The 461373-nt window shown below is 39.4% G+C and carries 451 protein-coding genes, 16 tRNA genes, 1 other RNA gene, 4 pseudogenes and 6 riboswitches (2 of these 478 only partly in view); of the genes and pseudogenes, 220 read left to right on the forward strand and 252 right to left on the reverse strand.

All coding sequences use genetic code 11. The features are described 5' to 3' along the window. Positions 1-194: the 3' portion of a DUF2663 family protein gene (locus LC090_RS09165; RefSeq protein WP_226657361.1), read on the forward strand. Its footprint begins 247 nt before the window's first position; 194 of the gene's 441 nt are visible here — the last part of the coding sequence; its start codon lies off the left edge, out of view; the stop codon is at positions 192-194. Between the two features lie 3 nt (positions 195-197). Here LC090_RS09165 and LC090_RS09170 read toward each other — a convergent pair whose 3' ends face one another. After that, complete coding sequence (locus LC090_RS09170) at positions 198-413, reverse strand: hypothetical protein (RefSeq protein ID WP_226657362.1); 216 nt, start codon at positions 411-413, stop codon at positions 198-200. A gap of 210 nt (positions 414-623) precedes the next feature. Between LC090_RS09170 and LC090_RS09175 the strand changes: the two genes are divergently transcribed. The 5 genes from LC090_RS09175 (at position 624) to LC090_RS09195 (ending at position 4219) form a co-directional block, all read left to right on the forward strand. Then, the gene (locus LC090_RS09175; protein ID WP_226657364.1) at positions 624-1259 is read left to right on the forward strand and encodes a CBS domain-containing protein; all 636 of its coding nucleotides are present in this window, start codon (positions 624-626) and stop codon (positions 1257-1259) included. 59 nt (positions 1260-1318) lie between these two features. Beyond that, positions 1319-1717 carry a hypothetical protein gene (locus LC090_RS09180; RefSeq protein ID WP_226657366.1) on the forward strand — a complete coding sequence of 133 codons (399 nt, stop codon included), beginning with the start codon at positions 1319-1321 and terminating at the stop codon, positions 1715-1717. Then, a complete protein-coding gene (locus tag LC090_RS09185; protein ID WP_226657368.1) occupies positions 1714-2472 on the forward strand; it encodes a metallophosphoesterase in 759 nt (252 codons plus the stop codon). Before LC090_RS09180 ends, LC090_RS09185 begins: the two co-directional genes overlap by 4 nt. 93 nt (positions 2473-2565) lie before the next feature. After that, positions 2566-3489: a MerR family transcriptional regulator gene (locus tag LC090_RS09190; RefSeq protein ID WP_226657370.1), complete on the forward strand. Its 924-nt coding sequence runs from the start codon at positions 2566-2568 to the stop codon at positions 3487-3489. Positions 3490-3628: 139 nt separating this feature from the next. Beyond that, a complete protein-coding gene (locus tag LC090_RS09195) occupies positions 3629-4219 on the forward strand; it encodes a genetic competence negative regulator (protein ID WP_226657373.1) in 591 nt (196 codons plus the stop codon). Positions 4220-4249: 30 nt separating this feature from the next. On the opposite strand, the gene LC090_RS09200 is transcribed toward LC090_RS09195, so the two are convergent. Further along, entirely contained in the window at positions 4250-4963 is a 714-nt protein-coding gene (locus LC090_RS09200) for a PIG-L deacetylase family protein (protein ID WP_226657375.1), read from the reverse strand. Positions 4964-5167: 204 nt separating this feature from the next. On the opposite strand from LC090_RS09200, the gene LC090_RS09205 reads away from it, so the two are divergent. The 3 genes from LC090_RS09205 (at position 5168) to LC090_RS09215 (ending at position 8752) form a co-directional block, all read left to right on the forward strand. Next, a complete protein-coding gene (locus tag LC090_RS09205; RefSeq protein WP_226657377.1) occupies positions 5168-6082 on the forward strand; it encodes a D-alanine--D-alanine ligase family protein in 915 nt (304 codons plus the stop codon). Positions 6083-6356: 274 nt separating this feature from the next. Continuing rightward, entirely contained in the window at positions 6357-7637 is a 1281-nt protein-coding gene (locus LC090_RS09210) for a Glu/Leu/Phe/Val family dehydrogenase (protein ID WP_224594318.1), read from the forward strand. Positions 7638-7756: 119 nt separating this feature from the next. Beyond that, positions 7757-8752 (forward strand): YpdA family putative bacillithiol disulfide reductase, encoded by a 996-nt coding sequence (locus LC090_RS09215; RefSeq protein WP_226657379.1) that lies wholly within the window; start codon positions 7757-7759, stop codon positions 8750-8752. Between the two features lie 39 nt (positions 8753-8791). Here LC090_RS09215 and LC090_RS09220 read toward each other — a convergent pair whose 3' ends face one another. Continuing rightward, on the reverse strand, positions 8792-9763 hold the full coding sequence (locus LC090_RS09220; RefSeq protein ID WP_226657381.1) for an asparaginase: 972 nt from the start codon (positions 9761-9763) through the stop codon (positions 8792-8794). 125 nt (positions 9764-9888) lie between these two features. On the opposite strand from LC090_RS09220, the gene prsW reads away from it, so the two are divergent. The 7 genes from prsW to rpsA all read left to right on the forward strand — a co-directional run bounded on the left by prsW (position 9889) and on the right by rpsA (position 15811). Further along, positions 9889-10578 carry a glutamic-type intramembrane protease PrsW gene (prsW, locus tag LC090_RS09225; RefSeq protein WP_226657383.1) on the forward strand — a complete coding sequence of 230 codons (690 nt, stop codon included), beginning with the start codon at positions 9889-9891 and terminating at the stop codon, positions 10576-10578. A 255-nt stretch (positions 10579-10833) separates the two neighbouring features. Then, the gene (gene sleB / locus LC090_RS09230) at positions 10834-11538 is read left to right on the forward strand and encodes a spore cortex-lytic enzyme (protein ID WP_226658434.1); all 705 of its coding nucleotides are present in this window, start codon (positions 10834-10836) and stop codon (positions 11536-11538) included. Positions 11539-11543: 5 nt separating this feature from the next. Then, on the forward strand, positions 11544-12902 hold the full coding sequence (gene ypeB, locus LC090_RS09235) for a germination protein YpeB (RefSeq protein ID WP_425590644.1): 1359 nt from the start codon (positions 11544-11546) through the stop codon (positions 12900-12902). 13 nt (positions 12903-12915) lie between these two features. Then, positions 12916-13083, forward strand: a complete 168-nt coding sequence (locus LC090_RS09240) for a DUF5359 family protein (RefSeq protein WP_226657387.1) — start codon at positions 12916-12918, stop codon at positions 13081-13083. Between the two features lie 139 nt (positions 13084-13222). Further along, positions 13223-13894, forward strand: a complete 672-nt coding sequence (cmk, locus tag LC090_RS09245) for a (d)CMP kinase (RefSeq protein ID WP_226657389.1) — start codon at positions 13223-13225, stop codon at positions 13892-13894. A gap of 4 nt (positions 13895-13898) precedes the next feature. Continuing rightward, entirely contained in the window at positions 13899-14483 is a 585-nt protein-coding gene (locus LC090_RS09250; protein WP_226657391.1) for a lysophospholipid acyltransferase family protein, read from the forward strand. Positions 14484-14665: 182 nt separating this feature from the next. Beyond that, positions 14666-15811 (forward strand): 30S ribosomal protein S1, encoded by a 1146-nt coding sequence (rpsA, locus tag LC090_RS09255; RefSeq protein ID WP_226657393.1) that lies wholly within the window; start codon positions 14666-14668, stop codon positions 15809-15811. Between the two features lie 72 nt (positions 15812-15883). On the opposite strand, the gene LC090_RS09260 is transcribed toward rpsA, so the two are convergent. Beyond that, complete coding sequence (locus LC090_RS09260; RefSeq protein ID WP_226657395.1) at positions 15884-16024, reverse strand: YpzI family protein; 141 nt, start codon at positions 16022-16024, stop codon at positions 15884-15886. 122 nt (positions 16025-16146) lie between these two features. Here LC090_RS09260 and LC090_RS09265 point away from each other — a divergent pair, with 122 nt between their 5' ends. From LC090_RS09265 to ndk, 17 genes are all read left to right on the forward strand, one after another. Beyond that, entirely contained in the window at positions 16147-16746 is a 600-nt protein-coding gene (locus tag LC090_RS09265; RefSeq protein ID WP_226657397.1) for a YphA family membrane protein, read from the forward strand. Next, positions 16743-17633, forward strand: a complete 891-nt coding sequence (locus LC090_RS09270; protein ID WP_226657399.1) for a YIEGIA family protein — start codon at positions 16743-16745, stop codon at positions 17631-17633. The genes LC090_RS09265 and LC090_RS09270 overlap by 4 nt, the downstream gene beginning before the upstream one ends. Beyond that, positions 17630-17815 (forward strand): capping complex subunit for YIEGIA, encoded by a 186-nt coding sequence (locus tag LC090_RS09275; RefSeq protein WP_226657401.1) that lies wholly within the window; start codon positions 17630-17632, stop codon positions 17813-17815. Before LC090_RS09270 ends, LC090_RS09275 begins: the two co-directional genes overlap by 4 nt. A 196-nt stretch (positions 17816-18011) precedes the next feature. Beyond that, positions 18012-19325 carry a ribosome biogenesis GTPase Der gene (gene der / locus LC090_RS09280; protein WP_226657405.1) on the forward strand — a complete coding sequence of 438 codons (1314 nt, stop codon included), beginning with the start codon at positions 18012-18014 and terminating at the stop codon, positions 19323-19325. A gap of 50 nt (positions 19326-19375) precedes the next feature. Then, complete coding sequence (plsY, locus tag LC090_RS09285) at positions 19376-19975, forward strand: glycerol-3-phosphate 1-O-acyltransferase PlsY (RefSeq protein WP_226657408.1); 600 nt, start codon at positions 19376-19378, stop codon at positions 19973-19975. A 12-nt stretch (positions 19976-19987) separates the two neighbouring features. Then, positions 19988-21043, forward strand: a complete 1056-nt coding sequence (locus tag LC090_RS09290; protein WP_226657410.1) for an NAD(P)H-dependent glycerol-3-phosphate dehydrogenase — start codon at positions 19988-19990, stop codon at positions 21041-21043. A 69-nt stretch (positions 21044-21112) separates the two neighbouring features. Next, positions 21113-21364, forward strand: a complete 252-nt coding sequence (locus LC090_RS09295) for a stage VI sporulation protein F (RefSeq protein WP_098443984.1) — start codon at positions 21113-21115, stop codon at positions 21362-21364. Positions 21365-21673: 309 nt separating this feature from the next. Continuing rightward, positions 21674-21871, forward strand: coding sequence for a DUF2768 domain-containing protein (locus LC090_RS09300; protein WP_224594371.1), 198 nt, complete (start codon positions 21674-21676; stop codon positions 21869-21871). Positions 21872-21901: 30 nt separating this feature from the next. Beyond that, entirely contained in the window at positions 21902-22621 is a 720-nt protein-coding gene (locus LC090_RS09305; RefSeq protein ID WP_226657413.1) for a hypothetical protein, read from the forward strand. 220 nt (positions 22622-22841) lie between these two features. Then, a complete protein-coding gene (spoIVA, locus tag LC090_RS09310; RefSeq protein WP_159782853.1) occupies positions 22842-24320 on the forward strand; it encodes a stage IV sporulation protein A in 1479 nt (492 codons plus the stop codon). A gap of 368 nt (positions 24321-24688) precedes the next feature. Then, on the forward strand, positions 24689-24961 hold the full coding sequence (locus tag LC090_RS09315; protein ID WP_048309232.1) for an HU family DNA-binding protein: 273 nt from the start codon (positions 24689-24691) through the stop codon (positions 24959-24961). Between the two features lie 119 nt (positions 24962-25080). Continuing rightward, complete coding sequence (gene folE, locus LC090_RS09320) at positions 25081-25647, forward strand: GTP cyclohydrolase I FolE (RefSeq protein WP_226657415.1); 567 nt, start codon at positions 25081-25083, stop codon at positions 25645-25647. A 22-nt stretch (positions 25648-25669) separates the two neighbouring features. Continuing rightward, entirely contained in the window at positions 25670-25891 is a 222-nt protein-coding gene (gene mtrB / locus LC090_RS09325) for a trp RNA-binding attenuation protein MtrB (RefSeq protein WP_098443979.1), read from the forward strand. Between the two features lie 204 nt (positions 25892-26095). Then, positions 26096-26923 (forward strand): heptaprenyl diphosphate synthase component 1, encoded by an 828-nt coding sequence (locus tag LC090_RS09330; protein WP_226657418.1) that lies wholly within the window; start codon positions 26096-26098, stop codon positions 26921-26923. Between the two features lie 3 nt (positions 26924-26926). Further along, positions 26927-27655 carry a demethylmenaquinone methyltransferase gene (locus tag LC090_RS09335; protein ID WP_226657421.1) on the forward strand — a complete coding sequence of 243 codons (729 nt, stop codon included), beginning with the start codon at positions 26927-26929 and terminating at the stop codon, positions 27653-27655. A gap of 20 nt (positions 27656-27675) precedes the next feature. Further along, positions 27676-28647 (forward strand): heptaprenyl diphosphate synthase component II, encoded by a 972-nt coding sequence (gene hepT, locus LC090_RS09340; RefSeq protein WP_226657423.1) that lies wholly within the window; start codon positions 27676-27678, stop codon positions 28645-28647. A gap of 101 nt (positions 28648-28748) precedes the next feature. Continuing rightward, positions 28749-29192 (forward strand): nucleoside-diphosphate kinase, encoded by a 444-nt coding sequence (gene ndk, locus LC090_RS09345; protein WP_226657426.1) that lies wholly within the window; start codon positions 28749-28751, stop codon positions 29190-29192. 100 nt (positions 29193-29292) lie between these two features. On the opposite strand, the gene LC090_RS09350 is transcribed toward ndk, so the two are convergent. Then, positions 29293-30711, reverse strand: a complete 1419-nt coding sequence (locus LC090_RS09350) for an amidase (RefSeq protein ID WP_226657429.1) — start codon at positions 30709-30711, stop codon at positions 29293-29295. Between the two features lie 227 nt (positions 30712-30938). On the opposite strand from LC090_RS09350, the gene aroC reads away from it, so the two are divergent. The 22 genes from aroC to LC090_RS09460 all read left to right on the forward strand — a co-directional run bounded on the left by aroC (position 30939) and on the right by LC090_RS09460 (position 51494). After that, a complete protein-coding gene (gene aroC, locus LC090_RS09355; protein WP_226657431.1) occupies positions 30939-32111 on the forward strand; it encodes a chorismate synthase in 1173 nt (390 codons plus the stop codon). Between the two features lie 2 nt (positions 32112-32113). Next, the gene (gene aroB, locus LC090_RS09360; protein ID WP_226657434.1) at positions 32114-33190 is read left to right on the forward strand and encodes a 3-dehydroquinate synthase; all 1077 of its coding nucleotides are present in this window, start codon (positions 32114-32116) and stop codon (positions 33188-33190) included. Continuing rightward, complete coding sequence (gene aroH / locus LC090_RS09365) at positions 33187-33549, forward strand: chorismate mutase (protein WP_226657436.1); 363 nt, start codon at positions 33187-33189, stop codon at positions 33547-33549. Before aroB ends, aroH begins: the two co-directional genes overlap by 4 nt. 285 nt (positions 33550-33834) lie before the next feature. After that, positions 33835-35346 carry an anthranilate synthase component I gene (gene trpE, locus LC090_RS09370; RefSeq protein WP_226657439.1) on the forward strand — a complete coding sequence of 504 codons (1512 nt, stop codon included), beginning with the start codon at positions 33835-33837 and terminating at the stop codon, positions 35344-35346. Next, on the forward strand, positions 35339-36364 hold the full coding sequence (gene trpD / locus LC090_RS09375; protein ID WP_226657442.1) for an anthranilate phosphoribosyltransferase: 1026 nt from the start codon (positions 35339-35341) through the stop codon (positions 36362-36364). The genes trpE and trpD overlap by 8 nt, the downstream gene beginning before the upstream one ends. Then, positions 36357-37127, forward strand: a complete 771-nt coding sequence (trpC, locus tag LC090_RS09380; protein ID WP_226657445.1) for an indole-3-glycerol phosphate synthase TrpC — start codon at positions 36357-36359, stop codon at positions 37125-37127. Before trpD ends, trpC begins: the two co-directional genes overlap by 8 nt. Further along, positions 37075-37752 carry a phosphoribosylanthranilate isomerase gene (locus LC090_RS09385; RefSeq protein ID WP_226657447.1) on the forward strand — a complete coding sequence of 226 codons (678 nt, stop codon included), beginning with the start codon at positions 37075-37077 and terminating at the stop codon, positions 37750-37752. The genes trpC and LC090_RS09385 overlap by 53 nt, the downstream gene beginning before the upstream one ends. 2 nt (positions 37753-37754) lie before the next feature. Continuing rightward, on the forward strand, positions 37755-38942 hold the full coding sequence (trpB, locus tag LC090_RS09390; RefSeq protein ID WP_226657449.1) for a tryptophan synthase subunit beta: 1188 nt from the start codon (positions 37755-37757) through the stop codon (positions 38940-38942). Then, entirely contained in the window at positions 38935-39762 is an 828-nt protein-coding gene (gene trpA, locus LC090_RS09395; protein ID WP_226657452.1) for a tryptophan synthase subunit alpha, read from the forward strand. Before trpB ends, trpA begins: the two co-directional genes overlap by 8 nt. Positions 39763-39771: 9 nt before the next feature. Next, entirely contained in the window at positions 39772-40875 is a 1104-nt protein-coding gene (gene hisC, locus LC090_RS09400; RefSeq protein WP_226657454.1) for a histidinol-phosphate transaminase, read from the forward strand. Further along, on the forward strand, positions 40872-41978 hold the full coding sequence (locus LC090_RS09405; protein WP_226657456.1) for a prephenate dehydrogenase: 1107 nt from the start codon (positions 40872-40874) through the stop codon (positions 41976-41978). Before hisC ends, LC090_RS09405 begins: the two co-directional genes overlap by 4 nt. Before the next feature lie 13 nt (positions 41979-41991). Next, positions 41992-43278, forward strand: a complete 1287-nt coding sequence (aroA, locus tag LC090_RS09410; protein ID WP_425590645.1) for a 3-phosphoshikimate 1-carboxyvinyltransferase — start codon at positions 41992-41994, stop codon at positions 43276-43278. A gap of 431 nt (positions 43279-43709) precedes the next feature. Then, positions 43710-44984 carry a tetratricopeptide repeat protein gene (locus LC090_RS22150; RefSeq protein ID WP_226657461.1) on the forward strand — a complete coding sequence of 425 codons (1275 nt, stop codon included), beginning with the start codon at positions 43710-43712 and terminating at the stop codon, positions 44982-44984. Positions 44985-45052: 68 nt separating this feature from the next. Next, on the forward strand, positions 45053-45589 hold the full coding sequence (locus LC090_RS09420) for a ReoY family proteolytic degradation factor (RefSeq protein WP_226657463.1): 537 nt from the start codon (positions 45053-45055) through the stop codon (positions 45587-45589). A gap of 177 nt (positions 45590-45766) precedes the next feature. After that, positions 45767-46597, forward strand: a complete 831-nt coding sequence (locus LC090_RS09425; RefSeq protein ID WP_226657465.1) for a GNAT family N-acetyltransferase — start codon at positions 45767-45769, stop codon at positions 46595-46597. Further along, positions 46584-47054 (forward strand): YpiF family protein, encoded by a 471-nt coding sequence (locus tag LC090_RS09430; RefSeq protein ID WP_226657466.1) that lies wholly within the window; start codon positions 46584-46586, stop codon positions 47052-47054. Before LC090_RS09425 ends, LC090_RS09430 begins: the two co-directional genes overlap by 14 nt. A gap of 132 nt (positions 47055-47186) precedes the next feature. Beyond that, positions 47187-47684 (forward strand): ubiquinol-cytochrome c reductase iron-sulfur subunit, encoded by a 498-nt coding sequence (locus tag LC090_RS09435; RefSeq protein WP_194221910.1) that lies wholly within the window; start codon positions 47187-47189, stop codon positions 47682-47684. A 12-nt stretch (positions 47685-47696) separates the two neighbouring features. Further along, complete coding sequence (qcrB, locus tag LC090_RS09440) at positions 47697-48368, forward strand: menaquinol-cytochrome c reductase cytochrome b subunit (protein WP_098443956.1); 672 nt, start codon at positions 47697-47699, stop codon at positions 48366-48368. Positions 48369-48432: 64 nt separating this feature from the next. Beyond that, positions 48433-49200, forward strand: a complete 768-nt coding sequence (locus LC090_RS09445; RefSeq protein ID WP_226657468.1) for a menaquinol-cytochrome c reductase cytochrome b/c subunit — start codon at positions 48433-48435, stop codon at positions 49198-49200. 85 nt (positions 49201-49285) lie between these two features. Then, complete coding sequence (locus LC090_RS09450; protein WP_425590658.1) at positions 49286-49879, forward strand: DUF1405 domain-containing protein; 594 nt, start codon at positions 49286-49288, stop codon at positions 49877-49879. Between the two features lie 62 nt (positions 49880-49941). Continuing rightward, a complete protein-coding gene (locus LC090_RS09455; protein ID WP_226657472.1) occupies positions 49942-50703 on the forward strand; it encodes a sporulation protein YpjB in 762 nt (253 codons plus the stop codon). Positions 50704-50816: 113 nt separating this feature from the next. Beyond that, positions 50817-51494 (forward strand): zinc metallopeptidase, encoded by a 678-nt coding sequence (locus LC090_RS09460; RefSeq protein ID WP_226657475.1) that lies wholly within the window; start codon positions 50817-50819, stop codon positions 51492-51494. Between the two features lie 80 nt (positions 51495-51574). Here the strand turns inward: LC090_RS09460 and LC090_RS09465 are convergent, their stop codons facing one another. Continuing rightward, positions 51575-52444, reverse strand: coding sequence for a YitT family protein (locus LC090_RS09465; protein WP_226657476.1), 870 nt, complete (start codon positions 52442-52444; stop codon positions 51575-51577). 199 nt (positions 52445-52643) lie between these two features. Here LC090_RS09465 and LC090_RS09470 point away from each other — a divergent pair, with 199 nt between their 5' ends. The 18 genes from LC090_RS09470 (at position 52644) to nth (ending at position 69692) form a co-directional block, all read left to right on the forward strand. Continuing rightward, on the forward strand, positions 52644-52961 hold the full coding sequence (locus tag LC090_RS09470; protein WP_255648104.1) for a nucleotide pyrophosphohydrolase: 318 nt from the start codon (positions 52644-52646) through the stop codon (positions 52959-52961). After that, the gene (dapB, locus tag LC090_RS09475) at positions 52961-53761 is read left to right on the forward strand and encodes a 4-hydroxy-tetrahydrodipicolinate reductase (RefSeq protein WP_226658435.1); all 801 of its coding nucleotides are present in this window, start codon (positions 52961-52963) and stop codon (positions 53759-53761) included. Before LC090_RS09470 ends, dapB begins: the two co-directional genes overlap by 1 nt. Positions 53762-53772: 11 nt before the next feature. Then, on the forward strand, positions 53773-54183 hold the full coding sequence (gene mgsA / locus LC090_RS09480; protein ID WP_226657480.1) for a methylglyoxal synthase: 411 nt from the start codon (positions 53773-53775) through the stop codon (positions 54181-54183). After that, complete coding sequence (gene bshB1 / locus LC090_RS09485; protein WP_226657482.1) at positions 54164-54877, forward strand: bacillithiol biosynthesis deacetylase BshB1; 714 nt, start codon at positions 54164-54166, stop codon at positions 54875-54877. Before mgsA ends, bshB1 begins: the two co-directional genes overlap by 20 nt. Beyond that, entirely contained in the window at positions 54874-56010 is a 1137-nt protein-coding gene (bshA, locus tag LC090_RS09490; protein WP_226657484.1) for an N-acetyl-alpha-D-glucosaminyl L-malate synthase BshA, read from the forward strand. Before bshB1 ends, bshA begins: the two co-directional genes overlap by 4 nt. Continuing rightward, positions 56007-57194 (forward strand): CCA tRNA nucleotidyltransferase, encoded by a 1188-nt coding sequence (locus tag LC090_RS09495; protein ID WP_226657486.1) that lies wholly within the window; start codon positions 56007-56009, stop codon positions 57192-57194. The genes bshA and LC090_RS09495 overlap by 4 nt, the downstream gene beginning before the upstream one ends. Further along, complete coding sequence (locus LC090_RS09500; protein WP_226657488.1) at positions 57179-58156, forward strand: biotin--[acetyl-CoA-carboxylase] ligase; 978 nt, start codon at positions 57179-57181, stop codon at positions 58154-58156. The genes LC090_RS09495 and LC090_RS09500 overlap by 16 nt, the downstream gene beginning before the upstream one ends. A 269-nt stretch (positions 58157-58425) precedes the next feature. After that, positions 58426-59265: a 3-methyl-2-oxobutanoate hydroxymethyltransferase gene (gene panB / locus LC090_RS09505; protein ID WP_226657490.1), complete on the forward strand. Its 840-nt coding sequence runs from the start codon at positions 58426-58428 to the stop codon at positions 59263-59265. After that, positions 59262-60125, forward strand: a complete 864-nt coding sequence (gene panC, locus LC090_RS09510) for a pantoate--beta-alanine ligase (protein WP_226657492.1) — start codon at positions 59262-59264, stop codon at positions 60123-60125. Before panB ends, panC begins: the two co-directional genes overlap by 4 nt. A 3-nt stretch (positions 60126-60128) precedes the next feature. Beyond that, positions 60129-60512, forward strand: coding sequence for an aspartate 1-decarboxylase (gene panD, locus LC090_RS09515; RefSeq protein WP_226657494.1), 384 nt, complete (start codon positions 60129-60131; stop codon positions 60510-60512). 242 nt (positions 60513-60754) lie between these two features. After that, on the forward strand, positions 60755-63550 hold the full coding sequence (gene dinG, locus LC090_RS09520; RefSeq protein ID WP_226657496.1) for an ATP-dependent DNA helicase DinG: 2796 nt from the start codon (positions 60755-60757) through the stop codon (positions 63548-63550). Positions 63551-63593: 43 nt separating this feature from the next. Then, positions 63594-64418, forward strand: a complete 825-nt coding sequence (locus tag LC090_RS09525; protein ID WP_226657499.1) for a ComEC/Rec2 family competence protein — start codon at positions 63594-63596, stop codon at positions 64416-64418. Between the two features lie 284 nt (positions 64419-64702). Then, a complete protein-coding gene (locus LC090_RS09530; protein ID WP_226657501.1) occupies positions 64703-64873 on the forward strand; it encodes a YpmA family protein in 171 nt (56 codons plus the stop codon). Between the two features lie 12 nt (positions 64874-64885). Further along, the gene (locus tag LC090_RS09535) at positions 64886-65383 is read left to right on the forward strand and encodes a DUF5590 domain-containing protein (RefSeq protein ID WP_226657502.1); all 498 of its coding nucleotides are present in this window, start codon (positions 64886-64888) and stop codon (positions 65381-65383) included. Positions 65384-65405: 22 nt separating this feature from the next. Continuing rightward, positions 65406-66590, forward strand: coding sequence for a pyridoxal phosphate-dependent aminotransferase (locus tag LC090_RS09540; protein WP_226657504.1), 1185 nt, complete (start codon positions 65406-65408; stop codon positions 66588-66590). 146 nt (positions 66591-66736) lie between these two features. Continuing rightward, a complete protein-coding gene (gene asnS / locus LC090_RS09545) occupies positions 66737-68029 on the forward strand; it encodes an asparagine--tRNA ligase (RefSeq protein ID WP_226657506.1) in 1293 nt (430 codons plus the stop codon). A gap of 199 nt (positions 68030-68228) precedes the next feature. Then, positions 68229-68945, forward strand: a complete 717-nt coding sequence (locus tag LC090_RS09550) for a DnaD domain-containing protein (protein WP_226657508.1) — start codon at positions 68229-68231, stop codon at positions 68943-68945. A gap of 87 nt (positions 68946-69032) precedes the next feature. After that, the gene (gene nth / locus LC090_RS09555; protein WP_226657510.1) at positions 69033-69692 is read left to right on the forward strand and encodes an endonuclease III; all 660 of its coding nucleotides are present in this window, start codon (positions 69033-69035) and stop codon (positions 69690-69692) included. Between the two features lie 63 nt (positions 69693-69755). Here the strand turns inward: nth and LC090_RS09560 are convergent, their stop codons facing one another. After that, positions 69756-72446 carry a PBP1A family penicillin-binding protein gene (locus tag LC090_RS09560; protein ID WP_226657512.1) on the reverse strand — a complete coding sequence of 897 codons (2691 nt, stop codon included), beginning with the start codon at positions 72444-72446 and terminating at the stop codon, positions 69756-69758. 81 nt (positions 72447-72527) lie between these two features. Next, positions 72528-73130: a Holliday junction resolvase RecU gene (recU, locus tag LC090_RS09565; RefSeq protein WP_226657514.1), complete on the reverse strand. Its 603-nt coding sequence runs from the start codon at positions 73128-73130 to the stop codon at positions 72528-72530. 95 nt (positions 73131-73225) lie between these two features. Between recU and LC090_RS09570 the strand changes: the two genes are divergently transcribed. The 5 genes from LC090_RS09570 to LC090_RS09590 all read left to right on the forward strand — a co-directional run bounded on the left by LC090_RS09570 (position 73226) and on the right by LC090_RS09590 (position 76399). Then, positions 73226-74188 (forward strand): DUF2515 family protein, encoded by a 963-nt coding sequence (locus tag LC090_RS09570; RefSeq protein ID WP_226657518.1) that lies wholly within the window; start codon positions 73226-73228, stop codon positions 74186-74188. A gap of 330 nt (positions 74189-74518) precedes the next feature. Further along, a complete protein-coding gene (locus tag LC090_RS09575) occupies positions 74519-75016 on the forward strand; it encodes a MerR family transcriptional regulator (RefSeq protein ID WP_226657520.1) in 498 nt (165 codons plus the stop codon). Positions 75017-75124: 108 nt separating this feature from the next. Beyond that, complete coding sequence (locus LC090_RS09580) at positions 75125-75487, forward strand: YppE family protein (RefSeq protein ID WP_226657523.1); 363 nt, start codon at positions 75125-75127, stop codon at positions 75485-75487. Between the two features lie 102 nt (positions 75488-75589). Next, on the forward strand, positions 75590-75841 hold the full coding sequence (locus LC090_RS09585) for a DNA alkylation repair protein (protein WP_098443928.1): 252 nt from the start codon (positions 75590-75592) through the stop codon (positions 75839-75841). Between the two features lie 51 nt (positions 75842-75892). After that, positions 75893-76399 (forward strand): hypothetical protein, encoded by a 507-nt coding sequence (locus LC090_RS09590; protein WP_226657525.1) that lies wholly within the window; start codon positions 75893-75895, stop codon positions 76397-76399. 50 nt (positions 76400-76449) lie between these two features. Here LC090_RS09590 and LC090_RS09595 read toward each other — a convergent pair whose 3' ends face one another. Continuing rightward, a complete protein-coding gene (locus tag LC090_RS09595; RefSeq protein WP_098443926.1) occupies positions 76450-76653 on the reverse strand; it encodes an alpha/beta-type small acid-soluble spore protein in 204 nt (67 codons plus the stop codon). A gap of 175 nt (positions 76654-76828) precedes the next feature. On the opposite strand from LC090_RS09595, the gene LC090_RS09600 reads away from it, so the two are divergent. Together LC090_RS09600 and LC090_RS09605 are read left to right on the forward strand one after the other, a co-directional pair. Beyond that, positions 76829-76993, forward strand: coding sequence for a hypothetical protein (locus tag LC090_RS09600; RefSeq protein ID WP_226657528.1), 165 nt, complete (start codon positions 76829-76831; stop codon positions 76991-76993). A 246-nt stretch (positions 76994-77239) separates the two neighbouring features. Further along, complete coding sequence (locus tag LC090_RS09605) at positions 77240-78442, forward strand: D-alanyl-D-alanine carboxypeptidase family protein (protein WP_226657530.1); 1203 nt, start codon at positions 77240-77242, stop codon at positions 78440-78442. A 36-nt stretch (positions 78443-78478) separates the two neighbouring features. On the opposite strand, the gene LC090_RS09610 is transcribed toward LC090_RS09605, so the two are convergent. From LC090_RS09610 to kynU, 7 genes are all read right to left on the reverse strand, one after another. Continuing rightward, positions 78479-79390 (reverse strand): NAD(P)/FAD-dependent oxidoreductase, encoded by a 912-nt coding sequence (locus LC090_RS09610; RefSeq protein WP_226657531.1) that lies wholly within the window; start codon positions 79388-79390, stop codon positions 78479-78481. A gap of 10 nt (positions 79391-79400) precedes the next feature. Next, on the reverse strand, positions 79401-79934 hold the full coding sequence (locus tag LC090_RS09615; protein WP_226657532.1) for a 5' nucleotidase, NT5C type: 534 nt from the start codon (positions 79932-79934) through the stop codon (positions 79401-79403). Between the two features lie 108 nt (positions 79935-80042). Next, positions 80043-80207, reverse strand: coding sequence for a YjcZ family sporulation protein (locus LC090_RS22250; RefSeq protein ID WP_370314233.1), 165 nt, complete (start codon positions 80205-80207; stop codon positions 80043-80045). Positions 80208-80317: 110 nt separating this feature from the next. Beyond that, a complete protein-coding gene (locus LC090_RS09625) occupies positions 80318-81700 on the reverse strand; it encodes an alanine/glycine:cation symporter family protein (protein WP_226657533.1) in 1383 nt (460 codons plus the stop codon). Between the two features lie 123 nt (positions 81701-81823). Then, entirely contained in the window at positions 81824-82108 is a 285-nt protein-coding gene (locus tag LC090_RS09630) for a spore coat protein (RefSeq protein ID WP_226657534.1), read from the reverse strand. Between the two features lie 11 nt (positions 82109-82119). Next, positions 82120-82305: a hypothetical protein gene (locus LC090_RS09635; protein WP_226657535.1), complete on the reverse strand. Its 186-nt coding sequence runs from the start codon at positions 82303-82305 to the stop codon at positions 82120-82122. Between the two features lie 64 nt (positions 82306-82369). Further along, the gene (gene kynU, locus LC090_RS09640; protein WP_226657537.1) at positions 82370-83647 is read right to left on the reverse strand and encodes a kynureninase; all 1278 of its coding nucleotides are present in this window, start codon (positions 83645-83647) and stop codon (positions 82370-82372) included. A 162-nt stretch (positions 83648-83809) separates the two neighbouring features. Between kynU and LC090_RS09645 the strand changes: the two genes are divergently transcribed. The 12 genes from LC090_RS09645 (at position 83810) to LC090_RS09700 (ending at position 91510) form a co-directional block, all read left to right on the forward strand. Beyond that, a tRNA-Leu gene (locus LC090_RS09645) sits at positions 83810-83894 on the forward strand. Positions 83895-83904: 10 nt separating this feature from the next. Beyond that, a tRNA-Arg gene (locus LC090_RS09650) sits at positions 83905-83981 on the forward strand. A gap of 14 nt (positions 83982-83995) precedes the next feature. After that, a tRNA-Met gene (locus LC090_RS09655) sits at positions 83996-84072 on the forward strand. Between the two features lie 16 nt (positions 84073-84088). Then, positions 84089-84173: transfer RNA gene (locus LC090_RS09660), tRNA-Tyr, on the forward strand. Between the two features lie 4 nt (positions 84174-84177). Further along, positions 84178-84252: transfer RNA gene (locus tag LC090_RS09665), tRNA-Gln, on the forward strand. Positions 84253-84256: 4 nt separating this feature from the next. Continuing rightward, positions 84257-84330, forward strand: a tRNA-Gly gene (locus LC090_RS09670). Positions 84331-84421: 91 nt separating this feature from the next. Beyond that, positions 84422-84495 (forward strand) — tRNA-Arg (locus tag LC090_RS09675). 128 nt (positions 84496-84623) lie between these two features. Next, positions 84624-85928 (forward strand): ATP-binding protein, encoded by a 1305-nt coding sequence (locus LC090_RS09680; RefSeq protein ID WP_226657539.1) that lies wholly within the window; start codon positions 84624-84626, stop codon positions 85926-85928. Positions 85929-86072: 144 nt separating this feature from the next. Then, a riboswitch (ZMP/ZTP riboswitch) is annotated at positions 86073-86155 on the forward strand. Positions 86156-86196: 41 nt separating this feature from the next. Continuing rightward, on the forward strand, positions 86197-87042 hold the full coding sequence (locus LC090_RS09685) for a bifunctional 5,10-methylenetetrahydrofolate dehydrogenase/5,10-methenyltetrahydrofolate cyclohydrolase (RefSeq protein WP_226657541.1): 846 nt from the start codon (positions 86197-86199) through the stop codon (positions 87040-87042). Between the two features lie 285 nt (positions 87043-87327). Continuing rightward, positions 87328-89259 (forward strand): fructose-1,6-bisphosphatase, encoded by a 1932-nt coding sequence (locus LC090_RS09690; RefSeq protein WP_226657543.1) that lies wholly within the window; start codon positions 87328-87330, stop codon positions 89257-89259. Between the two features lie 395 nt (positions 89260-89654). Further along, entirely contained in the window at positions 89655-90395 is a 741-nt protein-coding gene (locus LC090_RS09695) for an SDR family oxidoreductase (protein ID WP_226658436.1), read from the forward strand. A gap of 197 nt (positions 90396-90592) precedes the next feature. Further along, entirely contained in the window at positions 90593-91510 is a 918-nt protein-coding gene (locus LC090_RS09700; RefSeq protein WP_226657545.1) for an HNH endonuclease, read from the forward strand. A gap of 79 nt (positions 91511-91589) precedes the next feature. Here the strand turns inward: LC090_RS09700 and LC090_RS09705 are convergent, their stop codons facing one another. Further along, the gene (locus LC090_RS09705; protein ID WP_226657547.1) at positions 91590-92582 is read right to left on the reverse strand and encodes an aldo/keto reductase; all 993 of its coding nucleotides are present in this window, start codon (positions 92580-92582) and stop codon (positions 91590-91592) included. Positions 92583-92824: 242 nt separating this feature from the next. After that, the gene (locus LC090_RS09710; protein WP_226657549.1) at positions 92825-93898 is read right to left on the reverse strand and encodes a DUF3900 domain-containing protein; all 1074 of its coding nucleotides are present in this window, start codon (positions 93896-93898) and stop codon (positions 92825-92827) included. A 199-nt stretch (positions 93899-94097) separates the two neighbouring features. Here LC090_RS09710 and LC090_RS09715 point away from each other — a divergent pair, with 199 nt between their 5' ends. From LC090_RS09715 to LC090_RS09725, 3 genes are all read left to right on the forward strand, one after another. Further along, entirely contained in the window at positions 94098-95399 is a 1302-nt protein-coding gene (locus tag LC090_RS09715; protein ID WP_226658437.1) for an acetamidase/formamidase family protein, read from the forward strand. Between the two features lie 198 nt (positions 95400-95597). Beyond that, complete coding sequence (locus LC090_RS09720) at positions 95598-97085, forward strand: UDP-N-acetylmuramoyl-L-alanyl-D-glutamate--2,6-diaminopimelate ligase (RefSeq protein ID WP_226657551.1); 1488 nt, start codon at positions 95598-95600, stop codon at positions 97083-97085. Between the two features lie 101 nt (positions 97086-97186). Further along, positions 97187-97807 carry a trimeric intracellular cation channel family protein gene (locus LC090_RS09725; protein ID WP_226657553.1) on the forward strand — a complete coding sequence of 207 codons (621 nt, stop codon included), beginning with the start codon at positions 97187-97189 and terminating at the stop codon, positions 97805-97807. Positions 97808-98284: 477 nt separating this feature from the next. Here LC090_RS09725 and LC090_RS09730 read toward each other — a convergent pair whose 3' ends face one another. Further along, the gene (locus tag LC090_RS09730; RefSeq protein WP_226657555.1) at positions 98285-98704 is read right to left on the reverse strand and encodes a VOC family protein; all 420 of its coding nucleotides are present in this window, start codon (positions 98702-98704) and stop codon (positions 98285-98287) included. 169 nt (positions 98705-98873) lie between these two features. Here LC090_RS09730 and LC090_RS09735 point away from each other — a divergent pair, with 169 nt between their 5' ends. The 9 genes and pseudogenes from LC090_RS09735 to LC090_RS22155 all read left to right on the forward strand — a co-directional run. Beyond that, positions 98874-99995 (forward strand): NAD(P)/FAD-dependent oxidoreductase, encoded by a 1122-nt coding sequence (locus LC090_RS09735; protein WP_226657557.1) that lies wholly within the window; start codon positions 98874-98876, stop codon positions 99993-99995. Between the two features lie 93 nt (positions 99996-100088). Further along, entirely contained in the window at positions 100089-100454 is a 366-nt protein-coding gene (locus tag LC090_RS09740; RefSeq protein WP_226657559.1) for a hypothetical protein, read from the forward strand. Positions 100455-100802: 348 nt separating this feature from the next. Beyond that, the gene (locus LC090_RS09745) at positions 100803-101669 is read left to right on the forward strand and encodes a Cof-type HAD-IIB family hydrolase (RefSeq protein ID WP_226657561.1); all 867 of its coding nucleotides are present in this window, start codon (positions 100803-100805) and stop codon (positions 101667-101669) included. Positions 101670-101764: 95 nt separating this feature from the next. Continuing rightward, the gene (locus tag LC090_RS09750; RefSeq protein WP_226657563.1) at positions 101765-102118 is read left to right on the forward strand and encodes a DUF2200 domain-containing protein; all 354 of its coding nucleotides are present in this window, start codon (positions 101765-101767) and stop codon (positions 102116-102118) included. Positions 102119-102369: 251 nt separating this feature from the next. Next, positions 102370-102945 (forward strand): metalloregulator ArsR/SmtB family transcription factor, encoded by a 576-nt coding sequence (locus tag LC090_RS09755; RefSeq protein WP_226657565.1) that lies wholly within the window; start codon positions 102370-102372, stop codon positions 102943-102945. Between the two features lie 97 nt (positions 102946-103042). Next, a complete protein-coding gene (locus tag LC090_RS09760) occupies positions 103043-103480 on the forward strand; it encodes a cell wall hydrolase (protein ID WP_226657567.1) in 438 nt (145 codons plus the stop codon). Positions 103481-103791: 311 nt separating this feature from the next. Continuing rightward, positions 103792-104139 (forward strand): VOC family protein, encoded by a 348-nt coding sequence (locus tag LC090_RS09765; protein ID WP_226657569.1) that lies wholly within the window; start codon positions 103792-103794, stop codon positions 104137-104139. Positions 104140-104236: 97 nt separating this feature from the next. Next, positions 104237-105220 carry a PQQ-dependent sugar dehydrogenase gene (locus LC090_RS09770; RefSeq protein WP_226657572.1) on the forward strand — a complete coding sequence of 328 codons (984 nt, stop codon included), beginning with the start codon at positions 104237-104239 and terminating at the stop codon, positions 105218-105220. Between the two features lie 197 nt (positions 105221-105417). After that, positions 105418-105687 (forward strand): annotated as a pseudogene (locus tag LC090_RS22155) (GH32 C-terminal domain-containing protein); the annotation flags it as partial. A gap of 63 nt (positions 105688-105750) precedes the next feature. On the opposite strand, the gene LC090_RS09780 reads toward LC090_RS22155, so the two are convergent. Then, on the reverse strand, positions 105751-106932 hold the full coding sequence (locus LC090_RS09780; RefSeq protein WP_226657574.1) for an NAD(P)/FAD-dependent oxidoreductase: 1182 nt from the start codon (positions 106930-106932) through the stop codon (positions 105751-105753). A gap of 30 nt (positions 106933-106962) precedes the next feature. Beyond that, positions 106963-107394 (reverse strand): DUF1641 domain-containing protein, encoded by a 432-nt coding sequence (locus LC090_RS09785; RefSeq protein WP_226657578.1) that lies wholly within the window; start codon positions 107392-107394, stop codon positions 106963-106965. A 332-nt stretch (positions 107395-107726) separates the two neighbouring features. Between LC090_RS09785 and LC090_RS09790 the strand changes: the two genes are divergently transcribed. From LC090_RS09790 to LC090_RS09815, 6 genes are all read left to right on the forward strand, one after another. Next, complete coding sequence (locus LC090_RS09790; protein WP_226657580.1) at positions 107727-108077, forward strand: DUF4440 domain-containing protein; 351 nt, start codon at positions 107727-107729, stop codon at positions 108075-108077. Positions 108078-108290: 213 nt separating this feature from the next. Beyond that, positions 108291-108668, forward strand: a complete 378-nt coding sequence (locus LC090_RS09795; protein WP_226657582.1) for a GntR family transcriptional regulator — start codon at positions 108291-108293, stop codon at positions 108666-108668. Then, positions 108661-109563 (forward strand): ABC transporter ATP-binding protein, encoded by a 903-nt coding sequence (locus LC090_RS09800; RefSeq protein ID WP_226657584.1) that lies wholly within the window; start codon positions 108661-108663, stop codon positions 109561-109563. Before LC090_RS09795 ends, LC090_RS09800 begins: the two co-directional genes overlap by 8 nt. Next, positions 109538-111553: a DUF6449 domain-containing protein gene (locus tag LC090_RS09805; protein WP_226657587.1), complete on the forward strand. Its 2016-nt coding sequence runs from the start codon at positions 109538-109540 to the stop codon at positions 111551-111553. Before LC090_RS09800 ends, LC090_RS09805 begins: the two co-directional genes overlap by 26 nt. Then, complete coding sequence (locus LC090_RS09810; RefSeq protein WP_226657589.1) at positions 111550-112080, forward strand: RNA polymerase sigma factor; 531 nt, start codon at positions 111550-111552, stop codon at positions 112078-112080. Before LC090_RS09805 ends, LC090_RS09810 begins: the two co-directional genes overlap by 4 nt. Before the next feature lie 128 nt (positions 112081-112208). Next, entirely contained in the window at positions 112209-112826 is a 618-nt protein-coding gene (locus LC090_RS09815) for a histidine phosphatase family protein (RefSeq protein ID WP_226657591.1), read from the forward strand. A gap of 102 nt (positions 112827-112928) precedes the next feature. On the opposite strand, the gene LC090_RS09820 is transcribed toward LC090_RS09815, so the two are convergent. Continuing rightward, on the reverse strand, positions 112929-113546 hold the full coding sequence (locus LC090_RS09820) for an acetate uptake transporter (RefSeq protein ID WP_255648076.1): 618 nt from the start codon (positions 113544-113546) through the stop codon (positions 112929-112931). Positions 113547-113924: 378 nt separating this feature from the next. On the opposite strand from LC090_RS09820, the gene LC090_RS09825 reads away from it, so the two are divergent. Continuing rightward, positions 113925-114992 carry a branched-chain amino acid aminotransferase gene (locus LC090_RS09825; RefSeq protein ID WP_224880599.1) on the forward strand — a complete coding sequence of 356 codons (1068 nt, stop codon included), beginning with the start codon at positions 113925-113927 and terminating at the stop codon, positions 114990-114992. A 40-nt stretch (positions 114993-115032) separates the two neighbouring features. On the opposite strand, the gene LC090_RS09830 is transcribed toward LC090_RS09825, so the two are convergent. Next, entirely contained in the window at positions 115033-117417 is a 2385-nt protein-coding gene (locus LC090_RS09830; RefSeq protein WP_226657593.1) for a penicillin acylase family protein, read from the reverse strand. Between the two features lie 302 nt (positions 117418-117719). Here LC090_RS09830 and LC090_RS09835 point away from each other — a divergent pair, with 302 nt between their 5' ends. The 4 genes from LC090_RS09835 (at position 117720) to LC090_RS09850 (ending at position 121247) form a co-directional block, all read left to right on the forward strand. Then, on the forward strand, positions 117720-118406 hold the full coding sequence (locus LC090_RS09835; protein ID WP_226657595.1) for a MerR family transcriptional regulator: 687 nt from the start codon (positions 117720-117722) through the stop codon (positions 118404-118406). Between the two features lie 40 nt (positions 118407-118446). Continuing rightward, positions 118447-118935: a hypothetical protein gene (locus tag LC090_RS09840; protein WP_226657598.1), complete on the forward strand. Its 489-nt coding sequence runs from the start codon at positions 118447-118449 to the stop codon at positions 118933-118935. Positions 118936-119051: 116 nt separating this feature from the next. Next, complete coding sequence (locus tag LC090_RS09845; RefSeq protein WP_226657600.1) at positions 119052-119591, forward strand: hypothetical protein; 540 nt, start codon at positions 119052-119054, stop codon at positions 119589-119591. A 192-nt stretch (positions 119592-119783) separates the two neighbouring features. Next, positions 119784-121247, forward strand: coding sequence for a helix-turn-helix domain-containing protein (locus LC090_RS09850; RefSeq protein WP_226657602.1), 1464 nt, complete (start codon positions 119784-119786; stop codon positions 121245-121247). 57 nt (positions 121248-121304) lie between these two features. Here LC090_RS09850 and LC090_RS09855 read toward each other — a convergent pair whose 3' ends face one another. After that, positions 121305-122195 carry a fructose bisphosphate aldolase gene (locus tag LC090_RS09855; protein WP_226657604.1) on the reverse strand — a complete coding sequence of 297 codons (891 nt, stop codon included), beginning with the start codon at positions 122193-122195 and terminating at the stop codon, positions 121305-121307. Positions 122196-122585: 390 nt separating this feature from the next. Here LC090_RS09855 and hutU point away from each other — a divergent pair, with 390 nt between their 5' ends. The 5 genes from hutU to hutH all read left to right on the forward strand — a co-directional run bounded on the left by hutU (position 122586) and on the right by hutH (position 128676). Next, positions 122586-124253, forward strand: a complete 1668-nt coding sequence (hutU, locus tag LC090_RS09860) for a urocanate hydratase (protein ID WP_226657606.1) — start codon at positions 122586-122588, stop codon at positions 124251-124253. A 13-nt stretch (positions 124254-124266) separates the two neighbouring features. Then, complete coding sequence (gene hutI, locus LC090_RS09865) at positions 124267-125541, forward strand: imidazolonepropionase (protein WP_226657609.1); 1275 nt, start codon at positions 124267-124269, stop codon at positions 125539-125541. After that, complete coding sequence (locus LC090_RS09870) at positions 125538-126530, forward strand: agmatinase family protein (RefSeq protein ID WP_226657611.1); 993 nt, start codon at positions 125538-125540, stop codon at positions 126528-126530. The genes hutI and LC090_RS09870 overlap by 4 nt, the downstream gene beginning before the upstream one ends. Positions 126531-126608: 78 nt before the next feature. Continuing rightward, positions 126609-127049 (forward strand): hut operon transcriptional regulator HutP, encoded by a 441-nt coding sequence (gene hutP, locus LC090_RS09875; RefSeq protein ID WP_255648077.1) that lies wholly within the window; start codon positions 126609-126611, stop codon positions 127047-127049. 109 nt (positions 127050-127158) lie between these two features. After that, positions 127159-128676 carry a histidine ammonia-lyase gene (gene hutH, locus LC090_RS09880; protein WP_226657612.1) on the forward strand — a complete coding sequence of 506 codons (1518 nt, stop codon included), beginning with the start codon at positions 127159-127161 and terminating at the stop codon, positions 128674-128676. Between the two features lie 55 nt (positions 128677-128731). Here hutH and LC090_RS09885 read toward each other — a convergent pair whose 3' ends face one another. Beyond that, on the reverse strand, positions 128732-128989 hold the full coding sequence (locus LC090_RS09885; protein ID WP_226657613.1) for a hypothetical protein: 258 nt from the start codon (positions 128987-128989) through the stop codon (positions 128732-128734). A gap of 242 nt (positions 128990-129231) precedes the next feature. On the opposite strand from LC090_RS09885, the gene LC090_RS09890 reads away from it, so the two are divergent. The 3 genes and pseudogenes from LC090_RS09890 to LC090_RS09900 all read left to right on the forward strand — a co-directional run bounded on the left by LC090_RS09890 (position 129232) and on the right by LC090_RS09900 (position 130685). Further along, positions 129232-129765, forward strand: a complete 534-nt coding sequence (locus tag LC090_RS09890) for a DUF6241 domain-containing protein (RefSeq protein ID WP_226657614.1) — start codon at positions 129232-129234, stop codon at positions 129763-129765. A gap of 95 nt (positions 129766-129860) precedes the next feature. Then, positions 129861-130034, forward strand: a pseudogene (locus LC090_RS09895) (DUF255 domain-containing protein); the annotation flags it as partial. A 105-nt stretch (positions 130035-130139) separates the two neighbouring features. Further along, complete coding sequence (locus tag LC090_RS09900; RefSeq protein ID WP_226657616.1) at positions 130140-130685, forward strand: hypothetical protein; 546 nt, start codon at positions 130140-130142, stop codon at positions 130683-130685. Between the two features lie 24 nt (positions 130686-130709). Here LC090_RS09900 and LC090_RS09905 read toward each other — a convergent pair whose 3' ends face one another. After that, complete coding sequence (locus LC090_RS09905; RefSeq protein WP_226657618.1) at positions 130710-132113, reverse strand: HNH endonuclease; 1404 nt, start codon at positions 132111-132113, stop codon at positions 130710-130712. Between the two features lie 175 nt (positions 132114-132288). On the opposite strand from LC090_RS09905, the gene LC090_RS09910 reads away from it, so the two are divergent. Together LC090_RS09910 and LC090_RS09915 are read left to right on the forward strand one after the other, a co-directional pair. Next, positions 132289-133494, forward strand: a complete 1206-nt coding sequence (locus LC090_RS09910) for a hypothetical protein (protein ID WP_226657620.1) — start codon at positions 132289-132291, stop codon at positions 133492-133494. 73 nt (positions 133495-133567) lie between these two features. Then, positions 133568-134374: a hypothetical protein gene (locus LC090_RS09915; protein WP_226657622.1), complete on the forward strand. Its 807-nt coding sequence runs from the start codon at positions 133568-133570 to the stop codon at positions 134372-134374. 540 nt (positions 134375-134914) lie between these two features. Here LC090_RS09915 and LC090_RS09920 read toward each other — a convergent pair. Then, a complete protein-coding gene (locus tag LC090_RS09920; RefSeq protein ID WP_226657624.1) occupies positions 134915-135127 on the reverse strand; it encodes a hypothetical protein in 213 nt (70 codons plus the stop codon). A 15-nt stretch (positions 135128-135142) separates the two neighbouring features. After that, positions 135143-135616, reverse strand: a complete 474-nt coding sequence (locus LC090_RS09925) for a hypothetical protein (protein ID WP_226657626.1) — start codon at positions 135614-135616, stop codon at positions 135143-135145. A 1089-nt stretch (positions 135617-136705) separates the two neighbouring features. Here LC090_RS09925 and LC090_RS09930 point away from each other — a divergent pair. The 15 genes and pseudogenes from LC090_RS09930 to LC090_RS09995 all read left to right on the forward strand — a co-directional run bounded on the left by LC090_RS09930 (position 136706) and on the right by LC090_RS09995 (position 152922). Then, complete coding sequence (locus LC090_RS09930; protein ID WP_226657628.1) at positions 136706-137266, forward strand: site-specific integrase; 561 nt, start codon at positions 136706-136708, stop codon at positions 137264-137266. 835 nt (positions 137267-138101) lie between these two features. Beyond that, the gene (locus tag LC090_RS09935; protein ID WP_226657630.1) at positions 138102-138245 is read left to right on the forward strand and encodes a hypothetical protein; all 144 of its coding nucleotides are present in this window, start codon (positions 138102-138104) and stop codon (positions 138243-138245) included. 99 nt (positions 138246-138344) lie between these two features. After that, a complete protein-coding gene (locus LC090_RS09940) occupies positions 138345-139877 on the forward strand; it encodes a recombinase family protein (RefSeq protein WP_226657631.1) in 1533 nt (510 codons plus the stop codon). Between the two features lie 58 nt (positions 139878-139935). Continuing rightward, a pseudogene (locus LC090_RS21935) lies at positions 139936-140094 on the forward strand (DUF255 domain-containing protein); the annotation flags it as partial. Positions 140095-140134: 40 nt separating this feature from the next. Further along, complete coding sequence (locus tag LC090_RS09945) at positions 140135-142009, forward strand: thioredoxin domain-containing protein (RefSeq protein ID WP_255648078.1); 1875 nt, start codon at positions 140135-140137, stop codon at positions 142007-142009. A gap of 57 nt (positions 142010-142066) precedes the next feature. Next, entirely contained in the window at positions 142067-142792 is a 726-nt protein-coding gene (locus LC090_RS09950) for a nucleotidyltransferase domain-containing protein (protein ID WP_226657632.1), read from the forward strand. 87 nt (positions 142793-142879) lie between these two features. Then, positions 142880-145177 (forward strand): DEAD/DEAH box helicase, encoded by a 2298-nt coding sequence (locus LC090_RS09955; RefSeq protein WP_305076605.1) that lies wholly within the window; start codon positions 142880-142882, stop codon positions 145175-145177. Then, entirely contained in the window at positions 145161-146405 is a 1245-nt protein-coding gene (locus tag LC090_RS09960) for a ribonuclease H-like domain-containing protein (protein WP_226657633.1), read from the forward strand. The genes LC090_RS09955 and LC090_RS09960 overlap by 17 nt, the downstream gene beginning before the upstream one ends. Before the next feature lie 12 nt (positions 146406-146417). Then, positions 146418-148322, forward strand: coding sequence for a DUF294 nucleotidyltransferase-like domain-containing protein (locus tag LC090_RS09965; protein WP_226657634.1), 1905 nt, complete (start codon positions 146418-146420; stop codon positions 148320-148322). A 2-nt stretch (positions 148323-148324) separates the two neighbouring features. Next, positions 148325-149047 carry a 3'-5' exonuclease gene (locus LC090_RS09970; protein WP_226657635.1) on the forward strand — a complete coding sequence of 241 codons (723 nt, stop codon included), beginning with the start codon at positions 148325-148327 and terminating at the stop codon, positions 149045-149047. A 418-nt stretch (positions 149048-149465) separates the two neighbouring features. Further along, positions 149466-149990: a CotD family spore coat protein gene (locus tag LC090_RS09975; RefSeq protein ID WP_226657637.1), complete on the forward strand. Its 525-nt coding sequence runs from the start codon at positions 149466-149468 to the stop codon at positions 149988-149990. A 55-nt stretch (positions 149991-150045) separates the two neighbouring features. Beyond that, positions 150046-150621: an SLOG family protein gene (locus LC090_RS09980; protein WP_226657639.1), complete on the forward strand. Its 576-nt coding sequence runs from the start codon at positions 150046-150048 to the stop codon at positions 150619-150621. A 90-nt stretch (positions 150622-150711) separates the two neighbouring features. After that, a complete protein-coding gene (gene gpsB, locus LC090_RS09985) occupies positions 150712-151032 on the forward strand; it encodes a cell division regulator GpsB (RefSeq protein WP_048309322.1) in 321 nt (106 codons plus the stop codon). Between the two features lie 151 nt (positions 151033-151183). Next, an RNA gene (rnpB, locus tag LC090_RS09990) (RNase P RNA component class B) lies at positions 151184-151581 on the forward strand. A 201-nt stretch (positions 151582-151782) separates the two neighbouring features. Then, positions 151783-152922, forward strand: a complete 1140-nt coding sequence (locus LC090_RS09995) for a THUMP domain-containing class I SAM-dependent RNA methyltransferase (protein ID WP_226657642.1) — start codon at positions 151783-151785, stop codon at positions 152920-152922. A gap of 64 nt (positions 152923-152986) precedes the next feature. Here the strand turns inward: LC090_RS09995 and LC090_RS10000 are convergent, their stop codons facing one another. Beyond that, positions 152987-153226, reverse strand: coding sequence for a hypothetical protein (locus LC090_RS10000; RefSeq protein WP_226657644.1), 240 nt, complete (start codon positions 153224-153226; stop codon positions 152987-152989). A gap of 159 nt (positions 153227-153385) precedes the next feature. Here LC090_RS10000 and LC090_RS10005 point away from each other — a divergent pair, with 159 nt between their 5' ends. Then, complete coding sequence (locus LC090_RS10005) at positions 153386-153694, forward strand: DUF4359 domain-containing protein (protein ID WP_226657647.1); 309 nt, start codon at positions 153386-153388, stop codon at positions 153692-153694. A gap of 84 nt (positions 153695-153778) precedes the next feature. Here LC090_RS10005 and yppF read toward each other — a convergent pair whose 3' ends face one another. Further along, positions 153779-153985 carry a YppF family protein gene (gene yppF / locus LC090_RS10010; RefSeq protein ID WP_226657649.1) on the reverse strand — a complete coding sequence of 69 codons (207 nt, stop codon included), beginning with the start codon at positions 153983-153985 and terminating at the stop codon, positions 153779-153781. Positions 153986-154149: 164 nt separating this feature from the next. Here yppF and LC090_RS10015 point away from each other — a divergent pair, with 164 nt between their 5' ends. Further along, positions 154150-155676, forward strand: coding sequence for a carboxypeptidase M32 (locus tag LC090_RS10015; RefSeq protein ID WP_226657652.1), 1527 nt, complete (start codon positions 154150-154152; stop codon positions 155674-155676). A 31-nt stretch (positions 155677-155707) separates the two neighbouring features. On the opposite strand, the gene LC090_RS10020 is transcribed toward LC090_RS10015, so the two are convergent. After that, positions 155708-156154 carry a hypothetical protein gene (locus LC090_RS10020; RefSeq protein WP_226657654.1) on the reverse strand — a complete coding sequence of 149 codons (447 nt, stop codon included), beginning with the start codon at positions 156152-156154 and terminating at the stop codon, positions 155708-155710. Between the two features lie 144 nt (positions 156155-156298). Here LC090_RS10020 and LC090_RS10025 point away from each other — a divergent pair, with 144 nt between their 5' ends. From LC090_RS10025 to LC090_RS10135, 23 genes are all read left to right on the forward strand, one after another. Continuing rightward, positions 156299-157939 (forward strand): class I adenylate-forming enzyme family protein, encoded by a 1641-nt coding sequence (locus tag LC090_RS10025; protein ID WP_226657656.1) that lies wholly within the window; start codon positions 156299-156301, stop codon positions 157937-157939. 4 nt (positions 157940-157943) lie between these two features. Further along, entirely contained in the window at positions 157944-159482 is a 1539-nt protein-coding gene (locus tag LC090_RS10030) for an acyl-CoA carboxylase subunit beta (protein WP_226657658.1), read from the forward strand. Positions 159483-159585: 103 nt separating this feature from the next. Beyond that, positions 159586-160794, forward strand: a complete 1209-nt coding sequence (locus tag LC090_RS10035) for an acyl-CoA dehydrogenase (protein ID WP_226657660.1) — start codon at positions 159586-159588, stop codon at positions 160792-160794. 17 nt (positions 160795-160811) lie between these two features. After that, positions 160812-161585: an SDR family oxidoreductase gene (locus LC090_RS10040; RefSeq protein WP_226657662.1), complete on the forward strand. Its 774-nt coding sequence runs from the start codon at positions 160812-160814 to the stop codon at positions 161583-161585. A gap of 20 nt (positions 161586-161605) precedes the next feature. Then, entirely contained in the window at positions 161606-162775 is a 1170-nt protein-coding gene (locus tag LC090_RS10045; protein WP_226657664.1) for a thiolase family protein, read from the forward strand. Between the two features lie 11 nt (positions 162776-162786). Further along, positions 162787-163539, forward strand: a complete 753-nt coding sequence (locus LC090_RS10050) for an SDR family NAD(P)-dependent oxidoreductase (RefSeq protein WP_226657667.1) — start codon at positions 162787-162789, stop codon at positions 163537-163539. A gap of 18 nt (positions 163540-163557) precedes the next feature. Next, a complete protein-coding gene (locus LC090_RS10055; RefSeq protein ID WP_226657669.1) occupies positions 163558-165174 on the forward strand; it encodes a long-chain-fatty-acid--CoA ligase in 1617 nt (538 codons plus the stop codon). 75 nt (positions 165175-165249) lie between these two features. Continuing rightward, positions 165250-165819, forward strand: a complete 570-nt coding sequence (locus tag LC090_RS10060; RefSeq protein ID WP_226657671.1) for a TetR/AcrR family transcriptional regulator — start codon at positions 165250-165252, stop codon at positions 165817-165819. A gap of 79 nt (positions 165820-165898) precedes the next feature. Beyond that, a complete protein-coding gene (locus LC090_RS10065; RefSeq protein WP_226657673.1) occupies positions 165899-166783 on the forward strand; it encodes a 3-hydroxyacyl-CoA dehydrogenase family protein in 885 nt (294 codons plus the stop codon). Beyond that, on the forward strand, positions 166783-167559 hold the full coding sequence (locus LC090_RS10070) for an enoyl-CoA hydratase (RefSeq protein WP_226657676.1): 777 nt from the start codon (positions 166783-166785) through the stop codon (positions 167557-167559). The genes LC090_RS10065 and LC090_RS10070 overlap by 1 nt, the downstream gene beginning before the upstream one ends. Before the next feature lie 17 nt (positions 167560-167576). Continuing rightward, positions 167577-167981, forward strand: coding sequence for an acyl-CoA thioesterase (locus LC090_RS10075; RefSeq protein ID WP_226657677.1), 405 nt, complete (start codon positions 167577-167579; stop codon positions 167979-167981). A gap of 51 nt (positions 167982-168032) precedes the next feature. Next, complete coding sequence (locus LC090_RS10080) at positions 168033-169094, forward strand: phosphotransferase family protein (RefSeq protein ID WP_226657679.1); 1062 nt, start codon at positions 168033-168035, stop codon at positions 169092-169094. Positions 169095-169102: 8 nt separating this feature from the next. Then, the gene (locus tag LC090_RS10085) at positions 169103-169858 is read left to right on the forward strand and encodes a 2-phosphosulfolactate phosphatase (RefSeq protein WP_226657681.1); all 756 of its coding nucleotides are present in this window, start codon (positions 169103-169105) and stop codon (positions 169856-169858) included. After that, the gene (locus LC090_RS10090) at positions 169839-171587 is read left to right on the forward strand and encodes an acyl-CoA dehydrogenase family protein (protein ID WP_226657683.1); all 1749 of its coding nucleotides are present in this window, start codon (positions 169839-169841) and stop codon (positions 171585-171587) included. The genes LC090_RS10085 and LC090_RS10090 overlap by 20 nt, the downstream gene beginning before the upstream one ends. 15 nt (positions 171588-171602) lie before the next feature. Beyond that, the gene (locus LC090_RS10095) at positions 171603-172370 is read left to right on the forward strand and encodes an SDR family NAD(P)-dependent oxidoreductase (protein ID WP_226657685.1); all 768 of its coding nucleotides are present in this window, start codon (positions 171603-171605) and stop codon (positions 172368-172370) included. A 20-nt stretch (positions 172371-172390) separates the two neighbouring features. After that, complete coding sequence (locus tag LC090_RS10100) at positions 172391-173182, forward strand: enoyl-CoA hydratase/isomerase family protein (protein ID WP_226657687.1); 792 nt, start codon at positions 172391-172393, stop codon at positions 173180-173182. A gap of 114 nt (positions 173183-173296) precedes the next feature. Further along, complete coding sequence (locus tag LC090_RS10105; RefSeq protein ID WP_226657690.1) at positions 173297-174160, forward strand: branched-chain amino acid ABC transporter permease; 864 nt, start codon at positions 173297-173299, stop codon at positions 174158-174160. Further along, complete coding sequence (locus LC090_RS10110) at positions 174160-175167, forward strand: branched-chain amino acid ABC transporter permease (RefSeq protein ID WP_226657692.1); 1008 nt, start codon at positions 174160-174162, stop codon at positions 175165-175167. The genes LC090_RS10105 and LC090_RS10110 overlap by 1 nt, the downstream gene beginning before the upstream one ends. Next, positions 175167-175946, forward strand: coding sequence for an ABC transporter ATP-binding protein (locus tag LC090_RS10115; RefSeq protein WP_226657694.1), 780 nt, complete (start codon positions 175167-175169; stop codon positions 175944-175946). Before LC090_RS10110 ends, LC090_RS10115 begins: the two co-directional genes overlap by 1 nt. After that, positions 175924-176631, forward strand: a complete 708-nt coding sequence (locus LC090_RS10120) for an ABC transporter ATP-binding protein (protein WP_226657697.1) — start codon at positions 175924-175926, stop codon at positions 176629-176631. Before LC090_RS10115 ends, LC090_RS10120 begins: the two co-directional genes overlap by 23 nt. Positions 176632-176662: 31 nt before the next feature. Further along, positions 176663-177898, forward strand: a complete 1236-nt coding sequence (locus LC090_RS10125) for an ABC transporter substrate-binding protein (RefSeq protein ID WP_226657700.1) — start codon at positions 176663-176665, stop codon at positions 177896-177898. A gap of 27 nt (positions 177899-177925) precedes the next feature. Then, positions 177926-179593 (forward strand): long-chain fatty acid--CoA ligase, encoded by a 1668-nt coding sequence (locus tag LC090_RS10130; RefSeq protein WP_226657703.1) that lies wholly within the window; start codon positions 177926-177928, stop codon positions 179591-179593. A gap of 1 nt (position 179594) precedes the next feature. Then, a complete protein-coding gene (locus LC090_RS10135) occupies positions 179595-180593 on the forward strand; it encodes a phosphotriesterase family protein (RefSeq protein ID WP_226657705.1) in 999 nt (332 codons plus the stop codon). A 35-nt stretch (positions 180594-180628) separates the two neighbouring features. Here LC090_RS10135 and LC090_RS10140 read toward each other — a convergent pair whose 3' ends face one another. Beyond that, a complete protein-coding gene (locus LC090_RS10140; RefSeq protein ID WP_226657707.1) occupies positions 180629-181549 on the reverse strand; it encodes a ketopantoate reductase family protein in 921 nt (306 codons plus the stop codon). 83 nt (positions 181550-181632) lie between these two features. Here LC090_RS10140 and LC090_RS10145 point away from each other — a divergent pair, with 83 nt between their 5' ends. Together LC090_RS10145 and LC090_RS10150 are read left to right on the forward strand one after the other, a co-directional pair. After that, a complete protein-coding gene (locus tag LC090_RS10145) occupies positions 181633-182580 on the forward strand; it encodes a hypothetical protein (protein WP_226657710.1) in 948 nt (315 codons plus the stop codon). Between the two features lie 58 nt (positions 182581-182638). Then, positions 182639-183577, forward strand: coding sequence for an NADP-dependent oxidoreductase (locus LC090_RS10150; protein WP_226657712.1), 939 nt, complete (start codon positions 182639-182641; stop codon positions 183575-183577). Positions 183578-183746: 169 nt separating this feature from the next. On the opposite strand, the gene LC090_RS10155 is transcribed toward LC090_RS10150, so the two are convergent. Together LC090_RS10155 and LC090_RS10160 are read right to left on the reverse strand one after the other, a co-directional pair. Beyond that, complete coding sequence (locus LC090_RS10155; protein WP_425590646.1) at positions 183747-185114, reverse strand: YjiH family protein; 1368 nt, start codon at positions 185112-185114, stop codon at positions 183747-183749. A 334-nt stretch (positions 185115-185448) separates the two neighbouring features. Further along, positions 185449-185667: a hypothetical protein gene (locus tag LC090_RS10160; RefSeq protein WP_226657715.1), complete on the reverse strand. Its 219-nt coding sequence runs from the start codon at positions 185665-185667 to the stop codon at positions 185449-185451. 231 nt (positions 185668-185898) lie between these two features. On the opposite strand from LC090_RS10160, the gene LC090_RS10165 reads away from it, so the two are divergent. Further along, on the forward strand, positions 185899-186927 hold the full coding sequence (locus LC090_RS10165) for a GNAT family N-acetyltransferase (RefSeq protein ID WP_226657718.1): 1029 nt from the start codon (positions 185899-185901) through the stop codon (positions 186925-186927). A 945-nt stretch (positions 186928-187872) separates the two neighbouring features. Here the strand turns inward: LC090_RS10165 and cspD are convergent. After that, entirely contained in the window at positions 187873-188073 is a 201-nt protein-coding gene (gene cspD, locus LC090_RS10170; RefSeq protein WP_048309367.1) for a cold-shock protein CspD, read from the reverse strand. Positions 188074-188298: 225 nt separating this feature from the next. Next, on the reverse strand, positions 188299-189510 hold the full coding sequence (locus tag LC090_RS10175) for an MFS transporter (protein WP_226657721.1): 1212 nt from the start codon (positions 189508-189510) through the stop codon (positions 188299-188301). A gap of 264 nt (positions 189511-189774) precedes the next feature. Between LC090_RS10175 and LC090_RS10180 the strand changes: the two genes are divergently transcribed. Beyond that, positions 189775-189915: a hypothetical protein gene (locus tag LC090_RS10180; RefSeq protein ID WP_226657723.1), complete on the forward strand. Its 141-nt coding sequence runs from the start codon at positions 189775-189777 to the stop codon at positions 189913-189915. A gap of 471 nt (positions 189916-190386) precedes the next feature. Further along, entirely contained in the window at positions 190387-190800 is a 414-nt protein-coding gene (locus tag LC090_RS10185; RefSeq protein WP_226657725.1) for a CoA-binding protein, read from the forward strand. Positions 190801-190828: 28 nt separating this feature from the next. Here the strand turns inward: LC090_RS10185 and LC090_RS10190 are convergent, their stop codons facing one another. Further along, positions 190829-191473 carry an SIMPL domain-containing protein gene (locus tag LC090_RS10190; protein WP_226657727.1) on the reverse strand — a complete coding sequence of 215 codons (645 nt, stop codon included), beginning with the start codon at positions 191471-191473 and terminating at the stop codon, positions 190829-190831. Between the two features lie 111 nt (positions 191474-191584). Between LC090_RS10190 and LC090_RS10195 the strand changes: the two genes are divergently transcribed. The 4 genes from LC090_RS10195 (at position 191585) to LC090_RS10210 (ending at position 197782) form a co-directional block, all read left to right on the forward strand. Beyond that, entirely contained in the window at positions 191585-192823 is a 1239-nt protein-coding gene (locus LC090_RS10195; RefSeq protein WP_425590647.1) for an aminopeptidase, read from the forward strand. A gap of 118 nt (positions 192824-192941) precedes the next feature. After that, a complete protein-coding gene (locus LC090_RS10200) occupies positions 192942-194213 on the forward strand; it encodes a cytochrome P450 (protein WP_226657729.1) in 1272 nt (423 codons plus the stop codon). An 11-nt stretch (positions 194214-194224) separates the two neighbouring features. After that, entirely contained in the window at positions 194225-196522 is a 2298-nt protein-coding gene (locus LC090_RS10205; RefSeq protein ID WP_226657731.1) for an ATP-dependent DNA helicase, read from the forward strand. Positions 196523-196792: 270 nt separating this feature from the next. Continuing rightward, the gene (locus LC090_RS10210) at positions 196793-197782 is read left to right on the forward strand and encodes a sodium:calcium antiporter (RefSeq protein WP_226657733.1); all 990 of its coding nucleotides are present in this window, start codon (positions 196793-196795) and stop codon (positions 197780-197782) included. Between the two features lie 207 nt (positions 197783-197989). On the opposite strand, the gene LC090_RS10215 is transcribed toward LC090_RS10210, so the two are convergent. After that, positions 197990-198571: a biotin transporter BioY gene (locus tag LC090_RS10215; RefSeq protein WP_226657736.1), complete on the reverse strand. Its 582-nt coding sequence runs from the start codon at positions 198569-198571 to the stop codon at positions 197990-197992. Between the two features lie 378 nt (positions 198572-198949). Between LC090_RS10215 and LC090_RS10220 the strand changes: the two genes are divergently transcribed. The 5 genes from LC090_RS10220 to LC090_RS10240 all read left to right on the forward strand — a co-directional run bounded on the left by LC090_RS10220 (position 198950) and on the right by LC090_RS10240 (position 205450). Continuing rightward, positions 198950-199345 (forward strand): hypothetical protein, encoded by a 396-nt coding sequence (locus tag LC090_RS10220; protein ID WP_226657738.1) that lies wholly within the window; start codon positions 198950-198952, stop codon positions 199343-199345. Positions 199346-199648: 303 nt separating this feature from the next. After that, positions 199649-201619, forward strand: a complete 1971-nt coding sequence (parE, locus tag LC090_RS10225; protein WP_226657740.1) for a DNA topoisomerase IV subunit B — start codon at positions 199649-199651, stop codon at positions 201617-201619. Between the two features lie 2 nt (positions 201620-201621). Continuing rightward, positions 201622-204048 carry a DNA topoisomerase IV subunit A gene (gene parC, locus LC090_RS10230; RefSeq protein ID WP_226657742.1) on the forward strand — a complete coding sequence of 809 codons (2427 nt, stop codon included), beginning with the start codon at positions 201622-201624 and terminating at the stop codon, positions 204046-204048. Between the two features lie 155 nt (positions 204049-204203). After that, a complete protein-coding gene (locus tag LC090_RS10235) occupies positions 204204-204701 on the forward strand; it encodes a metal-dependent hydrolase (RefSeq protein WP_226657743.1) in 498 nt (165 codons plus the stop codon). Positions 204702-204793: 92 nt separating this feature from the next. Next, positions 204794-205450 (forward strand): TVP38/TMEM64 family protein, encoded by a 657-nt coding sequence (locus tag LC090_RS10240; RefSeq protein ID WP_226657746.1) that lies wholly within the window; start codon positions 204794-204796, stop codon positions 205448-205450. Positions 205451-205489: 39 nt separating this feature from the next. Here LC090_RS10240 and LC090_RS10245 read toward each other — a convergent pair whose 3' ends face one another. After that, the gene (locus tag LC090_RS10245) at positions 205490-206068 is read right to left on the reverse strand and encodes a metal-dependent hydrolase (RefSeq protein WP_226657748.1); all 579 of its coding nucleotides are present in this window, start codon (positions 206066-206068) and stop codon (positions 205490-205492) included. 185 nt (positions 206069-206253) lie between these two features. On the opposite strand from LC090_RS10245, the gene LC090_RS10250 reads away from it, so the two are divergent. Next, a complete protein-coding gene (locus LC090_RS10250; protein WP_226657750.1) occupies positions 206254-207432 on the forward strand; it encodes a MalY/PatB family protein in 1179 nt (392 codons plus the stop codon). Positions 207433-207471: 39 nt separating this feature from the next. Here LC090_RS10250 and LC090_RS10255 read toward each other — a convergent pair whose 3' ends face one another. Beyond that, positions 207472-208014, reverse strand: coding sequence for a 2'-5' RNA ligase family protein (locus tag LC090_RS10255; protein WP_226657752.1), 543 nt, complete (start codon positions 208012-208014; stop codon positions 207472-207474). Positions 208015-208303: 289 nt separating this feature from the next. Between LC090_RS10255 and LC090_RS10260 the strand changes: the two genes are divergently transcribed. Further along, positions 208304-208792: a hypothetical protein gene (locus LC090_RS10260; protein ID WP_226657754.1), complete on the forward strand. Its 489-nt coding sequence runs from the start codon at positions 208304-208306 to the stop codon at positions 208790-208792. Positions 208793-209301: 509 nt separating this feature from the next. On the opposite strand, the gene LC090_RS22160 is transcribed toward LC090_RS10260, so the two are convergent. Next, complete coding sequence (locus LC090_RS22160; protein ID WP_226657757.1) at positions 209302-209481, reverse strand: PfkB family carbohydrate kinase; 180 nt, start codon at positions 209479-209481, stop codon at positions 209302-209304. A gap of 384 nt (positions 209482-209865) precedes the next feature. On the opposite strand from LC090_RS22160, the gene LC090_RS10270 reads away from it, so the two are divergent. Beyond that, positions 209866-211407: a vanadium-dependent haloperoxidase gene (locus tag LC090_RS10270; protein WP_226657759.1), complete on the forward strand. Its 1542-nt coding sequence runs from the start codon at positions 209866-209868 to the stop codon at positions 211405-211407. Between the two features lie 180 nt (positions 211408-211587). On the opposite strand, the gene LC090_RS10275 is transcribed toward LC090_RS10270, so the two are convergent. Next, positions 211588-211770, reverse strand: coding sequence for a hypothetical protein (locus LC090_RS10275; RefSeq protein ID WP_226657761.1), 183 nt, complete (start codon positions 211768-211770; stop codon positions 211588-211590). Between the two features lie 458 nt (positions 211771-212228). Here LC090_RS10275 and LC090_RS10280 point away from each other — a divergent pair, with 458 nt between their 5' ends. Both LC090_RS10280 and LC090_RS10285 read left to right on the forward strand, forming a co-directional pair. After that, positions 212229-213272 (forward strand): ArsR family transcriptional regulator, encoded by a 1044-nt coding sequence (locus LC090_RS10280; RefSeq protein WP_226657763.1) that lies wholly within the window; start codon positions 212229-212231, stop codon positions 213270-213272. Then, positions 213269-214501, forward strand: coding sequence for an MFS transporter (locus LC090_RS10285; protein ID WP_226657765.1), 1233 nt, complete (start codon positions 213269-213271; stop codon positions 214499-214501). The genes LC090_RS10280 and LC090_RS10285 overlap by 4 nt, the downstream gene beginning before the upstream one ends. Before the next feature lie 56 nt (positions 214502-214557). Here LC090_RS10285 and LC090_RS10290 read toward each other — a convergent pair whose 3' ends face one another. The 22 genes and pseudogenes from LC090_RS10290 to LC090_RS10395 form a co-directional block, all read right to left on the reverse strand. Continuing rightward, complete coding sequence (locus LC090_RS10290) at positions 214558-215697, reverse strand: amidohydrolase (RefSeq protein WP_226657767.1); 1140 nt, start codon at positions 215695-215697, stop codon at positions 214558-214560. A gap of 62 nt (positions 215698-215759) precedes the next feature. Continuing rightward, positions 215760-216146 carry a VOC family protein gene (locus LC090_RS10295; protein WP_226657769.1) on the reverse strand — a complete coding sequence of 129 codons (387 nt, stop codon included), beginning with the start codon at positions 216144-216146 and terminating at the stop codon, positions 215760-215762. A 114-nt stretch (positions 216147-216260) separates the two neighbouring features. After that, the gene (clpP, locus tag LC090_RS10300; protein ID WP_226657771.1) at positions 216261-216842 is read right to left on the reverse strand and encodes an ATP-dependent Clp endopeptidase proteolytic subunit ClpP; all 582 of its coding nucleotides are present in this window, start codon (positions 216840-216842) and stop codon (positions 216261-216263) included. 25 nt (positions 216843-216867) lie between these two features. Beyond that, the gene (locus LC090_RS10305) at positions 216868-217512 is read right to left on the reverse strand and encodes a sigma-70 family RNA polymerase sigma factor (protein WP_226657773.1); all 645 of its coding nucleotides are present in this window, start codon (positions 217510-217512) and stop codon (positions 216868-216870) included. 210 nt (positions 217513-217722) lie between these two features. Next, positions 217723-218010: a hypothetical protein gene (locus LC090_RS10310; protein WP_226657775.1), complete on the reverse strand. Its 288-nt coding sequence runs from the start codon at positions 218008-218010 to the stop codon at positions 217723-217725. 133 nt (positions 218011-218143) lie between these two features. Then, positions 218144-219460 (reverse strand): multicopper oxidase family protein, encoded by a 1317-nt coding sequence (locus tag LC090_RS10315; RefSeq protein ID WP_226658444.1) that lies wholly within the window; start codon positions 219458-219460, stop codon positions 218144-218146. A 15-nt stretch (positions 219461-219475) separates the two neighbouring features. After that, positions 219476-219670 (reverse strand): hypothetical protein, encoded by a 195-nt coding sequence (locus tag LC090_RS10320; protein WP_226657777.1) that lies wholly within the window; start codon positions 219668-219670, stop codon positions 219476-219478. A 28-nt stretch (positions 219671-219698) separates the two neighbouring features. Beyond that, positions 219699-219914, reverse strand: a complete 216-nt coding sequence (locus tag LC090_RS10325; protein ID WP_226657779.1) for an SHOCT domain-containing protein — start codon at positions 219912-219914, stop codon at positions 219699-219701. A gap of 169 nt (positions 219915-220083) precedes the next feature. Continuing rightward, a pseudogene (locus tag LC090_RS10330) lies at positions 220084-222078 on the reverse strand (heavy metal translocating P-type ATPase). Positions 222079-222225: 147 nt separating this feature from the next. Further along, a complete protein-coding gene (locus LC090_RS10335) occupies positions 222226-222903 on the reverse strand; it encodes a response regulator transcription factor (RefSeq protein WP_226657781.1) in 678 nt (225 codons plus the stop codon). 1 nt (position 222904) lies between these two features. Next, the gene (locus LC090_RS10340) at positions 222905-224290 is read right to left on the reverse strand and encodes a sensor histidine kinase (RefSeq protein WP_226657783.1); all 1386 of its coding nucleotides are present in this window, start codon (positions 224288-224290) and stop codon (positions 222905-222907) included. A gap of 143 nt (positions 224291-224433) precedes the next feature. After that, positions 224434-224763, reverse strand: coding sequence for a four-helix bundle copper-binding protein (locus tag LC090_RS10345; RefSeq protein WP_226657785.1), 330 nt, complete (start codon positions 224761-224763; stop codon positions 224434-224436). 163 nt (positions 224764-224926) lie between these two features. Beyond that, positions 224927-225889: a F510_1955 family glycosylhydrolase gene (locus LC090_RS10350; protein WP_226657787.1), complete on the reverse strand. Its 963-nt coding sequence runs from the start codon at positions 225887-225889 to the stop codon at positions 224927-224929. Positions 225890-225950: 61 nt separating this feature from the next. Beyond that, complete coding sequence (locus LC090_RS10355) at positions 225951-226535, reverse strand: YdhK family protein (RefSeq protein ID WP_425590648.1); 585 nt, start codon at positions 226533-226535, stop codon at positions 225951-225953. A gap of 164 nt (positions 226536-226699) precedes the next feature. After that, positions 226700-227623 carry a UDP-N-acetylmuramate dehydrogenase gene (gene murB / locus LC090_RS10360; protein ID WP_226657789.1) on the reverse strand — a complete coding sequence of 308 codons (924 nt, stop codon included), beginning with the start codon at positions 227621-227623 and terminating at the stop codon, positions 226700-226702. Positions 227624-227999: 376 nt separating this feature from the next. Then, the gene (locus LC090_RS10365) at positions 228000-229049 is read right to left on the reverse strand and encodes a homocysteine S-methyltransferase family protein (protein ID WP_226657791.1); all 1050 of its coding nucleotides are present in this window, start codon (positions 229047-229049) and stop codon (positions 228000-228002) included. Positions 229050-229131: 82 nt separating this feature from the next. Next, positions 229132-229241: riboswitch (SAM riboswitch) on the reverse strand. An 82-nt stretch (positions 229242-229323) separates the two neighbouring features. Beyond that, the gene (locus LC090_RS10370) at positions 229324-230337 is read right to left on the reverse strand and encodes a DUF3895 domain-containing protein (RefSeq protein WP_226657793.1); all 1014 of its coding nucleotides are present in this window, start codon (positions 230335-230337) and stop codon (positions 229324-229326) included. A 127-nt stretch (positions 230338-230464) separates the two neighbouring features. Then, positions 230465-232498, reverse strand: a complete 2034-nt coding sequence (locus LC090_RS10375; RefSeq protein ID WP_255648079.1) for a bifunctional 2',3'-cyclic-nucleotide 2'-phosphodiesterase/3'-nucleotidase — start codon at positions 232496-232498, stop codon at positions 230465-230467. A gap of 253 nt (positions 232499-232751) precedes the next feature. Beyond that, positions 232752-233129, reverse strand: a complete 378-nt coding sequence (locus LC090_RS10380) for a hypothetical protein (protein ID WP_226657795.1) — start codon at positions 233127-233129, stop codon at positions 232752-232754. Positions 233130-233261: 132 nt separating this feature from the next. Continuing rightward, positions 233262-234329, reverse strand: a complete 1068-nt coding sequence (gene rlmN / locus LC090_RS10385; RefSeq protein ID WP_224593925.1) for a 23S rRNA (adenine(2503)-C(2))-methyltransferase RlmN — start codon at positions 234327-234329, stop codon at positions 233262-233264. A 120-nt stretch (positions 234330-234449) separates the two neighbouring features. Then, positions 234450-235052, reverse strand: coding sequence for a CPBP family intramembrane glutamic endopeptidase (locus tag LC090_RS10390; protein ID WP_226657797.1), 603 nt, complete (start codon positions 235050-235052; stop codon positions 234450-234452). A 129-nt stretch (positions 235053-235181) separates the two neighbouring features. Continuing rightward, positions 235182-235412 (reverse strand): hypothetical protein, encoded by a 231-nt coding sequence (locus LC090_RS10395; protein ID WP_159782655.1) that lies wholly within the window; start codon positions 235410-235412, stop codon positions 235182-235184. 157 nt (positions 235413-235569) lie between these two features. Between LC090_RS10395 and LC090_RS10400 the strand changes: the two genes are divergently transcribed. Continuing rightward, positions 235570-237207 carry an L-lactate permease gene (locus tag LC090_RS10400; protein ID WP_226657799.1) on the forward strand — a complete coding sequence of 546 codons (1638 nt, stop codon included), beginning with the start codon at positions 235570-235572 and terminating at the stop codon, positions 237205-237207. Positions 237208-237267: 60 nt separating this feature from the next. Here LC090_RS10400 and LC090_RS10405 read toward each other — a convergent pair whose 3' ends face one another. Continuing rightward, complete coding sequence (locus LC090_RS10405; protein ID WP_226657801.1) at positions 237268-237525, reverse strand: hypothetical protein; 258 nt, start codon at positions 237523-237525, stop codon at positions 237268-237270. A gap of 166 nt (positions 237526-237691) precedes the next feature. Between LC090_RS10405 and LC090_RS10410 the strand changes: the two genes are divergently transcribed. The 3 genes from LC090_RS10410 (at position 237692) to LC090_RS10420 (ending at position 240975) form a co-directional block, all read left to right on the forward strand. Further along, the gene (locus LC090_RS10410; protein ID WP_226657803.1) at positions 237692-238708 is read left to right on the forward strand and encodes an LLM class flavin-dependent oxidoreductase; all 1017 of its coding nucleotides are present in this window, start codon (positions 237692-237694) and stop codon (positions 238706-238708) included. Positions 238709-238889: 181 nt separating this feature from the next. After that, positions 238890-238991: riboswitch (purine riboswitch) on the forward strand. A 99-nt stretch (positions 238992-239090) separates the two neighbouring features. Then, positions 239091-239687, forward strand: a complete 597-nt coding sequence (locus tag LC090_RS10415) for a xanthine phosphoribosyltransferase (RefSeq protein WP_226657805.1) — start codon at positions 239091-239093, stop codon at positions 239685-239687. Continuing rightward, the gene (locus LC090_RS10420; RefSeq protein WP_226657807.1) at positions 239674-240975 is read left to right on the forward strand and encodes a nucleobase:cation symporter-2 family protein; all 1302 of its coding nucleotides are present in this window, start codon (positions 239674-239676) and stop codon (positions 240973-240975) included. Before LC090_RS10415 ends, LC090_RS10420 begins: the two co-directional genes overlap by 14 nt. Before the next feature lie 42 nt (positions 240976-241017). Here LC090_RS10420 and LC090_RS10425 read toward each other — a convergent pair whose 3' ends face one another. The 7 genes from LC090_RS10425 to LC090_RS10455 all read right to left on the reverse strand — a co-directional run bounded on the left by LC090_RS10425 (position 241018) and on the right by LC090_RS10455 (position 250897). Further along, on the reverse strand, positions 241018-242805 hold the full coding sequence (locus tag LC090_RS10425) for an L-lactate permease (RefSeq protein ID WP_226657809.1): 1788 nt from the start codon (positions 242803-242805) through the stop codon (positions 241018-241020). 152 nt (positions 242806-242957) lie between these two features. Continuing rightward, positions 242958-243743, reverse strand: a complete 786-nt coding sequence (locus LC090_RS10430) for a fumarylacetoacetate hydrolase family protein (RefSeq protein WP_226657812.1) — start codon at positions 243741-243743, stop codon at positions 242958-242960. A gap of 13 nt (positions 243744-243756) precedes the next feature. Continuing rightward, complete coding sequence (locus tag LC090_RS10435; RefSeq protein ID WP_425590649.1) at positions 243757-245232, reverse strand: FAD-binding oxidoreductase; 1476 nt, start codon at positions 245230-245232, stop codon at positions 243757-243759. Then, complete coding sequence (locus LC090_RS10440; RefSeq protein ID WP_226657814.1) at positions 245186-246586, reverse strand: (Fe-S)-binding protein; 1401 nt, start codon at positions 246584-246586, stop codon at positions 245186-245188. Before LC090_RS10440 ends, LC090_RS10435 begins: the two co-directional genes overlap by 47 nt. 1 nt (position 246587) lies before the next feature. Continuing rightward, the gene (locus tag LC090_RS10445) at positions 246588-247868 is read right to left on the reverse strand and encodes an FAD-binding oxidoreductase (RefSeq protein WP_226657816.1); all 1281 of its coding nucleotides are present in this window, start codon (positions 247866-247868) and stop codon (positions 246588-246590) included. A gap of 14 nt (positions 247869-247882) precedes the next feature. Further along, positions 247883-248614 (reverse strand): FadR/GntR family transcriptional regulator, encoded by a 732-nt coding sequence (locus tag LC090_RS10450; RefSeq protein ID WP_226657818.1) that lies wholly within the window; start codon positions 248612-248614, stop codon positions 247883-247885. A 108-nt stretch (positions 248615-248722) separates the two neighbouring features. Further along, on the reverse strand, positions 248723-250897 hold the full coding sequence (locus LC090_RS10455; protein WP_226657820.1) for a malate synthase G: 2175 nt from the start codon (positions 250895-250897) through the stop codon (positions 248723-248725). A gap of 172 nt (positions 250898-251069) precedes the next feature. Here LC090_RS10455 and LC090_RS10460 point away from each other — a divergent pair, with 172 nt between their 5' ends. Further along, positions 251070-251981 (forward strand): LysR family transcriptional regulator, encoded by a 912-nt coding sequence (locus tag LC090_RS10460; protein WP_226657823.1) that lies wholly within the window; start codon positions 251070-251072, stop codon positions 251979-251981. A gap of 98 nt (positions 251982-252079) precedes the next feature. Beyond that, the gene (locus tag LC090_RS10465) at positions 252080-252391 is read left to right on the forward strand and encodes a YrhK family protein (RefSeq protein WP_226657825.1); all 312 of its coding nucleotides are present in this window, start codon (positions 252080-252082) and stop codon (positions 252389-252391) included. A gap of 46 nt (positions 252392-252437) precedes the next feature. Here the strand turns inward: LC090_RS10465 and LC090_RS22165 are convergent, their stop codons facing one another. From LC090_RS22165 to LC090_RS10480, 3 genes are read right to left on the reverse strand one after another with little or no spacing between them, the layout of a single operon-like run. Further along, on the reverse strand, positions 252438-252683 hold the full coding sequence (locus LC090_RS22165; protein ID WP_226658448.1) for an OsmC family protein: 246 nt from the start codon (positions 252681-252683) through the stop codon (positions 252438-252440). 24 nt (positions 252684-252707) lie between these two features. Beyond that, positions 252708-252902: a hypothetical protein gene (locus tag LC090_RS10475; RefSeq protein ID WP_226657827.1), complete on the reverse strand. Its 195-nt coding sequence runs from the start codon at positions 252900-252902 to the stop codon at positions 252708-252710. A 21-nt stretch (positions 252903-252923) separates the two neighbouring features. Beyond that, positions 252924-253907: an aldo/keto reductase gene (locus LC090_RS10480; protein ID WP_226657829.1), complete on the reverse strand. Its 984-nt coding sequence runs from the start codon at positions 253905-253907 to the stop codon at positions 252924-252926. 248 nt (positions 253908-254155) lie between these two features. On the opposite strand from LC090_RS10480, the gene LC090_RS10485 reads away from it, so the two are divergent. Then, positions 254156-254782: a DUF6944 family repetitive protein gene (locus LC090_RS10485; RefSeq protein WP_226657831.1), complete on the forward strand. Its 627-nt coding sequence runs from the start codon at positions 254156-254158 to the stop codon at positions 254780-254782. A 93-nt stretch (positions 254783-254875) separates the two neighbouring features. Here the strand turns inward: LC090_RS10485 and LC090_RS10490 are convergent, their stop codons facing one another. The 28 genes from LC090_RS10490 to ilvA all read right to left on the reverse strand — a co-directional run bounded on the left by LC090_RS10490 (position 254876) and on the right by ilvA (position 288201). Continuing rightward, positions 254876-255352: a GNAT family N-acetyltransferase gene (locus LC090_RS10490; RefSeq protein WP_226657834.1), complete on the reverse strand. Its 477-nt coding sequence runs from the start codon at positions 255350-255352 to the stop codon at positions 254876-254878. Positions 255353-255445: 93 nt separating this feature from the next. Continuing rightward, positions 255446-256636, reverse strand: a complete 1191-nt coding sequence (locus tag LC090_RS10495; protein ID WP_226657836.1) for a thiolase family protein — start codon at positions 256634-256636, stop codon at positions 255446-255448. Between the two features lie 13 nt (positions 256637-256649). Continuing rightward, the gene (locus tag LC090_RS10500; protein ID WP_226657838.1) at positions 256650-257798 is read right to left on the reverse strand and encodes an acyl-CoA dehydrogenase family protein; all 1149 of its coding nucleotides are present in this window, start codon (positions 257796-257798) and stop codon (positions 256650-256652) included. Between the two features lie 15 nt (positions 257799-257813). Beyond that, entirely contained in the window at positions 257814-258659 is an 846-nt protein-coding gene (locus LC090_RS10505) for a 3-hydroxyacyl-CoA dehydrogenase family protein (RefSeq protein WP_226658449.1), read from the reverse strand. A 38-nt stretch (positions 258660-258697) separates the two neighbouring features. Further along, a complete protein-coding gene (locus tag LC090_RS10510; RefSeq protein ID WP_226657840.1) occupies positions 258698-259114 on the reverse strand; it encodes a PaaI family thioesterase in 417 nt (138 codons plus the stop codon). After that, positions 259115-259888 (reverse strand): enoyl-CoA hydratase/isomerase family protein, encoded by a 774-nt coding sequence (locus LC090_RS10515; RefSeq protein WP_226657842.1) that lies wholly within the window; start codon positions 259886-259888, stop codon positions 259115-259117. It abuts the gene before it with no gap. Positions 259889-259909: 21 nt separating this feature from the next. Then, positions 259910-260776, reverse strand: coding sequence for a 3-hydroxyacyl-CoA dehydrogenase family protein (locus LC090_RS10520; protein ID WP_226657844.1), 867 nt, complete (start codon positions 260774-260776; stop codon positions 259910-259912). Positions 260777-260781: 5 nt separating this feature from the next. Then, positions 260782-262404, reverse strand: a complete 1623-nt coding sequence (locus LC090_RS10525; RefSeq protein WP_226657846.1) for a long-chain-fatty-acid--CoA ligase — start codon at positions 262402-262404, stop codon at positions 260782-260784. A gap of 36 nt (positions 262405-262440) precedes the next feature. Then, complete coding sequence (locus LC090_RS10530) at positions 262441-263442, reverse strand: TAXI family TRAP transporter solute-binding subunit (protein ID WP_226657848.1); 1002 nt, start codon at positions 263440-263442, stop codon at positions 262441-262443. 13 nt (positions 263443-263455) lie between these two features. Next, entirely contained in the window at positions 263456-265423 is a 1968-nt protein-coding gene (locus tag LC090_RS10535) for a TRAP transporter permease (RefSeq protein WP_226657850.1), read from the reverse strand. Between the two features lie 51 nt (positions 265424-265474). After that, a complete protein-coding gene (locus LC090_RS10540) occupies positions 265475-266623 on the reverse strand; it encodes an acyl-CoA dehydrogenase family protein (protein WP_224880344.1) in 1149 nt (382 codons plus the stop codon). 426 nt (positions 266624-267049) lie between these two features. Next, positions 267050-267943, reverse strand: a complete 894-nt coding sequence (locus LC090_RS10545; RefSeq protein WP_226657852.1) for a ketopantoate reductase family protein — start codon at positions 267941-267943, stop codon at positions 267050-267052. 83 nt (positions 267944-268026) lie between these two features. Further along, positions 268027-269664 (reverse strand): sigma-54 interaction domain-containing protein, encoded by a 1638-nt coding sequence (locus tag LC090_RS10550; protein ID WP_226657854.1) that lies wholly within the window; start codon positions 269662-269664, stop codon positions 268027-268029. A 20-nt stretch (positions 269665-269684) separates the two neighbouring features. Next, positions 269685-271073 (reverse strand): FAD-binding oxidoreductase, encoded by a 1389-nt coding sequence (locus LC090_RS10555; protein WP_226657856.1) that lies wholly within the window; start codon positions 271071-271073, stop codon positions 269685-269687. Between the two features lie 141 nt (positions 271074-271214). After that, the gene (locus tag LC090_RS10560) at positions 271215-272777 is read right to left on the reverse strand and encodes a flotillin family protein (protein WP_226657858.1); all 1563 of its coding nucleotides are present in this window, start codon (positions 272775-272777) and stop codon (positions 271215-271217) included. A gap of 148 nt (positions 272778-272925) precedes the next feature. Then, positions 272926-273324: a MaoC/PaaZ C-terminal domain-containing protein gene (locus LC090_RS10565; protein WP_226657860.1), complete on the reverse strand. Its 399-nt coding sequence runs from the start codon at positions 273322-273324 to the stop codon at positions 272926-272928. Beyond that, on the reverse strand, positions 273321-273770 hold the full coding sequence (locus LC090_RS10570) for a MaoC family dehydratase N-terminal domain-containing protein (protein ID WP_226657861.1): 450 nt from the start codon (positions 273768-273770) through the stop codon (positions 273321-273323). Before LC090_RS10570 ends, LC090_RS10565 begins: the two co-directional genes overlap by 4 nt. A 10-nt stretch (positions 273771-273780) precedes the next feature. Next, a complete protein-coding gene (locus tag LC090_RS10575) occupies positions 273781-274956 on the reverse strand; it encodes an acyl-CoA dehydrogenase family protein (RefSeq protein ID WP_226657862.1) in 1176 nt (391 codons plus the stop codon). A gap of 164 nt (positions 274957-275120) precedes the next feature. Beyond that, a complete protein-coding gene (locus tag LC090_RS10580; protein WP_226657863.1) occupies positions 275121-275939 on the reverse strand; it encodes a CAP domain-containing protein in 819 nt (272 codons plus the stop codon). Between the two features lie 135 nt (positions 275940-276074). Further along, a complete protein-coding gene (gene ppc / locus LC090_RS10585; RefSeq protein ID WP_226657864.1) occupies positions 276075-278825 on the reverse strand; it encodes a phosphoenolpyruvate carboxylase in 2751 nt (916 codons plus the stop codon). 229 nt (positions 278826-279054) lie between these two features. Further along, the gene (locus LC090_RS10590; protein ID WP_226657865.1) at positions 279055-279714 is read right to left on the reverse strand and encodes a potassium channel family protein; all 660 of its coding nucleotides are present in this window, start codon (positions 279712-279714) and stop codon (positions 279055-279057) included. A 15-nt stretch (positions 279715-279729) separates the two neighbouring features. Next, complete coding sequence (locus LC090_RS10595; protein WP_226657870.1) at positions 279730-281043, reverse strand: TrkH family potassium uptake protein; 1314 nt, start codon at positions 281041-281043, stop codon at positions 279730-279732. Positions 281044-281144: 101 nt separating this feature from the next. Continuing rightward, the gene (locus LC090_RS10600; RefSeq protein WP_226657872.1) at positions 281145-282089 is read right to left on the reverse strand and encodes an MBL fold metallo-hydrolase; all 945 of its coding nucleotides are present in this window, start codon (positions 282087-282089) and stop codon (positions 281145-281147) included. 107 nt (positions 282090-282196) lie between these two features. Next, on the reverse strand, positions 282197-282766 hold the full coding sequence (locus LC090_RS10605; protein WP_226657874.1) for a histidine phosphatase family protein: 570 nt from the start codon (positions 282764-282766) through the stop codon (positions 282197-282199). 22 nt (positions 282767-282788) lie between these two features. Then, complete coding sequence (locus tag LC090_RS10610; RefSeq protein ID WP_226657876.1) at positions 282789-283736, reverse strand: phosphotransferase family protein; 948 nt, start codon at positions 283734-283736, stop codon at positions 282789-282791. 74 nt (positions 283737-283810) lie between these two features. Next, complete coding sequence (locus LC090_RS10615; RefSeq protein ID WP_226657878.1) at positions 283811-285736, reverse strand: ATP-dependent DNA helicase; 1926 nt, start codon at positions 285734-285736, stop codon at positions 283811-283813. Positions 285737-285886: 150 nt separating this feature from the next. Further along, the gene (locus LC090_RS10620; RefSeq protein ID WP_226657880.1) at positions 285887-286843 is read right to left on the reverse strand and encodes an LLM class flavin-dependent oxidoreductase; all 957 of its coding nucleotides are present in this window, start codon (positions 286841-286843) and stop codon (positions 285887-285889) included. A gap of 101 nt (positions 286844-286944) precedes the next feature. Then, a complete protein-coding gene (ilvA, locus tag LC090_RS10625; protein ID WP_226657883.1) occupies positions 286945-288201 on the reverse strand; it encodes a threonine ammonia-lyase IlvA in 1257 nt (418 codons plus the stop codon). Between the two features lie 165 nt (positions 288202-288366). On the opposite strand from ilvA, the gene LC090_RS10630 reads away from it, so the two are divergent. Both LC090_RS10630 and LC090_RS10635 read left to right on the forward strand, forming a co-directional pair. After that, positions 288367-289014, forward strand: a complete 648-nt coding sequence (locus LC090_RS10630) for an MtnX-like HAD-IB family phosphatase (protein ID WP_226657885.1) — start codon at positions 288367-288369, stop codon at positions 289012-289014. Beyond that, positions 289014-290063, forward strand: a complete 1050-nt coding sequence (locus LC090_RS10635; RefSeq protein WP_226658450.1) for an iron-containing alcohol dehydrogenase family protein — start codon at positions 289014-289016, stop codon at positions 290061-290063. The genes LC090_RS10630 and LC090_RS10635 overlap by 1 nt, the downstream gene beginning before the upstream one ends. Before the next feature lie 59 nt (positions 290064-290122). On the opposite strand, the gene kynA is transcribed toward LC090_RS10635, so the two are convergent. Together kynA and LC090_RS10645 are read right to left on the reverse strand one after the other, a co-directional pair. Further along, a complete protein-coding gene (kynA, locus tag LC090_RS10640) occupies positions 290123-290965 on the reverse strand; it encodes a tryptophan 2,3-dioxygenase (RefSeq protein WP_226657887.1) in 843 nt (280 codons plus the stop codon). 153 nt (positions 290966-291118) lie between these two features. Next, positions 291119-291661: a site-specific integrase gene (locus tag LC090_RS10645; protein WP_226657889.1), complete on the reverse strand. Its 543-nt coding sequence runs from the start codon at positions 291659-291661 to the stop codon at positions 291119-291121. A gap of 530 nt (positions 291662-292191) precedes the next feature. On the opposite strand from LC090_RS10645, the gene LC090_RS22170 reads away from it, so the two are divergent. Continuing rightward, complete coding sequence (locus LC090_RS22170) at positions 292192-292473, forward strand: hypothetical protein (RefSeq protein WP_369522744.1); 282 nt, start codon at positions 292192-292194, stop codon at positions 292471-292473. A gap of 728 nt (positions 292474-293201) precedes the next feature. Here the strand turns inward: LC090_RS22170 and LC090_RS10655 are convergent. Beyond that, positions 293202-294599 carry a bifunctional metallophosphatase/5'-nucleotidase gene (locus LC090_RS10655; RefSeq protein WP_226657891.1) on the reverse strand — a complete coding sequence of 466 codons (1398 nt, stop codon included), beginning with the start codon at positions 294597-294599 and terminating at the stop codon, positions 293202-293204. Positions 294600-294776: 177 nt separating this feature from the next. Here LC090_RS10655 and LC090_RS10660 point away from each other — a divergent pair, with 177 nt between their 5' ends. Beyond that, positions 294777-295946, forward strand: coding sequence for a lactate 2-monooxygenase (locus LC090_RS10660; protein WP_425590650.1), 1170 nt, complete (start codon positions 294777-294779; stop codon positions 295944-295946). A gap of 40 nt (positions 295947-295986) precedes the next feature. Here LC090_RS10660 and LC090_RS10665 read toward each other — a convergent pair whose 3' ends face one another. The 4 genes from LC090_RS10665 to LC090_RS10680 all read right to left on the reverse strand — a co-directional run bounded on the left by LC090_RS10665 (position 295987) and on the right by LC090_RS10680 (position 301014). Continuing rightward, complete coding sequence (locus LC090_RS10665) at positions 295987-297183, reverse strand: MFS transporter (protein ID WP_226657894.1); 1197 nt, start codon at positions 297181-297183, stop codon at positions 295987-295989. A 185-nt stretch (positions 297184-297368) separates the two neighbouring features. Next, entirely contained in the window at positions 297369-297752 is a 384-nt protein-coding gene (locus tag LC090_RS10670) for a VOC family protein (RefSeq protein WP_226657895.1), read from the reverse strand. 85 nt (positions 297753-297837) lie between these two features. Beyond that, positions 297838-300057, reverse strand: coding sequence for a DEAD/DEAH box helicase (locus LC090_RS10675; RefSeq protein ID WP_226657897.1), 2220 nt, complete (start codon positions 300055-300057; stop codon positions 297838-297840). An 87-nt stretch (positions 300058-300144) separates the two neighbouring features. Further along, entirely contained in the window at positions 300145-301014 is an 870-nt protein-coding gene (locus tag LC090_RS10680; protein WP_226657900.1) for a LysR substrate-binding domain-containing protein, read from the reverse strand. 109 nt (positions 301015-301123) lie between these two features. Here LC090_RS10680 and LC090_RS10685 point away from each other — a divergent pair, with 109 nt between their 5' ends. Further along, positions 301124-302149 carry a YeiH family protein gene (locus tag LC090_RS10685; RefSeq protein ID WP_226657903.1) on the forward strand — a complete coding sequence of 342 codons (1026 nt, stop codon included), beginning with the start codon at positions 301124-301126 and terminating at the stop codon, positions 302147-302149. Here the strand turns inward: LC090_RS10685 and LC090_RS10690 are convergent. The 14 genes from LC090_RS10690 to LC090_RS10750 all read right to left on the reverse strand — a co-directional run bounded on the left by LC090_RS10690 (position 302146) and on the right by LC090_RS10750 (position 312962). Beyond that, the gene (locus LC090_RS10690; protein WP_226657905.1) at positions 302146-302763 is read right to left on the reverse strand and encodes a hypothetical protein; all 618 of its coding nucleotides are present in this window, start codon (positions 302761-302763) and stop codon (positions 302146-302148) included. The genes LC090_RS10685 and LC090_RS10690 overlap by 4 nt on opposite strands. A gap of 19 nt (positions 302764-302782) precedes the next feature. Then, the gene (locus LC090_RS10695) at positions 302783-303526 is read right to left on the reverse strand and encodes a metallophosphoesterase family protein (RefSeq protein ID WP_226657907.1); all 744 of its coding nucleotides are present in this window, start codon (positions 303524-303526) and stop codon (positions 302783-302785) included. A gap of 119 nt (positions 303527-303645) precedes the next feature. Continuing rightward, complete coding sequence (dacB, locus tag LC090_RS10700) at positions 303646-305016, reverse strand: D-alanyl-D-alanine carboxypeptidase/D-alanyl-D-alanine endopeptidase (RefSeq protein WP_226657910.1); 1371 nt, start codon at positions 305014-305016, stop codon at positions 303646-303648. 105 nt (positions 305017-305121) lie between these two features. Next, a complete protein-coding gene (locus tag LC090_RS10705) occupies positions 305122-305268 on the reverse strand; it encodes a hypothetical protein (protein WP_226657912.1) in 147 nt (48 codons plus the stop codon). 179 nt (positions 305269-305447) lie between these two features. After that, positions 305448-306626 (reverse strand): acyl-CoA dehydrogenase family protein, encoded by a 1179-nt coding sequence (locus LC090_RS10710; RefSeq protein WP_226657914.1) that lies wholly within the window; start codon positions 306624-306626, stop codon positions 305448-305450. A gap of 162 nt (positions 306627-306788) precedes the next feature. Beyond that, positions 306789-307340: a hypothetical protein gene (locus tag LC090_RS10715; RefSeq protein ID WP_226657917.1), complete on the reverse strand. Its 552-nt coding sequence runs from the start codon at positions 307338-307340 to the stop codon at positions 306789-306791. Positions 307341-307421: 81 nt separating this feature from the next. After that, complete coding sequence (locus LC090_RS10720) at positions 307422-308249, reverse strand: aldo/keto reductase (RefSeq protein ID WP_226657919.1); 828 nt, start codon at positions 308247-308249, stop codon at positions 307422-307424. A 182-nt stretch (positions 308250-308431) separates the two neighbouring features. Beyond that, entirely contained in the window at positions 308432-308566 is a 135-nt protein-coding gene (locus tag LC090_RS21945) for a hypothetical protein (protein ID WP_255461985.1), read from the reverse strand. Between the two features lie 89 nt (positions 308567-308655). Then, positions 308656-308847, reverse strand: a complete 192-nt coding sequence (locus LC090_RS10725; protein WP_226657921.1) for a hypothetical protein — start codon at positions 308845-308847, stop codon at positions 308656-308658. A gap of 90 nt (positions 308848-308937) precedes the next feature. Beyond that, on the reverse strand, positions 308938-309561 hold the full coding sequence (locus LC090_RS10730; protein ID WP_226657923.1) for a methanogen output domain 1-containing protein: 624 nt from the start codon (positions 309559-309561) through the stop codon (positions 308938-308940). Between the two features lie 77 nt (positions 309562-309638). Then, entirely contained in the window at positions 309639-310949 is a 1311-nt protein-coding gene (locus LC090_RS10735) for a lysine N(6)-hydroxylase/L-ornithine N(5)-oxygenase family protein (RefSeq protein ID WP_226657926.1), read from the reverse strand. 102 nt (positions 310950-311051) lie between these two features. Continuing rightward, the gene (locus tag LC090_RS10740) at positions 311052-311471 is read right to left on the reverse strand and encodes a DUF4395 domain-containing protein (RefSeq protein ID WP_226657928.1); all 420 of its coding nucleotides are present in this window, start codon (positions 311469-311471) and stop codon (positions 311052-311054) included. Between the two features lie 107 nt (positions 311472-311578). Next, positions 311579-311875, reverse strand: a complete 297-nt coding sequence (locus tag LC090_RS10745; protein WP_226657931.1) for an antibiotic biosynthesis monooxygenase family protein — start codon at positions 311873-311875, stop codon at positions 311579-311581. A gap of 19 nt (positions 311876-311894) precedes the next feature. Next, positions 311895-312962, reverse strand: coding sequence for a nitric oxide synthase oxygenase (locus LC090_RS10750; RefSeq protein WP_226657933.1), 1068 nt, complete (start codon positions 312960-312962; stop codon positions 311895-311897). 242 nt (positions 312963-313204) lie between these two features. Here LC090_RS10750 and LC090_RS10755 point away from each other — a divergent pair, with 242 nt between their 5' ends. Further along, complete coding sequence (locus LC090_RS10755; RefSeq protein WP_226658452.1) at positions 313205-314443, forward strand: YeeE/YedE family protein; 1239 nt, start codon at positions 313205-313207, stop codon at positions 314441-314443. Between the two features lie 105 nt (positions 314444-314548). Here LC090_RS10755 and LC090_RS10760 read toward each other — a convergent pair whose 3' ends face one another. From LC090_RS10760 to LC090_RS10845, 18 genes are all read right to left on the reverse strand, one after another. Beyond that, on the reverse strand, positions 314549-314755 hold the full coding sequence (locus tag LC090_RS10760) for a DUF6501 family protein (RefSeq protein ID WP_226657934.1): 207 nt from the start codon (positions 314753-314755) through the stop codon (positions 314549-314551). A 149-nt stretch (positions 314756-314904) separates the two neighbouring features. Then, complete coding sequence (odhB, locus tag LC090_RS10765) at positions 314905-316197, reverse strand: 2-oxoglutarate dehydrogenase complex dihydrolipoyllysine-residue succinyltransferase (protein ID WP_226657936.1); 1293 nt, start codon at positions 316195-316197, stop codon at positions 314905-314907. Further along, the gene (locus LC090_RS10770; RefSeq protein ID WP_226657939.1) at positions 316190-319048 is read right to left on the reverse strand and encodes a 2-oxoglutarate dehydrogenase E1 component; all 2859 of its coding nucleotides are present in this window, start codon (positions 319046-319048) and stop codon (positions 316190-316192) included. The genes odhB and LC090_RS10770 overlap by 8 nt, the downstream gene beginning before the upstream one ends. A gap of 391 nt (positions 319049-319439) precedes the next feature. Next, positions 319440-320423: a quinone oxidoreductase family protein gene (locus LC090_RS10775; RefSeq protein ID WP_226657941.1), complete on the reverse strand. Its 984-nt coding sequence runs from the start codon at positions 320421-320423 to the stop codon at positions 319440-319442. Between the two features lie 131 nt (positions 320424-320554). Then, positions 320555-321892 (reverse strand): aspartate aminotransferase family protein, encoded by a 1338-nt coding sequence (locus LC090_RS10780; protein WP_226657944.1) that lies wholly within the window; start codon positions 321890-321892, stop codon positions 320555-320557. A gap of 15 nt (positions 321893-321907) precedes the next feature. Further along, the gene (locus LC090_RS10785) at positions 321908-323374 is read right to left on the reverse strand and encodes a CoA-acylating methylmalonate-semialdehyde dehydrogenase (RefSeq protein WP_226657946.1); all 1467 of its coding nucleotides are present in this window, start codon (positions 323372-323374) and stop codon (positions 321908-321910) included. Between the two features lie 110 nt (positions 323375-323484). After that, the gene (locus LC090_RS10790; RefSeq protein WP_226657948.1) at positions 323485-325083 is read right to left on the reverse strand and encodes a PucR family transcriptional regulator; all 1599 of its coding nucleotides are present in this window, start codon (positions 325081-325083) and stop codon (positions 323485-323487) included. Positions 325084-325342: 259 nt separating this feature from the next. Then, complete coding sequence (locus LC090_RS10795) at positions 325343-325585, reverse strand: hypothetical protein (RefSeq protein WP_226657950.1); 243 nt, start codon at positions 325583-325585, stop codon at positions 325343-325345. A gap of 14 nt (positions 325586-325599) precedes the next feature. Continuing rightward, positions 325600-325830, reverse strand: a complete 231-nt coding sequence (locus LC090_RS10800; protein ID WP_226657953.1) for a hypothetical protein — start codon at positions 325828-325830, stop codon at positions 325600-325602. 4 nt (positions 325831-325834) lie between these two features. After that, positions 325835-327316: an NCS1 family transporter gene (locus tag LC090_RS10805; RefSeq protein ID WP_226657955.1), complete on the reverse strand. Its 1482-nt coding sequence runs from the start codon at positions 327314-327316 to the stop codon at positions 325835-325837. Positions 327317-327340: 24 nt separating this feature from the next. After that, positions 327341-328759 (reverse strand): dihydropyrimidinase, encoded by a 1419-nt coding sequence (hydA, locus tag LC090_RS10810; protein ID WP_226657958.1) that lies wholly within the window; start codon positions 328757-328759, stop codon positions 327341-327343. A 15-nt stretch (positions 328760-328774) separates the two neighbouring features. Continuing rightward, positions 328775-330055, reverse strand: a complete 1281-nt coding sequence (preA, locus tag LC090_RS10815) for an NAD-dependent dihydropyrimidine dehydrogenase subunit PreA (RefSeq protein ID WP_226657960.1) — start codon at positions 330053-330055, stop codon at positions 328775-328777. Positions 330056-330075: 20 nt separating this feature from the next. After that, a complete protein-coding gene (locus tag LC090_RS10820) occupies positions 330076-331437 on the reverse strand; it encodes an NAD(P)-dependent oxidoreductase (RefSeq protein ID WP_226657962.1) in 1362 nt (453 codons plus the stop codon). 91 nt (positions 331438-331528) lie between these two features. Beyond that, the gene (locus tag LC090_RS10825) at positions 331529-332419 is read right to left on the reverse strand and encodes a nitrilase-related carbon-nitrogen hydrolase (RefSeq protein WP_226657965.1); all 891 of its coding nucleotides are present in this window, start codon (positions 332417-332419) and stop codon (positions 331529-331531) included. 229 nt (positions 332420-332648) lie between these two features. Further along, the gene (locus LC090_RS10830; protein WP_226657967.1) at positions 332649-333530 is read right to left on the reverse strand and encodes a 5'-methylthioadenosine/S-adenosylhomocysteine nucleosidase; all 882 of its coding nucleotides are present in this window, start codon (positions 333528-333530) and stop codon (positions 332649-332651) included. A gap of 224 nt (positions 333531-333754) precedes the next feature. Next, positions 333755-333857, reverse strand: a riboswitch (purine riboswitch). Positions 333858-334028: 171 nt separating this feature from the next. Continuing rightward, complete coding sequence (locus LC090_RS10835) at positions 334029-334769, reverse strand: ABC transporter permease (protein WP_226657969.1); 741 nt, start codon at positions 334767-334769, stop codon at positions 334029-334031. Next, on the reverse strand, positions 334766-335677 hold the full coding sequence (locus LC090_RS10840; protein WP_226657971.1) for an ABC transporter ATP-binding protein: 912 nt from the start codon (positions 335675-335677) through the stop codon (positions 334766-334768). Before LC090_RS10840 ends, LC090_RS10835 begins: the two co-directional genes overlap by 4 nt. Positions 335678-335826: 149 nt before the next feature. Beyond that, positions 335827-336237 carry a thiol-disulfide oxidoreductase DCC family protein gene (locus LC090_RS10845; RefSeq protein ID WP_226657973.1) on the reverse strand — a complete coding sequence of 137 codons (411 nt, stop codon included), beginning with the start codon at positions 336235-336237 and terminating at the stop codon, positions 335827-335829. Between the two features lie 127 nt (positions 336238-336364). Between LC090_RS10845 and LC090_RS10850 the strand changes: the two genes are divergently transcribed. Continuing rightward, positions 336365-337720, forward strand: coding sequence for an MATE family efflux transporter (locus LC090_RS10850; RefSeq protein WP_226657976.1), 1356 nt, complete (start codon positions 336365-336367; stop codon positions 337718-337720). A gap of 34 nt (positions 337721-337754) precedes the next feature. Here LC090_RS10850 and LC090_RS10855 read toward each other — a convergent pair whose 3' ends face one another. From LC090_RS10855 to LC090_RS10865, 3 genes are all read right to left on the reverse strand, one after another. Then, complete coding sequence (locus tag LC090_RS10855) at positions 337755-339374, reverse strand: ABC-F family ATP-binding cassette domain-containing protein (RefSeq protein WP_159782568.1); 1620 nt, start codon at positions 339372-339374, stop codon at positions 337755-337757. A gap of 82 nt (positions 339375-339456) precedes the next feature. Beyond that, positions 339457-340122 carry a bacillithiol biosynthesis deacetylase BshB2 gene (gene bshB2, locus LC090_RS10860; RefSeq protein ID WP_226658453.1) on the reverse strand — a complete coding sequence of 222 codons (666 nt, stop codon included), beginning with the start codon at positions 340120-340122 and terminating at the stop codon, positions 339457-339459. A 13-nt stretch (positions 340123-340135) separates the two neighbouring features. Further along, on the reverse strand, positions 340136-340477 hold the full coding sequence (locus LC090_RS10865) for a YojF family protein (RefSeq protein ID WP_226657978.1): 342 nt from the start codon (positions 340475-340477) through the stop codon (positions 340136-340138). A gap of 175 nt (positions 340478-340652) precedes the next feature. On the opposite strand from LC090_RS10865, the gene LC090_RS10870 reads away from it, so the two are divergent. The 3 genes from LC090_RS10870 (at position 340653) to LC090_RS22175 (ending at position 344543) form a co-directional block, all read left to right on the forward strand. Beyond that, on the forward strand, positions 340653-341558 hold the full coding sequence (locus LC090_RS10870) for an ATP-binding protein (protein WP_226657981.1): 906 nt from the start codon (positions 340653-340655) through the stop codon (positions 341556-341558). Next, on the forward strand, positions 341559-343442 hold the full coding sequence (locus LC090_RS10875; RefSeq protein ID WP_226657983.1) for a vWA domain-containing protein: 1884 nt from the start codon (positions 341559-341561) through the stop codon (positions 343440-343442). 222 nt (positions 343443-343664) lie between these two features. Then, positions 343665-344543: an NAD(P)-dependent oxidoreductase gene (locus LC090_RS22175; RefSeq protein ID WP_226657986.1), complete on the forward strand. Its 879-nt coding sequence runs from the start codon at positions 343665-343667 to the stop codon at positions 344541-344543. A gap of 192 nt (positions 344544-344735) precedes the next feature. Here the strand turns inward: LC090_RS22175 and LC090_RS10885 are convergent, their stop codons facing one another. From LC090_RS10885 to LC090_RS10895, 3 genes are all read right to left on the reverse strand, one after another. Further along, positions 344736-345161 (reverse strand): hypothetical protein, encoded by a 426-nt coding sequence (locus LC090_RS10885; protein ID WP_226657987.1) that lies wholly within the window; start codon positions 345159-345161, stop codon positions 344736-344738. A gap of 72 nt (positions 345162-345233) precedes the next feature. Further along, entirely contained in the window at positions 345234-345728 is a 495-nt protein-coding gene (mug, locus tag LC090_RS10890) for a G/U mismatch-specific DNA glycosylase (protein WP_226657990.1), read from the reverse strand. A 6-nt stretch (positions 345729-345734) separates the two neighbouring features. Continuing rightward, complete coding sequence (locus LC090_RS10895) at positions 345735-346511, reverse strand: class I SAM-dependent methyltransferase (RefSeq protein WP_226657992.1); 777 nt, start codon at positions 346509-346511, stop codon at positions 345735-345737. Positions 346512-346775: 264 nt separating this feature from the next. Here LC090_RS10895 and LC090_RS10900 point away from each other — a divergent pair, with 264 nt between their 5' ends. After that, a complete protein-coding gene (locus LC090_RS10900) occupies positions 346776-348011 on the forward strand; it encodes a dicarboxylate/amino acid:cation symporter (RefSeq protein ID WP_226657993.1) in 1236 nt (411 codons plus the stop codon). 111 nt (positions 348012-348122) lie between these two features. On the opposite strand, the gene LC090_RS10905 is transcribed toward LC090_RS10900, so the two are convergent. Both LC090_RS10905 and LC090_RS10910 read right to left on the reverse strand, forming a co-directional pair. After that, positions 348123-348725 carry an alpha/beta hydrolase gene (locus tag LC090_RS10905; RefSeq protein WP_226657995.1) on the reverse strand — a complete coding sequence of 201 codons (603 nt, stop codon included), beginning with the start codon at positions 348723-348725 and terminating at the stop codon, positions 348123-348125. Next, the gene (locus tag LC090_RS10910; RefSeq protein WP_226657997.1) at positions 348725-349669 is read right to left on the reverse strand and encodes a ring-cleaving dioxygenase; all 945 of its coding nucleotides are present in this window, start codon (positions 349667-349669) and stop codon (positions 348725-348727) included. Before LC090_RS10910 ends, LC090_RS10905 begins: the two co-directional genes overlap by 1 nt. Positions 349670-349881: 212 nt before the next feature. Here LC090_RS10910 and LC090_RS10915 point away from each other — a divergent pair, with 212 nt between their 5' ends. Continuing rightward, positions 349882-349971: a putative holin-like toxin gene (locus LC090_RS10915; RefSeq protein WP_224880206.1), complete on the forward strand. Its 90-nt coding sequence runs from the start codon at positions 349882-349884 to the stop codon at positions 349969-349971. A gap of 45 nt (positions 349972-350016) precedes the next feature. Here LC090_RS10915 and LC090_RS10920 read toward each other — a convergent pair whose 3' ends face one another. Together LC090_RS10920 and gltB are read right to left on the reverse strand one after the other, a co-directional pair. Continuing rightward, positions 350017-351501, reverse strand: a complete 1485-nt coding sequence (locus tag LC090_RS10920; RefSeq protein WP_226657999.1) for a glutamate synthase subunit beta — start codon at positions 351499-351501, stop codon at positions 350017-350019. A gap of 14 nt (positions 351502-351515) precedes the next feature. Further along, the gene (gene gltB, locus LC090_RS10925; protein WP_226658002.1) at positions 351516-356105 is read right to left on the reverse strand and encodes a glutamate synthase large subunit; all 4590 of its coding nucleotides are present in this window, start codon (positions 356103-356105) and stop codon (positions 351516-351518) included. Positions 356106-356282: 177 nt separating this feature from the next. On the opposite strand from gltB, the gene LC090_RS10930 reads away from it, so the two are divergent. Then, positions 356283-357188, forward strand: coding sequence for a LysR family transcriptional regulator (locus tag LC090_RS10930; protein WP_226658005.1), 906 nt, complete (start codon positions 356283-356285; stop codon positions 357186-357188). Between the two features lie 85 nt (positions 357189-357273). Here the strand turns inward: LC090_RS10930 and LC090_RS10935 are convergent, their stop codons facing one another. The 5 genes from LC090_RS10935 to LC090_RS10955 all read right to left on the reverse strand — a co-directional run bounded on the left by LC090_RS10935 (position 357274) and on the right by LC090_RS10955 (position 362965). Then, complete coding sequence (locus tag LC090_RS10935; RefSeq protein WP_226658007.1) at positions 357274-358692, reverse strand: MFS transporter; 1419 nt, start codon at positions 358690-358692, stop codon at positions 357274-357276. A 71-nt stretch (positions 358693-358763) separates the two neighbouring features. After that, a complete protein-coding gene (locus LC090_RS10940) occupies positions 358764-359336 on the reverse strand; it encodes an HAD-IA family hydrolase (RefSeq protein ID WP_226658009.1) in 573 nt (190 codons plus the stop codon). 59 nt (positions 359337-359395) lie between these two features. Further along, positions 359396-360778, reverse strand: a complete 1383-nt coding sequence (locus LC090_RS10945; RefSeq protein WP_226658012.1) for a glycine--tRNA ligase — start codon at positions 360776-360778, stop codon at positions 359396-359398. A gap of 777 nt (positions 360779-361555) precedes the next feature. Then, complete coding sequence (locus tag LC090_RS10950; RefSeq protein ID WP_226658014.1) at positions 361556-362338, reverse strand: alpha/beta fold hydrolase; 783 nt, start codon at positions 362336-362338, stop codon at positions 361556-361558. A gap of 474 nt (positions 362339-362812) precedes the next feature. Further along, positions 362813-362965, reverse strand: a complete 153-nt coding sequence (locus LC090_RS10955; RefSeq protein ID WP_226658016.1) for an anti-repressor SinI family protein — start codon at positions 362963-362965, stop codon at positions 362813-362815. Positions 362966-362990: 25 nt separating this feature from the next. Continuing rightward, positions 362991-363079: riboswitch (cyclic di-GMP riboswitch) on the reverse strand. A 284-nt stretch (positions 363080-363363) separates the two neighbouring features. On the opposite strand from LC090_RS10955, the gene LC090_RS10960 reads away from it, so the two are divergent. Beyond that, positions 363364-363594 (forward strand): hypothetical protein, encoded by a 231-nt coding sequence (locus LC090_RS10960; protein WP_226658018.1) that lies wholly within the window; start codon positions 363364-363366, stop codon positions 363592-363594. Positions 363595-363628: 34 nt separating this feature from the next. On the opposite strand, the gene LC090_RS10965 is transcribed toward LC090_RS10960, so the two are convergent. The 3 genes from LC090_RS10965 to LC090_RS10975 form a co-directional block, all read right to left on the reverse strand. Then, on the reverse strand, positions 363629-363949 hold the full coding sequence (locus tag LC090_RS10965; RefSeq protein ID WP_255648082.1) for a thioredoxin family protein: 321 nt from the start codon (positions 363947-363949) through the stop codon (positions 363629-363631). Positions 363950-364065: 116 nt separating this feature from the next. Continuing rightward, positions 364066-365352: an ergothioneine biosynthesis protein EgtB gene (egtB, locus tag LC090_RS10970; protein WP_226658023.1), complete on the reverse strand. Its 1287-nt coding sequence runs from the start codon at positions 365350-365352 to the stop codon at positions 364066-364068. 70 nt (positions 365353-365422) lie between these two features. After that, the gene (locus LC090_RS10975) at positions 365423-366061 is read right to left on the reverse strand and encodes an SGNH/GDSL hydrolase family protein (protein ID WP_226658025.1); all 639 of its coding nucleotides are present in this window, start codon (positions 366059-366061) and stop codon (positions 365423-365425) included. Here LC090_RS10975 and LC090_RS10980 point away from each other — a divergent pair. After that, positions 366012-366284 (forward strand): helix-turn-helix domain-containing protein, encoded by a 273-nt coding sequence (locus LC090_RS10980; RefSeq protein ID WP_226658027.1) that lies wholly within the window; start codon positions 366012-366014, stop codon positions 366282-366284. The genes LC090_RS10975 and LC090_RS10980 overlap by 50 nt on opposite strands. A 132-nt stretch (positions 366285-366416) precedes the next feature. Here the strand turns inward: LC090_RS10980 and LC090_RS10985 are convergent, their stop codons facing one another. From LC090_RS10985 to cydD, 20 genes are all read right to left on the reverse strand, one after another. After that, positions 366417-366623, reverse strand: coding sequence for a hypothetical protein (locus tag LC090_RS10985; protein ID WP_098443633.1), 207 nt, complete (start codon positions 366621-366623; stop codon positions 366417-366419). 110 nt (positions 366624-366733) lie between these two features. Beyond that, positions 366734-367849, reverse strand: coding sequence for an aminopeptidase (locus LC090_RS10990; RefSeq protein ID WP_226658029.1), 1116 nt, complete (start codon positions 367847-367849; stop codon positions 366734-366736). Positions 367850-367953: 104 nt separating this feature from the next. Continuing rightward, positions 367954-369402: an aldehyde dehydrogenase gene (gene aldA / locus LC090_RS10995; RefSeq protein ID WP_226658031.1), complete on the reverse strand. Its 1449-nt coding sequence runs from the start codon at positions 369400-369402 to the stop codon at positions 367954-367956. A gap of 73 nt (positions 369403-369475) precedes the next feature. Continuing rightward, positions 369476-370345, reverse strand: coding sequence for a patatin-like phospholipase family protein (locus LC090_RS11000; protein ID WP_226658033.1), 870 nt, complete (start codon positions 370343-370345; stop codon positions 369476-369478). A 123-nt stretch (positions 370346-370468) separates the two neighbouring features. Then, a complete protein-coding gene (locus LC090_RS11005) occupies positions 370469-370606 on the reverse strand; it encodes a hypothetical protein (RefSeq protein ID WP_226658036.1) in 138 nt (45 codons plus the stop codon). Between the two features lie 321 nt (positions 370607-370927). After that, positions 370928-372316 (reverse strand): argininosuccinate lyase, encoded by a 1389-nt coding sequence (gene argH / locus LC090_RS11010; protein ID WP_226658038.1) that lies wholly within the window; start codon positions 372314-372316, stop codon positions 370928-370930. Positions 372317-372328: 12 nt separating this feature from the next. Next, on the reverse strand, positions 372329-373540 hold the full coding sequence (locus tag LC090_RS11015) for an argininosuccinate synthase (protein WP_226658039.1): 1212 nt from the start codon (positions 373538-373540) through the stop codon (positions 372329-372331). Between the two features lie 70 nt (positions 373541-373610). Next, positions 373611-374579 carry an ornithine carbamoyltransferase gene (gene argF, locus LC090_RS11020; protein WP_226658040.1) on the reverse strand — a complete coding sequence of 323 codons (969 nt, stop codon included), beginning with the start codon at positions 374577-374579 and terminating at the stop codon, positions 373611-373613. Positions 374580-374583: 4 nt separating this feature from the next. Then, on the reverse strand, positions 374584-377784 hold the full coding sequence (gene carB, locus LC090_RS11025) for a carbamoyl-phosphate synthase (glutamine-hydrolyzing) large subunit (protein WP_226658041.1): 3201 nt from the start codon (positions 377782-377784) through the stop codon (positions 374584-374586). Next, entirely contained in the window at positions 377771-378844 is a 1074-nt protein-coding gene (locus LC090_RS11030) for a carbamoyl phosphate synthase small subunit (RefSeq protein ID WP_226658043.1), read from the reverse strand. The genes carB and LC090_RS11030 overlap by 14 nt, the downstream gene beginning before the upstream one ends. Then, positions 378841-380013, reverse strand: a complete 1173-nt coding sequence (locus LC090_RS11035) for an acetylornithine transaminase (RefSeq protein ID WP_226658045.1) — start codon at positions 380011-380013, stop codon at positions 378841-378843. The genes LC090_RS11030 and LC090_RS11035 overlap by 4 nt, the downstream gene beginning before the upstream one ends. Then, complete coding sequence (gene argB / locus LC090_RS11040; RefSeq protein WP_226658047.1) at positions 380000-380836, reverse strand: acetylglutamate kinase; 837 nt, start codon at positions 380834-380836, stop codon at positions 380000-380002. The genes LC090_RS11035 and argB overlap by 14 nt, the downstream gene beginning before the upstream one ends. After that, positions 380799-382031: a bifunctional ornithine acetyltransferase/N-acetylglutamate synthase gene (gene argJ / locus LC090_RS11045; RefSeq protein WP_226658049.1), complete on the reverse strand. Its 1233-nt coding sequence runs from the start codon at positions 382029-382031 to the stop codon at positions 380799-380801. Before argJ ends, argB begins: the two co-directional genes overlap by 38 nt. A gap of 27 nt (positions 382032-382058) precedes the next feature. Further along, positions 382059-383096, reverse strand: coding sequence for an N-acetyl-gamma-glutamyl-phosphate reductase (argC, locus tag LC090_RS11050; RefSeq protein ID WP_226658051.1), 1038 nt, complete (start codon positions 383094-383096; stop codon positions 382059-382061). 208 nt (positions 383097-383304) lie between these two features. Continuing rightward, positions 383305-385449 (reverse strand): DNA topoisomerase III, encoded by a 2145-nt coding sequence (locus tag LC090_RS11055; protein WP_226658054.1) that lies wholly within the window; start codon positions 385447-385449, stop codon positions 383305-383307. A gap of 71 nt (positions 385450-385520) precedes the next feature. Beyond that, on the reverse strand, positions 385521-386549 hold the full coding sequence (locus tag LC090_RS11060; RefSeq protein WP_226658056.1) for an ABC transporter permease subunit: 1029 nt from the start codon (positions 386547-386549) through the stop codon (positions 385521-385523). Then, complete coding sequence (locus tag LC090_RS11065; RefSeq protein WP_226658058.1) at positions 386546-387373, reverse strand: ABC transporter permease subunit; 828 nt, start codon at positions 387371-387373, stop codon at positions 386546-386548. Before LC090_RS11065 ends, LC090_RS11060 begins: the two co-directional genes overlap by 4 nt. A 138-nt stretch (positions 387374-387511) precedes the next feature. Beyond that, entirely contained in the window at positions 387512-387862 is a 351-nt protein-coding gene (locus tag LC090_RS11070) for a VOC family protein (protein ID WP_226658061.1), read from the reverse strand. Positions 387863-387990: 128 nt separating this feature from the next. Continuing rightward, entirely contained in the window at positions 387991-389697 is a 1707-nt protein-coding gene (gene cydC / locus LC090_RS11075) for a thiol reductant ABC exporter subunit CydC (RefSeq protein ID WP_226658063.1), read from the reverse strand. Further along, positions 389694-391424 (reverse strand): thiol reductant ABC exporter subunit CydD, encoded by a 1731-nt coding sequence (gene cydD, locus LC090_RS11080; protein ID WP_369522745.1) that lies wholly within the window; start codon positions 391422-391424, stop codon positions 389694-389696. The genes cydC and cydD overlap by 4 nt, the downstream gene beginning before the upstream one ends. A gap of 229 nt (positions 391425-391653) precedes the next feature. Here cydD and LC090_RS11085 point away from each other — a divergent pair, with 229 nt between their 5' ends. Further along, a complete protein-coding gene (locus LC090_RS11085; protein ID WP_226658064.1) occupies positions 391654-393894 on the forward strand; it encodes an alpha/beta hydrolase family protein in 2241 nt (746 codons plus the stop codon). Positions 393895-393939: 45 nt separating this feature from the next. Here the strand turns inward: LC090_RS11085 and msrA are convergent, their stop codons facing one another. The 4 genes from msrA to LC090_RS11105 form a co-directional block, all read right to left on the reverse strand. Next, the gene (gene msrA / locus LC090_RS11090) at positions 393940-394590 is read right to left on the reverse strand and encodes a peptide-methionine (S)-S-oxide reductase MsrA (RefSeq protein ID WP_226658065.1); all 651 of its coding nucleotides are present in this window, start codon (positions 394588-394590) and stop codon (positions 393940-393942) included. Positions 394591-394689: 99 nt separating this feature from the next. Continuing rightward, positions 394690-394804: riboswitch (SAM riboswitch) on the reverse strand. An 86-nt stretch (positions 394805-394890) separates the two neighbouring features. After that, the gene (locus LC090_RS11095) at positions 394891-396294 is read right to left on the reverse strand and encodes a Na+/H+ antiporter NhaC family protein (protein WP_226658066.1); all 1404 of its coding nucleotides are present in this window, start codon (positions 396292-396294) and stop codon (positions 394891-394893) included. 83 nt (positions 396295-396377) lie between these two features. Further along, on the reverse strand, positions 396378-397421 hold the full coding sequence (fni, locus tag LC090_RS11100; RefSeq protein WP_226658067.1) for a type 2 isopentenyl-diphosphate Delta-isomerase: 1044 nt from the start codon (positions 397419-397421) through the stop codon (positions 396378-396380). Next, entirely contained in the window at positions 397402-397920 is a 519-nt protein-coding gene (locus LC090_RS11105) for a glycosyl-4,4'-diaponeurosporenoate acyltransferase (RefSeq protein WP_226658068.1), read from the reverse strand. The genes fni and LC090_RS11105 overlap by 20 nt, the downstream gene beginning before the upstream one ends. Positions 397921-398094: 174 nt before the next feature. On the opposite strand from LC090_RS11105, the gene LC090_RS11110 reads away from it, so the two are divergent. The 4 genes from LC090_RS11110 to LC090_RS11125 are packed head-to-tail and all read left to right on the forward strand — an operon-like array spanning position 398095 to position 402999. Then, positions 398095-399600, forward strand: coding sequence for a phytoene desaturase family protein (locus LC090_RS11110; protein WP_226658071.1), 1506 nt, complete (start codon positions 398095-398097; stop codon positions 399598-399600). Between the two features lie 17 nt (positions 399601-399617). Continuing rightward, a complete protein-coding gene (locus LC090_RS11115; protein ID WP_226658073.1) occupies positions 399618-400427 on the forward strand; it encodes a carotenoid biosynthesis protein in 810 nt (269 codons plus the stop codon). Next, positions 400427-401539: a glycosyltransferase gene (locus LC090_RS11120; RefSeq protein ID WP_226658075.1), complete on the forward strand. Its 1113-nt coding sequence runs from the start codon at positions 400427-400429 to the stop codon at positions 401537-401539. The genes LC090_RS11115 and LC090_RS11120 overlap by 1 nt, the downstream gene beginning before the upstream one ends. Further along, complete coding sequence (locus LC090_RS11125; RefSeq protein ID WP_226658078.1) at positions 401536-402999, forward strand: phytoene desaturase family protein; 1464 nt, start codon at positions 401536-401538, stop codon at positions 402997-402999. Before LC090_RS11120 ends, LC090_RS11125 begins: the two co-directional genes overlap by 4 nt. A gap of 78 nt (positions 403000-403077) precedes the next feature. On the opposite strand, the gene LC090_RS11130 is transcribed toward LC090_RS11125, so the two are convergent. The 8 genes from LC090_RS11130 to LC090_RS11165 all read right to left on the reverse strand — a co-directional run bounded on the left by LC090_RS11130 (position 403078) and on the right by LC090_RS11165 (position 408849). Then, positions 403078-403728 (reverse strand): Type 1 glutamine amidotransferase-like domain-containing protein, encoded by a 651-nt coding sequence (locus tag LC090_RS11130; RefSeq protein ID WP_226658081.1) that lies wholly within the window; start codon positions 403726-403728, stop codon positions 403078-403080. Positions 403729-403768: 40 nt separating this feature from the next. After that, on the reverse strand, positions 403769-404191 hold the full coding sequence (locus LC090_RS11135; RefSeq protein ID WP_226658083.1) for a helix-hairpin-helix domain-containing protein: 423 nt from the start codon (positions 404189-404191) through the stop codon (positions 403769-403771). A gap of 34 nt (positions 404192-404225) precedes the next feature. Next, complete coding sequence (locus LC090_RS11140; RefSeq protein WP_226658086.1) at positions 404226-404573, reverse strand: VOC family protein; 348 nt, start codon at positions 404571-404573, stop codon at positions 404226-404228. Positions 404574-404632: 59 nt separating this feature from the next. Beyond that, positions 404633-405028 carry a VOC family protein gene (locus LC090_RS11145; RefSeq protein WP_226658089.1) on the reverse strand — a complete coding sequence of 132 codons (396 nt, stop codon included), beginning with the start codon at positions 405026-405028 and terminating at the stop codon, positions 404633-404635. Positions 405029-405081: 53 nt separating this feature from the next. Then, positions 405082-406080: an LCP family protein gene (locus LC090_RS11150; RefSeq protein ID WP_226658091.1), complete on the reverse strand. Its 999-nt coding sequence runs from the start codon at positions 406078-406080 to the stop codon at positions 405082-405084. Positions 406081-406137: 57 nt separating this feature from the next. Further along, the gene (locus LC090_RS11155; protein ID WP_226658092.1) at positions 406138-407499 is read right to left on the reverse strand and encodes a polysaccharide deacetylase family protein; all 1362 of its coding nucleotides are present in this window, start codon (positions 407497-407499) and stop codon (positions 406138-406140) included. Positions 407500-407615: 116 nt separating this feature from the next. Continuing rightward, complete coding sequence (locus LC090_RS11160) at positions 407616-408149, reverse strand: AAA family ATPase (RefSeq protein WP_226658455.1); 534 nt, start codon at positions 408147-408149, stop codon at positions 407616-407618. An 82-nt stretch (positions 408150-408231) separates the two neighbouring features. Further along, a complete protein-coding gene (locus tag LC090_RS11165) occupies positions 408232-408849 on the reverse strand; it encodes an HAD family hydrolase (protein ID WP_226658093.1) in 618 nt (205 codons plus the stop codon). 329 nt (positions 408850-409178) lie between these two features. On the opposite strand from LC090_RS11165, the gene LC090_RS11170 reads away from it, so the two are divergent. After that, positions 409179-409337 (forward strand): hypothetical protein, encoded by a 159-nt coding sequence (locus tag LC090_RS11170; RefSeq protein ID WP_226658094.1) that lies wholly within the window; start codon positions 409179-409181, stop codon positions 409335-409337. An 80-nt stretch (positions 409338-409417) separates the two neighbouring features. Here LC090_RS11170 and LC090_RS11175 read toward each other — a convergent pair whose 3' ends face one another. From LC090_RS11175 to LC090_RS11235, 13 genes are all read right to left on the reverse strand, one after another. After that, entirely contained in the window at positions 409418-409834 is a 417-nt protein-coding gene (locus tag LC090_RS11175; RefSeq protein WP_226658095.1) for an HIT family protein, read from the reverse strand. A gap of 1 nt (position 409835) precedes the next feature. After that, a complete protein-coding gene (locus LC090_RS11180; RefSeq protein ID WP_226658096.1) occupies positions 409836-410663 on the reverse strand; it encodes a DUF817 domain-containing protein in 828 nt (275 codons plus the stop codon). A gap of 23 nt (positions 410664-410686) precedes the next feature. Next, positions 410687-410911, reverse strand: coding sequence for a helix-turn-helix domain-containing protein (locus LC090_RS11185; RefSeq protein ID WP_226658097.1), 225 nt, complete (start codon positions 410909-410911; stop codon positions 410687-410689). A gap of 10 nt (positions 410912-410921) precedes the next feature. Further along, the gene (locus tag LC090_RS11190; protein WP_226658099.1) at positions 410922-411401 is read right to left on the reverse strand and encodes a DUF2975 domain-containing protein; all 480 of its coding nucleotides are present in this window, start codon (positions 411399-411401) and stop codon (positions 410922-410924) included. Positions 411402-411581: 180 nt separating this feature from the next. Continuing rightward, entirely contained in the window at positions 411582-412121 is a 540-nt protein-coding gene (locus LC090_RS11195) for a GNAT family N-acetyltransferase (RefSeq protein ID WP_226658102.1), read from the reverse strand. A 44-nt stretch (positions 412122-412165) separates the two neighbouring features. After that, on the reverse strand, positions 412166-412921 hold the full coding sequence (locus tag LC090_RS11200) for an AAA family ATPase (protein ID WP_226658104.1): 756 nt from the start codon (positions 412919-412921) through the stop codon (positions 412166-412168). A 285-nt stretch (positions 412922-413206) separates the two neighbouring features. After that, complete coding sequence (locus LC090_RS11205) at positions 413207-414139, reverse strand: alpha/beta hydrolase (protein WP_226658106.1); 933 nt, start codon at positions 414137-414139, stop codon at positions 413207-413209. 29 nt (positions 414140-414168) lie between these two features. Continuing rightward, on the reverse strand, positions 414169-414726 hold the full coding sequence (locus LC090_RS11210) for a GNAT family N-acetyltransferase (protein WP_226658108.1): 558 nt from the start codon (positions 414724-414726) through the stop codon (positions 414169-414171). Between the two features lie 20 nt (positions 414727-414746). Then, positions 414747-415478 carry an alpha/beta hydrolase family protein gene (locus LC090_RS11215; protein ID WP_226658110.1) on the reverse strand — a complete coding sequence of 244 codons (732 nt, stop codon included), beginning with the start codon at positions 415476-415478 and terminating at the stop codon, positions 414747-414749. Between the two features lie 159 nt (positions 415479-415637). Continuing rightward, a complete protein-coding gene (locus LC090_RS11220; protein WP_226658113.1) occupies positions 415638-416474 on the reverse strand; it encodes a phytoene/squalene synthase family protein in 837 nt (278 codons plus the stop codon). Positions 416475-416481: 7 nt separating this feature from the next. Beyond that, complete coding sequence (locus tag LC090_RS11225; protein ID WP_226658116.1) at positions 416482-417918, reverse strand: phytoene desaturase family protein; 1437 nt, start codon at positions 417916-417918, stop codon at positions 416482-416484. Beyond that, positions 417915-419414, reverse strand: a complete 1500-nt coding sequence (locus LC090_RS11230; RefSeq protein WP_226658119.1) for a phytoene desaturase family protein — start codon at positions 419412-419414, stop codon at positions 417915-417917. Before LC090_RS11230 ends, LC090_RS11225 begins: the two co-directional genes overlap by 4 nt. A 175-nt stretch (positions 419415-419589) precedes the next feature. After that, positions 419590-420033 carry a metallophosphoesterase family protein gene (locus tag LC090_RS11235; RefSeq protein WP_369522746.1) on the reverse strand — a complete coding sequence of 148 codons (444 nt, stop codon included), beginning with the start codon at positions 420031-420033 and terminating at the stop codon, positions 419590-419592. 46 nt (positions 420034-420079) lie between these two features. Between LC090_RS11235 and LC090_RS11240 the strand changes: the two genes are divergently transcribed. Next, the gene (locus LC090_RS11240) at positions 420080-420574 is read left to right on the forward strand and encodes a L,D-transpeptidase family protein (RefSeq protein WP_226658122.1); all 495 of its coding nucleotides are present in this window, start codon (positions 420080-420082) and stop codon (positions 420572-420574) included. A gap of 50 nt (positions 420575-420624) precedes the next feature. Here the strand turns inward: LC090_RS11240 and LC090_RS11245 are convergent, their stop codons facing one another. The 9 genes from LC090_RS11245 to LC090_RS11285 all read right to left on the reverse strand — a co-directional run bounded on the left by LC090_RS11245 (position 420625) and on the right by LC090_RS11285 (position 430785). Next, complete coding sequence (locus LC090_RS11245; RefSeq protein WP_226658125.1) at positions 420625-421407, reverse strand: serine hydrolase; 783 nt, start codon at positions 421405-421407, stop codon at positions 420625-420627. Next, positions 421407-422315: an NlpC/P60 family protein gene (locus LC090_RS11250; RefSeq protein WP_226658128.1), complete on the reverse strand. Its 909-nt coding sequence runs from the start codon at positions 422313-422315 to the stop codon at positions 421407-421409. Before LC090_RS11250 ends, LC090_RS11245 begins: the two co-directional genes overlap by 1 nt. Further along, the gene (locus LC090_RS11255; protein WP_226658130.1) at positions 422302-423402 is read right to left on the reverse strand and encodes a dipeptide epimerase; all 1101 of its coding nucleotides are present in this window, start codon (positions 423400-423402) and stop codon (positions 422302-422304) included. Before LC090_RS11255 ends, LC090_RS11250 begins: the two co-directional genes overlap by 14 nt. Before the next feature lie 152 nt (positions 423403-423554). Continuing rightward, positions 423555-425186, reverse strand: coding sequence for a peptide ABC transporter substrate-binding protein (locus tag LC090_RS11260; RefSeq protein ID WP_226658133.1), 1632 nt, complete (start codon positions 425184-425186; stop codon positions 423555-423557). 54 nt (positions 425187-425240) lie between these two features. Then, positions 425241-426182: an ABC transporter permease gene (locus LC090_RS11265; protein WP_425590659.1), complete on the reverse strand. Its 942-nt coding sequence runs from the start codon at positions 426180-426182 to the stop codon at positions 425241-425243. A gap of 4 nt (positions 426183-426186) precedes the next feature. Then, the gene (locus tag LC090_RS11270) at positions 426187-427116 is read right to left on the reverse strand and encodes an ABC transporter permease (RefSeq protein WP_226658138.1); all 930 of its coding nucleotides are present in this window, start codon (positions 427114-427116) and stop codon (positions 426187-426189) included. 15 nt (positions 427117-427131) lie between these two features. Further along, complete coding sequence (locus LC090_RS11275) at positions 427132-427953, reverse strand: M55 family metallopeptidase (RefSeq protein WP_226658140.1); 822 nt, start codon at positions 427951-427953, stop codon at positions 427132-427134. Between the two features lie 182 nt (positions 427954-428135). Beyond that, on the reverse strand, positions 428136-430022 hold the full coding sequence (locus tag LC090_RS11280) for an ABC-F family ATP-binding cassette domain-containing protein (protein ID WP_226658142.1): 1887 nt from the start codon (positions 430020-430022) through the stop codon (positions 428136-428138). A 328-nt stretch (positions 430023-430350) separates the two neighbouring features. After that, complete coding sequence (locus LC090_RS11285) at positions 430351-430785, reverse strand: DUF2203 domain-containing protein (protein WP_226658144.1); 435 nt, start codon at positions 430783-430785, stop codon at positions 430351-430353. Positions 430786-430947: 162 nt separating this feature from the next. Between LC090_RS11285 and LC090_RS11290 the strand changes: the two genes are divergently transcribed. Then, entirely contained in the window at positions 430948-431268 is a 321-nt protein-coding gene (locus tag LC090_RS11290) for a 2Fe-2S iron-sulfur cluster-binding protein (protein ID WP_226658146.1), read from the forward strand. 361 nt (positions 431269-431629) lie between these two features. Beyond that, complete coding sequence (locus LC090_RS11295; protein WP_226658148.1) at positions 431630-432463, forward strand: YitT family protein; 834 nt, start codon at positions 431630-431632, stop codon at positions 432461-432463. 41 nt (positions 432464-432504) lie between these two features. Here the strand turns inward: LC090_RS11295 and LC090_RS11300 are convergent, their stop codons facing one another. Then, positions 432505-432987 (reverse strand): dihydrofolate reductase, encoded by a 483-nt coding sequence (locus LC090_RS11300; RefSeq protein WP_226658150.1) that lies wholly within the window; start codon positions 432985-432987, stop codon positions 432505-432507. Further along, positions 432984-433778 carry a thymidylate synthase gene (locus LC090_RS11305; RefSeq protein WP_226658152.1) on the reverse strand — a complete coding sequence of 265 codons (795 nt, stop codon included), beginning with the start codon at positions 433776-433778 and terminating at the stop codon, positions 432984-432986. Before LC090_RS11305 ends, LC090_RS11300 begins: the two co-directional genes overlap by 4 nt. Before the next feature lie 140 nt (positions 433779-433918). Between LC090_RS11305 and LC090_RS11310 the strand changes: the two genes are divergently transcribed. After that, positions 433919-434362, forward strand: a complete 444-nt coding sequence (locus LC090_RS11310; RefSeq protein WP_226658154.1) for an Hsp20/alpha crystallin family protein — start codon at positions 433919-433921, stop codon at positions 434360-434362. A 36-nt stretch (positions 434363-434398) separates the two neighbouring features. Here LC090_RS11310 and trxB read toward each other — a convergent pair whose 3' ends face one another. Beyond that, positions 434399-435340 (reverse strand): thioredoxin-disulfide reductase, encoded by a 942-nt coding sequence (gene trxB / locus LC090_RS11315; RefSeq protein WP_226658456.1) that lies wholly within the window; start codon positions 435338-435340, stop codon positions 434399-434401. 191 nt (positions 435341-435531) lie between these two features. Here trxB and LC090_RS11320 point away from each other — a divergent pair, with 191 nt between their 5' ends. Beyond that, on the forward strand, positions 435532-435768 hold the full coding sequence (locus LC090_RS11320; protein WP_226658156.1) for a YuzB family protein: 237 nt from the start codon (positions 435532-435534) through the stop codon (positions 435766-435768). Positions 435769-435958: 190 nt separating this feature from the next. On the opposite strand, the gene LC090_RS11325 is transcribed toward LC090_RS11320, so the two are convergent. The 19 genes from LC090_RS11325 to LC090_RS11415 all read right to left on the reverse strand — a co-directional run bounded on the left by LC090_RS11325 (position 435959) and on the right by LC090_RS11415 (position 443169). Beyond that, positions 435959-436186: a hypothetical protein gene (locus LC090_RS11325; protein WP_226658158.1), complete on the reverse strand. Its 228-nt coding sequence runs from the start codon at positions 436184-436186 to the stop codon at positions 435959-435961. 52 nt (positions 436187-436238) lie between these two features. Next, positions 436239-436883: a YpjP family protein gene (locus LC090_RS11330; RefSeq protein ID WP_226658159.1), complete on the reverse strand. Its 645-nt coding sequence runs from the start codon at positions 436881-436883 to the stop codon at positions 436239-436241. Between the two features lie 129 nt (positions 436884-437012). Continuing rightward, positions 437013-437339: a transporter gene (locus tag LC090_RS11335; RefSeq protein WP_226658160.1), complete on the reverse strand. Its 327-nt coding sequence runs from the start codon at positions 437337-437339 to the stop codon at positions 437013-437015. Positions 437340-437468: 129 nt separating this feature from the next. After that, a tRNA-Glu gene (locus LC090_RS11340) sits at positions 437469-437543 on the reverse strand. 6 nt (positions 437544-437549) lie between these two features. Further along, positions 437550-437623 (reverse strand) — tRNA-Gly (locus LC090_RS11345). A 5-nt stretch (positions 437624-437628) separates the two neighbouring features. Beyond that, positions 437629-437721: transfer RNA gene (locus LC090_RS11350), tRNA-Ser, on the reverse strand. Positions 437722-437731: 10 nt separating this feature from the next. Continuing rightward, positions 437732-437807 (reverse strand) — tRNA-Ala (locus tag LC090_RS11355). Between the two features lie 7 nt (positions 437808-437814). Beyond that, positions 437815-437891: transfer RNA gene (locus LC090_RS11360), tRNA-Arg, on the reverse strand. A gap of 8 nt (positions 437892-437899) precedes the next feature. Beyond that, positions 437900-437974 (reverse strand) — tRNA-Gly (locus LC090_RS11365). 6 nt (positions 437975-437980) lie between these two features. Next, positions 437981-438065, reverse strand: a tRNA-Leu gene (locus LC090_RS11370). Positions 438066-438070: 5 nt separating this feature from the next. Further along, positions 438071-438146 (reverse strand) — tRNA-Thr (locus LC090_RS11375). A gap of 48 nt (positions 438147-438194) precedes the next feature. Continuing rightward, a tRNA-Val gene (locus tag LC090_RS11380) sits at positions 438195-438270 on the reverse strand. Positions 438271-438423: 153 nt separating this feature from the next. Further along, positions 438424-438579 carry a hypothetical protein gene (locus LC090_RS11385; RefSeq protein WP_226658161.1) on the reverse strand — a complete coding sequence of 52 codons (156 nt, stop codon included), beginning with the start codon at positions 438577-438579 and terminating at the stop codon, positions 438424-438426. A gap of 123 nt (positions 438580-438702) precedes the next feature. Beyond that, positions 438703-439458 (reverse strand): NRDE family protein, encoded by a 756-nt coding sequence (locus LC090_RS11390; protein WP_226658162.1) that lies wholly within the window; start codon positions 439456-439458, stop codon positions 438703-438705. A 58-nt stretch (positions 439459-439516) separates the two neighbouring features. Then, positions 439517-440419 (reverse strand): rhodanese-related sulfurtransferase, encoded by a 903-nt coding sequence (locus LC090_RS11395; protein ID WP_226658163.1) that lies wholly within the window; start codon positions 440417-440419, stop codon positions 439517-439519. Positions 440420-440518: 99 nt separating this feature from the next. After that, complete coding sequence (locus LC090_RS11400; protein WP_226658164.1) at positions 440519-440914, reverse strand: kinase-associated lipoprotein B; 396 nt, start codon at positions 440912-440914, stop codon at positions 440519-440521. 74 nt (positions 440915-440988) lie between these two features. After that, positions 440989-441597: a cell wall hydrolase gene (locus tag LC090_RS11405; RefSeq protein WP_226658165.1), complete on the reverse strand. Its 609-nt coding sequence runs from the start codon at positions 441595-441597 to the stop codon at positions 440989-440991. A 148-nt stretch (positions 441598-441745) separates the two neighbouring features. Then, complete coding sequence (locus LC090_RS11410; protein WP_226658166.1) at positions 441746-442891, reverse strand: acyl-CoA dehydrogenase family protein; 1146 nt, start codon at positions 442889-442891, stop codon at positions 441746-441748. Between the two features lie 26 nt (positions 442892-442917). Next, positions 442918-443169: a glutaredoxin domain-containing protein gene (locus tag LC090_RS11415; protein ID WP_226658167.1), complete on the reverse strand. Its 252-nt coding sequence runs from the start codon at positions 443167-443169 to the stop codon at positions 442918-442920. 211 nt (positions 443170-443380) lie between these two features. Between LC090_RS11415 and LC090_RS11420 the strand changes: the two genes are divergently transcribed. Beyond that, positions 443381-444451, forward strand: a complete 1071-nt coding sequence (locus LC090_RS11420; RefSeq protein WP_226658168.1) for a toxic anion resistance protein — start codon at positions 443381-443383, stop codon at positions 444449-444451. 17 nt (positions 444452-444468) lie between these two features. Beyond that, a complete protein-coding gene (locus tag LC090_RS11425; protein WP_226658169.1) occupies positions 444469-445335 on the forward strand; it encodes a hypothetical protein in 867 nt (288 codons plus the stop codon). Between the two features lie 33 nt (positions 445336-445368). Here LC090_RS11425 and LC090_RS11430 read toward each other — a convergent pair whose 3' ends face one another. The 14 genes from LC090_RS11430 to LC090_RS11495 all read right to left on the reverse strand — a co-directional run bounded on the left by LC090_RS11430 (position 445369) and on the right by LC090_RS11495 (position 459775). Then, positions 445369-446337: a rhodanese-related sulfurtransferase gene (locus LC090_RS11430; RefSeq protein WP_226658170.1), complete on the reverse strand. Its 969-nt coding sequence runs from the start codon at positions 446335-446337 to the stop codon at positions 445369-445371. A 170-nt stretch (positions 446338-446507) separates the two neighbouring features. Next, positions 446508-446948, reverse strand: a complete 441-nt coding sequence (locus LC090_RS11435; protein WP_226658171.1) for an OsmC family protein — start codon at positions 446946-446948, stop codon at positions 446508-446510. Positions 446949-447006: 58 nt separating this feature from the next. Further along, positions 447007-447435, reverse strand: a complete 429-nt coding sequence (locus LC090_RS11440) for a BrxA/BrxB family bacilliredoxin (RefSeq protein WP_224599992.1) — start codon at positions 447433-447435, stop codon at positions 447007-447009. An 18-nt stretch (positions 447436-447453) separates the two neighbouring features. Continuing rightward, positions 447454-448581 carry a conserved virulence factor C family protein gene (locus LC090_RS11445; protein WP_226658172.1) on the reverse strand — a complete coding sequence of 376 codons (1128 nt, stop codon included), beginning with the start codon at positions 448579-448581 and terminating at the stop codon, positions 447454-447456. Between the two features lie 62 nt (positions 448582-448643). Then, a complete protein-coding gene (locus LC090_RS11450; protein ID WP_226658173.1) occupies positions 448644-449237 on the reverse strand; it encodes a lytic transglycosylase domain-containing protein in 594 nt (197 codons plus the stop codon). 15 nt (positions 449238-449252) lie between these two features. Beyond that, positions 449253-450356 (reverse strand): sporulation integral membrane protein YtvI, encoded by a 1104-nt coding sequence (ytvI, locus tag LC090_RS11455; protein WP_226658174.1) that lies wholly within the window; start codon positions 450354-450356, stop codon positions 449253-449255. A 168-nt stretch (positions 450357-450524) separates the two neighbouring features. Continuing rightward, a complete protein-coding gene (locus LC090_RS11460; RefSeq protein ID WP_226658175.1) occupies positions 450525-451559 on the reverse strand; it encodes an EAL domain-containing protein in 1035 nt (344 codons plus the stop codon). A gap of 89 nt (positions 451560-451648) precedes the next feature. Further along, positions 451649-453079, reverse strand: coding sequence for a glycogen synthase GlgA (glgA, locus tag LC090_RS11465; RefSeq protein WP_226658176.1), 1431 nt, complete (start codon positions 453077-453079; stop codon positions 451649-451651). 16 nt (positions 453080-453095) lie between these two features. Next, complete coding sequence (gene glgD / locus LC090_RS11470; RefSeq protein ID WP_226658177.1) at positions 453096-454202, reverse strand: glucose-1-phosphate adenylyltransferase subunit GlgD; 1107 nt, start codon at positions 454200-454202, stop codon at positions 453096-453098. A gap of 17 nt (positions 454203-454219) precedes the next feature. After that, complete coding sequence (locus LC090_RS11475) at positions 454220-455359, reverse strand: glucose-1-phosphate adenylyltransferase (RefSeq protein ID WP_226658178.1); 1140 nt, start codon at positions 455357-455359, stop codon at positions 454220-454222. Further along, entirely contained in the window at positions 455352-457259 is a 1908-nt protein-coding gene (gene glgB, locus LC090_RS11480; protein ID WP_226658179.1) for a 1,4-alpha-glucan branching protein GlgB, read from the reverse strand. Before glgB ends, LC090_RS11475 begins: the two co-directional genes overlap by 8 nt. Positions 457260-457470: 211 nt before the next feature. Continuing rightward, entirely contained in the window at positions 457471-458481 is a 1011-nt protein-coding gene (locus tag LC090_RS11485) for a glycoside hydrolase family 15 protein (protein ID WP_226658180.1), read from the reverse strand. A gap of 98 nt (positions 458482-458579) precedes the next feature. Beyond that, positions 458580-458837: a YhdB family protein gene (locus LC090_RS11490; protein ID WP_226658181.1), complete on the reverse strand. Its 258-nt coding sequence runs from the start codon at positions 458835-458837 to the stop codon at positions 458580-458582. A 77-nt stretch (positions 458838-458914) separates the two neighbouring features. Further along, a complete protein-coding gene (locus LC090_RS11495) occupies positions 458915-459775 on the reverse strand; it encodes a CvfB family protein (protein ID WP_226658182.1) in 861 nt (286 codons plus the stop codon). 130 nt (positions 459776-459905) lie between these two features. On the opposite strand from LC090_RS11495, the gene LC090_RS11500 reads away from it, so the two are divergent. Continuing rightward, the gene (locus tag LC090_RS11500; RefSeq protein ID WP_226658183.1) at positions 459906-460175 is read left to right on the forward strand and encodes a DUF2524 family protein; all 270 of its coding nucleotides are present in this window, start codon (positions 459906-459908) and stop codon (positions 460173-460175) included. Between the two features lie 36 nt (positions 460176-460211). On the opposite strand, the gene LC090_RS11505 is transcribed toward LC090_RS11500, so the two are convergent. Then, positions 460212-460730: an acyl-CoA thioesterase gene (locus LC090_RS11505; RefSeq protein WP_226658184.1), complete on the reverse strand. Its 519-nt coding sequence runs from the start codon at positions 460728-460730 to the stop codon at positions 460212-460214. A 15-nt stretch (positions 460731-460745) separates the two neighbouring features. Continuing rightward, positions 460746-461373, reverse strand: partial view of a formate--tetrahydrofolate ligase gene (locus tag LC090_RS11510; protein ID WP_226658185.1) — the final stretch only. The gene runs 1061 nt beyond the window's last position; the window shows 628 of its 1689 coding nt (coding positions 1062-1689); its start codon lies off the right edge, out of view; it ends in the stop codon at positions 460746-460748.

Here is a 461373-nt window from a genome sequence, read left to right on the forward strand (position 1 = left end):
GTGTAATCACTTACTTTCAGTTAAGGAAGTTTTCAAAAAAAAGCAAGAAAGCTGAGGATGAGTTTGAGTCTTTAAGACTGGAGATTATAGATCGAAGCGATGAACTATTTAAAGATCAACACCAGTGGGAAAGTCGTCATGATGTTTTTAACTATTTAAAAGAGGCATATGACATAAATTTATATTATAAATAAACGTTATCTTTGCTCAGGACATCCAAAGAAGAGATACTGTTCAATTTGAAAATTGTTTCCATTTATAGAGAGTTCATCCTTTCCAAACATTTCGATCTTTCCAAAGGCAACAGTATCTTTTAGTTTTGGGCAGAAAACTTCGACGGGCATGCCTAAACGACGATTGAAATCCAAATCCTCATTTCCTAATAATGATTTGGTTTTAAGTTTGTTGATCATGATCCATCATCTCCGTTTTATTGTTTCCGTTCCAAAGTGGTCTGGTTATATCTCAATCTTACCTCAAAAAGACTGAATCTTCAAGAAATTTAAAAGCCCAATTTACGGAAGAAAACGATCCATTTCATCATTAATTTTTATTTTAGAAGGATATTATCTTGAAAATGTGGTATTAATTAAGAGTAATGATTTTACAAAGAGGTGAGAGCAATGTACGTACGAAGCGCGATGAAACCAATTCGAGAAACTGTTTATGTGAATGATGACACAAAGTTAGATGAAACATTAAAAGTATTAAAAGAACGAGAAATTGATGGTGTGCCGGTAATTAAAGGAAAAAAGTACGTGGGAATTGTAACGTTTAATCGTATTTATAAAGCTTTTTTTAAAAGTGAAATGACAGATAAGCAAAAATTCCTGTCTGAAACGAGTGCAGGTGAAATTGCGTACCAAAAAGATGTCACGGTTGATCAAGAGGAAATATTTGAGAACACCCTTTTGTTAGCAAAAAACGCACCACTCGTTGCTGTAGTTGATCAAAATGAGAACTTTATAGGTATTATTACACGGTCGGATATACTTGATCAATTCCAGAGTGCTTTTGGCATGCGTAAGCCAGGCATTAGAATTGCTTTTGCTTCTTCAGAAACAGAAGGACGGATTGCAAGACTAGCGAAAATCGCAAAAAGTTTTCATGAAAATATCATTTCATTGTCTACATTCGATGAATCGAATCAGAATGTAAGACGAATCGTCATGAAGATTGAAAAAAAGGAAAACATTGATCAGTTTATTGCGAAACTTGAACAAAATGGATTTAAAGTTCTAGATATAAAAGAAGTATGAGTGATTAGTACCCATAAAGCCTCCTACTCTTACATACGTTAGAGTGGGGGGTTTTTACTATGCCGCTTTTACTGATAAGGATTGTAGCGATTTTTTGTTTGCTGTTCTTAGCCGAAAGCAACTTAAATTTTAGAAGCATGACGTTTACTGACCTGATGTTAAACAGCGGTCGTTATGGGTTTGGAGCACTTTGTTTTTTGTTTGGTTTTCTTTTCGTAGCTCGTGTAATCAGAGAACATGTGGAGGCATTTCTTGCTTTAGGAATAAATAATAAAGCTCACCTCACCACTTTGTTGGTTGAGGGAAGTTTATTAAGTGGTGGTTATTGGGTATTGGTTGAAACGAATTTATGGCTGTCACTTGCATCCCTAGTCATGGCATTTATTTATGGAGGTTTAACTGCTAATATAAGAGCAGCAAGAGAATTGAAGCATTTTCAGAGGAGTAATGACACATGATTTATGTAATTGGGGTCGTTTTAATTGGCGTATTGTTACTGATCTACATGTGGATAGAGGCGCATCTAAACAGAGTTGTTTCGAAAGAAATTGAGATCACCAATTTACCAGAAAGCTTCGATTCTTATCGAATTTTTTTTATTTCGGACACTCATAATCGGATCATCTCTAATAAAGTGTTAGAAAAAGTGAAAAATCAGGTTGATATTGTGGTGATTGGTGGAGATGTTATGGAAAAAGGAGTTTCGTTTGAGAAAGTTCGCCAGAATATGAAATCATTAAAATTGATCGCACCATGCTATTTTGTTTGGGGGAATAATGATTATGAGGAAGATCCCGAGCAACTTGAGAAGCTCCTAATTGAAGAACGTATTCAAATTCTAAAAAATCGAGCAATCAAACTTCGTCGTGGCAATGAGGGGATTAGCTTATTGGGAATTGATGATTTATCTACCGATAATGCCTCATTAGAAGATGCTGTTAAAGAAGCAACGGAAGAAACGAAAATCTTAATTAGTCATAACCCTGATATAAAGCAAGATTGGCCTGATAATAGTGGCATACAGCTGATCCTTTCAGGTCACACTCATGGTGGTCAGATTCGACTATTAGGATGGGGAATCCGAGAAAAAGGTGGTATCAAAGTAGTGAAGGGGACGACTGTTGTTATCAGTAATGGATATGGTACGACAACCTTACCTTTGAGACTAATGGCCCCGGCTGAAACACATATTTTTATATTAAAAAGGAAATAAATACAAAAAAACAGCAAATTGCTTATACAAAGTTTACACAAACATCATTCACCCCTTATACTAGGTGTGATAAAGGCTGTACTAGAGGGGAAGATGACGATGTCTGCAGGTAAGTATAATATAAAAGCGGTCTCAAAAAAATTGGGTATACAACCTGGGACCTTAAGGGCATGGGAAAGACGTTATAATATTATTTCTCCGATAAGAAATGAGGCAGGTCATCGTCTTTATTCGGAAGAACATATGTCTATTCTAAAATGGCTTGTCCAAAAAACAGAGCAGGGTTTTACAATAAGTCAAGCTGTGGAACTGCTTGAAAATGGAAACGATTCAACGGATACAGATAGTATGGGAGTAGATATGGAAAGAGATCGAGCTCATATACTAGCCGATGAAATTTTAGAAGCACTTTTAGCATTCGATGAGAATAAAGCGCAGGATTTACTTAATCAGGCGTTTTCTGTATTTAGTATTGATAAGGTCGTTCATGACATCCTCGCTCAACTGCTCGTTAGGGTTGGAGACCTTTGGGAAAATGAAAAAATTACGATCGCTCATGAGCATTTTACAAGTGCTTTTCTAAGGTCAAGGATTGGTATGATTTTTCATACACTCCCTGTGGATGGTTACCTTCCAAAAGTAATGGCGGTTTGTTCTTCAGGAGAGTACCATGAACTTGGTTTGTTAATTTTCACTCTCTACTTAAGACGTAAAGGATTTGAAGTCATCTATCTTGGTTCAAGCATCCCTGAGGATGATATTGAAACAGTTGTGGAAGATACAGACCCTAAAATTTTGTTCTTATCTTGTACGCTAATGGCTAATTTACCGAGATGTCTCGATCTCGTTGATCGCCTTGATCAGCGTTTCTCAGATTTAACGATAGGCGTGGGGGGCGCTGCAATTGGACATTTACGTGGTGAAAAGAGACAGGCCTATGAGTCATTTTTCGTTGGAAACAGTAAAGAAGAATGGGACGTGTGGATTAAAGATAAAATTCAAAAGCTGACAACTTAGTGTATAGTTGTCATGACTTGTCTAAGCTTCCTTTTACAGTGTAAACTAGAAGAATATCGTCAACCATGAACCATCTTTGTATTATCACATATAGTATGAACAAAGGATTTGCGGGTGACAGACGGTAGGGGGGAAATAGATGCGTCTTGAACGTTTAACTTACGATAAAATAAAAATCTTTCTAACTTATGATGATTTAAATGAACGTGGAATTACAAAAGAAGAGCTATGGCAGGACGTACCGAAAGTTCACAGGCTTTTTCGTGAGATGATTATGGAAGCAGATGATGAACTTGGCTTTAAAGTGGATGGTCCAATTGCGGTAGAAGTGTTCTCTCTTCCTGCTCAAGGAATGGTGGTTATTGTTACAAAAGGTTCCTCTGAAAGTGAGTTTGAAGATGATTATAATGATGAATACATTGAAATGCAGGTAACTCTTGATGAAAGCGATGAAGTATTTTATGAATTTCGATCCTTCGAGGATGTTATTGGGCTTTCTAAAAGATTAATCAATGTAGGAATTCAAGGTGGTACGCTCTACTCCTTTCAGTCACAATTTTACCTCAAGTTTGATGAAGAGGAATTTGCGGATTTTGAATTAGATTCTCTTGTTGCATTGCTTGCGGAATTTGGAAACCCTTCAACAATTACAAGTTATCGTGTGATGGAGTATGGTAAGCTAATTATGCAATCAACAGCGATTGAACAGTTAAATCATTATTTTAACTAACAAAACCTCCCGATCGGGAGGTTTTGTTCGTTATTCTAGGATAGGACTTGATGAATAGCTGGGGTTCACCCATGCTTTAATGAAATATTCTTTATTATTAAATTTCATAAATTCCGTTTCATTATAAATGGTCGGAAAAACGCGTTCAACGGATAGATGCTGAGTACGATGAGCGATAAGCGCTTTTCTAACAGAATTTAAATGGTCGCTTGAGAATGATTTAATCAAAGTGATTGAATCATCTGGATCTGCATATGCTGGATTTCCTGTTTGATCAGCTAGAGATTGAGGAAAGGTAGCGTAATACAATTCTTTTACGACATTTGTTTCTTTAACGGCTTGAAGCGTTGCGTGCTGGATCGCTTTATGATCTGGATGACCTGACAATCCATGTGGCGGGAAGGTAATGACAACATCAGGTTGAACAGCTTCAATTCGTTTTAAAACATCGTTCTTCAGCTCATTAAGAGGCAGCTGGCTTAATTTTCCGTCTTTATAATCACCTATATAGAGTTCATCAATACCAAGCAGCAGAGAGGCTTCTTCAAGTTCTTTTCTTCGAACTTCAGCCAACTCTTTGGGTTGACAGATAGGCGGTTCTCCACACTTACCAGCATCTCCGGGTGTAGCACTGTATAGAACGGTTTTCGTATCTTTGTTTTTAGCTAATTCTAACAGCGTTCCTCCGCAAGTGAAACTTTCATCATCAGGATGAGCAAAAATAAACATGATTGTACGGGCCATAAAGACATTTCCTTTCATAATTAAGATTATCGCAAGTATACAAAAGATCATCATCTTTTTTCCAATAATAATACTTGATGATGGTCATTCAAAGTAACATAGCTGTCGAAAAACATGATATGATGAGAGGTGTTTTGATAAGTTCCACTCGATTAACAATCGAATATAATGACTTACATACATGTAGCCCAGGAGGTATAGCTTATGAAAGTTGGAGTACTTTATGGAGGAACTTCTGCTGAGAGAGAAGTTTCGCTATCTAGCGGAAAAGGAATTATGAAAGCATTAAGAGAGAATGGTCATGAAGTTATCGGAGTTGACTTTCATCCAGAACGATTATCAGAAGTGATGGAGCTTGATGTTGACATTGTGTTTATTGGTCTTCATGGTAAATACGGAGAAGATGGAAGGATTCAAGGACTGCTTGATATGCTTCAAATCCCCTATGTGGGCTCTGGAGTTCTTGGCTCCGCTGTTGCAATGGATAAAGCCAGAAGTAAAAAAGTGTTAAAAGATTCTGGGATTCGTCTTGCGAAGGATCTCGTTCTCCACTATTCAGATGACCGTCATTCATTAAATTTGCCATTTGGTTATCCGGTTGTTGTGAAGCCAAACAGTGAGGGATCAACGATAGGATTAACAATTGCCAAATCTGAAGAAGAGCTCCACAAAGGTATTGAAGAAGCGTTTCGATTTGACAATACAGTTATTCTAGAAGAGTTTATTTCTGGGACTGAAGTTACTGTTGCGGTGATGGGCGCTAAAGGAGAAGTCAAAGCGCTACCTGTTGTGGAAATTGTTCCAAAGAATGCCTATTATGATTACGAATCGAAATACGCTGAAGGAGGGAGCGAGCATATCGTACCTGCTCGAATTTCTGAACTCCATACTGAGCTTATTCAAAAACAGTCCGTCGTGGCGCATGAGTTACTTGGATGCGATACGTATTCACGAGTTGATTATATCGTCCCGAATGATGGGTCTGCACCAGTATTCCTTGAAGTGAACACGCTACCTGGCATGACGCCGACTAGTTTATTCCCGGATGCAGCGAAAGAAATTGGATACTCCTATGAGCAAATGATTGAAAACTTAGTTCAATTAGGTTTAAAAAAATAATGATGCGAGACCTCACAAAAGTGGGGTCTTCCTTTTATTGCAGTGTATTCCCTTAGTTTTTAGTAAGCGTTTTCAATAGCGTGGAACAATTTGCATAAATGTGGTATGAATGCCTTCTCATAGCTTACTTAAACGTGTATACTATGTTTTGAAAGCAGAGCAATAGAACATTCTATAAACAACATAAGACGTTTTACAATTAAATTGGGATAGGCTATTTTTATTAGCTTAACGAAAACAGCAGAGTAAGTGCACAGTAATGGGAGGTAATTCAATGGTCGACAAAAACGAAACAGATAATGGACAAGGAAACAAGAAGAAGCGGAACGTATTAGAGTCGACGCAATCGGTCATTCACGAAGCGCTAGACAAATTAGGCTACCCGAATGAAGTGTATGAATTATTGAAAGAACCAATGCGATTAATGACGGTTCGGATTCCAGTTCGAATGGATGATGGCTCTATTAAAATATTTACAGGGTATCGTGCACAACATAATGATTCAGTTGGTCCTACTAAAGGAGGCGTTCGCTTCCACCCGGATGTGACCGAAACTGAAGTGAAAGCACTTTCTGTATGGATGAGTTTAAAAGCTGGAATTGTGGATCTTCCATATGGCGGAGGTAAGGGGGGGATCATCTGTGATCCTCGTGAAATGTCATTTAGAGAATTAGAGCGTTTAAGTCGTGGTTATGTACGTGCGATAAGTCAAATTGTTGGACCAACGAAAGATATTCCAGCACCAGACGTATTTACCAACTCTCAAATTATGGCATGGATGATGGATGAGTATAGTCGCATAAGAGAATTTGATTCTCCCGGCTTTATTACCGGTAAGCCATTAGTACTAGGTGGATCTCACGGGCGTGAATCTGCAACTGCAAAAGGCGTGACAATTTGCATTCGTGAAGCTGCAAAGAAAAAAGATATTAAAATTGAAGGTGCACGTGTTGTCATTCAAGGATTTGGAAATGCTGGGAGCTTTCTTGCAAAATTTATGCATGATGCTGGAGCGAAAATTGTAGGCATTTCAGATGCGTATGGGGCTCTCCATGATCCTGAAGGTCTCGATATCGATTACTTATTAGATCGTCGTGACAGTTTTGGTACAGTGACGAAGCTTTTTAAAGAAACGATTAGTAATCAAGAATTACTTGAACTTGATTGTGATATTCTTGTTCCAGCAGCAATCGAAAATCAAATTACTGAAGAGAATGCACATAACATCAAGGCAAGCATAGTTGTAGAAGCGGCAAATGGTCCTACTACAATCGAAGCGACAAAGATCTTAACGGATAGAGGCATTTTACTTGTTCCAGATGTACTAGCTAGTTCGGGTGGAGTCACCGTTTCTTATTTTGAGTGGGTTCAAAACAACCAGGGATACTACTGGACAGAAGAAGAAGTGGAAGCTAAGCTTGAAAAAGTAATGGTTAACGCATTTAACTCGATTTACAGAACGTCTGAAACACGTCGAGTTGATATGAGGCTTTCTGCTTATATGGTCGGCGTTAGGAAAATGGCTGAGGCGTCCCGTTTTAGAGGCTGGATATAAATAGTTGCCTTTCCGAATAAAATTCCCTATCATTCAGGTAGGGAATTTTTTTATCGTATTGAGTAGAATAATAAAAAGAAATGGTCTATTTTTTATGGATTGGTTCGGGAGTGAGAGAAATGAGAGAAGAACAGATCGTCATTATTGGTGCAGGACCATGTGGAATGTCTGCAGCTATTGAATTAATGAATCAAGGATATGATCCTTTACTTATTGAAAAAGGGAATATTGTCAACGCCATTTATCATTATCCAACACACCAAACTTTTTTTAGTTCAAGTGAGAAACTTGAAATCGGAGAAGTCCCTTTTATTATTGAAGAACGAAAACCAAAGCGTAACCAGGCTCTGGCGTATTATCGAGACGTGGCTAAGCGAAAAGATTTGCGAATTCATTCCTTTGAGAAAGCAAACGTCATAACAAAAGAAAATGACGTCTTCATCATCGAAACTGAAAAAGTACATGAAACAAAACAAATCACCTATCGTGCTGAACATTTAATTATAGCTACTGGTTATTACGATAGTCCAAATTATATGGGGATCAAAGGGGAAGAACTTGATAAGGTTTTGCATTATTTTAAAGAACCGCATCCTTATTTTGATCAAGATGTTGCTGTGATTGGCGGTAAAAATTCTGCTGTTGATGCAGCTTTAGAGCTTGAAAAAGCGGGAGCTCGGGTCACGATCCTTTATCGTGGATCGGAATATTCTAAGAGTGTTAAGCCGTGGATTTTACCGGAATTTGAAGCGCTAGTAAGGAACAATAAGGTAACAATGGAATTTGACGCTACACTAGTAGAAGTGAGAGAAAAAGAGATTGTTTATGAAGTATTGGGAGAACAAACAACCATTCCAAATGATTTTGTTTTCGCTATGACCGGCTACCATCCCGACCACTCGTTCCTGACAAAAATCGGTATACAGATCGATCAAAAAAGTGGTCGTCCTACATTCAATGCAGATACAATGGAAACAAATGTTGAGAATTGCTACATTGCAGGCGTAATTGCAGCTGGGAATAATGCAAATGAAATTTTCATTGAGAACGGAAGGTTACACGGCGCAATGATTGCAAAAGCAGTGATAAAGAAAGCGAAAAAACCTACCAATTAAGGTAGGTTTTTTGTGAATAACAGTTCAATAAAGAACGATCTATCTGAGAAAAAAGTTGTGCAATTCACTATCATCTTCCGTCGCTTCAAGTGTAACCAGTAATTTTAAACGGGCTTTTTGTCCATTTAAGCCGTTTGAGAAGATCACACCCTGCTCCTTCAAATGCTTTCCGCCACCTTTGTACCCATACACGTCTTGAACAATGCCGTTAAAACAGCGGGAAACCATCACTATCGCGATTCCTTTCGCTCTAAGATGCTTTATTCCATCCATCATATCAGGGGGTAAATTACCCTGTCCCAGTGCCTCTATCACGATCCCATCAATGCCAAGTTCAGCTACTGCAATAAGTAATTTTGAATCCATTCCAGCATATGCCTTTAGGAGCATCACTTTTTTTGTTAATCCGGAGATATGATAGCGGTCTCTCACCGTTAACGTATGGTGAAAGAACACTCTTTGTTTTGTTACGATGCCAATTGGGCCATATTGTGGACTTTGAAAAGTGGACACATTGCTCGTGTGTGTTTTCGTTACGTTTTTTGCCGTATGTATTTCATCGTTAAGCACTACAAGCACACCCTTACCCTTTGCTTCTTGGCATGAAGCTACTTTTATAGAAGAAAGTAAATTATAAGGTCCATCAGATCCAAGTTCGTTGCTTGATCGCATGGCTCCTGTAACGACAACTGGAAGGTCTGTTTGAAGTACGAGATCTAATAGATAGGCTGTTTCCTCGAGCGTATCGGTCCCATGCGTAATCACGATGCCCCGAATCGGTTCTTCCTTTATTTTTGTTTCGATTCTTTCTGCAATAGCAAACATCATTTCGGGCGTCATATGAGGTGAGGGGATGTTGATAAAATCGTCAATCAACACATCATCTCCCGTTAGTAATTGGTTAAGTGTTGTATTTAACGGGTTGTTTTTGCCTGGACTTACAGCACCCGAGTCTTTGTCTTCCTCCATTGCAATGGTTCCTCCGGTATGGATAATCAATAGTTTACTCATAGCATCACCTCATCATTTTCCTAATTATTGTTTCCTTAAATAAAGTAACATGATACGATTATAAAAGTATAGGTATGACTGAACCTGCTAGTATAAGAGGTGAAGGATAGAAATGGGGAAAGCCTATGTTAGCAGCCATAACTGCTGGAATAGCACCAGGCATTGCGCTTCTTTGTTTTTTTTATCTTAAACAGCATCAATATGAATCTGAGCCAATTGGTCCGGTCGTTCGAAGCTTTGTATTTGGTGCCATGCTTGTGTTTCCAGTAATGGTGATCCAGCATGGTTTTGAAGTTGAGAATTTTCTGCAATCACCATTCAGTCAGTCTTTTATCATGTCTGGGCTGTTGGAAGAATTTCTAAAGTGGTTTATTTTTTATTTTACGGTTTATATCCATATAGAGTTTAGTGATTTTTATGATGGTATTGTCTATGGAGTAGCGATCTCGCTTGGGTTTGCATCAGTAGAAAATGTATTTTACCTGTTTGCATTTGGAATTCAGGAAGCTTGGTGGCGAGCGCTGTTACCAGTATCAAGTCATGCCTTATTTGGTTTAATAATGGGCTCGTATTTAGGTAGAGGAAAGTTTTCACTGCAAAATAAGATTGGGAAATGGATTGCCCTTTCGTTATTCATTCCATTTATTTTTCATGGGACGTATAATTTTTTAGTTCTCCAAGTAAATAGTAATACGATCTATCTCATGATTCCCTTTATGCTCATTCTGTGGTTTATAGGGTTACGCAAAATTAAAGCTGCCGATCATAACCAGGCAGAGTTAATGCAAGCGAAAGAAAATATGCCAATCTCATAGTTAACCTTAAAAAAGATGCCAATTTGGCATCTTTTTTTTACGGAAAATATCGAGGCTTGAGGTTAAATAGGTACAAGAGAGAAGATGTTAGTTTTCGAAAATTCTAAGTCTACCGTTCCAATTGTATAAAAAACTTTCCGTTACAAAAACTACACATGTGAAATCAGAATGATCAGGGAGGTTCACAGCATGAGAAAGGCATTTAGTATTTTGAAAATCCCTTTGGTAATCGGCCTAATATGTGCACCGCTTATCATGGTTTTGGATGGAGAGAATGAAGCAGGTGCATTTTCAAATCAAATTATTCAAAAGGGTGCGACGGGAACTGACGTTATTGAATTACAAACACGGTTGAAGCACATTGGTTTTTATACCGGTAATGTCGACGGTGTTTTTGGATGGGGAACCTATTGGGCGGTAAGGAATTTTCAATATGAATTTGGAATGGATGTTGATGGACTTGTTGGGCCAGATATGAAGGCGAAATTAGCTAAGACGACTAAATATGCCCCTGGTCAGGGTTCAAAAAGTCCTGATAACTCACAAACAAATCAAAGTAAGCCAAAAGACTCAAATGTACAAGCTAAAAATGTGCCATCTGGTTATTCTCAAAACGATATTAAGCTTCTTGCTAATGCGGTATACGGAGAGTCACGCGGAGAGCCTTATGAAGGCCAAGTTGCAGTTGCGGCCGTCATATTGAACCGCGTCCAGAGCGCTTCATTTCCAAACACGGTATCAGGGGTTATCTTCGAACCTCGCGCGTTTACAGCTGTATCGGATGGTCAAATATGGTTAGCGCCAAATGAAAAAGCTAAAGAAGCTGTCATCGATGCGATAAACGGTTGGGATCCAACGGGAGAAGCACTCTATTATTTTAATCCAAACACCGCTACATCAGGTTGGATATGGACAAGACCGCAAATTAAGCAAATTGGAAAACACATATTCTGTGAATAATGGAGGTGGTTTACTTGATTCGTTCACTATTGATCGGTGTACTTGCAGTTGGCGTTGTTGGCACAAGTTATTGGGGATACAAAGAGCACCAGGAAAAAAATGCAGTACTCATTAATGCTGAGAATACGTATCAACGTGCATTTCACGATTTGAATTTTCATATGGATGCGCTTGAAGAGAAAATCGGTTCTACGCTAGCGATGAATTCAAGAGGTAGTTTATCACCAGCTCTAACGGAAGTATGGCGTTTAACTTCTGAAGCACAAAATGACGTTGGTCAACTTCCGTTAACCCTTATGCCTTTTAATAAGACTGAAGAGTTTTTGACGAATATTGGTTCATTTAGTTACCGCGTTGCGGTTCGAGACTTGGATGAAAACCCTTTATCAGATGAAGAATATGAGACGTTAAAAAATTTGCATAGCCATTCGAATGACATTAAAAACGAATTAAGGAAAGTTCAGGCTATGGTGATTGATCATAATCTTCGCTGGATGGACGTAGAGCTTGCTCTTGCTTCAGAAGGGCAACCGCAGGATAATACGATCATCGATGGATTCAAGACTGTTGATAAACAAGTCGAAGGGTATAGTGAGGTGAACTGGGGACCAGAGGTAACTCAGCTTAATGCCAAAAAAGAAAACCTTGATAAAAATATTAAAGGAAAGAAGCTTAGTGAAGAGGAAGCGAAAAAACACGTGATTGATTTTCTGGATATCGATCCTAAAGCTAAAATAGAAATTACAACTACAGGTGATGAATCAAAATATAAAGCCTATAGTGTTTCGATTGAAAACAAAGACAAAAAATCATCAACAAATCTGGATGTGACACAAAAAGGCGCTAACCCAATCTGGATTCTAATGGATAGAGAGATCGGTGAGCAAAAGTTAAGCTTAAATGAAGCAGCAGATCAAGCAAGAGCTTTCCTCAAAGAACACGACATTACGAATATGACCATTTCAGAAAGTAGTCAGTATGACCGAATGGGTGTCTTCACATTTGTTTATCAACAAGGTGATGTGGCCATTTATCCGGATGCCGTTCACATTAAAGTGGCGTTAGACAATGGTGATATTTCTGGATACGAATCACAAGACTATTTAACAAATCACCATGAAAGGTCTCTGATCACCCCAACTATTTCTAGAGATGAAGCATTAGATCAAGTGAATCCAAATGTTCAAATCATGGACGAAGGGTTAGGCGTTATCCGTAATGATCTTGGGGAAGAAGTATTATGTTATGAATTTATGGGTACGATTGAAAAAGAAACGTATCGGATTTTCATTAACGCGGAAAATGGAAGAGAAGAAAGAGTTGAAAAAATGGACGGAACTGAAATGAATTACGATACGGCATAAGCGGGGTGACGGAATGGCGAAAGTTGAAAAACTGCTAATAAAACTGATCGTCATTCAATTTTTATTTCTTATAGCTTCTCAGGTCCTGTTAACGCAGGAAGAATATCGCATTTATCTTAGTAAGGCCATTTATTATGAAGGTGTACTGAAGGATTTGCCTCCACTGATCAGGCGTCAATAGACCAATAAAATGTCTTATGTTATGATAAATAAGACATTTTGGTCGTACAAAGAAAGCAGGATATCCTGCTTTTTTTGTACGTTAAGTTGTCAATTAGAAGATTGAATAGGATTGAACGGAATTTGGAGGCAAGAAGCATATGAACAAACGAATAAATATAGCCATTGATGGACCTGCTGGCGCTGGTAAAAGCACGGTAGCAAGAAAAGTAGCTGATTATCTATCTTTTCTTTACATTGATACAGGTGCAATGTATCGCGCTTTAACCTTTAAAGCGATTGAAAAAAACGTTGATTTAGAAGATGGTCCTTTACTTAAAGCATTGTTAGATAAAACGGTCATCGACCTACAAGTTGGCGAGAAAGAACAGCTTGTATTAATCGATCATCGCAACGTGACAACTGAAATTCGCTCTTCTCATGTAACGAACAACGTTTCGTTTGTGGCAAGACAAAGTGAAGTTAGAGAAGAAATGGTTAAGCGTCAAAAATTACTAGCAGAACGTGGCGGAGTCGTGATGGATGGTCGTGATATCGGGACACATGTTCTTCCTGAATCTGAGCTTAAAGTTTTCTTGAGCGCTTCAGTTGAAGAAAGAGCTTCACGTCGCTATAAAGAGCTAGTTGATAATGGAATTGAAGCAAATTATGATCAGATAAAAGAGGAAATTGCATTAAGAGATAAGCGTGATACCGAGCGAGAAGTAGCCCCTCTCGTAAAAGCAAGTGATGCGATTGAAATTGACACGACAACAATGACAATCTTAGAAGTTGTGGAGCATATTTTACAACTAGCGAAGGAAAGGGCTTGATCACGTGAGTTTATACGGTGTCGGTAAGGGCTTGTTTTACGCTTATTTTAAACTATTTAATCGTGTAACGGTTGTGGGAAGAGAGAACATTCCAAAAGATAAAGGGATTCTTCTGTGTTCAAACCATATTAATAACCTTGATCCCCCACTTGTTGGAGCCATGTTTCCTAGAGATGTTCACTTCATGGCAAAATCAGAATTGTTTTCAATTCCAGTTCTCGGGAAGTTGATTGAAAAGGTTGGAGCTTTCCCCGTTAAAAGAGGAATGAGCGATAAACAAGCGTTACGAAGCGGAATGAAGATTCTTAAAGATGGCGGCGTTGTTGGATTGTTTCCCGAGGGGACGAGAAGTAAAGATGGTCAGCTTGGAGAAGGTCTTTCAGGAGCAGGTTTTTTTGCACTTCGTCCGGAAGTAACGGTTGTCCCATGTGCGATTCAAGGATCTTATAAGCCATTTGGCCGCTTAAAAATCGTTTATGGAAAACCCGTGGATCTTTCTCCTTTACGTGAAGAACAGGGAGCTGCTAAAAAAGCCACACAGGCAATCATGAAAGAAATTAAAGATTTGATTGAAATTCATCATAAATAATTCAATATTGTTAAAAAATTTTAATAAATGTGTCGGGATACTTGACAAATCCGTCATTTTTAGTGAAAGTTAGAGGAAAGGGTGCTTAACTTTTCAATAAATTTCTTTCGCTACAAGTGAAAGACTTTTATAAATCATATCGAAAAGTTTTATTTCTTTTGGATTGAAGGAGGAGTTTGTCAATGGGTGAAGAGATGAATCAGGAAATGACTGAGTTCAAATCGTTCGAAATTGGAGATGTGGTGACAGGAAAAATCTCTAAAGTCGAAGAAAAACACGCATCAGTTGATGTTGGTTTTAAAGTTGATGGAGTGCTGCCAATCAGCGAACTGTCAAGCCTTCACGTCGAAAAGGTTAGCGACGTGCTCTCAGAAGGTGATGAAATAGAAGTTAAAGTAATCAAAGTTTCTGAAGATGAGCTTGTGCTTTCTAAGAAAGCAGTCGAAGCCGATCAGGCATGGGATGCATTGCAGGAGAAGTATGAAAATTCTGTGGCATTCGATGTTGAGATTGCTGATGTAGTTAAGGGTGGTCTTGTAGTGGATCTTGGAGTACGCGGCTTTATTCCCGCTTCTCTTGTTGAGAGACATTATGTTGAAGATTTCTCTGATTACAAAGGTAAAAGCCTGAGCGTGAAAATTGTTGAATTTGATCCAGAAAAAGCAAAAGTGATTTTATCACATCGTGCTGTTTTGGAGCAGGAAGCTGATCATAAAAAACAAGAAACGCTAGCATCTCTTCAAGCAGGACAAGTTGTTGAGGGAACAGTTCAACGTCTTACTGACTTCGGTGCATTTGTCGATATCGGTGGAGTGGATGGACTCGTTCATATCTCTCAAATGGCTCACCATCGCGTTGAAACACCGTCTGAAGTTGTTACAGAAGGTCAGCAAGTGAACGTTAAAATTCTCTCTGTTGATCGTGACAATGAAAGAATTTCACTATCCATTAAAGAAACACTCCCAGGACCGTGGGAAGAAGTGAAGGGCAAGCTTAGCACTGGAGATGAAATCGAAGGTACAGTTAAACGTTTAGTTAGCTTTGGTGCTTTTGTAGAAGTCGCTCCAGGCGTTGAAGGGCTTGTTCACATTTCAGAAATCTCGAACAAACATATTGGAACACCTCAGGAAGTGCTTTCAGAAGGAGAAACTGTTCGAGTGAAAGTGCTGGATGTTAATCTTGATGAAAAGCGAATTTCACTAAGCATTAAGGTTCTCGAGACGGAACAAGTATCAAGCGAAGTTGAAGAATATCAAAAAGAGAGTGATGGAAACGCTCCATTCTCACTTGGGGATATGATCGGTGATCAGCTTAAAAAATACAAATAATGATATGTCTAAAAGCTCTCTGCTTCATGCAGAGAGCTTTTTTGTATGCAAATGATAAAAAACCTACTCTGATTATGACTTTTGACCATTACGTTTTCTTGCATTGGAAGCGCCTTCTAACATTGTTGCCCCTTCATGCTCCAAAGATTGATCACGATCTGATTCTACGCGCTTGGATTTCTTAAGTTTTTTTTCTTGACGATCTTTGCCCATTCCTTCCCCTCCTTTCAATCGAACCTCTTCTTATCATGAAAAAAAGGTTTGAAAGTTATGCATTTTTGGTCTATCGATCATGAAAATATCCCATACTGATCATAATGAGAGGAGGAGTAGTGGTGGATGGGATCATATTTGTGTGGTTTGCCTGGATCGGTTGGGTTATTGCGGTATTCTTTCAAAATGTATCCAGCAAGCGCACTCGATTAATATTCGTTTTGTTACTTGCCATTTGTTTGATTCATATCAAGATCAACATATTGTATGTTCAAGTGTCAGCATTATGGGTGCTCGCACTAGGGACGGGTTACTTTCTGTTAATGAAATATCGCGTTAACACCGTTTATGCGGTTATTATTTTACTCACACTAACGGCGGCTTTTACAGCGGTACAATTGTTTTCTATTTATGATCCAGTTTTTACTTTCTTATATACAAAATGGTCGGTTTCGGCAATTCTCCTTGTCATCATTCATTTAACGATCAGTAGTACGGTTGAACGCTGCTCATTTCTCATTCTTAGCATTGTGCATGGTGAATTGATTTTAGGAATGATTTTTAAAGGGATGGGGTTTGATCGACTTATTGGAGAATTAGCTTCACTAGACATACTGGCTATTTCAATCATGAGCACAGTAGCATGGTCAGGGTTCGTAAATGTAACAACCCACCTTGAAAAGCTATTGAAAAAACATCAAGAAAGACGGGGATATTCGTGAATGAATATACAATTCCAATATTATTTGGAGTAATTGCAGGTACGCTCGCAAGAATCTATATGTTTCGTACGGACTATCGCCAATACCCTACATACCCACATGGAATGATTATTCACCTTGCGCTTGGGTTTATTGCCGCTTCCCTAGGTGCCCTCGTTGTTCCTTCCATTATGGAACAAGAGTTTACTGCTGTAACCTTTTTAACACTTGCAGCGTCGCAATTTCGAGAAGTGAGAAATATGGAAAGAAAAACACTAACCGAAATGGATTCGCTTGAACTCGTTCCAAGAGGAGCGTCATACATTGAAGGAATAGCCGTTACATTTGAAGGAAGAAACTACTTAGTTATCTTTATTTCCTTTGTCACTTCATTTGCCTATTTAGCTCTGAATGTATGGGCGGGTCTTATCGCTGCATTTCTAGCATTTTTAGTAGCGAAGAAATACATGACTGGTAGTAAATTGGGGAAAATCGCCAACATTGAACAAAAAGAAGTGAGGTTTGATGGGGCGGGGCTTTATGTTGATAACATATACATTATGAACATCGGGATTCCTGCGAGGCAGAAAGAAATTTTACAACATGGGTTGGGATTTACCATCTCACCGAAAAACTTTGATGCTAGAATGACGATTGGGAATCTTGGACAAAGACAAGCGATTCTTCATGACCTCGCTATTTCAATGGGTGTCTATCGAGATTCTGGTACGCCAGCACTTGTTCCGCTAATCAAGCGCGATCTTGATGATGGACGCATTGGCGTATTTATTTTACCTCAAAATAAAAATGTCGATCTTGCAATGAAGGTGATCTCTCAGGTACCGACACTAGAAAATGCGATTCGCATGCCAACTGAAACAAAGAAAAAGGGAAGTGATGAATCGTGAAGATAGAAAAAGCGATACTCGCAACCGTAACTCATTCTATAAGTAAGGCTCCTGTAGGTGCAAATGTTTTTGTGTGTGAATCTGAAGAAGAAATGAATAAAGTAGCGGCTGATCTTGAAGCCATATTGGATGGAATTGCGCATAAATTGAGCAATGGTGTTTATATTATCGTGAAACATTAACAGTTTCTCATAAGGGTCAAAAGAAGATTCGTTTGATCCTCTGTTGTTCAATGGTTGCTTTTTTGATAAGATATAAAAGCTATCGAAGACTACGCCCTTCTTATAGAGGAGGGTTTTTATCATGAACTCCTGGAAAGTTTGTCCACGACTTTCTGGTTTCAAGCTTAGATAGTCTTTTAGAAAGGGCGTGCAAAAAATGACAAAACCAGTTGTCGCAATAGTAGGTCGACCAAATGTTGGGAAATCGACCATTTTTAATCGTATAGTAGGAGAAAGAGTATCGATTGTAGAAGATACTCCGGGAGTAACAAGAGACCGCATTTATAGTACAGGAGAATGGCTGAATCGTGAATTTAATATCATTGATACAGGTGGTATTGAGATCGGCGATGAACCGTTTCTTTCGCAAATTCGTTACCAGGCAGAAATAGCCATTGACGAAGCTGATGTAATTATATTTATGGTAAATGGACGAGATGGGATCTCAAATGCAGATGAAGAAGTGGCAAAAATTCTTTATCGTTCCAATAAACCAGTTGTCCTTGCCGTTAATAAAGTAGATAACCCAGAACAGCAAACGCTTATCTATGATTTTTATGCGCTAGGTTTTGGCACTCCATTTGGTATTTCAGGCTCTCACGGGCTTGGACTTGGCGATCTTTTAGATGAAGTGTTTAAGTCTTTTCCTGAAGAGAATGAAGAGGAATATGATGAAGGTACAATTAAGTTTTCATTGATTGGTCGTCCTAACGTAGGGAAATCATCTCTTGTTAATACGATTCTGGGTGAAGAACGTGTCATTGTAAGTGATATTGCAGGAACAACACGTGACGCGATTGACTCAATGTTTACACGAGATGGTCAGGACTATGTGATCATTGACACGGCTGGAATGAGAAAAAGAGGAAAAATCTATGAAACGACTGAGAAGTACAGCGTTCTGCGAGCTATGCGTGGGATTGAACGTTCAGACGTTGTTTTAGTTGTTATTGATGGGGAAGAAGGGATCATCGAGCAGGATAAGAAAGTAGCGGGTTATGCTCACGAAGCTGGTAAAGCCGTCGTTATTGTTGTAAACAAATGGGATGCTGTTGAAAAAGATGATAAGACGATGCGTGAATTCGAACAAAAAATCCGCGATCATTTCTTGTTCCTTAGCTATGCACCGATTGTATTCTTGTCTGCAAAAACGAAACAGCGTCTTCACACGTTACTACCTGTTGTTAACACAGTAGCTGAGAATCATGCATTACGTGTAAAAACGAATGTATTAAATGAATTAATTATGGATTCAGTTGCGATGAACCCGACACCGACAGATAATGGGAAGCGATTGAAAATTAACTATGCGACGCAAGTGGCTGTTAAGCCGCCTACCATCGTTTTATTTGTTAATGATCCGGAACTTCTTCACTTTTCATATCGACGTTTCTTAGAGAATCGTATTCGCGAGACGTTTGGTTTTAAGGGGACTCCTTTACGCATTCTTGCTCGTAGAAAAAGCGAATAATAAGCCTTGTTTCGTTCGGGGGACCTTGCTAATAAAAAGGGGGAAATGAGATGATCGCGATCCTGATTTGCATTGCTGCGTACTTGCTCGGTTCAATTAGTTTTAGTTATTTAATTGCAAAAATCGTGAAAAAGATAGACATACGAGATCACGGGAGCGGCAATGCAGGAGCGACAAATACACTTCGAGTGTTGGGGACGGGGCCTGCTATAGCTGTCCTTGCCCTTGATGTGATCAAAGGCATACTTGCTGTTTGGTTAGGGTATTGGTTCTCTAGTGAACCAATCGTTCCTTTCCTTGCAGGAATATGTGCGATTTTGGGTCATAACTGGCCAATATTTTTTGGGTTTCGAGGCGGAAAAGGTGTGGCAACAACGATTGGGGTATTTGCAACGATTGCGTTCTTACCGGCACTTTATGCAGGAATAATAGCTATCTTTGCAATTGTGATTACGAGATTTGTTTCACTCGGTTCCTTGATTTTTGTCGTGTTAACGCCTGCGTTTATTTTCTTACTTGGAGGAAATCCACCATCTTATATTTTGTTAGGGACGATTCTAGCGATTCTTTCAGTTTGGCGACATCGTACAAATGTGAAACGTTTGTTCACTGGTACTGAAAGCAAGCTCGGTCAGAAGGTCGAGCAGTAAGGAGGAAGTTCAATGGCGAAAATTTCAGTTGTAGGTGCAGGAAGCTGGGGGACAGCTCTTGCAATTGTGCTAGCAGATAATCACCATGATGTTTCATTATGGGCAAGAAGAACAGAACTTGCTGAGGAAGTAAACGAGAAGCATACAAATAATAAATATCTTCCTGGCATTAGTCTCCCCGAAGGGATTAAAGCCACTAGTTCACTTGAAGAAAGTGTTAAAGATGCCGAAGCTATTTTGCTTGTTACACCAACGAAAGCGCTTCGAGAAGTGCTTCCTGAAATTAAGACATACTTATCAACGCCCGTAACGCTCATTCATGCAAGTAAAGGAATTGAACCTGAAACGTCTAAGAGAATTTCTGAAGTAATTGAAGAAGAGATTCCGGAAACTTTAAGAAAATCAGTTGTTGTTTTATCAGGTCCAAGTCATGCCGAAGAAGTAAGCCTTCGCCATCCAACAACTGTTACATCTTCTTCAAAGTCCATGGATCAAGCTGAATATGTGCAAGATCTCTTTATTAACTCGAATTTTCGAGTATATACGAATCATGACATTATTGGTGTTGAACTGGGAGGAGCTTTAAAAAATATCATTGCGCTTGGTGCTGGTTTGTCTGATGGGCTTGGATATGGCGATAATGCAAAAGCTGCACTGATTACAAGAGGCTTAGCTGAAATTGCACGCCTTGGGGCAGCGATGGGGGCAAATCCACTTACTTTTATGGGGTTAACAGGGATAGGAGATCTTGTCGTAACGTGTACAAGCGTACATAGCCGGAACTGGCGAGCTGGTAACCTTTTAGGTAAAGGAAATAATCTTGATGAAGTTCTTGAAAATATGGGAATGGTTGTAGAAGGCGTCCGTACGACGAAAGCGGCTTACTACCTTGCGAAAAAGCAAAACGTGGAAATGCCAATCACGTCCGTATTGTTTGAGGTGCTCTTCAATAATAAAGACCCAAAAGACGGGGTAGATCAGTTAATGGGACGACTTCGTACGCATGAAACAGAAGATCTTACTTCATTACTTGCAGACCGTTTTGAATTAAATCCGAAAGAACTATAAATAGGCAACGCACGAAGTATTCCTCCTTGCATACACTATGTTGAACGTTAATGGTAAGGAGGAAACAGCGTGAGCGATCTGTTCGATAACATAGAAAAGAAAACGAATGTTAAGAAAGAAGACATTTTTAAATTAGCGAATTCCGTTCAAGGCGCAGATTTTACAGATGAGAAAACAGTGCGTAGATTAATTGCGAATGTTGCACGCGTTGCGAACGTACCCGTCTCAAAAGAAAAAGAAGATCGAATCGTGAAGGCAATCGTTAACAAAAATATGCCGTTCGATTTATCTGCTATTGCAAAACTTTTTAGTCAAAAATAAAAAATGTGAAGAAACTTAGGCTAATCAACGATACCGCCTTCGATGAAAGACCATATACTAAAAAGGAACCATCAATGTGCAAAAGCCTGCTTCTTTAAGAAATCCATATAGTCAAAGCTGAAGAAAAGCCCCTTTCTTCAGCTTTTATTTGTTTTGAGATTCCGCGTTCAGGTGAAAAATGACTTTGAAAAAGCATCGCGCAGGGAAAAGCAATAGAAATTATGAAAACCTTTATAGGTAAAAGGGAAGAGATTTGATATAATGGTTGGCAGTGTTAGAAAGAATTTGTCAAACTAGGGGGATGAAATAATGTCACCAGCGCTAATAAAAATGTGGGTAGCGCTTTCAGCACTTGGCTTGATGTTTATCGCCGTGATGGCCATTATGTTAAGTCGCACGAAGCTTAAAGGGTTTTTCCGTATACTTGTTTCGACTTTTGCTTATTTGTGTATGTTCGTAGCAGGTATCCTTATGCTTCTTGTCGTGTTCACAGGCCCTACAAACTAAATCATTAAATTTTTATAAGGAATGAGTTGTATGAAACGACTAGCTACAAAGCTTGTATTATGGACAAGTCTCGTGACCTTACTTTCAGGTTGTTTGTATCCAGAAAGCCAAAAAAACGAAAATCAGATTCCATATACCGATCAAATACAATCTGTTCAATCAGCTGTTGAACAATATCAGGAAAACAAGGCAGTCCTTCCAATTAAGACGAGAGATCAGGATACGCCAATCTATCAAAAGTACCCAATTGATTTTAAAAAATTAGTACCTGCGTTTTTACAACAGGCACCAGGGAATTCTTTTGAAAATGGAGGGGTTTTTCAATATGTTCTTATTGATGTGGAAGATAATCCTACCGTAAGATTAATTGATTTAGTGACAATTGAAAAAGTAAAGGACCTTCAGCTTAGAATCAATGATTATAGACGGAAAAAAGATTATCCCCCTTTCAAAGATGTGCTTGCAAAAGATCGTTATTCAATTGATTATGATGCGATGGGAATGGATGAAGAAATCACAGTGAAAAGTCCGTTTACGAACGATCAACTACCGTTTTTCCTGGATCAGAATGGAAATGTACATATTGATTATACGAATGATTTAACCAAAGCGATTGAAAACAACCCAGGGCATAACTATCAAAACGGAGATGACATTCGTGATCTCTTAGCGAATAATTCATTCTATGTCCCCGTTGCATCAGTTCCGTACACAATAGAAAATGATAAAGCTGTTTTTTTAGTGAAATAGGTATTTTCCCTTCTCTTTAGCAATACAACTATTAAAAAGAGGAGGGACTTTTTTATGGATCTATACGGTAGGGGAGCGAAAGTTTACTTGTTGCATCAAATCCTTTTGCTTTAAGATGTCATATTTATTGGACAACATCATAGAATGGTAGTGTTCAAGAATGTCTGCGGTCTGGAGTGAATCATTTCGTCCTTTGAGGCGGAATTCAGGAGGCGATCACGTGGAGAGAGTAGATATCTTCAAAGATATCGCAGAGCGTACAGGGGGAGATATATACCTTGGAGTCGTAGGTTCTGTTCGAACAGGGAAATCAACGTTTATTAAAAAGTTCATGGAACTTATCGTCCTGCCCAATATGGAAAGCGACTCAGATCGAGCTAGGGCACAAGATGAGCTCCCGCAAAGTTCTGCTGGCAGAACAATTATGACGACGGAGCCTAAATTTGTTCCGAATCATGCCGTTCAAATTCATGTAGAAGATGGTCTTGATGTGAATGTTAGGCTTGTTGATTGCGTTGGGTATGCTGTACCTGGAGCTAAGGGGTATGAAGATGACGACGGCCCCCGAATGATCAATACACCATGGTATGAGGAACCTATCCCATTTCAAGAAGCGGCTGAAATTGGTACAAGAAAAGTTATTCAGGAACACTCTACTCTTGGTGTTGTGATTACAACAGATGGTTCAATTGGAGAAATCCCTCGTCATGATTATCTTGAGTCTGAGGAGCGGGTAGTTGAAGAATTAAAAGAAGTGGGCAAGCCATTTATCATGATTGTGAATTCTGCTCACCCTCATCATCCTCAAACAGAAGCCTTACGTGGAGATCTTTCGAATAAGTATGATATTCCAGTGATATCACTAAGTGTAGAAAGTATGACGGAGCATGATATTAACAATGTCATGAGAGAAGTATTGTACGAATTTCCTGTATTAGAAGTTAATGTGAATTTGCCTAGTTGGGTGATGGTTCTTCACCAGGATCATTGGTTGAGACAAAATTATGAAGAATCTGTGAGAGAAACGGTAAAGGATATTAAGCGCCTGCGCGATGTTGATCGTGTGGTAGGGCAATTTGAAGAGTTTGAATTTATTCAGGATGCTCGTCTTGCTGGAATTGAAATGGGTCAAGGGATTGCTGAAATTGACCTCTATGCACCAGAGGATCTCTATGATCAGATTCTTAAAGAAGTGGTGGGCGTGGAAATTCGAGGCAAAGATCATCTTCTTCAACTTATGCAAGAGTTTGCATTTGCGAAAGCAGAATATGATCATGTGTCTGATGCGCTACGTATGGTAAAGCAAACAGGATACGGTATAGCAGCCCCTGCAATCGAAGATATGAGTCTTGATGAGCCGGAAATTATCCGCCAGGGATCAAGGTTTGGTGTAAGATTAAAAGCGGTTGCTCCATCCATTCATATGATAAAAGTGGATGTGGAATCCGAATTTGCTCCAATTATTGGGACCGAAAAACAAAGCGAAGAACTTGTACGTTATTTAATGCAAGATTTTGAAGAAGACCCGCTTTCCATTTGGAATTCTGATATTTTCGGTCGTTCGCTAAATTCAATTGTAAGAGAAGGCATTCAGGCAAAACTTGGTTTAATGCCTGAGAATGCACGTTATAAATTAAAAGAGACGTTAGAGCGCATTATTAACGAAGGTTCAGGCGGTTTAATTGCGATTATACTATAACGAAATCGACTCCAATTTATGGAGTCGATTTTTTACTTTAAAGGTTTAACTTTACTTGCTTAAGGGGTAATATAGTTTTTACGAGCGATATAGAAAAGTGGACGTTTGTGAGGTATTAACGGAATTGATCGAATTAACCGATAACTAAGAAAGTAGTTGTTAGAGCGTTTACAAATAGTATAAATAGCAGATAATAGGTAAAAAAACACTGAAAAATCGTTGAAATCGACACAAACGTATTGAATTCTTTCGCATCTTCGTATAATATAGGGCTTGCAAACGTACTAAACGTGCATTGCAACGTATAAATATCGGTCATTAAGTGAATGAATGTATTTATCCATCTCTCTTGAGAGGAGGTGAACAGAATGAACAAGACAGATCTAATCAATGCTGTTGCAGAATCTGCAGAGCTTTCTAAAAAAGAAGCGACAAAAGCTGTTGACTCAGTTTTTGATAACATTATGCAATCCTTGCAAGAGGGTGACAAAGTTCAACTAATTGGTTTTGGTAACTTTGAAGTCCGTGAGCGTTCTGCTCGTAAAGGGCGTAATCCTCAAACTGGCGAAGAAATCGAAATCGCTGCAAGTAAGGTTCCTGCATTTAAACCTGGTAAAGCCCTTAAGGATGCAGTTAAGTAAGAAATACATAGGGCAAAAGAAGAGTCGCACATTATGCGGCTCTTCTTTTTTGCTAACTTTTTCTCCATGTGCTAGAATCTTCATAGGTAATAAAGGCCCTGAATGGAGGAGTAAGAACAATGTACGAAGTTAATCATGAAAAAATAGAGGAAGCAGTGACAATGATCCTTGAAGCCATTGGTGAAGATCCAAATCGAGAAGGATTATTAGATACTCCTAAACGTGTCGCTAGAATGTACGAAGAAATCTTTCAGGGGCTACATCAAGATCCAAAAGAGCATTTCCAAACGATCTTCGGTGAAGATCACGAAGAGCTTGTATTAGTGAAAGATATTCCATTTTATTCAACTTGTGAGCATCATCTTGTCCCTTTCTTTGGAAAGGCACATGTGGCATACATACCAAAAGGCGGTAAGGTGACTGGTCTTAGTAAGCTTGCTAGAGCTGTGGAGTCTGTTACAAAGCGCCCTCAGCTTCAAGAGCGGATTACCTCGACGATTGCGAATTCAATGGTAGATACCCTTGATCCCCATGGCGTCATGGTGGTTGTAGAGGCTGAACATATGTGTATGACGATGAGAGGCGTTAAAAAGCCTGGTTCATCAACCGTTACATCGGCAGTAAGAGGTGTGTTTGAAAATGACGCAGCTGCACGAGCTGAAGTGCTCGGTTTGATTAAAGGCTAATCCTTTAAACGGAGTGATTGATATGAAAAGCGATAGCAATGATTTTTTTGTCATTAAAGCTTTAGAAAATGGCGTGAACGTGATTGGGTTAACTAGAGGGTCTGATACAAGGTTTCATCATTCTGAGAAACTAGATAAGGGAGAAGTGATGATTGCCCAATTCACTGAACATACTTCTGCCGTTAAGGTAAGAGGCAAAGCCGTGATTCAGACAGAACACGGTGAAATAAGTACAGAAGAGTAAAGCAGGACACCGAAACCTGCTTTTCTTTCATTTAAAAACAAGGGCCGCTCGTTTTAGCTCTTGGGTTAATGTGCTATACTAGGGTTGAATACATAATAGATACTTTACGAATATGGGTGCACGAAAGAAGAAAATGGAGCTTTCACCGTTTATAAGCGGGGCGCACACTTTTTCTAATTGGAAGACATGTTAGGGGTATGGGATATGACAAATCCGAAGGAAACCACACATAAAAAAATAGCAGGAGTTCGAGACATGCTACAGTCTCGCCTATCCCATTCATATTTACTTCGATTTATCGACTTTCCAGTGATAGATGAAGAGAAGTTATATGTGTTTTATGGCATGCTAGAACAAGCTAAGCTCGAACATAGAAGGAAACAAGATACCCTTCTTTCCATCATGCTAGTCCAAATTGCGCTTGATACGCATGAGCTAATTTCACTTGAAGAGATTGATAATGAAAGCGATCGAAAGAATCGCCAGTTAACCGTTCTTGCGGGTGATTATTTTAGTAGCATGTATTATCATCTTCTTTCTAAATGGGAGGATAACGAGCTTATTCGAACACTTTCTGAAGCCATTCAAGAAATTAACGAAGCAAAGATGTCTTTTTACCAAACAGACTATAGTGCGATTGAACCGGTGTTCGAGAATTTAAAGGAGATTGAGTCCATCTTAGTACGAAAAGTTGCTGAGCACTACGGACTTTCAAACTGGAAAAGCTTCGGTTCACATTACTTCTATATGAATCGTCTTTTAACGGAAAGAAAACAGGGAATTATTCAATCAGGTTCATTTATGATACAAAAAATTGCTTCGACCCTTCTATCGGTGAAAAGTGCGAAACTATCAACAAACCAGGTGTCCAAAGCAAAAATTGTTCTTGATTCTTATATTGCTTATGCAAAAAAAGAGATGGACCAACTTCTCCAACAGCATTCAGAACTCCATCAGCTATTTCAGGAGCGTTTCGAATATAACTGGGGAATGACCGGAATTCAGGAAAAGAAAATGGCGGAAGAGGGATAAGGCATGGCTTCATCTAAAGAAGAACGCGTTCATGATGTATTTCAAACGATTTCAAAACGTTATGATGTAATGAATTCAGTGATTAGCTTTCAACGTCACAAAGCATGGCGAAAAGATACGATGAGACTAATGGATGTTCAAAAAGGATCATCTGCACTTGATGTTTGTTGTGGCACTGCAGACTGGACAATCGCAATGGCAGATGCAGTTGGTGAAAGTGGTACTGCCATAGGACTTGATTTTAGTGAAAACATGCTTGAAGTTGGTCAAGTAAAAGTTAATGAGAAGAAAAAAGAAAATGTGACCCTGATTCATGGAAATGCAATGAATTTACCGTTTGAAGATAATTCTTTTGACTACGTCACGATTGGTTTTGGTTTAAGAAATGTCCCGGATTACAACCAGGTGATTAAAGAAATGTATCGGGTAGTTAAGCCAGGGGGACAAGTGGTCTGCCTGGAGACGAGTCAGCCAACGATTCCAGTTTTTAAACAAGTATATTATGGCTATTTTAAGCACGTAATGCCAGTACTTGGCAAAGTGTTTGCCAAGAGCTACGATGAATATTCTTGGCTTCAGGAATCAGCCAGCACGTTTCCTGGACGAGAAGAATTGAAGCAACTTTTCTTCAAAAATGGCTTCAGCCGTGTTGATACGAAGCCTTACTCTGGTGGTGTTGCAGCGATGCACAGAGGTTTTAAACCAGTTAATAAGAGAACAGATATTTTGTGAAAATCAGTTAGGTGGATCTCATGAAATTAAAAACGATATACGCTTCTTTAAAAAAGGACTTGTCATTTATTGAAACTGAATTGGAGCAAACCGTAAATGCTCATCATCCCGTTCTTAGGGATGCTTCTAACCACCTATTAAAAGCTGGAGGGAAACGAATCCGTCCTGTTTTCGTTTTGCTTTCAGGGAAGTTCGGTCATTACAACTTACCTCTCATGAAAAACGTTGCGGTTGCGCTTGAACTGATTCATATGGCTTCTCTTGTTCATGATGACGTCATTGATGACGCTGAAATGAGACGGGGAGCTAAAACCATAAAAGCAAAATGGGATAACCGGGTAGCAATGTATACAGGGGACTATATATTTGCTCGAGCCATTGAACTTGTGACCGAATTAAAAGATCCAGCTGCAAATCGGATTTTATCCCATGCCATTTTAGAGATGAGTATTGGGGAAATTGAGCAAATTCAAGACCAATTTAATTGGGATCAAAATGTCCGTGATTATTTTCGTAGAATCAAACGAAAAACGGCTCTTCTCATAGCAACGTCATGTGAGCTTGGGGCGGTTGCAGCAGGAGCTTCAAAAAAAGAGCAGCTCCACTTAAAACAGTTCGGTTATTACGTTGGCATGTCATATCAAATTACGGACGATATTCTTGATTATACCGGAACCGTAAAACAGCTCGGGAAACCAGCGGGCGGAGATTTGCTTCAGGGAAATATTACACTACCTGTCCTTTATGCAATGAACCAAAAAAACGAAAAAAAGAAAATCATGGATGTATTTTCAGATGAGGTTCATTCTTCTCAAGAGCAGGTAGATCAAGTTCTTTCTATTGTGAAATTATCTGGCGGAATCGAACATTCCAGACAGATTAGCGATCGGTACCTTCAAAAAGCGTTTTATGAACTAGAGCAGTTGCCTGCTTCTTCAGCAAGAACATCACTTAGACAAATTGCGGAATATATCGGGAAGAGAAAACATTAGAAGGAAATGTTGTTATTTTTGCGAATATTTGATAGAATTTTGAAGGGCAGAAAAATGTTTCTGCCCTATACATACAAAGTGTTGAAAGTGAGGAGATTTTTGTGGAGAAAACTTTTCTAATGGTTAAGCCAGATGGTGTTCAACGTAATTTGATTGGTGGAATTGTATCACGCTTTGAGAATAAAGGATTTAATTTAGTAGGGGCAAAATTGATGACGGTTTCAAAAGACCTTGCCGAAACTCATTATGGTGAACATAAAGAGCGTCCATTCTTCGGAGAGCTAGTTGACTTTATTACATCAGGTCCTGTCTTCGCGATGGTTTGGGAAGGTGAAAATGTTATTTCTACTGCTCGTACGATGATGGGGGCAACAAACCCTAAAGATGCTAATCCAGGAACCATTCGCGGTGACTATGGTGTTCAAGTAAGTATGAATGTGATCCATGGTTCGGATTCACCTGAAAGTGCAGAGCGTGAAATTGCGTTGTTTTTTAATGAGAATGAATTAAATGAGTACACAAAAACCGTTGCTAAGTGGGTTTAATTTTTTTAGGAACAAATGAAAGCGCTTATATATAAAAAGAACCAGACAGATTTCTGTCTGGTTCTTTTTATATTTCGTAACGATTAATGAACGGTTATGGTTAGATGTTTGGAAAGTCAAAACCTATTTCCTTTTCGAGTGTATAGGCAATCCTAAACAATAAACGATCGTTGAATTTGCCTGTCGCAGCCTGTAGACCTACGGGTAAGCCTGAAGGCGCTGTACCTACCGGGATCGATATCGCTGGGTGTCCAGTACAATTATATAACTGAGTCATCATCCAATCAGAGATTGGTGCGGCAGCTTTTCCGTTTATCGTATCCGGACCTTCGATTTGATGTGAAAAAGCAGTTACTCCGAGAACGGGAGACAGAATAGCGTCATAGCGATCTAATTCTTGTTGAAGTGTGTTCCAAATAATCGTTCGCTTTGTTTCCGTCTCTCTTAATTCTACTGCGCTAAGCTGTCTACCGGATTCAATCATCTGAGAAACAGAGAGACTAAATTGTGAAGGGAAGCGATCGTAAAGTGAGCCGTAAGCCGTTGCCAAACCTGCATACCACATCTTGTTGAAGAATGTAATCATTTCTTCAAGTTTCATTCCAAATTGAAGTGGGATTTTTTCTACGATAGCCCCGTGATCACGTAAAACGCTGATCGCTTCTTCTAACGGTCCTAATATTTCTTTCTCAAATGGATATAATCCAAAATTTTCAGTGAAGGCAAACCTTTTACCTTTAACCCCTAATTTCATTTCTTCTTGTAAATTTTCCTCTGGAACTGGAACCGAAAATGGATCACTTGGCTGATAGCCTTCCATTACAGAGAGAAGGAGAGCGGCATCCTCCGTTGATCTTGCCAGTGGTCCATAATGAACAAAAGGCTGAGTCGTTCCAAATCGATTGAGAGGAGAACTGTCAAACGGTACGCGACCAAACGTAGGTTTATGCCCAATAATGCCATTTAGGCTTGAGGGAATGCGAATCGAACCGCCTCCATCGCTACCTTCCGCTAGTGGAACGCACTTGCTTGCTACTGCAGCAGCAGATCCACCACTTGATCCTCCTGCAGTTCTAGAAGGGTCCCATGGATTCTTTGTTGGACCTGCTAAGAGATTGTCTGTCGTCCCTTTATGCCCAAATTCTGGTGTATTTGTTTTTCCGATAATGATAGCGCCTGAATTTCGAATTCTTTTTACAATTGTCGGCTCTGATTGTGGAATGTGATCCTTAAAAAGTGGAGAACCAAACGTAGTACGACGGCCAGCTACTGATGTAAGGTCTTTTAATGCGATTGGAACACCGTGCAAAGGTCCTCTTATGCCTGTATCGATTAGTTCTTTTTCAGAAGCTTTTGCTTCTTCTAAAGCTTCTTCTTCAAATACACTGATAAATAAATTCAGTTTAGGATTTAAACGTTTAATTCGATTAAGATGACTTTGAACAACTTCCACTGGTGAAATCTCTTTTGTTTTTATTTTTTTGGCCATTGATTGAGCTGTGAGATTAGTGATTTCCATTTAGACACTCCCTTAATGTAGGTTATATCTTCAACATTAACGAAATATAACAGCTGAGGCAATCGAGGTATGTTTAGAGAAAAGAAATGAAATTTTGTGTTTTTTTAGTTAAATTATGTTAGGATATGCCCAACCATCATTGAAAAAGTTAAAAATACTTACACGAATTTTATATGGTGTGATATAGTAGTACGTAAAAGCGCCAAAGCATAATGGAGGAGATCGAGATGAGATACTTAACAGCAGGAGAATCACATGGACCGCAGCTTACGACTATACTAGAAGGACTTCCTTCTGGTCTTGAGCTATTAGCAGAAGATATTAATACTGAACTTGCGAGGCGTCAGCTTGGTTATGGCCGAGGTCGCCGTATGCAAATAGAGAAGGATCAAGTTCAAATTCTAAGTGGCGTTCGCCATGCGAAATCAACAGGTGCTCCTATTGCACTTGTCGTAGAAAATAAAGACTGGACGCACTGGAAGAATTATATGGGTGCTGAACCATTAACCGAAGAACAAGAAGAAAATATGAAGCGACAAATCTCTCGGCCCCGACCAGGGCACGCAGATTTAAATGGCGCAATTAAATACAATCATCGGGATATGCGAAATGTGTTAGAACGATCATCCGCAAGAGAAACGACGGTAAGGGTAGCTGCTGGTGCAGTTGCTAAAAAACTACTAAAAACGCTTGGTATTCACGTAGCTGGACATGTTCGGATGATTGGTGGCATAGAAAGTCAATATGAAGGCGGTTTGTCTCTTGAAGAGGTTCAACGAGTGTCAGAACAATCACCAGTTCGAAGTCTAGATGAAGAAGCAGGAAATAAAATGATGGAAGCAATCGATGATGCTAAGAAAAACGGTGATTCAATTGGAGGAATCGTAGAAGTCATCGTTGAGGGTTTACCTGTAGGTCTTGGAAGTCATGTTCACTATGATCGTAAACTCGATGCGAAAATTGCAGGAGCTGTCATGAGTATAAATGCCTTTAAAGGCGTGGAGTTTGGAATAGGCTTTGAGGCTGCTAGAAAGCCAGGTAGTGAAGTTCACGACGAAATTCAATGGTCCGAGTCAGAAGGATATACCCGAAAAACGAATCGACTTGGAGGTTTTGAGGGTGGAATGACAACAGGAATGCCAATCGTTGTCAAAGGTGTTATGAAACCAATTCCAACTCTATATAAACCACTTCAAAGTGTAGATATCGACTCGAAAGAACCGTTTCAGGCAAGCATTGAACGCTCCGACAGCTGTGCCGTACCCGCAGCAAGCGTTGTGGCTGAGAATGTAGTGGCATGGGAAGTCGCTTGCTCGATTCTCGATAAATTTGGTCATGATCGTATCGAAGAAATTGCAGAAGCGCTTGATCGCTACAGGACTTATAGCCGGGAGTTTTAAGCATGGACAGTTTAACAATTAATACAAACAGCGGTAGTTATTCTGTATATATCGGTACTGGAATTCGCAACAAGTGGAGAGAGCTGATTGATTACGCTTCTTACTCCAGTTTTTTCATTGTTACAGATGAAGCGGTTGAAGCAAGATATTTATCATCTATTCAAGGGCATGAGGATATCCCAACTTTTGTGGTGCCTTCTGGAGAAGGATCGAAATCTTTCGCAATGTATCATCAGGTAATGACGGCATTACTTAAAGCTGACTTGGATCGAAAATCCTGCATCATTGCTCTTGGTGGTGGGGTAGTCGGCGATCTAGCCGGCTTTGCTGCCGCTACATATATGAGAGGTATTGACTTTATTCAGATTCCTACAACGCTATTAGCTCATGATTCAAGCGTGGGCGGGAAGACAGGCATAAACCATGAAGTAGGTAAGAATTTAATTGGTGCTTTTCATCAGCCATCAGCCGTTATTTTTGATACAGAGTGTTTAAGAACCCTACCAGATCAAGAATGGCGTTCAGGCTTTAGTGAAGTGATCAAGCATGCACTCATACATGATGAACATTTCCTCCAATGGCTAATGAAGAGAGGAAAGAGGGTCCAGGACTACACAGATGAAGAGCTTCAATTCATTATTAAGAAGGGCATTAGTGTGAAGGGCGCTATCGTAAAGGAAGATGAGCATGAAAAAGGAATTAGAGCTTACTTGAATTTTGGTCATACGCTTGGTCACGCAATTGAATCTGAGCTTGGTTATGGAACCATGACTCATGGAGAAGCGGTTGCTATAGGAATGATTTATGCCCTCAAGTTAAGTGAGGAATATTTCCAAACCACGCTTCGTATGGATGAAATAACAAAATGGTTTCAAGAAATTGGCCTTCCCACCGCTGTTCCTAAAGAGCTTAGTACCAACAAGTTAGTTGAACGTATGAAGAAAGACAAAAAAGCGGAAAACAAAACATTACAGTTTGTTTTATTAAAGAAGATTGGTCAGCCTGTTAAGGTGAAGATAGACGATGAAGATGCCCTTGAACTGCTTCGGTCAAGTATAGAAGGGAGTGGCGCACATTGATTCGAGGGATTAGAGGAGCAACGACAGTTAACCTTAATGAAAAAGAGGAAATTATTCGTGCCACAACGACATTACTAGAACAATTAATCGAACATAATGAAATTGATCCTGCTATGGTGGCGTCTATTCAGTTTACGATGACGGGAGATTTAGATGCTGTGTTTCCTGCTGAAGCAGTTCGAGCATTTAAAGGGTGGTCGAATGTTCCGTTGCTTTGCTCATCGGAAATCCCTGTTCAGGGAGCGCTACCACTGTGCATTCGATTGTTAATGACCGTAAATACAACAAGTGACCAGGAAGAAATCAATCATGTTTATTTAGAGAAGGCTGTGACACTCCGTCCAGACCTTGCAAGTTGACAAATTTGTATCATCATACTAGTATAGAAATAAGTTTAGAGCAGAGGCAATAATTAGGTGTTATGAGTTGAGAGAGCAGAGAATAGGATAGTTGAGTTGAGGAGAGCTTAGAGGGATACGTCTATACACCCCCTGAGGTTATTCAGGGGGTTTTTTATATACCCTTTTATTAAATATGTAACAATCAGACAATTCTCGTCTGTTATTTGTTATACCACTTTATTTTAAATCCTCGGAATACTCAGGTTTCCATTCTCCATAACAAATCATGGAGAGGTGAGAAAGTTGACTACAGATTATTCTTCTTTTCAAAGAGATGCCACACAGTTTGGCATGATTCCAATTATGAAGTCGTATTTTCTTGATACGGCTACACCCATACAAATATTCCAAAATATAGGCAAGCGGGCAAGCTTCTTATTAGAGAGTAGTGATCAAGAATCTAGATGGTCACGTTACTCTTTTATTGGCGTCGATCCAATTTATTCTTTAATTGAACAACGAGGGAATTTTGTGGTTATCGATGCAACTGGGAACGAAATTCTTCAACGAAATGATTTTCAATCAGGTGTAAAAGCCCTATTTAACTATCTAAATCCAAAACTTCCAGATCATGATTTTCCTTTCTATGGTGGTGCTGTTGGCTATATCGGTTATGACGCTGTTAGTCAGTTTGATAAAATTCCCCTTCATCCAGGTCGAGATGAAGAGATGCCGCTCGTACATTTCATTGTTTGTGAGAATTTAGTCATCTTTGATCATCATTTAAAACGATTAACGGTTTGTCATCATGCGAGATTAACAGAAGGAGCGGATGTTGAAAAGATTTACAACAATGCTTTCTCCGTGATGGAAGAGCTCGTGACCCTTTCGTCAAAGTCAAACCAATCGGAAGTGATGGTTCTACCTGAAGATGCTTCTCATGAAGTGGATTTCTCACAAATTAAATCAAATTATGAAAAGCAGCAATTCTTAAATGATGTAAATAAAATCAAATCTTACATTGAGGACGGAGATGTCTTTCAAGCTGTATTATCACAGCGATTTGAAAAAGATATCACGATTGGTGGTTTGGATTTATACCGGGTCCTCCGCGTCATTAATCCATCTCCGTATATGTTTTATTTAAAGATGAATGATTTTGAAATTATTGGAAGCTCACCAGAGAAATTAGTTCAGGTTCAGGATGGAAAAATTGAAATCGACCCCATCGCTGGCACAAGAAAGCGAGGCAGAACCGATCAAGAAGATAACGAACTTGCAGAAGAATTACTTCAAGATGAGAAAGAGCGGGCAGAACATTACATGCTTGTCGATCTTGCTAGAAATGATGTTGGGCGAGTGGCGGAATATGGAAGTGTGTCGGTTCCGCAGTTGATGGATGTTGGACGATTTTCTCATGTCATGCACATTATTTCAAAAGTAACGGGGGTTTTAGCACCTCAATTCACTAGTTTAGATGCTGTTGTCGCCTCCTTCCCTGCCGGAACTGTATCTGGTGCTCCAAAAGTACGAGCGATGCAAATTTTAAATGAGCTGGAACCGACATCACGATCCATCTACTCAGGGGCAATTGGCTATATTGGATTCGATGGAAATATTGATTCATGTATCGCAATTCGAACGATGGTGATCCATGATGGAACGGCCTATGTACAGGCCGGAGCAGGAATTGTAGCTGATTCAATTCCAGAAAATGAATGGGAAGAAACGCGAAATAAAGCGAGCGCCTTAATAAAAGCCATCCAGGTAGCTGAAGCGATTTTTGATAAAAAGGAGGAGCAGCTTAATGTTTAAAGAACAATTAAGTAGAATGATAGAAGGTCATACCCTGTCAGAAACTGAAGCTGAACAGGTGATGGATGTCATTATGGAGGGAAGAGCAAATGATGCCCAAATCGCAAGCTTCTTAACAATTCTACACATGAGAGGCGAATCGGTTTCTGAATTAACAGGATTTGTTCGTTCTCTTCGGAATCATGTTGTTCAGCTTGATCATGGCGGGCTACCTCTGATCGATACTTGTGGGACAGGAGGCGACGGGCAATCTACTTTCAATATATCGACTGCTTCAGCAATACTCGTTTCAAGTCTTGGGATAAAAGTTGCAAAACATGGTAACAAAGCAGTGTCTTCTAAAAGTGGGAGTGCGGATGTTTTAGATCAGCTTGGCATCCCGACGCAGTCAAGTCGTGGCGAAGCTGTAGCAACGCTTAAAGAGAAAAACATGTGTTTCCTATTTGCTCCAAACTACCATGTTGCCATGAAACACGCTGTAAATGCTCGGAAAGCGATTGGTTTTAGAACTGTCTTTAATAGCCTCGGACCGCTAGCAAACCCGGCTGGTAGTCAGGCGCAGTTGATTGGTGTCTATAGTTATGAAAAGGCATTGAAAATGGCAGAAGCCTTAAAGCGTCTTGGTACAGAGCGTGCACTCCTTGTTACGGGGGGAGAAGGAATCGATGAGTGTTCGATTTCAACTTATACAGATTTCGTCGAGTTAAGGAATGGTGACATTACGACGTACCGTCTTACACCTGAAGATGTTGGTCTTACAACGGGTAGAGCGCAAGATTTGGTAGTAAGCACGTCTAAAGAAAGTGCCGATCTAATTGCACAAATCTTCAATAACGAAGGAAATGAAGCTAGCACTGGAATTGTCCTTTATAATGCTGGAGCAGCTCTCTATCTTGCAGGAGCATGTGAAACTATTAAAGACGGTGTGCAGATGGCGAAAGAAGCCATTTTAAATCGACTCGGTCAAAAACAACTAAATGCATTAAGCGCAAACAAGGAGCTGAATGTTCATGCTTGAGCAAATTATTAAAGTGAAGCACGATGAGATGGAACAATTTAGTATGCCAAAAGATGAAAAAGTAACAAACGTTTCGTTCATTGAAAGCTTGTGTAACCCAACCCATGAGTTAAGTCTCATTGCAGAAGTAAAGAAAGCTTCTCCATCAAAAGGGATTATTAATGCCAATTTTGATCCTGTAGAAGTAGCAAAAGCTTATGAAAAAGCAGGTGCGGATGCTATATCTGTGTTGACAGACGAATCCTTTTTTATGGGCAGTAATGCTTTTTTAACAGAAGTCAAGAAGCACGTGTCTTTACCGGTTTTACGAAAAGATTTTATTATTGATACACGCCAAATTGAAGAGAGTAAACGAATTGGTGCAGATGCGATTTTATTAATCGTAAGGGCGCTTGGTGCAGAGAAGACAAAGGAATTTTATGAGTATGCTTCAAAACTGGGGCTAGAGTGCTTAGTTGAGGTCCATTCAAAAGAAGAGCTTGAAACACTTTTGGCCCACTTTACTCCCGCCATTATTGGGGTGAATAATCGAAACCTTGCGACGTTTGAAACCTCGACGAAACAAACGCATTCACTCAGCAAGCATATTCCCCAATCTAGCTTAATGGTAAGTGAAAGTGGTATCTCAACATATGAAGATATTAAAGATGTGAAAAGTGCGGGTGCGAAAGCTGTATTAGTGGGTGAGGCTTTGATGAGGGATGGTACGTATGAAAAAGGAATTAGGCGTTTGTTTGGTGAAACAGTTCATGGGAAAGCCTGAACTAAAGCTGTGCGGTAATCGCTCGTTGGAGGATTGGGAGAGCGTTAGAGTGAGCGGTGTCCCATATGCAGGGTTTATTTTTGCGAATAGTGTACGTCGTGTCACGAATGAGCAAGTTAAAAACTGGTTAAGTGAATTTCCTCCTCTAAATGATATGAAGATTGTAGGGGTGTTTGTAAACCCTGAATTGGAGGAACTGGCTCAAACGGTAAGTGAAGTACCGCTTGATATTCTGCAACTTCATGGAAATGAAACACCTGCATTTTTAGCGAAGGTAAAACAAATGACAGGTAAAACGATTTGGAAAGTGATTCATCATGGCAAATCTTCTTTAAATGAAATGAGACGGTACGACGGTATAGCAGATGGGTATATCGTTGACACCAAACTACCTGGACAATGGGGTGGAACGGGTAAACGATTTGATTGGGATTCAATCCCCTCTTATCAAGCTGAAGCAGCAGTTCAAAAAGTTCCATTATTTGTAGCGGGTGGCGTAAAAGTAGATAATGTGCAAGAACTCTTACCCTATCAACTCGATGGAATTGATGTATCAAGCGGAATTGAAACGAATGACAGAAAAGATAAATTGAAAATGGACGACCTAATCGAAAGGCTGGGATAAAGATGTCAACAAGTATACCTGATCAACGCGGCAGATATGGAAGATATGGTGGAAAGTACGTTCCTGAAACAGCGATGTATGCGTTAGAAGAATTAGAACAATCATTAAACGAAGCGATGACTGATCAGGAATTCATGAAAAGCTATCATGAGGAATTGAAAAAGTATTCAGGACGACCCACTCCAATTACTCATGCGGAAAATTTATCGAAGCGACTAGGCGGGGCACAAATTTATTTGAAGCGTGAAGATTTAAACCATACTGGCGCACATAAATTAAACAATGCGATCGGACAGGCTCTTCTAGCGGTTCGAATGGGAAAAGAAAAGATCGTAGCTGAAACAGGCGCCGGCCAGCATGGAGTGGCAGCTGCAACCGTGGCCGCACGTTTTGGATTAGAATGTAAAGTATTTATGGGAGAAGAAGATATTAGAAGGCAAGAACTGAATGTCTTTAGAATGAAGCTGCTTGGCGCGGAAGTTGTTCCGGTTTCATCAGGTAGTAAAACATTAAAAGATGCTACAAATGAAGCGATTCGGTACTGGGTTGCTAACGTTGAAGATACGTTCTATTTAATTGGTTCTGTCGTAGGACCTCATCCATACCCTAAAATGGTGAGAGATTTTCAGCGTGTCATCGGTGATGAATCACGTGAACAAATGGCAGCATTACCTGATAAGGTCATTGCTTGTGTTGGTGGGGGAAGTAATGCTATGGGTATGTTCTATCCATTTCTTAAAGATGACGTTCGTTTGATAGGAGTAGAAGCCGCAGGTAAAGGTATTCATACCGGAGAACATGCAGCAACTCTTTCGGAAGGGCGTCTTGGAGTCATTCATGGATCGATTACTTACTTATTGCAAAACGAAACAGGACAAATTCAGGAGCCGCATTCGATTTCTGCTGGACTCGATTATCCTGGAATTGGACCTGAGCATGCCTATTTAAACGAAACGGGTCGCGTAACGTATACCGGAATTACTGATAATGAAGCACTCGATGCGCTAAAAGTACTTTCTGAAGAGGAAGGAATCATACCAGCAATCGAAAGTGCTCATGCACTATCTGAAGCAATTAAGCAAGCGCCAGACATGAACGAAAATGAAGTTATTCTTGTGTGCCTCTCAGGAAGAGGAGATAAGGATGTGCACACGATTATGGAGCATCTTGGAGGTGACGTTAATGAATAAACGATTTGAGAAGCATGTAAATGGACGAAAAGATCTATTCATACCTTTTATTGTAGCTGGTGATCCATCAGAGGAAACGACTATTAATTTAGCATTGATGCTTCAAGAAGAAGGAGCTAATGTAATTGAACTCGGTATTCCCTATTCTGACCCTCTAGCAGATGGTCCAGTGATTCAGCGAGCGTCACTTCGTGCATTAGAACATGGAATGAGCCTTGAGAAAGCAATGGGTCTCGTAAAACAAATGCGAGAAAAAGGACTTGAAATTCCAGTTGTGATATTTACTTATTACAATCTTTTGTTACAATTAGGAGAAGAACGCTTCTTCGCTTTAGTGCGAGAAAATGATATTGACGGACTATTAGTTCCAGATCTTCCTTTTGAAGAAAGTGAAGAGTGGAGAGCAAGTTGCAATGCTAATGAGACCGCGCTGATTTCTCTTGTTGCGCCAACAACTTCAGATAAAAGACTGCAGGCCATTTCGAAAGAAGCTACTGGATTTCTTTATTGCGTCTCGTCACTCGGTGTTACGGGAACGAGGACTGACTTTCATTCCTCTGTCTTTACATTTCTCGATCGAGTGAAAGAGCATAGTATGATTCCAGTTGCGGTGGGCTTTGGAGTCTCTGCTCCTGAACAAGTTGAAAAGTTAAAAGAGCACTGTGATGGCGTTATTGTTGGTAGTGCGATTATTCGTCAAGTTGAGGAACAAGTGGAAGTGTTGAAGAAAGAAGCATCCCAGAAAGAAGGGATCGATCAAATTCGGGCATATGTACGAAATTTGATTTCTCCATATGGGAAAGTGAAAATCCATTCGTGAGGTGCAGGCATGATTCCAAAAAGACAAATGAAAGGGTTAACCCCTTACAAGCCAGGTAAGCCAATTGAAGAAGTAAAAAAAGAGCTTGGTCTCAAACAAGTAATTAAACTCGCTTCAAACGAGAATCCATATGGTTCCTCTCAAACAGTGAAAGAAGCCATTGAAAAGGAACTGTCGCAATTACACATTTATCCAGATGGCTATGCAGCTTCTCTTAGGACTGAGGTAGCAAAGCATCTTAATGTAAATGAAGATCAGCTTGTTTTCGGTAATGGCTCAGATGAAGTTGTCCAAATTCTATCTAGAACCTACCTTGAAAAAGGAACAAATACGGTGATGGCAACACCAACTTTTCCACAATATCGCCACAATGCGGTTATAGAAGATGCAGAAATTCGAGAGATTCCACTGACTGAAGGAAAGCATCAACTAGAAGAGATGCTAAAAGCCATTGATGAGAATACGCGTATCATTTGGGTGTGTTCACCCAATAACCCTACAGGAGAGCATATTCCAGAAGAAGAACTATTTTCATTTTTGAAAAAGGTTCCAGATCACGTTCTAGTTGTAATGGATGAGGCTTACAAAGAATATGTTACAGCTACGGATTTTCCTGATACGCTTTCAGCGCTCTCAGAGTATAAAAATCTTGTGGTTTTACGAACGTTCTCTAAAGCTTATGGCATTGCAGCGTTGCGTGTTGGATATGGTGTCGCTAATCCGGAAGTGATCGCATCAATTGAGCCCTCACGAGAACCGTTTAATACCTCACGCGTCGCACAAGCTGCCGCAATTGCTGCCTTAAAGGACCAGCAGTTTATTCAGATGTGTCGAGAAGAAAATGAGAAAGGACGCGCTCTTTACTATGCTTTTTGCGAGCAATATGATTTGTCTGTATTTCCTTCTCAAGGGAACTTTGTCCTAATTGATTTTGGTATTCCTGCAGACGATGTATTTGATTATCTGATGAGGCAGGGGTATATTGTGCGCTCTGGATCTGCTCTCGGCTTTCCAACTTCAGTGAGAATAACTGTTGGGTCGGAAGAACAAAATAAGGAAATTATTAGCTGTCTATCGCAATTTCTTGATGAAAAGAGAAAGGATCCATCATGAGTAAAAACGTAGCCGTCATCGGTCTTGGGCTAATTGGTGGGTCTATTGCTCTTGCAATCAAGGCAGGACATCAGGATGCCAGAATTTCAGGATACGATGTGAATCAAAACCAGCTTGATCTTGCAAAGGCACTTCGTGTAGTGGATGACACCGCTTCTTCTTTAGAAGAAGCGGTGCAAAATGCTGACTACATTATGATTGCAGCTCCTGTCCTTCAAACAGAACAAATCCTAGTACAACTTTCTTCCATTAAACTCAAAGATACCGTCATCATTTCGGACGTCGGAAGTACGAAGCTTTCCATTGTAAAACATGCGAAAAAGATACTTAGCCCTTCTATTACTTTTATAGGAGGGCATCCGATGGCAGGCTCTCATAAAACAGGTGTGACAGCAGCGAAATCTCATCTCTTTGAGAACGCCTTTTACATTTTGACGCCAGACGGTGAAGTTGACAGAAATAAGTTGTATGATTTAATGGATCTTTTAAGTGAGACAAATGCGACTTTTGTTGAGCTCGATGCAGAAGAGCATGATTATTTAGTTGGATTAATTAGTCACTTTCCACACATTTTAGCCGCAAGTCTTGTCAATTTTGTTAGTGATCGAAATAATAACCAGCGCTATAACGTCGCAAGATTCGCAGCGGGCGGGTTTCGAGATATTACTCGCATCGCATCAGCTAGCCCCGTAATGTGGCGAGATATTTTATTAAGAAACAAAGATGTTCTACTTCAGATGACTGAAGAAATGAAGATAGAATTAGACCGAATTCAAGGCTATATTAAAGAAGAAAACGGAGACGGTATTTTTCATTATTTTTCAAACGCGAAGGATTTTCGTGATGGTTTACCCGTTCGCTCAAGAGGAGCGATCCCGGCCTTTTATGACTTGTTCTTAGATGTACGGGATCAGCCCGGCGTAATCGCTGCCGTTACACAAAAACTCGCAAAGGAAGAAATTTCAATTACGAACATTCGTATTATTGAAACGCGAGAAGACATTATGGGTGTCCTACGCGTGAGCTTTCGATCGGAAACGGACCGTGATAACGCGAAAGTTGTCCTCGATCGTGATTTTGAAACATATGTAGATGATAAATAAGGAGAACATGACTATGGAAACGATAACGAAAGCACATAGCCTTAAGGGAACTGTTGTCATACCTGGGGATAAATCCATATCACACCGTGCAATTATGTTTGGTTCGATAGCAAATGGCACGACACATATTACGAATTTTTTACCAGGAGCAGACTGTTTAAGCACGATTTCTTGTTTTAAGCAAATGGGGATTCATATTGAACAGGATGGCGCTTCTGTTGTGGTAGAAGGGAAAGGTATGGATGGGCTAAAAGAGCCCTCACAGCTTCTTGATGTAGGGAACTCTGGCACAACATTTCGTTTAATGATGGGATTACTTGCAGGCAGGCCATTCCATTCGGTTTTAGCGGGGGATGAATCGATTGCTAAACGACCGATGAATCGTGTAACAGTGCCCTTAACACAAATGGGGGCAATTATAGATGGGAGAGAACAGGGGACGTTCGCACCAATTTCAATTCGAGGTGGAAATTTGAAAGGCATTACATATGAGTCCCCCGTCGCTAGTGCTCAAGTTAAATCAGGCATTCTTCTAGCTGGCCTTCAAGCTGAGGGAGAAACAACTGTATCTGAAACACATCGCTCTAGAAACCACACTGAAAATATGCTCGAAAGTTTTGGAGTAAAGGTGAAGAGAGAAGGTCTTTCAGTCAGTGTAGAAGGGGGTCAACAGCTTACGGCAACAAATGTTGAAGTACCTGGTGACATTTCATCGGCTGCTTTTTTCCTCGTTGCAGGTGCAATCGTTCCAGATAGCACAATCACTCTTTTAAATGTGGGGATAAATGAAACAAGATCTGGAATTATCGATGTACTCCAACAAATGGGTGCTGATCTGTCGATTAAAAATAGACGCGTAGTAAACCAGGAAGAAGTAGCGGACCTTACAATTTCTACGAGTAATCTTACTAATACTTCTATTGAAGGAGATATCATTCCGAGATTAATTGATGAGTTGCCGATTATTGCGCTACTCGCCACTCAGGCGAAAGGTAAGACGGTGATTCGAAATGCAGAAGAGTTGAAGGTTAAAGAAACAAACCGAATTGATGCGGTCGTCGACGCATTACAATCGTTAGGTGCATCAATCACAGGTACACCAGATGGTATGGTTATTGAAGGCCCTACGCCTCTCCATGGGGGACGCGTTTCGAGTTTAGGTGATCATCGGATCGGCATGATGCTTGCTGTCGCTGGATGTATAACAGATGGCGCAGTAGAGCTCGAATTACCTGAAGCCATAAAAGTGTCGTATCCTGACTTTTTTGAACATTTAAAGCAACTACAAGCAGGTTCCTAGGACCTGCTTGTTTAGTTTTGAGTGATGTTCTTTTAAAAAAGTTACGTAATTTTCTAAACAATCTGTTGATTTTATGAATTTCCCTGTTATACTAAGGATAGTAATGGTTTCTCTCCACTCCTATCCATATTTATTTTGTCCCTGTGTTTTGAAAGCGTTAACAAAAGCTTTCTACACAGGGAATTTTTTTCATTGAATTTTGAATGATACTTTATTACCCACTGAAAATCTGCAAATAAATTTAGGCAGTGAAGTTGAAGATAACGAATTTCTTGATTATGATGGAGAAGAACTATTCATTTTAAGACTTCATGTGAATGCTTGTAATGGAATGCTTTTATTTACTAGAAGAGAATGAAAAAAGCATTTAATGAAAAGCAGTACCGGAAGTCATTTAAATAATAAAGTAGTGTTAGAAGGAGTTTTGGAGCGTGGATCGTCTTAAACAAGCTGTCTCATTAATTGAGTCGGGGAATTTTGAAAAAGGTTTAAAAGAATTAAAAGAAGTACGAAAAGAAGCTGATCACGAAAGCTTATACGATCTTTCCAATATTTACTACAGCCTTGGACTTATTGAAGATTCCAGAGATGTTGTAGAAGAGTTACTTATTCATTACCCAAATGAAGGAGAATTACTTGTACAAGCAGCTGAATGCTATGTTGATCTTGAACAAGAACAAGAAGCAATCGCTGCTTTAAATAAAATTGATGAAAATGATGCTGCGTATCCGCCGGCACTTCTCTTATTAGCTGATCTTTATCAAACAGAAGGATTAGAAGAAGTGGCGGAGCAGAAACTATTGGAAGCGAAGCGACTTTCTCCAGATGAACCAATTATCGATTTTGGACTTGGGGAATTCTACTTAACACAAGGTCATCATTTAAAAGCTGTTCCTTATTACGAAGCTGTTCTTGGAACAAAAGGAGAGCTTGCGAATGAAAATATCGAAATTAGATTGGCAGAAGCTTTAAGTGGTAGTGGTCAATTTGAAGAGGCGCTTACTTATTATGAGAAAGGTTTAGAAAATGCTCGTGAAATCAATGCGCTGTTTGGATATGGGTTTACAGCCCTTCAAATCAACGAATATCGAAAAGCCATTAATGCGTTTAATGAACTAAAAGAGCTAGACCCACAATATAGTACGCTTTATCCTTACCTTGCAAAAGCTTATGAAGAAGAAGGTGCGGTAGCCGAAGCAATCGAGGTACTTGCTCAAGGAATTAAATTTGATGAATTTAATGAAGAGTTATATTTGCAAGCTAGTAGATTAACATTCAAAACGCATGATAATGCCAGTGGTGAGCAATACTTACGTGAGTTACTTGCCATCAATCCTGCTCATATTGAAGCTGCGAAGACGCTAGCCGCCTACTTGAAAACAGAGGAACGATATGAAGATATTTTAGATCTTCTTCGAAATATTGAGGAAGGTGATCAGAATGATCCATACCTTGATTGGTCAGCTGCAACAGCATATGCGCAGGTAGAGGAGTATAAAGATGCCATAAAACGCTATGAAAACGCATATACTTATTTCAGACAGGATCCAATCTTCCTGGAGGAATATGGTGCGTTCTTAATTGAAGAAGGTAGAAGAGAGGAAGCGGTAAGAGTTTTCAAGCTTGCTCTAGAATTAGACCCATCGCTCGTTCATCTCGAAGAAGAAATTTTGCGATTTGAAGAGGAAACTTTCAAAGAGGATTAAAGGGGAAGAAGGAAATTTATCTTCAATGACGAATTCTTACATTAGGAAAATCTCAGGGAGGAATCGCTATGAGCAGCTCCGTTTCTGTCGTTGAAAAGAAAGACTTTCTGAAATGGTTTTTAAAGAAATATCAAGTGAAGAAACGTGAATGTGTCTGGCTTCTAAATTATTTAATAAGTGATGAAGTGTTGATGGGGAATGTTCATTTTGTTGAAAACGCTGAATTTTGTCCAAAAGCGCTTGTGATCTCCACCCACTGTGTAGAAAATGCTCCTTTTCGTTTTTATAAACACAACATCATCACGACAGACCCTGAAAAGTCTTTTCATGATATTCGCTTGAATCAGGACGAGCCTATTTACATCCAGCTAAACTTCAAAAGTAAAAATGTATCTCCCCATTATGTAGCTGTACTGGAAGAAAATCCATTTTTGCCAGAGAATATGGCGGCTGATAAAAAGTATTCGTTCATGGCTGAAATGGTTCTCGATGAATCATTTACGCGGTTTAAAAAGGAGTCTATTTTAAAACAAATTGATGAGGCGCTGGATCGAAATGATGAAATGGCGTTTATTCATTTAAGTAAGCAATTAAGTAACTTATAACCCTTGAGGTATTCAAGGGTTTTTTGTTTGGTTCATTTTCCATAGATGTTTGGAACGTGCGTTCGAGGATAATCCTTCAGTGGCGTCTTAACTGATGATATACTAGAAAATGATAGGAAGTAGGGAGGGCTGATAAAAACATGTTGATTAGAACGGTCTTAGTAAGGAGGTACCGTGTTGATTCGAAGATTGACAAGTAAGGATATTCCCGTTGTTAAAGAAATGCCAACAGGTTTAGAAGAAGATTATGTTAGCAGAATACTTCATAGGCTCATAGAAGAAGAGACCATAATGGGCTATTTTCATAACGAAAAGCTTGTCGGTATAGCAGGAATGACAATGTTTGAACGAGAAGCAGTCGTTCTAGGACGGTTACGTACACATGTTGATTATCGGAACAAGGGGATTGCTTCTGCCTTAATGAATACGTTAAAAAATGAGGCATTTAATCATCAGATGGTAACCTGGGTTGGCTATGCTACAGAAGAGTACAATACGGCAGGTAACCGTTTAGCGCCACATTTAGAGATGCACCTTGAAGCAAAAGTTGTCTCTTCACTCGTCAGTCCTTATGTTATGATGGGACAAACCACTACAGAACCTTTCGAACGAGTAGTGACAGCGGATAAAAAAACAATCATCGAAAAATACTGGAAGAAAAATAAAGCGACATTTTTTCCTTACTCCATCTATTATCCGCTTCCATATTTACCAATTCTATCTCCCGCTTATTTAAATAAAGTAGAGCTGTTTGTAAATGGTAGTGGTGGGTTTATGATCATGAAAGAAGAGAAAGGTGCTTCGTATTTACATCTGAAAGTTTTTAATGAAACAACCCTTTACAATAAAACAATGTGGGACATGGTTAATGCGCATGCTAGTGAAGAAGCAAGAACCATTTGGGTTGATTTACCCATACAGCAAGCAAAGTGGCTAGAACCTTATTCGCATCAAACCATTTGGCATTTATATGGACAAAAAAGGAGTTTGCAAAATGAAATGGACTGAAGCAGACATCGCGCTATTTGAAAAAGAAAAAGAATATGTTGATACAGCCGTTCTTCCACTCGTTCCGATTTCAATGACGAACAATATGAAAACAACAGTTTCTATGGGAGAATATATCTCCATTATTTCAAGTGAACTAGAACGACAATTGAAAGGTCGTCTACTATTACTACCTGCCTTTACATATTTAAGTTCAGAGGAACAAGCTACAACGAAGGACCGTTTGAAAAAGGTAGAGGAAGAATTGATGCTTGGAGGTATACAGCATATTATCACGTTAACTGCTGATGTAAATTGGAAGCAGGTGGAGGATCAGGTTTCAAGTGCGCTTTTATGGATGCCTGCGATTCCACTTGAACACATGGATGAACAATATAAAATGGAAACGGTATCAGCTCAAGTAAAGCAAGTTTTACAATTTGTAACAAATACGTGGCAAAGTAATATAAATAGTTGATTTGTGGCATGCTAAAGACCAATCACAATATTGACAGAGCAAGACTGACTACGCTATCATAGGAATGTCCTAGTTATATGTGTGTATTATTATGTCCGGCTGGACTGACTTCATAGGATAGGGGGGAAACCAATGGCGAAGAAGAAGGAAGTAACAAGACGCCAATTTCTAAACTACAGCCTGACTGGTGTCGGCGGTTTTATGGCAGCAGGGATGCTCATGCCGATGGTTCGTTTTGCAATTGATCCATTGTTAAAAGAAGGAGCCAAGCAGGATTTTGTACCTGTTATGGACACAAGTGAGATTACGAACAAACCAGTTCGTAAAGAATTCAAAATTGACCAGGTTGATGGTTGGTATGAATCTGAGGTCACACAATCCGCCTGGGTTTACAAAGATGAAAAAGACGAAATTGTCGCTCTTTCACCAGTTTGTAAACACCTGGGTTGTACGGTGGATTGGGCTTCAAATGCAGCATATCCTGATCAGTTTTATTGTCCGTGCCACGGTGGTCGTTACACAAAAGACGGTGTGAACGTAAAAGGTACACCGCCACTAGCGCCGCTTGATGTTTACAACAAGAAAGTTGAAGATGGAAAACTTTACCTCGGAAAACCTGAACCACGTTAGGGGGCGTAATCTATGTTAAATAAAATCTATGATTGGGTAGATGAACGCTTAGATATTACGCCGATGTGGCGCGATATTGCAGATCACGAAGTGCCAGAGCACGTAAACCCTGCTCATCACTTTTCAGCGTTTGTTTATTGTTTTGGCGGTTTAACGTTTTTTATTACTGTAATTCAAATTCTTTCCGGGATGTTCCTAACCATGTACTATGTACCTGACATTGTAAACGCCTGGGAGTCTGTTTACTATCTTCAGAATGAAGTAGCATTCGGACAAATTGTAAGGGGAATGCACCATTGGGGAGCCAGTCTCGTAATCGTTATGATGTTTCTACATACCCTTCGCGTATTCTTTACCGGCTCTTACAAAAAACCTCGTGAATTAAACTGGGTTGTTGGTGTATTGATTTTCTTCGTAATGCTTGGTTTAGGATTTACGGGATATCTTTTACCATGGGATATGAAAGCGCTATTTGCGACTAAAGTTGGTCTTGAAATAGCGGTAACAATTCCTGTTGTAGGTGAATGGGCAAAAACCCTTCTAGCAGGTGGAGAAATCATTGGAGCGCAAACTCTTGCACGATTCTTTGCGATTCATGTCTTCTTCTTACCAGCTGCACTTCTTGGATTGCTTGCTGCTCACTTTATCATGATTCGTAAGCAGGGTATTTCTGGCCCTCTTTAAAAAGTATTTTAAGGAACTTATATTTAATTGACGACACAATTTTTTATACGAAGGAGGGGGACAGATGCATCGCGGAAAAGGAATGAAGTTTGTTGGCGACTCGCGTATCCCTGCGCAGAGAAAGCCTAACATTCCAAAAGATTATTCAGAGTACCCCGGCAAAACAGAAGCGTTTTGGCCGAACTTCTTGTTAAAAGAGTGGATGGTAGGTGCGGTATTCCTAATCGGTTACTTAGCTCTAACAATCGCCCATCCATCTCCGCTTGAGCGTGTAGCGGACCCTACCGATGCCACGTATACACCACTTCCTGACTGGTACTTTCTCTTTCTTTACCAGCTCTTGAAGTACAAATTTGCAGCTGGTGACTATACACTTGTAGGTACAGTCGTTATGCCAGGCCTTGCATTTGGTGCACTTCTTCTTGCTCCTTGGCTTGATCGAGGTCCTGAAAGAAGACCTGCTAAGCGACCTGTAGCAACAGCATTAATGCTTCTTGGTCTTATTTCAACAGTTTACCTAACATGGGAATCAGTTGTAACGCATGACTGGGAGAAAGCTGCTAAGCAAGGGGAAATTGTTGAAGCTGAGGTAGACAAAGAGTCTGAAGGTTATGCCATTTACTCCGGACAATCTTGTATTGGATGCCATGGTGATAGTCTTCAGGGAGGATCAGGTCCATCACTTCTTGAAACAAAACAAACGAAAGAATCCATTATGGACATTGCTGTAAACGGAATCGGCGGAATGCCAGCAAATGCTTTTAAAGGTTCTGATGAGGAACGTGAAAAGCTAGCTGAATTTATTGCTGAAACGGCTAAGGCAAATCAATAAGATGAAAAAGCTGACTGATGCAGTCAGCTTTTTTCTAATTTAGCTTGAACATACTATAAAATCTCTAAAGAAGGAGATCAAGATGATTTCTCAATTCTTTTATTTGCTTAAATCAAAACCTTTTCTCGTATTATTGCTGCTCATCAATATACCTGGGACAGTATATGGATATTATTGGTACGGATGGCAACTTGCTGACACAAAGCCGATATTTCTACTATTTGTGCCAGACAGTCCTACGGCTAGTCTTTTCTTTTGTTTTGTATTACTTGCATTTGTTTTTGGGAAAAACTGGCCCCTTATGGAAGGGCTAGCAGCCGTAACGTTATTCAAATATGGCATCTGGGCAGTCGTCATGAATGGTCTTGTCATGGTTGAAACAGGACAACTTTCTGCAGTTGCGATTATGCTTATCCTCTCGCATTTAGGGATGGCCATTGAAGGCTTATTATTTACTCCTTTTTATACAATAAAACCCTGGCATTTAGTAGTAGTCTCGATTTGGACATTACATAATGATGTAATTGATTATGTGTTTGGTCAAATGCCACGCTATTCGATCTTAAGCGAATATACATCACTCATTGGATATTTTACATTTTGGCTATCGCTACTTTCCCTGGCGATTGTGTATTTCTTAGCCGTTCGAAAAGGAAAATTGAAGCTCTCAATTCAATAACGTCGATGGTCTACTCTTGTCCATTTCTTCATACATTGAAGTAGGAAGAAGGAGGGACAGGGATGGGTAGACGATGGCTCCTATTAGTGTTGCTTTTTGCGCTCCCGGTAAATGTACATGCTTCACAAGCCGATACGAAACAAGTCTGGAATGATATAGCCGCAAATGTCCTGGAATTTGGTAAGCAAGAGCAGTTTGATCGTTCAAAAATGATGTTGGATAAGTTTTCAACTGTTTTTCCTGGTGATCAGTCAAGTCAGTTATCAAATACGGAACTTAGAGTGATTCTAAACACACATGATCGAGCGCTCAAAGCTGTGACATCAACGGATGAAGCGAATGACCAGCGAATCCAAGCTTTAACAGAATTTCGATTAGCAGTTGATGCATTAGTAACAGACAAACAGCCGATATGGCATCAAACAGATGATCAGATTCTTCCATTAATTAATGAAATGGCCACAGCAATTGAACATGGTGACGTAGATGTTTATAACGCTAGTAAAGACCGCTTTTTAGGAAGTTATAGTGTGATTCGACCTGCACTAGCAATTGACCTATCACCAGAAACCCAGCAGCGATTGGACTCTCATATTGCATTCATCGAAAGCTATGCATCAGAACGAAATTCAGAATTAACCGGTCAGCTTCAAACGATGTATGATGATTTTGAAAAGGCTTATGATCCATCTCATTCTGAAGAGTCTTCTCTTTTATGGTTAATTCTTTCGATTGGTGGAACGATTATTTTGACACTACTGTATGTGATTTATCGAAAATATAAAGGGGAAAAAGAATCATTGAGGAAGAAACAGGTTGAGTAAATTTGAAGATCTTGTGAACCTGAAACAGTGTAATTGACTTTCCACACAAATTTGACTAAAATTGACGTTAATAACAGTTTTAATGCAATTACACATGTGATGGAGGAATGAAAATGGCTGGTTTTTTAATATATTTTGCGCTTTTGTTAATCATTCCACTCTGGGCTCAAGGTCGAGTGAAAAGCGCCTATAAAAAATATTCAAAAGTTCCCAATTCTTCTGGAATGACAGGCGCACAGGTAGCGAGGAAAATTCTTGATGAAAATGGCTTGTATTCAGTAGGGGTGGAAGAAGTCCGTGGGCATCTTTCAGATCATTATGATCCTCGATCTAAGACAGTAAGGCTGTCATCAGGAAATTTTAATGGATATTCCGTTGCTGGAGCAGCCATAGCTGCTCACGAAGTAGGCCACGCAATTCAGGATGAGCAAGATTATGCACCTCTTAGATTCCGCCATACGCTTGTTCCGGTTGCGAATCTTGGTTCGAATTTTAGCTATTTTATCATTCTCGCTGGGATTCTCATGTCTTCTGCAAACTTTATCCTACTCGGCATCATTTTTATGAGTGCGGCAGTCTTGTTCCAGTTAGTCACTCTTCCGGTAGAATTTAATGCTTCTAATAGAGCTATGGAACAAGTTGTATCCACTGGAGTCATCCGTAATGATGAAGAAAGAGAAACCAAGAAAGTATTGAACGCAGCAGCGTTAACGTACGTAGCAGCAGCTGTAGTGGCTTTACTAGAATTGTTACGCTTTGTATTCATTTTTATAGGAATGAACGAAGATTAATAAAAATCTCGCCTTCGGGCGAGATTTTTTAAGTTGATGAGTCTTCTCACATTTCCCGTTTCTTCTAATAAATGACAATGTTAATGCTCAATTGGATTTTTATTTTCATCAAGCGTAAACCCTTCACCTAGCACATCGTGTACATCATTTACAGCTACGAAAGCATGGGGATCCACCTGCTTGATAATGTTCTTTAAGCGAACGATTTCATTCCGTGCAACTACGCAATAAAGAATTTCCTTTTGTAATCCAGAAAAACTCCCTTTTCCGTTTAATACTGTCGCACCTCTGTCCATTTGGCTCATAATTGTATCAGCTATTTCTTTATTGTTTTCACTAATGATCATAGCGGCTTTCGCTGCATATGCGCCTTGCTGAATGAAATCGATTACTCGAGCTGCTACAAAAACGGCTAACAGCGTATACATAGCTTCTTTGTAATTTAAATAAACTAGAGACAGGGCGATCACACAAAAGTCAAAGACAAACATGGTTTTGCCCATGCTCCATCCAATGTATTTTGATCCAAGTCTTGCAATTATATCTACGCCCCCAGTAGTCCCTCCATACCTGAAAATAATACCGAGACCAACCCCTACAAAAACCCCAGCAAATAAGGCGGCAAGTGTTAAATCATCTTTTAACGGAATTGAAAGTGCTGAATAATGCTGGAAAATCCATAGAAATAAAGATAAGGAAACGGTTCCAATAATCGTGTAAATAAATGCTTTTCGACCAAGTAGTTTCCATCCAATCAGAAATAAGGGAATGTTAAGAACAAGATTTGAAATGGCTGGGTCTATTTTAAATAGAAAATAAAGTAACAGCGTAATGCCTGTGAATCCACCTTCTGCTAAATTGTTTTCCATATTGAAATGCACGAGGCCAAAAGCAAATATCGCAGAGCCTAATAAGATAAAAAACACGTTCTTCGTTCGTATACCTTCCATCTAACACACTCCTCATTAGTCCACCAACAGACTTCATTATAATCAAATGGTGAGCAGACAGCAATTTCATTTTGATAAACTCGATATATATTTATGAAAAGAACTCAAGTGAAACATTTGTCAAATGTCCTTCTTTTAGCTAACATAAGAACTGATGTGAAAGGTGGAATGGTTAGTGGCTAAACGCACAATACATGACATGCAAAAAGAGGTAGATCAATACATAAGTCAATTTAAAGAGGGTTACTTCAGCCCACTTGCCATGCTTGCTAGAATGACGGAAGAGCTTGGTGAGCTTGCTCGCGAAATTAATCATTATCATGGTGAAAAACCAAAAAAGAACAGCGAAGAAGAACGAACGATTGAAGATGAGATGGGAGATCTTTTATTTGTGCTTACTTGTTTTGCGAATTCGTTAGATATTGATCTTGACGAAGCATTCGGAAGAGTGATGGTCAAATTCGAAACCAGAGACAAGGATCGTTGGACAAAGATTGAAAAGGAGAGTGGCGAATGATGGAAGATGTGAAAATTGTTATCGCAGGACCACGTGGGAATATGGGGATGGAAGCAGTGAAACTTGTCGATCGGACAGCTCATTTCACGTTAGTGGCTGCGGTAGATCGCAAAGATTCTGGAGAAAAGGTGGCAGATATTAGCGGCCTTCCTTCACTAGATGCCCCGATTTATACAGATCTAGATCAGTGTTTGTCTGAAGTAGATTGTGATGTGTTGATTGATTTAACAACGCCCGAATATGGAAAGAAACACATGGAAATTGCATTTCGGCACGGCGTGCGTCCAGTAGTTGGAACTACAGGGTTTTCAAATGAAGATGTGGAAGAGCTATCAAGAACGGCCGAAGAAACTGGTCTGGGAGCGATTATTGCCCCTAACTTTGCGATCGGTGCAGTGTTGATGATGAAATTTGCCACTATGGCGGCTAAATATTTCACTGATGTTGAAATTATTGAACAACATCATGACCGGAAACTAGATGCACCCTCTGGAACAGCCGTAAAAACCGCAAAAATGATTTCAGAAGTAAGAGATGAAAAGAAGCAGGGTCATGAGGACGAGCGTGAGGATCTTAAGGGCGCTCGGGGTGCAGATTATGAAGGTATGCGAATTCATAGCGTTCGTTTGCCAGGTCTTGTGGCTCATCAAGAAGTGCTGTTTGGAGGCGAAGGACAAACTTTAAAAATTCGTCATGATTCTATGAATAGAGCTTCCTTTATGCCAGGTGTGCAGCTTGCTGTGGAAACTGTTTTAAAAATTGATCAGCTTGTTTACGGCCTTGAAAATATAATGGAGTAGGGGATGTTCTTATGAAAATCGCTTTAATCGCGCACGATAAGAAAAAAGACGATCTTGTTCGTTTTACGCTGGCATATAAAATGATTTTAGATCCACATGATCTTTATGCGACTGGTACTACTGGCAAACGAATAATTGATGAAACAGGCTTAAACGTGCATCGTTATCAATCTGGTCCACTTGGTGGAGATCAACAAATTGGCGCCATGATTGCAGAAAATGATATGGATGCAGTGATTTTCTTTCGAGATCCCCTAACAGCACAACCACATGAGCCAGATATTACAGCGCTCATCCGGCTATGTGATGTATATGATATTCCGCTCGCAACGAATATGGGCAGTGCGGAAATACTTGTCCATGCTCTTGCAAGGGGTGAACTGGATTGGAGAGAAATTATACATGGAAGAAATAACACTTGATATACTCGCATTTGGAGCCCACGCAGATGATGTTGAAATTGGGATGGGTGGGACATTAAAGAAATTGGCTGAGGAAGGCAAGAAGACGGGAATTTGTGATTTAACAGAAGCTGAACTGTCATCAAACGGTACTGTTTTTAAAAGACATCACGAAGCCCGGCATGCAGGTGAAATTTTGTCTGTGACAACACGTTTAAATATGAAATTTCCGGACCGTGGATTGACAATCTCAGACGATAAAATTTCAGCGCTAGTTAAAATAATACGAACAAAGAAACCTCAGGTAGTGTTTGTTCCATACGCAGAAGATCGGCATCCGGACCATGGTCATGCTGCTAAATTAGTCGAAGAAGCCGTTTTTTCAGCGGGAATTCGTAAGTATCAACCGAATTTAGGAGAGGCCCATAAAGTAAGTCAAATTTATTATTACTTTATTAATGGATTCCATCGTCCTCAATTCACGATTAACATTACAAATCAAATAGGGGCAAAAAGAAAATCGCTGGAAGCTTATGAGAGTCAATTTATTCTTAGCCGGGATAGTGTAAATACTCCTTTAACGAATGGCTATGTAGATAAGGTGATTTATCGTGAATACTTATATGGAAAAGAGTCAGGCGTAGAGTATGCAGAAGGGTTCATTGCGAAGAACCTTCTGTGCATGGAAGAATTCCCGTTAGGAGAAAGACAATGACATTAAAAATTGGTATCACTTGCTATCCAACTGTGGGAGGCTCTGGCGTTATCGCGACGGAGCTTGGAAAGATGCTGGCGGAAAAGGGACACGAAGTTCACTTTATAACAAGTAGTGTGCCGTTCCGTCTGGATACGTTTCATCCCAACATTTATTTTCATGAAGTTGAAGTGAATCAATATGCCGTTTTTCGCTATCCTCCTTATGATTTAACGCTTGCGAGTAAAATGGCAGAGGTGATTCAACGTGAAAAACTTGATTTACTTCATGTGCACTATGCTGTACCACACGCCGTTTGTGCATTTCTTGCAAAAGAGATGGTTGGAGGAGATGTCAAAATCGTCACCACTCTTCATGGAACGGACATTACGGTACTTGGATACGACCCGTCACTAACGCAATTAATTCGATTTGGAATAGAAAAGTCGGATCGCGTCACAGCTGTCTCAAATGATCTGGTTGATCAAACGCATCGATTGCTTGAAACAGATAAACCGATTGACACAGTGTATAACTTTGTAGATGAACGAATTTATTATCCAAAAGCACCGGCAGACCTAAAAAAAAGTTATGGCATTACCGATCATGAAAAGGTTATTGTTCATATTTCGAATTTTAGAGCAGTGAAACGTGTACCTGATGTGATTAAGGTGTTTAAACGTATACAAGAAAAAATGCCAGCAAAACTTTTACTTATTGGTGATGGTCCTGAGATTCAAGTGGCATGTCGACTCGTAAACGATTTAGGATTAAAAGATAAAGTGAAGTTCCTAGGCAAACAGGAAAATGTAGCTGAAATTCTTTCAATCTGTGATCTGAAATTATTATTATCTGAAAAAGAAAGTTTTGGTTTGGTTGCTCTTGAAGCAATGGCGTGTGGTGTTCCAGCGATTGGGACGAACATAGGAGGAATTCCTGAGGTCATTGACCATGAAGTAAACGGGTTTATTGCAGAGGTTGGCAAGATTGACACCATTTCCGCTTATGCTGTGCAGTTACTATCTGATGATGATCTGCATAACCGCATGAGCTCGGCTGCAGTTGAATCTGTAAGAACGAGGTTTGCTTCACAGCGAATACTAGAACAATATGAAGCGATTTATTATAAAACGCTACAGGGAGCACTTACTTGATACAATTAACAGGGAAAGCTTATCAATCTTGTGTCGAAGTATTACAAATTCTTACTAACGCCGGGTTTGAAGCATATATAGTTGGAGGGGCAGTAAGAGATGCGATGCTCGGTTTACCTGTTTCTGATTTTGACCTTGCCTCATCAGCTAAACCTCAAGAAGTGATGGATCTATTTCAAAAAGTCATTCCAACAGGGATCGATCATGGTACCGTTACTGTGATGCATCGTGCGTTTTCTTATGAGGTAACGACATTTAGGACTGATGCGTCTTATACAGATTTCAGGCATCCAAACGCAGTTTCTTATTTAGGGTCTATTGAAGAAGACCTTGCAAGACGTGATTTCACGATGAACAGCATGGCGCTTTCATTAGATGGAACGCTTATCGACCTATATGGAGGTCAAGAAGACATTAAGAATGGTCTCATTCGCACAGTGGGAAATCCACTAGAGCGATTTCAAGAAGATGCGCTCCGGATGATAAGGGCAGTCCGGTTTCAAAGTACGCTTGATTTTTCGCTGGACAAACAAACGGAAGAGGCGCTAAAGAAACAAGCTGACCTGCTTAAATACGTTGCAGTGGAAAGGATTCAAGCGGAATTCAGCAAACTTTTGGCTGGTAAAGGCGTACAACAAGCTCTTATTACTCTTATTGAAGCGAATGTTCATCACATTCTACCAGGCATTCAGCAAATCGAAAAATCGTTTGATGAGGTTCCGTTTTTAGTGAATTTATCAACAGAAGTAGAGCTGTGGGCCTGGTTAGCATCCACCACTGAAGATCCGAAGCGTTTTTTAAAAAGATGGCGATTGTCAAATCGGTTTATTAAAGAAGTAGATCACCTTTTAGAAAATGCAAGAAGTGCACAAGCTAAAGGATGGAATAAGGTAACTGTTTATACAGCTCTTCCAGAAGTGAAGCCATGTGAAAGACTTCTATCGGTATTTGAAAAGCGCCTTCCGGTTATAAAGAATGTGGAGCGGATTACTTCAGAGCTTCCTATAACTTCCTCAACGATGCTTGCTGTGACCGGAGAAGACCTCATTCAATGGAGAGAGATATCCGCTGGTCCATGGGTAGGTGAGGCTCTCAGAGAACTTGAGTTGGCCGTAATCAATGAAGAAATCAAAAATGAGAAATCCAGCATTAGAAGGTGGCTTAAACAGTGGCAGACTCAATAAGGCAGCGCCTGCTGCAAATGCTTGAAGAACATGCGGAAAACTACGTTTCAGGTCAAATGATTAGTGAAACGCTCAATGTTTCGCGAACGGCAATATGGAAACACGTTTCAGAACTTCGTAAAAACGGCTATGAAGTAGAAGCGGTTCAAAAGAAAGGATATCGTATTGTTTCAAGACCGGATATGTTAAGTAAAGAGGAAATTGCTCTCAAGCTAACAACTGATATTCTAGGAAAAACCATTTATACGTATCCAACTGTCGAATCAACGCAGTTTATTGCGCACGATTTAGCTCATCGTGGTACCCCTGAAGGCACGATTATTGTGGCTGATGAACAAACCGCAGGTAAAGGAAGACTTGGACGTTCCTGGCACTCTCCTAGCGGGAGTGGAATTTGGACAAGCATTATCCTTCGTCCAAAACTTCCACCTCAGAGGGCACCTCAGTTCACGCTAATTGCGGCAGTTAGTGTGGTACATGCGATTCGTAAACAAACTGGACTTGAAGCCGAAATCAAGTGGCCGAACGATATTTTGATTGATGGAAAAAAAGTAGTGGGCATCCTAACGGAGCTCCAGGCTGAAGCAGACCAAATTAAATCCATCATTATTGGAATGGGCATTAACGTAAACGCGAGTAAAGAAGATTTTCCGGAAGATTTAACAACGGCAACTTCGCTTAAGATTGAATCAGGTAGGGAAATAACCCGATCAGCTCTTCTGGCTGCCATTTTAAATGAATTAGAAACACTCTATGAAGAATATTTGAAAAATGGATTTAGGATGATCAAGCTACTTTGGGAAAGCTATGCTGTTAGTCTTGGTCGAAAAATAAAGGCTAGAACATTAAATGGTGTTATTGAAGGACTGGCAAAAGGGATTACAGAAGAGGGTGTACTTCTTTTAGAAGATGAAAGCGGGAAGATGCATTATATTTATTCTGCAGATATTGAAATCTGTTGACGAATGTGTCACATTTTCTGCTATACTAACAGATATAAGGGCGGTATCTGATTAGAGCCGCACCATTTACTATGATATTAAAATGATATTCTGCCTTGATCCGTATGGACTGGGACAGAGGGATAAAACCGATAAAGTAACCTCCTTACATGGAGTGTTGCGGCAAGTCTATGTTTCATAGACTGATGGGATACCCCTGTCTGCTGCAATTCCATGTTTGGAGGTTTTTTGTGCGGTGAGATATTCCTCTAAACAAAGGAGGAAATAAGATGAAAACAACCAGTGATTTTAAGAAGATGAAAGAAAAGCTTGATCCAATTGCGATGCTTACTGCCTATGATTATCCTTCAGCAAAACTAGCAGAAAATGCAGGTGTGGATCTTTTGTTAGTAGGCGATTCGGTAGGAATGGTTGCGCTTGGGTACGATTCAACTGTTCCTGTCACGATGGATGATATGGTCCTTCATACGAAAGCAGTGAAACGTGGAGCGCCCCAAACGTTTATTGTAACGGATCTTCCTTTTCTCACCTATCACAGTAATTTTAATGAGACGTTGGCTCATGCAGGAAGACTGATGCAGGAAGCAGGCGCTCATGCCGTTAAGCTTGAAGGCGGTGGGGAAGTCATATCACAAATTCAAAAGTTAACCTCTGCAGGCGTACCGGTAATGGGCCATCTCGGTTTAACACCACAATCTGTTGGCGTATTAGGTGGCTATAAAGTACAGGCAAAAGAATCTGAAAGCGCAGCTTTACTCGTTAAAGAGGCAAAAGCAATTGAAGAAGCAGGCGCTTTTTCCCTTGTCCTCGAATGCGTGCCCCAGCAGCTTACGGAAATGGTGACGGAAGAGCTTTCTATCCCAGTCATAGGTATTGGAGCTGGCGTTCAGGCAGATGGACAAGTTCTCGTTTATCATGATTTGATTGGATATGGCACAGGGCACGTACCTAAGTTCGTGAAGCAATATAGTCATGTTTCAGAAGTGATTTCAAGGGCTGTGAGTGAATATGTGTCTGAGGTAAAAGGTCGTCAATTTCCTGAGCAAAAGCACTCATTTAATATGAAAGCAGAGCAGCTTTCAGGCATGTATGGGGGGACGAGATCATGAAAATAGTTACGACGATTAAAGAAATGCAAACATTTTCAAAACAAATGTTGAGATCGGGTAAGGCGATTGGGTTTGTACCTACAATGGGTTATCTTCATGAAGGCCATATGAGTCTTGTGGAGGAAGCAGTGAAACAAAATGATTGCGTTATCATGAGCATTTTTGTGAACCCCTTACAATTTGGTCCTGATGAAGATTTTGATCGCTATCCGAGAGATTTGAAGCGCGATGAAGAACTTGCGAAACAAGCTGGAGTTGACGTTCTATTTTATCCAGATGTCAAAGATATGTATCCAAAAGAACGTACTACGAGATTAACTGTGCAGGAACGAGTGGATACATTATGTGGTGATTCACGGCCGGGGCACTTTGATGGAGTAGCTACTGTTGTAATGAAATTACTGCAAATCGTTCTTCCGGATCGTGCTTATTTTGGCATGAAAGATGCACAGCAAGTAGCCGTGATAAAAGGCCTTGTGGAGGATTATAATGTTCCTGTTGAGGTCGTACCCTGTCCCATCATTCGTGAGGAAGACGGACTTGCGAAAAGCTCACGCAATGTGTATTTAACACCAACTGAACGAAAAGAGGCCATTCAGTTATCAAGAAGTCTTGATGTAGCAACGAAGGCAATTGAACTTGGAGAAACAGATCCGGTAATAATTAAAGACCTTATCTTCTCCTTGTTAAAACAGACGTCTGGAAAAATTGATTATGTTGAAGTTCTTTCATATCCAGACTTAGGAAATATTGAAGTGATGAAAGGAAAGATCATTATCGCAGTAGCAGTTCAATTTTCTGCTGCACGACTGATCGATAATAAAGTTACAACAAGTCAAGAAATAGCGATAGGAGTGTAGAAAATGTTTGTCACTATGATGAAGGGCAAAATCCACCGAGCACGTGTAACGGAAGCTAATTTAAACTATGTAGGGAGTATTACAATTGATGAGGATATTATTGATGCTGTAGGAATGCTTCCGAATGAAAAAGTTCAAATTGTAAATAATAATAATGGAGCAAGACTAGAAACATACATTATTCCGGGTGAAAGAGGAACGGGGGTTGTTTGCTTAAATGGAGCAGCTGCACGACTCGTTCAAGAAGGAGACGTTGTGATTATTGTCGCTTACGCTATGATGAGCGAAGTAGAAGCGAAACAGTTCACGCCACGAGTAGCTATCATGAATGAGAATAATGCGATCGTCGATATGATTGGGCTAGAGCCTGAAGCAACAATTTTATAAGAAAAAGCTCTGGACCTGGTCCAGAGCTTTTTTTGAAGATTAATTAAATGCGTATGATTAAGCAATTGCTACTCAATGATCTCAGGGTGCATCGTGTTCTTAAATAGAGCGGTCGATGGTTTAGGAAGTTTTTTAGTAAATCCCATTCAAAGGAATAAGAAATTATTTTCCGTTCAAGTGAAAAAATGATAAAGTAATGAAGGTGACCGCTTAAAGGGTTGAAGCAACTGAGGTGAAAACGTATGAATCGATATACCATTATAGATTTTGAAACAACGGGAAATTCCCCTAAAAATGGGGATCGGATTATTCAGATAGGACTAGCAGTAGTGGAAGACGGGATGATTGTTGATCGGTATGCAACATTTGTAAACCCTGAAAAATCACTTCCTCTCTTTATTCAACAATTGACTGGAATATCTGATGAGGATTTGAAGAATGCACCATTATTTGAAGAAGTTGCTCCTGAACTTCTGAAAAGACTGGATGGGGCTTATTTTGTCGCCCATAATGTACGGTTTGACCTTAACTTTATGAATGCGCAGCTTGATGCGAGTGGATACGATCCATTTACAGGACCAACAATCGACACAGTCGAGCTAGCCCGGATTCTATTGCCAACAGCTGAAGCATATAAGTTATCATCGCTAGCGGAGTATTTAGAAATCCAGCATGATAACCCTCATCAAGCAGATAGCGACGCTGAAGTAACAGCCGAACTTTTGCTGTTTCTTTTTGATAAGTTGTATGGTTTACCTCTTGTGACATTAGAACAGTTAGGCGAACTTTCTACTCGACTGTATAGCGATATGGAAGTGGTCTTACATGAAATGATGCAAGACAAAAAGAATAGGATTGAACCAGAAGGCAATTTTGAAGTCTTTCGAGATATTGCGATTAAGTTACAAGAGCAAATTAGTGAGGTAGAATCTCCTCACCAAACGATTCGATTTGCAACGGCGCAGAAAGAGTTTGAAGAACAAATGGCTGAGACAATTCCCAACTTTGAAGTGCGAGCAGGCCAAAGCGATATGATGAAGCAAGTGGCTCATGCTTTTGACACGAATCAGCATATTTTAATCGAAGCAGGGACAGGAATAGGGAAATCATTAGGCTATTTAATGCCAGGAGTCGTTCACGCTAAAAACTCTGGTAAGCCAGTTGTCGTTAGCACGCACACCATTCAATTACAAGAACAGCTTTTACAACGAGATCTTCCTTTTCTTCGCGATATCTTGCCATTTACCTTTAGCGCTACAATTATCAAGGGGAGAAGTCATTATCTGGACTTAACTCGTTTTGAACAACAGTTACTTCACGTGGAAGAAGACAATTACGATACCATTCTAACGAAGGCGCAAATTCTCATCTGGCTACTTGAAACTGACTATGGTGACGTAGAAGAATTAAATCTTTCTAGCGGTGGAAAGATTTTCTGGCATCAGGTGAAAAGTGACGCTGCCGTTTCTGCTAATCATCGTTCTCCCTGGTTCTCACGTGACTTCTATCATCGAAGAAAGCGATTTGCAATGAATGCTGATTTAATCATTACGAATCATGCTTTATTATTCAGTGATTTAATAAATGAACATCAATTATTACCCGCTTATCAGCAGGCAGTGATTGATGAAGCTCATCATCTTGAAGATATTGCTACAGAGTTTTTTGGCATAAAAACAGATTATTTTTCTATCTTACAAGGGTTTGTGCGTATGGGATTAAAAGATGGTGACGGTATTTATGGAAAAGTGCTAAGCATTTTGAAAAACCTTGAAGTGGAAGTAGAAGATACAAAACATGAAATAGATGCTTATGTAAAAACAATTCTCGGAGATGTGGATGAACTTTTCCGTATGCTCCATGCTTATGTACAAAAAAACATTCACAGATCAAACGAAATTGGACGACTAAGCTATCGAATTACAAATGAGAGTAGCCGTGCATGGGAAGCCATTCAGGAAGCTGCACATCGATTGGTTTTCTATTTGAAAGATTTAGATAAATCTTTGAAGACACTAGAGAAAGAACTCGACCTTAAAGAAGATGAGTTAACACGTGAACAATTAAACACCGCCGCTGATTTTAAAGGAATACATGCTTCTGTGTTAGAGGAACTTTCTAAAGTAGACTATCTTCTTCTGAATGAAAGTGAAACAGATGTAAAGTGGGTAGAAATTGATCCAAAAGGATCGTTGAATTCGGCATTTCTGTTCAGTAGACCAGTGGAGGTAGGCTCACTGCTTTCGACCGACTATTTCGGTAAGAAAAAAAGTATATTGCTAACATCCGCTACGCTTACAGTGAAAAATTCGTTTGATTATATGATAAAACGACTTGGATTAGAAGAATTCGGACCCCTTATCTATCAGTATCACTCTCCATTTGATTATAGTGAACAAGCAAGACTGATGATACCAACGGATTTGCCGATGATCAAGGATGTATCAGATCTTCAATTTGTTGAGCATATTACAGATGCTATTCTACAAATAGCACGCGTCACGCGAGGAAGAATGCTTGTCTTGTTTACGTCGTATGATATGCTCAAAAAAGCGCATCACCGGATGAAGGAATTAATTGTTCATGATGAATTGACATTGATTAGTCAGGGTGTTGATAGCGGCAGTCGGGTGCGTTTAACAAAGAATTTCAAAGAAAGTGAAGACGCAATTCTTTTTGGTACGAGTAGCTTCTGGGAGGGTGTCGATATTCCGGGAGAAGATTTAAGCTGTCTTATTATTGTACGACTTCCGTTTTCACCACCTGATAACCCAGTGTTTCAGGCAAGATCAGAGCAACTAAAAAGCCTCGGGGGAAACCCATTTATGGAATTGTCGCTACCTGAAGCGATTATCCGTTTTAAACAGGGATTTGGTCGACTTGTACGTTCTCAACGCGATCGTGGTGCGGTGTTTGTCTTCGATCGTCGAATTATTTCAACAAGATACGGACGATTATTTATCAAATCCTTACCTGATGTACCCCTAGTCAAGGGGACAACTGAAGAATTAGTTAATGAACTAGATCTCTGGTTATAATACACTTCTTCATCACAAACTACTTCTAAGAGGAGGGATTGTGATGAAGAAATTAAATACGCTACTCATAACCATTTTTTGTCTTATGGGAATTGCGACGAGTGCTGAAGCCTCTATTCAATCGGTTGATTTTCATTTAAGAAATCATGAAGTAGCCGTTACATTTCTTGATCTTTCAATTGGAGAGGCCATTCTTCTTCAATCAAAAGAGGAGGGAGCGGTCCTGATTAATACAGGCAGCTCTCGATCAGAAAAAGAGCTCATCGATCGATTACAAATGTTTAAAGTTAAAGAATTAAGAAAAGTGTGGCTAACTAATGCAGATGAAGCATATGCTGGAAATTTCTCCAACTTACTTCATTATTTTGATGTAGAAGAAGTTGTTTTATCAGAAGGGGTAGAAAAGGCATTTCTTCCATCCATTCCATCACATCTCCAAAAAACACACCTTCATGAAAATCAACAGCTTCAGCTGATGGAAGATGTAAAAGTGGAAATTCTGAACATCTCTAAGGCAGGCTCCGCTACTTTTATGCTATCCTTAGGAAGTCAGGATTTATTAATGATGGGAGAAACAAATCTTGATCTTGAAGAGGAAATTGCTTCTTCTGGGAAAGCGGTTGAAGTCTTAAAAGTAGCTAATTTTGGTGCAGGAAATGGTAGTTCAACCGAATTTCTAAGTGCTATTGATCCACAGATGGCCGTTATCTTTCGGCATAACAATATTGATGTAAGTGAATCTGTTCTTGAACGGTTAAATGAGAGTTGGACGGACGTCTATTATCCTTATCGAATTGGAAGCGTCACCCTTCGTATCCAGAATGACCGTTACGATGTTATTACGCTTCCTACAAAAGAAACAAGATAAAAATTTCCTTATCGAATATGTTGCAAAAAAACGAAACTTATTTAAAAATAGGAAGAGAAAATGCATTAGTAAAGATTTTGCTACGAAAGCTACATGAAAAATAGCCTGCGCATGGCGCAGGCACTGTTGGAAGTGGAGCAGATTTCGTGCACCGTCTCTGACGGTACTTATAGTTTGTCTCACCTTTTGCCATCTATAAGTAGTAAATTTATCCCGGAGCGATCGCATAACACCACATAGGCGACTAAAACCGTCAACACACATAGCATAGGGAGATGACAGGAATGGAAAACAATATTGAAGTTTTATTTACTGTAAAGGTGAGTAAGTCACTTGATATTTACAAAATTGTTGATTCGTTAAACCGCACCTTAAAAGAAAAAGATCTTATGTTTGGACTCGCACTTGATGAAGAAGATCATGATCAAATGATTTTCACGATCTATCGTACATAATAGGGTGATTGTATGCGACTGATAGGAATTATTGCCGGTATTATCGTAGCCGTGTTGATTTGGCAAGGAATCTCTTTTTATCATGACATTACGGATCATCCCGAACAGTTAGAGGAGAAAGCGATCGCTAGAGCTGAATCTGAAGCAGTAATAAAAGATGTGAATAAAGCGATTCAATATCATGGTACAAGTCATGCTTATGTTGTGTTACAAGGTAGTGATAAAAATGGTGAACAGGTGTATGTTTTTGTACCAAATAAAGATCAACCTCTCGTTTCAAAGAAAGTAGAGGAAGGCGTTAGTGCAGAAACGGTGAAACAAAAACTAGCTGATGATTTTTCTCCGAAAGAAATCATTGCGATTAAACCAGGTATTGAAATAAATCAAGAAAAGAAACAAGTTCTTGTATGGGAAGCAACATTTATTGATACCGATAATCGCTATACGTTCGCCTATTATTATTTTAGTAAAGGGGATTACTGGCGATCACGTTCAATCAAGCAAAGTTAAAGCAATTAAGGGAGGAAGAGAAATGAAATTATCAAATCGTGTAGCAGCTCTGACACCATCTGCCACGTTAGAAATTACTGCAAAAGCAAAAGCGTTAAAAGCAGAAGGTCATGATGTCATTGCACTTGGCGCAGGAGAACCTGATTTTAATACTCCTTCACATATTCTTAATGCAGCTAAGAAAGCAATGGATGAGGGACTAACAAAATATACGCCTTCAGGTGGTATTCTCCCTCTAAAAGAAAGCATTATCGCAAAGTTTCAGGAAGATCAGAACATTGCTTACAATGCTGATGAAATCATTGTGTGTACTGGAGCGAAACATGCGCTTTATACATTGTTTCAAGTAATCCTTGATGAAGGTGATGAGGTCATTATTCCTACACCTTACTGGGTAAGCTACCCTGAACAAGTAAAGCTAGCAGGCGGAAATCCAGTTTATGTAGAGGGGAAAGAAAATCATGCATTTAAAATAACAGTGGCACAGCTAGAAAAAGCTGTCACGCCTCAAACAAAGGCGGTTATTATTAATTCTCCTTCAAACCCAACCGGCTCGATCTATACACCAGATGAGTTGAAAGAAATCGGGGCTTTTTGTTTAGAAAACGATATTCTTATTGTTTCTGATGAAATTTATGAAAAGCTCATTTATGATGGAGCGAAACATACGTCCATCGCAGAACTTTCTACGGAATTAAAAGAACAAACGATTATTATTAATGGCGTATCTAAATCTCATTCAATGACTGGATGGAGAATTGGGTATGCAGCAGGACGAAAAGAAATTATAAAAGCAATGACGAATTTAGCAAGTCATTCCACATCAAATCCAACATCCATTTCACAGTATGCTGCTTTAGCTGCCTATGAAGGGTCACAAGAGCCAGTAAATGAGATGAAAATAGCATTTGAAGAACGATTGAACACCGTTTATGAAAAACTGAATAATATTCCAGGATTTACTTGTGTGAAACCTCAAGGGGCTTTTTATCTGTTCCCTAACGCAAAAGAAGCCGCTGAGAAAACAGGGTTTGCAACGGTCGACGCTTTTGTAAAAGGGCTATTAGAGGAAGAAAAAGTAGCGCTTGTTCCTGGCTCAGGATTTGGTTCGCCTGATAACGTGAGACTATCTTACGCAACATCACTCGAGGTCATTCTCGAAGCGATTGATCGTATCGAACGATTCGTAAAATCCAAACAGGCTTAAGCGAGTTGTTCAATATGCAAATTATCGGTATAATAAGTACCGAACATTCGAATGAGCCATATTAACAAATAGATGCATGGCGCTATTCTCATTAAAATTTGAGAGTGTGCGCCAATTTTTTCTAATCAGTTGGAGGGAAATAAGCAGTGAAAACAACGATTTCAAACGTAAATAAACAGGTGGAACAAACCGTTACAATTGGTGCCTGGTTACATAATAAGCGGTCTAGTGGAAAAATACAGTTTCTTCAGCTTCGCGATGGCACTGGTTTTATTCAAGGCGTAATGGTTAAGAAAGAAGTTTCTGAGGACGCATGGGAAACAGCTAAAAACCTTACGCAAGAATCATCTGTATGGGTAACGGGCGTTGTACGTGAAGATGACCGTTCACAATCAGGATATGAATTAACCGTTACTAATGTGGAGTTAATTCACGAAGCAGTAGATTATCCGATTACACCTAAAGAACATGGTACTGAATTCTTAATGGACAACCGTCATCTATGGATCCGTTCAAGACGCCAAAATGCCATTCTTCGTATCCGAAATGAAATCATTCGCGCAACGTATCAGTTCTTTAACGAAAATGATTTCGTGAAAATTGACCCACCTATCTTAACAGGAAGTTCGGCAGAAGGCACAACGGACCTTTTCCATACCAAATACTTTGAAGAAGATGCTTACCTTTCTCAAAGTGGACAGCTCTATATGGAGGCAGCTGCAATGGCATTTGGTCGCGTTTTTTCCTTTGGCCCAACGTTTCGTGCCGAAAAATCCAAAACGCGTCGTCACTTAATTGAGTTCTGGATGATTGAACCTGAGATGGCGTTTATGAATCACGATGAGAGTCTTGAGGTTCAAGAACAATATGTGAGCTTCCTTGTAAAATCAGTACTAGAAAATTGTCAAATAGAATTAAAAACGCTTGAACGTGATGTTTCAAAACTTGAAGCTATTCAGGCACCTTTCCCACGTATTTCTTATGACGATGCGATCACATTGTTAAAAGATAAAGGATTCACCGATATTGAATGGGGAGAAGACTTTGGAGCTCCACATGAAACGGCAATTGCTGAAAGCTTTGAGAAGCCAGTCTTTATTACAAATTACCCGAAAGACATTAAAGCATTTTATATGAAGCCTGATCCAGAGCGTGAAGAAGTTGTTTTATGTGCTGACTTAATTGCACCAGAAGGCTACGGTGAAATTATCGGTGGTAGTCAACGAATCGATGATCTATCCCTTATGGAAAAGCGCTACGAAGAACATGGCTTAACTGACGATGCTTATAAGTGGTATCTTGAACTGCGTCGTTATGGTTCTGTTCCCCATTCAGGATTTGGTCTTGGATTAGAACGAACAGTTGCCTGGCTTTCAGGTGTGGAACACGTTCGAGAAACAATTCCGTTCCCACGCCTTTTAAATCGTCTATATCCGTGATAAACTAACTAAGCTGACGCTTCTTTCATTATGAGAGAAGCGTCTTTATCTGATTAAATGCCGTAGATAGAAGCATTTCATATGCGAAAAGTGGAATGTATATAGGATGAGAGAAAAAAGCTATGCACAGTATAGGCATTTTTTTCTACTCCCATCACAAAATGCCGGCATGCTATAATGAAAGGTAGAGGTGGATGGGATGAAGAAGGAACAAATCATTCAAATGATGAACGAAGGCCATGTCTCAGTACCGAGGTTGCTATTAAACCACTATGTCGACATTGGTTTAAAAGAAGAAGATGCGTTCTTTTTAATTAAGCTACACAGCTTTATTGATCAGGGAAATTCGTTTCCTACACCTGAAGAACTTGCTTCTACAATGACATATGCGCCTCAAGCTTGTTTAGACAAAATTCAGCAGCTCATGCAAAAAGGTGTTCTCACGATCGAAGAACACCAAAATGACGTGAGAAATTATTATTCAGAAGCCTATTCGCTTCTTCCATTATGGGAAAGAATCTTTAAAGCGATCGAGCAGGAAGAAGCAGAAAAATCTGCTTTGAAAAACATGAAGCAGGAAGAAAGTCTCTATACGTTGTTTGAGCGTGAATTTGCAAGACCACTTTCACCTATAGAATGCGAGACGCTTGCCATGTGGATTGATGCTGATAAGCATGATGCAGAGCTTATCAAAGCTGCCCTAAAAGAAGCTGTACTTGCTGGAAAGTTAAACTTTCGCTACATTGACCGCATTCTTTTTGAATGGAAACGAAACGGCATCAAAACGGTTGAACAAGCAAGAACCTATGGCGAAAAGTTTCGAAAGCACCAGTATGATAAAAAAACGCCTGCTAAAACAGAAACGAAAAATGATTCAGGTCAAAATACGCCCATCTACAACTGGCTTGGACGATAGAAGATTAGCAAAAAGCGGAAGCAGGTCTTCCGCTTTTTGTTTATGCAGAAAGGATAGAAATAGCACTTAAGAAAGGAAGTAGAACTGTTGTTAACGAAACCCCAAATACGGACTGTTCTTGAAACGATGGGAGAAATGTTCCCGGATGCGCACTGTGAATTGCATCATTCCACACCTTTTGAACTTGCCATTGCGGTTGTTCTATCCGCTCAATGTACAGATGCGCTTGTTAATAAAGTAACACCAGGTCTTTTTCAGAAATACAATGGGCCAGAGGATTTTCTTCAAGTGCCGATTGAAGAATTAGAAAACGATATCAGACGAATTGGATTATTTCGTAATAAAGCTAAAAACATTAAAAAACTAGCTAGAACTGTGGTAGAAGAGTATGATGGTGCCCTTCCTGAGACGAGGGAAGAATTAATGGAGTTGTCAGGGGTTGGGCGTAAAACGGCCAATGTGATTGCCTCAGTAGCGTTTCATGTACCAGCGATCGCTGTGGATACGCACGTTGAGAGAGTAAGCAAGCGTCTTGGAATATGCAGGTGGAAAGACTCTGTACTTGAAGTAGAAAAAACGCTGATGCGAAAAATTCCAGAAGAAGAGTGGTCCGTGTCTCATCATCGCTTTATCTTCTTTGGAAGGTACCATTGTAAAGCGCAATCACCGCAGTGTGAAATCTGTCCACTGTTAGAGCTATGTCGAGAAGGGCAAAAGCGGATGAAGCAAAGAGCCCGAAGGAAGTAAGGCGTTAATTTGATTAAAAACTAATGAAAAGCCCAATCTGCTCGCAGATTGGGCTTTAATGTACTATTCGTTTTTTTCATTAGCAGGCGGTGCATTCGCTGGAGCATTCGACCCTGTGTCAGGTTCTTCTGTATTCCCGGTATCCCCAGGATTATTGGGTTCAGTGTTACCAGTATTATTACCAGAACCACCTTCACCGTTACCTTGACCGCTGTTACCTTGATCTTCTCCACCAGTATTTCCGCCCTGATCCTCATCAGCAGGAGGTTGTTCTTCGTCACCTTGATTACCTTCGGTGTTTCCAGAACCTTCGCCGTTTTGATCATTTTCTTCTTCAGGTGGCGTTTCGCCTTCCTCTTCAGGATTTTGTTCTTCTGTCGGCTCTTCAGGTTCTTGTGCTTCTTCTTCTTTTGGAACCGAAACAGATGTTTCAGCTGGCTTCGTTGATACGCCTGAATCTGAAACGGCCGTTACTTTAAATTTATATTCGCTACCTTTTTCAACATTCTGTACGGTAAATCCAGTATCACTAGTTTCCGTTAACCCTTGATAGCTACCACCGTTAACAGCCATTTCAACTTTATATGTGAATGATTTATCTTCACCTGGCTGCCAGGTGAGGGAAATGCTGTTTGAATCTGCACTGTATTGCGCTGATAGTCCTTTTACTCCATCCGGTTGTTTGTATTTGTTAGACGTTTTTTCTGGTGTGCTTCCCTTAACAAAGAGCTCATACACGATTTGATCTTTTGGTGTGTAATCACTTGGAAGGAGACCAGTGCTTTTCTCTACGCCAACTTCTACAACGGAATCGGGCTTCTGGAAGTCAGCCGTGTTGATGCCTTCAGAGACCTGACTCATGATTTCTTTAAAAATTAGTTTAGACGTATCGTCTTCACCTTTACTTGAGTCCAAATAGTGTTTATTAGGTTCATTAAATCCTGTCCAAACGGCCATAGAGTATTCAGTCGTATAGCCGGCAAACCATGCATCTCTCACGATACCAGAAGTTGGGAATCCTTGTGATTGAACCACTTGTTCTGGGTGGTTTGTTGTTCCTGTTTTACCTGCAACAGGAAGTCCAGGAATTTTAGCATCTGTTCCTGTTCCTTCGTTTACAACGGATTTCAGCATATCGCTAATCATATAAGCGGTATAATCATTCATTGCTTTCTCCGGTTCAGGCTCAAGATTAATTTCTTTTCCATCCGGGAAGACCACTTTTCGAACGGTATGTGGTTCATTGTACATTCCACCATTCCCAAATGCGGCATAAGCACCAGTCATTTGGAGGGGAGAAGTACTAAATGTCCCAATTGCTGCGGTAGGAACCATATCTTCATCTTTTAAGTCCATTCCAAGCTTATTAGCAAACTCTTGAGCCGGCTTTTCTCCAACCTCTCGGAAGGTGTTAACCGCTGGTACGTTATAGGACATTTCAAGCGCACGTCTCATGGAAACCTGACCACGATATTCGCGGTCCCAGTTACGGATATTTGCGTCACCAATTTTAAGAGGCTCATCTTTAATGGATCGGCCAGTTGACCACTGCTTGTTTTCAATGGCAGGGCCATAAGCAAGAATTGGCTTAGCAGTTGAGCCTGGCTGAAACTTTCCTGTTGTCGCGTACGTAATGACACTTTCATCTTTTCGCGTTTCACCAATGGCACGAATGGAGCCGGTTTTCGTATCCATTAAGACAAGACCTGATCGCATATCTTCATTGGAGTAAGGATAGTTTGCGATTACATTTGAAGTAATGTCCTGAGCGCGTGTATCAAGGGTCGTGTATATTTCAAGTCCACCGGAGTAAATATCTTTTTCAGAGATATCATCACGATCGCGAAGCTCTTTCACCACTTGATCCATAAAAACTTTATATTGATCTGTTTCATTTTCTTCAGTGAGTGCGACAATCATATCGCTCACTTTTTCAGCCTGATATTTATTGGCTTCTTCAGCTGTAATCACACCCTGCTTTTCCATTAAGCTCAAAACAACATTTCGACGCTGCTCTGCTTGATCAGGGTATTCGTACGGATTGTAGTAGGTTGGACGCTGTGGTAATCCTGCGAGCAGTGCTGCTTCACCTGGTGTTAGTTCTTCTTCCGTAATGTTTTTACCGAAGTACGTTTCAGCTGCATCCACTACGCCCCATGCACCATTACCGAAATAAATTTTGTTTAGGTACATTTCTAATATTTGATCTTTTGTATATTCTTGTTCTAACTTAATCGATAAATAAGCTTCTTGTACTTTTCGTTCTAATGATTTTTCAGAAGTTAAGAGAGAGTTCTTAATCACCTGCTGAGTAATTGTACTTGCGCCTTCAGCCCCAAAACCGTTTGTAATGTTTGCGAGCACGGCTCCGCCAATTCTTCGTGGATCAATGCCGAAGTGTTCGTAGAAGCGTGTATCTTCAACAGAGACAAACGCATTTTTCAAAACATCGGGTATCTCATCGATTTTTGCTACTTCTCTAGCATCGGCGCCTTCAATCGTTTGTACTTCTTTGTCATCTCGATCAAGTATGACGGATGACTGTGGAGTTGTAAGTTTATCTGGGTCAAGCTCTGGTGCACTATTAATATAGGCAATTGCTGTTATGCCTCCAGCCACTAAACCGACTAGAAATAAGACAACTAATGTAAGAAAGATTTTTTTGAAAATTCCTCTCTTACCCGTTTTTTTAGGAGCTTTCTTTTTCTTTTCGCTTGTTTTACGTCTTTCTTGACGCGATTGATATTCACTCATGAATATTCCTGCCTTTCAAACCTGTACTGGTAATAGGATTCGAATGAATCCATCGTTTTATGAATTAAATAGATGACTTCTTTAGCTGAGATACATTTTATCAATAATTTTCAGATAGTCAATGCGCGGTTGAAAAGTGAAAGGGATTCGTATTCCGGTCTGTTCAATCTCTTCTTTCTTAATAGACTTTCTTCCACCATTTTTCATGACTTCCCAATGAGAGAAGAGAGTAACCGCATCTAGTAAAAAAACCTCATCTGTCATTGAAAAGCGAAGGAGTACAAAGCAAATTCCACCATGATCGTTTACCTGTTCCATATGACTGATCTGATGTTCGTGAAAATTATTTAACGGAAAGGACGTTTTGTTTTTCGTTTCTTTTGCTTCAAAATCGATATATTTCCCTTTATATACCCCATTATAATCTGTTGTAGAAGCCTGCTTGAAATAAGCTTCCTTAATCACAGCGGCGCTCCGTTTTGGGTAATCGACATTAACGATTTGAACGGGGGTAGGCTTTTTGTGAATAACGGCTTTACCTGTTGAGAGATAATACGTATTACTTTGATTAATATCTTCTTCTAATGTCATACCCCGATTGCTGTATGACGATTTCTTTTGACTTGCAAGCTGATTCTGAGCCGAAGGGACGTACGGCTTTCCGTTCGGATATCGAATCGGCACGTTAATCATCCTTTCTATTTAGAAGGTGCACTGAATCTATTTTACTTTACTTAATACGAGTTGTCCGACAAAAATGTTTCAAGCAGGTGAAAAATATGGTGAAAAACACGAAAGAGATCATGTCAAAGATTCGAAAAGAAACAGAAAGGTGTAATATGGATAATATTTCACGTACCGTATTTTATCATCGTTTTTATCAACGGAATACTGAAATTAAATGGGCATTCCTTGCTTCAATGGTTTCGAGAAATGCAGGTTGGAGCATGTGTGATTTACAAGGAGAGTGGTTTCCAAGAGCATTAAACAAAAAACAATTAATGAATTTCTTCATGACATATGAACGTGCGAATTGGACCATTTTTGATGATGCAGCCCCGCAGCTTTTGCTATATGAATACTGTAAAAGAATGAATATGTCATTTCTAGATCTTGTACAAGAATTAGATATATCGAGTTTTATTGTAGAAGAATGGGAAAAGTTTTTTCAGTCTAGGAATGAAGAACGGTTAATGACAGCTCTCATTATTAATGAACAGCATGTGATTGAAGGACCAGTAATGGAACATGATATATATGCAAAAGAAGTTTTTCATTCTTTCTTTTTCACTGTTCAAGATTGGTTTCATTTTAGTACTGTACTCTTTCCAACGTTAGAAGGAGAGCTATATGGATTGTCTGTTAGTCGTTTCCGTCACACGAAGAATCGCATTGTTCTTGGGAAAAAATTAGCTAAATTGCTCTTTCATCCTAAATACTATCCTAAATTTTATCGGTTTGCTTCAACTATCTCTCCAACTGGGTCAAGATTTGACTATGAATGTAACATGGGTAAAAAACGAGAAGGTCCCATGTTAAGGCAAGCATATCCTGTCATCCTTCATCATCGAGGTAAGAAACGGGATTGGTACAATGGGCAAGCGCTCGTTAAAAAAATGTTAGAAAATGATGTCAGGCTTCCACCTGAGCTTGCCTTATCAAATTGGTATGAAAAGAAAAGAAGCGAAATTCGAATTGCCATTGAAATTGAAAATTTGCTCATAAAAAAAAGCAGGGACTAACCCTGCTTTTTTAAGTGGAAGGACGATCAGGACCTTCCAATTTTTTATTTCCATACCCTGTTTTTGACTCTTGCTGCTTTTGTTTGTCATTTGTTTTAGAGAATTTTTGCTTTTTGCTCATCTGTTGCACCTCCTTATCTTAGTTTGAGCAGATGTTACAAAATCATGCCCCATAATTGTCGAAAGTGCTTTCCTTTAGCATTAAACCACTACCTTTGGCGAAACCGTTCTAGTTTTGTCAAAGAGGAAGGCAATCTAAAACTAAAAGAGAATAGTACGTATACAAACTTACAGGCTGTGGCCTGAGAATGACAGAAGGGATGGGATTGCATGTTATTAAAGACAAAGCAGGTTTCAGATGAACTTGGTGTAAACCCTACTACTGTTCAACGTTGGGTAAAGTATTTTGATTTAGAGTGTGAAAAGAATGAACTTGGACACTTTCTGTTTTCGAGTGAAACAGTGGAGGAGCTAAAATCAATTAAAAACGATTTAAGAAGAGGTTATTCAATGGAAAAAATCAAATCGTCCGGAGCGAGTCATTCTTCTGAACAAGTTATGGTATCTCCTGAACGGTTCGAACAAAGGCTAGATCGTTTTTCAGTAAGATTGGAACAACTTGAACGTCAATTGGAAGAGAAAGCGAATGAAGTGATTACCGTGCAAGTGCTTCAGCACCGCACCGAACTTGATGAATTAATGAAGAAGATTACGTCATTAGAAGAGAAGTTAATGGAGCTTGAAGATCATACGTCTATTCAAGAGGCAGTAGGTCAGTCGACGGGCAAAGGTAAGCGTCCCTGGATCATGAGTCTGTTCAGTTTCTAGAAAAAGTTGAATATGGTTCCCTTCTGACCTTATGTCCCGATAGGATGTAAGGTTTTTGTCTGTGAATTAGAATCCTGTGTTAGGATAGGAATGGTGGGGGTGAATGTTATGCAAACCAAAAAAACACTACGTGAATTGACTGCAGAATTATTGAAAATAAATGAAGAAGCAAGAGTACAATATACAACGAGAACGCATCTTGAAAATTACCAGGTGAATTTCTATGATGAAGTGAAGCCATTTGCCGACCAGGCATTAATGCTCCTAAAAGAATGGGAGCCTCTTGCTAGAGAATGGGTGATGCAAAATAAACCTAAGTATTTATATCCTATCCAAATTAAAAATACGTATGAGAATATTGAAATGATCTCGGTTGTCGCCTGGCAAAAAGATACAGGACCTAAGAAATTCAATGAACGGGTACAATCGGTTGAATATGTATTAGAGAAGTTACTGGAAGAAGTGCAGTAACACGGGAGTGTCTCCCGTGTTAAAATTAAATTTCACGCACCATAATAAATGAATAAAATTTCCTTTTTTAGTGTAACACTATGATAAAAAGGGAGTGAGTTCATGACAGCTTATTTGTGCCCAAGATGTAAAACAAATCGAATGAGATTTAACAAAATTGAACAGAAAGCAACATCGGTTAAATTAGATCCAGAGTCAGGAGAAGTGGTTTCGGTAATGGAGGAAGGAAAAGCGGATCCTTTTCATATGGAATACAAAGGTCCAAATGTTCGGGTTCAATGTGCGGCATGTGGTGAAATAGGAGATGAAGAAACGTTTATTCAATTCGCCAAATCCCACCCGCGTCATTCCTAACTACTTACCCTCTACCATTCATGATATAGTGAAGTGATAGGGGGTGACGGTATGTTTGATCCAACCATTTATGAAAATGTAAAGGTAGTTTTAGAAGGAGAACTTTACGATCGAGATCTAGAAGGAGAGATCTCGATTGTAAGTCGAGAAGACTTTGTCGATCTGGCTTCTCTTTCTCGTAAATATTTGATGAAATTTACTGGAAACGAAAATGTATGTGTAACGATCGAGCTTTTTGCTGATCTTGCTAACTTTAGTGCAGAACAGCTGCAAATTGACCATATTGAACCTGGATGTGAAATTAAAATCTATTTCGATGTCACGATATTACATGAGGATGATTGTGCTGAAATTGAGGAAGATATTCGAAGCATCTGGGGATACCGTCCAACGATAAGTCAAACGGTTTCTTTTCCTTATGAGTCCGATCTTCAGGACGTTTCATTAACCACTCATGTTGTATTAGAATTTAACCGTAAAATTAATGAAGATCAAATAAGTGATTTAGCTGACCTTATTGAATATGCAATTCAAACGTCCAATCTTCTTGGAGAATAAGAAAAAGGCGGATTGCTCCGCCTTTTTTATCCATACTATGCAGTTAGCGATTAGTAGCTTCCGCCGCCCATTTGCTGTTCAGCCATTTGGACAAGACGTTTAGTGATTTCTCCTCCAACAGAACCGTTAGAGCGAGCAGTGGAGTCTGGACCAAGTTGAACGCCGAATTCGCTTGCAATTTCGTACTTCATTTGATCTAAAGCTTGTTGTACACCAGGGACTACCAGATTGTTTGAGCTATTGTTGTTTGCCATGTTGTGTACACCTCCTTGACTAATATGATGCTCCGAAGGATGTTTTGCTATACAACTTTATTAAAGGCACATTATGGAAAATGGTTCTCTTCTAGTTTTCTGAAAATTTAGAGGATTTTCGGTATCATAGTCGAATTCATTATATAGACAACGAGTATACTGGAGGGATTCGAAGATGGATCGTTTTATTAAAAAATCAGGATTTTACCAGAATTTCGACAAAAAAAGAGTAGAGTACTGGATGGTGTTAACGGAAGAAAATAAAGTACTTGTATCCTGGCTATCGTGGAGTGCGCCACAGCATATTATCGAGAAATGGAAAGGTTCATATGCTTCCTAACTATACCGCTTCTAGCGGTTTTTATTTTTGCCTTTTGAGCTGACTTCTACCTCAACTAAGAATTAAATGAAAATTGTATTTATATTTATGTTAAACGTTTTTGGTTGAGGGTATATAGAATTTAACCGTATTCATACGTCTGAATCAAGGCTATAATAAAAATCGTATCAGGTCTTTTATACTAGACAATCCATTTCGAATGGGAACGAACAATGTAATTAGCATATAAAAGAAAGAGGAGCATCCATGATTCAAAAACATTATGCGCAACTGGTTGTCGCCATATTTTTCCTGATTGGTGTAATTCCGAATGCAGCATTCGCAGAAGAAACGCCAAACATCCAAAGTGAAACCGCTATCCTAATGGATGGGAAAACAGGACAAGTTCTTTATGAGAAAAATAGCAAAGACGAAATGTATCCTGCAAGTATTACGAAAATAGTGACAGCACTAATGGCAGTGAAGTCCAATAAAATGGATGAAATGGTAACGGTTAGTGAAAATGCAAGAGAAGCAGAAGGCACAAGAGTTTACTTAAAAGAAGGAGAAACGGTTCCTTTAGAAAAATTGGTGAAAGGGATGCTGATTAATTCGGGAAATGATGCCGCCATTGCAATTGCGGAACATTTAAGTGGAAGTGTGGAATCGTTTTCTAGAGAGATGAACGATTTTTTGAGAGAAGAAGTAGGGGTTCAGAACACTCATTTTGTTAATCCAAATGGTCTTTTTGATGAAAATCATCTTACTACAGCAGAGGATATGGCGAGAATAACCCAATACGCAATGAAGAACGGAGCCTTTCGCTCATTATTTGGAATAAAACAAATGGAGTGGAGTGGCGAAGATTGGGAGACAACGCTTATTAATCACCATCGCCTTATACTCGATTATGATTTCGTTACTGGAGGAAAGAATGGCTACGTATCAGAATCTGGTTTTACCTTAGTCACAACTGCTTCAAAAGGTGACCAAGATCTAATTGTTGTTACGATGAAAGCAACTGATGACAGAATTGCTTATCAGGATACGTTAAATCTTTTTAACTATGGATTTACTGCCTTTTCACCCGTTCAATTTGAAAAAGGGACTGAACTAGGCGTTGTTGATCAACAAGAGTACAGTTTATCTGATAACATCACTCTATATCAGATAGATGATCATCCGATTGATCTGAGGATATCAAGTGAAAACAATCTTGAAAGTGTTGGGAATTCGTATGTTTCAACTCTTGATTCTGATCACTTAACGACGACTCCATTAGAACAAAAGGATTCTGAAGTAACAAGTGAAATGACGCCTGTAGCGGAAGTAAAGGATGAAGACACGGAATCCGTTATTTCGAGTAGTACAATTCTTTATCTAGGTATTGGCATCTTTCTATTCATTATCCTTTTTTTGTTTTTTGGTAGAAGTAATACTTCTGTCAAAAGACATCGAACATTTCCTTAAATCGTTTAAAATGAAAAAGGACCTGTGAGGTCCTTTTTAATTTTCTAGAAAAAATGATAATTGTTTTATAGAAGTCATTCCCTGACCAACGGATGAAGCGATGCTTGATAACAGTGGACGTGTACAAACATCTCCTGCAGCATATACGTATGGAAGAGACGTTTCACCAAATGCATTGCACTTAATATAGCCTTCCTGATCCATTTCAATTCCTTGACGGTAGGGATTGGTGTTTGGTTGAACGCCGATTCGAATAAAAATCCCCTCTACTTCAATCGTTTTAGATAGGCCTTTAGAGGATAAGGATAACGCTTTTCCTTTACCTTCAATTTGATTCACGATTGTTTCGGTGAGAATTGTGATGTTCTCGTGTTCTAATACAGGATCTTTAAATTCTTGACGGGCCTTAAAATGAGTAGAACGGTGAATGAGTGTGACTTTTGCTCCAGCTTCAGCAAGTAACAATGCACCTTCAAAAGCTCGATCACCGCCACCTATTACCGCTACATTTTTGTTAATGAATTTACCTTTATCTCTAGTCGCTGAATAGACTTCGTTCTGATCAATCATTTCTTGCTCTCCAGGAACATCTAGTTTTCGAGGTGATGAACCTGTCGCAATAAGCAATGCACGAAATTCGTATGTATGATCAGCAGATGTTTTAAGAATTTTCTTCTCCCAATTAATCGATTTAACAGGCGAATTCAATGCATATTCAAATTTGATTTCGTCAGCATGCTTTTTAAATTGTTTTTTTAGATACTTGCCATTAGGTGCGATTATTCCAGGATAATCAACGATTTGATTGTAAATCGTGTTTAATTGTCCACCGAGATCTTTCTTTTCTTCCAGAAGCAAATGATTAAGTCCGAGGCGTTTTGCCCATATTGCTGCCGATATTCCAGCAGGGCCACCTCCAATAATAAGGAGATCTTTTTTGGAATTCACAACTTTGCCCTCACTTCCATGTTGCGAGCCATTTTTCAAACTCTAGCCAATTGTTAACACGAGGAACATCAATCTCTGCATTATAAGGATAGTTCATAGCAATTGCTGTTCGACCAGAATTTTTAAACGCCATGAGATTATGGGGCGCATCATCAAATAACAAATCACCGCGGATCATTTCTTTTCGATGAGAGAAAATTAAGTTGTGCTTACCGATAAAGGGGAGGTTTTTCTCAACCCACTGTTCTTTTTCAGTATAAGCATATGTACGGCTACTAGTTACAATTAGAACATCATAGAGTAAAGAGAGACGCTTAAGAACTTCGAGAGCGTTCGGAAGAGGCTTTAAATGAAGAAACATTCCTGGCTGATCCAGATAACTATAAATTTTCTCGCCACATTCACTTTTTACGTAATCTTCAGAACGCCAGCACTTCAGTTTCTCAACAGATAAATTATCTTGATAATCTTTGTTATATCTTCGATGCCATTCTGACATCAAATCACAAATAACTGAATCCATATCAATTAAGATGGTTTTCATTGGATCACTTCTTTCATCATGCATTCTTTATCACTATAACAGCGAATAGAGAATGGAACAATTCTAGCCATGTAAAAAGCAAGAACCAATTGGTTCTTGCTCTGTGGACTAGCATTTAATGAAAGCTGTTCCTACAATGATAAGCAGGATGAAAAGAACGACAATTAGCGCGAAGCCATTTCCAGCTGGACGATGACACGGCATTCCATAAGAAGCTCCAGCAACTGGCTGATAAGGTTCGTTTCCGTATGGTGCATTGTTTGCATGATACATATTAGGTCCCCCTTTAATTTCTCTTTCCTTATCACTGTATGTTGTCGTCTAGAAATGATATAGGCGGGAGCGGAGGAGAACCTAAATTAGGTGAATGTCCAAGAACAAATTCAAGAACTAATGCCTTTATCTTTCGTTTGAGCTTGTTTTAGGAAATTATATTTGTAATCGTCCGTTAGCTCTTTCACTTCCTTACTAAGGAATAGGATGGCGATAACATTTGGAATAACAAACAAAGCAAGGGTAATGTCAACAAGTTCCCAAACAAATTGAAGTCCTCCTATGGCACCTACAAAAATTGAAAGAATATAAATAAGGCGCATGACTCTTGAAAAAGGGATGCCAAATAAATACTCAGCTTGTTTTTCGCCGTAAAATACCAGCACGCCGATTGTACTAATCACAAAAATCAATAACAAGGAAGAAACAAAAATCGGACCCCATGTTGGCCCCATAAGTCCTGAAAAAGCATCTGATACCATATCTGCTGCATTAGAAGGCTTGACATCTTTCCAGGCGCCTGATAGAAGTACTGTGAATGCAGTCACTGTACAAAGGACGATGGTGTCAATAAAAACACTGAAGATGCCCCATAATCCCTGTCTACACGGGTGAGGAGTATGTGCGGCAGAATGAGCAATCGAAGCTGTACCCATTCCAGCCTCATTCGAATAAAGTCCCCGAGCAAGTCCCCATCTAACTGCTGCAGCAAATCCAGCTCCAGCAAATCCACCCGCAGCAGAGATCGGCTGAAACGCGTGTACGAAAATAAGGCTCATGACGTTTGGAAACTCCTCGATATTAATAATCATGACGCCGATAGCACCTGCAATATATGTAAGAACCATAAATGGAACAATTTTTTCAGCTACTGCACCGATTCTTCGAATTCCACCGAGTACAACAGCTGTAATCAGAATAATTAAAATAACGCCAGTAAGCCATGTAGGTAATCCGAACGAACTTTCTGAAAGAGTTGAGATAGAATTTGTTTGAACCATGACACTTGGAATGATTTCAATCATTAACCCAAAAGCGAAGAGAGAAGAAGCAAATTTCCAACCTAACCCTTTCCGTATGTAGTACATAGGGCCACCCACATAAACCCCGTTTTTATCTTCTTCACGATATTTGATACCGAGCACTATTTCAGAAAATTTAGTTGACATGCCGATAATGGAAACTACCCACATCCAAAAGATTGCACCTGGTCCCCCGAATGCAATAGCAACAGGAACCCCAACAATGTTTGTTGCTCCTGCTGTGGAAGCTAAAGCTGAAGCAAATGCTTGAAAGGGAGAGATTGTGCCATCTCCTTTTTCTTTTTTAAACACTTTCCCAATCGTATGTTTTAAAGCGTGAGGAAAAAACAGAACTTGAAAAAAACCGAGACGTATTGTTAAAAACAATCCACCGCCTAACAGTAGGATCATCATTGGATAACCCCAGATAAAAGCGGAAAATTCCGTAATTGCATTTAAAATAACGTCCATCGCCATCACTCCTTATATGTAGTACTAGTTTAATTATCCATATAGTGGGAAGGCGAAACGTTATTTGTAAAATTATGAAAAAATGAGCATAAAGACACAGAGCCGGTTTTCACCGGCTCTTACTTAATGCATTTGGGGTGGCTGATTATTTTGTTGTGGTTCCGAACCGCTTAGTTGGTTCTTAACTTGTTGGATCTCATTCATTTGAGCAGGCGCGGCAGGTTGGTAGTACCCTTTCTGCTTAGCATACTGATAAAGATTATACTGTCTTTGTTCATCTGTATTACGAATCTGTTGAAGAGCTTGACGGAGCTGCTGGTTATCAGCTTGAGAAATCACGCTGCCGTAATTACTTAAGCTGCTGTTTAACACGGATAAATAGTCATTCACCATATCTTTTTCGTTCATTATAACCCTCCTTAGCTTAAAAAGCCCATCAGTTGTTGTTGCGTATTACGAGCATCTTGTGCATCTTTCTGTAACATTTGTTTCAGCTGGGGGCAAGTACACGATTGAGCATACGAATCAAGTTTGTTTGCGAGTGTTTCGTGGCCGCCAATCATATGTCGCAAGTTTTGAAGTTCTAGTTCGTTAAGTTGACTCATCCAGTTTCCCTCCTTCATTGGAATCATGTTTAGTATGAATGGGGAGGTTTGGAAATATGCAAACTTAAGCGATAACATTTCGTTTATTAGAAAATTGTTGATACGTTTTTTCCTGCATGATGGATTTAAGAATCTCTGCAACGTGATAAACGTCTTCATAAGATGAATAAAGGGCAATTGGTGCAAGTCTAATCACATTTGGTGCGCGAAAGTCCGGAATGACGCCCTCTTGTTTTAATGCCTTGCAGATACGAGCGGCTTCATCATGCTCAAGGCAAACATGTCCACCGCGACGATCATCTTCTAAAGGGTTCGTAATAACAAAACCATCCTCGAGTAAGTTTTCTTGAACGAGACTTATTAAATATCTAGTAAGAGAGAGAGATTTCGTTCGTATATTTTCAATGCCTGCCTCATTCATTAAATCCAATGCACCGATTAATGGGGCCATGCTAAATATATGAGGGGTTCCAATTTGATAAGCACCTGCCGTTTCAGCGGGAGTAAGCTTATGACTCATATCAAATTGCACTTCTTTCTTCGAACCAAACCATCCTGCAAGACCAGGTCGCCGCCCAAGGTGGTTTTCGTGAACAAAAAGACCGCCAACACCACCTGGTCCGCTGTTTAAGTATTTATATGTACACCAAACGGCAAAGTCTACCTTCCATTCGTGAAGACTATGGGGGATAGCCCCAATTGAATGAGCCAAATCAAATCCAATAATTGCTCCATGATCATGTGCTGCTTTCGTTAGTTTCTCAATATCAAGTAACTGTCCGCTTCGATAGAGAACGGAAGGGAGGAGAATGAGGGCAACTGTCTCATCTATTGCCTCAATGATGTCATCTTCTGATAACGTTCTTCCATTGTGACTTGGCACTTGAATAAGGTGAGTTTCTGGTGATAAACCATGAAGTTCAAGTTGACTTTGCATTGCATAAATATCCGAAGGGAATGTAAGAGAGTCAGCAAGAATTTTCGTTTTATGACCGGATGGCTTAAAAAATGTGGCAAGCATCTGATGGAGGTTGGTCGTAATCGAGCCAGTTATCATGGTTTCAGAAGGGTGAGCGCCAATTAAGTTTGATGTCATTTCTCCAAGATTCTCAGCCATATAAAACCAAGGTTGTTGGCCATCAGTCCAACCGTCGATTCCATGATGTTTCCAATCTTCAAGCGATTGAAGAAGGGAGAATTCAGCTCTTTTTGAAAGAAGTCCAAGAGAATTCCCATCCATGTAGAACGTGCTGGAGTTTAAATAAAATTCATGCCGGTACTTTGCCAGTGGGTCTTTCTTGTCGAATTGTTTAGCATTTGTAATGGATTGTGATAAACTCATATGAAACAACTCCTTTTCTATCACTTATCGTATGAGAGGGTTAAGGACCTGTCAACGCTTTCACTCTTCGCTCAAAAAACTTTTTATGTTTTTTTGGAATAACAATTGACATGATAAATAACCTAATGGTATATTATTAAACGTCGCTGATGCACAGCACATGCGGGTGTGGCGGAATTGGCAGACGCGCTAGACTTAGGATCTAGTGTCTTACGACGTGGGGGTTCAAGTCCCTTCACCCGCACCATATATTTTTTGCGCCCGTAGCTCAATTGGATAGAGCGTCTGACTACGGATCAGAAGGTTAGGGATTCGACTTCTCTCGGGCGCACCATACATAATGTAAGTGGCGGTGTAGCTCAGCTGGCTAGAGCGTACGGTTCATACCCGTGAGGTCGGGGGTTCGATCCCCTCCGCCGCTACCATAAACAATTTCATCATGGAGGGGTAGCGAAGTGGCTAAACGCGGCGGACTGTAAATCCGCTCCCTCAGGGTTCGGCGGTTCGAATCCGTCCCCCTCCACCATGATTGGGCTATAGCCAAGCGGTAAGGCAACGGATTTTGATTCCGTCATGCGCTGGTTCGAATCCAGCTAGCCCAGCCATTTTGCGGGTGTAGTTTAGTGGTAAAACCTCAGCCTTCCAAGCTGATGTCGTGGGTTCGATCCCCATCACCCGCTCCAATACATATTTTTCGAGAAGAAAATGAGAACGATCTTCCCATCTTAATTTAACTCGTGATATACTTAAGATGTAGTCACTTCTCTATATCATGCGCCTTTAGCTCAGCAGGATAGAGCAACAGCCTTCTAAGCTGTGGGTCAGAGGTTCGAATCCTCTAAGGCGCATTCCAAAGATCCCTTGAATAGCATTGCTATTCAAGGGATCTTTTTTGTTTTACACATGAGTGTTTGCACATATAATAAATTTCCAATAAACTAGTATTGAATTCATTTTAGAGAAAACTGGTGACTGAATGAAACAATATAAAGGAAGAATCATTTCAGTACTTACATTTTTTACAGCGATTTTACTATGGGACTACTGGCTTTATTCAGTTAATGGAATACGAATTAATTGGTTAATAGATATTCTATTTACACTTTCCATCCTAATCATCGTCTGGTGGTATGCATCATACTATGATCGTTCTTCACAGTGGTTATCCAAATTAAAACAAAGCGAAGAACGCTCAAGAAAACTTTCAGACAAGTACAATAGTGTTATCAATAGTTTGAATGATGTTGTGTTCCAAAGTGGCAAGGATGGTAGTTGGATATGGTTAAATAAGGCGTGGACGGAGTTAACTGGCTATGATGTACAGGAGTCGATTGGTACATATGGTTTATCTTATGTTCATCCTGAGGATCGCTCACTTTTTTTTACGGCGTTAGCTAGGTTTCGCGATCATCAAGAAAATTCGGCCGTGTTCGAATCTCGCATCCAAAAAAAGGGTGGCGGATACGTCTGGTGTGAAGTCTTTCTCAAATTTGAAACGACAATGAAAGGCAGATTTGAAGGAATGACGGGATCGATCAAAGATCAGTCATTTCGAAAAAAATCTGAAGAACAGCTACTAAAAACAAATGAAGATCTAGCTTATAAATCCGAAAAACTAGCAGCCGCGGCGCAATTAGCTGCTGGTATCGCTCATGAAGTGCGAAATCCATTAACGTCTATTAAAGGCTTTCTTCAGCTACTAGAGAAAAAGGAGTCGAATGTTCCTTATTTTGAAATCATTTTTTCTGAAATCACTCGGATTGAATTAGTGTTAAGTGAACTATTAACGCTAGCTAAACCGCAGCACACTGTTTTTGAAGATGTTGAAATAAAAGGATTGCTTAATCAGGTTGCAACTTTAATTGAGTCGAATGCGCTATTGAATAACGTTGTTTTAGATACTGAACTAGGCAAGGAAGATGTATTTGTTTTTGCAGATTCTAATCAACTAAAACAAGTGCTCATTAACATTATGAAAAATGCGATTGAGGCAATGCAGGATACTGTCCACAGTCAGCTTCATTTGAAATTGGGTCTGGAACAAGAGTTTGTTTCGATTCAAATTAGTGACAACGGTTCTGGTATATCTAAACAGCATATGGATCGAGTAGGAGAACCTTTTTTTACTACGAAAGAAAGTGGCACTGGACTTGGATTATCTGTTTGTTTGAAGATTATTCAACATCACGAGGGTACGCTTTCGATTGAAAGTGAAGAAGGGCAGGGCTCGACTTTTGAAATAAAACTTCCTCGCTTAATTTTCGAACAGCAGAATAGGTAGAGTCCTTCAGCGTATTTTTACGTGAGATGTGGTAAAAACACGAATATTAAAGTGAATTTATGAGTATTTGTTCACTTTTAGAGAGAAAAACTTCTGTGCTTCTTTCGTTTTCTTTTGTTTTATGCTACTATATCCGTAGAAATCATTCGTTGCAGTAACTGACGACAAATGTGGAAGTAACCATAAGGGAGCTGTAATGGACAATGCCGGTCGTCTGGGCAAAGAATGGCAGCTAGTCATTCTTTACCACTTTTCAGGAGGAATTCATATGACAAACGAAACAAAAATATTAGACGGTAAAGCAGTTGCTAATCGCATAAAGGAAGAGTTAAAAACAAGAGTCGCATCTCTTAAAGAAAAAGGTGTGACACCAAGCCTAGTGACGATACTTGTTGGAGATGATCCATCTTCTGAGACTTATGTAAGAATGAAAGGCAATGCGTGTGAGCGGGTAGGAATTACCTCTAAAAAAATTCACCTCTCTGAAGAAACAACAACTGAAACACTAGTACAAACAATTGAAGAGTTAAACCAGGATGCTTCAGTGCATGGTATCTTGCTTCAACACCCTGTTCCATCTCAAATAGATGAACGTCTTGCTTTTGAAACCATTGCGATTGAGAAAGATGTTGATGGTGTAACGAGTGCTGGATATGGCCAAACTGCTCTTGGTTTTGGAACCTATCCATCATGTACACCTGCTGCAATTATGAAAATCATGGAAGACTACGATATTCAAGCTGAAGGAAAGCATGCTGTCGTGGTCGGTCGTAGTCCGATCCTAGGAAAACCAGTATCCGCTCTTTTATTAAATCAAAATGCAACAGTAACAACTTGCCATTCTAGAACCACTAACCTTGCTTCACATGTACAGCAAGCAGATATCGTCGTTGCTGCAGTAGGGAAGCCGGAATTTATTAAAGGTGACTGGTTAAAAGACGGAGCTGTCGTGCTGGATGCTGGATATAACAAAGGAAACGTTGGAGATGTTGAATATGAAGCGGCTGCTAAGAAAACGTCCTATATTACACCTGTTCCGGGGGGCGTAGGCCCGGTTACAATTGCGATGTTATTAAAACATACCGTTGACGCAGCTGAAAAAACAGTTCAATAAAAAGAATTGAAAAGTAGTTCCATTGGAGGAGGCCCCTTGTTTTAATGCGCTCCAAATGGAACTGCTTTTTTGTACCTTTACATACAAACGGGAAACTGGGAGTGTAGTAAGTCATGCATTTTCATGCGAGGGGTTAATAGAGTGCTAATGTATTCTCTATTTTAGTATTTTAAAAATATGTTACTATCAATGTAAAGAATCATTTATGAAAGTGAATCCCAGTAAGGCTAGTTGCAATCGTTCTCATCTTACACCTTGCAGTAATATGAAAGGGGATACATCAGTTTGAACACAAAACATTTGGATTTACTTGCCCAAAAATATGATAGTGAAGAAAAAGTTGTGACTGAAATCATCAACCTCAAAGCCATCCTTAATCTACCAAAGGGAACTGAGCATTTTGTTAGTGATTTACATGGGGAGTATCAAGCCTTTCAACATGTGCTACGAAATGGTTCAGGTAAAGTGAAAGAGAAAATTTCTGACTTGTTTAAAGAGGAATTACCAGAAGATGAGTTAAACGAATTTGCGACGCTCGTTTACTATCCAGAAGAAAAAATCAACCTAATTAAACATTCTTTTAGTAGTGATAACGAACTATACGAATGGTATACGGTGGTGATTGAACGTATGCTAAAGCTCATTTCGTATGCCTCTTCCAAATATACACGATCCAAATTACGTAAAGCTTTACCTTCACAGTTTGTTTATGTCATTGAAGAGCTTCTCTATAAAACCGCGGATCTTACGAATAAAGAGCCTTATTATAATAAAATACTTCAACAAATCATCTCTCTGAACCAAGCTGATAAGCTGATCACTGGGCTTGCCTATACGACGCAAAGACTAGTAGTGGATCATCTTCACGTTGTGGGGGATATCTATGATCGAGGACCAGAACCTGACAAAATTATGGATACCCTTATTCAATATCATTCGGTAGATATTCAATGGGGAAACCACGATGTCCTATGGATTGGTGCGTTCGCAGGATCTAAAGTTTGTCTTGCAAATATTATTCGTATTTGTGCCAGATACAACAATTTAGAAATTATTGAGGATGTTTATGGAATAAATCTTAGACCCTTACTTAATCTCGCAGAAAAATATTATGATGATAATCCGGCTTTTGCACCAAAGAGAGAATCTGACGAGAAACAAACAAGTCATGAAAAATGTCAAATTACAAAGATACATCAGGCGATTACGATGATACAATTTAAACTCGAGAGCCCAATTATTAAGAGAAGATCTTATTTTAATATGTCTGAAAGACTTTTATTAGAGAAGGTTGATTATCAAGAAAACACCATTACGATTCATGGGCAACAGTATTCGTTAGAAAATACCTGTTTTTCAACAATTAATCCAGATCACCCTGACCAGCTATTAGAGGAAGAAGAGGAAGTGATCAACAAGCTTTTGTTTTCAGTCCAACATTCGGAAAAGCTTGCTAGACATATGAACTTTCTTATGAAAAAAGGCAGTCTTTATTTAAAATACAATGGGAATCTGTTAATTCATGGATGTATCCCTCTCGATGAGAATGGGAATATGGAAAAAATGATCATCGAAAATAAAATGTATGCAGGTCGCGAGTTACTTGATATTTTTGAGAATTATTTACGTCATGCTTTCGCGCATCCTGAAGAAACAGCTGACCTTTCGACAGATATGGTTTGGTATTTGTGGACAGGCGAATATTCTTCCCTGTTCGGTAAGAGAGAAATGACGACATTTGAGAGGTATTTTATTAGTGATAAGCAGAGCCATAAAGAAAGAAAAAACCCCTATTATCATTTGCGTGAAAAAGAAGAGATCTGTCGCCAGATTCTAGCAGAATTTGATCTTAATCCAGATCAAGGTCATATTATAAATGGACATACGCCTGTAAAAGAAATTGATGGTGAAAATCCAATTAAAGCAAATGGAAAGATGATCGTCATCGATGGAGGTTTCTCGAAAGCTTATCAATCAACAACAGGTATTGCTGGGTACACGTTATTATTTAATTCGTACGGCATGCAGCTTGTTGCTCATAAACTATTTAATTCTAAGGAAGAAGTTTTATTACACGGGGCAGATGTATTATCAGTAAAACGATTAGTAGATAAGGAATTAGAAAGAAAAAAAGTTCGTGAAACAAACATTGGAGAAGAGATCCTACAGGAAGTTCATATTTTAAATCGATTGATGGAATATCGGTATATCAATTAGCGGTTTATGAATTCTTACGAAACGAACCAACAAAGCATCGACTTTGTTGGTTCGTTTCATTTTCATTTGATACTAAGAAAATGAAAGGGTGGCCGGCAGTATTTGTAAAAAGCCTATCTTAGTAGTTGATTTATTAGAAATATTTAATAGAATTTTGGAAAATGGTAGACCTTTAATACGTTTCTTCGCCTCAAAATATTGCACTGTAACTATCTTTTTTCTTCTGAAATAAGGATAAACCATGTACCGCATTTCTAGTGTTACTATAACCATACAATTTCATAATTCCTAAAAGCGAATCATTTACAAATTAATTGAGCGAAACATTCTGATATTTTAGAAATTTGGGCTATGGTCAATAAGAATAACCTTATCTAAGTGGAGGGGATCAATTGATGAAACTTGATGGAAAAGTAGCAGTAGTAACTGGAGCTAGTAGTGGTATTGGTGAGGCGATAGCAAAACAACTAGCGAACGAAGGAGCAAGTCTTGTACTTGCTGCTCGTCGTGAAGAAAAACTGACTGACTTAGCGAGCTTCATCACGAATCAATCAAATGGAAAAGCCATTGTAGTGAAAACAGATGTTACGAAAAAAGAAGACATGGAAAAACTCGTTGGGGAAGCTAAACAAGAATTTGGAAAGGTCGACATCGTTGTGAATAATGCAGGAGTCATGCTTCTATCATTCATGAAAAATGATGAGGTGGACCAATGGAGTCAAATGGTGGATGTGAATATTAAGGGTGTGCTATTCGGGATTCATGCAGCGCTTCCTGATATGTTAAAACAAGAGAGTGGTCATATTATTAACGTATCGAGCGTAGCAGGTCATGAAGTATTTGCTTCAAGTGCCGTCTATAGTGCTACAAAATATGCAGTAAGAGCGCTATCCATGGGGTTAGAAAAGGAACTATCAAAGACTGGTGTACGTGTCACAAATATCTCTCCTGGTGCTGTTGAAACTGAACTAACTCATCATATTACCGATGAAGAAGTGCTTAGCATGTTTAAAGATCGTGCTTCTTCAATGAAAGCTCTTCAAGCGGATGATATTGCCCGTGCGGTTGTGTATGCAGTCACCCAACCTGATTATGTGAATGTGAATGAAGTCGTTGTCCGACCAATGCAACAATAGAACATTTGCCACGCTTTATTATAGACAGTTAGTAAAAGATCGAGGCGACTCGGTCTTTTTTTTGAGTCGACAACTGATATCACACACCTAAGAGACGGAATAACTTGAATGATTCACAAATCACCCATATACTTTAACTTGGATAGCGTGTGAAAATAACAACTAGAGAAATAAGCTCAAAAGCTGGAGGAAGAAAGATGAATAGTTTTATAGTCATGCAAGGAGATACATATGTCGTAGAAAAAGAAGCAGGGGTGATCTGGTCACCTAAAGAAGATAAGGGTGGCCACGAGCCTCATTCATGGAAAAGAATGAAAGAAGTCAAAAAAGGAGATCCGATTTTTCACTATGTTAAAGGAGAGATTGTAGCGGTTAGTCTAGCTAAGAGTGACTGTGTAGAAGAGGCGAGACCGTCTACTTTATGGCATCAAACGGTAGCCGATAAAGGATATTTAGTGGCGCTAGAATACCATGAGTTAGATGTTCCGCTAAATGTAAGAGAGCAATTTGAAGAAATTTCACCTTTATTACCTCTTAAATATGCACCATTTCAACTTGATGCAAGTGGAAATCCGGGCTATTTATATCCGTGTCATGAAGCACTAACAATTAAGCTGCTTGAGCTGATTAGTGAATCCAATTTTTATCGTATAAATGAAGAACAATTAGAGTTAACGGTAGATGAAGTTAAAAGAACAGAACGCAATACATTAATACCAGTCATTACGGAAACAGAATCAGAAGCGAAAATGAAAATGAGGTGGGGCAAGTTAAAGTTTCGCAATGAAGTAGCTCCATTATGGGAGGAGCAATGTGCGCTTTGTGCCATTAAACTCCCGGATTTATTAAAAGCAAGTCATGCTAAACCGTGGAAGGATTGCTCGAACGACGAGCGATTGGACCCTTTTAACGGTCTGTTGCTTTGTCGAAATCACGCCGCGCTATATGAGGAAGGGTTGATTGCCTTTGATGGTCAAGGTCGATTACACATTTCTTCTAGTATTCAAGAAGACGACTATGACATGTACGGATTAAATCAACGCAAAAAAATTAACATTCATCCCGAAAATAAAGTGTATTTCAAGTGGCACAAACGAAAGAGGATGAGGAAGTAATTTATTATTAGGATAAAATAAAGGATATACAAAAAATGGACTTCCAGTAGTGAAGTCCATTTTTGTTTAGTTATGATACTTATTTGATCGTAGTAGGTAAAGGGGCATTGGGAGAGATAAATCCTTTCTGTAATAATTCATCCCAAAAAGATTTCGGTATATCGCGTTGGATCATTTCAATATCTTCTTTTATTCGGTCTGGACGTGTTGAACCTGGAATCACAGATTTCACAGCAGGGTGAGAAGTTGAAAATTGTAGAGCAGCTGCTTTTAAAGGAACATCATATTTATTGCTTATTTCTTTTAACTGATTGACTTTGGCAATAATATCGCCATCCGCTTTCTCATAATTGTAATGATCACCGCCTAATAAAACACCAGAGTTATACGGTGCGCCAACGACAATCGCTACATTCTTTTCTTCAGCAGTCTTCATCATACGCTGTAACGCACGGTCATGCTGAAGCAAAGTATATTGTGTAGCTGATAAGCATACATCAGGGCGGAATTCTTCGAGTTCCATCGCGATCTCGATCGGTTCTGTTGTATTGACACCAAGCCCCCATGATTTAATAACACCTTCTTCTCGAAGTTGTGTCAATACTCGAAAGGCGCCTTTACGAGCCTCTTCAAACTTTCCGATCCACTCATCCCCATGAAAATCTGGGGAAACGTCGTGAACGAAAACAAAGTCTAAGCGATCCGTTTTCAATCGGTCAAGGCTTTGTTCAATAGACCTCTTCGTTGCATCTTCCGTGTAATCAGTAATCACTTTATTATTGCGAGCATATTGGAAGAGCCCTTCCTTATTTTCAGTGTCATCCGTTACATAACGGCCTACTTTCGTACTCAATACGTACTCATCACGATTATACTTTGACAACACGTTACCAAGGCGCATCTCTGCTAAGCCTGCTCCATAAAAAGGAGCAGTATCAAAATAACGAATGCCATGATCCCATGCTGTTTGTATCGTTGTAAGAGCTTCATCCTCTGGCACTTCTCGAAACATATTACCAAGTGGTGCTGTACCTAATCCTACTTGATGTAACGCTTGTTCAAAGGGTTTCATAAATGTCATACCACCTTACTCTAATGATAGTGTTTTTTACCCGGATAAAGAGTGGATAAAACAAAAGAGAAGGACTCATTTTCAAAATGGTGATTTATACATGAATCGTCTTATTTCAGAAGCGATTAATAATCGAACTACCTTGTCTACAAACAATCTTTTAATCAAAAAAACCCCACATAATAGTGAGGTTATCAACATGCATAATATGATTAATACGAGTAGCCTTTTAATTTTTTCTATTAGGACTCATTCTCATTCTTCTTATAAATCCGCTCCACCACTTCCTGAAGCGTATCAGGCTTATGAAACTCGACAGGAGAAAAGCCTTTCTCAAACGTAATCGAATCGGCTTCGATCGCAAGTACATACTTCCCGTTTACTTTCGCTAGATGAATCGATTCGCCGAAGTCAGACAGCATCGCTTTTACGGATACGTGGTCAAGCTTTAGCTTCCATTCTACATCAGGCGAGTGTTCGACAATCTGTGAGGTCGCTTCCACGACCTGTTCGGTCGTAAAGCGTTCCTGTAGCTCACGCTTCGGGCTCTGAGACCATTCCTCCATTGCCTGTTCGAACTCTTCTCGTTCTTCACTTTCCTCCTGATACGTTTCCTGGATATGTTCCTGGACCATACCCATCGTTTGCGTCTTCACGATTTCAGGCATCGACTTTTCGTATTCGACCCATTTCAAGAAGTCTTCGAAGTAGCGTGCGTGAGAAGACTGGTGGACTTTGATTTCAGCACTGTCGATCATGCCTTCTTCTGGCATGTAGGGGTATTGGACGGATTTCATACTTTTTGTCGTAATCGCCATTTCAACATTTTGAATGAGCGTATCTTCATCAGTGATCGTAGCCACTTTCGGTTCGAAGTCACATTTTAAGATAAAGAGAAAAGGGTCATCGAAGAGTTTTGTTAATTTAGCAGTGGCAACAATCAAAACCCCACCTCTAATCGCACTAGTATCAAGGTACATTTGTACGATTTGGTCAGTAGATGTTTCAAAATCATCCGCTGAATCTGCATATCGCGTGCGATCAAATAAATTATAGTTGGGATTGGATGTTAGCTCATGACCTGGTTCTACAATAAACCGCCCGATCTTTGTGGGAGCTCCTTCAGACTTAGCATGACGATCCACTTTTCGTTTCATAATTTTCGTTAATTCACCATCGAGAAAGTCTTTGAGAGAGCTTTCTTCATAGCTATCTGCATCTAGTGTTTGATAATGCTTATAGCGTCGTTCTTCACTTTCTCCGCTTCCTTCTACTTGGATTAAGTAAAAGGAAAGATACTGCATTTTAAATTCCATTTCATCACCCGTCTCTATGTTTGCGTTTATTCAGTATAGGCAAGGTTGTGGAATTCGTCAATCACTTCAAAATACTAACTTTTGAAAGTAACAAAGCTTCGAATTCAAAGTTTTTTTGTTTTGAGCCAATTAGTTTTTTACATGAATCGACATTACTCTTATAATGAAGAGAGGAATACTTATGAAAAGGGGAGAGGCAATGGAAGCAAAGCAAACGGTGTTTGTTAATGAATTTACGAACGGAATACTCGATCCTTCGAAGGAAATGCTCGGACCATTGAAAGATGGTGGTCATATTGTTGCAAATACTGCCCCTGGATGTTGGGGGCCGATGATCACTCCAAGTCTACGCGGTGGGCATGAAGTGACGAAACCCGTGTTTGTAGAAGGTGCTGAAGTTGGGGACGCAATTGCAATACGCATTAAATCGGTTCAGGTTACTTCAATGGCAACTTCTTCAGGAAACGATCAACCTGTTGATGGAAGGTTTGTTGGTGATCCATTCGTAGCGGTGAAATGTCCTGGGTGTGGAGAAATGTATCCCGATACGATAATTGAAGGAACCGGACCTGAAGCGATTCGCTGTTCTAATTGTGGAGAAGATGTAACACCTTTTGTTTTTACGAACGGGTATACGATGGCATTTGATTCTGATCGAACTGTTGGTGTTACGGTAGATGAAGCTGCAGCCACTCATATCGGTCAAAATGGTAAATCCTTTATGGCTACTCCTGAAAACTCTGTCCAAAATCCGATTGTTACGTTTAGACCAAGTGATCTAGTAGGAACGATGGCAAGACTACGTCCATTTCTCGGACAGCTCGGAACAACTCCTTCTCGCCCAATACCTGATTCTCATAATGCCGGAGATTTCGGTCAATTTCTAATTGATGCCCCTCATGATTATGGTGTTACAAAAGAGGAATTGGAAGATCGGACAGACGGCCATATGGACATCAATCGAGTTAGAGAAGGCGCAGTATTGATTTGTCCTGTCAAAGTACCGGGCGGAGGAATCTATATCGGAGACATGCATGCCATGCAGGGGAATGGAGAGATTGCAGGTCATACAGCTGATGTTGCTGGTATCGTCAATCTTCAAGCGATCGTGATTAAGAACCTCACGATAGATGGCCCTATCTTACTTCCGACATTGGAAGATTTACCGCATTTGGCGAAACCATTTACTGCAACAGAAAAAGAAGCAGCTAAGCGCGTTGCCAACATGTATGGTGTTTCAAAATTAGAAGAGTCCTTACCACTTTCATTTATTGGAACTGGGGCAGATCTTAATGAAGCAACAACTAATGGACTTAATCGAGCAGCGGAAACACTAGGTATTACGGTACCAGAAGTGATGAATCGAGCTACGATTACAGGTTCGATCGAAATTGGAAGGCATCCTGGAGTTGTAACGATTACATTTTTGGTTCCGATTCATCTTTTGGACGAATTGAGCCTAACCGATCTTGCTCGAAACCACTATGAAGCAATTAGGTAATCTAAAACAGCAGACAGCTATTTTAAGGCTGTCTGTTCATATTTATGAATGAAACGTAGTACGAATTGAGTATGCTAAATGTAACGACATTGTTTCAAATAAGGAATATGGGGAATTTAAGTAAAATTACATTATTTACTTTCGTTATAAAAATTTTCCAGTAAAAGTAAATAATACAGTTAAAGCGAGGAATTCACCATGAAGATTAACTTCTCAACACTTCACTATACATCGATTTATCAAATTTATGGTCCCGACCATCAGAGAATTACCCAACTTACGTTTCACTCAAAGAATGCAGAGCCGTCTTCCGTGTTTTTTGCGATAAAAGGTGAGAACCACGATGGACATCTATACATAGAAGACGCCATTCAAAATGGAGCAGTCGCCGTCATAGCTGCTCGAGATGACCTTACTCAAAGTCTTGCAAACCGCTATCCAGATTGCACATTTGTCCTTGTCGATGATGTTCGAAAAGCGATGGCTTCCTTTTCAAAAGAATATTACGATGCCGCAGATGAGAAATTAAGAACGGTTGGTGTAACAGGAACCAATGGAAAAACCACAGTTGCCGCTTATGTTCGGTCTCTTTTAAGCTTGCTTGGGTTACCAACGGGTTCGATTGGCACAACAGGGATCTGGTCTTCCAAAAAGAGAATTCCGTACAAAAAAAGCACGCCAACTACACCTGAATCACTCGATCTCCATCGTATTTTCAATGATCTAGTCGATGCAGGGGATAAAGGAGTAGCAATGGAAGTTTCTTCGATTGCACTTGATCAAAAGCGAGTAGATGGAATTGATTTTGATGTAGCCATTCATACAAACATCTCCCCCGAACATTTAGAATACCACCATACATTTGAACATTATAAAGCTTGTAAAATGAAACTTTTTGATCAAGCGAAAGCAGCTGTCGTGAATGTAGATGATGAAATGGGTTTGGAACTTAAACGAAGCTTAAACAACAGAGTAGTCACCTATAGCTTAGATCAACATGCTGAAGCGGATCTAATAGCTACAGATATTAACAATCAAGTTAATGGAACAGCCTTTAACCTTGTTTCACATGGTGAAACGTATGATGTGTTCGTACCGGTTTTTGCAGACTATAATGTTGCAAATGTTCTCTCGGCTATTGGCACTGCTTTGTTCCTGGGGTATTCATTACCTGAAATTATTTGCGTCCTGCCACGATTAGAAAGTCCTGAAGGTCGCTTTCAAGTTATAAGTGGACCGAATCGTGAGACGGTTATACTAGATTACGCGCATACACCTGTTGCCCTAAGCCGCCTTGTTGATGAGGTGAGAAAATTGGAGCATCGAAAACTAATCGTCATGATTGCTGGTATTGGAATTAGAGATTTTGAAAAAATGCCTAAAATGGCTAAAGCGATTGAGGGCAGAGCGGATGAAGTAATTGTAACCGTGGACCATCCGGGTTACCATGAGCCTTCCGTTATTGTGGATAAGGTGATGACAGGTTTTTCTAATCCGAATGCTCCGAATATTCATCGAACTTACACAAGACGTGAAGGTGTCTTAAAGTCACTGCAGCTCGGCAGTGAACACGATATTATTCTCCTTACGAGCGGATGTATCAACGGCGCTCAAATGGTTAAAGGAAAAGAAATTCCGCATTCAGATGAAGACTTAATTGAGATGCACTACCATCTTTCTTCTTAAACCTCCTCCTGGAGGTTTTTTAGTTATGAATTAAAGGTTGCCAACAGTTGAAAGCTGACGTACACTTTAACTTTCAATAGATCGTGAAAGGGCGTAATGGTGTGACTTGGGAAATTCTTAATATTATCGGTACGATTGCATTTGCAGCGAGTGGCGCACTTGTTGCCTTGGAGGAAGAGTTTGATTTTCTTGGCGTGATTGTACTTGGTTTAGCAACTGCATTTGGCGGAGGGATTATCCGTAATTTATTAATAGGTGTACCCGTAGCTTCTATTTGGGAGCAGGATGTGTTAATTATGATAGCGATCGCTACTATTCTTGTCATTTTTGTTTTTCCAGCTAGCTGGATTAACTATTACTGGGAGAAGTGGGGAAGCTTCTTTGATGCAATTGGCCTATCAGCATTCGCGATCCAGGGTGCATTGTTTGCTGAAGAGATGGGACATCCTTTTATTGCAGCGATGGTCGCTGCTGCCATGACCGGAACAGGTGGTGGGATCATTCGTGATCTATTAGCGAGAAGGAAACCCACTGTGCTACAAAAAGAAGTTTATGCCGTTTGGGCAATGATGGCCGGCTTATTAATTGGTCTCGGCTATCCGAAAGAACTGCCTCCATTAATGCTCTTATTTGGAACCATTGTTTTTCTTCGTATGCTTTCTCTACGATATGGATGGAAGCTGCCCTACAGGAGCATTCATAATGAGAATTCGAAAACATAGAGGAATACAATAAATGCAGCTTATCACTAAGCTGCATTTTGCATAGAGTAAATGTTTTGATAACGTCTATAAGAATGGTTGGTTTCTTCAATCCATAAGATAAAAGTTGGACACGAAAGTTGTAAGAGAAGACTTATCCTTTAAACTAAAAGGTTTACTCTGCTGGAGAAGTGAATGATGATGAATTTGATAATTATCTTAAAAAGTAGTTTGTGACAAGCGGAAATATGCTAAAATGCAAACGATAAGTAAGTAGCTCCTAATTTAAGGTTAGGTTACGCTGTGAAATGATAATACAGACGAAAACAAAATAATAACAAAGGTCGTTATAACAATTTTTTAATGGGAGGAAAGCTACCATGAGCGATAAAAATAACCAGAATAATAACTTGCCTTCGAGACTAAATGTACTTCTTGTGCTCACATTCTTATTATTTATGATTCTTGTCTTTCGTCTAGCGTTTATTCAATTATAAGTTAGACTGTAGGGGGATAGTCACAGTATTCAATGATTGTCCCTTCCGTATCTGCAGGGTTTAGATAAATTAATCTTCTGCCATGTTTGTTGATTCGTAGCGTGTCTTTCATCACACGGATGCTTTGTTGTTCTAATTCTTTAAGGGCTTCATCGAGATTATCAACTCTGTATGCAATATGGTGAACCCCTTTTCCTTTTTGCTTCATAAATCGTGCGATTGGGGAAGTGGTATTGTTTGTAGGCATAAGCAATTCAATGCGGCTTCCGTTTAGATCAATGACAGCAATTTCGCTTTCAACTCCTATAGCTTCACTGCGATAGCGGTCGAATAATTCTCCTCCTAATACCTCTGTATAAAACTGGACACTCTCATCTAAGCGTCTAACGGCAATTCCCATATGATCCAATGTTTTTTTCATGGTGAAACTCCTTCATAATGTAATGGTGCCATTTTATCATAAAATAGACTTGGCATCGTAAACGGTTTTTTCATTCCAAGTGCTATCGAACCCTTTGGAAAATGTTGAGCCGGTTAATGAATGTGTGTAAAATGAAAAAGAAACGAATTTAACGAAATAGGTGTTACTTATGAATTCAATGATTATTATCGGCTCTGGTATTCTTGGCGCATCAACTGCCTATCATTTAGCAAAAGGCGGGGTGGATGTGACAATTATCGATCGCAACGAACCTGGGCAGGCAACGGAAGCGGCAGCAGGAATCGTTTGCCCCTGGCTCTCTCAACGTCGCAATAAAGTATGGTATCAACTCGCAAAAGGTGGAGCGAAATATTATCCAAGTTTAATTGAACAATTAATGGAAGATGGAGAGACAGAAACAGGCTATAAGAAAGTGGGCGCAATTAGCCTTCATACGGATGAAGTTAAATTAGAAAAAATGATCGATCGAGCAAAAAAACGGAGAGAAGATGCACCTGAAATCGGTGAGATCAAGAAGTTATCAGCTGAAGAAACAAGGGAATTGTTTCCACACCTGGCAGATGAGTATCAAGCTGTCTTTGTTAGTGGAGCTGCTCGAGTAAATGGTGCAGCACTGCGCCAAGCCCTTCTTCGTGCTGCACAAATGCATGGCGCTAAAGTAAAGTTTGGTGATGCGAAACTCCAATCGTCAGATGGTGAAATAACGGGTGTTTCAGTTGAAAAAGAAATACTGGAAGCAGATAAAGTTATTGTGACAGCAGGAGCATGGGCAGAAGAACTATTATCACCATTAGGATTAAAGTTCAACGTTACTTCTCAAAAAGCGCAAATTGTTCACCTTGAAATTCCGGATGAAGACACTAGCAGCTGGCCCGTTGTGATGCCACCAAACGACCAGTATTTATTAAGTTTCGACGATGGTCGAGTTGTTATTGGGGCAACTCATGAAAATGAGGCGGGAATGGACAGACGCGTAACGGCAGGAGGTCTACACGAGATTTTTAGTAAAGCGCTCGAGGTTGCCCCAGGATTAACAAATAGTACATTCTTAGAAGCCAAAGTAGGCTTTCGTCCTTTCACTCCAGGTTTTTTACCGGTATTTGGTGAAGTCCCAGAGACGAAAAATTTACTTGCTGCAAATGGTCTGGGAGCCTCGGGTCTTACCGTAGGTCCTTATCTTGGACTTGAACTTGCTAGACTTGCATTGGGTAAAGAAACCGAGCTTAACCCAATCGATTATGACATACAAGTGGCGATTACAAAACGATAATGGAACTGAGCAGTTTAATTAGAAGGCCGAAAAATATGGTATTGTGAAGCGGTTGGCAGAAAGTGTTGAATAAATGATTATAAAGGATTGATCATGATTGGATTTTCAATAATATTTTTGACTGTTTTAGGAGCTATTGCAATTTTTACGTTAATGGTCACTCCAAAAAGAGCAGTCAGAAAACATGAGATACGCACCCCCCCTCGAAAAATCTCTTATGTGGTATTAGGACTGTTGGTTTTTCATTGGGTATTTTTTTTATCAAGCGGTTATGCTTTATTATCAACGAATATGACAGATGCAATCTTTATGCCTGTATGGATTGTGTTAAGCGTTGCAGGTTTGGTCATAGCGATTTATGAATTTAAAAACAACAAAGGTTTTTCCTTGCTGCTTGCTGGTTTAACAACGATCAGTTTACTATTTAGCATTTTCATTAACGGTATATCGAATATGTAAGAATTGATCCCTATTCCATTTAAAAGGAGTTTATCTCTAACAAGATAAGCTCCTTTTAAAGTGAAAGAACAGAATAAGTTATCTGTCATAACTGTAAACATTTACTTGTGCAGGATAATAAATAGGATTATCACAAGTTTTTCTTTATGACGTAAAGTTGAATGCAATGTTATACTCTTTGTGGACTTCATTTGAAAAGGTGCGTAACTGCATTCTGAGAAGTTGTTAAGTAGTTGTTGCTGATAGACTTATATGTAAAAATTCTTAAAAAACGGTAAGTTCGTTTAGAGTTAATTGAGGTATATAACACTCAAATATAGAATTAAAAACAAACGAGGTGTAGTTACGATGGGTACAATTCCAAAAGCTATTTTCTTAGATATGGATGGTACAATATTAAATCACTATAATAAGGTAAGTGGATATACGAAACAAATTATTGACGAGCTACGAGAGAGAGGTATGTACGTTTTTATCGCAACAGGGAGAGCTTTCGATGAAATAAATGAGCTTGTACCTGATGGGTTTGAAGTAGATGGGATTATTTCTTCAAATGGTATGGCTGGGTATGTTGGGAACAAGGCCATATTTGAACATTCGCTGACTTTTGAGCTAGTTGAAAAGATGATCGACAAGGCAAGAGAACACAAAATTTATTATGAACTTTTTCCTTATGAAGCAGAGCGTATCGCGTTAAAACAAGATCGTAAATTTATTGAAGACGAAATTAGAGATCCTAAGCCAGAAAGCGTTGGAATGAATGAATGGCTTTCACGTCAACAGGCGGTTAAAGAGGCAATAAACTGGAAAGATCAAATCGAAGGTAATAAATTTTCTAAATTCTATTTCTTTGCTAGAACAAAAGACCATATTAATCAATGGAAAGAGGAGTTAGAGAAAATAAAACAAGACATCGATTTTACAACCTCAATATCTTCTAATCATAATGTTGAGGTTATGGTAGCTAATGTGAACAAAGGCACTGGTATTCAAAAAATGTTGAACTATTTTAATTTGACGGAGGTAGAAACGTTAGCAATTGGTGATAGTAACAACGATCTACCAATGTTTCAATTTGTTGATTATGCAGTTTCAATGAAAAATGCATCGGACCACATAAAGGGAATTGTCGACGAAGTGACGGAATTCACATGTGATGAAGAAGGGGTTTATCATTATTTGAAGAAGACATTAGTGCCAGCAACTATAAAATAGACATTTCCATTAATAGAAGATTGAATGCTACTAGCAGAGGTAAGCTAGCGCTCTTTGCGGGTTAATCTATGAATATACGAGGAGGAATATTTATCATGACCAAACATAGAATTTATACAACGAGCTTTGCTAGTGTCTATCCTCACTATGTTACGAAAGCAGAAAAGAAAGGCCGAACGAAAATGGAAGTCGATGAAATCATCCATTGGTTAACAGGATATAGCGAAAAAGAGTTAGAAGCGCAATTAGAAGATAAGACTGACTTTGAGCATTTTTTCTTAAAAGCTCCTCAGATGAATCCTTTACGAACCAAGATCAGAGGTGTGATCTGTGGTGTAAGAGTGGAAGACATCGAAGAACCAACTATGAAGGAAATTCGGTATTTGGATAAACTAGTTGATGAGTTAGCAAAGGGTAAAGCGATGGAAAAGATCTTGCGTAACGAATAATTGTAAGAAGAAGCACTGATTCCACTTAAGAGACAAAGGGGTCAGTGCTTTTTGTATGGATTTTGAAAGTGCAAGGAAAAAACGTGACGAAGTAAGTATCTAATGATTTGCACAAGTGCATCAATATGACACCTTCTTCCTCATCAAGTGGTACTCGAAATCATTTCAAGGCTGTTTATATGTTATTGACATTCCCATCTAGTTAGACTATCATCTAATTAGATAATAGTCTAATTAGATGGGGGGATTTCGTGCAATTAAATAGATTAGTCAACTTTCATAAAACGCTTGGAGATCCAAATCGCATACGAATTCTTACGTTACTCGCAGCCGGTCCTCTTCATGGACAGGCCATTGCAGGAAAACTTGGATTAAAAGCCCCGACCATCACTCATCATATGGCAAAATTACGAGACACTGGAATTGTTTATCAGCGCAAAGATAAAAACACCATTTATTACTACATTGATGAAAAGAAATTCCGTTCTTATTCTGAAGCATTGCCTAATATGCTTTATCAGTCTGATTACAATAAGGAGGACGATACTTTGAAAGCACAAGCAGTGATAAATAATTTCATAGCAGCAGATGGAACATTAAAACAAATACCTTCGCAACGAAAGAAGAAAATTATTATTTTAAAACACTTGATCAACGGGTTAGAACGTGGAAGAAAGTATCCTGAGAAAGAAATTAATGAATATATTAAGAAGTTTCATCCTGACTTTGCGACAATTCGAAGGGAGTTTATTATCAATCACTTTATGTATCGCGAGAATAACATCTATGAGCTAAATCCAGAAGAAATGTGGGTAACGATTGGCTAAAGTCCAATCGATATCGCTATTTTTTAAAACTCGGGTTCGGAAAATAAAATGACATAAAAATGCATTTCCTTCATACAATGTACTTGGGGTGAAAAATATGCCGAGAGTGAAATACACAAGTTCAGACGTTAATTTAATGGCTAGAATGATGAGAGCGGAAGCCGAAGGTGAAGGGAAGCAAGGAATGTTGTATGTAGGAAATGTCATTGTGAACCGTGCACAAGCTGAATGTTTAGACTTTGTAGGTCTGAGAACAATTCCTCAAGTAATTTATCAAGTGCAGGGAGGGAATTATTCCTTTGAGGCGGTTCAAAAAGGCAATGTTTTTTATAACAGAGCAAGGTCTGTTGAAAAACGGTTAGCAAAGAAGAATTTGGATTATTGGAGAGAACATCCAGGAAAATATGCTCTTTGGTATTTCAATCCTTATGCTCCTTGTCCTCCTACCTGGTACGGGCAACCTTTTGCAGGACAATATAAAAATCATTGTTATTATGAACCAGAAGCTGGCACATGCGCCAGTGTTTATAACTGAGCAAGCATACTTTTATCATAAAGAAGAGTCTATCTAAAAAAGATAGGCTCTTCTTATTTCTAATTTTTTTCCGAATTATTATGGAGGTAGGCGTTAATTGGAAAAGATAACGGATAAAGCTACTTAACTTGATCAATCCGACATCCCTCCATTCCTTTTAGAATATTTAAACGTGAAACCCATATTAACTTTTTGCTGAATTAATAATTGATTCCAACTTCAAGTAACAGTTCATCAGCAGGAGCATGACAACAAATCAAGAAGTTATATATAGTTGAAGAGAAACTTATTTTGAAAGGAAGGTTAACGAATTGACTCCGATCTTAAATGAAGTTGGTGCAGTTTTTATTCCAGTGAAAAATATCGAGGCTGCAAAAGAATGGTACTGTGAATTACTTGGTTTAGAGGCTGAAGGGGATATTATTGCAGGACACCTTTTTATTGTTCCCATGAATGGGACTGGCCTCGTCTTGGACAGCAAAATTTATACGGAGGAAAATGTTTACCAAACTCCGCCTTTTCATTTTGATACAAAAGACATTCATGCTGCTTTTTCTTATATGAAAGCCAAAGAGATTGAACTGATTACCGATATAGAAAACGGTCACTGGTTTAACTTTAAAGATCCTGACGGAAATGTATTAATGGTTTGCGAATAATCTGGAAATTATGAGAAGGGAGGGAAACTCTCTGAGGATAATTGGAGTGCTCAGTACATTTCTCATGTTGATAGCATGTTCGAGTAATGAATCTAACATGAATTCAAACAAACAGCAGGATAAAAAGGAACAAGGAGAAGAAGCGTATGTTGAAAATTTAAATGTTCCGTGGGAAATCTCGCTGTCAGAAGGAACATTTTACTATACAGAACGTTCTGGAAAGATGGCAAATTTTAAGGATCGTTTAGAACGGCAGGTACTTCAACTTTCAAAACCAATACACAGTGATGGAGAGGGGGGGCTTTTAGGACTAGCCTTGGCAGAAGATTTTCTTGAATCACAAACTGCATTCCTTTACCATACTTATCGTAATGATGGCAAAACGCTGAATAGGGTAGTTAAGGTCCAGTTAAAAGGAGGCGTATGGAGGGAAACAGGTGAACTTCTTGCTAACATTCCAGGCTCACAATTTCATAATGGTGGTAGAGTAAAATTAGGCCCAGACGGAATGCTTTATGTTACAACGGGTGATGCAGGGGAACCAGAGCTTGCACAAGATAAAGAGAGTTTGGCTGGCAAAATTCTTCGGATTAATGTCGATGGGAGCGTTCCAGAAGATAACCCTTTCAGTGGCTCCTATGTATATTCATATGGGCACCGGAATCCGCAAGGACTAGCATGGACTGACGAAGGGCAGCTATTTAGTTCAGAACATGGTCAGTCTGCCCACGATGAAATTAATGTCATTAAACCAGGTCTCAATTATGGGTGGCCAGTCATAGAAGGAGATGAGGTTGCAGATGGTATGGAACAGCCTCTCTATCACTCCGGTAATGACACTTGGGCGCCGTCTGGAATGGTTTTTCATCATGACCAACTTTATGTAGCTTGCCTTGGTGGTGAAGAAATTAGATCATTTCAACTCAAAGGGCAGGGTACGATTGTAGTGAAAGAAGAAATAGGTCGAGTGCGTTCATTAATTGTGGATGATGAATACTTATTTGCGATAACTAATAACAAAGATGGACGCGGTGATCCAGTTGAAGAGGATGATCGGATGATAAAGGTCAAATTAGAATAACAAATATTTGTTATTCAAGGTGAAGCAGAAACCTGGTATCTTTTTCTATGTTACAATAATTTTTAGATGAACAAATTAATCACCAATTAACCTTGCATGCATTTGAAATGGTCATTGAAGTGGACCGGGAATTTGAAATGATATCTAAAAATGAATTAAATGAAACCGTGGCTTTCTCCTAAAATGAAGAAGAGTATTGTCTTGATCGGTCAAATCTGACCCATGTTTATGCTGAGGAGTTTGGTACGAAAAGATATGCTTTAAGAAAACAAAAAGAGAAACATCAAATTCGTCTTTTTGTAGATCACTCCAGCATTGAAATCTTTTGTGATCATAGTGAAACGGTCTTTACGAGTCGGATGTTTATAGAAGAAATGAACCTCGTTTGTTGCCACGGTGTTTCAGGTGATTTATATCCTGTAAATCAAATTGTAAAAGGGAAAAAGCCGGATTTCATTCTTGTATGAAAAAAGTGCTGGGAATTTTCCCAGCACTTCTTTTTTATATATTTATAGAAAGTGAATGTTGAATTAGTATGCTAAAGCAAACAATCCTTTAATGTGTGAAAGGTAACGAACGTTACTTGCTTCTTTCATCACAGATGCAGGAAGTCCTTTAAGAGAGGTGGAGTTACCGCCGATTTGAGCAACTGCATCTTTACGACCAAGACTTGCTAATGTACCTGAGTTAACGGGTTCAAATTCTTTGTAGTCTTTGTCATAAAGGTAAGCATATAAGTTATAACCGATCAGGTCACCCATCTGCCATGCGATTTGAGCGGTAGGTGGTTGTGGACGCTCGTCTCCTGGCTTAAAGTAAACAGCACTGTCTCCAGCTACGAACACATTCTCGTGTGAAGTGGATTGTAGGTAATTGTTCACCGTTGCACGGCCGCGATTAACTTCAATACCGCATTCGCCAACGAGCGGGTTACCTTGAACGCCGCCTGTCCAAACGAATGTGTTTGTTACGATCTTTTGACCGTCTTTTAGTTCAACAACGTTGCCTTCAACATTTGTAACAGGAAGGTTCGTTAAGAATTCAACGCCGCGCTTTTCAAGACTCGTCATTGCACGATTAATCAATTCGTCCGGAAGCATTGGAAGAATTTTAGGCATCGCTTCAACAAGCATTAATTTGATTTTAGCAGGATCTACGCCGTATTTACGAGCAAGCTTTGGTGTTTCATCCGCTAGTTCGCCTACGAGCTCAGTTCCTGTAAGACCGCCACCGCCAATAAGGATGGTAGCGTCTGCTTCGTCACCTGATGCTGCAAAGCTCTTAATACGTTCTTCCACATGAGTGTGGATACGGTTTGCATCTTCAGCAGACTTCAAAACCATGCTGTTTTCTTCAAGTCCTGGAATGCCGAAGTAAGCTGTTTTACTACCAAGTGCAACGACTAATGCATCGTAAGAAAGTGTAGAGCCATCTGAAAGCTTCACTTCTTTGTTATCAACAGAAAATGAATCAACCGTTGCAACTTTAAGGTTAATGTCATTTCCTTTTAATAACTTGTCGAGTGGAAGTGCCGCAGCCTCTGTCGAGATGTTACCAGCAGCTAGACGGTGCAATTCAGTAATGATTTGGTGTGTTGGTGTTTTGTTGATTAATGTAACGGTTGCTTCTGATTCGTTTAAGTATTGACGTACGGATAAAGCAGAAAGAAGCCCACCATAACCTGCGCCCAAAATGACTATTTGTTTTGACATGATTGTTCCTCCATTTCTAGCAGATCAATATTATTTTTGGTTACTTTTTTCGCCTGAAACTTTAAGATAGGCATTTACAAATCTGAAAAGTTTTTGAGCTTGTGGATCTTTGAGCATTTTCAAAAGTCCAAAAAGACCAATCACTTCAGAGCTTTTTTCTGCTTCATCCTTTGCTTCAATCGCATTTGCAGCAACGTCTTTTACAGAATTTTTAACAGGGTGAACAATTTCAGACATGAATTCGACAGTATCATTTTTTAATACATCATCTGTTGCGAGCGCTTGTACGGTATCATATGATTTAGACATCATATTGACAAGTTCTGTTACTTTAGGTAGTTCCTTTACAAGTACGCTTAGTGACTCCTGAACTTTAGGATCTAAAAGCTGATCAAGCAGTTCGCGCTCGTCTTGAGTTGGAACACGTTTTTCGCCTGTTTCGGTTGTGATTGATTCTGACATAGTCACTTCTCCTTCTTTTAAGCAATTACGCTTGTTTGTTCTATCGTAAGGCAAAACCATGTTAAGGTATTCAAAAGCCTGATTATATGTATAAGGCACTAATCAAGCGACAGAAGAAAAATGGGACGTAACTCATTGTATTTTCTTTTAAAGTGTCCATCATCCAGTTATCTTTTATACCTACTCTAATAGGTTAAATTATCCTTGAGTGAATTTCAATGCATAGCCTTCCACTTAACCGCTTACATCAATAATTTCGTTAAAATAATTGATATTACTGGGTTTTTGAAGTGGAGAAATGGAGGAATAAGTAAGAAATGGGAGTTGAAATTATGGAGATACAAGAAATAAAAAAGCAGTTATACCACTTAGAGAAGGAGTTGCTTACACCTCAAATGAGAGAAAACTCTTCTAAGTTAAATGAGGTACTCGCAGCTGATTTTTTTGAGTTCGGAAGTTCGGGGACGATTTGGAGTAAAAAAGATTTAGTAGAAGGTGGGCTTTCAGTACTAGAAATGACGTTATCAGACTTTGCCATTCATCCATTAGCAGAAGACGTGATTCTTGCTACATATCGCGTTCATGATAAAACAAGAAATCAAAAAACGCTTCGAAGTTCGATATGGAGAAAAAATGGTGATCAATGGCAACTGTTCTTTCACCAGGGCACATTAGCTAAGTAATCATCATACCAATTTGTGAGGAAGAAAATAAAAATACGGTCAGGCAGAAAAAACAGGAAGCTAAAAGGCTTTCTGTTTTTTTTGTTTATTAATAGAAAAAATTTCAAAATAAGTCTTCTCAAGAAGTGAAATGTTTGATAAAGTTCAACTGTACTACATATACTAATACAGTTAATACACTTATTGGATTTCACATGATACGGAGGTGAATAAATGTTTGAATTGGACTTTAGAAGTCGTAAGCCAATATATGAACAATTAGTAGATCGGCTGAAGCAATTAATTATTAGAGATTTATTAAAAGATGATGAGAAACTTCCCTCTGTAAGGGAACTAGCTAATCAACTGGCAATTAATCCAAATACGATTCAGAAAGCTTATAGAGAACTTGAGTCACAAGGCTATATCTATTCAGTGAAGGGGAAGGGGAGCTTTGTTCATCCCTCAAAAAAACTTGAGAATGAGGAGGAATTGGAGAAAGTGAGAAATCAATTGAAGAAATTACTTTCAGAAGCGTTCTATCTTGGAATGACTGTAGAAGAGATTCAGATGCTAATCTCTGAAATGGAAGGGGGACAAAAAAATGATTGAAGTGAGCGGCATAAACAAAGCTTTTAGAAAAAACGACATTATTCGAGATGTTAGCTTTTCAGTCAAACGAGGGTCAATTTATGGTTTACTCGGTTCAAATGGGGCAGGAAAAACAACCATTATGCGAATGATTGCTGGTATTTTGAGACAGGACACAGGGAGTATTTTTGTCCTAGAACAAGAAGTAGATGAAAATGTTTCAATTAAACAACGGATGGTTTTTATTCCAGATGTACTCTATTTTCTACCCCAATATACAATGAGGCAACTGGCTAATTATTACGCAAGTTTTTACGATAATTGGGATGAAGAACGTTATAAAAACCTAATAGGTTTGTTTCATATTGATGAAAAAAAGAAAGTGAGTCATTTTTCTAAAGGACTTCAAAGACAAGTGGTTTTCATCTTATCGTTATCTGTGAAACCGAATGTGCTTATTTTGGATGAACCATTTGATGGCCTAGATGCTGTGGTGAGAAAGAAAGTAAGAAGCTTGATCATTCAGGATGTGGCAGAAAGAGATATGTCGGTCTTATTATCTTCACATAACTTAAGAGAAGTTGAGGAAATTTGTGACCATGTTGGCATACTTCATCAAGGTGAAGTTTTGCTTGAACGTGATTTAGATGAATTAAAAGAAGATGTACATAAAGTTCAAGTCGCATTTAAAGATTCAGGAGAAAGGCTTTTAGCAGCAAGTGATCTTAAAATTCTGTATAAGGAAAAAAGAGGGAGTGTCCTTCTCTTGATTGTAAAAGGAGATGAGCGGAAAGTGATGAATGAAATTGAGAAATTTGGTCCTGTGTTAATGGATCGATTACCGCTCACATTAGAAGAAATATTCATTTATGAAATGGAGGGGGTAGGCTATGCCATCGAAAACATCCTTGTTTAGAAAAGAAATGTTCAAAAGAGATTTTCGTAATGTTGGTTGGATTAGTATCTTGTTTTTTTGTGGTCTTGTCTTTACCTTGCCGCTCCAATTGCTTATGGCCATTAACGATGATTATAGGATAGATGCAAGCGGTGCTGGTCTCTTTGATTCAACATTTATGTTTGAATTGCAATTTATGTTGTTATTTCTAATGCCGGTGTTAATGGCTGTATTTCTCTTTCGATACATTCATGTTAAAGGGGCTTCAGATTTTATTCATAGCTTCCCCATTAGTAGAGATCATCTTTTTCGCCATCACGTCTTGTCAGGTTTAATGTTGCTTATCGTCCCTATTCTAGTGACTAGTCTTATTCTTTTCATGTTCTACTTGTTTGCTGACGTATCAACGTTTTATACAATCAACCAGCTTGGTTATTGGACATTGATGATGATGATAGTAAGCATCCTAACGTTTATGGTTTGTGTTTTTGCCGGTACATTAACAGGGATATCGGCGGTTCAAGCTGTGTTAACATTTATCCTTATGCTGCTTCCTGCAGGGATTTATGCTCTAGTCGCTGTTCATATTAGCTTCTTTATTGCCGGTTTATCTGACTTAGCATTATTAGATCATACGATCGGGAACTATTCCCCTATTGTAAAAGTCTTGCAATTTTACCCAAATCAAGCTCAAGGTGGTTTTTTACCGGTTGATTCTATTACGCTAGTTATCTATTTTGTCGCTTCAATCCTTTTCTATTTTTCTGGTAAAGCCATCTATCAGAAACGTCCATTAGAAGTAACTTCACAGACGATCGCGATTAACTTGTTAAAGCCAGTATTCCAATTTGGCATGACCTTCTGTTTTGCTTTAGTAGTAGGCACATATTTTGGAGAAACCCAGCTATTGCTATCATGGTTAATTTTTGGCTATGTCGTAGGTGGGATCATCGGTTATTTCTTATCTGCAATGGTGTTAGATAAGAGCTTTCATGTGTTTCGAGGTCAGTACTTCAAAGGTTTGCTCGTCTTTGGCGGCACAGCAGGATTAGTTATAGGCATTTTACCATTATTCTGGTTGAATTATGAAGGTTACGTTCCGGAACCGAGTGAAGTGAACAGTGTTTATATCGGTGATAATATTTTTCAATTTGAAGAACTTATTGAGAATACTACACCTGATTTAATTGAATCTGAAGAAGCAATTAATGCGGTTATCCATTTACAAAAAGAGATGATTAACCAGAATGATCTGTTTAACTCCAGGGGAAAGATGTATTTTATCTCATTTGAATTAAAAAATGGTGATCACGTTCAACGTACGTATCAAATCGATCCTAAGGAAGTTCAGGCATCTCTAAAGCGCCTAATGGAAACGAAAGACTACAAAGAATTGACTTATCCTGTCTTAAATAGTGATCCATCAAAAGTTCAAAAAATCACTCTTCAGCCGGGAGGTGCCGTGAATACAGAAGTAACGATACTTGAGCCAAAGCAAATACAAGAATTTTATCAACATGTACGAGAGGATATTTACAACTTATCTTATGATGAAATAATTCATCCAGTGGGAACTCGATCTCACGTATCTGAAGTAAGAGATCATTCAGATTGGACAGTGGAATATTATTTTCCGCAAGATAATATGATTTATAATTCTTATAAAAACACTGTAAATTGGCTGAAAGAGGAAGGATACTATGAAGATGCATTTATTGACGAAGGTGAAATCGATCAAGTCAATATTTACCCTTGGAATGAAGCAAAGAAGCAATATCCAAGAGAAGCTTATGATCAAATCGTACAGGGCGGTTCCGTTGAATCGTTAGAGGTTACCGATAAGAAGAAGATTGAAACGATGTTGTTAATTAGTGAAGAAGATGAAGAAGGGGACTACTTAGTTGGCATTTATTATGAGGATTTAAAAGGCGGATATTATGATGTGTTAGCCTTTGATTCTTCAGACGCTCCAGACTTTGTAGTGGACTACTTTAAGGATCAGCAACAATGATCGAATCGATAACATTATGTTTTAATGAAATTTTTAAGATGCACTATCAACGTGTTTATTACACTGCATTTCGTATCGTAAAAGATCATGGTCTTGCCGAAGATGTGCTCCAAGAAGCCTTTTTAAAGGCATATGATCGACTAGAAGAAGTGGAAAGTGAAAGAAAGCTAGGTTCATGGCTTTCAACCATTGCTACACGAAAATCGATTGATCAATTAAGAAGACAGAAAAAAGTGACTTTGTTTCATACGGAAGGTGTTCTTATGAATCAAATCGATTCAGACTGTAATGTAGAAGAAGACTGCGAGATTCTATTTCTAGAAGAATCTGTGAAAAGAAAGATCCTTATGCTATCACCAAGACTAAGAGTTGTAATGAAGCTCCACTATTATGATCACTTGAAAGAGAATGAAATCGCCCAAGAACTACTTCTATCGCCGGGGGCGGTAAAGTCTCGTCTTCATCGTGGTCGAACGGCCCTTAGAATGAAACTAAGTGATGAATTAGGGCGGAATTACTCGGCATAATGGAAAAGTGTCCTTGCTTATGTAAGGGCGCTTTTCCTTAATAAAAACGGAATATTTCTGTATGTGGGACTAATTCATTTAAGTCTATGAGAACATAATAATATTATTGTAAACTAAAGGTGGGTATTATGAGGATTTATCTAACACGCCATGGCGAAACAAAATGGAATAAAGAAAATCGTTTACAGGGTTGGAAAGATTCTGATTTAACGACAATTGGAGAGAAGAATGCTACAGCACTTGGGCTTCGCTTAAAAGAGATTGACATTAATAAAATATATACGAGCCCAAGTGTTAGAGCCGTTCATACTGCTAATCTGATTCGTGGTTCAAGAGATATTCGTATTCAGAAAGTTGAGGAGCTCAGAGAAATTTATTTTGGCCTGTGGGAAGGCAGAACGAAAGAGAGTATCGTGGCTGAATATAAAAGTGAATATCATCATTTTTGGAACTCACCACATTTGTATAACCCTTCCAATCATGAAGGTGAGAGTTTACAAGACTTACAAACTCGCGTTTTAAGTGCTTTACATATGATAATCGACCAAGATGAGAGCCGTTCGGTTCTAATTGTGACCCACGCTGTTGTAATAAGAGTTCTTCTATCTTATGTATTAGCATTGTCTTTTGAAGAACTATGGAAACCACCTTTTATTCATGGGGCAAGTCTAACAATACTTGAGTATGATGAAGGGGAATTTGAAGTTAAAGGATTAGGTGACACAAATCATTTAATTGAGGTTTAATCATTAAAATAGTCCTATGATGGATCGCGTGCTCAAAATCACTAATAGATTCTAAAAAACAGATGAATATTAAATTCATCTGTTTTTTAGGTAGGATGAAGGCTATTTAAAAATACCGAATGGCTTTCCGATTGGAAGTGTTACTTTACCAAAATGGCTATTTAAAACACTTGCTGCCGAGCCATAAAAGCTCAAAATTGCAATGCTGAACTCAGCAATGGCAGCTAAGAAGTGCATTCCTTCGGGGAAAATTCCTAAAGTGGAGAATGTAAGTCCGATAAATAAGAAATCAATAAAGACAAAAATAAAGAAAAGAACTTTATGTGTTTCCATCGCACCTACTGTCATAAAGACACTGAAGATCAAATAACCGATATAGGCAATGCCTAATTGTTTTGGATCAACAGCGGCCGCTGCTGCATCGCCAAAAACACCGAATTGAATTAACCAGGATGTTCCGACACCTAGCCAAAATAGACCAAAAGCTGCGAAGGCAGTTGTCCCAAACGTGTTATTGTGTTTGGCATCGAGGAAACTAGCAATAAGCTGAGCAATTCCTCCTAGAAAAATCGCCCATGGTAGGACAAATGATACGCCGTCTGTCCAACCTAGTTTAGCTGATGATGCCACTAGCGTAACCATAGCAAGACCAAACAGTCCAATAGCTGATGGATCTGCTGTGACCATTTGCACCCGTTGCGTGTTTTGTGTTTGATTCATGATGAGACCTCCTAATAAACATACTTGACTAATTTACGTGAAAAAGACATCAGTTGCAATAGTAAATTCATTCATCACAAATGAAAAGACAAGGTCATGAAAACAAAAATGGTGCTATCGTTTGTATGGTATCGTTTACAAAAAAGGTAATGAAAATTATCTTTTTTTAAGTGAAGCAGTTGAAATAACTAAAATGGGATGAAAGATAAATAGGAAAGGGAGAAAAACGTCTTTTACTGAATTTTTTCATCTTTCTGTACTATAAAGCTTTAATTCAATAGAGTTTGGCAGTACAATAGATAAATAGTAAACTGCTGCCTTCAAGTGGAAGGAGCACAAGTTATGAATATTATTTTAAATGAGTAAGGAGTCCTGGCCATGAGTACAGATTTAGAAATTGTTAAAAGTACGAATTTAAAAGCGAAGCCTGAAAAGGATCAGATCCCTTTTGGAAGAACGTTTACCGATCATATGTTTGTAATGGATTATGAAACCGATAAAGGGTGGTTTGAGCCACGCATCATTCCTTATGAGCCTATTACTCTTGATCCTGCTGCGATGATTTTTCACTACGGTCAAACGGTTTTTGAAGGTTTAAAAGCCTACCGTTCTGACGATCGTATCCTTTTATTTAGACCGGAGAAAAATCTGCAGCGCTTGAATCTTTCAAGTGACCGATTGAGCATTCCTCCAATTGATGAAGAGCGTGTGATGGGTTACTTAAAAGAACTGATTCACATCGAGCAAGATTGGGTACCATCGACGCCGGGAACATCGCTTTATGTCCGCCCGTATATTATTGCAACAGAGCCGAATTTATCTGTTGCTCCTTCAAATACGTACAAACTAATGATCATTCTTTCACCAGTTGGCTCTTATTTTTCTGGTGGCTTAACACCAGTGAAAATTAGCGTAGAAGATAAATTCACTAGAGCTGTTAAAGGCGGAACAGGAATGGCAAAAACTGCCGGAAACTATTCATCCGCTTATCAAGCGCAGGCAAAAGCCTATAAAGACGGAAATGCAGATGTTCTTTGGCTTGACGGAGTTGAAAAGCGTTATATTGAAGAAGTGGGGAGCATGAATATCTTCTTTAAGATTAATGGAGAAGTTGTTACGCCAGAATTAAACGGTAGCATTCTCCACGGCATTACAAGAATGTCCGTTATTGAATTGTTAAAGAAATGGGATATTAGAGTCACTGAAAGAAAGGTATCTATTGAAGAACTGTATGAGCTGTCGCAAAAGGGAGAGCTTGAAGAAGCGTTTGGTACTGGAACGGCTGCCGTCATCTCACCAGTAGGAGAACTCAACTGGCAAGGTAAGAAAATGGTTATTAATCATCATGAAATTGGAGAGCTTTCTCAGAAATTGTATGACACCATTACAGGGATCCAAACAGGGAAGTTAGAAGATACACAAAATTGGACAGTATCCGTAAAATAGCAAGTAAAAGGCTCTCTCATTCGTTTGAGAGAGCCTTTTGTTACGGTTTCAGAATAAGATGCTTCGCGTTTTCTTCATAGCCGCTCATTTTCGTTTCGTGGTAACGCCCATTTACCCAATCATCAATTTGATTGTCGTACCATTCACTAAATACGTAACCAGATTGACCAGGCGATAGGACGTTATAGCTTGTTCCCATATTGGCTAAATCCGTGACACCTCGCCAGGGGGCTCCGTGGTTAACGGTGCCGGTTGATGATTTCCAACCTGCAGCGCCAACTGTTACGCGGCTACCGCCAATGGCGTTCACTTCTGGATTGAAGAGAAGGTTTAAGGGCTTTATCGCACCAAGAGGATGTTCAAAGGGCACGGAATGGAACGTCCCCCACGCCCATTTTTTAGGTGTATGTCCTTGTAAAGAAACTGCGCGGTCAACGGCAGATTGATAGGATTTTGTTACGACGGATTGAAATCCCCCGGCCTTCTCCATCCAAGGTCCTTCTTCACCATTCACAGCTCGTCTAATGAGTTGGTCAATGACTTGACTTTTTCCATCAAAAAGCGGCATCATTTCTTTGTCAATCTTTCCATCAAATAGCACCCTCTCCATTTCCACTAACCATAAATGAAAGAGAAGGGGAGCAGCTTCATCTTTGCCATCGATGTAGTTCCATTTTTGAAGAAGCGAGAGAGCGTCTTTTTCAACTGAGGTCAAATTTTCTCTATTAAGTTCCTTTGTTAATAGAGGAGTGAGCTCTTTTCCTTGTAAATTCACGAAATCATTTTGAAGGTTCATCATATCCTGAGCCTCAAGATTATTTCCTTCAATCAATACTTCTCGAATGCGATCCTGACGATAAGGTTGAGCCCACGTATGGGTGATGTGATAGGGGTAGTCATCTGTTGTAATTTTATTATTTGCGGTAGAAATGAACCCTTCATCCGGATTTACGATTGTCGGAAGTTCTTCCCAGGGAATATAACCTTCCCATTCATAGTCATCGTTCCAACCGGGGACTGGCAGCATGCTATCGCCATTTTTACGAATTGGAATGAGTCCATTTGCTCGATAAGCAATTGTTCCGTCAGTGGAAGCAAACACAAAATTTTGAGCTGGCGTATGAAAAGAAGTGAGCGCTTCCTTAAATTCTTCCCAATTAGACGCTTGATCGATCTTAAGAACAGCTTCCAATTCGGTTGAAGGATCTAATGCAGTCCACCTGAGGGATAAAGCTGTATCTGGTTGATCGTCATGGGCAAATTCAGAAAGAATTGGACCGTGGCGTGTAATCACAACCTCGTAGGGAATCGGTTCACTGTCTTTAACGGGTATGCTTTCGTCAAGAACTTCTGCTTCCTCCCATGAATCGTTATATTTAAATTCAGTGTGATTAGCAGGGTTTCTTTTTTCAATATAGAGATCCTGAACATCTGGTCCTACATTTGTAACTCCCCAGGCAATCGAGTCGTTTCGTCCTACAATAATTCCAGGAACGCCTGCAAAAATAACGCCGCTGACATGGTAATCAGGAGAATTTAAATGTGTTTCGTACCAGATAGGAGGGGTGCCAAGGCCAAGATGCGGATCATTAGCTAGAAGCGGCTTTCCTGAAGCGGTTTTTTTGCCTGAAACAACCCAATTGTTGCTTCCATTAAATGGGTCAGGGATAACTGCTTTTGCGAAGCTTTTCGACATATCTAATTGACTTTCTTTTATTTCTTGAATAACAGTGGAGCCGTCATCAGGATAACTAGGAAATAAATCCATTGCTTCTTTTTCAGAAAAGTTCTGAAGTAAGTAGTAGCGAAAGGCCTGACCTTCCCAATGTCCGCCCAAATCAAACGCCATGTACTTTCCAATTGTAAGAGAATCAATTGGTGTCCATTCATTTGGTTCATAACCCGCAAGTGTAAATTCAATCGGCAGTGCATTCGCCTCTTTTGCTTTGGTCATATAGGCGTTAACCCCATCAGCATACCACTCGAGTATTTGCTTTGCCTCATCAGAGTAGCCATGATAGGAATCTTCTGCAGCCCTTCTTAAGCCGAGCGTACGAAAAAACTTGTCATTTTCGATCGTTGACTCACCAATCACTTCACTAAGTGTTCCAGAAGCTTGGCGCCGACTTAGATCCATTTGAAACATGCGGTCCTGAGCTGTGACAAATCCTTGAGCCATAAATAAATCCTTTGTTGATGAGGCATCAATATGAGGAACGCCTGAACGATCTCGATAAATAGAAACAGAATCTTGTAAGCCTGACAAGGTAATTTCCCCATTTGTTTCAGGAGCTGTTCTTTGGACAAACCAAAAACTGATGGCTAAAGCGAGGATCACTAGTAATAAGACACTTCCAATAAAGTAATACGGCCACTTTCTCTTTTGTAATTTCGGCTGTTTTACAGGTGTGACAACCGTACTCATGACTTCCCCCATTTCGTTTTAACTATATATTACCATAATTCCTTGATTTGATAGCGCATTCTTAGATGCTAAATGGATTAATGAACGAGTCTCAGGAGTGAACTCTCGATTAAAGGAACATGTCATGATTCGAGAAATATGAATATACCGTTTCAAAACATTACAACAAACGAGCGCTTTTGTAGATTAGCGCGTTTTCCTGAGAATCTCTGACTGTTTTTAAGAACCTTTGTCACCCAGCAGGAAAATCGATAGACCCCCATTGAATACCTTTAATAAATCAACGGGGAGGAATGATGAAGATGAATAATACAATGATGATTTCCAGGGTGGCTTCCATGTTGAATGTGTCTCGTCATACATTGAAATTATGGGAAGAGCAGTTTGCGCCATTTCTAACCATTCCACGTGATGAAAACAATGCCCGTACGTATACAATTGGTGATATTGAAGTTCTTCAATTGATTAAAAACATGAAAGAAAGTCATGCTGCAGACGAAGTCATTATCAATACGTTAGAACTACAAGGAAAGGAAACAGAAAAAATCACTCCTAGCGAGCCTATTGAGCAGGTAGACATTCAGACTTCCTTATCCAAAATTGTTTCCTTTGTTGAATCCGAAGAAGTAAAAAAGCTTCTCAGTATGGATGAAACCGTAAAGCGTTTAGAAAAAGATATTGTTCACCAAGTTCATGAAATTGTTCATGAAGAAATTGCCACTGCTTCAGATGCGCATGCTTCAATCAACCAAATGGAGCTGAATGCTATTGGTAAAAAAATCGATCATCTTGCTGATGTTTCAGTCGACGAACGTGAATTCTATCAATTTGAAGTAACGAAGGAAAGACAAATTGCGGATGAACAGATGTCAGCTCGAGAAGAAAGGCTAATGGCCGTTGTGCAGGATCGTTTTCGGGATGAAAGCAGGTCACATGATCCGAAATGGGGTGTTACCAAAATTAAAAATATTTTCGGTTTTGCTAAATAAACAATTAGAATAGAGAGAAATTCGAATGGGGGAAGATGAAATGGATCAAGCGAAAGTGATGTTTTCCATAGTCAGTCTCCTCGTTGCTGCAACATTCGCGGCTCTCTATATTTATATTTTCTCACTCCACACAGAGGTAAATGGAACAAAGGTAGGGGGGAATGATTATCTAGTATCTGCGGCTTCGTTCCCAGCAGAATATAAGCATGAAGAAGATTTCGTTGCCGATTTTCACGCCTATTACAATCGCACAACGGGCTACGGGATGATTGATCGTCCATTGGACCTAGAAGCACAGGAGCGTCAAGCAACTGCTGCCGTAGCCTATATTGATGTGTTTTTAGAAAACGGGGTAGCGCATGAAGATCTCAAAAAAGATTTATTGTCTATAAAGGAACTATCTAGCCAACCCCTTACGACAACTGAGGTTCGAGCACTTCATCGGTACTTTCATGATCTCGATAAAGCCCTTAACAATTATGATCATGAGGATACGTTTGGGGTCACCGAAACTTACGGAGATCAATAAGGTGAGGACAACTTTTGGTTTCGCATAAACAAAAGCGATATCTATCAATAATGAGATATCGCTTTTGTGACGTTAAGCCTACATTTTTTTCTATTTGAGATGGGGGAGGCGATCGTGTGTTTAAGACAAAGACAAAATTTGTTTTTCTTGCTCTAGCAACGGTTGGTAGTCTTGCTATTACTATATATATTCTATTTTCGATTAATGAACGTGCTCTTTCCGCAAATAGCGAATGGATTGCCCCAGTTTTAGTAGAACGGGCAGATTATACAAAAGAGGAAATTGACGAAATTGCGTCAGCGGTATCGGTAAATCCTGGAGATGAAAATGTGAACGCTTTCGTTGCTTCGACACACGCCTTTTACAATCAAACAACTGGTTTTGGCGAGATCTCAAGTCTTAATCATAACGATCAAACCGAAAAGGCGATTGAAATTGTATCCGCAGTTAATGGTTATCTGAAAGAGGAAGAAGGGGATCTCAACCAGGACTTACACGATATTAAATTCATTGCCTTACATTATATTGAGCATGGCAGTACAGGAGATGTTCAGAAGCTTCATCGTTATTTCCATGACCTCGATATAGGATTAAATCGTTATGGTGCATACGATAAGGTGTGGGGCGTTACAGCTGTTCTTGGTAATGGAGAATAACGACGTCTAGATGACGAGATAAGGGTCATTGCTATGTAGCAAGTCCTTTTTTTTTGCACGAAAAGGAGATGAAGAAAAAATATTGAGGTTTCTTATGCATTTTGACAAAATAAAAGGGAATAGAGAAGAGATGATAAAGAATCTCTTGTGTGGGAACGAACATGAAATAGAGGAAGCAGGGGCAAATGACTTATGTACAAACTAGTTATTGGAGATCGTGATTCCAAGGAGTTACTCGGTTTGAAATGGTTAATCTCAAAGTATTCATTTCCTATTTCTTTAGTAAAAACGGTTAATCAGTTGACAGAGGTTATGATGGTTTTAGAAAAAGAATTACCTGAAATCCTTTTCATTGAATTGGACATGATCCCTCGTGAGAAATGGAATCTCATGAAAACGTTTATTGATCGTTACACAATGGAAGTGATTGCAGTAACAGCAGAACCAACCTTTGAAAGAGCAACAGAAGCAATTGAAATTGGTGCAGTGGACTTAATTGTGAAACCGCTCTCACCTTTAAAAATAAAATCCTCTCTACAGAAAGCCTTTCGGAACGTTACGGAATTCAAAAGGAGGGAGAAAGGGGAAGAGTTACAACAAACACTTTGGTATAAATCCTTGTTTACGGATGATCAATTGGCTTATCGGGCTCCAGTATACTTAATGAAGACCGAGAAAAGAGGCTTTCTTGGTGAATTACGCCAATTTATTGATCAGTTTAACTTTTCATTTACGCCCCTTGTTTTCTCAACAACAGATCGGATTGTCCTTGTTTTTGAACAACCGATACTTGAACCAACTCATCAGGCGCAGCGGTTTTTGCGCGAATGGGAGCAAATGAATGAAGAGTCCATTGTCATTGCTGTGCATCAAGGAAAGAGCGACGATTCTTTGCATCAAATTTATATGAAATTACGAAAGGTATTGGAAGTGTCTTTTTTTACTGGATATCAACAAGTTCTCCATTCCGATCAAAACGATGAGTGGCATGATATCGATCCTTTTTTAACGTTAACGGAGCAGCGTCATTGGATTTATATGCTTGAGGAAAGTCGAATGGAAGAATTGAAAGATTGGCTGTATGAACACTTTTATGGATTGGAATTCCCTTATCCAGAACCAGGTCTGTTGCGAACGCGTTTAACAAGTATCCTTGCTCAAATAAGAAGGTTTATGCTCCGTAAAGGATTGACTGATAATCGAAGTGAGGTCTTATATAAACAGGTGTTTGAATCGATTTTATACAGTCCCATTCTTTATCGCATTGTTCAGGATCTGATTTTATTCCTTACACATCTCCTACATGAATCAGTCGACTTTCGTCCTGTTTCAAGAAGAAACGTCATTGAAGAAACCTTAATCTACATTGATGAGCATTATAGTGACCCAGCACTTAACTTAAAAGAAGTAGCCGATTATGTGCTTCGCAATCCAGCATACTTAAGTCACACTTTAACCCAAAAGTACGGTCAATCGTTTCGAGAAATATTAAATTCAACGCGGATCTCTAAAGCGAAAGAGCTTCTTACATCTACAGAAGAATCGATTCAGTCTATTGCGAGTCATGTAGGTTTCAAAAGTCCGAATTACTTTAGTCGGGTTTTTAAAGAAACTACTGGGAAAACCCCAGGAGAATATCGAAAAGAGGGGGAATAAAAAAGAAGAATGGGTGGGATACACGGTAGTATCCTCACCCATTCCATTTAGCACTTTTTATTTTTTGTTTACTGAAGCTTCGTATATAGAGTCTACTGCGTTCTGTAAAGCATTGTTAAATTCCTGTTCAGACTGATTGGCGTTTAAATCAGCAGCAAGTGCTCTAGAGAAGCTTGCAATAAGACCATCGTTTTCTTTTAACTTTTCATTCGCTTCATCACGTGAATACCCACCAGATAACGCAACAACACGTAGCACGCGAGGGTGCTCAATTAATTGTTTATACGCATTCGCTTTAGTAGGAATTGATAGTTTAAGCATGACATTTTGATCTTCTGACAATTCATTAAGCTGTTTAAGGATTTCTTCGCGTAAAATTTCTTCTGATTTCTCTTTGTCTTCACTGTGAATGTTTACTTCTGGTTCAATAATTGGCATTAGGTCAGCGGCTAGAATTCGTTTTCCGATATCAAACTGCTGTTCAACAACTGCTTTGATACTGCTTTCGTTTGGTTCATGAATCACAGAGCGCATTTTCGTACCGAAGATTTTGCGTTCACTTGCGCGACCAAGCGTTACATCTAAATCATGAATTGGTTTCATTAGCTGAACGCCATTTTCTTGATCGGCTAGTCCTTTGTCAACTTTTAGGAAAGGAACGATTCCCTTATCTGCGAGATAGTCAGCAGTATACTTGCCTTCAATTTCGCGATCCATCGTTTGTTCAAATAGGATCGCTCCAAGAATTTTCTCCCCATTAAAAGCAGGTGAAGTAATGATTCTTGTCCGCATTTGATGGACGCGATCAAACATTTCTTCTTCATCAGAGTAGGAATCTTCAGGAACACCGTATTCTGCAAGGGCCTTTGGTGTACTTCCGCCACTCTGATCAAGCGCTGCAATAAATCCTGTTCCGTTCTTGATTTTGTCGAATTGACTGTTGTTCATGTTTTTCCACTCCTTTTAATTCTAATCATCATAATGCAACCATCTATACTCTTCCCATTATTTCTCCTTAATTAACACCAAATTTTTTTTTGGATTTATGAATCGACTGGTGTAGAAGAAAATGATCTTATTTTAAGCAGGACATGAGCTTATATAGAATAGTATTTTTTCCTTACAGAGATCTTTCACTTATAGATATTAGTCGTGCTACATTACCCTCATTTATAGAAAAAATAGTTTAATTAACTTTTCTAAAGAAATTACTATAAATTGTTTGGGAATCTTCTAGTTTATAAAGTATTTACTACTATTCGAAACCTGGTGCTCTATATCGTTTCTGCGTCAGATGCTACGCTTTTATTAATGAATGATTCTGAAAGGGTGACGAAGATGACGGATACAAAAGCAAACAAAGTAGAGCAGTATCGAGGTACAGCTCTTCACACGAAAGGATGGATTCAGGAAGCTGCTTTACGAATGCTCAGTAATAATTTGCATCCTGATGTCGCGGAGAATCCAGAGGAACTCGTAGTCTATGGAGGAATAGGGAAAGCGGCGCGGAATTGGGAGTGTTATGAAGCGATTGTTCGTTCATTAAAGGAGCTTGAGAATGATGAAACACTGTTGATCCAATCTGGAAAGCCAGTAGCTGTTTTCAGGACTCACAAGGATGCGCCCAAAGTACTGATTGCTAATTCAAATTTGGTGCCTGCCTGGGCAAATTGGGACCACTTTCATGAGCTCGATCGAAAAGGGTTGATGATGTATGGACAAATGACAGCTGGGAGCTGGATTTACATTGGCAGTCAAGGAATTGTCCAGGGGACGTATGAGACGTTTGCTGAATGTGGAAAACAGCATTTTAATGGTAGTTTAAGGAATACAATTACGTTAACAGCAGGCCTTGGTGGGATGGGGGGGGCACAACCACTCGCCGTCACACTTAACGGTGGAGTTTGTATTGCGATTGAAATGGATGAGAAACGGATGCAGCGTCGGATCGATACAAACTATCTTGATACGTCAACCGCTAGTCTTGAGCAGGCGATTGAAATGGCGAAAAAAGCCCGGAATAAAGGAGAAGCTCTTTCCATTGGTTTACTTGGTAATGCAGCAGAGATTTTACCTAAGATGATCGATCATAAATTTATTCCTGACGTTTTAACTGATCAAACTTCTGCTCATGACCCTTTAAACGGTTATTATCCTATTAACCTGGATATAACAGCAGCGGAGAAACTTCGTAAAGAGAGTCCTAATCAGTATAGTAAACTAGCAAAACAAAGTATCGCCATACACGTTCAGGCCATGCTTGAGATGCAAAAGCAAGGAGCTGTCACATTCGATTACGGGAATAATATTCGCCAGGTTGCCAAAGATGAAGGCGTTCAACGTGCATTCGATTTCCCTGGATTTGTACCGGCTTATATCCGACCGCAGTTTTGCGAAGGGAAGGGCCCTTTTCGGTGGGTGGCTTTATCTGGAGACCCAAAAGATATTTATAAAACAGATGAAGTGATTTTAAACGAGTTTAGTGACAACGAGCACCTTTGTCATTGGATTCGTATGGCGCGAGAGAAAATTAGTTTTCAAGGACTTCCTTCTCGGATTTGTTGGCTTGGGTACGGAGAACGAGCGAAATTTGGGAAAATCATTAATAACATGGTGGCAAACGGTGAATTAAGTGCTCCGATTGTGATCGGGCGTGATCATCTTGACTCTGGCTCCGTCGCTTCACCAAATCGAGAGACAGAAGCAATGAAAGATGGAAGCGATGCTGTGGCTGATTGGCCGATTTTAAATGCGATGATTAATAGTGTTGGTGGAGCAAGCTGGGTTAGCGTCCACCATGGTGGTGGTGTGGGCATGGGCTATTCACTCCATGCAGGTATGGTTATTGTGGCAGATGGGACGAAAGAGGCGGAAGAGCGAATTGGCCGTGTTTTAACAACAGACCCTGGAATGGGGGTTGTTCGTCATGTTGACGCTGGCTATGATTTAGCGAAGAAAACGGCAGAAGAGAAAGGAATTCACGTTCCAATGCTACGAAAGAAATAGGAGGTAGAGAGATATGACTGCACGATTATTAATAAAAAATGCTGCTCAGCTGATCACAGTGTCGGGTTACTCGGACCGCCCAGCTATAAAAGAGGAAATGTCGCAAATAGGATTAATTGAAAATGGTGCTATGTATATAGAAGATGGGATCATTGTTGAAGTTGGAACATCGACACGAATAGTAGAAAAATACAAAGAGTTAACAGCGCAAACTGAACAAATCGATGCTACAGGTAAAGTAGTCACGCCTGGGCTGATCGACCCTCATACTCACCTGGTTCATGCTGGAACAAGAGAAAATGAATACGCGATGCGGTTACAAGGGAAATCATATATGGAAATTATGGAAGCAGGAGGAGGCATTCATGCCACTACCCGTGCGACACAAAAAGCAAGTTATGAAGAATTGTTCGAGCAGTCTAGAAAACGTTTAGACCAATTCTTATTGCACGGAGTGACAACAGTTGAAGCGAAAAGCGGTTACGGACTCACGTTAGAACATGAAATAAAACAATTAGAAGTTGCGAAACAATTACATGAATCTCATCCTGTTGATGTAATTTCCACATTTATGGGTGCTCACGCAATTCCTTTATCAGAAAAGAGTAACCCCGAAACGTTTGTGTCGAAAGTGATTTCAGAAATGATTCCAGAAGTAGCCAATCGGAAGCTGGCAACGTTTAATGACGTTTTTTGTGAGCATGGCGTTTTTACTCCGGATCAATCAAAGCGCATACTTGAAGCTGGAAAAGAGTACGGACTTATTCCGAAGATTCACGCTGATGAGATTGAACCTTATTCAGGAGCGGAGTTGGCTGCGGAGGTTGGAGCGATTTCGGCTGACCACCTTCTTAGAGCATCAGATCAGGGGATAAAAGACATGGCCGATGCAGGCGTGATGGGGGTATTACTTCCAGGTACGGCGTTTTTCTTAATGGCTGATTTTGCTCAAAGTAGAAAGATGATTGAAGCTGGAGTGGGTGTTGCTTTATCTACGGATGCAAACCCTGGTTCATCTCCTACACTTTCACTTCCCTTTATCATGAATCTTGGCTGCTTGAAAATGGGGATGACGCCTGAAGAGGTATTAACTGCTACAACCATTAATGCTGCACATGCGATTGGTTGTGCGGATGCTACTGGGAGTCTTGAAGCTGGTAAAAAAGCTGATATCACCATATTTGATGTGCCTAATTATCTTACTCTTTCCTATCAATATGGAATGAATCATGTCGACACAGTGATAAAAGGAGGCGTGCCGCTCGTCGTTGGAGGTCACCTTTTATGAATGAATATCCATACCCAATGTTAAATCGTCCTACTATGATTTGGTCAAAGCAAACGGATGAACAATTTGATCTTACGGTGAATGATTGGATTGAAACGATCGGAGAATCAACGCCAAATTGGGAAGACTACGACATTACAATTCTCGGTGTTCCTTTATCAAAGTCATCGATTAGTACATCCGCTGCAAGTGAGAATCCTGATGCTATGCGTAGAGCATGGCGGTCATTTCGTACGTATAATCTTGAAGAAGACATTGATCTAGCTTGTTTAAAAGCGATCGATCTTGGTGATGTCAAACAGCATGTAACAGATATAGGCTATACTCATGATCAAATTCAACAGGTCATGGTTGCCATGAGAGAACATCACCCACATACAATCCCTTTAACGCTTGGTGGTGATCATTCAATTACGGCCATGTTAATTAAAGGCTGGAAGCAGGCTCATCAAAATGAGACAATTGGTATCTTGCAATTGGATACCCATTTTGATTTACGAAACTTAGCGGATTTGGGTCCCGCAAATGGCACGCCAATAAGGCAGGTAATAGAAAGCCATACGGTTGAAGGAAAGCATGTGCATAATATCGGACTTCACGGTTTTTTTAACAGTTTAGAGTTAAAAAACTATGCTGATGAACATGTTGTTCATTACACGACGATGAAAACTGTAAGAAAAAATGGGATCCACCATGTCGTTCAGGATGCCTTAGCCAAGCTTGAAAATGCCGTTGATACGATTTACTTAACGGTCGATATGGATGTTCTTGATATTACTTTTAATCCTGCAGCACCAGCAGCAACTCCAGGTGGTATGAGAACGGAAGAGTTGTTTGACGCTGTTCAGTTAGCGGGTGAGCATCCGAAAGTAAAGGCGATGGACATCGTTTGCCTCGATCCACGAAAAGATGTAGGCGAGATAGGAGTGAAAACGGCCGTTTATACGATGCTTTCATTTTTAATAGGCGTTTGTAAACGAAGAGAATGATCTTGACCATCGTCTGTGATAGCGCTTACAATGAGGGGAGATACTAGTAACTAGTAGAAACGTGGACAGGTGATAGATATGACACAAAAGATACTGATTGGTAAATTAGCGATGCTCGTCGCTTCATTAACTCCTGAAGAGTTAGAACCATTTTCTCAACAGCTGAAAGATGTGGATTACTGTCAGGGAAAGTCTGGATCAATGAGTATGCAGAAAGTAATTTCAGCTGTTGAAACAACTGCAAAAAGGAATAAGATAATTTCAGAAGAGCTTTATCGAGAAACGCATGCCTTGTATCATGCTATTTTAGAGGCATTAGAAGGAGTGATGCGTGGCCAGATCGGTGCCGGAGATATGATGCGAACCGTGGGCTTACGTTTTGCGATTGTACGAGGCTCACCCTATGAGCATTTTGATGAAGGAGAATGGATTGCTGTCGCCTTTTATGGAACAATTGGCGCTCCAGTAAAAGGGCTTGAACATGAAACGTTTGGTCTTGGAATTAATCATATAGGATAAAAGCTGCCTAAAGGAATGAGTGATGAGGAGGCGGCAATGGAACGGTATGTTCCATTGCCGCCTCTTTTTGTTGTAAGACGATCAATTTCATAGAGAGAAGGCGATAGGTATGGTTTATTTAAATGGTTCTACGTTAACGATAAAAGAAATGAAACGTGTGATTTACGCAGGAGAAGAACTAATGATTGACCCTCTTAGTATGGAGAAGGTTATAAAAAGCAGGTTAGCAGTAGAGAAGATCGTGGCAAGTGGGGAGACTGTCTATGGAATTAATACGGGTTTTGGTAAATTCAGTGACATTCGGATCCAGGATAAAGATGTCGATACTCTTCAACTTCACCTTATCCGTTCTCATGCTTGCGGGGTAGGGGAGTATTTTCCTGAACCAGTAAGTAAGGCTATGGTCGTGTTACGACTGAATGCGTTATTAAAAGGGTATTCCGGGGTACGGCCATGTGTTGTCGAACGTCTTTGCGATCTCGCAAACGAAGAAATTATACCCGTTATTCCAAGTCAGGGATCTCTTGGAGCTTCCGGAGATCTAGCTCCTTTGTCTCATCTTGCGTTAGTTCTTGTTGGAGAAGGAAAAGTTCATTATCAAGGGAAAATAGTACAAACAAAATGTGTGTACGATGAACTGAGTATTTCTCCTCTTACCTTAAAAGCAAAAGAGGGTCTTGCCCTTATTAATGGTACGCAGGCGATGACGGCAATGGGGGTTATCAGCTACATTGAAGCTGAGCGTTTAATGGATCAGTGTGATTGGATTGGGGCTATGACACTTGAAGCACTTGAAGGCATTATCGACGCGTTTCATCCAGCGGTACATGAGGCACGTGGATACCCTGAGCAAATAGAGGTTGCTGAACGAATAAGAAAGTTAACTCGTGATAGCCAGCTCGTGACACATCAAGGAGAAAAACGCGTGCAGGACGCCTACTCCTTACGATGCATGCCACAAGTTCACGGTGCCTCTAGACAAAGTCTAGGTTATGTAAAAGAAAAACTTGAGATTGAAATGAACGCTGCTACAGATAATCCTCTTATTTTAGAAAACGGTCAAACGGTCGTCTCTGGTGGGAATTTTCACGGTCAGCCTATCGCCATTGCGATGGACTTTCTTAAAATTGCTGTAGCTGAAATGGCTAATATCTCAGAAAGGAGAGTAGAACGACTCGTAAATCCCCAGCTAAATGATTTGCCATCCTTTCTAAGCCCTGATCCTGGTCTTCAATCGGGTGCTATGATTCTGCAATATGTTGCAGCATCGCTCGTATCAGAGAACAAAACGTTTGCTCATCCAGCCAGCGTCGATAGTATACCTTCATCAGCGAATCAAGAAGATCACGTCAGTATGGGGACAATAGGCGCTCGGCATGCTTATCAAATCATACTGAATGCCCAGAAAGTGGTAGCGATTGAAATGATATGTGCGATGCAAGCATTAGAATATAGAGGGATATCTCTAGCCTCGACCTTCTCTCAGAAATTATATGAAGAAGGTAGAAAAATCGTCTCATCAATTGAGGAAGACCGCGTTTTTTCAGAGGACATTGAAGCTCTTTGGATGTGGTTACGTAAAGATCAGTTTGAATGGAGCACTCATTGTGCATTTGTACTTGAATAATAGGGTCGAAAAGGACAATCCTTACAAAACAGGATTGTCCTTTTCAACTTTAGTCTTAATCTTCATAAAACTCGTGATCTGTTTCAAAAACCACATCTTGCTGACACGATACACAGTCGTTAAAACAACGAGTAAAATCTAGAGGAAATAAACGACGACAAACGTTAGAGCAGTAGCGAGAGCAGCTAGGAGCGGTTTCACGACCGGCCGTTTCATTATTTCGACAACCACAACGCCCTCTTGTTTCACCTTCAGTTCTGTTATCTCTATTCATATATAATCGAGGTTTACTTGCATTTCTTCGATTTCCCATTTTACCACCTCCTGTCTCTAAATAATTTATGTACCAGGTGCCGGACATGCTTATACATTCGCCTATAAACAGCTTTCAAAAGTACTCTTTTTTCAAAAAAATTAGAAATATGCTGGTAACTCTTGTTTTTATAGAAATGTATGTAAAAATAGGTATATATAACCTTTGGTGTTTTTTAAGTAATAGTATAAACGCAAATAAAAGCAAACGAAATCAACGTCTTTAAGGAGCTGTAGCGTTTCATGCCTTCCACAAAAACCTTAATAATTTCAATTTCTTCCATGGTTGTCCTTATACTTGGACTAACGTATTGGTTCATTTCAGATTTAGATTGGAATTTAAAAGAAAATGCAAGGGAATCCATGGGCGAAGAAACTGGGTCATCCGTTGATCCTGAACGCTACGTAGATGATGGAGAAGAATCCATTACTTCAGATGGAATACCAAGTGAAAATAAATTTCAGGACTACATTCATGGGATGACGCATCAAAAAGTCATTGCTGAAGACAAGTGGGGAATCTATCAAATTTCTGAAGAGCGGATTGATAATATGCTCGAAGTGCTAGATAAAGTAGAAGGAACGGCTGAAGAGTATAAGTACCAGGATTTTTATACGGAAGCTTTAATAGAATGGGACAATGGAAACTTTAACAACGCAGTGGACGTCCATAACCACATTTGGAACTTAAATGGGGGAACGATTGGAAAAGCTGAAAGATTAATGACAACAGAAGAAGAACAAGCCTATATTGAGGAAACATATAACAAGCGGTGATCCCGCTTGTTTTTTTGTTTTTAGGATTATGCACAACATTTTGGTACACTGAAGAGAGATAAAACCGAGAAACGGAGGGTGACAAATTGAACAACATCGATCAGCCGCACGAAAATAAGTTAATTCATGAAAAATCGCCCTATTTGCTCCAGCACGCCCACAATCCAGTAGACTGGTATCCGTGGGGAGAAGAGGCTTTTGAGAAAGCGAAACGTGAGAACAAGCCTGTGCTTGTTTCGATTGGATATTCGACCTGCCATTGGTGTCATGATTTTTATTACACTATTTTAGTGTATTAAGTTGCAGTCTAGTAATCAATGATTATTAAGTGTATAGTTATTAGTAATAAAGTGGAAAGAGGAAAGAGGTAAATTTTGACTATCAATAGCATAATAATTACATCTGTTTTAGTTATTTTTTCACTATTGGTCATAAGTGTTATTTCTCAAAGTGTATTATCTTTTATTATTGCAGCTGCATTGTTAATAATAGTAATGATTTGGCTTTTTGGTAATTTTTTAAAATGCAAAATAAAAAAAATACCAGCAAAATCCAGATTATTTAGAGGTATTCTGGAAGTTCATGTTGGAAAGAAGGCAAGGCAGAAATCAGAATTTCTAATGCTAGTAATTGATTCTATACTATGGGCAAAGAGAAACAATGTAAGTAGGGCTTTATTATTTACATGGTATGGCAATGAGAAATTATTTAAATCATATTTTAATGGTTTTGTGACAATTTCAGAGCCAAGTAGATTTGAAAGACTATGTAACTTTACATTAAATCTTGCCTATAACAAAAAGAATAAAATTGGTGATAAAAGGTTTAAAGTTACTATTGATGTTGGTGAATTATCAACAGATATAATAAATTCATTAGAGAAGAAAAGAGAAAGATTACATAAAAGGATCAATAGATAGTTTTAATTAGATGAAGAGTGTTTTTTAGCTCTTCTTTTTTAATTGAACAAAGTTGTCTATGAATTTATCATTATGATGTTTTAATGCTACTTTAGAAGGATAATAATTCTTAATTACTGGCAATCTAATTTTTATTCCATTATATGATTGGTAATACTTTGAATTTATATTATTACTGACTAATAAAACATAATCAGGAGTAATTGTAATTAATCCTTTGTCAAATAACCTATGAAAGTCTACTCTTAGTAGTAACCCATTTTGTTGGTGGTGGCTATACTCATTAATATATCTTTGTATATGAGCTGATTCTAAAATATTTACAATTGATTCTCCAGTAACACAGCACTTTTCTTCATAATTAAGCATAATGTCATCTCTAAATTTTTCTTGTTTAGTTCTTTTAATAACCTCAGTAGTTGAATTATTGGCCTCTTTTTTTGATTCATCAATTAGTTTAAAAGGTGAAATAAATTTACAATCAAATCTCAGTTTATAAACATCATAAATAATATCAGGGTTTGTATACTCTTTCAGTCCTTGAGCCAAATAGAATTTGCCCTTTTGTTTTTGTTTTTTTATATTAAATTGTTTAGAAATTTCTTCTTGAGCTAATTTCTCATCAACATATCCAAGGTTCATATATATATTTTTAGCTAAAGATACCTTTCCAGAATCATTGAAAAATTTTGGGCTACCTTGTGGTAGATTCAATACACTAGCTAGGCTAGTAATCCTTCTGGAAATTAAATAATTGTCTCTATTTTTTTTCTCAGATTTTATTGTTTTGATAACAAATCCATTGGAAAATAAATTAGATGTTTTACTTTTAGCTTCAGTCTTTCCATTTTTCTTGTAGTAAACCGTTTGTTTATCTGCTTCATATATTAGATCAATACATGCCTTACTTACTTCAATATATCTAATATTCCCATGATCATTAAGTTTCAAAGTGGTCCCATTTATAATGTCAGATGTTTTTAAATTTAGTAGTTCTGAACAGCCTTTTCCAAGTACGCCTTCAAAAGTAAGTTGAAGCAAAACTGCATCCTGAGGATTCTTGCATTTGTTAATGACTTCTTTTAACTCTTGGTCTGTGATGAACACTTTTTTATCCAAAAAGGTTGATAGCCAATTTATATTAAAAACATCATCTAAAGGATTAACTTTAATCAATTTTAATTCTACACAATATTTTATGTAGCTTTTTATAGTTTGGGCATAGACCCTAACACTATTAAATGTTTTTATATCATATGATTTTATCAATTCCTCTATTTCATTAAGGTTAAATTCATAAATATATTTTTTGAATTGAATTTCTTTTCTAGTACCTCCATTTAGTATATTAAAGTATTTAATTCTACTATTAGCAGGATACATTGTTTCAGTAAATGGTATCTTATAGTCTTTTTTCTCATTAATCATTTGTTCCCCTCCTTCTCTTATAATTATTATTACATATAATGTAAAAACCATGGTAGAATTTTATTTAGGAAAACTTAAGTCCTAAATAAATAGACATTGAAGAAATTTTACCAACTTCTTAATTTTATATCTTAATCAGTTTATTAAACTCAATTGATAAGGAGTATTACTAGTTATGGCAGAATTGAAAATGAGTCTATTTGAAAATGGAATAGACTTTATAGAAAGAAGTATCTACTCATATGATGAAGCAAAGGAAAATCCAGGTGAGTATAAATATGCTTTGTTACTTCTTGGTATTGGGGCAGAATTAATATTAAAAAGAATTTTAGAAAAAGAACATCCATTATTTTTATTGGATAAATTTGAAAATGACACAAAAACTGTAACTTCTGAAAAGATAATAGACAGAATTAAAATGGTATATAGAGATAGAGGTAGAAGAATAAGCAATGATGATGTTAAGAACATTGAAGCTATTAGGAGTATAAGAAATAACATTATTCATAAAGAAGTAAATATTAAGGATGAACCTTCAGTTATTTTCTCACAAACTTTATACTCACTAGATAGGATGGTTAAATTATTCCTTAATACAACATTGTCTAGCACAGTTTCAAATTGGAATCATATTGTTTCTGATGAAACTATAAGAAGTCATTATTACAGAGGTGTTAAAGGGATAAGTATTGATGGTGTATTGGTTCCATGTCCTTTTTGTTCATTAGAGGTTTTATTAAATAAAGAGGGACAAATAAAATGTCATCATTGTGAAACCACATATTCAAATATATTAGAAGCAATATTTTTACTGGATGAAGAAAAAAAGGTGAAAAAAGTATTATTAGATGGGTACGCAAAAGAGGTTCTTAATAAAAGTACTTTGTGGGAGAAAATAAAAGCTATCCATGCCACTGAAAATAGTATTTTAAAGGACATGGCTATAAATCAACTTATTGATAGTATTCAAGAGACTAAGAATGTTACTTATGATTGTCCTAGATGTGGTGAAGTAGATTTTTTGTTTTTTGATGAGGAAATAAACCACTTAATATGTATCAATTGTGAAATTATTGAATCAAAAAAATGTAACCAATGCAAAAACAATTCAGTAGTAGATGACTTTGGGGCAGATTTTTGTCTGTTTTGTAGAGAAAACCCTGAAGCTATGCATTGTGAATGTTGTCATACTAATATTTATTCTAACTTAAATGAGGTTTCTATTGATGTTATAAAAACTGATCAATTTGATTTGCCACTCAAATATGAGGGACATCCATATATTTTTGCAAGAGTGTGTTTGGACTGTGAAGATTCCTTAAGAGATTTTGAAGATAAAGGAATAATCCAGATGGTTCCATACTCCATAAAAGATAAATAAAATAGGGTTTTAGGATATGATTATTTATGTTGGTAATAACTTAGAAATTATGTTGAGAATGGGAGATAACATTTTGACTAATATTGAATTAACTAGTTTTATTTTAACAATAGCATCCTTTGTAGCAAGTTTGTTTTTGGGTGGGTTTGCTATATGGCTTTCTAAACATTTTGATGATAAATCTAGTCAGGCCCTAAATAAAGTCCAAGATTTAACAAATGAAATTAAAGGGCTTACTGATAAATCAGTATCTCAGAATGAACAAATCACCCAAAAAATGTTAGAAAAAGTACTTGAACCAAACCATTATGGGGTGATTGAAAAGAATACATTAACTAATGTTGAATATGAACAAAATAGTAATCCTTTAGAAAGTCTTATAATTGATTTACATTACAAACAGGAATTGCAGATTGAAGAACTTAGAAAGCAAATAACAAAATTCAAGACAATGAATCTTACTCAATTTTCATCAGATAGGAGCCAAGAATTACATTTGATTTTACTTAAATGGGTTCCGTACCCAGCACATTATGTAATAATAAAAGCTATAATTGATCATAATGTTAATTCATCAGAAGAATTGAAGGAGCTAGAGTCTTCTAAGATTGTACCAACAAGATCAAAAATAGGGATGAGAAATATTCTAAAGGAAGGTATTGTGATTGGTGATGCTTACTCTTACAAAATAAATCCAGAATACTATACACAACTAAAAAAATGGGTACAAGTAAACAAAGAAGATCTTGAAGAATTGCAAAATTTAATTGTTGAAGAAGATGAAATTAAGGGAATTAAAGAAAGAGATCTAGAAAGAATGGAGAAGATTCAATTAAATAAAACTGTCATATCCTCTAGATTAAAATTTGACTTTGATTAAGATAAAAACTGATTATTAGAAAGAAAACTACATAAATAGTAGTGGGATGCTTCAAAGTAAATTAAGTGGAGTAGTATCATATTTGTAATAAAATATAGACTTGAAGCTATATAAAAAACTACTAAGTGGAAAATAACTCTGGACATCAAACATTGTTAGAGGTAATTGTACTATCAGAGAGTTCAAAGGAATTAGGTTGACTTTGGGGAAGATTTTCACCTATCACATTAAGAGTTTGTTATAAAGGATTTATAAAGGGAAATTAAAAAGCAAAAGTTGCACAACTGATTTGACTAGCATCAAGACCTATAGAGCATACATTTATTAATTAGGTAATGGGGCAGGGGGGATTTAGTATCAACCAAAAACTACTTAGATTTTATAATCTTAACAATCAAATTGATGAAAATAACTATCTGCCCTGCTTTATTATGATTTTAGCCAAAAAAAGAGACTGATCTCAAAAGAGTCAGTCATAAGGAAATTGCCAAATCATGACAATATTTATTATATTATTAAAACTGAATAAATCAATCTGTTTTATTGGATTTTCTTAACATCAGATATAGAAAAGCACTCTTCTAATGTTTCAACCTGTTTTTTAGTTAAAAAGATGTTGTCACCAACATAAAACAAGGTTTGTCCTTTGGCTACAGCTTCAATAAACTGTTTGCCAGCAGGCTGATCTAATACTTCATCTGTTTTAAGATAAATTCTCTTAGTAGCTATTGCTTCAAATTTCTCTTGTGCCATTTTTAATCACTCCTTTTAAACTTCTCTGTAAATTCCATGACCATAATCTTTAAACTTATGTTCATTCTCTTTATATACTGATTCTGCTAGCTTCTCAGCTTCATCCTCATACTTTGCCTGATCTTTCCTTTCTTCATCTAAAGCCTTATTAACTTCTTCCTCATCTGCATCCACAAAAGAGGCAATAGCATCCTTGTTTACATATGTCCCACCTACAAAGAGGTATTTTTCAGTGTTAGCAGTAACATGCTCTCTAAGAGGCCTGTAATTGTAATCTAAGGCATCCACTTCAATAGTTTTTCCATTAAGTAGTGTTACAGCTGCTTTTCTTGATTTTTTCTTTTCAGAGAATTTTTCATGTGACTCTGAATCAACTCCAAACACTTCCATATAAGCTTCATACAAGTGGGAATCAGTGTTTCTTTTCTTTTCTGCACCTTTTTTCATCTTTAATCCATTTTCATACCAATCTGGTAATTTGTTGCTCATCTATTCTCACATCTCCTATAAAGTATTTACCTTTTCTTGTATATGGGGCAGAAGGGGTTGGACTACACCATAATAAAAAAAGGCACACATATAACCAGCTAGTTGAAAGCTAATTGATATGTATACCTTGTGTGTTGATCTATATGAACCTTATAGGAAATTAGTTATGTAGGGAGAGGCTAGTGAAACCTCTCCAATTCAGAAGAATTTAGGAGTCTTCCATGACAAGAAGAACTACAAGCATCTATTGTTGCTTGCATACTTATAGTTCATCAATGTAGGGCTATTTGCCACTTTTTTGACCAATTCATCAAAATTTCTTTTAATAATTTATTTAACCTGCCCCAGCTTGCCTGTATATGTATTAATGATAATTAGAGGACTGTTAGCAGTCCATTGTGAAGATACTTCTGAACAATGCTTATAGTTGTCTTTTAGTAATTAACAATCTTTCCAAGTATTCAAGATTGGGCTAGAGCCATGAATATCTAATCTATTAAGTAATTCAATAAGAATTACAATTGCTAAAGCAATTGGGCTAAAGCCCTTGAGTTAATTATTTAAGTGATTTCCCCCATCTCCATTTCAAAAAAATAGTAAAAAAAGTTTTTCCTCTTCCCTTTGGGGAAGGTCTACTCTTATAGTTCTTGTTTGTAGGTGGGAATGTTTGTTCTTATAAATCCTCCATCCCTTGTGGCTCAAGGGGTTTGGCTGTTTTGGTGGTTTTTATCTATTATATTAAATCTTTATGACAATTTTAATTTCAAAAAAATGGAGTTGAGTTTGCTATTTCACTGTATGTTTGAGTTGAAGAAGGGAGGGTGTCTTCTTTAATGAAATAAAGTACCCTTTTACAGATTTCAAAAATGATAGATATGTGATAGTGGTGCCATTTTCATATTTGTTGGATTTTTAGAAGGGATAGCCCATATAGCCCCCCCTACAAACCAATGTAAGTAAATAATTAAAAACATACATTCATTTTATTGATAATACTATGTTTGTTGGAATGAAGATGATATATTCAAGTTAGTTAAAAAAACATACATTCAAAACATTGATATAACTGGCTTGAAAGGAAGATAACTAATGACTACTAAGAATCAAGTTAAAGATGTGCAACCAATTAGAAGTAAGGAACAAATTGAAGACATGAAATGGTCTTTAAAGAAGTGGTGTGGTGAAAGAGATTACATACTATTTCTCATTGGAATTAACACTGGATTAAGAGTAGGGGATTTATTGAGATTGAAAGTTAGTGATGTAAGAGGGAAAAGGAAGCTAGTTTTACATGAAGGGAAAACAAAGAAACCAAGGACAATCAACCTCACAAACATCTATGATGAGATACAGTCATATATCAATCACATTGACTCAGTGTGGCTTTTTCCATCTAGGAAAGGGGATAACCCTATATCCACCACACAGGCATACAGACAGCTAAATAAGGCTTCTCATATGGTTGATATTGATGAAGGGATAGGAACACATACTATGAGGAAGACATTTGGTTACTGGTTTTATAAACAAACAATGGATGTAGCAAAATTGCAATTAATCTTAAACCATTCACATCCTGACATAACCTTAAAATACATTGGAATCACTGAAGAAGAGATTGAAAGATCATTAGAAAGTTTCAGCCTTTAGTAGTTCAACTCCTTTTTTTCCCCAAGGGTTAAGCATTCAGTACCTTTTTAACCTGCCCCAATAGCTGTTTAAGAGAATCTAATAAGAAAGGGATACTTCCCTTTCCCTTCTTCCAGAAGGGGTGTGTTACCACACCTAGTATAATACTAATACCCTATACAAATTTTCCTTTCAGTCAATTTGTTTTTATCTTATAGTTCATCTCTGTATGACTGATTAAGCACTTTTTATGCTGTTAAATACAGGGGAGTCCAATTTGTAATTGATAATGATAAATATATTTCAGTTATTTTCTTATGCATTAAAGTGATCAGCTTTAAACTATTGTTTATTTGCTAATAGAGGTAACAAACAAGAAAGTGTACCTTATGGTTTTATAGATAGGTAGTCAGAATAAATTGGGTATAACAAGTAAAATACAGTTACTCTAAAATCATTACTTCCATGAGGTTTATTCCTAAATAATTCCAAATATAAGTAGAAGGGGCAGGTTTGAGTGTTAAATATCATGCTCAAATAGCCCATAAACCTAAAAAAAGTTCTGCCAATTTCCACCATTATTATACAAACTCTCATTAATTATAATTTTAAATAATAATAAAATATTGTTCCAACACTTGTTACAACAACACTTTACATTATTATCCATTTATAATGAGTGTCAATTACCACAAAAAGTGTTTGATAAATAGTGTCAGTGACAGGCTTTTGCTCTTTGTGCAATACTTGAATTAAGCAAAAAAGCAGCATTAAAAAAGGGTAGCAATTAGCAGGAAATAAATTAAGAATTTCTGCATTAAAATGATCAAAACACAGTAGGAGGTGTAGAGATAAGATGAGTAGAGAAGAGCAGAGTAGAGATATGGAAGTGGTGGTTAATGGAAAACCAAACTTAGAAAAACTTGCAGTAGCACTAAATGAGATTTTCACAAAAATTGATGTGGAAAAAGAGGACAACAGATTAAAACAAGCAGGGTAAATTGACTACCTTGCTTTTTTCTATAGTTAATGGTGTAATAAAAAACATGACAAACATAATGTGTTGTAATCAATAAGGTTGTAAGAAAGGGTGTAAACATTGATTGCTGAGGAATACCAGAAAAGGATCTCTGAAGGTGGAGTATTAATCTATCTTAGAAAATCAAGGCAAGATACAGAAGATGCATTGGCAAATCACAGAATGGTCCTTGAGGGCTTGTGTAAGAAGCATGGATGGTCATATGTTATAAAAGAAGAAATAGGTTCAAGTGATAGTATTGAGCATAGGAAAGAATTTAAAGAGATTATTTATGAAGATATACCTAGCAACAATTATTCAGCTATTGTAGTTTATGCACAGGATAGGTTAAGCAGGAATTCAGGGGACATGGAAAAGATTAATGAAACCCTTGCTAATCATGATGTACTTATTGTTGATAAGGATGAAGATGTAACTGATTTTAATAATGAAGCAGATGTGATGGTAAGTGATTTTAAGTCATTTATAGGAAGCCAAGAATTAAAAATGATAAAAAGGAGGTTGAGAGCAGGGAAAAAGGCTGGTGCTCTAAAAGGTTACTGGGTAAATGGAAAAGCTCCTTATGGTTATGTATATTCTCATAAGTCAAAAAAGCTTGAACCAGATACAGAAGGAAACCCCTCACCTTCAGAAGTCATTGGATCAATATATAGTGATGCATATGCTGGGGCTAGTACCTCTGATATTGCTTTTACACTGAACAGGAAGGGCATTCTTAGTCCCAATGGTACTTATTGGAATAATACAACAATAACCAGAATTCTAAAACAAGAGATATATCTTGGAAAAACCATTTATGGTAAGTCTAGTGGCTCTGGACATAAGAATAAAAAAACTACCCCTTTGAAAGTTAAGGAGAAAAGTGAGTGGATTGTTGTTAATAATGCTCATGAACCATTAGTAGCACAGGAAGTCTTTGATAATGTACAAGACCAATTGAATAGAAGAAATAAGGTTATTGCCACAAGAAAATCTAAAGTTTCATCATTATCAGGACTTGTAAAGTGTGGTTCATGTGGTGCTGGTCTTTATATTCAAAGAAAAGATAATGGTAGTAATATTATCAAAAGCTGCTGGAGAAAAGACCCTTTTGGAAAAAAATGTGGTAACAAAGGAATTTCAGAAACTAAAGTTATTGATGCTATCCTTACTGAAATTAAAAAGTATAGAGATGATGTAGCAGAAATTCTAGATAAGGGGCAGGGGGATAATAACCAAAGAACCTCTATACTAGAAGACATTAATTCCTTAGAAAAAGAATTAAAGGTTATTAGTTCAAAGTTTGAAAGAATTGCAGACCTTCTAGAGGATGAAGTTTATACAAAGGAAGTGTATTTAGAAAGGAAGGATAAGCTTATCCAAAAACAGAAGGATGTAGAGAATGATCTAATAATAAAACAAAATCAATTGAAGAAACAGGATGCAGTAGAAGATAAAGATAAGCTAGCATTACTGGACATGGTATTAACAAACTTTGATAAGATAATTGAGGAGAAGGATATTAACAAACTTTTCAAGTCAATAATAAGTCATGTTGATCTTAAGAAAGAAAGCACAAATGATGAAGGGAAAGTCACAGTGAATTTCTCCTAAGTCAAAATGAAAGAAATTTGCAATACTAAAATCTAACTGGAAAGAAGGTGATGCCACCATGTCTAAAGAGAAGTTCACTAACAGATTGGCTAAAGAAAAGAGTCCATACCTGTTACAACACTCTGAGAACCCTGTAGATTGGTTCCCCTGGGGAGAAGAAGCTTTTGCTAAAGCAAAGGCTGAAAACAAGCCAGTATTCCTTTCTATAGGGTACTCCTGACAAGGTGTAACAATTCACTTGCCATTGGTGTCATGTGATGGAAAGGGAGAGCTTTGAGGATGAGGAAACGGCAAAACTTCTAAACGATCGCTTTGTAGCGATAAAGGTCGATCGTGAGGAACGACCGGATATTGATTCCATTTACATGAAAGTTTGCCAGGGATTAACCGGTCAGGGGGGATGGCCGCTGAACGTTTTTGTTACGCCTGATCAAAAACCATTTTATGCGGGAACTTATTTTCCGAAAGAAAGCCGATACAATCTACCGGGATTTAAAGATGCGATCATGCAGCTTTATCAACAATACAAGGACAATCCTAAACGAATTACAGGAATTGGCGATAAAATAACTGCGTCCTTGCAAGAACGAATGAATGCGGAAGGTGGGGAATTAACAGAAGAGCCGCTTCATAAAGCTTTTGAACAGATGCAAAATTCCTTTGATACGATATTTGGTGGTTTTGGTCAGTCCCCGAAATTTCCATCCCCTCATATGCTGATGTATTTGCTGCGGTATTATCGTCACTATAATCAGGATCTCGCTTTAACGATGGTGACGAGAACGCTAGATGCTATGGCGAATGGCGGCATTTATGATCACGTTGGATTTGGCTTCGCAAGGTACGCAGTCGATCAGGAATGGCTTGTACCTCATTTTGAAAAAATGCTGTATGATAACGCCATGTTGGTTCTCGCTTATACAGAAGCCTTTCAGGTAACCGGGGACGATCGCTACAAACGAGTTGCTTGTGAGATACTCGAATACGTCCAACGTGACATGACAGGGAATGATAGCGGCTTTTATTCTGCTGAAGATGCTGATTCTGAAGGTGAAGAAGGCAAATTTTATGTATGGACAGTAGAAGAAATTCACACAATCTTAGGCGAAGAACTTGGCTCTCTGTACACCGGAGTTTACGACATCACAGCGCGAGGAAATTTCGAAGGGAAAAACATTCCTAACTTAATCAAAACGGATCTTTCAAAGGTTGCAAAATCGTTCCACATGACAGAAGAAGCTCTTCAAACTCAACTGGAGACGGCTAGAAAGAAACTTTATGCCGAGCGAGAGAAACGCGTTCATCCGTATAAAGATGACAAGATTCTGACGAGCTGGAACATGTTGATGATTGCAGCTTTTGCGAAAGCGGGAGGAGTGTTTCAAAACGTTGAATACACTCAATTAGCTGAAAGGTCGTATCGATTTATAGAAGAAAACATGGTGATTGACGGTCGTTTAATGGCTCGTTATCGCGATGGAGAAGTGAAATTCAAAGCCTATCATGACGACTATGCGTATGGGCTGTGGGCGTTAATTGAATTGTATGAATCAACGTTTGATCCTCAATATCTTGTTAAAGCGAAAAACCTTTCTGATGAGATGTACAAATTGTTTTGGGATGAGAGTGCTGGAGGCTTCTACTTGTATGGGCACGATGCCGATCCATTGATTGCAAGACCGAAAGATGTACACGATGGTGCCTTACCATCTGGAAATAGCGTCGCTGTTCTTCAGTTGCTTCGTTTATCAAAATTAACTGGCGAATTGAAATATGATGAGTGGGCAAATCGGATGTTTACTGCTTTTTCAGGTGATGTATCGTCCTATTCAAGTGGTCATGCTTACTTTTTAATGAGTAAGCTCTATGCTTTATCTTCCTCTAAAGAAGTAGTCATTGTTGGTTCAAACCGTGATGAAAATAAAGAAAGAATGATACAGTTTCTACAGCAAAGCTTCTTGCCTGAACTAACGGTCATTAACGTAGAAGATCCAACTTTATTAACAGAAGCAGCTCCATTCGCTGCTAACTTCAAGAAGACAAATGAAACAACCATCTACATTTGTGAAAATTTTAGCTGTTCGCTTCCTGAGATAGACGTGGATAAAGTAATGAAAGAATTTGAAAAATAAACGAAAAAGCTACCGGGCAGAACCTGGTAGCTTTTCTGTCGGTAAAGAGGTTCTGTTATGAGCACAATCACAGCAAAGCTTAAGGAGCTAGAAAAAAAGAATAAGATGACGGTTTTATTTGCATGTGAAGCAGGGAGTCGAGCATTTGGTTATGAGAAGGAGAGCAGTGACATGGATGTTCGTTTTATTTACACCCATGATTTAGATTGGTATTTAACAGTGTTTCCAAAAAACGATGTCATACAAGAAAACAGTGGAGAGGTTGAATTCCATGGATGGGATCTAAAAAAGACGCTCTTGTTAATATCGAAATCGAATCCCTCCGTTCTGGAGTGGTTCATTTCACCGACTATTTACAAGGAAGCGGAAGAAGTGAAAATGCTAAGGGAATTAAGCACGGATTGTTTTTCAGTAAAACCATTATTGTTTCATTATATTAAGATGGGAAAAACAAATTTAAAAGCACAAAAAAATCGATACGATCAAAAAGGGTTGCTGTATGTTTTAAAATCGATTCTTTTCGGAGAATGGATTTTGGAAAATGAATGCCTTCCCCAATTAACGCTCCCTCGACTTCTCCAAGATTCATCATTGGATGATCACATAAAAATACAGGGAAAGGCGTTATTTAGGAGAGAAGCGCTTAGTGAGCCAGAACACTTAATGGGTAATCTTGAGGAAGAGTTAAATCAATTAGAGAAAAAAGCGCGGCTCGTAAAAGAAAAGCGTGTAATGGATCAAAATCGAATTGATCGTGTATTTCGAACGATCGTTAGAAGGTAATGGAAAAGGGGACTTTGCAATCAAAACGGTATCCATTCGAACGCGTATTCGCTACAATAGACATAGAATAATTTTTGAGGTGATCGGATGGAAAGAAAAAAGAAACTGCCAGAGCTTCTGGAGATGTTTCAACAGGAGGAAAAGTATCGGTCGAATATCGTAACCTGGAAAACGATTGAACCGAAAGAAGCAAAAACAGCACCTTTTCCAGAAGGACTGCAGCCAGAGCTTCAGAAAGCTCTTGAAGAAAGAGGCGTGCAACAATTATATACCCACCAGGCAACAGCATATGATGAAGCTTCAAAAGGAAACAGCTTCGTAGCTGTCACACCGACAGCTTCAGGAAAAACCTTGTGCTATAATTTGCCTGTTTTAGATACGATATTGAAAGACCCTTCTAGTCGGGCTCTTTATTTGTTCCCAACAAAAGCCCTTGCGCAGGATCAAAAGAGTGAGATCAATGAGTTAATTGATGAGATGGAAGTTGATTTAAAAGGGTACACGTATGATGGAGATACTTCTCCAACGATTAGACAAATTGTCCGTAAAGCAGGACATATTGTCATGACGAATCCAGACATGCTCCATTCTGCTATTCTTCCTCATCATACAAAGTGGGTTTCCCTATTTGAAAATCTTAAAGTGATTGTCATTGATGAGCTTCATACGTATCGAGGTGTGTTTGGGAGTCACGTTGCGAACGTGATTCGAAGGTTAAAACGAATTTGTCAGTTTTATGGGAGTAACCCCATTTTTATATGCACATCAGCAACCATTGCAAACCCGAAAGAACTGGCTGAAGAATTAACGGGAGAGCAAATTACATTGATTAACAACAACGGGGCGCCTACTGGTCGGAAACACTTTGTTCTATACAACCCGCCTGTCGTTAATCAAGCACTTAATATCAGGCGATCAGCAACGCTTGAAGCAAGAAATTTAGCTGTGGAGCTTTTAAAAAATAACATTCAAACGATTGTTTTTGCACGGAGTCGTGTTCGTGTAGAAATCCTTCTCACCTACTTGCAACAGTTGGAGCAGCGGGAGTTAGGTCCGCGCTCCATTATGGGGTATCGAGGAGGCTATTTACCGAAACAAAGAAGAGAGATTGAAAGAGGACTTCGAAACGGAGATATTAAAGGTGTCGTTAGTACAAATGCGCTCGAGCTCGGTGTTGATATCGGACAACTACAGGCGTGTGTTTTAACGGGATACCCTGGAACCATAGCAAGTACCTGGCAACAAGCCGGTCGTGCTGGACGTCGTCAGGATGAATCTGTTGTATTTGTAGTCGCAAGTTCAAGTCCGCTTGATCAATATATGATCACTCATCCGGATTATTTTTTTGAACGTAATCCAGAAGAAGCACGAGTCAATCCTAATAATTTAATTATTCTTGTTGACCATGTGAAATGTGCTGCCTATGAACTTCCTTTTCAGCAAGGAGATACGTTTGGTGGAGAAAACATTGAAGACGTGCTGGAGTTTTTAACGGATGAACAGCTCCTCCATCATCGGGCAAATCGGTGGTTCTGGATGAACGATGCTTTCCCAGCTCACAACGTAAGCCTTCGCTCTGCGTCGCAGGAAAATGTAGTCATTATTGATCAAACGACGGCTTCGAATGTAAAAGTGATTGGAGAAATGGATCGGTTTAGTGCCATGACACTCCTTCATGAAGAAGCGATTTATCTTCATCAGGGTGTGCAATATCAAGTGGAACTGCTCGACTATGATGAAAAAAAGGCGTGGGTCCGAGAAGTGGATGTCGATTACTATACAGATGCTAATCTTGCTGTGCAACTGAAGGTTTTGGAAGAAGACAAGCATGAATCACTTCCGAATACGACAGCCACTTATGGAGAAGTAATGGTCAACGCGATGGCAACAATTTTCAAGAAAATCAAATTTGAGACACATGAAAATATCGGGTCTGGTCCAATTCATCTTCCAGAAGAAGAACTTCATACGAATGCATGCTGGTTTGATTTTCCAGAAAGTTTTGTACAAACAATGGGAGAAAATCGGTTAGAGGAAGGATTACTTGGTCTTGGTAACGTCCTTCGAAACGTTGCGCCGCTATTCGTCATGTGTGACGTATCTGACCTTCATGTTACACCGCAAATTAAAGCTGTGCATTCAAACAAGCCGACTGTCTTCTTCTATGATCGTTATCCAGGGGGAATCGGATTATCCGAAAGAGTATACAAAGAACTCGGATTTATTTTAAAGGAAGCGGAATCGATTGTCGTAAATTGTGAATGTGAAAACGGCTGCCCATCATGTGTTGGGGTATCAGGAGAAACGGGAGAAAATAGTAAGCAAACTGCGATCTATTTACTTGAATATTTAAGAGGTGAACATTCTCATGTCACTGAAAGCTAAATTAAATCGAATGAAAAAACATATGAACCTGAGTGAAGCAGATGAAGTTGAAGCGAAGATGGAGCAGCCAACTGTTGACGTTCCTCACCTTCAAAAATGGAAAGAGCTTCATGCGCATCCCTATTTTTTTGACGGAGACTATGCACTGGTAAGAAAAAAGCAATATCCGACTAGTTATCAGCATGGTCGTTATGTGTTCCAGGAGCTTGAAAACGTAGTGGAACGCTGGAATAATCACCACCGTGCGCATCCGCTTTCGTCTAAACATCTTACCCCTTCTGATTTACTGTTTTTTGATACAGAAACGACAGGTCTTGGTGGTGGCGTCGGCAATACTATCTTTTTACTCGGATATAGCCAGTATACAGAAAATGGAATATCTGTTAATCAGTATTTTTTGCCTGGACCAGGTGCCGAGGTACCCCTGTACAAGGCTTTTCTCGACGATGTGAACGAACTGAAGAACCTTGTAACGTATAATGGCAAAGCGTTTGATTGGCCGCAGGTGAAAACAAGACATACGTTAATACGCGAGCAAGTGCCTCAGTTACCTCAATTTGGCCACTTTGATCTTTTGCACGGAGCCAGACGTTTTTGGAAAAATGATATGGAGTCTGTTAGACTCGCGAATGTAGAAGAACAGCAGTTAGGTTTTGAACGAAAGGAAGACATTCCAGGCTATTTAGCTCCCATGCTTTATTTTGAATTTGTGAAAGACCCTGATCCAGAGCTTATTGAAGGAGTGTTGAAACATAACGAAGAAGATATCTTGTCTTTGATAACACTTTATATTCGAATGTCACATCTTCTACTTGATGAAAAAGGCAAGTCGTTAACGGCAGGAGAGCAGTATCAATCTGCGCGCTGGTGGGAAGCGGTAGGAGAAGAAGATCATGCTGCGTTTTTATACGAGAAAACAATCGGACGTCATGAGAAAGAAGCGAAAAAAGCATTAGCTCGAATTTATAAAAAACAAGACCAGGTTCATAAATCCATTGACATCTGGCTTTCTTTATCGAAGGATACGAATGATGAAGACTGTGATATTGAACTTGCTAAATATTATGAGCATAAAGCGAAAGACTATGAACAAGCATTGCACTATGCTTTATCCGCTTATCAGAAGTGGAAAGGAAAGAAGCGGATCTTGAAAGATAAAGAAGAGAACGAGCGATTATTATATATGAAGAGAATTGAACGGCTTGAACAAAAGGGAGAGCGGCGTTGATTGGAGGTTGTTATGCAGGATTTCTATGAAGTACTGAAGAAGAAAGAACCATTTCATTCACTGAGTGATGTAGAGATTGAGAATTTAATGGCCTCTGCCAAGTTCTCTACTTATCAAAAAGGTGAGTTTTTATATCACGAAGATGAAGATGCGAATACCCTATACCTTCTTGTATCTGGTATCGCAAAAAACATTGTTCATAAAGCAAATGGTCAGCAGGCTACGATGCGATTTTACTACCCAGGCGACCTGGTAGGATTAATGATTATGTTAACGGATGAGTCGATGACATTTTCAGTTCAGGCAAACGAAGACTGTCAAGTTATTCAAATAAAAAAAGAAGTGATGTTAAGAATCATGACGGAAAACCCTGCTTTTTCGCATAATGTTCTTGATACAATCGGGGAACGGATGCGCAGTCTTTATGACGAAATCAAGCAGGAACGTGATCGTGAATCAGATGGAGAAAACATTGCTCTTTATCGAACAAGAGTGAGTGCCATTATGGATTCTAAAGTAACGATTCCTCCAACTTATACAGTACTGGAAACAGCTGATCTTTTTCGAACGAAGAATTATGATGGCGTCATCGTAAGTGAAGACCGAGAGAGTGTATTAGGGACAGTTACTCCTCTTGAAATCATCAATGCCCTGACGATGGGACAATTTCAAGATCCTATTCATAAATGGATGTATCAAAAACCAAATCTCGTTGAAGAAGACGCGTTTAGCTATGAAGCACTTGCCTATTTGAAATTTCATAAGGTATCACTACTACCAGTAGTGAAACGAGATCGAATCGTGGGGATGGTGTCTGCGAAATCTTTCCTCGGTATTCAAGAGTCAGCTTACCTTGATTTATCTTATCGTCTCTCAAGAGCAAAAGAGCTAAATGAAATCATGAACCTTTCTCCTCCTATTCATAAAGAGTTTCGTTCTTTTATTCAAGAGTTACTTGATGCGAATACATTGGGATATGAAATATGTGAAATGATGTCCAATTATAACGATGAAATGCATCGTCGCATCATTTTACTTGCTGAAAAAGAAATGATGAGAGAAGGATACGGAAGAGCCCCAGTGAACTACTGCTTTATTGTGATGGGAAGTGAAGGTAGAAAAGAACAGGCTTTTAGTACGGATCAGGATAACGGTTTAATCATTGATGACTATGAACATCTTGAACATAAAGCGGAAATCGAAATGTTTTTTAAGGTTTTTGCAGAAAAAATCAATACAATGCTAACAACGTGCGGTTTGCCAGAATGTGATGGAGGGATTATGGCCAAAAATGAGAAATGGCGACGGTCCCTTTCAAATTGGCAAACAGAAGTGAATCGATGGATTACAGAAACGGACGCTGAAGAAATTCGTAACTTTACGATCTTTATGGACTTTCGCCCTGTTTACGGCGACTTTGAATTGGCTCGAGCGCTCAGAAGTCGCATAACAGAACGAATTAGAAAGGCACATACCTTACAAATGCTGTTAATGAAAGATACAATTAGGTTTCGAGTTCCGCTTAATCCCCTAGGGAAATTGCAGCTTCGGGGTAAAGAAAAAACGCTCGATCTAAAAAAGGCCGCGATCATGCAGATCGTCAACGGAATACGGATTTTTGCAATGAAATACGGCGTAGAAGAAGTGAATACGATTAAACGTTTACATGAATTAAAGAAAAAAGAAGTGTTTCACCATCGTGACGTCATTAATATTGAAACCTCTCTTCATTATTTGTATACCTTTCGAGTAAGACAGAACCTTTACCAATTAGACAAAGGAACGGAAATATCGAATTTAGTTAGACCAATTGAATGGGAGAAAGAAGAAAGAAGGAAAATGAGGGAAGCGCTCCTTGTTGCGAAAAGAATGCAACAGGTAAGTGAATTAAGCTTCCGTAGGAATCGGAGTATTTAAAAATGTCGTCCATAGGGTTTAAATTATTACGTTACTATCTTTATGACCGCTTAAAGTGGCAAAAAAAAATAAAAACAGACAAAACGTTACCAGTATATGAACGTTTGTATGATTCATTGTTGTTATATCAGGAATCAAGTAGTCGTTATTTTACCGTATTTGATCTTGAAACAACAGGCTTTTATCCTGCGATTGGAGATGAAGTGATCTCAATTGGAGCCGTGAAAGTTGATTTAATTGAAGGGCGTATTCTTGATGAGTCATTTTATCGTATAGTCCGTCCTATTCAAAAAGTTCCAAGATTTGTTCGACAATTAACTGGTTTGTCTATTGATGAAATTCGTGCGGGTTGGACGTTTATCGAAGCATTTGAAGAATTTCTATCTTTTAGTAAAGGGACAACGCTTGTGGCTCACCCTGTTAAATTTGACGTGTATTTTCTACAAAATTTAATTCAAAGATGGGGATTGCCCGATTATTTGCCTCCTTATTTAGATTCTGAAGCACTTGCTAAGGAGTTATTTCCACGAAGTAACCCACAGCTTGACTCATTAATAAGGAAATTCAATATTGAGCGCCACGAACGTCATCATGCATTGAACGATGCTAAAATGACCGCTGAGTTGCTTCTGAAAATGTTTCACAAATTGGACATAAATCATGGACATGATGAGGAAATAAGACAGCGAATCGCAAGGGATAATCTCGTATTTGGTAGGAAATAGCTTTATTTCTTTAGATTATTCCCCGGGTAAGCGCACAAAGTGCATTTTTTCGACGTTTTCTTTTAGAAAACTTGTTGAATCACCGTTTACAATTGTCGTCTCTTGTTGTAACTTTGAGTAGTATATTGAAGTTTCTGAGTTTTTTTAGAAATATTTCAGATTGAATGTAATGGAGAGATGGAAATTGAAACAGGTAATTATGGTCTTATTCTTTATGGTAATCGCGTTAACAGTTGTTGTCATGAGTCAAATCAGTGATTCGGCTCAAATCTACAGTGACAATGAGGTCATTGTTCAAAAATAGGCTTGAAAATATGGTGTGGATTAGGGAAATAAGGACAAATACACAGTACATGTACATCGGAGTGAACATAGGCTAGTAGGGAAATCACCAAATTAAGAAGGGGGAACCTACACTATGTTTCAAAGACATCATCGAATGGGACCAAATGGAAATATGCCAAATCAGGTGAGTCCAGCCATGCAGGGGCCTAATGCGAACATGCCGAACCAAGTGAGTCCTGCTATGCAGGGACCGAATGCAAATATGCCAAATCAAGTAAGCCCTGCTATGAAAGGCGGCATGCCTGGCCAAGTGAGTCCAGCTATGCAAGGTCCAGGAGGTCCATGTCCAACAAGTCCTGTTGTCTATCCGACAAAATGTTGTGTAAAGAATCATTATTATAAGCACAATGTTGATCACATTCATCCTACTCATATAAAAAATGTTCATCATCACATGTATGAGCACAATCATAGCTATCCTTTAACTGAGTCAGACGAAGTGTTAGCATCACATATGAATAACTATCCACCACCACGTCCAACAGGTGCTATGCCGGCAGGATACGCACCTACAAACCCATCTCAAGTAGCAGGGGCCATGCAAGGGCCAAATGGCATGAATGGCCAAGTAAGTCCAGCTCAAAAGAGAAGAAAATAGTGAAATAATGAAACGAACTGGGCTACCAGTTCGTTTTTACATAGGAGGTGTGTAAGTGGCAAACGTTTTGCTTGTTACGGGTTATAAGGCACACGAGCTTGGAATATTTAATGATGATCACCCTGGTCTACCAATTATTAAGGCAGCTCTAAATGGGAGAATGGTGCAGATAATTGAAGAAAAAGAGGTGGAATGGATTTTAATTAGCGGACAGACAGGAGTGGAACTGTGGGCTGGGGAAGTTGCTTTAGATTTAAGAGAACTTTATCCTGATCTTAAGCTTGCTGTATTGACGCCGTTTCTGGACCAGGAAAGCAAGTGGAAAGAGCCGACGCAAGAATTTTATAACATGATACTGGCTGAGGCTGACTTTGTTGAGTCTATTACTAACCGTCCTTATGAAAATCCAGGTCAGTTTAAAGCAAAGAATGAATTTTTAGTTCGTAAAAGTCACGCTATGCTCGTTTTATATGACGAAGAAACGCCAGGTTCTCCAGATTATTACTTAAAAGAAGCAAAGAACAGACAAAGAACAGATGCTGCATACGAAATTTTTACCATCACGCCGATTGATCTCGATTTATTGGAACAGGATATGCGTGAAAGTAATCCTGATTTTTACAAGCAATAAGGCGCGTTGAGGAGATTCCGATTGACAAGAGGGAGCTCTTTTGGAAGAATAAAATAAAGACAATAATTGCATACATACAGAGGTGATAAAATGGCCGAGCAACAACCGACTCAATTAACAGCTAAGGATATACTTGAAAAAGATTTTAAAAGCGGATTTCGCGGATATGACCAGGACGATGTTGATAAGTTTTTAGATGTTGTAATTAAAGATTATGAGCGTTTCGAGAACGACATTGAGCAGCTACGTCAAGAAAATACACGGTTACGAAGAGAAATGGATCGGATGTCTGAACAGCAAAAAAGACAGCAGACGCGTTCACAAACCCAACCAGGCAATACGAACTACGACATTTTAAAGCGATTATCTAATCTAGAAAAACACGTTTTTGGGAGTAAGCTGTACGAATAAGCCGCCGAAGGGTGGTTTATTTTTATAGACTTGATAAATTTCACTCACCGTAATATAATGATAGTTATAGAAACACCAACATAATTTATAAGCCACCTTGCATCAATGCAGATTATAAGATATAATTGCTTTTGCTGTCCTAATAATGATAACGTTCGGGTGATCGCTGTATGTTACACATAAGTAACATATAGAGGAAAGTCCATGCTCGCACGATCTGAGATGATCGTAGTGTTCGTGCCTGATGAAACAATAAGTCAGGGTAGTCCAATTTTGGGCTAACGGCGGGGAAACGGCCTAAGTTCTTAACGGATACGGCCCGAATACTCTGAAAGTGCCACAGTGACGAAGTCTTAATGGAAACATTAAGAGTGGAACGAGGTAAACCCCACGAGCGAGAAACCCAAATTATGGTAGGGGAGCTTTCTCGAAGGAATTGAACGGAGAGAAAGCCAGGCGGTGAGGACGCGTCTGGAGATAGATGATTACCACTTGAGTACGAGGGGAGACCCGTTTGCAGTACGATAGAACAGAACATGGCTTACAGAACGTTATCATCTTTGATGAAAAGCCCTTATGGGGCTTTTTTGTACGTTAAGGCTATAAATGGTGTTTGAATGGAAAACATAAGAGGAATTCATGATAAGCAATGCTTCATTAAATTGAAATAGGACTAACATATTCATTTTTTGTATGATTACTAAGACAACTGCTATTACATAGAAGAGCGAAAAGATTGGAGTGGAAAAGATGGCGAAATACGAATTAATTGCAACGGCCACCATGGGGCTCGAATCATTGGTTGCTCGCGAAGTAAAGGATCTAGGATTTGAAAATGTACGCGTCGAAAATGGTAAGGTTACTTATGAGAGTGATGAAATTGGGATTTGTCGTTCTAATTACTGGCTAAGAACAGCCGATCGTGTAAAACTAAAAGTTGGCGAATTTAAAGTTACGTCGTTTGATGAGCTTTTTGAAGCAACTAAGGCATTACCTTGGGGAGAGTTGTTACCTGAGAATGCTGAATTCCCTGTTAGCGGACGATCGGTAAAATCAACGTTGTACAGTGTACCAGACTGCCAGGCGATTGTAAAAAAAGCAATCGTTGAAAGTCTAAAAGAAAAATACAATGTTTCCTGGTTTGAAGAGGATGGGCCACTGTTTAAGATAGAAGTTGCTATTCATAAGGATACAGCTATTCTTACAATTGATACAAGCGGTAAAGGGCTTCACCGTAGAGGCTATCGTTACCTGCATAGTGCTGCGCCACTAAAAGAAACAATGGCTGCTGCTATGGTGATGTTAACAAATTGGAATGCCGATAAACCTTTCATGGATCCATTTTGCGGTTCCGGTACACTTCCGATTGAAGCAGCGATGATTGGCCAAAATATCGCACCAGGATTTAATCGAGAATTTGCATCCGAAGACTGGGCATGGATTGGAAAGAAACGCTGGGAAGAAGCCATGATTGAAGCGGAAGATCTTGCAAAATATGATCAGCCTCTTCACATCTTCGGTAGCGATCTTGACCCAAAAATGGTTGATCTTTCAAAGAATAATGCTCTTGAAGCTGGATTCGGTGATATGATTCAATTCAAGCAAATGCAAGTAACGGATGTTAGCTCAAAGTTTGAGTATGGAACCCTTATTGGTAATCCACCATACGGCGAGCGCCTCGGTGAGCGTGAAGAAGTTGAAGATATGTATCGAAAGATGGGCAAAGCGTTCCGTGAGCGTCTTGATACATGGTCTGTTTACATTCTTACATCTCACCCTCGCTTTCAGGAAGTTTATGGTAAGCGTGCGACGAAAAACCGCAAACTATATAATGGCGATATTAAAACACATTACTATCAGTTCTTTGGACCGAGACCACCGAAAAATTGACAAGAGACAAAAGCACCTCTCCTTTTAGGAGAGGTGCTTTTGTCTTACTCTAGAAAACGTTTTATTAAACTTTTTCAATCACATATGCTCGCTTGTCACGAAAATATTTCTCACCGTCCTTAGCCGAGTGTTCAAAAAATCCATCTACTTCATGAATTACTTTGTATTCTCGTTCTGGATCGGAAAAAAGTTGTGAAGCGTTACTTGCTAGCAACACAATATCGGTTGTCGATACAAAGCTATCAAGTTCCTTTGCCTTATAGTGCTCACCTGGTTTTAACGTATTGATTTGATCATGTCTCATAAAAAAGCCCCCTTTATAAAAAATGGTCTATTCATGTGTTACCACGTGTTTATTTCCTTTAAACGGAATAATATGGATAAAAATTGTTATACATGAATCATTTGAAAGAGGTTTATTTCATAGAGTAGGAAGAGCTGAGCTGTGAGGAGGGGCGTATTCTTGAAAAAAGTGATTTTTGGCATCATCATTTCAATTGCTGTCATGATGTTCCTTACAAACCCTAGCCAGGCTGAATACAGTAGCTGGGTGGGGGAGCAGTTAAAGAAAAATCAAAATGCTCTTATTGAGTTAGGTGTGGACCTTGCTATTGTTCCCTATGTGAAAAATCATACGTCACGAACGGAAGTATATTTCTTTTCCATTTATCGAACGAAATTATGGGACGATAAAGAAGTAGTAGCTATTGGTATGTTTGATACTTTCTACATTAATAAGAAAAATATCGAAAAAATAAAAGAGATCGAATAAAATGGAGAACGTATAGGAAAAGACATGGTATGCCTTTTCCTATACGTATGATTCGTAACTTATGGTAGGATAGTACAAGAGGGATTAAAAGGCTTTCATCTCATCATGCGTGAAGTATTCAGGTTTCTTAGCACCTTGTGCATGAAGTTCTTTAAAGTAGGTTTGATACTCATTTAAAGAGAGTGACCCTTGTAAATAATTCACCTGGATAAAGTCTAGTAATTCGTCTACGGTAGCTGGTTTTCTTCCTTTTACCTGATCGAATGTGTGTATCAGATTCTGTATAGACATCTGAATCCCTCCTTGAACTATTTGCTTACCAAAAGGATAACATGAGTATGCACAAATCGATTATTTTAGAATTTTTTAACTTCCGACAAATCCTTACATAATGAAACGAAATGTGTCGAATTTACTGCGAAGCAACATACTATTTAAAAAGGGGTTAAATAAATATGGCGACAGAACTGAAGCAAGTAGAAGAGCAATTTTTAACATATGTTAAAAAAATGATGAGCTTTAACGAAGCCATTGGTGTAATGTATTGGGACCTTCGAACGGGCGCTCCCAAAAAAGGTGCTGAGCAGCGTTCTGAAGTTATTGGCATGATGTCCTCTGAAGTTTTTGAAATGTCGGTTTCCGCTGAAATGAAGAGATTTCTGGATCAGCTTACAAAGGAAGACGTCCAGGGGGATTTAAGTGAAATCACGCTTAAAACGGTCGAAGAGTGTCGCAAAGATTACGAGCGTAACATTAAAATTCCGGCAGAAGAATATTCTGAGTACGTAATTTTAAGTTCAAAAGCAGAAACAATCTGGGAAGAAGCGAAAGAAAAGGCGGACTTTGAGTTGTTTAGACCTTATCTTGAAAAGTTAGTGGCGTTCAATCAAAAGTTTGTCGAATATTGGGGTTATCATGAAAATAAATATGATACGCTCCTTGATATGTATGAACCTGGTGTGACTGTTAAAGTGATTGATCGTGTCTTCAACCAACTCAGAAAGCATATTGTCCCCCTTGTGCAGCAAGTTGTTCAAGCGAGTGATCAGCCTAAAACGGACTTTTTATTTGAACATTTTCCAGAAGATAAGCAACAAGCCTTTAGTATGGATATATTGAAAAAAATGGGTTATGATTTCGAGGCAGGACGCCTCGATAAAACGGTGCATCCATTCGCCACAGGGCTGAACCCGGGCGATGTTCGTGTCACAACAAAGTATGATGAAAAGGACTTCCGTACAGCGGTGTTCGGTACAATTCATGAGGGTGGACATGCTCTTTACGAACAAAATTTATCACCTAAATTAATTGGAACGCCTTTGTGTACCGGCACATCAATGGGGATTCATGAATCACAGTCTCTTTTCTGGGAAAACTTTGTGGGACGAAATGAGTCATTTTGGAAAGATAATTATGAGAAGCTGAAAAGCTATTCAACCGGACAGTTTGATGATGTTTCGTTGGAGGACTATTACCGTGCCATTAACGTTGCTGGTCCATCATTGATTCGAATTGAAGCAGATGAAATGACGTATGCTCTTCATATTATGGTGCGTTATGAAATTGAGAAAGGGTTAATTAATGGAGAGATTGAAGTGAAAGACCTGCCAACGATCTGGAACGAGAAAATGGAGGAGTATTTAGGGGTCACGCCAGATAACGATGCAGTTGGTGTTCTTCAGGACGTGCACTGGTCAGGTGGCTCCTTTGGATATTTCCCTTCATACGCATTAGGATACATTTATGCAGCTCAGCTAAAGAATGCGATGCTAAACGATCTTCCTCAGTTTGATGAACTTTTAGAAAAAGGACAATTAATGCCTATTAAAGAGTGGCTTACAGAAAACATCCATCAGTACGGCAAGCTAAAGAAACCAATTGAAATTATAAAAGATATCACAGGAGAAGGATTGAATGCTGAATACTTGATTCATTATCTTGAAGAGAAATATTCAAACGTTTACCGTCTTCAAAGCAACTAATCCAAAAATCCTGCCCATGGGCAGGATTTTTTTAGTCTGTGGATAACGTCTCGTATTCATTTTCATTCACACCCACAAATCCATTCAGAATGATCGCAGCAAATAAAGGTGTTCTTTCCTTTAAGTCTTCAACTGAATAAAGTCCAGAGAAATACTGTACGATCAACCCATCGATCATCGCAACAAATGCGCTAACCCCTTCACGGTAATGTAGCGGCCAAAATTCTTTGTTTGGATCGAGAGCAATAAAGCGATCTCTAAGGTAAAGAAGCATTTCATCAAAGGCTTTCTTGAAATTTTCTGGATCATGCCCTCGAGCTTGCTTTCCCATTTCTTCCGTCAGTTTAGGAAGATTTTCTTCGTTATAATTCATCGATCCATAAATGAAATTTTCTACAAATTCTGGGACGCTTTGTCCTTCGCAATCATCAGTGAATTTTTCATATTCGCGTGTCAGTTGGTATAAGTTTTGATTCATGTTGCTCTTCCTTTCTACTATGAATAAAAACGTTATTTCCGAATTTCACTATGATAAAACATGAAATTTCTATTGAATTAGAAGAATGAAAAATTGTATGATAAAGCTGAACATACTAAACGGTTAGTATGAAAGGGTGGTAAAATGAAACAATTAAAATCATTTTGGCCGGAAACAGTACCTTCTACATTAACTTATCGAGATGGAGAATGGCCCCTTCACGAATATCTTTCGATTCAGGCGGAGCGAAAACCAAACGAAGTCGCCATTCATTACTATGGTTATCAATTAACATGGGAAAAATGGAATCAACACACAAATCAATTAGCAAACTACTTGGTTCGAATTGGTGTCAAACAAGGTGATCAAATTGCTCTCTTTATGCAGAATTGTCCGCAATATCTTATCGCTCACTATGCCATTCAAAAGCTTGGTGCAATTGTCGTTCCTTTAAACCCTATGTATAAAGCCTCTGAACTTTCTTATTTAATTAAAGAAGCAGAAATTAAAGGAATAATCTGCGGTTTAGAACTTTTACCGATGCTTGAATCCAACGAGGAAGCACTTTCCTTTATTGTCACGGCTACGTATCAGTCACTCCTCTTACCAGATCAGGTTGCTAGGGTGCCATCTGAAATAAAATCTCCTACGAAACCATCAAGATTTACGACTCTAGAATCGCTCTTTGACTCAGAAGAAGTTTCATTTCAACCTGCCACTGTTAAATTAGATGATGTGTGTTTAATGGTGTTCACATCTGGAACAACTGGCAGACCTAAAGCTGCAATGCTTACTTATGGAAACGCTTTATTTAAAACTGCTGCTACAATGACTTGTAATCAACTGAAACAAGAGGACAAATTACTAGCAATTGCACCGTTGTGCCATATCGCAGGTATGGTAATGGGCGTCAACCTACCTGTCTATAGCGGAAATGAAACCGTGTTGTTAAGTCGTTTTGATGCTGAAACGGTTGTGAAAACAATTGAGAGTCATCGTATTTCAATGTGGTATAGTATTGCCCCCATGAATGGAGCAATCTTGCAAATGCCTGATCTTATGGAACGAGATTTATCTTCGCTTCGAATAAATTTAGCAACAAGCTTTGGTGTGCAAGTAACTCAAAATCTAGCCCATCAATGGAAAACTGCAACCAGTGGCTGCCTACTATATGAAGCAGCTTATGGTCTAAGTGAGACACACACATGCGATACGTTTATGCCCATCGAAAACATTAAATACGGAAGCTGTGGTATTCCAATTCATGATACTAGAATAAAAATTATTGATCTTAAGAGCGGAGATGAAGTTGGTCCACTTGGAGAGGGAGAAATCATCATTAAAAGTCCAGGGGTTTTCAAAGGATATTACAATCGACCTGAAGAGACTGCTGCTACTCTCAAAAATGGCTGGGTCTATACAGGAGATATCGGCTATCTTGATGAAGAAGGTTATTTATATTTTCGAGGTCGTGTGAAAGAGATGATTAAAAGCTCTGGTTATAGCGTGTTTCCAGAGGATGTTGAAGCGTTAATGAATGAACATCCAGCTATTAAGCAAACAGCGGTTATTGGAGTACCCGATCAACAAAAAGGTGAAATCATTAAAGCAGTCGTTGTTTTACATCCTCATCATTCTACTGTATCACCAGAAGCATTATTGGATTGGTCTAGAGATCATATGGCTGCTTATAAAGCACCCAAAATGATAGAAATTCGTGAAAGTCTACCTGCTACATCTTCAGGTAAAGTATTAAGAAGATTATTAAAAAATGACAAGGGGTGAAATCATGGAATCATATGTAGAAGATTTGAAGAATCGAAGACTCCGTGCGGAACGAATGGGTGGTCAACACAAGATTGATGCGCTACATGCAGCAGGAAAAAAGACGGCTCGTGAACGAATTGCGCTCCTTGTTGATGAAGGCTCTTTTCTGGAGCTTGGAAAGTTGAACACTTCTGAAATACCTGAACATGAGGATAAAAGTTCAGGTGATGGAGTGATCTGTGGTATTGGACGAGTGAATGGACGTCCGATCATTGTACAGGCTGCTGATAAAACGGTATTTGCAGGGACAGAAGGCGCCGTCCATATTCGAAAAACAAAAGCGGCGCATGCTTATGCATTAAAACGAGGCCTCCCCCTCGTCAATCTTAGTGAAGGAGGAGGTCTTAGAATGCCTGATGGAATGGGTTCTGATGGCATTAGTGATAAGCTTTTCCCTCAAGAAATGTTAACGCATCATCGTGAAGTTCCGATGGTAACCGCTATTCTTGGTGATAGCTTTGGGGGACCGACGTGGCTTGCTGTATCATCTGATTTTGTTACGCAACTAAGTGGAACGTGCATGGGAGTAGCTGGACCTAGAATGCTTGAGATTGCTACAGGCGAAAAAATAGCAGAAGAACAACTAGGCGGCGTTGATGTACATCATCACTTTACTGGACAGATCGATCAATCGGCTGAAACCGAAGAAGAATGTATTGCACAGTTAAAGATGTTTTTAAGCTACCTCCCATCCCATAGCGAAGAAGAACCTCCACTTTCTCTTAACAGTGATTCAATAGAAAGTAGGGTTGATCAGTTGCTATCTATTGTTCCTGAAAAACGAAATCGTGCCTACAATATGAAAAGAGTGATCGAATCATTAGTCGACAATGGGAACTTTTTTGAGTTGAAGCCAGAATTCGGACCTGCACTTTTAACCGTTTTAACAAGAATAGAAGGGAGAACTGTCGGGGTAATTGCAAATCAACCGATGAAATATGCTGGTGCCGCAGGTGTTCAAGAATGCGAAAAGGCGACAGATTTTATTTGTATGTGCGATTCATTCCATATTCCCTTAATCTTTCTTCACGATATTCCTGGTTTTCGAGTAAGTTCTGAAGCAGAAAAAGGGAAGATTCCTACTAAAATTATGATGTGGAATCAGGCTCTTGCGCAATCGACGGTTCCAAAGGTTTCGGTGGTGATAAGAAAAAGTGTAGGAGCTGCTTATGGGAATATGTGTGGCCCAACGATGGGTGCAGACTTTGTCGTTGCCTGGCCATCTGCTGAAATCAATTTTACAGGGCCAGAAGTAGGGATCAATGTCGTCTATGGAAGAGACTTGATGCGATCTGAAAATCCAAAAGAGGATCGAGAGAAGCTTTTAGAAAAATGGAGTTTTGATAGTTCACCATATAAAGCAGCGGCAAAACATTTAATTGATGATGTGATTGAGCCAGGAGAAACGAGGCAGTTTCTTGCTAAAACGCTAGAGCTGGCTTGTTATAAAAAAGGCTCAATCAGTGAAAGAAAGCTAGCAAATTGGCCAACTGGATTTTAATTTTTATTAAAATGTATTGAATATTGAGAATAATAAATTTATACTGTTTGTAAGAACATACCAACCGGTTAGTTAGATATCGGTTTAAAGGAGCGAACAATAAATGAATTTCGATTATTCCGAGCGTTGCCAATCGTATCTTGAAAAATTAACAGAATTTATGGATGAATATGTATACCCAAATGAAAAAGTGTATGAAGAACAGCTTTCAGAACAGGACAGTAGGTGGTCAAGTATTCCTCCGATCATGGAAGAATTGAAAAAGAAAGCGAAAGAGGCGGGGTTATGGAATCTTTTTCTTCCCGAAAGTGAATATGGCGCTGGATTAACAAATGCTGAATATGCTCCTCTATGTGAAGTAATGGGACGATCCATGATTGGACCTGAAGTATTTAACTGTGCCGCCCCTGATACTGGAAATATGGAAGTATTAGTACGATACGGGACAGACGAACAAAAGAAACAGTGGTTAGAACCCCTCCTGTCTGGAGAAATCCGCTCCTGTTTCTCAATGACAGAACCGGATGTTGCTTCTTCTGATGCTACAAACATTCAAGCTCGCATTGAACGTGATGGGGATGAATACGTCATCAATGGAACGAAATGGTGGTCTTCTGGTGCAGGAGATCCAAGATGTAAAATCGCCATTGTCATGGGAAAGAATGATCCGAATGCAGCAAAACACGAACAGCAGTCCATGATTCTCGTTCCACTTGATACGAAAGGCGTCACAATAAAGCGTGTACTTCCTGTTTTTGGTTATGATCACGCTCCACATGGACATGCGGAAATCGAGTACAAAGATGTCAGGGTGCCAGCTTCAAATATGCTTTGGGAAGAAGGAAAAGGCTTTGCAATTGCTCAAGGGAGGCTTGGTCCTGGACGAATTCATCACTGCATGAGGTTAATCGGAACGGCAGAACGTGCGCTTGAAGACTTATGTAAGCGTGTACAAAGTCGCGAAGCTTTTGGAAAGAAAATCTCTGAGCAAGGCGTCGTTCGCGAGTGGATTGCCGATTCTCGTATTGAGATTGAACAGGCTAGACTGCTTACACTAAAAGCAGCTTATATGATGGATACGGTTGGCAATAAAGAAGCCAAAGCAGAAATTGCCATGATTAAAGTAGTTGCACCGAATATGGCTCTTCGCGTGATTGACCGAGCCATTCAAGCATTTGGAGGCGCTGGGGTAAGTGATGATTATACGTTAGCGGCTCACTGGGCTAACGCGAGAACGCTTCGACTAGCTGACGGTCCTGACGAGGTACATCGCAATGCAGTAGCAAGACAGGAATTGAAGAAATATCGTTAAAACAAGGGGGATAAGATATGAACGTGATGCAGTTATTTGACTTAACTGGAAAGACAGCCATTGTAACAGGGGGAGGAAGAGGACTCGGTAAGCAAATTGCTGAAGGATTTGCTGAGGCGGGTGCAAACGTCGTGATTTGCTCAAGAAAACGAGAAGCTTGTGAAGCTGTTAGTGAGGAGCTAAAAGCAGCTGGAGTAAAATCATTAGCGTTTGAATGTGATGTAACAAACCAAGAACAGGTTCAGGCTGTCGTTGATGAAACAATGAAAGAATTTGGTCGTATCGATATTCTCGTTAACAACAGCGGCGCTTCATGGGGGGCACCTGTAGTGGAAATGCCACTTCAAGCCTGGCACAAAGTTATGGAGGTTAACGTTACTGGTACGTTCCTGTTTGCACAGGCAGTTGGGAAAGAAATGATTAAACAAAAAAGTGGAAAGATCATTAACATTGCTTCTGTTGCAGGTCTTGGCGGTGCTGACCCACGCTATATGGATGCAATCGGTTATAACACGAGTAAAGGTGCAGTGATTACCTTTACGAAAGACCTTGCTGTAAAGTGGGGGAACTACAATATTAATGTTAATGCGATTGCACCTGGCTTTTTCCCTACAAAAATGTCTAAAGGGTTAATTGAAGCGGGTGGTGAGAGGATGCTTGAAACAACGCCACTGAATCGCTTTGGAACAGACGACGATCTCAAAGGGGCAGCACTGTTTTTGGCATCAAATGCTTCAAATTACGTGACTGGTGATATTTTAATTGTCGATGGTGGACAGCATGCAATGTAATGAAGGAGGAGAATAATGATATGAATCGTGATCCAGTAATTGTTTCAAGTGTACGCACACCAATAGGCAGACAAGGCGGTGCATTTGCAACTATTCCAGCACATGAGCTAGGCGCAATTGCCCTTAAAGAAGCTATTGCTCGTATTAAATTAGATGTTGAATCAATCGATGACGTGATTTTTGGAAACGTTATTGGCGGAGGAGGGAATATTGCAAGGCTGACAGCATTGCAGGCGGGCCTTCCCCTTACAGTTCCAGGACTAACAATTGACCGTCAGTGTGGATCAGGATTGAATGCGATAAATCTTGCTGCACAAGCCATTAAATCAGGTGATGGGGATGTTTATGTCGTAGGTGGAGCAGAAAGCATGAGCCAGGCGCCATATTTGATGGAGAAGCCTTCTAAACCATACAGTACGATGCCACCCCGATTCATGAAGTCACGTCTTTCCCCTGATGAAATTGGCGATCCTCCAATGGGGATTACCGCAGAGAACTTAGCAGAAAAGTATGCTATTACGCGAGAAGAACAGGATGCCTTTGCACAAAGGAGTCAGGAGCGTATGGGCAAAGCGATGGCTGAAGGTTATTTTGACTCACAAATTGCACCTGTTCATGTACCTGTTCGAAAAGGGGAACCAATTAAAGTAACAAAGGATGAACATCCAAGACCTGAAACAACGATTGAACGTCTTGCTTCATTACCTCCCGTATTTAAGAAAGGAGGAAGCGTTACAGCGGGGTCTAGCTCTGGCTTAAATGATGCGGCATCCGCTTTAATTGTAATGTCTCGCGAAAAAGCTGAAAGTCTTGGATTAAAACCACTTGCGATAGTGAGAGGATATGCGGTTAGCGGTGTTGATCCGAATATAATGGGAATCGGTCCAGTTCCAGCTACCCAAAAATTGATGAAACAAAGTGGATTATCTCTTGATGAAATGGATTTGATTGAGATTAATGAAGCTTTTGCCGCCCAGGTAATTGCTTGCGATCGGGAATTGAAAATGAATGAAAATGTGGTCAATGTGAACGGTGGCGCGATTGCTCATGGTCATCCATTAGGCGCAACAGGAGCTATATTAGCAACAAAAGCGATTTATGAGCTTGATCGTCGTGAAGGAAGATATGCGCTGATCACTGCTTGTATTGGTGGAGGGCAAGGAATAGCAACCGTTTTAGAGCGAGAATAAGGAGGGATGAAATGAGGCTGCAGAATAAAATTGCAATTGTAACTGGAGGCGGTGGAGGAATCGGTCGAGCAACCGCAATTCGCTTTGCCGATGAAGGGGCAAAGGTAGTCGTCTCTGATATTCATGCGGAATCTGGAGAAGAAACTGTCGAACAAGTCCGGAAAATGGGGGGAGATGCCATATTTGTAAAAACGGACACGGCAAATGAAGGAGAAATGAAAGCGCTTGTAGAAGAATGTGAACAGCACTATGGTGGCCTCGACATTCTTTTTAATAACGCAGGAGTTAGTAATGAGGAAGTGAAATTAGCTGATATGTCGGTGGATGAATGGGACCGTGTTGTATCGATTAATTTGAAGGGCGTTTTTCTTGGAATGAAATTCAGTATTCCATTAATGGAGAAGAATAATGGTGGCGCAATCGTTAACACTTCAAGCCTTTTAGGATTCAAGGGGAAAAAATACATGGCCCCTTATAACGCTTCTAAAGGTGGAGTGATTACGTTAACCAAAAATGCTGCCCTTGAATACGGAAGTAGGAATATTCGAGTGAATGCTGTGTGCCCTGGCGTAATTGATACGAACATCGTAACACCCTGGAGGGAAGATGAACGTAAATGGCCAATTATATCAAAAGCCAATGCGCTTAAACGAATCGGACAACCAGAGGAAATTGCAAACGCCGTGCTGTTCCTAGTCTCGGATGAAGCTTCTTATGTTACAGGAACAAGTCTTCTTGTTGACGGAGGCGGATTAACGTTTTAATTACTCGGAGGTGTAAGGATGAACGAGCAAAAAAGTTGGATAAAACATTACCCCGATTCCATTTCCAGTACGATTGATATCCCGAACGTATCTTTACAAGACATGTTAATGAAAACAGTAAAAGACTTTCCAGATCAGGTCGCGCTCTCTTTTTATCATAAAAAAATAACTTATCGGGAACTTGGACACCTTTCATCCCTTTTTGGCTCAGCTCTTCAGCATACTGGGGAAGTGAATCCAAAAGATCGAGTGGCTCTTATGTTACCGAACTGTCCTCAGTTTGCAATTAGTTATTATGGCGTGTTAAAAGCAGGAGGTACGATTACCCAAATCAATCCTATGCTTGTAGAACGTGAACTTCAGTACATACTAGCCGATTCTGGAGCAGAAACAATTGTCATTTATGACGCACTATATCCAAGGTTGAAAACGATTCAGAGCGAAACGAATATAAAGAACGTGATTGTTGTTTCTCTTCAGCCTACGGAAGCAAACTTTGAACCGGATTTTACTTTCGATCAGTTTATTCAAAGTACGAGGGAACCGCTAAAAGAAGTTTCGATTGATCCTAAAGAAGAGATTGCTGTTCTTCAGTACACAGGTGGAACGACTGGCAGATCGAAAGGAGCGATGCTAACCCATCGTAATTTGATGGCGAATGTAGAACAATGTCTAGAATTCTTTAAAGACGAATTTACATTTGGTGAAGAGAAGTGTTTAACCGTTATTCCTTTGTTTCACGTTTTTGGAATGACATCGTGCATGAATTTATCGATTCGAATTGGAGCTGAGAGCATTATTTTGCCGAAATTCGATGTTAATGAAGTTTTAAAAACAATTGAAACAGAGAAACCAACCATGTTTCCAGGCGTTCCAACGATGTATGTTGCATTAACGAATCACCCTGATGCTGAAAAATATAACTTGGGAAGCATCCGTACGTGTAATAGCGGAAGCGCACCGATGCCAGTTGGATTAATGAAAGAATTCGAACGAAAAACGGGAGCGAAAATTCTTGAAGGTTACGGCCTAAGTGAAGCCTCTCCAACCACTCATGTTAATCCTCCTTTTGGGGAACGTAAGCCTGGTAGTGTCGGAATTGGCTTTCCTTCAACAGAATACAAGATCGTTGATTTAGGTGAAGGAAGTACAGAGGTACCTATTGGTGAATCAGGTGAACTTGTGATTAAAGGACCGCAGGTGATGAAGGGATATTGGAATATGCCAGAAGAAACGGCAACTACATTGCGTGATGGCTGGTTATATACTGGAGATATTGCAAAAATGGATGCAGATGGCTATGTCTCCATCATTGATCGAAAGAAAGATTTGATTATAGCTAGCGGCTATAACATTTATCCTCGTGATATTGAAGAAGTTCTTTATGAACACCCAGGCATTATGGAGGCAGTGATTGTCGGTGTTCCTGATCCGTATCGGGGTGAGACGGTAAAGGCAGTGATCGTGAAGAAACCGGGAGCGACATTAACTGAGGAAGAGGTTATTTCTTACTGTCAGGATGAAATGGCCCCTTACAAAGTTCCTAAAATCGTAGAGTTTCGTGACGAGCTTCCAAAAACGAGTGTAGGAAAGATTTTAAGACGTTCTATTCGTGATGAAGCACGGCAGGTATAGGTTGGATGCTTTCCAGTAACCTCCTTATGATATAATCTTAATCAATGAAGATTGATAGATTGAGAGGGTACTAGCATGAAACACAAACTAACAGTTAAAAGCATTGAGTTGTTTGAAAAGAATGGATTTAGCGAAACATCGATTCAAGATATTGTTGACGCAATCGGTGTAACTAAAGGAACGTTCTACTATTATTTTAAGAGTAAAGAAGCTTTGTTAATGGACATTCATTCTTCTTATATTGATGGCATGATTAAGCAACAAAAAGATATTTTAGAAGACATGTCTAAGAATTGTAAAGAAAAACTCTATGATATGGTTTATATGCTCATCCATAACGTTGAATTAGAAGGGCATAGTGCCAGAGTTTTCTTTCGAGAAATGAAAAATTTAAAGGAAGAAAACCTCGCTGAAATCCTTCCAAAACGAGATCAAATCCGCTATTACTTTCAGGACCTTTTGAAACAAGGTGTTGAAAATGGAGAATTTAGAAAAGATCTCAATATTGATATTGTAACGTTTGCCATTCTAGGTATTACAAATTGGACCTATCAGTGGTACAAGCCGAACGGTCCAGTGTCAGATAAAGAAGTAGCAAGTATTTTTGTTGATATGGTTTTAAATGGGATTGAGGAAAGCAGATAAGCTTTCCTTTTCCCAAACATATGAAAGCGCTTGCGAATTTTACATCCTAACCGGTTAGTTACTTTGAGGAGGAAATAGAATGAAAGTAGAAGAAATTAAAACGATAACAGTACTCGGAGCTGGCTCTATGGGGCATCAAATTGGAATGCTTTGTGCGCTTGGTGGTTATGAAACAATGATTCAAGATATTAATGAATCTGCATTAAAAGATGCAGGTGAGAAGCTTGAAGCGATTATGTCAAAGTGGGTAAAAAAAGGAAAAATTACAGAAGATCAAAAAACAGAAGCATTTGAAAGACTACAATTTTCAACAAATCTTGAAGAAGCAGCTGTAAGAGCTGACTTTATTATTGAAGCGATCGTGGAGAAGCTAGATGTGAAACGAGAGGTATTTGAAAAGCTTGATCAATTGGCTGATCCAAATACTATACTGGCAACAAATAGTTCTACGATTGTGAATTCACTAATCGCATCCGCAACTAACCGTAAAGAAAAAGTCGTTAACATGCATTTCTTCTTTCCGCCACTTGTGATGGACTGTGTAGAAGTTGTCATGAGTGAAGCGACTTCAGAAGAAACGGCTCAGCTTACGATGGCGGTTTGCGAGCGTATTAATCGAACTGGCGTATTGTTAAAAAAAGAAATTTCAGGATTCGTTGCCAACAGGATTCTAGGTGCATTGCAAAGAGAAGCGATGTATTTGTATGAAGAAGGAATAGCAGACTTCCAAGATATCGACTTGATTTGTAGAAAAGCCCTTAATCACCCCATTGGTCCTTTTGAATTGATGGATTTATCAGGAATTGATGTTGGGTATTATGTGATGCAGCAACGTTATAACGAAACGGGAAATCCAGAAGACAAGCCCTCGAAAGCCATTGAGGATAAAGTAAAAGCTGGAACATTGGGAAGAAAAACAGGAAAAGGCTGGTATGACTATACAAAAGAAGGAGTGAAAAATTAATGAAAATGGTAACGTATGAAATTCATGAAAAGACGGCTATCGTAACCATAAATAACCCCCCTTTAAATGTGATGAGTAAGCAAGTATCAACAGAACTTTTTGAGGTGTTTACGGAGTTAGAGGCCAATCAAGATGCTGTTGCTGTGATCTTAACAGGTGCTGGAAACAAAGCATTCATGGCCGGGGCAGATATTAAAGAGTTTCCAGATTGGATTGGACAGACCGGCTTTAAGAATATTGTAATGGAAACTCATCAGGTATTAAATTATTTAGATGATTTTCCAAAACCGACAATTGCAGTGCTTAATGGATTAACTTTTGGTGGCGGTTGTGAACTTGCAATGACGTGTGATATGCGAATTGCTGAAGAACACGCTCAGCTTGGACTTCCTGAAATAAAGTTAGGCCTATTCCCGGGCGGTGGAGGAACGCAGCGTCTTCCTAGACTTATTGGGGAAGCGAAAGCAAAGGAAATGATGTTCACAGGTGAACCGATTTCAGCTGAAGAGGCGGATCAGTACGGTCTTGTCAATCACGTAGTACCATCCGGACAGGGCATGACATATGCTCAAGGATTGGCATCAAAAATAACTGGTCAATCGCTACAGGCTTTATCACGAATCAAAAAAGCAGTGAACAGTGGTGCACACCTTCCAATCGAATCTGCAGTTGAACTTGAAGCAGAATTGTTTGAAGAAGTTTTTCAAACAGAAGATATTAAAGAAGGCGTACAAGCCTTTATTGAGAAAAGAAAGCCTGCCTTTACTCACAGGTAATAGAAAAGAGGAAGCTTATGAGTGTGCATACAAGTGTAAGAGTACGATTTTGTGAGACGGATGCGCTCGGCCATGTTAACAATACAAGTTATTTTATATATTTGGAAGAAGCTCGTGTTCAGTTTTTCGATTATCTTGGTAAGCGGACAGGCACAGACGATTGGCCGTTCATTCTCGTTTCTACGAAATGTGACTTTTTGAAACAGGCCTATTTTAATCAGTCTCTACTGGTTGAAACAACCGTGAAGCGTATTGGGACGAAAAGTTTCACCCTTATGCATCATATAAAAGATACGGAAAGTAATGCGGTCGTAGCTGAGGGAGAGGCAACAGTCGTTTACTTTGATTTCAAGAAACAGGTGAGTGAAGTGATCCCTGATGATTTACGCTTAAAACTGGAGGAAACTTATCAGCCCCTCTAACTTATTTTTAAGTATTGATGACTGAATATTATGTAATCAGGAGTGTGGCATATGACTTATTCACACGATACGATCCCTGTCCGAGACGGAGAGGAGCTAGATACACACAAGCTTGAGGAATTTATCAAGAAAAACATTGATGATTTGAGTGATGATCCATTACGCGTTGAACAATTCGGCACTGGGCACTCCAATTTAACTTATCAGCTGTCAATTGGCGATTGGGAAGCGGTGCTACGTAGGCCACCACTTGGACCAGTGGCACCGAAAGCTCATGATATGCAACGAGAGTTTACAATATTAAAAGAATTAAACCCTATTTTTCCACTAGCACCAAAACCGTATCTTTACGATGAGACTTTGCTTGACGCTCCCTTCTTTCTTATGGAGAGAAGAAGAGGCATTGTTCTGGATACATCCTTTCCTGAAGGCGTTCAACCGACTGAGGATCTGTGTCGAAGCATTTCCGAAACGATGGTAGATACGTTAGTTGACCTGCACAGCATTGATTACAAAAAGACGAACTTAGCGGATGTTACTCATCCAGATGGGTTTATGGAGAGGCAAGTACACGGCTGGATTAAGCGATACAATCGATCAAAAACAGACGACCTTCCAGGTATTGATGAACTTACAAACTGGATGGCGTCAAATATACCTCAATCTCAAAGTCCTACCGTTATTCATTATGATTACAAATTAAACAATGCGATGTTCTCTCATGATTACAGTGAAATCGTTGGATTATTCGATTGGGAAATGACGACGGTAGGAGATCCGCTTGCAGATTTAGGGGCAGCGATGGGCTACTGGCTACAACAAGATGACCCAGAGATTTTAAAAGCTGGCATGGGGAAAGCACCTGTAACTGTCATGCCAGGTTTTATGTCGAGGGATGAATTTATCCAGTCTTATGCAAAGAAATCGGGACGCGACGTGTCTCAAATGAATTTCTACTTAACTTTTGCCTATTTTAAACTCGCTGTCATTTGCCAGCAAATCTATTACCGATGGAAAATGGGCCAAACACAAGACGAGCGCTTTCGTCATCTTAATCAGTTTGTCGCTAGTTTAATTGCCCATGCGCGTGATAATGCCGGAGTAAAGCGTTAGGAGTTCATATGGGAAAAATACATGTGGTTTTGAAAAAAGAAGATATTGATCAGGCAAAAATAAGTGAAGAAAAAATTGCAGTAGTCCTTGATGTTCTTCTAGCAACTTCAACGATTACGGCCGCTCTAGAATTTGGAGCAGAGCAGGTTATTCCTGTGCTCGATCAACATGAGGCAATGCAAATAGCTGCGAATTTACCTGAACAAAGTTATTTGCTCTCAGGTGAATACGAAGGTCGAACAATCGAAGGGTTTCTGGATCCCAATCCATTGCAAATGAAGAATGCTGTTAAAGGAAAAACCCTTATTCTTTCAACAACGAATGGAACCGTAGCGATTAAGCGAGCGAGTGAAGCAAAACGAGTCTATGTCGCTTCATTACTGAATGGTCAAGCAGTTGCAAAAAAGCTCAACAACCATCATCTTAACGAAACGGTCGTAATTATTTGTTCAGGCTCCTCTGGTGAGTTTGCGTTGGAGGATTTCTATGGGGCTGGCTACCTTATCGATCAAATTCTTTCTTCTGAATCTAACTGGGAGTTAACAGATTCATCACGTGCAGCCCTTTCTTTTTACTCAGGTAGTGTCAATAGTGGAGAGGAAGTTTTGCTATCATCCCGGGTTGGTCAAATGATTAAACAGTATGGGTTTGAAGAAGAAGTGAATTTTGTGGCTTCAAAAGGTATTTTTTCTATCGTGCCTTTCGTGAAAGGTCAAAAAACAGTCGTTCGAGAGGAGGTTCATCATGACACAAACCAGATCTAGTCAATCAGGAGCTGAGTTCTTGTACAGTCATTCTGGTGCTGAAGATATTTTTACACCAGAAGATTTTACGGATGAGCACAAAATGATCGCAAAAACAGCTCAGCAGTTTATTACGAAGGAAGTTGAAGCTCATAGAGAAACAATTGAAAATCAAGATTTTGATCAGGTTGTCACGTTATTAAAAAAAGCAGGAGATCTTGGTCTTCTTGGACATAGTATTCCAGAAAAGTACGGTGGTCTTGGGCTAGATAAGATATCAAAAGGGCTAGTAGGAGAAGTTGTTGGAAGGACGAGTGGATACGGGGTTGCCCAATCCAATCATACGTGTATCGCAACTCTACCAATCACACACTTTGGAACACATGAACAAAAGGAAAAATACCTACCTAAACTTGCTTCGGGTGAATATTTGGGTGCTTATTGTTTAACGGAGCCCAATGCAGGATCTGATGCGCTAGCATCTCAAACAACGGCTGTATTAAATAGCGAAGGCACTCATTATATTTTAAACGGAACGAAGTTGTATATTACGAATGCGGTATTTTCTGATACGTTCATCGTTTATGCCAAAATTGATGGAAAGCATTTTTCTGCGTTTATTGTAGAAAAGGACTTTCCAGGTCTATCTCTAGGACCTGAAGAAAAAAAGATGGGAATCAAAGGATCTTCCACACGTTCGGTCATTTTAGAAGATTGTCAGGTTCCAATTGATCATCTTTTAGGTGAGGTAGGAAAAGGACACGTTATTGCACTTAATGTTCTGAATCTGGGACGATTCAACCTGGGCTCAGCTTGTACTGGAGGAGCAAAGCACGCGCTAAACTTAGCGTTACAACACACAAATGAACGCAAACAATTCGGCCAAACCATTGCAAGTTTTACGGCTACTCAAGAAAAGGTTGCTGTCATGATGGCTCGAATCTACGCTTCAGAATCGCTCCAATATCGCACAGCATCTCTTCTTGAAGAGGCAATGAAAGATCTGTACGACGAAGAAGACCATCGAATTGTGGGGAAACAAATGATGGAATATGCAGTTGAATGTGCGATTTGTAAAGTGTTTGGTTCTGAAACATTGGATCAAGTTGTTGATGAGTCACTTCAGTTGCATGGTGGCGCAGGTTTTATTCAAGAATATCCGATTGAGCAAATGTACCGTGATTCAAGAATTAATCGCATATTTGAAGGAACGAATGAGGTGAATCGCTTATTAATCCCAGGTAATTTACTAAAAAAAGCGATAAAAGGTGATGTTCCTCTAGAAGAACTAGTTGAAAAAGCGAAAAGAGAGTTATCTTCGAAGGAAAACCATTCTTTATCTGAAAATGATGCAATTCGAAGCATGCGAAATGTGTTTTTAGTTTGTACAGGCCTGGCGTTTGAGAAACACGGTAAGGAATTAATGAATCATCAAGAAACTGTCATGAAACTTGCAAATATAGCCATTGTGTTATATGCAGCTGAATCTTCCGTTTTGCGTGCCATAAAGGGTGGGCGACAGGAAGGTGATGTCAAAACGCTATTAGCACGAACCTTTCTCGAGGAATCGCTTTTACAAGTGGAAGCAGCAGCTCGAAAATTGATCATGAGTGTCCTTCCTGCTCATGAAAAAAGGGAAGTGATGGATCTGATCATTCGTGAACTTTCAAGTTATGATTTTGGAAATTCACTTGAACGAAATCGTCAAATTGCAAAACACAGCTACAATAAATTGAAGTATGAAGTTTAGGAAGTGGTGAAAAAGATGGGGAGATTTTCAGGAAAAACAGCAGTCATAACTGGTGGAGGAAGTGGTATCGGTGCTATGACAGCTAAACGAATAGCATCGGAAGGAGGAACAGTGATTCTTGTTGGTCGGACTGAAGCAAAGTTATTGCAAACGAAAGATGACCTTAAGGAATTAGAAGGGAATGTTCTCACTTTTGTTGCAGACGTAACGAGACAAGATCAGGTCGATCAATTGTCCTCTTTTATTAAAGAAAACACAGGAACAGTTCATGTCTTAATTAATAATGCTGGAGGATCTCATGGTTCACCGATTCTTGAAATGTCAGAAGAAAACTGGGATCATGCGCAAAATGCAAACTTAAAAAGTGTTTTTCTCGTTTCAAAAACACTCGGGAAACTGATGTTAGAAAGTGCCAAAGAAGATGAGCAAATGGACTTCTCGATTGTAAATGTTGCTTCTCTCTCTGGTCATAAAGCAGGGGCGCAAATTCCGCACTATAGTGCAGCCAAAGCAGCAGTTATTAATTTCACAAGAGCACTTGCAGTTGAATTATCACCATATGTTCGAGTGAATTCAGTCTCACCAGGATTTGTTGAGACGCCATTAACAGAAGAAGGTTTAAAGAATGAAAGATTTGAAGCTTCTATTAAACGGAATACGGCATTAAAACGAGTGGGACAGGCTGAGGAAATCGCAAATGTGATTTCGTTTGCGGCATCATCTGAGGCGAGTTATATGACTGGTTCAGATTTATTAGTCGATGGCGGCTGGCTTATCGTATAAAAAAAGGAGAGTGTTCAAAAATGGAAACAACAGTTAAAACGGAACATTTAAAAGTCAATGTACATGGTGCAGTGCTTCATCTGACACTTAATCGCCCTGAGGCGCTAAACGCTTTTAGCCCAGAAATGATTTTAGGACTAACAAAAGCTATTCAAGACGCAAAGGAAAATGATGAGATCCGGGTAGTCATGCTAACAGGAGCCGGTCGTTCTTTTAGCGCAGGTGGGGATGTTAAAACAATGGGGGATACGACTTCAACTGAAGTATATGAACACATTGGTAAATTAAATGAGCTGGTCCTTGCTATGAGAGATTTAGAGAAACCTATTATTTCTGTTATTCATGGTTTTGCAGCTGGAGCAGGCTTTAACTTGGCGCTCGCTAGTGACATTATTCTAGCAGCAGAAGATAGTAACTTTGTATTAAGCTTTTCTCAAGTTGGATTGATTTCAGATGGAGGAGGTCTTTCGTTCCTTCCTCGCTTAATCGGTCCTTATAAGGCGAAGGAGTTATTTTTCTCAGCACAACCAATTACAGCAAAAGAAGCGAAAGAATTAAATTTTGTAAACCAAACGTATCCGTTATCTAACCTTGAGGAAGAAGCCATGGCATATGCTGATAAGCTTTCAAAAGGTCCAGGTAAAGCATATGGTTTCATTAAAAAGATTGCTGATGCTTCGCTAACATCTTCTTTATCTGAAGTACTTGAACAAGAGCGCATTACACAAGCACTAATGGTAACGACAGAAGATCATAAAGAAGGAGCAACTGCATTTAAGGAAAAACGCGCACCACAATTTAAAGGTAAATAAAATTCTGAATCTGGATTGAAGTTGTTCAATCCAGATTCATTCCCACATCTTGAATCCCCTTCATAAGTCCGCCGTCCCCTTAGCCTGGATCTTATTAAATAGAGGAGGAATACGATGGAGCTCCTTTTCCAGCAGATTTTTAACGGACTTACAATTGGAAGCGTTTACACGCTTGTTGCCCTTGGTTTAACACTCGTTTTTGGTATCTTACATGTACCTAATTTCGCACACGGTGCTTTTTATATGGTTGGTGCCTATATTACTTTAATGATGATGGTCGGGTTTGGTTTTCACTATTGGATTGCGATTCTTGCATCCGTAGCTGTGGTTGCCTTACTTGGGGTTGTTACTCAGCAGCTTATATTCAAAAAACTAGAAGGTGCAGATGGGATGAGAATGATGGTTGCAGCCATTGGGATCCTTCTCTTTCTAGAAGCATTTGGTCAGTTTATGTGGGGTACCGAATACTACAGAATGGACACTCCCTATGGATCGGTTGTTAATTTATTCGGTTTAACCGTAACGTTACAACGTCTCTTAATTATTGTAGCTGCAGTGATTCTAATGCTAGCGCTTCATTTTTTCTTAACGAAAACAATGATAGGAGCAGCGATTGTTGCAATGGCTCAAAATCGAGAAGGTGCTTTCCTTGTAGGTATTAATGCAAACCAGGTTGCTTGGCTCACATTTGCGATCGCGGGTGGTTTAGCAGCCGCAGCTGCGTCGTTAGCTTCTCCAATAAATCTTGTCTTTCCTACTATGGGGAATCTGGTCATCATGAAAGCATTTGTTATTATCATCATTGGTGGGATGGGAAGTATCCCAGGAGCAATTCTCGGTGGGTATTTGCTTGGGCTAACTGAGAGTATTGGAGCAACGTACATATCTTCTGATTATAAAGACGTTATTGCGTTTCTATTACTCGTCGTTATCCTTACAGCGAAGCCCACCGGGTTATTTACAAAGGGGGTTCAGTAATGTTGAACTTCTTATCGAAGCGTGTACTCATCAGTATCGTTGCTGTGGCTGCTGTGTTATTCCCTCTGGTGTTTCCGAATATGTATGTCCTTCAATTGCTTACGCTGGTCTTTATTTGGTCCATTGCTGTCTATGGATTTAATATTATTTCAGGTTACGTAGGTTATTTGTCTCTCGCACACGCAGGCTTTTTTGCAATCGGAGCGTATGGCCTAGGTCTTTTGACAACGAAAGGCGGTTTGTCTTATTGGCTATCTTTACTTCTAGCAGTAATTATCACATCCATTGCGGGAGCGTTGGTTGGGGTGATCGCCCTTCGAACCAAATCTCACTTCTTTGCAATTTATACCATGTGCGTAGGTGTCATTGTTTATCTTTTAATTGACAAATGGGATAGTTTAACCGGTGGTGTAAGAGGTTTAATAGGGATTCCGGCTCCAGGAAACTTAGGACCGATTACGTTTGATACGTTAACCTCCCAATATTACCTTGCTTTGTTCTTTCTGTCGTTTACGATTTTCCTTTGTTATCGTATTGTGCATTCTCTTCTCGGAAGAACGTTTATTGCGATAAGAAACAGTGAAGAACTTGCCAAAACAATTGGGATATCCATCATGAAAAATCAGCTGTTGGCATTTACTCTATCAGCCTTATTTGCCGGACTTTCAGGTGCGTTATATGCTTCGTTTATCCGATTTATCGGTCCACAAATATCAGCGATTACCGTAACGTTTGAAATGCTGATGTATCTTCTAGTTGGTGGCATTGGAACACTAGCAGGACCAATTGTCGGAACACTTATTGTGATTTCACTTACTCAATCATTACAGTTTCTTGAAGAATATCGCATGCTTATTTTTGGCCCGGTTGTTGTTTTATTAGTTTTATACTATCCGCGTGGCATTACTGGTAGTATAAATGGCTATTTACAAAAAAAGAAACAGCAAAGAGTTAAAGTAGCGAATGAAGAACATGATGAGAAAAGGAAAGTAGGTGAGGCAGGGTAATGTTCTTTTCGACAGAGGGAATTACAAAACGTTTTGGGGGATTAGCAGCCGTTGAAGATGTGAGTGTATCGGTTGAAAAAGGGACGATTACAGCCATAATTGGCCCAAATGGTGCAGGTAAATCTACTTTTTTTAATCTGATAAGTGGAATTCATCCACTTTCATCAGGGAAAATTTTATTTAAAGATCACGATATTACCAGAATGCCCCCCCAACAAATTGCGCGACTTGGAATTGGGAGAACATTTCAAACGACTAATTTATTTGAGCAATCGACCGTCCTTGATAATGTTCTCATCGGACATAGACTACGAACAAAGTCTGGTATTTGGGATGCGATATTCCGAACGAAAAGAGAAAAAGAGGAAGAAAAACGGTCATACCAAAAAGCACTCGAGGCACTGGAGTTTGTTGAAATGATGCATGTAATAGAACACCCTGTCTCTCTTATTTCGCAGGAAGAGAAGAAGAGACTTGCCTTTGCGCTTGCCCTAGCAACCGATCCAGAAATGGTTCTTCTCGATGAACCTGCTGCAGGTGTTAATCCTGATGAAACGGATGGGCTAGCCTATTTAATGAGGAAAATGGCTGATCACGGAATTACCGTTTGTTTAATCGAACATAAAATGCCAATGATTATGAGTCTCGCTGATCAAATAGTTGTCTTAAATCATGGAAAGAAAATTGCAGAAGGACGACCTGAAGAAATTCGTCAAAATGAAGCTGTTATTCAAGCCTATCTCGGAGGTGAAGCGCATGCTCCAGTTAAACAATATTAATGTAAACTATGGCGCTTCTTCTGTACTTCATAATATTTCAATCGAAGTAAAAAAAGGTGAAACGGTTGTCTTACTTGGAGCTAACGGAGCCGGTAAAAGCACGATATTTCGTACGATCAGTGGATTGATGAAACCTGTCTCTGGTGATGTGATCTTTATGGATCGTAAGTTAACTGGAAAATCACCACATTCTCTAGTTAAAGAAGGAATCGTGCAATGTCCCGAAGGTAGAAAGTTGTTTCCACAAATGTCCGTTTACGAAAATTTGAAAATGGGTAGTTTTGTTCATCGAAAACATCGAAAAGAAGTGGAACAGAGCTTAAAGGAGGTGTATTCCCTTTTTCCGATTTTACATGACAAGCGTCATGAGGCAGCAGGATCTCTTAGTGGTGGCCAACAGCAGATGTTAGCAATTGGACGAGCATTAATGGCAAAACCGAAAGTTCTCTTACTAGATGAACCTTCACTAGGGCTTGCCCCACTCATTGTGGAGCAAATGTTTCATATTATTGAAGATATCAATGAACAAGGCACCACAATTCTTCTAGCTGAGCAAAATGCCAATGCTGCACTACAAATTTCTAACCGCGGTTATGTGATTGAAAGTGGCAAGATTGTTCTTGAAGGAAGTAAAGAGGAACTTTTGTCAAATGATCAAATTCGAAAAGCTTATATTGGAGCATAATAACGGAATCGATTTGAATAGGGGGAAAACAATGAGAATCGGGATAAAGCTTTTTGTTTACATGGTAATGTTGATCGGGATGATGGTAGTGGCTGGTTGTGCGGCAGGTTCAGTTAGTAACTCTAGCAATGAAGGGGCTTCAAATACAAACGAACCAAAAGATACGAGCAAGGAAACTAGTGCAGAATCAACGATGGAAAATACAGTGAATATTGGGTTTAGTGGCCCTTTAAGTGGCCCTGCCGCTTACTATGGTGAGAATACGTTAAGCGGTTTAGAAATGGCTGTTGATGAAATTAATCAGGAAGGCATTGATGTAGATGGCAAAAAATACGGGATTAATCTCGTAACGCTTGACGATCAGTATTTGCCTAATGAAACGGGAACAAATGCAAGAAGACTAGTCCAAGAAAATGATACACCTATTATTTTTGTTCCACATAGCGGTGGGGTGTTCGCCACACAAGTGTTTAACGAACAAGAAGATTTTTTAATTGCGGCCTATACAAGTGAGCCTAAGATTATGGAACAGAATAATTCACTAACATTAGGAATTCCACCAGCGTATAGTGCGTATCCTGAAGTTTTTACAAACTATCAAATGGAACGATTTGGTAAGAAAATTGCCCTGTTACCAACTTCATCTCAGTACGGAAAAGACTGGACGGAAGCTCTAAAACCAGTATGGGAAGAAAACGGTGGAGAAGTGGTTTTTGAAGGCTCCATTGATTTTAGCAAAGATACTGACTTTTTCTCCATTGTTACAAAAGCGCTTAGCAATAATCCAGATGTGCTGTTTGTAGGAGGACCTTCACAACCTACAGCTCTTGTTATTAAGCAAGCAAGAGAATTGGGCTTTGAAGGAGGATTTATGCTGATGGACCAGTCAAAAATCGAAGAAATTGAACCTGTTCTTGGTGGACTTGATCAGTTAGAGGGGACGATTGGTGCCCTACCAATTATTGATAGTGATGCGCCAGGTGCCGAAGCGTTTATCAGTCAATACAAAGAACGTTTCGATCGAATTCCGACTGCCGAGGGTGCTTTTAATTATCAGGCCATGCATGTCATTGCCAATGCTATGTCTGAATCAGGTTCAGTCGATGATCCAACGAAGATTATGGAAAGTATGGATGCCGCCATTCAGTCGCTTCCTGATGAAAAAATGGTATGGCACTTAACAGGGATTTATAACGGTGGTGCATTTGACTGGAAACCAGCCATTGGAGCAGTTGAAGATGGAGAAGTTGTAAAAATAGAAGATTAAGAGAAAGTGAAAGGGGATCTAAAAGTAATGCAATCAAATCATTTTCAGTTCTGGCCGAAACGAGTACCTTATTCTCTAACCATTCCTGAAACGACCATTTATGATAATCTTACAGTTTCAGCTAAACGATATCCAAATAAAGAAGCGATTTTATACTATGGAGCAAAGATGACGTATAAAGAGTTGCTTCATGAAGTTAATCAGACTGCTGCATTTCTTAAACAGTTGAATGTAAACGAGGGAGAAAACGTCCTTCTTTTTATGCAAAATTCCGCACAGTTCGTCATTAGTTATTATGCAATCTTAAGAGCTAACGCTGTTGTCGTCCCAATTAATCCGATGTTAACAGCAGAAGAGCTATCATTTTATATTAAGGATTGCGAGATTAAAACAGCGATTGTGGGTCAAGAGCTATATGATAAAGTAGAGCCGTTAGTTAACACGACTACTCTTACAAATGTGATTACAGCAGCTTACTCTTACTATGCGGGTAATGAAAGTGATGTACCGGGTGAGGTGGCTTTAGAGACAATCAGAGTAAACAAACCAAATCATTATACATGGGAAGATGCAATCCATCATTCACATGAACCTGGAGAGTATGTACGTACGATCAATGATGTTGCAGTTATGCCATATACATCTGGAACGACAGGTTTACCGAAAGGGTGTATTCATCCAAATCGAACGCTACAAGCAAATGCGGTCGGTGCCTCTCAGTGGATGAATATTACTGCGGATGGAGTGCATCTTGTAACACTTCCTTTATTTCACGTAACGGGGATGCTTCATAGCATGCATGCACCGATTTATAGCGGAGCACCAATGGTCATTATGACGCGCTGGGATCGCAATTTAGCAGCCAAATATATAGAACAATATGAGGTTGCTAACTGGGTAAATATTAGTACGATGCTTATTGATTTTCTTTCAAATCCAAATCTACCAAACTACTCTATCTCATCATTGAAAATACTTGCAGGGGGAGGAGCTCCTTTACCGGCGGCTGTAGGAGAGAAATTGTACAAATTAACTGGACTGCGATTTATCGAAGGATATGGTTTATCTGAAACAATTTCACACACACACTTTAATCCACCAGATTTTCCTAAACTTCAGTGCCTTGGTGTACCATCGTTTGATGTGGATGCTCGTGTCATCGATCCGAATACAATGAAGGAGCTCGGTCCTGGAGAGCCTGGCGAAATCATTGTGAATGGTCCTCAGGTGTTTGATGGCTACTACAATCGTGACGATGAAAATCGCAGTTCATTTATTGAAATTGATGGGAAGTCTTTTTTCAGAACTGGAGATATTGGTCGATATGATGAAGAGGGATATTTCTTTATGATTGATCGCGTGAAGCGAATGGTCAATGCTTCTGGTTTTAAAGTATGGCCAACAGAAGTCGAATCAATTTTATATAAACACCCAGCTGTTCAACAAGCGTGTGTCGTTGGTGTACCGGACCCAAGGCGAGGAGAAACAGTGAAAGCGTTCGTCATATTAAATGAAAATGATAAAGGGAAGGTGACAGAAGAAGAGATTATTGAATGGTCAAAGAACCAGATGGCAGCTTATAAATACCCTAGAATGATTGAATTTATGGACGCTTTTCCTACAACGAGCAGTGGTAAGATTTTATGGAGAAAGCTTCAGGATAACGAGCGTCAAAAAGCAGAGGGAGTGAAGTAATATGAGGAAAACAGTCGAAACCGTTACTGGTCCAATACCGGTTGATCAGCTCGGTAAAACATTAGTTCACGAACATTTTGCTTTTGGTTATCCAGGATTTAGCGGTGATATTTCTCTTGGAGCATTTGATTTTCAGGAGGCACTTCAAGTTGGAATTTCAGTGGCCGAAAGTGTCATGACTCACGGTGTAAGAACGGTTGTAGATCCAACGCCAAACGAATGTGGAAGAAATCCGGAGCTTCTTCAAAAAATCTCAACAGAAACGGGCCTTCAAATTATTTGTGCGACTGGTTACTACTATGAGGGAGAAGGAGCAACGCCTTATTTTAAGTTTAGGCAAGGTCTTGGAACAGCGGAAGAAGATATATATGAAATGTTTATAAAGGAAATAACAGATGGTATTGGAACAACTGGAATTAAACCAGGCATAATTAAGTTAGCATCTAGTAAAGACCAGATTACGGATTATGAGATGATGTTTTTTAAAGCAGCTGCTCGAGTGCATAAAGAAACAGGTATTTCAATATTAACCCACACGCAAGAAGGAACAATGGGTCCTGAACAAGCCAGGCTCCTAGTGGAAGAAGGCGTAAACCCTCAGTCAATTATTATCGGGCATATGTGTGGCAATACGGATGCCGCCTATCATTTAAGAACATTAGAATTAGGAGTGAACATCGGATTCGATCGATTTGGCATTCAGGGGCTTGTTGGAGCACCATTCGACAAAGAGCGTCTTATCACGTTGATTGGATTACTTAGTAGTGGATATGAAAAACAAATTATGCTTTCGCATGATACTGTCAACTACTGGATGGGGCGTCCCCCGGTGCTTCCAGAGCAAGTCGAGAAAATTATGGCGAACTGGCAGCCAGTGTATATTTTTGAAGAAATTCTTCCGAAATTAAAGGCAGCCGGTATTACGGATGAAACCATAGCCATATTATTTGAGGCAAATCCCAAAAAACTTTTTTCATCAGAAGCCAGGGTAAAAGCATAGAAAAAAGCGAGGAGAGATCCTCGCTTTTTTCTATGCTAACTGTTCTGAGTTTCGTAAGGTTTTATTAAACGATAGAGGGTTTCCGTGTATGGCAGGTTTAATTGTACCTGCTTAGCAAGACGTAACGCTCCTCCTTGGAGATGTTCAACTTCAAGTTTATTTTTCTTCCTTTTATCTTGATGCATCGAAGACGTCGCTTCATATGGTAGGGAATGAAATGATTCCATGCGACGATCGATATCTGCTTGATTGATGTGGACGTCATACAGTGAAGCAAGAGCTTTGATTTCTGTCATCACGTTCTCGACAAGTTTAAGTGTTTCAGGGACATCTCGAATAGTTCCTGTATGAAGATCTCCAGCTGTTGTAACGCCAGACATAGCTGAAATAAACATATATTTTTTCCACATCTCTTCTTCGATGTTAGAAGTTAATTGTGAGTTGAAATTCGCACGTTCATTTATTTCGTTTAATGAGTCACATACTTCTTTTTGAGAGGGATGCAATGGACCAAATATCAATTCATGGAGGTCACTTGTATGATGGACATGTCCGCGGTCATCAAGTGTCGCAATAATATACGATAAACCACCTAAAACAGCTTCTTTCCCAAGCGTTTCTTGTAGGATTGTGATATGTTCAATGCCATTTAAGATCGGAAGCACCTTTGCTCCTTTCGCGACAAACTCTTTAAGTACAGGAATGGTGTCTTCAAGGTGGTATCCTTTTACGCCCAATAACACTACATCAGGTGAAGTAGCTTCTGAGGGGTTCGTAACAAGTGTAGGGGAAGAGACTTTTGTATCGCCTTTTACACTTGTCACTTGTAATCCTTCACGCTCAATTTGCTTTTTTCTTCCTTCGCGTACATAAAAGGAAACATCTGTGCCGCTATCTGCCCATCTTAATCCGAAATATGTACCTAGTGCTCCTGCACCAAAAATTAAAACTTTCATAAAAATCCTCCTTTTTCGAAATCGCTTTCTTTCTATTACTCTACTTATTTTGCGTAATAATTTCAAGAAAGAAGGATATGAAAATGGTGTACAGAAATAGCTTAAGTGGGGGAAGTTGGAAAGGAATGATAACCTTGAAAATCTTATCTAGGAAACAGTTTGAAAAAGCATGCGAATTTATAGCGCTATATGCAAGACCGCTCGATCGCGAGTATTTCGCATACTGGAGAGGGGTAGGGGAGAAGGAGCGAGTCCTTCAAGAACTTGAAGTCTTCCGGAATGAAGATGGTGGTTTTGGAAACAATATTGAGCCTGATTTTCGGTTGCAAAAGTCATCTCCTCTGGGGACAACCATTGCATTTCAATACCTATATCAGCTTAACATAAATGCTCAGCATCCGTTTGTTGTGGACGGAACAAACTATTTCCTTCATACTTTTCAAACGAACGGCTGGCAATCAGTACCACTTTCTGTGAATGATGTGCCGCATGCACCGTGGTGGCATGTTTCAGACAAGATCGTCAACTATTCTGCTAATCCTGATGCAGAAATCGTGGGTTATCTTATACACTATGACGTGCAACATCCTCTAACCACAAAGGCATTCGATATAGTAATGAACCATCTGAAGGATTTAAATGAATATGAAATTCATGAAGTGCAATGTTACCTTCGCTTAGCAAAGCTAGCGGGTGGAGATGTTTATCAGAAAATTCATCAAAAAATAGAGCAGAAGCTTTCATCTATCATTGATCCACCTGAAAAATGGAATCAGTATGGAGTACAGCCCATTTCATTAGCCGACTCTATACAATCTCCTTTTGCTAAAGAGCTCAATCAAGAGCTGGATGTTAACTTGGATTATTTGATTGAAAAACAGCTTGATAATGGAAGCTGGGAACCAAGCTGGTCTTGGGGACAGTTTGAAGATCAATGGGAAGTTGCCAAAAGAGAGTGGCAGGGGGTATTGACTGTTCAGAACTTGATCACCCTTTCTAAATTTGGTCGTATTGAAAGTTCGACTGTTTAGAAATGGGGAAAGAAAGGGAACATAGTAGAGAAATCTTGATTGAGAGGAGTTTTCTACTATGAAAGCAGTCGTAATCGAACAATATGGTGATAAAGATCAGCTCGTTGAGAAGGAATTGGCTTCCCCGTCGCCAGACAAAAATCAGGTTTTAGTAACGAGCTATGCAACCTCCGTTAATCCCATTGATTGGAAACTACGAGAAGGCTATTTAAAAGAAATGCTTCCTTTTAACTTTCCTATTATTCTTGGTTGGGATATCGCTGGAGTGATTAAAGAAGTGGGTTCTTCTGTTGAAGGATTCAAAGTAGGAGATCGTGTATTTGCAAGACCGGCTACAACTGCAAATGGTACATATGCAGAGGAAGTAGTAGTGGACGATCATTTGCTGGCACGTATTCCTGACGCCATTTCTTATGAAGAAGCGGCATCCGTACCTCTTGTGGGATTAACAGCCTGGCAGTGTTTAATTGATTTTGCCGACATTCAAAAAGATGAAAAAGTATTGATTCACGCAGGGGCTGGTGGTGTAGGAAGCTTTGCAATTCAGCTGGCTAAGTATAAGGGAGCTTATGTAGCTACTACGGCAAGTGGTAAAAATGAAGAATATTTAAAATCACTTGGAGCTGACAAAGTCATTAATTATCGCGAACAGGATTTTTCAGAAGAACTTGAAGAATATGATGTTGTCCTTGATACAATGGGAGGAGATATTCAAGAGAAGAGTTTTTCAGTTTTACGTGGTGGTGGTCGCCTCGTATCGATTGTAGGTGAACCTGATCAGGAGAAAGCGAAGGAAAAAGGCGTTCGGTCTGGAAACGTTTGGCTAGAGCCAAACGGAGAACAATTAAAAGAGATCGCTTCATTAATGGAGAACGGTCATATTAAAGCGACGATCGGACACCGCTTCCCATTTAGTCAAGAAGGTATTCAAGAAGCACACGAGCTAAGTGAGTCTCATCATGCAAAGGGAAAAATAGTGATTAATTTTAATCATTAATACCGACAGCGGCCTAGTAGCCGCTGTTTTACAATTCAGCTAAAAATAAATTTCATATACCGTACTAGAAATATAAATTTTAATATGACCATTAAAGAATACATAAAACCTTCATTAAAACAAGATAAAATATAAAAAAACCGGAACAAATTAGTTCCGGTTTTTCTCGTTAAAAGATTATATGTGCCATGATAACAATGATTGGTAATGAGATAATTGTACGTTCTAGGAAAATGATAAATAAATCAATAAATCGAACAGGTACTTTAGAACCGAGCAATAGCCCACCAACCTCAGACATATATATTAACTGGGAAACTGATAGACTTGCAATAACAAAGCGCGTCAAATCACTTTCAATATCAGCACCTATAATTGCTGGTAAAAACATATCTGCAAATCCGATAACCATTGTTTGAGCAGCTTCAGCTGCTTCTGGAACTTGCATTAAATGAAGAATTGGAACAAATGGAGCACCAAGATAATTAAAAAGGGGAGTTGTTTCAGCAATAATCAATGCTATTGTCCCAATAGCCATTACAATGGGAATAACACCCATCCACATGTCGAGAACATTTTGAATTCCCCCTTTAACAACATGTGAAGCGCGATTGTCTTCAGCTGTTTTGGTTGCCTGCATGACGCCCCACTGAAAGCGAGAGCGTCCCTCTGGGATTGTATCATCAGGTGCTTCAGCCGCTGTTTCATAAGTTGTATCAGGCTTTCGTGATAGAGGCGGTATTCTAGGCATAATAACAGCTGCTACAACGCCTGCTAGTACTATCGTCAAATAATATGGAATAAAATATTGCTCAAGCTTCATTTGTTGAAGCACGACGATACTAAAGGTGATAGAGACAACTGAGAAAGTTGTTCCAATTACTGCAGCTTCACGCTTCGTATAATAACCATCTTCGTACTGCTTGCTTGTTAATAGTACACCGATCGTTCCGTCACCCATCCACGATGCAAGGCAATCGATCGAGGAGCGACCAGGTAGCGTGAAAATTGGTCTCATGATTTTCGTAAGAAGCGTTCCACAAAATTCTAACAAACCAAAATTTAAGAGCAGTGGTAAAAAGAGTCCTGCAAATAAAAATACAGAAAACAGAATTGGAATCAGATCGTTTAATAATAACCCTCCAGTTGCATCTGACCAAACCCATTCAGGACCGATTTGATATAGAGTTAAGATAGCGAAAATCATTCCAAGAATTCGAGCGATTAACCAAACCCAGGATACTTGGAGAAGACTCGTTAAAAATGGACGCTTCGTAACCCAATCAGGTTTTACGATAATAGCGTAAACGCTAAGTAACGCTGTTATTGAAATAATAATAGTCATAATTGCGGGTAGGGAAAAAGGAATGGTTGTTCCAAATAATCCTTGTAACCAACCAGCCAATTTCGCTATTGGAATTGTAACACCTTCATCATTTGGTATTGGAATCATGAATAAGAAAATACCAATGAGAGATGGAATGATGAATTTTAATAAACCTTCTGAAGTTACTTTTCTTTGATGAGTACTGTTCACGTAGTGTCACCTCTGTCGTTTCGCAACGGATTTTCTATCAAACGGATCGTATTTTTATAAAAACATAGTTATGAATATAACATATCATCTCCTTTTATGTAACATGAAAATACAAACTCTTGAATAAAAAAAGTGTTCAGAAAAAAGCGACCAATTGCATTATATCGTGAAACCGTTAACAATAAAAGAATTTCAAGGAAATCTCTTCATATAAGCGAATGTGTGAGGTAAAAGAAGATCCATTTACTATTTTGTAAGAGTTGGAATGAACACAAAAAAGAGGCAGGGAAATTTGTATCCTGCCTCTGAAATCATGTATTTAACTTCTTCATATTTAAACGTATCTATGCGGATTCTCGAGTTCATAAGATTCTTCAAAGGTTGATCCAAAAAAGCACGAGGCGCATTTGCGGTAGCCTTTTTGTCTTAAATAAACGAGTAATTCTTGTTCATGATTCGCTTCAGTACGATCTTTGATCGGAGTTTCGGGTAAATGACATTCATCACCAGCGTAAGCTGTCCTATGGACAATTTGTTTTTGGTGGTCAATCATGTATTTTCCCATATATGTTTATCATATCCCATCTCTAATAAGTTTCTATAAGTGTAACATACTAATAAGGATATTGATACATCCCGAACTTACTATTATACCCGAAAATGGTGAAATATATTACTAATAATGTGTACTTTTCTAATAAAAGTTTTACCAGTCCTTCTTCATATTAAGTTGGAAAATTCCGATAATGTAAAGAAAAAGGATGAAACAGATTAGGAGGGTGAAATGGAACCTATTATTAAATCAGGAGAGTTAAACATTCGTTATTTAAAAGATGGAGATGAGAACTATCTTTTAAAGTGGTTAACAGATCCTAGCGTCTTGTCCTATTATGAAGGAAAAGATCGACGCTATACGAAAGAGAAAGTGATAGAAGATTTCTTTTTAGAAGACGATGAAATAAGATGCCTTGTACTATATAAAAATAATCCAATTGGCTATATTCAATTTTATTCATTAAGAGAGATTGATGGTATTTCTCTTCCAAATAACTCTTATAGTATGGATCAGTTTATAGGCGAAACGTCATATTGGAATCAAGGGATAGGAAAAAAACTTGTTCAATCGATAGTTCACTACATTAAAATGACGTTAAAGGGCAGCTTCATTGTTATGGACCCACAGCGGTGGAATAAACGAGCTATATGCTGTTATGAGAAAGTCGGGTTTAGGTCTATTGGTATTCTTCCGAATCATGAATATCACGAAGGTAACTGGAATGACTGTTTGCTAATGGTAAAAGACCTTGCAACGTATGACATCGAACCGCTCAACTCCCTCCATCTGAAACAAGCAGAAGATTTTTTAACTTCTTCATGGGGAAGTTCACGTTCAGAAATGGTGATTTCTACAGGAACATACAACCTCCATGAATTAGAGGGATTTGTAGCATTAAGTACAACGGGAGAAATGAAAGGTGTTGTGACTTTCAAACGTAATGATGGTGTGATTGAAATTACTTCTCTTGATCGTGCGTTAGAAAATCAAGGGATAGGTTCACGATTAATGATGATGGTAGAGTTAATTGCCGTAGAACAACAAATCCTGCTCATTAAAGTAATTACAACAAATGATAATATGCATGCTTTAAGTTTCTATCAACGAAAAGGTTATCGCATAAAAGAAGTTATTCATGGGGCAGTAGATCGGGCTCGACAGGTGAAGCCGGAAATTCCGTTAATTGGAGAGCGAGGCATACCAATTTATGATGAGCTGGTTCTCTATAAACAGCTTTCTCCTTGTTTTAATGACTGAATGAACAAAAGCAGATAGGAAGAAGTCGAAGGGGTATGGGTGGAAAATAATCGATTAACGAGTAGGGTCTTAGAAATATGGGAGAAACGATTTGTACCGGATTATGATCTTTTGTTCTTTAAGCATGATCCCAGGGAATTTAAAGTCATTTCTAGAAAAGACGGATATGCTAATGTAAGTCTTGATGAGAGAACTTTATTTCTAACATGGAATGTTCATCCTGAGGCCGAGTGGATAGCTAAAGTTTCAAACGAGTTATTTTTATCGCTCGATAAGGAAAGCAGCAAAAACGTCTTCTATCACAATTGGAATACGGGCGAGGTTATAATTTTAAGTATCAAGAACTCCTGACAATCGATACCGATCCAGCCATTGTGGCTATTCTAGATGAATGTTGTTTAATGTATAGACAGGAAAAAATCGTCGTTTTGCAAGGGTGGAGCTGGAGGCAGTTACCATTATCATTCAGGTTTAAGTTGTTAGAAATGACTTCAAGGAATTTCATTTCATTGTCTTCTTTACAAGTTGGGGAGGAGATGGTGAATAGCCCTTTGATTAACACGTTTATCGGTTGTAACGGACCTAATTGCTTTTCATTTACATTGATGAATCTTGATAAGGAGGCCGCTCAAACATATACCAAAACGTGGATAAAAGAAAGAGAGTTTCTTTCTTCACTCAACAGTTATGGCTACCACGCTAGGGTTAGAAATCATGTAGCACCTCATGACGTACTAGTGTGGTTCCAAAATGATCAAGTTGTTCATGGATGTTATGCAATAAGCGAAACGCAAGTATTAAACAAAAATAGACAAACAATGTTTCATCCATATCAATGTCTATCGTTATCTGAAGTAAGGAAAACGTGGAAAGATTCAACATTGGTGATTTATACCAAAGAAACAAGCCCCTGACGAAAAATTCGTCGGGGGCTTGTAAAGCGATTTATGCTTTTGTTACGTTAGCTGCTTGTGGTCCGCGGTTACCTTCTACGATTTCGAAGTTAACTTCTTGGCCTTCGTCAAGTGTTTTGAAACCTTCGCCGTTGATTGCAGAGAAGTGTACGAATACGTCGTCTCCACCTTCAACTTCGATGAAACCGAAACCTTTTTCAGCGTTGAACCATTTTACTTTACCGTTTTGCATAAAAAATTGCCTCCTAATGTACCTCATCGTACATAATTTAAAATTCACCATTTACCATTGTAATACGTTTACATTAAAAAACTGCAGCTTTTGAAAGAGGATTTAACTTTGTTACCCTCTTTCGAAGCTACAGCTAATTTAAATCCTAAATATATTAATAGTAAAATGGTTTAAATATATAATAGCACCGGCTCTTATAAATTGCAAACCATTCTGGAAATTTATTTAGCGATTTATTGGGCTAGTTCCCAGCTTTGCACGTTTTGATTGTTTTTGGATTGGAAGTACAGACCCAATGAAAGCGATAAAACCCGCCCCAATTAGAATTCCCTGGATGCCATCGATAGCAAAAACAATCAATAATAAAAAAATCACTAAGTCAAAGACTGAGTCAAGTATCGATAAGAGTGAGATGGTAGTCGCTCTTATAGGAGATGGAATGATGTTGTTGCTGAGTTGGGAATAGATCGGGTAGCGAATAGCACCAATCCACCTTAAAAACAATACCACAAACAAAATTATCCATAGCTGTTCCTGAAAAAGCGCCGCTAGTAACAGTCCAAAAGCGGAAAGGAAGCCAGACGTGTACATTAAAAAAGAATAGGAAAACTTTCTATTTAGCATACCGATACTTCTTGATGACAAAAAGGCTAGTAAAGCACCAACAGCATAAACCGGTCCAATGAAATAAACTGGTAGCCCAGAACTGATCAGAAGTGGTTGATCAAATTTTTGAAAAACTGCTACTGTAGGGATAAAAACGAGTGTAACGTTCAAAAACATTACTAACAGCTGAGGTGCTTTTTTGATCACCTTTACACCTTCAAGTACATTTTGTAGCGAAGTTCCAGAGATGGTCACTTTTCCAGGTGGTTCTTGAATGAAAAACAAAAGAACTAGTTCAACAATGTAAGATATCATACTTAAAAAAATCAGTAACTGAAACTGTTCTTGTTGAAGATCCTTTGCAATTAATGATCCAAAAAGAACGGCAAACATCATAGCCATAAACCCTGCTGATTGGATTTTTCCCATTGCTTCATCCATTTTATGTTGCTTGTTATCTTTTTTTAATGATTCGTAAATCAGTGCTTCGTCAGCTCCAGAGAAAAAAGTAACTGATAACCCATTTAAAATGCTAAATAGCATAAACAAGCCCAGGTTATCTGCTACAAACAGAATACCGATACTACAAAGTTTAGTAACAGATCCTGTTAGAAACGATACCCTTGCGCCAAAACGGTCTGCGAAGACACCCGTTGGAATTTCTCCTATTAAAACCGCTCCGCTCCAGCACATTAAGATAACCAGAATGTTAGCTTCACTTAACCCCTTTTCCATATAAAATAATGTTAAAACGGGCTGCAAGAAACTAATGGTGCCAAAAAAATGTACCCAGAACAATAGGGTAAGATTACGTTTTGATAAAGAAGACATGATCCTCCAACTTTCATTGTAAGTTCCGACAATAGAAAGACAGGAGGGAGTCATTTACATTAAATCGAGTCGTCCCTCCTCTGTAATGTCATTAGCTCCAGAATTTTTAACATATTGAAATCTCCCTTCTATTTAATTAAGAAAAATTATAGCAAACCTATTCTTACGATGCGTATTATTTTTTGAAAAAAAGAATAATTCTGATATGGTTCGATCTACCAATTGTTTTGAGGTACGATGAGGGTAATAGGAGGGAGCTACAAAATGATGGAATCTTGCGTGGTAACCACAAAACATGGTGTTATTGAATATGTTCTTTCTAATCATACTATTACGCCGATTGTATTGTTATCGGGAATTGGGGATCACTTTATGAGTGGAAGGAAATCATATCCGGTGGATTAACTGTTTTAGCCTATAAAAAAAGTTCAAATTATGGGAGCGGGGAGTGTAGATTGCTTTAATTGACCACGAAACGAGTCGTTCGTTGTACAGAGCTGTAGGAGCTGAGATTTGCCATATGCCTCAATGTGCTATGCGACTAAATAAAGAAGGTTTTCCAGACGTTCCTTTAACCGTGATTGGAAGAGATGCGGAGTACTCAAAAGAACAACGAATAAATGCAGGCCTACCGTAAGCAAAAGCTATTCCAATTGAGAAAGTATGGACAAAGCTAATTCAAGAGCAAACAATTCTTTCTACTCATTCAGTTTACATAAAGGCAGAGGGTGCAGGACACAATATCCCCTATGACTCCCCTGAGCTGATCATAAAAGAAATGACTCGACTCTGTTCTCGCATTTGAGCGAAATAGTGTTGCTGTTGTCTTACATCTTTTATAATAGACTTATACAAAAAATAAAGGGGCGAGCGTAAATGACAATTCAAAACCCAACAAGAGAAGAGATTGGTAACATCCTAAAAACGAAGAAGCGAATTGCAGTCGTTGGTTTGTCAAATAATCCTAACCGTACCTCTTTCATGGTATCACAAGCGATGAAGGATGCTGGTTATGACATCATCCCAGTCAATCCGACAATAGATGATGCGCTAGGTGTAAAAGCGGTAAATTCTCTAAAAGAAATTGAAGGTCACGTTGATATCGTTAACGTCTTCAGACGAAGTGAGTATCTTCCAGATATTATGAGGGATGCTGTTGACATTGGAGCAGATGTTTTCTGGGCCCAGCTAGGTGTGTTAAATGAAGAAGCGTACGAATATGGAAAAAAACATGACATTAAAGTTATAATGGATCGTTGCATTAAAGTTGAACATGCGATGACGAAGTAAGATTGGGGGCGTACAAAACGCCCTTTTTTTATATCAGGAGATAAATTATTTTTAACTGAGCAGTTATCACTAATTGACCTGTTTGGATTTGAGTGGTTTGAACGTCGCTAAACATCCGTGAAGAAGGTGAATAGGAACTCATTTCAACAATTTGATGCGGGGAATGCGGTAAGGGAATTTGGAGCGCTTGTGCAATTGTTTTAGCTTTTTGCTCTCCATCTTTTATCGCAATGGCTAACGCCTTTTGGTAAACGATGTTTGGATCTTTTAACTCAAAGCGAATATCCGAGACCACATTTGCCCCTGAAGCTACAGCTGCATCGATTGCGGCTCCAGCTTCCCTCACTGGCTCTACGTACACTTTAAGGAGATGCGTTACTTTGTAACCAAGCAAAATTTTGACGTTGTTTTCATAGCGTACATTTTCTTCAATTCGATAATCAGAGGTTTGAATATTACCTGAAGGAATACCGAGAGAATGAAGAGACGATACAACGGCAGCGATAAGCATCGCATTTTCTTCCTGCGCTTCAGCTACTTGTTCAGATGTAGTCGTGACACCAGTAATAATGACCGCTCGATCCGGTGGCGTACTCACTTCTCCTGTTCCGAATACAGTAATCGTATGGTCGCATAGACATTCCTTTAGTTGATTTGAATTTATATTTGTCATTTTTCACACTACTTTCCAATAGTTTAAACAAATCATCACGATTAAGAGGACAGAAAGAGTCAGTTTTGTTAAAATTTTAAGTAGTCGTTAGGAAACGAAGGAGGAATTATATTGCCAGAACAAATCATGTTAGAAAAGTATGCCGAACTTGCCCTTAAACGAGGGGTTAATCTACAAAAAGAACAAATGCTTGTCATTAATTCATCGATTGAAGGTGCTGAATTTACTCGAATCGTTGTAAAAAAAGCCTACGAAATAGGCGCAAAGACAGTACATATTAATTGGAGCGATGATGCTCTAGACCGTTTATGGTATGAAAATGCTGCCCAGGATGTGCTTGAAAACGTTCCTGAATGGCGTGTTAAAATGTATGATCACTTTGCCGAAGAAGGCGCGGCTATTCTGTCTATCCGTTCTACTAATCCTGATTTGTTAAAGGGGATTACCTCATCACGCATTTCTGCTTCAAATAAAGCAAGTGGCGAAGCAATGAAAAACTTCCGTAAATATACGATGAATGACAAAATTACATGGTCAATCGTTGCAATTCCAAATGGAGAATGGGCAAAGAAAATCTTCCCTGATTCTTCAGAAGAGGAAGCGATTGAAAAGCTTTGGGACCAGATATTTACGATTACGCGGGTAGATCAGGAAAATCCGATTGCTGCCTGGAATGATCACAATGCTACTCTTGCTAAAGCAAGAGGGGTTCTGAATGATCGAAACTATAAGAAACTTGTGTATAAAGCGCCAGGAACAGATTTGGAAATTGAACTACCGGAAGGACATATATGGAAAGGAGGATCTTCTCTTTCTGAACAGGGCACTGAATTTAATGCAAATATGCCAACGGAAGAAGTCTTTACATTACCTCATAAGTATGGCGTGAGTGGTACAGTATCTAGTACGAAACCATTAAGTTACGGTGGTAATTTAATCAACGACTTCTCGCTAACGTTTAAAGATGGAAAAGTTGTGGATTTTTCTGCGGAAGAAGGCTATGAAACGCTTGAAAATCTATTGAACATGGATGAAGGTTCGCGGAGACTAGGCGAAATCGCGATCGTACCACACCAATCTCCTATCTCTCAATCAGGGCTAATTTTCTTTAATACGCTTTATGACGAGAATGCTTCCTGTCATTTAGCTCTTGGAAAGGCTTATCCGAGCAGTATTAAAGGCGGAGCAGATATGGATGATGAAGCACTGGATCATCATGGTGTAAACAACAGTATTACGCACGTTGATTTTATGATGGGTTCTGGAGAACTTGATATTGATGGTGTCAAAGCAGACGGAACAACGGAAGCGATTTTCCGAAACGGTAACTGGGCGATCAATGTAAAGTAAGCAAAAAACGCTCTCACTGATTAGTGAGAGCGTTTTTTTTTGCATCGTAACCTGTTATAAATTGCAAGTACTATCCCGTTCTTTCTATAATAGAGGAAAATAGTGAGTGGTGGTTTCCGTGAGTGTTGAAAAGTTATCGGGTATACGTTTGAAGAATTATTTCTCCTTTCGTAAGGATCCATTAGGTTTTTTATCAAAAACCCGCGATATAGCGGATTTTGTAGAGCTCGGTGCTTCTTCTTTTGTCGTCCATCAACCTGACGCAGTCAAACAAATTCTTGTTACCAATGCAGAATCTTTTCAAAAAGGGAGCTCTGCATCGTTATTGAGCCAAACGATTGGGCGAGGGCTATTAACCTCAGAAGGCAAAACACATGAGCGGCAGCGAAAAATGATCATGCCTGCTTTTCATAAAGAGAAGATGAACCATTATATCTCGATTATCCTCGATGAAACGAAACAATTTATGAAAGAATGGGATGATGGAGAAGTCATTTGTATTAGCACAGAAATGATGAGGCTAACATTAAGAATTATTATGAAAACCATGTTTGGTCAAGATATTTCAAAGAAAGAAAGCATCGAACTTGTCACAGCGGTAACCCATATTATTGAGAAATCTGCTTCTGACTTATTCCTCCCTTTTCCATCACCAGAGTTTGTACCTACAAAACGGAACAAACAATACAAATTAGGGAAGAACCGCTTAAATGAACTCGCAGATCAATTAATTCAAAACACACCAAAAGGCAATCATTTGCTATCTCTTCTTCAAGAAACAACGTATACGGACGGTTCTCCACTTTCGAGCGAAGAAGTGAGAAGTCAAACCTTAACAATGCTTATTGCTGGTCATGAAACAACTGCTAACGTGCTATCATGGATGTGGTATGAGCTTTCAAAAAATGAAGAAATTGAACAGCTACTTTTAAAAGAATGGAAAGAGGCAAGAGAATTAAGTCATCACCAACTCGTTCTGACACAACTGTTTTTCAAAGAGACGCTAAGACTTTATCCTGCTGCCTGGGTGATATTAAGAGAAGCGATCGAACCAGTTGCTTTAATAGGGCATTATTTTAAACCAGGGTCATCGTTCTTGATTAGCCCTTACATCATGCATCGCAATCCGACATTCTTTGAAAAACCGGAGCAGTTTTCCTTATATCGAATGAAAGAAAAGCATGCCCCTTTTGCTTATTTCCCATTTGGGGGAGGACCTAGAAGCTGTATCGGAAGTCAGTTTGCTACTTATGAAGCTCAATTGATATTTTCAACAATAGGAAAAAGCTTTCATCTTCAACAATTGCACGACCATCCTGTAGAAGCAGAACCACTTGTCTCGTTACGCATTAAAGGTGGTCTTTTAATGAAAGTGCACAAACGAAAATAATAGGTGATAAGATGGATGAAATCATTAATGTGTCTGTACGACCGCTTGTTGAGTATGCATTTCGAAGTGGAAGTATTGATCTACGTTTTCGAACAGCGACCAGTATGACGGAAGGAACACGACTTCATCAGATGGTTCAAAAAACGTATGGTGAATTGGATAAAAAGGAAGTTCCCTTAGAGACCAGGGTGGATTACGAAGAAATGAGCTTTCATATCGAGGGACGGTGCGATGGTCTACTAATGAACGGTGATCATTATATGATTGATGAAATTAAATCGACATCTCTCCCGCTCTCTGAGGTGAATGAACAGACGCACCCCGTCTATTGGGCGCAAGCAAAATGTTATGGATATATGGCTGTTGAGAAATATAACCTTGAACAGATTACCATTCAATTAACGTATATTCAGTCAGAATCGAATGACATTATTCGATTTCAACAGTATCTAAAGGCAGCTGATCTGCGAGAATTCATGCAACGCATGGTTGAGCAGTATGCGCCGTTTGCAAGGTGGAAGCAGAAACATATGACGTTGCGAAGTCAAAGCAGTAAAGCCCTTGCGTTTCCCTTTCATACTTACAGAGAAGGACAGCGAAAGTTAGTTGGAAGCGTCTATAAAACGGTACAGGAGGAAGCCACGTTGTTTGCGATGGCGCCGACTGGGATCGGAAAAACGATTAGTACATTATTTCCTGTTATTAAAGCAATGGGAGAAGGGTTTGGTACAAAGCTTTTCTACCTTACCGCAAAAACCATTACGAGAGAAACCGCACAGGAAGCTTTTCAACTTATGGAGAAGAATGGCCTTCACATTTCTTCCGTAACCATTACGGCAAGAGATAAGATTTGTTTTAAAGAAAAAACAATCTGTCAAAAGGACTATTGTGAATTCGCCGACGGCTATTACGATCGAATAAACGAAGGCATGCTTGATCTCTTAAGCAACGAAACGTTAATTACGCGAAACGTAATTGAACACTATGCAAAGAAGCATCGTTTATGTCCTTTTGAACTTTCCCTTGATTTGACTTATACAGCAGACGCGGTTATCTGTGATTATAATTACTTATTTGACCCCCGTGTCTCACTCAAAAGACTAATCGATGAGCAAAAGAAACAAACGACAGTACTTATTGACGAAGCGCATAATCTTGTTGATAGGGCGAGAGAAATGTATTCAGCTGAATTAATGAAATCCCCATTTCTTGAACTGAAGCGCGCTTATAAAAAGCACAACCATGCCATTTCACTAGCGGCAGCTGAGCTTAACCGTACGTTTCTTGACTATCGGAAATCGACTCATAATGGATCTCTCGTTTTGTCAGAAGTGGATGAGGAACTCATTGTTCAACTAGATACGTTTGTACAGGTAAGTGAAAAAGAATTGTTGCAACAAGGAAGCGATGAGCTTCTGTTAGAAACATACTTTTTAGCACAGAACTTTATTCGGATCGCTAAACTATATGATAAACGATTTATTACCTATGTAGAGGCAGGGAAGTCGGAGGTGAAAATGAAGCTCTTTTGCTTTGACCCTTCTCATCTTCTCCAAAAAATGAGGAAAGGGTTTCGAGCAAATGTTTTCTTCTCAGCAACATTTATGCCTTTTTCGTATTATCAAAACATGCTCGGTTGGAGAGATGAGGATTATGCGGTCCGAATTCCATCTCCATTTCCGCGCGAACATGCTGAGGTAATGATCGCACCACTTTCGACGAAATATCGTGACAGAGAACGAACGTTGCCATCGCTTGTTTCGCTTCTAGAGAATGTTGTTAAAACGAAACCGGGGAATTACTTATTCTTTTTTCCTTCATATGGTTATATGGAAGAAGTTTATCGTGCATTCAACACTCCCGCTGAAGCAGAAACGATGATACAAAAAAGCGGCATGACAGAAGAAGAACGAGAAGCTTTTTTAAACGAGTTTACATCAGATCGGGAGACAAGTTTAGTAGGTTTTGCTGTAGTGGGTGGGGTTTTTTCTGAAGGAATTGATTTAAAAGGGGAGCGTTTAACAGGTGTCGTCGTGGTTGGGGTTGGTTTGCCTAACTTTGATACTGAACGCCAATTAATGAAAACTTACTTTGAACAAGACGGGAAAAACGGTTTCGAGTATACATATGTTTATCCTGGCATGAACCGTGTGCAACAGGCGGGGGGGCGACTCATTCGTACTGAAACGGATCATGGCCTTTTACTCCTCGTAGATAATCGCTATTTAGAAAAACGATATCAACAATTATTACCTTATGAATGGCAACATTACAAAGTCCTAAAAGACCCTTCGATGTTTCTCAAATAACGTCATTGTCCTATGACCTGTTCATTGGAAGCCTGCTCTTTTAGAGCGGGTTCTTTTTTATTTATGTAAATGGGAGCGTTTTTTATGGGTGATTCTCTTATAAATATTTCACGTATCTCCTCAGAACCTTTCGTAGGTATGATTGTTTTCGATCAAATATCAACAATTTTGAACCATTACATTTTAACTACATCTATGAAGTAGTGGTTTAGGTTTGTGAAGCGAAGGTAATGGTGAAGGTGAGAAACGAACTTTTGAAGGAGAACATCTATGAATTTAATTCTTACCATTCTTTTATTTATTTTAGCAGCTATCGCAACTTATTTTGTGGCAACTCGTCTTGCCATGTATGGAGATGCCATTAGTGAAAAAACCAAAACATCTTCTGCTTTTATGGGCATTATTATCGGTGCCGCTATTTCGCTTCCGGAATTAACTTCAAGTGTCACGGCGATTGCCATCGATAGTCCTGATCTAGCGATTGGGAATTTACTCGGAAGTAATTTATTTAATCTATTGGCTCTTGCAGTTCTCGATATGGTTTACCGACGAGAACAAATTATGGGACAAACTGATCTAGGTAGTAAACTCTATATCTATTTAGTTATCGTAATGACACTAATTGTTGTTGCCGGCCTATCGTTGACCCTACCTGCGAGTATCTTCCACATTGGCTATAGTTCGGTCATTTTAGTGCTTGTTTACTTCGTTGGGGTTAAATGGATCAATCGTCAAACGGAAGAACAAGTGAAAAGAAAGAGTCGTAAAAACGAAAAATATGGTGAATTTTCTTACCGTAGAGTACTAACCATGTTTATCTTATCAGCGGTAGGAATTATGATAGTAGGCACTGTGCTCACATTGACAGCGGATCGAATTGCAGAGAGCACGGGTCTTGGCGCCTCTTTTGTAGGATCCTTTCTGGTGGGAGCAAGTACATCACTCCCCGATGCTGTAAGTGTTGCTACTGCTTTGAAATTAAGAAATTATAGTATGGGTGTGAGCTCTCTTCTCGGCAGTAATGCGTTTAACATCATGCTTCTTTCCTTTACAGATGCCATTTATTTTAAGACAAATATTTTTCAGCATGCAAGTCCTTCAAACATTATAACGACCGTGTCTTCTATTATTGTTGTGCTCGTTATTTTGTATAGCATTACTCGAAAAAACAAGCGGAGTACGCTTTTTTACATGTTACCTTCCATTTTGATTGTTATTATTTATTTCATCGCTACTTTCACTGTTTATACAATGAAGTAAGTTATAGAGGAGAACTCCTCTATAACTTTTTTTATTGTTTACCCAGTTTGTGTCAGGTGGAATTACAAATGTTCATTGTGTCTCTCTTCTTAGACGCAGGAAAATCCAAGCAAACAATTCATAAATAAATTCACCAATATAAAAAGCCGCCGGTAGTTTACCGGCGGTTCAATTATATTCATCTATTGGGAATAGAGGAATGACTCATTAAGCAACTTGCGGCCGCTTTGATGTTTTTGAAACGGCTGCATAAATGCGTGGGGATATAAGGGCAGCGACAATGGATAAAAGGATGTCTTTAGGAAGAGGAGCGAGCATCCATAGCCAAGCCATGCCGTAAGTAAATCCTTCAGGAGCATCAGCCCAGAATTTGTAGGCGTAGTACATGTAATTGGTGCCTAGAACGTAATTCAATATAAATGCCGTAAAGCTCGCGATCAGGAACGTTCTCACAGTTGGTTTGGATTTCGATTCAATGATTTTACCTGCCACGTATGCTACTAAAATATAAGATAGAATAAATCCGAATGTTGGTTTAAAGAAAACGCCAGGGCCACCTGTAAATTGAGCAAATACCGGAGCGCCTGCAAGACCAATTAGTGTGTAGACAATCATAGAAATGGATCCTAGTCGACTACCAAGTAAAAGACCTGCTAAAATCGCAAAGAAAGTTTGCAAAGTAATCGGTACGCCACCTACTACGAGAAATTGAGCGATATTTGCTCCTACCGCCATTAATGCGGCAAACATTCCTGCATAAACTAAATCAATTGTTTTCATCTTCCTCATGACTGAACCTCACTTTCGTTATCACTATAATGAATCGTAAAAGAAAAAGTTGATTGTGTCAACATTTATTTTAAATGGGTTTACGAAAAAGAGGTGAATTGACTTAAATTGAAGATATTTTAAGCGTGTAAAGGTTATTATTCCGTTTTACTACCACAATTGACACTAATTAATGCGAACTGGTTAACTTATTACGCTTGGAAAAAATGGTGAGACCCATGTTAGCTTTCATGGATTTGAGTAAGAAAAGGGTAATCAGAAGTGTATCAAATGACAGTTGCTCGGACTCAACAATCCATTTGATTATGAGAAAACGTACTACTTAACAAAAAATCTATGGTAAACTAAGAGCGAAAGTACGTTGAAAGGAGCCTCTATATGAACATGTTAAGAGGAACCATTCTTTCTGTTTTATTGCTTTGTTTCGTACTTGCCATAAGCACGGCGTTTGCAAATGGACAAGATGAGAACCTTGCTTATGAAACTGGAGAGATACAAGAGAAGCTGATTCGCTACGAGGAACCGCAGGTTATTGGTGAATTAGACCAGGAAAAAGGGACAACCATGAATGAAGATGATTCGGAAATAACAAATGAAAATGCAGAAGAGGCGACAAACGCGCCAGTGGACAAACCTTATTATTATCTTATTGTTAACAAAACTCCTTATTTAGCCGATAAATCTGATTGGGAGTCGGTTGAAGAAGGTCATACCGTTACACTCGGTTATGAAGAAGGTAACGTGCATGTCGTGAAAACAATTGATGAAGACTAAACATTAAGGTACAATACGGTTCGATGTTTTTTTCTCTCCTGCCAATGCGCAGGATTTTTTAATACGTTAAGAAGGAATTCATTTCGAGCCCTTAGTCGAGGATGTAGAAGATCGATCTTCGTAAGGAGCGTCAGAGATGTATTGAATGAAACGAACGCAGTAAGAGGCTGTAAAACACTACCTCACTATTAAAATCAATGAGATCTGGCAATGCTTTAAAAAAAGGATCGGGCACAAAAAAGATAGAAACACCCGTTCTCATATGGTAGGCTAGTCTATACAGCAAGTTGAAAGGGGAAAAACATGGTAACAAAACAAAAGCAAGAATATAGCGATGATTCCATCCAGGTGTTAGAAGGATTGGAAGCGGTAAGAAAGCGCCCGGGAATGTATATCGGGAGCACCGACTCAAGAGGATTACATCATCTTGTTTATGAAATAGTCGATAATTCAGTTGATGAGGCTCTTGCTGGCCATGGAGATGAAATCAACGTTACCTTATATGAAGATAATAGTGTGAGCATTGAAGACAATGGTCGTGGTATGCCTGTTGGTATGCACAAGCTCGGTAAACCCACTCCAGAAATTATTCTAACGATTCTCCACGCAGGAGGTAAATTCGGACAGGGTGGCTACAAAACAAGCGGTGGTTTACACGGGGTTGGTGCATCTGTTGTAAATGCTCTTTCGGAATGGTTAGAGGTAACGATTCATCGAGATGGATTTATTTTTAAACAGCGTTTCGAAAATGGGGGTAAACCCGCAACGACCCTTGAAAATATCGGAAAAACGCGTAAAACGGGAACGACAATTCATTTTAAACCAGATCCAACGATGTTTAGTACCTTAAATTATAACTACGATACGCTTAGTGAGCGCCTACGTGAAGCTGCCTTTTTGTTAAAAGGCTTGAAGATCGAATTAGATGATAAGCGCCATGACCGCAAAGAGGTCTTCTATTATGAAACCGGTATCGAAGCATTCATCGACTATCTAAATGAAGATAAAGAGACACTTCATCCGGTCGTAACATTTAATGGGGAAAGCAACGGCATTGAACTTGATTTCTCATTCCAATACAATGATGGATTTTCAGAAAATGTCCTTTCTTTCGTAAATAATGTTCGAACGAAAGATGGCGGCACGCATGAATCGGGAATGAAAACGGCAATCACGCGCGTAATTAATGACTATGCAAAGAAAGTGAACCTTTTAAAAGAAAAGGACAAGAACCTTGAAGGGAACGACATTCGAGAAGGTTTTACAGCCATTGTCTCAGTACGCATTCCAGAAGAATTGCTTCAGTTCGAAGGCCAAACGAAAAGTAAGCTTGGGACAAGTGAGGCACGTTCAGCAATTGATGCGATTGTATCCGGTCAATTTTCGTATTTTCTAGAAGAGAATCCATCTATTAGTGAGATGCTCATTAAAAAGTCGATCAAAGCTGCTCAGGCAAGAGAAGCAGCAAGAAAAGCGCGTGAAGATGCACGCTCGGGTAAGAAAGGGAAACGCAAAGAGACCATTCTTAGTGGTAAACTTACTCCGGCCACTTCCCGAAATCCGAAGAAAAATGAATTGTATCTTGTTGAGGGGGATTCGGCAGGTGGTTCTGCAAAGCAAGGACGTGACAGACGAACACAAGCGATTCTTCCATTACGAGGAAAAGTCATTAATACAGAGAAAGCAAAATTGCAGGATATCTTTAAAAACGAAGAAATTAATACAATTATTCATGCGATTGGAGCGGGAGTTGGTCCTGACTTTGATATCGAAGATGCAAACTATGACAAAGTGATTATCATGACCGATGCCGACACTGACGGCGCCCATATCCAGGTGCTCTTATTAACGTTTTTCTACCGCTACATGAAACAGCTTGTGGAGCATGGGAAAGTATTTCTTGCTCTTCCACCCTTATATAAAGTAAGTAAAGGGAAAGGGAAGAAAGAAGTGGTTGAGTACGCCTGGGATGAAGATGGTATGAAAAAAGCCATGAAAAAGGTTGGGAAAGGCTATACGATCCAACGTTATAAAGGTCTTGGTGAGATGAACGCCGATCAATTATGGGAAACAACGATGAACCCTGAAAGCCGCACATTAATTCGCGTAAAGATTGAAGATATTGCTCGTGCTGAGCGACGCGTTTCTGTCCTAATGGGAGATAAAGTCGAACCACGAAGACAGTGGATTGAATCAAATGTGGCATTCGGACTGAATGAGGAAACAAATATCATCGAGAATGAGAACATTTCCATTATTGAAGAGGAGGCGTAACATTGGCTAACGCAGAAAAATTTCTAGATCTACCGCTTGAAGATGTCCTCGGTGACGCTTTTGGGCGATATAGTAAATACATTATTCAGGACCGTGCCCTGCCCGATGCAAGGGACGGTCTGAAGCCTGTACAACGCCGGATTCTTTATGCGATGCATCATGAAGGAAATACAGCTGAAAAACCGTTTCGGAAATCAGCAAAAACGGTTGGTAATGTGATTGGTAACTACCATCCACATGGAGATACATCTGTGTATGATGCGATGGTGCGTATGACTCAGGATTGGAAAGTACGTAATATCCTTGTTGAGATGCATGGGAATAACGGGAGTGTTGATGGAGACCCACCTGCAGCCATGCGATATACAGAAGCGCGACTGGCTGCCATTTCATCTGAACTTCTCCGTGATATCGATAAAGATACAGTTGAGTTTGCACCAAACTTTGACGATACGCAAAATGAGCCAATTGTTCTACCTGCACGTTTTCCTAACCTTCTTGTTAATGGTTCAACAGGTATTTCAGCTGGATACGCCACGGACATTCCTCCACATAACCTGGGCGAAGTTATTGATGCAGCCGTTATGCAAATGGAAAATCCTGACGTTACGTTGCAAGAACTGATGGGTGTCATTAAAGGACCAGATTTCCCAACTGGGGGGATAGCTCAAGGTACTGAAGGCATTCGAAAAGCATTCGAAACAGGAAAAGGAAAGTTCATTTTACGTGGCAAGGCAGAGATTGAAGAAGTTCGCGGCGGGCGTCAGCAAATTGTTGTGACGGAAATCCCATATGAAATTAATAAAGCGAACCTTGTTAAGAAAATTGATGAACTTCGTGTTGACCGTAAAATTGAAGGTATTTCTGAAGTCCGTGATGAAACAGACCGAACCGGCCTTCGTTTTGTGATAGAACTAAAAAAAGAAGCAGATGCAAACGGCATACTGAAATACTTGTATAAAGCGACAGATCTTCAAATTACGTACAATTACAACATGGTCGCCATTTACAACAAGACACCGAAACAAATGGGATTAAAGCAAATTCTGAAGGCTTACATTGAGCATCAGAAGGAAGTAGTCATCCGTCGATCTGAGTATGACTTGAAGCGCGCGAAAGATCGTCAGCATGTTGTGGAAGGACTAATTCGTGCAATTTCTATTTTGGATGAAGTCATTGCCACAATCCGCTCATCTAAAGATAAGCGCGACGCTAAAAACAACTTAATGGTGGAGTACGACTTTACAGATGCTCAGGCTGAAGCCATTGTGAATTTACAACTATACCGCTTAACAAATACGGATATAACAACGCTAAAAAAGGAATCGGAAGAGCTAAGTCAACTCATTAATAAACTTGAAACGATTCTTGGTAGCGAGAAAAAACTCGTCAATCTCATAAAAAAAGAATTACTTGAAATTCGTAAGAAATATGCGGATGATCGCATGACCGTTATAGAAGATGAAATTGAAGATATAAAAGTAAATCTTGAAGTCATGATTCCTTCTGAAGATGTGATTGTAACGGTCACAGAAGATGGTTATGTAAAGAGGACTAGTCCGCGATCCTATGCTGCTTCAAATGGCAAAGACTTTGGGATGAAGGAAACGGATACGCTCCTTCGCCAATTTGATAGTAATACGACACATACGATATTGTTGTTTACGAACAAAGGAAGCTATCTCTATCTTCCTGTTCATGAGCTACCGGAAATCAGATGGAAAGATCTTGGGCAGCACGTAGCAAATATTGTGTCAATTGAGTCAGATGAACGAATTATCGAAGCTATGGAAATTAAAGAGTTTAAGGAAGATCAATTCCTTGTTTTTGTAACGAAACAGGGAATGATTAAAAAAACGGAGTTATCTCAATATAAAGCGCAGCGTTATTCCAAGCCACTTATGGCACTTAAGCTTAAAAAAGAAGATGAATTGGTAGACGTATACACAACGAATGGTAGTAAAGAAGTTTTCCTTGCCACACATTTCGGATACGGTCTTCGTTTCAAGGAAGAAGAAATTAGCCTTGTTGGTCAACGTGCGAGCGGAGTAAAAGGTATTAACTTAAAAGATGATGATTTCGTCGTAAGCGGGATCATTTATGAGCCAACTGCGAAGCATGATATATTCCTAGCCACTCATCGAGGGGCTGTGAAGAAAATGCAGCTAAGTGAATTTGAAATTACAACGAGAGCAAAACGCGGTGTTGTGATGTTGCGTGAATTAAAATCAAATCCTCATCGTGTCATTGGAGCTGCGGCTGTTACAAAACAAGATCTCATTATGGTTCGAACGAAAAAGGGAGAACCAATAGTGGTAGATCCAGCAACATATCGACCGAATGATCGGTATAGCAACGGATCATTTGTCGTTGATGTGAGTGAAACAGGCGATGCCGTAGAAATTAAGAAAGTCCAGAAGCCAATATAAAAACTAGAAAACCCGCCTAAAAAGCGGGTTTTCTTTGTATATGAGCAAATAAATTTATGATATACTAATTGGTATGCGAACATATGATTGCCACCCCTCTAAAATGGCACTTTCCAATCAAGCAACCAAGAAGACACAGATGAAGGAGGAATGAGATGGAGGGGAAAACCCATGCGATTGGCGGTATTTGCTTAGGAGTTGCCGCACAAAGCTACTACATAACAAATCAACTTGATGCTCCAGAATTAATTGTATTTTACGGAGCTTGTCTATTTGGAGGGCTTTTGCCAGACATTTGTCATCCAGGTTCCTGGACAGGAAGAAGAGCCAGGGCTTTATCCAAAGGGATTAGCCGATTTTTTGGCCATCGAACAATTACACACAGCATTCTTTTTATTATTCTTATCTACTGGTTAACGTCTACTTTTAGCTTTCAATATGATCACCTTATTCAAACAGGTCTTTTAGTAGGGATCGTAAGTCATATTGTTCTTGATGCCATGACAGTAAGGGGAATTCAATTGTTTTATCCGATTCCACTGCGTGTTCGCTTTCCACTTTATTTAAAAACTGCCTCAAAAGGAGAAGGTTTTATAAGTAGCTGTCTGATCATCGTCACTATTATTATGGTGTACAACAAGGTGCTTTCATAAGTATCCACTTTTATACCGACGTAAGCCACCTTACAGCCCATTTAAGTTTTTTTGTGTATGCTTAATAGAAGAAGTACTGAGAGGAGGGGAAGGTGACGCGTACTAAAGTGGTATTAAAATGGACTCTCATCATGATAGTGGTCATGCTCTTACTCTGGTTCAGTCGATCTTATCTTGATTTTAGAGTGGAAGAAATCAGAGATTGGATTTTATCATTCGGTTTACTTGCTCCAATTGTTTATATGGTTATTTACACGATCCGCCCCTTGATTTTCTTCCCGGCATCCGTTTTATCAATTGCGGGAGGTCTTGCGTTTGGATCATTGTTCGGTACAATTTACACCGTAATCGGAGCAACTGGAGGAGCGGTCTTATCATTTATTGTCGCTAGAAAACTAGGGAAATCAATCGCTAATAAAGATTGGCAGGGCAAAGGACGAAAGCTACAAGAGCAGCTAGAGAAAAATGGATTTTTCTATGTTTTATTTTTTCGGTTCGTCCCACTCTTTAACTTTGATTTAATTAGTTATTCTGCAGGCTTATCTAAGGTACGATTTACGTCGTTCTTTTTCGGTACGCTTATCGGTATTATACCTGGAACATTTGCTTACAACTTTTTAGGAAGCAGCCTCGTATCAGGTAATCCAAAAGTTATTGCGCTCGCTGTTGGGGTCTTCATCTTACTATCGGTTATACCAATCTTAATTCGCAATAGAATTACGAAGAAAAACTCGTCATTAAGTAAGTAAGAAAAAGGAGCAGGCTGTTTATACAACGCCTGCTCCTTTTTATGACTCAATTTCGTTATTTTTAGCCTGTTTTAAAACTTTCTTTGATCGTCGACGATCTAGGATAAGATAAATGATCGTAGATACGAGGAGTAGACCGTGTGTAAAACTAAACTCGGAACCGTAATAATCACGGTTCCAATAAGAAACAACTCCAGGAATAATGGTATGACTGAGCGGATAAAAAATCGGTACAGCATCGCTTACATGCGTAAAAAAATCAACAACCACATGCAAAAACCATCCCCACACAAAACCAGAAAAAGGCGTCAGCTTAAAGCCTCGATGAACAATCATCAATAGAATAAAGGCCAGTAACCAGATGACAATAGAATGACCTAGTTGACGGAGTACACTGACTACAGGATGTTCAAACAACCCATGTATAAAATAATGCACAGTAAGGTCAATTTGAGGATGCGTGATTTTTTGAATACTACGTTCTATTAATAAGTATAAAAACATCACATAATAAATAATATCAGGGGCGATGCCACCGATGACAATGTATTTAACAGTTCGTCTGCTTTTCTTTCGGAAAAAGAAATAACTCCAAAATGCATGGTGAAGTGTATTCATAAGGCAAACCCTCACTTTATTTGTAAGCTAATGCCTAAAAAAACAATACTATGAACTCATTTTACCATCGCCGTAGCTAACTGTCGTTGGTAAAAGGTTAATACTTAAGATGTATAAGCAATAACTCTGACAGATAAGTGTGGATTTGATAAAGTAAAGATGAACTATTGAACAATTGGAGGCACATGATGAACGTATTTGATGAACGTATTAATCGATTTGATACACATTCAGTGAAATGGGATCATACAGAAGCCATTTTTGAAAAGGAAAACCTTTTGCCAATGTGGGTAGCGGATATGGACTTCCGAGCTCCGCAACCTGTTATTGATGCGCTCACAACACGCATTCAGCATGGGATATTCGGCTACTCAATGCCCACCGAAAACACAAAATCTGCGATTCAAGGCTGGTTGAATAGACGGCATAATTGGTCGATTCAGCAGGATTGGATTGTGTTCACGCCAGGTGTCGTGCCTGCGCTATCCGCAGCGGTAAATACGTATACAGAAAAGGGAGAGAAAGTGGTCATTCAGTCTCCTGTGTACTATCCGTTTCGGGATATGGTAGAGAAGAGTGAGCGGGAAGTTGTCGATAATCCACTTGTGAGAAGAAACGGAAAATATGAGATGGATTTTCAGGATCTCGAAAGGAAGCTTAATGATCCAGATGTGAAGATGTTACTGCTTTGTAATCCTCATAATCCTGTTGGGAGAGTTTGGAGAAAAAATGAGCTGATGAAGCTTGCTGAGCTTTGTTTAACTTATAATGTGTTAATCGTTTCGGATGATATTCATTTTGATCTCATTTTCAAAGAGTATGAACATACACTAATTTCAACGCTTTCTGAAGAAATTGCGGCAAATACCATTACTTGCGTGGCTCCAAGTAAAACGTTTAATTTGGCAGGAATGCAACTATCAACTATTATCATTCCTGATGAAGAAAAGCGGGAGCAATTTAATGCGTATATGGGCAAATTAGGGCTGTTTGCACCTAGTCCGTTCGGCATAACTGCAGTAGAAGCAGCTTATAACCATGGGGAAGAATGGCTTGAGGAACTTATGGACTACTTACAAGGAAATCTATTGTTCCTTACGACATTTATAAATGAGCGACTTCCCCAAATCGACGTGATTGAACCTGAGGGTACTTATCTTGTTTGGTTAGACTTTACTAAACTTGACATGTCTCATGAGGAACTTGAGCAGTTTGTGCAAGGGGAAGCAAGGCTTGCACTCGATGAAGGCTATATTTTTGGAGAAGGCGGAAAGGGATTCGAACGTATTAATATTGCTTGCCCGCGTTCAGTGTTGCAAGAGGGGTTAGAACGATTGGAAAAAGCAATTAACGAAAAGAATTAATGAAAACGCCCTGAAAATTTCAGGGCGTTTTCATTATCGTTAAAAAAGCCTTTTATTTAAAGGACGAAGAGGTAGCTCAAGAACTGGCGTATATGTAGTAGACGATTTCATTGAAAAAATGTGAACAGATGGAACAAAAAAAGGAGCAAATTCGTCTAACCTATGATCAGCATCTTGTTTCATTTTCTTAAATTGATCATTAGTCATGTGGTTCGTTTTTTGTGCAATGGTTAAGTGAGGGATAAAATCAGTCACTTCATAATGCTTTTTTTGTTCCTGTAGAGAGGGATTGATGGCATCCACAAACAATAAATGAAGGGTAATGATCTCTTTACATAAGACGGTATTAAATAACACAGTTGATCCAAAAGTAGCTGGTGCGCCAAGTTTAATTTCAAAAGCAGGAAAATCTCGACAAATTTGCTCGATTTTAGGAATCCAGTCGTCTGTTGCCGTAAGACCACTAGAGGCTTTGACCTTTATATGCGGCGGAGAACTATCGGTATAATCCCATTTCTTTCGAAAAGATTGAATTTGGTTCAATATCTGAGGAGGGGGGAGGACGGCAATAAAAAATGGCATGAGCAAATCTCCTTCGTTTAATCAGTCGATATCTTATAGGGTTTTTAACGATTGAAAATCTAAGAAGTTATATCACTAAATTCGCTAAATAATGGATTACCCCTTTAATATGGCAATATCCTTTCGAAAATCAATCAATAGTACTAGTGAAGGCTAATAAAGGGGAAGAAAATTATAAAAAAACTCCCATAATTGAGTGCAATCTTTTTAAATTTTGTTATGATAAAAGAGTTGAAGCAGAAGAGCTTTCCCGTAAGTGGAAGCTAGCATTGGAAAGCGGGTGATTTGTATGAAAAAAGCAACAAAAGGACTTCTAACCATCCTACTTTTCTCTGTTCTCGCATTTGGTTATCTTAAATCAGCTGAAGTTTATATAGACTACAAAAATGATAAATATGCCCATACTGCAAGTGCCATAAGCATTGAAAGCAGCTTGCATCAAAAGATCGATGAACAGAACATTTACGAAATACAGGTACATAGAAGCAAACAACAAAAAGAAGACATTATCACGTCAAATGAAGATGAGTCAGCTCTTGTTGATTGGATTAACAACCTTAACGGAACTGATTTAACACAGTTATCAAATCATCGGGTACAGGTTGATGATGCCGACTTTATTATTTATTTGAAAACAGGTAAAGAAATTAGAATTAATTTGGACGATGAGAATGTGATCATTTCAAGAAATGATAATGATAACAAAGTTTTCAATTCGTATTTAATTAGTTCTTATGAATTGAATGATCAGATCGCACGTATATTAGAAATTGGTTAAATTTTAATTCTGTCTCAATATCTTAAGTTTACTTAACGATTGAGACAGAATTATTAATTGTTCGGTAACTTCCTATAATATATATTATGTAAACTAAAATAAAAATTAAGGAAAAGGAGTACGTAATAATTTTATTGTGCTCCTCTATTTGTTTCATGATCGAATTGTTATCACCATACATTTAGTTGCGATTTCTATTGCGATCTTGCAACTCATCTACTGATCATTTTTCCTGATCAATTGCCGTAAATTAAATGAAACCCTGCAAATGCAATTGCGGATTACAATAAGTCATAAGTAAGTGACTTGGGTTATTTATAAAGAATTTTGATGTTAAGTAATGAAGTTTTTGATGAATTGTAGATTCTATCATTTTTGTGGTTGTTACTTTCATGCTACCATTTGTAAAGTCTGTAAATTGATCATTGACCCATTGCTTTGTCTTCTTGTAAAAAAGTAACTATATCTTCTTTATAAGGCATGGCATGATATTTTCCGATTTTTGTAACCTAATGAGATGCAACAGAATTAGCTCGATATACAGCCTCATCTAACGTATATCCCTCTGAAATAAACGTCGCAAATCCCCCGTTGAAGGCGTCCCTAGCCCCAGTTGTGTCCACTGCATTGACTGAAAAGCCATGAATAACTCTACCTTCCTTACCGTCATCATCACCCTTTCTTCCCAAGGGTGATGATGACGTTAGGAATGTCCCCTTTTGCCAAGACTATTGCTGCTTCATGAGCCGATTGTTCATCACGGAATTTCACACCTGTTAACAAATGACCTCCCGTTTCATTTGGCGTGATATAGGAAACCTTTTAAAGAAAATCCTGATCCAGTTCCTGATAAGATGCTGCAAAGTGTTATTTTGAAAGCGCTTTCTGAGGTCGCCTTCTTTCCACTTCGATCTACGCTCATTTGGAACACCAGTTAATTTCAAATGCCAAATTATGAGATTTCTAGTCTTGTGACTCTTTCCGATTTTTACCTTATACATACAATAGTGTAATACCATATGGAAAGTAGGATACAAATGTTTAATAGAATAAAATCATTCTTTTATAGGTGCATGTGGCCTATCAAGAAATTCAGCTGTGAGATTGGTCCTCTCCCTCCCATGGCTAGACGTGTGAAAGCTTTTATCATCCGACTAAAAGCAAGTAAATTTTACAAAAAAATGCGTTTGCAGTCACTCACTTGTAATGGTGATGAGAAAAGATATCCGAACAAGATTGCCAGTTTTTCAAAAGCTTTACCACATAACGATCTTGGAGAGGTAGATTTAGATGCGTATAACCACTATATAAAGGCTTTGAAATCAGGAGATCCGGATGATTTCGAGAGGATTCCGCTTGGCGGTGAAAGAAAGCTTGTCAATCCGCAAGCGGCTTACGCTTACGAAATGGCAGGACCTGATAGTCATCAGCTTGTCACCCCACCCCCACCAGTCTTCAGCAGTGCAGAAGCAGCAGGTGAAATGGTAGAGCTTTACTGGCTGGCTCTTTGTAGGGATGTGCCGTTTACTGATTATGATACGGACCCTTTAACGATGGAAGCGGCCGAAGATTTAACGAACCTTTCTGATTTTCGTGGTCCGAAAATGGATGGAAAAGTTACATCTAAAACGTTATTCCGTGGAGATATTCAAGGTGCTTTGGTGGGACCATACATCTCACAATTCCTATGGAAAGACGTCCCATATGTTTCGAATACCGTCGCCCAACGATACCAGACGACCATTCCGAATGATGATCATCTCATATCCTATCCGAATTGGTTGGCCGTTCAAAATGGCTCTGCACCTCCCACTTTTAATGAATTTGACCCTATTCCTCGTTATATCAGAAATATACGAGATTTAGCGGGATACGTTCACCGGGATATTACGGTGGAGGATGGATTGACAGCAGGGCTCATTCTACTCAGCTTTGGCGAGGAAGCATGGGACTCGAATAATCCTTACCGTAATTCCAATACGCAGATTGGATTTTCAACCTTCGGTGCACCACATGTCTTAGACTTTGTGACAAGAGCAGCCCGACCGGGTTTGGAAGCTGCATGGTTCCAGAAATGGCTCGTACATCGTCGTTTACGCCCGGAGCAGTTTGGAGGACGTATTCATAATGAATTAATCGGTGCAGCTGATTATCCTATTCATCCAGATGTACTAAACTCAGTGGCAGTGACTCGAATTTTTGAAAAATATGAGACATACCTCCTGCCACAGGCATATGAAGAAGGTTGTCCAACTCATCCATCATTCCCTGCTGGACACGGTACGTTTATAGGGGCTATGGTTACGATGCTTAAGGCTTTCTTTGATGAATCCTATGTGATCCCTTCTCCTGTTGTGGCAAGCAGCGATGGTCTTTCACTGGAGCCGTATGAAGGATCTCCCCTTACAGTGGGTGGAGAACTGAATAAATTAGCGATGAATGTTGCCCTTGGAAGAGACGGAGCAGGTGTACACTATAGCAGTGAAGGACTTAACAGTTTACAGCTTGGAGAACAGGTAGCTATCGGGATCTTACGAGATTATAGAAAAACGTATAACGAACAATTTAAAGGCTTCTGTCTAACAAAGTTTGATGGTACCACTATCACCATATAATAAATGGTAACCACTTTATCTATCTACTCTATTATTTTTATTCGAACGTAATTTACAGAGAGAATGACGATTGAGGAATGAACATGAAGATATGAAAATGAAATCGTACCTGCAGACCATCCATGCTTCACATTCGCAGTTGGAATGCGGATTTATTATGAAAAAATAATTCCCAGCTTTTTAAAAAGCTGGCTTTTTGTTGAGTTCTTTTTTTAAATGATAGCATTGCTCTAAATCAATGTCGTAAAAACTTGCTATACCAAGATTGTAATAAAGGACATCATATAACTCTTCTTTAATAGATATATTATTATCCGCCACGATGTCCTTACATTCTTTGTATATTAGTAATTTCCATAACATCAATCCTGCACCTAAAATTTAATGAAGAGAAAAAGAGCGTTATCCTCATTGATTACCGCTCATAGAACGTTAGGACAATTATATTCAACTTTTTTTATTGAAAGAACAAATGTTCTGTCAGGCGATTTATAGCTCTTCTATATAATAACTCTGGTAGTTTTGTACTTCTTTATATTAGTTATGAAATCACTTTATAGTTTTTATAAAGTGTAAAGCAATTATCCCTTCTTCTTATTCCATATTCAATGGGGTAGCAGCATTGTTAATTTAAGAATCGTGGCCACAGTAATTAATTAACAAGAACAAACGTTCTCACCTCCGCAAAAAGAGCACTTTTAACTTTAAATGTACTTCTTTATACCTAGTTTGTTGAATATCGGTAATGATGTTCGAAATATATTGAATTATATATTCCGTTAATTTAGAATTATGTTAAGAATTGGTAGGAGGTATTCATAATGGAGCGATTATATTCCCCACAGCCTGTTGAAACTGTTTCTCTTAAAGTTGAATCTTCCCCTGTTTGGGAAGTAATCCTTGGCATTGCAGGTTTTACGCACGCAAAACTTCGACATACGTTTGAACTGAATGATGACTGGTTGGATCAAGAGAGTCGTATGCCTTCCTCACTTATAAAAAACTTAAAATGGATTGAAGATAACAATACGTGGTATGGAATGATTATGCTACAAAACAAATTATCCGCTCAAACCATTTCAGATTTTTCGAAAGTCTTACGTGAAATTTCAAAAACTACTTTTTACGATGTGCTTCTTCCCTATTTTAATCGTGATATAGAGCCAATTCGTAAGGAAGCCGCATTAAATTATGGAAATAGCGAGGTATTTGCAACATATGCAAATTATTTTAGAAATCATGAATTTTTAGAAGGCTATGTTCAGTCTCTTGGACGATATGAGTATGAAACGTTATGTAACCACTTAATTGATACGCTACAAGAATGGGAGGCCTTTGTTCGGCAAGAACCCGAATGGGACAAATGGTGTACTGCCCTTACATATGAGCAGAAGCAACAAAAATCAATTGATCAAACATCTCCCGCTCAAGAAATTGAACGCATAACAGGTGGAGTGAAATATACACCAGAGCCATCTATTTGGCACGTAAAGCTCATCCCTCATGTTTCTTATCGACCTTGGGTTTTAGAGCAGCGAACGGCGGATACAAAACTCTTTTTTTATCCGATAAATGAAGCGTATTTTCTTGAACGAGGCGTTCCCTCTACTGAATTAGTTCGAGGTCATAAAGCGTTAGGCGAAGAATTACGACTAAAGCTACTTTATCAGTTATTGCAGCAATCGATGTCGTTACAAGAGATGAGTGTGAAATTCCAGATTTCAAAGACGACATTGCATCATCATCTGACGTTGTTAAAATCAGCGAAGTTTATCCGAGTTGAGAAAGGTGTTTATTCTGTACAGATGACGCATCTTAAAGGTTTTTCAGAGAAATTAATCAGCTACTTAGAGATTGATTTATGAAAAAATATTCACGTGCTTTTCAAGTGCTTTGGATTGGTGAAATGATCTCCGCATTTGGTGGAGCTGCAGGTGGAATTATCAATGGATTGGTTTTATATGAGGTCACAGGATCACGAGAATGGATGGGTGCTCTCTGGCTTGTTTACTTTATACCTTCTCTTCTATTACAGGGGTTTAGTGCCCCGTTTTTAAATTTTGTTCGAAAGGAAATGCTCCTACGTCGTTCACAGCTCATTCGCTCTGGTGCGTATTTGTTTCCGCTCTCTGGTTATTTAATCGGTATCGAGTGGGTTGTCATTGGCTCGTTAATTGCGTTGCAGTGTCTTTTAGGCTTAATTCAACCGATTTATGCGAGTTTATCTTTCTCTATTTTGCCATCCCTTTGCAAAGATGAAGACCTTGTTGAAGCAAATGGCGTGTTAGAAGGCACTTTACGTCTTATGAGCTTTCTTGCACCTGGTGTCACATCACTCTTATTACTCTTTGCATCTATACCGGTTATTTATGGTGTTTCTTCACTACTGTTTCTAATGAGTTATTTATCACTTAGACATCTTCCAAAGCTCTCAATGCCAAAGGACTCGCCTATATGGTCAAAACAATTTTGGTGGGTTGAACTAAAGGCGGGGTATCACGTATTTTTTCGTTTTCCCCAACTGATGAAACTTACTTTTCTATCCTCAACTGTGCAGTTTGCTGTTGGCGCGACGATGGTTCTTAGCGTCCCTTTTATTCGAAAAGAGCTGCATGGTGACTATTGGGAGTATGCGATTTTTGCCGGAGCTTTTCCACTTGGTTATGTACTTGGGATGATTCTTTTAACCAAATTACCGAAGTCGAATGTCATGATGTATGTTGGTTTGATTGGTGGAGGACTTTCCTTCAGTTTGTTATTCCTTGTTGATTCAATCCCATTAGCCTGGTGTTGTGAACTATTTGGCGGCATTCTCTTTCCGTTTTTTAATGCGCAAAGTTCTGCTGTCTTTCAGCGGGAAGCACCGCGAGAACGTTTAAGTCAGTTAAGCGCCGTCAGACTCCTTTTCTTAAGACTGACGATGCCATTAGGAATACTGTTTGCTTCAATATTCACTTTAGACCCAAGTGATTTATATGGCATGATAGGGATGATGATTGTTTTACTCGGAGCATTGTTTTTACTAATGTCCGCAGCGACGACTGAGGTTACATTTAAGGATAATGATCAGTCTAAAAATGATTTGAATACATAACCCAAATTTAAAAGTCACTTCGCCTATTTTGGATAAGTGACTTTTTGCTATTCTTTTTAATTCTTTTGATACTTATCATGCCAATCCTGTTGATCCGCTTCTAAAAGTAATTCCGTCAAAATGTTAGTTCCATAAATCAATGCTTCTTTATTAAATTGCATCTTTGGATGATGTAATCCAGGTTTTAAATCACAGCCAAGACCAATCATCGTTGAGGCGATCGTAGGGTTTTTTAGTGAATAAAAGTGAAAATCCTCCGCACCAGGTGATACACACTCTGAGACGACGTGCTCAGGACCTAATGAGGAACTTATCGCTTTCTTCGCAAGGTTTATGGCAACCGCATATTTAACAGCCGCAGGAGTGAATCCTGCCACATTGGAAGAAATCTTCGTTTTCGTTAACACTCCAACATTTGTTAGAACATGATTTGTTTGCTCAACAAGGTTTGTCATTGTCTCATTGGACCTAGCTCTTAAGTCTAGAGTGAACCGGGCTTTGGATGGAATCGAGTTAGAAGCTTCCCCACCTTGAAGTTCTGTAATTTTCACAGAATAAGAATCAGTAACATCTAAGCGGATTTGCTGAATGGCTTGTATCATTGTCGCAGCAGCTTCTAGTGGGTTATTTCCCTTTTCTGGACGAGCTGCATGAGAAGGTATCCCTTCGATCCACCCTTTAATACTTGTTGTTGACCCGTGCGTAATGACAGGAGATGCTTTTCCGAAAGGAATTTCTAGTGCTGGCCGTAAGTGAATACCTCCAAGAAAGACAACATCATTCAGCGTCTGCTCCTCGATCATTTTTAGCGCACCTTCAGCCGTTTCTTCTGCTGGTTGAAAAATAAATCGAATCGTGTGTTTCATTGGATGGCGAACTAGGGCAAGAGCCGCATAAAGAACCATCGTACTATGTGCGTCGTGACCACAAGAGTGATTCGGTCGCATATTACCATCTACTTCTTGAAGCAAGGCATCCATGTCTGCCCGTAGCGCAATAACATGAGAGCTTTTTCGGTTGAATTCTGCCACAAAACCGAAGTGCTTCTCAAACGTCTGAATATGATACCCTGCTTGTGATAATTTTTCTCTTAAGTAGCAGGAGGTTTTTTCTTCGTGCCAGCTCGTCTCAGCAAGTTGATGCAGTTCATTGTAGGTTGTTAAGATTTTATTAGTATGTTCCTCATCAAGGTCCATCGTATTTCTCCTTTCGAGTGAAAAAACACCATCGAATGAACGATGGTGCATCGATAAAAAAATCAGTCTTTGTTCGTTTCCATTACCGCAAAATAATTTTCTTCAGGATCTGCAAAGTTAAAAACACGTCCTGAAGGCATAGAAACAATTTCCCCGACGGTTATTTTTTGACTCTTAAAACTTTCGTATAAAGAATCTAAATCCTTCGTGTAAAACATAAGTGAGGGTGTACCGAGATTTAATTCAGGCTCCATTCTAGCTATAAACGCTTTATCATGAAGAACAAGGCTTGTCGCTCCTTCTAAAGATGGTCCAATCTCGATCCATCTCATTCCCCCGTCATTTTCTTCTTCTGCAATTAAATGAAATCCAACCTTATCTGTCCAAAATGCTAATGCCTCATCCTGATTATCCACGTATAGCATAATTTGACCAATTTGATTGATCATTTCAACACTCCCTTTCATTTAATACGAACACATTCAATCTACCTATTCTACACAGCGATTCGTTGACCTCTTATTAAATGAAAAAAAGGAACGGTTTTCCGTCCCTTAAACAATCTATTTTGCTTTTTGAATGATTTCATCGATAATCCCATACTCTTTTGCTTCTTGAGCGCTCATGAAGTAATCCCGGTCCGTATCTAATGCTACTTTATCAAGTGAATGATTGGTTTTTTCTGCGATAATTTGATTGATATGCTGTCTTAGTTTAAGAATACGTTTTGCTGAGATTTCTAAATCAGTTGCTTGCCCTCGAGCTCCCCCTAAAGGTTGGTGAATCATGATTTCACTGTTTGGCAAGGCATATCGTTTCCCTTTTGTACCTGCTAGTAATAACATCGCTCCAAACGAAGCAGCCATTCCTGTACAAATGGTTTTCACATCAGGGGCAATGTAGTGCATCGTATCGTAGATGGCAAATCCTGCTGACGTGGATCCACCCGGGCTATTAATATAGAGCGAGATATCTTTGTCAGGTTCATCCGCTGCTAAAAATAATAGCTGTGCCACGATGCTGTTTGCCATAGCGTCATTAATTTCATCACTAACCATGATAATCCGATCCTTTAACAGCCTTGAGTAAATGTCATACGATCGCTCTCCTCGACTAGATTGTTCGATGACATAAGGTATATTCATAACGTTTCCTCCCTAATCGTGTTTATTATGCAGCAAGTGAGAGGACGTTAGAAGGTGAAGAATGCGTGGTTTTAGGATTAATAAGGATTGGAATCAATGTAATTAGCGCGCTTGGATCTTGTATATGAACGGATTTTACAATGACGTGTAACAACATCTGCTGGGTGTCTTCAGACCAGTCATGATCCATTCCTGAATTACACAGTTTTCTCATGTTAAGGCGGCTTCTGTTTAATAATGCTTTCACACCGGTATCTGTCATCTTAAGAAGAGCGGCAATTTCTGATATTTTGTATTGAAATGCTTCTTTCAACACGAAAGTCACGAACTGTTTTGGTGTTAGTTGAGCTAACAGCTTCTCTAGCCATTCTGAGCAAATTTCTTGGTCCACCATAACATCATCTGGTAAATCAATTTCAGAAAGTAGAGCTTCTTTTTCCTGTTTACGAAGGCGATCGATCCACTCATGATAGGCTATCTTTTTCAGGAGGGCGCTACTCCAATGGTCGTGATTTTTGTAGTTCTTTAAAGCTTTATAAATCGTTTCTTGAGCAATTTCTTCTCCATCCCACTTATTCTGAGTCAAATGGTGGCAATACCGATAAAGTTTACAAAGCACCTCATCCAAATTTTTCTCATGAACACGTTCATCATTGATCTCCTTATGCAACCTCATCACTCCTTATGCCCTCTCATCCTTATAACGGATCAAATTAGGAAAAAGATATGGGTGATTTTATTTATTTATAAAATATGCGGGGGCTGTGTTTTTTTATCATAAACGTTTTTACGTTTATGATCACGTATTTGTTTCAAGGAGTAATTTCTCAGGTTACAAATGGTCTTAAAATAAAAGCACTCCCACCTGGGAGTGCTTCACTTATCGCAAATCGTCTTTTATAGCGTTGGTAAATTCAGCGATCGCATCATTATCGATTCCTTGAGCGGATGCCATTTGCTTCAATGCTTCAGGATCTTGCTGTTTAGCCTGTTGAGCATGAGATTGCGCCTGATGTGAAGCGTTTTGCTGTGAATGCTGCTGCAGGCCACCAAATCCGTTTTGCATACGGTTGGTAATTGCGTAGGCAGCCGCTCCACCAAGTGCACTTAATGCCATGACCGTAGCTGTTTTGCCTCTTCCTTTTTGATTACGCTTTTTATGATTCACTTCATGTCACTTCCTTAGATAAAAGTTAAAAGACGTGTTTCTAATCGTTAGCCACACTGATTAGTTTAAGTCAACTTTCACCTAATATACTGGTTCGTTTTCCCAAGATCATGCTAATCACCGATTATCCTCTTTAATTTGGTGAATTGTTGTTTTTTCCTCCTAATTCAAACGGTGAGTAGACCCCTTTATAATCAACGATCGTCACCATCCCACGATCTGCATGATTGTTATCATGACAGTGAAACAACCATTCTCCTTGATTATTTGCTTTAAAGTAAATGGTATACGTTTCACCGGGTTTTACATGAATTAAATCTTTTACTAAGGGAGAGTCAAGTTCCTTACCGTTTTTTGAAGTTACCTGAAACCGATGTCCATGTAAGTGCATCGGGTGATTCATTCTTCCTGAGTTGGTTATTTCAACCTTTACGATATCTCCGCTTTCTACCTGAATGGGTGGGGTATTTGGAAATGTTTCATCGTTAATTTGAAATGCCATCCCTTTTCCCATATCCATCCCCATGCTTAAATCCATGTTATACGTTACATCAGGATTAGCTGGTGTTTTATTAAATATCAAATTTTCACTTCCAAAAGTTGTCCCATCTACAACAGATGTATTGGAACTGAGGTGTGTATTCATTGCTACAGAAACATCACTTTTCTTTGTAACGACTGGAATTTTCATATCTTCTGCATGTTCAATATTGTTTGATTGTCCAATGACCGTTGGTTCCCCATCCTGTTTTGTGAAAGCAACATCAATCCGTTCGCCAGGGGCAATTTCTACTACATTTGATGATTCTGTGTTATCGGATACTTCTTCCCCATCTGTTTCAATTACCTCTATGGAACCTTCAGGGAATACCAATCGATGAACTTGATAGCCAGCATTAACGAAACGTAACCTAGCTGTTTGCCCGTCATTTAAAATCAAAGGATCAATAGAGGAACCGGCTTTACCGTTCACTGTGAACGTATCGTACATTTGCTTCGTGTCTGCTTCGCCGTCTCCTGACATGCTTCCCATCATCATCCCGCCAATGTTAGATAAGTTCTGTTTATCTTGATTTACTGCCCATTCATCGAGGATAAAAGATTCATCTTTATCGTATTTCTGTTTCTTCTCTTCTACCACAAGCACTCCATAAAGCCCTTTATCTACTTGTAATGAGCTATGTTGATGCGAGTGATACCAATATGTTCCGGCATCTCCTGCAATGAATTCATACGTGAACGATTCTCCTGGTTGAACAGCATCCTGTGTGAGGCCGGGTACACCGTCCATTTTATTCGGTAGTAATACACCATGCCAGTGAATGGTGACTGGTACATCCAATTCATTTGTTAAGTGGACCTTTACAAAATCCCCTTCTGTCACGCGTATTTCCTCTCCAGGAACTGTTCCATTATAAGTCCAGGCATCAACTTTCTTTCCATGGCTAATTTGCCAATTTTTTTCTTATGCAGTTATATTGTATGTCTTGACAGGTCGCCCATCCGCTTCTTCAGCATTTACTTCTAATATGCTAGTTCCATTTTGGTTTACACTTACTGGAAGGGATTTGTCGGTTAGTAAAGACGATTTAAAAACAAGCCAGCCTCCTATCATTAATAAAATGGCAATCATTGAGATACCAATTATTTTTTTCTTCATTATTTTTCACCTCGACGTCTAGTGTTCACTACTTTTTTGCAATTTTCTTTTTTAAGCGGTCATATTCTTCTTCAGAAATTTCTCCCCTAGCTAGCCGTTCTTTTAATGTTTCGAGTGAACTTGTACCACTGGATTTCTTTTCAGGCTGCATCATCCATACGATGATTGCGATAATAGCTATCGCGATTAGTATTCCGAAAAATCCGAATCCCCAGAACCCACCGTTCATTCCTCCGCTCATCATAAAAACCGCCTCCTTTTAACCTGATTCATATACTGATATACCCGTATAGGTATTTAAATAATCGGATTTTCTCCTTTTAATTTAATTTGTCGGTGCCGATATAATTCGTTCCCAAGTAATAGGATAACTAGTTAGAAGCGATGAAAACTGCTTCTAACCTAACGATTATTCATGCTTTTAATAACTTTGCATTTATCGCTACAATGACCGTACTTAAAGACATCAGTACCGCACCAACTGCTGGACTAAGAACAATACCGATTGGATATAAAATCCCTGCAGCAAGTGGAATAGCCAGTATATTGTAGCCTGCTGCCCACCAAAGATTTTGAATCATTTTCTTATAAGTTGCTTTAGATAATTCAATAATCGATACCACATCTTCAGGATTACTTTTTACTAAAACCACATCAGCCGTTTCCATGGCGACATCTGTTCCTGCTCCAATCGCAATTCCAAGATCAGCATTTGCTAATGCTGGAGCGTCATTCACTCCGTCTCCCGTCATCGCCACTTTTAGTCCTTTTTGTTTGATCTCCTTTATCTGATCGGCTTTCTCGTGAGGAAGAACTTCTGCATAAATTTCAGTTAAATCGAGCTGCTTCGCAACCCATGTTGCTACTTGTTTATTATCACCTGTAAGCATCATAGAAGAAACATTTAAGGTTTTTAATTGCTGAATGGCATTCTTAGCACTTTCTCGAATCCTATCAGCAAGTGCGATCATAGCCACTAATTCTCCATCGACCAAAACGAATACAACTGTTTTTCCCTGTTTGGCAAGTTCCGCATAGCGGTCTTTTTGATATTCAATTTCTTCATCTTTCATATAGCCAGGACTTACAACCATTACTTTTTGACTATCGACCGTTGCTTGTAATCCTTTACCGGTAATTTATTGGAAATCCTTAACAGACTTCAAGGTCATATTTCTTTCTTTTGCCTCCTCAGCTATGCCACGAGCTATCGGATGTTCTGATTCAGATTCAACGGAAGCTGCTAGTAGAATGATTTCATCTTCTTCTTTCTCTGTAATGATATCTGTTATCCCAAATTTCCCCTCTGTTAGCGTACCGGTTTTATCAAAGACGACCGCTTCTAACTTCCTTGCTTCCTCAAAACTTGTTCGATTACGTATGAGCAATCCTTTTTTCGCCGATAGGGCGGTTGATCTTGCAACGACAAGAGGCGCTGCAAGGCCTAGAGCATGTGGACAAGCAATGACCATGACTGTCACCATCCATTCTAAAGCAAAAACAAAATCATACCCAAGTAAAACCCAAGTTAGTAATGTTATTATTCCTGTTACAAGCGCAAGGTAGAAAAGCCATTTAGCAGCACGATCTGAAAAATTCTGTGTTCTTGATTTCGATTCTTGAGCTTCTCTCACCATTGTGACAACTTGAGAAAGATAGCTATCTTCACCGGTTTTTTCAACTTTTACAGTCAAAGAACCTTCTCCGTTAATCGAGGCACCTATAACACCATCATTTTTTTCTTTTTCCACTGGTACAGATTCACCCGTTAACATCGATTCGTCAATCGAAGACTGTCCCTTTACAATTGTTCCATCAACGGGGACTTTTTCTCCAGGTTTAATAAGCACGTAGTCTCCTTCGTTTAGTTCTGATGTAGGAACATCTTCAATAGAGCCGTCTTGGCTAACACGATGAGCCTCCGATGGCATCAGTTTTACAAGCTCTTCTAGTGCTTTTGATGCTCCCATCACTGATTTCATTTCGATCCAATGACCGAGAAGCATAATATCAATTAGAGTCGCTAGCTCCCAAAAGAAGTTTTTCCCAGATAAACCGAATACCGTCAATGAACTATAGACATATGCGACGATAATGGCTAACGCAATAAGTGTCATCATTCCCGGGTTTTTATCTTTTAGTTCACTCCATGCTCCTGTGAGGAAAGGCCACCCTCCATAAAAAAAGATAACAGTTGAAAGTGCAAATAAGATGTAGAGATCTCCCGTGAATCTTAAGTTTAGATTAACGAAATTTTGTAACATAGGTGATAAAACGAGTATAGGTAGTGTGATTAATAACGAAAGATAAAACCTTTTTTTAAAATCTTCTACCATATGCGCGTGGTGAGAACTGTGATCTTGTTTATGTTCGGAATGGTGATGTTTTTCTTCCGTAGAATGGTCCATACTAGCCTCCTTGTTTTAGTATAAGATGGTAGATGTTATTAGTCATCTTCACTTATTGTTCCCAAAGAATATCCAGATTTGATCGAGATATTGTGAAAGAAAAAAATGACTACCATTTAGGCAGTCATAGTCGTGAGTAACCATCATTTATTCGTTTTTCCACTTGTAACCTACACCCCAGATGGTGACCAAATGATTGTTGATTTGAAAGTCCACATGTCTACACTTATCACGCAAATTTCGAATATGTGAGTCAATCGTGCGTCCTTCTGTGTTTGATTCATATCCCCAAATCAACTGGATAAGATGCTCTCGACTAAATACTTTTTCGGGATTTTTTAAGAATAGGCCGAGCAACTTAAATTCAATGGGAGTCATAGGGATGGACACACGATTGTATGATACGAGATGTTTGTCTGCATCCCATGTTAGCCCTTTGAAGATCACTTGATTTTGATTTATTTGTTTCACGCGTCGAGCCAAAGCTTCCATTCTTGCAAGAAGAACACGTTCGTCAAACGGTTTTGTGATGTAATCATCTGCACCTACCTTGAATCCTTTAACAATATCTTCATTTTGTTCTCTTGCTGTTAGCATGATAATTGGCACCTCTGATTGACTTCGGATTTCTTCACATGTTGCGAAGCCATCCATATCAGGCATCATAATGTCTAACAAAACGAGATCTATCTTATGTTCAGTTAATCTATGTAGTGCTTCTATGCCTGTATGTGCTTGATAAATGGTGTACCCATGTGGTTTTAAATAAAGAGAGATTAACTCTACCATTCGCTCTTCATCGTCTACAATTAGCACATTTTTCACGTTATTCACCTCCTAACAAAACAATGGTGATCGTTGTGCCTTTACCTATTTGACTTTCCGCCTTTATCCTACCTCCATGCTTCTCGATAATTTCTTTAGCAATAGCAAGACCAAGTCCAGAACCTCCGTACTTTCTTGAGCGTGACTTATCAACCCGGTAAAGACGTTCAAAGATGAATGGCAAATCCTTCTCGGGAATTCCTTCTCCCTCATCAATTACTCTAACAATCACTTCGCTTTGAAAAGATTGAACTTCGATGAGTACTGTTTTTCCTGACTCACTATAATGCAAAGCATTGTCCAAAAGGTTTAAAATCACTTGAGAAAACCTTGTAGAATCAATATCGAGATGGATTTTATTCGGACAGGACACAATAAGGTTAATCCCCTTACCTTCAAAAGCAGGCCTTACTTTCTCTCTTACCTGATGAATCAACGAACACAAGTCGACTTCCTCGCGATCGATCACAAATCCTTGTTGGTCCATTTTAGCCATATCAAACAAATCTCGAACGAGAGAAGTTAAGTTCTCTGATTCTTCTTTAATAATTGAAAGGTAAGTATCTCTTTCTGTAGAAGATAACTCTTCTCGCTGAGCGATGTCAGCGTAACCATTTAGATAAGTTAAAGGTGTTCTCAGTTCATGAGCGATGTTCGCTAGAAAATCACTACGATCGTTTTTTAATCGTAGCAAATCATCTGATAAGCTTTGAATTGCTTTCGCTAATTCCCCTAATTCGTCGTTTCGATCGACTTTTAAGGAAACATTATGATCTCCTGTGCTCATTTGTTGCGTTGCGACCTTCATCTCAATCAATGGACGTGTAATCATTCGTGAAAGATAAATAATCGTAATAACGGTTAGGAAGAGGGCGAGTCCACTAATAATTAAAAATTGGGTTGTTAAATGATCGCGCACTTCACGAATGCTTTTTGTATCGAGGATCATGTAGACATTTCCAACAAGCTTGTCATTTACAACGATAGGAGAACCGGTCATCACATAAGGTTCATTGCTCCAATCGCCTTCTACGATAGCTCCTGACAATGGGAGGGAAGAAGATGAAGAAAGAGTTGTTTTGATCATAGACGTCACAGGATTTGAATGAACGAGAACATGATTCATTTCATCTGTAATAACTACCTGCGTTTCAGCTTCAGATTCCATTAAAGCAACGTGTTCCATGGTTTCACGATCAAAATGCTTTTCTAAAACATCTTTATGACTGTTTCCTCTTGCTAGAAGGGCATCGGTTTCAGCCATGATACGCTCATTTAAAAAGCCGAAGTAGAGTACCATGAACAAAATTCCCTCAAGCAGTAAAATACTTGTAAGAAAAAACAGACCTAATTTTGTAGCTAATTTACTTTTTCTCTTAAATCTCATGTCTCTCTCCTTATCCACTTCTATTCTATCAGTATTATATCGAGAAAGTGTGCAGCTTGTCTGCTTTGTTTCAAGATCAACAAGTTGGGGACAAAAAAAGAAGCCTGCTTATGATTCAACAGACTTCTTCACTAATTCTGAGATTATGCTGCTAATTTCTTACACTCTTCTGCGCATTTAAAACATGCGTCTGCACAATCTTGACAGTGTTTGTGATCGTGTTTTTTACATTCGTTCCCACATGCCTCACAAATTGTCGCACACGCTTGAGCTAACTCAGAAGCAAATGGTGTTCCTCTCACAAGTGCTTGTTCCAAAAAGCCACAAATATCAGCGCATTCTCTGTCCATACGAATACAATCAGCCATCATTTTCACATCTTCTTCTTTTAAGCAAGCATCATAGCAGTGATTACATGCTGTCATACATTCATGAAGCGTTTGAATCATGGAACCATACTTTTCATGTGACATGATTAAATTCCTCCTTAAAATGTAATACACTGTCATATTTTCCTATTCACTTGATAATAAACGTGAATGCGAAAAAAAGTTATCAAATTTCAAATTTCATTCATTCTGCACAAATTCTGGATAATTAGAGGGGAATGTTTAAAGTTTAAGTATTCCACCTCAACTAGTTCAATTTACCTTGATCGATTAAGGCGACCCAAGATTGCCCGGCATCTTTCGTTTGATAGAGACTACCATCAGATGTATGAAAAGAAATCTCATTCTCATTTTGTGGATTCAACGCGAGATAATCAATCGCCTCTTCTATTTTGTTGGGCATAGAAATGAGCGTTTCTTCTCCGTTCTTAAGGGACACAAGTTGGCTAGTTGCTCCATGATTGGCGAAGATGATATGGTCTTTAAGAAAGGCCATTGAAGTAATAGAGATTTCCTCAGTAATTGGTGTAAACGACTGTCCTTGATTTTCAGAAAGATAAAGTCCCTTAGGCGATGTAATGGCTACGACGTTTGCATTACTAGGGTGAGCAAAAATCCCATTGATTTGATCCGGAGTCCCCTTTAGTTGCACTTGATCCCATTCACTTGCATCCTCACTATAATAAACCCCTATGTCCATTTTGCTGTTTTTCTGTTGATTGACAGCATAAATACTGTGCGTTTCATAGCCTACCGCTAAATAGTGAAAATCAGATTCACCTTGAAAACCTAACTGCTCTAACGTCTTTCCTCGATCCGTACTTTTAATTAACCCTAGCGGATTTGGTAAATCGGATCCTTCACCAGGGTGTCCACTACTATAAAAACCATCAGACACTGCCTGGAAGCCCATATAGTCATTGTTGTTTGCTTTAGCTTCATACCAGATTCCATCAAGATAAATAAGCGGTCCAACATGAGTCGCCACGAATAATTCATCTTGATTGCCTGGATACCCGATTCCATGAACATGATTCATTTGCTTTCGTGAAGTCGGTTTATAAAAGCTTGATTCTGATAACGATGCCGCTTCTTTTTCTTTCTTTTGGGTTTCCTTTACTGTATCATTGCTTTTTACTGAGTTTTCTTCCTGACATCCTGAAAGAATAAGAAGCAATGTAGCAAGTATGATCATCCAGTGTTTCTTCACAGCATTTCATCCTTTATATAATCTTATTTAGTCGCTAATACGCAGTTTCATAAAAACTTTATTATTCAATAGGAGATAGTTCTTCTTCCGTTACCCATTTATGATTGGTTACCTTCTCGCCTCCTGTTGTTGGCATATAATCGATCATATAGACAGTCGTTTGGTAAGCCGAATCAATGCTCGCCTTTGCACCCTTCATTCCTTTCATATGGGAAGCCTCAAGCGTTACTTCCGTGCCAGGTGTTAAAGGGTGGCTATCAGGTTGATTAAGTTCCTCGTGAATTACCCATTTGTGGTTCTCAACTGGATCTCCGCCATTCGTTGGCTTATAGGAAACAGCATAGGAAGTAGTCTCAAAAGCACCAGTAATCGTTGCTTCTGCACCTTTCATTCCAGCCATATGATCTGTTTCAATTAGTGCTTTACTTCCTTCTGGATATGTAGGATCTTCAGCCTTTTTTAACCCTTCTGGTACTTCTGAAGATCCAGAGTGTTCCATTTCTTCCATGTGGCTTTCAGAGTTTCCTGAGGAGTTAGGTGTCGGGTGATTATTACCTGACTTCTGGTTCATGTCCTCATTATTGTTTCCACAGGCAGCCGGAATAAGGGCTAACCCTAAACCTAAAATAAGTTTTTTTGTTTTCATATATACCCTCCTATGATTGGGTTCATTTACCATCAACGACTACTTTAGCGGGTAATTGTGCACTTATCGTGCAGATGTTGATTGTTCACAGGATTATCAAAAGTTGTCTATTTTTCATAGAACACAAAAAAACCAGCCGCTCAATTGAGTGGCTGGTTTCTTCATTAAGCTTCTTCAGGCGGTTCGCCAATAACGCGTACTTCACGTTCAAGCTCAACATCAAACTTTTCTTTTACCGTTCTTTGAACGTGATGAATCACATCCAAATAGTCTGTTGCGGTGGCATTATCGATATTTACAATAAATCCAGCATGCTTTTTAGAAACTTCCGCTCCACCGATTCGTGTACCTTGAAGCTCAGAGTCCTGAATCAATTTACCCGCAAATAGTCCAGGAGGACGCTTGAATACACTGCCACAAGAAGGGTATTCAAGCGGCTGTTTCGTTTCGCGCTTCTCAGTTAAATCATCCATGATCGCTTTGATTTCCTGATAGTCCCCATCTTTTAGAGTGAAAGTCGCTTCTAGCACTAGCAAACCTTTTTCTTCTACATTACTGTGGCGATACGATAAATCAAGTTCATCAGCGGTCAACTTAATTAATTTTCCTTCTTTCGTTACGGCAAGAACACTTTCGAGACAGTCGGCTATTTCTCCACCGTAAGCGCCTGCGTTCATATAAACTGCTCCTCCAACAGAGCCAGGTATACCACAAGCAAACTCAAGACCACTTAGCTTGCGATCACGCGCAAATTCAGATGCATCAATAATGCGTGCGCCTGCTTGAGCAATCACTTTTTGATCTGTTTGATCAATTGATTTTAGTGAAGAAAGATTCAAGACGATGCCTCGAATACCGCCATCTTGAATGATGACATTCGAACCTTTACCAAGAATGGTTATAGGGTATTTGTTTTGATAGGCATATTCTACTGATGCTCTTGCATCTTCAATGGTGTTCGGAAAGACAAGAACATCTGCACGTCCACCCATTCTAGTATAGGTATGGGCATTTAAAGGCTCATTTATTTTCAATTCCGCTTCTGGCAAAATCGAGCGGAGTTCATTGATTACATTTTGGTTATCCATAGGCTACCTCGCTTATAAAACAAGTTCTTTTTATTGTCAGTTCGTTTGAATTTCATTCTGTCACATATTCAAACACATTTAAAATAATAACACAACTGCTGTCTAAATATGATCATTTTGACAAAAGAAGCTCCTATTTTCAAAAGAATCTTACGCTATGGTTATATAAATGAAGATGATTCATTCCATAAGGCTACTTTTCTACCAAAGAATGGAGCAGGATTAATCATAAAAGGTATCGTTGTTTTATTACATGCAGATTTATCTTTATTTGTTCCATTTTCAATTTCTTTTTATCGTTATTGCCAATAGTCTACAGGCATATTCTATTATGGATTAGAAAACGGAGAGGTTATCCTCTCCGTTTAATCGTAGTCTATGCTTTTGTCCGATATGCCGTATTGTTTTTCTTTAACGAGTCATCCGATCCGAATAGAAAATGCTTTTCCATATTTGGAGAGTAAATTGAATTAACCGTTGTTCTCCCTACTGTTTCAGCAACTTCTCTAAGCATGCTTGGAGAAGCGCCACAACATAGTCCGAAATAATTCACCCCGACACTTTTTGCTTCTTTTGCCCATTCTGCTAGTTCATAACGGTTGCAATAAAGTGGATCTAAAGAAGTTGGAAAGGTTGTCTCGGTTGGCAACGTACAGGCACAGCCCCCATCAGGTAAGTTAAAGAAAGTTGGGTGTTCTTCTGTTGTGCGATAAGGAATGGGAAGTGCTGCAACGTACCCCCTAACGGACTGCCTGATTTTCTCGATGTACGGCTGCATTGTAGCAGGTCCTCGAAAACAGTTCATTCCAACGACTAACGCTCCTTGTTCTTCTAATAACCGACAAGCTTCCTCAACCGTATAGCCATCGCGTAGAATGTTTTCACTCATCAGTCCTAGTGTTATCACAGCTTGAAGGCCTTGTTTTTGGATCTCTTCTAACGCTATCTTTGCTTCTTCATAAAAGTAAAAGGTTTCCCCATTGATGAAATCAACGCCTTCTTCTTTACTCCATTTTACCATCTCGGCGAACATAGACCGTATTTGTTCTTTACTGTCTTCATCTTCAGGATCAAATAGATTCGTATTTGATATGTTCCCAGCTACAAGGGCTTCCTCTTCAGGATGTTCTTTCGCTACCTCTTTTGCCAGACGGATGGCTTGTCGATTGAGTGGTTCAAGTAGGTCTTCTTTTCCGATGATTCTCATTTTCTCTCGATGGCCATTATACGTAAAAGCAAGCACAACATCAGAGCCTGCAAGCATATAATCACGATAGGTTTGTTTCAGAGCTTCAGGATTATCTAGTGCGACTTCTGGCACGAATGATCCTGCTTGGAGATAACCTCGTCGTTCCAATTCAAACAAATATCCTTCTCCGCAAATGACTGGGCCCTCTAGCAGACGTTGTTCAAGTGTTCTCTTCATGTGTAACAGCTCCTTATTCTCAATAAAATAAAAAAATCCCTCTTCTTAAAAAATAAGAAGAGGGATTGCTAACAGTATCCTCCTCTTATCTTCCAGATGACATCATCTGTAGGATTTGGCACCAGCTTCAACTTAAGTTGAAAGGTTGCCGGGCATCATAGGGCCTATTCCCTCCGCCGCTCTTGATAAGAGTATTGATTTAATTTTTGAACATGTTTGAAATTATAGACCTGGTAAAATAAATTGTCAATGTTTTTCTGATAATTACGAAATGTCAGGAAGATCGACCGCTTTTTAATCGATAGATGCGATCTTCACGTCCAAGCGGTTCAACAGACATTGATCCCGATGCCACAAAAGAATCGAGATAAGTGCAAACAGCATAGTAAATTTTCGGTTTCTTTGTCGAGTAGCGCTTGTCTTGAACTTTTCCTTCTTTAATTAGGAACTCGCAAATCATCAAGGCACTCTCTGTACCTTGTTGAATATAGCCGTCTATCGCTTCCTGTGTTGTGAACGAAAGGTCTCCTACAAAATAAGTTTCTTTCGGTTTCTCGCTAGTCTTTTCTGGTAAAGGTTCTTGAACTTCTTCGGCGAACAAATCAAAAGAGCCTTGTAACTCCTCTTTAGGTAACTCTTCTATAGCTGTGACGTCTTCTTTTACCTTTTTTGGGATATCTACAGCCTTTAATTTATTGCTGCCCCTTTGTAAAGCTTCTTTTTCTTCACGGTAACCCCTGATTAAACTGTTTAACCGTTTTTCTTGTCGATCAAGTAGCGGAAGGTGTAAGGAAAGTGGCTCTTTCATATCTGCTGGTAGGTTCAAACCTTCAGGGATATCATATGTAGGGGAGCCGTTTTGCATTTTTAATAAAAGTTCATCTAACTCATAATCAATTTTCGTAAAACCTTGTACGACTTCTTTTACAATGGTCGCGGGTAAACCTGTGTGCTCTTCGAAATGATTCATTCCAAAATGCCGCATTTCACCTGTTTTCACATGGCGAACAATATACTGATAGCGTAATGCACGACCGCACTCACATTTTACTTCTTCTGATACAGCCCCTGCATCCACGTAATCTTCTAGGATCCAATCGTCAAGCAACATCCCTATTTCTTCATCAGTAGCACCGTTCGGAATCATTCTTCCTTTACTTTTAGCAATCACATTTGCAAATACCGTTTTTTTTCCTCGTTTAAGTGTATTCATTACATAAAATTGTTGATTTTTTTTTAGCTCTTGAAATAATTCATCTCTTTGAGAGTTTGTTAGGGTCTTTGTCATTTAAATCCCTCTCTATACGATAGTACCGCCATTATAACAGTCAAGTCAGGTAATGGTAACTACAACATGCTAATTCTTATTATAAAAAAAGCCAATCCTAAAGGATTGGCGAGTGTTCGTAAAGATTTTATCGATTCCATTGACGTACGGCAGCGATTTCAGCCATATGTTCAAGTGCATTCGAATTTTTCGCATTCTTTTGCTTGGTTAAGTCCAATTTGTATGTGGCAAAACCATTTTCGGCTTCACTCAAAAACTGGATGGTTTGGATATCATCAGCATAAGCTTTTGCTTGAAGAGCAGATTCGAACGTCACGTTTACGTTTTTCTTATTTATGGTCTCAAATGTCCAGTTTTCATCAGCTGAAGGATTAATCGTTTGTTCCGATAGAATGTAGTCAATCAAAATCTGTCTATTTTCATCAGGTGAATCAATCACAATATTAGAACCATCTAAGTGAGGAAAGTGGCCTCCACCAGTCGCGCGATAATTGTTCGTAGCTACAATGAATGACATGTCTTCTGTTACTTTTTGACCATTGTACGCTAATTCTTTGACGCGATTGGCGTTTGCATTCACAACATTTCCATTTCGATCGTATTTCGCGGGCTCTGTTACATCAATTTTATAGGTAACGCCGTCAATCACATCAAAATTGTAAGAAGGGAAGTCCAAATTAATTAATGGCTGCTCTTGTTGATCTTTACTGTCTATTTGATTAAATTGCCCAGCTGACATTTCAATCCAGTCTTTTAGCTCTGATCCGTTTAACAAAACGGCTTTAAGCGTATTCGGATAAACATACAGGTCAGCTACATTCTTAATCGCTAGATCACCGGCAGGAATATCTGTATAATAGGACGAACCTCCGCGGCCACCAGCTTTAAAAGGAGCACCGGCAGACAGAACGGGGATCCCTTCGTATTCGGTTCCTTGAATATGGTTTTCTACATACCATTTCTGAGCATTCGTCACAATTTGAATAGATGGGTCATCCTTAACAAGTGCGAAATAACTGGTGATTGGCGCAGTCGTTTCCCCAACAGCGGTTCGAACATAGTCAATCGTCGCCTCATGATCTTCTTGCACTGCACTTAGAATATTCTCGTCAGCAGGCACAAGAGAAGTCTTTGTCACTTTGTCAAAAATTGGACGAGCCTCCGATTGAGAAGAATTCACTGTCCATTTTCCATTGTCCTCAGTTAATTGAAGATCAATAACACCTAAGTGGTCCCCCCAATATCCTGGTTCAACAGAAGGCACACCGTTAATCGTTCCTTTTGTATTGTCCACGCCATCTACATCCTCAAAGCTGCTCCCTGGAAAAACCTTATGAGCATGTCCAAAAAGAATGGCATCAATCCCATCTACATGGCTTAAGTAGTAAACTGCGTTTTCATCGTTTCCTTTAGGTGCAGCAGTTTCAAAACCTGAATGAGGAATAGCAACAATGATATCTGCTCCTTGCGCTTTCATTTCAGGAACGTATTTTTTTGCAGTTTCTATGATATCTTTTACAATCACTTTTCCTTCAAGGTTGGCTTTATCCCACTGCATCACTTGAGGTGGAACGAATCCAATAACACCAACATTTAGCTGACGTTCTTCACCAGATTCATCGATAACCGTTTTATTAATAATTTTAAAAGGTGTAAAATAGTTTTGATCATTTTCTGGATTATTGTCGTGATCATCTACGTATACGTTTGCATTGATATACGGAAAGTTTGCACCCGAAAGACTCGTTTGAAGAAAATCAAGTCCGAAGTTGAATTCATGGTTTCCAATGTTTCCTGCGTCATAATCAAGGAGATTCATGGCCTTGTACACAGGATGAATTTCACCTTTCTGAAGTGGATCAATTTTAGCGACATAGTCCCCAAGTGGGTTTCCTTGTAGCAAGTCTCCATTGTCAAAAAGCAGGCTGTTGTCGACTTCATGACGTGCTTCGTTAATTAATGTAGCGGTTTTGGCTAGTCCAAACTCATCGGTTGCTTGGTCCTTGTAATAATCATAATTAACGATATTAGTGTGAAGATCTGTCGTCTCTAAAATACGTAAATTCACTTTAGCGTTTGCTGCTTCTGCCGACGACGGTGAAAATGCACTGCATGCTAGTCCGATTACTAACGACGCGGTAATGATTGGTTTATTGTTCATATGTATCCCCCTTTAATAATGAAAAACCTAAACGCCCATCAATAGTTTACAATGTTTCTGTATGAGTGAATTGTAATATTCTTAAATAAATTGTAAATTGTGAAAAACGGTGCCAAGGAACTAGGTGGTTAGCCTCAATTTGTAGGAGGAATCAAAAAGTGTTGACCGTATTAGCATTCAGTGACCTATTACATCCCTCTCTTTAATAGAAGAAAACTTATTTATAGAAGAGGGATTGACTGGTCAGCAACGATTACTCTCTTACAGGCATAAATGATAATGATCCTCTGTTCCCAACGACAACTCTTTTTGAATCAATCTCCCCATCTACCTCATATATAAGGTACAACTTTCCATCTTTCACTTCACCTTTTAGATAAGTAGCAGATGGATATAGTTCCTTTAAGTTTTCAATTTGATAAATTTTAATACGTTCACCTGTTTGATCGTATACCTCAAGTTTCGTAATTTGTTTCTTTTCCCTAAAAACATGAATAGCGTTATAACCTGATTGTACGCTTGTATTTTCACCCATTATTTCAAAAGGCAAGCTTTCACGTTGATAGTCTTTATAAATCCCTGATCCAACCCAGAAGCATAGTAAACCAATCACAATCAGCCAACTTTTCATACTCCCTCTCCTTACATACAAAATGAACAATTCAATGAGCTTGTTTGCTGTTAGTGTATGTTTTAAAGAATGGTTGGTGTTTTTATATAAAAAAAGACGCCACCTTTATTGGTGAGCGTCTTTCTGTTCGTATTATTTTCCTGCTTTTTCTAGCTTTTTCACTTGTTTACTTCGGAGCTGACCGCAAGCTGCATCAATGTCAGTTCCGTTCTCATGACGAATGACGCAATTAATGCCGTTCTTCTTAAGCGTATCATAGAACGCAAGAATTGATTCTTTTTCACTACGCTGATACGAATGGTCATCCACGGGATTGTAAGGAATCAAGTTTACGTAAGAAAGATGACGTTTGTCTGCGAGAAGTTTTGCGAGCTGTTTCGCTTCTTCCACATGATCGTTAACATCTCTCAACATAATATATTCAAAGGTAATTCTGCGGTTGGTTTTCTCAAGGTAATAATCAATCGCAGGCATCAGTTTTCCGAGTGGATAAGCTTTATTGATTTTCATAATCTTGGTTCGAAGCTCATCATTAGGTGCGTGAAGTGAGATCGCAAGGTTTACTTGAAGATCTTCATTCGCAAAATCGTAAATTTGCTTCGCAAGTCCACTTGTTGAAACCGTGATATGGCGAGCACCGATGCAAAGACCTTTTTGAGAATTAACGATACGAAGGAAGTCCATCATATTATCGTAGTTATCAAATGGTTCGCCGATTCCCATAATAACGATGTGACTTACGCGTTCTTCATTAGCCTTTTCATCAAGAGCATGTTGCACGTTCATGATTTGTTCAACAATTTCTCCGCTTGTAAGGTCACGGCTCTTCTTAAGAAGTCCACTTGCACAGAAGGAACAACCGATATTACAGCCGACTTGTGTTGTTACACAGACAGATTGGCCGTAATGGAATCGCATCAGTACCGTTTCAATAACGTTTCCATCTTGTAATTTAAACAAGAACTTGATCGTACCGTCAGAAGATTCCTGCTTGATTTCTTGCGTTAACGTCTGGATCGCAAAGTTTTCTTCTAGAAGTTTGATACAGTCTTTGTTCACATTATTCATTTGAGAAAATTCTTTAACACGCTTTTTATAAAGCCAGTCCCACACCTGGGAGGCACGGAATTTCTTATGACCACGTTCTAGCAACCATTCAGTTAGCTGATCAAACGTTAATCCGTATATTGATTCTTTCATTTATAACCCTCTTTTCAATTCTTAGCCATTCATTCTAATACTACTAGAAGTATAACCAAGTCGCAACCGCTTAGTCTAGAATAGTAATATCGTTTAGAGAAATTGGTGGAAGATTAAAACTTACAGCAGTGGAATAAAGACGAGAATTAGAAGATCGAAAAGGATGTGAGATAAGAGTGGCACCCAAAAGTTTTTTGTTTTTTCGTATAGCCATCCCCATGCTACTCCGCCCCCAATCGCTGCTGCTACTAACAAATAGGCATCTGAGTAAAGATGGGCTGTCGCATATAAAATGGTTGCAATGAGTATGGTGTCTCCTTTTTTATACCGTTTCAATTGTTGCTGGATATACCCTCTCCAGTAAATCTCTTCACCTGGAATGACAACAAAAACAAGACTAATAAAATGCCAAGCTTTAACGGGTTCCACCACATCGTAAAACCGTTCCATGTCTTCGAATAATGCGGGATAAATCCACTTGATTCCTTCTATTCCAATGTATGAAAGCACATAAAGCAAAATGGCGCTAATCAGAATATATAGCAAGTGGCTAATTGTTATTTTTCGGAAATGAAGCGTGCCTGTTTTCACACTGAGGAAAATTAATATCGCTAGTGTAACTGTAAAAACGGGCCAGAACGTTCCAGGATAGCGAACAAAACTTAAAAACAGCAGGATATGTGCTAATAAAAGTGTGCTAAGGATTATGATTTTTTGGTTCATGCGTTCATCATCCTATCTTGGTGGCATTTTTTTTCACCCTACCCTGAATGTAACGAACGCATGCCAAGATGAACAGCCTGGATAGGTTACGATGTGCTAAAAAAGCTAGCGAATGTCGCTAGCTTTTTTCTACTTGCTTTGCGTTTTGCATTTTTCTTGAATGACAGCTAGAGCACTTTCTTTGTCCGGCTGATCGCTTTGATGCCAGCGAATTTTCCTTCCAAATTCGTCTGCTTTCGCATACGCATAAATTTTTCCTTCGTATTCGGCCACGCTAATTTCCCAATAATACGTGACTTCTGCTCCAGTAGGTTGGGTAACATCAACAGGATAGAAAAAATAGTCAACTTTTTTCAGCATAAAAACAGCTCCTTCATGATCGCTTCACAGCTATTTTAACAGATTTTCACTTATCGGTTTGTTTTAAAGTGTGATGTTTGTCACTTAATGTTTTAGTGATTTTAGATAAGCTATATGTGAAGGAAATCACATTAACCTCGTAGAGAAGGTGAGAAACATGAATGGACTCCAACTTTTTGCGGCATTAACGCCGATTCTTGCGGTTTTTATCTTGCTCGTCCTACTACGTCTTCCGGCTACTACCGCCATGCCAGGAAGTTTACTACTTACTGCAGCCGTTGCTTTTTTTATTTGGAAAATACCATTTATACAAATAGTGGCAGCTTCTATGGAAGGGCTGATCATTGCTATATCGATTATTTGGATTGTATTTGGAGCAATCCTGCTTTTAAATACGTTACGAAACAGTGGAGCGATTGATGCGATTCGAGCGGGATTTATGGGCATATCGATGGACCGTCGGGTTCAACTCATTATTATTGCCTGGTTGTTTGGGGCATTTATTGAAGGAGCAGCTGGATTTGGGACGCCGGCTGCAATTGGAGCTCCGCTTCTTGTTGCTCTTGGGTTCCCTCCTCTTTCCGCGGTTACGATGGCGCTTATTGCAGATAGTAGTCCAGTTTCATTCGGAGCGGTTGGAACACCTATTATTGTTGGTGTAGATCAGGGGCTTCGTCAGGGACCAGCCGTCGCAGATCAAGTGGCAACTTCCATTGGTAGCCAGTCAATGGGAGAGTATTTACACGCAGTTACTCAAAGTGCTGTCATGATTGACCTTTTTGTCGGCACGTTAATTCCTTTCATCTTAGTGATAATGTTAACGCGTTTTTTTGGTGAAAATCATTCTTGGAAAGAAGGACTCGCTTTATGGAAATTCGCCATATTTGCTGGATCTAGCTTTACCGTTCCTGCTTTTATTGTGGCTACTTTTCTAGGACCCGAATTTCCATCGATTATTGGTGGTCTTGTTGGTCTCTCCATTGTTATTCCTGCTGCGAAAAGAGGCTTCCTTCTTCCTGATGAGCCATGGGATTTCAAGCATGTAAACCAAACGAACTTGAAACCTCATCATACTCTCTCATTAGGGCTTGCTTGGCTTCCTTATTTGCTTGTTGCCGTTTTATTAGTGCTTACGCGGTTAGATTTCCTTCCGATAAAAGGATGGCTCCGCTCGGTTAAGATAGGCTGGAAAGAAATTCTCGGAACAGAGATCAGTACTTCTTTTGAACCATTGTATTTACCAGGGACTATTTTTATCGTCGTTATATTAGTAACTATCTTTCTGCATAAAATGACTCTTAAAGCTGTAAAAGATACTTTGATGGATTCACTGAAAACGATGGTTGGTACAGTCATTGCACTTGGAACAGCGGTCCCAATGGTGAGGATTTTTATTAATTCAGGAATTAATCGTTCTGATCTCCTGAGCATGCCAATGGAGCTTGCGACACTTGTTGCGAACGCTGTTGGAGGTGCATGGCCTCTTGTATCACCATTTATCGGTGCGCTCGGATCATTCATTTCAGGTAGTGCGACATTTAGTAATATGATGTTTTCGCTGTTTCAATTCAGCGTAGCAGACCAGCTTCAAATGAACGAACAGCTCGTCCTTTCACTTCAAGTACTTGGAGCAAATGCGGGGAATATGATATGTGTGTTAAATGTAGTCGCAGCCGCTTCTGTTGTTGGGATGGTTGGGAAAGAAGGAACGATTATTCGAATGACGATGGGGCCAATGTTGTTTTATGCGGTTGCTTCTGGCGTACTCGGGTGGGTTGCAATTATGGTGTATTAACTTGATGCCTCTAAAGTAAACGAATGATCCGATGTTGCATGCAACATCGGATCATTTTTTTTATCCAAGATTTTCAACGTCCCAGGTTCGAATGGAATAGAAGCCATCGTCAATCTTCTCTTTTTCATTACGAACCGTTTCAAGTAATTCTTTTGGAAAACGCTGCATAGAATCGTGATCGATCTCCACTCCATTGTAACCACTATAAACAGGTACAGTAACGATTTGTTTTTCAATCGTATCAAAACAATGTAAACAAAGGAACCCAACGCTTCTCATCCGATAGGTAAACATGATTCGATAACGTGAATCTTCCACTCTCTTCCCTCCTAATAACTGATTCTAGTAACTAGTATGTACAAACAATCACTCTGACATACCTGGTAATGAGCGGATTATTTTCTATTATATGAAGCCCCTGATAGAATTGAAATTGGGTTTTTATTGAAGTGAGAAATCTATTAAATAGAAAGAAGATGAACGTATGTCTGAACAAACGAAAAAACAATTAAAAGATATTTCATATTCCGTTCTTGATTTAGCACCCGTTAAGGAAATTGGGGCGATTTCGGATGCTCTTCATCGATCAAGAGACTTAGCTCAACACGTAGAAAAATTAGGTTACAATCGTTTTTGGCTAGCAGAACATCACAATATGCCCTTTATCGCAAGTTCTGCTACGTCAGTTGTCATTGGACATGTTGCTGCGGGAACGTCTACTCTTCGCGTCGGTTCAGGAGGCGTTATGCTACCGAACCATTCACCACTAGTTATTGCGGAACAATTTGGAACTCTTGAATCACTTTTCCCAGGACGAATTGATCTAGGTCTAGGCCGCGCACCAGGTACAGATCAGCGAACTGCATTCGCCTTAAGACGGGGGCAAGGATCAATGGGGCAGGACTTTCCCGATCTACTCGGTGAATTACGATCTTACTTCGACCCTACCTTAAGCCAGGGTACTTCGCCAGTTCGAGCCGTTCCCGGTGAAGGGCTAGAAATTCCAATTTGGTTACTTGGATCAAGTTTGTATAGTGCTCAACTTGCTGGAGAACTAGGTCTACCTTATTCATTTGCTAGTCATTTTTCACCAAAAAATACAATTAGTGCACTCGAAACTTATCGAAACCATTTTAAGCCTTCAAAAGTATTGGATGCTCCATATGCAATGGTAGGCGTCAATGTGATTGTTGCGGATACAGATGAAGAGGCAAACTTCCTTGCTACGACACTTCAGCAACAATTCCTTAACTTGATCCGCAATCACGAAGCACCGATGCAGCCGCCAGTTGAGAAATTAAACGCTAGTGAATATGAATTAGCAGCCCTTCATCAACAGCTCGCCACCTCTATTGTGGGTGGACCGGAAACGGTTAAAAGAAAAATGCAAGAGTTCCTTGATGAAACGCAAGCGGATGAAATGATGGTTATTTCATCGATCTATGATCACGATAAAAGGAAGAAGTCTTATAAACTCCTTTCTGATATAACAAAGGGTTAATTCGAACAAAAGCCGGATTCAATGAATCCGGCTTTTTAATGGAAAAATCAATAAAGATCATTGGTGTTTCAAACAACTTACAAATTTTATATCCAAATCACGAACGTAATTGTTTCTTTAAGTAGGTATTGTTAAGTTTTTGTTTACAAAGATTTAAGTGTTGGTTTATAATACCATTCATAACCGAATTCGCATCATCACTCATATAACCGCAAGAATATGGCTTGCAAGTTTCTACCGGTTCACCGTAAATGATCCGACTATGAGTGAGCAACCTTCTATGGTCGATTCTCTTTCTTATCAACAGCCCGGAGGATATTTTGCTCACTCTTTAGTGGGTACGATGTTCTGCGGATTTTTTGTATTTAAAGGAGGAATTGCTATGGAAAGCTTAAAAAAGAAGATTCTACAAGAAGGCATCGCGTTATCTGATCAGGTATTAAAAGTGGATACTTTCCTTAATCATCAAATTGACCCCGTTTTAATGAAAGAAATTGGAGAAGTGTTTGCATCTCGTTTTGCTCAAGAAGGAGTGACGAAAGTGTTAACGTTGGAATCTTCAGGAATTGCACCTGCTGTATTCACTGCTCTTCAATTAAATGTGCCTCTCATTTTTGCAAGAAAGAAAAAATCCCTTACCCTTCAAGAAAATTTATTAACTGCCGAAGTGTATTCTTTTACAAAACAAGAAACGAGTTCTATCTCGGTTTCTAGTAAATTTTTATCCGATCAGGATCATATCTTAATCATTGACGACTTTCTAGCAAATGGACAAGCGGCAGAGGGCTTATTAAAAGTGGTTGAAGATTCAGGTGCAACGATAGCTGGTGTTGGCATTGTCATTGAAAAGGCGTTTCAAGAAGGTGGTAAACGTTTGAGAGAGCAAGGTCATCGTGTCGAGTCACTAGCTATTTTATCAAGCTTAGAAGTCGGTAGGGTTACATTTGCTGAGGAGGAAGCGATGAATGAATCTATTTAAATATACTTCTCTTAGTATCCAGCATGTTCTTGCTATGTATGCAGGAGCGGTAGTTGTTCCGCTAATTGTTGGAGGCGCACTTGGTTTAACGGGGACTGATTTGACGTATCTCGTTTCAATCGATATTTTCATGTGTGGGATTGCAACAATTCTACAAGTTTGGAAGAATCGTTTCTTTGGAATCGGTCTTCCTGTCGTACTGGGTTGTACGTTCACCGCTGTTGGACCTATGATTGCAATTGGGGGACAGTACGGTATTACAGCGATATACGGTGCTATTCTAGCAGCGGGGATATTTGTTGTTCTTATCTCTCCTGTATTTAGTAAATTAATCGCCTTCTTTCCTCCTGTTGTGACAGGTTCTGTCGTCACAATCATCGGGATTACGCTCATACCTGTAGCGATGGGTAACATGGCTGGCGGAGAGGGTTCTGAAGATTTCGGTTCGATCCGTAATCTTGCACTTGCATTAGGTACCTTGCTTTTTATTATCGTGCTTACGCGACTTTCAAAAGGTTTTATTCGATCGATTGCCATTTTAATTGGCCTTGTGATAGGAACAATTGTAGCTAGCTTGATGGGAATGGTGGATCTATCTCCAGTTAAAGAAGCTTCTTGGTTTCATATGATTGAACCTTTACATTTTGGCGTACCCACCTTTGAACTCACAGCTATTCTTACGATGATTCTTGTGGTGCTGGTTAGTCTGGTTGAATCAACTGGTGTCTACTTTGCTTTAAGTGATATTTGTGACGAGGAACTTTCAGAGAAAGATGTGAAAAAAGGATATCGTGCTGAAGGTTTAGCCATTGTTTTGGGTGCATTATTTAACGCATTTCCTTATACTACTTACTCTCAAAACGTCGGTTTGATCCAACTATCTGGTATAAAGAAGAAACAGGTCATCTATCTTGTCGGAGGGATTTTGGTTGTTTTAGGGCTTGTTCCCAAAATGGGCGCTCTTACAACGATTATACCTGCACCTGTCCTTGGTGGAGCAATGCTCATCATGTTTGGAATGGTAATGGCCTATGGAATAAAAATGCTTACACGAGTTGATTTTAGTTCTGAAGAAAATCTTTTCATCATCGCGTGTTCGATCGGTATTGGTCTTGGTGTTACAGCAGCTCCTACTGTGTTTGATCGCTTACCATCAAGCATTCAAATTCTAACAGACAATGGGATTGTCGCTGGAAGTGTGACTGCGATTATTTTAAACCTCTTCTTTCATGTGAAACCAAAAAGAAAATTAATACAAGATCGCGTGATTAAATCAAAAGCTTCGTAACAAACAAAAGTACCTGCCATAATCGGCAGGTACTTTTGTTCTTTATTTAACAGATTTATATGGGTTATTATCCACGCTAATAACTGGACTTCGAGAACGGTTCGTTGCAATGATATAAATTGCTGCAACTCCAATGAGGGTGGCGATAATCGTCCCAAGATTAAATATCCCCTTTTCTGATGTCCACACAATTGAATAACCGAGTGCACCAGCCATTGTTGCATAATAAATAAATGGGATAAGTGTTTTACGGATAACGTCCCCTTCCTTACCCACTAGTCCAACAACTGCGGAAGCCGCAACTACGTTATGAACGCAGATCATGTTCCCTGCAGCTCCTCCTACAGCTTGAAGAGCGACAATCCAAGGAGCATCTACACCTATTTGAGCTCCTACATCATATTGGAATAAGGAAAACATCATATTACTGACCGTATTACTACCGGCTATGAATGCCCCGATACCTCCAATGAACGAAGCAAAGAGAGGCCAAAAATCACCTGTTAGAGCTGCTACACCATTAGCAAGTTCTAGAGGCATTTTATCAAATCCTGCCCCTCCGCCTCCTGAATTTAAGAATACTTGAACCATAGGAACGGTGAAAACGAGTGCAGTTGAAGCGGCGATCATCGTTTTACCGGAGTGTTTCCATGCTCGAACATAGGCTGTCGTATTCATTTGATGAATAACAAATGTGATGAGTGAGACAAGTATAAAAATCGTACCTGGTAAGTAAAGCGGTTGAAAGCTCGACGAAATTTGAGTACCAAAAATATTAGGTATTGAAACAGTCCAAGCTTGAAACCAATCAATTAATGGTAGCGCTTTCAATCTAGTTGCTACGAGAAGTAAACCAACTAGGATATATGGGGTCCACGCGCGGACCATCGACATATGTCCACTTTTATGAGCAATATCTTTAATTTCAATACTTCCTGACCAAGAAGGATCCCAGTTTGCTTTATCATCAAAATCCCACTGCTCCTCAGGAGGAGGCATGAGGAATCCTTTTTTCGCTGCTGTGACCACAATAGCGAGTCCAACTAGCCCCCCTATCATTGATGGGAATTCTGGACCTAAGATGTTTGCGACAATAACGTATGGAATCGTCATGGCGAAAGCAGCAAACAAAGCAAATTTCCAGACTTTTATGCCTTCCCGAAAGGATTTGTTTTTACCAAAGAAACGAGTCATCAGTGCGACAACAAATAAAGGAATGAGTGTACCTACGATAGCATGAAGAATCGCGACCCGCCCTCCGACCATCGTGACAAGAGCAAGGAAATCATTCGTGATGCTTGCATCAGCAGCAAGACCAGATTGAACACCTACAAGAATTGGCGTTCCGACTGCACCAAAAGAAACAGGTGTGCTTTGGATCACCATACCTGCAATAACGGCAGCCATAGCAGGAAATCCAAGACCGACTAGAAGCGGCACAGCTACTGCTGCTGGGGTACCGAAACCTGCGGATCCTTCAATAAATGAACCAAAAAGCCATGCGATGATAATGACTTGAATACGGCGGTCAGGTGATATACCAATAAAGCCCTCTCGAATCGTTTTAATTCCACCACTTTCTTGTAGTGTATTTAAGAGTAGAATGGCTCCGAAGATAATATACAGCAAAGTAGCGGCAACAACTAATCCATTTACCGATGCTGCTGCTACGGTAGCGCCGGGAACTTTCCACACAAATAGAGCTAGTACCACTGCCACGATATAGGAGACAGGCATCGCCTTACTTGCCGGCCATCGTAACCCTACAAGGAAAATTCCTACTGCAGCAATCGGGAGTAACGAAAGAATTGCTAATAATCCTGTACTCATTGCTCATCCTCCAATATTTATATTTGTTCGTAATGCAACCCATTTCTCCTTTCTTCCATCAATGCTGCCTATTCTCGTAAGGTTGTATGTAATCTGTTTGCAGACAGTAAATCTTTAGGTAACTTTAACACTATTTGGAGAAATGCCCCGGATTATTTCTGGGAGACGTGAACACGTGAATCGGCATGCTTGAACGTATTCGTTAGAGAACCGATTTTTTCGATAAAACATTCAACGGTATCTTCGTCTTTTACAAAATGCGCTCCTGTAGGACTTCCTGTAAGGATCACGTCACCAGGATGTAATGTCATAACCGTTGAAAGATAAGCAATCATTTCTTTTATAGGGACAATCATCCACTCTGTTGGACTGTTTTGTTTCACTTCCCCGTTTACCTTGGCTGTTACGTGAATGTCATATGGGTTTAATTCTGTTTCAATAACGGGTCCAAGCGGTGTAAATGTGTCGAATGATTTTCCAAGCGTCCAGTGACCATCTTTATGAAAAAATTGAGGTGCCGTTACATCGTTTCCGACAGTGTAGCCAAAAACATAATCAAGTGCGTGTTCTTTGTCAATATTCTTAGCTTCTTTCCCAATGACTACGGCGAGTTCAGATTCGAATTTCACTTCTTGTAGTTGGTTTGGAATGATAACCTCTTCACTAGGGCCAATCACTGAAGTTGCTGGCTTGAAGAAAAACACTGGCATTTCAGGGATTTGATTAGGGAGTGATTGTTTATTATCGACGTAGTTTGCCCCGATTCCTATAATGTTCTTTGGTGCAATTGGAGCAAGTAGCTCAATGTCATCTAATGAGATTTTCTCACTTGTATAGGACCAATTCGTAAGTGGGTTTCCTTCAATTACCGTGACATTATCCTTTTCAATTACACCAAATTGAATCTTATCCTTGTAATTAAATCTACCAAATTTCATATTAATAGCTCCTTTATGTTGATTTTGTAAGTGAAGTTTCATTGACCACCTTTTTAATATCCATACATCTGCTTGGAGTTGGGAAAAGCTTTCCTTGGTTCAATAAGTTATGGGGATTAAATACATCTCTGATGGCGGTTTGAGCTTCAAGTTCTTCATCACTAAAAATAAATCGCATTTCTTCTTTTTTCTCTATTCCAACCCCATGCTCACCTGTAATGGATCCTCCTGCATCTGCACAGGCTTTCAGGCATGCAGTACCCGCCAGTAATGCTTTTTCTGTTTCTCCTTCAATTCTAGAATCAAACAGGATAAGCGGATGCAAATTGCCATCGCCTGCATGGAAAATATTAGCTATTCGAAGGCTGTACTCCTTGCTAATGTTCCTTATTTCTTTAAGAACTTCAGGAAGTTTACTTCTTGGAATGACACCGTCCTGTACAAGATAGTCTGGTGAAATAGCTCCCATCGCTCCAAAGCCTGTCTTTCGATTTGCCCACCAGCGATCGCGTTCCTTCTCATCACGCGCTACTTTGACGTCACGTACATGATGATTCTCACAGACAGACAAGATTTGTTCGATTTGTTCAGCGATCCCTTCAGCAATTCCATCTACTTCTATTAATAGAAGAGCTTCGATATCAGGAGGGTGTCCAACCGGAAAAGCACCTGCTTCTACCCCTTCAATCGCGGTTTGGTCCATCATTTCGAGTGCAGCAGGTATTATACCTGCTGAAATAATGTCAGAAACGGCATGACTACCATCTTCCACTCGATCAAAATAAGCCAGAACTGTTTTCTTAGCTTCAGGGTTTTTAAGAATACGGACGGTAATTTTTGTCACAATCCCTAGCGTGCCTTCTGAACCTGTTAGGATTCCAAGAATATCGTATCCTGGAGTATCTAGAATACCGTTAGGACTGATTTCAATCACTTCTCCATCTGGAAGCACAACTTCCAGGCCGAGAATATGATTCGTAGTCACTCCGTATTTCAGGCAGTGCGCCCCACCAGCATTCTCGGCTACATTTCCACCAATGGTACAAACGTATTGACTAGAAGGATCAGGTGCATAGTAATATCCTTTATGAGAAATGGAGTTTGTTAGTTTTAAATTCACAAATCCAGGTTGGACTACTGCCTTTCTGTTTTCATAATCGACACTTAAAAGATTTTTCATTTTTACTAAGCTAATGATAACTTCATTATTTAAGGGGATCGCCCCTCCACTTAGTCCCGTTCCAGCACCACGAGCAAGAAAAGGGATGGCATGATTAGCACAATATTTGACAGCAGCTGCTACTTCATCTGTATTTTTAGGGAAAATCACAGCTTTTGGCATTGCTTTATGAATCGTAAATCCATCACAATCGTAGGATAGTAGATCTTCTTTATGATGAAGAATGGATTTAGATCCTACTATTTTTGTGAGAGCAAGAATGTCAGGATCTATCTGTGCTTTCTTCTTTTTCGCTAATAACACCATCATTCACTCCTTTCTTTGCATCTGCTTGATAGGCCCAATCAAGCAACTGAACAGTGTGTACAATTCTTCCGCCACGTCCGTATTTTTGTACACCGATTGCCATTTGAAGCATACATCCTGGATTTCCCATCGAAATCATCTCAACGTCTTTGGGGACATTTTCCATCTTTCGTTCTAGAACAGCGGAAGCCATTTCGGGATTTGTAATGTTATATATGCCGGCACTGCCGCAACAGGTATCTGCATTTGGCTGTTCAACATAGTCGACGCCCGGAATATCTTTTAATAACTGCCTTGGTTCATGACGAACACCTTGTCCATGTGCAAGGTGGCAGGCATCGTGATAAGTAATCCGTTTGTTGATTGCACTTTGTGGCTTCTCATATCCTGTATCATAAAGATATTTTGAAATGTCCTCTACCTTTTTAGAAAACGCTTCTGCTTTCGCTTTCCATTCTGGATCATGTCGGAAAAGCTCCGGATATTCTTTCAAAGCACATCCACATCCTGCTGCGTTTACCACGACTTTTTCTGCATCTTGAAAGGCTTCAATGTTTTGTTTAGCAAGTTTCTTCCCGGTTTCTCGATCTCCTGCATGGATATGCAATGCGCCGCAACACGTTTGCTTTTTAGGAAGCACAACATCATTTCCGTTATGAGTAAGAACATTGATGGTTGATTGGTTTATGTCACTAAACATCACGTCCATGATACATCCCTTCAACATCGCAACTTGTGCTTTCGAACTTCCTTTTGCCGGAATGATCTCAACATTTTTATACTTTTGGTGAGTTGATTGGTGAATCTCAGGCATTATGGCTTCCATTTCGACGAGGTGATCAGGCATAATACGGAGAAGCCCTGTCGACCGAACCGCTTTTTGAAGCCCGCTCTTTTGATAGAATTTTAATAACCCGCCAGCTGCTTGGAGACGATTTTGATGGGGAAATATCCCTTTTAAGAAGAAACTGCTGACTGCTCGCTTAACGCCTTTTAACGGCATGGCCTGTCTTACCTGACCACGTGCTTCTTCTATCAACCCACCAACATCAACATCTGCAGGGCAAGCAGTTGTACATGCACGACAATCCAGGCACTGAAATACGGGATCCATAAACTGTTCATTTACTTCAAGCTTTCCTTCTGCAACCGATTTAATTAGATGAACACGTCCTCGTGGTGAATGTTGTTCCTGCCCTGTTTCTAAATAAGTAGGACATGATTCGAGACACATACCACAATGAACACAGTCTGCCCACTTCTCTTCATCAGGATGATCCTCCCACAGGTAATTACTTAAACTGTTAGATGAACAAGGAGGTGAGTTCTTCATTAGCTCTTTTTCTTTTAAACTCATACTATATTCCTCCTATAAAACGCTTTTCGTTCAGCGTGTTTTTGGGATCAATCTTCTGTTTAATTCCTTTCATTAAATAGAAAGAATCTTTTTGTTGCCCCCAGGTGTTCAAGTGTTTTCTAAGTTCGAAAGGAAGATGTTTGACTATTCCGTATCCACCACTTTCTTCAGAAAATGTTTGGATATGCCTAATCGATTGAACGACGTTTTCAGGCAATCCAGAGAAGATAATTGTACTAAGTCCGTGCCCGGCTCCAGCGTGTGCAAGAATCTGGACGTTACTTTCAAGATTCAATCGATCACATTCCTGAAGTAGTGGGAATACTCCCATATTGGTTGTTCCAACTTTCATAACACCAGAAGTCGTATCATGAAAATCGTTTTGACTGTTCGGTGTTAGCTCATTAAATGTTGTCCAGAAGTCTTCACTATGTTTTAAAACGTTCATCATTGCTTTTGTCGGTTTGTTTTCATCAATCCATGCTTCTTGAAAAAGAACTGCTTTTTTAACGTCTTCAAGTGCGATTATTAAATGATATTCCTCTTTATGAAACAAGTTTTTGGATAGCATTGGGTTCACGAGTTCAAGAGAAACTGGTTCAATCGTAGAATCCTGAAGTTGTATAATGAATGCTTTCAAATCATGAAGGGCATCCTCTTGCACGCTTAATGTGACTATACTTGAGTATTTTGGAAGTGGACGTAACTTTAATGTGATTTCCGTAATGACTCCGAGAGTTCCCATGGCGCCAATAAACAATTTGTTCATATCGTAGCCAGCCACATTTTTCACTACTTTTCCGCCTGTACGAATAATTTTTCCATCAGGATAAACAATACGCATGCCGATGACGTGATCACGTGCAGCCCCGTATTTTAGACGTTTCGGTCCACTTTCATTTGCACTTACGACTCCACCGATCGTAGAAGCCGATGCGTAAGCTGGGTCTAATGGGACCATCTGATTGTACTGTTTCAAGTATTGTTGAAGGGTCTGCATGGTAGTACCTGGCTTTACTGTTACTGTCATATCTCCTGGTGTATGTTCAACGATACCGGTTAATTTCTTTAGAGAAAGAGTAAAGTCGTACTCGGGCTTTATCCCGCCGTATCCTAGTTTAGTACCACCACTTACAATAGCGAGTTTTTTCCCTACTTTGTTTGCTTCCTTTACCATCATTGCAACTTCTTTTTCCGACTCTGGATAAAGGATATTTGAAGTAATATTACCAAACCGGTCAGCCAATTCGGTCAATGAGCCTTCTAACAGTATTTCGTCCAAATTCTCCCCTCCCTTCAAATGGTCTCAATAAATTCAGAGCGAATCGAGAATCCTTTTCTCATATGATTTTTTACATAGGATAAGTGAAGTAGCATCGCTTCGTTAGCACCTGAAACATCTTCGCAAACAATCATATCCATTATTAATTCATGCTGATGATGGATGTCATGAATTAGTTCAGGTTTCGAAGCAATTAGACAATGGAAATCAGCCATTGACTTTGCCATTGTGGATGAAATCGATTCAAGTAATTCTTGTAAAATGTTATTTCCAGATGCTTTAGCGATCGCCATATGGAATTGACAATCATGATAACCGCTTTCATCGTATTGGCATTCACTCATGTGATTGAGTGTTTTTCTCATGGAAATGAGATCGTGTTCTTTGCGATTTACTGCAGCTAGTTTGACAATGCTCGTTTCTAAAATCTCTCTTACTTGAAAGAGAGATTCCAGCTCCTTCTGATGGGGCATTAACATATGTTGAAAATAACGCTTGGGATTAAATCCAGTCACAAACGTTCCCTCACCCTGTCTCGTTTCTACCAATCCTCTCCCTTTCAGTGTTGTCAGGGCATCACGTACAGCTGAACGGCCGACATCAAGGGAATCACAAAGTTCTCTCACTGAGGGAAGCTTATCCCCTTCTTTGTAACTGCCTTCTTTAATTAGCTTCACGATTTGTTCTTCTACTTTCTCAGATATTTTTTGAGAAGAAATACGTTTAAATTCCAGAATAATAACCACCTTTCAGAAGTCACATATCAGACAAGTCGAAACATGATTTTAGATTTTTCAGTTAATTTCACGTAAAAAGAGTGCAAAAGTAGCCGAAGGCCACTTTTGCAAGATCAGTTACTTATTGGCATACAACTTTGCTTTTGCTTCTTGTCGACGTTTATGCAAAATAGGTTCTGTATATCCACTTGGCTGTTCTACTCCTTTGAAAACCAGCTCGCAAGCTGCTTGAAATGCGACAGAAGCATCAAAGTTGGCTGCCATGGCGCGATACTCAGGGTCACTTGCATTTTGTTCGTCTACAACTTTGGCCATTCGTTTCATCGTTTCTAATACTTGTTCTTCAGTACAAATGCCATGATGTAGCCAATTCGCCATATGCTGGCTCGAAATACGAAGAGTTGCGCGATCTTCCATAAGTTCAATGTTTCGAATGTCCGGAACTTTTGAACAACCTACACCGTGCTCGACCCAACGAACTACGTACCCAAGAATTCCTTGCGCGTTATTATCTAGCTCTTCTTGAATTTCTTCTTTGCTCCAATTCCGATCTTCTAATGGTACTTGTAGGATGTCGTCTTGATAGTTTGAAGTGGTTTTTGCTAATTCACTTTGAATAGTAGGAACATTAGCTTCATGATAGTGAAGTGCATGAAGAGTAGCTGCCGTTGGTGAAGGTACCCAAGCCGTATTAGCACCTGCTTGTAATTGGCTCCCTTTCTGTGCTAACATATCTGCCATCAAGTCTGGCATAGCCCACATCCCTTTCCCGATTTGTCCTACACCGGAAAAGCCAGTTTTCAATCCCTGTTGCACATTTGATTTCTCATAGCTTTGTAACCAAGTAGCGTTCTTCATTTCATTTTTACGAATAACTGGTCCTGCTTCCATAGAAGTATGAATTTCATCTCCTGTACGGTCTAGGAAACCAGTATTTATAAAGACAACGCGCTCTTTCACTTCTCGAATACAGTTTCGAAGGTTAAGGGTTGTGCGACGTTCTTCATCCATGACACCTATTTTTATTGTGTTTCGCTTTAATTCAAGTAAATCTTCCGTTCGATTAAACAATTCGTTGGCAAATGCCACTTCTTCTGAACCATGCATTTTAGGTTTTACGATATAAATGGAACCTTTAGAAGAATTTTGATATTTGCCATTCTTGAGAACATCATGCTTTGCGATAAGCCCTGTAATGACTGTATCCAGGATACCCTCTGGTACTTCGTTACCTGATTGGTCAAGTACGGCATTCGTTGTCATTAAGTGACCAACATTACGGGCAAACATGAGTGAGCGGCCCCGAAGTGAGAATTCTTTACCGTCTGGGGAGATATATTCACGATCGGGATTCAGTGTTCGTGATATAGTCTTTGTTCCTTTCGAAAAGGATGCAACAATGTCACCTTTTATTAGGCCGAGAAAGTTACGATATACAAGTACTTTATCCTCAGCATCTACCGCAGCCACTGAGTCTTCAAAATCCATAATCGTTGTTATGGCAGATTCTACATAGACATCTTTAATACCTGCAGGATCTGTTTTACCAATTGGATTGGATGGATCAATTTGAATTTCAAGGTGAATGTCATTGTTTTTCAATAGAATTGCATCAGGATTATTTTCACTACCTTGATACCCAACGAATTGATCTTGATCTAATAAAACGCTTTCATTAGTTTCCGAAAAATGTACTTTGAGCATCCCTTGCACTATCGAAAACCCTTTTATATCTGAATAGCTTCGTTCTTTTAATGGGACTGCTGAATCAAGAAAACGTTTAGCATACGCAATGACTTTTTCTCCACGAACTGGATTATAGCTTCCAACTTTGTCTGCTCCGTTTTCTTCGCTAATCGCGTCTGTTCCATATAAGGCGTCATATAGGCTTCCCCATCTTGCGTTCGCTGCGTTAATTGCATAACGGCCATTGTTTACTGGCACAACGAGTTGTGGTCCAGCCTGAACAGCTATTTCATCGTCCACATTTTGGGTGGTTATTGTAAAGTCATCCGTTTCCTTCTCAAGATAATTTAATTTTGTTAGAAACGATTTGTACTCACTGAAGCCGTACTTAGGGTTGGCTTGATGCCAATCGTTGATTTTTTGTTGAAGTTCCTCACGAATTGATAGTAGTCTCTTATTTTTAGGAGAAAGGTCTTTCACAATATCACCGAAACCATTCCAGAATTGATCACTTGAAACGTCTGTACCCGGAATCACATCGGAATTAATAAAGTTATAAAGTTCAGTGGCTACTTGTAAAGAGCCAATCTTCGTATACTTTTCCATCGTATATCCTCCTTGTAAAGATAACAGGACCTCGCAGTGGTACTGTCCTTTTGTTAGGTATTATCTTATAATAAAAATAGTTATTAATATAATACATATTTGGCATATTGAGTATGCTCTAAGGTTATAATTCAGAATTTTGCATAAAATCGAGTGGTAGGAGTGAATAGATTTGGAGATTCGTCATCTTGAATATTTTTCAGAAGTGGCGAGACAGCTAAGTTTTACAAAAGCAGCATCGACACTTCATGTCTCACAACCTTCGATCAGTAAAGCCATCAAAAATCTTGAAACAGAGCTTGGAATCCCCCTTTTCTATCGTTCAAAGCAATTAGAATTGACTGATGCTGGTAAGGCTGTTTTGGTCAATGCCCAGCATGTTCTTCGTGCTTGTGAAAATCTAACAGCAGAGCTCTCAGATATAACAGAATTAAAAAAGGGGGAAATCAAAATAGGCGTCCCCCCTATCATCGGTGCTGCGTTTTTTTCAAAGATCATCAGCCAATTTAAGTCACTCTATCCTACAGTAGAAATTTTGCTTACCGAAGTAGGGTCCAAAATGATAAAACAAGGTGTTGATGACGGTTCTCTCGATATTGGATTGATCTGTAACACACCTTTAAAAAATAGTAGTTTTGAAGCAGTACAGGTTATCAAAGATCCCATCATGTTAATTGTTCATCATGAGCATACGTTAGCAGGGGATTATGAAGTCCACCTAGCTGACCTCGCATCTGAATCCTTTATTATGTATCGAGAAGACTTCACTTTATATGATCGCATTCTAGAAGAATGCTCGAAGAATGATTTTTATCCTAACATCGTATGTCAAAGCTCTCAAAAAGATTTTATGATTGAAATGGTAGAAGCAAGACTCGGAGTTGCGCTACTCCCTAGTAAAATAGCACGTTCAATCAAAAATGATTCGATTAAAGCCATTAACCTTAGCGAGTCGAACATTAACTTAGAGTTAGGTATGATTTGGAAAAAAGATAAATACTTACCTTTCGCAGTAAAGAAGTTTATTGATCTAGCAAATTCAATTGTTGAAAAAAAGAGCATTAGCGACCGTTACATTTTCTGAAAAACATTCTATTATTCTTCCACTCTATGATTAAATTCATTAGTGGAGTGGAAGAAATATGAGTAAAGTATGTTTATAAGGAAGGTGGACATGAGTTCATGGAACAAGAGAAGCAAGATGCGGATGCGCAAAATCAGAATAAAGATGAATATGTAGACATTCAAATGGGAAAGCACGACCTATTTTTTAAAAAAGGGTATGACATTCTATACACGATTAATGAATGGCTTTTAGGTATTTGGTTTTTAGTCGGAAGTATTTTCTTCTATTATGAAACATTGAAAACATGGGGTGTAACCTTATTTGTATTAGGTAGTGTTCAAATGCTCATTCGTCCAACGATTCGACTGGTCCATCGCTTTCATTTACGGAAACATTATGAAAGAGAATATGAAGAAAAACAATCGTAACGATATAAAAGGAACGGACAAAGCCAGGCTTCATCCGTTCCTTTTACTATTCTTCTATTATCTCCCAATCATGTTCAAAAACCACGCACCCTTTCAATGTTTGCGCAACAGGGCACCCTCGTTCAAACACATTTAATGCTCTTTCTGCTGCTTCCCGTTTACCTACCGGAATAGATAATTTATAATGACAGCGGATTTTTGTGATCTTTAAAATGCCTTCTGGTGCTTCAATGATTCCTTCAAATGTCCCTGATACTTTATTAGGATAGGTTGGTATTTGGCGCGCATCCAGCGCACCGGATAATGTACCTGTTAGTCAGCCGCCAGCAGCTGCTACAATATGGTCTAGTGTAGAAGGATACTCTTCTTCCGTAGAAGCATTGTAGAACTCTTTTACGCCGCCATGCACTCCATATTGTACTGGATCCTCAAAATGAGCAATATATGCCCTTCTGTTTTTACCTTTGTCCTGTTCAATCCGTATATTGGTTATTTCAATTGGCTTTCCCATTTTCAAACTCCTTTCCTACATTTAATAAGCTCCTCTAATGCTCCCATGAACTTCTTGCTGATAGAATGCTTTAAGCTTCTCCATCTCTTCTTTTGTAAAATCAGGAACCTCAACCGCTTTAAGGTTCTGTTTCACCTGGTCAATATTTTTAAAGCCAGGAATGACACAGGAGACTTCTTTATGTTCAAGGATCCATTTTAACGCTGCAGTGGTCATACTCTCACGATCTCGAGCAATCCAATCGATCTCATTGCTTAATTCAACACCCTTTTCAAATTCAATCCCTGCAAAGGTTTCTCCAACGTTAAAGGCTTCTCCGTTTCGATTAAAATTACGATGGTCATCTTGTTCGAAGGATGAGTTTTTCTTGAATTTTCCAGTTAATAAACCGCTCGCTAGTGGCACACGAGTGAGGATTCCTACCCCTTTTTCATACGCTTTGGGGAACAGCTCCTCTAAAGGTTTCTGTCTAAAAAGATTAAAAATAACTTGCAATGTGCTTACCCCTGGATACTCAAGACATAATAGTCCTTCTTCTATAGTTTCGACACTGACACCGTAATAACGTATTTTTCCTTCTTCTTTTAACTTGTCTAATACTCGAAATACATCTCCATCTTTTAATATTCCAATTGGTGGACAGTGGATTTGAAACAGATCAATCTGATCTCGTTCCAATCGTTTTAAGCTTGCTTCACAGTATGAACGTACACTTTCTTCAGAGTAAGTAGCTGGATCATGAATATCTCCTGCACGACAAAATTTAGTTGCAATATGGATCTTATCTTCCTTCCCCTTTGTTGCTTTAGCAAGAAGTTCTTCACTATGACCCTCTCCGTATACATCTGCCGTATCAAAGAAGTTAACGCCGGCATCGATCGCGTATTGAAGTGATTCAAGAGCTTTGGCGTCATTTGTTTTCCCCCACGCTCCGCCGATGGCCCATGTTCCAAAACTAACTTCACTTACCTTTAAGTCGGTTTGTCCTAACTGTCGATATTTCATGATTTCCCTCCAATATCTTTTGCTGACATTACATGGTAATTTCCCTATTGAAAGTGGATTAAACCGTTTTCATACTGGTTATTTCTAATTCCGTTTTCGTAACGAAATTTTGAAGATGAACTTATCAATGTCATGGGAGAGAAGATAGGTATCCTGATGATTTTTATTCATGCATCATCATTGTCCTACACAAACCTCCTATTACCTAAATGAATAAGCTGAAAGAACGGAAAGGAGCGTGATTAAGATTGCAGGTATACGGGGATCTTACCGTCGTTACGGGGGCTTGGATTCAAGCCCTGGGAGCGGCTGTGGCATCAGTAGGTGATACAATTGTTGCGATTGAAGAGAAAGGAACGGTTGCAGAGGATGTAGGTGGAGATCTTTATGTCATTGGGAATGCAATTGAAGCAACGGGGAATGCTCTTCAAGCTGTTGGGAGAGAAAGCTTACCAGAAGATACACCCGAAAAGAACTTAGGAATTCTTGGTTCCTGGCTTCAATCAGCAGGTAATATTGCGAATGTATTAGGAGGAGCTCAAGCCCTTAGTATAGACGAAGAAGAAGGTCTAAATATTGATATTATCGGCGACGTCATACAAACCATTGGTGCGGGTTTTGAAGCGCAGGGCTCAAGTTTAAGTCAATCTCCCTTTGCTAAAGCGATCACAACAGGTCAGACAATTCAAACATATGCGCTTACAATCGAGACGATTGGCCTTTTCTATATTAAAAAGAAACGAGTTAGACTTGGAGAGCAAATCCTTGCAGTCGGAAGCTATGCTCAAACGGCTGGTTCTTTGCTAGAAGCTATTGCCTACACAAAGGAATTTCATTTAAAGCACTTAGGAGATTTATCTATAAATTCAGAATGAATCTCCATTCTTATAAAACTGAGTAAAGGAGTAACAAACGTAGAAGAAATGTTTAATGAAGGTTTTTTAATTACTACAGTAACGTTAAGTTGATTACTGTCCTACCTTTTTTTCCATCTGGTAATTAGTCATTTGAACGCCACGAATTTCAACGATTTGTTTCGTTATGAGATGAAAATTTTGCTTATCAAAAAAAGGACGAGCTGAAATGCTTGCTTTAGTTGTGATTACCTTAATTGATTGCTTATAAGCATCCGCTTCAATTTTTTCTAAAAGACTTGAAGCGATTCCCATTCCCTGAAATTGATGGTGAATATATAAACGATCAAGATAACCCGATGTGGTCATATCAATAAATCCGACAACTTTTCCTTCGATATCAGCAACATACGTAAAATTCGTCTTGAATTCCTGGTTCCATGTTGAAGACTTCGTCTCTTTTGTTGTTGAATTCACCCAAGCATCTACCTGTGTATAGGAATAATCTCTTCGATTAATGGAACGGACCGTCTGTTCAAATAATTCAATAATCTGATCGATGTCTTTTGTTTCATATTCTCTTATCTTCATACGTCTCCTCCTTTGGTTCCATTTGTTTATGATTGAATGAGTAATCTTTTAACAGTTCCATTCGAACAACTAAAAAGACGGCAAGCCGCCTTTTTAGTTAACCATATTCTCAACCATCATTGCCATTCCTTGTCCGCCACCGACGCATAATGTGGCGATCCCAAAACGCTCATCTCTTCGTTTCATTTCATACATGAGCGAGGTTAGAATACGTGCACCTGTAGCGCCGAGTGGGTGACCAAGCGCAATCGCTCCACCGTTCACATTCACTTTATCCATTTGGAGTCCAAGTTCACGTATAACAGCGAGGGCCTGAGAAGCGAATGCCTCATTTAATTCGATTAACCCAATGTCTTTCAACGATTTTCCTGTTCGTTCAAGAAGTTTTTTAACAGCCGGGACAGGACCAACCCCCATGATTTCTGGTGAAACGCCTGAAGTAGCCCAGTCTATAATACGTGCTAGTGGTTGAAGATTTAGTTCACGTGCTTTCGATTCCGTCATCACAAGCATCGCAACCGCTCCATCGTTTCTTCCGCATGAATTTCCCGCTGTAACAGTTCCCCCTTCCTTGAACACTGGATTTAATGAAGAAAGTTTCTCAACGGTTGTACCAGGTCTTGGATGTTCATCTTGATTAATGAGATTGGTTTGCCGTCGAGTGGTTACTTCGACCGGGACAATTTCTTCTGCAAATACACTATTATTGATTGCCACTGAAGCACGTCGTTGACTTTCGGCGGCAAAAACATCCTGCTCCTCCCGAGAGATCTGGTACTTTTCTGCTACGTTTTCTGCGGTAATGCCCATACCTAATCGGTTACCATATAACTCAATCGGCTGTTGACCTGCCTCAAGATTAGAATCAACTAATTTAGTTTTATCACCTCCAAAGCGACTGTTGCGTAAGTAAATAGGCGCATGACTTAAACTTTCTGTCCCTCCAGCGACAAGTATTTCAGCTTGTTTAGATTGAATTTGTTGAACAGCTGAGGCGACAGCCTGCATTCCCGAAGCGCAAAGTCGGTTAATTGTAAAAGCTGGAGAGATGTCTGGTACACCTGCTCTTAAAGCGGCAACTCTTGCTACATTTGAAGACTCAGTTGTTTGGCGCACCTCTCCAAGAATCACCTCATCAATAAGTTCAGGTGACAATCCTGCTCTGTCTATCGTTTCTTTAATGACAAGAGCGGCTAACTCACCGGAATTTAAATTTTTTAGCACGCCACCATAGCGTCCAACAGGTGTTCTAACTGCTTCCACAATTACGATGTTTTCACTCATTCCTTATCCTCCTTTAGCTATATTCTTTTCGAAGCTGACTCGCGATAATGTTCTTTTGAATTTCAGACGTTCCTTCATAAATTCGGGTAATACGCGCGTCTCGAAAATAGCGCTCAATTGGATAATCGGAAATGTAACCAATTCCTCCATGAACCTGTAGCGCTTTGTCTGCTACTCTGTTGTATACTTCTGATCCATATAACTTTAGCATGGCTGCTTCTTTGATCACTTTTTCACCTTGATCGACCATCCAGGCGACGCGATACGTAAACGATCTTAATGCTTCAATTTCCACACCCATTTCAGCAACCATGTGAGCAACGGCCTGATGTTCAATAATTGGAACTCCAAATTGTATGCGTTCTTGTACATAGTCCATGCTTAAATCTAATAATTTTTGGGAAGATCCTAGATTACGCGCGGCGAGTCCTGCTCGTCCATTTGCTAAGATTTTTAATGCATTGACGTAACCTTGCCCTACCTCACCAAGCACGTTTTCGTCGGGAACTTCACAGTTATCAAAAATAAGTTCAGCGGAGTGAGATCCTTTTAAGCCCATTTTTTCTTCAACCGCACCGACCTGAAATCCCGGAAAGTTCTTTTCTACGATAAATGAAGTAATTCCCTTTGCACCTTTTGATGGATCTGTTGCTGCCATTACGGTAAAAACATCTGCTTCAGTGGCATTCGTAATGTAGTGCTTTGTTCCATTCAAAATATACTTATTTCCCTCTTTAACTGCTGTGGTTTTTAAATTAGAAGCATTCGATCCCGCAGAAGGTTCGGTTAAGGCGAATGCGCCAATTTTCTTTCCGCTTGCCATATCGGGTAAGTATTTTTGCTTTTGTTCTTCATTGCCGAGTTCAACGATCCCAACCGAGCCAATGCCCGTATGAGCTCCAATTAATGTGGTAAAACCATTATGTGTTTTACCTAACTCTTCATAAAGAGCGCATTTTCCAACCATGCCTATTCCTAAGCCACCATATTTTTCTGGAATACTTAAGCCGAATAGTCCCATTTCTTTTGACAACTCAATGATCCGCTCTGGAATACGATCTTCGCGCTCTATGGTCATGGCAACCTTCTCGACTTCATTTTCAACAAAATTGCGGATGTTGGTTTTAAGAAACTGAATGTCCTGATCGAATTTAAAGTCCATTATTTTCTCTCCCTTTTAATCGTATGTATAAAATCCTCTTCCGCTTTTTCTACCAAGTCGACCGGCTTTAACGTATTTCGTTAAAATCGGACATGGTCGATATTTTTCTCCGAGCGTTTCGTATAGATATTGCATGTTACGAAGTCTTGTATCGAGCCCAACTAGATCAGCGAGTTCTAGTGGACCCATTGGATGATTTAGCCCCAGTTTCATAGCCTTGTCAATGTCTTCTGGTGAACCAACACCTTCCATGACCATATTCATGGCTTCATTGCCGATCAGACAATTCATTCGACTGACAGCAAAGCCTGGAAATTCATTGATTCGAACGCATTCCTTTCCTATGGATTTCCCAAAGGCCATTGCCTGGTTAATGGTTTCTTCCGATGTTTCTAAACCACAAATCACTTCGATCAGCTTCATCTTTGGAACGGGATTAAAAAAGTGAAGGGCAAGACATTGATTTGGCCTCTTTGTTTGGGCCGCAATTTCAGTCGGACTCATGGTTGATGTATTTGTAGCTAAGATAGCATGAGCTGGTGTGAGATCATCTAGCTGTTGAAAAATACTCGTTTTCAGTTCCATAATTTCAAGAACAGCTTCGATAACTAAATCACGGTCCCTTGCTGCTACAGATAGTTCTGTTGTAAATTCAATTTCGTTAAATCGTTTTTCAGCTAATTCTTTCGAAAGAATCTCTTTACTTACGGATCGATCAAATTGGGATTTTAAATAAGATTTAGACTGATCTAATGAAACCTCACTGACATCTTGAAGGATGACCGAGAGCCCTGCTGCAGCAGCGGAATAGGCGATTCCCCTCCCCATCGTTCCTGCACCGATCACGGCTAGTTTTTGAATTGACAATCATAACGCCTCTTTTCTATAACTGAATATCGTTATTTCGGATGAATCACTTTAAACGTCCCACTTCCTTTTGCAAGGAGTTTTCCATTCTCATCCATTACAACACCTTCACCCATTTTCGTTCGCTTGCCTTCCCCATATACAAATGCTTTTGCAATAATCTTCCCGCTTGTGATAGGAGCAACGTAGTTGATTGTTAGATTAATCGTGATGACAGGATTACCGATCAAAGAACGCATTTTTAAACTAATAATATTGTCGATCATCGTTGCATATACACCGCCGTGCAAACTTCCATGCGTGTTTAATAGTTTTGTTTCCACTGGTAATTCTAGTATGACCTCATCTTCAGTAATCGAACTTAATTCAAAACCTAATAAGTTAAAAAAGGGGCTTGTTTCAAAATCATTTCTTACACTGTCATATAGGTTGCTAGTATTTGTCTCCATTTATTTACCTTGAAAAACGGGCTTTCTTTTCTCAAGAAAAGCTCTCGTTCCTTCGTTTTTGTCTTCTGAAGCAAAAAGAATCGCTTGTGAAAGTTTTTCAATGAGTAAACCAGTTTTCATATCTGTATCCGCTCCCATATTTACGGCAAGCTTTGCCATCATGACAGCCATTGGACCTTTACTAATAATTTGCTGGGCGATTTCAACTGTTTTTTCTTTTAACTGCGAGGTTTCAGCCATGTCCGAAATCAAACCAATCGCAGCGGCTTCTTCACTCGTAATCAATTTACCTGTTAAAATCATTTCTAGTGCCTTTCCTCTGCCAACAAGTCTCGTTAGGCGCTGAGTTCCGCCTGCACCAGGAATAATAGATAGATTTAATTCCGGTAATCCAAATTTAGCATGAGTAGCTGCAATTCTGATATCACATGCCATTGCAAGCTCGCATCCTCCACCGAGCGCATAACCGTTTACCATTGCAATAGTTGGCTTTGTGTAGCCTTCAATATAGTCATAGATTTCTTGCATGCTACCCGATTTAAATGCATCATACATTGTCTTCTTTTCAAGCTGTGAAATGTCTGCTCCAGCAGCAAACGATTTAGCGCCTTCTCCTGTGATGATGACACATTTCACTTCGTCCATTTTTTCAAGTTTCTCCAGGGCTTGTTTTAGTTCAATTAATGTTTCTTTATTCAATGCGTTCCTCACGTCAGGTCTTGAAATCATTACATAAGCAAGATGATCTTCATGAGTTACACTAATATTTTCCATGGTTGAATGACTCCCTTCTTTTTAAGTTTGATAGTTATAAAAGCCTTTCCCCGTCTTTCTCCCTAGTTCCCCTTTGTTTACTTTCTCTTCTACAATTCGTGCAGGTCGATCTGCTTCATTTCCTGATTCTTCATATCGCTGTAATCGTACATAATAGTTCACATCGATGCCGGTAAGGTCCATGAGTGCAAAAGGTCCGATCGGATGATTTAATGCTTTTGTGCACACGAGATCGATCTCTTCGTGGGTTGCGTATCCGTTCTCGAGTAAGAAAACCGCTTCGTCCATTAGCTTTCCTAAAATCCTGTTTGCGACAAATCCTGAAATTTCTTTTTGTAGTAGAACCGGCGTTTTCTGTAGGGATTCTACAAATTCATAAGCTGTCACTGCTGTTTGATCAGACGTATGCGGTCCTTTTACAACTTCTACCAAATCCATGACGAGCGCAGGATTGAAGAAATGGATGTTGCATACAGCTTCAGGACGGTCCGTTGCGTCTGCTATTTTTGAACTTACGATTGTCGAGCTATTTGTCGCAAGGATGCAATGATTTGGGCAGATTTGATCGAGTTTAGCAAACAGTTCTCTTTTGACTTCTAGCTTCTCAATGATTGCCTCGATAACAAGGTCAACTTCTTTGAAATCGTTTAGAGAAGTACTAAAGTGAATCAAGTGAAAAGCTTCTTCCACCTGTCCTTCTGTCAATTTTCCTTTCTTAATTCTGCGTTCCATATGGCCAACAAGTGACTTTCTGGCTTTATCAAGGCTACTTTCTTCTATATCGTTTAAAATAACTGGATAGCCAGCAAGAGCACAAACCATTGCAATCTGAGCCCCCATGGTTCCTGATCCAATCACACCAACTCTATTAACTCGTCCATTATCCATAATGGTTACCTCCTTATTTCGATCGTTTCTTCTTTAATCAGAAGCCGTTTGAGTAACTTTCCTACTGTATTCCTGGGCAATGAGTCTCTTATCTCAATTTGCTTTGGAACTTTGTATTTTGTTAAATGCTCGTAACAATAGGCAACGAGTTCTTCTTCTGAGATGGAACTGTCTTTAACAACAACGAATGCTTTCACTCTTTCGCCGCTGTATTCATGAGGGACCCCAATAACAGCGGCTTCTTTCACAGAAGGATGTTCATACAGGACGCTCTCGATTTCCTGAGGATAAACATTAAATCCTCCTGTAATAATCATTTCCTTTTTTCGTCCCACGATATAGAAGTAACCATCCTTATCCATCGTTGCAAGATCACCAGTGAGTAGCCATCCGTTTTTTAAGCTCTTACTCGTTTCCTCTGGTTTATTCCAGTAACCTTTCATTACTTGAGGTCCTTTGATGGCGAGCTCTCCAACACTTTTAGGAGGAAGTTCATTTCCATCTCCATCAACGATTTGACAATCTGTTCCTGGGAAAGGGATACCGATACTACCAATCTTTCTTTCACCGAATGGTGGATTTCGATGTGTAGAAGGGGATGTTTCTGACATGCCAAAACCCTCTCCGATGACTGCGCCTGTTATTTCTTCAAAACGATTGATCACTTCAATCGGAAGTGGAGCAGACCCGCTAGAACAAAATTTAAAGCAATTGAGTCCGTATTCCTTTACATCTGGGTGATTAACAAAAGCGTTGTACATCGTTGGTACACCTGGGAAAAATGTAGGCTGGTCTTCCCTAATGATTCGTAACACGTCGTTTACATCGAACTTAGGTACGATAATATTGGTAGCCCCTATATAAATACTTAAATTCATTCCGCTTGTCATGGCGTAAACATGATAAAGAGGGGTTGCCGTTAACGTGACTTCCTCCCCCAGCTTCATCTCATCTCCATACATTAAATGACTCTGGATCACATTAGAAACAAGGTTATAATGTGTTAGCATAGCGCCTTTCATTTTTCCTGTAGTACCACCTGTAAACTGGATGACGGCAATATCATCTTTTGCTTGAATTGGTACGGGTACGGCTTCATGATCCGATGTGCTGTTTTCAATAAGCTGTTCAATGAAGTGAACATTTGGTAATAAAATGGAAGAGTTCTGATCTGTAAGAAATAGCTGATCATAAGAATAGGATTTCATCACAATTTCAAGTTTTTCCAAGTACTTGCTCTCTGTCACGAGATAAGAAAGACCTACCTCGTATGATATCTCTTCAATTTCCCTGGGCATATACATCGGATTCATCTGTACCACAGTAGCTCCTAACTTCTGAGCTGCATAATAGGCATAGACATACATAGGCTGATTCGGTAACATCAAGCCGATTCGTTCTCCTTTTTTTATGCCCCTTTCATGCCAGGATGAGGCGAGCCGATTCACTTTCTCCTGCAATTCTATATACGAGATATGTTGATCTTGAAAACGAAGTGCAATTTTTTGTCCGTATTTTTTCACGCTATCTTGAAGCAATTGGTACACAGAACATTCCGGTAGTGATGGGGAATTGTTCATAACTTCCGGGTAAAATCGGTACCATGGTCGATCGATCAGTTTATCCACTGCCATTCCCACCTTTGAGAATTTCTTTTCCTTTTTTTATTGAATGATCCCTTCTTCTTCAAAATATTTCTTTGCTCCTGGATGAAGTGTTTCTGGATCGATCCCATCCAAAGCCGTTTCCAACGTGAAGTTCTTTGCTCTTTGTGGAATTTGTTCCTTGAAAGGATCCTGGTTTTCCCAAAATACTTTCGTCAAGTTATAAACGTAATCTTCTGGTAGGTCTGAGCGTACGCTAAACATCGCAACAAGGGTGTAAGTTGGAATGTCTTCATCTAACCCTTTGTACGTGCCTCCTGGAAGGTTGTCATTAGAAATTCCTAATCCTTTATCGCTAATTGCTTTAAGTTTTTCTTCGTCAATTGGAATAACCTTAACAGGTTTTGTGACTTCTATTTCTTGAAGAGACGTCACTTGCGGTGCACCCCCTCCAACAAAGACGTCGACAATCCCGTCTTTTAACATAGATGCCCCATCTGAATAATTTCCGTATGAAATCTTTCCACCTGCATCCTTTATAGAATTTTCGTTGATACCATATTCCTCCATCATCCTCCAGAAGGCCACTGGGCCTCCACCGCCTTTGGGACCTAAGAAGATGTGTTGATCAACGATATCTTCTACCTCATTAATCTCATCATTTTCTGCGAGGGTAGCGATTGTCTGATAGACCGGATAAAGAGAAGTAAGTCCAGCTACCTTGTCTAACTTTTCATCAAAGCTTCCAGTCCCTTTAATTGCATCTGCAAAATCAGAAGTGTAATGAATCCCATATTGGATATCACCGATTTGAAGGGATTTCAAGTTCGATGTACTTCCACCTTCAATCTGTGAAACGTTAAGTCCTGAAAAGTGATCCATATATAATTCTGACAGTGCAGTTGTAATCGGGTACCAGCCTGAACCCATAGGTCCTGAACCAACTTTCAAGAATTTATCAGGTGCCTCAAGCCCTTCACCATCACTAGAAGCACTATTTCCACAAGCCGTTATAACGATTAGTGTAAGCGTTACCAATAGACTAATTAATGATTTGCGCATTAAAATCCTCCTTTTATCCACTTATTTCTTGCGGTGAGCTTTTACCGACACGCCGAGGACGTTGCCAGATGTACGTGAAGACGACAAGAATAAGTCCTATTAAGTCTCCCATTAAGCCAGGCATAACAAGTAATATAGCACTGATAAATAAAATTGTTCTTTTTAGTGGAGTGACATGTCCAAACCAATATCCTTCCACTGCACCTGCAAAAAGTACACAGCTAACTGCAGCAGATAGCAATGCAGTAATGATGGCAGGAATATCACCGCCTTGAAGTAACAATTCGGGGTTATATACAAAGACAAATGGAACAAAAAATCCGCCAAGAGCAATACGAATCGCGTAAAACGCGGTTGATGATGGATTAGATCCAGCAATTCCTGCCGTCGTATAAGCTGTGATTGCAACTGGAGGAGTAAGTCCTGACATTACGCCAAAATAAAATACAAACATATGGGCAGCCACAACGTTAACATTCATCTCCACTAACGCAGGAACCCCTAAAACGGCAAGAATGACGTATGCTGAAACGGTTGGCATTCCCATACCAAGGATGATTGAAGCAATGGCTAACATGATGAGAAGAAGAAATAAATGACCTCCCGCCGTATCAATCATAAATCTTGAGAACGTAAGACCAAGCCCAGTTAGGGATACAGCACCAACAATAATACCGGCAGTCGCACAGGCAGAAATAACGGCTAGTGCACTTCTAGCACCACTTTCGAGTGAAGCGAGAATATCCAATATATTCATTCTCGTCATTTTTCTAATCCAGCTTAAAAGAATCGTAGCTATGATTCCATAAAAGCCTGCTTTCATTGGGCTAAATCCATCAATCATTAAGTAAATAATCATAAGAATTGGAAGAAATAGATAGCCTTGAGTTAGAAGTACCCTTTTTGGATCGGGAAGTTGTTCTTTCGGAATGCCTTCCATGTGCAAACGTTTCGCATGGTAATACACGATAAACCCTGCAATTAAGAAGTATATAATTGCGGGAATTAATGCATATAAAGCGAGCGTTATATAAGGGATACCCGTAGTCTCAGCCATGATGAAGACGGAGGCTCCCATAATGGGTGGCATTATTTGTCCACCCTGTGAAGCAACTGCTTCAACCGCTGCAGCGAATCGTTTACTATACCCAAGTTTCTTCATTAGAGGAATCGTGAAGGATCCAGTTACAGCTGCATTCGCCGCTCCATTTCCCGTAATCGTTGCAACCATTGCACTAGCTCCAACTGCTGATAATGCAGGTCCTCCTGCACGATGACCAAGTGCACCAAAAGCAAAATTCGTAAAAAACTGTCCTCCACCAGAACGCATTAAAAACGCTCCAAAAATCACAAATAATATTAAAACGGTTGAACTGATATAGATGGGAGCACTGAAAATTCCTAGTGTGCCATTAAACATTTGATCCACCATTTTCCCATATCTTACTCCTGGGTGAGCTAGCGCACCGGGAAAATAGGGACCCAAAAAGATGTAACCCATGAAAAACAAACCAATACAAGCCATAAGAAAGCCATTTGTCCTACGTGTTGCTTCAAGCACTAATCCTATGAAAATACTTCCGAGAATAATATCGGTCATGTTTGGGTTCCCTTGTCTACTTTGAATGGCGTCACCTTGAAAAAGGATAAAACCAGTCTCTACTATTGTTGCTAAAACAAATAGCAAATCAATAGATCCAAATTTCTTTCCTTTTCGAAATGGGAAGATAAGAAAGATTAACAGAAGTGCCCAGACCACGTGGATACTTCTCTGCTGCCAGGAGGATAGCGTTCCAAAACCAGCCGTATAAATGTGAAAGAGTGATAAACCAATAGCTAAAACAGATGTTACAAGAATGAGAATTCTTGCTGGATTCCAATTGGCTTTTCTCTTTGCCCATATCTCTTCGATATAGGCTGGTTTATCTTTAATAGTCGTATCGATTTTCTGAACGGGATTTTCAGAATAACGTTGACTCAAACAATCCAGCTCCTTTCTTCGCAGTATCCGTCGTTTGAGTAAATCGAAAGTTTAATTCTCATCTAGTATGTGTCTTGAAATAATCATGCGCTGAATTTCACTTGTTCCTTCATAAATCTTAGTAATCCGAGCATCTCTGTAAAAGCGTTCAACTGGATAATCAGAGACATACCCCATCCCGCCATGAATCTGTACCGCTTTATCAGCAACGCGGTTGAATACTTCAGAGGCATAGAGTTTTGCCATCGATGCTTCTTTAATCACTTTTTTTCCTTCATCAACTTTCTTAGCTGCCATGGTCGTTAGTGCCCTAGCTGCTTCCGTTTCTGTTGCCATATCAGCAAGCATCCACTGAATCGCTTGATTGGAAGCAATAGGCTTTCCAAATTGTATACGTTCTTTCGCATAACTTGCAGACATCTCGATTAATTTATCACAGGAACCTACTGCACGAGCAGCAAGACCAATCCGCCCTTCACCGAGAATTTTGAGTGCTGATATGTATCCCATTCCGACTTCACCGATTACATTTTCTTCTGGTACTTCACAATCTTCAAAAATGATCTGGCATGTATAGGAACCTTTTAACCCCATCTTTTTATCGCGTTTGCCAACAAGTAGTCCCGGGAAATTCTTTTCTACTAGAAATGCGGTAATGCCACCTTTAGCTCCCTTTGATTTATCAGTAGAGGCAATGACAGTAAAGACGTCTGCAACAGGACCGTTGGTAATAAAATGCTTCATACCATTAATAATCCATTTATTCCCTTGTTTTACTGCATTGGTTGATAGGTTCGTTGCGTCTGATCCGGCTCCAGGTTCAGATAAAGCAAATGCGGCAATTTTGTTTCCAGCAGCCATATCAGGTAAGTACTTTTGTTTAAGAGATTCAGAAGCTAATTTCACCAACCCCGTACTTCCAATCCCGGTATGCGCACTAATTAATGAAACATACCCATTGTGCGTTCGTCCAAGCTGTTCTAATACGACAGCTTTTCCTTCTGTATTTAATCCGATTCCCCCATATTCCTCTGGGATGCTCATTCCAAATAGGCCAAGTTCTTTTGCTTTTTCGATCAAATGCTCTGGAATCGTATCTTCTTCTTCAATTTGCTGAGCATATGGTTCAATCTCATTCTCAACAAAGTTTCGAATCATCGCTTTCATCTGTTGTAATTCACTTGTAATCGTTGCAGTCATAATAGGTTCCCCCTTACTTTTGTTACTTTAATTGATTGCAAGTTTTATGCCATTTTTTAAAAAAGCTCAAAAACAGCTTATTTACGAGGTTTATATTCATTCCGGAAATAAAAATGGTTAAAAAAAAATCGAAAAAGCGATACAAAAATGAATTATTAATTCATTTTTGTATCGCTTTTAATGATTTCTAGTAAGCAAGATCTGTTAGTAGTGACATACAAACTATTTATGTTAGAGTTTATCGTTATATTGTTTATTTTAAGCATCAAAAAACGTAAGTGAATCAAAATCAACACGTTTCATTAACATATAGCTATCGATAAAAGAATCGCTATGATCGTATGACGATGCACTGATTCATAAATGAATCAGCCATAATCCTTAAACGATTTAAGTAAATGGTTTTTAGCGAAAAGCTTCTTTCTTTTAAGTTGCTAAATGGTTATAAAGTGATTGAATAACTGGGATAGAAACACCTCGCTTCGTCGCTTCTTTCAAAAAGTATCCACATATCGATTCAATCTCGAGTTGTTTTCCGTTTAGTCGATCTTGGAGCATGCTTGTATAATGATTATCTGCTTTTCTTGCCCCAACGAATATTTGATTGATCAGCTCATCCTGAAAATAGAACCCTTTATGACTCGCTATTTGCATCCCTTCCACTAAAGCTCTCTCAGCTATTTCACGTAGTTCTGGTTGGTTGATGATTTGTCCTACTGTGACACCTGCGTAGGCAGAAAGAGGATTAAACGTTACATTCCACAACAGTTTCTTCCATTTAGCCCGCATTACATTTGATGATGTCTTCGATTGAATTCCTGCTTTATTAAACAAATGAGTGAGAGACTTTGCTTCCTCTATATTTCCAGAATCTAATGACCCAATCGTTAATCTAGGTTTACCTGACATCTCGATGATACCTGGTTCTGTCATTCTAGATGTTAAATAGACAGCAGCTGTATATAGGCGAGTAGGATCGAAATATTTCATTGCAATTTCTTCATTACTAACTCCGTTTTGCATAAGAAGAACGGGCGTACTAGAAGATATATTATGGCTCAACTGTTTAGTCATAATGAGTGTATCGTTTGATTTGACACTTAATATAATGAGGTCGACATCGCTAAATGTATCCAGTGAATGTGTAAATTCCTTATAAATAATTTCTTCATCTACAGAGCTTTTGATTTTCAAACCTCGTTCTTGCATTCTGAGCAAATTAGTCCCTCGGGATAAAAAAACAACCTCATGATTGGCGAGTGCTAGTATTCCGCCAATATAACCACCCACTGCTCCTGTTCCAGCAATTCCAATTTTCATTGTCTCTGCCTCCTTTCCCTTAAATATTGCAAGTTTGATGCCAAGAAAAAAACTCGCCAGAGGCGAGTGCTGGAGTATATAAGTCATGATTGGCCGATTTGATATTTCCTTAGTTTCCTGACAATAGTAGGTTGACTGGTATTTAAAATTCGAGAAATTTCATATGTGCTTTTGTATGTTGAATAGGCATCTTCTAATATTTTACGCTCTGTCGTTTCGACTGCCTCTTTAAGGCTGTGAATATGAGGAATTGCCCTTTCCTTTTTATAACCATCAGGAAGGTGGTCGTAAGAAATTGCTCGTTCGGAGGTAGTTAACACCATTCGTTCAATTAAATTAGCCATTTCTCTTACATTCCCTTTCCAGTCCAATTCATATAGAGAACTTTTAAGATCGGCTTTTAAGTGCTTATCAAGGTTATATTTTAAATTTGTTCGATTTAGAAAGAACTGGATTAGTGGTAGGATATCATCTCTTCTTTCTCTTAATGGAGGGATGGAGAGCGGTATGACATTGAGACGATAAAATAAATCCTCTCTGAATTCCTTCTCCGTTACCATCTGGAGGAGATTACGATTGGTTGCAGCTATAATCCTTACATCGACCTTTTTCAGTTTTGTAGCACCAACGCGTTGAATGGTATTATCCTGAATGACTTGAAGTAATTTCACTTGCGTCTTTAGTGGGAGTTCACCTACTTCATCAAGAAACAGAACCCCCTCGTCCGCCATTTCAAACATTCCAGGCTTACCATTGCGATTCGCGCCAGTAAATGCGCCGCCTTCATAACCGAAGAGCTCTGACTCAATTAACTCTTGTGGTATAGCACCGCAATTTACTTTAATAAAGTCTCCGGTTGAAGCTCTCTTGCTTTTTGAATAAATAAATCGAGCAAGAACGTCTTTTCCTACACCCGTTTCACCTAATATAAGAACTGTTGCATCAAAATTCGCGATTCTAGTGGCAGTTTCATAAAGTTCTTTCATCGTTTCACTCTCAATAATGATTCCTGAGTTTGAATATCCTTTTAACAGTTCGAGTTCTTTTTCATATTCAGCATTCTTCTTTTGAACACTATTCAACTCGGATATAAGTCTGTTTAATTCAGAAAGATCTCGTATGTTCGTGATCACCTTTTCAATGTCACCTTGTTTATTGAAGATTGGGCTACCGGTAATCAACGTTTCTTTACCTTCGAAATTGTCCTGCACGACAGAAACGGTTCGGCGTTGTTTCAGAACCTTCTTTGTTACTGAATCTTTAAGTATGCCGCGATTGACTAGTCGATCAACGTTTTTCCCGATATAATATTCTTTTGGGATGCCAGTAAGTCGTTCAATTGCTGTATTGGTTTTTAAGGTGATCCCTTTGTTGTCGGTAATATAGATCCCGTCATATGAATTATCGATGATTGAATCCAATTCCCTGTTAAGGTTTTCAAGTTCTGTTACCTGTTTTTCCAGATCATAGAAATGTGTGTCCTCTACTCCGATATAATAGACGTACTGATTCTTCTGTTTTGTAATGAACAACATTCGTTTGTCCTTATACCAGGCTATAATAAAAGTTTCGTGTTTCTCTACGTTGTCAAAAATCTCTTCAATAGGTTCTTCTTCAGCGTCTTTGATGATGGAGTGAAAAGCGTTATTTGTAGAAAAAATGATTCCTTTTTTTGAAATGAAAGCAGGAAAAGGTAGTTGAGAAATAATTGAAAAGTCCAAAACGGTCACCTCAAAAATGTTCAGATAATGGAAGACTGTTCGTTATCAATAGCAAAAATTTTACCTGGATTCATAATGCCGTTAGGATCAAGTGTGTGTTTAACTGCTAACATCACATCCAAAGCAGCTCCGTGTTCTTTTTGCTGATATTGCGCTTTCCCTGTGCCTACTCCATGCTCTCCTGTGCACGTACCGCCTCTCTCGAGAGCATAGTGAACAAGGTGTTGATTTAGTTTTGTCGCTCTCTCAAGCTCAATCGGGTCATTAGGATTGATCATGACGATAGCATGGTAGTTTCCATCACCCACATGACCGAGTAGGGCACCATCTAATCCGTAAGTTTCAATCGCTTTCCTTGCGTCTGTTATCGCGCCAGTAAGTTCTGAAATAGGGACGCAAACATCTGTCACCATCATTTTTTTACCGGGTGATCCATGACTGAATGAGTATGCCAGGTTGTGTCGGGCCTCCCATAAAAGAGCTCGTTTCTTCGTATCATGTTCGAAAATAAACTCCTCACACTGGTTGTCTTCCGCAATGCTTTTAGCAAAGGCGACATCCTGATTCAATCCAGCTTCATTACCATGAAATTCAATGAATAACGTCGGCTTTTCAATATAATTCGTTTCATTGGTTTTGTTCACTTGTTGAACGGATCGAGCATCGACCAGTTCAATTCTTGCGACTGGTATCGCAGCATGAAGGATATTGGTAACGGTTGAAACCGCTTGCTCAATAGTTGGAAAAACGATCCTGCCTGCAAGTGTGGCTTCAGGAATCCCGTAGACGTTGAGAGTTAGTTCTGTAAATGTTCCGAGCGTTCCTTCAGAACCAACGAACAGCCCGTTCAGATGATAGCCAGATGACGATTTTGCTGTGTTGCTTCCAGTATGTATAACCCTTCCATCCGCAAGGACAACTTCCATATCACGAACTTGATCACGCATGACTCCATACCGAACAGATGTGGTCCCGCTAGCATTTGTTGAGGCCATTCCACCTAGGGTTGCATCTGCACCTGGATCAACGGTGAAAAATAAGCCGTGCTTCTTTAATTCTTTATTTAATTGGGAACGCGTTACGCCAGGCTGCACCCGTACCAGGAAATCCTCTGGTCGTACCTCAAGAACCTTGTTCATCAATTGGAAATCGATTGAGATTCCACCTTGATAAGGAATCACATGACCTTCTAGGCTTGAACCAAGTCCAAATGGAACAATTGGTATTCGATTTTCGTTCGCAACCTTTAAGATTTTACTGACTTCATCTGTCGTCTTTGGAAAAACCACCATGTCTGGATTATGTGGCGTATGATACGATTCATCTTTACTATGTTGCTCCAACACAGTGGCATTTACGCTAATCTGATCGTCTTCAAGAAAGCTGCCTAATAAAGATACAATTTTCATTTGTCTGTCCCCCATTCATATGTAAAATTTAAACTTTTCTGATAACAACACCATCACTTTACCACTATTGCATAAAAAGCGTCAATTAACGTAAGTGATTCATAAGAAAAAACCTGGACTGAGCCAGGCTTTCTTCATGTGTTATTCTGTTTGGTCTTTTTCTTCATTTTCAGGACGTATCGTTTTTTCGTCTTCCATTTCCTCTTCATAGGCTGAGGCTACTTCGCTTTCGTAATCATTTTCTTTTATTTCTGAAGCAGTATCCATCTCTTCTTCATTAGAATCACCTTTTGAATCGAAAGAGTTGTAATGGCCTCTTGAAACAAAACTCTCAAGCATGGCTTTTAAATCCATTCCAGTTGATTCTTTCAAACTTGCTTGAAGCCCTGTCATTGTTTTTGTTACATTGTCTGTAATCTGAGTAGAGCCCTTACCTCCACCCATATCAATGACTTTCATCTCGGAAATTTGAGACAATGGCTGAGCAATTTCATGTGCATATTTTGGTAACATGTCCACAAGCATTTCAATAATCGCGGCATCTCCGTATTTCTCCATAGCTTTAGCCATTAGTTCCTTGGCTTCCGCTTCAGCACGACCACGTTCTCGAATCACTTCTGCTTCAGCCAATCCTTTTTGCTTTTCAATTTCAGCTTTCGTTTGTCCATCGATACGATCGCGTTCCGCTTCTGCTTCGGCTTTTGCTCGAATATCATAGGCATTTGAATCAGCCTGTGTTTTTCTTCGCTTTTGCTCTTCTAGCTCTAATTCGACCTGACGTTGGCGTTCAATAAACTGAACCTGCATTTCTTCTTCCTTTACTTTCTGATTAAGTCTTGCTTGTTCAAGATTGTAGGACTGCTCAGAACGCGCCCTTCCTTGTTCAATTTCAGCTTTGTATTCGGCTTCCTTCACATCTTTGTCTTTTTGAGAGCGGGCGATCTCAATCTGACGTCTAATTTCATCTTCTTCTGCTTCTTGGTCGGTTTTCGCCTTGTGCATCCGCGTTTCACGTCTAGCGTTAGCCTCTGCAATATCGGCATCTTTTCTAGCTTCTGCAATTCGTGGACGTCCAAGAGCTTCTAAATATCCGTTCTCTTCGTCATCATCCTTTAATTCTTTTAGTGCAAAAGAAGTGATTTCAAATCCAAGATTCTTGAGATCTTCTTCAGCAATATTTTTCACCTTTTTATTGACAGAATTAAAATCTTTGTAGATTTCATCGACTGTAAGCGATGAAATGATCGCTCGAAGGTGTCCTTCAAGAACTTCTTTTAATTCACGCTCTTTCTCTTTTTGCGGTTTGCCTAGAAATTTCTCTGCATAATTTGCCACAATTTCTAGCTTACTCCCTATGCTTATTTCTGCAACACTAGTTGCTCGAATTGGAACACCTTCTGACGTATAGGCTTTTGGGGAGGCAATTTCTAATTGAAATGAGGTAAGGTCGATCGGCGTACTTGTTTGAAACAATTTCAACCGAATACCGCCACCACGGACGATCTTCATACTACGGCCATTATCATCCACAAAAATCCGGTTATCTTTTTCTGCATCACCCAGTTTTGGCCCTGTAATGATTAGTGCCTGATTAGAACTTGCCGTTTTATAGCGCCGTTTAAAAATAAAGAATCCGATACCACCTGCCACAAGTAGTAAAAACAAAATAATACCGGAAATAATTAGTCCGATAAATTCCATCATGTTTAATCATCCTTTCCAGTTTTAAGTTACTATGTAAGTGCCTTCCTCTTTACTACGATTTGGAATAAATTAAGTTTCAGAATTCATAGAATTGATCGATAAAAAAAACGAACCTCATGAGGTTCGTTTAAACAGGAGTGCTTCTATTCTATAGTCTTTTTAAAATAGCTGATCCTTTAACGACTGATTCGTTCTTTTGATTAAGTGCAGCTACATCAAAATAATACCGATCGTTTTGGATTGAACTAAGAGAGGCTTTGAGAGTAAGCACATCACCTAGGAAGACCATTCCTTTGAAAGCCACAGAATAATCTTCAAGAAAGACTTCTTCATAATATGGAGTAAACAATTTAGCTAAGTTACCCATTGTCCACATACCATGTGCTATAATACCTTGCAGTCCTGCTTTTGTAGCTTCTTCATCAATGGTATGAATAGGATTGAAGTCTCCTGATGCACCTGCATATTTGATAAGATCTAACCTAGAAACTGGGGGGAGCGTCACTTCTAACGGTGTGCCTACACTGAATTCTTTAACCATATTCATGAACTCATCCCCTCTCTTACAGCTTCAGTAATAATCACGACTTGCTCTTCTGTAAAAATAAGTTTCCCGCCCGGCTCTTCTCCATACCGTTTTAATATAAGAAAGCCTAGTAAACCGCTTTTTCCGTTTCGTTCATAATAATTTTCAAGCGAAGTGGAACACATGACGGTTTCCCCTACCAACAGCGGACGTTCATAGTGGAAAGATTGCTTACCGTGAATCAGGCCGACATTAGGCAAATTGAAGCCTTGAATTTCACCATAATCAAACACCCGGGGATATGTAGGAGGCGCAATATTACATCCATACCTTGAGCGTTTTCCCACTGACTCATCAAGATAAATCGGTGATTCATCTCCAATCGCTTTTGAGAACGCTTTCAAAGAGCCGCGTTCCACGATATTCTTTACAGGAGTTGATCGTGTACCAATTAGTGATTCAAACATAAACACCCTCCTAAGCGTATTGTCCTACCTTCACATGACCTTTCAAGAGGTTTCGAGCAATGATTAAACGTTGAATTTCGTCTGTCCCATCATAGATCCTCCAAAGGCGAGCTTCACGATACCAGCGTTCGATTGGTAACTCCTTTGTATAGCCCATTCCTCCATGAATTTGCAAGACACGGTCAACAACGCGATTACCCATATTGGAACCATATAACTTAGCCATAGAAGCGAGTTGTCGATTGTCCTTTTCTTCATCGAGCGTAAAAGCAGCATTTAAAACGAGCCATTTAGCAGCTTCAATCTCAACAGCAGAATCTGCGATTTGCCATTGAATGGCTTGGCGTTCAGCGATTGGTTTTCCAAACGTTTCTCTTTCATTGGCGTAGTCAATCGCCATCTTAAGCAAGCGTTCACCAGCACCGACAGCTGTTGCACCCACAATCCACCGAGCGAAACCAATCCATTCAAGTCCGAGGTTATAGCCGCCATCCACTTCACCTAATATATTCTCATGTGGTACCCGAACATTATCAAAAACTAAACCAGCCGGACCCCATTCTCCCATTGTATGAATGTATTCTGACTTCCAACCCATCTCGCGGTCTGCGATAAAGCACGTAACGCCGTCTCTGCCCGTTGCAGCATGCTTTTCTTTATCTGTAATCGCAATTACCATTACAAAGTCGGCTTCATTCCCACCAGTAATAAACGTTTTCTCTCCGTTAAGAATCCAATCATCTCCATCTCGAACTGCTGTCATTTTGATATTTCGTGTGTCAGATCCTGCCCCAGGTTCTGTCATAGCAAAACAAGATTTCTTCTCCCCATTTATCGTTGGTAGGAGATACTTTTCTTTCTGTTCTTCATTTGCGTAATAGAGGATATTATCAGCTGATCCACCAAAACGAAAAGGGACAAAGGTTTTCGAAACTTCCATCATGACAATCGCAAGCATCATTTGGCCAAGATCTGCACCGCCGTATTCTTCTGGCGTATTAATTCCCCAAAAGCCTGCTTTTTTTGCTTTTTGCTGTAGTTCTTCCATTTTTTCAGCAGAAATACCCGGTTTTCCAGCACGTTCATTTCGGAGCACGTCATTTTCTAACGGAATTAATTCGTTTTCTACAAATTTTCGAATTGTTTTTTGCACCATTACTTGTTCGTCTGTTAATCGTAAATCCATGAGTTATCTCTCCTTGTATGTTTATTTTAAATAAAACACTTACTGACCGGTTAGTATCTTCTTTCGACAAAATGAATCCACTTCCTTCTTATTGCGGTGGAATTGAAGAATTTTTTCTATAAAAAGTAAAAGAGCCACGAATGTGACCCTTTCATTTGCTTTCACTATTTTCCAATAAACATTTGTGTCCAATAATGCCCATCTTGGGCAAGCCCCACTCCGATGTGAGTAAAACTGCTATTCATAATGTTTTTGCGATGACCTTCACTCTTCATCCATGCATCAACTACTGCTTCAGGAGTCTGTTGTCCCTGAGCGATATTTTCACCAGCTGTATTAAAGTCGACACCGAAATCCCTCATCATATCAAATGGAGAACCGTATGTGGGACTTGTATGTGAAAAATAATTTTTTTGCTGCATGTCACGTGATTTTTCCTGAGCGACATCGCTTAATGATGGCATAGCTTTTAATGGAGAGAGCCCTTGTTTTTTTCGTTCTTTGTTTGTTAAATCAATCACCTGCTGAACTTCCTTCGTTATTTCTCCCGAAGGCTCTGATGTAGGAGATTTTTCTTTATTTGTATCAGGGGCTACGTTTTCGTTAGGTTGAGGTTGAGCTTGACCTGTATCTTGATCTGGTCTCATTTTTTGTTGACGCTGTTGTTCTTCTTTGCCCCCAATGCCATATTGTTCAGGGAAGCCTTCTGGTAGATATTCTCGCGGATCTACTCCTGGTAGAACTTCGTTAAATTCAAATTGGCCATCTTGAACCATTTCCCCATGAGGGAATTTTGCACTTGGGGTCTCTGTACTATAGGAGTTAGGATCAATGGTTAGTTGACCACTGTTTATCCGCTGAATTCCTTCTGTAGGCGCACTTGTTTTGTTTATATTTAATGCTTCTTCATCGTTATTATTTGCATTACATGCTCCTAGAAGCAGCAATCCTGGCAATAACAAAGGCATAAGCTTTTTGTACATCTGTTGCCCTCCTTTAGTTGATTTTGTTACTATCTTAGTTTTTCTAAAGAAGGGAAAAGTATTTGTGGTAAATAGCGAGAATCACGCAGGTTCTTTACAAAAAAATAACCCTCTCATAAGAGGGTTATTTGAATATCATCCTGTATTCCGAAGGCCAGCGGCAATGCCGTTAATGGTTAGCAGAATTTCTTTCAATAACTCATCGTCCTCACTACCTTGAGATCGATACGTTGAAATTAATTCAACTTGAAGTGAACTTAATGGATCAACGTAAGGGTTGCGTAAACGGATGGAGTCTTTAATATTTGGCGTACCATCAAGAAGCTCTTCTTGTCCTGTAATGGTTAAGATAACATCCTTCGTACGATGATATTCATCGACAATCTTACCAAAAATCCGATTTGCGAGCTGTTCGTCATCAATCAGAGACATATACTTCTCAGCGGTTGCGAGGTCCGCTTTCATTAGACCCATTTGTAAGTTATCAATAAGTGAAGCGAAAAATGGCCAGTTTTGATACATTTCTTTTAAATTCTTTAAGCCTTCTTCTGTTGTAGCGAGTTTCGTTAAACCAGTGCCTGAAGCATACCATGCTGGCATCAGTTGACGACTTTGAGTCCAGGCAAATACCCAAGGAATTGCACGTAAATCATCAAAGTGATCAGTTCCTTTTCTACTCATAGGGCGTGAACCAATGTTTAGTGCGCCAAGTTCTGGGAGTGGCGTTCCTTGTTTAAAGTAAGCAAGGAATCCGTCGTCCTCAAATACAAGGGACTGATAAGACTTAAGTGAAACTGCTGACATTTCTTCCATCATTTTATGCCATTTTTCTTGACGCTGATCTGTTTCAATTCCTGAAACAGCAGAAGTTAGTAAAGTCGTAGTTGCTTGTTCCAAACTTCGATAAGCGATATCGTAAAGCAAATAGCGAGAAGAAAGCACTTCACCTTGCTCCGTAATTTTGACCCCAGCTGTATATGTTTCTGGTGGTTGTGACAAAAGACTTCTGCGAAGTGGGCCACCACCTCGGCCAAGTGCACCTCCACGTCCATGGAAGAATTTAAGACGAAGGTTGCGTTCAGATGCTATGCTGCTAATTTCTTGTTGTGCCTGATAAAGCTTCCAGTTAGCTGTAAGTGTACCTCCATCCTTACTGCCATCTGAATACCCAAGCATAATTTCCTGACGGTTTTCGAGCTTGGCTAAGTGGTTTTTATAAACCGGTAGTTCAAAAAGCTTCTTCATGATGGAAGGTCCAGCCTTAAGATCATCGATGGTTTCAAGTAAAGGAGCAATATTTAAATCACTCTCGACACTCCCATCTGCATGTAATCGATAAATGTTTGCTTCTTTCGCAAGAACGAGTACCTCAAGAAGATCACTTGCCGAACGGGTCATACTAATTAAGTAAACAGAAATTGATTTTGTACCGAACTCTTGATGAGCTTTTTTAATCATTGTAAAAATATCAATGATTTTCCGTGTTTTTTCGGAGTAGTCCTCATAAGTCGATAAAACAGGACGCGGATCTTCCAAAATACTAGTGAGTAGTTGAACTTTTTCTTCTTCCTCAAGAGCTGCGTAATCACGTGACATGTTCACCCGATTTAAAATTTCTGCAATTGCTCCTTCATGTTCACCACTATGATTACGAACATCTAGTGTAGCAAGGTGAAAACCGAAAAGGGATGCTTGACGAATAAGTTTATTTAATTCTGAAAAGTGGGCACCTTCCGGAAAATGTTGACGTAAACTATTGCTTATTAGCTTTAAATCTGCAATAAATTGTTCCGTATTTTTGTATCCGTTCTCATGGTTCACTTCAGTTAATTTTTCTAATACATATGCCAATTTAACTCGATAAGCCTCATGAGGAACGCCCCACTCCTTTACATTTGGAAATCGACGTTTATCTTCCTCAATGGATTCCATCAACTCGTTACAGATGGAAATGCGGTTGGTGGATTGACTGAGTTGTCTCATTAAATTTTTTACTGATTCTTTGTATTTTGAAATGACAACTTCTCGCTGACGTTTGAGTGTACTCCAGGTAACCTCTGGGGTTACAAAGGGATTCCCGTCTCGATCTCCGCCGATCCAAGAGCCAAATTTTAAAATATTCGGCACTTCCCATTTGGCATCAGGATAATGTTCCTGTAAACACTCTTCTAGCTCCTGATGGATTTGAGGTAAAACTTCAAATAGGGTTTCTTCAAAATAAAACAGCCCCATGTTCACCTCATCCATGACGGAAGGCTTTTTATGTCGCAATTCATCTGTTTGCCATAGGATGGTAATTTCATTAAGTAGGTCTGCTTTTAATGCTTTTTGTTCTCTCTTGGTTAGTAACGGGTTATCTAATTGTTGTAATGATTTCGCGATCCGTTTATGAATTTCTAGTACTGAGCGTCTTGTTGCTTCAGTGGGATGTGCCGTTAAAATCAGTTCAAGTGAGAGAGAGGATAACGTATCTTCGATCAACTCACCAGGAACATTGTTCTTCTTAAGTAAAGAAATTGCGTGCGGAATTGAGCCGGGTTGCGATTGCTCTTCCTCTAGCATTTGATAATCTCTACGTCTTCTTATACGATGATTTTGTTCTGCAATATTGACGAGATGAAAATAGAGAGCAAAAGCTCGAATAACTTGTTTTCTCATTGGTGGCTGAAGCGTCTGAATGGTTTCTTTTAACTGTTGAGATGTTTCGAGGTCAGCCTCAGTTCTCAACGATTTCGTTTTCTCACGAATTGATTCAACCATCTCAAGTAGTTCTTTGCCTCCATGCTGCACTAAAACGTCACCGAGAAGGCTTCCTAGCATGTTAATGTCACGCCTTAGGGCAACGTGGTGACTTTGTTGTGTTGAATGTGCCGTATCAATTGTCATGTCCAATCAACCTTTCTTCTAATAACTTAATACCAAATATTAAAAATATTTCAATAAACTTATTATAAACAAGAAATTTTATTCTTGTCATCTTTTATGACACTTGATTTTCTATACGGAATCAGCTGTTAGTACTGAAAAGACAACAATGAAAACGCATTCAAATGTTTTTTATTTTTTTTGTATTTTCATGAAAAAATCCGCAAAACTATGCGGATTTTTCAATAATTTAAATCGAGTACTTTTGTTTAAAGCGCTCGATTTTTTTATTTTCTCCAACCATTAAGATAACGTCGCCTTTTTGGAATGCGACTTCGGCATATCGACTCAAAATAGGAGCTTCCTTACGCAAGATTAGCGAAACATTTAATTCATATTTTCTTGAAAAATCGAGCTCAAAAAGTGTCTTTCCGACTAACTCTACTGGAACTTCCACTTCAATCGCAGATACGTTCTTTGTGATTTCAATGTACTCCAGCACATTTGGCATCATGATTTGTTTCGCTACTTTCATACCAGCTTCTTCTTCTGGATAAATGACCTGATCCGCACCCAAGTTCGATAAAATTTCACCAATTTCTCGGCTAACTGCTTTAGTAATGATTTTTTTTGCTTTACGATCGCGAAGCCGGTTCGTAATCAAAATCGCCGAATAGGCATCCGTACCGATCGCCACAAATACGGCATCATACTGCTCGACATTGAGGTCATCCATCACTCTGTTTTCGCGTAAATCCCCCACGATGGAATGGGTTGTATAGTCATCGATGTCTTCTAACGGTCCCTCATCTTTATCACACACGACGACATCACATTTTTGCTCATATAATTCTCGAATAATGCCTTTCGCAAACCTTCCTGCTCCAATTACCAAAAATTGTTTACGCAATAGTTCTCACTCCTTTTATCCAACAGCCAGGTCTTCTTTAATATAACGAGTTCTCGATTTTTCGATTTTAAAGACAGCGTAAATGAAGCTAAATACGCCAATGCGTCCAATAATCATCAGCATACATAATAATAACTTTGATACTCCTGCAAGTTCACCCGTGATCCCCATCGATAACCCGGTGTTGGTTAAGGCTGAGATCACTTCAAAAGCGACTAAAAGGATTTCTTGAGATTCAAAATACGAAAGTACAATGGTCGAAAACGCAAATAAAAAGATGAAGCTTAAAAAGATCAAAAAGGATTTATTAATCGAATCCTGAGAAATGGTTTTCTTAAATAGAGTGGTATATTCTTCTGACTTTGCAACGGATACCATTTTTGCTAGGAGCACTGCAAAAGTAGTAAGGCGAAGTCCTCCTCCTGTACTTGAAGAAGATCCTCCAATGAACATTAAGCTCATTAAAACAAGAACGCTTGTTATATCTAGGGTTGAAATATCGACAGTTGTTAACCCTCCGTTTCTGGAGGTGGCAGATAGAAAAACGACATTTACAAATTTATCCCATAAAGACAAGTGATGAAACACACCGTTATGCTCTAAAAAGAAATATAAGAAGAGTCCTACGAGAAATAGCGTACTATGGAGTCTGATATTCACTTTTGTAAATAAGCTTTTCTTTTTACGAAAGCCGAGTATGTATTCGACAATAGTAGGAAATCCAAGACTACCAAGAAAAATCATTGTTGCTGACGTCAAGAGCAATAACCAATTATGCTGATAAGAAATTAAGCTATCACCAAATAAATCAAACCCTGCATTGGTAAAGCTTGCAACGCTGTGAAAAACGGTAACAAAGACCGCTTCTTTTATAGAGCTATATTGATCGTTAATCGCATTAAACATAAGACTAAAACCAATAGCTTCAACAGTTAACGCAATCATTAATACTGAGAGGCTTAACGAACGAATGGTTTTTAGCTGAGATTGATTTTGGTCTTTCGAAATGAGAAGCATGCTAGACATTGTCAATTTCTTTCCCATCATTAGAAAAAGATAGCTGACGAGGACGAGAATTCCAATGCCTCCGAGCTGCATTTCGATAATCAATAAGGCCTGACCAACTCGAGTGAAATCTGTTGAGATGTTCACAGAAGATAAACCGGTTACGCTAAGAGCACTTGTTGAAATAAAAAGCGAATCAATCGTTTGAAGTGACCCGTAATGCGAAAAAGGCAGTAGATAAAGGAATGCAAATAAGACAATGGTTCCTACATAGGTGATAAAAATATAACGAAATGATTGAATCGTTGATTTGGTTTTTAACATAGCACCTCTCCAAACGATGATCTGTAGATTTGTCCACTATATCATAAACGGTTTTGCTTAGTTTCCATAATAAAACCACTTAAGATCCCCCTAAGTGGTTCTTACGTTTTTCGATCAGCGTAATCTATTAGGCCAAGTGCCGACACTTGTAAGTCCATTTTGATGTATTGATAAACGGGATGTTCAAGAGGCACTCCTTCTTTGAATAAAACTCCTTGGACGGTACTGAGAAGCGATTTGAAAAGGTGTTCTGATCGCTCATCATTCGGCTTTTCTTGACTTGTTACTTCTTCCGTTATTCTCAAAAATACAGATAGCCACGTTGTTAATTGTCGAATGACTTCATCCGGATTGTTAGACTTGCCATAGTGCCCAAAGTAAATATGACTAGGCTGGAATGACATGATTTTTTCAGCAGATGCTAGCATATCATCTGGATCAAATTGATTTGGTGAAGTTGAGGGTAAATAAAGTTCTGTCTCAAGTTGTGGGTAATAAACCCCTACTGTGTCACCCACAAACATGCCGTTCGTTTTGGAATCATGTATAGAAAAATGATGTTTCGCATGTCCTGGTGTATCGATAAATGTTAACGTGCGATTCTGACCAATCTTCAGTTCATCGTAATCCTTCAAAATCATTAACCGGTCTTCTGGTATCGGTAGAATTGGTTCAAATAGCTCCTTAAACCGTTCGCCATAAACAGCTTTGGCGCCTTTAATTAAGCGAGTTGGATTTTCTAAATGCCGTGCACCTTTTGAGTGAACGAGAACGCGGGCGTTAGGGCATTTTTCGAGCAGGAGTCCTGCCCCGCCGGCGTGATCAAGATGAATGTGTGTCACAATAATATGACGCACTAAATTCAGGTCGATTTGTAATTTTTCTAACCCGCTAATTAAGTGTGGAATCGAAGGACTTGCGCTTGTTTCAATAATGGTTAGTTCTTCTTCATGCAGGACATAGCAACCTGTCCGCTGTGTAAGAGACAGGTCGTAAAGATCGATAAGAGATAAATCTTCTGCTATTCGTATAGGATATTGCTTCACCGTTCAATCCCTCCATTAAAAGTAACAATTACATCCTTAATCACTTCTTGATGATAATTGAATATCCTTTTTAAAATGTATATTGGAGCTAATAACAACCTTACTTGTTAATCGAGGTGACTTGTTGAGTGATAAAGTTCATTTACCCATTCGTCTCCATTTCTTCTTAAAACCGTTAAAGATGTGTTTACAATATGCTTTTCATGATTTAATTCTGGTAACGTGCTTTTAAAGAAATGTCGAAGAAAAGATCCATGACTAACGATAAGAATGTTTTGAGCTGGATATTGTTGATATAAGTCATTTAAAGCTTCATGGGCTCTTGCCACTACAAGTTCTTCTTTTTCAATGCCGAGATCTAACTCACGCCAGTTCTCTCCCCATTTCTCAATGCGCTCTTGCTCCGTAGTGCCTTCAATTTGCCCTCCGCCAGCTTCTCGCAGCCTTGGATCCGTTATCACATCAATTTGCAGAAATCGGCCAATAATTTCCGCTGTTTCTCTTGCTCGTGACAAATCACTTGAAACGATCATATCCCATTCCTCATTTAAAAGTGACTCTCCTAACTTAGCTGCATCCCGACGACCTTGTTCATCGAGGTGAATATCGGAGCTCCCTTGTGCCCGCTTTTCTTTATTCCAAGATGTACTCCCGTGGCGAATAAAACCGATCCTCATGTTTTTTTCCCTCTCTCTTTAACTAATCTGTGTGTATTGTCTGTTTGATCAGGCGCGTAATGTCTTTCACTCTATTTTCTCCGCACACAACTCTGTCAAGCAAGCTACATAGCGCTACAAGATCAGCAAGTTTCGCAAGCTTTTTCCATTGCTCTGGTAGGGAAATTCCTTTATTTTTCAAACCCTCATATAAACCTTGTTCAAATGAGGCAATATGATTGAATTCGTACCGAAGCAAGTTCCCCACATCAAAGTAAATACTCCCCGATAATGCAAATTCCCAATCCAGAATGGCATTTACTTCCGTTCCTGTCATTAAGATGTTCAATCCATTAAAATCACCATGAACAAGTCCAGGTTCACTCTGATCTTCTTCAAGTAAAGGCGCTTTTTCCTTTGCGAATTCAACGATTTTTCCAGGCATATGTTCCGGTAACCATTTAGAAGCATGGTGGTTGAAAAACGATTCGATTGTCGTGATAAATGACTGAGGAGTTAACTGGAATTCTTCCCTGACATTAAGATTCGGGTCAAGAAAACCATATGTAGTAAAACGTTTTTCGCGAATACAGGCAAGCTGTTCACCTATTGATTTCCCCATTTCTCCTATCTCACGTGCTGAAGAATTCGTCAGCTGATCTCGTAGTAACGCACCTTCTTTCCATTCTAAAAGCCCAATACTATAACCATTCCATTTCGTCGAGTGCAGAAATTGGGGTCTTCGTACATGAATAGGTAATATGTGATGAATTTCTTTTTCTCGATATAAACTCTCAGAATTTCTTGCTACTCGTATGACGATTGGATTTTCATGTGCAATATCGACTTTCAAATTCGTGTGACTTAAGCCCCCTGAAAGGTAACTCGTTGATGTAACGTTCCAATGCGGTTGATAGCTTTTCACAATTGATGTAATGGCTTCCTCTGGAAGATGAATGATCGCTTGATGCCTTTCCCAATTTGTTTTCACTCGATCCCTCCTGTATCTATCATACCAACTCCTATTGAAAAAAGCTCTTTCTCATTGGAGAAAGAGCTTTTGATTTAATTCCAGTTAATCGGTAATGGCAAAACTTCTTGAACTTGCTTTTCGTATGTGGTTACTTGCTCTTCTGTCATCCAAATCCGGACAGAACCATGATCCGCACTACTTCGAATTAACCGACCAATTCCCTGTCGTAAGCGTAGTAGCATATAAGGAAGATCCACTTCATTCACTGGATTTTCTGAATGACTTCGCTTCGCCTGGAATACCGGATCGTTTGGTGGAAATGGTAAGGATGAAATAAGCACCTGCGTAAGCGATTCACCAGGTACATCAAGTCCTTCCCACAGATGATAGGAGCATAGTACAGCAGAATGTTCTCGCTGGAAAGCTTTTACTGTTTCACTGATTTCACGATCGCCTTCATAGATGATTGTGAAATTCCAGTTTTCTTGATCGGCCCACTTACGGAATCGGTTCATTTCTTCAAGAGATGAAAATAGCAATAACGAATGGCCTTTGTTCTGATTGAGCGCCCAGCCCATTTCTTCCCATTTTTCTTTTTCAGACTGAGAAACCGTTCCATTCATTTTCATTTGTGTCTCATAATCAAATGGAGAATTCACAGAAAATGAGGCGTACTTTTGAATACCAAGGCTGCTAGCTGTATAAGAGAAATCCCCTGCCTGAGATAACGTTGCAGACGAAAAGACAAAAGGAATTTTTTGTGAAAACACTTCTTTTCTTAAAATGTCTTCTACAAGTCTTGGCATAATCACAAGCGAAGTTTGTGTCTCTGTTTCCTCTAGCCAGTGAATCCCTTCTCCATCCTGTAGTAACGTTCTTAATCCATAAGCAAAAAATTCGAGATATTCTTCCATGATCTTGACATGATAATCTTCCATTACATATAGCTCAGAATCAAAAACAAGCTGTTCTAATAGCGCATCTACCTTTTCAGCAATGGCTTTTGCGATTTCAATCATTGCTTCTGTTCGTGGTACATCTTTACGAACGGAACCTTCTACCGCTATTGCTGAGTCACTGAGATGAGCAAACCAGTTATCATGAAGCTCAAGAATCTCTTCAACAAGGGTGAGAGATTCTTCTCGTACATCCTGGTCCATGTATCCTGTTAGAATGCTTGAGAGCGTCTCAGAGTGAAAGCGATACGTTAGTCCTTTTTGTGCTGAGAATTCAAGGAGGTGTCCTTCATCAAAAACAACTGTACTTGCTTCAGGAAGCAAGGGAAGTTGCCCTTCACGTTTACGCGATTCTTTGGTCCAAATATGTTCCATATAAAAATCATGAGAACAAATGATTAAATCACTTGCATGGCGATAATATTCACGATTTAATGTTTGGCCACATCGATGGCGCCAATCACATGTTGAACACTGTTGCAGTGGATCCCAGGCGATTTTTTCCCACTTATCATTTGGTACCCATGGGTATTCTTTACGATCGCCATATCGATGGAATGATTTCATCGACGCAGCAGGTTCATAGACAAACTCAGGAATTTCATCGTGTACGCTCAAGATGTCCTCATCATCTGTTCGATGTGAAAGGTAATCAAGTTTTTTTACACAAACATACTGTTCTCTTGCCTTAGCAAGGCGAACATCCACGGTTAATCCAAGAGCTTTCTCAAGCTTCTCAATATCTCCGCCTTCTTTTACGAGCTGCTCAATAAGCGTTTCATCCGCACACGAAATAATGGCTGGTTTTCGAGTATAACGGGCATAGCAAATCGCATACAGCAAATAAACAAACGTTTTTCCTGTCCCTACGCCTGCTTCGGCAAAAACAACGCTCTTATTCTTAAAGGCTTGTTCAATTTGAAAAGCCATGAAGATCTGTTCATCTCGAAGCTCGTAACCATGTTCAGGTAAAATGTCATAAAATACATCACCTACATAGTCTCCAAGCTTCTCATAGAAAGAATCTTCCTTTGTAATTTCAAAAGGTAGTGATTGAGTCATGTACGGTCTCCTCTTCTAGCGTGATCCGTCCTTTTATTTTCTTATCTATTGGTACTGTTGAAATAATATACAGTTAGTAACGTGTGTTATAAAAAACAAAAGAAACCAAACTCTATCATAACAGATTTCTAGCGATTAGTGAAAAAACATCTATTCGTTTCGTATTGCTTCACCTAGAAGCTGATAAGAAGTCAGCCTTTCCTCATGATTAGGGGTTATCGTCGTAATCATGAGTTCATCTGGTTTATACTCTTGTTCAAGTGTCTCTAGCTTCTGCTTGACAGTCTCAAATGTTCCGCTAATGAGTTTCGTGCTAGCAGGAAGGGAAACGCGTTTCGCCTCTTCAACGGATATAAAAGCGTTATCCCCTTTGGTTCGAGCTTCATTAACAACGTTGGTCCAATGGGCGAGTTCATGTGCTCTTGCTGTGGTTTCACTACAAATAACAGAGACCGCTAAAATCGTATATGGTCTTTCGCCAACAAAATTTGTTCGATACGTGTTGAAAAGTTCCTTTCCATCATGATCACTCATAAAATAACCAAAAGCATAGGACATGCTATGTTCTGCAGCAAGTAATGCGCTTTTCTTTCCTGTTCCGAGTAACCAGGGTTCTGGCCTGTGATTCGGAACAGGTTTAGCTTGAACCTTATGAAACATATGGCCTTTTGGAAAATCTTGATTAAGAAAGTGAAGTAACTCTTCTACTTTTTCTGGCATCTTCCGAACTTCCTCAAGGAATCGTGGGGATAGAGCCGTCGTTGCTTCGGCAGATCCCCCAGGTGCTCTTCCTAAACCAAGATCAATACGGTCTGGGAATAGGGTCGCAAGGGTATGAAAAACTTCCGCAACTTTATATGGTTGATAGTGCGGAAGGAGAATGGCTCCTGCACCAAGGCGAATTTTCTTTGTAAGTGCGCCAATATAGCTTAAGAGCACTTCAGGTGCAGGACAAGCTAGATTTGCTAAATCATGATGTTCTGTCACCCAGTATCGGGTATAGCCAAGGTTATCTGCGAGAACAGCTAATTCTTTTGAGGACTCTAGAGCATCGCCTTCCGTTTCTCCATAAATGATGGGTGATTGGTCAAGTATACTTAGTTTCATTGCGCACCTCTTTTTAATACAATCTCTTCCTATCATATAGAAAGAAGCGTCTCTTTTATACTCGAAAGCCCTGACGAAGAAAAACGCCCGTTATAGGCGTTTTAGATAAGCAGGTTAAAGAGGTCCTGATCTTTATTAATTTCAATATAAGAAAATCCTTTTCGATTTAAACGCTCAATCAAAGGTTCATAATCTTCTTTATGCTTAAGTTCAATTCCTGCTAGAACTGGTCCCCGATCTCGATTGTTCTTTTTTGTGTACTCAAAACGTGTAATATCATCTGTTGGTCCTAGAACATCCGCCATAAATTCTTTTAAGGCGCCAGCCCGCTGCGGAAAATGGACAATGAAGTAGTGTTTTAACCCTTCATAAATCAAAGAGCGTTCCTGAATTTCCTGCATCCGGTTAATATCGTTATTCCCCCCACTAATGACACAAACAACGTTTTTTCCTTTAATTTGATCTTTATAGAAATCGAGTGAAGCGATCGATAAAGCACCTGCAGGTTCAGCTACAATCGCATTCTGATTGTATAGTTCCAAAATGGTTGTGCAAATCTTCCCTTCTGGCACAAGAACAACATCATCAAGAAGATGCTTGCAGATATCCAGGGTCAGTTTGCCAACTTGTTTTACCGCTGCACCGTCTACAAATTTATCTATAAAGTCAAGTGGTACGACGCTGTCGTGTTCAATCGAACGCTTCATTCCCGCAGCGCCTTCCGGTTCGATTCCAACGATTTTCGTATCTGGACTAATACTTTTAATATATGAACCTACGCCGGAAGCAAGTCCACCTCCACCTATGCCGAGCATCACGTAGTCAACTTCATCAATGTCATTCATAATTTCCAGGCCAACTGTTCCCTGACCTGCAATCGTTCGGTAATCATCAAATGGATGAATAAATGTTTTATCTTGCTTGTTACAAAACTCTTTAGCTGTATGGAAGGAATCATCAAACGTATCTCCTGTTAAAATCACTTCAACGAATGAGCCTCCAAATAATTCAACTTGTGAAATCTTTTGTCTTGGCGTGGTAGCTGGCATAAAGATGTGCCCCTGAATGCCGAGCGTTTTACATGAGAAAGCGACACCTTGCGCATGGTTTCCCGCACTAGCGCATACGATCCCGTTCTCCTTTTCTTCCATTGTTAAGCTTTGAATAAGGTTATATGCCCCTCTAATTTTAAAAGAACGGACGTTTTGTAAATCTTCTCTTTTCAAATAAACGTTGCAGTTATAGCGATCTGAGAGTATTTCATTCCGTTGTAACGGTGTATGAACAACGACTTCTTTTAAAACCTGGTTTGCGATAATGATATCTTCCACCTGGACTTTGCTGATTGTTTTACTCATTCTCGCACTCCTTCAGATTAAATTGAATTGTTTAACTTTTTAAAAATCATTTTAACACAATTTAATGCTGTTGTACGTTATTGTTCTAAAAGAATTGAATTTCTTTTGCAATAAAAAGCATGCTACAATTTTAAGAGATACTCAATAATCGAGGAGGAGTCACATATGAAAAAATGGGCTTTTGTGTCAGATTTTGACGGAACGATTTCAAAAAAGGATTTCTACTGGCTTGTAATTGACACATACTATCCTGAAGGTAAACCTTTATATAAAAAATGGAAAGCAGGTGACATGCAAGATATTGATTTTCTTAGTCAGGTATTTCAATCGATTGACCAGCATGAAGAGCAAATTATTCAAGACATCCTCTCGTTACCCATTGATGAGCACGTTCCCTCTTTCATTCGAAAGGTTCAAGAATGCGGTGGGGATTTCTATATTCTAAGTGCCGGCACGGATTATTACATTCATCACATTCTCGAGCATTATGGCATTCAAGACGTCCCTGTATTTTCTAATAAAGGGTATTATGAAAATAAGAATGTTCATCTGTCGATTGACGAAAATCATAAACACTATTCCAGACGTTATGGCATTGATAAATCGAAAGTAATTGCAGAATTAAAGGAAACCTATGAGGTTGTTTATTTTGCTGGTGATAGTGAACCTGATTCCCATCCTGCTAAAGTAGCAGATCTGACTTTTGCTAAAGATGCACTTCAAGATTTATTAAAGGAAAATAATGTGCCGTATGTTGCTGTTGATTCATTTCAACAAATAGAGGATTTTTTGCGTGAGAAAGGAACAGTTTAATCATGCATGCATTAACGAATATTCCGATCCCATCGATTTTGGAAATTCGTTCAGGTATCCGTCATCAGCTTGATTCTCTTCTTCATAAACACGGGTTTCATCATGCCCTGTTTTTGTTTGATGCATTTACTTACGATACTTATGCCGAGTCCTTTCAAAAATCAATGCACTTGACGATAAACGTTCAAAAAATGGAACCCGGTCAAACCATTCAAGACCTTATTGCATTTGCTTTTACGCTCGATTCTTATGATGTTGTCCTTGCTATGGGGGGAGGTATGATTATTGACTACGGAAAGTATATTGCATTTTCTAGAAAACTCCCCTTTATCAGCATGCCGACATCTGCATCCAATGATGGTTTTGCTAGTAGCAATTGTTCCCTGATCGTTAATCAAAAAAAGACGACCGTTCCTGCTCAGGTGCCTTTTGGCATTATTGCGGATCTTGAAGTGATTCAACAAGCTCCTTCGCATTTCTTACTTGCAGGTGTAGGTGACTTAATGAGTAACATTACGGCTCTTTATGACTGGGAATTTGAAGAAAGCCATGGAAAAGGTCATGTAAATGCCTTTGCAGCGATGCTTAGTAAAAAAGCGGTCAATAGCTTTATTCGAACACCGATGACTGATCTTCAAAATCCAATCTTTATCAAAGAGCTTGTAAGTTCCTTAACTATGGGCGGAGTAGCCACCGTGATTAGTGGAAATAGTGCTCCAATTAGTGGGTCCGAGCACTTAATATCACATGCTCTTGATAAACAATTAGCGAAACCTTATATGCACGGGATTCAAGTAGGTCTCGCTACGTACATCATGGCAAACGTTCAAAACCACCGAGCATTACGAATGAAGAAAGTGTTTGAAAGAACGGGTTTCTTCCATTATGTAAAAGAAGAAAGAATTCCAAAATCCGCTCTGGCAGAGGCGATATTATCGGCTCCCTCTGTAAAACCAAATCGTTACACTTACCTTCATGATCCTATCTTCCAACAAAAAGCGCTCTCTTTCTTAGAAACTGATAACGTGTTACAGGAAGTTTTAATATAAAAAAATGCCCTTATGAGGGCAATTTTTTATATTTGTTTACATAATGATATTATGTAAAACTAGAGTTCTGTTCTAATGTCCCAAAGTTCTGGAAAAAAGCGATGATCCAGTACTTTTTTCAAATACCCAACGCCAGATGAGCCGCCGGTCCCCTTTTTAAACCCGATAATCCTCTCAACTGTTTTCATATGACGGAATCGCCATTGCTGTAGCCAATCCTCAATATCAACAAGCTTCTCAGCTAGTTCATATAGGTCCCAATACGTTTCTACATCACGATATACGGTCAGCCATGCCTGCATGACTGAGTCATTCTTTCTGTATGTTTCGGTCACATCGCGATCAAGAACTTCCTTATCAATAGGTAATCCCGCCCCCGATAGCGCCTTAATCGCTACATCATAAATGCCGGGTTCTTGATAAGCTTCTTTTAGTTCTTCATGAAGAACTTTATCTTTCTCATAAATCTTTAACACGTGAGGTGTTTTATAGCCTAATGCAAACTCAATCATACGGTATTGATAAGATTGGAAACCAGATGCCTGTCCAAGCGAATCTCGGAACTGCATGTATTCCGAAGGGGTTAACGTTGAAAGAACATCCCATGCCTGAATGATTTGAGTCTGTGTTTTCGAAACACGCGCAAGCATTTTAAAAGCAGTGGATAATTCATCGTTTTCAATTGCTTTAATTGCCCCTCTTAATTCATGCAAAATTAATTTCATCCATAATTCGCTCACCTGGTGAATAATGATAAAAAGCATTTCGTCATGATGGTCTGATAGCCTATTCTGCCCCGCAAGTATTTTATCTAGGCTTAAGTATTCTCCGTACGTCATATTGTTTTTAAAATCAGTATGTATGGATGCTTCTGTTGGATCTCGATGGTCTTTTTTTACCAATGAGAAAACCTCCTTTTAAATTGTAAGCGGAACCAAGATACTCTATTCATACGAGTTTCTTCATTATTATAGTAATCCTTACTACTATTCTTTTATTAAAGACTTGCCCCCTCCTCTCCAAAAAAGTATAACACGTTCCTTTTTGGACATTGTTTATAAACTAAAGTTAAACAGTGATTCATCCATCTGCTCTTGCTCAATTCCGATGTATCTTAAGGTAATCGATGGTGCTGAATGGCCGAAGATCTTTTGAAGCATCGCCACGTCTTTCGTCTGTTTATAGTAAAAGTAACCAAATGTCTTTCGCATTGTATGTGTTCCGATTTCAGAAAGCCCTGCTTCTGCAGCAGCCTGATTTAGAATTTTGTAAGCCTGACCTCTTTGAATAGGTAAATCCGTTTTATTTGACGGAAACAAAAAATCTCCTTCTTCCATATCGAACGTATACGACTCGATTAGCTCCTTAAGGGCATAGTTAATCGGAAACCGTTTTGATTTTCCGGTCTTTTTTTCTTTTATGATGATATGCGTTTGGTTCCGAACGTCACCAACTCGTAAAGGAAGTAAATCACTAATACGTAAACCAGTATTAATTCCCATGTTAAACAAGAACCAATCTCTGGAATTTCGCTTTCTTAAGTTTTGTTTTACTAATTTTATCTTCTGAGGATCTCGAATCGGCTGAACCGAGTTCATGAAGGCAGCTTCCTTTCTCTATCCGTTATGTATCATTAATGATAAACAAATAAGTGGTATGTATCATTATACCTTTCTAGCTACTAATGGAAAAGAGAAAAACCCCTAAAAATAAGCTTTCATTGATTTTCATAATGATACACAATATATGTTTTGTATCATTGTGTAGAAATAGAAGCACTTAGTTTTGTTTACGTGTATATTGTGTCATTCGTTCGAAATGAACATCAAAAGTAAAAATCTGGTTGTTTCTTTTTGTTTTTGTCAATTATTTTGTATTAAAAAGGAGTAAGGTATCTTACATCATTCGCTCTCGATTCAGGATCTGATAAGAGTTGACTTACATGATAAGGCGATTGTTTCTATTCAAAGGAGGAAATCGTTTGTCTGAATATGCTTTGAAAGATCCAGTACCAAATTTCACACTTCCATCAGTAAATGGCGAAGAGTATTCTTTAGAATCATATCGAAAAGAAAAAGGTGGATAGCATCTTTTTATCTTCTTTAGAGGTTCTTGGTGCCCCGTCTGCGTGAGTGATCTTGAAGAAAGCTCTGGCTTCTTCGAAGATAAAAATGTCCATGTTACTACGATATCAACTGATAAATTGGATAATTTAAATGCAATGATTGAAGAAAAGAATCTTTTTTTTTCATTATTAGCTGATGTGGACTTCAGACACTGGAAGCCTATGATGTTCGCTATCACAAAGAAGATGATCCGTATGAAGATCATGGTGCTCATGGTGAGCATGCCTACTTCCTCATTGATGATAAAGGTGAACTACTTTATCAACGACAAACAAGACCTTTAGGTCGTCCAACTGTTACGGAATTGCACAAAATTGTTCAGTATATAGGAAAGACTTATTAGGGATAAAAAAACAGACAGATTTGACTTGTTTTTTTATTGACGTTTTATACGATTTGAAAAAAATCTTATTAAACTAATTTTTATTTTTATATTAAATACGGTAATTGAAATTTTTATGAGTAGTCACACTACTTACCCTTTAGATTCGATAATTGCATCTAAGCGAGATTGATTAGTACCGCTCGTATGTGGATATCGTTCTTTATTCTAAGTAGAAACCATTTTGTAGGAACATCAATTCAATAACCTTTACCTCTTCTAATATTTTTTTCAAGCGGCTTACGATTCCTTCCTCTTAAGATCTCCACTATTTTAAAAGTACGATTTAGCTATTATGATCTCTTCATGCTTTTTCACCTTTTCATTAATGAAAATACCTCTACAACCCATTACTCACATTTAAATCTTAAAAGTTAAGTGCATGAAAGTGATTCAAATGTAATCTCACCTTTAGGAACGAATTAATTAGAAATAACCTCATTATGCAAACTAAAAATCACAGGTATAAACCTGTGATTTTCCTTTATCATCCTATTTTTTCTACAGACGAAGTCTTTAATATAGCAACCACACTTCTCCTTTATCTAATATTTCACAATTTCGTTCTAATTTAAATTAGGAATCTACTTTATAAACTGCTAACGTTGATCACTTCCAATAAAGAATGGATTAATTCACTTCTAACCTTGCACCAGTTTGGGCCACCCAGCATTTCCTATACGCATTTTTCACAAACGCTTCCTCCTTGGCATATTCTCTAATCACATCTTTTATTTCATCTGGCTGATAGGTAAAGTTTCGATTATTTGCTAAATCAGGATAGCCAGAACCTCTTAATAAATAATCAGAAGATGCTACGCGATACCACTTTTCTGGTTCTAACACCTTATTATTTATCGTAATCGAAAGGATACGTTTGTGATCGTGATGAATTATTGCTCCTGATACATGAAATTTTCCGACATATTTACCTCGAAAACCTGGTCCCCTGCCATCTGACATACAAACCGAACTGTCTAACGAGCTTTCCAGAGCTGCAAATAAGTGCTTACCCTGAATCTCAAAGTAAGTCGGATTTAAAGGCGATGGACAAATTTCAATGAGTTTTTTGTTCGATACAAAATCAACAATGCCCCCGTTTGTAATACCACTGTTAATGATTCCGAGATCACATTCAAAGCGATCTTTTAAACCATCTGCAATTAAATTGGTCATTGGGTTTTCTTCAAGTATGTCATGCCAGAGTGTTTGACTAACTGAGTAAAGTGGTTTACTTAAATTGGCGATTGCTTCTTCCCTACTTGAAAGCAAAATTCCTTTAATCTCCTCATCTTCTACTGCTTTTGCAGTCGAAATTGCTCTGGAGGCTAATAATAATAAACTGTTATTTGTAACTTCCATTTCTACAATACCGATGTGTTCTCCATACATACCAGCAGAATTCAGAATGGTACCATTTACTACTTTAGCTTCGTCGTAGAGAACATGATCATGTGCAGAAAGTATCAAATCAATTTCATCGATTGAATCAGCTAGTTCAATATCGCATTCAGTCCCAACATGGTTTAGTACGATACAAATATCATATTTTCCTCTTTGCCTTTCTATCTCTTCTCGAATGCCCTCTATATAATCAACTATTCGAAAACCCATTAAATCATTAAATTCTTGTAAATCGGGTGAAGCACCAGTAATCAAAATACGTAACCCTTGCTTATGAACAATTGTACTCCGAAGTACTCCATTAAACGATTCACCATTTGCTTTTAAAAGATTACAGCTAATGAATGGAATAGAACTATGTACCGCCATATGCTCTAACGTATCGACTCCATTAAACAGTTCATTATTCCCTATCGTCATCGCATCATAACCAGCAGATTCAAGCATCTTTACAGCTGCGATTCCCTGAGTCCCTTGAAGTTCTATACTTTTAAAATCAGCGAAGTCACCGCCATCTAAAACCAGGGTGTGCTCATCTGCGTAGTCCTTAATAAGTGATGTTGCTTTTGCGAAGTTCTCAAAATGACTGTGAACATCGTTCGTATGTATGACTGAAAGCTTCATGATTGTCCCCCAATATGTTCTTAATGAACGAATTTATTGCCAACCTACTATTTCGTAATAATTCATCTAAATCCTTCTATTTTCTAATGATCGATCCTGTTTTTCTATTAATTTAGAAGGAATTGGAAAGATGACAAAGAAGATTCAACTAACTACATTTAAAAAGGAGTCGTTCAATTGGCTAATTTCGGTAATGAAATTCAGTTTGGTATTTATAAACAAATGGCTGCACCAGACCCGAATCGCCTACCAACAAGGTATGAAGATTGGAAAGCAAAAGCACGAGAACTTCTGGAGGATGGACCTTATGATTATGTAGCTGGCGGATCAGGTGCAGAAGAAACGAAAAATGCAAATCGTGATGCATTTAGGCGATGGAACATTGTGCCTCGCGTCTTTCGACACGTTGAAGAACGAAATTTAAAAATAGGCATGTACGGTCGAATGCTTCCTACTCCTTTGTTAGTCGCTCCAATTGGCGTTCAATCCATTATTCATCAAGAAGGCGAACTTGCTTCAGCGAAAGCAGCTGCTTCTATGGGGATTCCTTACATCGCAAGCTCCGCATCAAGCCGGTCTATGGAAGAAATTGCAGAAGTGATGGGTGATGCTGAGAAGTGGTTTCAACTTTACTGGAGTCGTGATCCCGAAATTGCTAAAAGTTTTGTACAACGAGCAGAAAACGCCGGATATTCAGCGATTGTTGTAACGCTGGATACTCCAATGATGGCATGGCGAGAATTAGATTTGCAAAATGTTTATTTACCTTTTCTAATCGGGGAAGGAATTGGGAATTATTTAACTGATCCTGCATTTCGCGCTGGACTTCATGTACCTCCTGAAGAAGATGCTATGGGAGCAATTATGCATTGGACTCACGTCTTTGGAAATGCAGGATTAACGTGGGAGGATTTAGCAGAGCTGAAAAAGTATACGACTTTGCCTATTATTTTGAAAGGCATCCTTCACCCTGATGATGCAAAGCTAGCATTAGAATATGGCGCTGATGGAATTATTGTATCGAATCATGGAGGGCGTCAAGTAGATGGAGCCCTTTCATCGCTTGATGCGCTTCCGGCCGTAGTAGAAGCTGTTGAAAATCAAATTCCTGTCTTGATGGATAGCGGGATAAGAAGAGGGGCTGATGTATTTAAAGCCATTGCGCTTGGAGCAAAAGCCATACTCGTTGGCCGACCATGTATGTATGGATTAGCGGTAGCGGGAGAAAGTGGGGTGAAACAAGTACTTTCCAACCTTCTTGCAGATTTTGATTTAACTATGGCATTATCAGGATGCCGTGATTTAAATGAAGTAAATAAAGAGATGCTAATTCCGAGTAGTCGATAATAGATAAAATGAGTTCGGCCAATTAACCGAACTCGTTTTATTATTTCCATTGAACTGCTTCTTGATGACTTTGTACAGATGCACTTCTTTTTAGGTATATAACGTAAATGATCATTGAGATGATAACGGAAATACCTGCTGTTAAGTAGATGTCTGCATAACCGAACGTTGATGCGATCAAACCAAAAAACATTGCTCCTATTCCTACACCTAAATCAAAAAATGAAAAAAAGGTAGCGTTAGCCATTCCTTTTCTGTGAAGGGGTGCTTCATTCACAGCCCATGCTTGTAGAGCTGGCTGAACGGAGCCAAATCCAATTCCGAATAACACAGCAGCAAGAATAAGCATGAATTGATTGGCTAGTAGCGTCAAATCAATCATTGCGGTTAATATTAAGAAGGCGCCGGGAAGAAAAATAGCTTTATGTCCTTTTCGATCATAAATTCGTCCAGCGAAAGCGCGGACGAGCATTAAAGAAACGGCAAAGACTACGAAATACCACTCTATCCCCTCAATGCCCAATTGTTCTGCATAAAGTGGGAGAAAAGTAGCGATTCCACCAAACACCATCGTAATAAAAAATAATAAAATGGAAGGCATTAAAGCGGTTTTCTCAAAAAAGTCCCATTTCTTTTTTTCAATCGGTGTTTTGTTTGCCGGTTTATAACGAATAATGGAAGCGATAAGGAAAGAAAGCAATCCAGCCGAAGCAGCGATTAAAAACATTGTTTGAAATCCAGAAATGGCAATTAGGAATAAACCTAGTGCTGGACCAAAAGCCATAGCTAAATTTCCAGCAAGTCCAAAATAACCCATGCCTTCTCCTCTTCGCTTTTGTGGAATTAAATCCGTTGCGATTGTGCCCACCGCTGTGGTTGACATCCCCCAACCTAGTCCCTGGATCACCCGCATGAGAAAAAGAAGAACAAGACTACCTGTAAACGCATAAGATCCAACAGAAATAACAAAAACCATTAATCCAATTAAGAAAATGATTCTTCTTCCAAGTGACTCGAGGACATGCCCGCTCCAGGGTCGAATAAGTAAAGCGGATAAGGTGAAAATGCCGACGACAAAACCAATAAGCTGATCGCTCCCTCCAAGTTCATTAACAAATAAAGGGAGAGTTGGGAGCGTCATCTGGAACCCCGCAAAAATAAAAAAGTTCGCCATGCAAATAAAAATAAAGTCTCGCGTCCAGATCTTCTCTTTCTGAAGATCCTCTTGTTTGACCATACCTATTCCTTCTTTCTATCAAATAAGTTCACTCTTATCTTACAACATGCCTCCCCATTTTAAGAGTTTCCTGCTCATGACAAGAAAAGCGAAGACGAGCTTTTAGAAACGAAAGGATTGGAACTCAAAAAAATGAGTGTCCTAAGATCGGGACACTCGTTTTTTGAGTAATTACACTTGCTAAATTAAGTAGCAGGTTCAAAAAACTCTAACCATTCACCATCTGGTCCTTCAAAGAAAAGATATTTTGCACCGTTCGGTAAAGCATTAATGCCCTCATCAATAAACGTTACGCCTAGATCATGAAGACGAATGCGTTCTTGATTGATATCTTCTACCGTAAAGGCAATGTGATGAACCTTCCCTTCTGCTGGTAAATTAGCATCATATCCTTCAATTAACTCTACAATAATCTCTCCCTTGATTCCAAGAAAAGCAAGTTTTTTATCCCCATCAGGATGGTCGAATTCATCAAGTAGTTCAAGCCCAATTATTCCTTGATAAAATCCTTTTGATGCTTCAATATTTCTAACTTGTACCCCTACATGTTCAAGCTTTTGTATTCCCATACGTCACCAGCTTTCTTTCAATTCATTATTCTCTGTAACTTTACCACAGTAACGTAAATATAGAAAAGGAAAAAACCTCTATTTTCTATGCATCTGCTGGAAGAATTTGATTAATAATTTCATTAACCACAAGGGTAGATTGCATTCTAACGGATACTGCTGGTGGCAGAACATCTTTCATGCCCTCGAATGGTACACCCAGATAGAATACTTTCCGATCAATAGCTACAAATGGAAATGGAACTTCATGCACCACATGACGAGCAACCGGAATTTCATGAACAACCTTAGGTGAGATAATCATCGTTTTAGCAGGTGCTGCTTTCAACGTGCTGATCCACTCTTTTGTTAGTGATGTGCCTGATGGAATTGAAATAATGACCTCATTTGCTTTTTGAATATCATGAAATACGGTATTTGTGTTTAATGCATGACTCCATTTCAACTGAGAATGTTGATGTGTAATCCACTTCCCTATTTGTGAAGGTCCAATTCTTTCGTTTTTTTGTAACTGGTGCTCCACTAATTGCCTGAGCGTCTTTGATTGAGACATACGCTTTTTGTAATAGTCCACGTTACTAACATGAATAAATTTCCCTTTTGTTCGCGTCATCGCAACGTTAATTAAACGATCGCTATTATTTCCTGTCAGTAGCATTCCTGGACGGAATTCTGGATCACTATCTACAGTATCAAACACCATCATATCTCGTTCGCTTCCCTGAAATCGATGAACAGTTGCTGAAAGAATATCAGCTTGGTCAGTAGGTGACAGGAGATCTTCTATCAATAATCCCATGAGTTTCGATTGGGCACGATAAGGTGTTACATAACCAATCGAGGTCATTCCTGATTTCAATGATTCATAAATTGCTTGAAAAGATAAAAAGAGTTGCCATAAGTTCATCCGAGATTTTGATGAGTGGCCAGTAAAACAATAAGCACCTGTATGACTCGTATCAATGAGAGCAGAAGCCCTCCCTTTGAAAGGACGTTTTCTAGTTATGTCTTCTCTTAATGCTGCAGTGTTGGGATAATCCTTAACAAGAGAATGATAAATCGTTTTGTTTGTAAATGCAGAAATAACTGGATGCATTCGCCTTTGCTCATTTAAAAGAAACAATTGAGGGTGAAGATTACCTGATTCAACTGTTTCAATGATTCCGGCTCGATGGAAGACATCTTCTTTTAACCACTTCGAAACTAGCGGATGCCGGGCCGATGCGATAGGGGGAAGCTGTTTAAAATCACCACATATCACAACCCGTTTTCCAAGCGAAGCAGCAAACGCTGCCTGGGGCACATACGCCATACTAGCTTCATCAATAATGACAACATCGACTCTCTTTCGGTAGATCGTTTCATCAATCGCTGCTTTTGTTAAAGTAGTTCCAATTATAGTAGCGTTTTTAACGAATTCCGTTTCTTTACGCCTAATCTTTTCGAGAACATTTCCTAACTTAGACTCTAACTTTAGCAACTGAGTTGAATCACGATTGCTAAAGGAATTTGATAAATCCTCTTTTAAATTCTTCCGTTCCTCCATTATACTCGCTTTCTCTTCAGCAAGATCTGGATGCTGTGCCATCAGTAACTGATCTGTATATAATGGCAATAGTGATGGAACATTACGTTGCTGACCATAGCGCATGATTTTACCCTCTTCAAACTTCTCCTTTTTTTCAGCAAAAAGAGAGATTTCACGCATTAAAACATCTACAGCTTGGTTACTATGGGATAAGATTAGAACGCTCTTTCCTTTAAAAAAGTGATTTGCGGCGGCTCTTGCCAGATTATGCGTTTTACCAGTGCCTGGTGGACCCCATACATACGTTACTGGGTTGTATTTTGACCTAAGAATCAACTCATGGAGATGACTCTTAATCTTTTCTTCAGGATGTTTAACCGTTTTTGGTGGATTCATTAATTTGCTAACCCGCGCTAGCCTTCTTTTACTTTTCTTTATTTCTTCCAGGCGTTCGTGCAGCTCATCAAGCAATTCCCACGGATCATGGTAAAGATCGGCTTCTCTAATTAGATCGCCAAAATCACCTTCAAGGGCGATAATGACATTATTTCCCTCTGAAGATAACATTCTTCCTTCCCGTTTTATATGTTTCATTTCTATTCGTATTTTTGATCCAGATGGAATCTGAATAGGCGTACGTACATCAAAATAGTATCGAAAATCATCGCCGGATAATAAACGACCGTTAACAATTTTGATTGGCCTACTTCCATACTTTTTTAAATGAGCTATTTCCGCACGAAGCGCTAATTGCCACTCTTCTATCATTTCATTCATTTTCTATCGCTTCCTTTTAACCATTCGTTCTTTTACAATTTCTATACTATATCATGCTCATCAATAACTCTCTACCGAACTGAACTCTTATGTTTTATGATGAGAATGGACGTGATCGAGAAAGACTTCAAGAACTTTCGTTTGAAAAGGAGAACGCATTAATATAGAAAACGTTCGTTTATATTTAAATCTGGGCAATTCAAGTATCTTTAGGGTTCCAAGTTTTAATTCTTTTCTAATCGTCCATTTTGAAAGGATGCCAATGCCAATTCCAGCTTCGACAGACTCTTTAATGAGTTGCGTACTGCCAAATGCCATTTTTTGAGAAGGTACAATCGATAGGAGTTCCCACATTTTTTCAGTTGCTTCCCTTGTTCCAGACCCTTCTTCTCGTACAATCCACATTTCGTTTTCCAGAATGCTTCCATGCTCAACATTCTTATGTGTAGGGGCTGCTACAATGACCATTTCGTCTTCAGTGAAACTATCTACTTTCATGTCTCTTGCTGGATAGTCTCCTTCTATAATACCAACATCTAACTGATGGGAATAAACAAGATCTCCAATTTCTCTAGAATTTCCAATGGTGACTGCTGGTGTTATTAGAGGATACTTTTCTCGTATTGAAGCAATAACATGTGGCAAAACATATTCGCCATATGTATAACTTGCACCAATCGTAATCTTACCACTTGCACGATTGGTCAAATCATCCAATAAATAGTTCATCTTAGAATACAAATTTAATAACTCTCTTGCATGATGGTACACGATTTCACCAGCTTTGTTCATTTCCACGGAGCGATTGTTTCTTTCAAGTAACTTAGTACCAAGACTCTCTTCTAAACTTTTAATATATTGACTAACGGCTGGCTGTGTCATGTGTAATTCTTCTGCTGCTCTTGAGAAATTTCGTTTATCAACGACTGTAACAAACACTTTTAATTGTTGATCCAATTCCTCACCTCTATCTATAAGTTATAACTTATTATAACCATTCTATTTAATTATTTCACTTATAGTCATTTGTAAAGTAAACTATAAAAGGAGAAACGGAGGAAAGAATATGATCAACACGTTAAGACATCATCAAACATTGCCTGACCACATCCGATGGCTCCTTGGCATTGCCTTTACGTTTTTTATTGCGTTATTAGGTTATTTTCTGGCCATGGTCCCAGGGTTTAAGCTTACTGGACAACTTGCTTCAGCGATCTTAATTGCCATTGCTTATCGACAAGTAGCTGGTTATCCAGAATGGCTAAGAAAAGGAATCACATTTTCATCAAAAAAATTACTTAGATTTGCGATTATATTATACGGAATAAAATTAAACGTAAGCATGATTCTTCAAGATGGATTACCTATTCTATTACTAGGTGCACTTGTTATTGCATTTGCTATCTTATCTTCCATTTGGCTTTCTAAAGTGATGAATGCTAATAAGTCTATTACTCTGCTTCTTGGCGCGGGTACGGGGATTTGCGGAGCTGCTGCAATTGCAGCTGTAGCACCGATTGTTAAAGCGAAAGAAGAAGATACAGCAATCGGCGTTGGCATTATTGCTTTGTTTGGAACGATTTTTTCCATTGGCTATACCATTCTTCGCCCATTCCTTCCACTAACTTCAAGCGAATACGGAGTATGGTCTGGAATTTCACTACATGAAGTTGCTCACGTTGCTCTAGCAGCAGCACCAGGAGGAGAAACGGCATTAGCTATGGGGTTACTCGCCAAGCTTGGAAGAGTCTTCCTCCTTGTCCCAGTATGTTTTTTATTTATGTATCTTATGAAACGCAAAAACAAGGGTACGCAACAAAAGGTTGCATTCCCATGGTTTTTAGTTGGATTTGTAATCATGAGTTTAGCAGGAACATTCCTCCTCGGGCCCATTATCCCGTTCTCTGATTCAGCGGTGAATGTTGTGACAGAGATTACGACTTGGTGTTTAACCGCAGCTATGGTAGGTCTTGGTCTAAGTGTTAGTTTAAAAGATTTGAAAAATAAAGCCCTTAAGCCAATGGCGATTATCACAATCGTCTCCATCACGCTCTCTCTTGTAACTTTTTTTATCGTTAAATGGTTTTACTAGGCTTCTGAATGGTCATCGTCTTTGGATGACCATTTTTTTCGTAAATAATCCACATATTGAAAGGCGGTTCGCACGATTAATGCATGAAGGAGAATGCCAACGATTGTAAGGAGAACGATCACCATTTTTCCAATGAATGAAGTTGGTTCAACTGAAAAGCGCCCAACAAAAATAATGGAACCTAGTGACCATATGGCAGCATCCTGAAAAGAATCGACAACAGGCTCATAGAAATAAAACGGGAAAGTTGAGACAATCACAAACACAAAACTTGTTAAAAACCATGTTTGAGGAGACATCCCCATTGCCTTTCCTAGAATGGGATTACTAAATCGTTTTGCGATTGTTTTAATCCGCCATAAACGATAAAGTCTGGCTAGCTTTGCTCCTTGAAAAATGGAGTCAAGAGGGATCAAAGCAATCAAATCAAAAGGATGACTTTTGATGTATTCCCATCGACTTTTAGATAAATAAAGAAAAACAATATAATCAATAAAGAAGACAATCCATGTACCAATCAAGATCTCCTGTTGAAAGGGAGACTCATACCAGATCGTTGAAACGGATAAGATTACACATACAAATAAAAGATACTGATAGAGTTGTTTAAGCATGAAATCCCCCTTCTATATCCTAGTCCTTCCATCCCCGGTAGCGCGCCGTCCGGACTTCTTTTATGTAAGGTTCTAAATCTGGCATCTTCTTTTCTTTTGCCAATTGAACCGCAAGTTCATTATCATAAGGAACACGAATGATCGTAATCGAATAACTCTCCTTTTTTTCTGAATGTAAATGACCTTCTAATATTGCGTAAGAGGCATCCGGTCTTTCAAGTGAATTACCTACACTTCCAGTATTAAATAGCGTTTTCTCACGCAAATACTGTATAAAACTCCAATGGATATCTCCATAGCCCACAATATCTGGTTGATTATCTGTATTAAGAAAGCCTCCAGTTTCCTTTGTGTTTAGGAACATTGCCTGTCTTTTTTCTAAAGGATCGTTTTGATAGACTCGCACATGAACACTTTCAGGTGATGCATGAAGGAGACGTACGCGTTGTCCACTTAAATAGAAGTCGTGTTGAAACCGAAGACTACGCAAATAAGTTAATCGCTCTTCTCCTAAAACGGATTGATGCCACTTCATTGTTTCCCACTCAGAATATGCTGCCATATTTTCATCCCAATTTCCTCTAATCACAATGTTACAGTTTTCTCTTATAAGATCAACCACCAACTCAGAATCAGGTCCTTTACCAACGAGATCTCCTAAACAATAAATTTCAGAGACCTGCTTCTCTTTACAATCTTTCAAAACAGCTTTTAATGCTGGCATATTACCATGTATATCTGACAAAATTGCGATTCGATCCATGCTTAACCTCCATTTTTAACATTCATACCTATTATACCAGTCACTTCTTCAATCTACGAAAAACATTCATTAAAGAGGTTTCTTAAATGGCATTAAAAAAGGCCGCAATCGCGACCATATTACAATGCCTCGCCAGATAAAACGAGCATGATTTCATCTTCTATTTTCTCCGTTTCTTCTTCATCAAGAAAATGGTTGATCATAATTGAAAATATGAGAGGCTCTTCCTTTTTTATATAGCCAGATAAAGAGGTAACACCAATTAGAGAACCAGTTTTTGCGAATACGATGTTTTCTGCGGAAGTACCACCGAATCGCTCCCTTAACGTTCCCCCTACCAATCGTTCAGGTGAACCCGCTATTGGTAATGAATTCAAAAAGGTTGGAAACCAACTTTTGTTTTGTAGTTTAAACAAAAGCATCGAAAGTTCGTTTGGTTGAATCAGGTTCATTTGCGATATACCCGATCCGTCTCGCAAACACATGTTATCAGGATTCAACCCTTCACCTTTCAAAAACATTTTAACGACTTCTAACCCCGCCTCAAAGCTTCCTTCCCCTTTCCGCAACCTTCCCATTTCTTTTATTAAAACTTCCGCGTGTCCGTTATTACTCAGTTTCATGAACGTTATGAGTAATTCAGATAGCGGCATCGAAGTTTTTGTAAGAAGCGTCTTCACATGGTCAGGTGTTTGCGCAAGCACCTTATTGCCAGATAAAGTGATTCCATAACTTACAAGCGTTTCTGAAAATACTTCTAAGGCATAAGTAGCAGGGTTCCAAACGGCAATCCATTTCTTTTCTGGAGCAGCATATTGTGAAACGGTGCCTGTTATCGTAATGGTGTTTGATCCATGATTTCGTTTAACACGGAGATCTCCCTCTTCTTTAGATGAAACAATCGTAGCTAGATTAACAACCTCGACATAATGAGTTTTAGGAAAAATCATAAACTCTGGTGATTCACCAATTTCTCCTTCTGACAAAATGGTCAACATGATGGTTCCTGCATCATAATCGGTGTTCGGAGAAATGGTAAGTGCAGAAATTTGTGCGCCATAATATTCGTGTTCATCACTCCAAATCATATCTTCTGAAAGATACTGAGCATCAAACCACGATTCATCACCTACTAAGTCTCCCTGAATCCTTCTCACTCCAAGTGATTGAAGCTCTAGGGCGAATTTTTCTAAATCCTTAGGCAAAAGAGTAGGATCACCCTTACCTCTTAAATAAAGATTCCCAATTAATTCACCGTCATGTATGATTCCATCCGTACAGATTTCAGTTGTAAAACAATAATCAGGACCAAGCGTATGGAGAGCAGCGGCTGCAGTTAAGAGCTTCATGTTTGAAGCTGGCGTTAACCTTGTATTTCCAAACTGGTTGAAAAGTATGGCCCCAGTTCTTGCAGATCGAACGCTAACTCCTGCAATGGCTCCTTCAAGTCTTTTGTCATTTAAAACCTTATGTAAAGTTGATTGATTCAAAATCGTTTAAACCCCCACCCCAATTAAAATAGAGCCAAAGCGACAATTCTTTTCGCACGGCTCTGTTCTAGAATGCTTCTGTTAATAGACTGTCATAGAAAAAAATCATTTATTTTCTTTCAACTCCTGTTCGTTTTGGCTATTTCTTTTATAGACGCCTTCTTCTTTTAAAGTTTGTTCCTTACGCTCCATTTCCCATGGATATGTTAACAATAAGCTTCCACTTAAAGATACGGTTCGACGTTCTCTCACTTTCCTCCCCTCCCTTCGTTTCTTAATGATCTATTTCGCTATTCGAATGATTAATTCCTTCTTTTCTGACTTTTTTAATTCCAATAGCCTAGAATGCTGGAAAATGAACTGTTTTTCTGATAGAAACTTGTCTAATCAAGGATAATTTTACTATGTTATTCAAAAAAAAGAACCTTCCATTAGGAAGATTCATGCTGATTGAGCGCATTTCCTGCAAGCATTGAAATAACCGCATCATCCATTGGTGGGTTGTGTAATCCAGCTCTTACATCACGATAATGGCGCTGCATAGGATTGTCTTTGAAAAGAGCTCTTGCTCCCACTATTCTCATCGCTAAATCTACAACTCTGGCTGCACTATTTGTGGCAACATGCTTTACAGCAGCGAGTTCAGGGCCCATGAAAGACCTCTTCTCAGGTTCTGCTACCCATCTTAGAGCAACAGAGTACATCATTTCTCTCGCTCGCATCAATTCTAATTCCATCTCACCGATTTTCCGCTGTACTTCAGGCACTTCTTTAATGGGTCCTGGAAGACTATTCGGAGAATACGTTTTAGCAAAATCAATCGCCTCATTTCGAGCAGCAATCGCTACGCCAAGATAACACGCAGGTATATGGAGAAGCCAGGCTTTTGGTAGCTCATTTTTTGGGTTTTCCGGGCCTTCAATGAGAGCATCTTCCGGTAGTGAAACATTATGAAGAACAAGATCATCACTTCTTGTTCCTCTCATCGACATCGTGTCCCATTTTTCTTCAATTTCTACACCTTGTGCTTTCATATTAACTAGAAAAAAACCTTTTTCTCCCGTATCGCCAATTTGTGAAGAAACAAGCGCATACTGAAGTCCAGGCGCCATTGAAGTAAATGATTTTCGCCCATTAAGAATCCACTTTCCATCTTTATGGATCGCTTTCGTCTGAGGCATACCACCACGCGTCGGGCTCCCTGTTGCAGGTTCTGACGCAGCACGATTAAATAGAGCATTTTCATTCATTATAAGGTTACTTAGTCGTTCAAAAACGTCATCTGACCACGTTTGCTCGTCTCTCATTTCTAACATAAGACCAAGATGCCAGCCAATTGAGAGCGCTGTAGCAGCATCTCCCGTAGCAATCCGCTCTTGAAGCATGACAAATTCATATAAATCAATTGCTTCTCCACCAAATTTTTCTGGAACGGTTAAACCTACATATCCTGATTTCTTTAATTCGTTGAAATTCTCAAAAGGGAACCGTCCCTCTTTATCAATATTTTCCGCCCTCTTAGAAAACGAATCAGAGAGTGTATTCGCCATCTCTAATAATTGCTTCTGTCGATCATTTTTTATATAAGCGTGATACAAGTGATTTATCATAAGATTCCAGCCTTTCCGATTACTCTACACTTTCTATCCTACACTACGAGAGGAATTAATCTCCAGTAATTCGATCGGAAAAAGCACAATAACTTATTTCTAAGGAAAGAAAATGGAACCTAACTCACTAGGTTTTTAAACCTAAGGGACGGTTGACCATAGCTACCTTTTCCATTTATACAGAATATCTTTATAATAAAATTCTGGAGAGATCACAAGTGTCATTTCTTTCGCATCTGTGTCAACAGGATAAATCAGCGCAATCCGAAATGAACTATCACTTTTCATCATAAATTTGTTCCAGCCATCTTGTTCAATAATGACAAAATCCTCTGGCTCTATCTGAGAACCATTAACTTTTAGTTTTGAATAATATGGCTTGAAGTCGAGACCAGACTCTTGATTGTTTTTAGCGTAAAGTTCAAATCCTATGTACTCTTGTGATTGATCTAATTCTTTTAAATCTGCCTCTGCAGGAATTTCGTCCATCATATTAACTTCTAATCGAAAAAATTCATTGCCATCCATATCCTCCTCAACGTAAGGCTCACCAGGTTCATAATATTCTTGATCTGTATGAGTTTTTGCAGTAGGCGCTACAGTATCCACTGCTTCTATGCTCGTTTGATCTTCTCGAATCATGGTAAACCAGACACCTGAGAAAAAGACACCGATTAATAGTAATAAGGTAAATCCCAAAAGCCATCTTCCCATTATTCTCTCTCCCTTCATTGTGTAGACGAAGTAAGTAAGAAATGGTTGCATACAAAAAGCCGGCAGTGTGCCGGCTTTAAATTAAAAATCGAAGTTATCTGGATCAGGACCCATGCGTTCATTCTGATTTAATTCGTCAAGGGCTCTCATGTTATCTTGTGTTAATTCAAAATCAAAAACATCAAAGTTCTGTTTAATGCGTTCAGGATTTGAAGATTTAGGGATTGTAACGACTTCATGTTCAAGATCCCAGCGAATAATCACTTGAGCTGTTGACTTACCATGCTGTTCTGCAATTTCTTTTACAATTTCATGATCCAACAGTTTCCCCTGGGCAAGCGGTGACCATGCCTCCATTTGAATTGAGTGCTGCTTGCAGTACTCACGAAGTTCTTTTTGATTTAGAAGTGGATGGAATTCTACCTGGTTAACCATTGGTTTAATTTCTGCATCTTTCAACAAATCCTCAAGGTGATGTGGATGGAAATTGCTGACTCCAATAGCACGAACGCGACCATCGTTGTATAGCTTCTCCATCGCTTTCCACGTTTCTTTATATTTGCCTTCTACTGGCCAATGAATTAAGTAAAGATCTAGCGTATCAATTCCTAGTTTAGAAACTGTATCATCGAATGCTTTAAGGGTCGAATCATAACCCTGGTCGTCATTCCAAACTTTTGAGGTTATAAATAGTTCTTCGCGGGGTGTGCTGTTTTCTTTTATAGCTGCCCCAACGCCCTCTTCATTTTTGTAAGCCGCTGCAGTATCAATCGCTTTATATCCTGCATCAATTGCAGCATTAACAGCTGTTTTAACTTCGTCATTGTTTTCCATTTTCCAGACACCAAGACCAAGCGTTGGCATTTCAACGCCGTTATGCAATGTTGTTTTTGTCCACTGTTTAGCCATTTGTAATCTCCTCCAATAGTCTTATGCTCACAAACAGACATTTCCCATTCTTATCATAATCTAATCATATTTTTACAATTTACTTTTCTCGGTTAGGAGAAAATCCCTCTATTACCAATTGTCTCTAAAATAGTGTAATGAACAATTCTTTAAGAACCAAAAAAAACCATCCAAAAGGATGGCTAGAATTTAGTGGGTTTCTGTTTTAATCTGGATTTTTTATTCGAGTGTGCGATTGGAGAAGTTTGTACTTTTTCTCTTTCAGCTTTCGCATCTTGTTCGAATGCTTGCATGCCTTTGCCAAACAATAGACTCATGATTAATCCCTCCTTGTGTGTAACGTTAGTCCACCATTTCCGATTTTAATTCTTCTAAAACTTCATTTTTGAAATTTCTTCAAATAAAATTATTGTTGTGAAAGGACGTTAGCCGTTTCACTACAATGAGATTGAACAGCTGTTAGTCCATCAAGTGATTGCTGTATTCTGTCCCTATTTTGTCCCTTCTCAACAGTTGATAAAGCTTGCTGTAAACAGCGACTGGCTTCTTCAAGAGCCTGACAGCTCTCCTGAACATATCCTCTGGCGTTTTTCTCCATGTTCTTCCACTCCTTTATGCCTTTAGACGTAGTTTCTGATAAATTCAGAATTTCATACAAAAAAACCAGCTATTTCAGCTGGTTTTATCTCTACTGATTTTCAACTTGTTTTTTAAGGTCTTCCAATTCTTCAACTAATTTCATGACCATCTCATCGCTGCGTTTTAACTCTTGACTTAATAGCGTAACGGTATCTTCTTCCCAAGTAAACGGATCCCCATTTTCAGGAGTAATTGGAAGATTTTCATAACGATCTCCCGATTCAATTCCTGGTTCAAATGCGATCATGACTTCACAAACTGGATCTCCAAGTGCAATTCTTTGCCGAAGATTCACTTCTCCATACTTAAATTGCCTTGCTGCAATTCCTCCAAACACACTTGATGTCATGGTGCAAAGATGAGGAGCATTCATTACTTCTGCTCCAAATGGACAACGATGCGCCTTTACAATCACGTAAGAGGGAGTGACTTCAGTTATAAAAAATTCTCCGCCGATCGAATTTTTTATATCAACAATCACCTTCGCATAATCATCTGGTGTCCATTCAAGATCATCGCGATAATTAGATTCGAGCCACTCTCCCGTTTTTATTCCAAGCTGTTTAATATATTCTTTTGCTGCAGGTCCAATTGCTCTATGATGAATATTAGCATATTGAGTAATTAACTTTGCAAGAAACGTGTTGGCTGTTAGTGGATGATATTGCTTCATGAGACAATCACACTCATCACCAGACCCTTTCTATTTTCTTCTATCATAGAATGTTTTGTTAGCAATGGAAAGTTTCATTACTCTTTTACTTCAAATTGTTGGAAGATATTTCCTTCAAGGACAGGATAAATCTCCTTGCCTAACAGTTCATTAATAATGATTTTATTGCGATTAACCGCAAGACCTAAGTTGGTTGATCCCACTCCGTGCGTATGTTGCATGCCACTGTGGACAAAGATCGTTGAATTTGAATCCTTCTTCAAACGAAGACGGTAATCCTTTGTTACTTGATACCGACCTTTTTCATCCCACTCAATGAGTTCATTAAGATCTTCAAGACACTTCGGAATTAAAGGACGGTATCCTGTTCCAGCGACAACGACTTCACTTTCCAATAAGAATTTTTTATCTTTCTGCCACTGACGACATTCTAACTCATAACCAGTACCGTCCTCCTTTTCTCTAAGTCCATTGATTTCGGTTAAAGGCATTAACGTCACATCCATCGTTACGCCGCCTACAGACTGCTCATACAAAAGGTTATATATATCAGTAATCGTATGTGGACTGATTCCTTTATATAAAAGTTGCTGACCACTGAAAATGTCATCTTTTTGATGTTGAGGAAGATCATAAAAATAATTAACGTACTCCGGTGAAAAGTGTTCCAGGCTTAATCTCGTCTCCTCCATTGGGAAAAAACCTTGAGAACGGGTGATCCAATTTAATGAATAACCTTGTTCAGGTCGATCTTTTAGAAGTTCACGAAAAATCTCTGCAGAACTTTGACCAGACCCGATCACAGTAATGCTTTTCGCCTCTTTACATCGATCAGTATGCTCAAGGAAAGTAGAAGAGTGAAAAACATCATTTTCGTTCATCCCCTGAAGCGATGTAGGTAAAGAAGGCACAGTTCCAACGCCTAAAATAATATTTTTAGCGAAATACTTCGTCACTTCTCCTGAATCAACATTTTCACTAATCACTTCATAATGTTCAACAGGATTTCCTACAGGCATGATACTCGTTACTTTCGTACCAAATTGGCAACTCTCCAACTGATTAGCTGCCCACTGGCAATAATGGTTATACTCATTTCGTGGCATTTCAAGTCGTTGCAAGAAATAAAAGTTATATAAGCGGTTTTGATGTTTCAAATAGTTTAAATAACTATAAGGATTCGTTGGGTCCGCCATTGTGACAAGATCTGCCATGAATGGTACCTGTAATCTAGTTCCTTCAATTAACATACCAGGATGCCAATCAAATTCTGATTTCTGATCAAAAAATAATGCATTAACTTCATTTATTGGATCTAACAGTGCTGCCAGTCCTAAATTAAATGGGCCAATTCCTACACCGATTAAGTCATAAGTATTCTCTCTCATCCTACCCTATCCTTTCTAATCTTCAACTTCTCTCTTTCTTAAGTATATCAGAAATTAACTTTTCAGGTTTTTCAGTCAAAAAAAAAGACAGCCACGCTGTCTTTAAGAATGCTGTGACCGTCTATATTGATATTGTTTCCACTGAAAACGAACAAAACAACCTACACAGAAACCTAGAATTGCAATAAAGGAAGCTAATGCTACTAAGACTGCAGCAGTAATAGCTAACCACTCAATAGAGAGTAAATGAGAAATTAAGGAAATGGCAAGAAGTGATACCGCAATTTTTTGATTGAAATTTTGTTGATCCACATCTTCAGGGATATAGTGATGAAGCGATTTCTTGAGAAATAACTTCCCTGTTTTCATAACCGGATTGAATTGGAGAATTAAACCCATTAAGCCTGCAACAAGCGGTACGGCTAGAAAAGTCCAATGTGAAAAGAAAACATATGCTGTTGCAAATAGAAAGATAAACGATTGATTTAATCGAACAAGTGGTCTTGGTATTGATGAAGGCACGTTAAATCCAACCTTTCATATAGGAATATATCTAAATCCTAGCATACCGTTTTTTTTATCGCTTGTATAGTGATTCGCTCATAAGAAAAACCCACCATAACGTGGGTTTAGTTATCAGATTGAAGGGGAGCAAGATGCTCCATCTCTACACTTTCAAGAAATGGATCCATTAATGACGTGAATTTTTCAAATCGATGAGATGACATAAAGCCTTCAGTGTGCGAGACAAGAGTCTCCCATTCAATGAAAATGACGTATTTACGCTCTGTTTCAATTGATTTCAACAAGCGATAAGAGATGTACCCTTCTGTTTCTGCAACATAACGTACAGCTTCTTTAAAAATCGCTTCAAATTTCGATTCAAGACCTTCATGAATGGTGAAATAAGCTTTTTCAATAACCAAGTTTCTTCCTCACTTTTCTTTAATATGGTTTTGATTGATAAAAGTAATTCGGAGTTACAATTTTGTTTTTGTAAGGTTTATGGAAAATGTGAGTAGTAGCTGGCGACACAGGTGGAATTAGCCAAGTCCAATTTCCAGTCACCTCTCGCTCCGCCTTCTCTTCATTTTGCTCGAACTTTTGAAATTGTTTTGCAGCTGTATGATGATCTACAATGCTTACTCCAGCAAGTTGATAGGAATAAAGCACCGCTCGATTTAACTCAACTAATGCTCGGTCTTTCCATAATGTTGCATTGGAACTTGTATCAAGATTCATCAGTTTTGCTACATCCGGCAATAAATTGTACCGGTTCGTGTCTGCCAGATTTCTTGCCCCGATTTCCGTTCCCATATACCATCCATTAAATGGTGCAGCATTGTAATGAATGCCTCCGATTTCCAAACGCATATCTGAAATAATAGGCACACCATACCAACGAACATTAAGTGGAGCAAAGTCGTATTCCGGGTGCTGAATGTCAACTTGACGCACTTCTTCCTTTGGGATTTCAACAATATTTGGCGTTTCACCTTCGAGTGAGAAAACAAGTGGAAGTACATCATGTGCAGTTCCTTTCCCTTGCCAGCCGAGTTTCATCACTTCCTTAGTAAAAACGACCGAATCCGGATCACCAACGATACCTTCCTCCGTTTCATAACCAGCATAGCGTATGAGTTGATGATTCCAAATCCGAACCATGCCAGGTTGAAAAATCGTAATGGTTGGTTTTATCTTTCCTCCATTGGTAGCCATTCGAATATGGTGCAAGAGTGCACTTGTTACTTCTTCGGAAGTCGTAGCATATCGCGCATCCAAAACTGTCATCGTATTCCAAAAAAGTCGTCCAATGCATTTATTGCTGTTTCTCCATGCCATCTTAGCACCGTGAGACAATTCTTTATATGTATGTGTATAGGAACCTGTTTTCATTATTTCGTTCTTTATTTCCTTTTTTCGTTCATTTAAGCGTGATGGTTCTACCCCTAACTCTTGATAGGCCTGATCTATAAAATCAAATGCATTTTGAACCAATTGCTCAATTTCCATTGTCTCAACCTCCTATAGCCTGAGACGGTTGCAAAACCTCATCTTAAGCTCGTAATAAATGAATAAATTTCTAATGATCCAAATGTCATTATAGCACAACCTCCAATGTCAGAACGAATTACGCAAGGTCCTCGCTTCAATTAATAAATGCAATGTGGAATAGTTTACAGATGGTGAAATGTCGTGTAGGATATACAAATCAATCCATACTAAAAACATCGGAATGAGGTGCATTATGCATGATGGAACAGCCTGTTCACTCTTCTAAAACAAATTTACAATTACCTTTCTTAAAAGCACCCCAGAAACCAGTTTTAACTGTAGGATTACTGGTCATTGGTGTTCTCGCATTTATCTTGTGGGTCGGTCAGGGTATTCAACAATTAGTCCTATTTGGCTTAGGTTTATTACTCGGTTTTTGCCTATTACATGCAAGATTTGGCTTCACTTCGGCTTTTAGGCAATTACTAAGTGTAGGAAACGGAACAGCACTACAATCGCATATGCTTATGCTGGCAGTGGCTAGCACGCTGTTTGCACCCATCCTTTCAAACGGATTCGGATTATTTGGAACGACCCCAAGTGGATATGTCTTTCCTGTTGGGACAAGCGTTGTCGTAGGATCATTTCTATTTGGAATAGGGATGCAGCTCGGAGGAGGGTGCGCGTCGGGCACGCTCTATACGGTCGGATGGGGGAAAACTGAAATGCTGCTTACACTTTTCGGTTTTATAATCGGATCCGTTATCGGTGCCTGGCACTTTGACTTTTGGGTAAATCAAATGCCGTCATTTCAAGCCATTTCTCTAGCGGAAGATACTGGACTCGGCTACTTTGGTGCTTGGATCGTACAGCTATTCTTGTTTGCGATTATTTTCTTTGTTGTTCAGTTCATTGCGAAAAAACGAAAACCGCCGAAAATCAAACCTCTTCCCACTACATCAGGATGGAAACGAATTTTTCGTGGCTCGTGGCCAATTTGGACCGCAGCTATAGCATTAGGTGTCTTAAATGCACTTACGTTAATTTCACGCGGTAACCCATGGGGAATTACCTCAGCTTTTGCTCTATGGGGATCAAAAATTGCTTTGTATCTTGGAATTGATGTAACAGAATGGGGGTATTGGTCAGGTGCTAAAGGAGAAGCCCTTCAACAATCAATCCTTACTGATTCAACCAGTGTCATGAACTTTGGTGTGATACTCGGAGCATTCGTGGCAGCTGGAGCAGGTGGTGCTTTTGTAATGAGAAGAGTGCCTCTTAAATTAGCAGCCGCGTCAATTATTGGTGGTTTATTGATGGGCTATGGAGCAAGGTTAGCATTTGGTTGTAATATTGGCGCATATTTCGGGGGCATTGCATCCTTCAGTCTACACGGCTGGGTTTGGATGATTGTAGCACTTGCAGGTTCTTACCTTGCTCTCTATTTACGACCACTTTTTGGATTAAAAAATCCAAATAAGAATGATCAATTTTGTTAAGCGAATCAAGGGACATTGGTGTTTATTCAATGTCCCTCTATTATGTAATAGCCATGAAGTAAAAAACCAGATCAAATATGATCTGGTTTTTTACTTCATGGCTATTTATTCTACTTCTTCAAAATACTCTTTGTAAAAACCACCGATTTTCCCGCTATTGTCTACAACAAATAAGAACTCTTCCGTTTCATTTTTCACTTCATAGGTTTTTCCTTCGGTTAGCACGCGGTTAACCATGTATTTCTTTGCATCAGTATGTACGCATTTTACCTTTTTTATTGTTGCTGAATCTTTCCATGTTTGATGAATCAACTTGTTCACCCCTTTCAACTTTCTTTCTATTCTACATGACAGGAGCGATAAGTTAAAGCATGGAGCTAATCCACTTCCTTGTTTATGAAAAGACACTTCTCACCTTGAAGAAAAAAGAACCTGGATCCTAGGATCCAGGTTCGAACGTTTTAACCTTCAAGAAGAAGCTGCTCAGGATCTTCAAGAAGTTCTTTAATTTTCGCAAGAAAGCTAACCGCTTCTCCACCGTCAACAATACGATGATCATACGATAGCGCAATGTACATCATAGGACGATTTTCCATTCGTTCCTGATCGATTGCGACAGGACGCCACTGAATTTTGTGCATTCCTAGAATACCAACTTGAGGTGCATTTAGAATCGGCGTTGAAAGCATTGATCCAAAAATCCCTCCGTTAGTAATCGTAAATGAGCCACCTTGTAGTTCATCAAGCTTAAGCTTATTGTCGCGTGCTTTCTTTGCAAGATTACCAATTTCTTGTTCAATACCTGCAAATGATAGCTTGTCCGCATCACGTACAACTGGAACGACAAGACCTTCTTCTGCCCCTACAGCGATACCAATATCATAGAATTTCTTCAGTACAATATCAGTATCCTGAATTTCAGCGTTTAGACGAGGATATTTCTTAAGCGCGCCTACAACTGCTTTCGTGAAGAAAGACATAAAGCCAAGTTTCACATCATTATCTTCAAGAAATTTATCTTTACGACGCTTACGAAGTTCCATAATGGCGGTCATGTCTACTTCGTTAAACGTTGTTAGCATCGCTGCTGTATGCTGGACTTCCACAAGACGTTTTGCGATCGTTTGACGACGTCGAGACATTTTCACACGTTCAACAGGTTTACCGTCGTTCGCGTCAGGAGATTGCTTTTGTTGCTTAGGTGCCTCTTGTTTCTTTTCCTTAGGCGCTTCTTGTTTGTTCGCTTTGTCTGCATGTGCTTTCACATCATCAGGGCGAACACGACCTAATGGATCGCGTGTTTCAACATTATTCAAATCAACACCTAGTTCTCTTGCTAGCTTTCTAGCAGAAGGTGAAGCTACTGTGCGACCATTCTCAGATTTTTCTTCAGATGACTCTGATGCATGAGCCTTAGACTCCTGCTCTGATTTTGCTTCCTCAGGTGATTCTTTTTCTTCTTTTTTCGCTTCTGTTTTTTCAGAAGAACCTTGATCTGACGATTTAGAAGAACTACCTTCACCATTGCCGAGATAAGCAATAATTTCGCCAACTTCTACATTATCACCTGGCTCTTTCAAAAGCTCTTCAATGACGCCGTCATTTTCTGCACTCACTTCAATGTTTACTTTATCTGTTTCAAGCTCAACAAGGTTGTCACCTTTTTCAACTTTGTCGCCTACTTTGATTAACCATTGAGAAATGGTACCTTCTGTAATGGATTCTGCTAGTTCTGGTACTTTAACTTCAATCACGACGATTACCTCCTTGATGGGAAACAGTTTTGGATGGTTCTAGAACTTCTTGAATAATTCTGTCTTGATCTTTTTTATGCACATTAGGTTCTCCGCCTGCTGGACTTGAGCGATCCGGACGTCCTACATAGCTTACAGAAACGCCTTCTGGGGCCGTCTCTTGAAGACGTGGTGAGATGTAATTCCAGGAACCCATATTCTTTGGCTCCTCTTGCAACCAGATAATTTCTTTAACGTTTGAATAACGGTCAAAGATGTTTTTCACTTCTTCATCTGGAAATGGATAAAGCTGCTCCACTCTAAGAACGTGAAGCCAATCGTACTTCTCATCAGAAGACTCTATTTCAGTAGCAAGATCGACTGCTACTTTACCAGTACATAATACAATACGTTCTACTTTATCTTTCTTTTCACCAAGACCTGCCTGCTCAACAACGCTTAAAAATTGACCCTGACTAAATTCAAAACCAGGAGATGATGTGCGTTGATTACGTAGAAGGCTCTTCGGTGTCATAATGACAAGTGGACGCACTTCTTGCTTTTCTAAGATGGCAGCTTGTCTTCTTAGAATATGGAAGTATTGAGCCGCACTCGTTAAATTAGCTACTGTCCAGTTGTTTTCTGCAGCTAGAGTAAGGAATCGTTCAACTCGACCACTAGAATGTTCAGGTCCCTGGCCTTCGTAACCATGAGGCAAGAGAAGGACCATTCCCGATTTTTGTCCCCATTTTGCTCTACCTGCTGAAACGAACTGATCAAAGATGACTTGAGCCGCATTCGCGAAATCGCCATATTGCGCTTCCCAAATAACAAGCGTTTCTGGAGCAAAAACGTTATATCCGTACTCAAAGCCAACGACTGATGCTTCAGAAAGTGGACTGTTATGAATGGCAAACGATGATTTTGCCTCTGGTAACTCATGTAACGGACAGAAGGTCTCACCAGTTTCTTTATCATGAAGAACAAGATGACGCTGAGCAAACGTTCCGCGCTGAGAGTCCTGACCTGTAATCCGAATTGGTGTGCCGTCGCCAAGAATTGAAGCAAAGGCGAGTGTTTCACCCAATGCCCAATCTACCTTACCGCCTTCTTCTAACATATCAAGTCTGCGTTTTAAAATACGTTCAAGCTTAGGATAGACATTGAAACCATCCGGACGTGTTAAAAGTTGATTGTTAATATCTTTTAGCGTTTCTAATGACACAGCTGTATCGATCGAAGGAAGACCCTTTACGATTTCTTTAGGTGGCTGAAGCTCCTGTACTTCTCCATCGCCTTCTCCACCTTTAGCAATCTTGTCGTATTCGGTTTGAAGCTCAGAAAGGACTTCTTCATCCAACTTTTCTCCATGACCATCTTCAATAACGTTTTGGTCAGTTAAATACTTTGCGTAGCTTGCTCGAACGGTAGGATGATTTTTGATTTTTTCGTATAGATGAGGCTGAGTAACAGCTGGATCATCCATTTCGTTATGACCAAATCGACGATAGCCAATTAAATCAATGAGAAAGTCTTTATTAAATTTCATACGATACTCATAGGCAAGATGCATAGCAGCAAGACAAGCTTCCGGGTCATCCGCATTCACATGAACGATCGGAATTTCGTACCCTTTTGCCAGATCGCTTGCATACTTTGTTGATCTTGAATCCGTACTTTCAGTTGTAAAACCTAGCTGGTTATTTGCGATGATGTGAATGGTACCGCCTGTATGGTATCCTTTCAACTGACTTAAGTTAAGTGTTTCCGCTACTACACCTTCGCCAGGGAAAGCTGCATCACCATGAATTAATATTGCAAATGATTTTGTGAAATCTTGTTTCGGTTCACCTTTTTCACCACGAGTTTCTTGAGCTGCGCGTGCATAGCCCTCTACAACGGGATCAACAAATTCAAGGTGACTTGGGTTATTGGCTAGTGTAATCGTTGCACTCGCTGTTTCCGAATCCTCGATTTGTCTGTCAGCACCCATGTGATACTTTACATCACCTGTCCAACCATAGTTAATACCCATTGATCCTTCAGATGGAACAAGTTCTTTGTTAGGCGCATGGTGGAACTCAGAAAAAATCTTTTCATAGGGTTTATTTAAAACGTGTGTAAGAACATTTAATCGACCACGGTGAGCCATTCCAATCATCACGTTCTTAGCGCCATCGCTTGCCCCGCATTTAATAACGTCATCAAGCATTGGTACCATAGCGTCAACGCCTTCAATTGAGAACCGCTTTTGACCTACAAATGTTTTGTGAAGGAATTTTTCAAACCCTTCTACTTCTGTTAATCTCCTAAGTAAAGCTTTACGATCATCATTCGTAAGCGTGCGGCTTACAGAATCATTCTCCACCATCTCATCTAACCATTTGCGCTCATCTTCAGCATGAACATGAGTAAACTCATAAGACATGGATTTTGTATATAGATCCTGAAGTTTTTGAATCGCCTGTAATCCATTGCTAACTTCCTTAGGTGCTTTCTCCCAGATAACTTGAGCAGGAATCGCTTTCAAGTCTTCATCAGAAAGCCCGTAAGTTTGAGGTGTCATAAAATCTTGATCCGATTTCTCATTTGTTAGCGGATTAATTGCTGCTGCTAAATGTCCATATGTACGAATATTGTCGGCTAACTTAACAGCAGAAATAACCTTTTTGAGATTTGCGGGCTGACCTGTAGATTCAATGACTTCCTGTGAAGAAGGCGGTGGTCCCCACTGATCAAATTTCTGGCGCATTTCCGGATCAACTGACTCAGGATCCTCTTGATATTTCTCGTATAATTCAATGGCATAGCCAAGGTTTGGTCCATAAAATTCTTGCCATGGATGTTCCACTCTGGACTGTTTGGTATTCAAAGCATGCTACCTCCCTGCTGGGTTTAATCTTAATTTATGCAATTAATGATTCGCATCTAAATTAAGATTAGTTTCTTACTTGTTCTTTACACTCTTTTCACTTTTTGAAACATTCTTTTAAAAAAACGCTTTCATTGATATTTTAGCATAGTATTAGATTGCCCACAAAACTTTCAAGCAAATTCCCGAAAAAAATTTCAATAACTTCAACTTCCGCTGAAAAATTTTTCGAATATTAACACAGTGCAATACTAAATTACCACAAAGTGTTAGCTTAGTGAATAGGGAATGTGGATTTTCTAACAGAGAATATGAAATCTAATTTTTCCGAAATAAAAAGACAACCAAATTTGGTTGTCTTTGTTTGATTTATACCTATTTTTAATCCTAATCAAGGGGTTAGGATTAACTTCCCTTTTGTTTGACGACCTTGAAGCATACGGTGCACATCAGCCGCTTTTTCTAAATCAAAAACGCCGCCGATCGTCAATTTCAGTTCTCCACTCTGCATATAGGTGAGAAGTTCTTCTAAACTCTTCTGATAGAGTGAAGGCTTACGCATCATCTGTGGAAGGAAAAAGCCAATTACTGATTGGTTTTTCTCCATTAGGGACGATGGATAAAAGCGGCTTTGCTCTCCACTTGCTACCCCATAAATAACAAGTCTGCCGAAAGGAGCGAGACACTTCAACGATTTCTTGAAAATGTCTCCTCCTGCCATTTCAAGAATAACGTCTACTCCTTTACCTTCCGTCGCATCTAAAACTTTTTGTTCCCAGCCTTCTTTCGTATAATCTACCGTAAGATCTGCTCCCATTTCAGAGGCTAGCTTTCTTTTCTCTTCACTGCTTGCTGTGCCAATAATCGTTTTAGCTCCCCACAGTCTAGCGAGCTGTACGGCAATCGTTCCAACCCCGCCGCCAGCTGCATGGATTAGAACCGTTTCTCCATTTTCAAATCGACCCATAGTCTTAAGTGTGTGGTAGGCACTTAATCCCTGTAACGGGAGAGCTACAGCATATTGTGGATCTACACCTTCTGGAATGGCAATTAATCCTCTTTCATCAGCTAACGTATACTCTGCATAGCCTGTGGCATTTTTCGTTCCTAATAAAGTAACAACTGAAGAACCTGGTTTTACAGAAGTGACTTTTTCTCCAACAGCTTTCACTACGCCAGCTACTTCAGAACCTGGTACATAAGGTAGCGGTGTATCTACAACATATTGCCCTTCTCTTCTAGCAGTATCTGCATAATTTACTCCAATTGCCTGAATTTCAATAAGAACTTCGTGTCCTTTGGGCTCAGGTACATCTAAATCAATTAGTTTTAATACTTCCGGTCCACCAAACTCTGTTAATTGTATCGCTTTCATTTTCATCCTCCTTTATAAACTAACCAGTCAGTATGTAACACCTTTACTATAAACTAATTAATTTGACTATTCAATCTTTTTTCGCGATTCATATACTCTTAAACATAAAAAAAGTGCGCATGGGGCGCACTTTATAATTGAGCTAAGCCTTCTACCACAGTTTGTACAAGTAAATCGATATCTTTTTCTTCGATAGTTAAAGGAGGTGCCATTGTAAGAACATTGTTATAGCCTGCTACTGTATCACCATTTTTTCCAATGATCACTCCTTGTGATTTGCAGTAGCCGATCACCTTATTAAGCTCACTGACCGCAAGCGGTTTCTTGGATCTCTTGTCTTCCACAAGTTCGATTCCAATCAGCAACCCTTTTCCGCGGATATCCCCGACATTGGCATGAGATGACAAACGGTCTGTTAATTGAAGCTTCAGCTTTTCCCCTAATTCTTTCGAGCGATCAAACAGCTTTTCTCGCTCCATGATTTCTAAATTTTTTAACGCAAGCGCGCATGAAGCTGGGTTACCTCCAAATGTATTAATATGTCGAAAGTGATCATATGACTCTTTCCCTTTAAAGGCTTCATAGATTTCTTCTTTCACTGCGGTAGCTGATAAAGGGAGATATCCACTCGTTAATCCCTTCGCCATTGTGACGATATCGGGCTTAACATCATAATTCATGAAACCAAATGCTTTTCCTGTTCTTCCAAAGCCACAAATGACTTCATCACAGATTAGTAGAGCACCGTGCTTATCACACACTTCCTTTACGGATTTCATGTAATCCTGTGGTGGCATGATGATTCCTCCACCTGTGATAATGGGTTCCATGATCATGGCTGCTACCGTTTGACTTAGTTCCCACGTCATCAGATCGTCAACCGCTTTGACCGAAGCGAGCTCTCCTCGATCGTCGTCGAAATCACGATACGTATCTGGTGGCTGGACATGTAAGAAACCCTGGCCAAGCGGTTCATATTTATATTTCCGCTGCGCCTGCCCTGTTGCAGCTAATGACCCCATCGTATTTCCATGATACGCTCGATAACGTGAAACAATTTTATATCTGCTTCCTTCCCCTTTTTGCTCATGATATTGCCTGGCGATCTTAAAAGCAGTTTCATTTGCTTCTGAACCGCTGTTGGAGAAAAAGATTACATATCCTCCACCGAGCATTTCATTTAACTTCTCTGCTAATTTAATCGCCGGTCCATGTGTATGTGTTAAGGGATAATATGAGAGTTCTTTCAGCTGATCGAAGGCTACCTGAGCGAGTTCTTCTCGACCATATCCGATATTCACACACCACAGTCCTGCCATGGCATCGAGAAATTGATTGCCTTCATAATCGGATAACCAGGCGCCTTTTGCTTTCTCAATCACCATTGTCGATTTTGGATCATATGGTCGCATCGCATGCCAGACGTATTTCTCGTCTTTTCCTGCGAGATTCTCGTGAGCAGTATGCATACTCTTCACTCCCTTCTAGTAGTCAAAGCGAGTTGTAATCATTTTTCTTCTCGTATAAAAGTTCACACCATCTTTTCCATTTGCATGCAGATCACCATAAAAAGAATCTTTCCATCCTGAAAAAGGGAAAAATGCCATTGGTGCTGGTACGCCAACGTTCACACCTAGCATCCCCGCATCTGCTTCTTCACGGAATTGTCTAATTGCTCCCGCGTCTTTCGTATAAATCGTCGCCCCATTGCCATATCGTGACTTCTTCAGAATTCCTAAGGCTGAATCGATCGAATCGGCGTGTAATAAGCTTAGAACGGGTGCGAATATTTCTTCCTTTGCAATCGTCATTTCAGGTGTTACTTCATCAAAAATTGTCGGTCCAAGAAAGTTTCCTTCTTTATGAGCGTCCATCTCATTGCGGCCGTCACGAATCAAGGCTGCACCCTCTTCTAACCCTTTATCGATATAACCTAGTACTTTTTCTAGATGTGATTTTCGAATAACGGGCGTTAAGAGCACTTCGTCATCTAAGCCATTTCCCATTTTTAAGTTATCTGCTTTTTCTTTGAGTGCAGCAATAAAAGACTCACTTTCTCCAACGACTACAACCGCACTACAAGCCATACAGCGCTGACCTGCACTACCGAAAGTTGAGCTAATCACTTGCTGTACCGCTATCTCGATATCAGCATCTGGCATGACAATATGATGATTTTTAGCTCCGGAAAGTGCCTGCACTCTTTTACCACGAGAAGCCGCCTCTTCATAGACGTATTTAGCAACTGGCTGTGATCCAACGAATGAGATGGCTTTTACATCGGGAGCCTCGAGTAAGCCATTTACAACATCATGTGCACCGTGGACGATATTAAATACCCCATTCGGTAAGCCTGCTTCAGTTAATAATTCAGCTATTCGGTTAGCAAGAATTGGCGTGCGTTCAGAAGGTTTTAAGACAAATGTATTGCCACAGGCAATTGCGAGTGGAAACATCCAATGAGGAACCATCATTGGAAAATTAAAAGGTGTAATGCCTCCTACTACACCCACGGGATAACGGAACATTTCTGAATCGATATTTTCAGCAATAGTTGAAAGATTGTCTCCCATCATCAAAGAAGGGGCACCTGTTGCAAACTCCACACACTCGATACCACGAAGGACTTCCCCATGGGCTTCTTTAAAACTTTTCCCATTTTCTTTTACAACAAGTTCAGCTAGTTCATCATGATGTTTTACTAGAAGAGAGTGATATTTAAACAGGATTCGCGCTCTTTTTGGAACAGGTACTTTACTCCAAGTTTGAAAAGCAGCAGATGCAGCACTAACCGCTAAATCCACATCCTCTTTTGATGACAATGGCACATTAGCGAGGTTTTCACTTGTTGCAGGGTTTGGAACTTCAAGCGTCTCTCCACTTTTGGCATTTATCCATTCTCCGTTTACAAAGTTTTTCAATACCGTGGTGTCCTTTTTTACAACGGTCATTACATGCCCTCCTTTAATTCGTTTCTATCTTCATTGTAGGGATGTAATGACTTCTCTTCATTAGACAAAACGTAACATGGATATGTTTTCGATTGTACACGTTGCACATTTTAGTCCTGCTGTTTTAAATAATTGTATGCATGGAGTGCAAATTCAATTGCTAATCGTTTCGGAGAACACATAAAATCATAACCCAACAATTCCTCAAGTTTTTCTAAGCGATGATAGAGTGTTTGTCTTACCACATAGAGTTGTTCAGCTGTTTCCTTTTTCGAACCATTGCAGCCCATGTAGACTTTTAAGGTGTTTAAGAGGTTGCTATTGTTCTTTCCATCATATTCAATGACTGGATTTAAATAATCATACATAAATTCTTTGAGCTCTTTCCCTTTTGCCAGGTGTAAGATCATACGATAAATATGAAAATCAGTGTAATAGGTAACCAGTGAAGTGTGCGAAGGTACATTGTCATTCATCGTGATCGTTTCAAGCGAAGAATCGTAGCTTTTATGCATATCTTTTAACAAGCGCACATGTTTCCCAACTCCGATTCTTTCAACTTCTGGCACCGTTTCTTTTTGTAAAATATCACTTTGAAGAAAACGGGTAAAAGCTTCCCGCAACCGTTCTTCCACGTTTTCTTCGGCACGACGGTTTAAAATGATAATGATCAGCTTATTACGAGTTGTTAAAGATAATACAAAAAAACCTTCTTGCTCAAATACGGACCGCATGAGTAGCATGAAATACGTCAGTTGAGAAGAGGTGTATGAATCTTGATGTTTTTTAAATTTACATGTGCATACGTGAAGACCGCGCGGAATCAATGTTTCATCTACGTCAACAAGGTAAGATAAAATTCGTTCTTCCGTGTGTTTGCCTTCTAGCCAATCATATAACCACTCTGTTTCAAGTGCACGCTTCTTCTCTTCTATATATAATTCACGCAAGAGATACTGAGCGATTGCCGTCGCACTTCGATCAAGTAGGAGCATATCGTAATCTGAGACTGACGCATGTTGGGCTGGAACAAGAATTAGGTTTGCAAAATGATAATCCATCGCACGAACTGGTTGAAGAACGAGCCCTTTTCCATTTGGTTGCATCTTTAGAAAATGCAAGAAAGTCTCCCGTTTTTCTTCGGTGGCTTCCGGTACGAATATCGCTTCAGATTCCTTAGGATTATAAATGACTTGCATACCTGTTTTAGTAGACAATAAGGATAAAATTTTCGTTAAACAACCAGGTACAAGAAGGAGATGATTAAGCTCTTGTGAAAATTGTTCGAGGTCTGAAATCATTTGATAATGATGAGCGATTAAAAGGGAATGAAGGTCTTGTGTGATATCTACAAAGCGAACTTCCTTTTTAAATACAATAATGGGAAAATCGTGCTGATCAGCAAGTTCAATAATTTCTGAAGGGATATGATCCATATATGTACCAATTTCAATGCAAAGTCCAGCAGCTTGACTCTGAATCAATTGTTTTACGATCGAACGAAATACGTGCAGGTTATCTTTCCATACAAAACCAGTCGATAGAATTAATTCTTCACCGTGTAATAGCTGTTTTACACTCGTTACTTCCATGACATGTACCCATTTGATCCGCCTAACTAATCCCGCTTTTCCAGCTATGACAGTAGCATGATGAAAATGATCTCTTTCTAATACTTCATGGACTGTTAAACTGGTCATTCGCAGCATTCAATCACGTCCTCTTCTGAAGATTATATGATTAATCTAACCATGAAGTTACGTAAATGTGGGGGAATACGGAAGATTATCTTTCAGTTATCATTTTTGTTAACGCTTACATCTTTCAAAACTAACTTTACTACATCACTAAAATCATTTCTACTTATTGTCTATATTATGACATAATAAGTCATAATAACCGGTGGTCTTTATGTAATATTAATACGGTATATGAAATTTTATTGATAAATAAAAAAACACCGGGCATTTATTGCCCGGTTTCTACTTCCCATTCATATTCGTCTAATAGCTCCATTAAATAATAGTACTGCTTCTTACTTCGGAAGTCACTTTCTTTCCAATTGGATCGAATCCAAGTCGTTAGTTCTGCAGCGGAATTAAATATTTCTCCACTCGTATCCGCTTTTCTTATCATATAGCGGCCATTTTCTTCATCAATGGTTACTTCACAAGGATAAGCGCTATCTTTTGAATACAAGTTGTACTCCATTTCTTCCCCCCTCCTTAAGTAACGGATTGGATCTGCTTTAATAGAAGAGCTGAGAAATATTTTCTCCCATCTGCTGTCTGAATATGAAGAGTTTCATTAGAAATTTCATCTGACTTAACATCCTTTAAAATAAACTCGATAAACGCACCGCTCAAATTCTCTGTAATTCCATTAATGCGATAGCCGCGATCAATAAAGTAGTCGATCTTCTCTCGTTCAATCAAGTATTGCTGATGCTCTCTCATTAGTTTACCTCCCTTCGTCAAGTGCACTCCCTACTTCTTGTACAGCCTGCGATTCACTACCGCTTACGATAACCCAATCACGTCCAACCGTAATTCCGAGGTATTTTTCGTCACTTGGATCATCCAATTCTGCTTGTTTGTATTTTTTGAACCACCAGTACTTAGCTAAAACATAATAAGTACCTGCACCTACGAGAAATCCCACTAAAAATGAGTAATTCGAAAGAAAGTAGGCAGCTAATCCACCGATAATCCAGGCAATAAACCCTGCCAAATTCACGCCATTCATATATCGATATTGGCCGTTTTGCTCATATAAGTCTGGCACATTAACTCTTCTCTTTCGTATAAGATAATAATCAGCGAAGAGAATACCAACAATTGCGGATAAGATGCCACCAACGATCAATAGAATGGGAATGAGGATATTAAATAGGCTCCACGGCTGTACCACTGATCCAACAATCCCTGCTATAAATACCCCCGCCCAAAAAGGAACTTTTGGACCACCTACATTTGAGAAAATGGTTGCAGCTGGCACGAGATTTGCGGACACATTTGTAGACCACTGTGCGAGAACAATCATTAATAGAAGTACACCCAAAATCAAACCGGTCGCCGCCTCTTGAAGCGCTACTACTGGATCGTAATTTGATACAGCAATGTACGACACACCACCGATCACGACCATAAAGGTTTGCGTAATTGGTAAAGCGACCATACTCCCGACAAGCGTTCCTTTATTTCGTTTCACCCAACTGCGTTCAAACTTAGGGGCTTTAATGAAGCGTGATATTGAAGGAATATCAGCTGAAATTGTTGCCCAGAATCCCATGTTACTAAAAATGACGACGAGAAAAGCGGTAACAGCAGCCCCTCCTGTAACAGGACTTTCAATCCATGCCCACACTTCTCGCCCCTCTGCAACAGCCTGATCTGAAAGAGAAGCATACATCCAAACTGAAATAATGATAATAACCGGGGCAGCAAGATCTGCGAATCGTTCTACAGCCTTAATACCAAGTGCTGTATTCACCAGTTGTACAGTAGCAAAAATAAGGAAACAAATGAACCAGTTATCAAATCCAAATAAAACGTTTAAAATCGCATTCATAGCCGTTGCACCAAAGTAAGTATTGATTCCAAACCAAAATGAGGCTGCAAGTCCTCTAACGATAGAGGGGATGTGGGTGCCAATTGTTCCAAAAGGCGCTCTCATATAGACGGGAAAAGATAATCCGTGTTCAATGCCAATATCCCCTATGACGGTAATAAACAATCCAATTCCAATGGTTCCAATAATTGTTGCAACGACTACCCAGGTCAGTGATAAAGATTGAACCCCGGCTCCACCGATGGCAAACGCTGCAAGTACTACAGCCATCCCAACCCACATCATCGCAAACCCACCGGTTCCGATTTTTTTATCTTTATGAGCAATTGGCAAAAGATCCGGTGATTTTAAATAGCTTTCCTCTTTTTTCATTCAGCTATCTCCTTTTTCATTCTCTTACTGGATCATCATCGGCTTGTCTGCCATGTTTGTCGTCTTGCCGTACTTTGCTCGTTTCAAATATTGTCCTGAACCTGGTGTTCCAATAAATTGTTTGTTTTTAATAACAAACTCTCCTCTTACAAGAACGGTTTCTGGCTCACCAGTCACTTCCATCCCTTCGAAAGCATTGTAGTCAACTGCCATATGGTGGGTATCGACAGAAATTTTTCGTTTTGTTTCTGGATTAAAAATAACTAAATCGGCGTCTGCTCCAATCGAAATGGTTCCTTTCTTTGGAAATAATCCAAATAGCTTAGCTGATTTTGTAGAAGTAATATCGACAAACTGATTTAATGAGATTCTGCCTTTTCGAACTCCTTCTGAAAAAAGAATGCTAAATCGATCTTCAATCATAGGACCGCCATTAGGAATTTTCGTAAAATCATCTCGTCCAAGATCTTTTTGTCCATTAAAATCAAAAGAGCACTGATCCGAACCAATTGTTTCTAGCTGTCCCGTCCTAAGGGCATTCCAGAGTGCCTCTTGATTCCACTTTTCACGGAGTGGTGGGCTCCATACATATTTTGCTCCTTCAAAATTTGGTTTTTCTAAATAAGATTGATCGAGCACAAGATACTGCGGGCATGTTTCCCCATGGATGTCATAGCCTTTCTTTCTTGCTTCTGCAATTTTATCTGCTGCTTCTTTACAGCTAACATGAACAACATATAATTGAGATGAAGCAAGACCCGTTAATTGTGCAGCACGCCCGGTCGCCTCTCCTTCCACTTCAGGTGGTCTTGTAAGAGCATGGTAAATTGGCTCTGTCTGTCCCTTGGCTAACGCTTCTTTCGTTAAATATTCGATGACATCTCCATTTTCTGCATGAACCATAACAAGCGCTCCATGTTCTTTCGCAGCTAATAGCGTACGATAAAGGGTTTCATCATCTGCTTGAAAGACGTTTTTATACGCCATAAATACTTTAAAAGATGTAATTCCTTCTTGATTAATCACATCAGGTAATTGATCCAATACCTCATCATTAATCTCACTAATCATTAAATGAAAGCTATAGTCGATAACAGATTTATTTTTTGATTTGTCATGCCAAGTTTTAATTGCTTCAGAAAGAGGTTTCCCTTTTTCAGTAAGACAAAAATCAATGACAGAAGTTGTACCACCAAATGCTGCTGCAATCGTTCCAGTTTCAAAATCATCCTTTGTTACTGTGCCGCCAAATGGCATTTCAAGATGTGTATGGGGATCAATCCCGCCAGGAAACACATAGCGGTCAGTCGCATCTATTACTTCGGCACCATCTGCTTCAATGTTTATTCCGATAGAAGAGATGACACCATCTGAAATAAGAATATCTGCCTGATACGTTTCGCTTGCCGTTACAATCGTTCCATTCCGAATGATTTTTTTCATTTTAAGTCCTCCTACTTATTTGGTTACTTTACGTTCTTTGAGCGAACCGATGAGAGATTGACGTTCGTTCCACGTCATCGGTGGCAAGTCATTTTTTAGCTCTACCATATCAATAGCTCCATCAACAGGACAGACGATTGAACATAAGTTACACCCAACACAATCTTCTTCTCTTACTTGAAGAATGGCATGGCCGTTTGGATCGTTTAACATGTCGATACATTGGTGAGAAGTATCTTCACAGGCAATATGGCATTTATTACAATTGATGCAGACGTCATTATTAATCCTCGCGACTACTTTATAATTGAGGTCGAGATTTCCCCAGTCTGAAAAGGTAGGGACAGATTTTCCAATAATGTCTTGAACTGAAAGAATGCCTCGTTCATCAAGGTAAGTAGACAAACCGTCGATAAGATCTTCGACAATGCGGAAACCGTGGTGCATCGCTGCCGTACAAATTTGAACATTGCTTGCGCCCATTAACATAAATTCAATCGCATTCTGCCAATTAGATACGCCACCCATACCAGAAATCGGGACATTAATACGACTATTTCTTGCACATTCACTGACCATGTTTAATGCGATAGGCTTCACTGCAGGTCCACAATATCCACCATGAGCTCCCTTTCCTCCAACATGCGGAATCGGTAGCCATGTATCAATATCTACTCCTGCAAGACTATTAATCGTATTAATCATACTGACAGCATCAGCTCCACCTCTTACTGCAGCCTCAGCCGTGGCGGTAATATCCGTAATATTAGGTGTTAACTTAACAATAACTGGTGTTTCAGCCGCTTCTTTTGCCCAATAGGTTTGCTTTTCTACAAGTTCAGGCACTTGCCCGGACGCAGATCCCATTCCTCGTTCAGCCATTCCATGAGGACAACCAAAGTTAAGTTCGAGACCATCTACACCAGCCGCCTCTGTCTTTTTAACAATTTCATGCCATGCCTCTTGATTTGGCTCAACCATTAACGAAGCAACAACGGCGTGATTCGGAAATTTTTTCTTTGTTTCATAGATTTCCTTCAAATTCACTTCCAGCGGTCGATCCGTAATGAGCTCAATATTATTAAATCCTGCTACCCGTTGACCATTAAAGTGAACGGCTGCGTATCTTGAAGAAACATTCAAAATCGGATCCCCTAGCGTTTTCCAAACAGCCCCTCCCCATCCTGCTTCAAATGCACGCTGTACTTGATAGCCTGAATTAGTCGGTGGTGCAGATGCGAGCCAAAATGGGTTCGGTGAAGTAATCCCCGCAAGATTCGTTCTAAGATCTGCCATCGCTATTCCCCCTTCTCCTGTTATGCTGAGTACGTTTCTTTTAAACTTTCATGCATATGATAAGCAGCTGTTTTCCCCTGTTGTGCTGCGGAAACGACCATGGCTTCCCCCTGACCTTTCCCAAAGATCACATCTCCACATGCATAGATTTTTGGATTCGATGTTTCCATCGTATCTGGGTTAATTAAAATGACGCCTTCGTTGTGTGCAAGACCAAGATCTTCAATAAAAGACAAATGACGCCTTTGGCCAATCGCCTTTACAATCGCATCGCATTCTATTAAAAATTCAGAGTTTCGGATAGGTTCTGTTCTTCTTCTTCCATCTTCAGCCGCTTCTGAAAGCTTCATTTTAACGCATTTCATTCCTTTTACTTGTCCTGCTTCATTTGTGAGGATTTCGACCGGCTGTGTTAGCCAGCGAAACTCAACCCCATCTTGTTTAGCAAACTCGTATTCAAAATCATAGGCGGTCATTTCTTGTTCGGATCGACGATAAAGAATTTTCACATTTGCTGCTCCAAGTCGAACGGAGCAAGTAGCACCATCGATTGCGGTATTACCCGCGCCAATCACAACAACTTTCTTATCTCTTAAGTGAGTTGGAAATGGTGCGTCTTTCGTCATCTTAACGAGTTCAATCGCATCATAAACGCCCTCCGCATTTTCTCCTGGAATTTGAAGATCAGGGACGTTTGCCATTCCAATTGCTAAAATCACGCGATCATTCGTTGAAAGAAGCTCATTAATTGGAATATCTTTTCCAATCCTTACACCCGTTTTAATCGTAACGCCCAGTTTTTCGATTTGCTCAACTTCCCATAAAGATATTGCCTTTGGTAAGCGGAAGGAGACGATACCATACGTATCGAGACCACCAGCTTGCTTTTCAGCTTCATAAACCGTCACACTATATCCAAGCAGAGCAAGCTCGCGAGCAGCAGATAATCCCGCTGGACCGCCACCTACAATGGCGACTTTCTTACCATTCGGTTGTCCTTCTTTAAATAGGACTTGATCATTTTTTATTGCCCAATCAGTAGCATACCTTTGAAGGTTTCCGATTAAAATTGGTTTCGTCGAATGATTAAGTACGCAAGCACCTTCACATAGTTCTTCAGTTGGACAAACTCTTGCACAGCTCGCCCCTACTGGATTGGCTGTCATAATTGTTTTAGCGGAACCTTTCATATTACCTGACGCGATTTTCTTAATAAAGGTAGGAATATCAATGCCAGTTGGACACGCCTGGATGCACGGAGCATCGTAACAATAGAGACACCTTTGGGATTCTTGAAAAGCTTCCTGGTTCGTGAGCGGTGGTGTGACTTCGGTAAATCGTTTCTGAAGCTCCTTTTGAATGATTGGTTCGCTAGTACTCATATGGGTCCCCCCTATAATTAAAATGAACTTTGTTCTGCAAGAGCTTTAAATGAAAAAGCAGGTGGCCAAGCCACACCTGCTTTCATTTTCCTTAAGGCAATAATGACGTCATTTCTCCGTAAGTTTCTGGACGGCGATCACGATAGAATTGCCATGTATCTCGAACTTCACGAATCATTTTTTTATTCACTTCACCGATAATGACTTCATCTTCATCACGCGAGCCCATCGCAACAAAATTGCCACGTGGATCTACCAAATAGGACTGGCCATAAAATTCCCCCATATTCCATGGGCCTTCAGTCCCGACGCGATTAATTGCTCCCAGATAGTATCCGTTCGCAACAGCATGAGCTGGCTGCTCAAGCTTCCATAAATATTCAGAAAGTCCAGCTACTGTAGCGGAAGGATTAAAAACAATTTCTGCTCCGTTTAAGCCAAGTAAGCGAGCTCCTTCAGGAAAGTGACGATCATAACAAATGTATACGCCAATTTTACCGAAAGCTGTATCAAATACAGGATATCCAAGGTTTCCTGGCTTAAAATAATACTTTTCCCAGAAGCCGTGTCCGTTGTCCCCAACCGCTACGTGAGGAATATGTTGCTTTCGGTATTTTCCAAGATAGGAACCGTCCGCATCAAGCACAGCTGCTGTGTTGTAATAGGTCGATATCCCTTCACGTTCATAAATAGGTAATACGATCACGATTCCAAGTTCACGTGCAAGTGCTTGGAATCTTACCGTGGTCGGACCCTCAGGAATTTCCTCTGCCGCGTCGTACCACTTCGTATTCTGCTCTGCACAAAAATACGGTCCGTAGAAAATCTCCTGTAAACAGACAATTTGAGCTCCCTTTTCACTTGCTTCTCTTACAAGCTGAATATGTTTTTCTATGGCTTTTTGTTTATGCAGTTCAACCAGTTCGTTGCCATCGACTTCATTTTTTGCCTGAATCAAGCCAATTTTCACTGAATCTGACATATGTATACCCTCCCATTCGAATAATTAACTGAATTTTCTTTCTAATAAAAGTGTAGAAGATTCAATTCATTGATACACTATACAAAGTGTAAAATGAAACGCACAAAAAACTAGCATACTGTCGCAAGTAAGAAAGTTAGATAGAGTAGTAAAAAAAACAGCTTAAGAAAAGTGCGTCTTACCATGCACTGATAACTTAAGCTGTTTCTTGTTAAAACCCCGGCGGATTTTAGTTATTTTCTTGATTCTTTATATACTGTTGGACAACTTTGTAAACATACTCCTGATTCGCTTCAGCGGTATTTGGGTTGTATTCTCCTCCGTTTACTTTATTATTTGAAAGAATACGAATCCCAAGGAAAGGTACGTCGTAGGCTTGAGCAATTTGTGCTCCTGCAGCGCCTTCCATTTCTTCAACGGAAGTACCATACTTCTCATGAAACCAATTAATACGATCAATTTCATTATTCCACACGTCGGCAGAACCGATCGTTCCTTCCACAACTTTTCCTTTTTGATAGTCATCTTTTACAGCGTTTGCTGCAGAAAGTAAGTCTGGGTCTCCTTCAAAGTAGCGAATATTTTCTGCATCAGGATCCTCTCCTGCGCTACCCTCAGAAGCCATTAAATCCATTGGCTTCCATTCCGTTGGCTTTATACCTTCATCCGTATTCAAGTTAACCGTTTTTAGAGATCCGGTGTTCGTCGTTCTTTTACCTAAAACGATATCAAATACATCTAATTCTGGGTCATGGCCACCCGAAGTCCCCTGGTTGATAATCGCAAGTGGATTGTACTTCTCGATTGCTACGGCTGTTGCAGCAGCCGTATTTTCCATACCTTTTCCTGTCTTTGCAACGATCACTGGATAATCATCTACCGTTCCTTTATAAAAAACAAATGATCCTGAAGTTTCTTCTGTCACATTCTCTAATCTTTCTGCAAATTCTTCTGCTTCAATTGGCATTGGCCCCTGAACAAGAATGGGCCGCTCCGTTGTCTCTTGCTCTGCAGAAGATTCTGATTCAGAGTTACATGCTGACAAAACAACTAGCAAAAGTAAAGTTAGCATCATTGTTGCTACGTATTTTTTAATCAATGGTTTCCTCATGGCTGCTCTCTCCCTAGTATGTAAGTTCGGATACTTTTTTTAAATAAACACGATCATCTGACAGACTAACCTTTCTTTTGCTGCTCCCTTCTTAAATATCATTCTCGTATTCATGAAAAATAAAAAAAGTCTGGATGGTGTAATGTTCTACCCTCCAGACCACGAAAGTTCAAGTATAAAAAACAGCTGTCATCTTATTTCCTAATGATAAAAATAAAGACAGTTATCAGCATACTTCAACTCGTAGTCCAGTACTTTAACGGGAACCGGGTAGAAACGCTCAGACCATATTTCTGAGAATATACGAGTGAAAATTGATTTAGTTAGTACTTACCTACCATAACAAACCCATAAACTATCTTCAACTAAAAACATGAATAATACTTAAAAAAAATACGCAATCGTTCGTGTTTCAATCTAAATCAACCATATAAAGTTTGTTTTATTTATTGTGTGAAAGCTTTTGTTAACAACCTCTACCTTTGCCACTCTCAATTGCTACTTCCCGCTCCATCTAAAAAAACGAGATGCCAGTAGGATAGAGACTACTGAAATTCCTAGCAGAATTCCTACTTCAACGCCATAAGAGGAAATGGGAGCTTCGTTCCACGTTCCACGAAGCAAATTAATCACATAATAAAGCGGAAGTAGTTTGGCAACAAATTGAAGCACTTCTGGCATAAATGCAATTGGAAAAGTGGCTCCTGATAAAAAAAGCATGACGTTTAAAAAGAGGGAACTTATAGCTGCAGCTGCCTGTGTATTTTTCGCTAGTGATGTTAAGAATAGAGCAAATGGAAAGAAAGCTAAAATACTAATGAGTAAAGCTAATAGGGTGCTTCCGATGTAATCAGGTAATGAAAGACCATACATCCACATACCAAATATCATAAGTAAAATGGCTGAAAAAATAAAGATAACGGTTCCCTGAACAGTATGAGCGACTAAAATTTTCCAGGGTTGCAGTGGAGTTGATTGATACCTTCGTAGTACGCCCGTTTCACGGTAACTTGCAAGTACGGTTCCTAAAGTGAAAAATGAAGTCGTCACAATGTTCACTCCAATCCAAGAAGGAACAAATTGCTCAGCAAAAGTAAGTCCGTTCATTTCATTTCCAACGAACATGGAACCAAAAAGCCAGATCATGACAACTGGAAAAAGAAAGGTCCAAAACACACTTAAACGATCTCGAAAGAACATTTTCGTTTCTAGAATCGCTAATTGCACGACAGCGTTCATTGGACGACCTCCTCTTCGAGATAGTGTATAAATAAGTCGTCTAAAGTACCTTTCTCGAAATAGAAGTTCGAAAGAGAAATTTCTCGTTCATGACAGATGCGAAAAATATGATAAGCTGTTTCTTGCTGATTTTTACAAAACACGTGAAATAGCCCATCGCTTTCTTCAACTCTTATCACACCAGGTACTGTTTCTAAATCTTTACGTTTTAATTGATGACTCTCGAATGTAAGATTTTTTGAAACACTTCTATTTAATAACTGCTGCGGCGTATCAAGCGCTTTTAACTCCCCATGATAAATCATAGCGACACGGTCACATAATTTTTCGGCTTCTTCCATGTAATGGGTGGTGATCACAATTGTACAGCCCTGTTTTCTTAATCGTTCAATGAGTGACCACATTTCGCGACGTGCATGAGGATCTAACCCCATACTTGGCTCATCAAGAAATAAGATTTCAGGCTGATGAAGCGTAGCGAGTGCTAGCGTGACACGTTGCTTCCAACCTCCTGAAAGATCTTCAAAATTTACGTTTAACTTCTCGTGCAGTCCGAGTAAATCAATTAAATGATCCTTTTGACTCGGCCCATCATAAAATGATGCAAACAATTGAAGTGCTTCCCTTACTTTCATTTTCTTTTGAATAGAAGTGGATTGGAATTGTACGCCAATGCGCTTATTCAATGTCCGTAACTGTTTCGTTGGTACATAGCCCAATACATCAATCGTACCGCTGTTAGGTTTTAATATACCTTCAAGCATTTCAAGCGTCGTTGTTTTTCCAGCACCATTAGGACCAATAATGCCGAAGATTTCTCCCTTTTTTACGGTAAAAGATAAATTCTTCACTGCAAACTCAGAACCATATTTTTTAGACACATTCTCTGCTTTAATAACAAGTTCCATGAAATCCCCCTCTTAAGTGATGAATGTTTGCGATATGTAAGGTATATGAATGATAAATGCCTTTCTTGCTAGAAGAATTCATTTATCACCACGCTTTTTCCATTATATAACAAAAAATTAGAGAGGGGACAATTTCATAGTGTTTCATTTTACAAAAATCGATCTCGTTGTTCCTTTGTTGGGATCATACAGCTTTCTTTTTTTCCGAACCATTTATAACGACGTTTGGCTATTTCGTCATAGAGTCGATCTCTAATTGAACGAGGGAATAAGCGAAATACTAACAAAAGCTTAAACAATCCGCCAAGTTGTTGAATGATCGAAAGAGCCGCTTCGGATTTAACAAGCGCCTTCCCTTCTTTTATCACAATCACACTATCTGGGACTTCTGTAAGACCAGCTTTCTTAAGAAGGATCTCTGCCGTTTCTGATTGAAGAGATGCAAAGGAGAAAACGGCTTTTTTATCGTATTTAAACATAAACTTCACTAAACCATTGCATAAATTGCAAACCCCATCAAATAAAATAATATTTGTATCCACGTCTTCTGGCCTATTCACGCTTTAACACCTCATTATTGTATGTTCACTATTTCACATATTTAGTGTAGCATATCTTTCTAATTGATGTTGAAGAATGTGCTATAATTTCCGTGTTCAGTATTCTACATAGCAAGGATGTTGCACCGTGTATCCAACACATTCACTCAAGGAAAAAATCAAACTATTAATTGTCATTTTGTACCCGATTTTAATTACACAAGTTGGTCTTTATTCCATGAACTTTGTTGACACGATCATGAGCGGAAGAGCTGGAGCAAATGATCTTGCAGGGGTTGCGATTGGCTCAAGTCTTTGGGTACCTGTCTTCACAGGCTTAAGCGGCATTTTACTTGCCATAACGCCAATCGTATCACATTATATTGGGGCAAAGCAGGAAGAACGTGTTTCTTTTTCAGTCCTGCAGGGCATTTATCTTTCCATTGCGTTATCCATTAGTATTTTAGTAGTTGGAAGTTTCATTTTGGATCCGATTTTAAATACAATGGATCTTCAGGAGAACGTAGCTCAAATTGCAAAAGAGTATTTAATCGGACTTTCATTCGGGATTATCCCACTGTTTATTTACTCCGTTCTAAGAAGTTTCTTTGATGCCCTTGGAGAGACAAGAACCACGATGCTCGTTACACTTACATCGCTTCCAATCAATGTGTTTTTTAATTACGTTCTCATTTTCGGTAAATGGGGATTCCCTAAATTAGGTGGTGTTGGTGCTGGTTATGCATCAGCGATCACTTACTGGTTTATTCTTCTAATTGCATTACTGGTCGTGATAAAAGTAAGACCGTTTAGCGCATACGGTGTCTTCAAACGTTTTTATCCAGTCTCATTTTCCACTTGGAAAGAACAGTTAAAAATTGGCGTACCTATTGGTTTTTCCATCTTTTTTGAAGTCAGTATTTTCGCCGCCGTTACGCTATTAATGAGCATGTATTCAACCGAAACGATCGCTGCTCATCAGGCAGCCATCAATTTCGCTTCACTTCTCTATATGATTCCACTTAGTATTTCAATGGCTTTAACGATCGCCATCGGATTTGAAGTTGGTGCAAGAAGATTATTAGATGCGAAGCACTACAGTTACATGGGCATTGCTTTTGCGGTTGGTATGGCTTTGTTTTCAGCTCTTTGTTTGTTTCTATTTAACGATGCAGTTGCAAGCTGGTATACGAGTAATCAGAACGTATTCGATTTAATTAAAGTATTCTTAATCTACGCGATCTTTTTCCAGCTTTCAGATGCAGTTGCTGCTCCAATTCAGGGCGCACTTCGAGGGTATAAGGATGTGAATGTGACACTCGTTATGAGCTTAATTTCTTATTGGGTGATTGGCCTTCCTTCAGGTTTTATACTTGCGAAATATACAGCCTTTGGTCCATATGGGTACTGGGTCGGCCTTAGTACTGGACTATTTGTTGCAGCCATTACGTTATTTTTGAGACTACGATATGTGCAACAATCGACAAGAACCGCCTACGAATAAAAGCGGATCCCACTGGGATCCGCTTTTTAGTCTATTAGTTATACATTGCCTGTGCTTTTGCTTGTAGTTCTGTGTTTTCAAGGTACTCATCATAAGTTGCTTCCTTATCAATGATCCCTTTAGGTGTTACTTCAATGACTCTGTTTGCGATCGTTTGAATGAACTGGTGGTCATGAGATGTAAAGATCATCGCACCTTTGAAGTTCATAAGCCCATTGTTGAGTGCAGTAATCGATTCAAGATCCAGGTGGTTTGTTGGATCGTCCAGCACAAGAACGTTCGCACCGCTAAGCATCATTTTTGAAAGCATGCAGCGTACTTTTTCGCCACCGGAAAGAACGCTTGCTTTCTTTAATACTTCTTCTCCAGAGAAAAGCATTCTTCCAAGGAAACCACGTAGGAAGCTTTCGCTCTGATCTTCTGGGGAATATTGACGAAGCCAGTTAACAAGGTTCGTATCTACACCCTCAAAGTATTCCGAGTTATCTTTCGGGAAGTATGCCTGTGAAGTCGTAACGCCCCATTTGAACGTTCCGCTATCAGCTTCCATTTCACCCATCAAAATTTTAATAAGCGCTGTATTCGCAATTTCATTACGACCTACGAGTGCCACTTTATCATCTTTATTAAGCATAAAGCTTACGTTATCAAGTACTTTAACTCCGTCAATCGTTTTTGTTAAACCTTCCACGTGAAGGACGTCGTTTCCGATCTCACGATTTGGCGTAAAAGCAACATATGGGTACTTTCTTGAAGAAGGTTTAATATCGTCAAGTGTAATCTTATCAAGAAGCTTCTTACGTGACGTAGCCTGTTTCGACTTCGAAGCGTTCGCGCTAAAGCGCTGAATAAACGCTTGAAGTTCCTTTACCTTCTCTTCTTTCTTCTTGTTCGCATCTTCTTTCATCGTACGAGCAAGCTGGCTTGATTCATACCAGAAGTCGTAGTTACCTACATACACTTGAATTTTACCGTAATCAAGATCAGCCATGTGCGTACATACTTTGTTTAAGAAATGACGGTCATGGGATACAACTATAACAGTATTTTCAAAGTTAATAAGGAACTCTTCTAGCCACTGAATTGCGCTAAGATCAAGATTGTTCGTTGGCTCATCTAGAAGAAGAATATCAGGCGAACCAAATAGTGCCTGAGCAAGAAGTACCTTCACTTTTTCAGAACCTGTAAGGTCAGCTAACTTTTTATAATGAAGATCTTCAGAAATCCCTAGACCTTTCAACAATACCGCTGCATCAGATTCAGCTTCCCACCCGTTAAGGTCAGCAAATTCACCTTCAAGCTCAGCTGCTTTCATACCATCTTCATCAGAGAAATCCTCTTTCATGTAGATCGCATTCTTCTCCTGCATCACTTCATGAAGACGAGCGTGGCCCATAATAACGGTGTTTAACACTTCATATTCTTCATATTCGAAATGGTTTTGCTTTAGAACAGCAAGACGTTCACCAGGCCCCATATGAACATCGCCTGTTTGCGGTTCAATTTCACCTGATAAAATCTTAAGAAACGTTGACTTACCAGCGCCATTCGCACCGATTAGTCCATAACAATTTCCCGGAGTAAATTTAATATTAACATCTTCAAAAAGCTTACGATCACCATATCGTAAGCCGACATCTGTAACTGTAATCATTTAGGTCGTATTCCTCCATCTATCATATTATAGTGCAAATTATATCACGTTCTGTTCGGAATAGATATGAACGCTTCAGATCTTATTCATCAAATGGATAGATCCAGAAGGATTCTTTCTTGATAAACGACATCATTTCGGAGTTTGGATCCATTGAGCCATCTTCAAGTCTTGCCACCATTGCCTCCGTTTGCGAACGGTGAGCTTCGATCGTTTTAATCTTTGTTTCAAGAACATCCGTCACATCAAATACTTTGTCTGGCTTGCCAAGAACAGCCTCACGATCTGGAGTGATTGGCAATGCATAAACCGTTGGACGGTCTTCTTTCGGCATACGTTTTAACGTCTCAATGACTGCAGCCGAACAGGCATCGTGATCGGGATGGATACCGTATTCCGGATAAAATGTAATGATTAATGAAGGCTTTAATTCATCAACGAGCTTCCCTATCGTTGAAACAAGTAGTTCAGGATCTTCAAATTCAAGTGTTTTATCACGGAATCCAAGCATGCGAAGATCCTTTACCCCCATTGCATTGCAAGCATCTTGCAATTCTTTTTTTCGTACTTCTGGAAGTGTTTCTCTTGTCGCAAAAAATGGGTTTCCCATATTGCGTCCCATTTCTCCAAGCGTTGCACATGCATAAGTGACAGGGACGCCTTCATTCACAAATTTTGTTATCAACCCTGCAGTTCCGAAAGCTTCATCATCTGGATGCGGGAAAACAACTAGGACTTGTTTCTCCATCATGGTTTCCTCCTTAATCGAATGGTGTATAGCTTAATTGAACGGCAACAGCTAAACGGCCGCTTGAATCGTGACCTGCCATTAATAATCGACCATCATCTAATTGATAATCGGTTAAGCCTTCAGCGTACATCCAGCCGTCATTTAATTTAAACCCAACGCGAAATGGACCGCTACCTGCCATTTTGACATTGGTGAATTTAATTGAGCCATTTCTTATGTAAGCTCCAACCGCAAGCTTATCTTTATCTTGAGCAGCATAGGCTCCACTTGTTGTTTCTAAGTGAAAATACAGCTCTTTATTCTCAAATGTCTCAAGAATTTCTTGTACTTTTTCTATTTGAATAGGCTTCATTCTTATGCCCCCTTCTTTCATAGGCCTACTTGCTAGAACTAGTATAGCTCATCTATTCCGCCTGGTAAAATGATTGACGTTGACATCCGAACGACTTTCATTAGACAGAGACTGTTTTTTTCCGTTATAGTTAACTTTTGAATAGATGTGAATTCGAAACTCGGAGGTATGACAGATGCAATTATATGAAACGTTTGATATTCCAGATAAAATACAGGATCGTATTGAAGACCGACGCGATGCAAATTCAAATCCCGACCACTATCTTATTGGTTCAGAAGGGTACACAGCACCAGACATGTCAATTGTAAAAGATGCGGTAACAGCTTTGATTCTAGGGAAGAATGTTTTACTAAAAGGGCCAACAGGAGCTGGTAAAACAAAACTAGCTGAATTAATTAGCTACTTCTTTAACCAGCCAATGTACTCGATTAACTGCTCCGTTGATCTAGATGCTGAAGCACTTCTAGGGTACAAAACGCTAAGTTATGACGATCAAAACAACGCGCATATTACATTTGTTCCTGGGCCAGTAGAAAATGCGATGAAAAACGGCGAGCTGTTATATATTGATGAAATAAATACAGCGAAAGCAGAAACTCTTCCTATTCTAAATGGTGTCCTTGACTATCGTCGTATGGTCCTCAATCCTTTCACAGGAGAAACGGTTCGCGCAAAAGAGAACTTTGGTGTCATTGCTGCAATTAATGAAGGGTATATTGGTACTGCACCACTAAATGAAGCATTAAAAAACCGCTTTATTGTTATTGAAGTGCCGTACTTACAGGGAGAAGCTTTAAAAGAAATGTTAAGTGAACAATCTCTTCTAGATGACTCAAATCAGCTTGATCAGTTCGTGACGCTATCTGCTGATCTTCAATCAAAAGTAAGAGATGGCCAGATTTCAGAAGAAGCCGCCTCTCCTCGTTCACTTCTAGACGCTTGTGACTTAACAACGTTTATGGAAGCGAGACGTGCGATTAAACGGGCGATTACAGATAAGCTTGAAGATGAGCGTGAAAAAGCTGCAGTGGAAAACATTGCTGAAACGATTTTTGGACGTTATCAGGAGAACTCCTAAATGAAGTTTCTAAACTTTGCTGAGAATCAGACGGATCCTTTTCTTCATTTAAGTTTATCTGATCTCGCTGAAACACTGAGTCAAACAGAAAGTGACGTACAGTTTGCTTTCCATTCTTACTACAGACCTGCTGAGCACTTGATCACGGTCAGTCATTATTGGAATGATATATTTGATGGAACACAATTTGATGGTATGAAAAGCGATATCTACCTTCGTGCACTTGGCAATGTTCACTATACAAATTTCAATGAAGTAAATCACTACCTCTCTTCTATCAAAAACCACTCACATCCTCTTTTTCGTAAACAGCTGTTTGCGTTATTAGAAGATGTCAGACTTGAAAAGATTTGTATGACTGTCCGTCCTGGAATGAGTGCTGCTTTTGATACAAGACGAACGCTATTTCAAAAGCGTTTCCGAGGGCGTCTTGAAGTTCATAATCGTCAGCATCAACTGCTTGATGCTTTGTTTTGCGCGATCTACCTTCAAGCGATCGGTAAACCAGTTGCTCTTGGAAATGACCTAGCAGAATATAAGCCCTATCTGCGCCATTTAATTATGGAGATTTCTAAAGCGACTTCAACAAAAGACACCGTCACTCTCGCAAACGCTTTTTGCCAGGAGTTAAATAGAGACCATTTTGATATGACAACAGAATATTTAACGATGTATGGTACCTCTCCGAATCCCTCAACTGTTATTGAGGATGAAGAAGCTCGTCAGTTAAAAAGTGACGATACAATGGAAACGACGGATAAAGAAGATAAAGAAACGTATGATGAAGAAATGAATACCTGGCATGAAGAGCAGGAGCAAGAAGGATCCAATTTTCTTCAATTTGACCTAGAAGAAGGCGCTAAATCGGATCTGATAGGAGAAGGCGAGCGAAAAGAAGAATCCGGTGATCAAGCCTTTGTCAGTGTGCAAGGTGCTTCAAAGCAGTCAGAAGGCAGTCAATTTGATGAAGAGGCCATTCTTGAAAGCCATGATACAAAAGCTGTCGCAGGAGCGCAGGACCCCCTAGGGGAAGCGAATCGAAACGTGAAGGAAGTGATTCGTCAAGCTGACAAACCTACTTCTGAAGAGCGATCGAATTATCGAACTGCGAAAGCTGAAATTCAATATGCTGAAAAGTCACTTCGCTCTGCGATCCAAAAAACGATCGAGCAAAAACAAATTGCCCCAAGAAGTGATCTTCATTTTGGTCGATTGAACCGCAAGCTACTAAGGCTATTAACAGACGAAAACCCTCGTCTCTTTTATAAAAAGAATGCGCCTAGTACAGAACTTGATGTAACGTTCTCGTTGCTCGTCGATTGCTCAGCATCGATGTACGACAAGATGGAAGAAACACGTCTAGGAATTACGCTTTTCCACGAGACGTTAAAAGGACTTCATATTAAACACTCGATCACTGGCTTCTATGAAGATGCATTCGATGCGGATGACGAGGAACAGCCGAATACGCTTTTCCAAATCGTCGACTACGATCGATCGACTCAACCCAATGAAGGTGCTAAAATTATGCAGTTGGAGCCTGAAGAAGACAATCGCGATGGTTATGCGATTCGAAAAGCTGCTCAAGAATTAGCTGAACGAAATGAAAAGCATAAAATCTTACTTGTGTTTACGGACGGCGAGCCATCTGCTTACGATTACAGCGAAAATGGGATCATCGATACACATGAAGCCGTGATACAAACAAGGAAAAAAGGCTTTGAAGTCATCGGTGTTTTCTTATCTAACGGGGAACCACAGGAAAAAGAAAAAAATACAATGCGCAATATCTATGGCACTCAAAGTCTCGTGATTCCTTCTGCAAATGAGATTCCTGCCTATTTAACGCCTTTACTAAAGCGATTATTGCTTCGGTTTGTATAACATATTGAAATGGTTATCACCTAGCCTGGTGGTAACCGTTTTTTATCTTGAGAAAAAAGTTAATCACTTTTCTTGATTGAAGTAAGAATTTTTTCCATTCTACTTAGTCCTTATGCTATTCGAAGTGTTTGGGTATGTTTAGTTAATCGGAATTTGAGGCATTTAAATAGAAGACTTATCAGTTAAGAAATAGATTAAGTCTTACAAAAGGAGGAGACGAGAATGAAGGTAACGTTTATCGGTATGGGTGTTATGGGAAGCGCTATGGCTACTAACTTACTTAACAATGGGGTTGACTTAACAATATGGAATCGAACAAAAGAAAAAGTAGAATCTCTCATTAACAAGGGAGCTCTCTATAAAGAATCGCCTCACGAGGCAGTGAAAGAGGCAGATATCGTTTTTACCATGCTGACGGGTCCAGAAGCAGTAGATGAAGTCGCATTAAGTGAAAATGGTTTCCTTCAATCAATGAAGCGTGGCGCTTTATGGATTGATTCAAGTACCGTGAATCCATCATTTTCTAAAAAAGCCACTCAACTTGCTCGCAATGTTGGAGTAAGATTTGTTGATGCCCCGGTAGCAGGATCAAAAGGACCTGCCCAAAAAGGGGAACTTGTTTTTCTAGTAGGTGGGGAAAAACCTGATATCGAACAAGTTGAAGATTTCCTCCAATACATGGGCAAGAAAATCATTCATGTTGGACCCGTGAGTCAAGGAAGCTCTTTTAAAATGGTTGTGAATATGATGCTTGCTTCAAATATGGCGGCCTTTGCTGAAAGTATGATTCTAGGAGAACAGCTTGGCTTATCCAAAGACTTTTTATTAGAAACATTGGCAGGGATGCCAGTTTCTGCTCCTTTTCTTCGAATGAAAGCAGACAAATTGAAAGTTCAAAATGACGAACAAGAATTTGCTCTAAAAAACATGCAAAAAGATCTTCATCTCGCCACTCTATCGGCCTATGAGGAAAACGCTGCTTTAAAAATAACCAATTTGATGAAAGAAGTTTATGCTGATGCTAAGGTTAATGGTTATGGTGATTTAGATTTCTCTTCGATCTATTCTTTTTACAAAAATCTTCACCGTATGGAGGAGTAAAGTATAGCTAGTCCTTCTAGCACTTTCATCCCTTATATGACGAATCTAAAAAAGCATACTATAAAATACACATAAACACACTTAAAATAGAATTATAAAAAGAGCTTGGAGCCAGTTAGCTCCAAGCCCTTTTGCATTACTATGGATGAAATGCTTATGGTTACTGCACAAGCGTAATGGAAAGTCATCTTTTTAATTTATTGTTTTACTAAAATCATTTCTTATGATCATTAACATTATAAAATATGTATAAACCGGAATAAGTACATACCAATCTATTCCTGCCATTGGCGATTGAAACCCCGTGGCCAACCATGTCCCAACCAATGTATAAGTAAAAAAAGTCACAATAAATAATGAAATAGCTTTTTTAATGGAGAATAACTTTAGGATTCCATCTGTTACCAATGTTGTAGGCAAACCCATGAGCCCATAAACAATATAAAAGGCAATCGTATAGAAAACGATAGTTCCTAATTCGAATTCCATGGCATAATTTGGTATATATTCATTACGATTTAGGAAATGATAACTCCCGAGCATGATCAACACAGCAATTGGACCAGAAAGAAGAATGGCTAATAGAATCTTCATTAAATAAACTAGAATACTCTTCATATACTTCCTCTCTATACCATTATCAATCTTACTATAATCTCTCAAAAATAAACTTTTATCTAATTTTTCATATTATGTCTTTTCATGCAAGTGACGGTAGATTTCGGTTAATTCTTCAAGTGTCATTCTAACTAATCCGCTCGTAGAGGGCGCAACAAAGTCACGAACCCCTTCCACCTGGTCGATGGCTTGATATCCCCAATCTACTTTTTTAACACCAGAGAACTTTTGATAGACTCCTTTACCAACATAACAATTTACGAGGGGCTTATACGTTCTGATTTTATCAAGGAGGCGCTTTCTTCCAATCGCATAATCTTCAGAAGTTAAGTCAGCTGCTCCTCTAGTAGGACGATCCACGATATTTGTAAGCCCATATCCATAGTCTAAAAGCTTGTGATCTTCCTCTGGTGAGAGCTTTCGATCTGTAAGTCCCGCTTCTTTTAAAATGGCGTAAAATCGATTCGTCGGATTCGCGTAATGATGACCTTCTGCCTCTGATTGAAGACCAGGGTTAAAACCAATAAACAGGATCTTTAAATTGTAATCAAGATGGTCTGGTAACAACCTTTATCACTCCTTACACTCAATAATACCATAGTGAAATTTTGATGTTTTTCGTATTTGTTGATGAAAACCAAATTGTTCAAAACGTGTACTTTTCCATGAATCTTTTAAAATCACGCGTTTTCGAGCCACTCGTTTTGCTTCCATCACCATATTTTCTAATAGGCCATCATATAGAGCTACCTGCTTAATACCACTCATACCGTCAGATGCTAAGATAGAATCTTCAAACATGGGGTCAAAATACACGACGTCAACCGCATTGTCTTTTAAGTGTGGTAAAACGTCTTCATATCGGTTAGGGATTACGGATATTCGCCTCATCGCAGCATTTATCTCCTCATAATTACTTTGCCAATTTTGTAATCCTTGTTGTAGGAGTATGACGTGCTCCGATCCCTCTATTGCTTGAACCCGCCCTTTATTACCCACTACTAAACTTGCAACAATACTGTCAGACCCAAGTCCTGCTGTACAATCCAGTAAACTCATTCCATCGAAAAGCCCACTCGCTTTTATAAACGCATCATCTTGTCCACTTAGTATGGCCTTACAGCGAAACATCGCTGAATTTGGATGAAAGAAAATGGGCGATGCTGCGTTATCTTTATAAAAAAATAAGCGATCAAAGCCAACCACCACAACTGTTTCATGATAAAGGTTAATGATCTGTTGAATGGATCGTTTTTCCCTTGATATGTATGTACCACTATATATTTGGCTCAACTGAATAGCTTCTTTTATGAGAGCTTCTGTCGGTCTTCCCGCAGTTGTAAAAATCATTTTTCTTGACCCCTTCTCTTTCCTTCCTAACCAATTATAGCATGTGCTTTTAAAAGAATTGAAATGTTGTTCGTGTGGTTTATAAACAATCGTAATATACAAACGTATGGAAGAATGAATTCTTAGATTGCCAACGATAATTTTTATCATCATTTGTTCTGTGAGGCTTGCTAGTGAACGCATACGGTGAGTGAAAATTCAAATTCTAAACAATTCATTATATAACTGTTATACTAATAACATTATTAAATCAGAGGTGGAACAATGCAAAAAATGTGGCATATGTATAAAAATTCTTCATTCATACTAAAAATGACGCTTGGCTTTATCCTTGGTATCGCAGCGGGAATTCTTTTTGGACCAAGTATTGATTTCATTAAACCGCTTGGCACCATTCTGATCAACTTGCTTAACCTCGTGGCCATTCCAGTTATTTTTCTAACAGTAGTGCTTGCAATCAATCAAATGAACCCAAAATATTTAGGGAAATTAGGAGGTAAGCTGTTAGTCTATTACGGATTAACCACAGCAGCCGCTGTCTTAATAGGTGTTACCATCGCTTTATGGGTTAGTCCTGGGTCTGGCCTAACGCTTCCAGATACAAAAGTTGAAAAGCCTGACACTCCTGGGTTTTCTGATGTTCTTTTGAATATCGTTCCAAATAACCTTTTTGAAACTTTTTCTTCAGGTCAACTCATGGGTATTCTCTTTCTAGCTGTTATCATTGGATTAACGATGGGGAAAATGCGCTATTCAGAGAAAAGTGACTTGAGCGAATCTGGCGAGCGACTTCATAAGCTATTCTCCGCTGCAAATGACTTATTCTTTTTGTTATTGAAAGGTATATTGCTATATGCACCGATCGGTATTTTTGCCATTAGTGCAACGTCATTTGGAAACCAAGGTTGGCAAACTTTCCAATCTTTATTTGCTTTTACAGGTGTTTTTTACATGGGTGTTCTATTGCTCTGGGCATTGATTTATACTTCTTTTTTAAAGTACGCGAAATTAAGTATTAAGAACTTTTTTTCTCAAACAAAGGATGCGTACGTAACAGCGTTTTTCACCTCGAGTAGTATCGCTTCGCTTCCAATCGCGATTGACTCTGCTAAAAAAGCCGGCATTTCAGAACGCGTTGTAAACTTTTCTTTACCTATTGGGGCCGTCTTCAACTCAGATGGAGGAGCATTAAGAATGGGGGTTTCAATCGTTTTTGCTGCAAACGTCACCGGGTTGAATTTTTCCGTTATGGACTATGTGACCATTGTAGCCATTGGTACACTTCTCTCCATTGGAACGGCAGGAATACCCGCTGCTGGCCTGGTGACCTTATCAGCAGTGTTATCCATGTTTAACCTTCCATTAGAAATTGTCGCTTTAATTGCTGGTGTTGACGTGTTAATTGGCATGGCAGGGACTGCCTCAAATGTACTTGGGGATATCATTGGAGCTGCTGTTATCGATCGCGATCAAAAGAAAACATCTAAATCTATTGCTTAATTGAGATGGACCGGACCATTTCTAACTGAATTCACTTATGCAAATGTATATAAAAAGTGAGCATCCTTAACATGGATGCTCACTTTTTTTAATTCTTTAACATTCTTATCCTTAAAAGTTTTTCTGATACCACTCAGCCGCTTTTTCTGCTTCCGACCTTGTTAATTGGTGACCGGCATTTTCCCAATGAACCATTACTTTTGCTCCAGCACCAGTAAATAAATCTTGAAGCTCATTTGTTTCTTCTGGTGAGCAAATCGGATCATTCTTTCCTGCACCTATAAAAATAGGCTTACTAGCAAGGCTAGGTAACTTCAGATTGCGAAGAGGAACCATCGGATGGTGAAGAACAGCCCCTCTAAGGGAGTTAGCATCATGGAATAGCAAACTTCCAGCAATATTCGCACCATTTGAGTACCCGACCGCTATAACATTATGACGATCAAAATCATACTTTTGGGATGATTCATCAATAAACGCCTTTAATTCGTGCGTTCTTTTAATTAAATCTTCTTCATTGAAGACACCTTCAGCTAATCGTTTGAAAAATCGAGGCATACCATTTTCTGATACATTCCCTCTTACACTTAAAATTGAGTTTTCTGGAGCGATTAATTCTGCAAGTGGAAGAAGATCATTCTCCGTGCCTCCTGTGCCATGTAGTAATAATAATACAGGAAGATCCTTCTTACCTTGCTTAAAAATATGCTTCATTATTTGTCACCATCTAGAACTCTTGCATTTGCAGGTTCAAGGACACGTTCAATTTGAGAACGCTTTTCTTCAAGCCATGGAGGTAAAAGTAGCTTTTTACCCATTTCATCAGGATCTTCATCCTTCGCAAATCCTGGAGGGTCTGTCGCAATTTCAAACAGTATCCCACCCTCTTCTCTAAAGTAGATCGCATTGAAATATTGACGATCGACAACTGGTGTAGGGCCATACTCTTTTTCTTCCAGTAAATTTCTCCATTCTTCATGGTCATTGAAATCATTCGCACGAAAAGCGATATGGTGAACGGTACCTGATCCCATTCTTCCAGAAGATAGTGGTGTCTTCTTCACATCTATCGTATTTCCAATAGCATCGCTTGATTTAAAACGCACAAAATCTTCTTCCTCCGCTACGCGCATAAAACCAAGCACTTCTTCTAATACCGTCATGGTTGATTCTGGTTTGCCAGATAATAAAGTTGCGCCTGCAAAGCCTTTAATGGCATGTTTTGTACTAACTCCACCAAAACTCCACGTGTTAGGTTCACCTTCCTCCCTTTCTACAAGTTCCAGGTGCAAGCCATGAGGATCATCAAAAGCAAGAACTTTCTCGCCAAATCGGGTCATTTCTCCGTTTTCTACACTAAATTTATCAAGACGCTTTTTCCAGAATGATAGGCTACCTGTTGGAACGACAAAACTTGTTACGCCAACCTGCCCGGAACCGATTACTCCGTCATGTGCATTCGACCAGGGGAAGAATGTCATAATGGTTCCTGGTGCCCCTTCTTCGTTTCCAAAATAAAGGTGATATGTTCCTGGATCATCAAAATTTACTGTCTTTTTCACAAGACGTAGTCCAAGAACCCCGCTATAAAAGTCAACATTTTCCTGAGGATTTCCAACAATAGCAGTAATGTGATGTATGCCTGTTGTATGCTTCATAAGTGACAAGTCTCCTTTTCTTTGTTACATCCATTTAGAAGGTTCCCGCATTAGACTTATCTTAATCATCTAATTTGGAGACCTCATAATATCTTTAATTCGAGATATTTGAATTAAGTGTATTAGAATCCTGAAATTCTGTCAAATACTTTGTTTATTTGCGTATAGGACAACCTTATAAAGTGACATTCTATTTGTAAAGGAGTGATGTGATGCTAAGCGTATTTGAGGCCCTGTCGTTAATGGTCAGCTTTTCCGCTCTTGTGCTCGCCATCATCCACACGAAAGATCGTTCTTCGTAACAAAGCGAAAAGCACTCCGCTGTAGGAGTGCTTTTCTATTTATTCTTAAGGCATAACGGTTTTATTCATTAGATAGCGATCTGTCTCACGAGCTACACCGCGCCCTTCATTGATGGCCCATACGATGAGGCTCTGTCCTCTTCGAACATCACCTGCTGCAAACACTCCGTCTACATTCGTACGATAATCTTCGAAATCTGCCTTCGCTCGTTTACGGTTATCTTGATCGACTTCAAAATGTTCAAGAACACCTTCCTCAGGGCCAGTGAAGCCAATTGCGATTAAGACAAGTTCAACTGGCCAAACTTGTTCTGTTCCAGGAAGTTCCTTCATAAAAACATTTCCTCTTTTATCAACGTGCTTTTCAATCGTTACCGTATGAAGTTCTTTTACTTGACCATTCTCGTCACCAACAAATTTTTTCGTCATGATGGAATATTGGCGAGGGTCTTCCCCGTGCTCTGCTTGAGCCTCTTCATAAGCATAATCAAGTGTGAAAACCTTCGGGAATTCTGGCCAAGGATTATCGATCATTCGATCTGCTGTTAACTGTGGATGTTTCCCAAATTGGTGAACACTTTTACATCCGTGACGAAGTGCTGTAGCAACACAGTCCGCTCCTGTATCTCCACCACCAATAACAATAACATTTTTCCCTTCTGCTGAAACGTATTTCTTATCTTGAAGCTCGGAATCAAGCAAACTCTTCGTATTCTGCTTTAAGTAATCCATTGCATAATGAATTCCTCCGAGCTTACGTCCTTCAATTGGAAGGTCACGGTGTTTTTGAGCTCCCGTACAAAGAATCACCGCATCATGCGCATCACGAAGCTCCGCTTGCGTCACGTCTTTACCAATTTCCGTATTCGTCACAAAAGTTACGCCCTCATCAGAAAGAAGTTTTACACGGCGTTCGACCAACTCTTTATCGAGCTTCATGTTAGGTATTCCGTACATTAACAATCCGCCAATACGATCATCTCGTTCATATACCGTAACAGAGTGTCCTGCTTTATTAAGCTGATCAGCGGCAGCTAACCCTGCGGGGCCTGATCCAACAATAGCGATTTTTTTACCCGTACGGTTTTTCGGAGGCTGAGGTGTCATCCATCCTTCAGCAAACCCGCGGTCTATGATTTCCTTTTCAATGCTTTTAATCGCAACCGCATCGTCAGGAATCGCTGCTACACAAGCACCTTCACATGGAGCTGGACATACTCTACCAGTGAATTCGGGAAAATTATTTGTTTTAAGTAGACGGTCCAGCGCATCTTTCCATTTTCCTTGATATACAAGATGATTCCATTCTGGAATAAGGTTATAGAGCGGACAACCTGATGCACTTCCATTTAGTTCAATACCTGAGTGGCAGAAGGGCGTGCCGCAATCCATGCAGCGTGCCCCCTGTGTTTTCAGGTTTTCTTCAGATTGAGGAAGCTGGTATTCTTCCCAATCTTTTAAACGTGTTGATAGATCTCTTTCACGTGCTTTTTCTCTAGGATAGTCTAGAAATCCTGTTGGCTTACCCAATCGAATACCTCCCCTTATACCGGTTCCAGGTCGCTTTGACGTGGTTTCACTTGGCCGTTTTTCGCCTGCTGGAACACTTCATATGCTGCGTCATCGTCTTTGTAGCCTTGTTCTTTAAGTTCTTCTAACGATTCTGTAATTCGCTTATACTCTTTAGGAATAATCTTAATAATCTTCCCTACAACTTCATTCCAGTTTTGAATAAATCGTATGGCTTTCGGGCTATCCGTAAAGTAAGCATGCTGTTGAATCATATGCTTTACTTCAAGAATTTCTTCATAGTTGCTCAATGATTCAATATGAACCATTTCTGCATTCACATTACGCTTAAATGCTTCTTGATCATCTGATAGAACATAGGCAATTCCACCTGACATTCCAGCTGCAAAGTTCTTCCCAGTCTCACCGAGAACAACGACTCTGCCGCCTGTCATGTATTCACAGCCATTGTCGCCAATTCCTTCTACTACCGCTTTTGCCCCACTATTTCTTACACAGAAGCGTTCTCCTGCAAGCCCACTAATGTAAGCTTCACCTGAGGTTGCCCCATAAAAAGCAACATTTCCTACGATTGTATTTTCGTCTCTTGCAAACGCTGCTTTAGCGGAGGGGTGAATAATGAGCTTCCCGCCTGATAATCCTTTTCCAACATAATCGTTCGCATCGCCTTCTAACTGCATTGTCACACCATTTGGTACGAATGCTCCGAAACTTTGACCAGCAGAGCCTTTAAAATGCAGGCGAATCATGTCTTCTGGAAGTCCATCAGCACCATAGCGCTTCGTAATCTCATGTCCTAACAGTGCACCAGCAACACGGTTTGTATTGCGAATAACGTAAGAGCCTTCGAAAGTTTTTTGCTCCTCAAGCGCTCCAAGTGCTGCAGGTATAATTGATGTATTATCAAGTGCAGCATCTAGTTTATGATCCTGCTGACGTTGATTGAATCTACCGACTTCTTCTGATACATGCGGCTGATAAAGAAGCGGTTTAAGATCAAGATATCTAGCTTTCCAATGGTCTTTTGTACGACGACTTACTTTCAGTACATCGGTACGACCAATCATTTCTTCAATTGTTCTAAAGCCAAGTTCAGCCATGATTTCTCGAACTTCTTGAGCAATAAACTGCATATAATTAACCACGTGATCCGGGTTACCCATAAATTTCTTGCGAAGTTCAGGATTTTGAGTGGCTACACCAACTGGACATGTGTCCAAATGACAAGCTCTCATTAAAATACACCCAAGAACAACAAGTGGTGCAGTTGAAAAACCAAATTCTTCTGCTCCAAGAATCGCCGCCATCACAACATCACGACCGGTCATCATTTTTCCATCCGCTTCAAGAACAACACGGTCACGAAGATCATTCAATACGAGCGTTTGATGCGTCTCCGCTAAGCCTAGCTCCCAAGGAAGTCCAGCATGTTTGATACTCGTTCTTGGCGATGCTCCAGTACCACCTTCATATCCACTAATTAGGATAACGTCCGCTAGTCCTTTCGCCACACCTGCAGCAATTGTTCCAACGCCTGCTTTCGAAACGAGCTTTACGTTAATACGTGCTGATGGATTTGCATTTTTCAAATCATGGATGAGTTGGGCAAGATCCTCAATCGAATAAATATCATGATGTGGTGGCGGTGAAATCAACCCTACTCCTGGAGTCGATCCACGAACTTCTGCAATCCAAGGATATACTTTCTTACCAGGTAACTGACCACCCTCACCAGGCTTCGCACCCTGTGCCATTTTAATTTGAATTTCATCTGCATTGCTTAAGTAGTAGCTTGATACGCCAAAGCGACCTGACGCTACTTGTTTAATCGCACTTCGACGCAGATCTCCATTTTCATCTGCTGTAAAGCGAGAAGGATCTTCTCCACCTTCACCGCTATTGCTTCGTCCTCCAATACGGTTCATTGCAATTGCAAGAGCTTCGTGAGCTTCACCGCTAAGAGCGCCATAGCTCATTGCTCCAGTCTTAAAGCGACGTGTAATGGATTCAATACTTTCAACCTCATCAATTGAAATCGATTCTTTGGAACCAAAATCAATCGCCTGTCTAAGATAAGTCAAATTCTCTTCAAGCGCCATTCCAGAGAATTTTTTATATAATTCATAGTTATTGCTTCTAGCAGCGTGTTGTAGCGTATGAATTGTTTTTGGATTGAAAGAGTGATGCTCTCCTCCATTCCTCCACTGAAGTTCACTGCCCGTTTCAAGCGTTAAATCACTATATACAGAATCATGATAAGCAAAATGATGCCTCATTAACGTTTCTGTCGCAATAATGTCAATTGGAATGCCATCAATTTGTGAAGCCGTACCAGCAAAATAACGATCGATGACTTCGTTGCTAACACCGATTGCTTCGAAGATTTGAGCACCACGGTAGCTTTGAATTGTCGAGATACCCATTTTTGACATCACTTTTACAATTCCAGTTGTTGCAGCTTCAATATAATTGTTGATCGCGTCATCGAAAGAAAAACCTTCAATCGTACCATCATTAATCATTTGATTAATGGAGTCGTACGCAGCATAAGGATAGATAGCATCAGCACCATACCCAATCAGCATTGCAAACTGATGAACATCTCTTGCCTCACCTGTTTCAACGATTAAACTTACTTTCGTACGCGTTTCTCTCTTAATTAAGTGATGATGAAGACCACTCAATGCAAGTAATGATGGAATTGCTGCTTTCTCACGGTTAACCCCTGAATCTGAAAGGATCAGAATGCTTTTCCCGTTTTTAATGGCACGATCAGCTTTTCGGAACAAGGCAAGTAAAGCATGTTCCATTTCTGTTTCACCACGAGCTGCATCAAATAGCAAACTTAAGGTTTCTGGATGAAAGTCCTCTTCATCTAACGCCTTAATTGCCTCATAACGACTATCAGTTAGAATAGGTGTTTCAAGTCGAATGCGTCTAGCACTTCGTGGATCCGTTTCAAGTAAGTTACCCTCTGGTCCAAGCAGCGTCATTGTTGAAGTAACCGATTCTTCTCGAATCGAATCAATTGGTGGATTCGTAACTTGAGCAAACAATTGCTTAAAATAGTTAAACAAAAGCTGCGGTCGCTCAGAAAGAACGGCCAGAGGCACATCATTCCCCATTGAGCCTATTGGATCTTTCTTTTCTGTTACCATTGGAGCAATATTCTTCGTTAATTCTTCATATGTGTAGCCAAATGCTCTTTGTGTCTTAATAAGCTCCTTTTCATCCATTTCTCTCGTTTTACTTGGTTCAGGAGATAAGCTCATTAAATTTCCATCTAACCATTTGCGATATGGTTTATCTGTTGCGATTTGGGTTTTAATTTCTTCATCATACACAAGTCGCTTTTCTTCTAGATCTAACAGAAGCATTTTGCCAGGGCTTAAGCGACCTTTTTCTACTATCTTCTCTTCATCTATTTCGATAACGCCAACTTCAGATGATAGAATAAACGTATCATCGTTTGTGATTACGTATCGAGCAGGACGCAATCCATTTCGATCAAGCATTGCACCTATCTGGCGGCCATTCGTAAATGCGATCGCAGTCGGTCCATCCCATGGTTCCATTAACGTACTATGATACTCGTAGAAAGCTTTTTTAGGATCAAGCATCGTTGCATCACGATCCCACGGCTCAGGAATCATCATCATGGCTGCATGTGGTAGTGAACGGCCAGAAAGATTCAAGAATTCTAAACAGTTATCTAGCGAAGAAGAATCACTCCCATTTGGTCGTACGATTGGAGCAATGTCCTTCATATCATCTCCAAATACATCTGATTGAAGAGCACCTTCTCTTGCTCTCATCCAGTTTACATTTCCTCGAAGCGTATTAATCTCTCCATTATGAATGAGGTAGCGGTTTGGATGCGCCCGATCCCAGCTTGGGAAAGTATTTGTACTAAAGCGTGAATGCACCATCGAAAAAGCAGATTTAAAACTTGGATCTTTTAAATCCAAATAAAATTGATCAAGCTGTTCTGGTGTAAGCATTCCTTTATAAACAATCGTATCTTTTGAGAAACTAGCTGCGTAATACTTTGTCTTTGATAGCTGTGAATCTTGAGATACTTGCTTCTCTGCTTTTTTACGAATCACGTACAATTTACGTTCAAATTCTTCAGCAGATATATCGCTCTTCTTAATAAAAACCTGTCGAATGACAGGCTGAGCAATACATGCAGCTTCTCCAATTGTTGTTTCATCTACAGGAACGGTTCTCCAGCCAATAAATTCTTGGCCTGCTTCCTCGATTGCTTTTTCAACAATTTGTTTTGCGCGCTGTCTCAGCTGATTATCAACGGGTAGAAACATCATTCCGACACCGTACTCCCCTTTATTCGGGAGGTTAAACCCAGAATTCTTTTGGAAAAATTCGTGTGGAATCTGTAGCATAATGCCCGCACCGTCACCCGTGTCAGGATCGCTTCCCTGCCCTCCGCGATGATCTAGCTGACGTAGCATATAGACTCCCTTTTCAATAATGTCATGCGCAGGCACATTATTTATATTGGCGATCAGCCCGATGCCACAAGCGTCATGCTCATGAATTGGATCATATAATCCCTGTTTCTCTGGAAAGTTTGTTCTATCCATATTCCCACTCCTCGCTCTTATCCCAATTCATTATGGTTTCTCGCTTTAACGCCATAACGTCGAAATTGTTTAAATATTCTACACTCATTGTACATTGCATTAACCAATGCTTCCAATATATAATTTAGATATAATTAATCTATTATTGATATGAATCAAAAGGGAGATTGCTTTTTTATGGAACTTAGGCAGTTATATTATTTTATGGAAGTTGCAAAAAGAGAGCATGTGACTGCAGCAGCTACTTCTCTTCACGTTGCTCAATCAGCTGTAAGTCGACAAATCGCCAATCTTGAATCGGAACTTGGCGTACAATTATTTATTCGGGAAGGGAGAAATGTAAAGTTAACTCAAGTTGGACAAATATTTATGGATCACGCCGAGACAGCCATTTCAGAAATTGAACGTGCGAGACAAGCAGTCTATGAATTTCTTAATCCAGACACCGGAACAATCCGTATCGGCTTTCCGAACAGTTTAGCCGCCAAAACGCTACCTACTGTTATCTCAGCATTTCGTAAAGAGCATCCAAGCGTTGGATTTCAATTAAGGCAAGGATCTGTGCAAGATCTGACGGATGCTGTCAGCAAAGGAGAAATCGATATTGCCTTCGTATCTCCAGTACCAAAAGATCGAACAGATGTTGAAGGCCACATCTTTTTCACTGAAAAACTACTCGCTCTTCTACCAATCTCACACGAGTTAGCGGATTACCCAATGTTGAGACTTGGGCAATTGAAGAATGAACCATTTGTTTTATTTCGTTCAGGATATGCGCTTCATCATCTAGTTACATCAGCATGTCAGCAGGTTGGTTTTAAAACTCGGGTTGCATTTGAAGGGGAAGACATTGATACGATTAAGGGGCTGGTGGCAGCAGGATTAGGGGTAAGTCTTTTACCTGAAATCACACTCTCAGAACAGCTGCCCGGTGAGACAGTGAAAATCGAGTTATCAGAGCCAAATGTCACAAGAACAGTCGGTGTCATCATTCCACAAGGGAGAGAACTTGCTCCTTCTGAAAGAAAGTTTTTTGAATTTCTTACCCACTTTTATGAGGTTCTTAACAGATTTGGACAATAAAAAAGCCAGAATCGAGCCAATAGTTCTCGATTCTGGCTTTTCTAGTTGGCTTTTTTAATGATGAAAATGAATGCCAATCTACCATTTAGTACGAACGATGAACTTCAGATTCTTTGGCAGGCATTTTCAAGAAGACTCCGAGAATGAGACCGATGAAAAAAATAACGGAGGCAGCTAGGTACATATGTTGATATCCGGATAAAATCACATCCCTAATCGCGTCAGTCATTTTACTTCCGCTAAAAGTTGTGGCACCCGACGTGGCAATGAAACCTGCAAGAATAACGGGACCAAGTGATGTGCCCACCGAACGAAACAAGCTAACAAGCGATAGAGCAGCACCAGCTTCTCGATCAGGTGTTAACTCAAGCATAATGTAATTTAGTGGCGTCCCCATCGTGAATCCAATTCCTACACCAGATAAAACCATGCCAAGGGATAAGGTTATCCATCCATCTGCTAGATAGACAAAGAAAAGAGATCCAAGAAGACTTAACGAAAATCCTAGGAGGACAACTTGCTTCGCTCCCCATTTATCGAGAAGCACACCACCTATTGGTGCTGCGAAACCTGATGCTACCGCCAATATCGTCATGACATAACCACCCTGACCTCTTGATAACGATAAAATGATTTCCGAGAATGAAGGGACAAAAATCATACTAATGATACCAATACCAGTTATCGTTGAGATCAGTAAAGCTAACACAATGTTACGATCTTTAAAGTAACTTAATTTAATAATCGGGTCTTTCGCTAATTTTTCGACTCGAATAAGTGGATAGATGAAAACAATACTGATTAGCAATAATGGCCAGACTGTCATCGATAGGATGGATTGAACAAATTCATTCGTATCAAGATTCGTTAATCCTAGTAAAAGACTTACGATAACGAGTGATAAAACGGCCGCTCCACCCCAATCAAGTGAAGGCTTTTCACCCTCCGTTCGATCATCTGGAAGTTTCAAGCCCATTGCAAGAATGATAAGCGCAATCGGAATATTGATAAAGAATATCCATCTCCAACTTAACTGAGCAACGAAGAACCCCCCTACATTTGGCCCTAGGATCGTAGCTATTCCAAACATGGCTCCAACAAACCCCAGTGCCATGCCACGTTTTTCTTTAGGAAAACTGCTTCCAATAACGGCATTTGCGATGGGGATGATTCCACCACCGCCAAGAGCTTGTACGGCACGACCTACTAATAGATAAGGAAGAGATTGACTAAAGCCAGCGATTACAGAACCGATTGCAAATAATGTAATACCCGTAAGAAAAACACGTTTTCTCCCAAACAAGTCTGCAAGTTTTCCTACGATCGGCATGCTTACCGCATAGACAAGCGTATAAATCGTCACGACCCATACCGTCCATTTCAAATCAATGCCAAGATCTTCTATCAGCGTGGTCAAAGCAGGAGATACAATGCCGGAGTCAAGAGCACCTAGAAAAACACCTAGCAAAAATGTGATTAATATAAACCGAAGTTTTTTATCCATCAAAAACATCCCCTTTGTGTTCATATGTGTATTATCACATATGAACACAAAGGGGATCAACTGATTCTATATTAATTATTAGAAGGCCAAAGTTCTTCATTTAAGTCATGATAATTCGTCACATAGAAATCGGCACCTGGAGCCTCATTTTGAAAAAGGCATGTTTTCATTCCAACTTCTTTTGCAGGAAGAATATCCAATAGACGATCTCCCACCGCAAGATCAAGATGGTATCGATCATTCAAATGATGGTAAGATGCTGGATCTGGCTTTCGAGGAAAACCATCATCACCTGCCACAAGATCAGCAAAATAATGTTCCATATCGAAATGCTTCAAAATAGCGATCACTTCAGCACGTGGTTTATGTGTCATAATCACATTTAAGTCTGCTTGTTCAAGAATGGTTTTTAATCCTGGGAAAGGGGGTTTGTCGTCAGGCGATAGAGCATTGTCTTTTTCTCGGAAAGTTGCGATTTGCTCGTCTGTTAAACCAAAAGTTTCCGTGGCATGACGAAAGGAAACTTTTAACTCCTTTAATATCTCTTCATCTTTTATATCAGAAGAAACTAGCTCCTTCATCACTCTTGTAAAAGCAGGGTATGTATCAAATAGTGTTCCATCAAAATCCCAAAGAATTCTCACCTTGTACTCACTCCCTAATTTGTAAAGAAAGCCGCTCGTACTCGAGCGGCTTTCTTCATTTAAAATTGTGTTTTTTCTTCTAAAAAGCTCTTTAGTTCTGAAATCGGCATTCTTTTTTGTTCCATTGTATCACGGTCACGGATCGTGACTTGCTGGTCTTCAACAGAGTCAAAATCAAACGTAATCGCGTAAGGCGTACCAATTTCATCATGACGACGGTAACGTTTACCGATTGAACCAGCTTCGTCATAATCAACCATAAAGTATTTAGATAGTTCAGCATGTACAGCGCGTGCTTCTTCAGAAAGTTTTTTAGAAAGTGGGAAGACAGCTGCTTTAAATGGCGCAATCGCCGGGTGGAAGTGCATTACGCTTCTTGAAGTACCATCTTCAAGCTCTTGTTCTTCATATGCTTCAATTAAGAAAGCAAGCGTTACGCGGTCTGCACCGAGTGAAGGTTCGATACAATAAGGTACATATTTTTCACCCGTTTGCTGATCATGATAAGTAAAATCTTCATTAGAGTGCTCCATGTGCTGCTTAAGGTCATAATCGGTTCTTGAAGCAACTCCCCATAGTTCACCCCAACCAAATGGAAATTTATACTCAATATCCGTTGTTGCGTTACTATAATGAGAAAGCTCATCTTCCGCATGCTCACGTAATCGAATGCTATTTCCACTTACCCCAAGATTCAGCAACCAATTTTTGCAGTACTCTTTCCAATAGTCATGCCATTCGAGTTCATCACCGGGTTTACAGAAAAATTCAAGCTCCATTTGTTCGAATTCGCGAGTTCGGAACGTAAAGTTACCAGGTGTAATTTCATTTCGGAAACTTTTTCCGATTTGAGCAATTCCAAAAGGTACTTTTTTACGCATTGAACGCTGAACATTTTTGAAGTTAACGAAAATTCCTTGGGCTGTTTCAGGGCGAAGATAAATTTCACTTGTGCTTGACTTCGTTACCCCCTGGTGTGTTTTGAACATCAAATCAAATTGACGAATTTCCGTGAAATCTTCACTACCACATTCAGGACAAGTGATGTTATTGTTTTTTATCAGGCGTTCCATTTCTTCAAAAGAAAGACCGTCAGCGATCATTTCATCTTCTTCTGTGGACAACGCATCTTCAATTAATTTATCTGCGCGATGGCGTGTTTTACAGCTTTTGCAATCAATTAATGGATCATTAAAGTTACCTAGGTGACCTGAAGCTTCCCATGTTTTTGGATTCATCAGAATTGCTGCATCAAGCCCACTATTATAAGGAGATTCTTGTACAAACTTCTTCCACCATGCACCTTTAATATTGTTTTTAAGTTCGACTCCAAGAGGACCATAATCCCATGTATTTGCGAGTCCTCCGTAAATATCAGACCCCGGAAAAATAAATCCTCTGTGCTTTGATACAGATACGATCTGATCCATTGAAATTGTCATGTCATTCTCTCCTTTTTTCAATCAATATAAAAAGCCCCCGGTCCATGGACAATTACTGTCCAGGGACGAGAGCCTATGCACCCGCGGTTCCACCCTAGTTGATGCATGCTTTGCATCCACTTTCAGAACGTTTAACTCCAGACCGCCGTTTCATCAGACCTTACTTCGGGCTCGCACCGTCCCCGAATCGCTTAATTAAGGATTATCTGATTACTATTTGTCCTTCATAGTTAGTATGGTTATGTATGAGATTGATATGACATATGATACAAAAAATAATGGGCTAAAGTCAAGTATCTTTCTTTATCCTAATTTCACTTTACTATTATCATTGGAAACAAAACAATTCCCAAGATAGCTTTTACATTGTTTTTTTTCCTGAGCAGATTTTTCACCGATTTCCTCTACTGTCTCAAATGATGTGAAAAGTTTGTAATAACAGCTATAGATAAAGAAGTGAGAGGTTTATCCTCTAACGTTCCACTTCGAGAATAAGACCGCATTTCCCCAACTCTATGTGTTCAGTCCTAAAAAAGGAATGTAAGTCATATGTAAAGTTTCTTAAGTTATTCCGACAAACCTCTTTGTATTCGTGATGAGGTAATATGACTACAAATTCATCACCGCCTATATCTCCAATAAACGTTTCATTGGATAATGATCGAACGGTTTCGCTAATAATATTAGCAATATACATTAATGGTCGATTTCGAGGTCTAGACCAAACCAGTCCAGCCACTCTTTTCAATAATCTTTTTTTAAGTAGTTGTTAAGGCATTATTCCTTGAGAAAGCTCGAAAGGATTGGCAGAAGGGTTTTTCCGCTAACCATGTGGTCTTGCTTTGCAAGTTGTACAAACCTTGCGTTTGGAATTGCCTTCGCTAGTTGGCGACCAACATCATTTATCGAGTCCGGGCTTTTTTCACCAACGATTATTTGCGTTGGAATGGATATTCGAGTAGCTCTTTCAACGGGTGGCATATCCTGTGTTAGAGTAATATCATAAGCAAGAGTTGGAGCTAGAGCTTTCGTAGTTCTCCAGCCAGGAAATAACGGTAGCAATAAAACAAATACTTTTGGCATCCCAATCCCCTTCAAAAATGTAAGCATTGCTTCTGCATTTTTCTCGTTATTGAGAAGTTTGTGTATTTTTTGACTTAATTGTTTGTATTCGGCTTTTTCTTTCTCGTCACGTACATATGGCGCATCATACATCGTTACTTTTTGCACTTTGTTTCCAAGTCGAAGCGTAGCCTCGAGTGCGATTACAGCACCAGAAGAATGTCCATACAAATGCGCCCTACCGCCTGCCGCATCAATCATGGCTTCTATATCTTCAATTTCACGTTCTATAGTATAAGGCAGTGTGTTACCACTATCGCCGCGTCCACGTCGGTCGTAATTGTAAACAGTGAATTCAGTGGCAAATGTTTTGGCATCTCGCACTATAGGCTTAAATGAGCGATGGCAGCTTGCACCCGTTATGTAAATGAGTGCTGGACCATTACCGTAGACATCGTACGCCAAGGTTGTGCCGTCTTTTGACTGGGTTTTTTTCATATAATCACCTTTCCCCTCAAAAAATGGATGAATTTAACCCACCTACACCTGTCACAAGATTTCAATCAATATACTGCTAATCTATACACTAAATTACATAAACATTCAATTCTACATCACCAATAAAGTTCCTTCTATTTTCAATACCAAACCGTTACTTGAAAGGTAATCCGACCATAATTATTAGCTTAACCTGCCCTATTAGCACAAATAGCGGTAGTCCCTATGCAGGCAGCTATTGCCTCCAATCGTTGAGGATTCCTTTTGGTATTTTCCACATTAATAAGTCCTTGTATTGATGCGGATCGGTAAATTCGCATGTAAATTTACCTGCAAATTTTGTTCATATTTAATGTAAATTCTTTTATATCAAAAAAACAAAGCCACAAATTGCTATACAATTTGTGGCACATTTTAGTCTGTATTTTCATTGATTGCGATTTGTAACGGAACTCATTACTCTTAGGACGCTCTTTATTTATGTACATTCATAGATGTCGGCTCTCTGTCTTGTCTTAAGAATGACCTTACCTCTTCTTTCTGTAGTCCAATTTCGCGGGCAGCCCTCATTAGAATAACCCATTCTTGATCCAGTACTTTCTTAGGCTTAATCTCTGCCATGGTCATTCTTCTCTCCTCCTTATCGGGTTTTCCAGGAGGACCAGCCGTCGTAGTTGGTGACCCAACAGTAGACCTGTGTCTTTGCGTCCCATCCTTTAGAATGGTTTGCCCTTATCTGGAGAATTAAGAAATGACATGCACCGACCATTATCCTAGAAATCCTACAATTTTTCAAAAAGCCTACAAATATTTAAGAGAAGTATGCCGGTATATGCTACTAATATACCAGTTACTAAGTTTAAATTCAAAATATTTTTAAAATAAAGTCATATTAAAAGCATAACCTTTATTTATCTCATATCTTATTTAGATGACTGTTTCTATCTGTTACTTAAATTAAATGGAATTTGGTCGTTGAGAAGTTGTGAAAATGATCATTCAAAATTAGATAAAGGAGGATAATGATGAGCAGAAACCAGATCGGGACTTCATGGAGCGGCACTCATGTTATACTCCTTCAATGTTCTCCATTTTTAAACAAAACAACTTCACTGTACAAAAGTCTTCATGCACCAACGGAACCTATTCACTCTTCTTGTAGCGAAACGCTTTCGATTTATCTCAGTATTGGTTACTCCATCGCCTATGTCCACTCATTAATTGATGGCACAGTTCAATATGTCCTAACTAAATAAAAGAAGATTGCACACAGGCAATCTTCTTTCTTCATTAAAATTGACTTAAATACTCTTTAACCTGATCTGGATTCTTAGTATTGGCACTATGCAAGTGACCAATCTTTTTTCCATCTTGATAAATAAGCAAACTCGGAATTCCCATTACATCATTTTCCTCTGTAATTTCAGGAAACTGTTCAATATCAATTTGAGCCCAGGCTTTATCTTGGTGAGTATTTATAATATCATCAATGAAAAAATCTAGTCGTTTGCAATCTGGACACCAGTTTGCCTCGTATTTTAGAATAGATACCTTTTCATCATTAATAAAGGACTGATAAGATTCAGCCGTTGCAATTTTTTTCACATTCATCGCTCCTTCTATCTTTCTTTTCAGAGACAATTATATCGAAATAATCTTCAAATGTCTGCAAGGAAGATTACGCTATTTTCGTCATAAGATTTATAAGCTAAAGAAGTGGGAGCCTGTTATTCTACGTCCTCTGCAAGTCGAATACCCGTAAACTGCCAGCGTTTCTCAGGACCAAAGAAATTACGATACGTCGGACGGATATGAGATTGCGAAGTGACGCATGATCCTCCACGTAAAATCATTTGGCTGCTCATAAATTTAGCATTATACTCACCTAATGCTCCGTCAAGAGGTTTGTTACCTGGATATGGCATATAAGGACTTTTCGTCCATTCCCATACATCTCCATAAGCTTTTTTAATGTTGCCTTCCTCTTCTTTCACTGATGCAACCGGATGATAGTGACCATCCTCTACAAAATTACCAACGATCGGCTGATCCCTCACTGCAACTTCCCACTCTGATTCTGAAGGTAGGCGTTTTCCTACAAAGCTTGCATATGCTTCGGCTTCGTAATAACTAATATGGGTAACGGGCTCTTCTTGATTAATCGGGACTAGCCCATGAAGTGTAAATGTATACCACTCACCATCTTTTTCGATCCAATGAAGTGGCGCTTTCCAATTTTCTTTCTTCACTGTTGCCCAACCGTCGGATAACCAGTAGGTAGCCTGCTCATAGCCTCCAGCATTGATAAATTCCATGTATTCTCCATTCGTCACGGTTCTCGTCGCTAACTTAAATGGCTCAAGCCATACCTTATGTACTGGCCGCTCATTGTCAAAAGAAAAGCCGTTTCCTTCATTCTTACCCGTTTCAATAAGTCCACCCTCGAATGATACCCACTCAAGCGGTGTCGCCTTTACTGTTGGCTCGACATCAAGTGAATGGTATACAGGATAAAGCGGATTAACTGAGAAATTATATTTAATATCTGTCATTAAAAGTTCTTGATGCTGCTGTTCATGATTTAGCCCAATTTCAACTAGATCCGCAATTTGATGGAGATGTTCTTCATCGATTAACTTAATGACGTCCATCATTTCTTCATCGATATCTGAGCGATAGCTTCTTACTTTATCGATACTTGGTCTACTTAGTAACCCTCTTGCATGTCGTGGAAAGTAACTTCCAACACTTTCGTAATATGAGTTAAATAAATAGTCAAATTCTTTATGAAAAGACTCATAATTTTCTTTATACTCTTTTAAAATAAACGTCTCAAAGAACCAAGTTGTGTGAGCCATATGCCATTTGGGTGGACTTACATCTGGGATTGATTGGATGGTAAAATCCTCGGTCTCAAGTGGTTCTACTAATGTATTAGTCATTGCGCGCGTCGCCTTATAGGAATGAAGCATTTGTTCTCGTAATTCGTTTATTTGAATTGATTGTTTTACCATAAGTTCCTCCCCAAAATACGATTAAAGTGATAACACGAAATTTTACCCTTGCATTAAATAAATTAAACATTTATAGATTAATTCCTGTTTTCATAAGTACATTTGAAATTTCTTTGTGGCCCTGTGTATTGGGGTGAATACCGTCTGAAGCCAAAAATTGTTTTTCCCTCCCTTTAAAAACAGGAAAAACATTGGCAATTTCAACAAATTCTCCAGTTGAACATGTTTCAATATGTCGGTTAAACGCCTTAACCCAAAAATCTGAAAAAGGTAAGTCTGGAATCGGATTATACAAATTCACTATCCGAATCATCGCATTAGCATAATTCTGTTTTAGCTCCTTCGATAAGTAGGTTACAATCCAACTCATATTCTGACAACATTCATGCAAAGCCTCGTTTAAAACAGCTTCATCTTTAGTAATACCGTATGCTTCAGCTGCATCAATAAGATCGTTTCCTCCAGCTGTCACCGTAATGACTGGCGAGTATCTCATTGGGATTTGGGAGCAATAAAGCCATCGTTTCACATCTGCAGTCGTCGCCCCATTTTCTGCAAAAGTCTGCACTTTAACCGGAATTTGCAAATTGGAATGTAGCGAATTGGAATAAAAGTCTACAAACGTAGGAGTAAATAAAACCGTTCCAGTGCCTAACGTAATGGAGTCTCCTATTGCGGTATATCTTACTGGAGTATGCGAGTCAAACATAGGATCACCTCTTAATTGTAGATGCTCTACATTATTCCTCTCCTCTCCCTCTTGTTACTCAGCTTACTTAGCTATTAAACGCCTTTCAAAATTATGGAAAATAATAGATGGTTGGCAAACCATTGACATTCAGTTAACACATTTTGATATTGCCACGATGATCGGTTCAACAAGAGAAACAGTGAGCGCCACGTTTAAAGAACTTAAAAGGCTGGCTACATAAAGAAAACACCGCTCACTTTTACGATCCATCCAGAACAAGCCACAACCTACATGGAAGAAAACGGCGAATGAAGAGATGGTATATACAAGAAAAGACGCTAATTAAAGTTAGCGTCTTTTCTTGCCCCTCGATCTAATTTGCTGTTTTTCCATCTGAGTCTTTCTGGTTATCCTTTTTCCCCTCTAATTTATCCCACTTAATCGGTCTATTGAGATTTAATTTTTTTTTCAAGTTCAATAAACAGTTGAAATGACCAACATACCATTTATCGAACTTTACCATATGAATGGTTTCCCAGTCTCTCATCTCCTTCGTACATCCATCACAATGTATTTCCATTGGAAGGCACTTCCTGTCTTAAGTAGTTTTCTTTATTTATATTCAAAGAAATGAAAATGTGATTGGTCATCTGTACGAAAAAACGCATCCGGTGGATGCGTTTCTCATCTTTATTTAAGATTTTCAGGGTTTAACACTTGAAGGGCTTCTGGGACAAACTTCCCATCTTTACGAATCAACTCGTCATCAAACCAGATTTCTCCACCACCATATTCAGGTCGTTGGATTAAGACAAGATCCCAGTGAACGGAAGAATCGTTGCCGTTTGGTGCTTCATCATATGCTTGTCCAGGAGTAAAATGAAATGACCCATCAATTTTTTCATCAAATAATATGTCTTTCATCGGCTCACGAATGAAGGGATTGACACCAATTGCAAATTCTCCAATATATCGCGCACCTTCGTCAGTATTTAGAATTTGATTGAGTCGTTCTGTATCATTTGCAACTGCATCAATCACTTTTCCATTTTCAAATGTAAGCTGAACATTTTCGAACACAAATCCATTATATGGAGAAGGTGTGTTATACGTAATAACACCATTCACACTATCCTTAACCGGTGCTGTAAATACTTCGCCATCAGGTATATTAAGTTCTCCAGCACATTTTACAGCTGGAATATCTTTAATAGAAAAGCTTAGGTTCGTATCAGGAGAAACAATTCGTACCTCATCAGCTTTGTTCATACGATCAACAAGGGCATCCATCGCTTCACTCATTTTTGCATAATCCATCGTGCAAACATTGAAATAGAAGTCTTCAAATGCTTCAGTACTCATGCCAGAAAGCTGTGCCATGGATGCGTTAGGATACCTCATCACAACCCATTTCGTATGCTTCACACGTTGAGTACTATGAACTTTTGTTTTATAAATTTGATTATATAATGCCATTTTTGCTTCCGGTACATCTGATAACTCATTTATGTTTTCTGAACCTCGAATGCCAATATACGCATCCATTTTTTTCATTTGATTTAAATCAATTTCAGCCCATTCTGTGATTTGCTCTTCTGTGGCATTCATTAATAGCTCACGAAGAACTTGATTATCTCTTAGGTTCACATGTGGAAATCCCCCAGCTTTATGTACTTCTTTCACAATGCTGCGAACGAGCGAATTGTCTACATCGAAGGCTTCGATTAAGACATGTTCACCCTGCTGAACTTTAGTTGAGTATTGTACTAACTTCTCAGCAAACTCTATAATACGAGAATCAAACATATTCTCCCTCTTTTCCTCATCTTAATATTGTTCTACCTTTCTATTATACGCCCTACATTCATCATTCTTCAAACATTAGAAAACCGGGCATACGCCCGGTTTCATTATTTGATATCTTGATCGTACTCCATATAAATGACATGAGTCTTAAGATATTCGTTAAGACCATGTTTTCCATCAGCACCACCGATACCTGATTGTCCCATACCGGCATGGAAACCTTGAACAGCTTCAAAATTCTCACGGTTCACGTATGTTTCACCATATCTGAGTACATTAGAAGCTTTCATAACTTCATGCATATTGTCACTAAAAATTGATGAAGATAGACCATAATGTGTATCATTTGCCATTTCAAGCACTTTATCAAAATCGCTATAAACGACAATTGGTAAAACAGGACCAAAAATTTCTTCCTGAATGACGTTCATATCCTGCGAAACATCAGTAAGAACGGTTGGTTCAAAGAAAAAGCCTTTATCCCGATTAACACGTTTCCCACCTGTTTTCACTACAGCCCCAGCCTTAATGGCATTATTCACCATTTCTTCGACAGAATCGATTTGCTGTTTGTTCGCAAGTGGACCAATGTCACATCCATCTTCGTTCAAAGAGTCCCCTACTTTAGTATTCTTAAAAGTATTGGTGATTTTTGAGATAAATTCTTCTGCTACATCTTCATGTACATAAACACGCTCTGCATTTGTACAAGCCTGACCATTGTTTGTGATACGAGATGTCGTAATCTTCTCAACGGCTAGGTCAACGTTCGCATGTTTCGTTACGATCGCTGGCGCTTTACCCCCAAGCTCAAGGTTCACTTTTGTAATGTTTTTAGCAGCTGCTTCCATTACTTTTGAACCAGCTGGATAGCTTCCCGTTAAGCTAATCATTTGTACGTCTGGTGAAGAAGCAAGAGGAGTACCAATGTCTGAACCTTTACCAGTAACTAAGCTAAATACCCCTTTAGGGACCTCTACTTCATCGATAATACTTGCTAGCTCACAGGCTGTATTTGGTGTATATTGACTTGGTTTAATAATAATCGGACAACCTGTGACAAACGCTGGTGCTACTTTTCGAGCAAAGATAAACATTGGGAAGTTCCAAGGGACAATCCCGCCGACGATTCCAATAGGCTTCTTGAAAACAAGGATATTTTCGTTTGGGCGATCGCTCGGGAGTACTTCTCCTTCGTATCTTCTTGCCCAACCTGCCATATAGCGGAAGTAGTCAATTGTTAATTCTACTTCTGCCTGTGAAGCATCGACTGTTTTACCATTTTCTTCAGTTAACATGTTAATAAAGGTGTCTTTTTTTTCTTCTACTTTATCTGCAATCTTATATAAGTATTCAGCTCGTTCTATCGAGGGTTTCATTTCCCATTCTCTTTGGGAAGCTTTAGCAGCTTCGATTGCACGCTGCACGTCGTTCTCATCACTTTTCGGAATTCTTGAAATCACTTCTTCTGTCGCTGGATTGATCACGTCGAGCATTTCTTCTGAATGACTGTTCGTAAATTCACCGTTAATGTATAGTTGATAGCTTTTCACTTGAAAGACCTCCTACATAGTGTTGGAGAACTGTTCCCAAGTTAGCTACATGATTAAACATATGATCACACATTCAAACTGTTTCTTTCGTTAATTCCCTCTTTTCAAGCCAATTCTCAAGATCTTGATGATGACCCCTCATATCTTCATAACCTTGATTGTATAAAGTGGTTAGACGAAGTTGTGATTTTTCGATTCGTGCGACTTCAAGTGGCGTGGAAGGCTGAATGATAAAATAATTGTCTCGGTTTGCTTCAATATGATCAAGCGTTTGATTGTAATGAACATATCGTGTTGTAATGGCTTTTGCCAACGCAGGATTTTTCCGATAAAGGCGTTGAATCATCCAAGATAATTTTGATTTCTGCTTTCGATATCCTTCATTTCGCGTCAGAATGACAACATGACTTTTATTTCCATCCGCCTCCGATTTTTGAACAGGAATTGGATCAGTAATACCGCCATCCAAGTAAAATCCATTATCAATTTGCACGGGCGGCGCCATAAATGGAAGTGAGCTCGATGCTCTTAAAATCGAAAGAATTTGTTCTCCATCATCTTTCTTATTAAAGTAATAAGGTTTCCCTGTCGTAATATCTGTTGTGCCAATAACAAATTGTTCCGTCGCATTTTGAAACGTATGAAAATCGAAAGGCACATGTGTAGACGGAATTTCATTAAAAATCAAATCCATTCCAAACAGCTGCTTTTTACGCAATAAATTTTTGTATGAAATGTATTCTGGATGATTCACATAATCGATAAGTACGGTACGGTTCCTTCCACTCTGTCTTGAGAGGTAAGACGCTGCATTACAGGCCCCAGCAGATACACCTATCACGTAGGGAAAGTATAAATCGTGCTCCATCATATACTCTAAAACTCCCGCCGTGTAGACGCCTCTCATCCCTCCGCCTTCAAGTACAAGACCAACTGAATCCATTTAAAAGTCCCCTTTTCAATTATCTATCTATAAGTTTACTGGAGTTGGAAATGAACCTCAAGAAACCAAGCTTCGTTTCTTAATTGAATGTAAAAAGCTCCCTGCCTGTGCAGGAAGCTTCCTTTATTCTTCTCTTTCTTCATTCTTGATCGTTTTATGCCCCGTGGATGCTTCATAGGGAAACTTTGTTTGATCTGCTGTTTTTGGTCGTTCGCGTTCCATCCCTTTTTTCTTATGATCAAATGCCTTTCCTCGGCCCATCTTACCCCTCCTTTCATCTCTTTCTATTCTCCCACTTACAGAAAAAAAGTATCCGAAAAAAAATGGAATGGGCATGTATAGAACGAAATGAAAGTGGTCATGATAATTAGTGAAGAGGGAAGAACAAAAGTGCATAAGGAAAACGGAAGCTTTTAAGGAGATGGTCGCGTTGAACTACTCTGTTGGTAAAACAAGGCTCTAACAACTTTCATTAGAAAGAGGTGTCTCCAAAAGACAACTACCGTTCTACCCCATCGCTTGTTTAGCAAACGCTAATAACTTCCTTCTTCATGAGGGTCTTATCCTATCGGATAGGGCCCTTTATGCGTTTTCTTTTACATTTAAATGATCATGGGCTAAACGAATCTGAATTGCGATTTGCTCTGGCGACGTACCTCCATAGCTTTTTCTTGCGTTCATCACATTAGCAGGCTTAAGCACTTCAAAAACATCTTCTTCAAATAATGGCGTAAATGATTTAAATTCTTCCATTGTAAGATCAAGTAAAAATTTCTTTCTCTCGATACCGTAAAGTACAATTTTTCCAATGACTTCATGTGACTCACGGAACGTCATTCCTTTGTTCACAAGGTAATCCGCAATATCGGTTGCATTAGAATAATCTTCATTTACAGCTTGCTTCATGTTTTCAGTTTTAACACTCATCGTTTCAATCATAGGAGCTAAGAGTTGAAGAGCACCATCAAGGGTTTTGGCTGTATCAAACATACCTTCCTTATCTTCCTGCATGTCTTTGTTATAAGCAAGAGGTAGTCCCTTCAATACAGTTAACAAGCTAAACAAATTCCCATACACTCGACCGGTTTTCGCTCGAAGAAGTTCAGGTACATCCGGATTCTTTTTCTGAGGCATAATGCTTGATCCCGTACAAAAAGAATCATCTAGTTCGATAAATTGGAACTCCTGACTGCTCCAAATCACCAATTCTTCCGATAAACGTGACATGTGCATCATAAGCACGGAAGCATTTGAAAGAAACTCGACAATAAAATCACGGTCACTAACAGCGTCCATGCTATTCGGATAAACCGCGTCAAAGCCTAACAGTTCTGCCGTGCGATGGCGATCAATCGGAAAAGTTGTTCCAGCTAGTGCGCCTGCACCAAGCGGTAACATGCTTGTTCTCTTTAAACTGTCTTGAAATCTTTCCTTATCACGTTCAAACATCCAGAAATATGCTAGCATATGATGGGCAAATGATACAGGTTGAGCACGCTGCAAATGTGTATAACCTGGTAAAACAGTTTCAACATGAGATTCAGCCTGGCTTAGAATCGCCTGCTGAACCTCTTCGATATGTGAAATAAAAAGGTTAACCTTTTTTACAAGGTACATATGCATATCCGTTGCAACCTGGTCATTACGGCTTCTACCGGTATGCAGCTTTCCTCCAACAGGTCCTATTTCATCAATAAGTGCTTTTTCAATGTTCATATGAATGTCTTCTTGAGAAACATCATAGTCAAATGTTCCATTTTGAATGTTCTCAAGAACAACGTGTAAGCCACGCTCGATTTCTTCCTTATCAGAGCAACTAATCACACCGCATTCACTAAGCATCTGAACATGGGCCAGACTGCCTTCGATATCTTCTTCTGCTAGTTCTTTATCATACTGGATCGAAGCTGTATATTCTTCTACAAGCTTATTCGTTTCTTTCGTAAAGCGTCCACCCCATAGCTTAGACACACTAACATCTCCTTATTGAGTTACTTTTTGTTTCTTATGCACTTCCGCATTCACTTTTGTAGGTAATCCCCATAGTTTAATGAATCCAACCGCAGCGTCATGATCAAAGAGATCACCTTTAAGATATGTTGCAAGTTGTTCGTTATAGAGAGAGTTCTCTGATTTACGTCCAACTACTGTGTTTGACCCTTTGTGTAATTTAAGACGAATCTTACCACTTACTACTTTCTGGGTTTCGTTAATGAACCCTTCAAGCGCCTGACGAAGTGGTGAATACCATAAACCATCATAGATCAGTTTGGAAAGCTGCTGATCAATCGTCGTTTTGAACTGTGATACTTCACGAGTATGTGTTAGAAATTCTAATTCTTTATGAGCGTTAATCAAAATGAGCGCGCCTGGATTTTCATATACTTCTCTTGATTTAATCCCAACGAGACGATTTTCAATATGATCAATACGTCCAATACCGTGGACGCCGCCGATTTCATTTAACTTTTCAATAAGATCAACTAGCCCCATCTTTTGGCCATTAAGTGCTGTTGGGCACCCTTCTTCAAAATCAATTTCAATGTATTCCGGCTCATCAGGTGTTAGGTGAATTGGTGCTGTCCAATCGAATGCTGCTTCTGGAGCCTCAGCCCACGGATCTTCAAGTACACCAGCTTCACATGCACGCCCCCAAATGTTGGCATCAATTGAAAATGGATTATCAAGTTTAACTGGAACCGGGATCCCTTTTTCTTGTGCGTAAGCAATCTGTTCATCACGCGTCATTCCCCATTCACGAACAGGAGCGATCACTTTCAAGTCCGGATTCAACGCTTGAATCGATACTTCAAAGCGAACCTGATCATTTCCTTTTCCTGTACATCCATGTGCCACAGCCGTAGCTCCTTCACGTTCAGCCGCTTCAACTAGAAGCTTTGAAATGAGGGGACGTGACAATGCTGAGGATAGCGGGTATTTCCCTTCGTATAATGCATTTGCTTTTAATGCTGGTAAAAGATAGTTTTCAGCAAGAAGTTCTTTTGCTTCAATCATATAAGCTTTTGAGGCACCCACATTCAGCGCCTTTTCCTTGATCGTCTCAAGATCTTTCCCTTCACCTACATCAAGTCCAAGGGCAATAACCTCGTATCCATATTTTTCTTCTAACCATTTTATCGAAATGGAGGTATCGAGACCTCCGGAATAAGCAAGAATGATTTTCTCTTTTGCCATGTCATCCACTCCTTATCTTTGTATTAATATCTATGATAACGTATATTTATTCAAATTGCACGAAAAAAATTTAACTTTTTAATAAAAGTTTCAAAAGTGCCTTTTGAGCGTGGAGACGATTCTCTGCTTCCTGGTATACAACTGAATGAGAACCATCGATAATTTCCGCTGTAACCTCTTCTCCTCTATGCGCTGGAAGACAATGCATAAAGATGTAGTTTTCATCAGCATTTATGCATAACTCCTCATTCACCTGATAAGGTTCGAAAACGCCCTCACGTTCAGCTTGCTCGTCTTCTTGCCCCATACTCGCCCAAACATCGGTAATAAGAACATCCGCATCCTTAGCAGCTGCGAGGGGATCAGCGGTTACTTCAATGACTGAACCATTTTCTTTTGCTACTTCGTTCGCTTTCGCTACGATCGCTTCATCTGGTTCATACCCTGCTGGACAGGCGATCGTGAAATTCATCCCCACTTTCGCTGCCCCTTCAATAAGTGAGTGAGCCACATTGTTTCCATCTCCAAAATAAGCTACTTTCAAACCATTTAAATGACCTTTATGCTCGATAATCGTTAGTAAATCAGCAAGAATTTGTGCTGGATGATGTGTATCTGTTAAGCCGTTAATAACCGGAATGGAAGAAGCTTTCGCAAAACGTTCAATCGTCTCATGGCCAAACGTTCGAATCATTACTCCGTCAAGGTACCCTGCTAACACATTAGCGGTGTCTTCAACCGTCTCACCTCTTCCAAGCTGGATATCTTTCGAACTAAGAAACAAAGCATGCCCGCCAAGCTGAAGCATCGCTACTTCAAATGACACACGCGTTCTTGTTGATGACTTTTCGAAGATCATCCCAAGCACTTTTCCCTTTAATTCTTCATGAGGAATCCCTTCCTTTTGAAGCTTTTTCAACTGTTCAGCTTCTTGCAGCAGATAATGAATCTCCTCACTGCTCAGTTCAGCGATCGTTAGAAAATCTTTCCCCTTCATTCCTTCTGCGATTTCATTTTCCGTTTTTACCGACTGCATCATTCAATCATCCTTCCTGACCGATTGGAGTTTCTTTCATTTTGTGCCAATGCGCTAGACTGTTGACTTCAAGTGTCTTGGATCCTTCTAAGATCAATAACTGAAGCGTGTCAAGATGTGTAAAACATGGAATTTTATATCGTGTGGCGAGTGCACGCATTTGAAATCCAGAACGTTCTTTTTCTCTGCCGATTGTCGGAATCGATACAACTGCGCTTAGCTCTTCTTTCATTAGTGCCTCAATTTCATCTAAATCTTTTTTAATCACGATTGATTGGATGCCTTTATCATTTAACAATTTGGCTGTTCCAGAAGTTGCGTATATTGTGACACCTTTTTCTTTAAGCTTCATTAGTACATCACAAGCAGCTTCTTTATGTTCTTCACTAATCGAACATAGTATGGAAGAAGGTAGCTTATTCGGATTCCACGTTGGTACAATCGCTTTTCTTAATGCTTCTTCCGATGTTTTCGCCATAGCAAGGACTTCTCCTGTAGACTTCATCTCTGGTCCAAGAACATGGTCAACGTTTTTTAACTTTCCATTTGAAAAGATAGGGAACTTCACGGTGTAATAAGGTTTTTCTTCTAATAATCCCGTTGATTCTAATGAGTTACTTTGCAATTGTGCTTTAATCGCCCAATCAACCATAGGAATGTTCGTTACTTTACTGATAACGGGTACAGTTCTCGAAGATCTTGGATTAATTTCAAGAACATAGATGATACCTTGATCGATGACAAATTGAATATTCATTAACCCTCGACACTCGAGCGCTTGAGATAGCTTTTCAGAATACATCGTAATCGTTTTTTTCTGCTCTTCTGTAATGGATACAGGTGGATAAATCGCTGTGCTATCTCCAGAATGAACGCCCGCTCGTTCAAGGTGCTCCATAATGCCAGGAATGGCGATTGACTCACCATCGCAAATCACATCGACTTCACATTCAATCCCTTCTACAAAACGGTCGAGAAGGAATGGCCACATTTTCTTTGAACTGCTCTGTAATTTTTGCGTATATCGTTTCAGTTCATCAATATGACGGAAGATAAACATGTTTTGTCCGCCTATCACATAGGAAGGTCTTACAATGATTGGGAACCCTAACTCTGCGGCAAGCTCCTCCATTTCATCTGGCTGATAAGCCATCTTCCCTTCAATATAAGGAATCGAAAGAGAATCCAATAATTGATAAAATTGATCTCGGTCCTCGACTTTATTAATATTCTCAACAGGTGTGCCGAGGATTGGAACTCCGCGCTCGTGCAACTCTTCCGCTAAATTAATAGCCGTTTGACCACCAAATTGTACAGCCACTCCAATAATATGCTCCTTCTCAATCACCCCTAGAACATCTTCAAGTGACAGCGGCTCGAAGTAAAGACGATCGGCAACGCTATAATCTGTGCTGACTGTTTCAGGGTTGTTGTTCATAACAATCGCACGATAGCCTAACTTCTTCACTGCCTGTGTCGCGTGAACGGAGCAATAGTCAAACTCCACACCTTGCCCGATTCGAATTGGCCCTGAACCAAGAACGAGGATGCCTGGCTCACCGATCTGCTCTATCTCATCGCTCCCTAAATACGTGGAGTAAAAATAAGGTGTGATGGCTTCAAATTCACCAGCGCACGTATCGACTTGCTTCATTCCCCTCTTGATGCCTGCTTCCTTACACATACTCATGATAGAATCAATCGTTTTTCCAGTTGCTTTCGAAATGTAGGCATCACTAACGTTTAATTGCTTAACATGAATAAGCAATTCTTCAGAAAGATCGGTTTGATTCATTACCTTTACTTCCGCTTCAACAATTCGCTTCACCTTATGAAGAAACCAGCGATCAATGGCTGTAAGTGATTGAATGTCCTCTACAGAATAACCTCTTCGAAAAGCTTCACTAATAAAAAAAAGTCTTTCATCTGTTGGCGTCATTAGCTGTTCATTTAGGTACTCTTGACTAACCTCTTCATATAACCCCGTTAACGATTGATGACCACTCTCAAGAGATCGAACAGCTTTGTTTAAAGCACCTTCAAAACTTCGATCAATGGCCATCACTTCTCCTGTTGCTTTCATCTGCGTTCCGAGTACGCGATCACCTTCAGGAAACTTATCAAATGGGAACCTCGGTATTTTAACAACTAAATAGTCAAGGGCAGGTTCAAATGCGGCATAAGTATTACCTGTAATTGGATTTGGAAGCTCATCTAATGTAAAGCCAATGGCACATTTTGCAGCCATACGTGCAATCGGATAACCAGTAGCTTTAGAAGCTAATGCAGATGAACGACTTACCCGCGGATTCACCTCAATGATGTAATAATCGTTTGATTCAGGGTTTAATCCAATTTGAATATTACAACCACCAATAACATCAATGGCGCGAATCACTTTCAACGAAACGTTTCGCAGCATCTGGTATTGGTAATCATTCAGCGTTTGAGATGGTGCAACAACAATCGAATCCCCTGTATGAATTCCAACAGGATCCATATTTTCCATGTTACAAACGATCATGCACGTATCGTTTTCGTCACGCATCACTTCATATTCGATTTCTTTCCAACCAAGCATGCTTTTTTCTATAAGCACCTGGTGAATAGGACTTAAGGAAAGGCCGCGATCAACAATTTCAAGCAAGGCGTTGTCATCAGCTGCAAATCCACCGCCTTCGCCACCCATTGTATACGCCGGGCGAACCATAATTGGATAGCCAATTTCTCGAGCGAATGTTAACGCCTCTTCCCTTGTCACGGCAATTTTCGACTCAGGTACTGGTTCGCCAATATCAAGCATGAGCTGTCTAAACTTCTCGCGATCTTCCCCATTTTGAATGGATTCAACAGATGTTCCAAGAAGTTCCACATTCAACTTTTCTAGAATCCCCTTTTCATAAAGCTCTACGACAAGATTTAAACCTGTTTGACCACCAAGTGTGCCAATGATGCCATCAGGCTTTTCTTTTTTGAGGATTTCCTCTACATAAGGAAGCGTCATTGGTTCCATATAAACATGATCCGCGATCGATGAATCCGTCATAATGGTGGCTGGATTGCTATTAATTAAAACAACCTCAATTCCCTCTTCTTTTAGCGCAAGGCACGCCTGTGTACCTGCATAATCAAATTCTGCTGCCTGACCAATGACAATAGGGCCAGATCCTAAAATGACAACTTTTTTTAACTCTTTACGTAAAGGCATAGTGCTGGTCTCCTGTTCTCGTAATCTGGGTCATAAATGCATCGAATAAAAAAGCAGTATCAGAAGGTCCCGCATGTGCTTCAGGATGGAATTGCACCGATTGAATGTTGTAATGCTGATGTTTTAACCCTTCAACGGTTCCATCATTTAAATTAACAAAAGTAAGCGCAAACCCTGTATCTTCTAAGGTCTCTTGGACGACTTCATAACCATGGTTTTGGGAGGTGATAAACACTTTCCCCGTCTCCAAATGCTTCACTGGGTGATTTGACCCCCGATGTCCAAATGGTAGCTTTCGAGTGGACGCCCCGTGTGCAAGAGCGAGAAGTTGATGACCAAGACAAATCCCGAAAGTTGGATATTTTTCACTAATAAGCCGGATCGTCTCAAAAGTTGCAGATAATGCTTCAGGATCTCCAGGACCATTGCTTAACACCACTCCGTCTGGTTGTAGGTCGACAACTTCCTCAAAAGTTGTATTAAATGGCACGATTGTTACAGCACAATCTAGAGATTGAAGAGACGTAAGAATTGATTTCTTATACCCATAGTCCATCAGCACAATATGTTGCCCTTCACCTGGATAATGTGTTTTTTCTTTTACTGAAACATTTGGAACAAATGATTTCTCTGATGTCCATTTCACATTGTTGTCAGGAAGCTCTCGCGTTATTTTCCCCTTCATTGTGCCATGATCCCGAAGTATTTTAACAAGCGCCCGAGTGTCTACACCTGTTAAAGAAGGAACTTCATTCTGTATCAGACCATTTGAAAAGGATCCTGTTGCTAAATAATGACTAGGTTCCGCACACTGCTCTCCCGTTACGACACCGTGAAGATGAAGATGTTCACTTTCACTATCAAGTTTATTTATGCCATAGTTACCGATTTGTGGATAACAAAAGACGATGATTTGCCCGGCATAAGAAGGATCCGATACAATCTCTTGATAACCAGTCATACTTGTATTGAAAACAACTTCACCAGAAGCTTCTAAAGTCCCTATTAGATCGCCTTCAAACACTGCTCCGTTTTCTAATACAAGATAGCCCTTTTTCATGCCTTATCCTCCTCTTCAGCTGACTTAAAAACGTCGGTTAGCTTCTCCAAAAATTTCTTCGCTTCCTTGGTACTCACATTAAGAGGTGGAAGAATGCGAATGACGTTAGGACCTGCACTTAAAACAAGAACGTCTTTTTCTCTAAGCTTACTAACAAAAGGCGCGGCATCCGCCACTTCAATTCCTATAAGTAAACCTAGTCCCCTCACTTCAATAATGGAATTGTGCTGCTCCGACAAACTATTTATCTCATTTATTAGCATGTCTCCCATTTCTTTTGCGTTGTTAAGTAAAGAAACGATCTCTTTTATCGTCGCAGTCGCAGCGGCAGAAGCAAGTGGGTTTCCCCCAAATGTACTTCCGTGAGTTCCTGGACCAAAGGTTGACGCTACGCTTTCCTTCGCAAGCATCGCACCAATCGGGAATCCTGAACCTAATCCTTTGGCAAGCGTCATAATATCAGGATCAAACCCATATTGCTCATGAGCAAATAGCGTACCGGTTCGGCCCATCCCAGTTTGCACTTCATCAACCACGATAAGAATATCGTTCGATTTACAAATCGACACAAGCTCCGAGATCCACTCCTGATCTGCTGGACGAACGCCCCCTTCTCCCTGGACGAGCTCTAACATGACGGCTGCTGGTTTCAGTTCCTTGATTTCTGATAAACAATCACTATCGTTGTAAGGAAAGTATTCAAAGCCAGGAAGCATAGAGCCAAATCCATCTTGAAGGTTTGGTTGAGCTGTAGCAGAAAGGGCACCTAACGTTCTTCCATGGAAGGACTTCTTAAACGTTACAATTGTTTCTTTACCACTCCATTTTCGAACGAGCTTTATCGCTGCTTCATTCGCTTCCGTACCGCTATTACAGAAGAACACCTGGTCAAAACAGCTTTTCTCTGTTAACAGCTGTGCGAGCTCCTGCTGTTTTGGGATATGGTATAAATTCGAACAATGCCAAAGGAGATCCAACTGATCTGAAACAGCTTTTTTGATCGCTTCTGGTTGATGACCGAGATTACATGTGGCAATCCCCGATGTAAAATCAAGATACTTTGTTCCGTCTTCACTATATAGGAAGCTTCCTTTACCTTTAACGGCAGTAATCGGAAGGCGATTATATGTTGGCATGATGCTTGTTTGTGACGTTTTAGTTAGTGACATTCTCAAACTCCTTTCGAACAATTCGGGTTCCTACAGGTTCATGTGCGACTGCTTTTAGCAGGGCATTCTCTTCTCGACCATCAAGAATAATGACAGAGGAGACTTTATCTGAAAGAGCGGCAATCGCTCCTTTCACTTTAGGAATCATTCCACCAATAATCGTGCCTTTTTCTATTAAACTGGTTATTTTTTGCTCATCTAACGTTCTGAAAATAACTTTTTGCCCATCAATTGCTTCATACACACCCGGAGTATCGCTAACGAGACAAATATCTGCATGCATTGCCTGAGCGACAGCTGATGCTGCTTCATCCCCATTAATGTTAAGAAGTTCGAAAGATTCATCCGTACTGATTGGTGAGATAACCGGTATGTACCCAGCTTGAGAGAGTTGTTCAATTAGTGATTTATCTACATGAATGACTTCACCAACACGGCCGAGTGATTCACTAGACTGTTTGCATGTAAATAGTTTTCCATCTACGCCACTGATACCAATGGCTTTCGCTCCTGCACGGTGGATTTTTCTCACGAGATTCTTATTCATCTTACCGCTCAGTACCATTTCAACTGTATCGACCATTTCATCCGTTGTGACACGTAGTCCGTCTACAAACGTTGTCTGAATCGATAGCTTTTCAAGCATCCTTGAGATTTCAGGACCTCCACCATGAACGAGTACGGGATGATAACCTTGTTTTTTCATAGCTACTAGGTCAAGATAAAATGAGTCTGGAAGCTGATTTAATATACTTCCACCACATTTAATGACAAAATACTTTTGATTATGTTCTGTAGGAGGCATTGATTCTGACATAGTCATAAGAAAGGTCACACCCCCATGCTGTTGCTTCTTCGTTTCCGTTATGCAGGTCAATATAAATATGAATGTTCTCGTTTTCTAAATAGGTTTTTGCCTCTTCCTCACTAAATTCCGTTGTAATCCCATAATCCACTACTTTAATTGGTCCGAGTGATATAGAAAGAGATTCTTCTTGGACAGATTCCCCACTGTAACCAATCGCACAAACAATGCGTCCCCAGTTTGCATCGGTTCCATAAATGGCAGTTTTCACCAAACTAGAACCGACTACTGATTTTGCAATTGCTTTCGCACCGTTTTCAGTTTCCGCACCTTTTACATGAACTTCAACGAGTTTTGTAGCCCCTTCACCATCTTTAGCGATCAATTTCGCTAACTGCTGACAAACATATTCAAGCGAGCTTAAGAACAATCGCCACTCAGGATGACTTTCTGATAACACTTCATTCTCCGCCTGACCATTTGCTAGAAGAAGAACCATATCATTCGTACTCGTTTCACCATCAACTGTGATCATGTTATAAGTCGTGTCAGTGACAGAGCTTAATGCGGACTGAAGAGCGTTATTTTCAACTTCTGCATCGGTCGTTACAAAAGCCAGCATCGTGGCCATGTTTGGCTTGATCATTCCTGATCCCTTTGCAGCTCCACCAATGGTAATGTCTTTTCCATCAATCTGACATGTAACGGCTACTTGTTTTGTCATTGTATCTGTCGTAACAATCGCTTCAGCAAAATCGGTGCCACTCGTTTTTTCTGCAACGTTTGGAATGTGATGAATCCCTTTGATAATGGCTTCCATGGGCAAATACTCCCCAATGACTCCGGTCGAAGTAACAGCCGTTTCTGTTTCTTTCAGCCCCATCACTGCTGCGAATTGTTTACGCATTTCATATGCGTCCTCAAGTCCTTTCTTTCCTGTAAACGCATTGGCATTTCCTGAATTAACGATCAGGCCTTGAAGTTTTCCATCGACTAAACTTTCTTTTGTCACTTTTAACGGTGGTGCCTGGAAAGTATTCATTGTAAACACCCCTGCAGCATTTGCAGGTACAACGGATTTAATCCAGCCAAGATCCTTACGCTTTCGTTTTAAACCTGCATGAAACCCACCAGCTTCAAATCCTTTAGGAGAAGTAACTGTGCCATCTTTTACGATTGAAAAAAGTTCCTCACTTACAGTCGATGTTGCCAAAGCATTCAACCCTTTCGTTTAGTAGATTTATGGAAATACTGGAGATAAACTAAGACCTGCTGTTTCAGGATAGCCAAATCGTAGATTCATATTTTGTACCGCTTGACCAGCGGCACCTTTCATTAAATTGTCAATCACCGAGATAATCGTTAAGCGATTCGTTCTCGGATCAACTGAAAGGCCAATATCACAGTAGTTAGATCCGGAAACACCTTTTGTTGAGGGCCATTTCCCTGCAGGCATCACGCGGATAAAAGGATGATTTTCATATATCGTTTGGTAAAGATCAATCACTTCTGTTTCTGATAAATCATGAGATAGATTGACATACATGCTGCACATCATCCCTCTTGTTAGTGGGACGAGGTGAGTAGAGAACGATACATTTACATCTTTACCAATTTGATTCGTTATGACTTGTTCTATTTCAGGAATATGTTGATGTTTGCCAAGTTTATAGGCTGATACATTTTCATTAACTTCAGAGTAATGGGCTGTAAGACTCGTTTTACGACCTGCGCCTGAAAGTCCCGATTTTCCATCAATGATTAAAGACGATGGATCAGCCCACCCTTTTTGAATGATTGGGAGAAGTCCAAGTAGTGTTGCCGTCGGGTAACATCCAGGATTAGCAATTAAGTTTGCGGATTTAATGTCATCTGAATAATATTCCGATAATCCATATACCGCTTTTGTTAAAGCTCCTTCCGGTGGAGATGAATGGTTATACCATTTTTCGTATAAATCCCCATTCTTTAATCGGAAGTCTCCGGATAAATCGATCATCGGAACACCCTTATTTAACAATGAAGGAACAGATTGACTGCTAACGCCAGCTGGTGTTGCGAAGAAGATAACATCTGACTCATCAGCAAGCTCCTCTGCATCAAGCGCTTCAAACTGACTTACTTGTATATTCGTGAGATGTGGGAATACATCATGAACATTCGTTCCAGCGTTAGATGGAGATACAATTGTATTAATTTCTACTTCAGGGTGACTAAGCAATAAGCGAATTAATTCAAGGCCGCTATATCCGCTAGCACCGACTATACTTGCTTTCACTATTTCCACTCCTTCTTTCTTTGCTTATTGAATGATTATACATATATAAGTATATATATACAATAGGTTTTTTATTATTTTTTTAAATTTATGAATTTGTCATAACGTATTAACAAAAGCAACTTGTTTATCTTCCCAAAAAACGAGTGTGTGAGGTGAGAAAATTAGTTCAAAAAAAAGCACGCCCGTATAAGAGGCATGCTTAAAGTTACTTCTTTTCAAATTCAAATGTTAGTTTTTTCTCATCCGCGCTCCATACAAGCGCGGCATCAAACGACCCTTTTTTACTTTTCAACCCTTTGATTACATTAGATTTTCCTTCAGTTAGAATTTTTTTAGCGTTCGTTTGCGATATTGGTTTTCCAAGAATTCGTTTTGAGATCGTAAATGGGCATTTTGTTTTTGTGTAACTACTACATCCGAATAATTTGCCTTTATCAAGAACATCGGAGCCACAAATTGGGCAGGTACCAACTTTTTTCCCTAGTGATTTTCTCGAAGGCTGTGCTTCTATCTTTACATCTTTTAAATCCCATGAAGCTGAAGATTCGACCGCATCGGAAGTAAGCTTAGCAGCAAGTTTTTTCACGGATTCCATAAACGCTTGTGGAGATGCCTCACCACTTCCAATCTGTTTAAGCCGCTGCTCCCATTTCGCTGTCATTTCAGGACTTGATAGAACAGCGTCCCCTATTGAATCAATCAACAAAATACCCTTATCTGTAGCAAATACCTGATTTTTAACAACATTAATGTACTTGCGATCTTTCAGCATCGTAATGATTCCCGCTCGAGTCGCTTCGGTTCCAAGTCCTTCTGTATCCTTTAATATCTTTTCGAGTGATTCATCATCCAAATGTTTACCGGCAGTCTTCATCATCGTAATAAGCTGCCCTTCCGTAAATCGCTTAGGCGGCTGTGTTTTACCTTCTGTTACTTCTGCAGATACAACTTTCCCTTTCTCATTCTGCTCAATTGGTGGTAATTCTTCATCTTTTTGGGTCGATGGAATGATTCTTTGCCAGCCTTCCTGAATCCGCACCTGCCCTTTTGATTGAAATAAAGCTCTGTTATCTACAAGAGTGTACACAGTTGTATAATCTACGATTGATACATCTTCATGCGCGGCTAGAAGACTACGTGCAATTAAGTCATAAATCTTCGCTTCATCCCCTGATAGCTTATCTAAGTTTGGCACCTGCTCTGTTGGAATGATTGCATAGTGATCACTGACTTTTGCCGCATTAACAAACCGCTTATCAGTTACCAACGACTCCCGTTTTAAAGGAAAATAATCTTGATAGACACTCTGTTTTTGAAGCTTTGATAAGATCGAAGGAAACTCAGCCGCTTCATCCTTCGTAACAAAACTAGAATCACTTCGCGGATAGGAAATATTTCCTTTCGTATAGAGCTTTTGAGCAATGTCTAGCGTTTTTTTGGGTGAAAACTTGTAACGCTTGTTGGCAGTTGATTGAAGAGAAGATAGTTGAAACAAAAAAGGAGGTTTGTATTGCTTGCGTTCTTTCTTAACCTCATTTGCTATACAGTCTTTTTGTGCACAGAATTGAGCGATTGCCTGTGCCATTTCAGGTGATTGCAGTCTCGTTTGATCATCTCTCAACCATTTTCCAACAATCATTTTTCCATTGTAGTCAAACGTGCCCTTCACTTCCCAAAATGGCTCTGATTTGAAGTTGGTAATTTCTTTTTCTCTTTGCACAACTAATGCAAGTGTCGGTGTTTGCACCCTTCCAGCAGAAAACACGTCCTGAACGCCCTTTTGTTTGAATAGAAGCGTGTAGACGCGTGAAGCGTTAATACCGACTACCCAATCCGCGCATGATCTTGCGTAAGCTTCATAATACAAATTTCTAGTTTCATTCTCTTCGAGCAATGATTGAAAACCTTCCTTAACCGCACGCTCTGTTAATGACGATATCCATAATCGCTTCATTGGCTTTTTACATCGTGCCTGGTTTAGAATCGTACGAACGATCAATTCCCCTTCTCTCCCGGCATCTCCTGCATGAATGATGGAGCCAACTTCCTTTTTATTCACGAGTTCTTTAATGACATTAAATTGCTTCCATTTCCCTTTTGTTACCTGGTATTGAAACTGAGTTGGTATCATAGGAAGTGTTTGAAGAGACCATTTTTTCCAAGAAGATTCGTAGGTTTCAGGCGGGACAAGTTCACATAAATGTCCAACTGCCCACGTCATATATGCTCCATCAGGAAAGTCCGGATTTGGTTTTATGTAGATGTATCCTTGTTTTTTTTCCGTCGGGTAAGGCGCTGCTAGACGCGTTCCCTGATCTGGCTTTTCGGCGATAATACAAACAGCAGCCAATTGTAACATCCCTCTCTCTAAAAAATACGCTAGCCATTAGTATATCGTACATACGATCGTATCGGATAGTATTATCCTTGTTTTGATGAATGGTTTGAACCATTAAATTCAAATTGAGTTTGTTCAAGAATGACAGTTTTTGGAGGTATGCTCTTTTTTTCAACTCGTTTCTTGAAGATTTTGCGATTCGTTAATCCATAAACGATACTATTAATCGCGAGAATCGATAGAGCAAACGCGGTTACCGGAGCTAGAACCATCCATGGGAACGACTGAGCATATGGAAAGTTTTGAGCGATCAAGCCGGCCCACTCATTCGTCATTGAAAAAGATTGCGTTGTCGTCTCACCTGTTTTAAAATCAACATCCATCACCCTTACATCAGTGCCTCCAATGAAAACATTTAATAATCCCAGATGTGCGAAAATAATGAGGACTTGACCAACCTGCTGGACAAAAAGAATCAATAGCTTCGGATACAAAAAAGGGGCTAGATGTTTTCTAAAAAGATGAAAGCCAGTCCCTCCTAATATTTTTGCACTATCGATGTATTCTTTTTTAGATATGGCGTCTAATTCATTTTGTACGTAAAGTGCTAGTACAGGAATACTAATACCAATCAAAATAACCATTGGAAATAGAATTTTCGTTGAAACATCATAACTCCAGCTAAAGTTCAATACAACCGGTGCTATAAGAAGATAAGTGAAAATCGTAACGGGTGCATAGTGAAGTGTATTTGCTAGTCCACTGAACATATTTCTTAATGATGAAGGCAGGCGATAAAGGAAATAGCCAAATATAAAAGAAAAGACGATTCTAAAAAAGGCAACGGCGATAGCTAACCCAACCGTGTATTTAGCACCCTCTATCAGTTTGTATACAAAAGAAAAGCCGTCCAGATCGCTTCCGAGTGGAAATTTGAACGAAGGAGCAAACGGTGCTAACGCAATGACGTTTCCATTTTTATCGTATAACATTTTATCAGGCTGCACTTCTGAACCATAAAAGCTGTACAGAGAACTACTAACTAAAACAAGTAATAAGAAAACAATGCCAAATACAAAAGGGAAATTTCGTAGAAGTGAAGTCTTTCTCATATCGCTCCCTCCTGCTTGGCTGTCCATCGTTCAATAAACCATTCTATTACGGTAAACAGAACAAAGGCTGGCAGAAAAATCATATACAGAGAAAGCGTCACCATCTCTGTGTTCACGACTCCATGTTTATAAATGAACATCATTATACCATTAATGTCAAAAATCAACTCCAACATAAGCAGGTTTGCAAGAGCGAAGAGAAAAACTCCTTTAAAGTGATTAAATAATGAAACCATAGCATTACGAAATATATGAACAAGTAGAATCCTATACCGGTTGATTCCTTTCCCTTTTGCAAGTTCTACATAAAGCTGATTTTCCTCTTCCTCAAAAGAGAGCACCAAATATTTATAAATGTATACACCAGGAAGCAAAGATAGGATAAAAATTGGTAGAAAGATGGCTTGATCATTAAATCCAGTTGTTACATTGAAGAGAAGAAGATCCGTCTGTTTATAAACCCATATCACTCCTAGCTGGGCAAGTAAGATAACAAAAATATCAGGCAATGACTCAATTATAAAGAAAAAGCCCTTTATATAAGCTCTTGTTTGTTTTGGAAACAACATTGTTATAAATGTCAAAAGGATTCCTGCACCTATTGAGACAATTAATGAACCGACTAAATAAGACATAGAGCGTGTATAGGCAGCCCACAGAGCTGGAAATAATGGTAAATTTCTACCCCTTGTATAATATTCAAACATGTTGCCGTTAAACAAAACCTCGATAGTATGAATAAGTTGATTGACATAAGCATCAAGGTTAAATACGACTGTGTCATACAAAAAAAGTGTGTTGGATAAGTTTTTTTGATCAATCATCTCCAATATCTCAAGCTGTGACTTCATGTTAAAAAAGAGATATGGTAGGGATCCGATCAGTAGTATCCCTAGAGATGTTAATAGAAATTGAGCACCAGATCGCCTAACAAATGATTTAGACACCATTTAGGTATCCGATTAATTTATAAACTGAAGAATTTCAATTTGATTTCCAGATGGATCTTCGATAACAAAATATAATCCTGGTGGACATGGTTTAGGCTCTTCTGATAAGATTGGCACTCTTTTTTCTTTAAATCTATGAAAATCTTTATGAATATCGTTTGATTGAATCGCAATGAGAACGCTGTTTTTTTCTGATTCTTGAGATTCTTTTTCAAGAACGATTGGAATCGACTCATGCTGAAGACTCACTATGTTTGGTCCGTACTCTTTCGAAATTTTAAAATCGAGTACTTCAGTGTAAAAAGCTAATGATTCTTTCATATTCGACACTTTAATAGTTAGGACACATACGTTATTTAACAAGACAATTCCTCCTTTTTACTTACTTCTATAAAATTCCATAAAAAGGAGACTTCCCCTCTTTTTTAAGAAAAATTCATAAAAAAGCTTCCAATCACTGCTGAATGACAGCAAGTAATTGGAAGATAGTTCTAAAACAGAATGCTTTTTTCGATTTCTCTCATTTGATAAAAATATCCTTTTCTCGCCATTAATTCTTTGTACGTCCCGCTTTCAACAATTTCACCTGAATCCATGACAATAATCTGATCCATTTTTTCAAGGTTGTTCAGTCGATGACTTACCAGTAAGAGCGTATCTTCTTTTGCCTGATCAAAGAGATGGTTGAGGATCGCTCTTTCTGTCAAAAGATCCACAGAAGAAGTGGGTTCATCGAGCATCCAGACCCGACTTCCTTTTAAGAGGGCTCTTGCAATCGCCAGACGCTGTTTTTCGCCCCCAGACAGGTTCGCCCCCTTTTCTTGAACGTTGTAATTAAGAGAGAGATGCTCTAGGTGCACAACATGAAGACTATTTATTAACTGTTCATCAGTTAACGTCTCACCAGCAAGTTTCAAGTTATCACGAATCGATCCTGAGAAAAAATGGTTTTGTTGAAGAACCACATTTGTTGCCTCCCAAACAGTTTCCTGCGATAGCGTTAGGACCGAATCACCATTCATTTCTAATCCGCTGCTCTCATAGAACTTAAGGAAAAGTTGTAAAAGGGTTGACTTACCCGAACCACTTGGCCCAACAATCGCCGTTTTTCCTCCTGCTGGTATATGAACTGTTACATGATTTAATGCCTTTCTCACTTCTCCAGGATAGGAGAACGTGACCTGATTCGCCGCCAAACAAAAAGGTTGCTCTTTCGGGAGATCCACCTTTTTCTGAACATCATTCCTTGCTTCACCTTTGACAGATGAGAGTCTTTTAGAAGCCACAACACTGTCCTGTAAATAGGCTGGTACGATTGCCATTGGCACTGCATTCTCAAAAGAGGTTAAAGAAATGAGAACAAGCATGGCGAGAAATAGCCCATTTAATTCTCCAGATGTAACGAGATACGAACCGATTCCAATGACACACCATGTGACAAATAAAGAGGTAAAGGAATTGATCGCCTGATGAAAAACTTCGCCCTTGCCTGTTTTGCTTTCTGCGACTAACGTCTTATTCGATTTTTTTTCGAGCTTTTTTTTCTTATTCTCGATTTCTCTCATGATTTTCAATTCCCGATACCCATCAAAAAATTCAGCTGAATCTGCTGCAAACTCTCCTCGAAGCGTGCGAACGGTCTGATCTCTATTACGTATACGCCAAGCGAAATATCCAGGAATGACGATTCCTGTAAAGAAAACGCCTACCAACATCAAACACGCTATTTCAATTGAAAAAAACAAGGTAAACCAAATTGTCACAAGAAAAATCAATATAAAGACAATTGGTGGATAAAACACTCGTAAGTAAAAATGTTGGAGGCGATCAATATCTCCGACAATTCTACCCAGTAGCTCTCCACTACGATATCGTTGAGATAAACCCGCCGCAATTGGTTCAAGTTTTTTATAAAAGGAGACCCGCATGTTGCTTAAAATGGAAAAAGTCGCACGATGGGAATAAATCCTTTCATAATACCGCCCCACTGCACGAGCAAGACCAAAAAATTTCACAACCGCTGTTAAAATCGCTAGTGCAAAAACAGGTAATGAAAGAGCCGCTTTAGAAATTAAGTAACCACTTGAAGCAAACAAAGCCACGGCTGTAATGCCAGCAATGAAGCCAAATAAAATCGAGAGGAGGATATCTTTTTTCTCTGTCAGCATTTCACGCCACACAAATGCTAGTTCTTTCATAAAATCACCTCCTCTGCTTGAGCACTTACCATCTGTCTATATAGCTCACTTGATTCATAGAGGCTGTTGTCAGTTCCTTCAGTCATCACCTTTCCCTGATCAACTACAATGATGTGATCTGCCTTTCGAATAGTATGAAGGCGATGCGCAACAATAATCATTGTTGCATTTTCAGATAGCGAATTGAGCGCAGTTTGTAAGACTTTCTCAGTATACAAATCAAGCCCAGTAGTTGGTTCATCAAACAGAATGACAGTAGGCTTCTTCAAAAACGCACGTGCCAATGCCATGCGCTGTTTTTCTCCTCCTGATAAACCGCGACCTGATTCACCAATAATCGTTTCATATCCTTCTTCTAAAGAAGCAACAAATGCTGAAATCCCTGCTTTTTCTGCTGCCTCTTCCATTTCGGCTTGACTGACATTCTTTGAACCGATACAGATGTTTTCAGCAATCGTTCCAGTAAACAAATAGGGGCTCTGTGAAATATAGCTAATCTGTGAAAACCAGCTCTCTTCTTTTATACTTGTTAAAGGATCGTCATTTATTGTGATCTCACCCTGTTGTGGTGGTAGTAACCCCGCAATGATGTTTAGCAGCGTCGACTTGCCAGACCCACTTCGCCCGATTATCGCCGTTTTGCTATATGGTTCAATCTTGAAATTAACAGATGATAATGCAAATTGACTATCAGAGTACTGATAAGAAACGTTTTTAAGAGTTATCTTAGGTGGTTCCTCACTTCTTATTAGACAATCTCCCCATCTCACTTCCTCGTTCTCACGCCGAAGTTCTTCACTTATCTTTCTCATTGCGCTCATACTCCCTCTCCCAGTATGAAAAGCACTACCTAGCTCTTTCAGTGAAAGGTAGAACTCTGGTGCAAGAATTAGAAGAAAAAACGCTGTTGCAAAAGACATACTATTAAACACGATAAGGCGAAGACCGATTTCAAGTGCGATAATACCGATGCTAAGCATGGAAATTAACTCAAGCATTAATGACGACACGAACGCAACTTTCAGGACTTCAATCGTTGCGTCACGGTAATTCAAGCTACTTTCTTCAATAATAGCGCGGTACTTTTTCGACTTCTGAAACAAGTTTAACGTGGTTAACCCCTGTATGGTATCCAGAAATCTCCCAGAGAAAACAGTCATTTGTTCAATCTTTTCTTCAGATTTTTTTTGGGTTCGAATCCCAATAATTATATAAAATAATGGAATAAAAGGCGCCGTTACCATCATGATTAGCCCAGTTTCAATATGCTGAGTGGATACAGCCATTAAAATAAAAATGGGAATCACAGCCGTTTTGAACACTTGCGGAATGTATTTACTATAGTAAGCATCGATTTCATCAACTGCATCAAGTATGACGCTCACCTTCTGACCAGATTGTCCTTGATGAGACGTTAGAAGCGCTTCCCGGGAAAATTTATCGAATAGGGCTTGACGGAGTCGTTGTTTAACAGAAGCAGCCATCGTAACTCCCGCTCTTCCCATTAAGTAAGATAAAAACGGTCGTAACATTAAGACAAGGAGCAAACTTATAAGAAAAGGGACAATTTCCTCAAAGGATGTTTTATTCACGAAAACTTTGTTTACAATTTCAACCGTTAGAAAAGCCTGTGCGATGATCGAAGCACCGATAAGAAGAGCGCCCAAAATCATGAACAGGTGTGTGAGTTTAAAACCGGAAGCATATTCTTTAAGTTCATTCTTCACTCAATCCCCACCTTTATCTTTATCACAAACAAGCATTTGTGAAATACTTCACATTGAATCTTGTTTTTATTGTACGACTTATGTAAGAGAGAATCAAATCATAAGCTACACTTGTTTTGACAATTAAATGAACGGCATCCACTCTAGGTTAAGCAGTCTAAGGAATATCCCCCTCTTCTTTTCGTGTTTGCTATAATAAAAGTAATAGATGACGAAATGGAGGACTCATGTGGAACAGGAACCAGAGCTTGATAAAACACGTAAAGAAACGCATAACCAAAATATCTTCAAAAAAATACTACCACGCCTAAAACCTATGCAATCCTTCTTAAACGCTAGTTGGAAAGGGGCTTCCTACGGCGCCATATCGATTACAATGCTTCTAATCTTATCCATTGGTTTTGATTTCCATACAGGACTTGGGAAATTAGTCGACATTATTCTTTTTTTTCTTATCGCCATAATTAGCACGTGGGTAGCTGTATGGATTGGCACCTGGTTTATAAGAAAGGTGAAAATGCTTCCTGCCCTTTTCATCTCTAGTGTTGGAATTTCACTAGCAATCATTATTTACACACTGGATCAATTTCGTAGTCTGGAAAACATTCTCCCCCTCGCTTACTTTCTAGTGGGTATTGGCGTTATTACAGGAGCACTCTTTGGCTATTCGTTAACGAAAGGGTTAAAAAAACCACTTTCTTCAATCATGCTTTTGTTAGGCGTGTTAGTAACAGGCACTTTCTTTTATTGGCTATTCACCCCCGGTATCATGGATGAGCGGCTTGCCAACAATGTGGAACCCTTCTCTCCTGTAAGTGAGAATCCTTCAGAAGTTGGTTCGTATGCTGTTAAAACCTTTACATATGGAAGTGGAAACGATAAACAACGTGACGAATTCAGTGAAGATGTTGATGTTCAAACGACTTCAGTTAACGCTTCCAGTATGATCGGAGAATGGTCTAAGGAAAGGGAATGGTTTTGGGGCTTTAAAGATTCGAATGTTCCATTAAACGGTCGCGTCTTTATGCCAGAAGGGAACGGTCCTTTTCCGCTCGTTCTTATCGTTCATGGAAATCATAAGATGGAGGACTTTTCCGATGAAGGCTACAATTATCTTGGAGAGTTACTTGCTAGTAGAGGGTTTGTAACAGTATCGGTTGATGAAAATTTCTTCAATTCATCGTGGTCCGGCGGTGTTGCTGGAGATATTAATGGCCGAGCCTGGCTGCTACTAAAACATATTGAAGAAATTGAAGCATTATCAGCTCAAAAAGATACCCCATTTTTCAATAAAGTTGATATGAATCACATCGCGTTAATCGGACATTCTCGCGGGGGGCAAGCGGCAATTCTTGCGACAAAATTCAATGAACTTGATCGGTATCCAGATAACGCCAATATGCGGTTTAACTTCAACTATAACATTGAAACGGTAATTGCTCTTGCTCCTACCGATTATCAAACACTTTCTGATCGGAAAATTAAGGTAGATGATGTGAATTACTTATTACTTGGTGGGTCATATGATAGTGATTTATCAGAATTTGAAGGAGATCGCCAATACAACGGTATTGAATTAACAGGTGGTGAACAAACGATAAAAGCCGCCCTTTATATTGATGGTGCTAATCATGGACAATTTAATACTACCTGGGGAGAAAATGATACGTATTTTCCTTTTACGCTACTATTAAATAAACAGCCTTTACTTGAAGGTGAAGAACAGCGTCAAATTGCCCGTTCATACGTTTCTGGTTTTCTTGAAACCACTCTTCATGAAGATGAAAGTTATCAACCGATGTTTGAGGACTATCGTTATGCCCTGGATTGGCTCCCTCATACAACCTATATTAGTAAATACGAAGATGTCTCTTACCATATTTTCAGTGACTTTGAAGAAGATGTAAACGTACTAACAGCTACATCACCATATATAGAAATTGAAGCAAACGGCTTCCTCCAATGGTATGAAGGAGAGCTTGAATTTCGTCGAGAAAAGGAAAGAGGAAATCACGGTGTATTTTTAAAATGGGATAAATCCTATACATCAAATGGTGCCTATACTCTTCACTTCACAAAAGCTTTGCAAGATCCATTTTCCTTCTCAAACAATAGTGCTCTAACATTTACTGCAGCAAACGTATCCGATGCAGAAGATCAGCAGCCGCTTGATTTAGTGATTACCGTAAGTTCATCTAATGGTGAATCAGCTAGCGTCTTGTTAAGTGAGATCATGCCAATGCCCGGGGTTCTACCCATACAGCATACGAAAACAAAGTTCTTTGAAGAACGACGTTACGGTGAAGCTACTGAACCAGTACTTCAAACGTTTAACATACCAATGCAACGGTTCATTGAAGATAACAGCTTAATTGACGCCAAAGAAATCAAATCCGTTACATTTGAATTCAACGCTTCGCCAAAAGGAAAGGTATTCATTGATCAAATCGGTGTAAATCAGCCCAATTAAAAAAGCTTTACCTCATCTAAATGATGGGGTAAAGCTTTTTTAGTATTAGGAGATTTTGCAGGAAGACTGCCCTCTCTTAGCGAGGTAGCTTTGATGATATTCTTCTGCACGATAAAACGATGTAATCGGCACCACCTGCGTCACAATGGGCTTTTTGAAGCGACCAGATTGCTCAAGTTTTTCTTTTGCTAGAAGGGCAATTTCTGCCTGATCATTCGTATGGAAGAAGATGGCTGAACGATAGCGTGTTCCAACGTCTTCCCCCTGCCGATTTAAAGAAGTTGGGTTATGATTTTCAAAAAACACTTCAACCAGCTCTTCATAAGAAATGAGAGAAGGATCGTATTCAACCTGAACTGATTCAGCATGACCAGTTAATTCAGAATACACATCTTCATACGTAGGATTTATTGTTTCACCACCAGTAAATCCTGCTGATGTTGAAATGACTCCATTTAATTGTTGAAATAGTGCTTCTACGCCCCAAAAGCACCCTGCTGCAAATGTTGCTTGCTCCACTGTGACCACTCCGTTTCCAGTTATCGTATTGACTTTTTCTGATCGAGCATATATGTTTTCCAGTTCATTTAGTGTTAACATATAAAGCTGTTTTTCACCTTTTTTATAAATTCCCTTTTGAAGAAGGATCTTAATAAGCTGTTGTTTTCTTGTTTCGTTATCCATTAGTGTATGCAAAATGATTCACTCCCTCTACTAAAACTATTTTCCAAATGAGGGGCATACAAAAAACCCTCATCTGATCAAACAGAAGAGGGTTTGGATTTACCGAGCCTCTTCTCATTTTTCGACTTTCGCCGCAGGAATTGGCACGGTTCCAAGTGAACACTACGTCCATTGGTCCGTTGCCGAGGTATCTAAGGGCCAGTCCCTCCACCTCTCTGAATAAGAAGATCCTTTAAACAAAGGATTATTAAGTTATTCTCAATAATAAAGGGTATTAAAACAGTTGTCAATACAAAAGTGCTCACGAATCTGTTAAGCCACAAAAGAAATAATAAAATATCCGATAGCAGCCGTCCCCGCTGCAATAAGCGCAGGCGTTAGCTTAAATTTAGCATACGTCATCGGGTTTAACTTCAAGATTCGTGCGATTGTATTCGTATTATCACTTAGTGGAGAAGCGAATGCGCCAAATGTACCGCTCGCAAATACGGCACCGATGACCAGAGGTAAATCGGTGCCTGTTGAATGACCAAGTGAAATCCCAAGTGGCATTAAAATCCCCCATGTCCCCCACGAAGACCCAATAAAATAAGAGATAAATGCACCAACAATAAACAAAACAGGCGGAACGAATAAAGACGGAATCCAATCAAGATTAGAAGTCACAAATGTAGAAAATCCGAGTGCTTCTGTCGAAGCAGCAAGACCCCATACGACCGTTAATAATACAATCACAGGCATCATTTCATTTCCTCCTTCAATAAAGGAGGAAACGAGTTCTTTCAACGAAAATCGCTGAAACAAATAGAAAAGGAACGTAAGAAGTACAGTTGTTAGTAGCGCAAACACCATCGCGTCCAGTACATCTGCTTCGATGAACGCCTGTAGTAAAGAACGGAAACCTTTCTCATACCCGCTCCAATAAGTAAGAAGAAGTGTTAAAAGGATAACCCCACCTAGCGGCAACAATAAATTCATCGGTTTTTTAGGAAGATCCTTTGCTACGGCAGGATGACAATCCTCCCACTGATCATCAAGCTCCTTCTCTTGATTTCCTGCATCAGTCGCTTGTTTTTTACGATGATGAAAAAAACTTAAGTAAAAACCTATAAGAATAATACTAATGGAAAAGAAGTTATACGGAATACTTTCTAGAAAAAAGCGATAACCATCGCCTTCAATTCCTTCAGCCTTTAATGATAGCTGAACAACCGATGACATGTACCCTACAAAAGCAGTTGCAATCGGCATTAACACTATGACTGGAGTTGCTGTTGTCTCAATAACAAAGCCGAGTTCTTGAGGGGTAATCTTTACTTTATTTAATAGAGCTTTCATAATTGGTGCTACCGTTACAATGCGAAAGCTTGGAGCACTAAATGTTCCAACTGTTGAAATCCAGGTAAGAAAGAGAGCTCCTTTTTTTGTATTAATTTTCGATGAAGCCAGATGTACAAATCCTTTTATGCCCCCTGTATATTTCATTAATCCAATTAATCCAGTAAACATATAAAGAAAGAGAACAATTTTAATATTATTTTCATCTTTCAGTCCACTCATAATAAATTCATAAAACTGCTGTAACCCGATGATAATGCCAGGCTTGTAAATAAATGAGGCTGTTATTAGTCCTGCAGTTAAACCTGGAATCACTAGCTTTGTTCTTATCGCGACTAAAATGACGACAATAAAAGGGAATATAGATAACCAATCCAATAAATTCGCCCTCCTTCAGCTCTAGTTTGCACGCATGAGGACGACCTATTCAAAAACAAAAAAAGCCAGAGCGAATGCTCTGACTACTTCTTTCTTAATGCACTATTATATTTTAACCTGTTTATGGACGAAGCACCTATACCAAACATCGCGGTTCTGAGTTCAAATTCAATTCGTTTTAATTGTTCTGATAGCGCTTCTTCACTATCATCCACAGCATTTTCAAGAAGTGCTCGCCCAAATCCAGAAACATCTGCGCCAAGGGCAATCGCTTTTGCAGCGTCCACTCCGTTTTTTAAACCTCCACTTGCGATCATCGGAACATCTGGATGCTGCTTTCGCACATCGATAATGCAATCCGCTGTTGGATTTCCCCAATCCTCAAAAGCTTTCGCAGCCTGTCGTCGCATCGTTTGATGAGATCGATAGCTTTCAACTTGAATCCAGGACGTTCCGCCAGCACCAGCTACATCAATAAAGCTTGCTCCAGCACTAATAAGACGCTGAGCTGTTTTCGCATCAATTCCCATGCCAACTTCTTTAATTCCAAGTGGAACTGGAATGGCTTTCGCAACTTCACGGATTTTCATAATTAAATCCTGGAAGTCGGTGTCGCCTTCTGGTTGAAATACTTCTTGTAATGGATTTAAATGAAGAAGTAGCGCATCAGCTTGAATTAAATCGATCGCTCGCTTACACTCTTCAACCGTAAAACCGTAATTAAGTTGGACTGCTCCAATATTCGCTAGGACAGGAATGGTTGGGGCGTATTTTCGAACATCAAATGAATAAATCGATTTCGATTCTTGAATCGCTGCACGCATCGATCCTACTCCAAGTGCCCAGCCATGAGCTTCAGCGGCTTTCGCAAGACGCTTATTTATTTCCCATGCTCGCTCTGTTCCACCGGTCATTGAGCTTATTAGAAATGGTGTGTTTAACTTTTTATTAAGAAATGAAGTTGAAATATCCACTTCATTATAAGCAATTTCAGGTAAAGGATTGTGTTTAAAACGATACCGTTCTAACCCTGTTGTTAACCCTGTGCCTTCAACATCTTCTGTGAGACAAATGTCGATATGCTCGTTTTTTCGTTTTTCGGTTTGATCAAACCCCAAATGTTCCAATGGAATTCCCCCTGCGCTCCTCTTTTTTCAACTGCTTAGTTAGTAATGGTTTTAACCTTAGTCGATTGTACCGTTGAATAAGGATAAATGGAAGGTTAACAACCAGTGCATAACCAATCATAATAAACCCAATACTTATTGGATTCCATACAAAAAACAAAATGGATGGCGGAATCAATAGCCAGTGAGTCACTTCTGCACGTCGCGTCTCTACAATAAATTTCTGAATATAAGAAGAACTAAGTGTTTTTAATTCCTTTTTTCGAAACCCACCTTTAAACACGTCTCCCCCATCAGGTAGAATTGTTTTCCATTTCCGAATCCGTAAGCTTTCATATACATGAAGTTCTCGGTTTCTATCGTTTACCCCACTTTTTTTTGATTGGTAAAAGGAATCTGGCAAGCGAAGGCAAATATAAGAGATAGATACATGAATGAGCAGCCACGCAAAAATGTTCACAATGATTAATGATAAAGTGGTTAAATGGATCATCTGCATAGGCATTCCTCACTTCAAAATTGTTTAACCCATCCAATTTCAGGTAATGTTCACTTAAGTGCATTTAACACGTTAACAGCGTTATGATTCCTTTACAAAGGTTATACCTAAACTATACAATGACAGTGTACAAAAGTCGATTCATGATACTAATAAGATGAAGGAGGAGAAGGAATGAGCAAAAAAACGATCGTTATTGGGGCTGGTCTTGGTGGACTCTCAGCAGCTATCCGTCTCGCAGCAGATGGGCATCAAGTCACTGTACTAGAAAAAAATGAACGAGCTGGTGGTAAATTAAACAAGCGTTCTGGTCAGGGATTTAAGTTTGACACGGGCCCTTCCATTCTCACAATGCCCTGGGTTCTTGAGAAGTTGTTTAAGAGTGCGGATCGAAATGTAAACGATTATATGTCGATTAAACGCATTGAACCTCAGTGGAGAACCTTTTTTGAAGACGGTGTACAGATTGATGTAACGAGTGACATTGCCGTGATGTTATCTGAGGTACATAAACGCTCAGAGAAAGATTATTCCAATTTCCTCTCCTATTTAGATTACTGCAAAACCATGTTTGATCTTAGCTTGAAAAGTTTTTATAAAAAAAGCTTATCTGGCATTCAAGATTTACAGAAGCTGCACTCATTTAAAGATCTTCTTACAATGAATCCGATGAAATCAATGAATCAGGCTACCGAAAAATATCTAGATGACAAGCATCTTCAACAGCTATTTAACTTCTTTATCATGTATATCGGCTCTTCGCCCTATCATTCTCCCGCCATCCTATCTCAGCTTGTCTATGTCCAACTTGGTCTAGGAATCTACTATGTTGAAGGTGGAATGTACAAGATTGCTGAAGGAATGCTGAAGTTACTTGATGAACTAGGGGTTGACGTTCAAGTAAATACGGAAGTTGCTGAGATTCTTACGGTAAACAAAAAAGCCGCTGGGATCAAGCTAGCCAATGGAACGACGATGGAAGCTGATTTAATTGTTAGTAACCTTGAGGGTATTCCTGCTCACGAGACGCTACTAAAAGGTGAACCTGGAGCAGAAAAAGTAAAAGAAGAGATGAAAAAGTACACGCCTACAGTATCTGGTCTTGTCATGTTATTAGGGGTTAATAAAACATTTGATCACTTACAACATCACAACTTCTTTTTCTCAAAAGATCCGGAACTTGAGTTCAAGCAAATTTTTGATGATGGCGTCCCGGCAGATGATCCAACAGTATATATCGGCGTTTCTTCAAAATCGGATCCGACGCAAGCGCCGGCTGGCAAAGAAAATTTATTTGTCCTCACACATGTTCCACCACTCCAGCCTGGCGAGAGTTTTGAACAACACCGTGGTAGATATCGTGAAATCGTCCTAGATAAACTCGAGCGTATGGGTATGACAGGACTTCGTGAATCGATTGAATTCGAATATCAATTCATTCCAGATGATATAAAAGAATTATATGGCTCTAACGGCGGTTCGATTTACGGTGTCGCTACAGATCGCAAAGTGAATGGTGGATTCAAAATCCCTTCAAGAAGTCAGTTGGTCGATAATTTATACTTTGTAGGTGGTTCAACTCATCCAGGCGGTGGTGTCCCGATGGTCACGCTCTCCGGTCAACTCACAGCGGACTTAATTGCGGAGGATCAGAAATTGAAAGATGAGCAAACTGGCTAAGAAAGGACCTTCGCAGCATGAAATCGGATAACCTGATTTTTCGACTTTTTATTTTTTGGTACTGTTGCGGGTTGGTTCTCGTAGGATTCGACCTGCTACCTCCTTTTTTAAATTGGGCAAACGCCTTCTTCCTTATACTATGTGGGATATTAGGAAGTCTTTATTTATTCCGTACTTTCGGACCATTTCGGGGGCTATTATATGCCTCCTTTATCTTTGTGTTTAGTATGATCGCAGAAGGTCTCGGCGTTCATTATGGCTTAATCTTCGGTCAATATGATTATTCAGGCGAGTTTGGTTTTAAAATAGCTGAGGTTCCTATTGGAATTGGATTTGCCTGGATTATGGTAATCGCCGTTACCCAGGTGCTTTCCATGCAATTAATCGAGAAGATGAAACAAGGATACATGAGATGGCTAGCTTATGCTCTAGTAGGGGCTCTGATTGCAGTTTTAATTGATTTAATTATTGATCCTGTCGCTTATTTAGTGAAAGGGTACTGGGGTTGGGAAGGTGAGGGCGTGTATTATGACGTTCCTTTTCAAAACTTTACCGGGTGGTTCTGGGTATCATTCTTTTTCCATCTGTTACTCTATCCCCTTTATCTGCGAAATAAAGTTTCAGATAAAACTTCTTTTATCTTATGGAAAAATCGTATGGCGATGTTGTTTGGAATGGTAATGGGGATGTTCATTTTCTTAGCATTACTAGACGGGCTCTGGCTTGCCTGTTTGTTAACATCCCTTCCAACATTCTTACTTTTACTCATATATAAGATGAAAATAAATCAAAATAGCCAAGCGACAGTGGAAGAGGTGATTGTCTGATGCTACTTATCTATATATGGACCCTTGGCTTATTTCTATTTTGGACGATCATTAATTCACTGTTCATGCCGCGCCTTAAGAAGACGGGGGACGAGAATGGGCTTGTATCCATTCTTGTCCCCCTTCGTGATGAGGAACGAAATGTGAAAGGCCTTGTTCATAGTTTTAAAAAGCTTACCTATCATAATTTTGAAGTCCTCTTTCTTGATGATCACTCTAGTGACCAAACCTTACGTTTACTTCAAAAGCATACAAAGAACGATACTCGCTTTACTATTCTTAAAGGAAACGTGCTTCCAGAAGGTTGGACAGGTAAAGTGTATGCATGCCATCAGCTTAGCGAGCATGCTAGAGGTGAGTATTTGTTGTTCAATGATGCTGATCTTCGATTATCACCTGATGCTGTTCAAGCATCACTTGCGTTAATGAAAAGGAAACGCGCTTCGATGCTTACGGGCTTCCCAGCTTTTCCAGTCAGCCTGTTTCTAGAAAAATTACTCGTGCCACTACAACACTTTGTTGTCTTTTTCCATCTTCCTTTAGCACCAGCAAACAAAACAACGCTTCCATCCTTCACAGCAGCTCATGGGGCATTTATTATGGTTCATAAGGAAACCTACAAACAGGTTGGTGGTCATAATACCATTCGAGACACGCTGCTTGATGATATTGATTTGGCGAAAGCATTTAAAAGGAAAGGAAAGCATGTGCTTCTTGCTAATATTACTAAGATGGTCACGTGCTATATGTATCAAACGAATCGTGAAGTTTGGAATGGCTTCACCAAAAATTTATTTCCAGGTCTTGGTCGATCTCGTTTTCTAATTGCCGTACTTTTTTTATTTTATGGTTGCTTTTATGTTGGACCACTCGTATTCTTTCTAATTGGACTTTATACAACTTTTACAGATTCATTTCAATTCAATTTATTTATTCCCTACCTTCTTATTGTTTTACAAAAGGCGTGGATTGATGTGAAAACCAATCAAAGAGTTACATTATCTTTCTTCATGCCACTTAGTGCTATTGCATTTATGATGCTTCTCATTCACTCTATGCGTACAGGATTAAAACAGAAAGGGTATGTTTGGAAAGGAAGAACGTATTCATGAAAACAGTTGCCATAGTTGGAGCAGGTCTAGGTGGACTTTCAGCTTCTATTAAACTAGCTAGCAAAGGATACAATGTTCACGTATTTGATAAAAATGCTTATACCGGTGGGAAAATGATGCCTGTCGAAATGGGAACATATCACTTTGACTTTGGGCCAAATACGATGACCATGCCAGAAGTATTTGATTCGATATTTGAAGAGGCAAACCTTAATCCTCGGGATTTTTATAGTTGGATTAAACTCGATCATCATACGAAAAACGTCGATTATGATGGGCAATCGTTTATGATGAGTACTGATGAAACATTTATGAAAGACCAGCTACATAAACTTGACCCGTTTGCCTCAGAAAATTATCAGCACTACTTAAAGGAGATCGAACGACTTTACCATTTATCTAAGAACTCGTTCTTTCCCAAAATGTTTACAAATTGGAAAGATTACTTGTCTCCCAGTTTATTTAACGCGGTTGTTCAAGTTCGTCCACTTGAAAAAATGAATCATTTTCACGAGCGATATTTTAAACATCCGCTTCTCCTTAAAGCTTTTAATCGTTATTCAACTTATATCGGCTCTTCTCCTTTTCATTCACCGGCAACGTTTGCCATGATTGGGTACTTGGAGATGGTACAAGGGGTTTATTATGTTAAAGGTGGAAATACAAAGCTTGCAGAAAGTCTTGAACGAGCAGCAAAGCAACTTGGCGTTACTTTTCATCTTAATACAGAGGTAACGAGCATTGATGTTGAGAAGAAAAAAGCAAGTCGGATTAAAACAGCTACGAATACGTATCCGATCGACTATGCCATTATTAATGGAGACTTACTGCAAGTCTATCCTGCGCTTGTAGCGGAGAAAAATCGTCCTTCACTGCCTAATAAAAAAATCGAGCGATCCTCACCCTCTATTTCAGCTTTTGTCATAATGGCCGGACTTTCGACGAAGCTACCGAATCTGACGCACCATCAAGTCTATTTCTCAAAAGATTATTCAAAAGAGTTTAAAACGCTATTCAACGGAATGTGGCCAGAGGATCCAACCATTTATATTTCAAATTCTTCCGTTTCTGACCCTTCCGTTTCTCCAGACGGAGATAATCTCTTTATTCTAGTGAATGCTCCTCCTCTTACAAAAAAGAGTGGCATCTCATTAGAAGACTATAAAGAAAAGATCTATCAACGATTGGAAACAAAGGGGCTACCTATTCGAGATCACCTCGTTGTCGAAAAGGTCATCGGTCCTGAAGAGATTAAGAAAAAGTTTCATGCTTTCAGAGGTGCACTCTATGGCATTTCCTCTAACTCATTAAAAAACAGCTTTCTTCGCCCGTCGAATCAATCGAAGGATATACCAAACCTCTACTTCGCTGGAGGAAGTACGCATCCTGGTGGCGGTTCACCGATGGTCGTCATTAGCGGAAAAAACGTTGCGGAGCGAATTATTCAAGAAAGTGAATAGCGTAACAGAAAAAAGGGAAAGCTGTGTTACACACAGCTTTCCCTTTACTTAATAAAGCATCTTATAAGAGAACAATTTTCATCCCCCAATCACTTGAACATTACCGATCATCCGGATCGAATCTCCATCAACCATTAGCCCATCTCCATCATTGGCGCAGTATATTTTCTTTTTCTTTCTTTCCGAATATTCCTTTACCTCTTGTTTAAAGGCATCATTCCAACGATTGTAGTGAGGTAGAAATTCAAAATCTACTAACTTTAAAGTTTCAGAAGACTTTTTTGCAGACCCTATAAATAAATGAAATAAGTTAATAGACTGCCCTAGTAAAACGGCTCCCCCACTTACCCCTACAATGATTCCTCCGCTCTGTACATAATCCAACAATACTTGATCCATGCTACGGTTTCTAATGGCATTTCCAAATTCGATCGGGTTACCCGCCGAGAGATGAATGATGTCACATTGAAACAATTCCTTTATTTTCAATGAAGTAAAATCAGCATACAAATCAAAAAACAAGATATCGGTTACACCATAATTCTGATAATACTGAACTTTTGTTTGAAAATACTGTTTATCCTTGTCCTCCGTGGAAGGGATATATCCTACTTTAATCGTTTTCAAGTCCAATCCCTCAAACAGCAATGAATCCAAACGTTGATTTCCAGGAGAGTCATTGACTTGGTCACTATAGAAAAACAATTTTCCGATACTCGTTTTTTCCATTTTCTTCTTCCTATTCATACCAAGCTGTTTTAGGTCTATCCTATGGATAACCTATTTTTGCTCTGTGGTTTTTTCGTTCATCAGTGAAATCGAACCACCTTTTATCACTAGTCGGGTGATTCGCATAGTGAATCACACAACGAATTTGATCTTCAACACAAGCGTCTGTCCAAACGCCTAAACATTGTTCTAACTCATTAAATAGATCGCTACCATTCTGATTTTTCATTTCATTCAATGAATAGATTTTTAATGTCGAGACCAATTTGTCGGCTAAATGAAACCCAATAGACGGAACCGATTGAAAATCAGCTAATCCTTTATACACTTTTGCCTTATCAATTGATAGGTGCAAGATTTGAGCGATTTCTGATGTGCTAATCGTATGTATTTCACTGATTTTCACTTTGGCTTTTCTAAGTTGCATTCTTTCATTTTGTGTTAGGGGTAATGTTGGATTCATCCCCTTCCCCCTTTCTCATGATCTACTCTCTTTGTCACTCACTGAAAAAACATACTTGCAGTTTATTGTCATCAGGATCAAAAAAGTCGAAGTAATGATTATCACCGTCATGAAAAATGTTACCTGTATGAACGTCATGATCCTTTAGTTTTTTGTAGGTTTCTTCAATATCTTTCGAGTACAAAATAGGATAACTTTGATTCGAATGAGGGTTTGTTTCTCCCTCTTCGATGGTTAAAGGTACACTCCCACTCCCGACGCTTAATACGCGGTATCCTTCTCCCTTAAAGACCACTTTCAATCCTAATGAGTCTTCATACCATTGGGTTGATTTCTCTATATTTCTCACTCTCAGACAAAATGTATCGATTCTCTCAAACATCCATTGACCTCCTGAAGAAATGGTATCGATTTATGAAATCTGATAAAACAAAAAAGTTATTATTCTCCCTTTTGAATGATCGGCTTTAATTGTTGCTCTTCTTCATTCTTATTGACATATTCAAAAAAACCAAGGCGGTTTCCCCATGGATCCGTAAATGTTCCCCACTTTACTGGAACTTCTGACCTTGAATGGATCTCGAATCTTTCTATATTTAGCTCGTTCATTAATCGAGTTCTTTCAGCTAATATATCGGTCACTCCTAACCGCAACGGTCCATTTCCCTCTGTTACCTGCCCTTCTGCAACTTGTAGCCAACATCCTGGTAGTAGTTCCCACTCTGCAAATCCATCATGAGGAATAAAATCTGGTTTCTTATTTAAAAACTTCTCATACCACTGACTTCCTTCTTTCATGTTTGAAACCCGAACTTGGGTAGTCATTTCAAAAACCATTCTTAGTACCTCCTAAATGTTGTTACCGTTCAATTCATTTCACAAACTTTAAATCACGATAACTTCATAAAGTTTTTTAACTCCTTTTTCAAAATTTCCAACTGTTTTATATCGGGTATAAAGTAAGACGGACCTGCGACGTCAGGTGTCGTGCCTACAATTTCATTTGTTTCAATTGACGTTGAACTCAGTGTTGGAAACTTTCTCTGTAAAGCAAGCATTTCGCCTGGCTTTAAGTTAGTCTCAACGTTATTTTTTAACACGTCAGAGATCTCATTGATTTCAAAGATCGTGTCACCTGACTTGATTTCATCAACCGTTGCTTTAATAAACTGCCTTTGCCGTTGGTCTCTTGAATAAACAGTATTGACATCTCGCTTACGCATTCTTACAAATGCGAGCGCTTCTTCACCATTCATTTTGGTGATTCCTTCATCGAAATAGATACGATCATTTGAGTAATAATTCTTCTCCCAAAAAGGGTATTTCACATCTACCTCTACGCCACCTATGGCATCAACAATGTCATGAAACCCATCAAAATCAACCGCAATGTACTTATCGATCGGTATTTCTAAAAGATCTTCCACCGTTTCTACAGCTAGCTTTTTGGCTCCGTACTTTGTTAGGTAACCGTATGTATAAGCAGCGTTAATTTTATGCATGCCAGCAAACTCAGAACCCACTTTCTCTCCTGGGACTTCCACTTTCGTATCCCTTGGAATGCTCGTCATTGTTACATCCTTTGATTTAGGATCGAGGGTTAATACAATTTGGGTATCTGCTCGCCCTCCCTTTCCATAAGAAGAATAATTTTCAATCCCTAGAAGAAGAATTGAAATGGGTTCATTTCCAATATCCACTTTTGTATCCCTTAATTCAGACATATCATTATCACGTTCAAGTTCGCTATAAGACTCCTTTGCGGTATCATATACTTGAAATCCTATATAACTGCAAGCTCCAATAACAATGAACAATAAGGAAAATATTCCAATAAATATTTTCCTCTTACGCCTTTTTCTTCGGCTGTTGGATAGTCGATTTTTCATCACGCTCCACCTATTCTTTCTTAATTTGAATCTTGAACACTAATAGCTATGATTCTCTTAGCTCTTTCCATAATCAGTACCCGCACTATATTTTTCCTGAGTTAATAGCAATTGTGAAACAGTCAAAAAATGATAACCTTCCTCTTTAAGTGTCGTTATGAGTTTTGGAAGTGCCTCGGCAGTAGTTGGATGCACATCATGCAAAAGAATGATCGAACCTGACACAACCTCCTTAAGCACCACCTCGTTGATCGCCTTCGCATTTTTACTTTTCCAATCTCTTGAATCGACTGACCATAGAATAAGAGAAGAACCGTTTATTTTAGCAACTTGTTCGACTTCTGAATTCATCTCTCCATAAGGAGGTCTTATAAGCGTAGGAGTTTGCCCAGTCGCTTTCTCAATCTCTTGACGAGAGTTGAGAACCTCTTTGACTAATTGTGACTTTTCTAACTTTGTCAGATTAATATGCCGGTCGGTGTGATTTCCAATCTCATGACCATCTTGAGCAACTTTCGCAGCAAGAGAAGGATGCTTTTCCACTTGACTCCCTAACATAAAAAAAGTTGCTTTCGCATCATGCTGCTTCAATATTTTCAGCACGCGAGGCGTCACGTCAGGATTGGGCCCATCATCAAAAGTAAGGGCAACGTATTTTTCTCCAGATTTAAGGATTGATCGTTCACGTTGAGCTGCCCTTTTTTCTTCTAGAGGTATTTTGATTTCAATCGTACCCGTTTTATTTTCAGTTATTTTTGATTTCTCCATATAGATGATTAGCGAGGTTTCGCTTACCAACCAGTTCCATGTATTTGGCTCTTGCAAAACGTTATTAAGTTTTTGATTGATTAGATCATTTTTAATCTTATCATTCTGTTTTAATTGTTCTTTAAGGTTCGAACGAATTGCATCTAATGTTTCCCCATAATTCGTTAACAAATCTGTTAGTTGTAAGCGTTCATGAGTGGCATTCATCGTAAACATTTTTACATAATTTTCACCTGAAACCTTATTTACTAAATGATAAGAATGAAAAATCAAACTCGTTGTATCGTTCGCTCCTTTTTTCGCATCAACTTGAATCGTTAAATGAGCACGATAACCTGAACCAAGATTGTCTTTTTCAGCTTTCACTTCAGAAAGAAAAGTTTCTTTTTGATTCGTGACCCACTCCTGAATTGCTTCTGCAAGGGAAGAATTTTCAATAACGGGGGTATTAATCAGCATCGTATAACGATCCGTTTCTTCTGTATCTTGCTTAAATTCGATCGTAGTCTCTGCCTTATCTTTCGATTGAACACCCTTTGCACTGCTATCCCCTACCCACTTTCCAATTCCGATAACGATGAAAATTCCTAATAGGATAAGAACCACCCAACCAGGCCATTTTATCCGCTTGAAAGGCAACCTTTTAAACATATGTTTCCATCCTCTTTCATTTCAACTATGAGAAGCTTAATAACGGAAGCATCCACATTGTTTAAGATTGTAACGTTTTCATATGTAGGTTTCACTTAGATGTCGATCCAACAAGGTCATTTACTTTGTTCTTTTAAACGTATTCTTAGGGTAATCTCTTCCATTATGGCAGGTATGCTCAAATATTCCGTCGAGATCAATTCTCCTAAAGGGTATCTCTCGAATGCATCGATACAAGAATCCGTTTGGTGAAAGCACCATGCCCCTTCTTCTTCACCTCGATTAAATAGCCTTGTAACAATGGTATCTTTACTCGCTGTTAAGCAAAAAGCATAAATAGTCTCATCCCACTTGTTCAAACCGTTAAAAATGTATTGAAAGTAATTGGGGTTTCTAATTGTCATGGGAACGATTAAGTTTATGTTATAGCGTGTGATTAAACGAGCAGCTGTTTCGACAGTCAGCTCTGTCCACAACTTCAGATCTTGAAAATCATCTGATTTAGCTTCTTTTAACTGCACTTCTTCTGGAATAATGTTTCGTAACATCATTCCGATTGTTTCTGGATCATAAATCATACTATTGTCGACCTTTTTTAATAGAGCTTGTGCAACGGTCGTTTTTCCTACACCGAAAGCTCCATTTAACATGATAATCACTAGTCTTCCACCTCATTTTCTTTTAAATCAAACGCGAATAGCATTAGGTTAGAATTTCTTTTCAACTAAAGCTTTAGTAGAATTTCGACAGCGCAATAAACGCTTCAATCTCATCATCGTATTCTGATACGTCACCAAATCCGTATTTCGCATAGATGAAAGGAATCCTAGCGTATCTTGCTGCTTTTAAATCACCTTCTGTATCCCCTACATAAATAGGGGCTGAGAGATTGTTTCGCTCAATAATAAGATTAATATTCTCCCCTTTTGACAGTCCTGTTCTTCCAGGATTTTCATAGTCTTGAAAGTACTTTCCAAGTCTATGAGACGCATAAAAAGATTCGATGTACCCGTCCTGACAATTACTAACGATATAGAGTTGGTATGTTTGAGAGAGTTTGTTCAACACCTTCTCAACCTGAGGATAAAGAAAGCCACCATACTTTTCTAGATATCCCTGTTCAACTGCGCAACACTCAGTGATTACCTGAGTGCGGACATCTTCTGATAAATAAGGAAACAGTTTTAAACTGATATCGTGCATTTGCAATCCCATCGTTCCTTCAAAATCAGTCCGCGTGAGTTTTTTAGTGATTTGAGAATATTCTTTGAGACGACTATTCCAAGCCAGTAACACAGTATCAATTGGATCCCAAATCGTTCCGTCTAAATCGAAGATAATACTATCCATATTAAAATCTCCATATAAATTCAAGACATCGCTTCCTTTACGCTTCAGCTGTTTCCACCATATTTCTGAACTGGCTCATCCTAACCAAAAATAAATTTCAATAATTTCCAAATCTCTAATGCCAATTATTTCAAAAAAAGCACAATAATACAATCCATTAATTCATTATTAAAAAACTAACTTATCTTATAATTGATCAGTTAGGATGCCTTCAGTAATTATTTTTAGCCCAGGCGCGACAGCGATAACATCTTTCTCAAACGCATTGGATAAACCTCAATCTTATTTGTGAATAATATGTATCTATAACTAAAAAATGGAGGGTTTGTATGAAACAGAATCAACAACCTAAAGAAAAGTTGGGGTCTCTCATGAAACCAAATTTTGCTGGAACTGATGCACAAAAAGTAAAACAAGAAATCAAAAAAGATGTAAGGATGGGACAAGGGGCAATGACGTCCCGAGAGGCTGGAGCTATGCGAGATTAAGAAATTTTGCTCTTTCTCATGACTTGATTTAACAAAAAGACCATCTGTGAATCAGTCACATGATGGTCTTTTCCTATCTATTATAGCTCCTTCCTTAATTGGAATCTGGTTTCCGCCAATCTACTTTTCGCTTTTCCATTATCCAGATCCTCTTCATAATAAAATGGCTGACCCTGGAATCTCGGAATAAGATGCATATGATAATGGCCCAGATCGTTAAATTGACCACCATTTTGACAGATGCTAATGCCATCTGGTGCGTAAGTTTGTTTGATCGCTTTAGAGAGTTTCATGGAAGCTACCATAATGGCATTGGCGGTAATCTCGTCTAACTCTTCCAAATCCATAAAATGGTTTTTAGGAATAATCAACATATGACCTTCATTAAACGGTTCGATATCCAGAATACAAGTGATGATATCATTTTCGTATACAACATGAGCTGGTTCTGTATGATTGGCTAAATTGCATCCTAAGCATGTTTGTTTGGAAGTCATCTTACCTATCCTTTCTTTGTGACAATGAAACATCAGGATTAACATATGGACGAAATTTCTTTAAACGATGAGGATTAGTTTTTACTTGCTTTAACGTTGCTACAATCAAAAAGCTGACAATTACGAGTAGCAGCCAAGAACTTACTTTTCCCAGGTGAACGAGACTCCAAGCATCTGTTTGGTTTGGGTATTCCCAAGCACCAAAGAAAGTTGCGACGTTTTCTGCAATCCATATAAAAAATCCAATTAGAAAAAAGGAGAGTGCAATTGGCATCCTGTATCTACTTCCATTGACCTCGTACTTGACTCTTGAGTTCCAGAATACAATAATGACGAGAAATGATAACCACCAGCGCACATCCAACCAATAATGGTGTGTGAAGAAATTTAAGTAGATGGCTGCAGAAAGAGGAACGACTATCCAATTTGACGGCCAGTGGATAAGCTGAACACGCAACCTTCTCCATGCCTGACACAGATAGCTTGCAACACTAGCATACATAAAACCACTATATAAAGGGACTCCCAGAATTTTTGTGTAACCTTCGCCAGGATATGACCAGGAACCCATGTGTACCTTAAACAGTTCAAGCGCCAAGCCAATCATATGAAACAATGTTATAACCTTTAATTCATCAACTGTTTCAAGACCTGATCGGACCATCACCCACTGCATCAACAGACAAATGATTAGTAGCCAATCATAGCGTGGTAGAAACGGTAATGGTAAGACTTGGGTTATCGCTAAGGAAGCAAAAATAATAACAGGAAACAAACAGGAAAGTGCCTGCTCCACTCCAAATGAAGTGAGTTGTTTAATCAGCCTCATTAGGTGTTTCTCCAATAGCAAATTTATCCCTCATAGTGGTTCTCATCACTTCTATATTCCAAAATGTCTCCTGGCTGGCAATCTAATGCTTTGCAAATCGCTTCTAACGTAGAAAAGCGCACTGCCTTAGCCTTCCCATTTTTTAAGATCGAAAGATTCGCCATTGTGATCCCCACTTTTCCGGAAAGTTCTGTTACACTCATTTTCCTTTTAGCAAGCATGACATCAATATTAATAATAATTGCCATCTTATTCACCTCATACTGTTAAATCATTTTCAGATTTAATCTCAATGGCACTTTTTACTAATTTTTGAAGAACCGCTGTAAATACAGCAATGACAAATGAAGCAAAAATAAATACAAGACCAATTAAGATTACACCTGGAGCATCATCTTTCTCTCCGATAAGATAGAAAAACGGCATCACCACTAGATAAACACTACTTATCGCAACGGCACACCATTTAATCACTCGTAAAGCATGAACTGATCGTGGCGAGAACGCGTCATTTTTATCAATTAAACTTAACAGTCTTAGTGCCTGATATAGCGCGATAAAAAAGGGGATTGCAGCCACGTACATCCCGATTAATACAGGATAAACCAAAGAAGCGAAGGCTGAATTGGTCAACACTTCTTTCGCCATCCACGGAAGTGCAAACAAGCATAGCAATAAAACCGCTATTCCAAGTAAAAGGACAGTTAGCCTTAAAAAATACGTGGATCCTCGATTCACTATAAACACCTCACTTTGTTATTGTTTTATTGTAAAACAACATTTATCGAAAAACAATAATTATTTATTCCTTATAGTTATTTAATTATCGTCCGTCTACAATAAATGAAAAAAGAACCCCATTCACAATGAGATCCCCTTAGAAATTTTCACATAATCCTTTTTAATTCACCCCTTATCTTACTCCCATTCACGCGATAAGAGACTATACAAAATGGTATCATGGAAATGGTCGTATAAATATTCCCCATCTCGAATGACTCCATCTTGCTTAAAACCAATCCGTTCAGGAATTGCTCTACTTTTCTTATTTTCAACCCCACACTGGATCTCAATCCGGTTCAAATCATACTCTTGAAACGCCTGGTCAATCAGTCCCTTAACAGCAGTTGTCATAATACCGTTCCCCTGAAAGTTTTCTGCCAACCAATAGCCGATGCTTGCTTTTTTATTTGACCAATCGATGCCATGAAAACCGACCATGCCTGCTAGTTTTCCATTGTACAAAATTCCCGCTTGATATCCATCATGCGAAGAAAATTGTTTTAACCACATTTCGATCACCGGTTCATAGTCCTTCTCGTTCTTCATCTGGTCAACCCACGGAAGCCACTCCCGTAAATATTCTCTAGATTCGTCTACTAATGCAAAGACTTCTTTCGCATCTTCCATTTCAAGTAATTTCAATGATACTTCGTCATTTAATCGCATATGAAACATTCTATCCCCGCCTTTTCATCATGATAAAAACTCCGATTAACTTCTTACCTTTCATCCTTAAGCAAGTGATGCATCAGACGATCCTTATCATCAAAAAATTGCTTCATTGTTATGTAATGATCGGTTTCTTCAACGTTCACCTCACGCATTCCCTTTTCTTTTAACTGAAGAATTTTAGCCTCAGGGTAACTCATTAATATTGGGGAATGAGTTGAGATAATCAGCTGCGAACCTCCTTGAACAAGCTCATGCATCCTCGTTAACATTGAAAGCTGTCTAATGGGGGAAAGAGCCGCTTCAGGCTCATCAAGGATGTATAATCCTTCTCCCCTAAACCGATACATAAATGTGGCAAAGAACGATTCTCCATGAGATTGCTCGTGAAGCGATCTCCCTCCATACGAATCGATGATCCTTGGGCCTAGCCCTTCTCGATCAAGTTCTTCAATCGTTGTCGCCAGATTGTAATACGTTTCTGCACGAAAAAAGAATAAATCATCTGGTTTATGTACGCCCTTAGTTACTTTAAGCAAATGATGCAAATTCGAATGGGAAGCATAACTTGAAAAGGTAAAATTTTGCGTTCCCCCTTCTGGATTTATTCCTAGCGCAGCTGCAATCCCTTCAAGTAGCGTTGATTTTCCCATACCATTCTCACCCACGATGTATGTGACATTCGGGTGAAAGATTAGCTTCTCTTGAAGCAATTGAACAGCTGGTAATGAGAAGGGAAATTCATTCTCTTCCAGTTTATTTAAATGGACACTTCGAACATATTGGGTTTCTTCCGTTAACTTCACTTATCCTTCCCCCTAAATGATCCAATAACTCTAGTAAGCTACTATTACAGAAGTTATAAACAGGCTTCAGTTGATTAGAGTAGGTATCTATGAATTTAATGTAGTAAACACCGCTCCACTTAAGTATTAAAAACTTGAAATTCTTTTCTTATATAACAGGGGAAACAGTATAGCAGTTGAATGTTAAATTTCAACTTTTCTAGGATCTAAACAATTAATAGACTTGTTACATTCGATAAATGACTCAACCTTATCTTTCAAACTTTGTTTAAATTGCATACCTTCTTACTCCTTGTTCGATATAAATTGTAAAGCGCGCTGTAACCATTCATTGAACGCTTCTGGATATTCGTGGTCCAAACCGCTAATGATCTTCAATTCATGTGCAATGCCTTTTTCTTCTAATAAGTCTGACAAAGCTTTTGAACCTTCAAGACAATCATCGTCTTGATCGCCACAGATAATATACCCGCTTATCTTCAAATTTTGTAACGAGGTGATTGCCTCTTTCCATTCATCAATTTCAGGAAGCCATGGCGCGACGAAAATAAATCCAGTTGGGGAAATACGCCCATCGATCATTGCTTTCAAAGCAACACGGCACCCTGCCGAAAATCCTCCAATCAGAAAAGTATTAGCTGTAAGGGCTTTAGCATGGTTTTCTATTTCTTGCACACCTTTCTCTACATCTTCCCATTCATAAGCATCAGAGAATTGAATTTGAGAGGATTGTGGAAAAGCAAGCGAATGATTTTGTGTCGCTGGGCGACTCCATACCAAAGACGTCATCTCGGCATTTTCTTGATCACCATGTAACGCCATTAATACAGGCTTGTCCTTAGACATTCCCCCATTGAGTAGGGTTAACTTCGGCTCTGCTTCCTTCTTTGCAACTTCTTCTCTTGTTTTACAAAGTTCAACTAGCTTTTGGAAATCTTCAAAAGAACGAATGGAATTTAAATCTTCGTCCTGTTGTAAGTATTCATACTCATACCAGTAGCCATGATCAAGTATTGCCTCTTTCATGAGGTTCAAAGCTTCTTCTTTTAGGTCTGAAGCTGCCGCCAGCGAATATTGGAAGTTATAAAGTTGAGCTTTATTCCCAGTCACATTTTCTGCATGTTCTTTCATAAATTGATAAGCTTCCAAGCTACCATTCTTTTCGTAAATCGCTATCGTTTCATTTAATAAACGTGTATAAGATAATTTTTTCATCATATCCTCCAATTTCCTTCTCAAATCTACCTTTATATGTAAGTGATCTCCCATTCCTTGCGAAGAATGCCCATCTTAATTGCATCATAGTAGTGGCCTTCTACCATTCGAGCATCTCGAATACGCGCTTCTTCTTTCATACCAACTTTATTTGCCACTTTCATCATTCGTATATTTCCTGACCAAGTAGACATCCCAATTCGGTGAAGTTTTGTAGAGCGAAAGAGGAAGTCAATCCATTCTTTATACGCTTCATAACCGTATCCACCATTCCAATAGAGGGGATTGTATATGACAATTCCTGTCTCTAGCCAGTTCGTGTACTTATCGACCCAATAAGATCCGACCGTTCCGATCACTTCTCCATCAACTTCTATTACAAGCGTACTTGGAACGCCGGGATAAATATCGGAATCGTTTTTCCATTCATTTCGGTATTCTACTCTTGAGAGTTTTTTTTCTTTAATGTAGGGGCCATTCCACTTCTTTGCTTCCTGATTCATCTCTTCATACTTCCAATAGTATAACGTGTTTATATCTTCCCATGTTGCTTCTCTTAAGATCACTTTCTTCTTTTCAATATGTATCAATGTCACGCTCTCCTTTCTCGTTACTTTTTTAAGTTGGTTTGATGGGACGCTTGAATTTCTAGCCAGCTTAATAAATCACTTTCCATTAACGCTGTAAATTCATGGGCGACATTTTTGTACCGTTTCATTTTCACCTTTTTTTCCGATTTAGTTAAATAAGCATAATACGCTTCTTGTCCTTTAATGGATACAACGTGATCTTTTTCACCGTGTAACAGGAGAATCTCGCCATTTCCATGAGCATGACTGGTTGGATCATACTTTTTAAGCATACCTTCTTCTTCAATCGTAAGAGGATTTCGCTTTGCAGCTAGACGGAATAAACGCTCTGAAGTAATGAAGGAGCCTGACCCGCTAATACTTGCTAAGCCTTTTAGCTCGGTAGTTGCAAAAATGCCACTCGCTATAAATCCACCCATAGAAATCCCAGTTACCACTGTATTTTCCTTTATTATGTTTGAACGATTTAACCAAGTATGACATTCGTCTATACTCTGACAAATCACTTTCCAAAAATATGTTTCGACCACTTTCTGATGATATGGATTAGGAAGAGGACTTCTTTCGTCATGATGTATGAGTTCTGGAATAATGACTGTAAAACCCTTTCTAGCCATTGATGTAGCATACTCCAGATACTTTAATGCACTGCTTCCCCAGCCATGGTAAAGGATAATCGACATGATTGAAGGTGTAGTGGGTGGTGGTTTAACGAGAAAATATGAGAAATCCCCTTCGTTTTTTTTAATCATATGATTCACCTGAACTTCAATAAAATAGAGAGATTACTCCTTATCTCCCTTTAGATTCGCACTCATCTAATCATTTCAAATTTTCACAAATCTTACAACTCTTTTTTATTCGTCTCATTTAAACAAAAAACTCACCTTTAAGTAAAGGTGAGTTTTTTGCTAGTTTCCAGCGATTCCTGATAAGAGAGCTTCTTTTTCTTTATCTGAAACAAATGCCCGCTGTTGAAAAACGTCGTGATCCTTTTTCCGAATAGATTGCAAGATCGCTTTATAAAAAACAGCCGAGCTTTTCACTGGAAGCCTTGAATCTAAAGGATAATGATGCATCGCTGAAAAAGCATGTTCATAATGCCATTCAGCTCGAGAGGCTAGCGATTCCCATACATTCACAAAAGCCTCATTCTTCGTTCGATTCATTAAATCATCAACGTGATAACCTAATTTCGTCATCTCTTCGATTGGCAAATAGATTCGATCACGATCAAGATCTTCTGAAATATCCCTTAATATATTCGTAATCTGCATGCCAAGACCTAGTGAAATCGCACTCTCTCGTAGCTGATCTACCTTTTGTGGAGCTAGAATAGGGAGAAGCATAAGACCTACAGTGCTAGCTACATGGTAAGAATAATGTTCAAGTTCATCAACCGTATAATATCTAGTTTTGTATAAGTCCATTTCTTGACCTGCAATCATATCATGGAAAGCTTTTGCTTCCATTGGATAGTTATGAAAGACATCTTCAAGTGCAAGCCACATCGGATCTGTTTGCGGGATTTGTCCATTCAAAAAAGAGGCAAATTCAGAACGAAAGACGGTTAGTTCTGCTTCAGGATTTGTGCCTTCATCAATGATGTCATCAACCTGTCTGCAAAAGCCATATACAGCCCAAACGGCGTTCCTCTTAGCACGTGGCAATAAGGAGAAAGCTTTATAAAAGGTTTTGGAATGCTGTTTAATAATGGCTTCACAGTGTGCATAGGATTGTTCAAGCATCTTTCGTTCACACCCTTTCAATTTCTTTTACAAGAAGATCCGCTCCTTGCATCACAATAGGAATTCCACCTCCAGGATGGATTGACGCGCCAACTGCATAAAGATTGTCATATTTAAAAGGTTTTACCTGTGGTCTAAAGGCACCGGATTGTGTCAGCGTCGGTGCGATGCCAAAACTTCCTCCTTTGTACAATCCTTCCACCTCTGCATCTTCAGGTGTTCGAATCTCCATCCATTCGATTGCCTCTCGTAAACCTGGAAATCCTCGTGTTTCAAGAAGGTCAATCATTCTTGAAGCTACGCGTTCCTTTTCATTCCAACGGATCGAACCCCCTGAAGGGACGGGAATAAGGACGTACAATACACCTTTACCAGGAGGAGCAAGGGTCTCATCAATTCGAGAAGGATGGAATGTATAAATAGCTGGTTGGTCAGTCAGTTGACCGCTTTGAAAAACGTCTTTCATATGTGAAGAAAAATCATCTGTCATAAAAAATTGATGAACATCTGCATGCTCATACACTCGGTCAAGACCCATGTAAAGGAGCAGACAACCAGAAGACGCTTTGTATTTCTTTTTCGGTGCTTTCACATCTTTTATCAGGTGCTTGATCATCGGGAAATCCCCATTATACACTACTTTATCATAATAATGTTCTCCACTAGAGGTCCGAATTCCTTTACACGCTTTGCCTTCCAATAGAAGTTCCTCCACATTGGATTCTAGATGAACAGGAATATTTTGAAGTTGAAGATGTTTTTCTAGTACAGTAATAAGACTTGCATATCCTCCTTTGATATACCATATTCCATGTTCATACTCGCTAAAAGGAACGAGGGAGTAGAGGGCGGGAGAAGCAGATGGATTGCCACCTATATAAAGCGTTTGTAAGGAAAATGCATCTTGTAATCGCTTATCCGTAAAGTAATCTGATACTTGCGATTGAACTGATTGATAAGCTTTTAATTCAAGAAGGAGTTTAATATTCCCGGGTGTAAAGAAATCCTTCCGTTTCACAAAGGATTGTTCAAGAAAGGCGGCTTTTCCTTTTTTGAATCGCTCACGCATATCTTCTAGGTAAGACAGAAAGTGCTGTTCTTCACCAGGAAACATCCGTGTTATTTCTTCAAGCTGCTTCTTAAGGTCACTCGTTTTCGTAAACGTTTCCCCGTTAGGATAAATCATTCGATATAACGGATCACATCTAATCATCTCAACTTCTTCTCTCGGAATTCCTGCCTTATCTAAAAACTCATAAATCATTTCCGGAAGAAGGACAATTGTTGGTCCTTTATCAATCTTAAATCCATCTTTCTCGATAAATGCAAGTCTTCCACCTAACGAAGATGCTTTTTCATGTATTTCAACTTTGAACCCCTTCTGGGAAAGAAGGAGCGCAGAAAGCATGCCACCTATGCCCCCGCCGACAATACCAATGGTCATTTCACACTCTCCAATGTCGTTTGATTATGAAGCATTCTGCTTGTGATCCTTGCAGACTCCATAATTGTAGGAAGACCACTCCCAGGGTGAGTTCCTCCGCCAACGAGCCAGCAGTGATCCAACTCTTTAAATTGATTCGGTGGCCTGAAATACATCATTTGAGGAAGGTTATGTGCAAGGTTGAATGTTGCACCTTTATACACGCTTAAATCCATCTCCCAGTCAGTTGGTGTGTACATTTCTTCTACTTCGATGTGGCGTTCAATATTCTTAAACCCTGTTCTTTGTTCAAGTTGATCAAGAACTAACCTTCTAAAATCGCCTTTTCGCTCTTCCCAATCAACTAAACTAAAATTATTTGGAACTGGTGCAAGAATATAAATAGAAGATTTACCGTTCGGCGCTAGCGTATCATCTGTCACAGAAGCATTCTGAACATAAATAGACGGGTCTTCTGAAAGAATTTTTTGTTTTGTTAGTTCTTCAACATTCTTCTTGTAATCCGATGAGAAGATGATGGAATGGTGAGGTAAATCGTATTTCTTATCAACACCAAGATAAAGCATGAAAGCAGAACAAGAGTACTTTTTCTGTTCCATTTTTTCAGGAGTATACTTTTTCACAGATCCCGATGGAATGAGATGATTCACTGCATGAGCAAAGTCAGCATTAATAATCACTTCTTCTGCATAATCTACTGAACCATCTTCAAGTTCTACTCCTTTCACTGTTTTTCCCTCAAGCAAAAGCTGCTTGACACCTTTATTCGTATGCACTTCTCCGCCTTCTTCTATTACCACCTTAGCCATTGCTTCTGGAATTTGATTTAATCCTCCGATTGGATGAAAGATTCCGTAAGCATGTTCCATATAAGATAATATGGTAAATGCACCAGGACACTCCCATGGTGACATTCCGAGGTACTTTGCCTGAAATGTAAAAGACAATCGTAACCGTTCATCTCTAAAATACTGTGAAAGACGTTTATAAACACTATCCGTTACCGTTAACTTTGGTAGTGCTTTGACGAATCTCCATCGTCCATAATCAAGGAGAGAATCATGTTTGTTTTGAAGAATAGGCATCAGCGCTTCGAATTTCTCTTTTTCTTCTTTCATAAAGCGTCTATACCCTTCACCGTCTCCAGGAAAAGTTTGCTCAATTCTTCGCACCATTTCATCCTGATCGCGCGTAGGATAAAAAGAAACGTCTTCGAATTTCAATTCATACATTGGATCAACCTCGATCAAATTGAGATAATCATGTACATTCCGTCCAGATTCTTCAAACATTTCTTCAAGAATATGCGGCATGTTAAGGAAGGTTGGTCCTCTATCAAAGCGATAGCCGTCTCGCTCAAAACCCGAGGTTCTACCACCGATATAGGATTGTTTCTCATACACTGTAACCGAGTGACCTTTACTAGCTAGAAGCATCGCCGCCGTCAAGCCTCCTGGACCTGCACCGATTACAATAACTCGTTTTTTTATTGACATGATTCGTACCCCTTCCATCCGCATATGAAACTTCGCACATATGTTATACAAACATTATACATACTAGCCGCATTTAGTTCAACAATTTATGCACAAAAGCATGTTTTTAACGTATTGCCCTATTTTTTCAGAAAGAAAACATGTTCAATTTGAAGAGGATGATTTCGTTTTACGGTTAATTTACCGAAGGAGTAATGAGATTGTTTACGTTTATCTGAAGTGAACCAGGATTAAAGAGTAGTTTTCCCTCATACTCTTTATGAAGAGGAATATGTGAATGACCAAAAAGAATTAATTCTACTTCATCATTAACGAATTGAGCTATCGCTCTTTTTTCAGTTGTTTTTCCTTTTCCATGTCCATGGGTGATGCCGATCAGATGAGACTCGAGTTCCAAGACAAGTTTCTCATTAAAATTTTCAATAAAAAAAGCTTCGTCAACATTGCCATAAACTCCTGTTACCGGTGCGTATGACTTTAATTCTTCATAAACTTGTTTTGACTGCCAATCCCCTAAATGAATAATGAGATCTGCCTGTGATAATTCTTTTCTTAACACTTCCGGAAGTTGTTGTGCCATACGTGGCATATGCGTATCTGAAATGATGATAACATTCACGGCTTCCATTCCCTTCGTCAATCGATTGTTTTAAGGAGGTTTCGTTGTGCAACACATTGTAAAACCAGGTGAATCGTTGTCTTCTATTAGCGGTGATTACCGCGTTTCTGTACATCAAATTATAATGGCGAATACCTTTTCTAACCCAAACCTAATCTATCCGGGGCAGTTGATTGAAATTCCTGGATACCCGGAACCTAGTACAATACCTTATTCGGTTTATATCTCTTTAACAAACCGAACACTCACACTTCAAAAAAATGGATCTCCTGTAAAGGTATACCCTGTTGGTGTTGGCCGTATGCTGCACGATACGCCATCTGGAGAGTTTATTATTATTAATAAAGCACCGAATCCCGGTGGTCCTTTTGGAACAATGTGGATGAGTATTTCGAAGATTCATTACGGCATTCATGGGACAAATGATCCGTCCTCGATTGGGAAGTACGTATCAAGAGGCTGTATCAGAATGTATAATCAAGATGTAGAGGAACTTGCCAACACGGTTCCCATTGGCACAGCCGTTACGATCGGACGTTAAAGCCAGATAAAAGACGCTGTCCTCATTTGGACAGCGTCTTTTATCAACAATCACTGGTAAAAGTCATACAGCAACCTACCTGCATTGGCAATCGCTTCTCGACCATACCGATTTTCCAATAATCCTGCAGTTAAAAAGGCATAAATCACCGGTCCTTTCGTTGTCAAAAGAATGCCTGCGTCATGTTCCACACCTTTAAGTTCACCAGTTTTATGAGCAAGAATGTTTTCTTTCATACTAGGAATTTTACTAGGGAATTTATCTTTAAACTGCTGCTGTAAAAGGACATCAATTCCCCACTCCATTGAAGCTTCTGATAATAAATGGTGAGAGACATATTCACGCAAAAGGATAGCGGTGTCTTTCCCGCTCATCATATTGTCCTTCCCATCTTTGAGAGCATTTCGATCCATCATCTTTCTCATTAGCTTTGAATGAAAGGCTCCCGCTTTCTTCATCGTGTGATTAATATTACGCTCGCCAACTAAATCGATAAGCTGATTCGTTGCGGAGTTATCCGAAGAAATGATCATGAGTTTGAGAAGGTCGGATAAAGTCCATTGATGGTCAATCGAAAGGAGCGTAATAACCCCTGCTCCACCGACATGATTGACAGCATCTATCTTAACAACCTGTTCTAAAGATAATTGTTTATCATCGACTTGTCTCAGTGCTTCAAGCATAATAGCGATTTTGATAATGCTTGCCGAGGATACTGGCTGATCCGCTTGTAACGCGACCTCACCATCAGGCGCTATGATCGATATCGATTGATTCCCTTCAAGACCATGAAAACACTCTAAGATTTTCTCTTTCACCTGTTCAAACTGCATCAACTCTTCCCCCAGTATCGTGCAACACCACACAATTCTTCTTCGTATAGTGTTCCTTTAAGTGGTGTGATTTCAATAAATCGCCCCGTACTAGGAGAATGAATCATTTTTCCTTCACCATAGTAAATGCCTACGTGGTGAACGGATCCTTTCCCATGTTCATATGCAAAAAAGAGCAAATCTCCTTTTTCCCATTTTCCTTCTTCCACTTTGTTTCCTCCGTTTAACTGGTCATGAGCATCTCGGGGAATCGTACAGCCAATGGCTCGAGCCATATTATAGCTAAACCCTGAACAGTCATAACCGTAGGAAGACATCCCTCCCCATAAATAGAGAAGACCAATAAACTTTTCAGCTTCTTGAACAAGCTCATCTCCTGTTCCAACTTGCTCTTTCTTTTTACAAAGTGTTACATCTTCCTTATTTAATCGTCCCTCACCATGAGGGGTCCAAACAATGTAATCTAGCTTTCGTTCTTCTTTAATAGGAAGAATGGTTTGGTAGCTTAATTGCAACTCGCTGTTATCACTTGAATCAATTAATTTAACGGCATGTTTATTTGTCGAAACACGTGGTGACCGATCATCAGGTAAGCGATCGGATAATTGCACCGTTGGGATCCATCCTGGATATCCTCTTTCATCTTTTGATGAAGGTTGTGATGGCACTAGAACATATGACCAATTTCCACGTTGATCAAGTACAATGACTTGTTCACCATATAAAACCTGAGATTGAATATGGTTTTGATCACATAACTCAAGCCTTTCAGTGTACGATAACGGCTCTAACCAATCGATTAGCTGGACAGGATTTGTTAGGGCATTCTTATCCATTGATCGTGCTTTCTCTGGTGATGTCCATAACGTTGCAACTGCTACAGCAATCGTTTTTTTAACTGTTTCCAATTGTCATCCCACCCTTTTCAATCGTGTGAATTCCTAATCCATGATCTTCTGTTAATGTCATAACATTTTTTGTATAGTGAACGCCACCATATACATTGTCGTGTCCGAGCATAAGTGGAGCATCGAAATCAAATCGAGTAATGTTTCGCTGACTTGCAGCAAAATGAGCGGCTGCTGTGATGCCTACACGTGATTCAATCATACTCCCCACCATACACTCCATCCCAGCGGTCTCTGCGAGTGCATTAATTTTAAGCGCTTGATGTATCCCACCTGATTTCATCAACTTAATATTGATAAGATCGCTTGCACGCATCTGAATCACCTGAAGGGCATCCTGAGGTGAAAAAACACTTTCATCTGCCATAATTGGAGTTAATACAGCATCAGTGACTTTCTTCAGTCCCTCTAAATCTTTTCGATGTACTGGCTGCTCAACCAGTTCTATATTAAGTCCTTCCTCCTCCATCTGGCGAATCGAATAAATGGCTTCCTTAGGTGTCCAGCCCTGGTTGGCATCGAGTCGGATAGACGCCTTGTTTTGAATCCGTTTTCTAATTGCTCTAATGCGATTGATATCATTTTGGATTGTATCTTTACCAACTTTTACTTTTAAAATGGTAAATCCATCTTCTATGTATTGCGCTGCATCATTTGACATTTCACTAGAATCATTCACGCTTACTGTGTAGTCCGTTTCCATCGTGTTCCGATACCCACCTAAAAATTGATATAAAGGAAGATGACTTTTTTTCGAAACAAGATCATAAATCGCCATATCTACTGCTGCTTTTGCACTTGTATTTCCTACTAACGCGTGATGGAGCTGATGAAAAATTGATTCATAGTCTGTAAGGTTCATTCCCATTAGTTTAGGTTTGATCACTTGTTGAATTGCTGCATCAATACTAGCTAGACTCTCCCCTGTAATCACTACCGTTGGAGGTGCTTCTCCAAAACCAACCAAATCTCCTGCCGTCATTTTCACCATCACTGCTTCGGCCTCAGTAACGGTACGAAGAGCCGTCTTAAATGGTTTTTTTAAGGGAACAGATACACAAAATGTTTCAATGTTCGTGATCTTCATTCGTATTCTCCTTTTCATAAGAACATGATTAGTTGCAACCAATTACCGCTCATTACGTTCATTCTAACAATGATGAATCTAGAACTATAGTCCTTTTACTTAATTACTCTAAAAGAAGAGCCCGGTTTATAATAAACCGGGCTCCCTTTTTTTTACTTGATATCCGCCCATTTCAATTCCATGTACCCTACAGGGTGACGAACAATACCCGTCACATCTTCGTTCTGAAGATAAACCTGATTGTAGAAGTGAATCGGGAAGATCGGCATTTCTTCGAACAAAAGTTCTTCTGCATCGTGCATGTATTCAAAACGTTTTGCTTCGTCTGTTTCTTCTTTTGCCTTAGCGATTAAGGAATCATATTCCTCATTACTCCATCCTGTACGGTTCATTGAATGGTCCGTTTGGAAACTTTCAAGGAAATTAATCGGATCTCCGTAATCAGCTAGGAATGAACTTCTTGAAAACTGCAAGTTTAACTGTTTTTGCTCATCCGAGAAAACGTTCCATTCCTGGTTTGCAAGTTCAACATCTACTCCTAGAACTTCTTTGTACATTTGTTGGAGCGTTTCTGCAATCTTTTTATGATCATCACTTGTATTATACGTTAGAGTTACTGCAGGAAGTTGATCATACCCTTCTTCTTCCATACCTTTTTCAAGTAGCTCTTTTGCTTGATCTGCATCTGTCGTGACGAGATCACCACCTACTTCTCTAAAATCGCCGCCTGACGCATCTTCAAATCCATATGCGACAAAACCGTAAGCTGGTTTTTCTTCGTTTTTCGTTACAAATTCAACGATTTTCTGCTGATCAACTGCCATTGCAAAAGCTTTTCGAATATTTTCATTCTGGAAAGGCTCCATTTCAAGATTGAAACGATAGAAGTATGTGCCTGACTGATCCTCTACTTGAGCTTTACCATCGCTGAAAAGCTCTTCACTTAAGTCAGCTGGTACATCAGAAGTATGAAGTTCACCTGTTTTATACATTTGATACTCTGTATTCGTATCATCAACCATAGCCCAGTTTACTTGATCAAGTTTTACATTATCAGCATCCCAATAGTTTTCATTCTTACTAAACTCAAACTCTGAATCATGCTCCCATTTTGTTAATTTAAATGGTCCATTACTAACATACGTATCTGCTTCCGTGTGCCATTCAGGATTTTCTTCAACAGTCGCTTTATGAACAGGGAAGAAAGCAGGGTTTGAAATCAGATTAGGAAAGAAAGCAACTGGGCTCTCAAGCGTTACTTCAAACGTTGTTTCATCGACTGCCTTCACCATCATATCTTCTTCTGAGCCTTCTCCAGTATTAAATGCTTCAGCACCTTCAATGAAGTAAGAGAGAAACGCGGCTGGAGATGCCGTATCAGGATTTGCTAGTCGCTTCCATGCATATTCAAAATCTTCAGCAGTAACTGGTTCACCATTCGACCACTTTGCATCTTCACGTAAGTGGAACGTATACGTTTTTCCATCTTCCGATTTCTCCCACTCTTTTGCAGCAGCTGGCTGAGGTTGATCCGCATCGTCAAGACGTGTTAAACCTTCCATTAAGTTATTTAACGCATTCCACGATACGCTATCAAACCCAATTGGTGGATCAAAAGAAGTTGGTTCACTTCCATTGTTTAACTTAAGTACCTTCGTACCGTCTTCTTGCTTAGCATCGTCACTTCCTGAATTTGAATTTGATGAGCTATTTTCCGTTGTTGTACATCCAACGATTCCAATCAGAAGCAACAAGGAAAGTAGCACTGTTACGATTTTCTTCAAATAAATTTCCCCCTTATGGATTAGTTATCAGTGAAATCTCATGAAAATGAGGTTTTACTTACGTAATTTTGGATCAAGAGCATCCTGCAAACCATCGCCAAGAACGTTAAAGGCAAACATCGTTAAGGAAATGAAGAAAGCAGGGAAGAATAACCTCCACCAATGACCGGATAAAATCACTGATAACCCGTCATTTGCCATCACTCCCCAACTAGCAACCGGAGCTTGTACACCCAATCCTAAAAAGCTTAAAAACGCCTCTGCAAAAATCGCGGTTGGAACGGTTAGCGTCATTTGAACGATAATCGGTCCCATTGTATTCGGGAGGAGGTTCTTTCGTATAACACGACCCGCACTCGCTCCAAACGTTCTTGACGCTAGCACGTGTTCTGCATTTTTTAATTGAAGAACCTGGCCACGAACAATTCTCGCCATACCAACCCATCCCGTAACAGTTAACGCAATAATAATCGTAAATAGTCCAGGTCCCATTACCACCATCAGTAAGATCACCATTAGTAAGTACGGAAGACCATATAGAATTTCAATGATTCTCATCATAAAATTATCTGTTCTTCCACCTTTGTAACCAGAAAATCCACCGTAAGCGACTCCGATGATAAAATCAATAATAGCCGCCATGAAACCAACGAATAATGAAATCCTTGCACCATTCCATGTACGTGTGAACATATCTCGGCCAAGATTATCCGTACCGAACCAATGTTCAGAAGACGGTGGTAGATTTCCTTCTGTTAAGACCTGGTGGTCATACGAATAAGGTGTTAGTAATGGCCCGAAAATAGCCATTAAGACAAGGAGTATCAACATCACGAGTCCTGCCATCGACAGTTTGTTTCTAGATAATCTCATCCATGCATCTTTCCAATAAGAAATACTAGGTTTTGCAATCGTCTCAGCATGATAAGAGGAGTTTTCTAATGGTAGAAAGAGATGATCTGATAGATTCTGGTTCGTTTCTTTTCTTTCAGGTATCATGCTATTCCCCCCTCTTATGCAGCTTGATTCTCGGATCTAGTATCCCGTAAGCAATGTCAACAATGAAGAGCATCATAATAAGAAAAGCGCTATAAAAGACAGTTGTTCCCATAATGACAGGATAATCTCGATCGTTAATGCCGTTAATAAAATATTTTCCCATTCCAGGGATCGCAAATATTTTTTCAATGACAAAACTACCCGTTAATACACCAGCTACAAGCGTACCAAGTATCGTAATAACTGGTAGCAACGCATTTCTAAGCGCATGTTTCGTGACGATTTGAAAGGTCGTCATTCCTTTCGCTCGAGCCGTCATAATGTAATCTTGATTTAGAACCTCAATCATACTGGACCTCGTTAACCGGGCAATGATCGCCATCGGACCTGTAGCTAGAGCAATTGAAGGTAAAATCATATGCATGGGTGACGCCCATGTAGCTACCGGGAAAATTTCCCACGTGACCGCTAACTGCTGAATGAGCAATGTTGCCATAATAAAGTTCGGCACGGAAATACCGATTACTGCAAATGTCATGGCCATGTAATCAATTGCCCCATTATGTCGAAGGGCTGCCATGATACCAAGCACAATACCTGAAATAATAGCAATAATGAGCGACGTTATTCCAAGCTCAGCCGAAACCGGGAACCCTCTTCCAATCATTTCATTAACAGATGTAGATGATTGTTTAATAGATGGTCCAAAATCAAGTGTTGCAAGAGATTTAATGTAAATGGCGTATTGAATAAAGACCGGTTCATTTAAGTGGTAATGAGCTTCAAGATTTTGCTGGACTGCTTCACTCGTGTTTCTTTCCTGGTTAAATGGTGATCCCGGAACCGCGTGCATTAAGAAAAACGTAATGGTTACGATGATCCACAATGTAATCACCATGGCGAACAGACGATTCATCACATATTTCGCCACAGGCATCCCTACTTTCTAGCTAAATGTTGTTCTAGATGCTAATTCTGTCATCACAAGCATCGCCTGATAGGCTTCAAGCATGTTTTTCGCCTGATATTTGACGGTCGTTTCTTTTTCAATCTCAACTCCTGGCATTAGACTTGCCCACTCCGCCTGACCATAATTAGTAAATTCAATACGAAGAACAGGTTCACGCGGAGGGACTAAAGGTTCAACATTCCGTCTATTCGTGAATGCTTTCTCTGTTTGTTCACGCAAAATCCCCCCCGTTTTTTGAGGAGATAGTAAAAGCGCAGAAGATCGAGAAATCGTTTCCTTAACAACAGCAGTTGTCACGTTTGGAATCAGCTGCTCAGCTTCCAGTGCTGCTCTGTCATCCCCAGCAACTAATAGCACAGGTACCCCAAAATAACCTGCAACGTAAGCATTCATGCCTAATTCTCCGACAACTTGATCGTTTATGTAGAAATTTCTTACATTGTGGAACATGGAATGAGACATCGTCCCGGGAGTCCCAGCACGTGCGTGATAGCCGATCATTCCCATCCCTTCATATGTACTGTCCAATGCTTGAACCATTGAAAAAGGTTTCACGTCTCCTGAAATGAGTCTTGCTTCAGGATGAAGCTTCTCAAAAAGCAAGTTGTTCATTTTTGAATGACTATCATTCACCGTCACATCTGAACATCCACTTTCAAATGCCGCTTCAATCACATGATTCGCTTCCTTTGTCATGATCTCTTGTCCGCGTTTATAGTGCTGTTTACTAGCATCTATAAACGATTCATCCACAAGTCCTGTTATTCCTTCCATATCTACCGATAAATAAAACTTCACAAATTTTCTCCTTTCTTTCTAGATTCGTAACTTTCTGAATTATTATACCACTATTTACTTCGTTTCTCAAAATATTCTAAAGACATTGTGAAGTTTTATTTCATAGTTTTTCATAGATAACGGTTTAAGGGAATAGAGATAAAAAAATCCTACCAATGTAAATGGTAGGACATTGAAATTTCCTATTCGATTTTTTCCGATAGCTCAGACCAACGTTCAATCTTTTCTTCTAACTCCATCGTAAGAGCCTGCTCTTCCTTATAGAGCTCGTCCACCTTTGCAAAATCACTTCCTGATTCTGCGATTTCAACCTTTACTTCTTCAATACGCTGCTCAATTTTCTCAATGGTATCCTGAATGGTTTCCCATTCTTTCTTTTCTTTGTAGGATAGTTTCACTTGCTTGGATTTTTCACTCACGATTTCTATATTTTGATTTGATTGCTTTTTATCAAGCGCTTCAAGTTCTTTTTCTCTTTTTACGACATCAAGGTAATCAGAGTAGGAACCATAATAATGAGTGATCTCTCCCTCACCATCAAAAACAAAGAGCTGTTCGGCGATTTTATCAAGGAAGTAACGGTCGTGGGAAACCGTAATAACAGCGCCAGGAAAATCAGCAAGATAGTCTTCTAATACCGCTAGTGTTTGAACATCCAAATCGTTCGTAGGTTCATCAAGAAAAAGGACATTTGGTTCTTCCATTAGAATGCGAAGCAAATATAATCTTCTTTTCTCTCCACCGGATAATCGCGATATGTAAGTCCACTGCATATCAGACGAAAACAAAAATCGCTCAAGCATTTGGGAAGCTGAAACGGTTCCGCCTTTACGTAGGCGAACTTCTTCTCCACCTTCGCGAATGTACTCAATCACTCTTAATGATTCATCAAGCCCTTCATTTTGTTGGGTGTAAAAACCAGGTTTAACGGTTACCCCAATGTCAACTTGACCAGAGTCAGGTGCAACCCGACCGGCAAGCATATTGAGTAACGTTGTTTTACCAGAACCATTAGGTCCGATGATACCAATGCGGTCTTGAGGAAGGACAAGATAGTTAAAGCGATTAGTCAATGTCCGACCTTTAATGGTTTTTGTAAGGTCAGTTGCTTCAATCACCTTTTTCCCTAGTCGACTGGCCCCTAACGCCATATCTACATTGCCTTCAGTCGTACGCCCAGGTACTTCTTTCATATTCTCAATTCTTTGTTTCCTGGCTTTTTGTTTTGTCGTTCTTGCTTTGGCTCCCTTTTTTAGCCATTCGAGCTCACTTTTAAGTAATTTATTATGCTTATCTTCTTCTTTCGCTTCACGTTCTTCTCGCAAAGCTTTTTGTTCTAGAAATGTTGCGTAGTTCCCTTCATATTCAAATAATCGTCCCTTATCTAATTCAAAAATGCGATTCGTTACACGATTAAGAAAGTACCGGTCGTGTGTAACAAGTAGAAGTGTGCCCGAATAGCTCGTGAGATATTGCTCTAACCACTCCACTGTAGCATTATCAATATGGTTTGTAGGCTCATCGAGAATTAACAAATCGGCAGGGTTAATAAATGCTTTTGCTAGCGCAACCCGCTTCTGTTGACCACCCGATAACTCATTCACCTTCGCCTCAAAATCATGGAGACCTAACTTCGTTAAGATCGTTTTAGCTTGTGTACTAAAGTCCCAAGCATGTAGATGATCCATATCTTCTTGTGCCTGTATGAGCCTATCTTGGACTGATTCTTTTTCGGGATGATTCATAACAGATTGAAGCGCCTCTTCGTATTTCCGCACCGTATTAAAGAGTGGTACGTCACTGTCAAAAACCGTTTCAAGAATCGTTTTCTTTTCGATAAAAATAGGATCTTGGGGTAAGTATTCGACATGGAATTGATTTGCGTGATGTAGCTTACCGCTATCCATCGACTCAAGACCCGCAAGGATTTTAAGCAAAGATGATTTACCCGTTCCGTTAACTCCAATTAACCCGATTCTCTGCTTCTCTTCGAGTGAAAAAGATATTCCATCAAATAATGTTTTTTCCCCATATGACTTAGTGATTCCTTCAGCCTGTAACAAGCTCATGATACTCATCCTTTTCTCTCTTTAGTCTGCTTTCTATTTTAACTGTTTTAGAGAAAGAAGGGAACTAATCTACTGACAAACAAAAAGAAGCTCCATCCAGAGCTTCTTTTTATTAAGCATTCTTTTTCTGCTGTTTATTTTTCTTATGCTTTTTATTATTGTTCTGATCAGCTGATAATTCACTAGCAAGTTCTGTTTCATGTTTGTGGTTTTGCTTAGGATTTTTCATTGTTTCACCTCCCTTGTATCTTAAGATGGACTAATAATTACTTTCTATACCAATACGGTAATTGAAATTTATATGAACATTAAAAAAAGGCTGAACACATCAGCCCTTCTCTTCTTCCTCCTTCATGATGTTATCAATAGGCTCTCTCTGACTGAATCCTCCTAGATCCGAGTGATAAAAGGCAACCTCATTCTCGCCTTCTTTCCAGCAAAGAAGCACTTTTTTTCCGTTGATAACGGCTGGAAAATCAATTAAACCTTCATCAACATTTTTAATTTCGACACCGAGCGCCATAATATTATTGATAAACGTTTGAGCTTCTAACTCCATAAACTCCATTCGAGCTTCTTTCTTAAATAGAATATCTTCATCTACTTTTGTTTTGTGCCGATAGAGGAGCGTCTTCTTGTGTTGCTCAATCTGATCGTAGTGTTCACTAAATTGGGCTTTCAAACGCTTTAATCCAGCAAGCTCTCTTTTAATCACGGGTAATAAACCATTCGCTTCCTCTAAAGTGAAATATTTTTTATCCATGTTTTTCCTCCTGGTTCATCTTTACTACTTCCTATTTACCCTTCCTTCTATTCTTTACACATCATTCGACGAAATTTTACAATAAAAAGAGTACTTCAAACGGTTACAAAATTCCGATATGATAGATAATGAACGGGGAACCATTTAAAAGGAGGAATTTCTTTGGCTAAAGTAACTGTACCAGATCACGGAACATTTGAAGTAAAAGAAGGAACAAAGTTAGCACTTGCTCTGGAAGATAACGGGGTACATGTGCTGCACCGCTGTGGAGGAAATGCAAAATGCACAACCTGCCGCGTTGAAGTGTTTGATGGAGAATTTGGAGAACTAACTGAAATTGAAGAAGAAGCGTTTAAGAAAAAAGGCGTTGAGGAAAAACTTCGTCTATCCTGTCAGGTTCGCGTTAATGGCAACTGCGAAGTAAAGCCTGCGATGACAGTTGAAAGCTCTGGCCTTGATGCTGGACCGAGACCGGCTGAATAAGCGAAAACAAAGACGAGCTCACGTAGCTCGTCTTTTTTAACATAACGTTGTCGACGGATCTTCTTGAAGAATTGTCAGATGATTCTCAAAAGGTCCGAAATAACCACTCTAAAGACTTTTAAAATCTTTATCCTCTAATCCCTGTATCACTTCATCGTGTTCCACAGGATCATTCTCGTCATTGCCCCTAAAAACGTCCTATAAAACAGATAAATTATCAATTAACTTAAAATCCCTTCTATGATATCAACCATAAAACCAAAATGACGTTTTTTCGAACAACATTGATGTACAATCTTGTTGCACTTAACCCACTGTGATATATTATCCTAGGTATTCAGGAACAGATCGGAGTGATAATTTGAATAACACAGGAAAAGAAATTACATTAATTATCATTGGATCGCTTTTCTTTGCGCTTGGTGTAAACTGGTTTGCGATTCCAAATGAACTAGGTGAAGGCGGCGTAACAGGAATTTCAATGACGCTTTATTATATTCTTGATTGGTCCCCCGGGATTACGAACTTTGTAATGAACGCTGTGCTTCTTGCGATTGGTTATAAAGTTCTGAATAAACGTGTAACATGGTATACCATGCTCGCGATTTTCTTTAGCTCATTATTTATTCAGCTGACTGAAGGAATGGGTGAACCACTCGATATCATGCTTGGCACGGTCTTTGCAGGGGTTTTTATCGGGATTGGTCTAGGACTTGTTCTCCGATCAGGCGGCACTACCGGTGGGTCTACGATTGTAGCAAGAATGCTCAACCAGCACTTTGGATGGAGCGTTAGTACATCGATGTTTGTATTTGATATTCTTGTAGTCCTCGGTTCTTCTGTTGTTATTGGGATCGAGAATACGATGTATACCGGGATTTCCATCTATATTAGCACGAAAATATTGGACTATTTAATTGATGGATTTGATACACGAAAAGCCGTTACAATCATCTCAAAGAGCACAGTTGCAATCGCAGAAAAAGTAAGCGCTGAAATGGACCGGGGCGTAACGGTGATTAACGCACGCGGTCATTACTCCAACGAATCAAAGGATATTCTTTATGTCGTGATTAACAAACAGGAGCTCTTTCTTCTCAAAAAAATGATTCAGCAAGTGGATGATAAAGCTTTTGTTGTGGTTCATGATGTGCGAGATGTTTTTGGAGAAGGTTTTACCTTTCCAAAAACATAGTGAACAATCCCCCGGTGAAATTCACCGGGGGATTGTTTTAGTTAGGTACGATCGTACACTACAAAATCAAAATCATGCTTATTTCGCTCATCGCTTTCATGTTTTTCCCGTGATGATTCTTTCCAGTCGTCTTTAGAGAAGTTAGGAAAATAAGTATCCCCATTAAATGTTTCATGAATTTCTGTAATATAGAGTCGATCCGCATGCGGCAGGATTTGCCGATAAATTTCCGCTCCACCGATCACAAACCACTCTTTTTCCTCACGCTTTGTAAGATCGAGAAAGGCTTCGATTGAATGGAGAACAGTAACCCCTTCATATTCGAGATTTTTTCTCGTAATAAGATAATTTTCACGTCCTGGTAACGCTTTTCCAATGGACTCGAACGTTTTTCTCCCCATCACGATCGCCTTTCCTGTCGTCATGCGCTTAAAGTAAGCAAGATCAGCTGGCAAGTGCCACGGAAGATCGTTGTCTTTCCCAATTAACTGTTTTTCATCCATCGCAAGAAGAAATGAAATCATACAGATACCTCCCCTTTAATATGAGGATGAGGATCATAATCCGTTAGTTCAAAGTCATCAAATGAAAAATCAAAGATCGATTTCACTTCGGGATTGATTTTCATTTTTGGAAGAGTTCTTGTTTCACGCGTGAGCTGAAGCTGAACTTGTTCAATGTGGTTATTATAAATATGCGCATCACCTAGCGTATGAATAAACTCACCTGGCTCTAAGTCACACACCTGTGCCATCATCATCGTAAGAAGCGCATAAGAAGCAATATTAAATGGCACGCCAAGGAAAACATCAGCAGACCGTTGATAAAGTTGACAAGAAAGCTTTCCATCCGCAACGTAAAACTGGAATAGACAGTGACATGGAGGCAAAGCCATATCGTCAACTTCAGAAGGATTCCACGCCGTTACGACCATTCTTCTAGAATTAGGATTTGTTTTAATTTGTTCAACCACTTTCGCAATTTGATCGACAGTCGATCCATCTGCGCCTGTCCATGAGCGCCACTGATGACCGTATACAGGACCAAGTTCTCCGTTTTCATCAGCCCATTCATTCCAAATACGCACGCCGTTATCCTGAAGATACTTTACGTTCGTATCCCCTTTTAAAAACCAAAGAAGCTCATGAATAATGGATCTTAGATGAAGTTTTTTGGTTGTTAATGCAGGAAAACCCTCCTGCAAATCAAAGCGCATTTGATGACCAAACACACTCATTGTTCCTGTACCCGTTCGATCCGATTTCTTTGTTCCTTTATGTAGTATTTCTTCGCAAAGCTGCAAATAAGTCTTCATGATACTCCTCCTTCAATTCTCTAATGACCATTGTAACATGAAGAAAGTCGAGAAGTAACTTCAGAGTTACTCAACCATTAGGAACGTTTTTCCTGGGCTTACATACTGTATATCAGAAATGTTGGAAAGGATGAATTCGAATGGGGAAAGGCGATAAATTGCCTAAACTATTTCAAGACCCTGCTATACAAAACTGGATGAACACGTTTGATGATTTCTTTAAAGAGCCGTTTGCTAATCTTCTTCCTGCTCAGTCATTTCGCGTTGACCTTTATGAGACAGATGCTGCTTTCATTGTAGAAGCAGAGTTACCTGGCATTACAAAGGAACAAATTAAAGTTGAACCGCTTGGAGATGGACTGCGCATCTCAATCGAGTCAAAAGAATATCAAGAGACACGGAACGATAAGCAAAAATATTATAAACAGGAAAGATCGTATGCGAGTACAAGTCGCATAATCAAACTTCCGTATCACTTCTCAATGAAAAATGTGAAGGGGAAATACGAAAACGGTATTCTTGAAATTAAGATTCCAAAAGCGAATCGCATACGAAACGATGCCAACTTTATCGACATCGATTAAAAAAAGCGTAGGGCTCATTGCCCTGCGCTTTCCGATTTACATACTCCAATCAATAAAGGCGTTTCCTTCTAAGAACCGTTCACAATCCATCGCAGCCATACACCCTGTTCCTGCTGCTGTAATCGCTTGTCGATAAGTAAAATCTTGAACATCCCCACAGGCAAAAACGCCTGGGATATTCGTTCGTGTGGTTCCAGGTTCCACTTGAATGTAGCCTTTATCGTCCATATTTAGTTTCCCTTCAAGAAAATCGGTGTTAGGACGGTGTCCTATAGCAACGAAAATACCATCTGTTTTCACAATTTCTTCTTCACCAGAGTCACTATCCTTCACTTTAATACCGCTTACTTTATTGTTTTCGGCCACAACCTCAATTGGTGAAGCATTGAGTTTCCAGCTTATTTTTTCATTCGTCCGTGCACGCTCCTGCATAATCTTAGATGCCCTTAATTCTTTTCTTCGATGAAGCACGGTTACTTCTGATGCGAATTTCGTTAAGAAAGTTGCTTCTTCCATTGCAGAGTCTCCTCCACCAATGACGACAATCTTTTTATTCCGGAAGAAAAAGCCGTCACATGTGGCACAAGTACTTACACCTCTGCCCATATTTTCTGATTCGCCAGGAATACCGAGAAGCTTTGCTGAAGCACCCGTAGAAATAAGAACTGATTCTGCCATTATGTCGCCAAGTGTATCTGTTGTTAGTTTAAAAGGGCGTTCACTGAAATCAATATCCTTAACCCAGCCTCGTTCAATCGTAGCACCAAAGCGGAGCGCCTGCTTTTTCATATTCTCCATCAATTCAGGACCAAGAACACCATCTGGAAATCCCGGGAAATTTTCTACATCAGTTGTTAACGTAAGCTGACCACCAGGTTCCGGCCCTTCTATGACAAGCGGCTCCATATTTGCTCTCGCAAGGTAAATCGCTGCTGTTAAACCTGCTGGTCCTGTTCCTACAATAACTGCTTTATGCATCATGACCCTCCTCTATCGACTTCATTATCTTATTTTTCCTAATTATAAAGAAATAAACCCTTCTCTTACAAATTATATGAGTAATAGGCAATATGTTTCTTGGTTCATGCAAATGGTTGTCCATTTTCCTCCCTTCTTGGTAGAATGGATACAGTTATGAATTTGTTAGGAAAACTTGAGGTGAATAGAAAATGAATCCAATTGTAGAATTTTGCATGAGCAATCTTTCAAGCGGTTCACATAAAGCAATGGAAACACTAGAAAAAGATGCGGACCTAGACGTCCTTGAATATTCTTGTCTTGGCCATTGCACGCTATGTAGCCAAGAAATGTATTGCCTTGTTAACGGCGAACGTGTGACTGGCGAAACGCCGGATGAACTTGTTGATAACGTCTATCAGTTCATCGAAGAAAACCCGATGTTTTAATGAGAATCGGACATACTAACAGGTGAATCCATCTAGAGGAGGCACTTGTATGAAAAAGCGAAATGCATATGACCCTAAAACCGGGATCCAGGGCGAAAAAGAAGGCGAAGACGCTCTTCTGATGAATAAAAAAAGAGGCCCGCAAAATGCGCGCCCTAAAAAGAAGTAAGCCGCTCTCTGCGGCTTTTTCTTATGCGATTCGAAACCGAAACGTGAACCAAAAATCATCCTTTAACATTACTCCTGTAGCAATAATATGTTGTTCACCATCATCATCAAGTGTAATCCAACTATTGTGTTCATCTCGGTATACGGGATAAAAATTCCCCTCTTTAAATAATTTCCGCTGAAACGGACTTTCAGAACCAACAAGCGGTTCTTCTTCAAAAACATCTCTAATACATTGTACAAGTTCCATCTAAACTGTGATCCTCCTTACTCTCCAACCAAAAACACCCCGCGTACCTCTCTTAAGAGAGCCACTTAGGCGGGGTGTTTTTGTCCCAATAAATCTTACCTACTTCATAATGCTCTTCAAAATTATCGTTTGCTGCATGGTAATGAAAATTAAACCAATAACCATCCTGCGGTGGATGATCTCTTCTAACGTGAAAACGAAGTAGATCTTCTCCATTCTGTTCGCTATAGACATGAAGAATACGCTCGCCATAACCGCCAGACGGTGACTCAGTTAAACGAAGTGACCTAATCTCTTCAGCATCCAAATCTGCAACAGATGCAGCAATCACTTCAGTCACTTTTGGTACAATTGACTCTGTATATTGGTGACCAACACGAGTCGAAATGATTTCTCCAAACTTTGATAACCCCTGTTCTTCTGACTGACTACTTGCATAGGTTACAAATTGATCAAGTAATTCAGTGGAAGGAACTTGTGCTGCAATTGACGGCCAGTCTGATGCCTTCTCTGTAGGTTCGGATAAATTGATTGGCTCGTCCAACGGATCTAGAAGAAGATGACTTTCCTCCTGATACGTCTCAGAAGGTTCGGTTTTTTCATCTGCTAGGTAGCCAGTAGGAATAACCGTTCCTAACGTCATAACAGCGACAAATGCTACAAATAACTTTCTCATCCAAAGAGGAAATTTCATCATGTGCACCTGACTTTCAAAAATCAATAGTTAGTCTTATTTTCGCATGATCTTTTGAAAAAAGCCAGATGTTTACGCTATTTTCCACAATCTAATTACCAAAAAGAGCGCCTGATGTAAGCGCTCTTTGATTCAGCATGTAAACATATCAATTCTATTTAAGCTAATTCCAGTATATACCCACCTTCTACCTGTCCATCGAAATCCAGATACAGAAGTACGCCCTACAAATACCGGCCAGAACCAAAACGAATTGCCACCACGCATCCAAATATACGTAAATCGATACATACATCTTCTAATCGAACCAGGATCAACAGCAAATGTTCCAGCCTGTGCCGACTGTGGTCTTGGAGGCGGTGATGCAGGCGGGCTCGATGTTGGAGCTACTGGCTGCTGCCGATACGCGTCTGCGCTGTCATAGTGATAGGCAATATGCTCATGTTCTTCGTAAACCATTCGGTCCATCCCCTCTCTCTTATACAGCAATGTATGCGGTAAATGGGTGAGACGTACCGAATTAAAAACAACAAAAAAAGCACCTCTCCTGAGTATGCTTGAAACTAAATCATCTAATTAAAATGATTCTGGTGACCCGTACGGGATTCGAACCCGTGTTACCGCCGTGAAAGGGCGGTGTCTTAACCGCTTGACCAACGGGCCAAAATATGGAGCGGGTGATGGGGATCGAACCCACGACATCAGCTTGGAAGGCTGAGGTTTTACCACTAAACTACACCCGCAAAGATGGAGGAGGAAGAGGGATTCGAACCCCCGCGGGCGACTAAGCCCCTGTCGGTTTTCAAGACCGATCCCTTCAGCCAGACTTGGGTATTCCTCCGATATGAAAATGGTGGAGCCTAGCGGGATCGAACCGCTGACCTCCTGCGTGCAAGGCAGGCGCTCTCCCAGCTGAGCTAAGGCCCCGAAAATATGGTGCGCCCGAGAGAAGTCGAATCCCTAACCTTCTGATCCGTAGTCAGACGCTCTATCCAATTGAGCTACGGGCGCATGTGTCCTGGAGCGAAAGACGGGATTCGAACCCGCGACCCCCACCTTGGCAAGGTGATGTTCTACCACTGAACTACTTTCGCAATATATGGTGCGGGTGAAGGGACTTGAACCCCCACGTCGTAAGACACTAGATCCTAAGTCTAGCGCGTCTGCCAATTCCGCCACACCCGCATGTGTGGTGCCGGCCAGAGGACTTGAACCCCCAACCTACTGATTACAAGTCAGTTGCTCTACCAATTGAGCTAGGCCGGCATTTTATTCATTTTCTATCATGAAAAGCCATACTATCTTTTAAAGAAATGGTGGAGGATGACGGGCTCGAACCGCCGACCCTCTGCTTGTAAGGCAGATGCTCTCCCAGCTGAGCTAATCCTCCGTTAAACAGCGACTTCATCATTTTAACATGTCAACGATTATTTCGTCAACACTTAATTTCTTGTGTTTTTTCAAGGACAAAACTTATCTTATCATCGCCTAACAAAAAACACAACCCTTTTCCACAAAAAAAAGCAAGGGATTTCTCCCTTACTTATACCGGCGATTGAATGAGTGGTTTTTTCTTTTTATTTTCACTGAGTACTGGTCTTTTTTTAGTCACCATTTCAGAATCATATTTTCGGTACTCCTTCATATCAAGTGATTCCCTCAAAAGCTGATCTTCAAGATAGTGACGCTTTCTTTTCAAAAAAACCCCTCCTCATAAGTATTAACTCACAATACCCCTGTATGCTGGTTTTGAAACCACAACCTAATACTTTATTTTACGAAAAGTTACAGGTAACACATAATTTATTCTGCACTTGAAACTTTATTCCTCATTCAGGATAAATTGGTACGTGTTTTCCTGTTCCTTTCCTGATCGCTCGGTAAAAGTTACTTGACCATTATGTGTTACAGTGATGATCGTTTGGGCTCTTGTACCGTAATTCTCCGATGAAATAAAGACAGGAGAAAGCATTTTTTCCCATTCAATCGGTACTCCTGTATTCGGTAATAAATGATCCGGGGCAGGCTCAGCATGCGAGAGCATTTCAAAAAGCCGTTCATGATCAAGTTCATTCACCTCTTGGACATAGCGGGTCAACTCTTTCTTAAGCTTCTCTACTTTTGGCCAGTTCGTATTCAATAAATGATTACTTACCGCATGTATACCGTTTTCTACTCTGGTAATTTGGTTCTGCCTGTTTGAATAGTAATAAAGGGTACTGAAATCTCCCGCAAGTAAATTAAACCCATTGTATAGCTCTTTCTTTCGCTGAACCGTTTTTAAGTATGCCTTTGCAGATTGATTCTGTCGTAAGTAATCCGCAGTTAAATCGCCCCTAGAATGGTTCTTTTGTTCTTCACCAGGTTCTCGAAAATTTGTGAGCGCCGCAATTTTCCCTTTTGTTGTAATTCCAAGCCATGTGCCCATTGCTTTCAAATCGCGACCACCTAGTAATCCTGGTACATCTGCCCAATAATGCGCAGCTAACGTAGGGCGCTCGTAGAACTCGTCTCGATTAGCTAATAAAATAAACGGATATTTTTCATGAGCATTTATTGCTACAGCAATTAAACACAATTTTGCTTACCTCCTCACCCAGGTTAAGAGTAAAAAAAACGCAGCGTTATCCGCTGCGTTACGTTTGCGCCATGTGAATTTCTTCCTCACAAGCTGATGAACAATAGTGCTTATGTTCTTCTTTGCAAGCATCACAAACGATATGAAGCTTGTCACACGTCACATTTGCACAATTAATGTACGTATCTGCCGCCTCTTCGCAATGGTAGCATTTCCCCACCACAGTGTCTTCATTAGTACGGTTCACAGGTACAGCAAGGCGATCATCAAAAACAAAGCATTTACCGTCGAAGTATTTGCCTTGTACTTCTGGATCTTTGCCATACGTGACAATCCCCCCATGAAGTTGAGAAACATCAGAGAATCCTTTTTTTAATAAATAACCAGAAAATTTCTCACAGCGGATGCCACCTGTACAATACGTTAATACTTTTTTGTCCTTTTGGTCAGCAAGATTCTGCTCGATCCAGTCAGGAAGATCACGAAACGCTTTAATGTCAGGACGAATGGCATTACGGAAATGGCCAATATCGTACTCATAGTCATTTCTAGCATCGATTACGATCACATCATCGTCTTCTAACGCTTCCATAAACTCCTTCGGCTCAAGGTAGTTACCGGTGATTTCTTTCGGGTTAATATCTTCCTCAAGTCTTAATGAAACAATCTCTTCACGTGGTCTGACGTGCATCTTTTTAAACGTATGACCATCTGCCCCGTCAATTTTAAACACCATATCGCGGAAGCGTTCATCAGCTTTTAGTTCTTCCATATAACGCTCAGTATCCTGAACGGTTCCGGAAACGGTTCCGTTAATTCCTTCCGTACCGACTAGCACTCTTCCCTTTAAATTCAAAGATTGACAAAACTTAAGATGCTTTCGAGCAAAATAAGCAGGATCTTCGATTTCTACATATTGATAATATAACAGCACTTGATATGCTGAAGCTTCTGATTGCAAATCAAAAACCACCCTTTACGTCTTCTTCACTTAAGTTCCTGATTGGAAACCTAAATCAATACTATATCTTACCCGATTTAATTCGTGATGTAAAGAAGACTAATTTGCCGGAAAATACTCTTCTTTTAGCTTTTCTATTTCAATAAGCGATGCCTCAGCCCATCGTCCACCTTCATGTTTCAGCTCTTCTTCTTGTGTATGAAGCGCCTCACGCAACGATTCTTTATATTCGGGTATGTCCCCTTCATAATGGTTGATAGCGGATAACGGCACGAGTGCCTTTTCGAATTCGGCAAGTGCTTTACGTTGATGGAATAGAGGCACATCAAGCTGTTTCGGATTATGAAGATCACCTTGAGTTGGGTGTTTCATAACGGCAAGTACTTTAACAACAGCTTTTGGTTCTTTTAAGTCAATAATTTCTCCAACATACCTGCCTGTTTTATAACCTGCTGTCACTATTTCACCTGGTTGAAACGTTTTTCTCTGTGTCATTTTCGCTTCACTCCTTCATCAAACTGTGGGTACACGTTGATGATATCATAAAATCCTCCTTCGTCAGGAGGATTTTATCTTGTGAAGACATGTTTGCCGATTTCTTTAATAATATGCCTTGTCCGAATCCAATCGTCAGTTGCAATATCAGGATTATAATAAAACAAAGCGCCTGAACTTGGATCTTGTCCACTAAGTGCAGCATAAACTGCTTTGTAGGACTCTGGTCCCGGACGCTGATCGTATTGACCATCGGAAACGGCCGTATATGCTCCGCTTTCAAAGATCACTTTCTTTAAGCTGTTTGGAAATTTAGCTGAAAGTACGCGATTGAGGGTTACCGCTGCCACCGCTACTTTGCCTTCAAACGTTTCGCCTCTCGCTTCTCCATTTACTAATTTGGCTAGCATTTCTATTTCTTCTATTGAATAATTCGTAACAGAGAATTGATCCCTTGTTACTTGATTAACGTCATTCATATTTTTAACAGGAAGGTTTAGCAAAAGGGCTACATCCTGCTTTGTTTTTGGTTCAGGCGTTTCTAGTGGGGCAATTGCAGGTTGCTCATCATCTATCACAAGAGGTGCCTTCATCATCGTAACCGCCTCTACCTGATGAGACTGAGCAGAAAACGTCGTAAAAAAGAGACTTGTCATTAAAATAGCCAAAACCGATTTTTTCATACACCCCATCCTTTCAGTAGCTTTCTAACACGACATAAAGGATAGAGGAAGAAAAAGATCCTTACAAGAGGGAGTCATAGGGATATAATCCACATATAAGAATAAAAAGAAACTCCTTCCAAAGAAAGAAGGAGTGAAATTCTTTATCTTAGAATTGCTTCATCGCAAGAACTTGTAGTGTTAATTCATCACTTGGTGGGTTATGAAGCCCCGCTCGAACATCTCGGTACAAACGTTCTAGCTGATTCTTTTTCATTAAACTTCTTCCACCAACGATGCGCATGGAAAGATCCACGGCTTCCATTGCTGCCTTCACAGCCTGAGTTTTTGCAGCGAACAGTTGCCCCTGCATGTTCATTCGCTCTTCTGGATAACGATCCCACTGGTCTGCCACCGAAAAGAGAAAATGACGAGCACTTAAGAGAGCGAGAGATATGCGACCAAATTTATCTTGTATATGCGGAACATCTTTTAAGGGAATATCAAGACTGTTCGGTTGATAAGTAGTGACGAACTTTACTGCTTCTTCTCTTGCAGATTCAGCAATCCCTAGATACACAGCCGGGATATGGAGCAACCAAGCTGGAGGAAGCGACGTCGTTTTTCGTTCCTTATCATAGATTTCAAGGAGAGAATCTGAGGTTACGAAGACGTCCTTTAAGATCAGATCATCACTTCTCGTGCCTCTCATGCCAAGAACATCCCACGTTTGTTCAAGTGACACGCCCTTTTGATTCATGGTAACTAAAAAGTCAGCTGGCACTCCATTTAGAGTGGCCTTTACGATGACTTTATCGAGATGTGGGCTTAAAGTTGTGAATGTTTTTCTTCCAGTAAGTTGATACCCCCCCTCCACTTCTGTTGCCATAGTGGCAGGAAGTCCTCCTCTCGTTGGGTCCCCAGTTTCTTCTTCTGTTTGAGCTCTATTTATTAATGCTCCGTCTAGAACAGCCCGACAAAGCTCTTCATACGTATCATGGTCCCAAGGACGACGGTCATAAAGATCTTTTAGTATGCCAAAATGCCAACCAACCGATAACGCACCGGCACCTTCTCCTTTTCCTAACTCCTCTTGAATCAGGACAAGTTCATAAAGAGAGAGCCCATTCCCTCCAAATTCTTCAGGAATGGGCAGTTTAGTAAAACCTGAACTTTTCATACTTGCTATAATAGAATCAGGAATGCGTGCTTCCTCATCAATTCGTGTAGCGTTCTCTTTTAACTCAGCACGATGCTTACTAGCAAGTTCCAAGAGCGCATTCTCACGTTCATTCCGAACAAATTTCTCAAACATTCCATGCACCTTCTTTCACCGAGTTATTAATCCTTCCCTTTTGCTGAAAGATTAAGCAGTTCATCAATGCGATCCTGGTCAAATCCAATGATCACCTCACCATCAATGACGATCGTTGGCGTGGACATTGAACCGTGGTCATTGATCAACTCATTACGTGCCGTTCGATTTTCTTGTATATTTAGCAATTCATACTTCACATCATGCATTTGAAAATAATTTTTCACAAATTCGCACGGTGGACATGCCGGTTGTGTATAAAGCTTTACATTATTCATTCTTATCACGTCCTATCACTAATCTAAATCCGTTTAAAACATATCACCCCTTCCCTCATCTTTCAACTATTTTACTCTAGAGAAGTTTGTACTTATAAGGCGAAGGGAAAGGTTTTGCTGAAGGTGATTTGAAACTTTTCACGAAATCTATTCGTATAGAATGTTAGATAGCCAAAACAAACGCATTCATTCTATTAAAGGAGTGACAGATATGAGTAGTCAGCCTGAAAAAACAAACGCGCAACGTGAAAAAGCGGAGGAAATTATCCAAAGCTTTTATCACGAAGATGATACAGATAAGATCCTACAATCCTTATCAGGCCTAGGTGAAGATGCCCAGCGTGATGCAGGGGAGTCATTGGAAGCATTAAAACGTCCCGTTAAAGGAATGATTGATCAACCAAATAACGATTTACCAGATAACCTTCACAAACTTAGGGAGCACGTTTCAGAGCTTGAGCCGTCTTATTTAAAGAGAAATAAATTTAATAAGCTACTTAATCGCGTCATGGGCCGTAATGAAGTGGAGCAGTATGCGAAGAAATACAAAACCGTAGAATCCCAAGTTGAAGTGATTGTTGAATCCCTTCTTACGGGTAAAGATAAGTTACAAGAAGATAATGTAATGCTAAAAGAACTGAAAGATGTGGCAAGAGAACGAATCATCGGACTCGAAGACCAGATGGACCTTGGTCAGACGTTAATGACGATGCTTGAGGAAGAGGCAGCAAAGGATGAATGGAAAGACAATCCTCTCCCAATCCAAAAAGCGCAGCAAAAAGTCGTTAGCCGAGTGAAGAATATGTCACAAGCTGTTATGGTTTTACGCCAGTCAATGGCATCCGTGGATTTGATTATGGAAAACAATGAAAAGCTAGAAGAAGCCATTTTTAATGCGGTCACCATGACCAAAAACATCATTACCGTTACAGCTTCTATACAACTTGCACTTGGCAACCAGCAGAAAGTGATTTCCGCTGTCCAGAATGTGAACGAAGCAACCGAATCAATGCTCCTTCGAAATGCTGAAATGCTCAAGCAAAATACGGAGGAAACGGTTAAAACGCTTGAAAAACCGGCCATTGCGATTGAGTCTTTTCGTAAAGCCTACCAGGATGTATTTGAGGCGATTGAAATTACGGAGAAGTCAAACGTCCGCATTATAGATAGTGGTAAGAAATTTATACTAGAAATGGATCAGTTAAATAATGAAATGAAAAGCAAATTAGAAAGTACAACGGCGAGGCAAAAACAGCTTTCTGATGCAGCCGATCGACTTTAATGACAGGAGGGAATTCCATGGGGCTTTTCGATTCTACTGAACCCCAATGGCTTGAAAAACTGTTACCGCCTCAATTTAAGACGGTGGAACCATCACTTCTTAATGATGCGAGTACGACGAGCTTCCTTTCGTATGCGGAACAGTTGTTAGATGAATTCATAGACAAACTCAATCCTTCAGAGAATAAACCACAAAAATGGAAGCGCACTGAGCGAGGATTTACGGTTTACTTAAAAATCAGACGTAACCTGATTCTTTTTTCAGGTTACGATAGCCAAAAAGACCGTTCTTCTACCCCAAAAAAGTTTTTCATTCAATGGGAGAGACAAATGGTCACCAAACGAGATTCAGGGAAATGTAAACAAGGAACCATTTTAATCAATGATCGAGGCAGAATTATTAAACGAAGTATTAAGAGATCTCCTTTTTTCAAAGGAATTTTTCAACGTATGAAGTTATTAGATCATGCTTTACTGGGTACGAATTTATCACAAGGAATTGATCAAGAAACAATTGATCCAGTATTGAAGGAACAGCTAAGTCAGTTAGAGAAAATTGCTTCGCACGCTTCTATTAATGGCGTTATTCAATCTAGAGCGACAAGGCTGATACACCTTTTCCGTCAAATCTTACCTGAACTTGAGCCTCTTGACCTTGAGGAACGGCATGTCGTAAAGCGCATGCTTTCAACTGAGCTTCCGGATATACTGACAGGTTATCTAGCACTTTCGGCAGAAAATCGTGAGTTGCGTTACCGCGACCTTTTCCAAGCTCTCTGCCAAATGGAGTTAGCGCTTCATCAGTACCTTGAAAAAATTGAAAACAATCGCCTTTCTAAAGTGGATCATCTCCTTAAAGTAAATAAAATTAGATATACTAAATAAAAGCTAGCTGTCCAAAGACAGCTAGCTTTTTAATTAAACCTCTTGTTCAATTTGCTCTTGCATTAATTTTTGTAGACGCTCATTCACTTCTTCTTGTGTTAAGCCGTGTTCGGCTACATAACGGTTACGAGGTGATGTCCGGCACTCATGTGAACATCCTCGCAAGTATTTATGTTCGTTCTCCTCTGATGTAATAATTTGCTTATTACATTCAGGGCTTGCACAATTAACATACCGCTCACATGGTTCACCTGTAAAGTAATCTCTACCAACAACTACGTGATCTTTTTGGTTAATCGGAACCGTAAGTCGGCCATCAAACACGTAGCACTGACCATCCCACAGCTCACCTTTTGTCTCTTCATCCTGACCATACGTCACAATACCGCCATCCAGCTGGTTAACATCTTCAAATCCTTGATTAACCATCCAGCCTGTGAATTTTTCACAGCGAATTCCGCCAGTGCAGTAAGTAAGAATTTTCTTATCTTTTTTATCTGCTAGATTTTCTTGAACCCATTCAGGTAAATCACGGAAATTCTTAATATCTGGACGAATAGCACCACGGAAGTGACCAACATCATACTCGTAATCATTACGAGTATCAAGAATAATCACATCATCCTGCTGCATCGCTTCACGCCACTCAGCAGGTTTCAAGTGCTTCCCGCCGACCTGATTCGGATCGTGGTTTTCTTCAAGACGGAGCGTAACCAACTCTGGTCGTAGACGGACATGCATCTTTTTAAATGGGTGTTCTGTTGCTTCGTCAATTTTAAAGAACAGGTCAGCAAATCGCTCGTCCGCATGCATCATATCCATATACTGCTGCGTTTCTTCAACTGTGCCAGAGAGAGTTCCATTAATTCCTTCTTCTGCTATAAGAATTCTCCCTTTTAAGTTATGTTCTTTACAGAAAGTAAGATGTTCTTCTACATATTCTTCCGGCTGATCAATTTGTACATATTTATAAAACAATAATACACGATAGTCTTTATTCATGCTTCTATCTCCTTTATTTCACTGTTTCCATTTTGTCCGTCACTGTTCCGTTCCAAAACCTTATTATAATGATTTTCTCAAGAAATGCAAAGGGTGAGATTTAGTTCGTCGTCAGGACGGGCAAGTTTTGATAGCTTACCAAAACAATTGAACGTTTTCAGTGAAAAACCTCACACTTTTTTAATAGAAGGTTCTACGACAACCTCGACATTTCCTTTGATTGCTCTTGTAATCATGCACCCTTCTTCTGCTCGAAGGGCGATGTCATGAATTCGCTTTGTCATTGCCTCATCGGGCTCATTCGCCAGGTAAACAACTGGGTAATGGTGAATCGATTCGACGTGGAGTCTTCCTTTATCACTTACCGTTAGTTTGGACGATATTTTAATATCTTCAAAGGGAATTTGATTGCGCTCTAAATACAAGCCAATTGTCATAAAATAACAGGCTGCTGATGAGCTTAATAACAATTCATCCGGGTTCGTTCCTTTCTCGCTTCCCCCCATCGACAAAGGGATCGAGACGTCTGTCGTTAAGTGTTCCGTTTCGATTTTCCCTTCACCAGAAAGGCCACCCTTCCAGCTTCCTTGCAGTTCAAATACATGATCCATTTTAACAACCTCCTATTAACTCGAGCAAAACTCCACTCAGATGAGTGGAGTTTTGTCATTAGCAATATTGTTCAAAAGCTCCTGTCAAATTCGCAACGATTTCTTCCACCTCATGATCTTCAATTTCTTCTCTTGGAATAAAATGAAGGACCTGGCCATCTTTTAACAGAGCGATGGAAGGGGATGATGGTTCGTACCCTTCCAGATACTCGCGCATTTTCCCAGTTGCTTCACGATCCTGACCTGCAAAAACGGTCACAAGATGCTCAGGTTTCTTTTCGTACTCAATTGCTTCACGAGCTGCCGGACGAGCAAGACCAGCTGCACAACCACATACGGAATTGATAAATACTAGTGATGTGCCTTTTTTCTCTGAAATAAAGCTTGCAACTTCATCAGGTGTTGTAAGTTCTTCAAAACCAGCAGACGTTAATTCGTCGCGCATTGGCTGCGCCATCTGGCGCATATATTCTTCGTATGGATTCATATCCTATACCTCCTGTAATTAATTCGATTTTCTTGCTTGCGTCATTTGATGCCAGACAGAACCCTTTGCTTCTTCTCCGCCTTTAATCCGTTCTAATGCCATGCCAGCCTGCATCTTCACTTCGAATTCAGGATCATCCATCGCTTGTTCCAGTGCAGGGATAGCTGTTTCGTCCCCCACTTCATATAAAAACATCGCTGCTCTCCAACGGACTAGTTTGTTTCGATCTTGTAGCGACTGGATCATTTCTGGAATGGCTTCTACATAACCGAGATCAGACATACAATCTCCTGCTGTTCGCCGCACTGTGACTGACTTATCTTTCAGTGCCTTATAAAGAAGTGGAAGCACTTCTTTCGTTTCGATCATCCCAAGGTAAACAACAGCTAAGCGGCGAACAGAGGCTTTTTCATCCTGTAAAGCTTTTTCTAAAACAGGTAAATCCGAAAGCTCTGGATCCATACGATCAAGCGCAGCGTATCTGGCCTTCCAATCTGGATCATCAAGCATGGCAAGCGTAACAACTTTTTTCTCTTGCTTAGGTGATGGTTCACTTTGATCAGAAAAAGCCACAGTAACAAGAGCTTCAAGGCGCTCGCTGCTATAAGTTGCTGCAAGTTCTTCCGTTACCTCCTGGCCAATTTCTTCAGGTGAGCCGTATCTTGGATTTTGCTCTTTCCACTGTCGTTCCATCACCATGTTTTCGGAAGCTGATGAGGCTTTCATGGCCGCCTCCATAAAGCGATCAGGTAAGCCAAATCGATGCTCAGATTCCCCTTCTTCAAGCTTGACTTGCATTGGGATTCCTCGAAACATTTGGACTAACACTTTGATTTCGCCAAAATCTTCTACAGAAGTTTGCTTAGAGGAAGCAGACTCTTCCTGCACTTCCCCAAACGCTTCTCTTGCCCCTGGAAGAATATCCTCCCAAGCATATTTAGCATTTCGTTCGAGCGCAATGAAATCCATCACGTGATAAAGACCTTTCACGCCTGGAACTGCCATTAATTTCTGAATATAATCTGGAGCATCTGCGAGATCCATATTAAGCTTATATTGCCTTGTATCTCCAGCTGCTAGCTCTTCACTTAAATTAATTTTCATCGAATTTGGACTTGGAGTCGGTTCGATTGAAACAATCTTCACGCAATCGCCCCCTTCTAATCGTGATTTTATCATATGTGAAAGCCCTGTACCATTACATTGAATTAAGGATCTAATTTCACTACTGTAGCATTTTCTCGATATTCATTATAAAACGAAAGTACCTCTTCTACGTACTCATCACTTTGATTGTAAGCAAACAGGGCACTTTCGACTCTTCCCTCACTAGCGCCATTCGCTGAAAGGTAACTCGCAGCAGTATAAGTAGCGTCTTCAAGGTTATATGGATCTGCTTTTCCATCGCCGTTTCCATCTTTTCCATATCCACCGTACTTTTGAATAAGATCTAAATCCGTAATGTCAACCAAATCATTCTTATCCAGTTCACCAAGACGACTCCCCCCATAGCTCCAGCCGATCCAGGTTAGTGGCATAAATTGATAATGCCCAATTGCCCCTTTTGGACTTTCTAACGTCGACATCGTTGAGAATTTTGTTTCAACCCGATGAACAGCTGCAAGAAGCTCCCATTGCACATCATATTTTTCTCCAGCTTCACGATATAAGTCAATATATTCCTCTGGCACCTCGTATTTTTTTAAGGGCTGAGAAAAAGAATCCGGTGACTTTTGAAGAATCAGCCCAATCACAATACTAATGATCATTGTTGCGATAATTAAACTTCCCGTTTGTTTCAAAAAAGTTCTTCCTTCCTACCGTCTTTCCTCAGGATCTGTAAATTCTTCACTTGGAAGATGAACCCACTTACTAAGATACCCGTGATCATAAAGAGCTTTAATTAATATGAGTAAGATTGGTGAAATAATGACCCCTGCAATTCCGAATAGTGAGAGTGAAATAATCATAAAAGAAAGAATCGTAAATGCGGATACCCCAAGCGAATCACCAGTGATTTTGGGCTCCATTATCTGTCGTACAAGCATCACAACACCAAGCAGAATCAGAAGAGAAACTGCAAGAGACGTTTGTCCAACTGCAAAGAGATAGATAGCCCACGGAATGAAAATAGCCGAAACTCCGAGAAGGGGCAATAAATCAAAAAATGCTGATAATAGAGCAAGAGTAAAAGCATTATCAACTCGTAATATCCATAGCCCACAGAGCACCAGTACAAACGTAATCGTAATCAGTTTAAGCTGTGCTTTCAAATACGCCCCAATCCCGCTTAAAACATTCTCTTTTAAGAAAAAGTAAGCGGTCTTAAACGTATTCGGTGTGCGTTTCGCTGCAATACGCTTCCACATCTCAATTTCGATACTTAAAAAATAAGCAAGGACAATTCCGACAATAAAATTAATAACAAGTGTCGGGATCGATGTCACGAAAGCAAAGACACTATTTAAGAAAGCGGTCAACATAAACGATGCTTTTTCAACAAGCGTTAATGAAAAATCCTGCGCCTTTTCTAGAACATCCGGTGGAAGGGCATTCATTTGAAGCTGTCCCCATTCAATATAACTCATTATTTGATCTTGAAACTTAGCAACATACCCAGGAATTAAACTAATTAAATTTTGTAATTGAAGTACAAAAATAGCTCCGACTAAAAAGACTACACTTAAAATGACGAGGACAAAAAGAAGCGTAGAAATAGTCGTGGCGGCTGTTTTACCAATTCCTTTTCGATTCAAAAAACGTGCAAAAGGTTCAATAATAAGGAAAATGACATACCCAACAATAATCGGTGCTGCAATGTCAAATAAAAAACTAGATACAAGCATAATTAAAAATACAGTTAACACAATAAGTCCAATATCAAAAGCCGTACGTGCATAGCGTCGATAAAACGTTAACATCTTGTCACCTCAATTTAGTAATCTGTCGTAAGTATATCGGTTTTCTGTAGAAATTCCCATAAGAAAAAGAAGGGTGGTCCCTTCTTTTTCTTAGATGTATGAAAGGTTTCTCGTCTTTTCTACTTTTATGATTTTTATCAGAATCCTAGTCATCTGAATGTTTTTCTTTTATAGATGAAGAGATGCAACAGGTTCTTTAGCCGGCTTTCCAAAATAATAACCTTGACCAAGCGAGATCCCTATTTCACTACAAAAATCAACTTCTTCTTTTCGTTCAATTCCCTCAGCGAGTAACGTAATGCCTTCGTCTTTTGATAATGAAACCATTTCACTTAACCGCACTTGTTTGTCTGGATCTTGATCACAGAATGAAATTAAACTTCTATCAAGCTTTGCGTAATCTGGTTTTAATTCTAGCACCATTTCTCTAGTTGCATACCCTGTCCCAACATCATCAAGTGCCATCTTCATGCCCTCACGTTGGTATGATTTAAAAATCTTTTTCAAATGATCAATATCATTAATCTTCTCTGTTTCCACCACTTCAAATACGAGATCGTTAGGATCAATTTGAAATTCATTAACAGCATGGAATGTTGTTTGAAGGCAGTGATCTGGATCATAAATGGATGAAGGCAAGAAGTTGATAAACCGTTTCAATCCTCTTCCGAGATGAGAGGCACTTGCTTTAAGTGATGCTATTCGAGCAGCACTATCTAGAAACGACTGAAGACCAGATTGCCTGGCCATTTCGAATAATTCATTAGGATAAAAGAGAAAGTCTTCACTTGTAGGACGCATTAAAAACTCATAGCCAGTAATGTTTTGGTCAGCTAGCGTGATAATTGGCTGCATATGACTTGTAAAAAGGGAATGCTTCATAATTTCTATGTAGTTGGGGTGCTGCACCCTTGAATAAAATTGCGGAAAGGAAAGAGGCTGCGTCTTCTCTCTATCATTATTTGAGAATGTTGCGCAATAAAGCATTTCAGTTGCTGCCTTATTAAAATGACTATTGATGCGGTCACACACTTCTTCTAATGCTCCGAGATCTTGAAAAGGAATAACCAACGGATTTTCAAGCTGCTGTCGTCCCATAAGATGATGTAAACTCTGATTAAGTTGAGGAACCGTAGTGAAAATTTCTATAAAACCAGAAGGATGAATGTCTGGTATGGTTTGGCATTTCGTACATGATATCATCAATCGACTTCTCCAATCTTATCTATATAATGTTCGTCATGAAAAAAGCAGAGAGTTTCCTCTCTGCTTTTTATCGGTAAAATGTTTGTTTATTTTAATAGTTTTTGATACAAATTTACGTATTTCACTGATGATGCTTCCCAGGAATAGTTCAAGCGCATCGCTCTTTTGACTAATTTCTTCCAGGTGATTTCATCATGGTGATAAAGATCTAGAGCAAGACGAATCGTATCTAACATTTCATGTGCATTGTAATTGGCAAAACTAAACCCATGACCCTCACCAGTATATTTGTTAAAGGGTTGTACAGTGTCCTTTAATCCACCTGTTTCACGCACAATTGGAAGGCTGCCATATCGTAGCGCAATTAGCTGGCTTATTCCACAAGGTTCAAATTGTGACGGCATTAAGAACAAATCAGATGCTGCATAAAGCTGTCGAGCGAAGCCGTCATCAAAATAAACATTTGCTGAAAATCGACCAGGATACCGTCCTTGTGCTTCACGAAGCATATGCTCATAATGTTCATCCCCTGTTCCTAGGACAACGACTTGAACGTTTTGCTCCATGATTTCAGGTAATACTCTGAAGAAAAGGTCAATCCCCTTTTGTTCGACAAGTCGAGTAATGAGGGCGAGAACCGGAATTCCTTCTCCCACTTGTAGACCAAGCTTCTTTTGAACATCGGTTTTATTTTTTTCTTTTAAAAGATGCGTCGCATGGTACGTGTAAGCTAGTGCTGAATCAGTGGCAGGATCATAAAGATCCGTATCGATGCCATTAATGATTCCCGTAAAATCGTTTTCTCTTTTTCTCATCACACCGTCCAGGTATTCACCGAAATAAGGCTGCTTAATTTCGTCCGCATACGACGGACTTACAGTGGTAATGTAGTCTGCATAAAGAAGTCCACCTTTCATGAAGCTTACATTGCCATGAAACTCTACCCCTTCATTATGAAAATGAAGTTCGCTTAAATCAAGCAAATCATGCAAAATTGACTTTGGAAAAACACCCTGGTAGCGCAAGTTATGAATGGTATAAACGACCTTAATCCCTTCATAGGTTGGGTGATTTCGATAATGCGCTTTCTTTAACACAGGGATCATTCCAGTTTGCCAATCGTGACAATGGAGAATATCCGGCTGCTCCTCTAAATAGGGAATCGCTTCAAGTACTGCTTTACAAAAAAATGAAAAGCGCTCACCGTCATCAAAGTAGCCATAGCTACCACTTCGCTTAAAGTAATACTCATTGTCAACGAAGTAATAGGTAATGCCATCATGTTTAAGCATTTCAATACCGCAATATTTATCACGCCAGCCGACAGAAACGGTAATGGTCTCCTTTAATTCTAGCTGACTTTTAAACGTCTCGTTCATATCTTGATATTTAGGTAAGATAACCGAAACATTCGCTCCCTGTTTTTGAAGTGCTTTTGGAAGAGCACCAATCACATCTCCTAGACCACCTGTTTTAATAAATGGATGACCTTCAGATGCAGCAAAAAGTACATTCATGTTAAGTTTCCCCCTACTAGATGACAGTCGATTTTGCGATGACACGCGGTAGCTCATCAGATGTTACTCTTTCATTTGGTGAAATAGAGACGTCTTTATCGAGAATCACATTTTCAATCACTGCACCTTCACCAATTTCACACTTTTGCATGATAATACTATTTTTAATCACCGCACCTTTTCCAACTCTAATTCCTCTAAACAGAATACTATTTTCTACTGTTCCAGCTATTGTACAGCCGTTTGCGATTAAGGAGTTGGAAACGCTCGAGCTTTCCAAATATTTGGCAGGTGATTCGTGTTTTACTTTCGTGTAGATCGGACCTGTGTTATAAAATAGCTCCTGCGTTACGTTCGGATCAAGCATTTCCATACTGTAACGATAATAGCTCTCAATACTATCGATAAAGGTAACATATCCACCAAAATGATGGGCATGAACATGGTAACGATCTAAATTAGCCGCAATCGCTTCGTTAATTGATTCATACTTCCCACTCTCAATACTTTCTTCGACGAGTGAGATAAGAAGAGAAGATTTCATCAAGAATGTGTTCAAAAACACGTTATCTCCCGGCAATGGTTCGACACCCAGGTTCAAGCGATCCACACGTTCATCATCGTTTGTATAAAGGACATTATAATGACTTCCACTTGTATAGGGATCGTCGCAAGGTTTATAAACCACCGTTATGTCAGCATTCTCTGATTCATGCTCTTCAATAATTTGGTCGAAGTCCACATTCCAGACAAGCTGACCATTGGTGACCACAACATAGTGAGACAGACTTCTTTTGAAGAAGGAAAGGTTTTCATAAAAAGATTGAATATCACCAGAGTTCCTTCGCTCTTCATCTGCAGGAGGTTGGAAAAAAAGACCTCCCTGGTGGCGATCTAAATCCCACTCTCTTCCCGATCCTAAATGGTCAAATAATGAACGGTATTTCTCGCGAGTGAAAACGGCCACCGTGTTCACGCCTGCATTTGTTAAGTTTGATAATGAGAAATCGATCAATCGATACCGCCCTGCAAATGGAACAGAGGCAAAACTCCGATGATTGGTTAGCTCACTGAGTGTGTTCTTTTCATCTACGAGGTTAATAACTCCTACTACTTTTTTCATCGTTTCATCCCCCTACTCTATTTTGGTACCGAGACAATCTCGCCATCAGCAATTAAAGAAATTGAACCATCACTTGAACCAAGTGTCATACCATCTTCTACCACAGTGCCACTTTCAACGATTGCGTTTTCAATCGTTACGTTTGCTCCAATTTTCACATTTGGCATAATGATGGAATTCCGAATCGTACTTCCAAGTCCAACGTGCACGCCATAGAAAAGAACAGATCGATAGACATCCCCATAAACAACGCATCCTTCATTTACGAGTGAGCGTGTTACTTTCGCCTGAGGAGCGATATATTGTGGTGGTTGATTCGGATTTACCGAATAGATTTTCCAGGCAGGATCATTCAGAATTAACGCTGGGTCATCATCAAGGAGATCCATATTCGCTTCCCACAAACTTTGCAGCGTTCCAACATCTTTCCAATATCCATTGAATGAATAAGCAAACACGTTCTTTTCATCTTCAATCATAGCTGGAATAATGTCTTTCCCAAAATCATTGGATGATTCAGGCTTTTGCTCATCTTCTGTTAAATATTTTTCAAGAGCTTTCCAGTTAAAAATGTAAATACCCATCGATGCTAAATTTGTTTTTGGCTCTGCTGGTTTCTCTTGAAATTCAACAATTCGATCTTCATCATCCGTATTCATGATCCCGAAGCGACTTGCTTCATTCCAGGGTACTTCAAGAACCGCGATCGTTGCATCCGCATCACGCTGCTCATGATAATCAAGCATTTCAGAATAATCCATTTTATAAATGTGGTCTCCTGAAATAACGAGCACATATTCAGGATCATACTGTTTAATATAGTACATGTTTTGATAAATCGCATTCGCTGTCCCGCGATACCACTCCCCCCCTTTTTGACCCATGTAAGGTGGAAGGACGGAAACGCCTCCATTTTTACGATCTAAATCCCAAGAACTGCCGATTCCAATGTACGAATTGAGTATGTACGGCTGATATTGTGTGAGCACGCCAACCGTATCAATCCCTGAATTACTGCAGTTACTGAGTGTGAAATCAATAATACGATATTTTCCACCGAACGGGACGGCTGGTTTCGCAAGGCGAGTTGTTAACTTTCCAAGTCTCGTCCCCTGACCTCCTGCAAGTAGCATGGCGACACAACGTTTTTTAGACATAGCGACTTCTCCTTTCAAGGTTGCTTTTATTTTTTTTGCCGAGAATCACAATTCCAAGCGGTGGTACTTTAAGCATCAGGCTATTGGGCTGATTATGATAAGGTGTTTTTTCGCTTTGCAATTCTTCTGCATTTAATTGACCTGACCCACCATACTTTTCTTGATCGCTATTAAACATTTCTATATATGTTCCTGTAAAAGGAACCCCAATCCGATAATCATAATAGACGTTAGGAGAAAAGTTGATAATCGCAATATCACAATCACCTTTCGCTTTCCCTTTTCTCATAAATGTTAGGACAGACTGATTGTTATCGTTTGCATCAATCCATTCAAACCCCTGTGACTCGTGATCGATTCGCCACATTGCTCTTGAATCTAAATAAAAATGATTTAAATCTTTTACGTAAGCATTCATCTTGCTATGCATGTCATAGTCTAAAAGCATCCAGTCTAATTCGGATAAATCTTTCCATTCATCGAATTGACCAAATTCTCCTCCCATAAACAGTAGCTTTTTTCCAGGGTGAGCCATCATATACCCATAAAGCGCACGAAGATTGGCAAATTTTTGCCAATAATCTCCTGGCATTTTATTCAATAACGACTTTTTACCATGTACCACTTCATCATGTGATAACGGCAGAAGATAGTTTTCTGAAAAAGCGTAGAAGAAAGAAAATGTCAATAGATTATGATGGTGTTTGCGATCGTCCATATGAAGTTCCATATACTTCAGAACATCGTTCATCCATCCCATGTTCCATTTATAATTAAAACCGAGTCCACCTTCATGAATTGGCGCGCTTACGAGCGGGTAATCTGTTGACTCTTCTGCCATCATTAGAACGTTTGGATAATGTTCAAAGATGGTTCGGTTTAATTTCTGAATAAACTCCTTCGCTGCAGAGTTTTCACCCTCCACTCCACCGCTTTCATGATCATGATGATAAAGAAGCATTTGTGACACCGCATCGATCCTTAATCCATCAATGTGATAATAATCAAACCAGAAAACCGCATTTGAGATAAGAAAACTGACGACTTCGGGCTTGCTATAATCAAAATTATACGTTCCCCAATTGTGGCGTTCTGCTCGAGCTGGATCAGTTGGTTCAAAAACAGGGCCGCCATCAAATTGGCCAAGTCCATGGGCATCTTTGCAAAAATGAGCAGGCACCCAATCAAGGATAACCCCGATATCTTCCTGATGGCATTGATCGATGAACGCTTTCAAATCATTAGGCTCACCAAAGCGGCTTGTGACAGAAAAATACCCTGTAATTTGATAGCCCCACGAGCGGTCAAAAGGATGCTCCATTACTGGCATCAGCTCAATATGTGTGTAACCATGTTCTTTCACATAAGGAATTAGTTCATTTGTGAGATCCTTATAGGTGTAGTAAGAACCATCTTCTTTTCTGCGCCATGACCCTGGATGAACTTCATAGATCGATAGTGGTCCATCGTAGGGTGCGGTTTTCTTTCGTTTTGTCAACCACTTCGTATCCTGCCAGTCAAACTCATCTACTTTTTTGACGATCGATGCAGTCTTCGGTTTTAATTCCGAATAAAAAGCATACGGATCCGACTTCATCAGCCTCTCGCCAGTACGCGTTTCGACAGCATATTTGTAGAGCTCATTTTCTGATAAATGTTCTACAAATAACGACCAAAGTCCTGACTCTTCCACTTTTTCCATCGGATGCGCAGTGGGATCCCATTGGTTAAAATTCCCTGTTACGGCTACGGCTGCAGCATGAGGAGCCCAGACTGTAAATCTGACTCCAAACCGTCCATGTTCCTCCCTTAAATGGGCACCCATTGAACGATAAGCCTGAAATAAATTTCCCTGATGAAATAGATACCGATCAAACTCTGTCGGCATAGATACAGTCATTGCGACACCTCGCTCTCATTGATAAATAGAGGGATTCCACCATAGTTATCCTCTACATCCTAAAGATTCGACACGTCCCATTAGGTTTCCTTTTAAAAAATTATTTGTCGAAAAATACATGTGTTTTTCGACAAATAAAGGAATATTTTTTCATTTTTCAACGAAAAAAGATTGCGCATGATAGGCGCAATCTTTTCTTCTCATGATTTTATTATGAAACATTCTCTTGCATTTCTGCCATACGTACCTGTAGCTGATATGCCATTGAAATGGACCATGCTAACGGTGTATTTTTATTTGGGATATTTGTACCGCCAATATAGAGTTCAGGAATTTTTCCGCTTTCTGGTGTAATATCCATCGTTTTCGACCAGTACTCACTCATTTTATCAAGTTCTCCTAATTGCTCATAACAAAGGCCAAGCCACGGAAATCCAAAACACCATTCTGCTTCGCTACCTTCATTGTAATAAATATCATTCTCATATCTTATTACACCACGTTCTCGTTCTAGTCGATCTGTTACTCGATCCACAATTTGTATAGCCTGCTCTCTTGTAACAACATTTAACGGATAAATTAATGATAAAAGTGCTAAGTCAACTTCTTTCGTTTCACTTTCACAAGGTAAAAGCTCATCTAACGTCTTTTCGCCTTTTTCAATCATATAAGATGGTACGTTCACGAGCGTTTTTACTGCTTTTAAGCCTGCGACACATGCTCCAACACTTGACGCATGTATTTCTACATTTTCTTCCCACATGCCATTGTCCGGGCTCTTCCAATACTCGAGGCATTCCAGGTAATCCACAAGCTTTTGAACAATACGGTGATCTACTTTGTCTCTAAGCATCGGTTTACCATTTTGTAACCCTTGACCGATTCCGAACAACAATATACCTATCGCATCATTTTGCGCATGGCCCCATTCAACCGGAATTTCTTCTAAGTCTTTCGAATAACGCGCATGAATGTATTCATGCAAATAGTAAGGTTTCTGTTCCGTATGAATATCAAGCTTCCACTCATATTTTCTAAGTAATGTGAGCAAAGCATGGTACGCTTTTTCATATCGTGAACATTTTGAATTTAAATATGGCATAACCGCATAGCATACATCTCTGATCCAAACGTAGTCGTAATCATCAGATGTACTTGCAACATAAGCTCCGTTGGGTAATCGCATGCTTTCAAGTACACTGTGCAGCTGCTGTTGATTCATATTTCTCACCTGCTCCTTATTTTTTACTACAATTATACCCTTTTCGACAATTTTAAACCTTTTTGCCAATTAAAAAACCGACCCCGATCTGTTCGAGGTCAGTCTAAAGTCTGATTCATAGCGGCTATCTCACCGATTTCAGGTTCCATTCGATAGACGTAATCAATGTAGGAAAGAAGCGTATCTCGTGCTTCTTTTACCTTCATAAATTCAGTTTCACGTATAAAAGCATGCACAAATTGTTCAATTCGCTTCGAAAGGATGTCATCTTCTGTTTTCATCATCAAAATGCTGAGATCGATACATGCACAATGATGGGTGTAATAAAGAGCTTTGTCATAGTCGGTTATGTCCAATGACTTGCCCCCTTTCTAGGAGCTTAGCTATAGTATTTGCCCGTAAGCTCCGCTTACACGAAGAAAAAGATGTCATATTAGGATTTCAAAAAAGTGAATCCGTCCTGTTGTTCAACTTTCTTTTCTTTTATCAGTTTTCCCATCGCTCGCTTGAAAGCAGCTTTACTTATGTTAAATTCCTTTTTGATCGCTTCTGGGTCACTTTTATCTGTGAAAGGCATTTGGTCACCGTGCTGTTGCATATAAGCTACGAGACGATCCGAATCCTCAAGTCTTGCTTCTTTCACAAGTGGCCTTGTTGACACATTCACGCGACCATCTTCTCTTACATACGTTATTCTCATTGTCAAACGTTGACCGAGTCTTACTTGATCTTTCATTTCATCTTTATGAAGATAAGCAAGATAACCTTCGTTTGTCAGAATGGAAACGCCATCGTCAAGAAAACGGAACACGAGGCCTTCTACTTCTGCATTTTTGCTGTCGGCAGGCGCTGCCACCGAAAGTTCCTGTATTTCTTCAAATTTGCTTAAATCAGCAAATAGGCGCTTCTTTTTATCAAGCTTTAGTCCACAATAAAGCTCATCACCAATCGCTGGCCACGTTGCCCAGTCATAAGGGAGATCATCTTTTGATAAAAGCATGTCCTTTTGAATACCAATGTCTACAAATACTCCAAGGCTACGCTTTACTTCCACAACCTTTAAAATCGAAAAAGAATCCATTGTGACTAGTGGAACAGTCTCAGTTGCAGAAAGTCTGCCCTGATGATCGTGGTATAAAAAAACCTCTACTTCATCATCTTCTTCGTAATGATTCTTAGCTTCTTTTTTATGAAGCATCACATCTTCATAGCCATTTGTTAAAAAATAGCCGTATTCTTGCATACGTGCGACCCGTAATGTTGTCATTTCTCCTGCATGTAATTCACTTGCCAACTTGCTTCACGCCTTTCTTGTTTCTCATCTTAGTATATCACTTTCACTAACGGCATTTTCCCTTCATTCTCATAAAAGTATCTTTCCTGTCAATACTAATGGTGAATCCATTCAGAAGGGAAGGCTCCTTATGTCCACATACCGTAAAGTAGAAGAAATGTTAAAAAACGCTCATGAGCTAACTGAATATGCTGATGAACAGCTCCAACTCGCAACTCAACAGCAATCTGCATTGACCGATAAGGGATATACAGAAACCCAACAACTGCTCGAGCGTATGTCGGTAGAACTCGATAAAATGATTCACAGTGCAAATCCTGAACAGCGTGACGCACTTAACAGAGCGCAACAGCAAATTCAGGATCGTCAGAATAATTTCATCCTTGGATTTGATACGTGAGATCTGCTAACAGCAGATCTCTTTTTATGAAGTCCCTTAAGTAAAAACGCCAAATTCACTGGCTAACGTCTGCGAATGTTTCCTTCTCGCCTTTCTCGCTTTCATACGTTCAAATCCACCATCATTTACAAATTTTTCCTCTTCCGTTTCAGGCATAGCTTCTGGTACCCTGGTTGGAATGCTTTCTTCATCAAGGGCTACAAACGTTAGAAAGGACGTCGCGCATACTTTCTTTTTCCCTGATATCACATTTTCTGCAAAAATCTTCACAAACACTTCCATCGATGTGTTGTGCGTCCAACTGACGTAAGCTTCTAGACTTACGACTTCTCCCTCACGAATCGGACTAAGAAAATCAATGGAATCTGCTGATGCCGTGACAACGGCGGATCTAGCGTGCTTTGACGCTGCAATCGCTGCAATGTCGTCTATGTAAGACATAAGCTTCCCACCAAAAAGCGTCCCGTGTGTGTTCGTATCTGAAGGTAATACAAAACTCGATTTTGTTGTTCTAGAATCACGTATTAATTTCTTTGTTAAAATCGTATTCGTCATTTTTATCCACACTTTCTAGAAAAGCCCAATTGCTGTTCCATCTTCTGAAACATCCATATTAAGAGCCGCAGGTTTTTTAGGTAATCCAGGCATTGTCATCACGTTACCGGTTAATGCTACGATAAATCCAGCTCCAATGGAAGGACGAAATTCACGGATCGTTATTCGAAATCCAGATGGCCGTCCGAGCAGTAAAGGATCGTCTGAAAGTGAATACTGCGTTTTCGCCATACAAATTGGCAGATTACCCCACCCATTTTCTTCTAATTCATGCATTTGCTTTTTTGCTTTAGCGGACAAATCGACGCCTTCAGCTCCGTAAATTTCTGTTGCGATTTTTTCCAACTTTTCTTCAATAGTACTTTCAAGATCATAGAGAGGTTTGAAATGGTTTTCGTTTTGTTCCATTTCGGTTAATAACGTTTTAGCTAGTTCCACGCCACCTTCTCCACCATTTGCCCATACGTCTGTTAAAGCCACTGGTATATTCTTTTCCTTGCACCATTGAAGCAATGCATTTACTTCAAGTTCGGTATCCGTCACAAAACGGTTAATCGCCACTACAAAGGGTACGCCAAACTTTTTAACGGAAGCCACATGATGCTCGAGATTAACGAGCCCTGATTGTAACGCACCAACATCT

This window comes from Guptibacillus hwajinpoensis (assembly GCF_020524165.1).
Taxonomy (GTDB): Bacteria; Bacillota; Bacilli; order Bacillales; family Guptibacillaceae; genus Guptibacillus; species Guptibacillus hwajinpoensis_D.

Coding starts and splice junctions, on each gene's coding strand:
- LC090_RS09170 (WP_226657362.1), bottom strand. CDS start 413: ATGATCAACAAACTTAAAACCAAATCATTATTAGGAAATGAGGATTTG.
- LC090_RS09175 (WP_226657364.1), top strand. CDS start 624: ATGTACGTACGAAGCGCGATGAAACCAATTCGAGAAACTGTTTATGTG.
- LC090_RS09180 (WP_226657366.1), top strand. CDS start 1,319: ATGCCGCTTTTACTGATAAGGATTGTAGCGATTTTTTGTTTGCTGTTC.
- LC090_RS09185 (WP_226657368.1), top strand. CDS start 1,714: ATGATTTATGTAATTGGGGTCGTTTTAATTGGCGTATTGTTACTGATC.
- LC090_RS09190 (WP_226657370.1), top strand. CDS start 2,566: ATGACGATGTCTGCAGGTAAGTATAATATAAAAGCGGTCTCAAAAAAA.
- LC090_RS09195 (WP_226657373.1), top strand. CDS start 3,629: ATGCGTCTTGAACGTTTAACTTACGATAAAATAAAAATCTTTCTAACT.
- LC090_RS09200 (WP_226657375.1), bottom strand. CDS start 4,963: ATGGCCCGTACAATCATGTTTATTTTTGCTCATCCTGATGATGAAAGT.
- LC090_RS09205 (WP_226657377.1), top strand. CDS start 5,168: ATGAAAGTTGGAGTACTTTATGGAGGAACTTCTGCTGAGAGAGAAGTT.
- LC090_RS09210 (WP_224594318.1), top strand. CDS start 6,357: ATGGTCGACAAAAACGAAACAGATAATGGACAAGGAAACAAGAAGAAG.
- LC090_RS09215 (WP_226657379.1), top strand. CDS start 7,757: ATGAGAGAAGAACAGATCGTCATTATTGGTGCAGGACCATGTGGAATG.
- LC090_RS09220 (WP_226657381.1), bottom strand. CDS start 9,763: ATGAGTAAACTATTGATTATCCATACCGGAGGAACCATTGCAATGGAG.
- prsW (WP_226657383.1), top strand. CDS start 9,889: ATGTTAGCAGCCATAACTGCTGGAATAGCACCAGGCATTGCGCTTCTT.
- sleB (WP_226658434.1), top strand. CDS start 10,834: ATGGTTTTGGATGGAGAGAATGAAGCAGGTGCATTTTCAAATCAAATT.
- LC090_RS09240 (WP_226657387.1), top strand. CDS start 12,916: ATGGCGAAAGTTGAAAAACTGCTAATAAAACTGATCGTCATTCAATTT.
- cmk (WP_226657389.1), top strand. CDS start 13,223: ATGAACAAACGAATAAATATAGCCATTGATGGACCTGCTGGCGCTGGT.
- rpsA (WP_226657393.1), top strand. CDS start 14,666: ATGGGTGAAGAGATGAATCAGGAAATGACTGAGTTCAAATCGTTCGAA.
- LC090_RS09260 (WP_226657395.1), bottom strand. CDS start 16,024: ATGGGCAAAGATCGTCAAGAAAAAAAACTTAAGAAATCCAAGCGCGTA.
- der (WP_226657405.1), top strand. CDS start 18,012: ATGACAAAACCAGTTGTCGCAATAGTAGGTCGACCAAATGTTGGGAAA.
- plsY (WP_226657408.1), top strand. CDS start 19,376: ATGATCGCGATCCTGATTTGCATTGCTGCGTACTTGCTCGGTTCAATT.
- LC090_RS09290 (WP_226657410.1), top strand. CDS start 19,988: ATGGCGAAAATTTCAGTTGTAGGTGCAGGAAGCTGGGGGACAGCTCTT.
- LC090_RS09300 (WP_224594371.1), top strand. CDS start 21,674: ATGTCACCAGCGCTAATAAAAATGTGGGTAGCGCTTTCAGCACTTGGC.
- LC090_RS09305 (WP_226657413.1), top strand. CDS start 21,902: ATGAAACGACTAGCTACAAAGCTTGTATTATGGACAAGTCTCGTGACC.
- LC090_RS09315 (WP_048309232.1), top strand. CDS start 24,689: ATGAACAAGACAGATCTAATCAATGCTGTTGCAGAATCTGCAGAGCTT.
- folE (WP_226657415.1), top strand. CDS start 25,081: ATGTACGAAGTTAATCATGAAAAAATAGAGGAAGCAGTGACAATGATC.
- mtrB (WP_098443979.1), top strand. CDS start 25,670: ATGAAAAGCGATAGCAATGATTTTTTTGTCATTAAAGCTTTAGAAAAT.
- LC090_RS09330 (WP_226657418.1), top strand. CDS start 26,096: ATGACAAATCCGAAGGAAACCACACATAAAAAAATAGCAGGAGTTCGA.
- LC090_RS09335 (WP_226657421.1), top strand. CDS start 26,927: ATGGCTTCATCTAAAGAAGAACGCGTTCATGATGTATTTCAAACGATT.
- hepT (WP_226657423.1), top strand. CDS start 27,676: ATGAAATTAAAAACGATATACGCTTCTTTAAAAAAGGACTTGTCATTT.
- LC090_RS09350 (WP_226657429.1), bottom strand. CDS start 30,711: ATGGAAATCACTAATCTCACAGCTCAATCAATGGCCAAAAAAATAAAA.
- aroC (WP_226657431.1), top strand. CDS start 30,939: ATGAGATACTTAACAGCAGGAGAATCACATGGACCGCAGCTTACGACT.
- aroB (WP_226657434.1), top strand. CDS start 32,114: ATGGACAGTTTAACAATTAATACAAACAGCGGTAGTTATTCTGTATAT.
- trpD (WP_226657442.1), top strand. CDS start 35,339: ATGTTTAAAGAACAATTAAGTAGAATGATAGAAGGTCATACCCTGTCA.
- trpC (WP_226657445.1), top strand. CDS start 36,357: ATGCTTGAGCAAATTATTAAAGTGAAGCACGATGAGATGGAACAATTT.
- LC090_RS09385 (WP_226657447.1), top strand. CDS start 37,075: ATGAAAAAGGAATTAGGCGTTTGTTTGGTGAAACAGTTCATGGGAAAG.
- trpB (WP_226657449.1), top strand. CDS start 37,755: ATGTCAACAAGTATACCTGATCAACGCGGCAGATATGGAAGATATGGT.
- trpA (WP_226657452.1), top strand. CDS start 38,935: ATGAATAAACGATTTGAGAAGCATGTAAATGGACGAAAAGATCTATTC.
- hisC (WP_226657454.1), top strand. CDS start 39,772: ATGATTCCAAAAAGACAAATGAAAGGGTTAACCCCTTACAAGCCAGGT.
- LC090_RS09405 (WP_226657456.1), top strand. CDS start 40,872: ATGAGTAAAAACGTAGCCGTCATCGGTCTTGGGCTAATTGGTGGGTCT.
- aroA (WP_425590645.1), top strand. CDS start 41,992: ATGGAAACGATAACGAAAGCACATAGCCTTAAGGGAACTGTTGTCATA.
- LC090_RS09420 (WP_226657463.1), top strand. CDS start 45,053: ATGAGCAGCTCCGTTTCTGTCGTTGAAAAGAAAGACTTTCTGAAATGG.
- LC090_RS09430 (WP_226657466.1), top strand. CDS start 46,584: ATGAAATGGACTGAAGCAGACATCGCGCTATTTGAAAAAGAAAAAGAA.
- LC090_RS09435 (WP_194221910.1), top strand. CDS start 47,187: ATGGCGAAGAAGAAGGAAGTAACAAGACGCCAATTTCTAAACTACAGC.
- qcrB (WP_098443956.1), top strand. CDS start 47,697: ATGTTAAATAAAATCTATGATTGGGTAGATGAACGCTTAGATATTACG.
- LC090_RS09445 (WP_226657468.1), top strand. CDS start 48,433: ATGCATCGCGGAAAAGGAATGAAGTTTGTTGGCGACTCGCGTATCCCT.
- LC090_RS09455 (WP_226657472.1), top strand. CDS start 49,942: ATGGGTAGACGATGGCTCCTATTAGTGTTGCTTTTTGCGCTCCCGGTA.
- LC090_RS09460 (WP_226657475.1), top strand. CDS start 50,817: ATGGCTGGTTTTTTAATATATTTTGCGCTTTTGTTAATCATTCCACTC.
- LC090_RS09465 (WP_226657476.1), bottom strand. CDS start 52,444: ATGGAAGGTATACGAACGAAGAACGTGTTTTTTATCTTATTAGGCTCT.
- LC090_RS09470 (WP_255648104.1), top strand. CDS start 52,644: ATGCAAAAAGAGGTAGATCAATACATAAGTCAATTTAAAGAGGGTTAC.
- dapB (WP_226658435.1), top strand. CDS start 52,961: ATGGAAGATGTGAAAATTGTTATCGCAGGACCACGTGGGAATATGGGG.
- mgsA (WP_226657480.1), top strand. CDS start 53,773: ATGAAAATCGCTTTAATCGCGCACGATAAGAAAAAAGACGATCTTGTT.
- bshB1 (WP_226657482.1), top strand. CDS start 54,164: ATGGAAGAAATAACACTTGATATACTCGCATTTGGAGCCCACGCAGAT.
- bshA (WP_226657484.1), top strand. CDS start 54,874: ATGACATTAAAAATTGGTATCACTTGCTATCCAACTGTGGGAGGCTCT.
- panB (WP_226657490.1), top strand. CDS start 58,426: ATGAAAACAACCAGTGATTTTAAGAAGATGAAAGAAAAGCTTGATCCA.
- panC (WP_226657492.1), top strand. CDS start 59,262: ATGAAAATAGTTACGACGATTAAAGAAATGCAAACATTTTCAAAACAA.
- panD (WP_226657494.1), top strand. CDS start 60,129: ATGTTTGTCACTATGATGAAGGGCAAAATCCACCGAGCACGTGTAACG.
- dinG (WP_226657496.1), top strand. CDS start 60,755: ATGAATCGATATACCATTATAGATTTTGAAACAACGGGAAATTCCCCT.
- LC090_RS09525 (WP_226657499.1), top strand. CDS start 63,594: ATGAAGAAATTAAATACGCTACTCATAACCATTTTTTGTCTTATGGGA.
- LC090_RS09530 (WP_226657501.1), top strand. CDS start 64,703: ATGGAAAACAATATTGAAGTTTTATTTACTGTAAAGGTGAGTAAGTCA.
- LC090_RS09535 (WP_226657502.1), top strand. CDS start 64,886: ATGCGACTGATAGGAATTATTGCCGGTATTATCGTAGCCGTGTTGATT.
- LC090_RS09540 (WP_226657504.1), top strand. CDS start 65,406: ATGAAATTATCAAATCGTGTAGCAGCTCTGACACCATCTGCCACGTTA.
- LC090_RS09550 (WP_226657508.1), top strand. CDS start 68,229: ATGAAGAAGGAACAAATCATTCAAATGATGAACGAAGGCCATGTCTCA.
- LC090_RS09560 (WP_226657512.1), bottom strand. CDS start 72,446: ATGAGTGAATATCAATCGCGTCAAGAAAGACGTAAAACAAGCGAAAAG.
- LC090_RS09570 (WP_226657518.1), top strand. CDS start 73,226: ATGGTGAAAAACACGAAAGAGATCATGTCAAAGATTCGAAAAGAAACA.
- LC090_RS09575 (WP_226657520.1), top strand. CDS start 74,519: ATGTTATTAAAGACAAAGCAGGTTTCAGATGAACTTGGTGTAAACCCT.
- LC090_RS09580 (WP_226657523.1), top strand. CDS start 75,125: ATGCAAACCAAAAAAACACTACGTGAATTGACTGCAGAATTATTGAAA.
- LC090_RS09585 (WP_098443928.1), top strand. CDS start 75,590: ATGACAGCTTATTTGTGCCCAAGATGTAAAACAAATCGAATGAGATTT.
- LC090_RS09590 (WP_226657525.1), top strand. CDS start 75,893: ATGTTTGATCCAACCATTTATGAAAATGTAAAGGTAGTTTTAGAAGGA.
- LC090_RS09595 (WP_098443926.1), bottom strand. CDS start 76,653: ATGGCAAACAACAATAGCTCAAACAATCTGGTAGTCCCTGGTGTACAA.
- LC090_RS09600 (WP_226657528.1), top strand. CDS start 76,829: ATGGATCGTTTTATTAAAAAATCAGGATTTTACCAGAATTTCGACAAA.
- LC090_RS09605 (WP_226657530.1), top strand. CDS start 77,240: ATGATTCAAAAACATTATGCGCAACTGGTTGTCGCCATATTTTTCCTG.
- LC090_RS09615 (WP_226657532.1), bottom strand. CDS start 79,934: ATGAAAACCATCTTAATTGATATGGATTCAGTTATTTGTGATTTGATG.
- LC090_RS22250 (WP_370314233.1), bottom strand. CDS start 80,207: ATGTATCATGCAAACAATGCACCATACGGAAACGAACCTTATCAGCCA.
- LC090_RS09625 (WP_226657533.1), bottom strand. CDS start 81,700: ATGGACGTTATTTTAAATGCAATTACGGAATTTTCCGCTTTTATCTGG.
- LC090_RS09630 (WP_226657534.1), bottom strand. CDS start 82,108: ATGAACGAAAAAGATATGGTGAATGACTATTTATCCGTGTTAAACAGC.
- LC090_RS09635 (WP_226657535.1), bottom strand. CDS start 82,305: ATGAGTCAACTTAACGAACTAGAACTTCAAAACTTGCGACATATGATT.
- kynU (WP_226657537.1), bottom strand. CDS start 83,647: ATGAGTTTATCACAATCCATTACAAATGCTAAACAATTCGACAAGAAA.
- LC090_RS09680 (WP_226657539.1), top strand. CDS start 84,624: ATGAAACAATATAAAGGAAGAATCATTTCAGTACTTACATTTTTTACA.
- LC090_RS09685 (WP_226657541.1), top strand. CDS start 86,197: ATGACAAACGAAACAAAAATATTAGACGGTAAAGCAGTTGCTAATCGC.
- LC090_RS09695 (WP_226658436.1), top strand. CDS start 89,655: ATGAAACTTGATGGAAAAGTAGCAGTAGTAACTGGAGCTAGTAGTGGT.
- LC090_RS09700 (WP_226657545.1), top strand. CDS start 90,593: ATGAATAGTTTTATAGTCATGCAAGGAGATACATATGTCGTAGAAAAA.
- LC090_RS09705 (WP_226657547.1), bottom strand. CDS start 92,582: ATGAAACCCTTTGAACAAGCGTTACATCAAGTAGGATTAGGTACAGCA.
- LC090_RS09710 (WP_226657549.1), bottom strand. CDS start 93,898: ATGGAATTTAAAATGCAGTATCTTTCCTTTTACTTAATCCAAGTAGAA.
- LC090_RS09715 (WP_226658437.1), top strand. CDS start 94,098: ATGGAAGCAAAGCAAACGGTGTTTGTTAATGAATTTACGAACGGAATA.
- LC090_RS09720 (WP_226657551.1), top strand. CDS start 95,598: ATGAAGATTAACTTCTCAACACTTCACTATACATCGATTTATCAAATT.
- LC090_RS09730 (WP_226657555.1), bottom strand. CDS start 98,704: ATGAAAAAAACATTGGATCATATGGGAATTGCCGTTAGACGCTTAGAT.
- LC090_RS09735 (WP_226657557.1), top strand. CDS start 98,874: ATGAATTCAATGATTATTATCGGCTCTGGTATTCTTGGCGCATCAACT.
- LC090_RS09740 (WP_226657559.1), top strand. CDS start 100,089: ATGATTGGATTTTCAATAATATTTTTGACTGTTTTAGGAGCTATTGCA.
- LC090_RS09745 (WP_226657561.1), top strand. CDS start 100,803: ATGGGTACAATTCCAAAAGCTATTTTCTTAGATATGGATGGTACAATA.
- LC090_RS09750 (WP_226657563.1), top strand. CDS start 101,765: ATGACCAAACATAGAATTTATACAACGAGCTTTGCTAGTGTCTATCCT.
- LC090_RS09760 (WP_226657567.1), top strand. CDS start 103,043: ATGCCGAGAGTGAAATACACAAGTTCAGACGTTAATTTAATGGCTAGA.
- LC090_RS09770 (WP_226657572.1), top strand. CDS start 104,237: ATGAATTCAAACAAACAGCAGGATAAAAAGGAACAAGGAGAAGAAGCG.
- LC090_RS09780 (WP_226657574.1), bottom strand. CDS start 106,932: ATGTCAAAACAAATAGTCATTTTGGGCGCAGGTTATGGTGGGCTTCTT.
- LC090_RS09785 (WP_226657578.1), bottom strand. CDS start 107,394: ATGTCAGAATCAATCACAACCGAAACAGGCGAAAAACGTGTTCCAACT.
- LC090_RS09790 (WP_226657580.1), top strand. CDS start 107,727: ATGGAGATACAAGAAATAAAAAAGCAGTTATACCACTTAGAGAAGGAG.
- LC090_RS09795 (WP_226657582.1), top strand. CDS start 108,291: ATGTTTGAATTGGACTTTAGAAGTCGTAAGCCAATATATGAACAATTA.
- LC090_RS09800 (WP_226657584.1), top strand. CDS start 108,661: ATGATTGAAGTGAGCGGCATAAACAAAGCTTTTAGAAAAAACGACATT.
- LC090_RS09805 (WP_226657587.1), top strand. CDS start 109,538: ATGCCATCGAAAACATCCTTGTTTAGAAAAGAAATGTTCAAAAGAGAT.
- LC090_RS09810 (WP_226657589.1), top strand. CDS start 111,550: ATGATCGAATCGATAACATTATGTTTTAATGAAATTTTTAAGATGCAC.
- LC090_RS09815 (WP_226657591.1), top strand. CDS start 112,209: ATGAGGATTTATCTAACACGCCATGGCGAAACAAAATGGAATAAAGAA.
- LC090_RS09820 (WP_255648076.1), bottom strand. CDS start 113,546: ATGAATCAAACACAAAACACGCAACGGGTGCAAATGGTCACAGCAGAT.
- LC090_RS09825 (WP_224880599.1), top strand. CDS start 113,925: ATGAGTACAGATTTAGAAATTGTTAAAAGTACGAATTTAAAAGCGAAG.
- LC090_RS09830 (WP_226657593.1), bottom strand. CDS start 117,417: ATGAGTACGGTTGTCACACCTGTAAAACAGCCGAAATTACAAAAGAGA.
- LC090_RS09835 (WP_226657595.1), top strand. CDS start 117,720: ATGAATAATACAATGATGATTTCCAGGGTGGCTTCCATGTTGAATGTG.
- LC090_RS09840 (WP_226657598.1), top strand. CDS start 118,447: ATGGATCAAGCGAAAGTGATGTTTTCCATAGTCAGTCTCCTCGTTGCT.
- LC090_RS09850 (WP_226657602.1), top strand. CDS start 119,784: ATGTACAAACTAGTTATTGGAGATCGTGATTCCAAGGAGTTACTCGGT.
- LC090_RS09855 (WP_226657604.1), bottom strand. CDS start 122,195: ATGAACAACAGTCAATTCGACAAAATCAAGAACGGAACAGGATTTATT.
- hutU (WP_226657606.1), top strand. CDS start 122,586: ATGACGGATACAAAAGCAAACAAAGTAGAGCAGTATCGAGGTACAGCT.
- hutI (WP_226657609.1), top strand. CDS start 124,267: ATGACTGCACGATTATTAATAAAAAATGCTGCTCAGCTGATCACAGTG.
- LC090_RS09870 (WP_226657611.1), top strand. CDS start 125,538: ATGAATGAATATCCATACCCAATGTTAAATCGTCCTACTATGATTTGG.
- hutP (WP_255648077.1), top strand. CDS start 126,609: ATGACACAAAAGATACTGATTGGTAAATTAGCGATGCTCGTCGCTTCA.
- hutH (WP_226657612.1), top strand. CDS start 127,159: ATGGTTTATTTAAATGGTTCTACGTTAACGATAAAAGAAATGAAACGT.
- LC090_RS09885 (WP_226657613.1), bottom strand. CDS start 128,989: ATGGGAAATCGAAGAAATGCAAGTAAACCTCGATTATATATGAATAGA.
- LC090_RS09890 (WP_226657614.1), top strand. CDS start 129,232: ATGCCTTCCACAAAAACCTTAATAATTTCAATTTCTTCCATGGTTGTC.
- LC090_RS09905 (WP_226657618.1), bottom strand. CDS start 132,113: ATGATTAATGAGAAAAAAGACTATAAGATACCATTTACTGAAACAATG.
- LC090_RS09910 (WP_226657620.1), top strand. CDS start 132,289: ATGGCAGAATTGAAAATGAGTCTATTTGAAAATGGAATAGACTTTATA.
- LC090_RS09920 (WP_226657624.1), bottom strand. CDS start 135,127: ATGGCACAAGAGAAATTTGAAGCAATAGCTACTAAGAGAATTTATCTT.
- LC090_RS09925 (WP_226657626.1), bottom strand. CDS start 135,616: ATGAGCAACAAATTACCAGATTGGTATGAAAATGGATTAAAGATGAAA.
- LC090_RS09930 (WP_226657628.1), top strand. CDS start 136,706: ATGACTACTAAGAATCAAGTTAAAGATGTGCAACCAATTAGAAGTAAG.
- LC090_RS09935 (WP_226657630.1), top strand. CDS start 138,102: ATGAGTAGAGAAGAGCAGAGTAGAGATATGGAAGTGGTGGTTAATGGA.
- LC090_RS09945 (WP_255648078.1), top strand. CDS start 140,135: ATGGAAAGGGAGAGCTTTGAGGATGAGGAAACGGCAAAACTTCTAAAC.
- LC090_RS09950 (WP_226657632.1), top strand. CDS start 142,067: ATGAGCACAATCACAGCAAAGCTTAAGGAGCTAGAAAAAAAGAATAAG.
- LC090_RS09955 (WP_305076605.1), top strand. CDS start 142,880: ATGGAAAGAAAAAAGAAACTGCCAGAGCTTCTGGAGATGTTTCAACAG.
- LC090_RS09960 (WP_226657633.1), top strand. CDS start 145,161: ATGTCACTGAAAGCTAAATTAAATCGAATGAAAAAACATATGAACCTG.
- LC090_RS09965 (WP_226657634.1), top strand. CDS start 146,418: ATGCAGGATTTCTATGAAGTACTGAAGAAGAAAGAACCATTTCATTCA.
- LC090_RS09970 (WP_226657635.1), top strand. CDS start 148,325: ATGTCGTCCATAGGGTTTAAATTATTACGTTACTATCTTTATGACCGC.
- LC090_RS09975 (WP_226657637.1), top strand. CDS start 149,466: ATGTTTCAAAGACATCATCGAATGGGACCAAATGGAAATATGCCAAAT.
- gpsB (WP_048309322.1), top strand. CDS start 150,712: ATGGCCGAGCAACAACCGACTCAATTAACAGCTAAGGATATACTTGAA.
- LC090_RS09995 (WP_226657642.1), top strand. CDS start 151,783: ATGGCGAAATACGAATTAATTGCAACGGCCACCATGGGGCTCGAATCA.
- LC090_RS10000 (WP_226657644.1), bottom strand. CDS start 153,226: ATGAGACATGATCAAATCAATACGTTAAAACCAGGTGAGCACTATAAG.
- yppF (WP_226657649.1), bottom strand. CDS start 153,985: ATGTCTATACAGAATCTGATACACACATTCGATCAGGTAAAAGGAAGA.
- LC090_RS10015 (WP_226657652.1), top strand. CDS start 154,150: ATGGCGACAGAACTGAAGCAAGTAGAAGAGCAATTTTTAACATATGTT.
- LC090_RS10020 (WP_226657654.1), bottom strand. CDS start 156,154: ATGAATCAAAACTTATACCAACTGACACGCGAATATGAAAAATTCACT.
- LC090_RS10025 (WP_226657656.1), top strand. CDS start 156,299: ATGAAACAATTAAAATCATTTTGGCCGGAAACAGTACCTTCTACATTA.
- LC090_RS10030 (WP_226657658.1), top strand. CDS start 157,944: ATGGAATCATATGTAGAAGATTTGAAGAATCGAAGACTCCGTGCGGAA.
- LC090_RS10035 (WP_226657660.1), top strand. CDS start 159,586: ATGAATTTCGATTATTCCGAGCGTTGCCAATCGTATCTTGAAAAATTA.
- LC090_RS10040 (WP_226657662.1), top strand. CDS start 160,812: ATGAACGTGATGCAGTTATTTGACTTAACTGGAAAGACAGCCATTGTA.
- LC090_RS10045 (WP_226657664.1), top strand. CDS start 161,606: ATGAATCGTGATCCAGTAATTGTTTCAAGTGTACGCACACCAATAGGC.
- LC090_RS10050 (WP_226657667.1), top strand. CDS start 162,787: ATGAGGCTGCAGAATAAAATTGCAATTGTAACTGGAGGCGGTGGAGGA.
- LC090_RS10055 (WP_226657669.1), top strand. CDS start 163,558: ATGAACGAGCAAAAAAGTTGGATAAAACATTACCCCGATTCCATTTCC.
- LC090_RS10060 (WP_226657671.1), top strand. CDS start 165,250: ATGAAACACAAACTAACAGTTAAAAGCATTGAGTTGTTTGAAAAGAAT.
- LC090_RS10065 (WP_226657673.1), top strand. CDS start 165,899: ATGAAAGTAGAAGAAATTAAAACGATAACAGTACTCGGAGCTGGCTCT.
- LC090_RS10070 (WP_226657676.1), top strand. CDS start 166,783: ATGAAAATGGTAACGTATGAAATTCATGAAAAGACGGCTATCGTAACC.
- LC090_RS10075 (WP_226657677.1), top strand. CDS start 167,577: ATGAGTGTGCATACAAGTGTAAGAGTACGATTTTGTGAGACGGATGCG.
- LC090_RS10080 (WP_226657679.1), top strand. CDS start 168,033: ATGACTTATTCACACGATACGATCCCTGTCCGAGACGGAGAGGAGCTA.
- LC090_RS10085 (WP_226657681.1), top strand. CDS start 169,103: ATGGGAAAAATACATGTGGTTTTGAAAAAAGAAGATATTGATCAGGCA.
- LC090_RS10090 (WP_226657683.1), top strand. CDS start 169,839: ATGACACAAACCAGATCTAGTCAATCAGGAGCTGAGTTCTTGTACAGT.
- LC090_RS10095 (WP_226657685.1), top strand. CDS start 171,603: ATGGGGAGATTTTCAGGAAAAACAGCAGTCATAACTGGTGGAGGAAGT.
- LC090_RS10100 (WP_226657687.1), top strand. CDS start 172,391: ATGGAAACAACAGTTAAAACGGAACATTTAAAAGTCAATGTACATGGT.
- LC090_RS10105 (WP_226657690.1), top strand. CDS start 173,297: ATGGAGCTCCTTTTCCAGCAGATTTTTAACGGACTTACAATTGGAAGC.
- LC090_RS10110 (WP_226657692.1), top strand. CDS start 174,160: ATGTTGAACTTCTTATCGAAGCGTGTACTCATCAGTATCGTTGCTGTG.
- LC090_RS10115 (WP_226657694.1), top strand. CDS start 175,167: ATGTTCTTTTCGACAGAGGGAATTACAAAACGTTTTGGGGGATTAGCA.
- LC090_RS10120 (WP_226657697.1), top strand. CDS start 175,924: ATGCTCCAGTTAAACAATATTAATGTAAACTATGGCGCTTCTTCTGTA.
- LC090_RS10125 (WP_226657700.1), top strand. CDS start 176,663: ATGAGAATCGGGATAAAGCTTTTTGTTTACATGGTAATGTTGATCGGG.
- LC090_RS10130 (WP_226657703.1), top strand. CDS start 177,926: ATGCAATCAAATCATTTTCAGTTCTGGCCGAAACGAGTACCTTATTCT.
- LC090_RS10135 (WP_226657705.1), top strand. CDS start 179,595: ATGAGGAAAACAGTCGAAACCGTTACTGGTCCAATACCGGTTGATCAG.
- LC090_RS10140 (WP_226657707.1), bottom strand. CDS start 181,549: ATGAAAGTTTTAATTTTTGGTGCAGGAGCACTAGGTACATATTTCGGA.
- LC090_RS10145 (WP_226657710.1), top strand. CDS start 181,633: ATGGTGTACAGAAATAGCTTAAGTGGGGGAAGTTGGAAAGGAATGATA.
- LC090_RS10150 (WP_226657712.1), top strand. CDS start 182,639: ATGAAAGCAGTCGTAATCGAACAATATGGTGATAAAGATCAGCTCGTT.
- LC090_RS10160 (WP_226657715.1), bottom strand. CDS start 185,667: ATGATTGACCACCAAAAACAAATTGTCCATAGGACAGCTTACGCTGGT.
- LC090_RS10165 (WP_226657718.1), top strand. CDS start 185,899: ATGGAACCTATTATTAAATCAGGAGAGTTAAACATTCGTTATTTAAAA.
- cspD (WP_048309367.1), bottom strand. CDS start 188,073: ATGCAAAACGGTAAAGTAAAATGGTTCAACGCTGAAAAAGGTTTCGGT.
- LC090_RS10175 (WP_226657721.1), bottom strand. CDS start 189,510: ATGTCTTCTTTATCAAAACGTAATCTTACCCTATTGTTCTGGGTACAT.
- LC090_RS10180 (WP_226657723.1), top strand. CDS start 189,775: ATGATGGAATCTTGCGTGGTAACCACAAAACATGGTGTTATTGAATAT.
- LC090_RS10185 (WP_226657725.1), top strand. CDS start 190,387: ATGACAATTCAAAACCCAACAAGAGAAGAGATTGGTAACATCCTAAAA.
- LC090_RS10190 (WP_226657727.1), bottom strand. CDS start 191,473: ATGACAAATATAAATTCAAATCAACTAAAGGAATGTCTATGCGACCAT.
- LC090_RS10205 (WP_226657731.1), top strand. CDS start 194,225: ATGGATGAAATCATTAATGTGTCTGTACGACCGCTTGTTGAGTATGCA.
- LC090_RS10210 (WP_226657733.1), top strand. CDS start 196,793: ATGAATTTAATTCTTACCATTCTTTTATTTATTTTAGCAGCTATCGCA.
- LC090_RS10215 (WP_226657736.1), bottom strand. CDS start 198,571: ATGAGGAAGATGAAAACAATTGATTTAGTTTATGCAGGAATGTTTGCC.
- LC090_RS10220 (WP_226657738.1), top strand. CDS start 198,950: ATGAACATGTTAAGAGGAACCATTCTTTCTGTTTTATTGCTTTGTTTC.
- parE (WP_226657740.1), top strand. CDS start 199,649: ATGGTAACAAAACAAAAGCAAGAATATAGCGATGATTCCATCCAGGTG.
- LC090_RS10235 (WP_226657743.1), top strand. CDS start 204,204: ATGGAGGGGAAAACCCATGCGATTGGCGGTATTTGCTTAGGAGTTGCC.
- LC090_RS10245 (WP_226657748.1), bottom strand. CDS start 206,068: ATGAATACACTTCACCATGCATTTTGGAGTTATTTCTTTTTCCGAAAG.
- LC090_RS10250 (WP_226657750.1), top strand. CDS start 206,254: ATGATGAACGTATTTGATGAACGTATTAATCGATTTGATACACATTCA.
- LC090_RS10255 (WP_226657752.1), bottom strand. CDS start 208,014: ATGCCATTTTTTATTGCCGTCCTCCCCCCTCCTCAGATATTGAACCAA.
- LC090_RS10260 (WP_226657754.1), top strand. CDS start 208,304: ATGAAAAAAGCAACAAAAGGACTTCTAACCATCCTACTTTTCTCTGTT.
- LC090_RS10270 (WP_226657759.1), top strand. CDS start 209,866: ATGTGGCCTATCAAGAAATTCAGCTGTGAGATTGGTCCTCTCCCTCCC.
- LC090_RS10275 (WP_226657761.1), bottom strand. CDS start 211,770: ATGTTATGGAAATTACTAATATACAAAGAATGTAAGGACATCGTGGCG.
- LC090_RS10280 (WP_226657763.1), top strand. CDS start 212,229: ATGGAGCGATTATATTCCCCACAGCCTGTTGAAACTGTTTCTCTTAAA.
- LC090_RS10285 (WP_226657765.1), top strand. CDS start 213,269: ATGAAAAAATATTCACGTGCTTTTCAAGTGCTTTGGATTGGTGAAATG.
- LC090_RS10290 (WP_226657767.1), bottom strand. CDS start 215,697: ATGGACCTTGATGAGGAACATACTAATAAAATCTTAACAACCTACAAT.
- LC090_RS10295 (WP_226657769.1), bottom strand. CDS start 216,146: ATGATCAATCAAATTGGTCAAATTATGCTATACGTGGATAATCAGGAT.
- clpP (WP_226657771.1), bottom strand. CDS start 216,842: ATGAATATACCTTATGTCATCGAACAATCTAGTCGAGGAGAGCGATCG.
- LC090_RS10320 (WP_226657777.1), bottom strand. CDS start 219,670: ATGAAGAAAAAAATAATTGGTATCTCAATGATTGCCATTTTATTAATG.
- LC090_RS10325 (WP_226657779.1), bottom strand. CDS start 219,914: ATGATGAGCGGAGGAATGAACGGTGGGTTCTGGGGATTCGGATTTTTC.
- LC090_RS10340 (WP_226657783.1), bottom strand. CDS start 224,290: ATGAGATTTAAGAGAAAAAGTAAATTAGCTACAAAATTAGGTCTGTTT.
- LC090_RS10345 (WP_226657785.1), bottom strand. CDS start 224,763: ATGTCACATGAAAAGTATGGTTCCATGATTCAAACGCTTCATGAATGT.
- LC090_RS10355 (WP_425590648.1), bottom strand. CDS start 226,535: ATGAAAACAAAAAAACTTATTTTAGGTTTAGGGTTAGCCCTTATTCCG.
- murB (WP_226657789.1), bottom strand. CDS start 227,623: ATGGATAACCAAAATGTAATCAATGAACTCCGCTCGATTTTGCCAGAA.
- LC090_RS10365 (WP_226657791.1), bottom strand. CDS start 229,049: ATGAAGAGAACACTTGAACAACGTCTGCTAGAGGGCCCAGTCATTTGC.
- LC090_RS10370 (WP_226657793.1), bottom strand. CDS start 230,337: ATGACAAAGACCCTAACAAACTCTCAAAGAGATGAATTATTTCAAGAG.
- LC090_RS10375 (WP_255648079.1), bottom strand. CDS start 232,498: ATGAACAATAAACCAATCATTACCGCGTCGTTAGTAATCGGACTAGCA.
- LC090_RS10380 (WP_226657795.1), bottom strand. CDS start 233,129: ATGAAAAGTTGGCTGATTGTGATTGGTTTACTATGCTTCTGGGTTGGA.
- rlmN (WP_224593925.1), bottom strand. CDS start 234,329: ATGAAAGAATCAATATACGGATTAACGTTTGATCAGCTAACTGAATGG.
- LC090_RS10390 (WP_226657797.1), bottom strand. CDS start 235,052: ATGAACCAAAAAATCATAATCCTTAGCACACTTTTATTAGCACATATC.
- LC090_RS10395 (WP_159782655.1), bottom strand. CDS start 235,412: ATGCTGAAAAAAGTTGACTATTTTTTCTATCCTGTTGATGTTACCCAA.
- LC090_RS10400 (WP_226657799.1), top strand. CDS start 235,570: ATGAATGGACTCCAACTTTTTGCGGCATTAACGCCGATTCTTGCGGTT.
- LC090_RS10410 (WP_226657803.1), top strand. CDS start 237,692: ATGTCTGAACAAACGAAAAAACAATTAAAAGATATTTCATATTCCGTT.
- LC090_RS10415 (WP_226657805.1), top strand. CDS start 239,091: ATGGAAAGCTTAAAAAAGAAGATTCTACAAGAAGGCATCGCGTTATCT.
- LC090_RS10420 (WP_226657807.1), top strand. CDS start 239,674: ATGAATCTATTTAAATATACTTCTCTTAGTATCCAGCATGTTCTTGCT.
- LC090_RS10425 (WP_226657809.1), bottom strand. CDS start 242,805: ATGAGTACAGGATTATTAGCAATTCTTTCGTTACTCCCGATTGCTGCA.
- LC090_RS10430 (WP_226657812.1), bottom strand. CDS start 243,743: ATGAAATTTGGTAGATTTAATTACAAGGATAAGATTCAATTTGGTGTA.
- LC090_RS10435 (WP_425590649.1), bottom strand. CDS start 245,232: ATGATGGTGTTATTAGCGAAAAAGAAGAAAGCACAGATAGATCCTGAC.
- LC090_RS10440 (WP_226657814.1), bottom strand. CDS start 246,586: ATGAGTTTAAAAGAAAAAGAGCTAATGAAGAACTCACCTCCTTGTTCA.
- LC090_RS10455 (WP_226657820.1), bottom strand. CDS start 250,897: ATGGAAAAGTATACGAAGATTGGCTCTTTACAAGTAGCCACTGAACTT.
- LC090_RS10465 (WP_226657825.1), top strand. CDS start 252,080: ATGGAACAAGAGAAGCAAGATGCGGATGCGCAAAATCAGAATAAAGAT.
- LC090_RS10475 (WP_226657827.1), bottom strand. CDS start 252,902: ATGGGAAAGCCAATTGAAATAACCAATATACGGATTGAACAGGACAAA.
- LC090_RS10480 (WP_226657829.1), bottom strand. CDS start 253,907: ATGAAATATCGACAGTTAGGACAAACCGACTTAAAGGTAAGTGAAGTT.
- LC090_RS10490 (WP_226657834.1), bottom strand. CDS start 255,352: ATGAAGATAAGAGAATATGAAACAAAAGACATCGATCAGATTATTGAA.
- LC090_RS10495 (WP_226657836.1), bottom strand. CDS start 256,636: ATGAGTGAAAACATCGTAATTGTGGAAGCAGTTAGAACACCTGTTGGA.
- LC090_RS10500 (WP_226657838.1), bottom strand. CDS start 257,798: ATGGACTTTAAATTCGATCAGGACATTCAGTTTCTTAAAACCAACATC.
- LC090_RS10510 (WP_226657840.1), bottom strand. CDS start 259,114: ATGGAGACAAATACTAGCAACCTATATGACAGTGTAAGAAATGATTTT.
- LC090_RS10515 (WP_226657842.1), bottom strand. CDS start 259,888: ATGGAAAATATTAGTGTAACTCATGAAGATCATCTTGCTTATGTAATG.
- LC090_RS10520 (WP_226657844.1), bottom strand. CDS start 260,776: ATGGATAATGGACGAGTTAATAGAGTTGGTGTGATTGGATCAGGAACC.
- LC090_RS10530 (WP_226657848.1), bottom strand. CDS start 263,442: ATGCGCAAATCATTAATTAGTCTATTGGTAACGCTTACACTAATCGTT.
- LC090_RS10540 (WP_224880344.1), bottom strand. CDS start 266,623: ATGACTGCAACGATTACAAGTGAATTACAACAGATGAAAGCGATGATT.
- LC090_RS10545 (WP_226657852.1), bottom strand. CDS start 267,943: ATGAAAATTGGAATTGCTGGAACAGGAGCAGTGGGTGGTTATATTGGC.
- LC090_RS10555 (WP_226657856.1), bottom strand. CDS start 271,073: ATGAAAATTGTATCTTTATTAGGCAGCTTTCTTGAAGACGATCAGATT.
- LC090_RS10560 (WP_226657858.1), bottom strand. CDS start 272,777: ATGATGGAATTTATCGGACTAATTATTTCCGGTATTATTTTGTTTTTA.
- LC090_RS10565 (WP_226657860.1), bottom strand. CDS start 273,324: ATGAATATGGTTAAAGAATTCAGTGTAGGCACACCGTTAGAAGTGACG.
- LC090_RS10570 (WP_226657861.1), bottom strand. CDS start 273,770: ATGTTTGAATCACTAATTGGTACACGATCAACTCCTGTAAAGAATATC.
- LC090_RS10575 (WP_226657862.1), bottom strand. CDS start 274,956: ATGGATTTACGATTAACAGACGAACAAGTAATGGTGCAAAAAACAATT.
- LC090_RS10580 (WP_226657863.1), bottom strand. CDS start 275,939: ATGTACAAAAAGCTTATGCCTTTGTTATTGCCAGGATTGCTGCTTCTA.
- ppc (WP_226657864.1), bottom strand. CDS start 278,825: ATGACAATTGATACGGCACATTCAACACAACAAAGTCACCACGTTGCC.
- LC090_RS10595 (WP_226657870.1), bottom strand. CDS start 281,043: ATGTTAAAAACCAAATCAACGATTCAATCATTTCGTTATATTTTTATC.
- LC090_RS10605 (WP_226657874.1), bottom strand. CDS start 282,766: ATGAGGATCGGTTTTATTCGCCACGGGAGTACATCTTGGAATAAAGAA.
- LC090_RS10615 (WP_226657878.1), bottom strand. CDS start 285,736: ATGACTCAATCACTACCTTTTGAAATTACAAAGGAAGATTCTTTCTAT.
- LC090_RS10620 (WP_226657880.1), bottom strand. CDS start 286,843: ATGAAACTAAGTATACTTGACCAATCACCCATCATTTATGGAGAAACG.
- ilvA (WP_226657883.1), bottom strand. CDS start 288,201: ATGAGTAAAACAATCAGCAAAGTCCAGGTGGAAGATATCATTATCGCA.
- LC090_RS10630 (WP_226657885.1), top strand. CDS start 288,367: ATGAAAAAATGGGCTTTTGTGTCAGATTTTGACGGAACGATTTCAAAA.
- LC090_RS10645 (WP_226657889.1), bottom strand. CDS start 291,661: ATGAACTCGGTTCAGCCGATTCGAGATCCTCAGAAGATAAAATTAGTA.
- LC090_RS10655 (WP_226657891.1), bottom strand. CDS start 294,599: ATGAAGCTTTCAGTCATACATACGAACGATGTTCACAGTCATTTTGAG.
- LC090_RS10665 (WP_226657894.1), bottom strand. CDS start 297,183: ATGGTCAAACAAGAGGATCTTCAGAAAGAGAAGATCTGGACGCGAGAC.
- LC090_RS10670 (WP_226657895.1), bottom strand. CDS start 297,752: ATGGGAATACAAAAGCTTGAACATGTAGGGGTACAAGTTAGAAATATT.
- LC090_RS10675 (WP_226657897.1), bottom strand. CDS start 300,057: ATGAATGAAATGATAGAAGAGTGGCAATTAGCGCTTCGTGCGGAAATA.
- LC090_RS10685 (WP_226657903.1), top strand. CDS start 301,124: ATGATCAACACGTTAAGACATCATCAAACATTGCCTGACCACATCCGA.
- LC090_RS10690 (WP_226657905.1), bottom strand. CDS start 302,763: ATGCTTAAACAACTCTATCAGTATCTTTTATTTGTATGTGTAATCTTA.
- LC090_RS10695 (WP_226657907.1), bottom strand. CDS start 303,526: ATGGATCGAATCGCAATTTTGTCAGATATACATGGTAATATGCCAGCA.
- LC090_RS10710 (WP_226657914.1), bottom strand. CDS start 306,626: ATGATAAATCACTTGTATCACGCTTATATAAAAAATGATCGACAGAAG.
- LC090_RS10715 (WP_226657917.1), bottom strand. CDS start 307,340: ATGGGAAGATGGCTTTTGGGATTTACCTTATTACTATTAATCGGTGTC.
- LC090_RS10720 (WP_226657919.1), bottom strand. CDS start 308,249: ATGGCTAAACAGTGGACAAAAACAACATTGCATAACGGCGTTGAAATG.
- LC090_RS21945 (WP_255461985.1), bottom strand. CDS start 308,566: ATGAGTCTATTGTTTGGCAAAGGCATGCAAGCATTCGAACAAGATGCG.
- LC090_RS10725 (WP_226657921.1), bottom strand. CDS start 308,847: ATGGAGAAAAACGCCAGAGGATATGTTCAGGAGAGCTGTCAGGCTCTT.
- LC090_RS10730 (WP_226657923.1), bottom strand. CDS start 309,561: ATGAAGCAATATCATCCACTAACAGCCAACACGTTTCTTGCAAAGTTA.
- LC090_RS10735 (WP_226657926.1), bottom strand. CDS start 310,949: ATGAGAGAGAATACTTATGACTTAATCGGTGTAGGAATTGGCCCATTT.
- LC090_RS10750 (WP_226657933.1), bottom strand. CDS start 312,962: ATGGAAATTGAGCAATTGGTTCAAAATGCATTTGATTTTATAGATCAG.
- LC090_RS10755 (WP_226658452.1), top strand. CDS start 313,205: ATGGAACAGCCTGTTCACTCTTCTAAAACAAATTTACAATTACCTTTC.
- LC090_RS10775 (WP_226657941.1), bottom strand. CDS start 320,423: ATGAAAGCGATACAATTAACAGAGTTTGGTGGACCGGAAGTATTAAAA.
- LC090_RS10780 (WP_226657944.1), bottom strand. CDS start 321,892: ATGCATACTGCTCACGAGAATCTCGCAGGAAAAGACGAGAAATACGTC.
- LC090_RS10785 (WP_226657946.1), bottom strand. CDS start 323,374: ATGACCGTTGTAAAAAAGGACACCACGGTATTGAAAAACTTTGTAAAC.
- LC090_RS10790 (WP_226657948.1), bottom strand. CDS start 325,083: ATGCTGCGAATGACCAGTTTAACAGTCCATGAAGTATTAGAAAGAGAT.
- LC090_RS10795 (WP_226657950.1), bottom strand. CDS start 325,585: ATGGAGTACAACTTGTATTCAAAAGATAGCGCTTATCCTTGTGAAGTA.
- LC090_RS10800 (WP_226657953.1), bottom strand. CDS start 325,830: ATGAGAGAGCATCAGCAATACTTGATTGAACGAGAGAAGATCGACTAC.
- LC090_RS10805 (WP_226657955.1), bottom strand. CDS start 327,316: ATGAAAAAAGAGGAAAGCTATTTAAAATCACCGGATCTTTTGCCAATT.
- hydA (WP_226657958.1), bottom strand. CDS start 328,759: ATGAAAAAAATCATTCGGAATGGAACGATTGTAACGGCAAGCGAAACG.
- preA (WP_226657960.1), bottom strand. CDS start 330,055: ATGGCAGATCTTAGAACGAATCTTGCGGGGATTACTTCACCGAACCCA.
- LC090_RS10820 (WP_226657962.1), bottom strand. CDS start 331,437: ATGAGTACTAGCGAACCAATCATTCAAAAGGAGCTTCAGAAACGATTT.
- LC090_RS10825 (WP_226657965.1), bottom strand. CDS start 332,419: ATGTCAGATTCAGTGAAAATTGGCTTGATTCAGGCAAAAAATGAAGTC.
- LC090_RS10830 (WP_226657967.1), bottom strand. CDS start 333,530: ATGAGGAAACCATTGATTAAAAAATACGTAGCAACAATGATGCTAACT.
- LC090_RS10835 (WP_226657969.1), bottom strand. CDS start 334,769: ATGAACGCTGTCGTGCAATTAGCGATTCTAGAAACGAAAATGTTCTTT.
- LC090_RS10840 (WP_226657971.1), bottom strand. CDS start 335,677: ATGGAACTTGTTATTAAAGCAGAGAATGTGTCTAAAAAATATGGTTCT.
- LC090_RS10855 (WP_159782568.1), bottom strand. CDS start 339,374: ATGATTACAGTTACAGATGTCGGCTTACGATATGGTGATCGTAAGCTT.
- bshB2 (WP_226658453.1), bottom strand. CDS start 340,122: ATGGAGAAACAAGTCCTAGTTGTTTTCCCGCATCCAGATGATGAAGCT.
- LC090_RS10865 (WP_226657978.1), bottom strand. CDS start 340,477: ATGAAGCCTATTCAAATAGAAAAAGTACAAGAAATTCTTGAGACATTT.
- LC090_RS10870 (WP_226657981.1), top strand. CDS start 340,653: ATGCAATTATATGAAACGTTTGATATTCCAGATAAAATACAGGATCGT.
- LC090_RS10875 (WP_226657983.1), top strand. CDS start 341,559: ATGAAGTTTCTAAACTTTGCTGAGAATCAGACGGATCCTTTTCTTCAT.
- LC090_RS22175 (WP_226657986.1), top strand. CDS start 343,665: ATGAAGGTAACGTTTATCGGTATGGGTGTTATGGGAAGCGCTATGGCT.
- LC090_RS10885 (WP_226657987.1), bottom strand. CDS start 345,161: ATGAAGAGTATTCTAGTTTATTTAATGAAGATTCTATTAGCCATTCTT.
- LC090_RS10895 (WP_226657992.1), bottom strand. CDS start 346,511: ATGATTTTTACAACTGCGGGAAGACCGACAGAAGCTCTCATAAAAGAA.
- LC090_RS10900 (WP_226657993.1), top strand. CDS start 346,776: ATGCAAAAAATGTGGCATATGTATAAAAATTCTTCATTCATACTAAAA.
- LC090_RS10905 (WP_226657995.1), bottom strand. CDS start 348,725: ATGAAGCATATTTTTAAGCAAGGTAAGAAGGATCTTCCTGTATTATTA.
- LC090_RS10910 (WP_226657997.1), bottom strand. CDS start 349,669: ATGAAGCATACAACAGGCATACATCACATTACTGCTATTGTTGGAAAT.
- LC090_RS10915 (WP_224880206.1), top strand. CDS start 349,882: ATGCTAAGCGTATTTGAGGCCCTGTCGTTAATGGTCAGCTTTTCCGCT.
- gltB (WP_226658002.1), bottom strand. CDS start 356,105: ATGGATAGAACAAACTTTCCAGAGAAACAGGGATTATATGATCCAATT.
- LC090_RS10930 (WP_226658005.1), top strand. CDS start 356,283: ATGGAACTTAGGCAGTTATATTATTTTATGGAAGTTGCAAAAAGAGAG.
- LC090_RS10935 (WP_226658007.1), bottom strand. CDS start 358,692: ATGGATAAAAAACTTCGGTTTATATTAATCACATTTTTGCTAGGTGTT.
- LC090_RS10945 (WP_226658012.1), bottom strand. CDS start 360,778: ATGACAATTTCAATGGATCAGATCGTATCTGTATCAAAGCACAGAGGA.
- LC090_RS10950 (WP_226658014.1), bottom strand. CDS start 362,338: ATGAAAAAAACCCAGTCAAAAGACGGCACAACCTTGGCGTACGATGTC.
- LC090_RS10955 (WP_226658016.1), bottom strand. CDS start 362,965: ATGACCATGGCAGAGATTAAGCCTAAGAAAGTACTGGATCAAGAATGG.
- LC090_RS10960 (WP_226658018.1), top strand. CDS start 363,364: ATGAGCAGAAACCAGATCGGGACTTCATGGAGCGGCACTCATGTTATA.
- LC090_RS10965 (WP_255648082.1), bottom strand. CDS start 363,949: ATGAATGTGAAAAAAATTGCAACGGCTGAATCTTATCAGTCCTTTATT.
- egtB (WP_226658023.1), bottom strand. CDS start 365,352: ATGGTAAAACAATCAATTCAAATAAACGAATTACGAGAACAAATGCTT.
- LC090_RS10980 (WP_226658027.1), top strand. CDS start 366,012: ATGGAGTCTCCTATTGCGGTATATCTTACTGGAGTATGCGAGTCAAAC.
- LC090_RS10975 (WP_226658025.1), bottom strand. CDS start 366,061: ATGTTTGACTCGCATACTCCAGTAAGATATACCGCAATAGGAGACTCC.
- LC090_RS10985 (WP_098443633.1), bottom strand. CDS start 366,623: ATGGAAATACATTGTGATGGATGTACGAAGGAGATGAGAGACTGGGAA.
- LC090_RS10990 (WP_226658029.1), bottom strand. CDS start 367,849: ATGTTTGATTCTCGTATTATAGAGTTTGCTGAGAAGTTAGTACAATAC.
- LC090_RS11000 (WP_226658033.1), bottom strand. CDS start 370,345: ATGGATTCAGTTGGTCTTGTACTTGAAGGCGGAGGGATGAGAGGCGTC.
- LC090_RS11005 (WP_226658036.1), bottom strand. CDS start 370,606: ATGGGCCGAGGAAAGGCATTTGATCATAAGAAAAAAGGGATGGAACGC.
- LC090_RS11015 (WP_226658039.1), bottom strand. CDS start 373,540: ATGGCAAAAGAGAAAATCATTCTTGCTTATTCCGGAGGTCTCGATACC.
- argF (WP_226658040.1), bottom strand. CDS start 374,579: ATGATGCAGTCGGTAAAAACGGAAAATGAAATCGCAGAAGGAATGAAG.
- carB (WP_226658041.1), bottom strand. CDS start 377,784: ATGCCTTTACGTAAAGAGTTAAAAAAAGTTGTCATTTTAGGATCTGGC.
- LC090_RS11030 (WP_226658043.1), bottom strand. CDS start 378,844: ATGAAAAAGGGCTATCTTGTATTAGAAAACGGAGCAGTGTTTGAAGGC.
- LC090_RS11035 (WP_226658045.1), bottom strand. CDS start 380,013: ATGTCACTAACTAAAACGTCACAAACAAGCATCATGCCAACATATAAT.
- argB (WP_226658047.1), bottom strand. CDS start 380,836: ATGACTATGTCAGAATCAATGCCTCCTACAGAACATAATCAAAAGTAT.
- LC090_RS11060 (WP_226658056.1), bottom strand. CDS start 386,549: ATGAGAAAGACTTCACTTCTACGAAATTTCCCTTTTGTATTTGGCATT.
- LC090_RS11065 (WP_226658058.1), bottom strand. CDS start 387,373: ATGATTGATCAAAAAAACTTATCCAACACACTTTTTTTGTATGACACA.
- cydC (WP_226658063.1), bottom strand. CDS start 389,697: ATGAAAGAACTAGCATTTGTGTGGCGTGAAATGCTGACAGAGAAAAAA.
- LC090_RS11105 (WP_226658068.1), bottom strand. CDS start 397,920: ATGCAGATGATCCATTTAACCACTTTATCATTAATCATTGTGAACATT.
- LC090_RS11110 (WP_226658071.1), top strand. CDS start 398,095: ATGAGCAAAAAAACGATCGTTATTGGGGCTGGTCTTGGTGGACTCTCA.
- LC090_RS11115 (WP_226658073.1), top strand. CDS start 399,618: ATGAAATCGGATAACCTGATTTTTCGACTTTTTATTTTTTGGTACTGT.
- LC090_RS11120 (WP_226658075.1), top strand. CDS start 400,427: ATGCTACTTATCTATATATGGACCCTTGGCTTATTTCTATTTTGGACG.
- LC090_RS11125 (WP_226658078.1), top strand. CDS start 401,536: ATGAAAACAGTTGCCATAGTTGGAGCAGGTCTAGGTGGACTTTCAGCT.
- LC090_RS11130 (WP_226658081.1), bottom strand. CDS start 403,728: ATGGAAAAAACGAGTATCGGAAAATTGTTTTTCTATAGTGACCAAGTC.
- LC090_RS11135 (WP_226658083.1), bottom strand. CDS start 404,191: ATGAATCCAACATTACCCCTAACACAAAATGAAAGAATGCAACTTAGA.
- LC090_RS11140 (WP_226658086.1), bottom strand. CDS start 404,573: ATGTTTGAGAGAATCGATACATTTTGTCTGAGAGTGAGAAATATAGAG.
- LC090_RS11145 (WP_226658089.1), bottom strand. CDS start 405,028: ATGGTTTTTGAAATGACTACCCAAGTTCGGGTTTCAAACATGAAAGAA.
- LC090_RS11150 (WP_226658091.1), bottom strand. CDS start 406,080: ATGAAAAATCGACTATCCAACAGCCGAAGAAAAAGGCGTAAGAGGAAA.
- LC090_RS11155 (WP_226658092.1), bottom strand. CDS start 407,499: ATGTTTAAAAGGTTGCCTTTCAAGCGGATAAAATGGCCTGGTTGGGTG.
- LC090_RS11160 (WP_226658455.1), bottom strand. CDS start 408,149: ATGTTAAATGGAGCTTTCGGTGTAGGAAAAACGACCGTTGCACAAGCT.
- LC090_RS11165 (WP_226658093.1), bottom strand. CDS start 408,849: ATGGATAGTATTATCTTCGATTTAGACGGAACGATTTGGGATCCAATT.
- LC090_RS11170 (WP_226658094.1), top strand. CDS start 409,179: ATGAAACAGAATCAACAACCTAAAGAAAAGTTGGGGTCTCTCATGAAA.
- LC090_RS11175 (WP_226658095.1), bottom strand. CDS start 409,834: ATGACTTCCAAACAAACATGCTTAGGATGCAATTTAGCCAATCATACA.
- LC090_RS11180 (WP_226658096.1), bottom strand. CDS start 410,663: ATGAGGCTGATTAAACAACTCACTTCATTTGGAGTGGAGCAGGCACTT.
- LC090_RS11185 (WP_226658097.1), bottom strand. CDS start 410,911: ATGGCAATTATTATTAATATTGATGTCATGCTTGCTAAAAGGAAAATG.
- LC090_RS11195 (WP_226658102.1), bottom strand. CDS start 412,121: ATGTTTCATATGCGATTAAATGACGAAGTATCATTGAAATTACTTGAA.
- LC090_RS11205 (WP_226658106.1), bottom strand. CDS start 414,139: ATGATGAAAAAATTATCTTATACACGTTTATTAAATGAAACGATAGCG.
- LC090_RS11215 (WP_226658110.1), bottom strand. CDS start 415,478: ATGATTAAAAAAAACGAAGGGGATTTCTCATATTTTCTCGTTAAACCA.
- LC090_RS11220 (WP_226658113.1), bottom strand. CDS start 416,474: ATGCTTGAACAATCCTATGCACACTGTGAAGCCATTATTAAACAGCAT.
- LC090_RS11225 (WP_226658116.1), bottom strand. CDS start 417,918: ATGACCATTGGTATTGTCGGCGGGGGCATAGGTGGCATGCTTTCTGCG.
- LC090_RS11230 (WP_226658119.1), bottom strand. CDS start 419,414: ATGTCAATAAAAAAACGAGTTATTGTAATCGGTGCAGGTCCAGGAGGC.
- LC090_RS11245 (WP_226658125.1), bottom strand. CDS start 421,407: ATGCAGTTTGAACAGGTGAAAGAGAAAATCTTAGAGTGTTTTCATGGT.
- LC090_RS11255 (WP_226658130.1), bottom strand. CDS start 423,402: ATGAAGATCACGAACATTGAAACATTTTGTGTATCTGTTCCCTTAAAA.
- LC090_RS11280 (WP_226658142.1), bottom strand. CDS start 430,022: ATGAGCTTGTTACAGGCTGAAGGAATCACTAAGTCATATGGGGAAAAA.
- LC090_RS11285 (WP_226658144.1), bottom strand. CDS start 430,785: ATGGATAAAAAATATTTCACTTTAGAGGAAGCGAATGGTTTATTACCC.
- LC090_RS11300 (WP_226658150.1), bottom strand. CDS start 432,987: ATGATTTCATTTCTTCTTGCGATGGATGAAAAACAGTTAATTGGGAAA.
- LC090_RS11305 (WP_226658152.1), bottom strand. CDS start 433,778: ATGAAGACTTATTTGCAGCTTTGCGAAGAAATACTACATAAAGGAACA.
- LC090_RS11310 (WP_226658154.1), top strand. CDS start 433,919: ATGGGGAAAGGCGATAAATTGCCTAAACTATTTCAAGACCCTGCTATA.
- trxB (WP_226658456.1), bottom strand. CDS start 435,340: ATGCATAAAGCAGTTATTGTAGGAACAGGACCAGCAGGTTTAACAGCA.
- LC090_RS11320 (WP_226658156.1), top strand. CDS start 435,532: ATGAATCCAATTGTAGAATTTTGCATGAGCAATCTTTCAAGCGGTTCA.
- LC090_RS11325 (WP_226658158.1), bottom strand. CDS start 436,186: ATGGAACTTGTACAATGTATTAGAGATGTTTTTGAAGAAGAACCGCTT.
- LC090_RS11330 (WP_226658159.1), bottom strand. CDS start 436,883: ATGATGAAATTTCCTCTTTGGATGAGAAAGTTATTTGTAGCATTTGTC.
- LC090_RS11335 (WP_226658160.1), bottom strand. CDS start 437,339: ATGGTTTACGAAGAACATGAGCATATTGCCTATCACTATGACAGCGCA.
- LC090_RS11400 (WP_226658164.1), bottom strand. CDS start 440,914: ATGACACAGAGAAAAACGTTTCAACCAGGTGAAATAGTGACAGCAGGT.
- LC090_RS11405 (WP_226658165.1), bottom strand. CDS start 441,597: ATGAAAAAATCGGTTTTGGCTATTTTAATGACAAGTCTCTTTTTTACG.
- LC090_RS11410 (WP_226658166.1), bottom strand. CDS start 442,891: ATGTTTGAGAAATTTGTTCGGAATGAACGTGAGAATGCGCTCTTGGAA.
- LC090_RS11415 (WP_226658167.1), bottom strand. CDS start 443,169: ATGAATAATGTAAAGCTTTATACACAACCGGCATGTCCACCGTGCGAA.
- LC090_RS11420 (WP_226658168.1), top strand. CDS start 443,381: ATGAGTAGTCAGCCTGAAAAAACAAACGCGCAACGTGAAAAAGCGGAG.
- LC090_RS11425 (WP_226658169.1), top strand. CDS start 444,469: ATGGGGCTTTTCGATTCTACTGAACCCCAATGGCTTGAAAAACTGTTA.
- LC090_RS11430 (WP_226658170.1), bottom strand. CDS start 446,337: ATGAATAAAGACTATCGTGTATTATTGTTTTATAAATATGTACAAATT.
- LC090_RS11435 (WP_226658171.1), bottom strand. CDS start 446,948: ATGGATCATGTATTTGAACTGCAAGGAAGCTGGAAGGGTGGCCTTTCT.
- LC090_RS11440 (WP_224599992.1), bottom strand. CDS start 447,435: ATGAATCCATACGAAGAATATATGCGCCAGATGGCGCAGCCAATGCGC.
- ytvI (WP_226658174.1), bottom strand. CDS start 450,356: ATGTTAACGTTTTATCGACGCTATGCACGTACGGCTTTTGATATTGGA.
- LC090_RS11460 (WP_226658175.1), bottom strand. CDS start 451,559: ATGATATCATGTACGAAATGCCAAACCATACCAGACATTCATCCTTCT.
- glgA (WP_226658176.1), bottom strand. CDS start 453,079: ATGAATGTACTTTTTGCTGCATCTGAAGGTCATCCATTTATTAAAACA.
- glgD (WP_226658177.1), bottom strand. CDS start 454,202: ATGAAAAAAGTAGTAGGAGTTATTAACCTCGTAGATGAAAAGAACACA.
- LC090_RS11475 (WP_226658178.1), bottom strand. CDS start 455,359: ATGTCTAAAAAACGTTGTGTCGCCATGCTACTTGCAGGAGGTCAGGGG.
- glgB (WP_226658179.1), bottom strand. CDS start 457,259: ATGACTGTATCTATGCCGACAGAGTTTGATCGGTATCTATTTCATCAG.
- LC090_RS11485 (WP_226658180.1), bottom strand. CDS start 458,481: ATGAATCAACAGCAGCTGCACAGTGTACTTGAAAGCATGCGATTACCC.
- LC090_RS11500 (WP_226658183.1), top strand. CDS start 459,906: ATGTCCACATACCGTAAAGTAGAAGAAATGTTAAAAAACGCTCATGAG.
- LC090_RS11505 (WP_226658184.1), bottom strand. CDS start 460,730: ATGACGAATACGATTTTAACAAAGAAATTAATACGTGATTCTAGAACA.